Source organism: Citrobacter sp. Marseille-Q3906 (genome assembly GCF_916618775.1).
Taxonomy (GTDB): Bacteria; Pseudomonadota; Gammaproteobacteria; order Enterobacterales; family Enterobacteriaceae; genus Citrobacter; species Citrobacter murliniae.
This window is the reverse complement of record NZ_CAKAKA010000003.1, coordinates 346,030-807,402: the sequence shown is the minus strand read 5'-3', so window position 1 is coordinate 807,402 and position 461,373 is coordinate 346,030. Positions and strand designations below refer to the sequence as shown.

The following is a 461,373-nucleotide window of genomic DNA, read 5'->3' as shown; positions in this document are numbered from 1 at the left end:
ACCAGATCGCCGCAGTCCACTACGTTCAGGCGCTCACGCATATCGAAGTTCCACGGGAAGCGGTTATGTTCCCAGGCGAGGTTGGTGGAAACCTGACGGATCGCTGCCGGGCCATGGCGGCCACCCGCACGACCGGACGTTGCCATATCAAAAGGGACGCCGGTAATCACCCAATCGGCGTCGCTGTCGTATGGCATGAAATTCATTGGCAGACGCAAAAAACCAAAGGCGTTAGAAACCAGGGAGTTGTCGTATTGATGACCTAAGGTGCTCATGTACTGACCTCTTTTAAAATCGGTGAAAAAAAATCCCCTCCGCGTCGTTAAGCCCGACGAGGAAGGGATTGATTTACGTAGCTACTTATATGGGCGAATTATCGCCGTTAATTTGTCCCGGTTCAAGCGAACCGGGACAGCCTTACTCGTCTTCCAGGTATGTGTATCCGTAAAGACCTGCCTCGAACTCTTCGAGGAACTGCTGTTGCAGCGCATCATCCAGATCGGTCTGTTTGACCTGGTCACGGAAGTGCGTCAGCAAAGTATTTGGATCCAACTGCACGTACTGCAGCATGTCCGCCACGGTATCCCCTTCGTCAGACAGCTCAACTTCCACGCTGCCGTCCGGGAATACAAACACGTCAACCGCTTCGGTATCACCGAACAGGTTGTGCATGTTGCCGAGGATTTCCTGATACGCACCCACCATAAAGAAACCCAGCATCGGCGGGTTCTCTGGATCGTACTCCGGCATCGGCATGGTGGTGGCAATACCATCCCCATCGATGTAGTGGTCGATAGCACCGTCAGAGTCACAGGTGATATCCAGCAGTACCGCACGACGCTCAGGCACTTGATCCAGCCCTTCCAGCGGCAAAACCGGGAACAGTTGATCGATGCCCCACGCATCCGGCATTGACTGGAACAGTGAGAAGTTGACGTACACTTTGTCCGCCATACGCTCTTGCAGTTCATCAATGATTGGACGGTGCGCACGGTTTTGCGGATCTAACTGTTTTTGCACCTCGTGGCACATGCTTAAATACAGTTGCTCCGCCCAGGCGCGCTCCTGCAAGCTGAACGTACCGGATGAATAGCCAACATGAATGTCATGCAGATCCATCTGGCTGTCGTGCAACCATTCACGCAGCGAACGACGGGTACCTGGTTCGTGCATTTCCTGCCAGGTTTCCCACATACTCTGCAACGCACGTGGAGCATCTTCAACCGGTGCGGTCGGCTCGGTATATTCGTTACGCTCCACACCAATAATGTTAGACACCAGTACGGTATGATGCGCGGTTACCGCACGGCCAGACTCGGTGATCACCGTCGGGTGCGGCAATCCGTTTTCTTCACAGGCGTCGCCAATCGCCCAGATGATATTGTTGGCGTACTCGTTCAACCCATAGTTGACCGAGCAGTCAGACTGCGAGCGCGTACCTTCATAATCCACGCCCAGACCGCCGCCCACATCGAAGCACTGAATATCAACACCCAGTTTGTGCAGTTCAACGTAGAAACGTGCAGATTCACGTACGCCGGTCGCGATATCGCGAATGTTCGCCATCTGCGAACCGAGGTGGAAGTGCAGTAACTGCAGGCTATCCAGACGCCCTGCTTCACGCAGCGTTTCAACCAGTTGCAGAACCTGCGTTGCCGCCAGACCGAACTTGGATTTTTCGCCGCCGGAGGACTGCCATTTGCCAGAACCTTGTGATGCCAGACGCGCACGCACGCCCAGACGCGGGATCACATTCAGGCGCTCAGCTTCATCCAGCACGATAGCGATTTCAGACATCTTCTCGATGACCAGATAGACCTTGTGGCCCATCTTCTCGCCAATCAGTGCCAGACGGATGTATTCACGGTCTTTGTAGCCGTTACAGACGATAACGCTACGAGTCATACCCGCATGGGCCAGAACAGCCATCAGTTCGGCTTTCGAACCCGCTTCCAGCCCCAGTGGCTCACCGGAATGGATCAGCGATTCAATCACGCGGCGGTGTTGGTTGACCTTGATCGGGTAAACAAGGAAGTAGTCGCCTTTATAGCCGTAAGATTCCCGCGCGCGTTTAAACGCGGCGTTAATTGAACGCAGACGATGTTGCAGGATCTGCGGGAAGCAGAACAATGCAGGCAGGCGCTGGCCTTGCGCTTCACGGGCTTTCACCAGTTTAGCGAGATCGACGCGCGCTTCCGGTACGTCAGGGTCCGGGCACACGCTAATGTGTCCTAACTCATTGACGTCATAGTAGTTATTACCCCACCAGGCAATATTGTAAGTACGCAGCATCTTGCTGGCTTCCTGGGAACTCATTGCAACCTCCTGCATGGAGCGTAGTACACCCTGTCCGCCTGCTGACGAAGGCGAACCCATAGAAATGTCGTCAGACATAGCGAACCTCAGATTTTATTAACAAGTGTAAAACAGTTGACTACTATCGCAATCCGAAGACGCGATAACAACCCATAAACAGGCAGATTTTCCAGCAGATAGTGCTGACGCTCCGACTGTGCGACCGGTTTCTTTTTCATTTCATTGTAAACACGTAACCGAACTTAAAGATGACGGTTCGGCGAAACCACGAGAAAACTCTTGTTTTAACAAGAGCGCCCTTGTTCAGTCCTTAGTTGCCGTTACCGGCTCTGGAGTCCTGAGAAGCGCCGAGATGGGTATAACATCGGCAGGTATGCAAGATGCAGATTGCGGGGGACATATGTACACCAGAACGGTGTGACAGATTCAGCAGAATACAACGGTTCATTATCTCGTATCACCTCCATGGTCGCTCCATAAAGAACGAACCCACAAGCCAAAGCTAAAGTTTTAACCCGGCTGGAAGTGGCAACACGATGAAAACGTCGTGTGCTTTTTGTCTACCCTAAATAATTCGAGTTGCAGGAAGCCAATGCATATGCAACTTGAACTATGACGGATATTTGAGCCGCGCGCCGCGTTTTATACCGACAACAGTGCGAAAAAGCAAAAGATAAATGCACGCATTGCCAGCACCGTCAGGAAAAATTTCCAGTTACATTTTCAGTGCAATACGACTTTACTCAAAAAAAGCTGGAAATCGTGCGGAGAAGTAACCTAAAATAGACGTCCAGAAGTTAATCCATCTATACCGATTAACACTCAGACTGCCAGTGTCAGTAATATGCAGACTCATGGTAGAATCTTCTACACATGACTATTCCACGCAACAGTTTGAGCTAACCAAATTCTCCTTAGGTGAAATTAAATATGGCAAAACACCTTTTTACGTCCGAGTCCGTATCAGAAGGGCATCCTGACAAAATCGCTGACCAAATTTCTGATGCTGTTCTGGATGCAATCCTCGAACAGGATCCGAAAGCACGCGTTGCCTGCGAAACCTACGTCAAAACCGGCATGGTTTTAGTTGGCGGTGAGATCACTACCAGCGCATGGGTAGATATCGAAGAGATCACCCGTAACACCGTTCGCGAAATTGGCTACGTGCATTCCGACATGGGCTTTGATGCTAACTCTTGCGCTGTCCTGAGTGCTATCGGTAAACAGTCCCCGGATATCAATCAGGGTGTTGATCGTGCCGATCCGCTGGAGCAAGGCGCGGGTGACCAGGGTCTGATGTTTGGTTATGCAACCAATGAAACCGACGTGCTGATGCCAGCTCCCATCACCTATGCTCACCGTCTGGTTCAGCGTCAGGCTGAAGTACGTAAAAACGGCACGTTATCCTGGCTGCGCCCGGATGCAAAAAGCCAGGTCACTTTCCAGTATGACGATGGCAAAATTGTCGGTATTGATGCAGTAGTTCTGTCTACTCAGCACTCAGAAGACATCGATCAAAAATCACTGCAAGAAGCGGTGATGGAAGAGATCATCAAGCCAGTACTGCCGACCGAGTGGCTGACTGCTTCGACCAAATTCTTCATCAACCCAACCGGTCGTTTTGTTATCGGCGGCCCGATGGGCGACTGCGGTCTGACAGGTCGTAAAATCATCGTTGATACCTACGGCGGCATGGCTCGTCACGGCGGCGGTGCATTCTCTGGTAAAGATCCTTCTAAAGTTGACCGTTCCGCAGCCTACGCTGCCCGCTATGTAGCGAAAAACATCGTTGCCGCAGGTCTGGCTGACCGTTGTGAGATTCAGGTTTCCTACGCTATCGGCGTAGCTGAACCAACCTCTATCATGGTGGAAACTTTCGGTACTGAAAAAGTACCTTCTGAACAGTTGACCCTGCTGGTTCGTGAGTTCTTCGACCTGCGTCCGTACGGCCTGATTCAGATGCTGGATCTGCTGCACCCGATCTACAAAGAAACCGCCGCTTACGGTCACTTTGGTCGCGAACATTTCCCATGGGAAAAAACTGACAAAGCGCAACTGCTGCGTGATGCTGCCGGTCTGAAGTAATTCACCGCCAACAGACAGCAAATTAGGACCAGCCTGAAGGCTGGTCTTTTTTTTGCCTTCGCCTCGCCCACAACTCAGCCCACTGGCAATGCGTTTTACACGTGACTTTCACTACAAATGAAAGCGATTACATTCAGTTAATATCAACCCACACTGAATTCACATTGCCTTATTTCTATAGTTTCAATACTGTTACATATTTTTTCAGCATCGTCTTAATTCCAGGCAATCACTCACCAAACACCATTATTAAAAATCTTTATTTTCAATAGGATAATACATAATCAATATGAATGTTAGTGTAAGCGATTACACTAATGTGATGAAAATCGCATTTTTTCACTCCGTACTCACCTACCCTTAACATCAACAAAACTAGCTACCCAACCGGAGGGCATCATGCCTGACAATAAAAAACAGGGGCGTTCCAACAAAGCCATGACATTTTTTGTCTGCTTTCTTGCAGCCCTGGCAGGATTACTTTTTGGCCTGGATATCGGTGTTATTGCCGGTGCTTTACCTTTCATTACCGACGAGTTTCAAATTTCCGCACACACTCAGGAATGGGTGGTGAGTTCCATGATGTTTGGTGCAGCCGTAGGGGCTGTCGGCAGTGGCTGGCTCTCCTTCAAGCTGGGACGTAAAAAAAGCCTGATGATCGGCGCCATCCTGTTTGTCGCAGGGTCGCTGTTCTCCGCAGCCGCACCGAATGTTGAAGTGCTGCTCCTCTCCCGCGTACTGCTGGGCCTGGCGGTTGGCGTCGCGTCCTACACCGCACCGTTGTACCTGTCCGAAATTGCGCCGGAAAAGATCCGTGGCAGCATGATCTCCATGTATCAGTTGATGATCACCATCGGGATCCTCGGCGCCTATCTGTCCGATACCGCATTTAGCTATAGCGGTGCATGGCGCTGGATGCTGGGCGTAATTATCATCCCTGCTCTGCTGCTACTGGTTGGCGTGTTCTTCCTGCCGGACAGTCCACGCTGGTTCGCCGCCAAACGTCGCTTTGTTGATGCCGAACGGGTGCTGTTGCGCCTGCGAGATACCAGCGCAGAAGCCAAGCGCGAGCTGGATGAAATTCGTGAAAGCCTGCAGGTGAAACAGAGTGGCTGGGCTCTGTTTAAAGAGAACAGCAACTTCCGTCGCGCGGTATTCCTCGGCGTGCTGTTACAGGTGATGCAGCAATTCACCGGGATGAACGTCATCATGTACTACGCGCCAAAAATCTTTGAACTGGCGGGTTACACCAACACCACTGAGCAGATGTGGGGCACCGTTATCGTTGGCCTGACCAACGTACTGGCTACCTTTATTGCCATTGGCCTGGTTGATCGCTGGGGCCGTAAACCAACGTTGATCCTCGGCTTTATCGTCATGGCCGTTGGTATGGACGTGCTGGGTACCATGATGCATGTGGGTATTCATTCTGCTGCTGCCCAGTACTTCGCAGTGTTGATGTTGCTAATGTTTATCGTTGGCTTCGCAATGAGTGCCGGTCCGCTGATTTGGGTACTGTGTTCTGAAATTCAGCCGCTGAAAGGCCGCGATTTCGGGATTACCTGTTCTACTGCAACCAACTGGATTGCCAACATGATTGTCGGCGCAACCTTCCTGACGATGCTGAACTCGCTGGGAAGCGCCAATACCTTCTGGGTCTACGGTGGTCTGAACGTCCTGTTCATCTTCCTGACCTTGTGGCTGATTCCGGAAACCAAAAACGTTTCTCTGGAACACATTGAACGTAACCTGATGAAAGGCCGTAAACTGCGCGAAATCGGCGCACACGACTAATCATCTGAGGCTTCCTCCCCCACCGGGGGAAGCCTCCCTCTTGCAGTCCTTTTCCTGTCCCATTATCCTCTGGCGTTATGAAAACCTCCCGTCTACCCATCGCGATCCAGCAAGCCGTAATGCGCAGCCTGCGGGAAAAACTCGCCCAGGCAAACCAAAAGCTGGAACGTAATTACCCGGAACCAAAGCTGGTTTATCAACAACGTGGCACCGCAGCGGGTACGGCGTGGCTGCAAAACTATGAAATCCGCCTCAACCCGGTACTGTTGATGGAAAACGTCGAGGCGTTCGTTGAAGAGGTCGTTCCTCATGAACTGGCGCATTTGCTGGTCTGGAAATACTTTGGCCGCGTACCGCCACACGGTAAAGAGTGGAAATGGATGATGGAGAATGTGCTGGGCGTACCGGCCAGACGCACGCATCAGTTCGAACTTCAGTCAGTACGACGCAATACTTATACCTACCACTGTAAGTGCCAGGAGCACCAGCTCACTGTCCGTCGCCACAATCGCGTTGTTCGTGGTGAAGCGACTTATCGCTGCGTCCACTGCGGTGAACCGTTGGTTGCCGAATAATCCTGCGAATTATCAGGAACTTTTCTGATCCTGCTGATTGCATACAGGAACAACTTTCGCTACGTTGCGCGCTCGATTTGACACGGAGTTCGTGATGTACCGTAATCTCTCTTTTGCCGTGGCGTTGCTGGCCACAGCGCTATCTGGTCCGGTTTTAGCCGAAGGCATTAACAGTTTTTCACAAGCGAAAACGGCAGGAGTAAAAGTTAACGCCGATGCGCCTGGCGATTTCTACTGCGGATGTAAAATTAACTGGCAGGGAAAAAAAGGGGTCGTTGACCTGGCCTCCTGCGGCTATAAAGTGCGAAAAAATGAAAATCGTGCCAGCCGTATTGAATGGGAACATGTCGTGCCAGCCTGGCAATTTGGTCATCAACGCCAGTGCTGGCAAGACGGCGGACGTAAAAACTGTGCCAAAGATCCGGTCTATCGCAAAATGGAAAGCGATATGCATAACCTGCAACCGGCGGTGGGTGAAGTGAATGGCGATCGAGCTAACTTCATGTACAGCCAGTGGAACGGCGGTGAAGGTCAGTACGGACAGTGCGCCATGAAGGTCGACTTTAAAGAAAAAGTGGCCGAGCCGCCTGCACGCGCTCGTGGTGCCATTGCTCGTACCTATTTTTATATGCGCGACCAGTACAATCTGACGCTTTCCCGCCAGCAAACCCAGCTTTTTAATGCCTGGAATAAGCAATATCCGGTGACGGACTGGGAGTGTGAACGCGACGAACGCATCGCTAAGGTACAGGGTAACCATAACCCATACGTGCAACGCGCTTGCCAGGCGCAAAAGAGCTAACCTACACTAGCGTCAATATTTTTAACCCATGCCCTGACCTTTAAGTTGCTCAGGGCCATGACGCGGATGGTTAACTATGCGCATTCCTCGCATTTATCACCCTGAACCACTCTCTTCCGGCAGCCAAATTTCATTGTGTGAAGATGCCGCCAACCATATCGGCCGCGTGCTGCGTATGGGCGCAGGCCAGGCGCTACAACTGTTTGACGGTAGCAATCAAGTATTTGACGCCGAAATCACCCATGCCAGCAAGAAAAGTGTGGATGTGAAAGTACTTAGCGCTGAGCACGACGATCGTGAATCACCGCTGCATATCCATCTTGGACAAGTTATGTCTCGCGGCGAAAAGATGGAATTTACTATCCAGAAATCGATTGAACTGGGTGTAAGCCTCATTACGCCACTTTTTTCTGAGCGCTGCGGCGTTAAACTGGATAGTGAACGCCTGAACAAGAAGCTCCAGCAGTGGCAGAAAATAGCTATTGCTGCCTGTGAACAGTGCGGTCGTAACCGGGTACCTGAAATTCGCCCGGCGATGGATTTGGAAGCCTGGTGCGCCGAACAGGATGAGGGATTGAAGCTAAACCTTCATCCTCGCGCCAGCGCGAGCATCAACACTCTGCCGCTACCCGTAGAGCGCATCCGGTTGCTGATTGGCCCGGAAGGTGGGTTGTCGGCAGATGAAATTGCCATGACCGCACGTTATCAGTTTACTGATATCCTGTTAGGACCTCGCGTTCTGCGTACTGAGACAACTGCGCTCACCGCCATTACCGCGCTACAGGTGCGTTTTGGTGATCTGGGCTAAGACCGCCCTATTAGGCGTAATTGTCGCAGCTAGTTTGAACATGGACAGCGCACAGCGCACAGCGCACAGCAACCGGAGCGTACACGCAGTACGTGAGGATTGCGAGCACTGCCCAGGTTTAAACTGGCAAGAAAAATAGCCTAAGAGGTTGGGCTTTTAACGGAGAAGAACAATGATCAAGCTCGGCATCGTGATGGATCCCATCGCAAGCATCAACATCAAGAAAGATTCCAGCTTCGCTATGCTGCTGGAAGCACAACGCCGTGGTTACGAACTTCACTATATGGAGATGGCCGATCTTTATCTGATTAACGGTGAAGCCCGCGCCCGTACGCGTACCCTGAGCGTAGAGCAGAACTACGACAAATGGTATGAGTTCAACAGCGAGCAGGATCTGCCGCTGGCAGACCTGGACGTCATTCTGATGCGCAAGGATCCGCCGTTTGATACCGAGTTTATCTACGCGACCTATATTCTGGAACGCGCAGAAGAGAAAGGGACACTGATCGTTAACAAACCGCAGAGTCTGCGCGATTGTAATGAAAAGCTGTTCACCGCCTGGTTTGCCGACCTGACGCCGGAAACGTTGGTCACACGCAACAAAGCACAACTGAAAGCCTTCTGGCAGAAACACAGCGATATCATTCTTAAACCGCTGGACGGCATGGGCGGCGCGTCTATCTTCCGCGTGAAGGAAGGCGATCCGAACCTGGGCGTAATTGCTGAAACGCTGACCGAGCACGGCACCCGCTACTGTATGGCACAGAACTACCTGCCGGCGATTAAAGACGGTGACAAACGCGTGCTGGTGGTTGATGGCGAACCCGTTCCGTATTGCCTCGCACGTATTCCACAAGGTGGAGAAACCCGAGGCAATCTGGCCGCCGGTGGTCGTGGCGAACCTCGTCCGTTAACCGACAGCGACTGGGAAATTGCGCGTCGCATTGGTCCCACCCTGAAAGCCAAAGGCTTGATTTTTGTGGGTCTGGATATCATTGGCGATCGCCTGACGGAAATTAACGTCACCAGCCCGACCTGTATTCGTGAGATTGAAGCAGAATTCCCGGTATCCATTACCGGTATGTTGATGGATGCTATCGAGGCACGTCTGCAGAAATAAAGCGTTTAATGCCGGATGACGACGCTAAAGCGTCTTATCCGGCCTACGTTTTTCGCCTCCTACAAACCGGAAAAGCGCTACTTTCCGGCAAAAGACGCCTTACATGAGTGACAATTAAGGGCTTTCCCCACATACTGCACACTGTTGCTTTTTTGAACCAGGAAACAGAACCTCTGACAATGAATTTACAGCATCACTTTCTTATTGCCATGCCTGCTCTCCAGGATCCGATTTTCCGCCGTTCCGTGGTGTACATTTGTGAGCATAATGAAAACGGCGCGATGGGGATTATTATCAATAAACCCCTGGAAAATTTACAGATTGATGGGATACTGGAAAAACTGAAAATTACACCAGAGGCGCGTGACCCGGCTATTCGTCTGGATAAAGCCGTGATGCTTGGCGGCCCACTGGCAGAAGATCGTGGGTTTATTCTGCATACCCCGCCTTCGCGCTTCGCATCCAGTATTCTTATTTCAGATAACACCATCATCACGACTTCCCGCGATGTATTAGAAACCTTAGGTACACAGGAACAACCCTCCGAAGTACTGGTCGCGCTAGGTTATTCGTCCTGGGAAAAAGGTCAGCTGGAGCAAGAATTGCTGGATAACGCCTGGCTCACAGCCCCCGCCGATCTCAACATTTTATTTAAAACACCGATTGCTGATCGCTGGCGCGATGCAGCGAAACTTATCGGGATAGATATTCTGACCATGCCTGGCGTGGCAGGGCATGCATAATGAGCGAAACATTACTCTCCTTTGATTTTGGTACCAAAAGTATTGGCGTGGCTATTGGTCAGCGCATTACCGGTACAGCCAGACCGCTGCCCGCCATCAAAGCACAGGATGGCACGCCGGACTGGAGTTTGATTGAGCGCCTGCTTAAAGAGTGGCAGCCGGATGAGGTCATTGTCGGCCTGCCGCTGAATATGGATGGCACTGAGCAACCCCTTACCGCACGCGCACGCAAGTTCGCCAACCGAATTCACGGTCGTTTTGGCGTAACTGTGACACTTCACGATGAACGCCTCAGCACAGTGGAGGCGCGCTCCGGTCTGTTTGAGCAGGGTGGATACCGTGCGTTGAATAAAGGCAAAGTGGACTCCGCCTCTGCCGTCGTTATTCTCGAAAGTTATTTCGAGCAGGGTTACTAAAAGGTCATCGTTTCATTTTGCTCCAGCATAAACCCTCAGCCCATTACAGCCTGCCCTGCGCCTGACGCTGCTGCAGGCTCTGAGCGAAAGTCTGCATACCTGCCAGTTGCCCGGTTTGTATAACACCGGGGAGCTGGTGGTTTTTCCCCTCGCGGATCAGATTGCCGACAGCCGGAGTATTTACCAGCAACTCAAATAACGCCACTCGCCCTCCCTGCTTATCTTCTTCCAGCTTTTGCGAGAGCACCGCCCGTAAGCTACCCGCCAGTTGATTACGAACCGGATCTTTCTCCTGCGCGGGAAAAGTATCCACCAGCCGCTCCACCGCCTGCGCCGCACCACGCGTATGTAGCGTTGCCAGCACCAGATGCCCGGTTTCTGCGGCGGTTAACGCCAGACGGATGGTTTCGCTGTCGCGTAGTTCTCCCAATAAAATAACGTCGGGATCTTCACGCAACGCAGCTCTTAATCCTGCGGCAAAAGAGCTGCAATGCGCCCCCATCTCGCGCTGTTGGATCAAACAGCGCTTGCTGGTATAGCGATATTCAATAGGATCCTCCAGCGTCAGAATATGTCCTTCAACGTTCAGATTAAGGTACTCCACCATCGCCGCCAGTGTTGTAGACTTCCCGCTCCCCGTGGCTCCCGTCACCAAAATCAGCCCATTTTCACTATGTAGCAGTTCAGATATAAGGTCAGGTGTCTGCAATGCCTCCAGGTTCGGACGGGCGGCCGGCAGCACCCACAGAGCCAGCGAAGTCCTTTGTGGGGGGGAAAATGCCCGGGCGCGCAGACGACGAGGGCCCGCCAGCGAAATGGAAAAATCAATCTGCCCATTTCCCCGCCACTGTACCTGTTGTTGATCGCTGAGCCAGCCCATCAGCAGTTGTTCCACATCTGGCGCAGTAAACGGCGCAATTTCTATCCTCCCCCGTATGCGCCAGCGCGCAGGCCATGCATTGCACAGGTGTAGATCCGACACGTTATGCTTTACACTAAGGGCCACTATTTCTTCCATATTCATATGAACATCCTCGGAAAATGAACGATATCGCGCATAACCTGGCACATGTCCGGGACAAAATCTTAGCCGCCGCGACGCGTTGCGGGCGGTCTTCAGAAGAAGTTACGTTGCTTGCAGTAAGTAAAACCAAACCTGCGAGCGCCATCGAAGAAGCCATTGCCGCAGGGCAGCGTGCCTTTGGCGAAAACTATGTTCAGGAAGGTGTGGACAAGATCCGCTACTTCAAAGAAAGCGGCGTAGAGGGTCTGCAATGGCACTTTATCGGCCCGTTGCAGTCCAACAAAAGTCGTCTGGTGGCTGAGCATTTTGACTGGTGCCATACGATAGATCGTCTGCGTATCGCTACCCGTCTAAGTGAACAGCGCCCGACAGACTTACCACCGCTGAATGTTCTGATTCAGATTAATATCAGCGATGAGAACAGTAAGTCAGGCATTCAACTTGCTGAACTTGATACCCTGGCCGCTGAGATCGCCGCACTGCCACGCATTACCCTGCGTGGTCTGATGGCGATCCCGGCGCCAGAGTCAGATTATGTAAGGCAGTTTGAAGTTGCACAGCAAATGGCTGTAGCATTTGCCGGGCTGAAAACGCGCTACCCAAATATCGACACGCTCTCACTGGGAATGTCTGATGATATGGATGCTGCCATCGCGGCGGGTAGCACGATGGTACGCATTGGCACTGCTATTTTTGGTGCTCGTGATTACACAAAAAATTAAGGAAAACTAAGGAACACCATGAATACGTTGACCTTCCTGCTCTCAACGGTAATTGAGCTGTATACCATGGCGCTGCTATTGCGCGTATGGATGCAGTGGTCCCGCTGTGATTTTTACAACCCGTTCTCGCAGTTCATTGTGAAAATCACGCAGCCCATTATTGGGCCGTTACGCCGTATTATCCCTCCGATGGGACCAATCGACAGCGCCTCGTTAGTAATCGCGTTCATTCTCAGTTTTATCAAGGCAATAGTGCTATTCAAAGTGGTCACATTCCAGCCGATTATCTGGATCGCCGCCGTACTTATTGTTCTGAAAACCATTGGGCTGCTGATTTTCTGGGTGCTGTTGGTCATGGCCATCATGAGCTGGGTCAGCCAGGGTCGTAGCCCCGTGGAGTACGTGCTGATTCAACTGGCGGACCCACTGTTGCGTCCTATCCGTCGCATACTGCCAGGCATGGGCGGAATCGACTTTTCCCCGATGATCCTGGTACTGCTGCTCTATGTCATCAACATGGGAATTGCAGAGGTATTACAGGCGACAGGTAATATGCTGCTGCCGGGGCTGTGGATGGCGTTATGAGTGCCGTAACACCCTGCGATGACGGTCTGGTTTTACGGCTCTATATTCAGCCTAAAGCCAGCCGGGACAGTATTGTGGGTTTACATGGCGACGAAGTAAAAGTCGCCATTACCGCCCCGCCGGTCGATGGCCAGGCAAACAGTCATCTGGTTAAATTTCTCGGTAAACAATTCCGCGTGGCGAAAAGCCAGGTTGTTATTGAGAAGGGCGAGCTTGGCCGTCACAAACAGGTTAAAATCATTCATCCGCAACAAATCCCGCCAGAAATTGCGGCACTAACTGATTAGGTATCCCATGCAAAAAGTTGTCCTCGCAACCGGCAATGCCGGTAAAGTGCGTGAGCTCGCCTCTCTCCTGAGCGATTTCGGGCTTGATGTTGTCGCCCAAACAGATCTGGGCGTTGACTCCGCTGAAGAGACCGGCCTGACTTTTATTGAAAACGCCATTCTGAAGGCGCGTCATGCTGCGCAAATCACCGGACTGCCGGCAATTGCCGATGACTCGGGTCTGGCTGTCAACGCCCTGGGCGGCGCACCAGGCATCTATTCCGCTCGCTATTCAGGAGAAGATGCTACCGACCAACAGAATCTGGAAAAGCTGCTGCACACCCTGCGGGATATCCCTGAAGAGAAACGTCAGGCACAGTTCCATTGCGTGCTGGTGTATATGCGCCATGCGGACGATCCAACGCCAATTGTTTGTCACGGAACCTGGCCGGGCGTGATTACCCGCGAGCCTGTCGGAAACGGCGGTTTTGGCTACGACCCGATCTTCTTTGTACCGTCTGAAGGTAAAACCGCGGCAGAACTGACTCGTGAAGAGAAAAGCGCCATCTCCCACCGCGGACAAGCGCTGAAGCTGCTGCTGGATGCCCTGCGTAATGGTTAAGCTTCCACCACTGAGTCTTTATATTCACATCCCGTGGTGTGTGCAGAAATGCCCCTACTGCGATTTCAATTCGCATGCGCTGAAGGGTGAAGTTCCCCATGATGACTATGTTCAGCATCTGCTGAGCGATCTGGATGCCGACGTTGCGTACGCACAAGGTCGTGAAGTAAAGACGATTTTTATTGGTGGTGGCACGCCAAGCCTGCTCTCAGGGCCGGCAATGCAAACGCTGCTGGATGGTGTGCGCGCACGCCTGAATCTGGCGGCTGATGCAGAAATCACGATGGAGGCGAATCCCGGTACAGTAGAAGCCGATCGCTTTGTCGATTATCAACACGCTGGGGTGAACCGTATCTCCATAGGTGTGCAGAGTTTCAGCGCAACTAAACTTGAGCGCCTGGGACGTATACACGGGCCGGAAGAAGCCAAACGCGCCGCTAATCTGGCGAACGGTCTGGGGCTTCGCAGCTTTAATCTTGATCTGATGCACGGCTTGCCGGATCAGACCCTGGAAGAGGCCCTGGGCGATTTGCAGCAGGCGATCGCGCTCAACCCGCCTCATCTATCATGGTATCAGCTCACCATTGAACCCAATACTCTCTTTGGCTCACGCCCTCCGGTATTACCGGACGATGACGCGCTGTGGGATATTTTTGAGCAGGGCCATCGGTTGCTGACCGCCGCCGGGTATCAGCAGTATGAGACATCAGCCTATGCTAAGCCGGGTTATCAGTGTCAGCACAATCTGAACTACTGGCGTTTTGGCGACTATCTTGGTATTGGCTGCGGAGCTCACGGCAAAGTCACTTTTCCAGATGGACGCATCCTGCGCACCACCAAAACGCGACACCCGCGCGGATATATGCAGGGGCGCTACCAGGAAAGCCAGCGTGATGTGGCGCAGACCGACAAACCATTCGAGTTCTTTATGAACCGTTTTCGTTTACTTGAAGCCGCGCCGCGTGCTGAATTTACCCAATATACCGGGCTTACCGAAGACGTTATTCGTAAAGAGATTGATGAGGCTATCACGCAGGGGTATCTGACAGAGAACGAAGAGTTCTGGCAGATTACCCGACACGGTAAGCTGTTTTTAAACTCTCTGCTGGAATTGTTTTTAGCGGAATAACACTGAAAATAGCCAGGCCTGATGGCGCTGCGCTTATCAGGCCTGGGGGCTTAGAGACGATAAGCGCAGCTATCTTTATAGATTAATACTGATTAAACATCGTCTGGATCTGTTGCGGATCTTTGGTTTGCGTCAACGCCAGTTGCAACAGCACACGTGCTTTTTGCGGGTTCAGCGAACCTGAAGCGACAAATCCGTATTTCGCATCATCGATTTCAGCATCCTGCGTGGTGGCACCTGTTGGTACACGGGAAGAACGCACAACCACGGTACCTTTATGCGCGGCAGTCGCCAGGGTATCGAAAATCGTTTTATACAGGTTACCGTTACCTACACCCGCACTGACGATCCCTGCATAACCTGCGTCTACCAGCGCTTTTGCCGGCAGATCAGAAGCATTAGCGTAGTTGTAGATAATCCCCACTTTCGGCAGTTCTGTCAGCTTAGACACATCGAACGGCGTAGAAGTAGTGTGCTTACGGGCAGGCGTACGCTGGTAGTCAATTTTGCCGTTATGGATGTATCCCAGCGGGCCGTAGTTAACGGATTTGAAGGTAGCAACATCAGTGGTATTGGTTTTGGTCACATCACGACCATCCAGTACGGTGTCGTTCATCACCACCAGCACGCCACGGTTTGCAGAGGCTTTATCTGCCGCCGTTACCACCGCGTTATACAGGTTAAACGGACCATCGGCGCTCATTGAAGTAGATGGACGCATTGCACCTACCAGTACCACCGGTTTGTTGCATTTGACTGTCAGGTCGAGGAAATATGCGGTTTCTTCCATGGTGTCCGTACCATGCGTGACTACGAAACCGTCGGTTTTATCACATTCAGCATTGATCTTCTTCGCCAGCGTTAACCAGACTTCATCGTTCATATCCTGGGAGCCGATATTCACAACCTGCTCGCCTTTGACCACAGCGATATCTTTCAGTTGCGGCACCGCATCTACCAGATTTTCTACACCGACTTTGCCTGCCGTGTAGTTGGATTTTGTTGCGGAATCACCACCGCCAGCAATCGTTCCGCCAGTGGCTAAAATGGTGATGTTAGGTAATGCCAGCGCCGCGCCGCTGAATCCCATAACCAGTGCAGCAAGTGCCGTTTTCCTGAAAAACTCCATGTTATTTCTCCAGTTACTTGAATTTGCCGCATTATGTCTATCTCACAGATGAATAATGTGACATTGTCCAATTAACCAGATTTATATTTCCATGAAATTGTCGTTCTTAGAGGTGGATATCAAAATAACAGGAAAATACAAAATAAAACGGCACAGAATGTTTCTGTACCGTTAAAGAGAAGTGAATGTTATTTCAGACCGTTAACTAATGCCTTACGGTCATCTTCCAGCGTTACGACGCGCGCGCAAACATCTTTGCCAAACTGCTGGAAATCTTGTTCCTGATTCTTCCATTCGTTCTGGATTGACGTTTGCAAGCCGCCGAGGCTACCGAGCACGCCCTGCAACGGGTTACCGCCGCCTTTGAGCACGGCTTTCGCTCCCATTTCGTTAATGCTGTCTTGCAAAATGCCGCCCATCGCCTGGTTCACCAGCTGTTGCCCGTCAGCGCGGACCTGATCTATCGCCTTATAATGGAAGGTCAGACCATCGGAGCGATGCTCGATTATCCGGTTCATCTGATCTTTCAACTGAGCATCAAGCTTGGTTAAACGACCGCGCATATTACTGCTTTCGCCCACTTCTTTGGCGATGATTTTATCCAGTGCCACGCGACCTTTCTCAACGCGCGCTCTGGCACCTTCGTCAATCCACGGCAGACTGCTACGCAACGCCGCCTGATAATCTTTCGCCTGCTCACGCTGCGCAGCGCTCAGGGTGTATTGTTTACCGTTGAAGGTGACATTGCCGGTCGGCGTAATAACCAGATCGCCGTTTTCACCTTTCACCTGCACCGTTTGCGGACTTAAAATCACATCGTCTCGTGGAGTGACACTGCACTTGTAATCAGCATGTGCGGCCATCGCCGTGAACGTTAGGAGTGCCGCCAGCAGCGTTTTGCGCATCATATCTATCCCTCAATACAAATCGGGCCGGCATTTGCCGACCCTTTGCTACTTAGTCCCACCAAACATCGAAAAGTTCGCTGGTACGCACGTCTTCAAGTTTATGCTCTTCCAGCCACTTACGGACAATCGCCTGATGTTCTTCAGTACATTTGCCAATTTCCTGCAGGCAGATCAGACCTTCCCAGGCCAGATAGCCGCTGCCGTCAAAGGCCAGTTTGTTCGGCTCGATAACTTCATTGATAAGGTCATCAACGATTTTATCAACCTGCTCTTCAGATGTGCCTTCCGGGAAACGCCATGCAACCGAAAATCCTAATTCCTGGAATTCGTCGATATGCATTTTTTTACGCAGACGACGGCTACGGTTCTTTGCCATTATTTCACCCTCTCGAACATTAAGTCCCATACGCCATGGCCAAGACGATGACCACGTTGTTCAAATTTGGTTACCGGGCGCGATTCCGGGCGCGGTACATAATCGTTACTCTCTGACTGGTTTTTATATCCGTCAATGGAGGACATCACTTCAAGCATGTGTTCCGCATAGGCTTCCCAGTCGGTAGCCATGTGGAAAACGCCGCCCAGTTTCAGCTTGCTTTTAACAAGCTCAGCAAATGGTACCTGAACGATACGGCGTTTATTATGACGTGCTTTATGCCACGGGTCAGGGAAAAAGAGCTGAACCATTGATAAAGAATTGTCAGGAATCATTTTGTGCAGTACTTCAACGGCATCATGGCACATCACGCGCAGGTTCTCGACACCCTCTTCATGAGCTGAGGCCAGACACGCGCCGACGCCCGGAGAGTGCACTTCAATGCCGAGGAAATTCTGTTCCGGACGAGCTTTAGCCATGGCCACCAGCGAAGCGCCCATACCAAAACCAATCTCAAGTGTCACTGGCGCTTCACGGCCAAACAGCGCGGCAAAATCCACAGGCTCTTCGCTAAACTCAACGCCCATCACCGGCCAGTAGTTTTCCAGCGCGTGTTCCTGCCCTTTGGTCAGTCGCCCCTGGCGACGAACAAAACTACGAATCCGGCGCAGAGGGCGGCCGTTTTCATCAAATTCCGGTGAAATGACGTCGTTCTTCATAAAAGTTTAGTCTGCTGTGTTTGAGTTCTGAAAACGGGCATTATCCAAAGTTAGTTGCCGGATGCAAGTAAAGGAAGAAAGTGAGCAGCGGAAAGTTCCGGTTTACACCCCGTTGCCGCTGTGCTGCAATCTTGCCCCCAGTCATTATGAAACGGTAACCATGCAAGCGTCTCAATTTTCAGCTCAGGTATTGGGCTGGTACGACAAATACGGACGGAAAACGCTGCCCTGGCAAATTGACAAGACGCCTTACAAAGTATGGCTCTCTGAGGTCATGCTGCAACAAACGCAGGTTGCGACAGTTATTCCTTATTTTGATCGCTTTATGGCGCGCTTCCCGACGGTTACTGACTTAGCACAGGCACCGCTGGATGAGGTCCTTCATTTATGGACCGGTCTGGGTTATTACGCCCGTGCTCGTAATCTCCATAAAGCCGCTCAGCAGGTAGTGACGCTACACGGCGGAACGTTTCCGCAAACCTTTGATGAAGTTGCAGCCCTGCCAGGCGTCGGGCGTTCTACCGCTGGCGCGATCCTTTCGCTTTCTCTGGGTCAGCATTTTCCGATTCTCGACGGCAACGTTAAACGCGTGCTGGCTCGCTGTTATGCTGTCAGCGGTTGGCCAGGTAAAAAAGAGGTCGAGAAAAAGCTCTGGGATTTGAGCGAACAGGTTACGCCAGCTAAAGGCGTTGAGCGGTTTAATCAGGCAATGATGGATTTAGGGGCGATGGTCTGTACGCGTTCGAAGCCCAAATGTTCCCTGTGCCCGCTAGAAAATGGCTGTGTGGCTAGTGCCAACACAAGCTGGTCACTTTACCCCGGTAAAAAACCCAGACAGACATTACCAGAACGTACAGGCTATTTTTTACTGGTGCAGCATGATGATCAGGTATTGCTTGCGCAGCGCCCACCAAGCGGTTTATGGGGCGGATTGTACTGTTTTCCGCAGTTTGAAGATGAAGATGGGCTACGTCAGTGGCTGGCGCAACGGCACATTAACGCAGATAATCTGACCCAACTTAATGCGTTTCGCCACACCTTTAGCCATTTCCATTTAGATATTGTGCCTATGTGGCTTCCCGTGTCTTCATTCACCTCATGCATGGATGAAGGCAATGCGCTCTGGTATAACTTAGCGCAACCGCCGTCGGTAGGACTGGCGGCTCCCGTGGAGCGTTTGTTACAGCAATTACGTACCGGTACGCATGTTTAACGTGTCGGTTAATAGAGAGGATTTTTTATGAGCAGAACGATTTTTTGTACTTTCCTGCAACGCGATGCAGAAGGTCAGGATTTTCAGCTGTACCCAGGCGAACTGGGAAAACGCATTTACAACGAGATTTCGAAAGAAGCGTGGGCACAGTGGCAGCATAAGCAAACCATGCTGATTAACGAAAAGAAACTGAATATGATGAACGTCGAACACCGTAAGCTGCTGGAACAGGAAATGATTAACTTCCTGTTTGAAGGTAAGGACGTGCATATTGAAGGCTATACGCCGGAAGATAAAAAATAAGCATCTCTTGCTGACAATTTCGTAGGCCGGATAAGGTGCTCACACCACCCTCCGGCAAAACGATACAACAACAAACACAACACGCACTCCCGGAATGATGAAAAAATTTCTCGCGCTTGCCGTTATTGCGCCGTTGCTCATCTCCTGTTCCAGTTCGACCAAAAAAGGCGATACCTATAACGAAGCCTGGGTCAAGGATACCAACGGTTTTGATATTCTGATGGGGCAATTTGCTCATAACATTGAGAATTTGTGGGGATTCAAGGAAGTACTGATTGCGGGTCCGAAAGACTACGTAAAGTATACCGATCAGTATCAAACCCGCAGCCACATCAACTTTGATGACGGTACGATAACCGTTGAGACCATCGCCGGGACAGATCCCGCCGGACACCTGCGTCGGGCGATCATCAAGACATTGCTAATGGGCGATGATCCCGGATCTATCGATCTCTATTCCGATGTCGATGATATCAAGATTTCCAAAGAGCCGTTCCTGTATGGGCAGGTGGTTGATAATACCGGTCAGCCCATTCGCTGGGAGGGGCGTGCAACAAACTTCGCGAATTACCTGCTACAAACGCGACTTAAGAGCCGCAGCAACGGCCTGCGCATCATCTATAGCGTGACGATCAATCTGGTGCCAAACCACCTTGATAAGCGAGCACATAAATATATCGGCATGGTACGGCAGGCATCGCGGAAGTACGGTGTCGACGAATCGCTGATTCTGGCAATCATGCAGACCGAATCGTCCTTTAACCCGTATGCTGTCAGCCATGCCGATGCGTTGGGGTTAATGCAGGTGGTACAACACAGCGCCGGGAAAGATGTATTCCGCTCTCAGGGGCGTTCGGGTACGCCAAGCCGCAGCTTCCTGTTTGATCCGGCCAGTAACATTGACACGGGTACAGCCTATCTGGCGATGCTCAACAATGTCTATTTGGGCGGTATTGATAATCCGACCTCGCGCCGCTATGCGGTGATCACCGCCTATAACGGCGGGGCGGGTAGCGTGCTGCGCGTTTTCTCCAGCGATAAGATTCAGGCCGCAAATATTATCAACAGCATGTCCCCGGGGGATGTTTATCAAACCCTGACTACGCGACATCCATCCGCAGAATCACGTCGTTATCTTTACAAGGTTAATTCCGCACAGAAAACCTATCGTCGACGTTAACATCGTCCTCTCCTGACACCTCCGCTAACGGATGTCAGGAGAGCAAAAATGTTAACTCCGTCACTCTTTTACCTTGCAATTAGAAATTGTTTGCAAATATTTGTCACAGCTAACAAAAAAAGAGTGTCTCTCATTGATAGAATCACATCATATTGCAACGGCAAATGTGCCTTTTAAAACATTCATCCGCATTACGGTGTGAGGAAATTAACATGAATCTTAAGCTGCAGCTGAAAGTCCTCTCCTTTCTGCAGTTCTGCCTGTGGGGTAGTTGGCTCACGACCCTCGGCTCTTATATGTTTGTCACCCTTAAATTCGATGGTGCATCCATTGGCGCAGTGTATAGCTCCCTGGGGATTGCCGCCGTATTTATGCCAACGCTGTTAGGGATCGTGGCTGACAAATGGATCAGTGCAAAATGGGTTTATGCACTTTGCCACCTGGTCGGCGCAGGAACACTGTTCGCCGCCGCCGAGGTCACCACGCCAGGGGCCATGTTCTTTGTGATCTTGCTTAACTCACTGGCCTATATGCCAACGTTAGGGCTAATCAACACTATCTCTTACTATCGCCTGCAATCTGCCGGGATGGATATTGTCACCGACTTCCCGCCAATTCGTATCTGGGGCACCATCGGCTTTATTCTGGCCATGTGGGCGGTAAGCTTCTCTGGCTTTGAACTGAGTCATATGCAGCTTTACATCGGCGCGACATTATCCGTGGTACTGGTACTGTTTACTCTGACACTGCCGCATATTCCGGTTGCCAATCAGCAAAAAAACCAGAGCTGGACGTCAATGCTCGGCCTGGATGCATTCGCGCTGTTTAAAAACAAGCGTATGGCTATTTTCTTCATCTTCTCAATGATGCTGGGTGCAGAGCTGCAAATTACCAATATGTTCGGCAATACCTTCCTGCACAGCTTCGATAACAACCCACTGTTCTCCGGTAGCTTTATCGTTGAACACGCCTCGGTGATGATGTCGATTTCGCAGATTTCTGAAACCCTGTTTATCCTGACCATCCCGTTCTTCTTAAGCCGTTACGGTATCAAGAACGTCATGCTTATCAGTATCGTGGCGTGGATGCTGCGCTTCGGTCTGTTTGCTTACGGCGATCCGACTCCGTTCGGTACCGTGCTGCTGGTTCTGTCGATGATTGTTTACGGTTGTGCTTTCGACTTCTTCAACATCTCGGGTTCCGTATTTGTGGAAAAAGAAGTGCGACCTGAAATTCGCGCCAGCGCACAGGGTATGTTCCTGATGATGACCAACGGCTTCGGCTGTATTCTGGGCGGTCTGGTGAGCGGTAAAGTGGTTGAGTACTATACACTGAATGGTATTACTGACTGGCAGACCGTGTGGCTGATCTTCGCAGGTTATTCACTGGTTCTGGCGTTCGCTTTCGTGGCACTGTTTAAATACAAACACGTTCGCGTACCGGCTGGTTCTCAACCCGTCGCGCATTAATCTTCATTTATTGGAAAAGGTCACCTGTCGGTGACCTTTTTTTTGCCGGATGGCGCTTACTTCAAGACGTAGCCAAACAGACGCTTAATTCCGTCAGCATCGGTCTCACTGTAGACCCCTTGCAGCTCCGGCGAGAATCCTGGGAGCAGGTTAACGCCCTCTTCCAGCGCCAGAAAATAACGCTGAACCGCCCCACCCCATACTTCTCCCGGTACCACGCACAGCACACCAGGAGGATAAGGCAGCGCGCCTTCTGCCGCAATGCGACCCGCGGCATCACAAATACGCACCAGCTCAACGTCACCACGGATAAAGGCACTGTGGGCGTCCTGCGGATTCATCGCCACGACCGGCAAACTCTCCTGACGGAACATCGCCTTTTGTAGATCCTTCACATCAAAGCTGACGTACAGATCGTGCATCTCCTGGCACAGCTCACGCAGCGTGTAATCCCGATAGCGTACCGGGTATTTGTTGGTGATGGTAGGCAGCACATCAGCCAACGCCGTGTCGTCCTCAATATGCTGTTCAAACCGCGCCAGCATAGCTACCAGTTGCGCCATTTTCTCTGCGCTTTCTGCAGGCGTCAGCAGGAACAGAATTGAGTTGAGGTCGCATTTCTCCGGCACGATGCCATTTTCGCGCAGATAATGCGCCAGAATCGTTGCCGGGATGCCGAACTCGGTATATTGCCCGGTCTGCGCATCAATGCCAGGAGTGGTCAGCAACAGTTTGCAGGGATCGACAAAATACTGGTCGCACGCGTAACCGGAAAAACCATGCCATTTCGCGCCCGGTTCAAAGCTAAAGAAGCGACGCTCGCTGGCGATGGTTTTCGTCGGATAGGTTTCCCACGGTTTGCCATCGATCACGGGGGGAATAAAGGGCTGGAGCAGCTTACAGTGGGCAATGATAGCTTTACGTGCCTCAATCCCCATCTCCACGCATTCTGCCCACAAACGACGCCCGCTCTCTCCTTCATGGATTTTAGCGTTAACATCCAGCGCGGCAAATAACGGATAAAACGGGCTTGTAGAGGCATGCAGCATAAACGCGTTGTTCAGACGTTTGTGCGGGCAGAAACGCGCCTGACCACGAATATGGTTATCTTTTTTGTGGATCTGCGAGGTTTGCGAGAACCCGGCCTGCTGCTTATGCACCGACTGGGTAACAAAAATCCCCGGATCGTTAGCATTAAGCTCCAGCAACAACGGCGATCCATCGGCCATCATCGGAATAAACTGCTCGTATCCGACCCAGGCAGAATCAAACAGGATGTAATCACACAGACTGCCAATCTTGTCGATCACCTGCCGGGCGTTGTAGATCGTCCCGTCATACGTGCCAAGCTGAATAATTGCCAGACGGAACGGGCGCGGCTGTTCGGCCTTTTGCGGTGCAACCTCCCGGATCTGCTGGCGCAAATATTCCTCATTAAAACAGTGCTCATCAATGCCACCAATAAAGCCAAACGGATTGCGTGCCGCCTCCAGATAAACCGGCGTGGCTCCAGCCTGAATCAGAGCACCATGATGGTTCGACTTGTGGTTATTACGGTCAAATAGCACCAGATCGCCACGCGTCAGTAACGCATTAGTCACCACTTTATTTGCAGCCGATGTGCCATTCAGAACAAAGTAGGTTTTATCCGCATGGAAAACTTTAGCGGCAAATTTTTGCGCATGTTTGGCCGCCCCTTCATGGATGAGCAGATCGCCCAGTTTGACGTCAGCATTGCACATATCCGCACGAAACAGATTTTCGCCAAAAAACTCGTAGAAATGACGACCCGCTGGATGCTTCTTGAAAAACTCGCCATGCTGATGTCCCGGGCAAGCAAAGGTGCTGTTCCCCATTTCAACATACTGAGTCAACGTGTCATAAAACGGCGGCAACAGCTCTTCCTCATAACGACAGGCTGCGGACTCAAGCTCCAGCCAGTCCTGTGCATTACCGCGAATAATTGCCTCAACGCCTGCAGGTAAATCCACATCAGTCTCTGAAAAAATAAACACGGGCAAATGAAAACCTGTGCGTTTAAGCAACGAAAGGATCCCACTGCGGCTGTCCGCAACAGTAATGACGACTGCCGCAACATCAGTAAAATCGGTACTGTCCAGCGACACCACCTGACGATGGGTAGACAGGCGAGAGACCAGTTCACCACTGGCGGCAATATTCATTGATTTCATAAGCGCAAAAACCCGTTTCGGGAAAGTCAAAAGCCCCGGGCAAAGCTGCATTGCTCCGCCCTACGAAATGACAGGTCAAACTGGTAACCAGCCCCGACCGCCAGACATCAGTAAAAGCAGATAGCCTCTGATTTTACTGTTATCCTGCAGTGAGCGTGCGTTGCCGTCACCGCATAGTGGGAGAGTGAAAAAATATCGCAGGAAGGGGCAATCTTCGCGCATAAAGGCGATGTTGAAGGCGATGTAGGGGGAATATATTCATCCCAGGCAGCCCCGTCAGACAGGAGAAAATTCGCGCAATTTTGGCACCTTTAACTATCAGGCGCAAGACAAAATCCTATGCATATATCTTGCAGATAAACACCCATTTTTCCGATCGATAGCGTCATAATAATGCAATCTGAAAACATAAACACACCCGGGCCATTGCCTTTAGCATCAAGACGATAACGGGTAATCAGGAGCGAATGTGGTAATCGGACCTTTTATTAATGCCAGCGCCATTTTATGTGGCGGTGTTCTCGGCACACTACTCAGCCAGCATTTACCAGAACGTATTCGAGTCTCAATGACCTCTATTTTCGGGCTGGCCTCTCTGGGTATTGGGATTTTACCGGTAATTAAGTGCGCCAATCTGCCAGTCATGGTTCTGGCAACGCTGGTCGGCGCGTTAATCGGCGAGATTTGTTATCTGGAAAAAGGGATTAACGCTGCTGTAGCTAAAGCACAACAGGTTTTCACCAGATCAGATGTAAATGCAACGCATGAGTCTTTTATCCAAAGCTATGTAGCAATCATTGTGCTTTTTTGCGCCAGCGGTACCGGGATCTTTGGGGCGATGCATGAAGGGATGACTGGCGACCCTAATATTTTAATCGCTAAGTCTTTTCTCGATTTCTTCACCGCCGCCATCTTCGCCTGCTCGCTGGGTATTGCGGTATCAGCCATTTGCGTGCCGGTGCTGGCAATCCAGTTAACTCTGGTCACCTGTGCTGCGTTGATTTTGCCACTGACAACGCCTGCAATGATGGCCGATTTTAGCGCTGTAGGCGGATTATTGCTGCTGGCAACCGGCTTACGCATTTGTGGAATCAAAATGTTCGCGGTCGTTAATATGCTTCCCGCTCTGCTACTGGCAATGCCGCTTTCCGCTGCATGGACTGCATTTTTTGCCTGAGAATGCGTGCAATACCAGCAATCTGGTGATAGATTGTGCAGTCTGCATTGAATTGAAGAAATTTCGTTGACGAAACGAAGCGAATCGGTTTTAATGCGCCTCGTTGCCCGGATAGCTCAGTCGGTAGAGCAGGGGATTGAAAATCCCCGTGTCCTTGGTTCGATTCCGAGTCCGGGCACCAAAATTTAGAAAAACCAGCCTTAGGGCTGGTTTTTTGCTTTCTGAAGGATGCAGTAGATTTGTGGTCGTTCTGACTGCAAATGTCACCAACCTCTCGCTGAGCGGCGCTCGTTTTTTTGATACAAGGTGTGGCAACGTTTTGCTCAGCAGTAGGTGCTTCCGGACGAAATACCGGCTTGTGACTGAAGCCCCGGAACTATTAAAAAGTATGCATAATTAAAATGAGTATGCTCACATATCCACTGATATCTGCATATAAATAGTTCATAACGCGTGTTCAACGAACAAGCGTCTCACTATCATTCAAAACCTCAATTTTTTTTAGCATTTCCAGATACACTTTATGAACCCCTATTGCTTGCCCAATAGCGCATGGAGGAATAGCATTTTCTGATCTGGAAGAACTCTCCCGACGAGGAATACTATATGCATACCAACTGAAATAACCATTGACCTGGAGGTCATTGATAGCATCCAGCATATCCACGCTCATTGAGGAACCATAGCGATCTACCAGTCTATCAAGACGATTAATACCAGATGTTATATGAGTACGAAATATATCATTCCATGTGCCGCCATCAGGCACAGAGAAGAAAGTCTTTGGTCGCAATTCCAGGCATGTGTTCTGAGCCTTTTCCAGCATCGGCTTCTTAAGCATTAAATCAAAAGAGATGTTGTTATCACTGATGTATTTACCACCATTATTTTCAATGTAAAGACTTCGAAAAGGTGATGCTATAGAATTCAAACTTTTTGATATTTCTAAGTTTATAATTTTGCCAAGCTTTTGTTTTTCTAATTTAATATGTTGTTCATTTTCACGCTGTTGATACGTAGAAACAAATGAGTAAATGAGTGCAAAAACTACTAAAGCGAGTGTGAAGCGTCCTGGAATCGTAAGTTTTTTTAGGCCGGACTCATTCTTGTCCCATGTATTACCGATAATTGCTATCAGAGCAGAACCGAAAGCCAGAAAAATTGGAATGTATTCCATATATAACTCCTTAAAAACTGTTCTAAATAATATTAGAACACAAAAAAACCAAGTTCGCTATAAACCGCAGTAAATGCAACAAAACATAAATATAACGTATTAAATATTTACCTTAGGAAGCCATTAATATCGACACTCTCTAACATGCGATAGATTATTTATCTAAAACTTAGCATAAAATACTCTATCCAGACACGAGTATTTAAGTTCCCCGAATCCGATTCCAGACACCACTATTTAGAAAAACCAGCCTTAGGGCTGGTTTTTTGCTTTCTGGCACCAAAAAAGTAACTCGAACTCAGTCAATTGCCAGGACTGACTGAATTCGATCTAGTTAGTTTGAGTTACTTAAAGTTATATTTAATACCAATCATCGCTGAAGTATCGTTATAACCTTTATCTCCAATCTGCGCGCCAATATTACCCCAGATATTGAGCTGCGGATTAATTTGCCCCTCAACACCCGTTTTAATTTCACCCAGATCACGTGCGCCTTCTTGTCGGATACTGACCCCATCCATTGTTGTGCCAAAGTTACGGGTATTGTGGATCCAGTTCACTTCCACAAACGGCTGGAACTCTCGTGCGTTGCCATCATCAATTGCACTGTGGCCTTTCAGGAAAGTACGGACTCCCAGCCGAGTCTGGATATTGCCATCTCCTTTGCCGCTGACGTGAGAACCATTCGATTCACGATGATCGTCTGCTTCAACCCCCATCCAGATAGCTTGTCCCTGCGGCTGGATAAACCATTCGTTTTCAGAACCTTTACTTCCGGTGAATTCACCGAGCTTGTGCGTATAACCCAGCTCCAGCGATCCGGTAATCCCTTTCGATTTGTATGATTCACCCTGAATACCCTGGCCTTTGACACTATTATTAAACCAGTTGTACTGCGCCCATGTATCCAGATAAGCCCCCTGATGCGTTTCATCATTGGCATACCATGTTGCATAGACCCCAGCACTGTAACCATTCACGGAACCATCAGAACGATAACCTGTAGATGAGGAGCGCGTATTGCTGTTGTTATGTCCATACCCGGCCATCACGCCAAGATGCCAGCGATCCAGTCCATCGCCACTCCAGCGGGCAATATCGCTACCAATCTGCATTACATAGCGATTACTCTGGGTTTTCAGCTGGCCGCTACCGTCACGCCAGTTGTTATGTCCACCGACATGACGCATCCACATACTTGTCACTTTCTGCTCGCCTGTCAGCGCGTCGATGTACTGGGTTTCACCCAGACGATCGTGCAGACGGGTAACAAACATATTATTTGCTGCCGCCAGGTTTGCCGTGTAGCTCCCACCCTCCGGGCGCAGATCTTTATCAGTATCAGGATCTGGTTTCGGATCCGGGTCTGGATCTGTTTTACCACTGGTCAAATACCAGTTGCCACTGTTCTCATCCTGACCACGCCCAAGAGTATAATCATAAGCGCCCGCCACAATACGACCTGCTTGCGTAAATTCACCATCCGACTGCCCGTCTACGTGGATCACTTCAATACCGTCGATCGTGGCAGCCCCTTTCCCACCAGCATTAGTGACGCTAACTGAAGTTGTGCCGCTGGTATCACCCTTCACAACCAGCTTATCCGTTACGGAATCATCATTCCCCAAAGCAGTGTTTAATGAAAGATGGCCGTCATTACCCGCATAATTGCCATTAACTACCAGTTGGTTGCCCGCCAGTTGGCCATTCACGCCGGTCTTAATAGTACCGCTGTTAGTGAGATTGCCTCCCACCGTAAACAGAAGATTATCGCCAGTCCCGGTACCAACCTGCACTCTCCCTGCGTTATTCACATTGCCAGCAACACCACCGACACCAGAGAGCATGCCAGATGTCGCAACATTCACCTGTGAACTGGCAAGGATAACCGGCGACGTTGCGTTGCCCAGCACTAACCCGCCCTGCTCAATATCCGTTTGCCCGGTCCAGGCTGCGTTATCACCTACGGTAACGGAGCCTGCGCCCAGTTTGGTCACTCGACCACTACCATAGACATCATTATTGAGTTGCCAGTCAGTGTCGCTGTTCAGTACCAGAGAGCCCGTATTACTCACATCCGCACTGCCCAGGTTTTCTGCAATAGAAGCGGTGAGCTGGGAATCCGCATCGATAGAGAACTGACCGGTGAAAGCGCTGTTATTGCCTACCAGCACAACATCACTGCCGTTGAGTTCAACCAGCCCGGCATCACTGATATTATTGTATAGATTGCCTGCGGCCTTACCGATCGATAGCGTTCCTGCCGCTACAATATCACCCGAACCAAGACCCAGAGTCGTGTTCATTAACACGCGGGCACCTTCCGCGATGGTGGTTTTCGCCGTGAGCGTACTGTTTTCACCAGTAATGGTCAGCGTATCGGCATTCACGTTCAGCTCACCACTTCCCGTTAACACACCGTCTGCTGAGCCGCCGTGCTCAAGTGTCAGGCTACCACCGTTAATATTCAGCAAAGAGCCTGCTGCCGCAGCTAGCTTACCGATAGTCTGGCGATAACCATTCATATCAAACCCGGACTCTGTCGCCAGACGCAGTTCGCTGGTCTGCCCTAGAACATTATCATTTTGCATCAGAAGGTTGCCGCTGCGTACATCGGTAACGCCGGTATAATCGTTATCCTGATTGGACAGTGATACCGTCTGGCCTTTCTGGCTATCAAACGCCAAATCTCCGCTCCCGGTTACACGGGCGCTGAGATCCGCCGCATTGCCGGTCTTGCCATTTGCATCCAGTACCAGCGCATTATCTCCAGATGCCAGCAAATCTACCTGTGTCAGGCCATAGTTAATGTACAGGCCGTCATCACTCGCACCGCCGGTGAGACGATAGTCATAAGTCCCTTTCGCCACGACCTCGCCGTTTTGACTGATGTCGACTTCCACGCCATCACTAATGATATTGCCATTGCTATCAGTCAGCGTCAGGTTACCCGCACCGCCTGAAACCGGGGTATCTGAGGTAGCCAGTTGGATCAGTGACTGCGCATCGTCCTGTTCAAGCAGTGACTGCGTGGTATCAGCCAGCGGACGATCATTGCTGATCGTGCCAGTATCAACCTGCACGGTACCGCGCCCGGAAAGATCCATCTTCCCTGAATGAATAGTCCCTTCAGCGTTACTCTGCCCAGGGGTCACACCGTCAAAACTGACCGTACCGCCGTTAAAGGCAAGTCCTCCAATCTTCTGCTCGCCAGCGCCCACGTGCGTCACGCTCCCCGTACCCACACTTAATGTCGCCTGGCTCAGCGCCTGAGTATTCATCCCCGCCAGTTCAAAGGTGCTGTTGCTCAGCGCCAGCGTGCCATTGAATCCGTCTGCTGCATTGTTGCTGGTAAAATCGAACGCATTACCGCTGGCATCCACCTCTACCGTACCGGTACCCGCCAGATGACTGTTAAAGGCATACACACTATTGGATTTCAGCGACAGCGTACTGGTCTCGTCGATGCTATAACCAGTATCAGCAGCATCGTTTTGATTATCACCCAGCGCAAATGTGACATTATCAACGGTAAATACGGAGCCAGCAGTGAGATCAATATGCTCCATACCACTGATAGCATCAGTACGATTCAGGATGTATTGCGCGTTTTTCAGTTGAAGTGTATCTCCACCCGCACCACCATTAAGGCTGGTAAACAGCGATGTCTCCGTCTCTTTAATATCATTGAGCACATACAAATCGTTACCGCTTCCGGTCGTGACGTCCGTGGCCGTACTACCAGAATCCAGCGTAACCGTGTTATCACCGCTCATCAGATTAACCTGTCCGACAATGCTCGCGCCTGCGGCGTTTGTAAACACAACCCCGGTCCCCGTCAGCATTTCCACTGCTTTTTGCGAGGCATCCAGCGCTTTAATCACACCTTTATTAATGAAACTTTCCAGTGCACCATTATCAGCGTTGACCACCGCATGGCTTGTTGACTTCGAGGTTAGCTCACCAGATTGCTCAACATTTTTGGTTGTCCCCCCAATAATCAGCGCTTCACCGCCATCACTGTCGAGCACGTTAACGCTGACACCTGTTTTCAGATCGGTTGACGCATTGGTGACAATCCCTTTGCCTGCAGCCTGTTCGACGTTGATCATCAGGTTGCGTGAATCGGACATATCCAGCGTTTGATCGGTTTCGCTACCGTCAATATTTTCAAACAAAATCCCCGTGCCGCTACCCGTTACGGTAACAGTACCGGAGTTGGTTTGCGCCAGCGATGCGCCGGTATGAATACCAATACCGTTACCTACGCTTACAGTAGTATCTTTTAACTGGATGCCCGCAATTTTAGCGACGTTTTCAATAGCACTCCCTTTGCCAGCACTGTCCATCGTAATGGTAGCGCCATCAACAGTCAGGCCTTTCGCGCCGTTAGCCAGCAGGATGCCATGCGCGTCTCCTGCTGCTTTGGTTTCCCCCGAACCGGTCAAGCTCAGCGAGGCATCATTGCCAACAAGATAGGCTGCTGTGCCATCCGTCGCGGTTACCGTCGCATCGTTTTTAACAACCGAATCAGCACCTTCAATACTGACCGCGACACCATTAACGTTAATATCACCAGCGTTATTCAGCGTGCCGCCAGAAACCAGGACGCCGGTGCTGCCCGCCTGGGCGAAATCAATAGTACCCTGGTGGTTAAGCGTACCACCGTTGCGAGCGATGTAGCCGAAGGCACCATCCGCTGTGTTGCTGGTATTCAATGTGGCATAGCTGGTAAGTACCGAGTCGCCCTTCAGACTCGCATCAACATTCCCGGACAGATCGTAATAATTACCATCAACAATCCCGGCAGTGGTCCCTTTACCGGAGAGCTTAACAATCACCGCATCTTTAGTGATAACACCATCAGCACCGCCTTCCACACGCACGCCAGTGGCACCGTCGCCCGTGATGCTCAATGATTGCGAACCGGAATCAAAATGGCTTCCCGTCCCCGTCACTTGCAGAATAGTGGAGTCTTTGCCTGATGCCGTCATTGTCGTACCTGATGACCCACTACCATCAAAGGTTGCACCGCCTTCAATACGGTATAGCGTTGACCCTTCAGTCGATACGTCCTGCAGGGTCGAAGAGGATGCGTTGACTTTAGAACCGCTACCGTAAACAAAATAACCGATTTGGTTCTTACCACTGTCAAAAGACATTTTACCCGTATCGGTAATATCGATCGTACCGCCATCACGAACATGCAGACCAATCGCGTTATCTGCAGCAAGACTGACACTCCCGCTCATGGTCAGTCGTGAACCCGATCCTTCAACCCAGGCACCAATGTTTTTCTGCGTACTGTCGGTTGTACTGCCATTGGTGATGTTGATGCTGCCGGAGTGAATCGCCTCGCTCCCTCCCTGTAGCTCAATCCCGCTGGCACTGTACCCATTCAGATTGATCTTGCCGCTGTTTTCCAGACCTTTCGCGCCGTTAATACCCATCAGCCCGGTATTTTGCGCTGACCCGGTACCATTGATATCGATAACACCATTTTGCTTAACGCTGATGCCATCTGGCGACTCGCTACCATCCGCCTTGATAGCAACAGCATTTTCTACTTTTTCCCCGATAGTAATGTTGCCGGGGTTATTGATAGTCCCACCTTTCACATACATACCAATGGCGGGGAGCGTCACCACAACCTCACTGGTCGTTTCATCTTTTACCGCCTGGGCGGTACGTCCGATATAGAGAGTCCCGTTGTTTGTCGCAACGACATTATGCTGAGCAAATACACCGTAGGTGTATACACTATCGATGGATTGCACTGGTTCACCGCCAGTCGCAATATTCATTACGCCATTATTTATAAACGTTGCCGTGTCGTTCATCAGCAAAGCGTAAGCGTTATAAATATCCTGGTGAGAAGCGAGGTTGATAATGCCGTCATTCTGCACTTTCGTGGTACCTGTCGACAGAATCGCGGTATGCGCACCGACCCATGCGTTTTTCACATCAAGACTGGTACCCCCGTCAATAACACCGTTGTTATTCACGATGCTGTCCCGTGCCGAAATGACATAATCGCCCCCCGATGCACCAGCAGCGGTCCCTAACGTACCGTTGTTGTTCAGCGTGGCGCCTTTGGTCAATGTCACCACGGAGGTATCACTGAACACAGCCTGAATATTTGCATCAGCAGAAATATTAACGACAGAGTGCGCTCCGGTAGCTTTTATGAAACTATTCACATCCCGGTTTGCAAGCTGCAATACAGCATCGCCGGCCGGGATCTTGGTATCGAAGTGGATGCTTTTTTGTTCCGTGGAATAGGCTTTGTTTAACTCCGCCTGATAGTCTGCAGGTGAGAGTTGGCCCGCCTCAACAGCCTTCACCAGGGCATCATTATAGGTTTTTAAATCATCAATATTGTTAACGGTATACTGGCCTAACGCACTGGAGAAGGTGCCATTGTAAGTTGCGGTATTAAAGCTAAACGTTTTTCCAGAAGTATCCGCGACATTACCGATGCTACCGCTTTGCACGATAGTTTTAGAGTTGTAGTTCAGTACGGCATCTTTTGTGTCGCTGGCGCTGGTCTCAACGTTATAAATCCCGGAAACCTTAGTGACAGCATTAAACTTGTTCTCTGTGTGTTCTGCCCAATCGTTTCCCTTTGAACCGATATTGACATCAAGCTCACCACCCGACTTTACGGTTGCCAGCTTCATATTGACATACTGTCCGTTGCCAACTGCAACCCCCAGATATGTCGTCAGATCGCCGATATTATTAGTGGAGAAATTATTACTGTCGTAAACCTGTATTGTGCGTGAGGCTCCAGTGACAGGATCGACATATTGAATACTGTGCGTACGACCACCTAATGTCGTTTGTTTCAGGTTTATATTTTCACTACCAGATGAAATATACCCGCTATCCATTGCCTGCTGAATTGTCATCGTCTGGAAACCAGATGCCCCGGAAGCAATACTGCCATATCCTTTAGCGCCAGTGACGATATTCATCGTTTCACCATCGCCAACAACAAGCTGACCAACACCATTACTATTGGTATATGGTGTGTATTCTGGCAGCACATAATCAGCGGCCAGAGCATTTACCGACTGCGTCGCGAATACTGCACCAATTATACTTAACGCCAACGTTGATAAATTAAAGCGATAGTTATTAACTCGAATACCTACGTCGCTATTAGTTTCTACTGAAGCACCAGATCGATTAGCCAATTCAGAAACAACAACTGCACACGAGCGCGACACACTCCATACCACTTTATAAATCTTATTCATAATTACCTTTCCGAAAGACTCCACGATGCCTTTATTTACTGGCAAATTTTCGTGGTCACATAGCAGTAGATGAACTCATGAATATACAGCGGACGGACACGACTTCTTCGCTGGAAGTTTTCCGCTGAAACATTGAGCAACTTGTACTCGACGGATGGTATTACTCAAGCATAGCAATATCTATTTATATCGAAAGTGATACATTATATAGATAATATGACTATAAATTTAAGCAAGTAAAGATTTTTATGTTAACAAAGTACAAAAAACAACCAAATGATTGATAATCATATGTATAAATTTTGTAATTTACACAACACACTCACATCACAACAAATAAACAATTCCAGCTTATTAAAAGGCTGTAAAAATTCAAATGATAATAAGTCTCCATTCATTTAAAATGAGAATTTGAATATAGACAAAGATATCTATAAGACTAATCTCATACTATAATCTTTATAATAAAAAATTCAATCCACTTGATTTGCAAAAAAATTACATTCATGGACGATGACTACGACTGCAGTTGGAAAAACTTCACTTCACAATTCGCCAATTTTGCAGGTTCAAAGACTTTGCTTGTCGTATATAATAAGCGAAAAGCATCACACGCTACTGGCCAATGTTTTAAGTCTCTTGATGCTTTGCAATTTTTCTATTATTTTATTAGTGTGATTTTTTAGCCCTTTCATGAAGGGTGAAACACCATCTTCTAAAAACATCGGTCATTTACAAATCAATCAATGACCTAATGACTCTGGAGAACCTTAATCGTTATGAGATAAATATTACCTCACCACACGTTGATATTAACGCGCCTGATCCCTTATCAACTTGAGCAAATGAATAGCGATGCAGAAACACAAAACCTTGTCCGTATCAGCGCTTTTCAGTAACGTATCAATAGAATAATGAAGGTAAGAACCATGAGTAAGAACGAAGTAATTCCTGTTTAGCAGAACTGATAGCTACTGTTGTGCGCCTTAACATTCCGGATATCCAAGGGAATAACGACATATTGGAACTGTATGTTTCAGGGAGTTTTTATCAAAAAAAAATGAGTCTAGAATAAAACCCCTCAAAAAAACCAGGTATTTGTATCAAAAAAATACGCATCTATAGATATTTAAACTGATACTTTAAATTTTCATGTCAAAAGACAAAAATAAAACACTACATTTTAGGCAATCAGGCAGTTCATCATTCTGCAACAAGAAAGAAGAATTGTGATGGTTTATAATTAAGTGATACTCTGTTAATGAATAAAAAATGAAATATATTATTAACAATGAAGTTACATTCAGAAGTGATGACGGTGTTTTGACAAGCCTGAGTATACCTGACAATTCAGTAATGCTATCTATTACAGCAAACCGAATCCTGACTTATCTGCTGCAGCAGGAAGGGAAAGTCGTCGCCAGAGAAGAGATGTTCATCAATGTCTGGGACAAAAATGGTCTGCAGGCATCAAATAACTCACTGAGCCAGTATATTTCCCTGATTCGCAAAGGATTGCTGGAGCTTGGTTGTGAGCAAGAAATCATTCAGACTGTACCACGCGTAGGCTTTTTTATTGCTGAGGGTTTAATATCTGTGGCAGAAGAGCATCCTCGTGTCTCCTTCTCCCCCCCTCACATCGCTAAAATCATCCCTCCGATTTCGAAGCGAGTAAAAATAGCGCTGCTCACTACCATCTGCCTCTCGCTGTTTATGCTTTCTTACCCGGTAATGTCTTTATTTAGTGGCAAAGAAAACAGCATTCCTGTCCTGCCATTGCACAAACTCGGCAACATTGACCAATGTCCGGTTTATACCCTTTATAAAAGTTCGCAAGAAGTGGCTCCAGTCAAGCTTGAGCAGGCCAGAAAGATGGCTGATTTACACCTGAAATGTCAGCCCGGTGCATCATTTATTTTTCAGCCTGACGACCTGTATGTTTACGGCGAAAAGGGGCGTGTTTTTCTGTCCCGCTGTACTTTCAAAAATGCAGAAAAAACGAAATTTGCCGGATGCAAGGATGTATATATACATGAATATTAAAAATAAAATATTGCTTTCTTCCTCAGCCATGTTGCTGGTATGCAGCGCCCTGTTAAGTCTTAATGGTGTGACAGTCATTCCTGCTCATCACGGGATAAGTGTGCGCTGCATTTCCATACTTTCGCTTCCTGAACTACCTGGAGGCGGGAAATACAATGGCAGCCTGATGGTTCAACTCCAGAAAGATAACACTGGCATTTTGGATTTTGCTGGCGTCATATCAACGCAAGCAGAATCAGGCAACCGTCCCGAAAAACAACTCATCTTGCAACGTTCTGTCAGCTTCGATTATCGAATTGAAGAAAACGGTACTGTGTTTATGAACGAGATGAAAATGAACAAACATAATATCGATGACGTTCCTGATAAGTTGTTTACCCGTAATATATTTGACCTGTCTATGCCTGAAAAACGCGTACAGATTTATGAAATTAACAACGCTTATCTGTTAGGGAATACCTTTTCTCCGACAAACGTTTGTGTCAGCAAAGCAGAGTACCAAAGCTAACGGCTTATCCTGACCTGTCCCTTTTCAAGGTCACCTCAACCCGTTCCTGTTTACCAGTAAACATATCCGATAAGCACACCTTCCAGCCTGGGTGTGGAGTTTGCCTTGCATATAGTATCGAATCAAAACTACATTGACAGGCGATTCTGCCTGCGCATACAATCGAATGATACCGAGTCGATACTATTATCCCACAGGGAGAGTCGCCATTTTCTTTCACACGGGTTGGCCGGTATGACGGGCTAATGCATCCGTTCACGCGCTGCTGCTTTGCGTCGAGGATGTATTTAAAGTTACCTTCGTAAACCAATGCTGCCGGGTAAAGTAAACCAGTAACTGATACTAACCCGCAGATCCATGCGGATTCTGGAGAGAACATGAATAAGATTCGTCATCCGCGCGCACCAGCCCTGACTGTTGAACGCTGGTTTAATACACCACAGCCGATAACCCTGGAGTCACTGCGCGGCAAGGTCGTGGTGATGGAATCATTCCAGATGCTGTGTCCAGGCTGTGTATCTCACGGGTTACCGCAGGTTTCTCGCGTTTACGCCACTTTTCCGCAGGATAAGGTGGCAGTGATCGGGCTACACACTGTTTTCGAACATCATGATGTGATGACCGCACAAGCGCTGAAAACCTTTCTTTCAGAATACCGTATCCCCTTTCCCGTCGGAGTGGACATGCCGTCTGCGGAAAGCGACATTCCTCAAACCATGCAGGCCTACACTATGCGCGGTACACCGACACTGACGTTAATTGATCAGCAGGGATACTTACGCCAGCAATATTTTGGTCAGGTAGACGACCTGGCACTGGGGGCAGAAATCGGCGCGTTGTTGAGCGAATCTCTGTCTGTTTCCTCAGAAGAACCTGTAACATCAGGGTGCAGCGATGGCCAGTGTGCACTGTAAGTCCAGACCCAACACCACTATTCAAAAAAAACCGCCCTGATGGCGGTTTTTACTTTTTGGATTTTCAATTACGGCTCGCTCGTTAAAACCCCGCGATGGCAAATCAGCCAGCACGGGGATAGCAAGGCTACGCCTTCACCACAATCAACGGTTCGATATCGCTCTCTTTTTTAATCACCAGCGACTCATCACCGCGCAGGCAGGTGCCACCGTAGTTACCGCCTACGGTGAACGTACAGACCTGAATATATTTACCAGCAACCTTTGGCAGACACCAAAGCTGTTGGTAAATGTTCTTCTGCTCTGCGAACTTACCGCTGGTCTTATCCAGTAACTCTTCCTCATGACTCACCAGATCGATGTTGCTGCCACAACGTCCTGCAATAGGTTTCACCGCATAACCGGTTTGTGCCAGTTCGTCGTTGACAGTGAAATCCGTATCAAGCAGATAGCGATGATGTGGGAACAGTTGCCACAGGATCGGCAAAATCGCCTTATTACCGGGAATAACCGTCCACAGTGGCTCAAAGACCAGCACTTCCGGGCGCAGCAGCACGTCGATCAAGCGCACTTCCTGGTGGGTGTGTCCGGTACGAATCGGAACAGCGGCGTACTCGGTTTCGCTCACCTCGCGCACCTGCTCAATCGCGGTTTCCCATGCCCAGGTTTTCCAGACACAGTTCACCAGACGACCGTCGCCATCAATCAGTTGTCCCGCTTCATCCCAACGCAACTCGTCCAGACCACGCAGGATTTTGCTCTCGAAACCAGCCTGATGTAGCGCCTGCTGCATAAACTGCGCGTGGTAGTTCTCCTCAATGTCCTTATCCTGCATGATATGCACGAAAGGACGCGCACGACTGTGCTTCCAGGCGCCCGCCAGTTCGTTAATCAACCCTTCTGCAGGATTGTGCCCCTGCCCCGTGTAACCCCGTTCAGCCCATCTTTCAAGGATCAGGCCGGCTTCAGTATGGCACGATGCAGAATCGGCGTTGTATTCGTATACCTTCAGCCCACGCTCATCCATACAAAAATCCATACGACCGGTGATCATATGATGGCGACGACGCTGCCAGGAAAGGCGCAGTCGTGGCCAGAGGATTTTCGGGATATCAAACAGAGCCAGCAGATTATCGTCTTTCAGCACTTTATCAGTGGCGTGGAGATACATCAGATGCAGCTCGTTGGTCGCTTTTATCAGTTCCTGCTCTGCACTCTCGGTAATGGTGAAGTACTGGTGTGGGTCCTGATTAATCACGTGTCCGTTCGCCAGCACGTAGGCTTTTTGTAGCGGATCCCGCTCATCCAGCCATTTGCCATCAAATTGCCCTTTATCTTCCAGGCGTGCACCGTCAATTTTCAATGACTCGTTGGCGATTTCCGGCTGCGGCAGGCTGTATCGGGTGTCGTCAGTCTGGATCATCCAGCCAAGGATCGTGGTGTCATCAAAGGTATCACGCAGCGTGTAGCAGCCATTTTCGACCACCATCTCCAGTTCGCGAGTCCACTGCTGTCCAGGAGGCAGCGGCGTGTGGATCACATTCTGTTCAGCAATGCGGATTTTGTTTTCCAGTAGTTGAGTGATAATTGCCACATGGCCGGTATCTTTGAACTCGCCACCTTTTTGCCAAATAAGCAGCGCACCTGCTACCGGTGCCCGGGGTGAGCCGTTGGGGAATGCCTGAAGCGGCAGGATATTGTCATTCACTACTTCACGCAGAAAGCGCAAGGAGAAGATCTCCCACGCCATGCCCACATCCGTGAACACCACACCATAGTTGAGGAAAAGAAAGCGGCGCGCAAACTCAACGCACTGCCATTTGTGGCCCATATATTCATCGTCGATATAGCTGCGAAAGGCGGCATCATCGTCATAGTCCCGCGGGTCGAGGGAGCTGTAATCTGAAGAGTAGATTGCTACGCCGCCTGGGGCGTAGCCCAATAATGTCCCGAATGGGGCATCCTGACTGGTCGTTCCTTTGCTCATGCACCTTACCTCAAAACAATACAGCCTGAGCAGCCTGGCGTGAATTTTCGCTCTGATTGCCTGCTCTGCGACACTAACCGGACAGAGGTCGACCTATCATACACCTCAACGCAGCGACTGGCGCTCAGAGGAGAAAAATTCACATCAGGAACTACGCTTTCATCAGGATAACCGGTACGCTTTTATATGCCGGGGTCAAACTTTCCGTGTCGACCGCATCGAGTGACAGCAGCACGTTCGCTTCCGGCAAATACGCACCAATGGAACCCGCCGCCATGTCGTAAATCACCACCGTTAGCCCGTACATCATGCGTTCAACACAAGGCTGCCCGCTATCGTCCAGTGCCTGAACGTTCACAACATCACCTTGAATCAGACCACGAGCAGTCGCTTCATCTTCACTTAAAAAAACCACATCGCGCCGACCGGTAATGCCACGGTAACGGTCGTTCATCCCATAAATAGTGGTGTTGTACTGGTCGTGGCTACGCAACGTGGCCAGCACCAGCGCATCAGCAGGTTGGTTTTCACGTTCGATTGCGCGCTGACGGCTGACGACAAAATTGGCTTTACCATTCGCAGTTCGCCACTCGCGACGTGATGCTGGCGTATCCATGCGAAACCCACCCGGCTCAGCGATACGTGCATTGTAATCATGAAACTCCGGGATAACGGCTTCGATAGCCTCGCGGATCAGCGCGTAATTACCTGCTAAGTCTTCCCAGTTTACCGGCGAATGAAGAAGTGTGGCGCGTGCCATTCCAGCCACAATGGCGGGTTCGGATTTTAACCATCTGGAGGCAGGCTTCAGCCCACCGCAGGAGGCATGCACCATCGACATCGAATCCTCGACGGTTACAGACTGAACACCGGTAGCCTGTATATCGCGTTCCGTTCTGCCCAGCGCAGGCAACAGGTAATTGTGTTTTGCCAGCAGCAAATGCGATCGGTTCAGCTTGGTCGCGATATGGACCTGCATATCCAGTTTTTTTATCGCCGCGAAGGTACGTTGCGGTTCTGGCATCGCCACCGCCAGGTTGCCTCCCATGCAAATGAGGGCTTTCGCCTCGCCCCGTTCGATTGCCCGAATACTTTCCACGCTGGATCGACCATGTTTACGCGCAACGGTGATAGAAAAATGTGCTTCGAGCCGCTGCAGGAAATCTTCTGATGCCGCCTCATTGATCCCCACAGAACGGTCACCCTGTACATTCGAATGACCACGCAGAGGGCAAATCCCCGCCCCCGTCTTACCGATGTTGCCTTTAAGCAACAGCAGGTTCACCAGTTGCTGAACATTTTCCGTACCGTTTTTATGCTGGGTGATACCCAGTCCGTAACAAATGATGGTGGCGCGGGACTTATTGTAGTTGTGTGCCAGATCTTCCATCTGGCTACGCGTCAGACCGGAATCCAGTTCCAGTTCCGCCCAACTACGCTGGCGTAAATCCTCATACAGCGCAGAATATCCGGCGGTATGTTCATCAATAAACGCATGATCGAGCGTCGGCGGTTGATCGAGCAAGATCCGCGCCTCATCCATTTCGATCAACGCCTTCATAATACCCTTGAGCAATGAGGCATCGCCGCCCATTTTGACCTGGTAGTAGTCGCTGCTGAGTTCCGTCGCCTGGCCGGTGAACATCTCTTTCGGACTCTGCGGGAAGCTAAAGCGCTCAAGCCCTCTTTCGGTCAGCGGATTGATGGAGATAATTTTGGCCCCACGGTTGGCGACATCGCGTAACGTGGTGAGCATGCGCGGATGATTAGTACCAGGATTATGTCCAATGCAAATCACCAGATCACAATGGTTAAAATCGTCAAGTTCTACGGTTCCTTTCCCCAAACCGATTGCCCGCGTCAGCCCGGCACTGGTTGGGCCGTGGCACATGTTTGAACAATCGGGAAAGTTGCTGCTGCCGTATTCGCGGGCAAACAACTGGTAAAGGAACGCTGCCTCGTTTGAGGTTCTGCCGGATGTGTAAAATTCTACTTGCTGTGCTGAATTATAGCTGCGCAGGCGCTCGCCAATTTCCTGAAACGCAATGTCCCACTCGACAGCCTGCCAGGTGTCAGTTCCGGCATCGTATTTCATCGGATGCGTCAAACGGCCTGTATTTTCCAGTTTATAATCGCTGTATTGCCACAAGGTTGAAACCGGATGGCGGCTAAAAAACGCCGGTGACGCTTTCTTCGTGGTGGTTTCCCAGGAAACTGCCTTTACGCCGTTTTCGCAAAGCTCCATCGGCGCACGATGACCCGGATCTGGCCATGCGCAGCCCGGGCAGTCGAACCCCTTCACCTGGTTCATTTTAAACATCGCGATAATGTCGCGCACGACTGCCTTTTGCGAAAACACTGAAGCAGTGACGGCTTTTACCGCGCCCCACCCACCCGCCGGTCCCTGATAACCGCTTACTCCTGGAACACCCTTTTTCATTATTACTGCTTATTGACCGCCAATGATTGATGGTGAGTACGGTAGCAATTTCCGTCTTACATTGATTTCCTCTTGATGGAGTACGGTCTGAGTACAATGAACGGGTTATATTTATCTTCCCCTTTCAGCACAAAGCGACATAAAGTCCCAATCTGTTAAATTGAGTTCTACCTAACTGCTACACTGCTTCAACACAACCACTCAGAAGGCAGGTCAACATGTCAGACAATACTTATCAGCCCGCGAAAGTCTGGACGTGGGATAAATCAAACGGCGGCGCATTCGCCAATATCAACCGCCCTGTTTCCGGTGCCACACACGAGAAAACGCTGCCAGTCGGCAAGCATCCATTGCAGCTTTACTCGCTGGGTACGCCAAACGGTCAGAAAGTCACGATTATGCTGGAAGAACTGCTGGCGCAAGGGGTGAAGGGCGCGGAATACGATGCCTGGATTATCCGCATTGGCGATGGAGATCAGTTTTCCAGCGGCTTTGTGGAAGTGAATCCCAACTCCAAGATCCCGGCTTTGCGCGATCATTCGCAAAACCCGCCAGTTCGCGTGTTTGAGTCTGGCGCCATCCTGCTTTATCTGGCGGAAAAGTATGGTTATTTCCTGCCGCAGGATCTGGCGAAACGCACCGAAACGCTGAACTGGTTGTTCTGGCTACAAGGAGCGGCGCCCTTCCTCGGCGGTGGCTTCGGACACTTCTATAACTATGCACCGGTTAAAATTGAGTACGCGATCAATCGCTTTACGATGGAAGCCAAGCGTTTACTCGACGTGCTGGATAAGCAGCTGGCGCATCATCAGTTTGTGGCAGGGGATGAGTACACTATTGCCGATATGGCAGTATGGCCATGGTTTGGCAATGTCGTTTTGGGGAACGTCTATGACGCGGCAGAATTCCTTGATGCGGGAAGTTATAAAAATGTTCAGCGCTGGGCAAAAGAGATTGCAAAACGCCCGGCGGTTAAGCGTGGTCGCATTGTAAACCGCACTAACGGTCCGCTTAACGAGCAGTTGCATGAACGCCATGACGCCAGCGACTTCGACACGAATACCGAAGATAAACGTCAGGGTTAAAATAAGATGCCGGATTAGCCTGTTCGCTATCCGGCATTTTAAGAAGTGGTCACGCGCTGGTGACGTCATACTCCATACGGCGAAGTGCATCTAACGTGGCTTTAGCTTCATCTTCATCAATGATGCTCATGGCGAACCCTACGTGCACCAGCACCCATTGCCCAACCAGCTCGGCTGTATCACCTTCACAAATCAGGGCAATATTGACATCTCGTTTGATGCCGCACACTTCAACCTGCGCAAGCTGGTGAATATCCTCACCAACGGCCAGAACCTGACCCGGGACTCCAATACACATATCTGACTCCGCCCCATAGCAACCTATGGGCTATTCGACTTCTATACTTTTAACTTTCAGTGAATCGCCGGCATCAACCCGCAAACGATCGCCCTGACAGAGTGGACACTGCGCATCATGCTGGGTGATCTCCACGACCTGACTGCAATCCCAGCACCAGGCCTGGGCAGGTTTGTAATCAATGTGTAGTTCACATCCCTGCGCCAGCGTGCCCTGGCAGACGATGTCAAAACTGAAACGTACGGCGCTCTCTTCAACACACGAGAGCGCCCCAATTTCCAGCCAAACGCCGGTAACACGTTTTACATCGTGCTGCTCTGCCTGCTGTTGAATAATTTCAACCGCGCTCTGGCAAAGAGACAGCTCATGCATTTTCGCTACTCCGGCGGCCCAACAACAGTGCCCGACGTCCCATTTGCGGCGCATTCGGGTCGCTAACAGGTAACGATAACAACATTCGTGCACAATCGTCAGTCAGACGGACACCCTCTTGTGCCGACATGCTGTGCGAAAGCGGTGACATCAACGAACAGGAAAAGTACTGCGATACGCCATCAAGTTCGCCAACGGTAAATGTCATCTCGCCATACGGCAGACGCAGCCCGATTTTCTCACTGACCTTACGTACGGGCCAGACCTGGTCTGGCCCCGGGAAAATCAGTGCGCTGAGCATCCAGGGCGTGATAACACACCCCGTCCACTGCCCTTCAAACAGCGAAAAATCAGAAACATACACCGGCATATTCGGATGCAAGAAAGAAAGATCGTGCATCGAACGTCGGGCTACTTCTTCAAACGCAGCCTGAATCTGCTCCTTCGGGGCCGCCTGAAAGCCCAAAAACTCTTCAGACATGGGCCGTCTCCCGAGGGATCGCTTCCACACCCGATTCGCGCAGCGCAGCAAGAACCTGCTCAAGAGCAGGTTCAATCATGGCTTCAACCGTCGGGGTGAGACCGATATGCGGCTCCAGCGATTCCGGAATAACACCAACCAGAGTCAGTTTTTTCGGGAACTCGCCGGTAAAGCGCAGGGCCGACAAAACATCGGCCAGGCCAAGCTGGTGCGGTGAGATTTTGTTGGTAAACAGCGCCGGAATCTCTTCATCCCGCAGGACCATCATGGTTCCCGGCGTGTTTTTTCTCGACACAATGGCGTCAGCAATGATCAGATGATCTCTGTTCGCCATGTCGCCGAGAAGTTCCATCCCAGCCGTACCGCCATCCAGAACGTCAACATAGTCTGGCAGGATGTATCGTTGTTCTAATGCCTCAACGATACGTACCCCGATGGCTTCGTCGGTCAGCAAAATATTGCCGACCCCTAAGACTAATATCCGCATTACAGAACCTTAACTGAGACCACTTCGTTCCCGTCAACGTCCACCACATGCACCGCACATGACATACAAGGGTCGAAGGAGTGAATGGTACGAACCACTTCCAGCGGTTTGTTTGGATCAGCGATTGGCGTGCCTACCAGCGAACGCTCGTACGGCCCTACTTCGTCATTGAAGTTACGTGGGCCAGAGTTCCAGGTTGACGGAACAACCGCCTGGTAATTACTGATAATGCCGTCTTTAATCACCATCCAGTGAGAAAGCATACCGCGCGGCGCTTCAAGGAAACCGACACCTTTGAATTCGCCTGTTGCCGGAATATCCGGTTTCACGAAGGTTGTGTGGTCGCCTTTACCGATGTTCACGATCAGCGCATTGTACTGATCCTGCAGAACGTTCTGCAGTTCACAGCAGTGAACGGTACGGCCAATAATACGGCCCAGCGTGGAATGCAGTTGCGCTACTTCGATCGTTTTACCGGTCAGCTTCGTATAGATTGCAACGATTTCATTCAGCTTGGCATGGGTAGATTCGCGTTTCGCTGCCAGCTTACACAGCATGTTGGCCAGCGGACCCACTTCAACCGTTTTACCGTAGAAGGTCGGTGCTTTAACCCAGGAGTATTTGCCATCATCTGACCAGCCAGTGTAATCAGGAACCGTTGTGCCTTCCCACGGTGCCTGCGGCGCTTCGTCTTTGTACCACGCGTGTTTCGCACTCTCCTGGATCCCTTTAATCAGGTATTCATCAGAGTGAGAGGTGATCGGACGATAGGTCGACAGATCGGCATCGGTGATGTAACCGCCCGGGAACAGGAAGCTGCCGTTTTTACCGTCAGTCGGGAATTCCGGCGCGCTCAGATAGTTAACCGCACCCTGACCGCGTTCCAACCACTCCGGATAGAACGCCGCAATGACAGCGGTATCCACCTTGTAAACCTGCTCAACAAAGTCGCTCAGCTTATCGATGAAGGACTTGATGTACATCAGGCGTTCAAGGTTCAACACGCCGAGACCGTCGAGGTTAATTGGGTTCGCAACCCCGCCTACCGCCAGGTTCTGAATGTGCGGTGTCTTACCGCCCAGCAGCGCCACGACGCGGTTTGCATCACGCTGGCATTCCAGCGCCTGCAGGTAGTGTGCGACCGCAATCAGGTTCACTTCCGGCGGTAACTGCATCGCCGGGTGGCCCCAGCAACCATTAGCAAAAATACCTAACTGGCCGCTGGCAACAAGGTCTTTAATCTTGTTCTGAACCTTGGTGAACTCTTCCGCACTGTTCAGGTGCCAGGTCGACACACCGTTCAGCATCGCCGAGGCCTTCGCTGGATCGGCTTTCAGCGCAGAGGTGATGTCCACCCAGTCCAGCGCAGACAGCTGGTAGAAGTGCACGATATGGTCATGCGTGGTGTGCGCTGCCAGAATGATGTTACGGATGTACTGTGCATTCACGGGAACATCAATGTTCAGTGCGCTTTCTGCTGCACGCACAGAAGAGATAGCGTGAGTCGTGGTGCAAACACCACAAATACGCTGCACAATCATCCATGCATCGCGCGGATCGCGATTCTTCACGATCTCTTCCATGCCGCGCCACATGGTACCGGACGCCCATGCTTTAGATACCACGCCATTTTCGATTTCGCAGTCGATGCGTAAATGGCCTTCAATACGGGTTACCGGATCAATAGTAATTCTCTGGCTCATGCTTTGCTCGCCTCATGACGATTTTGATCGTTTTGTTTTAAAGGAGGAAGTATCGGCAGTAGACGAATGAGTACGATGTATGCACAAATCTCAATAGCCACAAAACCAATAGAAATCAACAGTTCTTCCCATGTCGGGAAGTAGTGGTAGCCACCACCAGGATTAAATGCCACCAGCGAATAGGACAAACGCCATGTCGCACAGCCCAGCAATGCACTCAACGCGGACAGATACAGCATACGCGAGTCATTACGCAGCTTAGCGATGCGCAGGACTACCAGCGGGAAGACCATCAGCACGACTTCAATCCAGAACATCACGGAGTAAAGATCGCCTGCAAACGCATACGACAATTTGTCGCGATAGATCAACTCGCCAAAGCGCAGGACGACGAATATCGCCAGCAGGACGCTAATCGTATTTGTCAGCTTGATGAACAAACTTTTCTCGTCCGGACCGTTACCTTTCAGGCCGGCTTGCACCAACGAGCCTTCAAAAATGACGATCGAGAAGCCCATAATGAAGGCGGTTAATACAGAGAAAAGCGGCAACATTTCATAAGCTTGCCATAGCGGATGGACCTTATAGCCTGCAGAAATCATCAATGAACCCATTGAAGACTGGTGCATAGTCGGCAGCAGCGCACCGAGGGCGATAATAAAGAACATCACTTTGTTCAAACGCTTGAGGGAGACTTTCCACCCCAGACGCTCAAACAAGGCCGGAGCAAATTCCAGCGCCATAATGCCGATATAGATGGTCATACAGACCGCCGTTTCGAACAGTACCGAGTTCACGTTAAAGTGGCCCGGAATGTAGAAATACGGCAGGTTCCAGTAGCGACCTACGTCAATGGTGATCGACAGGCCACCCAGCGAGTAACCAAACAGGCTCGCCAGTAGCGCCGGGCGAACCAGCGGATGATATTGCCCTCTGTTGAAAACATATACTGCCCACGCCAGCGCCCAACCGCCGCACGCGAAGCCAGTACCGATCAACAGGTCAAACGCGATCCACACACCCCATGGGAAACCGCCGTTCAGATCGGAGACAGACCCCAATCCGAAGACCAGACGTTTCACGATCAGGAGCATACACAGGACGATTAACGGCCCAAAAATAATGACCGGTTTGCTGACTATTTTTCCGCCCAGCGGTTTAGGATCATGACTCATGATCGTCTCCTCCATCGTGATGGTCGTTTTTCGTGTTACGACGAACCAGCACGGTTAAGCCCGCCAGCGCAGCCAAGGGTAAAATCATGCCCTTATACAGGGAATGTTGAACATGTTCGGAACGCGCACCGGTTGAAAGATCATCCAGTTTCGGCAGATCCAAATCTTCGTAAGGAACACCGGTCAGCACCATAACCTGCGTACCGCCGCCTTCCTTTTCACCGTACAGGTGCGGGTAGTACTTCGGTACCGTATGCAGATAGGTATCACCGGCTTTCACTGTCTGACGCGGATAGTGGTATTCGCTGCCAGGCTTCAGCGCGAGACGTTTTTTCGCCTCAGCCATCAGCTCTTCACGCGTACCAAAAATCACGGCACCAGCAGGACACACTTCAACACACCCCGGTAAACCACCTTTATCCAGCCGTTCAACACCTTTCTGGTTACAAAGCTCACACTTGTGCAGCGCACCAAACGGGTTGTTGTAGTCGTATTTAGGGACATTGTACGGGCAAGCAACCATGCAGTAGCGACACCCGGTACAAACATCTTTGTCATAGTGGACAATGCCGGTTTTCGGATCTTTTTTCAGCGCGGAGACCGGGCAAACAGAGACACAGTTAGGATCGACACAGTGCATACACTGTTTCTTAATGTATGCGTAACCGTTCTCTTCCTGATCTTTGTTAACGCCTGTTCCGCTACGCCACACCTGAATGATGTTGTTGGTATACGGTGACAATTTGTCGTTGTTCGACCAGGTTTGCTCGCCTTCCGGGTTACGCGCCGGGAAGTTGATATCCTGACACTTGGTGACACAGGCCTGGCAGCCTACGCACAGCGTCGAGTCATAGAGCATCCCAAGAGAACCCGGGATCGGCGGACGGTTTTCTGCAGCCGCATGGCTGACGGACGGCGCAGCGCCCAACAGCAACGCTCCGCTGGAGGCTGCTTTAATAAAGTTACGTCTGTTCACGGTTATTCTCCCCGTGAGTCAGCGTTATCTTTCTTTTGCTGACGCCCCAGTTCACGTACCGCCATCACGCTGACGCCGGCAACCAGTCCTACTACGCCACCAAGCAGCCCAACAGCCCCGGCTGAAATGTTGCCGCCTTCTTTTATGTTGACATCAGGCTTCTCAGAACGCGGAGTCTGGTTTTCCACATGGGCGAGCTGGTGAATGCCTTTATGGAAACCAATGCCCTCTTCGTTACAGCCGTAGCACGGGTGACCAATTGCCACCGGCCACACGCCACCAACATCACAGAACTGCAATGTTGAGCAGTTGCCATACGTTTCTGGTCCTTTACAGCCCAGATGGTAGAGGCACCAACCTTCACGGTGACCTTCATCACCAAACTCTTTGGCAAAGCGGCCAGCATCGAAGTGCGGACGACGTTCACAATGCTCGTGAATCAGACGACCGTAGGCAAATGTCGGACGGTTTTTCGCATCCAGCTTCGGTGGTTTGCCATAGGTGATGATATGCGCGACAGTCGCGAGGAAGTTATGCGGGTTCGGCGGACAGCCGGGGATATTGATGATGGTTTTGCCTGGCAGAACTTCTTGCAAACCGACGGCACCCGTTGGGTTAACGCCAGCGGCAGCAACACCACCCCATGCGGCACAAGAGCCGATAGCAATGATAGCTGCTGCACCTTCTGCCGCTCTACGGATGTGATCCACAATTGGCTCACCGGCAACCATGCAGTAAATACCATTATCTTTTAGTGGGATAGAACCATCTACCACCAAAACATATTGCCCTTTGTACTTCTCCAGAGCGTTATGTTTATTCTCTTCAACCTGATGGCCGAAGGCGGCGGAGAGCACCTCATGATATTCCAGAGAGATTGTCTCAAGGACGAGGTTTTCCACTGTAGGGTGTGTCGCACGAAGCAGAGATTCAGTACAACCCGTACATTCCTGAGCACCGATCCAGATAACTGGCGGGCGCTGAGGACGGGAAACTGATTCTGCCATTTCTGCGGCGGCTTTGCTACTGAGCCCCATGGTAGCGGCCAGTGCTGCACAAAGCTTCATGAAATCACGGCGATTGATGCCGTTCGAATTGATGAGAGAATTATCTCCAGTCATTTTATTGTTATTCCGTTGCGAAGACCTGGCTTTTTATTTTGCACCATTCGCATGTTGCATATTGCGATCGGCGCGCCATTTACCACACTTTTTATATGGTTATGTGCATTATAATACTTCGGCGGAGCAACAAAACGAAGGCGTAGGTCAATAGTGTAATTAATTAAAGCAAGATAATACCCCTTTTGGATCAAGCTTCGAGCCGATAGCCGGCCATGAAAAACCGAATTGTTGTACTCGACTGGTTCTCTTTAAAGAAATCCATCACCATCTCTTTATCCAGTCCATAACGACGCGTCAGGATCCCCGCCTCCCACGCGCTAAGCTGTCGATCACCCGTTTTTTCAAACATACGATGCGAAAAACCGAGCACAAATCCGCGCTTATAGTCAGCACAAAAACCAGCCACTTTACGTGCACTGTCCGCACTTGAGGCGTTTAACCCGGCCATCAGGCCCTTACCAAAATGGTTGTCCATGCATATTCTCCAATCGCTATATAACAAATTATATAGCGATTTTTTAAGCAAAGACCAGAGGTATCACGCACTTTTTTGTGCCAGATTAAAAGGCCACCCATTCGTCCGTTTTAGGTGTCGCAGGTGTTCTGCTTTCTTCTGAAGAGGAAGCGGTGTTAGTTGAAGCGTATTGCACATCATTTGCAGAAAGCCGGAACTGCTGTACAGAGCGCTGTAGATCTTCAGTCTGCCGCTCCAGTGCAACCGCCGCTGCAGAAACCTGTTCCACCAGCGCGGCGTTCTGTTGGGTAACGCTGTCCATTTGCGTAATCGCCACGCTGACCTGCGAAATACCTTTATTCTGTTCCTCAGAAGCAGAAGCGATTTGTTTCATAATGACGGTCACTTCGGTCGCACCGCGCAGAATTGCTTCCATCGTCGAGCCAGTCTCTTTAACCAGACGAGCCCCCTGATCGACACGGCGCGCCGATTCGCCAATTAATGTCTCTATCTCTTTCGCCGCCCCGGCACTACGACTGGCGAGATTGCGAACCTCACCGGCGACCACCGCAAAACCACGTCCCTGCTCGCCAGCTCTGGCAGCTTCGACTGCAGCATTGAGCGCCAGAATGTTCGTCTGGAAGGCGATACTATTAATAACTGAGGTAATTTCAGCGATCTGTTTCGAGCTGGCCGCAATACCATCCATTGTGTCGACCACTTGCGAAACTAACGTGCTACCTTTACCCGCCGTTTCTGTCGCAGTGTCGGCAAGCTGGCTGGCTTCGCGCGCGTTTTCAGCGTTCAGTTTTACCGTTGCGGTCAGCTGTTCCATGCTGGCTGCGGTCTCTTCCAGCGCAGCTGCCTGTTCTTCAGTACGTGAAGAGAGATCATTATTGCCGCTGGATATTTCTGTTGCCCCACGCCAGATGTTGTCGCTTCCCGAACGAATCGTGCTCACAGCTTCACGTAAGCTGTCCTGCATCGCGGACAGTAAAGGCACCAGTTGGCCCACGCAGTTACGCCCTAATTCTTCAATTGGATGACTGAGATCGCCCTGCGCAATCTGACGGAACTGTTGGCGAATACGCGCCAGCGGCTTCACCATCATTGAAACGAGGTAACGGTCGGTAAAGATAAGGATTGCAATCCCCAGGATGACGGCAGTGATAATTAACGTCCGGATGATAGACGTCTTGCTGTCAACCATAACACGTGTCGTATCCAGCCTCTCACCCGCAGTGGTATTAAAACGCTCGGCGCTGGCGCCAAATTCACGGCTCAGTGCTGGTGTGACGGTACTGGCATGTTCTGACCATGCCGTGAGGGTTCCCTGCTGCGCCAACTGCATTTGTGGGGTCACGCCTTTGTCCAGCAGTGCTTGCCACTTCGCCAGTACTGCGGCAGCAATTTCCGGATCCATCGGCCCTGGAGACAGTTTCTTCATCTCCTCAAGCTTTTTACTCATGTTATTCAGCGATTGTTGGGCAGGAGCAAAATCAGGTGTTCCCCCGCTAATTTTGACATCCATTGCCCGACTTAAACGCGTCACAAAACGGAAATACTGATCGTTTCCCTGGCTGAGAATCGTCATCTGCTGTACCAGATGGCGATCAATATCATTCCCTTCTGAGATTTTTGATAAAGAATGGAGACTGAATAAACCCACGCCCGACCAGAGCAGGCAAAAAAGTCCAAGTATTGCCAACATAACAATACGAATAGTGAAGTTTTTCAGCAAACGCATAATAATTTCCTTGCCGTTGATGAGGGGATTCGCCATCAGGCGAGACTTACCCTTGTTATCGGCAGAGAGCAGAGAAGATATAATGCGTTTGTTATTTTTTTACTTTTTTAAGTACATCTTGGTCTTTTCCGGCCATATCAATATGAATGCTAATGAAACCAGGTAGCATTCTTATTCAGATAACTAACCAGGTTAACTAAATAATGCCTTGTTTTTTATTGTAAATATTTTTTAAACCATGAGATAGTCCGCTCCCAGGCTAAATCGGCAGCGGCTTTATCATAACGCGGCGTTGAATCATTGTGAAAACCATGATTAACCCCAGGATAGATAAATGCTTCATAGACTTTCTTATTGGCCTTCAGCGCTCCTTCATAAGCTGGCCAGCCTTCATTAATACGCTCATCTAATGCTGCATAGTGTAATAACAAAGGTGCATTGATTTTAGGGACATCTGACGCAGGCACCTGCCGCCCATAAAAGGGAACGGCACAGGCCAGTTCAGGAAAGGTGACAGCCGCTGCATTTGATACGCCACCTCCGTAGCAAAATCCGGTTATGCCGACCTTCCCCGTCGCTGTCGGATAACGCTGCATAAATTCAACTGCGGCAAAAAAATCGTTCATCAACTTAACAGGATCAACCTGTTGCTGTAATTCCCGGCCTTTATCATCATTCCCCGGATAGCCCCCTACTGAACTTAATCCATCCGGTGCGAGTGCCATATAGCCAGCCTTAGCCACCCGCCGGGCGACATCCTCAATATACGGATTCAACCCACGATTCTCATGTACAACAATGACCGCAGGTATTTTCCCCGACACTTTCACAGGCTTAACCAGATAAGCCCGCACATCGCCGTGCCCTTCAGGTGACGGGTAGGTAATGTACTCTGCCAGAATATCGGGATCGGTAAATTCCACCTGCACCGCCTGGGCATAATTCGGTTTCAACAAATTAAATAATGCCAGCGCCGTCATGCCGCCAACTGCATATTTCGCCGCTATATTGAGGAACTCTCGTTTAGATATTTTACCGTGAGCATAATAGTCATAGTAATTGAGTAGCTCCTGTGGAAAGTCTTTGGCTGTCAAACGCGGCATAGTTCCACTCCTGCATGATGTTTTTTTAAGCAAAGCACAGCGGCCTGTTTTTGCCCAGTTTTTCATCCCAATGTGACTTGTGAACGGGATATTCATCGCTAACCCGCTAGAATAGAAACGTTGTTTCGAAATTCACCTGCACTAAGGAGATCTCATGGCCTGGTTTGCCAATACTGAACGTTATGAGCAGATGCTCTATCGCTACTGTGGCCGTAGCGGTTTGCGCTTACCCGCGTTGTCGCTGGGTTTATGGCATAGTTTTGGACACGTTCAAGCACTGGATTCACAGCGTGCCCTGCTGCGCAAAGCATTTGATCTGGGGATCACCCATTTTGATTTAGCCAATAACTACGGGCCGCCTCCGGGTAGCGCGGAAGAGAATTTTGGCCGATTACTGCGCGAAGATTTTGCTCAGTATCGTGATGAATTGATCATCTCCACCAAAGCAGGCTATGACATGTGGCCGGGACCATACGGTTCGGGCGGATCGCGCAAGTACCTGCTTGCCAGCCTTGACCAAAGCCTGAAACGGATGGGACTTGATTACGTTGATATATTCTATTCTCACCGCGTGGATGAAAACACGCCAATGGAAGAGACCGCTGCTGCGCTGGCCCATGCCGTGCAAAGTGGCAAAGCGCTGTATGTCGGTATTTCATCCTATTCGCCCGAACGAACACAAAAAATGGCAGAGCTGCTGCGGGAATGGAAAATTCCGCTGCTGATCCACCAACCCTCCTACAACCTGCTTAACCGCTGGGTAGACAGCAGTGGTTTGCTCGATACGCTGGAATCCAACGGCATGGGCTGCATAGCTTTTACGCCACTGGCCCAGGGATTACTGACGGGGAAATATCTCAACGGCATTCCGGAAGGTTCGCGCATGCAGCGTGAAGGGAAAAAGGTCCGTGGACTGACGGAAAATATGCTGTCGGAGGCGAATATTAATAGCCTGCGCTTGCTGAACGAAATGGCGCAACAACGCGGACAGTCAATGGCGCAGATGGCGTTGAGCTGGTTACTGAAAGATAACCGGGTGACGTCAGTCTTAATCGGTGCCAGCCGACCTGAACAACTGGAAGAAAACGTTCAGGCATTAAGCAATCTGACATTCAGTGCAGAAGAGCTGGCGCAGATTGATAAACACGTCGCCGATGGTCAGCTTAATCTGTGGCAGGCGTCATCAGACAAATAATCGTCTTTAATACTGTGCCGGGTGGCGGCGTTGCCGGCCCCGGCCAGAATGTTTCAGTACTTATGTCGTATCAGCTGGTCATCACAACTACCGAGAGCACAAAGTTCAGAGGCATGATGATGTAGTACAGTACTGAAATAACAGACGCCTCAAATCTCTTCCGCTTTGATCTGCGGACGCTGGTACTCCGGCCATACCAGCGCGACGAGTGTGGGGTAGGCTTCCAGACTGAACTCCCTGAAGCATTGTCGCAAATTGAGCACGTCCAGATCGGCATGTGGTACTTTCTCCCCACTCAGACAGCGTTTTTTGATGTTGTCGTAATATTTATACACCGCAGAGTTGAGATCGCTACAGCGTCGCTGTGAGTCAAATAGCCCAGGAGTTTCATTCAATTCCACCATTGTCATCCGTTTTATCGTCGAGTGAATAAAATCAATATATTCGTGGTTAACCCGCCAGTACCATACTGGGGTGATCGAATTCATCAGTACCGCAAAATGATCTTCACCCTCTTCTTTGCTTAGTATTTCTGGTTGGTTTGCTGATGTAAAATCCTCTGCATATCGGTTTTTATTTGTACTACGCATCAGAAAAAGTACACCGCAGGTAAGTAATAGCAGGGTAATAACAGAATAAAATATACTGTTCATATGCAGGCTCCGTTTTTTTTGATTTTAAATTTACCCCATGTTATTGTCAACGCGGCCTATCTTATTAAAAACATCCTATCATTGGCAGCAAAGGATATATCAACATGCTTCCCGAGCATCTTGTTCCCTCTCACTTTCATTTATCCACTTCCCCGAGCAATACCAGCACCACAGAAAATAGTGAAAATTTGACTCAGGGAAAGATTACGTTAAACGATTATGAAAAAGATATTTTGATCAGTTCCGCAGCGACCGGACAGTCACGAAATATGCTGTTTGAAGAGCGCGATCGTCATTTAAAAGAACGCCTTTTTCACGTAGCAAAAATTGAATCGTTCACGCGCTTGCTAAATGCCTTACAGGCAGAGGGTGACATTAACTCTCAAGAATTAAGTGAAATTCTGACCCAAAAAACGAACATGATAAATGAACATGGCAATAAAATTTGGCTTAATTTAATTACTCGTGAAACCGACGCCCCCATTTTTTATTCTCTGGTAGAAAAATAAGATGAAAGATGTTGAGGATAATAATGTTTATTTAGCTTTAGATAACCATAAAAGTGATGAGTTTGTCTTAAAGCAAAATCTGGCGGTGTTAATTGCCAATAAGAACGCGACACTGGAAAGCGTAGCTCAGGATATGGTCTCAATACCCGCAGCGCTGGTACGTATGAAATGGCAAAATCGCCGTGAAATCTATGCCCTGCAGGCTAAAGAAGAGATCTACGGGGCCGCTATTGAAGCCATCATTGCCCGGCAACCAGAGTTGCGCGACAAAATCATGGCACGCCTGGAAAGCACATATCAACATATACTCGCTCGCGAAACAGCCACATTACGCCTGACACGCAAGCTGTCAGAGGGGAACTACGAAGCGACCAGAATCACTACAGTTGCATTGGACGAAGACAGATAGTCTAAGGTGATAACGGGGGAAGAAAACGCGGAAGTGGAAGGCCGGGTAAGGCTAACAGCATCACCCGGCAACAAAGAGGTTATTTTGCTTTCACAACCTCTTCACCAACCAAACCAATCTTCAGGAACCCTGCCTGGTGCAGCGTATCCATTACTTTCATCATGGTTTCATAGTCGACGGTCTTATCAGCACGGAAGAAGATAGTGGTATCTTTCTTCCCTTCCGTCAGCGCGTTCAGCTCGCTAATCATGGTTTCATCCGTCACCTGCTCGTTACCGATGAACATGGTGTTATCGGCTTTCACTGACAGGTAAACCGGTTTCTCCGGACGCGGTTGCGGCGTACTGGTGGATGCAGGGAGATTCACCTTCACATCCACAGTTGCCAATGGCGCTGCCACCATAAAAATGATCAACAAAACCAACATCACGTCGATAAACGGCGTCACGTTTATTTCGTGCATTTCACCGTTATCGTCCAGGTTTTCATTAAAACTCATTGCCATGGAACATTATCCTACACGTAATTTCTGCGCAGCACGTACCGGATGAGCAGCAGCACTTGCGCTCAGGTCCAGATCGCGACTTTGCAGCAACAACACCTGTGCCGCGACATCACCCAGCATAGCTTTGTAGCTGCCTATCTGACGTGCGAAGATGTTGTAGATAACAACTGCAGGAATTGCCGCTACCAGACCAATTGCAGTCGCTAGCAGAGCTTCTGCAATACCCGGTGCAACAACGGCCAGGTTAGTCGTTTGAGTTTGAGCAATACCGATGAAGCTATTCATGATGCCCCATACCGTACCGAATAGCCCCACAAACGGAGAAATGGCCCCGATGGTCGCCAGGTATCCATTACCGCGGCCCATCTGACGGCCGACTGCGGCGACACGACGCTCAAGGCGGAATCCGGTACGCTCTTTGATCCCTTCGTTGTCATCACTGCCTTCTGACAGTTCCAGCTCGTTCTGTGCTTCGTTAATTAGCAGTGAGCCCAGGCTTTTGGTATCAAATCCAGCGGCAATCTCACTTGCCTGATCTAAAGAGCGGGCTTCAGCCAGCATTTGCTGTTCACGCTTAAGGCGGCGCTTCTGTGTAAAGAACTCAAGGCTCTTGCTAAAGAAGATAGCCCAGGTGACCACTGATGCCAAAATCAGCCCAATCATCACGCACTTAACCACGATATCGGCGTGCTGATACATACCCCAGACGGAAAGGTCCGTCTGCATCAAATTATTACCCACTCTGTATCTCCAGGACGCAAATCACAAAATCTGAGCGTAATCATATCAAAACGACGTCGAATTGATAGTCGTTCTCATTACTATTTACATAGTGCCGCACCTTTGGTTTCTTTTCCTTGCGCTTACGCAGTAAAAAAGTCACCAGAATCATTTTGAGATTATTTTCTACTTTATGACCGCCGAGCAGGGTGCATGATGCTGGATCCATGCTAGTTTAGACATCCAGACGTATAAAAACAGGTATTAAAACATGGCAGACAAGCATCTTGAGACCAAACTTGTTCAGGCAGGGCGCAGTAAAAAGTACACGCTGGGCTCAGTTAATAGCGTGATCCAGCGCGCTTCTTCGCTGGTGTTTGAGTCCGTTGAGGCAAAAAAACAGGCTACGCACAACCGTGCTAACGGCGCTCTTTTCTATGGTCGTCGCGGAACGCTGACACATTTTTCACTACAGGAAGCAATGTGTGAACTGGAAGGCGGTGCGGGATGTGCCCTTTTCCCATGCGGTGCAGCAGCCGTCGCCAACACAATTCTGGCCTTTGTTGAACAAGGCGACCATGTGCTGATGACGAACACGGCCTATGAACCAAGCCAGGATTTCTGCACCAAAATTCTCGGCAAGCTCGGCGTCACAACCGGCTGGTTCGATCCGCTGGTGGGCGCCGATATTGTGAAACACATCCGGCCGAACACCAAAGTCGTATTTCTGGAGTCACCCGGCTCAGTCACGATGGAGGTACATGATGTTCCGGCCATCGTTACCGCGGTCAGAAGCGCGGCACCTGACGCAATCATTATGATCGATAACACCTGGGCTGCCGGAGTACTGTTCAAAGCATTGGATTTTGGTATCGATATCTCGATTCAGGCTGGCACCAAATACCTGATTGGCCATTCCGATGCGATGGTCGGTACGGCGGTGGCAAATTCCCGTTGCTGGGATCAACTGCGCGAGAACGCTTATCTGATGGGACAAATGCTGGATGCAGATACCGCCTATATGACCAGCCGTGGATTACGTACCCTGGGCGTTCGCCTGCGCCAACATCATGAAAGCAGTTTAAAAGTTGCCGAGTGGCTGGCAAGCCATCCGCAGGTTGCCCGCGTAAATCACCCTGCGCTACCGGGCAGCAAAGGCCACGAATTCTGGAAACGTGATTTCACGGGCAGCAGTGGACTGTTCTCATTCGTGTTGAATAAAAAACTGAATAATGAAGAGCTGGCGGCATATCTTGACCACTTTAGCCTGTTCAGCATGGCTTACTCCTGGGGGGGGTTTGAATCACTGATTCTGGCGAATCAACCTGAACACATTGCGGCAATCCGTCCGGAAGGAGAAGTGGACTTCAGCGGGACACTCATTCGTTTACACATCGGTTTAGAGAATGTTGATGATCTGATTGTGGATTTAGCCGCAGGATTTGCCCGAATCGAGTAACATTGCCGCAGATGGACATATATGCAGACACTTCTGGTGGAAAAGTCTGCAATTGTTGCGTCCGGGATCAAGGCATCCCGGACAATTCAGGAGTACAATCCACTCATAAACGCTGTTCCACAGGAAAGTTCATGGTCGTCATTCAAGATATTATCTCCGCGCTCTGGCAACACGATTTTGCCGCGCTGGCAGATCCGCACGTTGTGAGCGTTGTGTACTTTGTAATGTTTGCCACACTGTTTTTAGAAAACGGCCTGCTGCCTGCCTCCTTTTTACCCGGAGACAGCCTGCTGTTGCTGGCAGGGGCACTGATTGCACAGGACGTGATGAGCTTTTTACCCACCATCGCTATTCTGACAGCTGCAGCCAGTCTGGGCTGCTGGTTGAGCTACATTCAGGGACGCTGGCTGGGCAACACGCGCACGGTAAAAGGCTGGCTGGCACAACTACCCGAAAAATATCACCAACGTGCCACCTGTATGTTTGACCAACATGGACTAATGGCGCTGCTCGCCGGGCGTTTCCTGGCGTTTGTTCGCACTTTGCTGCCTACGATGGCGGGAATTTCAGGCCTTCCTAACCGTCGATTCCAGTTTTTTAACTGGCTGAGCGGTCTGCTGTGGGTCAGCGTCGTCACCAGCTTTGGCTATGCGCTCAGCATGATCCCGTTCGTTAAACGCCATGAAGACCAGGTCATGACCTTTTTGATGATCCTGCCGATTGCACTGCTAACCGCAGGTCTGCTGGGAACCTTATTTGTGGTGATTAAAAAAAAATACTGTAGTGCCTGAGTAACAGCCATCGCCATCCGGTACACATTACCGGATGGCGCTTCTGCGACATCCTCAAAATCAACTCCCCTGCATCGTTCGAATTCTTGCCGCATCCTCACCCGGCGTCACACCAAAGTAGCGTTTGAACTCGCGGCTAAACTGCGATGCACTCTCATAGCCTACCCGCATCGCCGCCGCACTGGCTTTCATGCCGTCATGAATTATCATCATCCGCGCTTTATGCAGGCGATAACTCTTCAGATATTGCAGCGGGGAAGTGCTGGTTACCGATTTAAAATTATGATGAAACGCCGATACGCTCATATTGGCCTCTGCCGCCAGTTGCTCGACGTTGAGGTTCTCGGTGTATTTGTTCTCAATCCGCTTCAACACACGGCTTATCAAACTGAAATGCGTCTGGCGGCTGACCAGTGCGAGTAATGCGCCACCACGTGGCCCGGTCAGCACATGGTAAAGGATCTCGCGAATAATCTGTTTCCCCAGGATGCGCGCGTCCAGCGGTCGCTCCATTACATCCAGTAAACGCTCAGCTGCGCAGAGAATCTCGTCCGAAAGCGTGGCAGAGTTGATTCCGCTTGCCGCCATTGAGGGTTGAAACAACTCGTCCTCACCAATATCCATCAGCAACTCCTGCAATTGCAGAATATCAACATTCAGGCGGATACCGGCCAGCGGAACCTCCGGTGTCGCATAAGTTTCACATTCGAAGGGTAAAGGTACTGTCAGTAACAGGTATTCGTTGGCGTCATAACGAAATACACGTTCGTTTATGTAACCGATTTTATGCCCCGAGAAGAGAAATATGATGCCAGGCTGATACATCACTGGCGTACGCTGTCCCGGCTCAGTGCCATACAGTAAGCGCACATCAGGCAGTAGTTCGTTTAATCTATTTTCATTGTTTTTCAGTTTGTTAACTTTATCTGTCAACAGAAGACAGATCTCATCGCGGTTCATAGAGCACCATTTCATTATCGGTTTTCGACCTTGATATAGTGCGCATATTTATCCGTTTTCTCCAGCAGTCTGTAGAAATGGGCAAGACATTGGCAGAAATGAGCATTGAGAGGAGCGCTTCTGGCGACCACAATGTTCACCATCAGGCAGACACTCGCCTGCCCTCTTTTTTACCCACATAAGGGAACGAGCAATGAACAACTTTAATCTACATACCCCTACTCGCATTTTGTTCGGTAAAGGCGCTATCGCAGAGCTGCGCGATCAAATCCCTCAGGACGCTCGCGTGTTAATTACCTACGGCGGCGGCAGCGTTAAAAAAACCGGCGTTCTGGCGCAGGTACAAGATGCACTGAAAGGACTGGACGTACTTGAGTTTGGCGGAATTGAACCAAACCCGTCTTATGAAACCCTGATGAACGCAGTAAAAATTGTGCGTGATGAGAAAGTGACGTTCCTGTTGGCTGTAGGCGGCGGTTCTGTACTGGATGGCACAAAATTCATCGCAGCTGCAGCGCATTACGCTGATGGTATCGACCCATGGCGCATTCTGGAAACCCGCGGTAACGACGTGAAAAGCGCAGTACCAATGGGCTCTGTACTGACGCTACCAGCAACCGGTTCAGAGTCTAACTCCGGGGCCGTGATTTCCCGCAAAACCACCGGCGATAAACTGGCTTTTATGACCCCGTTTGTACAGCCTGTATTTGCCGTACTGGATCCGGTTTACACCTACACCCTGCCGCCGCGTCAGGTCGCTAACGGTGTGGTAGATGCATTTGTCCACACCGTGGAACAGTACGTGACGTACCCGGTAGACGGGAAAATTCAGGATCGCTTTGCCGAAGGTATTTTGCTTACGCTGGTAGAAGATGGTCCGAAAGCGTTGCAGGAACCAGAAAACTACAACGTACGTGCTAACGTCATGTGGGCGGCAACGCAGGCACTGAATGGTCTGATTGGCGCAGGTGTACCGCAGGACTGGGCAACCCATATGCTGGGTCACGAGTTGACTGCGATGCACGGTCTCGACCACGCTCAAACGCTGGCGATCGTCCTGCCTGCACTGTGGAATGAAAAACGCGATACCAAGCGAGCCAAATTACTGCAGTACGCAGAGCGCATCTGGAATATCACCGAAGGTTCCGATGACCAGCGTATTGATGCTGCCATCGCTGCCACCCGTCGTTTCTTCGAGCAAATGGGTGTACCAACGCGTCTGTCTGACTACGGTCTGGATGGTAGCTCCATCCCGGCGCTGCTGGAAAAACTGGAGGCACACGGTGGTACTAAACTGGGCGAACATCAGGACATTACACTTGACGTCAGTCGCCGGATTTACGAAGCAGCACGCTAAGCTTTTTTCACCTCTGACTTTCGTTTTTGGTCATTTAGTCCAGACTTAAGTCACACAAACCTCACCGGAGCCTGCTCCGGTGAACTCAATTTACACCTAATCATTCATGATGCATCGAGGCGGCAATTGAGAGAATCCCCAGGAGCGTACATAAGTACGTGACTGGGGTAAACGAAAGCAGCCAACAAAGAGGCAGCTTGAAGGATTAAGTGTATGGGGGGAATTATGACTAATCCAACTGTTATCAAGCTACAGGATGGTAACGTAATGCCACAGCTGGGCCTGGGCGTCTGGAAGGCAAGTAATGAGGAAGTAATCTCCGCTATTCATAAAGCGCTGGAAGTGGGTTATCGCTCTATCGATACTGCCGCCGCGTATAAAAATGAAGAAGGTGTTGGGAAAGCGTTACGTAATTCGGGCGTACCCCGGGAAGAGTTGTTCATCACCACCAAACTGTGGAATGACGATCAGAAACGTCCCCGTGAAGCTTTGCTCGAAAGTATGGAGAAACTCCAGCTTGATTACCTTGACCTTTACCTGATGCACTGGCCCGTCCCGGCTATCGACCATTACGTTGAAGCGTGGGAAAACATGATTGACCTGCAAAAACAGGGTCTGATTAAAAGCATCGGCGTGTGCAACTTTCAGATCAACCACCTCCAGCGTCTGATGGATGAAACGGGCGTTTCGCCGGTGATCAACCAGATCGAGCTTCATCCACTGCTGCAACAACGTCAGTTACATTCATGGAATGCGACGCATAAAATCCAGACCGAGTCCTGGAGTCCACTGGCACAAGGTGGGAAAGATGTGTTCGATCAAAAGATTATTCGCGACCTTGCTGAGAAATACGGCAAATCTCCGGCACAAATAGTTATCCGCTGGCATCTGGATAACGGTCTGGTGGTTATCCCGAAATCGGTAACCCCTTCCCGTATCGCAGAGAACTTTGATGTTTGGGACTTCCGCCTGGACAAAGATGAATTAGGTGAAATAGCTAAACTCGATCAGAGTAAACGCCTGGGTCCTGATCCAGACCAATTCGGCGGTTAATTCCCCTCTCCCGCCCGGCATTCTGCTGGGCCTTTTCATTTCATGAAATATCAGGAAACAATAAAACACCTGTTTATATGTGTATTTCCTGCGTTCACAAGCGCAGCATTACTACCAAATAACCACCTAATTATTAATGGTTATTATACTTAAAGAATACACATATCAATTTTTTATAGGTGTCAAACTGTGGCGGAAAACAAATCCCAGGGAGTTAAATGGCTCCCATTGATTCTTATAATATTAATCTCTTCTGGTCTCTGGCAACTCACCCCACCAACAGGGTTAAGTGCCCCAGCCTGGCATTCGGCGATTATATTTGTCGCCACTATCGCCTCTATCGTGGCAAAAGTTCTGCCGATTGGCGCTGTCGGCATTATTGGCATTACCGTTTTTGCACTCGCCTATGCCGCGGGGGATAAAACGGCCAGTGGTGCTATAACTACAGCACTAAGCGAGCTGAACAGTTCGCTTATCTGGCTTATCGTCGTCGCTTTTATGATTGCCCGTGGATTTATCAAAACCGGTCTGGGTCGGCGTATTGCGTTACAGATGATCCGACTGCTCGGTAAACGCACGCTGGGGCTCGCCTACGGTCTGGCTTTTGCCGATCTGATCCTCTCTCCCGCCATGCCAAGTAATACGGCGCGCTGCGGCGGCGTTATCTATCCGATTGCCGATTCTCTGGCACGCAGTTTTAACTCAAACCCGGAAGATGAATCTCGCAGCAAAATCGGTACCTTTCTCATCACTTGTATCGGCAATGTCAACGACGTCACCGCCGCGCTCTTTATGACTGGGTATACCGGTAACCTGCTGGCGGTGAAACTGGCGGCAAACGCAGGAATCACGTTGACATGGGGAAGCTGGTTTATGGCGGCGCTGCTGCCTTGCCTGGTGTCACTGCTGCTGGTTCCGCTGCTGGTGTACTGGCTGGTGCGCCCGGAAATTAAACATACGCCTGATGCCCCTAATCTGGCCCGTAAAGAGTTGGCAGAAATGGGCCACATGTCACGCGGCGAGTGGTTGATGCTGGCGACCGTCGGCGTTCTGCTGGTGTTGTGGATCTTCGGTGATACGTTAGGTGTCGATGCCACTACGGCCTCGTTTGTTGGCCTGTCGATTTTATTACTTAGCGGCGTTCTGAGCTGGGAAGATGTGAAAAGCGAAAAAGGCGCATGGGATACACTGATTTGGTTCGCCGCGTTGCTGATGATGGCAAACCAGTTGAAAAAACTCGGCTTTACCACCTGGTTTGGTAACCTGATTGGCGATAGCCTTAGCAGCACCATGCACGGTACCAGTTGGGTGATCGTTCTGCTGCTGCTTAACGCCGCCTACTTCTACACCCACTACTTTTTTGCCAGCGGAAACGCGCAGATTGCCGCACTGTATGCCGTATTCCTTGGCGTCGGCCTGCATCTGAATATTCCGGCTGCTCCTACAGCATTAATGTTGGCCTTCACCAGCAGCCTGTACTGTTCTCTCACTCAGTATACTCACGCCCGTGGTCCGATCCTGTTTGGCGCGGGATATGTACCAACGGGAGTCTGGTGGCGAACAGGATTTGTCATCAGCCTGTTTAACCAGGCGGTCTTCTTGACCGTGGGTTTGATGTGGTGGAAGGTGTTGGGTCTGTACTAAGCTGAAGTGAAACTGGCCCGGTAAGCGTTGCGCCACCGGGCTACACATTTAGCGCCCTGCCACTTTCCCGCGTTTTTTATTCGCCGCCGGTGTCTGGCGTTGATGTGCCACTGGCGTATGTTTGGTCAGCGCCGGACGTGTATGTCGGTTCTGGCGACGCGCTTCACGCATCTCTTCCAGCGTAGGAGACGGAACCAGACATTCGCGACGACCACCAATCAGATGCTTTTTACCCATATCTTCCAGCGCCTGACGAATTAGCGGCCAGTTGGCTGGATCGTGATAACGCAGCAACGCTTTATGCAGACGACGTTGTTTGTCGCCCTTCGGCACCACCACATCCTCACTCTTATAACCAATTTTACCCAGAGGATTTTTCCCGGTGTAATACATGGTTGTCGAGTTCGCCAGCGGCGATGGGTAGAAGTTCTGCACCTGATCCAGACGGAAACGACGCTGTTTCAGCCACAGCGCCAGATTTACCATATCCTCGTCACGCGTACCCGGGTGCGCAGAGATAAAGTATGGGATCAGGTACTGCTCTTTACCGGCCTGTTTAGAGTAGGTATCGAATAGTTCTTTAAAGCGATCGTAGCTGCCCATGCCCGGCTTCATCATCTTCGACAATGGGCCTTCTTCGGTGTGTTCCGGCGCAATCTTCAGATAGCCCCCCACGTGGTGGGTCGCCAGCTCTTTGATATAGCGGGGATCTTCAACCGCGATGTCATAACGCACACCAGAGGCGATAAGGATCTTTTTAATACCTTTTAAATCACGCGCACGACGATAGAGATTAATGGTCGGCTCGTGGTTGGTATCCATATGCGGGCAGATATCCGGGTAGACGCAAGACAAGCGACGACAGGTCTGTTCCGCGCGCGGCGACTTACAGCGCAGCATATACATGTTGGCCGTTGGGCCGCCAAGATCGGAAATCACACCGGTAAAGCCCGGAACGGTGTCACGAATCGCTTCGATCTCGTTGATGATCGAATCTTCCGAGCGGCTCTGGATGATGCGTCCTTCGTGCTCGGTGATCGAACAGAAAGAACATCCGCCAAAACACCCACGCATAATGTTGATCGAGAAACGGATCATTTCATAAGCCGGGATGCGGCTGTTACCGTACGCCGGATGAGGAACACGTTGATACGGCAGCGCGAAGACGCTATCCATCTCTTCAGTCGACAGCGGGATCGCTGGCGGGTTGATCCAGATGTAGCGATCGCCGTGTTTTTGCATCAGGGCGCGCGCGCAGCCAGGGTTTGTTTCGTGGTGCAGGATTCGTGATGCATGTGCATACAACACTTTATCGCCCTTTACCTTCTCAAAAGACGGCAGCAGCACGTAGGTTTTCTCCCACGGCTTTGGACGTGGCGGCTGAACGGTGACCGCTTTTGCTTCCTGCTTTTTAGGTGCAACAGGCTTGTTATCCGCGCAAGGCAGATCTTCACCATACGGATGTGGGATAGGATCAATTTTCCCCGGCGTATCCAGACGCGTGGAATCCACACCGCTCCAGCCTGGCAGCGCTTCTTTGACCATGATCGCGGTGTTACGCACGTCGCGGATCTGATCAATTGTCTCGCCCATCGCCAGACGGTGCGCCACTTCTACCAGCGGACGTTCGCCGTTGCCAAACATCAGCATATCCGCTTTGGAATCCACCAGCACAGAGCGACGCACGGTATCAGACCAGTAATCATAATGCGCAGTACGGCGCAGGCTGGCTTCAATACCACCGAGGATCACCGGAACATCTTTCCAGGCTTCTTTACAGCGCTGGGTATAAACCAGCGTAGCGCGGTCCGGGCGTTTGCCTGCAACGTTGTCCGGCGTATAGGCATCGTCATGGCGCAGTCGGCGATCGGCGGTATAACGGTTGATCATCGAGTCCATATTGCCGGCAGTCACGCCGAAGAACAGGTTCGGTTTACCCAGACGCATAAAATCGTCTTTGTTGTTCCACTCCGGCTGCGCGATAATCCCGACACGAAATCCCTGGGATTCCAGCATACGACCACAAATGGCCATACCAAAGCTTGGGTGATCGACGTAGGCATCACCGGTAACCAGAATAATGTCGCAGCTATCCCAGCCAAGTTGGTCCATCTCTTCTCGCGACATCGGCAGAAACGGCGCGGGACCAAAACAGGCGGCCCAGTACTGCGGCCAGGAGAAAAGGTCTCTGTCCGGTTGGATCAGGGATATTGCGCTCATAGTGCTTCCAAAAATGGTAAAAAAATAATCAAAGGCCGGGGATTATACGCTGTATGTCCGCAAGAAATGAAGTGGAGTCTGAGCCAGACGGGTAGAAAGCTTTATAAATTGTTAAATTTTACTACACCCATTTTTTTCAATCATAATTAACACCATGCCGACCTGTTGAGATATCTCTTTTTCGGCGGGGGATTTTTCATTGCAACTCAACGATTCACTGCATATTTCCCAGTTACGGGTTGTTGTTCATCTGTGCGGATTTTTGGTTCTTCTGTACAGCTTCTCTATGCTGCCACCGATGGCCATCGCTCTGTTGCATAAAGAGCGGAGCTTTTTCGCTTTTTTCAGTACATTTATGACTTTCTTTACCCTCGGCGGCGGTGCATGGCTGGTAACAAAACATGCCGGTATTCAGCTACGAACCCGGGATGGTTTCGTCATCATCGTTCTCTTCTGGCTGCTTTTTTCATTTATCAGCGCGATGCCGATGTGGATGGACGATGGCTTAAATCTCTCCTTTTCCGATGCTCTGTTTGAAGGGGTCTCCGGCATTACCACTACCGGAGCAACGGTGATTGGCGACGTCAGCTCCTTGCCAAAGTCCTATCTGTACTATCGGGCTCAGCTCAATTTTATTGGCGGCCTGGGGGTTATTGTCCTCGCCGTAGCGGTATTGCCGCTGCTGGGTATCGGGGGTATGAAACTCTATCAGTCTGAAATGCCCGGCCCCTTTAAAGAAGAACGCCTCACGCCAAGACTTGCTGACACTGCACGCACGCTGTGGCTAACCTATTTCATTCTGGGACTTATCTGCACTCTGGCTTACTGGATTGCCGGTATGTCGTTTTTCGACGCTGTATGCCACGGGCTTTCGACGGTCTCCCTTGGCGGATTTTCCACCCGCAGCGAGAGCATCGGCTTTTATAACAGCCATGCTATTGAGCTTGTCGCCGGGCTGTTTTCGCTGTTATCTGCATTTAACTTCACCCTCTGGTACGTCGCTATCGTAAAACGTACCTTCAAGCCATTTCGCCGTAATGCCGAACTGCAATTCTTCTTGATTATTGCGCTGGTTATCACCCTGGTCAGCACCTGGCAGGTCTGGCGAGCGGGCATGTACGGTATATCAGACAGTCTGGTGCACGCCTTTTTTCTGGCCAGCTCCATGTTGACAGATAATGGCCTGTCGACGGCGGATTACGCACAGTGGCCCTCACACACAATTTTCATGCTACTCAGCGCCAGTTTCTTTGGCGGTTGTGTGGGCTCGACCTGCGGAGGAATTAAGGTGCTGCGCTTTCTAATTATGTTCAAGCAGTGTCGTCAGGAGTTACACCAACTCGCGCACCCTCGCGCATTGCTGAATATCAAAGTTGGCAACAACGTGGTTACCGACCGTGTGGTTCGCTCGGTATGGAGCTTCTTTTTTCTTTATGTTTTGTTTACCAGCTTTTTCATCTGGGCACTCAATTTGATGGGCTACGATCTCTTCTCATCTTTCGCCACCGTCGCCGCCTGCATCAATAATATGGGACTGGGATTTGGCGTAACCGCTACAACGTTTGGCACTTTACACGACGAGGCAAAGCTTCTGATGTGCGCAGCTATGATCATGGGGCGTCTGGAGATTTACCCCATTTTGATCCTTTTCTCGCGCATGTTCTGGCGGGCCTAACAGGCCCACCTGCGCATTACGGTGCCGGATTCACCAGCATCTGTCCGATGGAGCCACGATCCGCCATTTCCAGCGTCTGGCTGTTGAAGTAGAACGGGAAATGGGCCCAGGAAGGCTGTCCGTAATAGACCAGCAACTCCACCTGACCATCCACCCAGACGGTATCTTTCCAGCCCCTGTCTTCCGGGAACGGCATTGCGCCATTCACATTACGGACCAGGAAAGAGACGCCTTCAATATGGAACGCCTGCGGCATATCCGCGCGTACTGTCCAGCGCTCCCAGGTTCCCTGCTGAGCGGTGATATCCATGCGGTTTACATCCCACAGTTGACCATTGATACCAGGGTCGTCATCGAGGCTGATATCGCGGCTACGAATCGGCGTTCCACTCAAAATTTCTGTTGGCAAAAGACGCATCGGCAGACTGTCAGTCACCAGCGGTAGCAGGCCTGTGGGTCGCAGCGTTAATACCAGTGTGGAGACCAGAATACTGGAAGGTTCAAAGAATCCCCGGATCCGGTCAACAATACTGGCTGCCTCACCACAGGTGATCGACACTTCGTCACCGTTAGTCATATCCACCAGAATCTCACGCCGCTCGCCAGGCGCCAGCGATAGCTGTTTCACCGACACCGGAGCCGGTAAAAAACCTTGATCGCCGGAAATAACATGCAGTGCGCGCCCGTCGCTCATTTGTAGTTGGTAACGACGAGAGTTAGACGCGTTCAGCAGACGCAAACGTACCCAGCCACGAGACACTTCCACATAAGGACTCTGCGCCCCGTTGACCAATAACGTATCACCGACAAAACCACCACTGCCCGGTTCGCTGTATTCCGGCGTACCAAAGTTATCCAGACGCTTATCCTGAATAATGATCGGAAAATCATCCACGCCATAATGGTTGGGAATAGGCAGTGATTTACTCACTTCATCTTCGACCAGCCACATCCCGGCAAGACCGTTATAGACCTGCTGTGCGGTACGGTTTGGCGTATTGGCGTGATACCACAACGTCGCGGCGCTCTGGCGAATCGGCAGGACCGGCGCCCAGTCCGCATTCGGCGACATCATTCGTGCCGGCCCCCCCATCAGTGGGCCAGGTACCTGCAATCCGGCGATGGTCATCGAGACATTTTCAGTCAGACGGTTGCTGTAGATAAGCTTAACGTCATCCCCTTTCCAGACGCGGATTGTCGGCCCCAGGTAGCGCCCGTTAATTCCCCAGACAGGCGCGCGCGTACCTTGTGTAAAGGACCAGTGAGCGCGTTGCAGGGTCATAAATAACGGCTGTCCCCGGCGGGACTCCAGCAGTGGCGGAACAGGTAGAGGTTGTTGCTGACCGGCAGCATTAGCCTTCAGCGGAACAGCACCTGCACACAGTGCGATTCCCGATGCCTGAATGAACTGACGCCGACTGAGTGACATATAAGCTCCATGTAAAACTGGCTATTAACACGCAGGAAATCACTTCCTGTAAAAAACTCGAATTGCGCGAATCAAACCTTACCGGCAGCTTCCCGCTCGGCAACTTCTTTGTCGAGTTCGGCGATTTTTTGTTCCATCAGCGTACGGCAATGCGCTGCCAGTTCACGAACCTGATCCTTACCAAAATGACTGATATCCACCGGCGGTAACATCTCAACGATCGCCAGACCATTATTCAGCCGGTTAAGTTTAATCTTATTCGAAGTCGTTGAAACACATACCGGGATAACAGGGACGCCAGCAGCAATTGCCGCATGAAACGCGCCAGTTTTAAATGGCAACAGGCCACGGCCACGGCTACGCGTTCCTTCCGGGAACATCCAGATGGAAATACGGCGTTTTTTGAAATGGTTCACCACCGCTGCAATCGTACTGTGCGCTTTCGCACGATTATTTCTGTCAATCAACAGATTACCGGTGAGCCAGTACAGCAGACCGAAGAAAGGGATCCACAGCAGGCTTTTTTTACCAACCGTTACTGTCGGTGGCTGAACAATATTCGCGGCAGTAACCATGTCGTAGTTATTCTGGTGGTTACAAATATAGATGGCATTACCATAGTCCTTCGCGTCCGCTGGCATACGGCACTCAACCTTCAGGCCGTAAAGAGGAGCCAGCCGACCAAACATATGGCCGAACGTCGCGACGTGTTTTGGATTTCGCGGGCTGAAAAGACAGTATATACAACCGAAAATACAGACCAGAATGCAGTAAATAACAGTAATGAATAAACGAAAAATATATAGCATAACAACCTCTAAGGCCTAAGAGCCTGGCATTTTACGTCACCTGATCCAGAACACAGTATCAGGTTAGGGCTTTGTTAAGAGCGGCTCTCTGGAAAAGCGTATTGTTAATCGCAACGCACGAATAAACAACGGTTTCACGGGAATTTTTAACGTTTGCTCTCCCTCCGTAAAAGAAGGGAGAGCCAAACGACAGCGTTATTCTTCGCTGTCGCCGTTGCTGGCACGTCGAGGCGAGTCAATCTCAATACGATCAATGCGCTGCAGACCGCGCATTAGCGTACCGCGACGACCACGCTCGCCGGTTACCTTCTGCAACTCTTCTGGACGCAGTTTAATTTTGCGTTTACCGACGTGAATTGTCAGCGTGCTTTGCGGCGGTAATACATAGAGCAATGCCAGACCATCTTCACCTTTTGCCGCTTCCGCAGAAGGAATGTTGATTATCTTATTCCCTTTGCCTTTCGACAATTGCGGCAGATCGCTCACCGGGAACATCAACATACGTCCGGCCTGGGTGATCGCCAGCAACATATCGGTTTCATCTTCGATCACTACCGGTGGCATGACATGCGCATTCTCCGGTAACGTAATCAACGCTTTACCCGCACGGTTACGCGCTACCAGGTCATTGAAAGTACAGACGAAGCCGTAGCCAGCATCTGACGCCATTAATAGTTTCTGGTCATCGCCTTCCATCAGCATGTGCTCAACCGTCGCACCTGGCGGCAGCGTGAGTTTACCGGTCAGCGGTTCACCCTGACCACGTGCTGACGGCAGAGTAATCGGATCGATAGCATAGCTTCGCCCGGTCGAGTCAACAAAGACCACCGGTTGGTTGCTCTTACCTTTCACCGCAGCTTTATAGCTGTCACCCGCTTTATAGCTTAATCCCGGCGCATCGATATCGTGCCCTTTCGCGCTACGTACCCAGCCACTCTGAGACAACACAATGGTGACCGGCTCAGACGGCAGCATGTCATGCTCGCTCATTGCTTTGGCTTCTTCGCGCTCCTTCAGAGGGGAACGGCGATCGTCACCATAAGCGTCTGAATCCGCCTGCAACTCTTTCTTCAGCAGGTTACTCATTTTGCGTTCGGAGGCCAGAATGCCCTGCAGCTGATCGCGCTCTTTAGCCAGTTCATCCTGCTCGCCACGGATTTTCATCTCTTCGAGTTTGGCAAGATGGCGCAATTTCAGCTCAAGGATGGCTTCAGCCTGCGTTTCGGAAATACCAAACCGCGACATCAGCTCGGGTTTGGGTTCATCTTCATGACGAATAATTTCAATCACTTCGTCAATGTTGAGGAACGCCACCAGCAAACCTTCGAGGATATGCAGGCGCTTGAGTACTTTTTCCAGACGATAGTTCAGACGACGACGCACCGTGTCGCGACGGAACGCCAGCCACTCGGTCAGGATCTCCAGCAGGTTTTTCACCGCCGGGCGACCGTCGAGACCTATCATGTTCAGGTTGATACGGTAGCTTTTTTCCAGATCGGTGGTAGCAAACAGGTGGTTCATCACCTGCTCCATGTCCACGCGGTTAGAGCGCGGCACAATCACCAGACGGGTCGGATTTTCGTGATCCGATTCATCGCGCAGATCGTCCACCATCGGTAGCTTTTTATTGCGCATCTGGGCAGCGATCTGTTCCAGCACTTTTGCCCCGGAAACCTGGTGCGGTAGCGCAGAGATCACCACCGCGCCGTCTTCTTTCGTCCATACTGCACGCATACGTACAGAGCCGCGCCCGTTTTCATAAATCTTACGAATTTCTGCGCGAGGAGTGATGATTTCCGCTTCGGTCGGATAATCCGGTCCCTGTACGATATCCAGCAGTTGATCCAGCGTTGTTTTCGGCTGCTCAATCAGCGTAATCGCCGCTTTCGCCACTTCGCGCAGGTTATGCGGAGGAATGTCCGTAGCCATCCCGACGGCAATCCCGGTGGTGCCGTTAAGCAGAATATTCGGCAAGCGCGCAGGCAGCATCTTCGGCTCCTGCATGGTGCCGTCAAAGTTAGGCACCCAGTCCGACGTCCCCTGACCAAGCTCACCCAGCAGGATTTCCGCGTATTTGGACAGTCGGGATTCGGTATAACGCATCGCCGCGAAGGATTTCGGATCGTCCGGCGCCCCCCAGTTCCCTTGCCCGTCAACCAGCGGATAACGGTAAGAAAACGGTTGTGCCATCAGTACCATGGCTTCATAGCAGGCACTGTCACCATGTGGATGGTATTTACCCAGCACATCACCGACGGTACGCGCGGATTTTTTAAATTTGGCGCTGGCATTCAGCCCCAGTTCGGACATCGCGTAAACGATGCGACGCTGAACGGGTTTCAAACCATCGCCAATAAACGGCAACGCCCTGTCCATGATGACGTACATGGAATAGTTCAGATAGGCGTTTTCCGTGAATTCATGCAGCGCAAGGCGCTCTGCCATATCGCTCATTAATCGTGGTTCCTCAACTGTAAGCCCGAGCAATACCCAGTATCTGTCAGGCAATATTGCCGCAGATACTACCCTATCTGGCGTGTTGAGTCACAAAGTTCAGTGGTTTTACCGCCGCAGATAGCGACGGCAATCGTCTCCTTAGTACTTCGCTCTTAATGCGCCCGGATATAGAGCTCTTTGCTATACACATAGTCTTGGGGATTATGCACAGGAAACCCTCCCACATAGGGTTTAAGTAATTTGATCAACGGCTGATAATAGATAGGGATGATGGGGGCTTGCTGGTTAATAATACCTTCCGCTTGCGCATACAGCTGGTTTCGCTGTGCAGCATCGGGCGTACGAGCCGCCTGCGCCAACAACGCGTCATAGCGCGCATCGCGCCACTGACCGACATTTTCTGCATTGCCTGACTGCAACGTATTCAGGAACGTTGACGCTTCATTATACGTCGCGTCCCACGACTGGCGAGACAACATGAAGTCCCCCTCGCGACGTGCATCCAGATATGTTTTCCACTCCATGGTGCGCAACTTAACATCAGCCCCGAGCCATTTTTTCCACTCTGAGGACAAGGCAATGGCCGTTTTCTCATGCAGGTCGTACTTATTGTAAAACAGCTCAAACGTTAACGGATGCTGCTCGTCAAATCCGGCTTGTTTCAATAACGCTTTCGCTTCGGCAACCCGCTCATTCCACGGTGCCTGAAGATCGGTCAGCACAGGCGGCGTGAAACCGGTAACCTGCGGCGGTGTTAGCGTCGTTGCAGGTGTACGCAATCCAAGGACTTTCTCAGCAATAAGCTGTCGATTGGCCGTTAAATACAGTGCCCGACGCACCCGGACATCGTTGAACGGCGCTTTGCGGATGTTGAAGTTGTAATACTCGCTGTTCAGGCGAGGGATCACCCGTAGCTCGCCCGGCAGATTCTTTTTTATCGCCGGAATTTGCTGAGTCGGAACCCAAGTGAGATCAACATCGCCGGCACGATAGCGATTGTACCCCGTCACGGCGTTATCTAACGACAGATAGTCGACCTGCTGTAAAACAGTATGTTGTGCATCACGGTAACGAGGATTTTTACGCACAACGATCTTCTCGTTCACCACCCATTTATCCAGCACAAATGCACCATTGGAAACCAGATGTTCAGGCTTACTCCACGCATCACCATATTGCACAATGGTGTGCTGCGGGACGGGAAATAACGTGGGCCACGCCAGCATGGTAGTGAACCACGGTACAGCCTGTTCGAGAGAGACTTCAAGGGTAACATCGTCCACAGCCTTCACCCCCAACGAACTAACGGGGGATTTACCGTCAACAATCGCCTGCGCATTTTTAATATGCGCCGCCGCCAGATATCCGGCAAACGGGCTGAGGGTATGCGGGTCAACCGCTCGCTGCCATCCCGCCACGAAATCCTGTGCAGTCAGCGCCACACCATCTGACCATTGCAGCCCTTTACGCAGGTGAAAAATATAGCGTTTACCGCCATCCAGAACGTCCCAGCGCTGAGCCTGAGCAGGCTGCACTTTCCCTTCACCATCCATCCAGACCAGCCCTTCAAAGAGATCGAGTACAATTTGCGCGGCGGTATTTTCTTCCACTTTTTGCGGATCCAGGGTGCCCGGATCGCTGTGGTTGTTGTAACGAAAAATTTGTTGTGGGGCGAGAGGTGTTCCGTCTGGGATCGTTGCGGCAAAAAGCGAGGGACTGCACATCAGGCTGACCAGCCATAATAATGGATGCGTTTTCATGATTTCTCTGTCGATAAAAATGATACCGCTACTTTACATGTTGTGGCCCTCTACAGGCTGATTTGTATCACATTTAGGACAAAGAAAAGGGCCGCGAATGCGGCCCTGATGCTGATTACTTGGCGACTTTAGTAATCTGTTTCACATCGATTTCGACGGAGTTCCAGTCTTTATCAACTTCCCCCTGGATTTCCACAACATCCTGCGGTGTTACGGTTACGCCATTCCAGCGTTTATGGTCAATATCTACATTCACCGTACCGGTGGCGTCTTTAAACAGGTACAAATCGTCGGAAATACGCTCGACGATATTACCGCGCAGGGTTACCCAGGTATCATCACGCAGGGATTTGGCACTTTCTACCGTCGTGCTGCTGCCGTTCGGACCAACGAACCCACCGCTTTGGCTTTGCGTCGCGGTCGGGCCAGAGAAGCCGCCCTGCTGCGCTGCCAAAACAGGTGCGGAACACAATGCCATCACGGCAACCATTGCAGCTAATTTTTTCATGTTCATGTCTCCCTTTCATGTTGTTTCACGACTATTTAATAAGTTAATCCTTAACAACTTCTTAAGCCAAAAAAAGATTCTTTTTTGCTGTACAGCATCCGCTGCCACAAGGTTTACTGACAGGCAACAGAGTTATCGCAGGGAAGAACATATGCGTATTTTACTGATAGAAGATGACACGTTGATTGGCGATGGTCTTAAGACAGGTCTGAGTAAAATGGGTTTCAGTATCGACTGGTTTACTGAAGGTCGTCAGGGTAAAGAAGCGCTCTACAGCGCCCCTTATGATGCTGTGATCCTCGATCTGACGCTGCCGGGTATAGACGGGCGCGATATCCTGCGTGAATGGCGCGCAAAAGGGAAACAGGAGCCGGTACTTATTTTGACGGCCCGCGATGCGCTGGCAGAACGCGTTGAAGGCTTACGCCTGGGCGCGGATGATTATCTGTGCAAACCCTTTGCGCTAATCGAAGTTGCTGCCCGTCTGGAAGCTCTGGTGCGTCGCGCCAGCGGCCAGGCCAGTAGCGAACTGAGTCACGGACAGGTAACGCTTAATCCCGGCGCACTGACCGTCACGCTGACGGGGGAGCCGTTGTCGCTCAAACCAAAAGAGTTCGCGTTGCTGGAACTGCTCATGCGCAACAAAGGTCGGGTACTGCCGCGCAAACTTATTGAAGAGAAACTGTACAACTGGGACGAAAACGTCTCCAGTAATGCGGTTGAAGTACACGTCCATCATTTACGCCGTAAACTCGGCAGCGATTTTATCCGAACGGTGCATGGCATTGGCTACACCCTGGGTGACGCATGAAACTCACACAACGTCTCAGTCTGCGCGTCAGGCTCACACTTATTTTCCTTATCCTGGCCTCGATAACCTGGGCAATCTCCAGCTTTGTCGCCTGGAAACAGACAACGGATAACGTAGACGAACTGTTTGATACACAGCTGATGCTGTTCGCCAAACGGCTAAGTACGCTGGATATCAGCGACGTCACCGCCTCGCGTGATATGGCCCGCACGCCGAAGAAGCTGAAGCACGGTCATATTGATGACGACGCGTTGGCGTTTGCTATCTACTCCACCGACGGAAAAATGGTGCTGCACGATGGCGACAATGGCCAGGATATTCCCTACAGCTACCGCCGGGAAGGGTTTAGTGATGGTCAGCTCAATGGGGACAACGACCGATGGCGCTTTCTGTGGCTGAACTCTGCGGATGGTAAATATCGCATCGTGGTCGGTCAGGAGTGGGAATACCGGGAGGATATGGCACTGGCGATTGTTACCGCACAATTAACCCCGTGGCTTATTGCGCTCCCGCTGATGTTGCTTATTCTGGTGGTCATGCTCAGCCGTGAACTCAGGCCGTTAAAAAAACTGGCGCAGGCCCTGCGCTGGCGTTCCCCTGAATCGCAAGAACCGCTCGATCCTAAAGGCGTGCCAAGCGAAGTGCGACCACTGGTCGAGTCCCTCAACCAGCTATTTACCCGCACACACTCTATGATGGTCCGCGAACGGCGCTTCACCTCCGACGCAGCCCATGAGCTACGCAGCCCATTAACCGCGTTGAAGGTGCAAACTGAAGTGGTGCAACTGTCAGATGATGACCCGCAAACGCGAGAAAAAGCGCTCCTGCAGCTTCACGCAGGCATTGAGCGCGCCACGCGTCTGGTTGATCAGCTGCTGACGCTTTCACGACTCGACTCCCTCAACAATCTGCAGGATGTAGCAGACATCCCACTGGAGGAGTTGTTGCAGTCCGCAGTTATGGACATTTACCACCCGGCTCAGCAGGCTCATATCGACGTGCGTTTGCAGATTAACGCACACAACGTTAAGCGTACCGGTCAGCCACTCTTACTCAGCCTGATGGTACGCAATCTGCTGGATAATGCGATTCGTTATAGTCCCCAGGGTAGCATTGTGGAAGTGACGCTCAATGCCCGATTTTTTAGCGTCAAAGATAACGGTCCAGGCGTGGCAGCGGAAGTCCTGACGCACATTGGTGAGCGTTTCTATCGCCCGCCAGGACAAAGCGTTACTGGTAGCGGTCTGGGTCTGTCGATCGTCCGTCGTATTGCGACTTTACACGGGATGTCAGCCTCGTTTGGCAACGCTCCGGAAGGCGGGTTTGAAGCAAAAATCAGCTGGTAGCAACAATATTATTGCTAATAATGCAAAAGACTTTGCACATTTTGCTAATTTCACCGCGCCACTGGTGGAGGTAAAATCGCCTTCAAACGTATATTCTTGAGGACGAAAAATGAGCAACATTCTGATTATCAACGGTGCGAAAAAATTCGGCCATTCCAATGGTCAACTGAATGACACCCTGACCGAGGTCGCGGACGGCATCCTGCGCGACCTCGGGCATGATGTTAAAGTTGTACGCGCTGACAGCGATTATGACGTACAAACAGAAGTGCAGAATTTCGTATGGGCAGATGCGGTTATCTGGCAAATGCCGGGCTGGTGGATGGGTGCTCCATGGACGGTGAAAAAATACATCGATGATGTTTTCACTGCAGGACACGGTACGCTGTATGCAAGCGATGGTCGCACACGTTCAGATGCTTCTAAAAAGTACGGTTCTGGTGGATTGATTCAGGGAAAAAAATACATGCTGTCCCTGACCTGGAACGCGCCAATGGAAGCTTTCACTGAAAAAGACCAGTTCTTCCATGGCGTTGGCGTTGATGGCGTGTATTTGCCGTTCCATAAAGCAAACCAGTTCCTGGGAATGGAATCGCTGCCGACGTTTATCACCAATGATGTGATTAAAATGCCGGATGTCCCGCGTTATATCGCAGAATATCGCAAGCATCTGACCGAGATTTTTGGTTAACTAGTTATTCAAAATTAGACCCAAATAATTCGAGTTGCAGCAAGGCGGTAAACGAGCGAGTCCCGATAAGCTTACTCAAGTATGTGATTTGGACGAGTAAACGCAGCTACAGCCTGAAGAATGCCGGTTATAGAAGGAGTTAACCATGCTTACAGTCATTGCAGAAATCCGCACACGTCCAGGTCAACATCACCGTCAGGCGGTACTGGACCAGTTTGCCAAAATCGTTCCGACCGTACTGAAGGAAGAGGGTTGCCACGGCTATGCACCGATGGTGGATCATGCCGCAGGTGTGAGTTTTCAGACTATGGCACCTGATTCCATCGTGATGATTGAACAGTGGGAAAGCATCGCGCATCTTGAAGCACATTTGCAAACCCCACATATGAAAGCCTACAGCGAAGCCGTAAAAGGCGATGTGTTGGACATGAATATTCGTATTCTGGAATCTGGTATTTAATTTTTCGTCATGGCCGCAAGGCCGGATGAGCACAGCGCCATCAGGCATTAGCATATTGCCGGATGGCGGCTTAAACCGCCTAATCCGGCCTACACAATGCCGCTCTACCCTTCGAGATCCGCCAGGTCGCCTTTTTCCTGCAACCAGTTGCGGCGGTCTTCAGAACGCTTCTTAGCCAGCAACATATCCATCATCGCGTTAGTACGCTGATCGTCTTCGTCATCAATGATAAGTTGCACCAGGCGACGGGTGTTCGGATCAAGCGTAGTTTCACGAAGCTGCATCGGGTTCATTTCACCCAGACCTTTAAAGCGCTGAACGTTCGGCTTGCCTTTCTTACGCTTCAACTGCTCCAGTACGCCTGCTTTCTCTTCTTCCGTCAGAGCGTAATAGACCTCTTTACCGAGATCGATACGGTATAACGGTGGCAACGCCACATAGACGTGTCCATGTTTGACCAGCGTGCGGAAATGCTTCACAAACAACGCGCAAAGCAGCGTCGCAATGTGCAGGCCATCGGAGTCCGCATCCGCCAGGATACAGATCTTGCCGTAGCGCAGCTGGCTCAGATCGTCGCTGTCCGGATCGATACCGATCGCCACCGAAATGTCATGTACTTCCTGGGATGCCAGCACTTCATCAGAAGAGACTTCCCAGGTGTTGAGGATCTTGCCTTTCAGCGGCATGATCGCCTGGTATTCACGATCGCGCGCCTGCTTGGCCGATCCGCCTGCCGAGTCCCCTTCCACCAGAAACAGCTCTGTACGATTAAGATCCTGCGCGGTGCAGTCCGCCAGCTTACCCGGCAACGCCGGACCACTGGTGAGCTTTTTACGCACCACTTTTTTCGCTGCGCGCAGGCGACGCTGGGCGCTGGAAATGGCCATTTCGGCCAGGAGTTCTGCTGACTGCACGTTCTGATTCAGCCACAGGCTGAAGGCATCTTTCACCACGCCAGAGACAAATGCCGCGCACTGACGCGAAGAAAGGCGTTCTTTAGTTTGGCCGGCGAACTGCGGGTCCTGCATTTTTACCGACAGCACGTAAGCACAACGGTCCCAGATATCTTCCGCCGACAGTTTCACGCCGCGCGGCAAAATATTGCGGTATTCACAGAATTCACGCATTGCATCCAGTAACCCCTGACGCAGGCCATTGACGTGCGTACCACCCTGCATGGTAGGGATCAGGTTGACGTAGCTTTCAGTCAGCAGCTCACCGCCTTCCGGTAGCCAGAGCAGCGCCCAGTCAACGGTCTCTGTTTCACCGCTAAAATTACCGATAAACGGTTTTTCTGGCAGCGTTGGTAAACCATTAACGGCTTCGCACAGGTAATCATTCAGACCGTCCTGGTAGCACCAGCGCTGCTCGCTGTTGTTGACCTCATCCTTAAACGTGATTTCAACGCCAGGGCACAGAACCGCTTTAGCTTTCAGCACATGCGTTAAGCGAGAAACAGAAAAACGAGGGCTGTCAAAGAAGCTTTCATCCGGCCAAAAGTGCACGCTGGTACCGGTATTGCGTTTACCGCAGGTACCGACCACCTGTAAATCCTGTACTTTGTCGCCGTTTTCAAACGCGATGTTGTAGACCTGCCCATCGCGGCGCACATTCACTTCCACACGCTTTGAAAGCGCGTTGACTACGGAAATACCGACCCCATGCAAACCGCCGGAAAACTGGTAGTTCTTATTGGAGAACTTACCGCCCGCATGCAGGCGGCACAGGATCAGTTCGACCGCCGGAACGCCTTCTTCAGGGTGAATATCCACCGGCATGCCGCGTCCGTCATCAATGACTTCCAGTGATTGATCGGCATGTAAAATCACGTCCACGCGTTTTGCGTGGCCCGCCAGTGCTTCATCCACACTGTTATCAATAACTTCCTGCCCAAGATGGTTAGGACGGGTCGTATCGGTGTACATCCCTGGGCGACGGCGTACCGGCTCAAGCCCAGTGAGTACCTCAATGGCATCAGCGTTATAAGTTTGCGTCATGGTTTAAATTAGCAATTCGAATTGATCGTCAGAAACTGTGCAGTCCAAGGAAATCGACAATCTGGTTGAAATAATCTTCGAAGCCCGTGAATGCGTGATTCCCGCCCTCAATAACTGTCTGACGGCAGGAGGCGTAATACGCCACCGCCTGGCGGTAGTCCAACACTTCATCGCCCGTTTGTTGTAGCAACCAGAGCAAATCCGGCGCTTCCAGCGGGTCAATCTGCATGACTTTAAGATCGTAAATATGGCGAGACTCTAGCACATATTGCTGCCCGGTGTAGGGGTTCTCGTTTTGGCCGAGGTAGTCAACCAGCAGTTCATAAGGCCGCACAGCGGGGTTCACCACCACTGCAGGCAGCATAAAACATTGCGACAGCCAGGTGGCGTAATAGCCCCCCAAAGAAGAACCGACAATCCCCAGCGACTCTCCGCCATGCTCAAGGATAATAGATTCCAGCATTTCTGCCGCCTGGGCAGGATACGGTGGCAGTTGCGGTACGATCATCTCAACGTGCGGATGATGCTCCGCCAGCCAGCTTTTCAGCAGGCATGCTTTCGCAGAGCGAGGCGAGCTATTAAATCCGTGTAGATAGAGGAGCGTAGACATCAATAACCTTCTGAAGCTGTATCAGGGTGGAACCGATTACCCTGCAGACGACAGACCTGGGTTTGCAGTGTACCGTCAGCAAAAAGTTCCAGCGTACGCCAGCCTGGGCTTATCGTATCTAACGTGAAATTGGAACAATGAGGCTTAAACTGCACGCAGGTCGACGGCGTAGCCAGCAGGCGGCGTCCGTTCCAGTCAAGGTCCAGTTCCTGATGAATATGCCCACAGAGCAGGTACTTTGCGCGCGGATAGTTCACCAGCACGTTGTCCAGTTCGGCAGCGTTACGCAGGCTGTGCTGATCGAGCCAACTGCATCCCGCAGGAAGTGGATGATGATGTAAAAGCAGCAAGGTATTACGCTCAGGCACATCAGCGAGTTTGCGCTCCAGCCATTCGAGCTGAAATTCGCTTAACTCACCATGTGGGACGCCGAAAACCTGGCTATCCAGCAACAAAATTTGCCACTGTTCGCCAATGAAGACGCGCTTGGCAGGGGAAATTCCTGCCTCCTGAAGGGCGCTGTACATTGCCGGCTGAAAATCATGATTGCCTGGCAACCAAACGCAGGGCGCACGAAAACTTGCGATGCCCTCAGCAAAGTGCTGATAAGCCGCAGCGGATTGATCCTGCGCCAAATCTCCAGTCGCCACGATCAGATCGTATTCAGGCGACTCAGCATGTATTGCATCCAGTACGGACTGATAGCTATCCCAGGTATTCACACCCAGCAGCGTTTCATGCTTTTCGGCAAACAGGTGAGTATCTGTAATTTGTAAGATCCTGACTCTGGCCTCACCAGCCAAAGGAAGGGTTAACAGGCTTTCCAAATGGTGTCCTTAGGTTTCACGACGCTAATAAACCGGAATCGCCATCGCTCCATGTGCTAAACAGTACCGTAACCAGTCGGCCAGAAACTGATTAATTTGATGCTTTTCGTCGCGTTGATGCAACTTTTTATTTGGATAATCATACCGCGCTTTGAAGCGAAAGATCTGCTGGCTTGAACACACTTCAGCCACCCTCGCATCATGATACAGGCGTACGGTCAGCGATGGCAGGCTCCAGTAAGTAACGGCTGGCGCCGTCTGTTCGATCGCAACAAGCGTAGTGTATCGGGTCGATTCAACAATCGTTAACCGATATTGTGCGTTTGCCACCTGATAGCTCACTGTTTCGCCGGCTGCGTCATTGCGCGGCAACAGGCGGCGCAATTGCGAAAAGTTGGTCTCGCACAGACGCATCATTTCAGGGAAGTCAGGTGTGTAACGCTTCATTTTTTCCACTCAGTTTTTAACTCTTGATAGTGCAGCTGTAACCATTGCAAAGCGATGACAGAGGCCGCGTTGTCGATTATCCCCTCTTCTACCCACTGGTAAGCCTGTTCCCGGCTAACCACATGAACACGAATATCTTCGTTTTCATCCGCCAGACCGTGGATCCCGCTTGCGGTCGTGGCGTCCACTTCACCTACCAAAATAGACAGGCGCTCACTGGTGCCACCAGGGCTTGCCAGATAGCTCAGAACGGGCTTCGTCCGCTTCACATCCAGTCCAGCTTCTTCCATTGCTTCACGGCGGGCAACATCCTCAACGGTCTCACCTTCTTCGATCATCCCGGCCACCATTTCCAGTAGCCACGGGCTTTCGCTGGTGTCATATGCCGCGATACGAATCTGCTCAACCAGTACAACTTCGTCCCGCTTAGGGTCAAAGGGTAGCAAGACTGCCGCATGTCCGCGCTCAAAAATTTCGCGCTTTACCTCTTCACTCATTCCGCCGTTAAACAGTCGATGGCGGAACCGATAAAGATCCAGTGAAAAAAAACCGCGGTATAGCGTTTCTCGTGCAATAATTTCTACATCATTTTTAGTGAAAGTCATTGGCAAGTTGTCTGGTTTACGCATCGTGCTGTCCTGATACCAATAGTGATTAAAATGTGAATTTCAAGGTCGTTTGACTGCTGTTTGAGCGCCCTTGTGTTAAATTGATGCAAATTAACGCCGTATGGCACGTAACGCCAACTTTTTGAAGTGGCGGATTCTGCTAGAATCAGCAATTATTTTTACAATTTGATCAGCGCTAAATACTGCTTCACAACAAGGAATGCAAATGAAGAAATTGCTCCCCATCCTTATCGGCCTGAGCCTGTCGGGGTTCAGTGCTTTGAGCCAGGCAGAAAACCTGATGCAGGTTTATCAGCAAGCACGCCTGAGCAACCCGGAATTACGTAAATCCGCCGCCGATCGCGATGCTGCATTCGAAAAAATTAACGAAGCGCGTAGTCCTTTACTGCCGCAACTGGGTTTAGGTGCCGATTACACCTACAGCAATGGCTACCGTGACGCAAACGGCGTTAACTCCAACGCCACCAGCGCGTCCTTGCAGTTGACTCAGTCTCTTTTCGATATGTCGAAATGGCGCGCCCTGACGCTGCAAGAAAAATCAGCAGGCATCCAGGACGTAACTTATCAGACCGATCAGCAAACGCTGATCCTGAACACTGCCACAGCCTATTTTAACGTATTGAACGCAATCGACGTGCTTTCTTACACCCAGGCACAGAAAGATGCCGTCTACCGTCAGTTAGATCAGACCACTCAGCGTTTTAATGTTGGTCTGGTCGCCATCACTGATGTGCAGAACGCCCGTTCACAATACGATACCGTACTGGCAAATGAAGTTACCGCACGTAACAATCTGGATAACGCGGTAGAACAACTGCGCCAGGTAACCGGTAACTACTATCCGGAACTGGCTTCGCTGAACGTTGATGGCTTTAAAACCAACAAACCGCAGGCGGTTAATGCCCTGCTGAAAGAAGCGGAAAACCGCAACCTGACCTTATTGCAGGCGCGTTTAAGCCAGGACCTGGCACGTGAACAAATTCGTCTTGCGCAGGACGGTCATTTACCGACCCTGGATTTAACCGCCTCTACCGGTGTTTCCGACACCTCTTACAGCGGTTCTAAAACCCGTGGTGCTACTGGTTCCCAGTACGACGATAGCAATATGGGCCAGAACAAAATCGGTCTGAGCTTCTCACTGCCGCTGTACCAGGGCGGGATGGTTAACTCTCAGGTGAAACAAGCGCAGTACAACTTTGTTGGCGCGAGTGAGCAGTTGGAGAGCGCACACCGTAGCGTGGTGCAGACCGTCCGTTCATCCTTCAACAACATCAATGCTTCTATCAGTAGCATTAATGCGTACAAACAAGCGGTTGTCTCTGCGCAAAGCTCTTTAGATGCGATGGAAGCAGGCTATTCCGTGGGTACACGTACTATCGTGGATGTGTTGGACGCAACCACCACGCTGTACAACGCTAAGCAACAGTTAGCTAATGCGCGTTATACCTATCTGATCAACCAGTTAAACATCAAGTCTGCGCTCGGTACGTTAAACGAGCAGGATCTGGTAGCGTTGAATAATACGTTGGGCAAACCGATTTCTACCGCGCCCGAAGCGGTTGCACCGGAAAACTCACAGCAAGACGCAGCTGCTGATGGCTATACCGCGAATAACGCGGCGCCAGCGGCCCAGCCGACTGCAGCACGTACAACCAGCAGCAGTAACGGCAACAACCCGTTCCGTAACTGATGCTGATGACGGGGCTTCGGCCCCGTCTGAACGTAAGGCAACGTAAAGATCCGCCCCTTCTTCCGCATTCTCGCCTCTTCCCGCTTCAATTTCGACCAGTCATCCACTATTCTGAGCAGTATTTACTACTGGGTCCTGGAAGACATAAATGAAACGGACAAAATCTATACATCACGCGTCATTCCGCAAAAGCTGGAGCGCACGCCATTTAACTCCTGTCGCTCTGGCAGTGACCGCTGTCTTTATGCTGGCGGGCTGTGAGAAGAGTGACGAAACAGTTTCGCTTTATCAAAACGCAGATGACTGCTCTGCAGCGAATCCGGGTAAAAGCGCCGAATGTACTACCGCATTCAACAACGCGCTGAAAGAAGCAGAACGTACCGCGCCTAAATACGCCACTCGCGAAGACTGTATCGCTGAATTTGGCGAAGGCCAGTGCCAGCAAGCACCTGCACAGGCAGGTATGGCACCGACCGGTGAAGGCCAGGCTCAGGCGCAGAACCAAAGCAGTGGCAGCTTCTGGATGCCGCTGATGGCGGGTTATATGATGGGTCGTATGATGGGCGGCGGAATGGGCGCTCAGCAGCCTCTCTTCAGCTCGAAAAACCCAGCCAGCCCGGCATACGGCAAATATACGGATGCAGGTGGTAAGAACTACGGCGCTGCACAGCCAGGCCGCACGATGACCGTACCGAAAACGGCAATGGCGCCAAAACCGGCAACCACATCAACCGTAACTCGCGGTGGTTTTGGTGAGTCTGTGGCAAAACAGAGCACCATGCAGCGTAGCGCAAGCGGTACCACCACACGTTCAATGGGTGGCTGATCTACATGGAAAGAATCAGTATTGTCGAGCGCCCGGACTGGCGCGATAAGGCCACCGAATACGGTTTCAACTTCCACACCATGTACGGCGAGCCATACTGGTGTGAAGACGCCTACTACAAGCTCACGCTTGCTCAGGTTGAAAAGCTGGAAGATGTCACTGCTGAGCTGCACCAAATGTGCCTCAAAGTGGTTGAAAGAGTCATCGCCAGTGATGAACTGATGACGAAGTTTCGCATTCCCAAGCATGTCTGGGGCTTTGTCCGCCAGTCCTGGCAGACCCAGCAACCATCGCTCTATTCGCGCCTTGATCTGGCGTGGGATGGCACTGGTGAACCCAAGCTGCTGGAAAACAACGCTGATACGCCAACGTCTCTGTACGAAGCCGCATTTTTCCAGTGGATCTGGCTGGAAGACCAGCTAAATGCAGGGAACCTGCCGGAAGGTAGCGATCAGTTCAACAGCCTGCAGGAAAAGCTGATTGAGCGCTTTACCGAGTTGCGCGAACAGTATGGTTTTCAGTTGCTGCACCTGACCTGCTGTCGCGATACCGTCGAAGATCGCGGGACTATTCAGTATCTGCAGGATTGCGCGGCCGAGGCGGAAATCGCGACCGAATTCCTCTATGTCGAAGATATTGGCCTTGGCGAAAAAGGTCAGTTCACAGACTTAGAGGATCAGGTTATTGCCAACCTGTTTAAGCTCTATCCGTGGGAGTTTATGCTGCGCGAGATGTTCTCCACCAAGCTGGAAGACGCCGGTGTCCGCTGGCTGGAACCGGCCTGGAAAAGCATTATCTCTAATAAAGCGCTATTGCCTCTGCTGTGGGAAATGTTCCCCAACCATCCGAACCTGCTGCCTGCGTATTTCGCCGAAGATGACTATCCGCAGATGGAAAAATTCGTCGTGAAGCCGATCTTCTCCCGTGAAGGCGCTAACGTGTCCATCATTGAGAACGGTAAAACGATCGAAGCGGTAGAAGGTCCGTACGGTGAAGAAGGAATGATCGTACAACAGTTCCATCAGCTACCGAAGTTTGGCGACAGCTACATGTTGATCGGCAGTTGGCTGATTAACGATCAACCTGCCGGGATCGGCATTCGCGAAGATCGGGCATTGATCACTCAGGATCTCTCTCGCTTCTATCCGCATATCTTTGTCGAGTAATGTGCGTGTGCCGGGTGGCGATTTCGCCTGACCCGGCCTTCACTCAATTACTGCGGGTAAAAATCAGCCTACCTGCACCGACAGCATACTCAGGCTACCCATCTCAATACCGTCCACCGGGATCGTGACAGGTTCTTTGCCATCCCATGCACCTAAAACGTACAGCAGCGGCAGATAGTGATCCGGCGTCGGGTTCGACAGCGAACCGCCTTCATGGTCGAGATAGTTGATCAGTGGATGCTGCTCAACAGGTCCCTGCCAGGTCAGGTTTGCCTTCACATAATCATTAAATGAGGTCGCCCATGGGTATGGCGTATTCTCGCCGTGCCAACGTGCTGTCCGCAGGTTATGCACCACGTTACCGCTGGCAATCAGCATGATGCCCTCATCACGCAGCGCCGCCAGTTTGCGTCCTGTTTCAAAATGCCAGGCAGCAGGCTTAGTGCTGTCGATGCTTAGCTGTACCATCGGAATATCTGCATTCGGGTACATCTTGATCAACACACCCCATGAGCCGTGGTCGAAACCCCAGGCTTCTTTGTCTAACGTAACCGGTACGGGTGAAAGCAAATCCACCAGATGTTGCGCCAGTTCGGGTGAACCGGGAGCCGGATAATGGGTGTCATACAATGCCTGTGGAAACCCACCAAAATCGTGAATCGTTTTTGGTGCTTCCATGGCGGTCACGCCAGTCCCACGAGTGAACCAGTGCGCCGATACCACAACGATGGCTTTTGGACGCAGCAACGTTTCCCCCAGTTGCTGCCAGGCACGGGTATAAACGTTATCTTCCAGAACATTCATCGGGCTGCCATGACCCAAAAACAATGCTGGCATACGAGTTGAAGACATGATGATATCCTTACTGAGGGAGTCATTTTGATATCACCACAATACGCTTTTTCGGTTGATGAAGAACTCAGATAACCATGATGAAGATCATCAGTTATTTTGACGATCTGGCCGGATAGCAGATTGATAAGGAGTTGGATTTGTCGATGTCAGTACCTTTACTTCTGACTTTGCTGGCGGGGGCTGCCACCTTTATTGGCGCGTTTCTTGGCGTTCTGGGACAAAAACCCTCTAATCGCGTCCTCGCCTTTTCTCTGGGTTTTGCCGCAGGTATTATGCTGCTTATCTCCCTGATGGAAATGCTGCCCGCCGCGCTGGCCGCTGAAGGGATGTCGCCAGTACTCGGCTACGGGATGTTTATTGTTGGTTTGCTGGGCTATTTTGGTCTGGATCGCCTTCTGCCACACGCACATCCTCAGGATTTGGTGCAAAAAACAAAACTGCCTTTACCCAGCTCCATAAAACGTACCGCAATTTTATTAACTCTTGGCATTAGTCTGCACAACTTCCCGGAAGGGATTGCTACTTTTGTTACCGCCAGCAGCAATCTCGAACTGGGTTTTGGCATCGCCCTGGCTGTTGCATTACATAATATTCCTGAAGGTCTAGCCGTTGCCGGACCAGTCTATGCCGCAACCGGCTCCAAACGCACAGCGATATTCTGGGCAGGGATCTCAGGTATGGCGGAAATACTGGGTGGGGTACTGGCGTGGTTAATTCTGGGTAGTCTGATTTCACCGGTTGTGATGGCAGCAATTATGGCCGCTGTAGCCGGTATTATGGTCGCGTTATCAGTAGATGAATTGATGCCGCTGGCTAAAGAAATCGACCCCAATAATAATCCGAGCTATGGCGTGCTCTGTGGAATGTCAGTAATGGGGCTGAGCCTGGTGATCCTGCAATCAATGGGCATCGGGTAATACAGATGGCGGATGTTACGCTGTAGTTCAGCCCATCCGCCTCAACTACAGCAGAAATTATTCCTGATCCCTGACCGTGCTGCCATCTTCGCCCGTGCGACGAAAGAGCTTGTTACGTGCCTCCAGTAATGCATCTCTGTCTTGTCGAAACGCTTTGCAATAACGCTTCATATGGCAATAATAACCAACAGCAACGAGTGCAATTAATACAATCCAATACCAGGCAATAAACATTCTTTTACCCTTAAAATTTAACATCATTAAACATTTAACGTTAAAATTTCACATAACCTTATTTTGACCTACCCCTATAGTGGCATAATGCAGAAACAAATATATGATTTCGATCATATAAACCAGTAGACAAGGTCAATCACAGAACATGTATTAAAAAGAAAACAATGTCGAAACGATCACACTCCATAATAATATTTATTGTTCTGAAAATATCACTCACTTACTATCAAAAGTATTAAAGACATCGAATATTGATAATTTATATATTTCAAAAAACAAATAAATTATAAAACTATGCTCTCCCCTATATTTTAATCAAGTCATACATCACTACAAACATAATATATTCATCGTCATTATATTTACAGGTAATATAAGGAGATATATCCATGTTTAAGCAATACCGTAAAAAACTACTGGTCGGTACTATTGCCCTGGCATGCGGATTAACCTCAGCAAATTCTTTTGCTGCAGGTTTTAAACCGGCACAACCAGCAGGAAATCTGGGCGCGGTAATTGTTGACCCTTATGGAAATGCACCGCTGACCGCATTGGTTGAATTAGACAGCCATGTCATTTCAGATGTCAAAGTAACCGTACACGGTAAAGGTGAAAAAGGAGTTCCCATTACCTATAACGTAGGCAAAGAATCGTTAATCACTTATGATGGCGTACCTATTTTTGGCCTTTATCAAAAGTTCGCCAATAATGTTACCGTTGAATATAAAGAAAATGGTAAACCGATGAAAGATGATTATGTAGTGCAAACTTCTGCCATCGTTAATCATTATATGGATAACCGTTCTATATCCGATCTGCAACAAACCAAGGTTATTAAAGTCGCGCCAGGTTTTGAAGATCGCCTTTATCTTGTAAATACCCACACCTTTACTTCCCAGGGATCAGATATTCACTGGCATGGCGAAAAAGATAAAAATGCCGGCATTCTTGATGCAGGACCTGCCGGAGGCGCACTTCCCTTCGACATCGCTCCGTTTACCTTCGTCGTTGACACAGAAGGTGAGTACCGCTGGTGGTTGGATCAAGAGACGTTCTATGACGGGCATGATGTTAATATCAATAAACGTGGTTACCTGATGGGGATTCGTGAAACGCCTCGCGGAACGTTCACAGCTGTACAGGGGCAACACTGGTACGAATTCGATATGATGGGGCAGATTCTGGAAGATCATAAACTGCCGCGCGGCTTCCTTGACGCTACGCATGAGTCTATCGAAACGGTTAAGGGTACGGTATTACTGCGCGTAGGAAAACGCAATTACCGTAAAGAAGATGGAGTACATGTACATACCATCCGTGACCAAATCCTCGAAGTCGACAGATCCGGCCGCGTTGTTGACGTATGGGACCTGACAAAAATTCTCGACCCGCTACGCGATGCGTTACTGGGGGCACTGGACGCAGGTGCGGTATGCGTGAATGTCGACCTCGCTCATGCCGGTCAACAAGCAAAACTGGAGCCAGATACCCCTTACGGCGATGCTCTGGGTGTGGGGGCTGGCCGTAACTGGGCGCACGTCAACTCTATCGCCTACGACGCCAAGGATGACTCGATTATTCTTTCCTCTCGCCACCAGGGCGTCGTCAAAATTGGTCGTGATAAGCAGGTTAAGTGGATCCTCGCACCATCTAAAGGCTGGAATACAAAGCTGGCGAGCAAGCTGTTAAAACCGGTAGATGCGAAAGGTAATGCACTGAAGTGTGACGAAAATGGCAAGTGCGAAAACACCGATTTCGATTTTACCTATACCCAACATACCGCCTGGCTATCCAGTAAAGGAACATTAACCATCTTTGATAATGGTGATGGCCGAGGGCTTGAGCAACCAGCATTACCAACCATGAAGTACTCCCGTTTCGTCGAATATAAAATTGACGAGAAAAAAGGAACCGTCCAACAAATCTGGGAATACGGTAAAGAGCGTGGTTATGATTTCTATAGTCCCATAACTTCCGTTATCGAATATCAAAAAGACCGTGACACAATGTTTGGATTCGGCGGTTCTATTAATTTATTTGATGTTGGCAAACCGACAATCGGCAAGATCAATGAAATTGACTACAAAACAAAAGAAGTCAAAGTTGAAATTGATGTCCTATCAGATAAACCCAACCAGACCCACTACCGGGCATTACCGATTCGTCCACAACACATATTTAAATAAAATCGTTGTATTAAGGATAAACTATGTCAGCTAAATGGATTACTTCATTATTTAAAAGCATGGTGTTAACTGCAGCGCTTGTCGCGCCTTTTACGGCATCCGCTTTTACCGAAGGTACCGATTATATGGTTCTGGAAAAACCTATTCCTAATGCCGATAAAACATTAATCAAAGTATTTAGTTACGCCTGTCCGTTCTGCTACAAATACGATAAAGCCGTCACCGGCCCTGTATCAGATAAGGTTGCAGATCTCGTCACCTTTACGCCGTTCCATCTGGAAACTAAAGGTGAATATGGCAAACAAGCCAGCGAAGTGTTTGCCGTGATGATATCCAAAGATAAAGCAGCAGGTATTTCATTATTTGATGCGAAGTCACAGTTCAAAAAAGCGAAATTTGCTTACTACGCAGCTTATCATGACAAGAAAGAACGCTGGTCAGATGGCAAAGATCCAGCATCATTCATCAAAACAGGTCTGGATGCTGCAGGTATGAGCCAGGCAGACTTTGAAAGCACCTTAAAAGAACCTGCCGTTCAGGAAACACTAGAGAAATGGAAAGCGGCCTATGATGTTGCCAAAATTCAGGGCGTTCCGGCTTACGTCGTCAATGGTAAATACCTGATCTACACCAAGAGCATCAAATCCATTGATTCTATGGCTGAACTTGTCAGGGAACTGGCAGCGAAATAAACAGGGATAAGGCTATGGCTTTCATAAAGGGATTGTGGCGGAATTTACGTACTACGCCGGTTGATACTCTGGTGAGATGGCAGGAACACCGCTTTCTGTGGTTGTTTATGGCACTCGCAATGGGTGGGTTAATTATACTGGCGCACTCTTTCTTCCAGATCTATCTCTACATGGCACCCTGCGAGCAGTGTGTTTACATTCGCTTTGCCATGTTCGTGATGGTTTTTGGTGGGTTGATTGCGGCAGTAAACCCGAGAAATATCATTCTGAAGCTCATTGGCTGTATCGCGGCGTTTTACGGCAGCATCATGGGTGTTAAGTTCTCGATCAAGCTTAATAGCATTCATCATGCAGTACATAACCCAGACCCGGATTCACTGTTTGGTGTGCAGGGATGTTCCACCGATCCGACATTCCCTTTCAATTTGCCACTGGCAAACTGGGCACCAGAATGGTTTAAACCCACTGGAGATTGCGGGTATGACGCGCCTGTCGTTCCTGATGGCGTAACGCTTAGTAGCACACAGCAATGGTTTATCGATCTCTACCAGCAATCCGAAGGCTGGTATTTGATCCCGCCATGGCAATTTATGAATATGGCGCAATCCTGTTTGCTGGCCTTTGGTTTATGTTTAGCGTTTTTACTGGTGATGAGTTGTGCGTGGATACTCAAGCTGATCAGCGCAAAATAGCCTGGCCGCAGTAACAAAAAACCGAAGTCAGAAAACTGACTTCGGTTTTTTTATGCATCGCCACGACAGGCATGGCCAAAAACTCAGCTGGCTTTACGCTCGTGCGCCTGACGGTAAGCCACTAAATCTTCGATAGTGACAACTGCCATATTGTGCTTGCCTGCAAATTCGATGCACTCTGGCGCACGCGCCATGGTGCCATCATCATTGGTCAATTCACACAACACACCAGCCGGTTTAAAACCTGCCAGCGTCATCAGATCAATGGTGGCTTCAGTATGACCACCACGCGTTAACACACCGCCTGCCTGAGCGCGCAGCGGGAAAACGTGTCCCGGACGGTTCAGATCAGAAGGTTTCGCACCATCCTTAATCGCAGCGCGAACCGTGGTGACACGGTCAGCAGCGGAAACACCGGTAGTTACGCCTTCTGCAGCTTCGATAGTCACAGTAAAACCAGTACCGTAAGCACTGGTGTTATTTTCCACCATCATAGGCAGATCGAGCTGTTTACGGCGGTCTTCAGTGATGCACAGGCAGACAATACCACTGCCGTGACGGATGGTCAGCGCCATCTGTTCAACGGTCATGGTTTCTGCCGGGAAAATCATATCGCCTTCGTTTTCACGGTCTTCATCGTCAAGCACCATTACACCGCGTCCTTCACGCAGCGCAGACAGCGCATGTTCAACACGTTCGAAAGGCGTACCAAAAGAGGAAAGTAGCGTCTGATTCATGGTAAAAAAACCTCACTAAAATTATGGTTACCAGAATCAGGGCAGTCTTAGGAGTACCGTTTAAGCGGCAAAAAAATAACGTGAGCGGGTCCATGCCCGGCTGGATCGTTACTCTCTCCCATCCGGACTCTAACCGTCGGCCCCGGAATTACACCGGATCTGCTGACCTTTGAGTTTGCACTCAAAGCGCTCGCGGGCTTTCAACATCAGTTGATTTACCGCCGGTGGGGAATTTCGCCCCGCCCTGAGAATAAGCGGGTTAACTATAACGCTATTGATTACTGTCATCAACGCCTTTACTCGACTTAGCTTCACACAATTCTGGTTTATGCCTGTGCCATATCGCACTACAATAGGCAGCAACACGTACCAGTTCAGGGAAACCACCATGATTGACCCGAAAAAAATTGAGCAGATTGCTCGTCAGGTTCACGAGTCGATGCCGAAAGGGATCCGCGAGTTTGGGGAAGACGTCGAGAAGAAAATCCGCCAAACACTGCAGTCACAGCTGACGCGTCTGGATCTGGTTAGCCGCGAAGAATTTGACGTACAAACCCAGGTTTTACTGCGCACCCGTGAAAAGCTGGCGCTGCTTGAGCAACGTCTTACTGAGCTGGAAGCACGTGAAAAACCGGCCGAAGTTAAGCCTGCTCCGGCGATCCCGCCAGTCGATCCACAAGAGTAAAAATGGCAACGGGCCGCAAGGCCCGTTGATCTGTTAGTGTTCCAGCTCTAATTTCTTCGCCTCTCTGGCCTGCTGGCAATAAAGTGCGTAGCGTTTGCAAAACCAGCTGCGATGTTCCTCATCCATGTTTCCAGTCACCGCCTGGATATCAACAGCGTGGCCCTCAGCCTGCATCCTGGCAAAACTCCGGGCCAGGAAATCAAAATTGTTCAGTGAATACATATTGCTGTTCATGAGCATACCCTCCAGTTATTGAATATCTGTTAAGGCTATATGCTTTTTCTGATCTCAGTATTTACCTATATGCGAAGCTGTTCTGTGCATTAAGTGCGCACATTAAAGGCCTTGCTTCACACTTTTCTACAAAATCTGTGAGGGGATAATCGTTGAGCCAATGAAGTCCAACGACGGTATTAAGATCACGAACAGTTCTCCAGGAAAATCTCTGTTTTGCGTAACCGATCCAGCAATAGAAAAGTGAGACGAGGAAGCCCTTGCGCCGCATAGACGCACACCAACAATCGCCTTGTCAGCAAGGGGCTTTAATAGGGAAAGGGTTATGATGAAGCGAGTCATCATACTGGTTGTGCTGTTACTGATAAGTTTCCAGGCTCATTAACAGTCAATCAGAGGGGGAAAAATCCCCTCTCACCCTTATTCCTGCACTCAGGTTGAAAAAACAGCAGCGTCAACAGGAGGAAGCGCACCGCAACGAAAAGTTCGGCGCATTTCCGGCATTCATCACTTATCGCTGTCTTTCTGGATCTTTTTGATAATATTTGTTGTTGAGCAACCGTCTTCGAAGTTCAGCACCAGAACTTCACCACCGTTAGCCCACACCTCTTCACTGCCCGCAATCTCGTCTGGCTTATAATCACCGCCTTTCACCAGCAGATCCGGCAGAATGCCAGCAATCAGGCGTTGCGGAGTATCTTCTTCAAAAGAGACCACCCAGTCGACGGATTCCAGCGCACCCAGCACGATCATTCGCTGTTCGAGCGGGTTGACCGGACGGGTTTCGCCTTTCAGACGTTTGGTGGAAGCATCGCTGTTCACCGCAACGATCAGACGATCGCCAAGCTTACGCGCATTCGCCAGATAAGAGACATGGCCTGCGTGCAGGATGTCAAACACACCGTTGGTCATCACCACTTTCTCACCACGCTTACGGGCGCTGGCTACGGCTTGTTTCAATTCTGTTTCACTCATCACGCCAAAACCGGTCTCCGCCCGACCACGCACGGCATTTTCCAGCTCAATCGGTGAAACGGTTGATGTCCCAAGCTTACCAACGACAACACCCGCTGCGGCATTAGCAAAATAGCATGCTTCCTCCAGCGTGTTACCTGCTGCAAGCGTTGCCGCCAGCACGCCGATAACCGTATCCCCCGCACCGGTAACGTCATACACTTCCTGTGCCTGGGTTGGCATATGCAGCGGTGCTTTACCCGGCTGCAACAAGGTCATGCCCTGCTCAGAGCGCGTTATCAGCAGTGCGGAAAGGTCGAAATCAGCAATCACCTTCATACCACGTTCAACGAGGTCGTCTTCGCTTTTGCACTTACCGGCAACAGCTTCAAACTCAGACAGGTTCGGCGTCAGCAGCGTCGCACCACGATAGCGCTCAAAATCAGTGCCTTTCGGATCAATAAGCACCGGAACGCCAGCATTACGCGCCAGTGCAATCATCTGCTGTACGCTGGCCAGAGCGCCTTTGGCGTAATCAGAAAGTACCAGAGCACCAATTGAACCCAGAGCCTGGTTAATACGTTCATGCAGCGGCTGCGGATCCACACCTTCAAAGCCTTCCTCAAAGTCCAGGCGAATCAGCTGTTGGTTGCGGGAAAGTACGCGTAGTTTAGTGATTGTCGGATGCGTCGGCACGGAAACAAAGTCACATTTCACGTTCACATCAGCCAGCGTTTTACTCAGCGCACGAGCCGCATCATCAATACCGGTCAGCCCAACCAGACGAGAATTCGCTCCCAGAGAGGCAATGTTCATCGCCACGTTTGCCGCACCGCCTGGACGTTCTTCAATGGTATCCACTTTGACCACCGGCACCGGCGCTTCTGGCGAAATACGGCTGGTAGGCCCGTACCAGTAGCGATCCAGCATCACATCACCGACAACCATGACTCCTGCACGTTCAAACTCTGGCAGCGTTACTTTCATTCCTGTCTCCTGAGAGATTCTCTGAGGGTCTTAAAATTTGCGCGCGATAATAGCACACTTCACTCAGCAACCAGCCACTTCTGCCAGCTACTCCGAACCAGTGAGCGCTCTGCACTAAAGCACTCCAGCGCGACATGTCCCGGAAGCTCCTGCAGAGCAAGGTGGTGAAGCTCATCACGCAACGTCGTGTAGGCGCGGGTAAGCGCCAGTGCTTCCTGCTCATCCATAATGTCGTTCTGCGCCAGTAATTCCAGAATGCGCACATTATCCGACCAGCGCGTCAACTTCGGTTTTTCATGGGCATAGCGCAACACCAGATATTGCGTAATAAACTCAATATCGGTGATCCCACCTTCATCGGCTTTGATATCAAAACGATCGCGATGTTTATTGCCCAAATGTGCACGCATTTTCTCACGCATTTCGCGCACGTCAGTCTGTAAAGTTTTCCCGTCGCGAGCGAGTGTCATGATATCGCGGCGCACCGCGTCAAACTGAGAGGTCAATTGCGGGTCGCCATAAACCACACGAGCGCGTACCAGTGCCTGATGCTCCCACGTCCAGGCTTCGTTGCGCTGATAATCGGCGAAGGCTTCGGTGGATGTTACCAGCATTCCTGCAGCACCGGATGGGCGCAGCCGAGCATCCACTTCATACAAAATGCCGGAAGAAGTACGGGTGCTAAAAAGATGCATAATGCGCTGCGACAAACGCAGATAAAACTGCCGACCGTCAATCTCACGTTCACCGTCAGTCATCACATCCATCGGGCAATCATGCAGGAAGATCAAATCCAGATCGGAGCTGTAACCCAGCTCCCAGCCACCCAGCTTGCCATAACCGACAACGGCAAAACCACGACCATCGCGATCGCCAAGATGGGTTGGTTGCCCATAACGGGCGACCATTTGCATCCAGGCCTGCTGCACCACGGCATCAATAATGGCTTCCGCCAGCCAGGTCAGATGGTCACTCACTTTCATCACCGGTAGCGTACCAGCGATATCAGCCGCTGCGATACGCAGCAGTTGCGTTTGCTTAAACTGACGCAGCGCTTCCAGTTGCTGTTCTTCATCATCTTCCGGCACACGCAGTAAATACTGGCGTAACTCGTCACGATAAGCGTCGGTTGCGGTTGGTTGGTACAAGGTATTAGGGTCAAGCAGCTCGTCAAGCAGCAACGGATACCGCGCCAGCTGGCTGGCCACCATCGGCGAGGCGGCACATAACGAAATCAAATGCTTCAGCGCGCCAGGGAATTCACTCAGCAGCTCCAGATAGGTGGTGCGAGTGACAATGCCCACCAGTAGCGGGGTAATACGCGACAACGGTACGGAAGCATCATCGCGGGAACAGACATCGCTCAGCAGGTGCGGCATCAAATGATCCAACACCTGTCGCCCCCGTGGGCCAATCGTACGTTTATCCAGCTCTTTGCGAAAATCCGCAATAAGAGCCAGCACGCGGCGACGATCGTCATCCGCCAGATGCGTCAGCACTGGTGTGGTGTCATCTTCCTGCAACGCGTCCTGCCAAAGTTCACGCCACTGTTCCGACAGCGACTCTTCCTGTGTATCAGTTTCATCATCGCCAATTAATTCGTTAAATACCCGACGCACGTTGCCCATATGTATTGCCAACGTATCGGTTAACTGCTGCCAGTCATCCGCCCCCATACCCCATGCCAGGCGGGCCCTATTTAGCTCATCACCCGGCAGCGTCTGGGTCTGTTCGTCATTGATGCTCTGCAGCAGATTTTCCAGACGACGTAAAAAGAGATAGGCGGTTCGCAGGTGTTCCGCATCATTATCAGACAGCAGATGCAGTGCATTGATCGCACTAAGCGTAGGGAGTAACGAGCGGGATTGCAGCGAGGGTTCGCGCCCGCCGCGAATGAGCTGGAATACCTGAACGATAAATTCGATTTCACGAATGCCGCCCGCCCCCAGCTTTATGTTGTCCTTCAGGCCGCGCCGGCGGACTTCACGGGCAATCATCCCTTTCATGTTACGCAGAGATTGAATCACGCTGAAATCGATGTAGCGACGGAAAACAAAAGGCCGCAGCATAGCGCGAAGCTCGCTGACGTAGGTGCCGTCAGCATCCCCCATAATACGCGCTTTAACCATCGCGTAACGTTCCCAGTCACGCCCCTGCTCCTGGTAGTAATCTTCCAACGCAGAGAAACTCAGTACCAGCGGACCACTGTCGCCAAACGGACGTAAACGCATGTCCACCCGATAGACAAAACCATCCATCGTTGGCTGATCCAACACTTTGATGAGGCGCTGTCCCATGCGGGTGAAAAACTGCGCGTTATCCAGTTCACGCCGCCCGCCCTGCGTAGATCCATGTTCCGGCCAGGCAAAAATCAGGTCGATATCAGAGGAAAAGTTCAGCTCGCCCCCGCCCAGTTTCCCCATGCCTAAAATCAGCAGCGGTTGCGCAACGCCGTCCGAATTACAGGGTGTTCCCCATTCTCGACAGCAGGCGTCATACAGCCAGTCACGCGCTGCGATAATCAACGTCTCCGCCAGATGACTTAACTGTTGCAAAATACTCTCTTCAGCCACCAGCGACAGCGTCTGTGCCCAGGCAATACGCACCATGATGCGACGACGGAACAGTCGAAGCTCGCGCATTAACGCCGTTTCATCGTGTACGTCTGACAGCGCGCGCTGTAACCAGGCGGCATAGTGCTGCCATTCATCAGCCTGGACTGGCGCGCTTTCCAGCTCCTTTAGCCACTCAGGATGAGCAATAATGCTATCGCGGACAAAATCGCTGAATGTAAGTACTGACTTCGCCTGAATACTCAGCGATGCCTCAGGAAGTGCTGTTGGCAGACGCTCAACAACGGTCGGCCAGTACTGCTGTAATGGTGAAGAGAGCTGCTTCATTTAAGGCTTATCCTTTCAATGATGCCGGATGGCTATGTTTCGCCTTATCCGGACTACATGATACATGCACCTATCGCGTAGGCCGAATAAGTAGAGCGCCACCAGGCATCCCTGCTTCGGCTCTGATTAGCGTTTTCCGCTATGCAGCCAGAACGGCTCCTGAGAGATCGCTTCATTGCGGAAGTGTTCAATTTCAATATGTTGACGGGTTTTGATGGCATGAAGTAAACCCTGCCAGTTGGCAATCCATTCCGACGCGACATGTTCGTCGTAGTATCCCGCCAGCATCAGAACGCTATCAATGTTGCGGCTCAGACGCGGGATCTGATCGGTATATTGATCGCCCAACGGCTGACCAAAAACAGTTTTCAACTCAGCCGCATGACGTGAAAGATGGGTATCGGAAAAACGCTTGAAGGAATCGGCAATTTTGCCCTGCGCCTTAGCATCCAGAAACGGTTGCCACGCTTTGGTCACTAACCATTCGGTAAGCGCCAGTTTTGCCATCGCCGTTTGCGTACTATACACCGCTGAAACAGCAGAAACTTCCGAGGCAATGGTCGCTTCCGACTGGGTCAGTAAATCACGTAAGTGAGCGCTCGCTTTACGCGGAACATTACCGCCAAACAGCATCAGGATGTGACGAACCAACCCCATAGCCGCCAGCACCTCGGCTTTCGCCCCTTTGACACCGCGAACCCACAACTCTTCATGGTACTGCCATTGTGACAGCGCCAGCTCCAGCGCAGCTTCCAACCCTTGTTCAATGCTCGCCTTCGCAGGCACTTTCAGAATGCTCGTGGGTTTGAGTTCGCGTGGCACATTTCCTTGAGCCAAATGATAACCGCGTGCCGCCTTACTCAGGCTGCCCTGGCGTAAACCCGTTTGCGAAACCAGTTGGTTCGCCAGCTTCAGCACTGCACGGGTATCGCCGCTTAAGAGCTCAAGTTCCAGCTCACAGATAGGCTCAGCGAACTCTCCCGCCTTCACGTCCCCAAGGTCAAGGGCGATTTCAATCTGGCTACCGTCAACATCAAGGCGCCATTTCTCACGGTAAAAATCGGTGCTAAACAGCGGTTGTACCTGGGAAGCGAGATCGGCTGGCAGCTCGCCATTGGGCCAGACTTCCACAGGAAACTGTGCGAGATCCAGCACTGGCTCACTCAGCGCAATGTTATATTCCGGTCGCTGATGCAGGCCGCCCGTCACTCTTCCGGCAATTTTCATGGTCATTTCATAACAACCATTCTCACCGCGAATACGCAGCCCCATATCGTGAGCACGCAGCCACGCATCCGGCGTTTCGTAATAAATATTCAGTAACTGGCTGGGCGCATGGTGCTCTCCCCCCAGCGTATTCAGATGTTCACGTAGCGCATCTACGGCATCACTATTGACGATAAACTTTAATTCGATTTCCTGGGCCATGATCTTGTACTTATGGGTTATGTCACAGTTGAGAAGACAGACTGCGAACTAAGTGCTTTCTTAATTGTCAGTAGATAGTATTTTGCGCCAAATTGCCATGCAACGGACAATTTGACGGGCGTAAAAGTTTCGAGTGGTGGCAAAAAGGACACAGATGATTCCGATTGATGTCTAATGCTTTGCGTAGAGACACTGTTGCCACTACTATCGTTCCACTTTCTATGACAACAACGACAGCCTGATGCCAAAATTACGCCTGATTGGATTAACTTTACTCGCACTTAGCGCCACTGCCGTCTCCCATGCCGAAGAAAAGCGCTATGTTTCTGACGAACTGAACACCTGGGTCCGCAGTGGTCCAGGAGATAACTATCGCCTCGTGGGTACGGTTAACGCCGGCGAGGAAGTTACGCTATTACAGACCGACGCCAGCACCAACTACGCGCAGGTCAAAGACAGTACCGGGCGTACCGCCTGGATCCCACTGAAAGAGCTGAACAGTACGCCAAGCCTGCGCACCCGCGTCCCGGACTTAGAAAATCAGGTTAAAGTTCTGACCGATAAGCTCACTAATATCGATACCACCTGGAATCAGCGCACCGCCGATATGCAGCAAAAAGTGGCGCAAAGCGACAGCGTGATCGATGGATTGAAAGCAGAAAACCAGAAGCTGAAGAACGAGCTTATTGTGGCACAAAAGAAAGTCAGCGCAGCCAACCTGCAGCTTGATGACAAGCAGCGTACCATCATCATGCAGTGGTTTATGTATGGCGGCGGCGTGCTAGGACTCGGTCTGCTGCTCGGTCTGGTGCTGCCACATATGATCCCAACACGTAAACGCAAAGATCGCTGGATGAACTGAATCGCCTTCTCTGCCACACTGACATATTATTAAGGGATTAACTTTTTCAAAAGGAAAGTGGCGTGAAGATTTATCTGGTCGGTGGTGCTGTTCGGGATGCGTTATTAGGGCTACCGATTAAAGATAAAGACTGGGTTGTTGTCGGTACCACGCCACAAGAGATGCTTGACGCGGGCTACCAGCAGGTAGGCCGCGATTTTCCTGTTTTTCTCCATCCGAAAACTCGTGAAGAGTATGCGCTGGCGCGTACCGAAAGAAAATCAGGCTCAGGCTATACCGGGTTTACCTGTTATGCCGCTTCAGACGTGACGCTGGAAGCTGATCTCCAACGACGAGACCTGACGATAAACGCCCTGGCTCGCGACGATGACGGGGAAATTATCGACCCGTATAACGGACGTAGCGATCTCGAAAACCGCCTGTTGCGCCATGTTTCTCCAGCCTTTAGCGAAGATCCGCTGCGTGTGCTGCGTGTGGCGCGCTTTGCTGCCCGCTATGCACATCTTAGTTTTCGTATCGCCGACGAAACGATGGCGCTGATGCGGGAGATGACCCACGCAGGGGAACTGGAGCACCTTACGCCAGAACGTGTGTGGAAAGAAACTGAGAGTGCCTTAACCACCCGCAATCCGCAGGTCTTTTTCCAGGTGCTTCGCGATTGCGGTGCCTTACGCGTACTGTTTCCTGAAATAGACGCTCTGTTTGGCGTACCGGCACCGGCAAAATGGCATCCAGAAATCGATACCGGAATACACACCCTAATGACACTGTCGATGGCCGCCATGCTGAGCCAGGAAGTTGACGTGCGTTTCGCCACGCTTTGTCATGATCTTGGTAAATCACTCACACCGCCCTCACTCTGGCCTCGCCATCACGGCCATGGCCCGGCAGGTGTTAAGCTGGTAGAGCAATTGTGCCAGCGTTTGCGCGTACCAAATGACATTCGTGATTTAGCCAAACTGGTGGCCGAGTTTCACGATCTCATTCATACCTTCCCGATACTGCAGCCGAAAACCATCGTTAAGCTATTCGATTCCATCGATGCCTGGCGTAAACCACATCGTGTGGAACAAATAGCTCTGACCAGTGAGGCCGATGTGCGTGGTCGAACCGGTTTCGAAGCGGTAGATTACCCGCAAGGCCGCTGGCTGCGCGAAGCCTGGCTGACAGCGCAGGCAGTTCCTACAAAAGATGTCGTCGAAGCAGGATTTAAAGGACCGGCAATTCGCGAAGAGTTGACCCGACGTCGCATTGCCGCAGTAGCGGCCTGGAAAGAGCAACGTTGCCCGAAAACGTAATAACTGACGCAGCGTTCAGCGCTTACCCAGCAGGCGTGGCCGGATAAGACGAGTAAGCGTCACCATCCGGCACCATGGCAAACTCAGAAGAACACAACGTAAACAGCGGCAGCCACAATAAAGCGGTAAATCGCAAACGGAATGAACGAAATACGTTTAATCAATTGCAGGAAGGTTTTGATCGCCACCAGCGCCACGACAAAAGCCGTCACGAAGCCCACAGCAAACATAGGAATATCAGCTGTCGTCAGGAACGACCAGCTTTTGTAGAGATCCAGCGCCGTTGCGCCCATCATCATCGGTACTGCCAGCAGGAACGAAAATTCAGATGCGGCATATCGACTCACCCCCATCAGCATCCCACCAGAGATAGTCGCACCAGAACGCGAAAAGCCCGGCCACAGAGCCAGACACTGGAAACAACCGATCATAAATGCCTGACGATAAGTCATATCATCCAACCCCGGTGCTCGCGGTTCCTTGGGTTTCAGGCATTCTGCAGCAATCAACAACAAACCGCCGACCACCAGTGCGTACATAACGTTAATTGGGTTAAACAGCGACTTAATCATGTCGTGGAACACTAATCCCAACACGACTGCCGGAATCATCCCCAGCAAAATATGTCCCAACGTCAGACGTCCTTTGCCAGTGCCTTCATGCGGGGGCTTGCCGAAATGGATGCCAATCAGGCCAAACAAACGCCGCCAGAACATCACCACAACTGCCAGAATAGATCCCAGTTGGATCACCACCTCAAATGTTTTTGCGGTATCACCTTCAAACCCCAGCAGATGGCCAACAATAATCATATGGCCTGTACTGGAGACAGGTAAAAACTCCGTCAGCCCCTCAACCACACCCAAAATGGCCGCCACCAGCAGCGAGTGCATATCGCTCATCAATAAACCCCTAAATAAAAAAAACGGACAATAAAAAAAGAGCCTGCTTTAAGACCCTTTTATACACGTTTGGTTTATATATTATTAAGTTAATTATTTTCTTTCAGAGTATTGCCACGCTCAATGATCCCCCCAACGTTTGCCGCGCGTGCCACCGCCCCAGGTTTACTGAGTTTGATACGCACCCATGGAGAATTAAAACGACTCAATAGCAACTCCGCCACTTCTTCTGCCACACGTTCGACCAGCGCAAATCGCCCGCCTTCCACGTGGCTGACAACGGTTTGAGCTATATCAGCATAGCTTAGACAATCAGCAACATCGTCGCTTTTGGCCGATTTGCGGTTATCCCACGCCATTTCGATATCGAACACCAGTTTTTGTTCGATGGTTTGTTCCCAGTCGTAAACACCGATAGTGGTGATTACCGAAAGTTGCTCTATAAATACAATATCCATCACGACCTGCCTGCTTTTTGGCTAACCCGGATACCACTTCCGGCGAAATATGCGTATTATCCACAGAAGTAGCGTTTTACACGACATTTTCAAAACGGAACAGCTTATGAGTGCAATCGCGCCTGGAATGATCATCTTCGCGTACCTCTGCGGCTCAATTTCCAGTGCCATTCTGGTCTGCCGCCTCGCGGGTTTACCCGACCCACGCGACAGCGGCTCCGGTAACCCCGGCGCAACAAACGTGTTGCGTATAGGTGGCAAGGGAGCAGCCGTAGCCGTGCTGATTTTCGACGTCCTGAAGGGTATGTTACCCGTGTGGGGCGCATATGCGCTAGGCGTCAGTCCCTTCTGGTTGGGATTGATCGCTATCGCCGCCTGTCTGGGCCACATTTGGCCGGTATTCTTTGGCTTTAAAGGCGGTAAAGGCGTAGCCACTGCGTTTGGTGCGATAGCGCCAATAGGCTGGGACCTTACTGGCGTAATGGCGGGAACGTGGCTGCTAACCGTATTATTGAGCGGCTATTCTTCGTTAGGGGCTATCGTCAGCGCCCTGATTGCCCCGTTTTATGTCTGGTGGTTCAAACCCCAGTTCACTTTCCCGGTCTCTATGTTGTCGTGCTTAATTCTGCTGCGCCATCATGACAATATCCAGCGTCTGTGGCGTCGTCAGGAACCGAAAATCTGGACCAAGTTGAAGAAAAAACGCGAAAAAGATCCCGAGTAATTGCTGCCGGATGGCGAGGCTAGCGCGTCTTATCCGGCCTAAGGAACCTGATATCCTTCACCAGGTTTACCCAATCGGTGCTGACACCATGTCGCCAGAAACTCCACACACACTCTTAGCTTGGTGCTACGGTATAACGGCTCCCGATATACCGCCCAAATATTGGCGCTTTGCGCATAATCCGGTAGCACACGTACCAGCTCGCCGCTTTTCAGGAATGGCAGAACATCCCACTCGGAGCGCAACATAATTCCCTTTCCTTGCAGCGCCCACTGCAACACAATCTCACCGCTGTTAGAAGACAGATGCCCTGCGACCTTAACCGATTTTTTCTCCTGCCCATTATTAAGTTCCCATATCCCATGCGTCATATCGCGTTCTTTCGTCACCAGGCAATCATGGTGGCTTAATTCCTGTAGCGTCATCGGCTGACCGTATTTATGTAAATACATCGGTGCTGCACACAATATTCTTTTATTTTTCGTTAACAAATGCGCAATATAATAGTCTGGGATTTCATCATTAATACGAATATCCAGATCGATATTATCCTGAGCTAAATCAATTTGCCGATCGTAAAGCTCAAAATGTACCTGTAATTCGGGATAACTGTGCATTAATTCGGTAATAGCCGGGGCGATATAACTACGCCCAAACCCAAAACTACAGCCGATACGGATCATCCCTTCCGGGCGTGTTTTGATTCGTGTGACGTCATCCACCAGGTGCTGATAACGGGCGAGGATCTCCAGCGCATGTTCATAACATCGCTGCCCACTTTCCGTTAGTGTCACACCCCGAGCAGAGCGGCTCAGCAGTGTAGTCCCCAACGTTTGCTCAAGGATCTGAATGCGTTTCGTCACAAACGCAGGTGTTTGCCCCAGCGTCGCGGCGGCAGCGCTAAAGCTTCCGGTATGAACAATGTCCACCAGTACCTGCAGGTCTTTGGCTAAGGGATAAGTGTTCAGCATGTTCTGAATATCCGTGGATAGTGTTAGTCGCAGTGTAATTCCCCGTAACAAATTAAACCCTGCCCTTGCGCAATTTTCAGCGCCTTATTTTGACATCATTCACGAACTGTTAATTAGATATTCACAGCAGCAAAAAATATAAAACCACATTTTTAGTGGTAGTTTGTGGCGGAGAATTTATTTCCAGATAAATAAAAGAACTGGAGTTGACATGATGAGCAATCAAAATAACCAAAATGCGATAAAGACGTTGACTAACATTGTCGCTGATTTTACCGCCATGATTTCTACCCGGATGCCCGATGACGTTGTGGATAAATTAAAACAGCTACGGGAAGGCGAAACCTCGCCCATGGGCAAAATTATCTATCACACCATGTTCGATAACATGCAAAAAGCTATCGACCTGAATCGCCCGGCGTGTCAGGACACCGGTGAGATCATGTTCTTTGTGAAGGTCGGTTCACGTTTTCCTCTCCTGGGTGAACTGCAAAGCATTCTTAAGCAGGCCGTTGAAGATGCCACGGTAAAAGCACCGCTGCGCCATAACGCAGTAGAGATTTTTGACGAAGTAAATACCGGGAAAAATACCGGTACCGGCGTGCCGTGGGTGACCTGGGACATCATCCCTGACGGTGATGATGCTGAAATCGAAGTCTATATGGCAGGTGGAGGCTGTACGTTACCAGGACGTTCCAAAGTGTTAATGCCCTCCGAAGGTTATGAAGGCGTGGTGAAATTTGTCTTCGAAAACATTTCAACACTGGCGGTAAACGCCTGCCCGCCAGTGCTGGTAGGCGTTGGTATCGCCACTTCCGTGGAAACCGCTGCCGTGCTCTCACGTAAGGCCGTTCTGCGTCCTATTGGAACACGCCACCCAAATCCAAAAGCCGCTGAGCTGGAACTGCGTCTGGAAGAGGGACTTAACCGTCTGGGGATTGGTCCACAGGGGCTAACCGGCAATAGTTCCGTCATGGGTGTACATATTGAATCCGCTGCACGTCATCCATCGACGATTGGTGTCGCCGTTTCTACCGGCTGCTGGGCGCATCGTCGCGGCACGCTGCTGGTTCATGCCGATCTCTCCTTCGAAAATCTGTCTCACACCCGGAGCGCGTTATGAAAAAGATCCTGACAACCCCGATCAAAGCCGAAGACCTGGAAGATATTCGCGTTGGCGATGTGATTTACCTTACCGGTACGCTGGTCACCTGCCGTGACGTATGTCATCGCCGCCTGATCGAGCTTAAACGTCCTATTCCTTTCGACCTCAACGGTAAAGCGATCTTCCACGCCGGGCCTATCGTGCGTAAGAACGGGGAAAAATGGGAGATGGTCTCCGTCGGTCCAACCACCAGCATGCGTATGGAGGCCTTTGAGAAAGAGTTCATTGAGCAAACTGGCGTGAAACTGGTCGTCGGTAAAGGTGGCATGGGGCCGTTGACTGAAGAAGGATGTAAGCAGTTTAAAGCGCTGCATGTGATCTTCCCCGCAGGGTGTGCGGTAGTTGCCGCAACGCAGGTTGAAGAGATCGAAGAAGTGCACTGGACGGAGCTTGGGATGCCGGAATCGCTATGGGTTTGTCGGGTAAAAGAGTTCGGTCCGCTGATTGTCTCCATCGATACCCACGGTAACAACCTGATCGCTGAAAACAAAAAGCTGTTCGCTGAACGTCGCGACCCTATCGTGGACGAGATCTGCGAGCACGTGCACTACATCAAATAACCCTCCCGGAGAGGCGTGATGCCTCTCCTCTTTTCGCAGGGATACAACAATGGCACCTTTAGCTGGTTGGTGGCGATACCTGGCTCCGCTGGTGGTCATCGCCATTATTGCTGTTCTGCCCGTTCCCACTGGTCTTGAGAGTCATACCTGGCTCTATTTTGCCGTCTTTACCGGTGTGATTGTGGGACTCATTCTGGAACCTGTACCAGGCGCTGTGGTGGCAATGATCGGGATCTCGATCATCGCTGTACTTTCGCCATGGCTGTTATTTAGCCCTGAACAACTTGCCCAGGACGGTTTTAAATTTACCGCCAAATCATTGTCGTGGGCAGTTTCTGGTTTTTCAAACTCGGTTATCTGGCTGATTTTCGCAGCATTTATGTTCGGTACCGGTTATGAGAAAACCGGTCTGGGTCGGCGTATTGCGCTATGGCTGGTGAAAAGGATGGGACATCGCACGCTGTTTCTCGGCTATGCGGTGATGTTTTCTGAGCTGATCCTCGCTCCCGTCACCCCTTCCAACTCTGCGCGTGGTGCAGGAATTATCTATCCGATTATTCGTAACCTGCCGCCGCTGTATAATTCACAGCCGAATGATTCCAGTTCTCGCTCTATTGGTTCCTATATTATGTGGATGGGAATCGTCGCTGACTGCGTCACCAGCGCCATTTTCTTAACGGCAATGGCGCCAAACCTGCTGCTGATTGGCCTGATGAAAGGCGCTTCTCATACCGCACTAAGCTGGGGCGACTGGTTCTTAGGTATGCTGCCGCTGAGCATTTTACTGGTGTTGTTAGTGCCATGGCTGGCGTATGTGCTGTACCCACCGGTGCTAAAATCAGGCAATCAGGTTCCTCTCTGGGCAGAGTCGGAACTTAACGCGATGGGCCCCCTCTGCTCGCGAGAAAAGAAAATGCTGGTACTGATGGTCGGGGCACTGGTGCTGTGGATCTTTGGCGGCGATTATATCGATGCCGCAATGGTCGGTTACAGCGTCGTCGCACTGATGCTGGTGCTACGTATCATATCCTGGGATGACATTGTCAGTAATAAAGCAGCATGGAACGTCTTTTTCTGGCTGGCCTCACTGATTACCCTGGCGACCGGGCTAAATAACACCGGCTTTATTACCTGGTTTGGTAAATTACTGGCGAACGGACTAAGCGGTTACTCGCCCATCATGGTAATGGTGGCACTGATCGTGGTGTTTTACCTGCTGCGCTACTTCTTTGCCAGTGCCACAGCTTATACCTCCGCACTGGCTCCAATGATGATTGCTGCCGCACTGGCAATGCCGGCAATCCCGCTGCCAGTATTCTGCCTGATGGTAGGGGCTGCAATTGGTCTGGGCAGTATTCTTACACCATACGCAACAGGTCCAAGCCCGATCTATTACGGCAGCGGCTATTTACCAACGGTTGATTACTGGCGGCTGGGCGCAATTTTCGGCCTGATCTTCCTGGTGCTGTTGGTGATAACCGGTCTGGTCTGGATGCCTCTCGTTTTGCTGTAAACCTCGTTGGGGCGACATGATGCCGCCCCTTTTTTCCATAAGCTTCTTGTATGACCGTTTACCTGTGCGCTGAGGCATACTTTTTGGTATGCACACATCCTCACGTTGATAAGGGAAACGCTCTGGACACCGCGGCGCACGAGACACTCACACGGGGCTGGCAGGCTGAACTGGACCTGCGGTTCACCCGTTCCGCGCACAAAACAGTGCTCGCTTCAGCTCGCCATGTTGGTCCACTAACGGTACAACGCCCGTTCTACCCGGAAGAAGACGTGTGCCACCTCTATTTACTTCATCCGCCCGGCGGGATTGTCGGAGGCGATGAGTTACATATCTCCGTCGCTCTGGATAACAAAAGCCACGCGTTAATCACCATGCCCGGTGCAGGGAAGTTTTATCGCAGTTCGGGTCCACTGGCTGTACTGCGCCAGGATTTTACACTCGCTCCGCAAAGCACGCTGGAATGGCTCCCGCAGGATACGATCCTCTTTCCCGGCGCACACGCGAACCTTCAGTCCGCGTTTCATCTTGCCAGTAACAGCCGTCTGCTGGCCTGGGATCTCTACTGTCTGGGGCGACCGGTGATGCAGGAAGCCTTCAACCACGGCTCGCTACACAGCCGTCTGGAGGTGTGGCGAGAGGGTTTGCCGTTGCTGATAGAACGGCTACATATTCAAAACGGTGAACTGAATGCCCTTGCCTGTCAGCCCTGGGTTGGCACGCTGCTGTGCTATCCGGCCACAGAAAACATGTTGGATGGCATTCGCGAACGGCTTGCGCCTCTCGGTGATTATACCGGGGCAACGGTGGTCGACTCATTGTTGACGGTACGCGTTCTCGCCAATGACAACCTGGTCGTTCAGCGCGTAATGCGCAACCTCTGGCAGTTTCTGCGCCCGCTGCTGACTCAAAAACCCCCTGTACTACCCCGAATCTGGCAAACATAAGAGAACCACTATGGAACTGACTCCCAGAGAAAAAGACAAGTTGTTGCTCTTTACTGCTGCGCTGGTGGCGGAGCGCCGCCTGGCCCGCGGACTGAAGCTCAATTACCCGGAATCGGTAGCGTTGATTAGCGCCTTCATCATGGAAGGTGCGCGTGACGGCAAAACCGTTGCATCACTGATGGAAGACGGTCGCCACGTTCTGACCCGCGATCAGGTGATGGAGGGGGTGCCGGAAATGATCCCGGACATTCAGGTTGAAGCCACCTTCCCGGACGGTTCGAAGCTGGTCACCGTTCACAACCCGATCATATAAGGAGCGGTCATGATCCCTGGTGAATATAAAATTCTGGCGGGAAATATCGTCATCAACGCAGGAAGAGAAACCCGCACGATCGTGGTGGAGAACCATGGCGATCGCCCCGTTCAGGTCGGATCGCATTATCACTTTTATGAGGTCAATCCGGCGCTGCGTTTTGATCGTCCAAAAGCATTAGGTTTTCGTCTGAATATTCCTGCAGGTACAGCAGTACGTTTCGAGCCTGGTCAAAAGCGGGAAGTCGAACTGGTTCGCGTGGCGGGTGCACAGCGGATCTTTGGTTTTCGCGGCGACGTGATGGGCGCGCTGGAGGCAGGCAATGAGTGATCTATCCCGGCAGGCCTACGCCGACATGTTTGGCCCCACCACTGGTGACAAAGTCCGTCTGGCAGATACCGAACTGTGGATCGAAGTAGAAAACGATCTCACCACTTACGGTGAGGAGGTCAAATTCGGCGGTGGAAAGGTGATCCGCGATGGTATGGGCCAGGGGCAAATGAACGCTCAGGCGTGCGTGGACCTGGTGATCACTAACGCGTTGATCATCGATCACTGGGGGATCGTCAAAGCAGATATCGGCATAAAAGAGGGCAGGATCGTCGCTATAGGCAAAGCGGGCAACCCGGATATACAGCCCGATGTCACGATCCCGATCGGTGTGGGGACGGAAGCGATAGCCGGTGAAGGAAAGATCGTCACCGCAGGCGGCGTGGATACCCATATTCACTGGATCTGCCCACAACAGGCAGAAGAGGCGCTGGTCTCCGGCGTGACAACAATGATCGGTGGCGGCACAGGTCCTGCTGCCGGGACCCATGCGACAACCTGCACGCCAGGTCCGTGGTATATCGCCCGGATGTTACAGGCGGCAGACACGCTACCGGTCAATATTGGTCTTCTGGGCAAAGGCAACGGCTCGAGTCCTGATGCTCTACGCGAACAGGTAATGGCAGGTGCGATCGGTCTGAAGATCCATGAGGACTGGGGTGCAACACCTGCAGCGATCGACTGTGCGTTAAGCGTGGCCGAAGAGATGGACATTCAGGTCGCGCTACACAGCGATACGTTGAATGAGTCCGGCTTCGTCGAAGATACACTGGCAGCGATCGGCGATCGCACTATTCATACCTTCCACACTGAAGGTGCTGGCGGCGGGCATGCACCGGATATCATCACTGCTTGCGCATATGCCAATATTTTACCCTCTTCCACCAACCCGACGCTGCCTTATACCGTCAATACGATCGATGAACATCTGGACATGTTGATGGTCTGCCATCACCTCGACCCGGATATTGCCGAAGACGTGGCGTTTGCCGAGTCACGCATTCGCCGGGAAACGATCGCTGCCGAAGACGTCCTGCATGACATTGGCGCGTTTTCTCTGACGTCATCAGATTCCCAGGCGATGGGACGTGTCGGGGAAGTGATCCTGCGAACCTGGCAGGTAGCCCACCGGATGAAGATCCAGCGCGGCGCGCTGGCGGAAGAGACCGGCGACAACGATAACCAGCGTGTTAAACGTTATATCGCCAAATACACCATCAACCCGGCGCTGACACACGGCATCGCCCATGAGGTTGGCTCGATAGAGGTCGGAAAACTGGCGGATCTGGTGCTCTGGTCACCCGCATTTTTTGGCGTGAAGCCCGCCACGATCATTAAGGGGGGCATGATTGCCTGCGCGCCGATGGGCGATATCAACGCCTCGATTCCCACTCCACAGCCGGTGCATTACCGCATGATGTTCGGGGCACTCGGCGCAGCACGCCATCACAGCCGCCTGACGTTTATTTCGCAAGCTGCTGCTACACATAACATCCCACAGCAGCTCAATTTGCAAAGCGCTATCGCGGTGGCAAAAGGCTGCCGGACGGTAAAAAAAGCCGACATGATCCACAACTGTCTGCAACCCAATATTACCGTCGATGCCCAGACCTATGAGGTACGCATCGACGGTGAATTAATTACCAGCGAACCGGCAGACGTGCTGCCGATGGCGCAACGTTACTTTTTATTTTAAGGAGTCGAGATGCTGTTTCTGACGCAACGTATTGAAACCTCTGCCGCTGTAACCGCCACGCTGACGCTGCCCATCGATGTTCGCGTCAAAAGCCGCGCGAAAGTGCGGCTGAACGACGGGCGTGAGGCGGGTTTACTGCTGCCACGTGGTCTGTTGTTACGCGGGGGTGATCGTCTGAGCACGGCAGAAGGTACAGAAGTGGTAGAAATTATCGCAGCAAACGAAGCAGTCTCCGTCGTGCACTGCGCCGATCCGTTTCTGCTCGCTAAAGCCTGTTATCACCTGGGAAACCGTCACGTACCGCTGCAAATTCTGCCCGATGAACTGCGCTATCACCACGATCATGTGCTGGATGACATGCTGCGCCAGTTCGATCTACAGGTCACGTTTGCCCACCTGCCCTTTGAGCCGGAAGCGGGCGCGTATGCCAGCGAGTCCCACGGGCACCATCACAGTCATGCACACTGATGCGTGAAACCCAACAGCTGCGCCTGATGCAGCTCGCCAGCAGTAGCTTACCGGTGGGATCGTTTACCTGGTCCCAGGGTCTGGAGTGGGCGGTGGAAATCGGCTGGGTAACAGATACCGAAACCTTCGCGCAGTGGCAAATCCAACAGATGGAACAGAACTTTTTTTCCGTCGATTTACCACTGCTGGCCCGCCTTTACCATGCCTGTGAGCTGGATGATATCAGTACCGCCCGCCGCTGGACGGCATATCTGCTGGCCTGTCGGGAAACCCGAGAACTGCGTGAGGAAGAACGCAGCAGAGGTGCAGCCTTCGCACGCCTGGTGGTCGACTGGGAACCGGATTGCGTCCAGGAATGGCGCGCGATCTTCGCCGACAGCCAGCTTTGCGGTTTGGCCTGGCTGGGCGTGCGCTGGAAAATCCCTCTGATTAGTCTCGCTCTGAGTTTCGGCTACAGCTGGATCGAGAGCGCCGTCATGGCCGGGGTCAAACTGGTTCCCTTTGGGCAACAGGCGGCGCAGCGATTGATTCTTTTGCTTTGCGATCGATATGCGCAGGGCCTGGATCAAGCACTGACATGTACTGATGACGGACTGGGATCCGCAACACCGCTGGCCGCTATCGCCTCTGCCCGACATGAAACCCAATATTGCCGATTATTCCGCTCCTGAGGAGAAAAAATGAGTGAATACAAACATCCCCTGCGCGTTGGCGTGGGTGGTCCGGTCGGTTCCGGTAAAACGGCGTTGCTGGAGGCATTATGCAAAGCCATGCGCAACACATACCAACTGGCTGTGGTGACCAACGATATTTACACCAAAGAAGATCAGCGCATTCTCACCGAAGCGGGGGCGCTGGAGCCGGAAAGAATCGTGGGAGTGGAAACCGGCGGCTGTCCACATACGGCGATCCGCGAAGATGCTTCGATGAATCTGGCTGCGGTGGAAGCGCTGAGCAAAAAGTTTGGCAATCTGGAGCTGATCTTTGTGGAAAGCGGCGGCGACAACCTGAGCGCAACCTTCAGCCCGGAATTAGCGGATCTGACGATCTACGTGATCGACGTCGCCGAAGGCGAAAAGATCCCACGTAAAGGCGGGCCAGGGATCACTAAATCTGATTTTCTGGTGATCAACAAAACCGATCTCGCCCCTTACGTCGGAGCCTCACTGGCAGTTATGGAGCGCGACACTATGCGCATGCGCGGCGAGCGTCCGTGGACGTTTACTAATTTAAAAACGGGCGCGGGTCTGGAAAAAATAATCACATTTCTGGAAGAAAAAGGGATGCTGCGGGAGTAGTTTTCTTGCCCGGTAACCTGTGCTTACCGGGCCTACGGAATCTGTAGGCCGGATACTGCTATCCGGCACTATATCAACTTATGCTGCCGGTAATTCCGCCAGCGGCCAGCGTGGGCGCACCGTTACGCCAAGGTCTGCCGTAGCACCGGCTTTAAAACGCACCATGCCGGCATAGGCGATCATCGCCCCGTTATCAGTACAAAATTCCGGGCGCGCATAGAACACTTCACCACGGCGTTTTTGCATCATCTCCGCCAGTTTCGCACGCAGAGTACGGTTCGCACTCACTCCACCCGCCATCACCAGACGTTTAAAACCGGTTTGATCCAACGCGCGTTTGCACTTGATCATCAGCGTATCGACTACTGCATCTTCAAAGGCACGAGCGATATCCGCGCGAGTCTGATCGTCATTTTCGTTATTACGGATGGTGTTCGCAGCAAAGGTCTTCAGACCGGAGAAGCTGAAATCCAGTCCCGGACGATCGGTCATCGGGCGCGGGAAGACAAAGCGCTTTTCCACGCCTTGCGATGCCAGCTTAGAGAGCATCGGGCCGCCAGGATAATCCAGCCCCAACAGCTTGGCCGTTTTATCGAACGCTTCGCCTGCGGCATCATCAATCGATTCGCCCAGCAGTTCATACTGGCCAATACCAGTAACGCTAATCAGTTGTGTGTGTCCACCGGAAACCAGCAGTGCTACAAAAGGGAATTCTGGCGGATTATCTTCCAGCATCGGTGCCAGCAGATGGCCTTCCATATGGTGAACAGGAATTGCAGGCACGTTCCATGCGAACGCCAGCGAGCGCCCAACCGTTGCCCCAACCAGCAGCGCGCCAACCAGACCTGGGCCTGCAGTATAGGCCACCGCATCAATATCTTTTGCCGTCAGGTTCGCTTCTTTTAACGCAGCCTGAATCAGCGGCACAGTTTTACGCACGTGATCGCGCGAGGCCAGTTCAGGCACAACACCACCGTAGTCAGCGTGCAATTTCACCTGACTATACAATTGGTTGGCTAAAAGACCTTTTTCATCGTCGTAAATGGCGATGCCGGTTTCATCACAGGATGTTTCAATTCCCAGTACACGCATGTCTTGTTTTACCTCGCTCTAATACCGCGCAGTGTAGGTCGAATGCGGGTTGATGTAAAACTTTGTTCGCCCCAGGAAGAAGCGTCGTGTATACTCCTCACCCTTATAAAAGTCCCTTTCAATATCGTGTCGGTGCTTTACAAAGCAGCAGCAATTGCAGTAAAATTCCGCACCATTTTGAAATAAGCTGGCGTTGATGCCAGCGGCAAACCGAATTTATTAAAGGTGAGAGTTACATGCCGGTAATTAAAGTACGTGAAAACGAGCCGTTCGACGTAGCACTGCGTCGCTTCAAGCGTTCCTGCGAGAAAGCAGGTGTTCTGGCGGAAGTTCGTCGTCGTGAGTTCTATGAAAAACCGACTACCGAACGTAAGCGCGCTAAAGCTTCTGCTGTGAAACGTCACGCGAAGAAACTGGCTCGCGAAAACGCACGCCGCACTCGTCTGTACTAAGTCTTCTGAGAGCTAAGTCTCTCAATTCAGACCGAGTTGTAGTTGTAAGGCCGTGCTTCCGAAAGGAATGCGCGGCTTATTTTCGTTTATAGTCATCAGAAATAACGGGGCTTATGGCTGGACGAATTCCACGTGTTTTTATTAATGATCTGCTAGCAAGAACCGACATTGTCGATCTGATCGATGCGCGGGTGAAGCTGAAAAAGCAGGGCAAAAATTATCATGCGTGCTGTCCGTTCCATAACGAAAAAACCCCCTCTTTCACCGTAAACGGTGAAAAACAGTTTTATCACTGCTTTGGATGTGGCGCGCATGGCAACGCCGTCGATTTTCTCATGAACTACGACAAGCTCGAGTTTGTGGAAACCGTCGAAGAACTTGCCGCAATGCACAACCTCGAAGTGCCTTATGAAGCAGGCAGTGGCCCCAGTCAGATAGAGCGCCATCAACGGCAAAGTCTTTATCAATTGATGGATGGCCTGAACACGTTTTATCAACAGTCTCTGATGCAACCCGCCGCTACACCTGCGCGCCAGTATCTGGAAAAGCGAGGACTCAGTAGCGACGTGATCACCCGTTTTGCTATTGGTTTTGCGCCCCCCGGCTGGGACAACGTCCTGAAACGGTTTGGCGGTAATCCTGAAAATCGCAAATCGCTGATCGACGCGGGTATGTTGGTCACCAACGATCAGGGACGCAGTTACGATCGTTTCCGTGAACGGGTTATGTTCCCCATCCGCGACAAACGTGGTCGGGTGATTGGTTTTGGTGGACGCGTGCTGGGCGATGCCCTGCCGAAGTACCTGAACTCCCCGGAAACCGATATTTTCCATAAAGGTCGTCAGTTGTATGGCCTTTATGAAGCCCAACAGGATAACGCCGATCCACAGCGCCTGTTAGTGGTTGAAGGCTATATGGATGTGGTCGCGCTGGCACAATTCGGCATTAACTACGCCGTGGCATCCCTTGGGACGTCAACCACCGCCGATCACATTCAACTGCTGTTCCGTGCGACGAACAACGTCATTTGCTGTTACGACGGAGACCGTGCCGGACGCGATGCTGCCTGGCGCGCGCTGGAAACCGCACTGCCTTACATGACAGACGGACGTCAGCTGCGCTTTATGTTTTTACCTGATGGCGAAGATCCCGATACGCTGGTGCGTAAAGAAGGGAAAGAGGCATTTGAAACCCGGATGGAGCAGGCCTTACCGCTCTCCGCGTTTTTATTTAACAGCCTGCTGCCCCAGGTGGATTTGAGTACTCCGGATGGACGTGCACAGCTAAGCACTTTAGCACTGCCGCTGATCACTCAGGTTCCAGGCGAAACGCTGCGTATTTATCTGCGGCAGGAGTTAGGGAACAAGCTCGGCATTCTGGATGACAGCCAGCTTGAACGTTTAATGCCAAAACTGGCAGAAAATGGGGCTTCCCGCCCTGTTCCACAGCTAAAACGCACTACCATGCGTATACTGATAGGGTTACTGGTGCAAAACCCGGACTTAGCACCGCTGGTTCCGCCGTTAGGCGCCCTGGACCAAAATAAGCTACCCGGACTTGGCTTATTTAGAGAACTGGTCAACACTTGTCTGTCTCAGCCAGGTCTGACCACCGGACAACTTTTAGAGCACTATCGCGGCACAAATGATGCTGCAACCCTTGAAAAACTGTCGATGTGGGACGATATAGCAGATAAAGATATCGCAGAAAAAACCTTCACCGACTCACTCAACCATATGTTTGATTCGATGCTTGAACTGCGCCAGGAAGAGTTGATAGCTCGTGAGCGCACACACGGTTTAAGCAGCGAAGAACGCCGGGAACTCTGGACACTGAACCAGGAGCTGGCTAAAAAATAAGCGAAAGACAAAATCATTCGCGTTGTATCAAGGCAGTAAGTGAACGAACTCCAGGGAGTGTACATCAGTACATGACCAGGATGAGTGAACGCAGCTAACGCAGAGACAACGTGAAGGATGAAGTATTTAACGGCTTAACTGCCGAATATCGTTCGGGAAGACCCCGACAGCCGCACGGAGAGGCAGCGGCAAATATAAGTATGCCCTCGTTTTGCCGTTGGCGGTTTTACCGCCCAACACCAATCAAACGAATTAAGTGTGGATACCGTCTTATGGAGCAAAACCCGCAGTCACAGCTGAAGCTTCTTGTCCAACGTGGTAAGGAGCAAGGCTATCTGACCTATGCCGAGGTCAATGACCATCTGCCGGAAGATATCGTCGATTCAGATCAAATCGAAGACATCATCCAAATGATCAATGACATGGGTATTCAGGTGATGGAAGAAGCACCGGATGCCGATGATCTGCTGCTTGCCGAAACCTCCAACAGCACCGATGAAGACGCGGAAGAAGCGGCTGCCCAGGTTCTGTCCAGCGTTGAGTCCGAAATCGGCCGTACAACTGACCCGGTACGCATGTATATGCGTGAAATGGGTACCGTTGAACTGTTAACCCGTGAAGGCGAAATCGACATCGCTAAACGTATTGAAGACGGGATTAACCAGGTTCAATGCTCCGTTGCCGAATACCCGGAAGCCATCACCTACCTGCTTGAACAATACGATCGCGTTGAAGCTGAAGAAGCGCGTCTTTCCGATCTGATCACCGGCTTTGTTGATCCGAACGCGGAAGAAGACCTGGCACCAACAGCGACGCACGTTGGCTCTGAACTCTCTCAGGAAGAGATGGATGACGACGAAGACGAAGATGAAGAAGAAGACGACGACAGCAGCGATGACGACAACAGCATCGATCCTGAATTAGCGCGTGAGAAATTCGGTGAGCTGCGTACTCAGTACGAAATCACCCGTGACACTATCAAAGCGAAAGGCCGCAGCCATGCAGCCGCGCAGGAAGAAATTCAGAAGCTGTCTGAAGTGTTCAAACAGTTCCGCCTGGTGCCGAAGCAGTTCGACTACCTGGTAAACAGCATGCGCGTCATGATGGACCGTGTGCGTACTCAGGAACGTCTGATCATGAAGCTCTGCGTTGAGCAGTGCAAAATGCCGAAGAAAAACTTCATTACTCTGTTCACCGGCAACGAAACCAGCGAAACCTGGTTCAACGCAGCAATCGCAATGAACAAGCCGTGGTCTGAAAAACTGCACGACGTTGCAGATGATGTTCACCGCGGCCTGCAAAAACTGCAGCAGATTGAAGAAGAAACCGGACTGACCATTGAGCAGGTCAAAGATATCAACCGTCGTATGTCAATCGGTGAAGCGAAAGCCCGCCGTGCGAAAAAAGAGATGGTTGAAGCAAACTTGCGTCTGGTTATCTCTATCGCCAAAAAATACACCAACCGTGGTCTGCAGTTCCTGGATCTGATTCAGGAAGGCAACATCGGTCTGATGAAAGCGGTAGATAAGTTTGAATACCGTCGTGGTTACAAGTTCTCCACCTATGCAACCTGGTGGATCCGTCAGGCGATCACCCGTTCGATCGCGGATCAGGCACGTACCATCCGTATCCCGGTACATATGATTGAGACTATCAACAAGCTCAACCGTATCTCCCGCCAGATGCTGCAAGAGATGGGTCGCGAGCCGACGCCGGAAGAACTGGCTGAACGCATGCTGATGCCGGAAGACAAAATCCGTAAAGTGCTGAAGATCGCCAAAGAGCCTATCTCCATGGAAACGCCAATCGGCGACGACGAAGATTCGCATCTGGGTGATTTCATCGAGGATACCACCCTCGAGCTGCCGCTGGACTCTGCCACTACTGAGAGCCTGCGTGCCGCTACGCACGACGTACTGGCTGGCCTGACCGCACGTGAAGCGAAAGTCCTGCGTATGCGCTTCGGTATTGATATGAACACCGACCACACGCTGGAAGAAGTGGGTAAACAGTTCGACGTTACCCGCGAACGTATCCGTCAGATCGAAGCGAAGGCGCTGCGTAAACTGCGCCACCCGAGCCGTTCTGAAGTGCTGCGTAGCTTCCTCGACGATTAATCTCGCCGTATAAGCACAAACGCCACCGCAAGGTGGCGTTTTTCTTTACAGCCCGCGAACAACCAGGGCATCATCTAATTCCCGATACGCTTGCACCAGCTTTTCCAGCGAAATCCGGCTCAACCCGCTGGGGTTTGGCAACACCCAGATCTGCGTACCACCAATCGTGAACGTCTGTTTTCCCCACTGCGCTCCACGCTGGCTGAAACCTTGTTCAAACGCCTGTTTACCCAGAATAGCTAACGCCGAAGGCTGATAGTCTTCAATTTTCTCAATGAGTTTACGGCCACCGCTACGCATTTCCTGTAGTTTCACTTCATTGGCCTGTACCGTCGGTCTGTCGACAAATTTGGTAACACCACAGCGGAAATCCAGCAAATGTTCCGCCTCTTCCGGCTTTAGCTGGCGATCGGTAAATCCCGCCTGATGGATGACTTTCCAGAAGCGGTTTGCAGGATGTGCAAATGGAAACCCTGTCCCCGCCGAAGATAGCCCCGGATTGATGCCGCAAAAAATCACTCGCAGCCCCGGCGCCAGTATGTCCTTAACCATAATCACTCCCAGCAATACATCAATGGACAAGTATAACGGACTGAAAATACATTGTTTATAAAAACAGCATCCGTACGCTTATGGCTGGATTGCAGCACAGAGTTACTTTATAATCCACCGCCACGGCCCCTTAGCTCAGTGGTTAGAGCAGGCGACTCATAATCGCTTGGTCGCTGGTTCAAGTCCAGCAGGGGCCACCAAATTTCAAGGACTTGCGAGCAATCGCAGGTCCTTTTTGTTTTGTGTGCTCTCTGAATATTTGGGCAAGTCCCCAGAGGAGGCGCTAATCAATAACGAAACTGAAATTTGTATACCTGAACAGGTAATGACGATCGGAAAAAACTGGGGGATGTCGATGGAGTCCTGAGCAGTACAGTGATAATCCGTACTCACCAGCATGTTGATAACGCTTTTGGACGCCACCACTCTGAAAGTGGAAACGTCCGGTTAGCGTCTAATTCAAACGATCAGCTCACACTAACGCCTGGAGCTGTTCCTGCATGTAGGCTGTAAAAAACTCAGGATTCTTGATGAGGATACGATTACCGGAGGCAATTTTTTCTGCCCATCCGGCCACTTTTTTCGTGAACTCTGGATTCCATCCCTCTTGTTCACCGCGAGCCATAATATCGGCTGCGCTAGCTGGCACACCTAACTCATTCAAATATTTTAAAATTCCCTTGGCCGTACTTTCATCCATTGAATGTGGTACTGACGCCGATGTGTTCATACCACCAATAAAATCCAATGCTTTCTCAATTGCTGTTGGCATGCTCTTATCCTTAAAATTAACCGCGTAATAAACACTTTTATAATATGAACCCAAGTCAGCCGGGATATCAAAGAGAACGTTACCTTTATTTGATTCATGCCTCAGCCAAACGCTTGCGGTGGCGATTTTCTGCACTATTGTTACGCTTCGTCGGCTAAAACCAGCCCGGTTGCCACCGCATTGCGCGGCCCTTCTGTGCCTCGAATATTGCCCTGACCGGCAACGACGCCGTAATGCGACAGCGCTTCGGTGATCATTTGTGGGATTTCAAAATCCAGCGATGAGCCCCCCACCAGCACCACAAAGGTAATATCGCGGATAGAGCCGCCGGGTGAGACCTGGCGCAACGCGCGCAGGCAATTAGTCACAAAGACCTTATCCTTTGCCTGACGACGCACCAGGCGGATTTTCTCCAGCGACGTCTGGTTATCAATAGGGATAAGTTCACCATCTTTCAGATATACCACTTTGGCGAAAACAGAGGGACTTAGCGGCTCGCGAAAAAACTCCACTGCACCATTCTCGTGACGAATACTGAACAGACTCTCCACTTTCGCCAGCGGGTATTTCTTAATCTCCTCAGCCAGAAAAGGATCGTTCAGCCCCAGCTCCGTTTTAATCAGTAAACTGACCATGTTTCCTGCTCCTGCCAGATGCACCGCCTTAACGACACCATCACCATTAATAATGGCGGCATCGGTAGATCCTGCGCCTAAATCAAGGATCGCCAGTGGTGCTGCACATCCGGGAGTGGTCAACGCCCCAGCTACTGCCATATTGGCCTCCACACCGCCAACTTCAACGGACGTACCCAGTCGCGTACTCAGTTCGCTGGCGATCGCCTGCATCTGTAACCGATCGGATTTCACCATCGCCGCAATGCCAACGGCATTCTCCATCGAATGTTCCCCGGCGATACCGCCCAGGACTTTACGGGGGATAAAGGTATCTGCCGCCAACAGATCCTGGATATGTACTGTGTTCATATCGTGGCCGCTCAACGAGGCCATCACCTTACGCACGCGCTCAAGCATACCGCCCGCGTGCGTACCAGCCTCACCACGAATATCGCGTACAGGAGCACATCCGTTCATCGCCTGCATAATCGCCTGTGCCCCTTGCGACACATCGGCTTCGCCACTGCGCTTTTCTCCGCTGATAAAGATCTTTCCTGCCGGGATCACTCGCGACTGAACATCCCCCTGCGGCGTTTTCAACACCACGGCGGAACGATTGCCAATCAGCGCCCTGGCGATCGGCACGATCGTCTGGGTCTCCTCAGGCGTCAGGCCAAAGAAGGTGGCGATACCGTAGGGATTCGACAGCACCCGAACAACCTGCCCTGCCGCAGCGACTTCCACCGCAGCCAGCACACCTTCCGGTACCTTTTCCAGCAGCGTCACTTCATCGACTACCGGCAATGTTCGGTGTAGGCGATTGTTAACCAGCACGCCATCATCCTTTTTTAGGATCGCCGCCACGACGTTAACACCACGATCCAGTGCCTCATTCAACAACCAGACCGCCTCGAGAAAATCTATCTTTTCACCAACCAACGGGATCCAGCCCTGCGCAAACTGATCTTTGTTTAACAAAGCCAACTTTTCCAGAGCGATAGTGGTACCCATCCCTACCCCAACGCCACCCGGAGTTTGTGGGTTATGGCCAATCATTGTCGATTCTGTAATGATGGTTTCAGTGATCGTTTCCATCGCGACATCGCCAATCACTGGTGCGGCCTCGTTGATGCAAACTTTCACCACATCGCTAAGTGACCATGGCGTTTTATCCAGCGCCTGCTGCAAAGAGGCTATCACCCCGGCGATGTTGTCCCGCGTGCCTTTCATACCCGTCGTGGCGACAATCCCGCTGGCGACAAACCTGCCACGCTGTGCCAGCGCCACTTCTGTCGTGGCGTTGCCGATATCAATCCCCGCAACTAACGACATACTGCCTCCGTTATTGGCTGCCTTTCCGCAGCTTGTTTCTCTGCTGATACACCTCTGCTGACTCACGGATAAAACCGGCATTCACCGTAGCGTGCCAGGTGTGTTCAAGCTCATCAGCAATAGCCAGTAATTCCGTCATTGAAGAGCGAAACGGGCGTAGCGCGTTGTAAATTTCCAGAATACGGGCATCCGGAATGGCAATCAGTTCCGCCGCACGACGGAAATTGCGCGCAACGGCGTGACGCTGCATTTGCTCAGCTATCTGTGCTTGATACTCCAGCGTTTGCTGAGAAATACGCACATCCTGCGATCCCACACGCCCCGCCAACACATTCTCAAGGGTGATGTCAGTTAACGGTTTACCGGTAGGCGTAAGGATTTTCTCCGGACAACGAGTCGCTAACGGATAATCCTGCGCGGTCATGATGTTTTCGCTCATGGTCATTCCCTTACTAATGCAACGTGCAGCGTGACAGGAGAGGCGTCCTGCACCACATGTTTGGTTTCTTTAATATGAAACAGCGCGGCTTTAGCCATAAATTTCGGCCTCACCATCTGATCATTCACCACCGGAACAGGCGAGGGTGACTCTTTACGCGCATAACGCGCAGCGTTCTTGCCGATCTGCCGGTAGGTTTCCAGCGTCAGTAGCGGTGCCTGAGAAAAAAGCTCAAGGTTGCTCAGCGGCAGTAAATCGCGCTGATGAATAACCGTTGTTCCTTTTGACTGGATACCAATACCAATGCCGGAACCGCTAAGGTTCGCCGCATCCCAGGCCATAAACGAAACATCCGAGGTACGCAGGATCCTGACCACCCGCGCATGCAGTCCCTCTTCTTCAATCCCGGCAACCAGCTCTTTCAGGATCGCCTTGTGCGGCATATCAATCAGGGTTTTATGCTGGTATTTATCAAAGGCCGGACCAACGCCAATCACCACCTCATCTGCGCGTTCGTCTGCCTTTGCCGCCTCTCCTTCACTGACCTGCAATGTGAAAACTGGCTTACGTTCAGTTGTGCATTCCACAGGAGTACCGCCTTATTCAATGGAGTTGGGCTGAACCACGCCCGCAATGTTTTTAATTTCCGCCCAGCGTTCAGCGGAAATGCGATAGCCGGTGCCAGGCCCCTGATAATCATTGATATCGTTGACGGCGCTAACCACATCGAACTGACGGTCAAGAATGGCAGATGTTTGCAGGTAATCGCCGGTGACACGCTGTCTCAACATATTGAGAATATTGCTGGCGATATCTTCAAAGCCACTGGCGCTTAATGCACCAACAATATCCAGCCCGGTAATATTGCGCTTCATCATCTCTTCCACCGCTGCCAGATCTTCCACGACATTGCGCGCAGGCATATCTTTGCTGCCGTGGGCATAGGTCGCGGCTTCAACTTCCTCATCACTAATCAGCGGCAGGCCCAGCTCGCGGAATACCGCCTGAATGGCGCGGGCGGCTTTATTACGGATAGCGATGGTTTCCTCTTCAGTGACCGGACGCAGACCACCGTCAACCATCAGATCGCGCTGCAGAATGTTGTAATCATCGAAGTCTTCGGCGTCAAAGTTCGAGCCGGCAAACATATTGTCGTAGTTCGGTACTGCGCTGTAGCCGGAGAAGATAAAGTCGGTGCCGGGTAACATCTGCATCAAGGTGCGCGCGGTGCGACGAATATCGGAGTGCGAGAAGGTCTGGTCATTCGCTGATGCCACTTCAAGGTCGAGCATCGAGGCAATCAGGTTTTCCGCCAGCACCGCGCGGATCCCCGACGGCACCGCGCCGGTCATCCCGATACAACTAACCGCACCGTTTTGCAGCCCCTGAACGCCCGCTCCCTTGGTGATAAAAATGCAGCGCGACTCGAGATAGAGCATTGATTTACTTTCTGAATAACCCATCAGCGCTTCAGATCCAGTACCGGAGGTATAGCGCATTTTCAGTCCGCGAGAAGCATAAGCCGAGGCGAGAAAGGCTTTTGACCATGGGGTATCATCGCCATCGGTAAACACCGACTCAGTCCCGTATACCGATACCGTTTCGGCGTAACTGGTGAATCCACGCATCCCCAGTTCCAGCTCCGTGGCTTCTTCAACAGAACATTGCGTAAGCACGCCAGGGCGACCACACTGTGAGCCAACCAGTAGCGCCAGTGCGTTAAACGGCGCATAGCGAGCGATACCCACTGTCGTTTCCTGTTCGGAAAAGCCACGGATCCCCGCCTCGGCAGCGTCGGCGGCAATCTGGACCGGATTATCTTTCAGGTTGGTGACGTGGCACTGGTTTGAGGGAGTCCGTCTGGCACGCATTTTTTGCAGCGCCATCATCATCTCCACCACGTTCATTTGCGCCATCACTTCCACCGCCTTCGCCGGGGTGATTGCGGTGGTAATCGCAATAATCTCTTCCCGACTGACGTGGATATCCACCAGCATTCTGGCTATGTCCAGCGCATCGAGCTGCATCGCTTGCTCTGTCCGGGAGACATTAATGGCATAGTCGGCAATAAAACGGTCAATCATGTCGAACTGTGCGCGGCTCTTGCCGTCCAGCTCAACAATACGACCATTTTCCACCTTCACCGACGACGCCGGATCGTAGGGGCTTTCCATGGCGATTAGCCCTTCTTCCGGCCATTCGCCAATAAGCCCATCCTGGTTTACAGGCCGCCGGGCAAGGGCTTCGAATCGTTTTGATCTTCTCATAATTTATAGACTCAAAAGATAAAGAATAGAGACGCTGGGCCAGATCGCCGGAGGATTAAATCCCCGGCAATCGCCTTTCATCAGCAATAGCCGAACTTTAAATGAGCAGACCAATAAAAAAATTAAATTAATTTCGTTCCAATTTGGTACGTAATTAAACTTCTCCGTTCCACATTGAAACGGCTATCTGAAATATTCACAGCGAATTGTGACAGGGTTAAATGATCATTATCAACAAATGCCAAAAGCAGTAAATAAACTTAATTTTTTAGAAAACCTCACCCTATTGACTTAATAACACGCAGCGCGAGAATAAAGAAAACCCACTAAAAAAAATAGCTGACGCACAATATTTTTCGCGACCTCAGCCCTACAATCTTGTCAGGAGATAATGTGAATAAGACCCAACCAATCGCCACCATCACACTGGCGGCAGCAAAGAAAATGGCAGCCACAGTCGAGGCGAAAGCGCATGAAATCAACGTTCCGGTGGTCTTTTCTGTTGTTGATCACGGCGGAAATGCGCTGCTGATGCAACGTATGGACGAGGCGTTTATCACCAGTTGTGACATTTCTCTCAATAAAGCGTATACCGCCTGCTGCCTGCGACAAGGTACTCACGAAATTACTGATGCGGTACAGCCTGGTGCTTCTCTATATGGTTTACAGCTAACCAACCAACAGCGAATAGTTATTTTTGGCGGCGGCTTGCCTGTCATATCAAACGGAAAAACAATCGGTGCTGTCGGCGTCAGTGGCGGCACTGTTGAACAGGATATGTTATTAGCCCAAAGCGCACTGAATTGCTTCTCTGAATTATAAATTAAACTTAAGAAGGTATATTATGAGCTATCGTATGTTTGATTACCTGGTGCCAAATGTGAACTTTTTTGGCCCTAATGCTATTTCCGTCGTCGGCGAACGCTGCAAACTACTGGGTGGGAAAAAAGCACTGCTGGTTACTGATAAAGGCCTGCGGGCAATTAAAGACGGTGCGGTAGATAAAACCCTCAGCCATCTGCGTGAAGCAGGTATTGAGGTAGTGGTTTTTGATGGCGTCGAGCCGAATCCTAAAGACACCAACGTACGTGATGGCCTGGCAGTTTTTCGTAAAGAGCAGTGCGATATTATCGTCACCGTCGGTGGCGGTAGCCCGCACGACTGCGGTAAAGGCATTGGCATCGCCGCCACTCATGAAGGCGATCTCTACAGCTATGCCGGAATTGAAACACTGACCAACCCGCTGCCTCCAATCGTTGCGGTCAATACCACCGCCGGTACCGCCAGCGAAGTGACCCGCCACTGCGTGCTGACTAACACCAAAACAAAAGTGAAATTCGTTATTGTCAGCTGGCGCAACCTGCCGTCTGTCTCTATTAATGATCCACTGCTGATGCTCGGAAAGCCTGCACCACTCACCGCCGCCACCGGGATGGATGCATTGACTCACGCCGTTGAGGCGTATATTTCAAAAGATGCCAACCCGGTCACCGATGCCGCTGCTATCCAGGCGATTCGCCTGATCGCCCGTAATTTACGTCAGGCCGTCGCGCTGGGCAGCAACCTGAAAGCCCGCGAAAATATGGCCTATGCCTCTCTGCTGGCGGGTATGGCCTTTAACAACGCCAACCTCGGCTACGTGCATGCCATGGCACACCAGCTAGGTGGCCTGTATGACATGCCGCACGGCGTGGCAAATGCTGTTCTGCTGCCACACGTGGCGCGTTATAACCTGATTGCCAACCCGGAAAAATTCGCTGATATCGCCGGTTTTATGGGCGAGAACACAGATGGCCTGTCCACCATGGACGCCGCTGAACTGGCGATTCATGCGATTGCCCGCCTCTCTGCCGATATCGGGATTCCGCAGAATCTGCGCGAGCTTGGCGTAAAAGAAGAAGATTTCCCGTATATGGCGGAAATGGCGCTGAAAGACGGCAACGCGTTCTCGAACCCGCGTAAAGGGAATGAGAAAGAGGTTGCCGAAATCTTCCGCCAGGCGTTCTGACTGAAAAAGGGGGGACGCAATGTCACTTTCATCTCCAGGTGTGCATCTTTTTTATCACTCGCGCTGGCAGGATACTCGCGTGCTTGATGAGCTGTGCTGGGGACTGGAAGAGCAAGGCGTCCCCTGCAAGGCCATCAGTTACGACGAGAATGAGAGCGCGTTGGCGCTCAGCAAACGGGCAGCAAAAAGCTCGGCGCTGCGCGTTGGTCTCGGCCTCAGCGTGACGGGGGATATTGCCTTAACCCATGCCCAGTTACCCGAGGGTCGGGCGCTGGTCTGTGGGCATATCGCTGCCGGAATCGAACAGGTTCGCACCCTTGGCGCCAACGCCGGTCAACTGGTCAAAGTTCTTCCCTTCAGTGAGATAACATAAATGTATCGCATCTATACCCGAACCGGCGATAAGGGCACTACCGCGTTGTTTGGCGGCAGTCGTATCGACAAAGATGATATCCGCGTTAATGCCTACGGCACCGTAGATGAGCTGATTTCCCAGCTTGGCGTCTGCTACGCTACGACCCGGCAAACAGAGCTACAGCAGGATCTACACGCCATCCAGAAAACACTGTTTGTGCTGGGCGCCGAGCTAGCCAGTGATGAAAAAGGTCTTTCCCGTTTAAAACAGACCATTGGCGAAGGGGATATTCAGACACTGGAGCAACTGATTGACCGCAATATGGCGCAAAGTGGCCCGCTTAAAGAGTTTGTGACTCCAGGGAGAAATCTGGCATCTGCGCAATTGCACGTTGCGCGAACGCTGACACGACGACTGGAGCGTATTCTCACAGCAATGGACAGAACAATTGCCGTACGCGGAGAGCTTAAGCGTTACATCAATCGCTTATCGGATGCACTCTTCTCAATGGCCAGAATTGAAGAAACTACTCCAGATGTTTGCGTTTAAACTGGCTGGCATCGATGTCGTACTGTTTCATCTTGCGCCACAGCGTGGTACGCCCAATGTTCAGCAGTTGCGACATCTCCTGCACACGCCCACTGGTAACACGAGCAGCGTGGATGATCGCCTCTTTTTCGATGGCGGTAAACGTCAGGCTGGCAGGAAGCAGCGACGATGCGGCCTCCAGACCTGGACGTTCGGCAAACAGATAATCAGGCAGATTGCTCAGGCGAATATGGCCGTTATCGCTGCTGATGGCGATATTCTCGATAATGCTGTTTAGCTCGAAGTCATTGCCCGGCCACGAATAAGCTACCAGTTGTGCCAGCGCGTCGTCGTCCAGTTTCAGACAGGATGAAAAGCGTTTCTTCAGGCTGTTAAGGCGCGTATGAATCAGTGCCGGAATACTGTTACGCCGCGCCCGCAGCGGTGGAATAACAATCTCAAAGGAGTGTAGTGCGTAATACAGCTGGCGGCTAAAGCGGTTTTGCTCCACCAGATTAGCAAGATCTACCGTGGTAGTGGCGATCACTTTCACATCAACCGGGATCAACCGACGGGCATCGAGGCGAGTCAACACCCCCTGCTTGATCACCTGTAACAGAGCAGATTGTAGCTCCGGCGCCAGATACTCAATTTTTTCCAGAAACAGCGTGCCACCGTTCGCCAGTTCGAGGCGACTCAGTCGACCATTTTCATCATCGGTTGGTGCACTGCCCGTAAAGTCCTGCCCCAGTACGCTGTTGGCATACAACTGGCAGTTCACGGCAATATAAGGGCCGCTGGCACGTTCGCTTTCATTGTGAATGGCCTGACTGAGAAGCTCTTTACCCACCCCCTCTTCACCGCACAACAGGATCGGGAAACTTCCCCTGGCCGCCTGGCGACCAAAATGAATCAAACGCCGGGTTTCCGGATCATCCGTCGACATCTGTTCAAAAGTATGGCTAACCTTGCCCAGTTGACTGGTCATCAATTGACGCATTTGCTCAACCGGATGCAATAGCAAAATAAAGCTGTTGCCCTGTTCTTCTACAATCGGCTTCAGAGTAATGACCGCATCAACAAACTGATGCTGACTCTCAAAGGTGACTTCGACGTGATTCAGGCCGCGGGCATGTTTAATCGCACGACGCAGCAGGGTGGGTAAATTGACCAGGTCATTAATGTTTTTCCCCTGGCTGGCTTGGGCATCCAGATGCAACAGCATGGCGGCGCGTGCATTGAGAAACTGCAGTACGCCCTGCTCGTTCCAGGCCATCACGCCATCATCCATACTCTCCAGCAATCCGTACATCTGATTGAGATGTCGGTTAGATTCGGCTAACAGGCTGTCGGTCAGCAAAGAATTACCGACTTCCCTGGCAATCGCCAGCGTCAGCGATAAATCAGAAATGGATTCATGCTCCACCAGGCAGCAAAGCGAAATCGAGCCAAACAGTCGCCCGTGGTTATCAAACACCGGCGTTGAGCAAAATGACCACGGATGTAGCGCCTGTTTAAAGTGCTGATCCCCGCTGGTTTTTGTCGGTTGTCCTGGCATTGTCGCCAGCGACAATGCACAGCTGCCAATGATGCTCTCAGCACAGTAGCTACCATCCAGAAACCCAAGTTCCGCCAGTTGTTCTACCGTCTGTGGATCGCCGCAACGGCTGAGAATACAGGCAGACTCATCCAGAATAAGCAGCGCGCAGGGACGTCCGTCCATAAACTCCCAGGCATCTTCCAGCGCAGCCTGGCCTATCGTCAGCAGCGCGGTCTTGCGTCGACAAATCGACTCAAAAGTCAGTCCCTGCGCCTGATGCGGCGCCTGCCACGTTTCCCGCTGCATAAACTTGCTGCAACGATGCCATGACTGGGCGATGACCGAAGAGACTTCCTTCCCGATGTCCTGAGTGTGCGCCGTCATATCCATTTCCGCTGTTTTACCATAGACAACCCCTCCGGCAGAGACTGTCAGAGGGGAGAAAAGATGCCGGAAAGAGGCTTACCGACGCCTGATTAACGTGCCAGCCACTGCTGCCCCAGCAGGTCCGCCGTCAGAATAGCGGCATGAACACTTTCTGGTGTCACCGGGAACGGCATATTGTGAATGGTTTCACCTTCCGCACAGGTCGCTTTGGCAACGGCATGAATCTTGTCGTCGATGCCTTCTTTTACGCCCATTTGCGCCAGCGTGATCGGCAGGCCAACTTTCTGGCAGAAATCCAGCACGGTTTCTATCTCTTCCATTGGGCTATTTTGCAGGACCAGTTGTGCCAGCGTACCAAACGCAACTTTTTCACCATGGTACAAATGGTGGCACTCTTCCAGAATCGTGAAGCCGTTATGGATCGCATGTGCGCCCGCGAGACCGCTGCTTTCAAAGCCGATGCCGCTGAGATAAGTATTCGCTTCCACGATACGCTCCAGTGCATCCGTCACCACGCCAGCCTGCGCTGCGCAGCGTGCCTTTTCGCCTTCTGCCAGCAACGTATCATAGCACAGGCGTGCCAGGCTCAGTGCCGCCGCCGTGGACTGCCCGCCCGCCATGCTGGTCGCTCTGGCATCGTAACAGGCTTTCGCTTCAAACCAGGTTGAAAGCGCATCGCCCATTCCGGCAACCAGCAGACGCACCGGCGCCCTGGCGATAATCGCCGTATCCATCACCACCATATCCGGGTTTTTCGGGTAGATCAGATACTCTTCAAACTCACCGGCTTCAGTATAGATAACGGACAGCGCACTGGTTGGTGCATCAGTAGAGGCAATAGTCGGAATCACCACCACCGGCAGCTTCTGGTAATAGCCAATCGCTTTGGCTGTATCCAGCGTTTTCCCGCCGCCAATCCCCACAACGCCACGGCAGCCATGTTGTTTCAAAATGGCAATCAGACGATTAATTTCCACATGGCTGCATTCACCATTAAAGCGTTCCGCATGACAGCTAATGTCGTGGCTGTGCAGGCCGTTGAGCACTTTCTCCCCCGCCAGCTTCATCACGAAGTCATCTGCAATCACGAAAAAGCTGTCCGCCAGATTTTTAGCGTATTGACCAAATAAGATAGAAGCGTCAGGACCCTGGAGATATTTGGCTGGAGATTGAATAACTTTTAGCATTCCTTTCATCCTCAAATAAGTACATGTTTTTACATGATGAGCCCTGGCGTTCACCTGTTTAGCCTGATGTAGATAGCAAAACGAAGGGGTACCGGAGCGATGCAATAACTGTATGGCGAGGCGTGAACAAAAAAATCTTTCGTCTTTTTGTTCTGATATGAAACAGATAAAAATGACTGACGTTCCATATTGGAACGATTAGCCCTGAAATTAATAAGGTTTGCGATCCCGATCCGCTCATTTAGCGCCGATGCCGCGCGGGTAACTAAAATCAGGTTTTGTGTTTCCTCCCCACCACCGTCGTAACCATCCGAAAATAGCATCCTGCAACGTATTACCCTCTCTAATACAAAGAGAAAAAAGTTGTTCGGGTTCGCATTGTGTAATTTTTTCGCACAATTACGTACCATTTCGGAACAAAAAAGAACATTCACGTTCCGTAATGAAACTCATTTTGCATGTGTTTTTTTCCGCACTGACTCAGCCAAAATCTCTCCATCGCCTCCGCACCATGTCAATGCATCCGGGGGTTTGTTTTACTCTTAATCTCCAGGAGCCGTTATGTCTCAATTCTTTTTTAATCAGCGCAACCATCTCGTAAACGACGTTATCGACGGTACGATCATCTCCAGCCCGTGGAACAACCTGGCACGTCTGGAGAGCGATCCAGCCATTCGTATCGTGGTACGTCGCGACCTCAATAAAAATAACGTGGCAGTGATCTCCGGCGGTGGCTCAGGGCACGAACCCGCTCATGTCGGGTTTATCGGCAAGGGCATGTTAACCGCAGCTGTCTGTGGCGACGTATTTGCTTCGCCAAGCGTGGATGCGGTACTGACAGCCATTCAGGCGGTAACCGGTGACGCAGGTTGCCTGTTGATCGTTAAGAATTACACTGGCGACCGTCTTAACTTTGGTCTTGCGGCAGAGAAAGCCCGTCGGCTTGGCTATAACGTCGAGATGCTGATCGTCGGTGATGACATTTCGCTGCCGGATAACAAACATCCTCGCGGTATCGCCGGGACTATTCTGGTACATAAAATTGCCGGCTATTTTGCCGAGCGCGGCTATAACCTCGCCACCGTCCTGCGTGAAGCGCAATATGCGGCAAACAACACCTTCAGCCTTGGTGTTGCGCTCTCCAGTTGTCATCTGCCGCAGGAAACCGAGACTGCACCACGTCATCATTCGGGGCATGCAGAACTGGGAATGGGTATTCACGGTGAGCCGGGCGCATCCGTGATCTCCACCCAAAACAGTGCGCAGATTGTCAATCTGATGGTAGATAAGCTGATTGCCGTGCTGCCTGAAACCGGTCGCCTGGCAGTGATGATTAATAACCTCGGCGGCGTGTCGATTGCGGAAATGGCTATTCTGACCCACGAACTGGCAACCAGCCCACTGCACTCGCGCATCGACTGGCTGATTGGCCCTGCCTCGCTGGTCACAGCTCTGGATATGAAAGGCTTTTCGCTGACGGCCATCGTGCTGGAAGAGAGCATCGAAAAAGCGCTGTTAACCGAGGTGGAAACCACCAGTTGGCCAACCCCCGTACCACCACGTGAAATCACTACCGTGCCATCATCTCAGCGCAGTGCACGCGTGGAATTCCAGCCTTCAGAGAACGCGCTGGTAGCCGGAATCATTGAACAGGTCACCGGGACGCTTTCCGGCCTGGAAGCACATCTCAACGCGCTGGATGCCAAAGTGGGTGATGGTGATACCGGTTCAACCTTTGCGGCAGGCGCACGTGAAATTGCCGACCAGCTACAGCGTAAGCAACTACCGCTTGCTGATCTGGCCACGCTGTTCGCGTTGATTGGGGAGCGTCTGACTGTGGTTATGGGAGGTTCCAGCGGCGTGCTGATGTCCATCTTCTTTACCGCAGCCGGGCAGAAACTGGAACAAGGTGCTGAGGTTGCCGAAGCGCTGAATACGGGTCTGGCTCAGATGAAGTTTTACGGTGGCGCGGATGAAGGCGATCGCACGATGATTGATGCGTTGCAGCCCGCACTAACCTCTCTGTTGGCACAACCGCAAAACCTGCAAGCTGCTTTTGAGGCTGCACAAGCTGGCGCAGAACGCACTTGTCTGTCGAGCAAAGCCAACGCGGGTCGCGCGTCTTACCTCAATAGCGAAAGCCTGCTCGGTAATATGGACCCCGGCGCACATGCTGTCGCGATGGTGTTTAAAGCGCTGGCAGAGAATGCTCTCAAATAGTCCTTCAAAAAACTCAGGTGGTGAGGTGTGGCGGGTCCGGCTGAAAATTGCCGACGCGTTTCCGTAAGGCCAGGAGAGCCAGCATGAATGCTGGCTCAGGGCGCGCTTTACGGTGAGCGGAACTCGATTCAGGAATCAAATGTTCTCGATAAATGCGACAGGCGTTGGCACGAGTTCGCATGAATCTCTCTACTAACCCTATTAGCGATAAACGCGAATACCGCCCTCGACGCCACGGCTAAACAGTACCTGCCAAAGCTCAATGTCTCGGGCGCGGAAAGCTCCGGCGCATGCGCATAAATAGTAATTGAACATTCTTCTAAAAGTGGCGGAGTAATGTGAAGACAACTCTGGCCATGCCTGATTAAAACGCTGGTGCCAGGCCATCAGCGTTTTATCATAATCACTACCGAAGTTATGCCAGTCCTCCATTACAAACCGCGACTCACTGGCCTCGGCAATATGCGATATCGCCGGTAAACATCCGTTCGGGAAAATATATTTATTGATCCACGGATCTACACTCATCCCTTTTTTATTGCTGCCAATGGTGTGAAGCAGAAAGAGGCCATCAGGTTTTAAACAGCGGTCAGCGATACTGAAATAGGTATCGTAGTTTTTCGGCCCCACATGTTCGAACATCCCCACGGAGACAATACGATCGTAGTGCTTATCAAGGTCACGATAGTCCTGAAGCAGAATGGTGACATCCAGCCCGTCACAGCGCTGCTGCGCCATTTTCTGTTGCTCTTTCGAGATGGTGACACCCTCTACCGCCACGCCATAATGGCGCGCTGCATATTCTGCCAGGCCACCCCATCCGCAACCGATATCCAGTAAACGCATCCCCGGCTTCAGTTGCAACTTCTCGCAGATCATTTTTAATTTGGCATTTTGCGCATCCTCTAATGAGGTCGCATCTTTCCAGTAGCCACAGGAATATTGCATGTACGGATCAAGCATCAGGGCGAAGAGATCATTACCAATATCATAATGCTCTTTGCCGACAATCCAGGCCCGGCTGCGCGACTGCAAATTAAAAAGGCGTGCACTGGCAATGCGTAAAATATCTTTCAGATTGCCCGGCATTTTTTGATCGAGTTTTGCTTTGAGGATCTTGCAGAACAGAATATCGAGCCGTTCGCAGTCCCACCAGCCTTCCATATAGCTTTCGCCAAGCCCTAAAGAACCTTGTTGCAGTACCCGTTTAAAGAAACCGGCATGATGAAGTTGAATATCCCAGGCACGCGAACCATTGATCTGGATATCAGCCTGCTGGAGCAGCTCTTTCCCCATCCGCGTCCAATTATCATTTGTTTCATTTACGATTACAGCATCTGAACAAAGCGTGTCCATGGTCTTTACCAAAAGTGGGCTAATAATTCTTAGGCAAGATTATTATGGAAAACAGAGTGTATGTATTATGATTTGCGGACAAGATCTATCGAGTAGAGGCCACATAACCGGGAGCATTACGTATTTCTTTATGGAAACCATCAAGCATAAACAGTGGAATTCCTTCCCGGATGACTCAATGGCAGAACTGCCGCAGGATGTTTACTTTCGCTCATATGTCCTTGAAGCGAATAACCATGTACCGCAGCACTCACACTCTTTTACCCAGTTTCATTTTGCCCGCAAGGGAAGCATGCGTATTGATGTCGCCGGCAAATGCTGGATAATCCCCGCGCATTATGGAATCTGGATCCCTCATAATATTGAACATGCGGTGTGGGCGCTGGATGATGTTCATTTAGAGAATCTGGATATTAAACCGGACTTTCTGGAGAAACGTATTGATGAGTGTAAAGTGGTCGCCATCAGTGATTTCGCCCGAGAGTTTATTCATTACGCGACCAACTTAATTTCGGGCCATTACGATCGTCAGTCAAAAGAAGGGAAGCTGGTCAGCGTATTGGTCGATATTATTTTGCAGTTACCGGAAGTTGCCTTTGTATTACCCTGGCCACAGGATCGCGAATTAACAAAAATCTGCCGGACAATACAGGAATCCCCCGCGCTGGAGCATTCGTTAGAGTACTGGGCGCAGCATCTCGGCATGTCGCCTCGCACATTTTCGCGCCATTTCAAAAAAGAAACGGGATTACCTTTCAGCGTCTGGAAGCAAAAAATGCGGATTCTGGAATCCGTATTAATGCTTAAAAAAAATAAAAGCGTGACCGCCGCCGCACTCGACGTGGGTTATTCGAGCACCGCGGCATTTAGCTACGCGTTTCGCCAGGCCTTTGGCGTTCCTCCGTCTAATTATTGATCAGCGGCTTTGCGTTGGTGCCAGTAAGCAGCTGCACGTACCAGTTGCTGATCGAACTCCTCGGTTTCAAAGCGGGCACTCAGGTTTTTCACCACTTTTCCTTCGCCTGTTATCCAGATGAAATAATCTTCTGCAGGTACATTTAGTTGCGCCAGCACGTCGTTCACCGCCTGCTCGTTGTGACCGACAAACCACTGGATAGCAAACCCGTCGAGGTGGGAAAGATAATCCTGGCAGGCTGCATCCTGCACGCTCACCAGTGCAGTCACCTCTGGACGCACCGCTAAACGACTCAGCGCTTCCAGGCGGCGGCGCAGAGCAGGCATTCCCGACTCATCACACACGTAAACCTGATACGCATAGTCTTCTGGTACCACCAGAGAACCGCGTGGTCCACCGATTGTCAGCTTGTCACCTTCACGAGCGTTCATCGCCCAGGTACTCGCCACGCCACCATCATGAATGAAGAAATCCAGCGCCAGCTCATGACGCGCTTCATCATACAGCGGCGTGTAATCCCGGGATGCAGGACGGACTCCCTCTGCCCAGACAATGCCCTCATCCGTCACCACTGGCGGCACAAAATGCGTACCCGGTTCAGGAAAAAAGACTTTGGAGTGATCATCAAAACCGCGTGAGCTAAAGCCATCCAGTGCGTCACCGCCAAGAACGATACGCTGAAAACCCGCGCTTATGCGTTCAACGCGCAGGACTGAGAGTTCGCGAAAGCGCAGTTCATTACGAACGCGCTGTGGGTAGCGTGGGGTATTTTTTGTCATTTTTCCGCCTTCGTGAAAATAATACGATATATCTAATTTAATTTTTAAATGATAATGATTGCTAGTTACAAATATTGCAAGCACTTTTTTTGATATAGTCTCGCTCTGCTTATCAGAACGACAACACCGAATTAAAAACTATAAAAATCAATATATTATGATAAATAAAAATAACACTCTTGCAAAGCATCAATTTTTAGATATAAATTAGATATATCTAAATAACATCAGGAGAAGATGATGCAAAACCAACATGAAGGTTGCTGCAAAAATGCAGAACACCAACACGAAGGATGCTGCAAAGGTGAAGGGCATCACCACGAAGGCCATGACACCGAGCATCACCATCAGGGTTGCTGCAAAAGTGAAGAACATCGCCACGAAGGTTGTAACAAAGAGCACCACCACGAGCACGGCTGCGGACATCGCCATGGCCGGGGCGGCGGCGGCCGTCGTCAGCGCTTTTTCGGCCACGGCGAATTGCGCCTGGTGATTCTGGATATTTTGACCCGCGATGCCAGCCACGGCTATGAACTGATCAAAGCCATCGAAACACTGACCCAGGGTAATTACACACCAAGCCCCGGCGTGATTTATCCGACGCTGGATTTTTTGCAGGACCAGGAACTGATTGTCATCAACGATGAAGAAAGCGGACGTAAACAGATAACGATCACCACGCAAGGTCAGCAGTGGCTTGATGAAAACCGTGAGCATTTGGAACATATCCACGAACGCATTAAAGCGCGTTGTGTGGGTTTTGAATTACGTAAAAACCCGCAAATGAAACGGGCGCTGGATAACTTCAAGGCCGTACTGGATCTGCGGGTTAATCATGGTGATACCAGCGATGCGCAGATCAAAAAAATCATCGGTATTATCGATCGTGCCTCACTGGACATCACCCAGTTAGATTAAAACAAACCGGTCAAAAGGCGGAACCCGTTGTTCCGCCTTCACACCTGAGGTTAATGCAGGACCGTTACGGCATCTTCCAGACGCCCGGCACGATGTTTCACCATCGCTGAAATGTGGGCACTCTCTTCGACAAGTTCTGCATTTTTCTGCGTAATGCTGCTCAATTCATTCACCGCGCGAGTCAGGCTGGAAAGCCCATCCGCCTGTTCCAGCGTGGAGTGGCTGATTTGGGCAATCAGTTGGGTAACGTTTTGTACCTGCGCCACAATGTCGTCCATTGTGCGCCCGGCAGCGTGAACCTGATCGGAACCGGACTGCACTTTGTCAGCGCTGGCATCGATCAATTTGCGGATGTCATTCGCCGCACTGGCGCTACGGCTGGCAAGATGGCGTACCTCTCCCGCCACCACGGCGAACCCTTTCCCCTGCTCACCCGCTCGCGCGGCTTCAACCGCTGCGTTCAACGCCAGAATGTTAGTCTGGAAGGCAATATCGTTAATCAGAGTAGTGATAGTGCCGATCCGCTGGGTGCTATTAGCAATATCGTCCATCGTTTTAATGACGGTGTCCATCGCCTCACCACCCTGCGTTGCCGCACTGCTGGCTGCAATGGAGAGCTTGTCGGCAGCGGATGCTGTCGCGGAGTTTTGCTTCACCGACGCCGCCATCTGGTTCATCGTCGTCACCGTTTCCTGCACATTTTCTACCGTCTGTTGCGTGTGCCGGTTCAAATCATCACTGCCTTTTGCCAGCGTTTCGCTGTCGTTACGCACACAGGAAACCTGGCTTGAAACATCATGGATAAGCCAGCGACACATTAATCCCAGTTGCCCCACTGACCGTAACATCAGCCCCAATTCATCGCTGCGGTTAAGGTGCGACACGCTATTGCGCTCTCCGGTCGCGACTTTCAGCGCCTGACGGGCAACATTCTCGATTGGGCGTACAATTTGCCATTCGAAGATCGTCGTTCCAGCCAGCATCACCAGCGCACTCATCAGCAGTAGCGGCCATTCAGCCCCCATCTGCTGCAACGCAACGGCCAGCACGGCAAACATCAATGCCATCACACTACGTACCCGCCAGCGCACCGGAAGCGACGGGAGTTTACCCAGCCAGCCTTTACGCACCACCAGCCCTTTATGAATACGCCTGTTACAACGCCCTTCATTCAGCGCCTTATATAAAGGCTCTACCGCCGCGATCTCTTCATCCGTCGCCCGGGTCCGGATGGACATATACCCGGTAACATGTCCATCCCGCACCATCGGCACCGCGTTGGCTCTCACCCAATAGTGATCGCCATTTTTACGCCGGTTTTTCACAATCCCACTCCACGGCTCGCCCTGCTGCAGCGTGTACCACATATCCGCAAACGCCGCTTTTGGCATATCCGGATGACGAACCAGGTTATGCGGCTTACCGAGCAATTCATTCAGCTGATAGCCGCTGACCTGAACAAAGGTATCGTTCGCATGGGTAATATAGCTTTGTAAATCGGTGGTCGACATGAGGGTGATATCATCATCCAGCGGTGTATTTTGCTGACTAACGTAGGGATGAGAAGACATGGTTGCGTCCTGTGCAGGTTATCTGGTTGTTAACTCTTTCGGCTTATGTTATTTCGGCGCTAATCTTTTTAACTTTAGTTGTTAAATTTGATTTAGATCGCAATTTGCGATTAAACCTCAAAATCTGTATGTTTTCTAATTCATTGATTTAAAATACTTTCGTAACGAAACTATTCAACAACACTTCACTCCACGCACTGCAATAGTGCAATTTTTGCCCACTTTTAGCGCAGTAGGCCACTTTTCCCGTCTGTTTTCTGGCTGTAAACCTGGGCAAAATACCAGCAAATGTTAATGTTTGAGATTAAATGTTGCACAAGCGAGTTATTTCCTGGCGTTTATCCCGATTTTCGTTAAGCGCGCCGGGATGGCGCAATCCCTGCAATACTTAATTCAGTATCATGTGATACGCGAGCTCCGGGAGCATATTTTGAACAGGTTACCTTCCAGCGCATCGGCTCTGGCCTGCAGCGCACACGCACTGAATCTCATTGAGAAGCGAACGCTTGATCATGAGGAGATGAAAGCACTTAACCGAGAGGTGATTGATTACTTCAAAGAGCATGTTAATCCAGGGTTTTTAGAGTATCGAAAATCTGTAACTGCCGGCGGGGATTACGGAGCCGTAGAGTGGCAAGCGGGAAGCCTGAATACGCTTGTCGACACCCAGGGACAGGAGTTTGTCGATTGCCTGGGGGGTTTTGGAATTTTCAACGTGGGGCACCGTAATCCAGTAGTGGTCTCCGCCGTACAGAATCAACTCGCGAAACAACCTCTGCACAGCCAGGAATTGCTTGATCCATTACGAGCCATGCTGGCAAAAACGCTTGCCGCGCTGGCACCCGGAAAGCTGAAATACAGTTTCTTCAGCAACAGTGGGACCGAGTCAGTCGAAGCGGCACTGAAGCTGGCGAAAGCGTACCAGTCACCGCGCGGCAAATTTACGTTTGTTGCCACCAGTGGCGCTTTCCACGGAAAATCGCTGGGCTCGCTGTCCGCCACGGCTAAATCCACCTTCCGTAAACCATTTATGCCGCTGCTGCCGGGCTTCCGTCATGTTCCTTTTGGCGATACTGACGCGATGCGCACCGTACTCAGCGAGTGTAAAAAAACAGGTGACGATGTGGCTGCCGTTATTCTGGAGCCGATTCAGGGTGAAGGCGGAGTGATCCTACCGCCGCAGGGGTATTTGACCGCCGTACGTAAACTCTGCGATGAGTTTGGCGCGCTGATGATCCTCGACGAAGTACAAACAGGCATGGGGCGTACCGGTAAGATGTTCGCCTGCGAACACGAAAACGTGCAGCCCGACATCATGTGTCTGGCAAAAGCGCTGGGCGGCGGTGTAATGCCCATTGGGGCGACAATCGCGACTGAAGAGGTGTTCTCCGTTTTGTTTGATAACCCCTTCCTGCACACCACCACCTTTGGCGGCAACCCGCTTTCCTGTGCAGCGGCGCTGGCAACTATCAATGTTCTGCTGGAGCAAAATTTACCAGCCCAGGCAGAACAGAAAGGCGATATGTTGCTGGATGGCTTCCGACAGCTGGCGCGGGAATACCCGGACCTTGTGCATGACGTACGTGGGAAAGGCATGCTAATGGCGATTGAATTTGTCGATAATGAGATAGGTTACAACTTTGCCAGTGAGATGTTCCGCCAGCGGGTACTGGTGGCCGGAACACTGAATAACGCAAAGACGATCCGTATCGAACCGCCGTTAACATTAACAATCGAGCAATGCGAACTGGTAATACGATCAACGCGCAAAGCCCTGGCTGCATTACGGGTGAGCGTGGAGCAAGTGTGACAGATGCCGGATGGCGGCTACGCCTTCTCCAGCCTACAGCAGCACCATACCGTAGGTCGGAGTAGATGCGTTAGTACTGCCATCCGGCAATTTCTTCGCAGGCATACGCATCTTTTTTGAATCCCATCACAATCACGCCATTCCCCTTTTCCCTTTTACGCAGCGCCAGCTAAATTAGTAACTCATCCGACCACATAACAATAATTTTACATACTGGACACCTTTATGAGCTATCCGTCGCTGTTCGCCCCGCTCGATCTGGGATTCACCACGCTTAAAAACCGTGTGCTGATGGGTTCGATGCATACCGGGCTGGAAGAGTATCCCGATGGTGCAGAACGGCTGGCCGCGTTCTACGCCGAACGCGCCCGCCACGGTGTAGCCCTGATTGTGACCGGGGGTATTGCTCCTGCATTATCTGGCGTCGGTATGGAGGGTGGCGCGACGCTGAACGATACCAGCCAGTTGCCGCACCATCGCATCATTACTGATGCCGTTCACGACGAAGGTGGCAAAATTGCGCTACAAATCCTGCATACCGGGCGCTACAGCTATCAGCCACATCTGGTCGCGCCTTCAGCCATTCAGGCCCCGATCAACCGCTTTACACCGCATGAACTGACCCATGATGAAGTTCTACAACTGATTGAGGATTTTGCTCACTGCGCACAACTGGCGCGGGAAGCAGGTTATGACGGCGTAGAAGTGATGGGTTCGGAAGGGTATCTAATCAACGAATTCCTGACATTGCGCACCAACCAGCGTAATGACGAGTGGGGAGGCGATTATACCAATCGCATGCGTTTTGCTGTGGAGGTTGTTCGGGCGGTACGCCAACGTGCCGGTAATGACTTTATTATTATCTTTCGGCTGTCGATGCTCGACCTGGTGGAAAATGGTGGAACCTTTGACGAAACGGTCCAGCTGGCGCAGGCAATAGAAGAGGTAGGTGCCACCATAATTAATACTGGTATTGGCTGGCATGAAGCACGTATACCTACCATCGCCACGCCGGTTCCACGCGGTGCTTTTAGCTGGGTGACACGTAAGCTGAAAGGCCATGTGACGATCCCATTGGTCACCACGAACCGTATCAACGATCCAACCGTGGCCGACGACATTCTGGCTCGCGGCGATGCCGATATGGTATCGATGGCGCGTCCGTTCCTTGCCGATGCCGAACTTCTTTCAAAAGCACAAACCGGACGAGCGGATGAGATCAATACCTGTATCGGCTGCAACCAGGCCTGCCTGGATCAGATCTTCGTTGGCAAAGTCACTTCCTGCCTGGTGAACCCACGCGCTTGCCATGAAACCAAAATGCCGATCCTTCCGGCCACTCAACTGAAAAACCTGGCGGTTGTCGGTGCTGGCCCTGCGGGGCTCGCCTTTGCCATTAACGCTGCTGCACGTGGGCATCACGTGACGCTGTTCGATGCGCATGGTGAGATCGGCGGACAGTTTAATATCGCCAAACAGATCCCCGGCAAAGAAGAGTTTTATGAAACGCTGCGCTACTACCGCCGAATGATCGACGTGACCGGCGTGACGCTGAAACTGAATCATTTTGTCACCGCACACGATCTGCACGCATTTGATGAAGTGATCCTCGCCAGTGGGATCGAGCCACGCATGCCGCCGATCGACGGTATTGATCACCCAAAAGTGTTGACCTATCTTGACGTCCTGCGCGATAAAGCGCCGGTGGGCAAACGCGTCGCGATTATTGGCTGCGGTGGGATCGGTTTTGATACCGCCATGTATCTGAGCCAACCGGGCTCCCCTACCAGTCAAAATATTGCTGAATTCTGTGTGGAATGGGGGATCGACACCAGTCTGCAACAGGCAGGCGGTTTACGCCTGGAAGGGCCGCATTTATCCCGCAGCCCACGTCAGATAGTCATGTTGCAACGCAAGGCCAGTAAACCAGGACAAGGCTTAGGTAAAACAACGGGCTGGATCCATCGCGCCACCCTGCTTTCACGCGGCGTAAAAATGATCCCATCAGTGAGCTATCAAAAGATCGACGATGACGGACTGCACGTACTGATCAACGGTGAACCGCTGATCTTCGACGTGGATCATGTGGTGATCTGCGCCGGTCAGGAACCCAAACGCGAACTGGTCGATCCGCTGAATGCGGCAGGTAAAACGGTGCATCTGATTGGCGGGTGCGATGTGGCGATGGAACTGGATGCCCGACGCGCTATTGCGCAAGGCACCAGGGTAGCGCTGGAGATTTAAGCTTTTGTCGGCCGGATACGGCATTTACGCCGCCATCCGGCACTCGAATTTAGCGGCGGCGGCCCGTTTTAACCGCTTTCAACACCACAAATTTGTTGTTAGTGGCGATGGTGACGCAGTTGCCAAAAATCTTCTTCAGCTTGTGGAAGTAATCCAGGTGGCGGTTGGCCACGATATACAGCTCACCGTTGATCTTCAGGCAGCGGCGGGCATGGTGAAACATCTCCCAGGCGATGTTATCAGTCAGCGCATGTTTCTGGTGGAACGGCGGGTTACACAGTACGGCGTTAAAACGGAAAGGTTCCACGCCAGAGAGCGCGTTGTTGATCATAAACTCACAGCGATCCAGCGCTTCAGGCATGTTGGTTTCAACGTTCAGACGGCTTGATGCCACTGCCATTGGCGATTCATCAACAAACACTACGCTCGCTTGCGGGTTTTTCTCCAGCAATGTCAGGCCAATCACGCCGTTACCACAGCCGAGATCGACAATTTCGCCTTCCAGATTTTCCGGCAGATGCTCAATAAAGAAACGCGCGCCAATATCCAGTCCGGTGCGTGAAAACACGTTAGCGTGGTTGTGGATAGTCCAGTCGGTGCCTTCCAGCTTCCAGCTTAACGTTTGTGAGGCTTCAGCCAGCTCAGGATTGCTAAAGGTACAGTTGATCAGACGGGCTTTTTTCCATGCCAGCGTCGTGGTGGTTGGGCCTAATACCTTTTCAAACAGCTCCAGCGTCGAGGTGTGGATATCACGCGCTTTCGCACCAGCGATGATCCGCGTTTGCGGCGTAACAACCTCACGCAGTGCACGCAGTTGCTGTTCCAGCAGAGCCATTGTTTTTGGCAGCTTAATCAGCACCACACCCGGTGCTTGCGGGTATTCAGCGGTACTATCAAGAAACTTGACGCTGGATTCCGCGATATCGTTGTGACGCAGGTTTTCACGCGTCGCCAGCTCGCTTAAATAGGAGTCGCCAATGCTGTAAGGTGTATGTTCCGCCAGCGCACAGCCCAGCGCGCCGAAAGTATCATTCAGGATAATCACCGGGCCGCTAATCTCGGTATCATCCAGCTGTTGCAGCAGATATTCATCTGCAGCTTCCCACGCCAGCAGCGGGTTAACGTCATCCGTTTCCGGGAAACGTTTAAGTGACAGCGAACGGAAACCGTTGTCTATGTGGCTCATCGGCCCTCCTGAATGGTAAAATTTCGGCGTATCCCTGAAAAGGGTGCGTGAGTATACACTTTTATGATTTGCGTGGACATGAATGAACCAACTAACTTATCTCCAGGGCTACCCGGAACACCTGCTGGCCCAGGTTCGCACGTTAATTAGCGAGCAGCGGCTGGGCGCAGTGCTGGAAAAACGCTATCCGGGCACACATGATTTCGCGACCGACAAAGCGCTCTGGCAATATACTCAGGATCTGAAAAGTCAGTTTCTGCGTAATGCCCCACCGCTCAATAAAGTGATGTATGACAGTAAGATCCACGTGCTAAAGAATGCGCTTGGGTTGCATACTGCAGTGTCGCGCGTACAGGGCGGCAAGCTAAAAGCCAAAGCAGAGATCCGCGTCGCAACCGTGTTTCGCACCGCCCCGGAGCCATTTCTGCGCATGATCGTCGTCCATGAACTGGCACACCTGAAAGAAAAAGAGCACGACAAAGCGTTTTACCAACTGTGCCGCCATATGGAACCTCAGTATCATCAACTGGAGTTCGATACCCGTTTGTGGTTAACGCAACAATCACTCAAGCAAACTGCGTAGTAGCGCACTGGCATTGACCGCAAGGCATGCTAAATTGGCGAAAGGATCCCTTTTCTCAGCCTGAAGGCCTTTATGATACGTTTCGCAGTGATTGGCACAAACTGGATCACCCGCCAGTTTGTGGATGCCGCCCATGAAACCGGCAAATATAAGTTAACCGCTGTTTATTCCCGTAGCCTTGAACAGGCACAAACCTTCGCCAACGATTATCTCGTCGAGCATCTGTTTACCTCACTGGAAGCAATGGCACAAAGCGACGCGATCGACGCTGTATATATTGCCAGCCCAAATTCTCTACACTTTCCGCAGACAGAGCTGTTTCTGACGCACAAAAAGCATGTGATTTGCGAAAAACCGCTGGCATCAAATCTGACTGAAGTCGATGCCGCAATCGCCTGCGCGCGCGAAAATCAGGTCGTGCTGTTTGAAGCGTTCAAGACCGCCAGCCTGCCCAATTTCCTGCAGTTGCAGCAATCCCTGCCAAAGGTGGGAAAAATCAGGAAGGCGTTTATCAATTACTGCCAGTACTCGTCGCGCTACCAGCGTTACCTGGACGGTGAAAATCCGAACACGTTTAATCCGGCGTTCTCTAATGGCTCGATTATGGATATCGGTTTTTACTGTCTGGCCTCAGCGATTGCGCTTTGGGGTGAGCCACAAAGTGTGCAGGCCAGCGCCAGTCTGCTGGATAGCGGCGTCGATGCCCACGGCGTTGTGGTACTGAACTACGGTGATTTTAGCGTCACCTTGCAGCATTCCAAAGTGAGCGACTCTGCGCTGGACAGTGAAATTCAGGGCGAATCGGGATCTCTGGTTATTGAGAAAATCTCTGAGTGCCAGAAGGTGTGCTTTGTTCCACGTGGCGGTAAAACGCAGGATCTTACTGTGCCTCAACACATCAATACTATGCTTTATGAGGCAGAGGTTTTTGCTCATCTGGTAGAAACTGGCGAAGTGGATCACCCGGCACTGGCCGTCAGCCGTATTACCGCTAAACTGCAAACGGAAATTCGTCGTCAGACTGGCGTCATCTTCCCTGCAGACCATGCGGGTACATCGCTGACTGCGTAAAATTATGTAAAACAGATGTTACAGGCCATTGACTGAATACGTGGCCTGTAATACTTTGTTACCCGCAAAGGGGAGTAACTTCGTTGTCGGTTGATCGTCATTACGATGTGTGAAAAACCACATCCGGTCACCGGGCGATAACAAAGGAATACGCTACCGTATTCCTTTGTTGTTGTAAGTGAGACCTTGCCGAATGGCAAGGTCTATGCATAAAAAGCAGCGGCTAACGTCATTCGGCGTTGGCCGTTTTTTTATGCATGGGGAAATATAATGAATACTGTCGGCACACCGTTGTTATGGGGTGGCTTCGCTGTTGTGGTGGTGATTATGCTGGCCATCGACCTGCTGCTGCAGGGCCGTCGTGGCGCGCATACGATGTCAATGAAGCAGGCGGCTGTCTGGTCAATCGTCTGGGTAACACTGTCGTTACTGTTTAACGCCGCATTCTGGTGGTATCTGGCTGAAACCCAGGGCCGTGCCGTCGCCGATCCACAGGCTCTGGCGTTCCTTACCGGCTATTTGATCGAGAAATCGCTGGCGGTTGATAACGTCTTTGTCTGGCTGATGCTGTTCAGTTACTTCTCCGTACCGCCGGCGCTACAACGTCGGGTACTGGTCTATGGTGTACTGGGCGCGATTGTCCTGCGTACGATTATGATCTTCGCCGGCAGCTGGCTTATCGCCCAATTCGAATGGCTACTGTATGTGTTCGGTGCGTTCCTGCTGTTTACCGGTGTGAAAATGGCGCTGGCAAAAGAGGATGCTTCCGGCATTGGCGACAGGCCGTTAGTTCGCTGGCTGCGCGGTCATTTACGCATGACCGATACCATCGAGAACGAGCATTTCTTCGTACGTAAAAACGGCCTGCTGTTCGTAACGCCGCTGATGCTGGTACTGATTCTGGTTGAGCTGAGCGATGTGATTTTTGCCGTCGACAGTATTCCAGCCATCTTTGCCGTCACCACGGACCCGTTCATCGTGCTGACCTCTAACCTGTTTGCGATCCTTGGTCTGCGCGCAATGTACTTCCTACTGGCTGGTGTGGCGGAGCGTTTCTCCATGCTGAAATACGGTCTGTCTGTCATTCTGGTATTTATCGGTATCAAGATGCTGATCGTTGATTTCTACCATATCCCTATCGCTATCTCGTTAGGCGTGGTGTTCGGTATTCTGTTTGTGACGCTGATTGTAAATGCGTGGGTCAACCACCAGCACGATAAAAAACAGCAAATGCAGTAACGTTCATCCAGCTATCTGACAAGGCCCGATGCGCACTGTACGCGTCGGGCTTTTTGTTTAACATGTCATCAAAATGTTAATTCAAAGTTATAAAATATGATCTCGCCGCGAAATCAAGGATAATTCTCTTCCGCAACCTCTTTCTTTCCTTATACTCAGCTATGCAAACATTTGCCTCATTCTGAAAGATGCGTCGACTGAACGCACAAAGACCGGGCAACAACACAATGAAAGGATTATGAAATGACTACGCAACGTTCATCGGGGCTGATCTCGCGTTTGGCGCAAGGGAGCCTGGTTAAACAAATTTTGGTGGGTTTAATACTGGGGATTTTGCTGGCGCTGATCTCAAAACCATCGGCAGAAGCCGCTGGCTTATTAGGAACTCTGTTCGTCGGCGCATTAAAAGCCGTCGCCCCAATCCTGGTTCTGATGCTGGTAATGGCCTCTATCGCTAACCACCAGCATGGACAAAAAACCAATATCCGTCCCATTCTGTTTCTCTACCTGCTCGGTACATTTTCTGCGGCATTAGCCGCCGTCGTGTTCAGCTTCGCTTTCCCGTCCACACTGCATCTTTCCAGTAGTGCGAACGATATTGTGCCGCCATCAGGTATTGTCGAAGTCATGCGTGGTCTGTTGATGAGCATGGTTTCTAACCCGATTGATGCTCTGCTCAACGCGAACTATATCGGTATTCTGGTATGGGCTGTCGGGCTGGGTTTTGCACTGCGCCACGGTAATGACACGACCAAAAATCTCGTCAACGATATGTCCAATGCCGTTACTTTTATGGTGAAACTGGTGATTCGTTTCGCGCCGATCGGGATTTTTGGTCTGGTTTCTTCCACTCTGGCAACCACCGGTTTTGCAACGCTTTGGGGCTACGCACAACTGCTGGCCGTGCTGGTCGGGTGTATGTTGTTGGTGGCGCTGGTAATTAACCCGCTGCTGGTGTTCTGGAAAATTCGCCGTAACCCATACCCGCTGGTACTGGCTTGTCTGCGTGAAAGCGGTGTTTATGCATTCTTCACCCGCAGTTCAGCCGCCAATATTCCGGTGAATATGGCGCTGTGCGAGAAGCTGAATCTGGACCGGGATACCTACTCTGTTTCTATCCCGCTCGGGGCAACCATCAATATGGCGGGGGCAGCAATTACCATCACCGTCCTGACGCTGGCGGCGGTCAATACGCTGGGGATCCCTGTTGATTTACCGACAGCATTGTTACTTAGCGTGGTGGCTTCACTCTGTGCCTGCGGCGCATCAGGCGTGGCGGGTGGTTCTCTGCTGCTGATCCCACTGGCGTGCAATATGTTTGGTATCCCGAATGATATCGCCATGCAGGTGGTTGCCGTCGGCTTTATCATCGGTGTATTACAGGACTCCTGTGAAACCGCACTGAACTCATCAACAGATGTATTGTTTACCGCCGCAGCTTGCCAGGCTGAAGACGAGCGTCTGGCAAACAACGCCCTGCGTGGCTAACCTCTCCTCCCCTCCGTCATCGTGCGGAGGGGTTTTCTTGCTGTACGCTTTTTTCAATTTTGAAGGGATCGATTCCGCGTTTTTGCATGCGTCTGAAACGAATAATGTTCAGGCCGTTCATCACCAGAAAACTTCCTTCAATCATCGTGCCGCCAATTGATCCCAGCCAGAAATTGTGAATAACCCAGCAGGCTGTTGCGCACCACATGACACAGCGGACGGTTAAACCTTTACAGCGAAACAGCGCCCAGGTGCTGGCCAGCGTACCGACAATAGGGAGAAGCTCCATTGCGTGCTGTAATTTCGCCAGCCCCAGAACCAGCGTAAGGATAATGAAAAGGGTCATCACCCACAGTTTACGGGTGCGCATCGAGACAAGCGTTCGAATGGTGTTAAGCTCTGCGCTCATCCCCGCCGGATACGCTCCCATCAGGAAGAAATGCACGCCGATAGTGGCACTATAGACAGCAAGCTGCAGCCTGAATCGGCGCTCATCGCGGTTGAAGAAAGTGGTAATGCCGATCAGAAAGGCGATGACACCTACGCCCTGGGCCAGCCAATACGCGGTCATGGAAGATCCTTGTCAGGAAACACAAAAACAAACGGCGCTCCATATTATGAAACGCCGTTTTTTTAATCCAGTCGAGATTAATTACCCAAAAGATTTCGTTCTACCTCAAGGTGGCAAGTTCAGGTATCCCCCGGAGCTTACTGAAGTAAGTGACCGGGGTGAGTGAACACAGCCAACACCATCGTGGTGCGAAAGATGAAGGATAATTACAGCGTTACGCCACTCTTAAAGATAGCCAGCTCACGGAAGTCATTACGCTCGTTACAGGTCTGTTTGCCGTTAGCAAACTCAACGATCGTGTCGACAAACTCGTTCAGCAACTGAGGCATGGCCTTACCGTGGATAAGTTGTCCGGCGTCAAAATCAATCCAGTGCTTTTTCTTCGCAGCCAGCTCACTGTTAGTGGCGATTTTTACCGTTGGAACAAAACCACCGTAAGGCGTACCGCGACCAGTGCTGAACAACACCATATGACAGCCTGCGCCCGCCAGTGCGCTGGTCGCAACGGCATCATTGCCCGGAGCACTTAACAGATTCAGGCCGTGTGTTTTAAGACGTTCGCCGTAACGCAGTACATCCACGACTTTACTGGAACCCGCTTTCTGGGTGCAGCCCAGCGATTTATCTTCCAGCGTGGTAATCCCACCCGCCTTGTTACCCGGCGATGGGTTCTCATAGATCGGCTGGTTGTGGGCAATGAAGTACTGTTTGAAGTCATTGACCATCATCACCAGCTTCTCGAAGGTCGCCTCGTCGCGGCAATGATCCATCAGCAGTTGCTCAGCACCGAACATTTCCGGCACTTCGGTCAGTACAGTCGTACCGCCGTTAGCAATGACGTAGTCGGAAAAACGCCCCAGCATCGGGTTAGCGGTAATGCCAGACAAGCCGTCCGACCCGCCGCACTCCAGACCAAACTTCAGCTCGCCCAGTTTACCCGGCTCGCGCTTATCATTACGCATCACGTTGTACAACTGACGAAGATGTTCGATCCCGGCTTCCACTTCATCTTCCTGATGTTGGCAGACCATGAAATGGACGCGCTCTGGATCGAACTCGCCCAGCGTTTCACGGAAGGCATCAACCTGGTTGTTTTCACAACCAAGGCCAACCACCAGCACCGCGCCCGCGTTCGGATGACGCACCATATTTTGCAGCATAGTTCGGGTGTTAATATGATCATCGCCCAGTTGCGAACAGCCGTAGGTATGACTAAAGAGATGAACCCCGTCAATGCCTTCAGCATCGTTAGTCTCTTTCAGGAAACGAGTTTGCATCTGACGCGCCATGGCGTTGACACAGCCAACAGTCGGCAGGATCCACAGTTCGTTACGCACCCCGACATCGCCATTGGCCCGGCGGTAGATCTGCACATCGCGATCCGCCGGTTGTGCTTCTGGCTCCTGAAAGTCGGGTTGATAGCTGTATTCATCCAGATCGCTCAGATTGGTACGCGTATTGTGAGCATGAATATGCTCACCCGCTGCGATATCCGCCAGAGCATGGCCGATCGGCAAGCCGTATTTAATGACGTTCTCACCCTGCGCAATATCGCTCAGTGCAAATTTATGTCCACGTACAACATCCTGTCGTAGCGTTACGGTATGGTTATCGACACTTACCTGCGTACCTTGCGCCAGGTCTGCCAGCGCGACCGCAACGTTATCCAACGTATGGATCTTGATGTATTGCATATCAACCCCGGACCTTAGTTCAGTTCAATGGCGAAGTAGTCGCGCGCATTGTTGAAGCAGATATTTCTGACCATTTCACCCAGCAACTGGATATCTGCCGGAGCTTCACCAGCGGCAACCCAACGACCAATCATCTGGCACAGGATGCGGCGGAAATACTCATGGCGTGTGTATGACAGGAAGCTACGGCTGTCAGTCAGCATGCCGACAAAGCGGCTCAGCAGGCCGAGCTGGGCCAGTTGCGTCATCTGACGCTCCATCCCGTCTTTCTGATCGTTAAACCACCATCCGGAACCGAACTGCATTTTGCCCGGCATACCTTCACCCTGGAAGTTACCAATCATAGTGCCGAGCACTTCGTTATCGCGCGGGTTCAGGCAGTACAGGATCGTTTTGGGCAGCAGGTTTTCTTCGTTCTGCTTGCTCAGCAGTTTGGAGAGTTCTTCTGCAACAGGACGATCATTGATGGAGTCAAAGCCTACATCCGGCCCCAGCAGTTTGAACTGACGCAAGTTGTTATTACGCAGCGCGCCAATGTGGTACTGCTGTACCCAACCGCGGCGTGCATACTCAGCGCCAAGGAACACCAGTACAGCCGTTTTAAACTGAGCCACTTCATGCTCGCTCAGGGTTTCACCCGCCAGGCGACGGGCCAGAATGCTATCCAGTTCGGATTCGTTAGATTCCGCAAACAGCACCACGTCGAGGGCGTGGTCAGACACTTTACAGCCGTGAGCAGCAAAGTGATCCAGACGTTTAGTCAACGCGGTCTGCAGATCGGTAAAGCGGCGAATGTCAGTGTCAGACACTTCACCCAGCTTCGCCATATAGTCGTTAAAGGTCGCCTGTTCAATATTGAAGGCTTTATCCGGACGCCAGCTCGGCAGCACTTTGATAGCAAAGGTGCTGTCTTTTGCGACTGAGGCGTGATGCTCCAGCGAGTCAATCGGATCGTCGGTGGTACCCACCATTTTCACGTTCATCTGCTGCATGATACCGCGCGCGGAAAATGTATCCTGCGCCAGCAATTCATTGCATTGATTCCAGATTTCATCCGCCGTAGCAGGTGAGAGCAGCTTACCTGTAATACCAAATGGACGGCGCAGTTCAAGATGCGTCCAGTGGTAGAGCGGGTTACCAATAGTGTGCGGCACAGTTGCTGCCCAGGCATCAAACTTTTCACGATCGGACGCATCGCCGGTACACAGGCGTTCAGCGACGCCGTTGGTACGCATAGCACGCCATTTATAGTGGTCGCCCTTCAGCCAGATGTCATACAGGTTGTTGAAACGGTAGTTTTCCGCGATTTGTTGCGGCGGCAAATGGCAGTGGTAATCGAAGATTGGCTGGTCTTTAGCGTAATCATGATAGAGACGGCGGGCAAATTCGGTATCCAGCAGAAAATCTTCAGTCATAAACGGGGTCATTATCGTCTTCCTCTCAGCGAGTGCGTCAGATTGCTTATGTTTTGATGTTGTCAAAGTTATCACACCAATTTCCATATACTGAAGATATTTTCGTGAGTTAGATCAACTAATGATGACAAAAAAATTACTCTCAAAGAGGTAAATCGTGCGCCAGACCGCTCCAGCACTGGCTTTGCTGAATCGAAATAATGACCACACGAAGATTCACACTTTTGTGATGGCACTCACCTTTTAAAGCTGTATGACAAGTTATCTTTTTGCCGTCGCAATACATAAGCCGACGGAATGCAAATTACCGATGGTCCACCATCGGATTGACCGGTACGGAAACCGAATTAGCAAGATTATTTACATGGCAAAGTTCGGGGAGTACCGGTTTTTATCGGTTACGCCCTTCGTAAAAGAACATCCTCCGCCCTACACAGGAAGATGACCGCGCTTCTTGCGGAAATAACAAAACGATGAGGTTTTACATGCGTAAAATTAAAGGGTTACGTTGGTACATGATAGCACTGGTGACGCTTGGCACCGTGCTGGGTTATCTGACGCGTAACACTGTGGCGGCAGCTGCGCCAACTCTGATGGAAGAGTTACACATCTCCACTCAACAGTACTCCTATATCATCGCAGCGTATTCTGCTGCTTACACCGTTATGCAACCCGTCGCTGGCTATGTTCTGGATGTACTCGGGACAAAAGTGGGCTACGCGATGTTCGCCGTTCTGTGGGCCGTCTTCTGTGGTGCAACTGCACTGGCCGGAAGCTGGGGTGGTCTGGCACTCGCGCGAGGCGCTGTCGGTGCCGCTGAAGCCGCGATGATCCCTGCGGGTCTGAAAGCCAGCTCTGAATGGTTCCCTGCAAAAGAGCGTTCTATTGCAGTTGGTTACTTTAACGTCGGATCTTCTATTGGTGCGATGATCGCTCCGCCGCTGGTAGTCTGGGCGATTGTCATGCACAGCTGGCAGATGGCGTTCATTATCTCTGGTGTTCTGAGCTTCATCTGGGCCATGTCCTGGCTTGTCTTCTATAAACATCCTCGCGATCAGAAAAAACTGTCTGATGAAGAGCGCGATTACATCCTCAACGGTCAGGAATCACAGCATAAAAACAGCACCGCGAAGAAAATGTCGCTCGGCCAGATCCTACGTAACCGTCAGTTCTGGGGTATTGCGCTGCCGCGTTTTCTGGCAGAACCAGCCTGGGGTACCTTTAACGCCTGGATCCCACTGTTCATGTTTAAAGTCTACGGCTTTAACCTGAAAGAGATTGCGATGTTCGCCTGGATGCCAATGCTGTTTGCCGATCTGGGTTGTATCGTCGGGGGATATTTGCCGCCGCTGTTCCAGCGCTGGTTCGGTGTGAACCTGATCGTTTCACGTAAAATGGTCGTCACCATGGGGGCATTCCTCATGATTGGCCCAGGGATGATTGGTCTGTTCACCAGCCCGTACGTTGCTATCGCCCTGCTGTGCGTCGGCGGTTTTGCTCACCAGGCACTGTCCGGTGCGCTGATTACCCTCTCTTCTGACGTGTTTGGCCGTAATGAAGTGGCAACCGCGAATGGTCTGACCGGTATGTCTGCCTGGCTTGCGAGTACCCTGTTTGCGCTGGTCGTTGGCGCCCTGGCTGACACCATTGGCTTTAGCCCACTGTTTGCCGTGCTGGCAGTATTTGACCTGCTCGGTGCGCTGGTTATCTGGACGGTGTTGCAAAACAAACCGGCCAGCGAGATAGACTCGGGGCCACAAACTAACAACCCCGCGACGCAAAGTTAACCTGACGCTTTTTAGCAAGGTTATAAATTGCAAAGCCGCCAGCTAACTGGCGGCTTTTTTATCGTCGCGAGTAGAGCCATAGTCGCAAAAGTGGTATAACAAATATAGTCTGCCGTATCATGCCTGGAGCGCATATGGAAATCACCGAACCACGACGTTTGTATCAACAACTTGCTGCTGATCTTAAAGAACGCATTGAGCAGGGCGTCTATCTGGTGGGCGATAAACTTCCCGCCGAACGCTTTATCGCCGATGAAAAAAATGTCAGCCGCACCGTGGTCCGTGAAGCCATCATCATGCTCGAGGTTGAAGGCTACGTTGAAGTGCGTAAAGGGTCGGGGATCCACGTCATCTCTAACCAGCCAAAACACTATGTCGCGCCGGATGAAAGCCTGGAGTTTGCCAGCTATGGTCCCTTTGAGCTTCTCCAGGCTCGCCAGCTCATTGAGAGCAACATTGCTGAGTTTGCCGCGACCCAGGTGACCAAGCAGGACATCATGAAACTGGTGGAAATCCAGGAGAAGTCGCGTAACGAGAAAAGCTTCCGTGACTCTGAGTGGGATCTCCAGTTCCATGTGCAGGTCGCGCTGGCAACGCAGAACACCGCTCTGGCCGCCATTGTTGAAAAGATGTGGACTCAGCGCGTACACAACCCCTACTGGAAGAAATTGCACGATCACATCGATCTCCGCACGGTAGATAACTGGTGTGATGACCATGACCAGATCCTGCGGGCATTAATCCGTAAAGATCCTCATGCGGCCAAACTGGCGATGTGGCAACACCTTGAGAACACGAAGCAGATGCTGTTCAACGAAACCAGCGATGATTTTGAATTCAACGCTGACCGTTATCTTTTCACGGAAAATCCGGTCGTTCATCTGGATACCGCCGCGAACGCAGCAAAATAAACGCTCTTATATTCACAGGCGCATCAGGGCGGTGCCTGTGAATAACGCTCGGTAAGCATTAGGTATAAAGTGTCAGCCTGTGTAAATCCTCTCGCCACCCTCCTTTGCGATAAGCAAAATCAGAGTTCAACGACCGTAATTTCTATAACGGACTACGTTGACCTTTGTTACAATTAAAAGCGTTTTGAATTTTTGTGTGTTAGTGCTTGCTTACTTCACAACTTAACAGGGAACAGTTCAGGCCGTGAATTTGTGTCAGACCGCGCCCCATGTAAAAACATTAATAAAATTGCGGCATTACAAACTCCAGACAACCGGCGTGACGACAACCGATTCTCCAGGAATACTGAATGGAACTACTGACTCAATTACTGAATGCCTTGTGGGCTCAGGATTTTGAAACTCTGGCCAATCCCTCTATGATTGGTATGCTGTATTTTGTCCTGTTTACAATTTTGTTTCTGGAAAACGGGCTGCTTCCTGCGGCCTTTTTACCTGGTGACAGTTTACTGGTACTGGTCGGCGTGCTTATTGCCAAAGGAGCAATGGGCTTTCCGCAAACTGTACTGTTACTTACTACCGCGGCCAGCCTCGGCTGTTGGGTTAGCTATATACAGGGACGGTGGTTGGGTAACACCCGTATCGTACAGAACTGGCTTTCTCATCTTCCCGCCCATTACCATCAACGTGCGCATCACCTTTTCCACAAACATGGCCTGTCTGCGCTGTTGGTGGGCCGCTTTATTGCCTTTGTCAGAACGTTACTGCCGACCATTGCAGGATTGTCGGGCCTGAATAATGCACGTTTTCAGTTCTTCAACTGGATGAGCGGGCTGTTGTGGGTGCTCATCCTGACATCGCTGGGTTATCTGCTGGGCAAAACACCGGTTTTCCTCAAGTACGAAGATCAGCTCATGTCATGCCTGATGCTGCTTCCGGTCGTTTTACTGGTGTTTGGTCTGGCAGGTTCACTGGTTGTGCTATGGAAGAAGAAATACGGGAACCGAGGGTAAATTATGCTGAAACCACGCATAACACTTCGACGGCTGGCCTGGACAACCACCTTTATCTTGTTTGTAGGTGGGCTGATCCTGACCTGGTCAGCCATTCGTCATCAGGAATCGACACTCGCCATTCGCGCCGTTAACCAGGGCGCCAGCATCCCTGACGGTTTCTCCATCTGGCATCATCTTGATGCTAACGGAATTCGTTTTAAAAGTATCACTCCACAGAAAGACGCGCTGCTGATCACCTTTGATTCCAGCGCGCAAAGTGCAGCAGCTAAGGTCGTGCTGGACAGAACATTACCGCATGGCTTCGTCATCGCTCAGCAGGATGATGGCAATCAGGCAGTGCAGTGGTTGTCGCGCTTACGTGATAATCCGCATCGTTTTGGTTAACTTCCAGGAATCTGAATTATATCACTCACTTTGGTGATTTCGCCGTTTAGTGCCTATGATTAATAAACTGGGTTTATGGCCCATGCTTTATTACCTGGAGCAACGACCCCAAAGTAACAGGGTCGAATCACAATGGAAGGTTCAAGAATGAAATACCGCATCGCTTTGGCTATTACCCTTTTCACACTCAGTGCCGGCAGCTACGCCAACACCCTTTGTCAGGAAAAAGAGCAAGATATTCAGCGGGAGATTAGCTATGCCGAAAAGCACAATAATCAGAACCGCATCAATGGCCTGAACAAGGCACTTAGCGAAGTCCGGGCAAACTGTACTGACAGTAAACTGCGCGCCGACCATCAGAAAAAAATCTCAGAACAGAAAGATGAGATAGCTGAGCGTCAGCGTGATTTAGCCGAGGCGAAGCAAAAAGGCGATGCGGATAAAATCGCAAAGCGCGAACATAAGCTAGCGGAAGCTCAGAAAGAGCTGAAAGAACTTGAATCTCGCGATTACTAAGTACGGTAACTACCCACTCACCTGGAGAGAACTATGTCAAAAGATAATGCTACGGAACACCTGCGCGCTGAGCTGAAATCCCTTGCGGATACGCTTGAAGAGGTACTGAGCTCCTCTGGCGATAAGTCGAAAGAAGAGTTGAGTAAAATTCGCAGCAAGGCTGAACGAGCACTGAAAGAGAGCCGTAATCGTCTGGGAGAAACCAGCGACGTGATTGCCAAGCAAACCCGTGAAGCCGCTGCCCGTGCCGATAACTATGTGCGCGAAAACCCATGGACAGGCGTCGGCATCGGCGCTGCGGTCGGTGTGGTACTTGGCGTACTGCTGTCGCGCCGTTAACAATGGCGGATTCTCATCACGCACAAGGTCCAGGCAAGAGCGTACTGGGTATCGGACAACGGATCATCACGATCCTCGTTGAAATAGTCGAAACCCGCCTGCGGCTGGCCGTCGTTGAACTGGAAGAGGAAAAAGCCAACCTCTTTCAGCTTCTGCTGATGCTGGGGCTGACCATGCTGTTCGCTGCTTTTGGTCTGATGAGCCTGATGGTACTTATCATCTGGGCCATTGACCCTCAGTACCGCCTCAACGCGATGATTGCCACCACCGTGGTGCTGTTGCTTTTGGCCCTCATTGGCGGCTTATGGACATTACGTAAGGCCCGCAAGTCAACACTGTTACGCCATACCCGCAATGAACTCGCTAACGACAGGCGGGCCCTGGAGGATGATGCATAATGAGCAGTAAAGTCGAGCGTCAAAAACGTAAGGCACTGCTGCTTAGTCAGATCCAGCAGCAACGGCTGGATCTGACAGCCACCCGACGCGACTGGCTCGAGGCAACTGGTGCGTACGATCGCGGCTGGAATACACTACTGAACCTGCGCTCCTGGGTGTTGGTCGGCAGCAGCATCATAGCGATTCGCACGATCCGTAATCCTAACCTGCTCGTACGCTGGGCCAAACGTGGTTTTAGCGTCTGGAGCGCATGGCGGCTGGTGAAGGCAACAATCAGACAGCAGCAGCTGCGCGGTTAATCTCCTCACTCCCATGCCTGATGGCGCATCGCTTTCAGGCTGCACATTTCTCGCCTCTCATCACTCAAATTTTTTGAAAATTACTGACAGTTTTCCTTGCTAACAATTGTCATTATCCACGTTTATTATTCTCTCCATCGACAGCAATGACGCGCTATACAGCGTTGATGCACAAAAAACAAAATATACCGCCTGAGTGGTTTCCTGGAGAGTACGATGAAAAAATTAGAAGATGTTGGTGTACTGGTAGCGCGCATTCTGATGCCAATCCTGTTTATTTCTGCAGGTTGGGGAAAAATCACCGGATATGCGGGTACCCAACAGTACATGGAAGCCATGGGCGTCCCTGGTTTTATGTTGCCACTGGTAATCCTGCTTGAGTTCGGCGGCGGTCTGGCCATTCTGTTTGGCTTCCTGACTCGTACTACCGCGCTGTTCACTGCAGGCTTCACATTGCTGACCGCGTTCATCTTCCATAGCAACTTTGCGGAAGGCATGAACTCGCTGATGTTCATGAAAAACCTGACCATTGCAGGCGGTTTCCTGCTGCTGGCTATCACCGGTCCGGGCGCATTCAGCATCGACCGCGTACTGAATAAAAAGTGGTAAGCAAGCTATAAATTGCCGGTGTGTTGGCTACACTCAGAAACCCCAGTCACATAGTTATTAATGTTCCTGGGGATTTCTTCCCTTGCCGCCTTCCTGCAACTCGAATTATTTAGGGTATATACTCAAAGAAAAAGACGAGGGGATTAGCTCCTCGTTTTGCTATCCGGGAGAGAGATAATGGGACAACTGATTGATGGCGTCTGGCATGACACCTGGTATGACACCAAATCTACCGGAGGAAAATTTCAACGTTCTGCATCGGCTTTCCGTAACTGGCTCACCGCTGATGGCTCGCCGGGTCCAACTGGCGAAGGTGGGTTTGCCGCCGAAAAAGACAGATATCACCTGTACGTTTCTCTTGCCTGCCCGTGGGCGCACCGCACGCTAATTCTGCGCAAGCTCAAAGGGCTGGAGCCGTTTATTTCCGTTTCTGTTGTAAATCCGCTGATGCTGGAAAACGGCTGGACGTTTGATGACGATTTCCCGGCAGCGACAGGCGATACGCTTTACCAGCACGAGTTTCTCTATCAGTTGTATTTACACGCCGATCCGCATTACAGCGGCAGGGTTACCGTTCCGGTACTGTGGGATAAAAAAAATCACACCATTGTCAGTAATGAATCGGCAGAAATTATCCGTATGTTTAACACCGCCTTTGATGCGCTGGGCGCAAAAGCCGGTGATTACTACCCACCAGCCCTGCAAAGTAAAATTGACGAGTTGAATAGCTGGATCTATGACAGCGTTAATAACGGTGTCTATAAAGCCGGTTTTGCCACCAGCCAGCAGGCGTATGACGACGCAGTGGAAAAAGTGTTTGAATCCCTGGCACGGCTGGAGCAAATTCTCGGTCAGCATCGCTACCTGATCGGTGACCAGTTAACAGAAGCTGATATTCGCCTGTGGACCACGCTGGTGCGCTTTGATCCGGTCTATGTCACCCACTTTAAGTGCGACAAACACCGTATTAGTGACTATCTGAATCTTTACGGTTTCCTGCGCGATATCTACCAGATGCCGGGCATTGCGGACACCGTTAACTTTGACCATATCCGTAATCACTATTTCCGTAGCCACAAAACCATCAACCCGACCGGTATTATTTCCATTGGGCCATGGCAGGACCTCAACGAGCCACACGGACGTGATAGCCGTTTCGCATAATTTACACAGGCACCCTTCAGGGTGCCTTATTAATTAACATCGTAAATATTTACCCACGAACCAATCACAGCTATTCTTATTTTGATTGCTTTAAAAACAAGTAATTGAATGCAGAACGAGGCAAAAATGGATTGGTATTTAAACGTATTAAAGAACTACTTTGGCTTTAGCGGCCGTGCACGCCGCAAAGAGTACTGGATGTTTGTTCTGGTCAACATCATCTTTACGTTCGTACTGGGCATTCTGGACAGAATGTTTGGTTGGCAACGCGCCGGGGGAGAAGGCATATTAACGACAATTTATGGGGTTCTGGTATTTATACCGTGGTGGGCAGTGCAGTTCCGCCGTCTGCATGATACCGATCGCTCAGCATGGTGGCTGTTAGTGCTGCTGATCCCTATCATTGGCTGGTTGATAATCGTCATTTTCAACTGTCAAAACGGTACGCCGGGTAGTAACCGCTTCGGGTCGGACCCAAAAAACCAGTCCTGACGCGGTATATGTGGATGCCTGATAGCGTAACGCTTATCAGGCCTACAAATGGCTATATTTGCAGGCCTGTAACGGTGCTTGCGCTACTTTCCGGCAAACAGCTTCGGAATTTCCCGTAAACACCAGGATTTCGCCTCACCCATACTGTCCCGTCGCCACGCCATGATGATATCAATTTCATTCGTGGATTCCGGGCTAACAACCCGCAGTCTGCCTGCCGCGATATCCTCTTCCACCAGCGGATACGGCATGGTCGCCACCCCCAGCCCGGCCAACAACGCCTGGCGCTTATCTTCTATCGAACTCACCGTCAGGCGGGGTTGTTTATCCAGAAGCTGAACGGTTAACACCGGGCGCTCTCGGGCGGTATCTGCGACCGCAATACCACGGTATTTCACACGAGTGACCTCTGACAACGGCTCTGGCTCCTGATGGATAGGATGATCCGGTGCAGCTACATAGACGTTCATCAGCGAGTACAGTTTGCGGGAATTAATTTCTGACGATGAGCGAAAATGCATATCCGGGGCAATCACAATATCTGCTCGCCCTTGTTCCAGACGCTCCCATGCCCCTGCCAATACTTCGGTAATAACGGAAAGCTGAGTATTCGCCTTCACAGCGAGCCGGTCGATGAGTGGGAAAAATGCGGCCGTTGGCACCAGCGCTTCGGTGACAATCGTCAGATGCGTTTCCCAGCCGCGAGCCAGCGCTTCAGCATCGGTGGTGAGCTTATCTGCCGCTTCCAGCAGCACGCGCCCACGCTCAAGCAACATCCGCCCCACATTGGTGAATTTTGTACGATGACCTGAACGGTCAAACAATACGACGTCCAGCTCTTCTTCCAGTTTTTGCATCGTGTAGCTGAGTGCGGAAGGTACACGCCCCAGTTCGTCTGCCGCAGCGGCAAAGCTGCCACGTCTGTCAATTGCATCCATAACGCGTAGCGCTTCAAGCGTTAAAGCCCTTTCTTTGGCCATTTCGTTCTCATTCAGGAAATTTGAACATACCGGGCAGAATATCTGGCTAACAATGCAGCGTCTAGCCATTTAACATAAAAGGAAGTAAAGAGAGGTCAAGAACTATGATTACTACCCGAACAGCCAAACAGTGCGGACAAGCAGACTACGGCTGGCTGCAGGCCCGTTATACCTTCTCCTTTGGACACTATTTTGATCCTAAACTGCTGGGTTATGCCTCACTGCGTGTTCTGAACCAGGAAGTTCTGGCACCGGGAGCCTCTTTCCAGCCACGTACCTATCCGAAGGTTGATATCGTAAACCTGATCCTCGAAGGGGAAGCTGAATATCGCGACAGCGAAGGCAACCATATTCAGGCTAAAGCCGGTGAAGTCTTACTGCTCGCCACGCAGCCAGGAATAAGCTACAGCGAGCACAATCTCAGCAAAGATAAGCCATTAACCAGAATGCAGCTGTGGCTGGATGCCTGCCCACAGCGGGAAAATGCTTGTGTACAGAAAACTACGCTGAGCGCAGGTAAACATCAGTTAATTGCATCCCCGGACGGTGAGCAAGGCAGCCTGCATCTTCGCCAGCAGGTATGGGTACACCATGTTGAACTGCAAAAAGGTGAATCGCTAAGTTTTCAGTTACATGGACCACGGGCCTATTTGCAGTCAATCCACGGTACTTTCCATGCGTTAACGTCTGGAGCGGAGAAAGAAGCACTGACCTGTGGCGATGGCGCATTTATTCGTGACGAAGCTAACATAACGTTGGTTGCCGATACGCCATTACGCGCTTTGCTGATAGATTTGCCCGTATAGTCAGGGAAAACAAGGGAGTGCGGCTATGAGCAAAAAATCGTCAAAAAAACGGCAAACGAAAGTAGAGCCCAAACCACAGGAAACGGTCACTTTCGGCTACGAAGAAATGCTGACTGAACTGGAAGCGATTGTTGCCGATGCCGAGATCCGGCTGGAAGAGGAAGATGCCGCCTGATAAGGCGGCATCTGATACAGGATCACCTTGCCGGATACCGACGCTAACGCACCTTATCCGGCCGGGTAGTTAATGCGCTTTACTGGCCATAATCTCTATGATCTGCTTGTCGGTTTCCTGCATCGAACGACATGCCAGCGCACACAGATTCGAAATAGATTGCTCCACGTTATGCGCCACAATCCCTTCGTTACCGGTCACGGCTGTATCATCCAGGGCCATGAGTACCGCCTTCCACGCCGCAGACGCACTGGTAGAGACCTTCATCGCGCAGCTGTTTGAAGCGCCATCGCAAATCATCCCGCTTACATCGCCAATCATGCTACTGATAGCCATCGCGATAGTGTTGTAACGACCGTCTACCAGCCATGCCATACCTGCCGCCGCGCCCATCGCCGCAGTGGTCGCCGCGCACAAAGCCGACAAGCGTGGAAGCTGATGATGAATGTAAATCGCGCTCAGGTGTGACAGCATCAACGCCCGCGCCAGTTTTTCATCATCGGCACCAAAGTGTTCAGCAACCACCATTACCGGTACCGTGGCGGTAATGCCCTGATTACCAGATCCTGAATTGCTCATCGCAGGCAGTGTCGCCCCCCCCATACGCGCATCCGATGCCGCACTGGTACGGATCAGAATGGCGGTTGAAAGGTCGTTTGCCAGCAAACCACGAGCACACTGCTTCTCAAGTGTGGCACCGATGTGCAATCCCCAGGTTCCGCGTAATCCTTCCTGGGACAGTGCACCGTTCAATTTTGCCGCATCCAGAATAAAGCGAATCGACTCAAACGGTACCGCATTCACAAACGCTAAAATCTCTTCCAGCGAAGTATGGGATAACACTGCCAGCGGTGATATCTGCTCGTCGTCCTGCGCCAACTCTTCTTTGGTAAACACCACGCCGTTGTTAGTCTCAATGTGCACAATGTTAGTGTGACCGCCTACAATGGTGACGCACGCCCACCCTTCACTGCTATAAACCTTAGCGCACGAAAAGAGAATATCCTCGCAAGGTTGCTGCAGCATCACCGCAACCTTCCCGGCCTCCAGCATGGCTTTTGCATCCGTAATGGCTTCAGCGGATGCATCTTTCAGCACTTCTAAACCTGCGCGAGCATTTCCCCCCAGCGCACCCAGTGCAGCCGCGACGGGCAGACCTACCATTCCGGTACCCGGCACGGTGACGCCCATACCGTTTTTCATCAGGTTCGGTGATACCCAGGCATCAATGCGTTCAACCGCGCCGCTCAGTTCAGAGGATGCCACCGCTGCGGCCAGAGCCAGAGAGATAGGTTCGGTGCAACCCAGTGCAGGTTTAACCTCTTCCTGCACCGCGCGGATAAAACTATCCCATATTGGATTCAATGTAGTCTCAAACATAACAACGACCTTTGCTCAGATAACTCAAGAAAATGCCAGGAACGGAGAAACGCACAACAGCAGACCTGTGATAATAATCAGATACAGAGATGCGCCTTTATATTTGTGTAGTGCAGGAACCTTGTAGACCAGCCAGGCCGGAATCAAACAACCCACCATGCCGAAGATTGGGCTACAAATAGAAGTGAAGCTCAGTACCGGCGCATTGAGCACAATCGCACTCCAGGCCAGTAAGATGGCGAATACCATGATGCCGCGCTGAACGAGTGTTTCATTGATCTTTTCGGCCGGCATTTTGCGGCGCAGTACGTTCATCACGATACCCTGGGTCGCTTCACGGAAGCCTAAGTAAACGCCAAAGAAAGCGGTCATAACGGCGAAGATATTCAGAATTACGCTGACGATTTTCACCCAACCAGCGCCATCCCCGCTGATAAACTGCGCGGCAATCGCCAGAGCGGAAATATTCTGCTCATACGCTTTAACTGCTTCGTCGTGACCCATTGCTAAAGTGAAAGAAACTGCGTAGAAAAAGACGGTGACAAACAAAATACCGAACGCGATATTCATAGCGCGAAGGGCTTTATGACGTGCGACCTCAATGGATTTTTCACGAGAACGGTACGAAATAACCATCGGGCTTAAGGTTTGAATAAACAGAATTGAGGTCAAGGTGAATGGCAGTGTGATAATCGCGTTTTTAATCAACAGCGCCATCGGCGGCAGCGCGCCAATGTTGTGAAGATGCCACATCCCGACCATCGAAACGCCCAACGCCGCCACCACCAGCAGTTTGGTTAACACCATACCGGTGGAGATTTTAAACAACATTTTTTCGCCGCGTGACGAGATGGCAACAAGAATGCAAATCAGCACCAGACCATAGAACGGGCTGTCAGACAGTAGACCTTCTGTAACGCCAAACGTGTGCAGATATGAGGCGCTATCGTTAGTAATGGCGGTGGAATAAACGAACATCCAGATAACCAGCATCACAAAATACAGAGCACCTAACAGGATGCCCCAGTTTTTGCCTAAATAGCCGCTAATGACGCTCGGGTAATCTTTACACTCAGGAGACTCAGCCAGCGTATTGATAAACAAACGCTGGAACAAATACATGGCGGGGTAGCCGATAACAGAGGATAACAGGAAAACCCATAACCCCATCAGGCCCACCTGAACGGGAAGAAAAACAATCCCCGCACCAATCGCCATTCCAATACTCATAATGACCCAGCCAGTATCCGTACTGTCGAACTTAATGGCTTCCCGCCATTCGCTTTCGGTCATGCCAGCCCGACGCGCCGGAGCGGATGCATCGAGTATTACGCTATTATTCGTTGCCGTTTCCATAATTTCTCGCTCAATGTGTAGGTAGAGGTTTTTTTATTTTTGTCGTACTGCCTCAAGGCGATACGCAGTACATGAGATGCAGGCGAGTTGTTTGAATGAAGAAATCATACGCGCAGGGTCAGAGAAAAACTTCACAAACAAGCCCCTGTAATTTCTAAAAGTTAAGAAATATTTTCTCTTTTATAGGAAAATTAAGAATTGAGTTTCTATTTTTGAAGCAGATCACAACAAAAAAGGTGCACCTAAGTGCACCTTTTTTATCATGCCATTTTGATTAATTCACCGTCGGATGGCGGCGCTTGCGCCTTATCTGATCGACAAAAGTCACAAGCGCGCGTAAACCGCAGGCCTGATGAGCGTAGCATCAGGCACAGCTATCACCTCAGGTACAAACCACTTTGATCGCCAGACCGCCACGAGAAGTTTCACGGTATTTATCGTTCATGTCTTTACCGGTTTCGTACATCGTCTCGATAACTTTATCGAGTGATACACGTGGCTCAGACGTGCGACGCAGCGCCATACGCGCGGCGTTTACGGCTTTTACAGCGTTGATCGCGTTACGTTCAATACATGGAATTTGTACCTGCCCCGCCACCGGATCACAGGTGAGCCCGAGGTTATGTTCCATCGCGATTTCAGCGGCAATACAGACCTGTGATGGGCTGCCGCCAAGCAATTCAGTCAGCCCGGCTGCTGCCATTGAACACGCCACACCAATCTCTCCCTGGCAGCCCACTTCAGCACCAGAAATAGACGCATTCATCTTATAAAGCGCACCTATCGCCCCTGCGGCCAGTAAATAACGAGCAATTGAATTCGCATTCACCGGGCGACGGAACTTGTCGTAATAGGCCAGCACCGCGGGGATAATCCCACATGCGCCGTTCGTCGGTGCGGTAACGACCCGACACCCGGCCGCATTTTCTTCGCTCACCGCCAGAGCGAACATGTTGATCCAGTCGATGACGTTCATCGGATCGCTGGACAGGTTATCGCTGGAAACCAGCAAACGGCGTAACGCCACAGCGCGACGTGGAACGTTAAGAGGACCAGGCAGGACGCCTTCAGTGTTCATGCCACGCTCTATACCGGCATGCATGACGTCCCAGATTTGAGCGAAGCCCGCATCAATCTCTTCTTTACTGCGCATCGCCAGTTCGTTTTGCATCATCAGGCCGGAAACAGAAAGCCCGTTTCTCTCGCACAGCTTCAGCAATTCGCTGGCGGAATGGAAGTTGTACGGCACATGCGCCTCGGTATCGTGCGCCAGGCCAAAATGTTCCTCTTCAACAATAAAACCACCGCCAACGGAGTAATAGGTTTTACTTAACAACTTCTCTTCGCCATTCCATGCAGTAATCCGCATTCCATTTTCATGACGTGGTAGCGTTTCTGTATGGAAAAGAATGTTGCTCTCTGGAGGGAAATCGACCACATGTGTACCCCCGGCAACCGGCAAACGTCCGGAGCGGGTCACTTCCTGAATAAAACCAGCAATTGCGTCAATATTCACGCTCTGCGGGCTGTTACCTGCCAGCCCCATCATGATGGCGACATCGGTCGCATGGCCTTTTCCGGTCAGGGAAAGCGAACCATAAAGATCGACGACAATGCGCGTGGTCTGAGGTAATTCTCCGGTACTGACCAGTTGGTCGATAAAACGTTTACCTGCATTCATTGGTCCCACGGTATGGGAGCTGGAAGGTCCAATGCCAATCTTAAAAATATCGAATGCGCTAATCATATCCACACCCTCGGATTGCCGTTCAGTGAAGACCAGGTTTCACACTCATTACAGGATTGGGGCGATCCTGACGATCGCCCCGCGGGGGGGATTACAACGTGTCGCCACGTACGGCGATGGCTTCAATCTCCAGCTTCACATCCTTCGGCAAGCGAGCAACCTGCACGCAACTGCGCGTTGGGTAGATTGCTTTATGCTCATCAAAGAACTGCTGATACACCTGGTTAATCGTGGCGAAGTCATTCAGATCAGCAACAAATACGGTGGTCTTCACGATATCGCCCACTTTCAAACCCGCAGACTCCACGATCGCTTTAACGTTTTCCAGGCTCTGACGCGCCTGATCGGCCACGTTTTCTGCCACTTCACCCGTTTGTGGACACACCGGGATCTGACCTGAGGTCAGCACCATGCTGCCCAGATCCACACCCTGCACGTAAGGCCCTATGGCCCCTGGCGCACATTCAGTTGCAATAATTTTTCTCATAGCCCCTCCGGCGTTAAAGCGCCTGGGTGAAAGTACGTGAAATAACATCCTGCTGCTGCTCACGGGTGAGCGCATTAAAGCGCACCGCATAGCCAGACACGCGGATCGTTAGGTTCGGATAGTTTTCCGGGTGCTCAATCGCATCCATCAGCATTTCGCGGTTCATGACGTTAACGTTCAGGTGCTGCCCGCCTTCGACATGCGCTTCATGATGGAAGTAACCGTCCAACAGACCGACCAGGTTGGTTTTACGTACGCTATCCTCTTTGCCCAGCGCCGCCGGCACAATGGAGAAGGTGTACGAGATACCATCTTTGGCATAGGTAAATGGCAGTTTGGCAACTGAGGTTAACGACGCAACGGCACCTTTGCGATCGCGACCGTGCATCGGGTTTGCCCCTGGTGCAAACGGAGTACCTGCGCGACGTCCGTCCGGCGTGTTGCCGGTTTTCTGTCCGTACACCACGTTGGAGGTGATGGTCAGAATAGACTGCGTCGGTACCGCGTTACGATAGGTCGGTAACACTTTAATTTTCTTCATAAAGCGTTCAACCAAATCGCAGGCAATACTGTCTACGCGCTCATCATTGTTACCGTACTGCGGATAGTCGCCTTCAATTTCGAAATCGACTGCCAGACCGCTCTCATCACGGATCGGTTTCACTCGCGCATATTTGATAGCCGACAGGGAGTCCGCCGCGACGGAAAGACCCGCCATGCCACATGCCATCGTGCGATAGACATCACGATCGTGCAGCGCCATCAGTGAGGCTTCGTAGCTGTACTTGTCGTGCATATAGTGAATGATGTTCAGCGCACTGATGTACTGCACTGCCAGCCAGTCCATAAAGTGGTCCAGGCTCTCCATCACCGTGTCGTAATCCAGCACATCATCCATCAGCGGAGCCGTTTTCGGACCCACCTGGATTTTCAGCTTCTCATCCACACCGCCGTTGATTGCGTACAGCAGCGTTTTGGCGAGGTTGGCACGTGCACCAAAGAACTGCATTTGCTTGCCGATAACCATCGGGCTGACACAGCAGGCGATGGCATAGTCATCGCTGTCAAAGTCAGCACGCATCAGATCGTCGTTTTCATACTGTAAAGATGAAGTGACGATAGAGACCTGTGCAGCATATTTTTTGAACGCAATCGGCAGAGCTTCAGACCACAGTACCGTCAGGTTCGGCTCAGGTGCTGGCCCCATAGTGTGCAGTGTATGCAGGTAGCGGAAGGAGTTTTTCGTGACCAGCGTACGACCATCCAGCCCCATACCACCAATGACTTCCGTTGCCCAGATAGGATCGCCCGAGAACAGGGTGTCGAATTCCGGTGTACGCAGGAAACGCACCATGCGGATCTTCATAATGAAGTGGTCGATCAGTTCCTGAGCCTGCTGCTCGGTTAAGATCCCGGCTTTGAAGTCGCGCTCAATATAAATATCGAGGAACGATGCGGTACGGCCCAAAGACATTGCGCCGCCGTTCTGAGATTTCACCGCTGCCAGATAAGCAAAGTAGACCCACTGCACAGCTTCCTGCGCATTACGCGCCGGACGGGAAATATCGCAACCGTATTTCGCCGCCATTTCCTGCATTTGCAGCAGTGCACGACGATGTTCAGACAGCTCTTCACGCAGGCGAATCGTAGCTTCCAGATTCTGCCCCCACTCCAGATTCGACTGGAGATCGGCAAATTGCAATTCACGTTCACGCACCAGATAGCGGATCCCGTACAGTGCGACGCGGCGATAGTCACCGATGATGCGGCCACGACCATAACCGTCCGGCAGACCGGTTAATACACCAGACTTACGGCAGCGCAGCATATCCGGGGAGTAAGCGTCGAATACACCCTGGTTATGGGTTTTTCGCAGCTCAGTAAACTGGTATTCAAAATCCGCGTCCATCTCACGACCATAGGCATCAAAAGAGCTTTTGATCATGTTAATGCCGCCAAACGGATGCAGGGCACGCTTGAGCGGCTTATCCGTTTGCAGACCAACGATCTTTTCCAGTTCTTGTTCGATATAACCCGCATCGTGTGCGGTAATCGTTGTTGCAATGTTGGTATCGAAATCAACCGGCGCATGCGTCGAGTTTTCAATACGGATGCCCGCCATCACTTTTTCCCACAATGCTGTGGTCGCTGGCGTCGCTTCGGCGAGGAAAGATTCATCCCCTTCATAAGGCGTATAGTTATGCTGAATAAAATCACGGACATTAATTTCTTCTTTCCAGTCCGTACCTTTAAAGCCAAGCCATGCTTCGGCATACAGCATATCGCTGGTATCGATATTTACCTTCATGAAAAATAATCTCTCTACTGAAAATTAATTATGCAAATTCCACTGGTGCGTTAACTTTGCCTAAATTAATGGCATCGAGTGCAATCATTTTCTCTTCATTCGTTGGAATAACAGCGCAAATAGCTCGGGCATCTTTACCTGAAATAATTCGCTCACCGTGGGAATTAGGCAGGCTATTCATATCGCTGTCGATATTCACTCCGAATACGGCCAGATGTTCAATTACCATACGGCGAATTAAGACCGAGTTTTCACCAATTCCACCGGTGAAAATAATCCCATCAAGACGATGAAGCGATGCGGCATGCCCGGCGATATGACGTGCAATACGATGTACAAACGTCTTAATTGCCAACTGCGCACGCTCGTGTCCTTCGTGCCAGGCTTTCTCCAGCGTACGTAAGTCAGAAGACAAACCGGAAATACCCAGTAAGCCAGACTCTTTATTGACCACGCGCTCAAGGTCGCTCAGTGTCTGGTTGGTTTCACTCGCAATCCATGCCATCGCACCAAAATCCACATCACCGCTGCGCGTCCCCATCATCAGACCTTCCAGCGGCGTCATACCCATTGAGGTATCAACGCTTTGCCCATTCCGGACCGCACATATGGAAGCGCCATTACCTAGGTGAGCGATCACTAAACCAGAATCATCATTCTGGAGGCCGAGAAGCTCATGTGCGCGCTGAGAAACATAGCGGTGCGAGGTGCCATGAAAACCATAACGACGAACCCCCAACTCCTCAAAGTATTTCCACGGTAAACCGTACAGATAGGCTTCAGGTGCCATCGTCTGGTGGAAGCTGGTATCAAATACAGCAACCTGCTGCACTCCCGGGAAAAGATGTTGCGCGGATTCAATCCCGCTCAGGTTCGCATAATTATGTAACGGTGCTAAAGGTGATACCTGGCGAATATTATCGATAACTTCATCAGTAATTATTGCTGACTGCGTAAAGATACTTCCGCCGTGGGCAATGCGGTGGCCAATTAAGGCCACGCTGTCCATTAAATTACGTTTCTCCAGTTCAACTGCAATTGCTTTTAATGCATCTTCGTAGCTGTGGTGAGCCAGCTTAGCTGGCTCTCCTCCATTAATTGCTATGAACGCATTTTCAGAATTAATACCGTCCGCAATTCCCGCCATTAAAACATCACAGTTAGCTGCATCCAGCACTGAGAATTTTATTGAAGATGAACCGCAGTTAATAACCAGTACTACCGGAAACTCATTCATTTCACTACTCCGCTCATCCTGAGCTTAAGGATTAAAACAGTTTGTAGACAATGTTCAGGATGGTCAGCAAACCAATCACGGTAACAAACACGTTATCCAGACGGCCACGGTATTTTGCCAGTGACGGCGCTTTACGGATGGCGTACATCGGCAGCAGGCAGAGCAGTGAGGCGATAATTGGCGCGCCCATCGCTTCAATCAGGTCCAGGATATTCGGGTTGGCATAAGCCACGACCCAGGTGGAACCCATGATGAAGATCATGCTGATGGTGTTGAGCTTGCCCATTGAAACTTTGGTTTTATCGCCTTTGTAACCAAACTTCAGTACCAGACCGTTCAGACCTTCCAGCGTGCCCAGATAGTGGCCGAAGAAAGATTTGAAGATGGCAACCAGTGCGATAATAGAAGCACCGTATTCCAGAATGGTTGCGAAAGTCGATTTCGTGCCGGACAGTGAAGCAAAGTGGTTCGCCAGGTAAGAAAGTACCGGAATGTTCTGCGCTTTCGCTTCAGCCATATTAGCCGGAGAGAGGGTAAACAGGCAGCTGAAGGCGAAGAACATCACCACCGCAACCATCAACATACTGGCGCGGGAGATGATTTTTGAACATTTCTGCTCGGTAAATTCACGACCAAAATCTTTCTCATACTCTTCACGTTTAGAAACTACGAAGGAAGAGACAATCGGCGAGAAGTTGAAGGAGAACACCATGATGGAAATACCCAGCCATACAGTGACCAGAATACCGTCATGCCCGGTCAGCGCTATATTACTGAGATCCACCTGATCGATAACCGCTGAGTTCCAGTAAGGGATCAGGGACAGAGAGATAAGCACCAGGCTGGCAATAAATGGCCATACCAGGAAGCTCATCACTTTAACCATCAAATCTTTACCAAAATAGATGACGAATGCCATCAACAGCAGCAGGAACAGTGCCACGAAGCCACGGTTAAGCGCTGGCATCTGCAACTGGTTTTCCCAGAAGGTCATAAAGGTGTTGGTAATGGTGACGCCATAAATCCACAACAGTGGGCAAATCGCAAAGAAGTAGAGGAACGTGATAACCACGCCACCTGTTTTACCAAAGTGCTCTTCAACCGTTTCTGTGATGTTACCGGAAGGATTAGAGCCGGAAAGACACAGGCGTGCCAGTGCACGGTGGCAATAGAACGCGATGGGGTACGCTAACACCAACATTAACAGAATGGGGATCAGCCCGCCAAAACCTGCGCGGATAGGGAAGAACAGCACCCCGGCGCCGATGGCTGTACCAAATAAACCCAGTGTCCAGGTGGTGTCCGATTTGCGCCAGGACGATTGTTTTGTCTGGCTGGATACAATGCTATCAGTAGTACTCATATCCTATCCTCAACGAAAATATTAAGCGTCAACTAAACCAGTAATTTGGGATACACGAGAAAGATCGATATTACCACCAGAAATAATGCTGACTGTTTTTCTATTCTGGATATAGCTATCTAATTTCCCGCTTAATAATGCTGCACATGCCAGAGCACCGGCACCTTCAGTCACAACTTTATTTCGCTGAATTAATGCCACCATACTGTTGCGAATTTCATCTTCGCTGACGAGGACAATGTCATCTACCAATTCACGAACGATTTCATAAGTCAAATTACCCGGGCGGGAAACGTCACAACCATCCGCCAGGGTGCCGGTCGTTCGATGCGTGGTTATTTCTCCAGCGTGGAAAGATGCCGCCATGCCGTGAACGTTTTCAGACTGTACGCCAATAATTTTAATTGTCGGGTTGATGGATTTAATTGCTACAGCAATACCAGCAATCAGACCACCGCCGCCAATTGGTACAATCACGTTATCGACATCGTACAGATCTTCCAGAATTTCCAGGCCAATGGTGCCCTGACCGGCAATCACTTTCGGATCATCATAAGGAGGAATAAAGATACGGCCTTCAGTCTCTACAATCTCGCTTACCTTCGCGATAGTGTCGTTGAAGTTGTCGCCGTGCAGCACAACTTCTGCTGAGTAATCGCAGGTTGCAGCCACTTTAGACTTCGGCGCACCTTTTGGCATCACTACTTTGCCATCGATACCGAGCATTGCGCAGGAGAGAGACACCCCTTGCGCATGGTTACCTGCGGAGCAAGCCACCACACCTTTCAGTCTTTCCGCCTCTGTTAATGAACTGAGCTTATTAAAAGCACCACGGATTTTAAATGAGCCAGTACGCTGCATATTTTCAAACTTGAGGAAAATTTCCCCTTTGCAACGTTCACTAAAATAGTTAGAGCGAGGCATTCCCGTTTTATAAATTTTCCCCGCCAGTCTTTTTTTCGCTTCGAGGATATCTTCAATTGCAACTGGGAGATCGTATGTAATGTGCATTAGAACCTCTTACCTGGGTATTAAAGTAAATAGATAGCCGTTACCAACGTCTGATATAGACAGATGGCGTTAATTCCGTATTAAACAAATTCAATCATTAATCAATTTCAATTAACTGCTTTCGTCTATGAGAATTGTAAGATGAATATTCTTTGGCTAATTCAACCAAAATTGATGCTGCTTTTTTTATTCGATAATTTTTAGACCAAACGGCGGCATAACGCGCAACCGGTAAGGATTCTTCTACCGGAATAGTAATAAACTGGTTTGAACCAAATGGAGTGGTCATATCGCAGGGAATTACTGTTAAGAAATCAGCATTGAGAACAAGATTATAAATCGTGACGACGGAGTCTGTTTTAACGATGTTTTCACTGCTGATGCCATTTTTTTGTAACGTGGTAAGAAGTTCGCTGTAGTACCCCATATTCGTTTGTGGCAACACCCACTGTTCGTTTTTCAACGCTTTCAGCGTGGTGATGCCGGTGCATGTTCGGGAGTTACTGGCTACCAGAACGAACTCTGACTCAAAGAGCGGCTCCACATGTAGATCGTGTAGTTTCATCTCATCACTCAGTGTACCAATAGCGAAATCCAGTCGCCCGTCACGAACCGCTGGTAAGAATGAGGATAGCTGAGCCTCATACATGGAAACCTGCGCTTTCGGGAACACCTCTTTAAACTTCTTAATCATGCCAGACATGATGGTAAAGGCAATCAGTGAAGGAAAGCCAAACGACACATCAACAACTGCATTGCCCGTCATGCTGTTCATCTCATCCACCATGTTTTTCATTTCACGGGTAATGGATTCAGACCACGAGAGCATCACCTGACCAGCCTGAGTCAACGTAACACCTGTATTTTTACGAACCACTAACTCAATACCAAAATAAGCCTCAACATCATTAATGATTTTACTGACAGCAGGTTGAGTTAATCCTAATTCTTTTGCAGCTGAGCCGATAGAACCACTTCTAATGACTTCCTGAAAGACCACTAAGTGCTGTGTTTTAGGGAGAGTAATAGTATTCATATCGACCTGCGTTAATTACTTTGTTGACGGCAGGGAGTGTACCAAATTAAGTGAACAAGGATATGTGCGACCACTCACAAATCCCCTTCACTTACATTTTGTAAGATTATTATAAATCTATTAATCACTTATTAATCAATGCAATACAAAAACGCGATCTCACTTTAACCTGATTTTAATCAAAAAAAGATGGGGGGATAACAAAAATTTATGGCAATAACACACCAGGTTTCTTAGATATTTCAAAAGATCGTGAAAGGCTATATTTCAAGCAATTACAGAGTATTTATCGGGCTGAATTACGCTTAAATTTAATGAGTAACTTATCAAATATAATTATATTTATATCATAATTGTGGTTAAATAATGTTATGGGTCACATTTTTTTGCCCCATATGTTTGTAAAGAAACATTGCATTTATTGATATTTAAACTTATTCATACAATCAATTATCATGCGCAACAATATATTAACACGGTTTTTGCGCAGTTTATCAGCAACTAATTTTGTGATAGCGATCGATTGCGTTCGTTTTCTCTATCAAAAATTACCAAAGGTAGCGTTTTGTGTTAGCCATCACAAAATCAGAAATCTCCCTCGATACATCTCTCTCTAATAGAGGAATCCCGATACGGAAATAAGCAGAAATAAAAAATAGATTCGCAAAGAATTAATGTAGTGCGTTTGCAACGCCTGCCCGTAAATCGACCTGCAGGATAATGGTGTAAACGGCTTGTCCATGCTGCAAAAGCAAAAACCCCGCCGAGGCGGGGTTTTCTTAAAAGTTGAAGCTGACCGATAAGCCGGGTTCTGTCGTGGACAGTCATTCATCTAGGCCAGCAATCGCTCACTGGCTCAAGCAGCCTACCCGGGTTCAGTACGGGCCGTACCTTATGAACCCCTATTTGGCCTTGCTCCGGGTGGAGTTTACCGTGCCACGGACTGTTACCAGCCGCGCGGTGCGCTCTTACCGCACCCTTTCACCCTTACCTGATCCCACTTGCGTGGGCCATCGGCGGTTTGCTCTCTGTTGCACTGGTCGTGGGTTTCCCCCCCAGGCGTTACCTGGCACCCTGCCCTATGGAGCCCGGACTTTCCTCCCCTCCGCCCGTCTCCCCCGAAGAGGACGACGACGAAGCGGCGACTGTCTGGTCAGCTTCGGCGCGCAGTATAGAGGGTTTGCGGGCCAATGTCACCCCGCACTACGCATTCCTATCGCCAGCGTAGCTGCGATGTTTCGTGACGCCCGATAAATATTGTCAAATGCTCCGCGAAATGCCTCTTCCAGCGTACCTATGCTGGTCAATACACTAAATACCGCATCGATACCATATTGATGTACGACGCCTACATCCCGCGTCAGGCTGCCCGCAATACCAATTACTGGTTTGTGGTACTTCTTCGCCACACTGGCCACACCAACCGGTACCTTTCCGTGAACACTCTGGCTGTCGATACGGCCTTCTCCTGTGACCACCAGAGTACAGTCGTGAATATGTTCTTCCAGATTGAGGGCCTGGGTAACAATCTCAATACCGCTGCGCAGCTCTGCACCTAAAAATGCCGTTAATGCCGCCCCCATCCCCCCCGCAGCCCCTGAACCAGGAACGTTCTTCACATCCACTCGCAGCGATTTTTTAATGATATCGGCATAGTGAGAAAGATTACGGTCCAGCTCAATAATACGTTCCTCGGTTGCCCCTTTTTGAGGGCCAAAAATACGGGAAGCACCCTTGTCACCGGTCAGAGGGTTAGTCACATCACAGGCAACACGGATAGAACAGTTTTTTAATCGCGGATCCAATCCTGTAATATCAATGCTGTTCAGGCTATTCAGGCAACCGCCGCCGTAGCCAATTTCAGTCCCATTGGCATCGCACAGTTTTGCCCCCAGAGCCTGCACCATGCCCGCTCCACCGTCATTGGTTGCACTGCCGCCAATGCCAATAATGATGCTTTTCGCGCCGCTTTCCAGTGCTTGCAGAATCAATTCTCCAGTGCCACGCGATGTAGTCACTAATGGATTGCGTTTTTCAGGAGGAACCAGAGCCAGCCCACTGGCTGCCGCCATTTCGATAAAAGCAGTTTTACCATCCCCGGACATGCCCCAGCAGGCATTCACTTTTTCGCCCAGCGGGCCAGTCACCAGGGCTGAATGTTTAGTCCCATGGGTGGCGGCAATCATGGCTTCAACCGTCCCTTCACCACCATCGGCAACGGGAACTGAAACATATTGCGCATCGGGAAAGATTTCCCGAAATCCTTTTTCTATCGCCTGAGCGACCTCAATGGCGGAGAGGCTTTCTTTATAAGAGTCTGGGGCAATTACGATTTTCATAGTTATGTAGCCTGACAGTGCCGCGCAAGGCAAGAATTACAGGGCGCGAGAAGGCGCCCTTCTTGTTAGCGAGTGACTTCCACTTTCGCCAGTTTTTCGTAATAGCATGCAAGAGCACTATGATCAGCAGTGCCCAGCCCATCTGCACGTAGCGCCTGCATCATCTCCATGACTGCAGCAGTTAGCGGCAGTTGGGCGCCCACACCATGGGAGGTGTCCAGTGCATTCGCCAGATCTTTTATATGCAGATCAATACGGAAGCCTGGTTTAAAGTTTCTGTCCATTACCATCGGTGCTTTAGCATCCAGCACGGTACTCCCGGCAAGACCGCCACGGATGGCCTGGTATACCAGATCCGGGTTAACGCCTGCTTTGGTCGCCAGCGTCAGTGCTTCAGACATAGCGGCGATGTTCAGCGCCACAATAACCTGGTTTGCCAGCTTGGTTACGTTACCCGCACCGATGTCACCGGTATGCACCACAGAACCCGCCATCGCTTTCAGCAGATCGTAATATTTATCGAAAATCGCTCTATCACCGCCGACCATCACTGACAGCGTGCCATCAATCGCTTTCGGTTCACCACCGCTGACCGGCGCATCCAGCATATCTACGCCTTTCGCTTTCAGCGCTTCGCTGATTTCACGACTTGCTAACGGTGCGATAGAGCTCATGTCGATCAGCACAGTCCCCGGCTTAGCACCTTCAATAATGCCGCCTTCACCCAACGCTACCTCTTTCACGTGCGGCGAGTTTGGCAGCATGGTGATGATCACATCGCACTGTTCAGCAATGGCTTTCGCCGTGGTAGCGGTTTCTGCGCCTGCGGCAATGACTTCCGCAATCGCTTCAGGGTTACGGTCAGCAACCACCAACGAGTAACCTGCCTTGAGGAGGTTTTTACTCATTGGTTTACCCATAATACCGAGGCCAATAAAACCAACTTTCATTGTCATATATTTATCTCTCTATACTGTCGATGGTGGTTATTTCTTAAAGGAATCAGCCAGTTTCTGCGTGGCAGAACGGAACACGCCGAGATCGCTGCCCACGGCAACAAACGTTGCGCCCCAGTCCAGATAACGACGGGCATCCGCTTCTACCGGTGCCAGAATACCGCTTGGCTTACCGTGCGCTTTAGCGCGGGAAAAAATGTGCTGGATAGCCTTCTGCACATCGGGGTGGGACGCATTGCCCAGATGCCCTAACGCAGCAGCCAGATCGCTTGGGCCAACAAAAATACCGTCAACACCTTCAGTTGCAGCGATAGCATCAACGTTATCAACACCCTGCTGACTTTCGATCTGTACGATAATGGTGATGTTCTTATTCGACTGCGCAAAGTAGTCCGGTACGGTGCCGAACATATTGGCACGGTGAGAAACGGATACACCGCGAATACCTTCTGGCGGATAGCGGGTAGACGCCACCGCGCTGACGGCTTCTTCTTCCGTCTCCACAAACGGGATCAGGAAGTTATAGAACCCGATATCCAGCAGACGCTTAATGATCACCGGCTCGTTGGTCGGTACGCGCACTACCGGCGCGCTGGAACTGCCTTTCAGCGCCATCAGTTGCGGAATAAACGTCGAAACATCGTTTGGCGCATGTTCACCGTCCAGTACCAGCCAGTCAAAACCAGCCAGACCTAATACTTCGGTGCTGATGGGACTAGCCAGCGCGGACCAGCAGCCAATCTGAATTTGTTGCGCCGCCAGGGCCGCTTTAAACTTGTTCGGGAAGATTGTGTTATTCATCGCCTATACCTTTGTTTATTTCTGCAATTCCATACGTTTAATGTCACCGACAATAAACAGGTAGCAAACCATCGCCATCAGCGCCGAACACCCTACAAACATCAGCGCAGCATTAAATGAGTGCAACTCGCTCACCAGATACCCAATTACCAGAGGGGTTACGATAGAAGCGACATTACCAAATACGTTAAAGACTCCACCGCACAGGCCAACAATCTCTTTTGGTGCAGTATCGGAAATCACCGGCCACCCCAGAGCGCCAAAGCCTTTACCAAAGAACGCCAGCGCCATCAATGCAACGACCAGGACGGTATTATCAGTGTAATTACACAGAATAATGGTCGAAGCCAGCAGCATTCCGAGCACAATCGGCAGCTTACGTGCCAGAGTGATACTGAAACCACGTTTAATCAGATAATCAGAGAACACTCCGCCCAGTACGCCGCCAGCAAACCCGCAAAGCGCCGGAATAGAGGCAACCAGACCGACTTTCAGAATCGACATGCCTTTTTCCTGCACCAGGTAAATCGGGAACCAGGTCAGGAAGAACCAGGTGATGGTGTTGATAAAGTACTGTCCGAAGAACACCCCCAGCATCATGCGATTGGTCAGCAGTTGCTTGATATAGTGCAATTTCGGGCCACTCGCAGCCGCAGTGCCAGGCTTCTTGTGGTCCATATCCACTACCGCGCCGTTATCAGAGATAAACTTCAGCTCTTCTTGCGACATACGCGGATGATCAGTTGGATTATGGATAAGCTTGACCCACAGCCCGGTCAGGACAAAACCAATCACACCCATCACGGTAAAAACATGTTCCCAGCCCCAGGCGAAGGTCAACCAACCTAACAATGGCGAGAATAGCGCCAGAGAGAAATACTGCGCCGAGTTAAAAATCGCCGATGCCGTGCCACGTTCTTTAGTCGGGAACCAGGCCGCAACAATACGGGCGTTAGCCGGGAAAGAAGGCGCTTCAGAAAAACCAAGCATGAAACGCATGATAAACATTGATATCCCTGCCCAGGCCAGTGGGAACATGTCCACAAAGCCCTGCAGGAAGGTAAACAACGACCAGAAGAACAGACTGTAGGTGTAGACTTTCTTCGAACCAAACTTATCAAGCAGCCAGCCGCCGGGGATTTGCATCAACAAATAGGCCCAGCCGAAGGCGGAGAAAATATAACCCATGGATATGGCGCTTAACTGCAACTCTTTTGCCACTTCGGTACCAGCAATAGATAGCGTCGCACGATCCGCATAGTTAACGGCTGTAACAATAAATATTATCAGCAATATTAAATATCTGGTATGCGTACCTTTCTTTTCCTCTACTACCGTATCCAACATCATTCTATTTACCTCGGGTACATAAAAACATTTTATTATTATTTGGTGGGTATTCGTGGTGATGAATTACCGATAAAAAGATATACGATAATTTATCAGACGCTATAAAACCGTGATTCAGTATAATCAGCTGCGCGTTGTTAATCATTGTGCAAAAGCTCATTTAAGACATACTGTTAAAAGATTATTTTGGTCATATGCACATAATCATGGGCGCTAATGCACACATTTACGTATTGCTATCCCCGATGGCAAGGCTTTCCTGATGTTAAGTGATCCTGGTCACATTCTTCAAATTAAACTCCTGACATTCTTATTTAACGACAAAGAGTCTTTATTACTTATAATTAGATTCAATATACATATTCGCACTATTATCACCACCTGGCTGGAGAATACTGGACAATGGCCGACATCGAAATTAGGCAAGAATCGCCTACGGCGTTTTATATTAAAGTACACGACACGGATAATGTGGCGATTATTGTCAATGACAATGGTCTGAAAGCCGGGACGCGTTTCCCGGACGGACTGACGCTGATTGAACATATTCCCCAGGGTCATAAAGTGGCGCTCACGGATATTGCTGTTCACGGTGAAATTGTGCGCTATGGCGAAGTGATCGGCTATGCCGTTCGCGACATCGCACGCGGTAGCTGGATTGATGAGTCGATGGTTGAGCTGCCCAAAGCCCCGCCACTGGAGACACTGCCGCTGGCAACCAAAGTACCAGAGCCACTTCCACCTCTTGAAGGTTACACCTTCGAAGGCTACCGCAATGCAGACGGTAGCGTCGGCACCAAGAACCTGCTCGGCATCTCCACCAGCGTGCACTGTGTGGCAGGCGTTGTGGATTATGTGGTGAAAATTATTGAGCGCGATCTGCTGCCAAAATACCCGAACGTAGACGGTGTTGTGGGTCTGAACCATTTATATGGTTGCGGTGTAGCGATCAACGCGCCAGCAGCCATTGTGCCCATTAGAACTATTCACAACATCGCCCTGAACCCGAACTTCGGCGGCGAAGTGATGGTTATCGGCCTGGGCTGCGAAAAGCTCCAGCCGGAGCGACTGCTGGAAGGTACTCATGATGTAAAAAGTATTCCGGTGGACAGCGCCAGTATCGTCAGCCTACAGGATGAAAAACACGTTGGCTTTAAATCCATGATTGATGACATTTTGCAGGTCGCCGAGCGTCATCTGGCGAAACTCAATCTGCGCCAGCGTGAAACCTGTCCAGCATCTGAACTGGTGGTTGGGATGCAATGCGGAGGCAGCGATGCGTTTTCCGGCGTAACGGCCAACCCGGCGGTAGGCTACGCCTCCGATCTGCTGGTACGCTGCGGCGCAACCGTCATGTTCTCAGAAGTGACCGAAGTGCGTGATGCGATCCACCTCCTGACCCCGCGCGCGATCAACGAAGAAGTGGGCAAACGTCTGCTGGAGGAGATGGCCTGGTACGATAACTATCTTGATATGGGCAAAACTGACCGCAGTGCTAACCCTTCTCCGGGCAATAAAAAAGGAGGTCTGGCGAACGTGGTCGAAAAAGCGCTGGGTTCCATTGCGAAATCAGGCAAAAGTGCGATTGTGGAAGTGTTGTCGCCAGGTCAGCGCCCCACCAAACGCGGCCTGATTTATGCCGCAACGCCTGCCAGCGATTTTGTCTGCGGTACGCAACAGGTGGCTTCCGGGATCACCGTGCAGGTGTTCACCACCGGTCGCGGCACGCCGTACGGCCTGATGGCAGTACCGGTAATTAAAATGGCGACCCGCACCGAACTGGCTAATCGTTGGTTTGACCTGATGGACATCAACGCCGGGACCATCGCCACCGGAGAAGAAACCATCGAAGAGGTGGGCCTGAAGCTGTTCGAATTTATTCTCGACGTCGCCAGCGGGCGTAAGAAAACCTTCTCGGATCAGTGGGGGCTGCATAACCAGCTGGCAGTGTTTAACCCCGCGCCGGTAACCTGATTTTCGAAGCGAAAGCCAAAAACGAAACGGGGATTTATCCCCGTTTCTCTTCTCTGTTCATGAAGAGATAAAGTGATAACCTTCGCATTTTCAACGGTTTTTTTTCTCCCCTCTTTTTTTCGATTCTATAGCAAAAAATTTTTCTAACTGCATGAAATAAAAGGAAATGTTATTAACGTCGATTGATATCGTACTTTCGTTTTGATAAAAGAGAAACCTACCGAAAGATGCTCCTGTTTTTATATGATAATCCCCTCTTTTTTGCCCCTTTGACTTTCCCACTGGTTATACAGATTATTCAATGGCTCCTGTAATTTACCTCCCAAGCATTCTGACCTGAATAAAGAGGGAAGTTATGTCTACCCTGAATAAAAATAACATCGTATTGGCGTGCCTTATTTCATGTGTAATGGCTACACCTGTCGTCGCGAGCGCTGAAGGCCAGGCTGACACTAAGCCTGTTAAATTACGCTACACGCTGTGGGACCGAAATCAGCTTCCCGGCGAACAACAACTGGTTAATGAGTTCGAAAAAAACAACCCCGATATTAAAGTTGAAATTGAGTTAACCCCTTACGATCAGTATTTTATAAAACTGAGCTCGGCGGTGGGTGGAAATGTGGCTCCAGATGTATTCTGGATGAATATGCCTAATTTCCAGCAATACGTTAAGAACGGTATGCTTGAGCCACTGAGCGGATATTTAAAAGATAAGTCATCACCCAATCTTGATGACTTTGTTAAAAGCTCGGTTGATGCCTATCAATACCAGTCTCAACAGTATGCCATTCCTCGTGATATTGACGCCATTGCCGTCTGGTACAACAAAAAACTTTTCGATCAAGCTGGCGTTACCTATCCAGATAAAAACTGGACATGGGACGATTTAAAACAAAAAACAGAGCAACTGCGTAAAGAGCTGGATAAGCAGTCTTATCCGCTAGCCATGGAATTCAGTAGTGGACAGGACAGCTACTTTAACCTGCTATTACAGGCCGGGGATAAGATAGTCCTGCCGGACGGCAAAACTGACGTTGCCAATGAAAAAGCAATTGCGATGTATCGCGATGTCCAAGGTATGCTGAATGCTGACCTGATCCAGCCTCCAGGTGAAATGGAAGCATCAGATGTCTTCCAGTCCAACCGAGTCGCCATGGTCTATGCAGGATCATGGTGGGCACTGCCATTCTCGCAAAACGAATTGATTAAAGATCATATTGGTGTAGTTCCAATGCCCAAAATGGCAGAACAGGCTGGCGTATCTCATAGTCTGGCCTTTGCCATGTCAGCCAAAAGCCAGCATAAGGATGCAGCCTGGAAATTCATTGAGTTTATGAGCTCTGAACATGCGCAAAAAACGCTGGCGACAGGGAAAATTGTTATTCCTGCTAACCAAAAAGTGGCTAAAGAGTGGGCTGAAGGCTTTAAAGGTCTTGACGTTTCCGCCTATATCGACTCACTGGCCTTTTCGCATAAATATCCAACAGCAGGCTCAAATACGGCTAAATGGAATAGCATCTTGAATGATGGGTTAAAAAAAGTCTGGACGGGTAATGACCCGGAGAAAGTCATGCCAAGTGTCGCAAAACGTGTTGAACGTGAAATGCAGAAGTAATCCTGAGGGAGCACTGCTCCCTCTCACCTTTAGCCATATTTTTTATTGTAAAGTGAGCATCCCGGAGTCTGTATGAGCTATTCAGATGAAGCTGCATCCCCGCAATTACCGGCCAGGGAAGTACGGAGAAAAAAACTTTCGAAGCTGGAGAAAGAGGAACGATTTTGGGGTTGGATAATGATTCTTCCCCTGCTGACGGGATTAATCATTTTCTACTTTACACCATTCTTTCAGAACGTTTTTTATAGTTTCACCGACCTTGGTGAATTTCAAATCTGGACGACGCTAAGCTTAGATAACTATATTAATTTATTCAGTGATGATGAGTTTCGTGCGGCAATATATAACACGCTGGCCTATGTCTTTATTTGCGTACCGATTATCACGGTACTGTCATTACTGCTCGCCATTGGCCTGAATCAGGCTATACGCGGTCAGTGGTTGTTTCGAACATTGCTGTTTCTGCCAGCTGTCACTATGCCTGCGGCTATAGCCATGGTCTGGCAATGGCTGATGAATCGTAACTTCGGTTTAATTAATCAGATTCTGGCCTTCTTCGATATTCCTGCCATTGGTTGGTTATCCGATCCGGAGGTCGTTCGTCTGAGCGCCTCGCTGGTCATTATCTGGTCGGCGATTGCGCTAAAGATGATCATTCTGCTCGCTGGGCTACAGGGGATCCCCAAACAGATTTATGAAGCAATGTCCCTGGACGGCATTAGTAAATTACGCGGATTCTGGTCTATCACCTTACCGTTGATGATCCCGACGCTGTTTTTCGTTCTGGTGATTTCGTTTATCGAAACGCTGCAAATTTTCGATGTCGTGTACCTGCTGTTTGGCAGCTCGTCCATGGTTGACGATCAGACGATGACTATCGCCTATCTCTTCTACAAATACGCCTTTATCTACCATGAGAAAGGGTATGCCTCAGCCATTGCCGTAGTGATATTTGTGATCACGATGGTACTGACCTTGCTGCAGGTATGGCTCGGCAAACGGCTTAAAGCACAGTAAGGCACCGCTATGTTTATGACAAAACGTGAAAAATGGCTTATTTACGGACTGATGACCCTGGCGACACTGGTCACGGTGGTTCCCTTTATCTGGATGATCGTCACCTCTTTTAAAACCCAGGCAGAAAGTATCGCCTTTCCTCCGGTCCTGCTGCCCGCCAGTCCTGGGTTTCAGGCTTACTACAAAATCTTAAATGAAATGCCCTTTGGCAGTTTTTACGTGAACTCGATCGTCTCCACGCTGGTGATCGTCGTTTTACAGACGCTGATTGCCGCCATGGCGGCGTATGGTTTCTCGCGCCTACGCTTTAAAGGCCGTGACGTCTTGTTCATGTTGTGCATTTCCATACTGATGGTGCCCGGGCAGATCTTTTTAATCCCGCAGTTTTTAACCATTGAGAAAATGGGTTTGCTGAACTCTATTCCAGGATTGGTGCTTCCTGGGTTATTCAGTATTTATAGTGCTTTTTTATTACGCCAGTTTTTTCTGTCCGTACCGAAAGAACTTGAAGAAGCTGCCATCATGGATGGCTATAACCATCTGACGATATTTTTCAAAATTATGCTGCCGTTAATAAAACCAGGACTGATTGCCTGCGTCATTATTAACGGATTATGGAGCTGGAATAATTTGATGTGGCCACTGATCGTCAATACCTCGATGGATAAAATGACGCTACCGGTAGGACTGGCCTCACTTTCCGGCCGCTCCGGCGTGGAATATCCAATGTTAATGGCGGGTGCGTTGTTAGCGATTATCCCTATGTTGTTACTTTATATTTTCTTCCAGCGCTATTTTATTCGCGGCATCGCAGGTGCCGGAATTAAAGGATAAGGGGCAGTGCTATGTCAGGCATTCAGTTACAGGCGGTAAGTAAAGTCTATCCCAATGGCTTTCAGGCGATTCACGGTGTTGACCTTGAAATTCACGATGGCGAATTTATGGTTTTTGTTGGGCCATCCGGTTGCGCAAAATCAACGCTGCTGCGCATGATCGCCGGCCTGGAAGAGATCACGCAGGGTCATATCGCCATCGGGAAACGCTGCGTGAACGATCTGCTGCCGAAAGAACGCGGTGTAGCAATGGTCTTCCAGAACTATGCCCTCTATCCCCATATGACGATTTATAAAAATATGGCGTTCAGTCTGCAGGGCAAAATGAATAAGCAGGAAATTGATGCGCGAGTACGTGAAGCGGCACACAAGCTGGAAATCGAAACGCTACTGGATAAAAAACCTGGGCAGCTTTCAGGTGGACAATGCCAGCGCGTTGCCGTTGGCAGAGCCATTGTGCGCAAGCCTGAGGTATTTTTATTTGATGAACCGCTGTCCAATCTTGATGCCAAACTACGCGTTTCCATGCGTGTGCGCCTCACGGAATTGCATCGTCAGTTACGTAATGAAGGCGTCAGTGCAACCATGGTGTATGTCACCCACGATCAAATTGAAGCAATGACTATGGGGGATCGAATTTGCGTACTCAACGGTGGCCGAATTATGCAGGTCGATACTCCCGGTAATATTTACCACCATCCTAAGAATAAATTCGTGGCCGGTTTTATTGGTAATCCCGCAATGAATATTTTGCTTCTCAATGTCGAATCCGGAGGTCGGGGACTCCACCTGGCTGAAAATCTGATCCTGCCATTGAATACGCGACTGTCTGGTCTGCTGGAGCAATATCCGCATACCAGCGTCTGGTTTGGCATCCGTCCGGAGGCTATTCAGTTAGCGCCACAGAATGATAATTCTGCATTCAACGCAAAAATTACCAACGTCGAAAGAATGGGTAATGAAGATCTCCTGCATTTTGATATTGGTGAGCAACATATGATTTTGCGAATGAATTCCTCACCGGACTGGAACCCTCTGCCAGGCGAATCTATCAACGTTAAATTTAATCTTGAAGCCGCCTTTTTATTTGATAAGCAACATGAAGAGAATTTAGCCTGACCGCATTGCGGACTGGGTACAAAATGAGAGGTTTATATGTGTGCGAATAAAGTGACCGTTTTAGTGGTAGGGGCTGGTGCACGCGGTGAAATATATTCACGCTATGCACTTGAGCATCCAGACAGAATGCAGGTAATCGGCGTTGCTGAGCCCAGAGAAGCTTATCGCCAACAATTTGTGGCGCAGCACAACATTGACCAAAATAACGTATTTTGCGACTGGCAAGAAGCCGCATCCCAGCCCAAAATGGCTGACGTAGTGCTTATTTGTACGCAAGACAATATGCACAAAGATCCCGCCGTGGCGTTTGCCAACCTTGGCTACCATATCTTGCTGGAAAAACCACTTGCCCCGACGCCTGAAGATTGTCGCATCATCATTGATGCCGTCAAACGCAATAACGTCCTGCTGGCCGTCGCCCATGTTCTGCGTTACACACGCTATACGCAAAAACTGAAATCCCTGCTCGATGACGGTGCGATTGGCGACATTGTCAGCATGCAACACCTCGAACCGGTTGGTTACTGGCATCAGGCCCACTCCTTCGTGCGCGGTAACTGGCGTAACGAGGCAGAATCCTCGTTTATGCTGCTGCAAAAATCCTGTCACGATATGGACTGGATCCGCTACATCATGAGCGACAACTGCCGGGATGTAGGTTCGTTTGGCAGCCTGAGCCATTTCGTGAAAGAAAACCAACCGGCAGGAGCGGCAGATCGCTGCCTCGATTGCCAGGTTGAGACAACGTGTCCCTGGTCCGCTTGCAAAATTTATCTGGGTGAAAATCACAAATGTACCCCACACTTCCGTCGCGTACTGACCGCCGATCCCAGCGAAGAGAATGTCCGTCAAGCATTGCGCGAAGGACCCTACGGTCGCTGTGTCTATCGCTGTGATAACGACGTCGTAGATCACCAGGTCGTTAATCTGCGTTTTGCACACCAGCAGACTGTGACATTTACCATGACCGCGTTTACCAAAATGGAAGACAGAAAAACGCGTCTGTTTGGTACGAGAGGCTATCTGGAAGGGGATGGCGAGCAGATTCGGGTGTTTGATTTCCTGACCGACAGAGAAACTGTCCATGAAATCGAGGAGATCGCCGAAGGGACGCAAACGCAGATGGGGGGCCATGGTGGCGGTGACTACTATCTGATGGATCGCTTTATCCACGCAGTGATGGCGGAAGATCAGAGCATGATCCTCTCCGGCCCGGATGAGTCACTGGAAAGCCACTTAATGGTCTTTGCCGCAGAGCGCGCACGCAAGGAAAACTGTCTGGTGAAGCTGTAAAGCCGGAGGAGATGAGGCATGTTTTACGGTGTTGATATTGGCGGAACAAAAACTGAAATTGTCGCCTTTGATAAGGAAATGCAGGTTTGCTGGCGCAAGCGCGTTGCCACGCCGGTTCAGGATTATGAACTCTTTCTTTCGACTTTTACCTCTCTTATTGATACCGCCGACTGGGCAACGGGCTCGCAGGGTAAAATTGGCATCGGCATGCCTGGATTGATGGACAGACATACCGGAAAACTGCTGTCATCTAACGTCCCCTGCCTGACAGGGCGTCAGGTGATGGATGACCTGGCCCACCGGCTCAACCGAACGGTTGAGCTGGACAATGACTGTTGCTGCTTCGCACTGTCGGAAGCCCATACCCAGCAGGCTCGTCAGTTCTCCAGAATTTTTGGAGCCATCATTGGTACCGGTATGGGAGGCGGGCTTGTCATCGACGGTCAGCTGTATCGGGGTCGTAATCGAATGGCCAGTGAGTTTGGTCATTTACCGCTGCCAGCAACGTTTATGCGTCGGTATCACCTACCTGAACTGAAGTGCGGCTGTGGCCTACAAGGGTGCCTGGAACGTTATCAATCCGGTCCTGGCCTACTCTGGTTGCACAAACACTTCAGCGGCAAGCAGCTCAAAATGGAGACCCTGCTGGAGCAGTATCGCGATGGCAACGCCAGTGCGGTAACAACCGTTGAGGCGTGGATAGATATGCTGGGCTGCACGCTGGCACAATTGCAGCTGATCCTGGATGTTGATGCTTTTGTTCTCGGCGGCGGCGTTTCCAATATTGAGGAAATCTATACGTTATTGCCAACCGCCATGTCGCGTTATCTTTTCCCAGGGTTAGAGCCTGCCCGCGTGTTCCCGGCCATCCATGGCGCATCGAGCGGCGTACGTGGCGCAGCATTGTTACTGGTGGAGCAAGTAACGCCAGTCCACTAAAACAGAGCTGGCGAGCACGTCTCGCCAGACTCTTATTCGTCGGCAATCACCACATCAATACCGAGTTGGGTCAAGGTCCGATGGTAATGCTCCGGAATACCACTGTCGGTAATGACCCGATCAATCCCACTGATTTCGCTAATCATGCAAAAACTTTTGCGCCCGAACTTGCTGGAATCTGCCACCACAGTAACTTCCTGTGCAACCTGACACATCACCTGATTGAGATGTGCTTCACCCGGATGTGGCGTGGTGATCCCCGCCTCCAGACAGAATCCATCCACACCTAAAAACAGTTTATCAAACCGATATTGTCTGAGCTGGTGCTCAGCCGAAGGCCCATACAGTGAATACACGCTTTGTCTGACATTTCCGCCCAGAATCATGACATCCACACGTTCAAAATTCGCGAGTTCCCAGGCTATGTTAAGCGCATTGGTCATCACCACCAGATCGCGGCGATTTTTGAGCAGCGGGGGAATCAGCGTGGTCGTCGAACCAGAATCAAGAATTAACGTATCGCCATCTTTCACAAAGCTGGCAGCCTTCTCCGCAATTCGTGATTTCACATCGCGATTGAGTCGATCTTTATCCTGCAATGGGCGATCAAGCGCAAAGTGCTGATTTAATACCGCACCGCCATAAGATCGCATGACGCACCCTTTCTGCTCCAGATAACGCAAGTCGTTGCGGATCGTGACAGATGACACACCAAAATGGACGCTGAGTGGCTCCACACGAACACTGCCCTGATCGCACAGTAGATCGATAATCTGTTCGCGACGTCTTAAGTTATCCAGCATTTTTATTGCTCCATCAAATATTCATGTTGTTATGTTTTAGCGCTTTAGCACTTTCGTTTTGTTTTGAATATATTACATCAGAAGCCATAAGGTGAATTTGTGAACACTATTCCAGCGTTGATTTTCGAAAAAAAACAGGATTTTTCTTTCATTGTAGACAAACCGAAAAGGCAAAAAGCGAAAGAATGAAAAGGAGTAGATTAAATGATGTGGTAGAAAGAGGCGGAAAAACGAAAGCGGACCCTCATAAAATGCCCGCTTATTTTTTATTTCTGTTTAATTGAAGGAAATCACATTTCTGAATTTTAACAGCAGGGCGTCATTCCTGAACAATGATCACTTCGACACCGCAACGGTGTAATTCTTGCAGACATTCCGCTGGAATACCTTCATCAACAATAATGGTATGAATACGTTGTGTATCAATGATCTTATGCAGACTGGATCGATTGAACTTACTGGAATCAGTCACCACGATAATCCGCTCAGCCACTTCACACATCCGACGGTTAAGCCTAGCCTCGTCTTCATTGTGCGTGCTGACGCCGCGTTCTAAATCAATAGCATCGACGCCGAGAAACAACATATCGAAGTGGTAATTCTGCAAAGACTGCTCGGCCTGATCGCCATAAAAAGACAGCGACTGGCGACGCAGATGCCCGCCGGTCATCAGCAATTCAACACCCTCTGCTTCCAGCAAGGCATTGGCGACGTTCATACCGTTGGTCATCGCAATCACATCAGTATGCTGTCGCATCAGACGGGCAATTTCATAGGTTGTGGTGCCAGAATCAAGAATTACACGATGCCCTGGCTTGATCAGTTCAGAAGCGGCTCTGGCAATGCTGCGTTTTACCGCGGTATTCAGTGAGCTTTTGTCTTCAACTGAAGGTTCAGCACCCGGCGTGTTGCTATCGCAGATCAAGGCACCACCATAAGCTCGAACGGCAATACCCTGCTTTTCCAGAAAAGCCAAATCGTTGCGGATCGTCACCGTAGAGACGCCGAACAAAACAGAAAGATCGTTCACCTGCACGCTTCCTTGCTGCCGCAACCGCTGGATGATCTGCTCACGCCGCTCGCTGGTACCTGTCACCCGCTTACTTGCAGAATCGGTATTGCTCATAAGAGATCCTTTAGTTAATTCTTTCGTTTCATTTCGTTTTACCTATTAACGCCTTTCTTTTACCGGAATGCAAGCGCCACAACCGGTTCAGTTATCGGTAGCATCACCGCTGAAACCTTTCATTATGTTTCTTTTGTGAAACAGATCGGAAAACAAGTATCTTTCGTTTTATTTTTATAGCGACATGAAGCAGTATCAAATGAAACAAAACGAAAGATTAATGTTGTTGCCATCTGACCTGGAGAGGAAAGTGAAACATCTAACTACAATGGTGGAGCTGCACAAACGGGGGAAGGCAAACGGGATTTACGCCGTTTGTTCCGCGCACCCACTGGTTCTGGAATCCGCAATACGTTATGCCCACGTAAACCAGACACCGCTGCTGATTGAAGCAACCTCCAATCAGGTTGACCAGTTTGGCGGTTATACGGGTATGACGCCAGCTGATTTTCGCAGTTTTGTCTACAGTCTGGCCGACTCGTTTAATTTTCCCCACGATCAATTGATTCTGGGCGGAGACCATCTTGGCCCTAATCGCTGGCAAAACCAGCCTGCAGAGCAGGCAATGGCCAATGCCGACGATCTCATCAAAAGCTACGTGGCGGCAGGATTTAAAAAAATCCACCTGGATTGCAGCATGTCCTGCAAGGGCGATCCTGTTCCATTAACGGATGCCATCGTCGCTGAGCGCGCTGCCCGTCTGGCAAGGGTCGCCGAAGAAACCTGTACGATACATTTTGGCGAGTCTGATCTGGTTTACGTGATTGGTACGGAGGTTCCGGTTCCTGGCGGTGCCCACGAAACGTTAACGGAGTTGGAGGTCACTACGCCTGACGCCGCACGCGCCACGCTGGAAGCTCACCATCATGCGTTCGAAAAACAGGGGCTGGACGCTATCTGGCCACGCATTATCGCGCTAGTGGTGCAGCCCGGCGTTGAGTTTGACCACACACATATCATTGATTATCAGCCACAAAAAGCTGTCGCCTTGAGCAAGATGGTAGAAGCCTACGACACATTAGTCTTTGAAGCGCATTCCACGGATTATCAAACACCACAGTCGCTGCGTCAGTTGGTCAAAGACCACTTTGCGATCCTGAAAGTTGGCCCAGCCCTGACCTTCGCCCTGCGTGAAGCGTTGTTCTCACTGGCCGCTATTGAAGAAGAATTACTGCCAGCGAAAGCCTGTTCAGGTCTGCGCCATGTTCTGGAAAGCGTGATGCTTGATCGCCCGGAATACTGGCAGAGCCATTACCACGGAGATGGCAACGCACGCCGTCTGGCGCGTGGTTATAGCTACTCCGATCGGGTTCGTTACTATTGGCCGGACAGCCAGATTGATGAGGCATTTGACCGACTGGTTCGCAACCTGGCGGACGATCCTATTCCACTGCCACTCATCAGCCAGTACTTACCTTTGCAGTACGTAAAAGTGCGCGAGGGAGATCTCAACGCCACACCACGAGAACTCATCATTAATCATATTCAGGACATACTGCAGCAATACCACTGTGCCGGCCTGGGCACATCATCCCATAACGCATAAAAAGAAAGAGAAAAACACTATGCCAAACATTGTATTAAGTCGCATTGACGAACGTTTGATTCACGGTCAGGTCGGTGTGCAATGGGTCGGATTTGCGGGGGCAAATCTGGTTCTGGTTGCCAATGATGAGGTCGCTGAAGATCAGGTTCAGCAAAACCTGATGGAAATGGTGCTCGCGGAAGGGATCGCCGTGCGTTTCTGGTCACTGCAAAAGGTGATCGACAATATTCATCGGGCCGCCGATCGACAGAAAATTCTCCTGGTCTGCAAATCGCCAGCGGATTTTTTCCGGCTGGTTGAAGGCGGCGTTCCTGTTGAGCGTATCAACGTTGGCAATATGCACTACGCCAACGGCAAGCAGCAAATCGCTAAAACCGTTTCTGTTGACGCTAACGATATTACGGCGTTTAACGGGCTGAAAGCCGCCGGTGTGGAATGCTTCGTTCAGGGCGTTCCAACCGAACCAGCCCAGGACCTCTTTAAACTTCTCTGAGGAATTCACAATGGAAATTAGTCTGTTGCAGGCTTTTGCGTTGGGTATTCTCGCCTTTATCGCAGGCCTGGATATGTTCAACGGGTTAACGCATATGCACCGCCCGGTGGTTCTTGGACCTCTGGTCGGGCTGATACTGGGCGATCTGCATACCGGCATTTTAACCGGTGGTACGCTGGAGCTGGTCTGGATGGGTCTGGCCCCGCTGGCAGGAGCTCAACCACCGAACGTCATCATCGGAACCATTGTCGGGACAACATTTGCCATTACCACTGGTGTAAAACCAGAGGTCGCCGTCGGCGTAGCGGTGCCGTTCGCCGTGGCGGTTCAGATGGGCATTACCTTCCTGTTCTCCGTGATGTCAGGGGTTATGGCTCGCTGCGATCGGATGGCGGCGAATGCCGATACAGCCGGAATTGAGCGAGTGAACTATCTGGCGTTACTGGCGTTGGGGACGTTCTACTTCTTATGCGCCTTCCTGCCGATTTACTTTGGTGCAGAACATGCCAAAACCGCCATTGACGTGCTGCCAACCCGCCTGATTGATGGCCTTGGCGTCGCCGGCGGCATTATGCCAGCAATCGGTTTTGCCGTACTGCTGAAAATCATGATGAAAAACGTCTACATCCCCTACTTCATCCTGGGTTTTGTTGCCGCAGCCTGGCTCAAGCTCCCTGTACTGGCTATCGCTGCTGCCGCATTGGCAATGGCACTGATCGATTTTCTGCGTAAATCACCTGAACCTACGGCCCCTGCAGAACAAAAAGAGGAATTCGAAGATGGAATCTAACCAAACGACTCTGCCGAACGTTTCCGACACTGAAGATACGCTGCTTACCGGCACCAATGAAAACATCTATGAAGACCAGAGCATCGGTGCCGAGCTGACGAAAAAAGACATTAACCGCGTAGCCTGGCGTTCCATGCTGTTACAGGCATCCTTTAACTATGAACGTATGCAGGCATCAGGATGGTTGTACGGCCTGTTGCCCGCACTGAAAAAAATTCACACCAATAAACGCGACCTCGCGCGTTCAATGAAAGGCCATATGGGTTTCTTCAATACCCATCCGTTTCTGGTGACATTTGTCATTGGCATCATCCTCGCGATGGAACGCTCCAAGCAGGACGTGAACAGTATTCAAAGTACCAAGATTGCCGTGGGCGCACCGCTCGGCGGCATTGGTGATGCGATGTTCTGGTTAACGCTGCTACCCATTTGTGGGGGGATCGGGGCCAGCCTCGCTTTGCAAGGTTCAATTCTTGGCGCCGTTGTGTTTATCGTATTTTTCAACGTGGTTCACCTGGGCCTGCGCTTTGGTCTGGCACACTACGCTTATCGGATGGGCGTCGCGGCCATCCCTCTAATTAAAGCCAATACCAAGAAAGTTGGGCACGCTGCCTCTATCGTTGGCATGACGGTGATTGGTGCGCTGGTTGCGACCTATGTTCGCCTGAGCACTACGCTGGAAATCACTGCTGGCGATGCGGTTGTGAAACTGCAAACAGACGTTATCGACAAGCTGATGCCGGCTTTTCTGCCGCTGGTCTACACATTAACCATGTTCTGGTTGGTCCGTCGTGGCTGGAGCCCTCTGCGCCTTATTGCCATTACCGTGGTACTCGGCGTGGTCGGTAAATTCTGTCATTTCCTGTAAATACAAGGGGCTGTAGATGTTAGGTATTATTTTGACGGGGCATGGCGGGTTTGCCAGCGGAATGGAAAAGGCGATGAAACAGATTCTGGGAGAGCAATCGCAGTTTATCGCCATCGACTTTCCAGAAACGTCAACGACCGCCTTGCTCACTTCACAACTCGAGCAGGCAGTGAGTCAACTGGATGCTCAGGAAGACATTGTGTTTCTGACTGACCTACTGGGCGGGACGCCATTTCGCGTCGCTTCTACGCTGGCCATGCAAAAGCAAGGAACTGAAGTGATCACCGGCACCAATCTGCAGCTGCTGCTGGAGATGGCGTTGGAGCGTGAAGGTTTGAGCAGTGAAGAATTTCGTTTGCAAGCTCTGGAGTGCGGGCATCGTGGCCTGACCAGCCTGGTCGATGAACTGGGACGTTGTCACGAAGAAAACCCCGTTGAGGAAGGGATATGACACAACTGCTGCGCGCCAGACGTCTACTGACTGAACAGGGCTGGCTGGACGATCATCAATTACGTATAGAAGAAGGCGTAATCGCGGCGATTGAGCCTATCCCCTCTGGCGTGATGGGTCGCGATGCCGAACTGCTGTGCCCTGCTTATATCGACACCCATGTCCACGGCGGTGGGGGTGTTGATGTCATGGATGAAGCAGAGGACACGCTCGACAAGCTGGCGATGCACAAAGCGCGTGAAGGGGTGGCCAGCTGGCTACCCACTACCGTCACCGCTCCATTACAGGAGATTCATGGAGCGCTGAAACGCATTGCCCACCGCTGTCATTCAGGTGGTCCCGGAGCGCAAGTACTGGGCAGCTATCTAGAGGGGCCGTATTTCACGCCACAGAACAAAGGCGCACATCCACCTGAGCTTTTCAGGGAACTGGAGCTCAGCGAGCTGGATGAACTGATCGCGATTTCCCAACAGACGTTGCGCGTGGTTGCGCTGGCACCAGAAAAACCCGGTGCACTGCAGGCTATTCAACACCTCAGGCAACAGAATGTCAGGGTGATGCTGGGCCATAGCGCAGCCTCCTGGGAACAAACACGCGCCGCCTTTGATGCAGGTGCAAGCGGGTTAGTACACTGCTACAACGGTATGACCGGCCTACATCACCGTGAACCCGGTATGGTTGGCACAGGGTTAACCGACCCTCGCGCCTGGCTGGAGCTTATCGCCGACGGACACCACGTTCACCCGGCAGCCATGACGCTATGCTGCAACTGTGCAAAAGATCGGGTGGTGCTGATTACCGACGCGATGCAGGCCGCCGGTATGCCCGATGGACGCTATACGCTCTGTGGCGAAAAGGTAGAAATGCGCGACGGTATCGTGCGAACCGCTTCTGGTGGTTTGGCAGGCAGCACGTTGTCCGTTGATACGGCCGTTCGCAATATGGTCGAATTAACCGGAAGCACGCCAGAAGATGCTATCCATATGGCTTCACTGCATCCTGCACGCTTGTTAGGTATTGATCACCAGTTAGGATCGTTAAAGACTGGCAAGCATGCCAGCATTATTGCTCTTAATGGCGGACTACATTTACAGCAAATCTGGATCCAGGGTCGCACATTCCCTCTCTAGACCTTTCATATTGCATGCTATTGGCCTTCGGTTAAACACCGCAAGGCCTTTCTTTTCCTTTCGATTAAGAAAATACTGAATCACACTACATCAAATATCTTATTTATATATCAACAAGATAGTTAGAACCTTCGTTCTCGCGATCACAAATTTCGTTTTATTTCATTTTACATCATTGAACTTTCGATTTCTTTCATATAGATTTTAATCAATCGATCATATGAACAAATGAAACGAAACGAAAGATAGCAACATTTTCACCAGCGTTTTATGTGGAATCTACGAGACTAAGGACTTAAGTTATGCCAGAAACCTACACCCCTGTTACTGCGGTAACGGGCACCTGGACAGAAGAAGAGATCCGTCAGCAGCCTACCAGTTGGATCCGCTCTCTCAGCAATATCGAAAAAATCAGATCCTCTATCGACAGCTTTCTCGCACCATTGTTGCGTAAAAGCGATCTGCGGATCGTTCTGACCGGGGCCGGAACCTCAGCATTCATTGGCGACATCATCGCCCCCTGGCTGGCAAGCCATACTGGCAAAAATATCAGCGCCGTGCCGACAACCGATCTGGTTACCAATCCGATGGATTATCTGAATCCTGCCCATCCGCTACTGCTGGTTTCTTTTGCCCGGTCTGGTAATAGCCCAGAGAGCGTTGCGGCAGTTGAGCTGGCGAATCAGTTTGTACCTGAGTGCTATCACCTCCCAATAACCTGTAATGAAGCTGGCAGCCTGTACCAAAACGCAGCCGATAGCGATAACGCGTTTGCCCTGTTAATGCCAGCAGAGACACACGATCGTGGTTTCGCGATGACCAGCAGCATTACCACCATGATGGCCAGCTGCCTCGCGGTCTTTGCACCACAGAAAATCAACAGCCAGACGTTCCGCGACGTGGCCGATCGTTGTCAGGCGATCCTGACATCACTGGGTGATTTCAGCCACGGCGTGTTTGGCAACGAACCGTGGAAACGGATCGTTTACCTCGGCAGCGGCGGGTTGCAGGGAGCAGCGCGTGAATCTGCACTGAAGGTTCTGGAGCTGACTGCAGGGAAACTGGCTGCGTTCTATGACTCTCCAACCGGTTTTCGCCATGGCCCTAAATCACTGGTCGATAACGAAACGTTAGTGGTGGTATTTGTCTCCAGCCATCCTTATACGCGTCAGTACGATCTCGATCTGCTGGCGGAGTTGCGCCGCGATCAACAGGCGCTACGCGTTGTCGCCATTGCCGAGAAAACCGATGTCATCATTGAAGCAGGTCCGCATATCCTGCTGCCACCTTCACGCACGTTCATCGATATGGAATTAGCGTTCTGCTTCCTGATGTATGCCCAGGTATTCGCTCTTACGCAATCCATCAATATCGGCAATACACCGGATACACCATCTGCCAGCGGTACGGTTAATCGCGTAGTGCAAGGCGTCGTTATTCACCCATGGCAGGCTTAAGAGGAAACGTATCATGAGCATTATTTCTACGAAATATCTCCTGCAGGATGCTCAGGCAAAGGGTTACGCCGTACCTGCTTTTAATATTCACAATGCCGAAACGATCCAGGCGATCCTCGAAGTGTGTAATGAAATGCGATCGCCAGTGATCCTCGCCGGAACGCCTGGCACCTTTAAGCACATTGCCCTGGAGGAGATCTACGCGCTGTGCAACGCCTACTCTACAACCTACGACATGCCCCTGGCGCTGCATCTCGATCACCATGAATCGCTGGATGATATCCGCCGTAAAGTCAATGCAGGGGTTCGTAGTGCAATGATCGACGGCAGCCACTTCCCGTTTGAGGAAAACGTGAAGCTGGTGAAGTCCGTCGTGGATTTTTGCCACGCCAAAGATTGCAGCGTTGAAGCAGAATTAGGTCGTCTGGGCGGCGTTGAGGATGACATGAGCGTTGATGCAGAGAGCGCTTTCCTGACAGACCCACAGGAAGCAAAACGTTTTGTCGAACGTACTGGCGTAGACAGCCTCGCCGTCGCTATCGGCACCGCGCACGGCCTCTACACCAAAACCCCTAAAATCGATTTCAAGCGTCTGGCAGAAATTCGTGAAGTGGTCGATATCCCACTGGTACTGCATGGCGCAAGTGACGTTCCTGACGAATACGTCCGCCGCACCATTGAACTGGGTGTGTGTAAAGTGAACGTCGCCACCGAACTGAAAATCGCGTTTGCCGATGCGGTTAAAGCGTGGTTTGCTGAAAATCCGCAGGGTAACGATCCGCGTTACTACATGCGAGTCGGTATGGATGCCATGAAAGAAGTGGTACGCAGTAAAATTAACGTTTGTGGTTCATACGAAAAATTGCTACCCGTATTGCACTGTTAACGTCCATTCTCGAATGAAATAAAATAATAAAATAATTACTACTTACCTCTCAATTTATAAAGGTCATGATGAGACATTCATGACCTTCAGATTATACTGAAAAAAATAATGGAGTACTCTACATGACACAGGAAAAGTCTTTTAAGTCACGAGTATGGGAGTTTTTTCAAAGTCTTGGCAAGACATTTATGTTTCCCGTATCGTTATTGGCTTTTATGGGACTGTTATTAGGCATAGGGAGTTCAATTACCAGCCCCTCCACGATTAAAAGTTTTCCCTTTCTTGGGGGAGAACTGACACAATTAACTTTTGGCTTTATTGCCATGGTCGGTGGGTTTGCCTTTACTTATTTACCCGTTATGTTTGCCATTGCTATTCCATTAGGCATGGCTAAAAGAAATAAAGCAGTAGGTGCTTATTCCGGTTTTATCGGCTATATGCTGATGAATATGAGCATTAACTACTATCTAACCGTGACCCACCAACTTGCTGATACTGCGACAATGAAACAGGTGGGGCAATCAGTTGTATTAGGTATACAGACATTAGAGATGGGTGTTTTGGGTGGTATCATTGCAGGTGTAATTACTTATTTTCTGCATGAACGCTTTCAGGATACGGTATTACATGATGCTTTTGCTTTCTTTAGCGGCATCCGCTTTGTACCCATCATCACCTCTCTGGCCCTGTCGATTGTTGGCCTTGCCATCCCCTTACTATGGACCTATGTTGCGATGGGGATAGCCGGTATCGGGCATATTATTCAGAGTACCAGCGTTTTTGGCCCCTTCCTTTATGGCGTAGGTGTTCTGCTGCTCAAACCTTTCGGCCTTCATCATATTTTGTTGGCAATGGTTCGTTTCACGCCCGCTGGCGGGACTGAAATAGTTAATGGTCATGAAATTGCAGGTGCACTTAATATATTCTATGCCGAACTCAAAGCGGGCCTTCCATTTAGTCCACATGTAACTGCATTCTTATCTCAAGGCTTTATGCCGACATTTATTTTTGGTTTGCCAGCTGTTGCCTTTGCTATTTACCGAACAGCAAAACCTGAAAACCGGCCAATTATTAAAGGGTTATTACTTTCTGGTGTATTAGTTTCTGTTATCACCGGCATCTCCGAACCCATTGAGTTCCTATTCCTTTTTATTGCACCAGCACTATATATATTCCATATTATTATGTCTGGTTTAGCATTAATGGTAATGGCTATTCTGGGCGTCACAATAGGTAATACAGACGGTGGCATTCTGGATTTACTTATATTTGGTGTAATGCAAGGTACTTCCACCAAATGGTATTTATTATTTCCTGTTGGTGTTGTTTGGTTTGCAGTCTATTTCTTTGTATTCCGCTGGTATATTATTAAACACGATATAAAAACGCCGGGACGCGAAGATTCATCTGATAGCACAGCGCAAGCTGTCGTAGCGAATACCAAAGCTAGAGGTAAATCAAAATATGATCATGGGGTTATTTTAAATGCCCTCGGCGGAAAGGAAAATATAGAATCATTAGATAACTGTATTACCCGTCTTCGCCTGGTCGTCAAAGATATGTCAAAACTCGATCAGCAGGCATTAAAGAGCGCGGGGGCACTTTCTGTCGTCGTGCTGGATCAACATAGTGTACAGGTCATCATCGGTCCGCAGGTACAAAGCGTAAAAACTGGCATTGAAGCCTTAATTTAACGGGAGTCAGACATGTTCGATTTCGATAAAATCATCGAGCGTAAAAGTGATAAGTGTCGCAAATGGGATCACCAGTTTGTCTGCTCACGCTTTGGGGCAGTCCCGCAGGATTTTATTCCTCTCTGGATTGCAGATATGGATTTTACTTCCCCCCCTGCGGTGATTGAGGGTTTCCAACGTATAGTTCAGCATGGAACCTTCGGATATACGTACTCTTTTGATGAATTTTACCATGCGGTAATCGGGTTCCAGCGCGATCGTCACCATGTCAATATTGAACGCGACTGGATCACCCTGACCTATGGTACCGTCTCCACGCTGCATTACATGGTGCAGGCATTTTGCCAGACCGGAGACTGCGTGATGATGAACACTCCCGTTTACGATCCTTTTGCAATGGCGACTCAGCGTCAAGGCGTACAGGTGCTGGCGAATCCGTTAACCGTTGAAAATAACCGCTACCAGCTGGATTTCGCGCTAGTAGAAGAACAACTGAAGAACCACAAACCTAAGCTCTGGTTCTTCTGTTCTCCACATAATCCATCTGGTCGCATCTGGACGCTGAATGAGATTCGGCAAGTATCAGACTTATGCAAGCGCTATGGCGTCATTTTGGTCGTAGATGAAGTCCATGCAGAACACCTGCTGGAAGGGGAATTTACCAGTTGCCTGGCTTCCAGAGGAGCAGCACAGGACAACCTTATTCTGCTAACGTCGCCAAATAAGGCTTTTAACCTCGGAGGGTTAAAAACATCTTACGCGATTATTCCGGACGATACTCTACGACATCGCTTTCGCCAACAACTGGAAAAAAACTCCATCACTTCCCCCAATATGTTTGGCGTGTGGGGGATTATTCTGGCCTACCAGCAAGGGTTGCCCTGGTTGGATGCACTCAACGTTTATTTACGCGGCAACGCTCATTATCTCGCCGATGCAATCCAGACTCATTACCCTGACTGGAAAATGATGACCCCAGAGTCATCCTACCTCGCATGGATCGATGTAAGTGGTAGTGGACATACTGCGACAGAGGTAGTGAACCATTTTGCCCACAACGCCGGAGTGATTATTGAAGATGGTAGCCATTATGTTCAGGATGGTGAACACTTTATCCGAATCAATTTTGGTACCCAACGGTATTGGCTGGAACAGGCATTAGAACGGATGCAAAAGTAATATTAATAATCCCTGGCAGATAATTAACGTTATCTGCCTTTTTATTAAAGATAATCCAATGGCAAATCCAAAATTAGCGTGGTTTGTGCTTCAGGAGGGTAGCGGCTCAGCGTTTCAATAGCCAAGCCAGTTCCGCCCGACACTCACCCTTACTCTCCTTGCTGTTCCAGCGCATACTTATACAATGCATTCTTTTTCACACCGTGGATTTCAGCAGCCAGCGCGGCGGCCTTTTTCAGCGGTAATTCAGCCTGTAACAGCGCCAGCGTACGCAATGCGTCGGCCGGAAGATCGTTTTCTTGGGCTTTATGGCCCTCGACAATCAGCACCATTTCGCCTTTACGGCGGTTTTCATCTTCTTTTACCCACGCCAGCAGTTCACCCACCGGCGCACCGTGAATGGTTTCCCATGTTTTGGTTAACTCGCGCGCCAGCACCACATAACGGGACTCTCCCCATACGGCGACCATATCTTCCAGGCTGTCGAGCAGACGATGCGTGGATTCATAAAAAATCAGCGTGCGTGGTTCCGCTTCAATGGCTTTCATCGCATCGCGTCGGCCCTTGGATTTGGCGGGCAAAAAACCTTCGTAGCAAAAACGGTCAGAGGGCAGCCCGGCGGCGCTCAATGCGGCAATTGCAGCGCAAGGGCCAGGCAGCGGCACAACGCGTATACCCGCTTCACGACAGGTCCGCACCAGGTGATAACCCGGATCGTTAATCAGCGGTGTTCCGGCATCGGAAACCAGCGCAATGTTTTGCCCTTCTTTGAGCTTCGCCACCAGCGTTTCAGCTTTTTGCTGTTCATTGTGGTCATGCAGTGCAAACAAACGCGCGCTGATCGCGAAGTGTTGTAACAATAATCCCGTATGACGGGTATCTTCTGCGGCAATTAAATCAACGGCTTGTAAAACTTCGAGCGCTCGTTGGGTAATATCAGCCAAATTTCCGATAGGAGTAGGTACAATAAAGAGTTGGCCTTGAGAATTATCCGCCGATTCGTGTTGTTTCATTGTGTCGTCCGTATTGCCGATTTAATATTGAGCATTGCGTAAAAAATATCACTGGATACAGTATGGTACCCTCAACATTTTCTCGTTTGAAAGCCGCGCGCGCTCTGCCAGTAATCCTGGCAGCATTGATCTTCGCCGGCTGTGGCACCCAGGCGCCAGACCAAAGTGCAGCCCACATGCAGGGCACCGCACAGGCTGATTCCGGCTTTTATCTGCAGCAAATGCAGCAAAGCTCAGATGATAGCAAGACCAACTGGCAATTACTCGCCATTCGTGCGCTGCTGAAAGAAGGCAAGACCCAGCAGGCTGTCGAATTGTTCAAGCAACTCCCACAGAGTCTGAACGATACACAACGTCGCGAACAGTCTTTATTGGCTGTTGAAATCAAGCTGGCACAAAAAGACATTGCTGGCGCGCAGGCGCTGCTGGATAAACTCACTCCGGCCGATTTCGATCACAACCAGCAGGCTCGCTACTGGCAAGCGCAGATCGATGCCAGCCAGGGGCGCCCATCGTTAACACTGCTGCGCGCTCTGATTGCTCAGGAACCGCTACTGTCAGCACAGGACAAGCAGAAAAACATCGACGCCACCTGGCAGGCTCTCTCGTCAATGACGAAAGAGCAGGCACAGACACTGGTCATCAATGCGGATGAAAACGTTCTGCAAGGCTGGCTGGATCTGCAACGCGTGTGGTTCGATAACCGTAGCGACCCGGATATGATGAAAGCGGGTATTGCCGACTGGCAAAAACGTTATCCGCAAAACCCTGGTGCGAAATTACTACCCACTCAGTTGATAAACGTCCAGAGCTTTAAGCCAGCATCCACCAGTAAAATTGCGCTGTTGCTGCCTCTGAATGGCCAGGCTGCTGTTTTTGGTCGTACTATTCAACAGGGCTTTGAAGCGGCTAAAAATATGGGCACGCAACCCGTAGCTACTCCTGTTGCAGCCCCCACCGCATTGGCTACGAGCAACACTGAAGCGAATACTCAACCGCAGACTGCCGACGGTGTTGCCAGCCCTTCTCAGGCCTCGGTGAGCGATCTGACACAGGATGCGCCAGCACAGCCAGAAGCTGCTGTCAGCACACCGCAAACTGCACCAGCCCCGGCGACGACGGCAAGCACGCCAGCGAATCCATCCGCTGAGCTGAAAATCTACGACACCTCATCACAACCGCTAAATCAAATCCTGGCCCAGGTTCAGCAGGATGGCGCCAGCATTGTTGTCGGCCCGCTGCTGAAAAACAATGTTGAAGAACTGATGAAAAGCAACACACCGCTGAATGTGCTGGCGCTTAACCAACCTGAGGCGGTGCAGAATCTGGCAAATATTTGCTATTTCGCTCTGTCACCAGAAGACGAAGCTCGCGATGCCGCACGCCATATTCACTCGCAGGGTAAGCAGGCCCCGCTGCTGCTTATCCCTCGTAGCGCGCTTGGCGATCGCGTGTCCAACGCCTTTGCTCAGGAGTGGCAGGCGCTTGGTGGCGGCGTGGTGTTACAGCAGAAATTCGGCTCCACCGCGGAACTGAAAATGGGCGTCAACGGCGGTTCAGGGATCTCCCTGACGGGTAGCCCTATTGTATCCTCTATACCTTCGCAGCCTGGCGTGACGATTGGTGGCCTGACAATTCCAGCTCCACCAAGCGATGCGCAAATCACCGGTGGCGGTGGTCGCGTTGATGCCGTGTATATTCTGGCAACGCCAGAAGAAATCGCGTTTATTAAACCGATGATTGCTATGCGTAACGGCAGCCAGAGCGGTGCAACCCTTTACGCCAGCTCTCGTAGCGCACAAGGCACAGCCGGCCCTGACTTCCGACTGGAAATGGAAGGCTTGCAGTACAGCGAAATCCCGATGTTGGCCGGCGGTAACGAGCCTCTCATGCAACAAGCGCTAAGCGCGGTGCATAACGACTACTCGCTTGCGCGCATGTACGCAATGGGTGTCGATGCCTGGTCGCTGGCTAACCACTTTTCGCAAATGCGTCAGGTGCAGGGCTTCGAAATTAATGGCAACACCGGTGCATTAACCGCGACTCAGGATTGCGTGATTAACAGGAAGTTATCATGGCTCAAATACCAGCAAGGGCAAGTCGTCCCCGCCAGTTAACGAGTAAAGAGACCGGTGACGCGTGGGAAGCTACCGCGCGTGACTGGCTGGAACGCAAAGGACTGCGTTTTATTGCCGCCAACGTACGTGAACGTGGCGGCGAAATTGACCTGATAATGCGTGAAGGCAAAACGACCGTCTTTGTTGAAGTCCGTTTCCGCCGTTCAGCCCTTTTTGGCGGCGCGGCAGCAAGTGTGACCCGTAGCAAACAACACAAATTATTACAGACCGCCCGTTTGTGGCTCGCCCGTCATAATGGGAGTTTTGATACTGTGGATTGCCGGTTCGATGTGTTAGCCTTCACCGGAAATGATGTTGAGTGGTTTAAGGATGCGTTTAATGACCACTCATAATTGAAGATACAGAGCCTGGTTCTTAAGGATTAGCGTGTTAGATAGAATTAAAGTCTGCTTTACAGAAAGCATTCAAACTCAGATTGCTGCGGCTGAAGCGCTTCCGGATGCGATTTCCCGTGCAGCCATGACGCTGGTTCAATCCCTGCTCAATGGCAACAAAATTCTCTGTTGTGGTAATGGGACGTCCGCTGCCAACGCACAGCATTTTGCTGCCAGCATGATCAACCGTTTTGAAACAGAACGCCCCAGTTTACCTGCTATTGCACTAAATACTGATAATGTGGTCTTAACTGCGATTGCCAACGATCGCCTGCACGACGAAGTTTATGCAAAACAAGTCCGTGCGCTGGGACATGCAGGTGATGTTCTGTTGGCTATCTCTACGCGTGGTAATAGCCGCGATATCGTTAAAGCCGTTGAAGCTGCCGTCACGCGTGACATGACGATCGTAGCGCTGACCGGTTATGACGGGGGTGAACTGGCCGGATTATTGGGGCCACAGGATGTCGAAATCCGCATTCCCTCACACCACAGCGCCCGCGTTCAGGAAATGCATATGCTGACGGTAAACTGCCTTTGCGATCTCATCGATAACACGCTTTTCCCTCACCAGGATGATTAAGGAGTACACATGAAGGCATTTTCGCCGCTCGCAGTCGTTATTTCTGCGTTGCTGTTGCAAGGCTGTGTAGCTGCCGCCGTTGTCGGAACTGCAGCTGTAGGGACTAAAGCCGCAACAGACCCTCGCAGTGTCGGCACCCAGGTAGATGATGGTACCCTGGAATTACGCGTCAATACGGCGTTGTCAAAAGATGCCCAAATTAAGAAAGAAGCGCGCATCAACGTCAGCGCCTATCAGGGTAAGGTGCTGCTGGTCGGTCAGTCTCCTAATAGCGAGCTTTCTGCACGAGCAAAACAAATTGCTATGGGCGTAGAAGGCACGACGGAAGTATTTAACGAGATCCGTCAGGGCCAGCCAATCGGTCTTGGCGAAGCATCCAACGATACCTGGATCACCACCAAAGTTCGTTCCCAGTTGCTGACCAGCGATCAGGTGAAATCCTCTAACGTTAAAGTGACAACCGAGAATGGAGAAGTATTCCTGTTGGGTCTGGTCACCGAGCGTGAAGCGAAGGCTGCAGCAGATATCGCCAGCCGGGTAAGTGGCGTGAAGCGCGTCACCACAGCCTTTACGTTCATCAAATAACGCGTAAATAGCCCGGTGAGGCCATACTCGCCGGGTTATTTCGCTCTTTCCCGAAGCTGGGATGAAGTAAGAACTGACACCCCTTCATGAGCAGGTGAGATAGCTTCCGCCAGCATTGCCCGCGCAACATCACGCGCCTCAATCGATTTCCAGTTTCCGGGCAGCAGCCGGAATAACGGTGCAAAGAACATTTCATTTGCCCGCTGCTTATCCCGTTCCCCCAACAACATTGAAGGCCGTGCAATCGTTAACCGTGGCCAGTTCTGAGCAATCAGCGCCTGTTCCATTTCACCTTTAACCCGGTTATAAAAAAATGGGGAGTTGGCATTGGCTCCCATAGCGCTGACTACCAGCATATGCTGGGCCCCCAGGCGAAGACCCGTCAGGGCGGTATCCACCACTAGGGTATAGTCTGCGTGAATAAATGCCTCTTTGCTGCCCGCTTCTCGTCGGGTGGTTCCCAGGCAGCAAAAAACGATATCTATCGGATCGTTCACCTGTGCCAGCGCATCTGTCAGTTGCGGATCGTGCGGGTTATAAACCCCAACCGTATCGGCCAGTGGGCGGCGTGTTGGAGCAGTAATGGCGTGGATCCGCGGTTCATTCAGCAGCATACGCAATAAATGCCCCCCCACCAACCCCGTTGCACCTGTAATTAACACCTGACTCATCGCTTCTCCTTCCTTTGCGCCCACTATCATTTATCTAACTATAGATCACGTAGCCAAAGCATTTTTTTACCAAAACCCAATGTGTTGTCAGTGAATTTGATTTCATCCAGCCGAATCTCCCAGACGGGCGCAGGCATCATTTTGGCGACAGGGAAGCGGCGATTATAAGCTTTACGCGCTAAGTCACTCTCTTCTCCCTCCAGACGCCTGATTTCCCCTTTAAACTGCACACCGCGGATCAGCGCCACCGTTTTGGGCTGGCCGTTTACCGTTCCAGCAACGGGTGCGCGCGGGCCGGACATCTGTGCATGGCGCGTCTTCTCTTCGGTGAGCAAATAGAACGCCATCTTTTGTGCATCAAACAGATAAAATGCATTGGCACACCACAATTCACCCTCATGGTGCACACACCAGGTCACGACGTGCTGTTTTGCCAGCCAACGAGTCACCGCAGTCAGTGTTTCCATTTCTGTTCTCTTTTATACTGTAAGTTTGAAAATTATCACGTCGATGGTGACAATGACACCCTGGTATCTGTACCTGATCCGTACCGCAGACAACGCCCTATACACCGGAATAACAACCGATGTGCAACGCCGCTATAAGCAGCATCAGAGTGGAAAAGGCGCAAAAGCACTGCGCGGGAAGGGGGAATTAACTCTGGCATTTGCGGCGCAAGTCGGCGACCGTTCGCTGGCCCTGCGCATAGAATATCGTATTAAACAGCTTACAAAGCGTCAGAAAGAACGCCTTGTAGAAGGCGAAGGGTTTGAGGCGCTACTGAGCAGCCTGCAAACCCCGGCGCTTAAAAACGATTGAAGTGATCGTGGTATTCCACCAAACCCGTCACACCATTCAGCGCATCTTCCGCCAGGCGATGCACCTGAAATGCGCTTTCGGTACCAGGCCAGCGGCAATGAAGATCGTGGTGAGCGGCCAGTTCAAAGCCTAAGCGACTGTACAATGCTGGATCGCCCAGTGTGACCACCGCGGCGTAACCAAACTCGTTCAGCGAATCCAGCCCTTCATAAACCAGTTGACGCGCCAGACCCTGTCCGCGGTAGTTTTCATCAACCGCCAGTGGAGCCATTCCGACCCATTGCAGGTCTTCACCCTGTACATCAACAGGACTGAACGCGACATAGCCCACAACCTGGCCTTCGTCATCGGTCGCAACCAGACCCAGCGTCAGAAAGCCATCTTCGCGCAGGTCATGTACTAACTTCGCTTCTGCATCGCTATCAAATGAGCGGCGCAGCAACGCATCAATACCAGGGGCATCAATGGGAATTTCAACTCGAATCAGCATGGTTCACCTACCGAGGTCTGTTTGGTTTCTGGCGAATGTTTCATACCCGCCTCAACAAAGTCCGCCAGTTGCAGCAGCATGACACGCAACGGTTTCGGCATCTGCTCCAGTTCAATGGCGTCCATCAGATTTTTCACATGTAGCCCTAATTCTGTATCGCCTTCAATCACCAGGCGACGCTGGAAGAAAAGCGTATCCGGGTCCTGCTTGCGCGCTGCAATCATCAATAAATCGCTGGCATCTGCGCTAAAACTCACATCAGCGTCTGCGTCCTGACTGACGATAAGTTTGTCGTTCTCAACAGAGGTATACCATCTGAGGCCAATATCGCGAACATTTATGCTCAACCAGCGACCGTCGAGAAACTCAAGTTCTCCATCGGCCAGCGCCTGGCGAAATTGCCAGCTCAAGACTTGTTCCAAGACCTGGCGCTTCAGCGTAAAGGGCGTCAGTTTAACCGGTACACTCATCAGAGAAGGACCAAAATGTACTAAGCGTGAACGCAGTTTTTCCAACACGAGCTTTACTCCCTGTTTCAATAGTCCTGCTATTTTGCCATATCAAATAAACGACATAGCGGCATAAATCAACAATTCGATGCGAAATTGTTACCTCTTTATTGGTGTCACCAATACGACTTTAACTGCCTCAAATCAAAAATTGTCTCAGCAAGGTTAACTAAAATCCCTCTTCGTTAACATTTTTGCGCCCTGGTGGCGCAACTTTCAGGATAAATTATGGAGCTGCTCTGCCCTGCCGGAAATCTCCCGGCGCTTAAGGCGGCCATCGAGAACGGCGCTGATGCTGTATACATCGGGCTGAAAGATGACACCAACGCCCGTCATTTCGCCGGCCTTAATTTTACCGAGAAAAAATTGCAGGAAGCGGTGAATTTTGTCCATCAACACCGCCGTAAGCTGCACATCGCAATTAACACCTTTGCGCACCCGGATGGTTACGCACGTTGGCAACGAGCCGTTGATATGGCGGCGCAACTGGGTGCTGATGCGCTGATCCTCGCCGATCTCGCTATGCTTGAGTATGCCGCAGAGCGCTACCCGCATATTGAGCGCCATGTCTCCGTTCAGGCATCCGCAACCAACGAGGAAGCGATTAATTTCTACCATCGCAACTTTGACGTCGCACGCGTTGTTCTACCACGTGTGCTATCAATCCATCAGGTAAAACAGCTCGCTCGCGTAACACCAGTTCCTTTAGAAGTGTTTGCCTTTGGCAGTCTGTGCATTATGGCGGAAGGTCGCTGCTATCTTTCGTCTTATCTGACGGGTGAATCCCCCAACACCGTTGGTGCGTGCTCCCCTGCCCGATTTGTTCGCTGGCAGCAAACCCCGGCAGGCCTTGAATCTCGCCTGAATGAAGTGCTGATTGACCGCTATCAGGACGGTGAAAACGCAGGTTATCCAACGCTTTGTAAGGGACGCTATCTTGTGGACGGTGAGCGTTATCATGCGCTGGAGGAGCCGACCAGCCTTAATACGTTAGAACTGCTACCCGATCTGATGGCAGCCAACATCGCCTCGGTGAAAATTGAGGGACGTCAGCGTAGCCCGGCTTACGTCAGCCAGGTAGCGAAAGTGTGGCGCCAGGCGATTGACCGTTGCAAAGCCGATCCGCAGAACTTTGTTCCGCAAAGCGCCTGGATGGAAACACTCGGTTCAATGTCCGAAGGCACGCAGACTACGCTTGGTGCGTATCACCGTAAATGGCAGTGAGAAAAGCAATGAAATATTCCTTAGGACCAGTGCTCTACTACTGGTCGAAAGAAACGCTGGAAGATTTTTATCAGCAGGCCGCTACCAGTAATGCCGACGTTATCTATCTTGGGGAAGCTGTGTGTAGCAAACGCCGCGCCACCAAAACGGGTGACTGGATTGATATGGCAAAATCACTCGCCAGTAGCGGGAAACAGGTGGTGCTGTCCACGCTGGCGCTGGTTCAGGCATCATCGGAGCTGGGTGAGCTGAAGCGCTATGTAGAAAATGGCGACTTCCTACTGGAAGCCAGCGATCTGGGCGTTGTGAACATGTGCGCCGAACGTAAACTGCCATTTGTCGCCGGGCATGCGCTCAACTGCTACAACGCCGTGACCCTTCGTCTGTTGCTTAAACAAGGCATGGTGCGCTGGTGTATGCCAGTAGAACTATCCCGCGACTGGCTGGTGAATCTGCTCAACCAGTGTGATGACTTGGGTATTCGCAACCAGTTTGAAGTCGAAGTTCTGAGCTACGGGCATCTACCTTTAGCGTACTCTGCCCGCTGCTTTACCGCACGCTCTGAGGACCGACCAAAAGACGAATGCGAAACCTGCTGCATCAAATATCCAAATGGCCGCGATGTCCTGTCGCAAGAGAACCAGCAGGTCTTTGTCCTGAATGGGATTCAGACCATGAGCGGTTATGTCTACAACCTCGGTAATGAACTGACGTCCATGCAGGGCCTGGTTGATATCGTCCGTCTGTCCCCATTAGGAACCGAGACATTCGCGATGCTTGATGCCTTCCGTGCCAATGAGAATGGCTGTGCCCCATTACCACTTACTGCCCACAGCGACTGTAACGGCTACTGGAAACGTCTGGCAGGTCTGGAGCTTCAGGCGTAAAAAAGCTCACTTTGTTAACAACGGTAATCAAATTTTAATGCAGTATTAAAAGATTAACCGGTAACAAAGTGAGCCGTTATGACTGACAAAATTATTCCGTTCTCGGTGCTGGATCTGGCACCGATCCCCGAAGGTTCCAGTGCAAAAGAGGCTTTTACGCACTCTCTGGATCTCGCTCAACTGGCTGAAAAGCGCGGCTACCATCGCTACTGGCTGGCTGAACATCACAATATGACCGGTATCGCCAGTGCAGCAACCTCTGTACTGATAGGTTATCTGGCAGCCAATACCACCACCCTGCGTCTGGGGTCCGGTGGGGTCATGCTACCTAACCATTCACCGTTGGTGATCGCTGAGCAGTTCGGGACGCTGAATACGCTGTATCCTGGCCGTATCGACCTGGGCCTTGGACGTGCGCCAGGCAGCGATCAACCCACCATGCGCGCACTGCGCCGTCATATGAGCGGTGATATCGATAACTTCCCGCGCGATGTGGCGGAACTGGTGGACTGGTTTGACGCATGCGATCCTAATCCACAAGTACGCCCGGTTCCCGGCTATGGTGAGCAAATTCCGGTCTGGTTACTGGGATCCAGCCTGTACAGCGCACAACTGGCAGCACAGCTTGGTTTGCCGTTTGCCTTCGCCTCACACTTCGCACCAGATATGCTGCACCAGGCATTGCATCTGTATCGCACTCAGTTCAAACCTTCAGCACGGCTGGCAACACCGTATGCCATGGTGTGCATCAATATCATTGCCGCTGACAGCAATCGTGATGCCGAATTTCTCTTTACCTCGATGCAGCAGGCATTCGTAAAATTGCGTCGGGGTGAAACCGGACAGTTACCACCTCCGGTAGAAAATATGCATCAGCTGTGGTCCGCTTCTGAGCAGTATGGCGTTCAGCAGGCACTGAGTATGTCGCTGGTGGGAGATAAAGTGAAAATACGTCATGGACTGGAGTCGATTCTGCGTGAAACACAAGCGGATGAAATTATGGTCAATGGGCAGATTTTCGACCACCAGGCACGTTTACATTCGTTTGATTTAGCGATGCAGGTGAAAGAAGAGTTGGTTGGGTAGGGCGTTGTCTTGCCCGGTGGCGCTTCGCTTACCGGACCTACGAGATCGTGTAGGCCGGATAAGCATAGCGCCATCCGGCACTAAAAGGCTACTGGTACACAGGCAATAGATTCACGCTCGACAGGATGTGGATAACCGCGTTGCCGACGCCGAAGACCAGGATCAGAGCAATCATCGGCTTGCCCCCCCATACACGGAATTTCGGGCTACCGAAGCGTTGACGGGATTTACGCGCCAGTAATGCCGGGACAATTGCCGCCCAAATCGTTGCTGCTAATCCTGCATAACCAATTGCATACAGGAAACCGTTCGGCCACAGCAGGCCACCCACAATCGGCGGAACAAAAGTCAGTAATGCCGTTTTAAAGCGGCCCATTGCAGAATCGTCAAAACCGAACAGATCCGCCAGATAGTCAAACAGCCCCAGCGTCACTCCAAGAAACGAACTCGCTACCGCAAAGTTAGAGAACACCACCAGCAGCAGATCCAGACTACGGCTGTTCAACACACCACTCAGCGCCTGCACCAGCACATCAATGTTACCGCCCTGCTGTGCAATACCAACAAATTCAGGACGCGGAATATTGCCCATCGTCCCCAGCAACCATACGGTGTACAGCACCAACGCCAGCAGCGTGCCGTAAACGAGGCATTTAACAATGGTGCGCGGGTCTTTGCCGTAGTACTTCATCAGACTCGGTACGTTGCCGTGGTAGCCAAATGAGGCGAGGCAAAACGGCAGCGTCATCAGCAAATACGGCGTATATGAAGCATTACTTTCCGCCACGTTAAACAGCGTAGTCGGTGTCACATGCCCTAACAAACTACCGAAGGTCAGGAAGAACGTTATTACCTTCGCACCCAGTACAATGGCGGTCATGCGACTGACCGCTTTAGTACTCAACCACACCACAAACGCTACCAGCAGAGCAAAACCAAATCCTGCCGCACGTGCCGGAACATTCAGCGACATCTCCGAGAAGGTGTGATGCAGGATCGAACCGCTCGCAGAAATGTATGCATAGGTCAGAATATAGAGTACAAAAGCAATCGAGATACCATTAACAACGTTCCAGCCCTTGCCCAACAGGTCTTTAGTAATGGTGTCAAAACTGGATCCAATACGATAATTCAGATTGGCCTCCAGGATCATCAGCCCGGAATGCAGCATACAAAACCAGGTAAAGATGAGCGCCGCCATAGACCAGAAGAACCACGCCCCGGACATGACCACTGGCAGAGAAAACATTCCTGCGCCAATAATGGTGCCGCCGATAATCACTACGCCGCCGAGCAGCGAAGGTGACGTTTGGGTGGTGGTTAGTGTTGCCATTCAGCCATCTCTCCAGTCAATTATATTGTGACTACATTTTAATGTGTCGCACTGTACCAGTACACGAGTACAAATGAAATAAAAAAAGCCCCGATTGTTTAGATCGGGGCTGTATATTTTACTTTACGCTTTTAAACCGTAAGGCTTATGCGTCACCACCGAAACGACGACGGCCAGCAGAGTCATCACGGCGCGGCGCAGAAGAATCATCGCGGCGCGGACCACGGTTACCTTCACGACGCTCACCGCTGAAACGACGACCATCGCCACGGCCGCCTTCACGACGCTCACCGCTGAAACTACGACCTTCACTACGACCTTCACCACGACCGCCTTCACGACGTTCGCCGCTGAAGCGACCACCGCCACGACGCTCACCACCGGTGTGCGGTACTGCATCGCCAACCAGTTGCATGTTCATCGGTTTGTTCAGGATACGGGTACGGGTAAAGTGCTGCAGCACGTCGCCCGGCATGCCTTTCGGCAGTTCGATGGTGGAGTGGGAAGCAAACAGCTTGATGTTACCAATGTAACGGCTGCTGATATCGCCTTCGTTAGCAATCGCGCCAACGATATGACGAACTTCAACACCGTCGTCACGGCCCACTTCAATGCGGTACAACTGCATATCACCAACGTCACGACGTTCACGACGTGGACGATCTTCACCACCACGTTCTGGACGGTCGCCACGCGGGCCACGATCGTTGCGGTCACGCGGGCCACGATCATCGCGGTCGCGGAATTCGCGTTTCGGACGCATCGGAGCATCTGGCGGCAGGATCAGCGGACGTTCGCCCTGAGCCATTTTCAGCAGTGCTGCGGCCAGAGTTTCGATATCCAGTTCTTCTTCCGGCTGCATTTTTGCCAGCAGAGCACGGTACTGATCCAGATCGCTGCTTTCCAGCTGTTGCTGTACTTTCGCGGCGAATTTTTCCAGACGACGTTTGCCCAGCAGGTCTGCGTTCGGCAGTTCTACTTCCGGAATGGTCAGCTTCATGGTGCGTTCGATGTTACGCAGCAGACGACGCTCGCGGTTCTCAACGAACAGCAGCGCACGACCCGCACGACCCGCACGACCAGTACGACCAATACGGTGAACGTAAGACTCAGAGTCCATCGGGATGTCGTAGTTAACAACCAGGCTGATACGCTCAACGTCCAGGCCACGAGCAGCAACGTCGGTCGCAATCAGAATATCCAGACGGCCATCTTTCAGACGCTCCAGAGTCTGCTCACGCAGAGACTGGTTCATGTCGCCGTTCAGTGCAGCGCTGCTATAGCCGCTACGCTCCAGTGCTTCAGCGACTTCCAGGGTCGCATTTTTGGTACGTACGAAGATAATCGCCGCATCAAAGTCTTCTGCTTCCAGGAAACGTACCAGAGCTTCATTTTTACGCATGCCCCACACAGTCCAGTAGCTCTGGCTGATGTCAGGACGCGTGGTTACGCTGGACTGAATACGAACTTCCTGCGGCTCTTTCATAAAGCGGCGGGTAATACGACGAATCGCTTCCGGCATAGTTGCAGAGAACAGAGCGGTCTGATGACCTTCCGGGATCTGCGCCATAATCGTTTCAACGTCTTCGATGAAGCCCATACGCAGCATTTCATCAGCTTCGTCCAGCACCAGACCGCTCAGTTTGGAGAGATCCAGAGTACCGCGCTTCAGGTGATCCAGCAGACGTCCCGGCGTACCGACAACGATCTGCGGGCCCTGACGCAGGGCACGTAATTGCACGTCATAACGCTGGCCGCCGTACAGGGCAACCACATTCACGCCGCGCATATGTTTAGAGAAATCCGTCATGGCTTCTGCAACCTGAACCGCCAGTTCGCGGGTCGGTGCCAGCACCAGAATCTGAGGTGCCTTCAGCTCAGGATCAAGATTGTTGAGCAGCGGTAAAGAGAACGCTGCAGTTTTGCCGCTACCGGTCTGGGCCATACCCAGAACATCGCGACCGCCCAGCAGATGCGGAATGCACTCTGCCTGGATTGGAGATGGTTTTTCGTAACCCAGATCGGTAAGGGCTTCAAGGATAGGAGCCTTCAGGCCCAGATCTGCAAAAGTGGTTTCGAATTCAGCCATGTAGTACGTGTGCCTCAAAATTAATGGCGGCCAGTCTACATAACTCATCATGAAATTGATCTGCAATTTTCATTGAAAAGTGTGAACCGGCTCAAAGTAGGTGTATTAACGAACAACAACGCCCTCACCCGCGAAGGTGATGGCAATCAAAAAGATTACGGGCTGATGTGTACGTCAGCTATTGCTGGTCCGATTCTGCCAGGTCATCTTGGTCCTGGCCCAGGAGCGATAATTCCAACAATGCGTATCGGTGCTCAACAAAGTTATGAACGTTGTTAGCCACCGCCAGTTTGAACAATGCCGTAGCGTTGTCCAAATCCCCCAGACTTAGGTAGTACTTACCTAAATAGAAGTTGGTTTCACTGAGATGCTCAGCGAGCGAGGTGTTATCCGTTGCGTCCGCCTTCAGGCGTTCCATCAGCGTTGCTTCGCTAATGTTGCCCAGGTAGAACTCGACAATGTTCCATCCCCATTGTTCTTTATCCGATTTCTCGAAGCGCTGCTTTAACGCTTCTTTAGCCTGCTTCTCATCGAGCTTCTGCTCAGCGAGATAAAGCCACAGACTGCGGAAAGGATCATTGGGATCGTCTTGATAAAACGCCAGCAGATCATCTTGCGCTAACTTATCACGACCGCCGTAATACAATGCGATACCGCGATTTAAGTGCGCGTAGTTGTAAGTTGGATCAAGCTCAAGTACAGAATCAAACGCTTCATAGGCAGCATCAAAATTGCCTGCCTGCGTTAAATATATACCTAAGTAATTGAATACTTCAGGCATATCTGGTCGGATTGCCAGCGCTTGTGAAAAATCATTTCGCGCCAGTGCCCTCAGACCGAGACTATCATACAACACTCCGCGCTCATATAAAAGCTGTGCGCGTTCGTCATCGGTTAAAGCCCGACTGGCAAGAATTTGTTCCATACGTGCCAGAATCACTTCCTGCTGTAAAGTCGGTTGCAGTGGTACTGCGAGGACTTCACTCTTACGCCAGGTGGAATTACTGCATCCAGCCAGCGTGAGTGCTGTCGCAACGAAACACCAGCGCAAAAAAGGCTTCATTTCCCACTCCCGAAGACAACGATTGAATGAACGTCCAGTTCCCCGGTTGCTAACAAGGCGTCCTGCCGGGTTAAAGGCCCTCCGCTCACACGGAGGGCAATGGCAACCTTACTCGCCCTGCTGGCTCACCGGTGCTTCCGGTGCAGCTGCGGGTTGAGATTGCTCAGTTGCTTCTTTAATGCTCAGACGTACGCGACCCTGCCGATCAACTTCCAGAACTTTAACCGGTACTTCCTGGCCCATCTGCAGGTAATCGGTCACTTTCTCTACGCGCTTGTCGGCGATCTGAGAGATGTGTACCAGACCTTCTTTACCGCCACCGATGGCAACGAATGCGCCAAAGTCAACGATACGGGTCACTTTACCGTTGTAGATACGGCCTACTTCGATTTCTGCGGTGATCTCTTCGATACGACGGATAGCATATTTTGCTTTTTCACCGTCGGTCGCCGCGATCTTCACAGTACCATCATCTTCAATTTCGATGGTGGTGCCGGTCTCTTCGGTCAGAGCACGGATAACAGAACCGCCTTTACCGATAACGTCTTTGATCTTGTCCGGGCTGATCTTGATAGTATGGATACGCGGAGCGAACTGAGAAATGTCGCCGCGCGGCGCGTTGATCGCCTGTTCCATCACTCCCAGGATGTGCAGACGCGCACCTTTAGCCTGGTTCAGAGCAACCTGCATGATCTCTTTGGTGATACCTTCAATTTTGATATCCATCTGCAGTGCAGAGATACCGTCGCGGGAACCCGCCACTTTGAAGTCCATATCGCCCAAATGGTCTTCGTCACCCAGGATGTCAGACAGAACAACAAAGTTGTCGCCTTCTTTCACCAGACCCATCGCGATACCCGCAACAGCGGCTTTGATTGGCACACCTGCATCCATCAGCGCCAGGGAAGCACCACACACGGAAGCCATGGAAGAAGAACCGTTAGATTCAGTGATTTCAGACACAACACGTACGGTGTACGGGAATTTGTCCAGGTCCGGCATTACTGCCAGCACGCCGCGTTTCGCCAGACGACCGTGACCAATTTCACGACGTTTCGGAGAACCGACCATGCCAGTTTCGCCTACGCAGTACGGAGGGAAGTTGTAATGGAACAGGAAGTTGTCAGTACGCTCGCCCATCAGTTCATCAAGGTTCTGCGCATCACGCGTGGTTCCGAGGGTCGCAGTAACCAACGCCTGAGTTTCACCACGGGTGAACAGTGCGGAACCGTGAGTACGCGGCAGAACGCCAGTACGCACGTCCAGACCACGGATCATATCTTTTTCACGACCGTCGATACGCGGCTCACCTGCCAGTACGCGGCTACGAACAACGTTTTTCTCGATAGCGTGCAGAATTTCACCCAGTTCGTTAGCGTCCAGGGTTTCGTCTTCTGCAACCAGCGTAGCGATGGTTTCAGATTTGATCACGTCAACCTGAGCATAACGCTCTTGTTTGTCGGTGATGCGGTAAGCATCGCTCAGACGAGATTCTGCCAGCGCTGCAACGCGCGCATTCAGCGCTTCGTTGACGGCTTCTGGCTGCCAGTCCCAACGCGGTTTGCCAGCTTCTTTTACCAGCTCATTGATCGCCTGAATAACAACCTGCTGCTGCTCGTGACCGAACACTACAGCGCCCAGCATCTGGTCTTCGCTCAGCAGTTCAGCTTCGGATTCAACCATCAGTACGGCAGCTTCAGTACCCGCTACAACCAGGTCCAGTTTACTTTCTTTCAGTTCGTCCTGGGTCGGGTTCAGTACGTACTGGTCATTGATGTAACCAACGCGTGCTGCGCCAATCGGGCCGTTGAACGGAATGCCGGACAGAGACAGCGCAGCGGATGCACCGATCATTGCCACGATATCCGGGTTAACCTGCGGGTTAACGGAAACAACAGTCGCGATAACCTGTACTTCGTTTACGAAGCCTTCCGGGAACAGCGGGCGAACCGGGCGGTCAATCAGACGCGCGATCAGGGTTTCACCTTCGCTCGGACGACCTTCACGACGGAAGAAGCTACCTGGGATACGACCAGCAGCGTAAGTACGCTCCTGATAGTTAACAGTCAGCGGGAAGAAATCCTGGCCTGGTTTCGCTTTTTTCTGACCAACAACGGTAACGAATACCGCAGTGTCATCCATGCTAACCATAACGGCGGCAGTCGCCTGACGCGCCATCATGCCGGTTTCCAGCGTTACGGTGTGTTGACCGTACTGGAATTTACGAACGATCGGATTAAGCAAAATAATATCCTTTCTCTATTTTTTTTGACGACACAAATGCGCCATCGTTAATACCCGATCTTCTGCGCATCCTCGCGACTAATGACAACCCTAACCCACGCTTATTGGGTAAAGCCTCTCATTAGCCGCGCGAACCTCTGCAACGGAAGATCATACTTAGCAACAATACATTAGTTTCCAGCGAATTGCTGCCATCTGCTGGAAAAAAGGGGCCATGAAGGCCCCCTCTTTCTGAAACTCGAAAGAATTAGCGACGCAGGCCCAGACGCTCGATCAGCGCGGTGTAGCGTGCAACATCTTTACGTTTCAGGTAGTCGAGCAGTTTACGACGCTGAGAAACCATGCGCAGCAGACCACGACGGCTGTGGTGATCTTTTTTGTGCTCTGCAAAGTGGCCCTGCAGGTGGTTAATCTGTGCAGTCAACAGAGCAACCTGAACATCGGTAGAACCGGTGTCGTTTGCATCACGACCAAACTCAGAAACGATTTTAGCTGTAGCTTCAGTACTTAGAGACATTTTAAAACTCCAAAGTGTTAAGAATGAAAGGACGCCGATCTCTAATTCAGCGATCCCAGTGTATACACTTCATCCTTCAAACTGACTCTGCGTTGGCTGCGTCCGCTCACCTCAGTCACTTACTTAAGTAAGCCCCTGAGGATTCTCAGACTTGCCGCCTTGATGCAGCTCGAATGATTTGTGTACACGCCGCGCAAACTGTTAAATAATTTGCGCGACGTTAAGCGGCAGTATTCTACTCGCAGCGCCCTTTTATCGCAAGACAGAGAGCGCTACGCAGGATACTCGACCACCAGTCGACGAGGGGCGACACGACCTTCATCGTCTATCTCCCCCATGCCGATAAATTTGCCTTCGTCACCTTCCGTCACGCGAACCAGTCCTTCCAGAGGCACGCCCGTCGTACGCACAGGATTACCATTTTTAAAGTAAACCGATGACGTTAAAGGAAGATTAACAACAGGATAGTCAGACGCCGGGCTGTCCATTGGCATCAGCAGCGGATCAAGCAACTGCGCAGGCGGAATGTTCTGCTGTTCGGCTTGTTCAACCAGACTGCGTAAATGCTCCAGCGTGACCATACGATCTACCGGATATTTGCTGACCGTCAGACGGCGCAGATACGTAACATGCGCGCCGCATCCCAGTTTTTCGCCCAGATCGTCAATAATAGTTCGAATGTAAGTTCCTTTGGAGCAATGCACTTCCAGCTCCAGATCGTTACCTTCATGACGAATAAATAGCAGCTCATAAACAGTAATCGGACGTGCTTCACGCGGTACTTCAATGCCTTGACGTGCATATTCGTACAGTTTTTTACCCTGATACTTCAGCGCCGAATACATCGAAGGTATTTGTTCGATATCGCCGCGAAAAGTGTCCAGCGCATTCGCAAGCTGTTCCGGGGTAAACGTCACCGGACGCTCCTGCACGATTTGCCCATCAGCATCGGAAGTGTCTGTGCGCTGTCCCAAACGGGCAACCACACGATAGCGTTTGTCAGAATCCAGCAGGTACTGCGAAAACTTTGTCGCTTCCCCGAGGCAGATAGGCAACATGCCTGTAGCCAGCGGATCCAGCGCACCAGTGTGACCGGCACGGTTGGCATTGTAGATGCGTTTTACTTTTTGCAGTACGTCATTGCTGGACATGCCCTGTGGCTTATCCAGCAATAGAACACCATGAATGTCGCGACCACGACGACGAGGACGACTCATCAGTCCTCCTTGCTGTCGTCCGCAGGATTCACACGACGTTCATCGTCATGTTTCACCACGCTGGTCACCAGGTTAGACATGCGCATCCCTTCGACCAGTGAGTTGTCGTAAAAGAAAGTCAGCTCAGGCACGATACGCAGGCGCATGGCTTTACCCAGCAGCGAGCGGATAAAACCGGAGGCTTCTTGCAACGCTTTGATTCCGGCTTTAACAGCCGCTTCATCTTTGTCGTTCAGGAAGGTGACAAATACTTTGGCATACGCCAGGTCACGGGACATTTCGACACCTGAAACAGTTGTCATCATACCCAGACGCGGATCTTTAATTTCGCGCTGCAGGATGATTGCGATCTCTTTTTGCATCTCCTGGGCCACGCGCTGCGGGCGACCAAATTCTTTCGCCATAATAAATTCTCCAGAATAAAGACAAAAAAGGGGCCATTAGCCCCTTTTTAAATTTCATTGCCGGGTGGCGCTTCGCTTACCCGGCCTACCGCAAATAAGCTTCTATGGATTGGGCTGTCACAACACATCAACAGCCCAAAAGACGACGAAGATTATGCGATGGTACGTTTGATTTCGATGATTTCGAATACTTCGATCATATCGCCGGTACGTACGTCGTTGTAGTTCTTAACGCCGATACCACATTCCATACCGTTACGGACTTCGTTGACATCATCTTTGAAGCGACGCAGGGATTCCAGCTCGCCTTCATAGATAACCACGTTGTCGCGCAGGACGCGGATTGGGTTGTGACGTTTAACCACACCTTCGGTAACCATACAGCCTGCGATAGCGCCGAATTTCGGTGATTTGAACACATCACGGACTTCAGCCAGACCGATGATCTGCTGCTTCAGTTCCGGAGACAGCATACCGCTCATCGCTGCTTTCACTTCGTCGATCAGGTGATAGATGACGGAGTAGTAACGCAGATCCAGACTTTCAGATTCAATCACTTTACGTGCAGAGGCATCAGCACGTACGTTGAAGCCAACCAGAATCGCGTTGGATGCAGCAGCCAGAGTTGCGTCGGTTTCGGTGATACCACCAACCCCAGAACCGATGATCTTCACTTTTACTTCGTCGGTAGACAGTTTCAGTAAAGAGTCGGAGATCGCTTCTACAGAACCCTGAACGTCTGCTTTCAGTACGATGTTCACTTCGTGAACTTCGCCTTCGGTCATGTTAGCGAACATGTTCTCGAGTTTAGATTTCTGCTGACGAGCCAGTTTAACTTCACGGAATTTGCCCTGACGATACAGTGCAACTTCACGCGCTTTCTTCTCGTCACGTACGACGGTAACTTCGTCACCGGCAGCCGGAACACCGGACAGACCCAGAATTTCCACCGGAATGGATGGACCTGCTTCCAGTACTTCCTGACCCAGTTCGTTACGCATTGCACGAACGCGGCCATACTCGAAACCACACAGAACGATATCGCCTTTGTTCAGCGTACCTTCACGAACCAGAACCGTTGCTACCGGACCACGACCTTTATCCAGGAAGGATTCGATAACCGCACCGCTCGCCATACCTTTACGAACAGCTTTCAGTTCCAGAACTTCGGCCTGCAGCAGGATTGCATCCAGCAGCTCGTCGATACCGGTACCCGCTTTCGCAGATACGTGTACGAACTGGCTTTCGCCGCCCCACTCTTCCGGCATGATACCGTACTGGGACAGTTCATTTTTAACGCGATCTGGATCCGCTTCTGGCTTATCGATTTTGTTGACCGCTACCACAACCGGCACCTGCGCCGCTTTCGCGTGCTGGATAGCTTCGATGGTCTGCGGCATCACGCCGTCGTCTGCAGCGACAACCAGTACAACGATATCCGTTGCCTGAGCACCACGAGCACGCATAGAAGTAAACGCGGCGTGACCCGGGGTATCCAGGAAGGTGATCATACCGTTGTCAGTTTCAACGTGGTACGCACCGATATGCTGAGTAATGCCGCCCGCTTCGCCTGAGGCCACTTTCGTTGAACGAATGTAGTCCAGCAGAGAGGTTTTACCGTGGTCAACGTGGCCCATGATAGTCACTACCGGTGCGCGAGCTTCAGCTGCAGCACCTGTATCACGGTCGCTCATTACCGCTTCTTCCAGCTCGTTTTCACGACGCAGGATAACTTTGTGGCCCATCTCTTCGGCAACCAGTTGCGCGGTTTCCTGGTCAATAACCTGGTTAATAGTGGCCATTGCGCCCAGCTTCATCATCGCTTTGATAACCTGAGAGCCTTTAACCGCCATCTTGTTCGCCAGATCGCCAACAGTGATGGTTTCGCCAATCACAACGTCACGGTTAACAGCCTGAGCCGGCTTCTGGAAGCCCTGCTGCAGAGAAGAACCTTTACGCTGTTTACCACCTTTACCGCCGCGAACTGCTGCACGAGCTTCTTCACGGTCAGCTTTAGATTCAGCGTGTTTGTTGCCTTTTTTCGCCGGACGCGCTGCTTTCGTGCTGCGAGTACGGCCACGGCCGCCTTCTACTTCACGATCGTTCTCGTCTTCTGCCTGGCGAGCATGCTGAGAAGTGGTGACGTGATAATCACTCTTATCTTCTTCCACTTTCTCTTGCTCTGCCCAAACACCGGCATTCTCTTCCGCCATACGACGGGCTTCTTCAGCCACACGACGCGCTTCTTCTTCAAGCTTACGGCGCGCTTCTTCTTCCGCTTTACGCTTCAGTTCAGCGGCTTCATTTTCACGGCGGGCTTTTTCGGCCTGGGCGGTTTTAGTCATATCGTCGGTCTGTTGATTGCTCACTTTGTCTTTTTCCGCAGCTTCACGTTTCGCTTTATCAGCGGCTTCACGTTTAGCTTGTTCTGCGGCCTCACGTTCGGCTTTTTGTTGCGCCTCGCGTTTGGCAGCTTCTTCTGCCTCACGACGGGCTTGCTCTTCCGCTTCACGCTGCGCCTGCTCTTCCGCGGCAAGGCGTTCAGCCTCTTGCGGATCGCGTTTCACAAAGGTGCGTGTCTTGCGGACTTCGATTTGTACCGATTTACTTTTTCCACCGGTACCAGGAATATTGAGAGTACTGCGCGTTTTACGCTGCAATGTTAACTTATCCGGCGCCGATCCATTTTCACGGTTCAGGTGCGCCAGTAAGGTTTGTTTCTCTTGTGCGGACACAGAATCATCAGCAGACTTCGGGATACCAGCATCAGCAAATTGCTGAACCAGGCGATCCACGGAGGTCTGAATCTCTGCAGCCAGCGTTTTTACGGTTACATCTGTCATACTGTTCCTTCCTGCTACAGTTTATTACGCTTCGTCGCCGAACCAGCAAATATTACGGGCAGCCATAATCAGCTCACCGGCTTTTTCGTCGGTCAACCCTTCGATATCAGCCAGATCATCAATGCCCTGTTCAGCGAGATCTTCCAGCGTACAAACACCACGGGCAGCCAGTTTGAATGCCATTTCGCGATCTAATCCTTCCAGATTCAGCAGATCGTCAGCCGGTTTGTTATCACCGAGGCTTTCTTCCTGGGCCAGTGCCAGAGTGGTCAGTGCGTTTTTAGCACGCTCGCGCAGCGCTTCAACGGTCTGCTCATCAAGGCCGTCAATTTCCAGCAGTTCTTTCATTGGCACATAGGCCAACTCTTCCAGCGTAGCAAAACCTTCTTCCACCAGAACCGTCGCGAAATCTTCATCGATATCGAGATACTTGGTGAAGGTATCAATGGCTGCATGCGCTTCAGCCTGATGCTTAGCCTGCAGGTCATCAACGGTCATGACGTTGAGTTCCCAACCGCTCAGTTGTGAAGCCAGGCGGACGTTCTGACCATTACGTCCAATCGCCTGAGCCAGGTTACCGGCTTCAACCGCGATATCCATGGTGTGTTTATCTTCATCCACCACGATAGAAGCGACGTCTGCTGGCGCCATTGCGTTGATCACGAACTGTGCCGGGTTATCATCCCACAGGACGATATCGATACGCTCGCCACCCAGTTCAGTAGAAACCGCCTGAACACGCGCACCGCGCATACCCACACAAGCACCAACCGGATCAATGCGCTTATCGTTGGTTTTCACCGCGATTTTCGCACGAGAACCCGGATCGCGAGCTGCCGCTTTAATTTCGATCACTTCTTCGCCAATTTCTGGCACTTCAATGCGGAACAGTTCAATCAGCATTTCCGGCTTGGAACGCGTAACAAACAGTTGCGCACCGCGCGCCTCCGGGCGAACAGAATACAGAACGCCACGAATACGGTCTCCCGGGCGGAAGTTTTCACGCGGCAGCATGTCTTCACGCAGGATCACAGCTTCAGCGTTACTGCCGAGGTCCAGAGAGATGTTGTCGCGGTTTACTTTCTTCACCACACCGGTGACGATTTCGCCTTCGTGTTCACGGAATTGATCAACAACCATCGCACGTTCAGCTTCACGTACTTTCTGCACGATAACCTGTTTCGCGGTCTGGGTAGTGATACGGTCAAAGGTTACAGATTCAATCTGATCTTCAACATATTCACCCACGTTCAGACTTTCGTCTTCGTAACGTGCAGCTTCCAGCGTAATTTCTTTGGTTGGCTGAGTGACTTCTTCCACAATTACCCAACGGCGGAAGGTATCGAAGTCACCGCTTTTACGATCGATCTCTACGCGAACGTCGATCTCTTGTTCATATTTTTTCTTTGTTGCTGTAGCCAGCGCACTTTCCAGCGCTTCAAAAATTTTCTCGCGTGGCAGCGCTTTTTCGTTGGATACGGCTTCAACAACAGCCAAAATTTCTTTGTTCATCGCGGGCTTTTCACCTCAATCCAGACTGTTAAAAGTGGGGAACCAGGTTCGCCTTCTGGATATTACTCAGCGCGAACACTTCATCTTTACCTTCGACTGTGACAGTGATCATTTCACCATCCACCGCTTTGATAACGCCCTGCCATTTACGACGGTTTTGCACCGCCATACGAAGAACCAGCGTGACTTCTTCACCCAGGAAACGCACGTAGTGTTCAGCCGTGAACATAGGACGGTCGAGACCCGGTGAGGAGACTTCCAGGTTATAAGCTACAGTGATCGGATCTTCGACATCCATCACAGCACTTACCTGGTGGCTCACATCAGCACAATCATCAACATTGATGCCATCTTCACTATCAATATAGATGCGCAGTGTGGATGTGCGACCGCGAATAAATTCGATGCCGACCAGCTCGTACCCCAAGGCTTCAACTGGCGCTTTAATCATCTCTGTTAATTTTTGCTCTAATGTGGACAAGCCCACCCCCAAGACATAAAAAAAGGGCCTAAAGCCCAGTTATTCTGTAGTCAGATAACAAAAAACCCCGATAAATCGGGGCTTTAGATAACTGAACCCTATAACCGCACCTGCGGTTCGGAGAACCTTCCGAAAGAATTTTTTTCAAATCCAGCTACGAAGGCTTAAGTCTTCACAGTATATTTGAAAAAGAACTCTAAGGGAAAGTGGTTGCGGGGGCCGGATTTGAACCGACGACCTTCGGGTTATGAGCCCGACGAGCTACCAGGCTGCTCCACCCCGCGCCTGAAACGTGGCAAATTTTACTCGTTTTGGGTAAAAAATGCAAATACTGCTGGGATTTGGTACCGAGGACGGGACGTAAAATCTGCGCACAGTATATTGATTCTTTATACGTTATGTCAACCTTGATACAACTATGCAAATGGATGAATGCTGACAGATGCATAATAAACAAAAAGCAGTAGCAATAAAATCGCCGTCTACGCCGTTATTTAACGAAATTATCACTAAACTCTTCCTGTCATCCTTAAAAGATGATTAAATGAAAACTCACTTATTTTGCATAAAAATGCAATAAACATAAAAAACCGACCTCTTCACCAGTCTATCAAGCAGGGTTTTATTTTATGACGACGATTCTCAAGCATCTCCCGGTAGGTCAACGTATTGGTATCGCTTTTTCTGGCGGCCTGGACACCAGTGCAGCACTGCTGTGGATGCGACAAAAAGGGGCTGTCCCATATGCATATACTGCGAATTTGGGCCAGCCGGATGAGGATGACTATGACGCCATTCCTCGCCGTGCAATGGAGTATGGTGCTGAGAATGCTCGCCTGGTAGATTGCCGTAAGCAGTTGGTTGCTGAGGGGATCGCCGCAATTCAGTGTGGTGCATTCCACAACACCACGGGTGGACTGACCTACTTCAACACCACTCCACTGGGTCGTGCCGTGACCGGTACTATGCTGGTAGCCGCCATGAAAGAAGATGGTGTGAATATCTGGGGCGACGGCAGCACCTATAAAGGAAACGACATTGAGCGTTTCTATCGTTACGGGTTGTTGACCAACGCGGAACTGCAGATCTACAAACCGTGGCTGGATACCGATTTCATCGACGAACTCGGCGGTCGCCATGAGATGTCCGAATTTATGATCGCCTGTGGTTTCGACTACAAAATGTCTGTCGAAAAAGCCTATTCCACTGACTCTAATATGCTCGGCGCGACCCACGAAGCGAAAGATCTGGAATTCCTGAACTCCAGCGTCAAAATCGTCAACCCAATTATGGGCGTCAAGTTCTGGGATGAAAGTGTGAAGATCCCGGCTGAAGAAGTGACTGTCCGTTTTGAGCAGGGGCATCCGGTTGCACTGAACGGCAAAACCTTCAGCGATGACGTAGAGATGATGCTGGAAGCCAACCGCATCGGTGGCCGTCACGGTTTGGGCATGAGCGATCAAATTGAAAACCGTATTATCGAGGCAAAAAGCCGTGGCATCTATGAAGCCCCGGGAATGGCGCTTCTGCATATCGCTTACGAGCGTCTGCTGACTGGTATTCATAACGAAGATACCATTGAACAATACCACGCTCACGGTCGCCAGCTTGGCCGTCTGCTGTATCAGGGCCGCTGGTTCGACTCTCAGGCGCTGATGCTTCGTGATGGTTTACAACGTTGGGTAGCAAGCCAGATCACCGGCGAAGTGACGCTGGAGCTGCGTCGCGGTAACGATTATTCGATTCTCAATACTGTATCCGACAATCTGACCTACAAACCAGAACGTCTGACCATGGAAAAAGGTGATTCAGTGTTCTCACCGGACGATCGTATTGGACAACTGACCATGCGTAACCTGGACATCACCGATACCCGCGAGAAACTGTTCGGCTACGCCCAGTCTGGTTTGCTGACTGCATCTTCCACAACTGGCCTGCCACAGGTAGAGAATCTGGAAAACAAAGCGAAGTAATCGCGTTACAAAAATGACAAAAGCCGCGCAAGCGGCTTTTTTATGCGCTGAATTTAAAGTGAGTATCATGCAGGCTGGATAAAGACTTCACCGCCCTTCTTTAGAGAGGAAACCTGTGTTTACACAAACTTCAAATGCAAAAATGGACGCTAATTAGCGTCCATTTTCTTTGGAATTTGGTACCGAGGACGGGACTTGAACCCGTAAGCCCTATTGGGCACTACCACCTCAAGGTAGCGTGTCTACCAATTCCACCACCTCGGCACTGAAATCTTAGCGTGGGATATCGCTGGTCGGCTGAGCCGGAGCAGCTGGCTGAGTTTGCTCGGTTTTCGCCGGTGCACTCAGATTTTCCCACTCACTTCCTTTATTGGTCTTATTGCTGTTCATGTTACCCAGCACCAGACTGATGATGAAGAACAAGGTTCCCAATACAGCTGTCATTCGGGTCATGAAGTTACCAGAACCACTTGAACCAAACAGTGTACCAGAAGCGCCTGCGCCAAAAGAGGCTCCCATATCAGCGCCTTTACCTTGCTGCAGCATGATCAAGCCAACCAGGCCAATTGCCACAATAAGGAAAACTACTAAAAGAGCTTCGTGCATAATCAACCTGTTCCTTGCGGAGTTGCCGCGTACCAATGCTTCGACCAATAAAGCGGGACCGTTATACTGTTTCCCACTGAAGCGGGTGTGAATACTAACCAAAGCGAATAACCTTCGCAAGGGCAATTTGTTTACATTGTATCAACTGCGGAAAAAATCGCCATATCAATCAAAAACGCAGCAACTTATCCCAGCATCTCTGCATAACTGACCGCTGATCCTCAAGATTAGCCCAGACAACAACCGGGATTTCACTTATCAGCTCTGAATTCTCTGGCCAACAGTGGATAATATCCTGATTCACCAACTCCTCAGCCACCATCGATTCCGGTAACCATGCCATCCCCATATGGCGCAGCACCATTTCTCGTATCGTTTCGCTTAAACCACTCTCAAACACCTTTTTCAACCGTGGTCGCACACACTGTTCTAACGGGTCAATAATACGCCTGACAAAGGTGTAGTCGCTGTAGCATAGCCAAGGGATCTGTACGCCTGGATCATCAAGACTGTCCGCCAGCTGTGCAGAAATTACCGGGATAAAACGCTCATACCGCCACAAGGCTCGTTTTAACCCTCCGGCAATCTCCAGCCCCGGCTGCGACGAGGGCAAATCATAGGTTACCAGTAGATCAATTTGGCGGTTTATCAAAGCATTAAAGTGGTTATCAATCCCCTGAATGCAGGCATTTACCGTAAAATTTAATTGTGGTTCGCTTTGTCGCAGATAGTTGATCATGTCAGGCAGGATATTCACCGACAACGTATGCAAACTGACCATTACCAGCGTGTTATCTGTTGCTGGCATCATTGCGGACAGCTCATGGCGCGCTTCCGTCAATGTACTCAGAACATGCCGGGCATAAGGTTCAAAACGCTCGCCATAGGAGGTCAACGTAACGGGAGTCGTGGTGCGATCGAACAGCGGGACACCCAGCACCTCCTCCAGCGCCTTAATACGCCGGCTTAGTGCTGGTTGAGTGATATGCCGCTGTGTAGCGGCCTGGGAGTAATTCCCATGCTGACTTAAAGCCAGAAAATCTTCTAACCACTTACAATCCACGTCAAACTCTCCGTCATGCCATAACAGTATCCACCGATAACAAATCGGAAATAGTCACAGTTATAGTAATGGCTTTAATGTGGACATCATAACAACAATATTCTGTTTCACCTGCCGAGTCTCCTTCCCCTTGACGTTTGACAGGACTGATATGTTTACTTTACTGACCAATGCCCGTGTATTTTCCCCTGAAGATTTAGGCCTCTGCTCCCTGCTCATACATGCCGATCGTATTGTGGCAGTAGAAAAAGATATTTCACTCTTTGATGGCGTCAAAGACGTCATCGATTGCCGGGGTAAGTGGGTTATCCCAGGTATTATCGATCAGCACGTCCATCTTACCGGCGGTGGTGGTGAAGCAGGGTTTGCCAGCCGAACACCTGCCGTCAAATTGCGCGATCTGATTCTGGCCGGTATTACAACGGTCGTCGGTGTGCTTGGCACCGATGCTATCTCTCGTTCCCCCAAAGATCTCTACGCAAAAATGCAGTCTCTTAACCTGGAGGGACTACGTGCGTTTATGCATACCGGAGCCTATGCGGTACCCAGCCCGACGATTACGCAATCCATTCGCGATGATATGGCATTTATCCCGGCAATTCTCGGTGTGAAAATCGCTCTTGCCGATCACCGTGGCTCATATCCCTCTTTCCAGGAGTTGTTGAGAATAGTCAGCGATATCCGGGTCGCCTCACTGCTGGCAGGTAAAAAAGGGTTACTGCATGTCCACCTCGGCAACCTGCCGGAAGGAATGTCGCAACTTGTGGAGCTTTGTGATGCAGGGATCCCGATCCACCATATTTCGCCAACCCATGTTGCAAGAACAGAGGCGTTGTTCGAACAGGCTACCAATTTCGCGCGTCGCGGTGGCCATATTGACGTGACGTCTGGCGGTAGTCGATTTATGCCTCAGGAAGAAGCTATTCTCCACGCACTGGAAGCTCAGGTTCCAGCCGATCGCATTACCATTAGCTCTGACGGCAACGGCAGTGTGCCACGCTTTAACGCTCAAGGAATTGTTGAAGGATTAAGTGCAGCCCCGGTAGCCGGTAACCTCAATTTGCTTCCTCGCCTGATCGATGTCGGTATTCCAGTATCTCAGGCGGTCGCGATGATGACGGCGAACGTCGCACGATCGTTGGGGATTTCCGGCGGCATGCTTTGCGCTGGAGAACGGGCCGATATTTGCGTACTCAATAACGATCTCTCACTGGCGCATCTGTTTGCCGCTGGCAAGCCGTTACTGCGTGATGGTGAATGCCTGGTTAACGGCAATTTTGAGTGAGGATGTGAAAATGTCATTATTGCTGGCGCTAGTCGCCATTATTTTTTCCGGACGCCTGATCCTGAAAAAGTATCACCCACAATCGGTGCTACTGTTGACCGGGATTGTGCTGCTGCTCATCGCACATTTTAGCGGGCTGACCACGCTCAGTAGTCTGGTGAAAAAAAGCACCGGGTTTGGCCCCTTTGATGCCTTTGAGTTTATACGCGATACCCTGAGCGTTCGCCTCGGCGGTCTCGGACTGCAAATTATGCTGATTGGCGGCTTTGCCACCTATATGTCGGCAATTGGTGCAAGCCAGGTACTGGTTCGTGTCACTTCCCGGCCTTTACAGCGTCTGAACTCCCCTTATCTGCTGCTTGGGCTTGCATTATTGCTGGGGCAATTCCTGTCGCTGTTTATCAGCAGCGCCACGGGCCTGGGATTACTACTGATGGCAACGCTTTACCCATTACTGACTCGTCTGGGTTGTAGCCGTGCCGCGGTAGCAGCCGTGATCGCCAGTACTTGCGCGGTTGAGTTTGGGCCCGGTTCAGGCAACTCTGTGCTGGCGGCTAAAACTGCGGGTATCGAGGTCGTGAACTATTTTGTCCAGGACCAGCTTCCCATCGTCGTACCCGTTATTCTCTTCATCGCCCTGCTCCATATCGTTGTTCAGCGTTTTTTCGATCGCCGGGAAAGTGGGGACCATGTGACTCAGCAGATGCAAACATTAACATCAACCGAAGAAACCAACGCACCGATAGCATGGTTGTTCCTGCCAATGCTACCGCTGGTATTGATGTTGTTATGTAGCGACCTGCTGTTCAGTTCACTAAAAATCACCCTGGATACAGCCGTACTGATAAGCCTGGCCATTACGTTGATTTGCGAGTATTGCCGCCACCGAAAAGCGCGTGATGTAATGGCAGGCGTGCAAAAAGTTTTCGACAGCATGGGCAGCGTTTTTGCCACCGTCGTCACGCTGATTATCGCTGGTGAAGTTTTTTCTGCCGGGCTGAAAGCAATTGGCGCAGTCGATGCGCTCCTGTCACTCTCCGGTGAATTTGGTCTCAGTGCCGCTTCGATTATCTTGCTGATGACACTGATCACCTTCGCAATTTCGGCACTAATGGGTTCCGGAAACGCGGCGTTTTTCTCTTTCGCACCGATGGTGCCTGATATCAGTCGCCATATTGGTAGCGACATTGCGGTGATGATGCTGCCTATTCAGATATCGGCGGGCATTGGTCGAACGTTATCGCCGATTGCCGGCGTTATCATTGCCATTGCGGGGATCGCTGGCGTATCACCGGTGGATATTGTTAAACGAACCGCAATTCCGATGCTGGGAGGATGGTTGTTAATGATTGTGCTGACATTTGCACGTTCAGGGCATTTGCTGGCGGTTCTGCCGTGGTTGGCTGCTCTTGTACTCATGATGGCCGGCGGCTATTTCTGGCAACATCGACGTAAGCAATCACTTTCAGCACAGTAAAAAAAAGCCGGAGTCCTGTCCTGGACTCCGGCGCTGATTCTTTACAAGCGTTAAACCGCTTTCACAGCATCCGCAATACGGTGAGCGAACTCTGTTACCTGCGCTTCATCTTCACCTTCCACCATCACTCGTATTAATGGCTCAGTGCCTGATTTACGCAGCAGCACACGCCCACGGCTGCCCAATGCTGCTTCAACATCTGCCATCACCGCTTTCACGTTTTCATTTTCCAGCGGATCGCCGCTGCCAGCAGTAAAGCGAACATTAACCAGCAACTGCGGGAACATTTTCATTCCACTGCACAGGTCGTGCAGACTCATATGGTTACGAACCATCGCTGCCAGCACCTGCAGACCCGCCACAATACCGTCACCAGTGGTAGTTTTATCCAGCAGGATCACGTGACCCGAGTTTTCAGCCCCGATGCGCCAGCCTTTTTCCTGCATTTTTTCCAGCACATAGCGGTCACCCACTTTTGCACGGGCAAACGGGATCCCCAGCTGTTTCAGTGCCAGTTCCAGCCCCATGTTACTCATCAGCGTACCGACAGCACCGCCACGCAATTGCCCCTGGCGCAAAGCCTCACGGGCAATGATATACATGATTTGATCGCCATCGACCTTGTTACCTTCATGGTCAACCATGATCACGCGATCACCATCACCGTCCAGCGCAATACCCAGATCGGCTTTTTCAGCTATCACGCGAGCCTGCAGCGCACGGACATCGGTAGCACCAACTTCTTCATTGATATTAACGCCATTCGGCTCACAGCCAATCGCAATCACGTTAGCACCGAGTTCACGCAGTACATTTGGGGCAATGTGATACGTTGCACCGTTAGCGCAATCCACCACGATTTTTAACTCATTCAGACTCAGTTCATTCGGGAATGTGCCTTTGCAGAACTCAATATAACGACCGGCAGCATCGACGATACGAGTCGCTTTACCCAGTTCAGCCGAGTCCACACAGGTAATCGCTTTTTCCATCTCGGCTTCAATTGCCTCTTCAACCGCATCTGGCAGTTTGGTCCCATCGGTGGAGAAGAATTTAATCCCGTTATCATAAAATGGGTTGTGCGAGGCAGAAATAACGATTCCGGCTTCAGCGCGGAAAGCGCGAGTCAGATAAGCGACGGCAGGCGTTGGCATGGGGCCGGTGAAAGAGGCAGACAGACCAGCAGCAGCCAGGCCCGCTTCCAGCGCAGACTCCAGCATATAGCCGGAAATACGCGTATCTTTACCGATAATGATTTTGCGAGAACCATGACGTGCCAGCACTTTTCCTGCCGCCCAACCCAGTTTGAGCACGAAGTCAGGGGTGATTGGAGCATCACCTACGCGGCCGCGGATCCCATCAGTGCCAAAATATTTACGATTACTCATAGCGTTTGTTTTCCTTTGCAGACAATGTGGCTTCCACCACACGCATCGCTTCTACGGTTTCTTTGACGTCATGGACACGAATAATCTGCGCCCCCTGCATTGCGGCAATCACCGCGCATGCGAGGCTACCACTCAGACGCTCAGATGGACCCACATTGAGCAACTGGCCAACCATTGATTTTCGTGACATTCCTACCAGCAGCGGCAGATTAAAATGATGAAACTCTGCCAGGCGTGCCAGTAATGTGTAGTTGTGAGCAAGATTTTTACCGAATCCGAATCCAGGGTCGAGCAGCAATTTATCTTTTGTGATTCCGGCCCTTTCACAACGCGCTATTTGCTCAATAAAGTAACGATTTACCTCAACAAAGACATCTTCATACTTTGGCGCTTCCTGCATAGTTTTCGGCTGTCCCTGCATATGCATCAGGCAAACCGGCAATCCGGTTTCCGCCGCCGCTTCCAGCGCCCCCGGTTCAGAAAGCGAGCGAATGTCATTAATGATATGTGCGCCAACTCTGGCACATTCGCGAATGACTTCCGGTTTTGAAGTATCTACTGAAATCCACACTTCAAAACGTTGAGCAATGGCCTCAACGACCGGGATCACACGCTCCAGCTCTTCTTCCACGCTCACGTCTGCGGCCCCTGGACGAGTGGACTCGCCCCCCACATCAATGATAGTCGCCCCTGCGTTAATCATCAGATTTGCGTGTTTCACTGCTTCAACCAGCGTATTGTGCGCCCCGCCATCGGAAAAGGAGTCTGGCGTAACGTTTAAAATTCCCATTACGTGGGGATGACTGAGATCCAGTGAAGAACCCTGAGCAAAGAGTTTCATAGTTTTATCCCTGGTAAAATCTTGAGTAAGCAGATAAGAAAAACCCCGGAGCAAGCCCCAGGGTTTTCAATTAAAACATGGTCATCAACAGCGATAACTTATTTGTCGCCTAACTGCTCTGACATGTTGCCCGCATTCGGCGTACGCGGCTCTTCAGTCGGACGCGGCGCACTCGGGGTGCCATTGTTGCCAGAGTTGTTAGAAGTACCAGACTCTTCCCAGCCAGCTGGCGGGCGCACATCACGACGAGCCATCAGGTCATCAATCTGTGGTGCATCGATAGTCTCATATTTCATGAGCGCATCTTTCATCGAGTGCAGAATATCCAGGTTATCGTTCAGAAGACGACGAGCGCGGTCATAGTTACGTTCAATCAGCAATTTAACTTCCTGATCGATGATGCGCGCAGTTTCATCGGACATATGTTTTGCTTTCGCAACAGAACGTCCCAGGAACACTTCGCCTTCTTCTTCCGCATACAGCAACGGACCCAGTTTTTCAGAGAAGCCCCACTGCGTCACCATGTTACGCGCCAGGTTAGTCGCGACTTTAATGTCGTTCGACGCACCGGTAGAAACATGTTCTGCACCGTAGATGATCTCTTCAGCCAGACGACCGCCGTACAGCGTAGAGATCTGGCTTTCCAGTTTCTGACGGCTGGCGCTGATTGCGTCGCCTTCAGGCAGGAAGAAGGTAACACCCAGCGCACGACCGCGCGGAATAATCGTCACTTTATGCACCGGATCGTGTTCCGGTACCAGGCGACCGATAATCGCGTGGCCCGCTTCGTGATACGCGGTGGATTCTTTCTGCGCTTCCGTCATCACCATGGAGCGACGTTCCGCACCCATCATGATTTTGTCTTTCGCTTTCTCGAATTCAACCATCGACACAACGCGCTTGTTGCCACGGGCAGCAAACAGTGCCGCTTCGTTCACCAGGTTCGCCAGGTCTGCACCGGAGAAGCCAGGAGTACCACGGGCAATGATTGCCGCATCGATGTCCGGAGACAGCGGTACGCGACGCATATGCACTTTCAGGATCTGTTCACGACCACGAACATCCGGCAGACCAACAACAACCTGACGGTCAAAACGGCCTGGACGCAACAGCGCAGGGTCAAGAACGTCCGGACGGTTAGTTGCCGCGATAACGATGATACCTTCGTTACCTTCGAAACCATCCATCTCAACCAGCATCTGGTTCAGCGTTTGCTCACGTTCATCATGACCACCACCCAGACCAGCGCCACGCTGGCGACCTACGGCGTCGATTTCATCGATGAAGATGATGCACGGTGCAGCTTTCTTGGCCTGTTCGAACATGTCACGCACACGAGATGCACCGACACCCACGAACATTTCCACGAAATCAGAACCGGAAATAGTGAAGAATGGAACCTTTGCTTCACCCGCGATAGCTTTCGCCAACAGGGTTTTACCCGTACCCGGAGGACCGACCATCAGGACGCCTTTCGGGATTTTACCGCCCAACTTCTGGAAACGGCTAGGTTCGCGCAGGTATTCAACCAGTTCAGCCACCTCTTCTTTCGCTTCGTCACAACCTGCAACGTCAGCAAAAGTGGTTTTGATCTGATCTTCCGTCAGCATGCGCGCTTTACTCTTACCGAACGACATGGCGCCTTTGCCACCACCGCCCTGCATCTGACGCATAAAGAAGATCCAGACACCAATCAGCAGCAGCATTGGGAACCAGGAAATGAAGATAGAAGCCAGCAGGCTCGGCTCTTCAGGCGGCTCGCCAACAACCTTGACGTTTTTGGTCAGCAGGTTATCAAGCAGCTTCGGATCGTTAACCGGGATGTAGGTCGTGTAACGGTTACTATCTTTCTTGGTAACGTTAATCTCACGTCCGTTGATACGCGCTTCACGAACCTGGTCCTGATTGACCTCTTGCAGGAAGGTAGAGTAATCAACCTTACGGCCATTAGACTCGCTGGGCCCAAAGCTCTGGAATACTGACATCAGCACAACGGCAATGACCAGCCAGAGTATTAGGTTTTTCGCCATGTCACTCAAGGGATTAACCTCATATTACAACTGTGTTAAAAACAGCGTCAGGATACTCTATATCCAGCGTCTTTCAAACTTCCGTTTGAAATCTACCGGTTATGGTTTACGCCCGGTCGCTACAATGTACACTTCACGCGAACGGGCGCGAGAAGAGTCCGGCTTACGAACTTTGACCTTCGTAAACAGGGAGCGAATCTCTCTTAGATACTCATCGAAACCTTCGCCCTGGAACACCTTCACTACAAAACTACCACCTGGCGCTAATACATCACGAGCCATTCCAAGCGCCAGCTCTACCAGATACATGGCCCGGGGAATATCCACCGCCGGTGTTCCACACATATTTGGCGCCATATCAGACATGACAACTTGTACTTTACTGTCACCTACGCGCTCAAGTAACGCTTTCAGGACTAATTCATCACGAAAGTCGCCCTGAAGGAAGTCCACACCAACGATTGGATCCATAGGTAAAAGATCACAAGCGATAATGCGGCCGCTGTTTCCGATCTGCGTAACCGCATATTGCGACCAGCCACCGGGTGCAGCGCCGAGGTCAACAATCGTCATCCCCGGCTTAAAAATCTTGTCACTCTGCTGTATTTCATCAAGTTTAAACCAGGCACGGGAACGTAACCCCTTTTTCTGTGCCTGTTGAACATATTTATCGCTAAAGTGTTCCTGAAGCCAGCGGCTTGAGCTGGCAGAACGCTTTTTACCTGTCATTTCACTTTCCCATCGGGCAGTTCATCGTAACCAATGGTGTAAATTTCTACACAGCTATTTGGCGATATAAGGGAGATGGCGGTAGAATGACCCGTTTTCAATCCCAACGTAAGCAAAAATATACGATGAATCTGAGTACTAAACAAAAACAGCACCTGAAAGGTCTGGCACATCCGCTCAAGCCTGTAGTTATGCTTGGCAATAATGGTTTGACCGAAGGGGTACTGGCCGAGATTGAACAAGCGTTAGAGCACCATGAACTTATCAAGGTGAAAATCGCCTCGGAAGATCGCGATACTAAAACCTTGATCGTGGAAGCTATCGTACGCGAAACCGGCGCCTGTAATGTACAGGTCATCGGCAAAACGCTGGTACTGTATCGCCCGACTAAAGAACGTAAAATCTCGCTGCCACGCTAAGAATATCCCAAAATTGAACACGAAGTTTGTGTAAAACGCGGGAGTTTCTGCTAGCAGGAGAGCAAAATGCCACGCTCTCTTCGTTGATAAAAGGCCGCTATGCGGCCTTTTTCCTTTCTTTACAATACATCAACATCTTGAGTATTGGGTAATTCTTACAGGTATTCTACCTTAATCACTTCATATTCCACTTCACCGCCCGGCGTTTTGATAACCACCACATCATCCTGCTCTTTACCGACCAGGCCACGCGCGATAGGGGAATTCACAGAAATCAGGTTCTGTTTAAAATCAGCTTCATCATCGCCCACGATGCGCCAGGTCTGCTCTTCGTCGTTATCGAGATTCAGCACTGTTACCGTTGCACCGAAAACGACACGGCCATTGTTTGGCATTTTAGTGACATCGATAACCTGCGCGTTGGACAGCTTAGCTTCGATATCTTTAATGCGCCCTTCGCAGAATCCCTGCTGTTCACGGGCCGCGTGATACTCCGCGTTCTCTTTAAGATCACCGTGCTCACGAGCATCGGCGATAGCGGCGATAATTTCAGGGCGGCGCACAGATTTCAGAAAATCCAGCTCTTCGCGCAGTTTTTCAGCACCACGTAAGGTCATCGGGATAGCTTGCATTTGTTATACCTCTTGAACATTCCTGTAGGGGGCGCTTGTCTTCACCCCGGCTGCTAAGCCCACCCTGGCATACGCCATGCCAGAGTCAGAAGCAAAAAAATACCGACCCGGGGCACAAAGCTCCAGGTCAGCTACGATTTTCTATTTGATGATCATTTTACCCTGGAGTTCCCTATGGGTCATCGTTTACTTTTTGGGGCGTTGCGCCGTAGTATGACGGCCTGTTTCCAGGTTGTTAGCGCGAGATTATGCGATTTTCCAGATTTACCATTGGATTGACTGCCACTATAGCGGCGTTCAGCGTTCAGGCTGCGAATGTTGACGAGTACATCAACCAGCTTCCTGCTGGGGCCAACCTCGCCCTTATGGTACAGAAGGTCGGGGCCCCTGCACCCGCAATTGATTACCATAGCCAGCAGATGGCGCTACCCGCCAGTACCCAAAAAGTTATCACCGCCCTCGCGGCATTGATTCAGCTTGGGCCTGACTTTCGTTTTACCACGACGCTTGAGACAAAAGGCAGTGTGGAAGGCGGGATATTGAAGGGTGACTTAGTAGCGCGATTTGGTGCCGATCCGACGCTAAAACGCCAGGATATTCGCAATATGGTGGCGACCCTGAAAAAAGCAGGCGTGACGCAAATTGACGGAAATGTCCTTATTGATACGTCCATTTTTGCCAGCCATGATAAAGCGCCAGGCTGGCCCTGGAACGACATGACGCAGTGTTTCAGCGCCCCGCCTGCAGCAGCAATTGTCGATCGTAACTGTTTCTCTGTTTCGCTTTACAGCGCACAAAAACCAAACGACCTCGCCTTTATTCGCGTAGCATCTTACTACCCGGTCACCATGTTCAGTCAGGTACGCACGCTGGCACGTGGTTCTGCGGAAGCCCAATATTGTGAACTGGATGTGGTTCCTGGCGATCTGAACCGCTTCACGCTGACTGGTTGTCTGCCTCAGCGCGCCGAACCTCTGCCTCTCGCGTTTGCCATTCAGGATGGTGCCAGCTATGCCGGAGCCATTATCAAAGATGAGCTGAAACAAGCAGGTATAACCTACAGCGGCACACTGCTGCGCCAGACGCTGGTCAACGAGCCTGGCACTGTTGTTGCCAGCAAACAGTCAGCACCTTTGCACGATCTGCTTAAGATTATGCTGAAAAAATCGGACAACATGATTGCCGACACCGTTTTTCGTATGATTGGCCACGCACGATTTAATGTGCCGGGAACCTGGCGTGCAGGCTCCGATGCCGTACGCCAGATCCTGCGCCAGCAAGCAGGTGTTGATATTGGCAACACCATCATTGCTGATGGTTCAGGACTGTCGCGTCATAACCTGATTGCGCCCGCCACCATGATGCAGGTGCTGCAATATATTGCGCAGCATGATAATGAGCTGAACTTTATCACGATGCTGCCGCTGGCAGGCCATGATGGCTCTCTGCAATACCGTGCTGGTCTGCATCAGGCAGGCGTCGATGGCAAAGTCTCTGCGAAGACAGGCTCTTTACAAGGGGTTTATAACCTCGCCGGGTTCATTACCACGGCAAGTGGGCAACGGATGGCGTTTGTGCAATACCTGTCTGGCTATGCGGTTGAGCCGGCTGACCAGCGCAACCGCCGTATTCCTTTGGTACGCTTCGAGAGTCGGCTGTATAAAGACATTTATCAGAACAACTAAGAACATTTCTTGCCGGATAGCGGCTCACGCCCTATCCAGCCTACGGAAAAAAAACGGGCCGCATAAGCGGCCCGTTAGCTATTCATCGGATGACAAAATTAACGCTTGTAGATGAACTCAACGCCCTCTTCGTCGTCTTCGTCCCAGTCGTCATCCCAGTCATCTTCCGCTTCGTCTTCGACTTCAGCGAGCTGCTGACGGTGATAATCGTCCCACATGAACTCCACTTTCTCCGGCTGTTTCGCTTCTTCAGCCTGAACAATCGGGTTCTCAATGATGAAGGTCATCACATCCCAGCAAAGATCTTTCACACCCAACTGACTGGCGGCAGAGATCAGATAATATTTACCTTCCCAGCCCAGCGCTTGCGCGATCGCTTTCGCTTTTTCTTCCGCTTCAGTCTTGTCCATCAAATCAATTTTGTTAAACACTAACCAACGCGGCTTAGAAGCCAGATCCTGACTGTATTTTTCCAGTTCACCGATAATGATACGGGCGTTTTCTACCGGATCTGAACCGTCAATTGGATCGATATCGATGAGGTGCAGCAGCACGCGACAACGTTCAAGATGTTTCAGGAAGCGGATCCCCAAACCTGCGCCTTCAGCAGCCCCTTCAATCAAACCCGGAATGTCGGCAACCACAAAGCTCTTTTCGTTGTCCATACGCACAACACCCAGGCTAGGAACCAGGGTGGTGAACGGATAATCCGCGACTTTCGGCTTCGCTGCAGATACCGCACGAATAAACGTCGATTTACCGGCGTTTGGCATGCCCAGCATACCCACATCCGCTAACAGCATCAGCTCCAGCATTAGATCGCGCTTATCTCCCGGTGTACCCATCGTTTTCTGACGTGGAGTACGGTTAACCGAGGATTTAAAACGGGTGTTACCCAGGCCGTGCCAGCCGCCTTTCGCGACCATCAGACGTTGCCCGTGTTTGGTCATGTCACCCATGGTTTCGCCCGTACCCTGATCGATAACGCGCGTACCTACAGGGACTTTGATGGTGACGTCTTTACCACGCTTACCGGTGCAATCACGGCTCGCGCCATTCTGACCACGTTCCGCACGGAACGATTTTTCAAAGCGATAATCGATCAGCGTGTTCAGGTTTTCGTCGGCTTCCAGCCATACGTCACCACCATCACCGCCATCGCCGCCATCCGGGCCGCCTTTCGGGATATACTTTTCGCGGCGGAAGCTGACGCAACCATTACCGCCATCACCTGCAACGACCAGGATCGATGCTTCATCAACAAACTTCATTTTACTCTCCGTAAATCATTCGCCTGAGCGGGGTTGCGAAACCACCGTTTCATGCTTACGTAAACCGCCCCAAATACGATGACCAATGGCGGAATACATCGCGCCCGCAACCACGATAAACGCACCGAGATAACCTAAAAGGTTTAGCATCGGTCTGGCGAAGAAATCGGGCCAGGCCAGTGATAATAAATCTGAAAATAACAGCGTAAACAGCGGCGTGAGCGTAATAATGGCGCTCACCTGCGCCGCCTGCCAGCGTGCCATAGCTTCCGCGAGGGCACCGTATCCTACCAGCGTATTCAGGCCGCAGAACACCAGACAGGCAAGCTGCCAGTCGCTAAGCTGCGCTATTACACCGGGTTTAGCCAAGGGCAATAGCGCTATCGTACATAAAGTGTACAGTAAAAACAGGATCTGCGGTGAAGCCAGGCGACGCAATAACACCTTTTGCGCAACCCCATAGCTCACCCAAACCATCGCCGCGCCGACACCAAAAATCACACCCCAGGTGTAATCGGTCAGCTTGGTGAAAATTTCGATCAGACTGGTATTAAAAAACAACACCAGCCCGCTCAGAAGCATAATGGCGCCAATAACCTGCGTACCACGCATCTTTTCTTTCAGAATAAAGACGCTGGCGATCATCATGCCAACCGGTGACAATTGACCGATAACCTGCGAAGCCGTTGGGCTCAAATATTGCAAAGAAGAACTAAACAGAATGAAGTTACCGAACAGTCCACCCGTGGCAATAGCCAGTAGTACCAGCCAACGCGCTTTACGAAAAATACGCAAAGGTGGGAGCTTTTTTTTAACCGCAAGAATAGCTCCAAGGCCAATGCTTGCCATTAAAAAACGGTAGAACACCACGGTAGGAGGCTCCATCACCTCCAGCACTTGCTTCATCGCTATTGGTAAAGCACCCCAACAGACTGCGGTCGTGAGTGCCAAAAGAATACCAATACCTGCCTGCTGCTTCATGCCGTATTCCCTGCAAGGGCTCGTTCCGGATTGCGACGGTACAACGAGCATATTTACCGGTCGTCGAATGTAAAAAGCCCCGCAACGTGTTGCGGGGCTTTTATCCGTTACCGGGACGCGAAAAACTTATTCAGCAACAATGCTGATGAATTTACGGTTTTTCGGGCCTTTCACTTCAAATTTCACTTTACCGTCTGCTTTAGCAAACAGAGTGTGGTCTTTGCCGCAACCAACGTTAGAGCCAGCGTGGAATTTAGTACCACGTTGACGAACGATGATGCTACCAGCCAAAACTGTTTCGCCGCCGAAGCGTTTTACGCCCAGACGTTTAGCTTCTGAATCGCGACCGTTACGAGTCGAGCCGCCAGCCTTTTTATGTGCCATTTAACCTGCTCCCCTTAACTTAAGCGCTGATGCCAGTGATTTTCACATCAGTGAACCACTGACGATGGCCCTGCTGCTTACGATAGTGTTTACGACGACGAAACTTAACAATCTTAACTTTCTCGCCACGACCGTGAGCAACAACTTCAGCTTTGATAACGCCGCCATCAACGAAAGGAACGCCGATTTTGACTTCTTCACCGTTTGCGATCATCAGAACTTCTGCGAATTCAACAGATTCGCCAGTTGCGATGTCCAGCTTTTCCAGGCGAACGGTCTGACCTTCGCTTACTCGGTGTTGTTTACCACCACTTTGGAAAACCGCGTACATAAAAAACTCCGCTTCCACGCACACCTTTTTGATGATTCAGAGTGCGCTATAAATATTCACAATAGGGCGCGAATATTACGCAAAACGCGAGCCTTTGACAAGTGCTACCGTCAATACATGAAGAAAAAAAACACAACACGTACGGCAACGTTTATCTGTGGCGTTTTTTCAGTACAATCAGCATATATTTCTAACCCTAAACCCGACGTTACCTTGTCATACTGTGAGGTAATCGGGGCGAGAAGCCCGGCTTTTGCGATGAATTTAGAAAAAATCAATGAGTTAACCGCGCAAGATATGGCGGGTGTCAATGCAACAATCCTTGAACAGCTCAATTCCGACGTTCAGTTGATCAATCAGTTGGGGTACTACATCGTTAGCGGTGGCGGAAAACGTATTCGCCCGATGATCGCCGTACTCGCTGCTCGCGCCGTTGGCTATCAGGATAATGCACACGTTACGATCGCGGCCCTAATCGAGTTTATCCACACCGCGACTCTGCTTCATGACGATGTTGTGGATGAATCCGATATGCGCCGAGGCAAAGCAACGGCGAATGCCGCATTTGGTAATGCGGCCAGCGTGCTGGTCGGCGATTTTATCTATACTCGCGCCTTTCAAATGATGACCAGCCTCGGTTCACTGAAGGTGTTGGAGGTTATGTCGAAAGCGGTAAACGTCATTGCCGAAGGTGAAGTTCTGCAGTTGATGAACGTAAACGACCCGGACATTACCGAAGAAAACTATATGCGCGTCATCTACAGCAAGACCGCGCGTCTGTTTGAAGCAGCGGCCCAATGTTCTGGCATTCTGGCTGGTTGTAGCGCTGAGCAGGAAAAAGGGTTGCAGGATTATGGCCGCTATCTCGGCACCGCTTTCCAGCTAATTGACGATTTACTGGATTACAGCGCAGATGGCGAACAGTTGGGTAAAAACGTCGGCGATGACCTCAATGAGGGTAAACCTACACTTCCGCTGCTACATGCCATGCGTCATGGTACTCCAGAACAGGCGCTGATGATTCGCCAGGCTATTGAGCAAGGGAATGGTCGTCACCTTCTGGAGCCCGTTCTTGAAGCTATGAATGCCTGCGGTTCACTGGAGTGGACTCGCCAGCGTGCAGAAGAAGAAGCCGATAAGGCCATTGCCGCACTTCAGGTTCTTCCTGATACGCCGTGGAGAGAAGCCCTGATCGGCCTGGCACATATCGCGGTTCAGCGCGACCGTTAATCCCCCCTGAATCATACATTATCCCGTGCCACGCACGGGATAATCCTATAAGTTCCAATAAACACCTTTTGCACTATCCCTCTGACAGAACCAACGCTAGTCCCTCCTGGCATATTCTGAATATTCTCAAACATTACACGAACATTTTAGAGCATTCATTCTCTGAGCGTATAGTGTTTAGACAGGATTATTGTGACAGCGTAAGTGGTTAACCAAAGGAGTGATGGATTTATGGAAAGCAAACTCATTGACTGGCATCCGGCAGACATCATCGCAGGGCTACGCAAAAAAGGAACATCAATGGCAGCAGAGTCGCGAAAAAACGGATTAAGCTCATCGACACTGGCGAATGCGTTAACACGACCATGGCCAAAAGGAGAAGTGATTATTGCGAACGCGCTAGGAACGGATCCCTGGGTTATTTGGCCATCGCGTTATCACGATGCAAAGACACATGAATTCATCGACAGAACGCGCATGATGAGAACCCGCAAAGAGAAAAAGAGTCTCGAGTGAGTCGGGCAGTCCCCTCCATATCAAAGATATGGGGGGACAAGAAGCGTTAACGATTACTCGCCTTTCACACGCTCAATGTTTGCGCCCAGCGCACGCAGTTTATCTTCGATGCGCTCATAGCCGCGATCGATGTGATAAATACGATCGACAACCGTCGTACCTTCTGCAATACATCCAGCCAGTACCAGACTTGCTGACGCACGTAAATCTGTTGCCATAACTTGCGCACCAGAGAGTGTTTCAACGCCGTGGCAAATAACGGTATTGCTTTCGATTTCCGCGTGAGCGCCCATACGGCTCAGCTCCGGCACGTGCATAAAGCGGTTTTCAAACACCGTTTCCGTGATGAAGCCAGTCCCTTCCGCAACCAGGTTCAACAGCGTGAACTGAGCCTGCATATCGGTAGGGAACGCCGGATGCGGCGCAGTACGCACGTTAACCGCTTTCGGACGCTTACCGTGCATGTCGAGACTAATCCAGTCTGCACCAACTTCAATATCGGCGCCCGCATCACGCAGCTTAGCCAGAACAGCATCTAGCGTGTCCGGCTGCGCGTTACGGCAGATAATTTTGCCACGAGAAATCGCCGCTGCAACCAGGAAGGTCCCGGTTTCAATACGGTCAGGTAGAACGCGATACACGCCGCCACCAAGGCGTTCAACACCCTCAATGGTAATACGATCGGTACCCTGACCACTTACCTTCGCGCCCAGTGCAATCAGGAAATTAGCGGTATCCACAATTTCCGGTTCGCGTGCGGCGTTTTCGATGATGGTGGTACCTTCTGCAAGCGTTGCCGCACACATGATGGTTACCGTCGCACCGACGCTAACTTTGTCCATCACGATGTGCGCGCCTTTCAGACGACCATCAACGGACGCTTTCACATAACCCTCTTCCAGCTTGATGGTTGCACCCAATTGCTCAAGGCCAGTAATGTGCAGATCAACCGGACGCGCACCAATAGTACAGCCACCCGGCAGTGAAACCTGGCCCTGACCAAAGCGGGCTACCAGCGGCCCCAACGCCCAGATGGACGCACGCATAGTTTTAACCAGGTCATATGGCGCGCAGAAGACGTTTACGTCACGAGCATCAATGTGCACGGAACCATTGCGTTCAACTTTCGCACCCAACTGGCTCAGCAACTTCATTGAGGTGTCAACGTCTTTCAGTTTTGGGACGTTTTGGATCTCTACAGGTTCTTCTGCCAGCAACGCCGCAAACAGGATCGGCAGTGCAGCGTTTTTAGCGCCTGAAATGGTGACTTCGCCCTGGAGCTTAGTTGGCCCCTGAACACGGAATTTATCCATTATTCTGTTCTCTGTTAAGAATTCATATTCGCTACCGGTGCAGCACCCGTAGCTCAAAAACCGTTAAGTTTGCGATCGCGCGCCCATTCCGCTGGGGTAAATGCTTTGATCGACACAGCATGAATGCGGTTATCCGCAATGTATTCCATCAACGGGCCATAGACTGATTGCTGCTTCTTGACCCGGCTCATGCCTTCAAACATCTCACCCACGGCAATAACCTGAAAGTGACTGCCATCGCCAGAAACGTGGACTTCCTGGAGGGAGAGTGCATTCATCAGCACGCTCTGAATTTCATTATTTTCCATGGGATCTTCATTCGTCAGATAGTGAAAACAGCCCAACATCTTAGAGCAAAGTTGCGCTGTCATAAATAAGCAAAAGGCCTGGCTGGTGGATCATGACCGCAAAATTACCGCATGGCGACGCTAACGGGTCTTATCAGGCCTACAGGATCAACGTGAATATGTAGGCCGGATAGGCGCTTACGCCACCATCCGGCATTGATTACAGGCGGGGAAGGACATCGTCGGGCAGATTGTAAAGCTGCGCCAGTGTGTAAACCTTTTCGTTAACACCGCTGAGCGAAACGCTATTTCCCTGCTGCTTGCCCTGGTCAATCAGGTGTAGCAATAATGCCAGTCCACCGGTATCAACTCGGGAAACCTGGCTCAGGTCAATGCAGGTTACCCCTTTCATCGCTTCAACACGCGCATCCCAGAGCGGATTTAGCACGTCCTGATCCAGTTCTCCCTTGAGTACCAGCTTGTCACCTTCACGCGCCCAGGTGAGTGACTGCGTCATTATTTTTTCTCTTCCAGAGTGATTTTCTGCTGAGAAATAGATTTCAGCTGCGCTGTCAGGCCATCGATACCTTTGGTACGCAACAGGTCACTCCACTCATTCTGTTTCGTGGTGATCATGCTGACGCCTTCGGCGATCATGTCATATGCCTGCCAGTTACCGGTCTGGGAATTTTTACGCCACTGGAAATCCAGGCGCACAGGAGGGCGGCCATTTGGATCGTTGATGGTCACGCGGATCGGCACGATGGTCGCATCGCCCAGTGGTTGTTCCGGGGCGATCTGATAGGTCTGGCCGTGATACATTGCCAGCGCCTGGCCATAGGCTTGCTTCAGGTACTCACGAAATGCAGTGAAATACGCGTCACGCTGCGCTGGCGTAGCATCTTTGTAATAACGGCCCAGTACCAGTGCTCCGGCATATTTTACCTGAACGTACGGCAGCAGTTCCTGATCGACGATAACGCGCAAGTATTCCGGATTAGAACGAATTTTTGGTTGCTCGTTTTTCAGACGGTCAAAAGTTTTCTGCGCCGCCTCATTCATCTGTTTGTAAGGATTAGTCTGATCCGCTGCATTTGCGGCGCTAAGTGGGGCAATAACCAGCATAGCCACCATCATCAATCGTTTAAACATACGTCGATTCTCCTGAGATTACTTCGTTGCGCCCGCAGGCGTAGTGGCTTCATTATTGCCTTCTGCCGCAGATGACGCATCGCCAGAATTCTTATTGTCATCACCTTTACTGTTGCTGTTGTAAAGGAACTGACCAATCATATCTTCCAGCACCATCGCGGATTTGGTGTCCTGAATCGTACCGCCATCTTTCAGGATAGACGTTCCCAGCTCAGGATCTTCAAAACCAACGTTCAGGGCCAGATACTGCTCACCTAACAGGCCGGAGGTACGGATACTCAGTGAACTGGTATCGGGAATATGGTTAAAGCGCTCTTCAATTTCCAGCGTTACACGTGGCAGGTACGTTTTCGGATCTAACGAAATGTCTGCAACGCGTCCAACCACTACCCCGCCAATCCGTACCGGAGAACGCTCTCTCAAGCCGCCGATATTATCAAAAGTCGCATAAATCGTGTAAGTCGGCTCGGTACGCATGGAGGTGACATTGGCTGCTTTCAGACAAACAAACAACGCCGCCAGCAGCGCAACCAGCAGGAATAACCCGACCCAAATCTCATTTTTTTTCGTTTGCATGAACTCAATTCCCAAACATCAATGCGGTCAGCACAAAATCCAGCCCCAAAACGGCAAGAGATGCGTGCACAACGGTGCGTGTCGTTGCCCGGCTAATGCCGGCAGAGGTCGGAATAGCATCATAACCATTGAACAATGCAATCCATGTGACCGTAATGGCGAACACCACGCTCTTAATCAAACAGTTGACCAGATCCAGACGCCAGTCGACGGCATTCTGCATCGCAGACCAGAAAAAGCCTGCGTCAATCCCCTTCCAGCTTACGCCAACCAGTGAGCCGCCCCAGATACCCACTGCGACAAAAATAATCGTCAGCAGCGGCAGCGAAATGACTCCGGCCCAAAAACGCGGAGAGATCACGCGGCGCAGTGGATCGACCGCCATCATTTCCATACTGGAAAGCTGCTCGGTCGCCCGCATCAGGCCGATTTCTGCGGTTAAGGCAGAGCCAGCTCGTCCGGCGAAAAGCAACGCCGCAACGACCGGCCCCAGCTCGCGCAGCAATGAAAGCGCCACGAGCATACCAAGGCTGGTTTCCGCGCTGTAAGTCGTCAGTACCAGATATCCCTGCAACCCCAGCACCATACCGATGAACACGCCAGAAACGATAATGATAAGCATCGATAAGACGCCGACATTATAGAGCTGACGGATCAGCAGCGGCGCATGTTTGCGAAACTCCGGCTTGCCGACTACCGCATTGAACAACATTAATCCGGCGCGCCCGAACGTCCGGAGGGTTTTTATCCCTCGATGCCCGAGTGATGCCAGCGCATTTAACAGCATGGGTGGCTTAACTCCCTGTTTTGAGTAAATCAGTGTGGTAATCGCCCGCCGGGTAGCGGAATGGAACCGGCCCATCGGCAATACCGTCAAGGAACTGGCGCACCCGCGGATCGGCATTTTCTTGTAGTGCCTGAGCACTACCGTAGGCCACTATTTTTTTGTCCGCCATAATATAGGCGTAATCCGCAATACTCAGTACCTCTGGCACATCATGAGACACCACTACACAGGTAACGCCCAGTACGCTGTTCAGCTCTGAAATCAGCTTCACCAACACGCCCATGGTAATGGGATCCTGACCGACAAACGGTTCATCAAACATGATGAGGTCTGGCTCCAGCGCGATAGCGCGTGCTAATGCCGCACGCCGCGCCATCCCACCAGATAATTCAGAAGGCATTAATTTTGCCGCACCGCGCAGGCCGACAGCCTCCAGTTTCATCATCACCGTGCTTCTCAGCAACGGCGCGGGTAACGTTGTATGCTCACGCAGGGGATAGGCGACGTTATCAAACACATTCATGTCGGTAAACAACGCACCTGACTGAAACAGCATGCTCATACGCTTACGCACGGTGTACAAACGCGAACGAGACATAGCAGGGACGTTCTCGCCATCAAAAAGTATCTCGCCGTTATCCGGGGGGATCTGTCCGCCAATCAAACGCAACAGCGTTGTTTTACCGATGCCTGATGGCCCCATGATCGCCGTTACCTTTCCGCGCGGCACCGTCAGGGAAATATTATCAAAAATGCAGCGATCGCCTCGGGAAAAGCTGACATCGCGCATATCGACTAGATTCGCCACAGACTGACCCATTGATTCATCCTTTACTATTGCCTCGTTGTTCGAAGAGTTTGGCGCTCAATTTAGCCCTGAACCCAACATATTTACAGATTATTACCCACCCTGGTTAGCGAAAGCTGGCATTTGTTTTACTTTTTAGCCGCATAAAGTCAAAATTAAGAATTCGTCACGGCTTCCAGAAGATCCTTCAGTGGACCGGCGAGTATACCTGAAGAAAGGACTTTAGATGCTTTTAGCGACGGCGCTGTTAATAATTGGTTTACTTCTGGTGGTCTACGGTGCCGACCGTATGGTGTTTGCCGCATCCATTTTATGCCGAACGTTTGGCATTCCCCCGATCATCATTGGGATGACAGTCGTCAGCATTGGTACATCATTACCTGAGATTATTGTCTCCGTTGCCGCATCGATGAATGGGCAGCTCGACTTAGCCGTCGGTACAGCTATCGGCTCCAACATCACCAACATTCTTCTCATTTTAGGCCTGTCAGCACTGATTCACCCTTTTACCGTGCATTCTGATGTTCTGCGTCGGGAATTACCGCTAATGTTGCTGGTGAGCATACTCGCTGCATCCGTACTGTATGACGGGCAACTAAGTCGCAGCGATGGTTTTTTTCTGCTGCTTCTTGCCGTGCTATGGCTGCTATTCATTGTTAAAATCGCGCGTCTGGCAGAGCGGCAAGGAAATGACAGCCTTACCCGGGAGCAAGTGGCGGAGCTGCCTCGCGAAGGCGGACTGCCCGTCGCATTTTTATGGTTGGGTATTGCGCTGATTATTATGCCGATGGCAACACGTATGGTGGTGGATAACGCCACTGTGCTGGCGAATTACTTTGCCATGAGCGAACTCACTATCGGTTTGACGGTGGTGGCCATTGGCACCAGCCTGCCTGAACTGGCAACGGCAATCGCAGGTCTGCGCAAGGGTGAAAACGATATCGCCGTCGGCAATATCATCGGCGCGAACATTTTTAATATTGTAATCGTCCTCGGACTGCCCGCACTGATCACACCGGGCGAGGTCAATCCGATGGCCTTCAGCCGTGATTATAGCGTCATGTTGCTGGTGAGCGTTATTTTTGCATTACTCTGCTGGCGACGTCCGCGCCAGATAAGTCGAGGCGCTGGTGCGCTATTGACTGGCGGTTTTATCATATGGCTGGCGATGCTGTATTGGTTATCGCCACTTCTCGTTGGATAACTGGAAACGCATTATGTCGCACTTAGAGTTGCAACCGGGTTTTGACTTTCAGCAAGCAGGTAAGGAAGTCCTGGCAATTGAACGTGAAGGCCTGGCGGAGCTTGATCAGTATATCAACCAGAATTTTACCCTCGCATGTGAAAAAATATTCAGTTGCCCGGGCAAAGTTGTGGTCATGGGGATGGGAAAATCCGGGCATATCGGGCGGAAAATGGCCGCCACTTTTGCCAGCACTGGCACCCCGTCATTTTTCGTACATCCTGGCGAAGCCGCGCATGGCGATCTGGGTATGGTATCGCCGCAAGACGTCGTGATCGCCATTTCTAACTCTGGCGAATCAAATGAGATTGCAGCGTTAATCCCGGTTCTAAAACGCCTTCACGTGCCGCTTATCTGCATGACCGGTCGTCCTGAAAGCAGCATGGCACGTGCAGCAGATGTGCATCTATGTGTTAAAGTGCCTAAGGAGGCCTGCCCGTTAGGTCTGGCACCGACCAGTAGTACAACCGCGACGCTGGTGATGGGTGATGCACTTGCTGTTGCATTATTAAAAGCTCGCGGCTTTACCGCAGAAGATTTTGCGTTATCTCACCCGGGTGGCGCATTGGGTCGTAAGCTTTTATTACGCGTTAACGATATTATGCATACGGGCGACGAGATCCCGCATGTGAACAAGCGCGCCAGCCTGCGTGATGCCCTACTTGAGATCACTCGTAAGAATCTCGGTATGACCGTCATCTGCGATGACAAAATGAAGATTGACGGCATCTTCACGGATGGCGACTTACGCCGTGTTTTTGATATGGGTGTCGATGTACGCCAGTTAGGCATTGCTGATGTCATGACACCTGGAGGCATTCGTGTGCGTCCAGGCATTCTTGCCGTTGATGCCCTGAACTTAATGCAGTCCCGCCATATCACTTCGGTAATGGTTGCTGATGGCGACCAGTTACTCGGTGTGTTACATATGCATGATCTGCTGCGTGCAGGCGTAGTGTAGAAATTCAAGGATAAAAGAAATGAGTAAAGCAGGTGCGTCGCTTGCGACCTGTTATGGACCCGTCAGCACTGAAGTCATCACCAGGGCAGAAAATATTCGTCTGCTCATCCTTGACGTGGATGGCGTTCTGTCTGACGGTCTGATTTATATGGGCAACAATGGCGAAGAGCTGAAAGCATTTAACGTTCGTGATGGCTACGGAATTCGTTGTGCGCTCACTTCAGGTATTGAGGTTGCCATTATTACCGGACGAAAGGCTAAACTTGTAGAAGATCGTTGTGCCACTCTGGGGATCGCTCATCTCTACCAGGGGCAATCTGACAAACTGGTCGCCTTTGACGACCTACTCAAGAAACTGGCGATTGCACCTGAAAATGTAGCGTACGTTGGCGACGATCTGATCGACTGGCCGGTGATGGAAAAAGTGGGATTAAGCGTAGCGGTAGCGGATGCACATCCTTTGCTGATCCCGCGTGCCGACTATGTCACCCACATCGACGGGGGGCGCGGCGCTGTACGTGAAGTCTGCGATTTATTACTCCTGGCGCAGGGCAAACTGGATGAGGCCAAAGGGCAATCGATATGAGCAAAACCAGACGTTGGGTTATCATTCTACTGTCGCTGGCTATCCTTGTGCTGATTGGTATTAACCTGGCAGACAAAGACGACACCACTGAAGTAGTGGTGAATAGCAATGAGCCAACCTATAAGAGCGAACATACCGATACCGTTGTATATAGCCCGGAAGGAGCACTAAGCTATCGCTTGATCGCTCAACACGTTGAATATTATTCAGATCAGGCTGTTTCGTGGTTTACTCAACCAGTATTAACCACATTTGATAAGGATAAAGTACCGACCTGGTCAATCAAGGCCGATAAAGCCAAATTAACCAATGATCGTATGCTCTATCTGTATGGCCACGTTGAAGTCAACGCGCTGGTTCCTGACTCTCAACTACGCAGAATTACTACCGATAACGCGCAGATTAACCTGGTGACGCAAGATGTTACTTCGGATGATCTGGTTACGTTGTACGGAACAACATTTAACTCCAGCGGACTGAAGATGCGCGGCAACTTACGCAGCAAGAACGCCGAGCTGATTGAAAAGGTTAGAACCTCATATGAAATTCAAAACAAACAAACTCAGCCTTAACCTTGTGCTTGCCAGCTCACTTCTGGCCGCCAGCATTCCGGCATTTGCCGTAACCGGCGATACCGAGCAACCGATCCACATTGAATCGGATCAACAGTCCCTGGATATGCAGGGCAACGTGGTGACGTTTACCGGTAATGTGGTCGTGACCCAAGGCACCATCAAAATTAATGCCGATAAAGTCGTCGTGACCCGTCCCGGCGGTGAAGACGGTAAAGAAGTGATCGATGGTTATGGTAACCCGGCAACGTTTTACCAGATGCAGGATAACGGTAAACCCGTTAACGGCCACGCGTCACAAATGCACTATGAACTGGCAAAAGATTTCGTCGTGCTGACTGGCAAAGCTTATCTGGAGCAGGTAGACAGCAATATCTCCGGCGACAAAATAACCTATCTGGTTAAAGAGCAGAAAATGCAGGCCTTCAGTGATAAAGGCAAACGCGTCACCACTGTACTGGTGCCGTCACAACTGCAGGATAAAGGCAAAACCAAGGCTCCGGCAGAGAAAAAAGGTAACTGATTCGTTATGGCAACATTAACTGCAAAGAATCTTGCAAAAGCCTACAAAGGCCGCCGCGTAGTGGAAGATGTCAGTTTGACCGTCAACTCCGGGGAGATCGTTGGTCTGCTCGGCCCTAACGGTGCGGGTAAAACAACGACCTTTTACATGGTTGTCGGCATTGTGCCGCGCGATGCTGGCAACATCATCATTGATGATGAAGACATCAGCCTGCTGCCGCTGCATGCGCGCGCACGTCGCGGCATCGGCTACTTACCGCAGGAAGCCTCTATTTTTCGTCGCCTGAGCGTATTTGATAACCTGATGGCAGTGCTGCAAATTCGTGACGATCTTTCCAGTGAACAACGTGAAGATCGCGCCAACGAACTGATGGAAGAATTCCATATCGAACATCTGCGCGACAGCCTGGGGCAATCGCTGTCCGGCGGTGAACGGCGCCGTGTGGAAATCGCCCGTGCGCTGGCTGCAAATCCGAAATTTATCCTGCTGGATGAACCCTTTGCCGGCGTTGACCCGATTTCCGTTATTGATATCAAACGCATCATTGAACACCTGCGAGATAGCGGACTGGGCGTGCTGATTACCGACCATAACGTTCGCGAAACGCTGGCGGTCTGTGAGCGAGCCTACATTGTGAGCCAGGGGCATCTGATCGCACACGGTACGCCTACCGAAATACTGCAAGACGAACACGTTAAGCGCGTATACCTTGGGGAAGACTTCAGACTCTGATAGGGTAGAAGACTTCACGTTACCGCGGGAGAAAACAACTCTGAACATGAAGCAAGGTTTGCAACTCAGGCTTAGCCAACAACTGGCGATGACGCCTCAGCTTCAACAGGCTATCCGTCTGTTGCAGCTGTCCACGCTGGAACTTCAGCAAGAACTTCAGCAAGCGCTGGAAAGTAACCCACTGCTCGAGCAAACCGATCTTCACGACGAAATTGATACCCAGGAAAAACAGGACAGCGAATCTCTCGATACTGCAGATGCACTCGAGCAAAAAGAAATGCCGGAAGAGCTACCGCTAGACACCAGTTGGGATGAAATTTACACCGCGGGTACGCCGTCTGGGGCCAGCGGGGATTACATTGACGACGAACTGCCGGTGTATCAGGGTGAAACCACGCAATCGCTACAAGATTATCTAATGTGGCAAGTGGAGCTGACTCCATTTTCGGATACCGATCGCGCCATTGCGACGTCAATTGTAGACGCGGTGGATGATACAGGGTATCTCACGGTTTCTCTGGACGAAATTCTCGAAAGCATGGGCGATGATGACATCGGTATGGATGAAATCGAGGCCGTGCTTAAACGCGTTCAACGTTTTGATCCTGTTGGTGTTGCGGCAAAAGATCTCCGTGACTGCTTACTGATCCAACTTTCGCAGTTTGACAAAGCCACACCATGGCTGGAAGAAACTCGCCTGATCATCAGCGATCATCTTGATCTGCTCGCCAATCACGACTTCCGCACGCTGATGCGCGTGACCCGACTGAAAGAAGATGTACTGAAAGAGGCTGTAAATCTTATCCAGTCGCTCGACCCAAGACCCGGACAGTCGATCCAGACGGGTGAACCGGAATACGTGATCCCGGATGTGCTGGTACGTAAGCATAACGATCGCTGGGTCGTCGAACTGAACAGCGACAGCATTCCGCGCTTACAAATCAACCAGCACTACGCCGCCATGTGCAACGGTGCGCGTAACGATGCAGACAGCCAGTTTATCCGTAGTAATCTGCAGGATGCGAAGTGGCTGATAAAAAGTCTGGAAAGCCGTAATGACACACTGTTGCGCGTCAGTCGCTGTATTGTTGAGCAACAGCAAGCCTTCTTTGAACAAGGCGAAGAGTTTATGAAACCGATGGTGCTGGCGGATATCGCCCAGGCCGTCGAGATGCACGAATCGACCATTTCCCGAGTGACCACGCAAAAATACCTGCACAGTCCGCGCGGCATTTTTGAATTGAAGTATTTCTTCTCCAGTCACGTAAATACTGAAGGTGGAGGCGAAGCCTCTTCTACAGCGATACGCGCGCTGGTGAAGAAATTAATTGCTGCGGAGAACCCTGCGAAACCGCTGAGTGACAGCAAGTTAACCTCTATGCTGTCAGAACAGGGTATCATGGTGGCGCGCCGCACCGTTGCGAAGTACCGAGAGTCTTTATCCATTCCGCCGTCTAACCAGCGCAAACAACTGGTCTGACCCAACCGATAAGGAAGACACTATGCAGCTCAACATCACTGGAAATAACGTCGAAATTACTGAAGCCCTGCGCGACTTTGTTACCACAAAGTTCGCCAAACTTGAGCAATATTTCGACAGGATTAATCAGGTTTATATTGTGTTGAAAGTGGAGAAGGTTACACACATCTCGGATGCAACACTGCATGTGAACGGTGGCGAAATTCATGCCAGCGCGGAAGGTCAGGATATGTACGCCGCCATTGACGGTTTAATTGATAAACTGGCTCGGCAGCTAACAAAACATAAAGATAAACTGAAACAGCACTAACTTGTCCGGGCAGTTAGCGGGTGCAGGACGGCCTGTTGTGAAGCACAACAGGCCATTTGTACAGTTAGCGCTTAGGTGAAATTATGACAAATAACGATACGACTCTACAACTGAGCAATGTTCTTAACCAGGAATGTACACGCGCGGCCGTTCACTGCCAAAGTAAGAAACGCGCACTGGAAATCATTAGCGAACTGGCGGCAAAGCAGCTCAGCTTGCCTCCTCAGGTGGTGTTTGAAGCCATTCTGACGCGTGAGAAAATGGGCAGTACCGGCATCGGCAATGGTATTGCAATTCCGCACGGTAAGCTGGAAGAAGATACGTTACGTGCGGTCGGCGTGTTTGTTCAACTCGAAACCCCCATCGCTTTCGACGCCATTGATAATCAGCCTGTTGATCTGCTTTTCGCTCTGCTGGTCCCTGCCGATCAAACCAAAACGCATTTGCATACGCTGTCACTGGTTGCAAAACGCCTGGCAGATAAAACCATCTGTCGTCGCCTGCGCGCCGCACAAAGCGACCAGGAGTTGTATCAAATCATCACGGACACCGAAGGTGAACAGGATGAGGCATAATAACCCAATGGCATCTTTTTCTGTCGTTGTGAGGAGAAACAGTACATGGTACTGATGATCGTCAGCGGTCGCTCAGGGTCGGGAAAATCTGTCGCCCTGCGAGCGCTGGAAGATATGGGTTTTTACTGCGTGGATAACCTCCCCGTCGTGTTGTTGCCCGATCTGGCTAGAACGCTTGCCGATCGCCAAATTTCTGCGGCTGTCAGCATTGATGTGCGTAACATGCCTGAGTCACCAGAGATTTTCGAACAGGCGATGAATAACCTGCCAGAGGGCTTCTCACCGCAGCTGTTGTTCCTTGATGCTGACCGTAACACGCTGATTCGCCGCTACAGCGATACGCGACGTCTGCACCCGCTCTCCAGCAAAAACTTATCTCTGGAAAGCGCGATTGATAAAGAAAGTGATTTACTGGAACCACTGCGTTCCCGCGCAGACTTGATCGTTGATACCTCGGAAATGTCCGTGCACGAACTGGCGGAAATGTTACGTACCCGACTGTTGGGTAAACGTGAACGTGAACTGACGATGGTATTCGAGTCCTTTGGTTTCAAACACGGTATCCCAATAGATGCGGATTACGTCTTTGACGTACGATTCCTGCCTAACCCACACTGGGATCCAAAACTACGTCCGATGACCGGTCTTGACAGGCCTGTCGCCGCCTTCCTCGATCGACACACAGAAGTACACAATTTTATCTACCAGACTCGCAGCTATCTTGAGCTATGGTTACCCATGCTGGAGACGAACAACCGCAGCTACCTCACCGTAGCCATCGGCTGTACCGGCGGGAAGCACCGTTCGGTGTATATTGCAGAGCAACTGGCAGACTACTTCCGCTCACGCGGTAAAAACGTACAGTCACGCCATCGTACGCTGGAAAAACGTAAATCATGACCGTGAAGCAAACTGTTGAAATCACGAATAAGCTGGGCATGCATGCCCGGCCCGCAATGAAACTGTTTGAATTAATGCAGGGTTTTGAAGCAGAAGTACTGCTACGTAATGATGAAGGAACGGAAGCCGAAGCAAACAGCGTTATCGCATTGCTAATGCTGGATTCCGCCAAAGGCCGTCAGATAGAGATTGAAGCCTCTGGCCCACAGGAAGTTGAAGCCCTTGCAGCGGTTATTGCGTTGTTTAATTCAGGGTTTGACGAAGAGTAGTCCGGAAGGTCGGATAAGGCGTTTACACCACCATCCGACACCACCGATTAATACAGCTTATTTTCCCGCATAAACGACTCACCGCCAAGCTGGCGCATTTGACGCATGATCCACGCCTGACGGCTACGAACATAGCCTGAAGGTGCATTCGCCTTAAAACGCAGAGGATTTGGCAATACCGCCGCCAGTAATGCCGCTTCTGACAGACTCAACCGGCTGGCGGGCTTATGGAAATACCGCTGCGCCGCCGCTTCCACGCCAAATACACCATCGCCAAACTCAGCAATATTCAGATAGACGGTCAGAATACGTTTCTTGCTCCAGACTGTTTCCATACCCAGCGTCAGACCAGCCTCCAGACCTTTACGCACCCAGCTACGCCCATCCCACAGAAAAAGATTTTTTGCCGTCTGCTGCGACAACGTCGACGCGCCGCGAATACGCTTTTCGTTACGTTCGTTGTGCTCCAGCGCTTTCTCTATGGCGGAGACATCAAATCCCCAGTGTTCGGGAAATTTTTGGTCCTCGGCTGCAATCACCGCCAGCCCCATCAGTGGCGATATCTCGTCCATGCTGACCCAGTCTGAATGCGCCACATAGCTGAAATGTCCCTGTAACCATGCTCCAAGCTGCCGCTCGACCATCACTGCCGAGAAAGGCACCGGCACCACGCTAAATAGCGCGATGCCGCCGCCCCAAAAAACGGCGAGGACAACAACCACCCGCAGAAAAATACGCCGCAAAAAGACGGCGACCCCTTTTCTCATTCAGCCAGTACCAGCACGCGCGCCACCAGCTTATCGATACCGCTTGCGGCCTGGGCTATATCCTGCGCCAGCATATAAGCCGGTGTAGTGACGATTTTGTTGTCTTCATCGACCACGATATCATCAACCGGACAAGGCACATGTTCGCCCCCCATATCTTCCAGCACTTCCGCGGTGTCAATATCGGTGCCAATTGTCAGACGCAGTGGGAAATCAAAGATTTTTGGCAGCATCGCCGGAGCAATACACATAAACCCCAGCGGTTTTCCTGACTGATGCATAGCGACCGCCAGCGCGGCCAAATCGCTATCAACCCGACATTCGCTGCCCTGGCTGGCAAAATTACTCAGATTCTTCGCCGCGCCAAACCCACCAGGAACAATCAGCGCATCAAGTTCAGCAGAAACAGCCTGGGCCAGAGGACGGATATCACCCCGCGCAATACGTGCTGCTTCAATCAGGACGTTGCGTGCTTCCTGCATCGGCTCACCCGTCAGATGATTAATGACATCCACCTGCTGTTTATCCGGTGCAAAACAGATAGCCTGAGCACCGCTGCGAGCAATCGCCAGAAGGGTTAGCACGGCTTCATGGATCTCTGAACCGTCATATACACCACATCCACTGAGCACAACGCCAACTTTTTTCATCGAGATACTCCTTTCGCAACTGACTGAAGCATATTAATAATTCTTATTAAAATGCTACGCTTCACACATTTAACTGATTCATGTAACAAATTATTTAAGATTTGCTATCTTAACTGCGTGCGGCCTGAAATTTAGGGCTGCGCCCTTGTAAACAATGATAATAATTTACGGCGCAGCCACGATTTCCCTGGTGTTGGCGCAGTATTCGCGCACCCCGGTTAAGCCGGGGTCATTTTTTTTCCACGCTCGCTACCCAGGCTCTTAATACCGCCACGTCGTGTTGCCACTCTTGCTTCATCTCTTCAATCCATTCAGCCACGTTATCTTCCCAGGCAGGAAGGTCTGGGGATTGAATTTGCTGTCCCAGTTGCTGCAGATGTCGCAGGCCAACCGATCCCGCAGCACCTTTAATTTTGTGGCCTTCTTCAACAACGCCTTTTTTATCACGCGCAGTCAGATTGGACTCCAGGACGCTCAAATATCCCGGCATCATCTTCTCAAACACCGCCAGCCCATCGGTAATCAACTTCGGTCCCACCAGCTCGAGGTATTGTTCCAACATGGGAATATCTAACAGCGCTTGCGATTTACTGCTTTCTTCAGATGTCACAGTGCTCTCCTCTTTGTTTCGGGTATCCCAGTATTTTTTGATCATGGCGGTTAACGCCGGAACCGATAATGGCTTACTCAGCACGTCATCCATTCCCGCATCAAGATATTCTTTCTTATCCTTCAGTACGTTGGCAGTAAGCGCCACCAGCGGCGGCAGGGCTTCACGCGCGTATTTTTGGGTAAGCTCTCTGGAGATATCCAGCCCCGTCATATCCGGCAACTGAATATCCAGCAGTACCAGGTCGTATTCCCCCGGCTTGAACATTTCCAGCGCAGCTTTCCCGGTCATCGCGACATCCACGCTGTTGCCTAGTTTTTCCAGCACTGAACGCGCAACAATCACATTCAGTTCAATATCCTCTACCAGCAACACATTCAGAGCTGGCAACGGCATATCATCCTCTTCAAAGGCGTCTTCAATCTCTTCCGCTACGGCAGGCGCATGAACGGTTAGCGTAAAGACTGAACCTTTTCCTGGCTGGCTGGAGACCGTGATATCCCCCCCCATATTCTTAGCCAGACGGCGGGATACCGCGAGACCAATCCCGGTACCTGTTGCCGGTTTACCACCGTTGCTGTCTTTCACCTGATAATACATGGCGAAGATCTTATCCTGCTCATCCTGCGGAATACCGATCCCGGAATCTTCAACTTCAAAATGCAGAATACTTCCTTCGTCATAACGCGCCCGAACGGTGACCTGTCCTTGCTGGGTGAATTTCACGGCATTACTGATCAGGTTCCACAGGATCTGGCGTAAACGCGTCCCGTCTGTGATGACCTTATGCGGCAGAGGCAACGTCGGTTCCAGGACAAAGCGTAGCCCTTTTTGTTGCGCCTGAAGGCCTGACAGGTTTTCCAGATCCGCCATAAAGCTGGTGAAATCAATCGGCTGGTTATCCAGTTGGACTTTACGCCGTTCCATCTTATCCATGTCGATAATATCGTTGAAAATATTACCCAACGTGACGGCGGAAACATGGATGGTTTTGAGGTATTTTTCCTGCTCGGCGGTCAGATCCGTATCCAGCAGGATCCGGCTTAAGCCGACAATGCCGTTCAGTGGTGTTCGCAGCTCGTGGCTGATAGTCGAAATGAAGGTGGTCTTATCGCGACTGGCACGCTCAAGTGCGTCCTGATAACGCTTACGCTCGGTAATATCGCGCCCAAAGCCCATCAGACCATGTCGCTTACCAACTCGGTCGTAATAAGGCACTTTACGAATTTCAAAGCAGGCTTTACGTCCGTCCGGATAATCCAGCCATTGTTCATAAGTGAGCGAAACATTATGGCGGAACACTTTCTCATCAGTTTCGATAACCTTCTCTGCCGCCTCAGGGGAATAAACGTCAGCCGGTTTTAAATTTACCAGTTGCTTTTCACTCTTGCCGGTCAGCAATTCCATCGCACGGTTACAGCCGGAAAATTCTTTATCCTCATTGCGATAAAAAACCAGATCCGGCGACGCATCGAGGAAAGAACGCAGAAAAGAGGACTGTTGTTCAAGCTGGATCTGCGCTTCTTCGCGCTCTTTAATTTCCACCTTAAGCTGCTCAAACGTTTCCTGGCGCTCCGCTTCTGCCTTTTCACGTTCTACGATCTGCTGATTGAGCTGAGCAATATTGTCCTTCAGTTGTACATTAAGCTTGAGATCGCGCTCACGCATCTCTTCCAGCTTCTGTACCAGTCGTGACAGGCGCTGTCGGGACTCCTCCAGTTGTTCCACTACCACTGACAGGAAATAGACGGCCCACGGGGTAATTAACAGACCAAAAAAGATTGAACGGATAACATCAATACTTTCTACCTGACCATGCAGCACCATGGTGACAGCCATCTGCACCACAATTGCCAACACGACCAAAGCCAGCGCCAATAGCAGCGAAAAGCGCACCAGACCTAACTTCATCATCAGGTCGACATAATATTGCGCCAGCATACGAATTTGCTTCATAGAGGGTTCCTTCACGACAACTTGGCACAATAATACTCAATTCTCAGCGCGACGTTTAAGATTGTGCCAAAAATGCGTAGTTTCCCTCATCGCGCTACACTGCCGGCGGGTTCCAGGGCCGTCCCAGAGCTGACCCCTGTACGCCATATTCGTTAAGGTACTTATCCAGTTCGACCATCCCGGTCCAGCGATTTTCACACCATAATGGGGCTAATAACGTCGGGCGACGGGCGCTGGCAGAAATTCGGTGATAGATAACCTCTGGCGGAGTGTGGCGAATCATCTCTCCCGCCGTCACTGTGTAATCACCCAGCTCAATACCGCTCAGGCGCCCGGCCTCCCAGGCTTTCGCCATAATGCTGCCCTTCACGATATGCAGGGGATGCAGCTTAATTCCATCGACTCCGGTATCCACCACGCGTTCCAGCGTTTGCAGACATTCCATTTGCCCTTCTCCCGGCAGACCGACAATAAGGTGCGAACACACTTTCAACCCACGTTCACGCGCTAACTGAGTGGTTCGCTGATAGCAGGAAAAATCATGTCCACGATTGATGCGGTGCAGGGTTTTATCATGCGCAGTTTGCAACCCCAGCTCCAGCCACACCTCATATCCCTGATCTTTATATTCGCAAAGCAGATCAAGCACCGCTTCCGGAACACAATCGGGGCGCGTCCCAACGCACAGACCAACAATATTGGCCTGACTGACCGCCTGCTGATACATAGAACGCAGCACCTGCACTTCCGCAAAGGTGCTGGTATAGGCCTGGAAATAGGCCAGATAGCGCTTAGCGCGATTCACCAGGTGCGCCTGATGTTCAAGCTGTTCGGCAATGGAATGATGCTGTTGGGCCTCATCGGCAAAAGAGGCCACATTACAGAAAGTACATCCACCGCGTCCGATGGTACCATCGCGATTTGGGCAGCTAAACCCACCGTGCAGCGTGAGTTTATGAACTTTTTGCCCATAACGACGAGAAAGATCCCCACCAAACATATTGACTAATTTCTGTAACTGCATAATCTGATAGACCGCGCCTTGAAAAGAGGCCAAAGCCTGCCATTTTTAGCCCCCGTTGGCGATGACCTGGATCAATCGCCCTGGCGTGCCTTTATTTATTGCATAACAAATCAAAATAACCGAAATTTCATTCAATCCAAATGTAATTATTTTTCCTTATATCCCGCTATTTTTTTTATGTTCTTTTAGCTCTTGTATAAAAACAGTATCTTTAAGACGCCAAAACTCTAAAATCCAGCATAAAATGCCAGTCATCACGATAAACAAAGGGAGGACGAGGGATAACAGGCCTTTCTGACAGTGAGACAGATCACACTTCACCATCCATTCCACACACGTTAAATCAATGTAAAAACGCCTTTAATTTCAATATATTCATAAAGTTAATCTTCCTATAGCACATTTTTGTATAAATAAGATTGCCATTTGACCTGTGTGTGGATTCCCGATAACTTGGAAATCCGCTGGAAGCTTTCTGGATGAGCAGTCTGCTCATCATATTTATGCAGTAATTGAGATTCCCTCTGAAGCAAGTCCTCAAACTTGTTTGACCTGTGCGAAAAGGATAAAGAGGGCGAATGCGAGGTAAGCGTATGACACGCAAACCCCGTCGCCATGCTCTTGGTGTGCCCGTGCGCAACGGTTCAGATGGGGATCTCGCAGAGCCTGGGGAGGTTCACTGATATGTTGTACGATAAATCCCTTGAGAAGGATAACTGTGGTTTCGGCCTGATCGCCCACATAGAAGGCGAACCTAGCCACAAGGTAGTGCGTACCGCCATACACGCGCTGGCCCGTATGCAGCACCGTGGCGCAATTCTTGCCGATGGTAAAACCGGCGATGGTTGCGGCCTGCTGTTACAAAAACCTGACCGCTTTTTTCGCATCGTTGCTCAGGAGCGCGGCTGGCGTTTAGCCAAAAACTACGCCGTCGGCATGATCTTTTTAAATAAAGACGCTGAACTGGCGGCTGCATCTCGTCGCATTGTTGAAGAAGAATTACAGCAGGAAACCTTGTCGATTGTTGGTTGGCGCGAAGTGCCCACCAACGAAGGTGTCCTCGGTGAAATCGCCCTCTCCTCCCTGCCTCGAATTGAGCAAATTTTTGTTAACGCCCCTGCGGGCTGGCGACCACGTGATATGGAACGCCGCCTGTTCATCGCGCGTCGCCGTATCGAAAAACGCCTCCAGGAAGATAAAGACTTCTACGTCTGCAGCTTGTCTAACCTGGTCAACATCTACAAAGGTCTGTGTATGCCGGCGGATCTGCCGCGCTTTTACCTGGACCTGGCGGACCTGCGTCTGGAATCAGCTATCTGTCTGTTCCATCAGCGCTTCTCCACCAACACCGTACCACGCTGGCCGCTGGCACAACCGTTCCGCTACCTGGCGCACAACGGTGAGATCAACACCATCACCGGTAACCGTCAGTGGGCCCGCGCACGTACCTATAAATTTCAGACGCCGCTGATCCCTGATCTCCATGATGCCGCTCCTTTCGTCAACGAAACCGGCTCCGACTCCAGCTCAATGGATAACATGCTGGAGCTGCTTCTGGCAGGCGGCATGGACATTATCCGGGCCATGCGCCTGCTGGTGCCACCAGCCTGGCAGAACAACCCTGACATGGACCCGGAACTGCGCGCATTCTTTGACTTTAACTCCATGCACATGGAGCCATGGGATGGTCCGGCAGGTATTGTTATGTCTGACGGCCGCTTTGCCGCATGTAACCTGGACCGTAACGGCCTGCGCCCGGCACGCTACGTGATCACCAAAGACAAGCTCATCACCTGCGCCTCTGAAGTGGGGATTTGGGACTATCAGCCGGATGAAGTTGTCGAGAAAGGCCGCGTCGGTCCGGGCGAACTAATGGTTATCGATACCCGCAGTGGGCGCATTCTGCACTCAGCCGAAACCGATGACGATCTGAAAAGCCGCCACCCGTACAAAGAGTGGATGGAGAAAAATGTCCGCCGTCTGGTACCGTTTGAAGATCTGGCTGACGATCAGGTCGGTAGCCGCGAACTGGACGATGACACCCTTGCCAGCTACCAGAAGCAGTTTAATTACAGCGCTGAAGAGCTGGATTCCGTCATCCGCGTGCTGGGTGAAAATGGTCAGGAAGCGGTTGGCTCAATGGGTGACGATACCCCGTTTGCTGTACTCTCCAGTCAGCCACGCATTATTTATGACTACTTCCGCCAGCAGTTTGCGCAGGTGACTAACCCGCCTATCGATCCGCTGCGTGAAGCGCATGTGATGTCACTGGCCACCAGCATCGGTCGTGAGATGAACGTCTTCTGCGAAGCGGAAGGCCAGGCACACCGTCTGAGTTTCAAATCGCCGATCCTGCTGTACTCCGATTTCAAACAGCTCACCACTATGAAAGAGGAACACTATCGCGCGGATACGCTGGACATAACCTTTGACGTGACCGAAACCACGCTTGAAGAGACCGTCAAAGCACTGTGCGACAAGGCCGAGCAGATGGTGCGTAACGGCACGGTGCTGCTGGTACTTTCCGACCGTAACATTGCCAAAAACCGCTTGCCAGTCCCGGCACCGATGGCGGTCGGCGCAGTGCAAACGCGTCTGGTAGAACAAAGCCTGCGCTGTGACGCCAACATCATCGTTGAAACTGCCAGCGTACGCGATCCGCACCACTTTGCAGTCCTGTTGGGCTTTGGCGCGACGGCGGTCTATCCATACCTCGCGTATGAGACGCTGGGGCGCCTGATCGATACACAGGCGATAGCCAAAGATTACCGGACCGTGATGCAGAACTACCGTAACGGCATCAACAAAGGCCTGTACAAAATCATGTCCAAAATGGGCATTTCGACGATCGCCTCTTACCGCTGCTCTAAGCTGTTTGAAGCCGTTGGTCTGCATGATGACGTCGTTGCGCTCTGCTTCCAGGGCGTAGTCAGTCGCATCAGCGGTGCTGGATTTGCCGATTTCCAGCAGGATCTGCTGAATCTCTCCAAGCATGCCTGGCTGGCACGTAAACCGATTAGTCAGGGCGGCCTGCTGAAGTACGTTCACGGCGGTGAATACCACGCTTACAACCCAGACGTGGTACGTACTCTGCAACAGGCGGTACAAAGCGGGGAATATAGCGACTATCAGGAATATGCAAAACTGGTAAATGAGCGCCCGGCGGCGACGCTGCGCGACCTGCTGGCAATCACGCCTGGTGATGAAGCCATAAGCATTAACGACGTAGAACCAGCAACAGAACTGTTTAAACGCTTTGATACCGCAGCGATGTCTATCGGCGCATTAAGTCCGGAAGCGCACGAAGCGTTGGCCGAAGCAATGAACAGCATCGGCGGCAACTCTAACTCCGGTGAAGGCGGTGAAGATCCGGCGCGTTACGGCACCAACAAGGTGTCACGCATTAAGCAGGTCGCTTCCGGCCGCTTCGGAGTTACCCCGGCGTATCTGGTTAACGCCGATGTGATTCAGATTAAAGTCGCACAGGGCGCGAAGCCGGGTGAAGGTGGTCAGTTGCCGGGTGATAAAGTGACTCCGTACATCGCCAAACTGCGTTATTCGGTACCGGGCGTGACGTTGATCTCCCCGCCGCCGCACCACGATATCTACTCAATCGAGGACTTAGCGCAGCTGATTTTCGACCTGAAACAGGTCAACCCGAAAGCGATGATCTCCGTCAAACTGGTTTCCGAACCTGGCGTCGGCACCATCGCTACCGGTGTGGCAAAAGCGTATGCGGATCTCATCACCATCGCAGGCTATGACGGCGGCACCGGAGCCAGCCCACTCTCGTCAGTAAAATATGCGGGTTGTCCGTGGGAACTGGGTCTGGTTGAAACCCAACAGGCACTGGTGGCTAACGGTCTGCGCCATAAGATTCGTTTGCAGGTTGATGGCGGACTGAAAACTGGCGTCGATATCATCAAAGCGGCAATTCTGGGAGCGGAAAGCTTCGGCTTCGGTACCGGTCCGATGGTGGCGCTGGGCTGTAAATATCTGCGTATTTGCCACCTGAACAACTGCGCAACTGGCGTGGCGACTCAGGACGAAAAACTGCGTAAGAATCACTATCATGGTCTGCCGTTCAAAGTCACCAACTACTTTGAATTTGTTGCCCGTGAAACCCGAGAGCTGATGGCGCAACTGGGCGTGAAACGCCTGGTAGACCTGATTGGCCGTACCGATCTGCTCACCGAGCTGGAAGGATACACCGCCAAACAGCAGAAACTGGAGCTGTCCCGGCTGCTGGAAACCGCCGAGCCGCATCCGGGTAAAGCGCTGTTCTGCACCGAGAACAACCCGCCGTTTGATAACGGCGTGCTGAACGCACAATTACTGCAGCAGGCGAAACCGTTTGTCGATGATCGCCAGAGTAAAACTTTCTGGTTCGATATCCGCAACACCGATCGTTCTGTCGGCGCATCATTGTCTGGCTATATCGCACAAACGCACGGCGATCAGGGGCTGGCCTCCGATCCTATCAAAGCGCATTTCAGCGGTACTGCAGGACAAAGCTTCGGTGTATGGAACGCAGGTGGCGTTGAGTTGTATCTGACCGGCGATGCCAATGACTATGTCGGTAAAGGTATGGCGGGTGGCTTGCTGGCTGTGCGCCCACCGGTGGGTTCTGCCTTCCGTAGCCATGAAGCAAGTATCATCGGCAACACCTGTCTGTACGGTGCTACCGGTGGTCGTTTATTCGCCGCGGGTCGAGCAGGTGAACGATTCGCCGTACGTAACTCAGGCGCGATTACCGTAGTAGAAGGCATTGGTGACAACGGTTGCGAATATATGACCGGCGGCATCGTCTGTATTCTTGGGAAAACAGGCGTCAACTTCGGTGCGGGTATGACGGGCGGGTTCGCCTACGTGCTGGACGAAGACGGCGAATTCCGCAAACGCGTAAACCCTGAACTGGTCGAAGTGTTGAGTGTGGACTCTCTGGCTATCCATGAAGAGCATCTGCGCGGGCTTATTACCGAACACGTACAGCATACCGGTTCTTCACACGGCGAAGAGATCCTGGCCAACTGGCCGGCATTCTCGGCGAAATTCGCGCTGGTTAAACCAAAATCCAGTGATGTGAAAGCACTGTTGGGTCACCGTAGTCGTAGCGCAGCTGAGCTGCGTGTGCAGGCGCAGTAAGGGGTAGCAGCAATGAGTCAGAACGTATACCAATTTATCGACCTGCAGCGCGTTGATCCGCCGAAGAAACCGCTGAAGATCCGCAAGATCGAGTTTATCGAAATTTACGAGCCATTTTCCGAAGGTCAGGCCAAGGCGCAGGCGGATCGCTGCCTGTCCTGCGGTAACCCATACTGCGAATGGAAATGCCCGGTACATAACTACATTCCGAACTGGCTGAAGCTCGCCAACGAGGGACGTATTTTTGAAGCCGCGGAGCTGTCTCACCAGACTAACACGCTGCCGGAAGTCTGCGGCCGTGTCTGCCCACAGGACCGTTTGTGTGAGGGTTCCTGTACGCTGAACGACGAGTTTGGCGCGGTAACTATCGGCAACATTGAACGTTATATCAACGATAAAGCGTTTGAGATGGGCTGGCGTCCGGATATGACTGGCGTTCGCCAGACCGACAAACGCGTGGCGATTATCGGCGCCGGTCCGGCTGGTCTGGCCTGTGCTGACGTGCTGACCCGTAACGGCGTGAAGGCCGTGGTGTTTGACCGCCATCCAGAGATCGGCGGCCTGCTAACCTTCGGTATTCCGGCCTTCAAGCTGGAGAAAGAGGTCATGACCCGCCGCCGTGAAATTTTCACCGGCATGGGCATAGAGTTCAAACTCAACGTTGAAGTCGGTCGCGACGTACAACTCGACGATTTGCTGAAGGATTACGACGCCGTGTTCCTTGGCGTAGGCACCTATCAGTCGATGCGCGGCGGACTGGAAAACGAAGACGCCGATGGCGTGTTTGACGCCCTGCCGTTCCTGATTGCCAATACCAAGCAACTGATGGGCTTTGGCGAAAGCAGCGACGAACCATACATCAGCATGGAAGGCAAACGCGTGGTTGTGCTGGGCGGTGGTGATACGGCGATGGACTGTGTGCGTACTTCTGTTCGTCAAAACGCGTCACACGTTGTCTGCGCCTATCGTCGCGACGAAGAAAACATGCCGGGTTCTAAACGCGAAGTGAAAAATGCGCGTGAAGAGGGCGTGGAATTCCAGTTCAACGTCCAGCCATTAGGTGTTGAAGTCAACGCCAACGGTAAAGTCTGCGGCGTAAAAATGGCGCGTACTGAGATGGGCGCACCGGATGCCAAAGGTCGCCGTCGCGCGGAGATCGTCGCGGGTTCCGAGCACGTTGTTCCTGCTGATGCGGTTGTTATGGCGTTTGGTTTCCGCCCGCACAGCATGGAGTGGCTGGCTAAACACAGCGTCGAACTCGATTCGCAGGGGCGTATTATTGCTCCGGAACGCAGTGACAACGCCTTCCAGACCAGCAACCCAAAAATCTTCGCCGGTGGTGACATCGTGCGCGGTTCGGATTTGGTGGTAACGGCGATAGCCGAAGGCCGTAAAGCTGCTGACGGGATTATGAATTACCTGGAAGTGTAATCCAGCTTCTTCTGGTATCTCATCTACATCCGTGGATGAGATACCAAATTCCTGCCGCAATACCATCAAGCACTGTCATGTAAGCCAGCATGACAACACGATTTTCAACGGGAAAAACTCTCCGAATCAATCCCCCAACACATCAATACCGCGAATGAAAACAAAGTAATAATTAGACGGAAACGTTTGCTTTACTCTGGAAACTGTATATTATGCGGCGGATTTTTTGGTCCAAATTCAAGGAGGCGTTGTGTCGCAAGATAACAATTATAGCCAGGGCCCCGTCCCTCTGGCGGCGCGAAAAGGCGTGGTTCCACTGACGTTTGTGATGTTGGGGTTAACGTTCTTTTCAGCAAGTATGTGGACCGGAGGCACACTCGGTACCGGTCTTTCCTATAATGATTTCTTCCTGGCAGTTCTCTTCGGTAATCTCCTCCTCGGTATTTACACTGCATTTCTCGGTTACATTGGCGCAAAAACAGGGTTATCCACCCACCTCCTCGCACGTTACTCATTTGGTATAAAAGGTTCCTGGCTTCCCTCGATGCTACTGGGCGGTACGCAGGTGGGCTGGTTTGGCGTTGGCGTGGCAATGTTCGCCATCCCGGTTGGCAAAGCGACGGGAATTGACGTCAATATCCTGATTGCCGTTTCCGGCCTGTTGATGACAATGACCATCTTTTTTGGCATCTCGGCATTGACGGTGTTATCTGTCATCGCCGTACCCGCTATCGTTATTCTTGGCAGCTACTCGGTCTGGCTGGCGGTGAGCGACGTAGGTGGTTTGGATCATTTAAAAACGATTGTGCCGCAAACGCCGCTGAATTTTTCAACCGCACTGGCGCTGGTGGTAGGCTCGTTTGTCAGCGCAGGTACACTGACCGCCGACTTCGTCCGCTTTGGTCGTAATGCCAAAGGCGCGGTGCTCATTGCCATGGTGGCATTCTTCCTTGGCAACTCATTAATGTTTATCTTCGGTGCAGCAGGCGCCGCCGCCGTAGGGCAGGCGGATATCTCTGACGTGATGATCGCCCAGGGGCTGCTGCTGCCAGCAATTGTGGTTCTCGGCCTGAATATCTGGACGACTAATGACAACGCGTTATACGCATCCGGTTTAGGTTTTGCCAATATTACCGGTCTTTCCAGCCGTACGCTTTCGGTAGTAAACGGCATTATTGGTACACTGTGCGCGCTGTGGCTTTACAATAACTTTGTCGGCTGGCTGACCTTTCTGTCGGCGGCGATCCCCCCTATTGGTGGGGTGATTATCGCCGATTATCTGTTGAACCATCGCCGGTATGCCGATTTCAACAACGCGCGGTTTATTCCCGTAAACTGGGTGGCTATTCTGTCCGTTGCACTGGGCATTGCCGCCGGACACTATATCCCCGGCGTTGTGCCGGTCAACGCCGTACTCGGCGGCGTATTCAGCTACATCCTGCTGAATCCACTTTTCAATCGCAGCCTTGCTAAATCCCCGGAGGTCAGCCATGCAGAATAATACCCTCACCATTCGTCAGGCGCGTTTACAAGGACGCGAAGGATTGTGGCAACTCACCATTGAAAACGGGCGTTTTAGCCGTATTGAACCTCAGGACGCTGCATCTTTACCGCAGAGTGAAGTTCTTGATGCTGAAGGCGGTTTGGCCATTCCGCCGTTCGTTGAGCCGCATATCCATCTGGACACCACGCAAACCGCAGGTGAACCAAACTGGAACCTGTCGGGTACGTTGTTTGAGGGTATTGAGCGCTGGGCTGAACGTAAGGCGATGCTCACTCACGAAGATGTGAAGACCCGCGCAATGCAGACCCTGAAGTGGCAGATGGCCAATGGCATCCAGTATGTTCGTACTCACGTTGATGTTTCAGACCCCACGCTCACGGCACTGAAAGCCATGCTGGAGGTGAAACAAGAGGTCGCGCCATGGGTGGAACTGCAAATCGTTGCGTTCCCGCAGGAAGGCATCCTTTCTTACCCCAACGGTGAAGCGCTGTTAGAAGAAGCCGTGCGTCTGGGGGCCGACGTCATTGGCGCGATCCCCCACTTTGAGTTTACGCGTGAATATGGCGTTGAGTCGTTGCATAAAATTTTCGCCCTGGCGCAAAAGTACGACCGACTCATCGATGTGCACTGTGACGAAATTGATGACGAGCAATCACGCTTTGTTGAAACCGTAGCGGCACTGGCACATCGCGACGGAATGGGAGAACGCGTGACCGCCAGCCATACCACGGCAATGCACTCCTATAACGGCGCGTATGCTTCTCGCCTTTTCCGCCTGCTGAAAATGTCGGGCATTAACTTCGTTGCTAATCCGCTGGTGAATATTCACCTGCAAGGGCGTTTTGATACTTATCCGAAGCGCCGTGGTGTAACGCGCGTTAAAGAGATGCTGGAGGCGGATATCAATGTCTGCTTTGGTCATGATGACGTCTTCGATCCGTGGTATCCGTTGGGAACCGCGAATATGCTGCAAGTGCTGCATATGGGATTACACGTGTGCCAGTTGATGGGATACGGACAAATTAATGATGGGCTGAACCTCGTCACTACCCATAGCGCGAAAACCCTGCATTTGCAGGACTACGGCCTGAGCGTGGGAAATTCCGCTAACCTGGTGATTTTACCTGCTGAAAACGGGTTTGATGCGGTTCGTCGCCAAACGCCGGCACGTTATTCAATTCGCCACGGGCGAGTCATTGCCGAGACGAAACCAAGCCAGACAACGTTACATCTGACACAGCCGGAAGCGGTAACGTTTAAACGGTAGGTTGTTGTTTCAAATATTGCCGCAGGCGCTCAGACTGCGGCCCCCCATATACAACTGTTTCCTGTCAAACATGTAATAAGCTGGCACGTACCTTAATCACGACCTTTTTGATTTCCGCAGGAGTCTCGACCGCGCAGCCCGGTTTATGAGGCTCGCCCGGCATAAAAATCGCAAACATCCCGGGTTTCAACGTGATCATTTGCTCATCGATAATCTGGCTGCAAAGTTGATAATCCTCTTCAACATGAATCGCCTCACACTGACGAGCAGAATCTGTCGTACCAAACAGAATGCGCTCTTTACCCTCCAGCAACACCTGGATATCAATGTATTGCTGATGCAGCTCCGCTTTCTTTTGTTCTGGATGCTGCGTGACGAACTGCATGACATTCATAAAAATATCATCACCCTGCAGCTCATAGCTTCCGGGCGCTTTTTCCTGCGGTATTGCCGCAACGGCCAGCATTAATGCCTCATGTAATACCGGGTGTAATCCGGCAGAAGGTAGCGTACGCAAATCACCTGACATCATAATCATTCTCCCTGGGCCAACAATGCAGCCCCCAGTAATCCAGCGTCATGGCGGTAATGTGCCGCCTGTAATTTCACGTGATAGGCCAGGGGAGCTTGTGCCAGATAAGACTCCACCAGCGCCAGATACCCTTCAGCCAGCCCGACACTGCCGCCAATGACCACGCACTGGCAGTCAGTTGTCGCTTTCACATCGGCTATCAATCGCGCGACAACCGCTGCAGAATGCGCAAACAACCGCATGGCCTGCTCATGCCTCTGGGCTGCACGCGCAAAAATAGTTTTCGCATCACATCCGGCGAGATCATCCCGAGCGGCGGCGGCAATCCCGCGACCTGAGGCAATAGCCTCCACGCAGCCCACGCGCCCACAACCGCAGAGCGGCCCGTGCGGATCGGCCAGCGTATGCCCCAGGTGCCCGGCCAGGCCACCGGACCCGGTAAGTAATTTACCGTTGCTGACTACACCGCCACCAACGCCAGTCGAAACGGTGATAAACGCCATATCACTTATTTCATCAGCAAGAGCGCGATATTCCGCCCACGCAGCTGCCTGTGCATCATTAACCGCCATCGTCGGCAAACCAGTCAGATCATTTAACGTCTGCACCAGTGGAAAGTGCACCAGCCCACCAAGATTTAACGGATTAATCGCCAGCAGTACCCCATCACGGATAATGCCAGTCGAGGCAATGGCTACGTGCGTTGCCTGCGTCTGCAGCGGCTCAACCAGCGCTTTTAGTGCGGCCCGCAGCGCATCCGGTGTTTTACTGGCTGGCGTAGGTAATTCACGGCGATCGCGGATTTGCAGGTCGCTATCCACCAGCGCGGCAGCCAGTTTAGTGCCGCCGATATCAATCGCCAGCGTAGTCATAACATCGCCTTCTTCATTGCTGTGATGTACCACTGGCAAATGTGTTCCAGTCGGGTAATGGCAGAGCCGACCGTGACGGCCCATGCACCATGTTGCACCGCTTCAGCAGCCTGTGCAGGAGAGTTGTAACGCCCTTCAGCAATCACCCGGCAACCAGAATCACTCAACGCTTTCACCAGTGCCAGGTCTGGTTCTTCCGGTGTTTCTGCCGTTGTATAACCAGAAAGCGTGGTACCGATAATTTCAGCCCCGAGTTTTTGGCATGCCAGACCATCTTCCAGCGAGGAGCAGTCTGTCATCGCCAGCCTTTGATGCTGATGGATGCGTGCCAGCAGCGTTGCAACAGGTACAGGCCGCACACGATCGGTACCATCAATGGCAATAATGTCCGCGCCAGCCAGCACCAGCGCATCAACATCCTCTAAAAAAGCGGTAATACGTACCGGGGAATCATCCAGATCGCGTTTAAGAATGCCAATAATCGGCAGCGAAACCACTGCGCGAGTAGCACGCAGGTTCTCCACACCTTCGATACGCAGTGCCACTGCGCCGGCCTGCTCTGCCGCCAGCGCCATGGCAGCAACGATCTCAGGTTTATCCAGCGGGCTGTCAGGAACAGGTTGGCAAGAAACAATCAGTCCGCCGTTAGCGGCAATTTTTTTATCCAGTTGTTCAAGTAACGACATACTTCTTCCCTTACGAAAATTGCCCGGATCAGGACCGGGCAAACGGATTAACCTTTTGATTTCACGAAAGCACTTTTATCACCGCCAAACGGCACAGCTCCACTGAACGGTTTACCATCAATGGCATCATGCGTGCGCAGCGCTTCCGGTCGCAGCCAGCGCTGCACGCGGGACGGCATATCGAGGCCTATCAGCAGGATCACCACAAAGGTCAGGCTAAACGAAAGCGATCCCAGCGCAGTCCCCAGATCCAGACGTTGTGCAATCAGCGCCCCGATGATCGGTGCCAGCGCTCCACCCAATGCACCGACGTTATAGGTAAAGCCCAAACCCGCCGCACGCTGATCGGTATCGAAATAACCGCCAATCAGTTTCGGTAAGATCCCGGAGATCCCTTGCCCAAGCATTTGCTGGAAAAACAGTAGCAACCCCAGTACCCAGACGTTTGTACCACCAATCGCAAACACCGGAATAATCAGCAATTGCGATGCCAACAGACTACAGACATAGGCTTTTCGGGTCCCCAGCCAGTCACCAAGAAAGCCGCCGACGCAACAGCCAACCGCCGCGCCAAAGCCGCTAAAGAACAGCACCCTGGCAACCGTTGAAGGGTCGTACATCAGTTCAGTTTTAAGATAGGTTGGCAACAGCGCCTGAATCGGCCACGAATAGAGGAAGGCAAACAGCACAACCACCATCAACATCACGCCCGTTGGCCAGCGCTTACCGCTGCTTTGCACCATAAAGCTAATGAAGATGACGGCGCATATCAGCCCGAGGATCGCCACGATTGCCGCGTTTTGCAGGTTACCCGCGAAGCAGAACCACAGCGCGGTCGCAGCAGCGAGGGTCATCAGTATATTGATAACCCGATGTTCACCCCGATAGAGAATGTCCACCATTGTGCGCACTGGCGCTTTGCCTTCGTGTTTTTCTTTCCAGTCTTCAGCTTCCGGAATATTTTTGCGCAACCAGAGGGCGAAGATAATCGGTACGATGCCAATGAAGAACAGCGCGCGCCATCCCCAGACCGGAACCACCAGGCTGTAAACCTGAGCGGCTATCACCGCCCCCACAGAAAAACCAGAAATCAGGAAACCGCTGGCTTTGTTGCGTAGGTGTTTAGGCCAGCTTTCAATAACATAGGTCGCGCTGGAGCCATATTCACCCGCCATCCCCATACCGATAACCAGACGAGCGATAAACATAGTGGTGTAACCCGGCGCAAAACCACAGGCCAGTGTTCCCACAGAGAAGAGAATAATACTGGTGACCATTGCCAGACGACGCCCGTAACGGTCGCCCATCGCCCCCAGCATCAGTCCACCAAACCAGCGAGAAATAAAGGCTGCTGAAATCAGGCTGGCGGCCTGCACCGTCGTCAGCCCGAATTCACCTTGTACTTCCGTCAGCACAAGGGCGATTAACACAAAATCAAAACCATCCAGCAAATATCCCAGCCATGCGGCTGAGAATGCCCGCCATTGCGCACGGTTGAGATGGCGATACCACGGGATGCTCTGGGTAGAAGTACTCATTTTACTCTCCCGACGATTTTTGTTGTTGTGCCGGATGACGGCGTTGCCTTATACAGCCTACGATCGACATATGTAGGCCGGGCAAACGAAGCGCCCCCGGCTATACGCTGTTACGCCTTTTCCGCCAGCAGTTGGTTAGCCAATGCTTTCAGTTCTGGCAGGTATTTTTCATCTACAGGAGCAAACGGTTTACGGCACAGCGGTACGGAGATCACGTCCATAAAGTGCAGGACCGTTTTCAGACCACGGAATACGCCGACTTTAATGAGCAGATCGATAACCTTATTGCACTCGGTTTGCAGCTTTTGTGCAGTCCGGACGTCGCCTTCTTTGAGCGCTTTCACAATTCCCTGGTAACGCCATCCCATGATGTTGTAGGTACTGCCAATTCCGCCATCAGCGCCAGCCAGCAGGCCAGAAGCGAAAATTTCGTCATAACCGTTGTAAAGCACCAGATCAGGATGCGCACGACGGATCTGCTCCATCTGATAGAGATCGCCAGAGGTTTGCTTCAGTGCGCCAACACCCGGCAGCGTCACCAGTGTGTTGATCTGATCCAGCGTCAGTTTGACGCCACTCAGTGCTGGAATGTTATACACCACCATTGGTAAGCCATCAGCGGAATCAATGATTGCGCGATAGTGATCGCAATGTTCTTCGAAGCTGAACGGATAGTAAAACGGAGTGACTGCGGAGACTGCATCAAAGCCGTAGCGATGCGCGGCGCTCGCCAGTTGTTGACTCTCTTCGGTACTGATTGTGCCAACGTGCGCGATTAAAGTGACTTTACCTTTCGCTTCTTCAGCAACAATTTCCAGCACCTGCTCTCTTTCAGCACGGCTCTGTACAAAGGCTTCACCGGTAGAACCACCGACATAAAGCCCATCAATACCCTGCTCAATGTTGAAGCGCACCAGACGACGCAAACTCTCAGTGTCCAGTCGCTGTTGGTTGTCGAACGGAGTCAACAACGCCGGCATTACGCCTTTTAAATCTCTTGCCATAACTACCTCTGTCGATGATTAGTGTTATCTGACTGCATACCTTTATACCTGTTATACCAGATCAAATAAGCAGCAATACAATACAGAACGCTTATAGTGCGATCTGCCTCACTAAACGATCGTCAGGATCGCGATCACTTTCGCAATTTTTTATTTTTACCGAAGGCGTGCCAGGTGGCGGATACGCTGTTGAGATGTTCTTGTAAGGCGCGGTCAGCTTCATCAGGATTGTGCTGGCGAATGGCCTCGACAATAGCAATATGCTGCTGATAACTCACGCTATTGTGTTCATGCAATTCCTGATCGGCAACGGTCGGACGAGCCGCAATCAGCCAGTCCAGCAGCGCGACATGGATCGCCATAAAGATAGGATTACCAGGGATCTCCGCCAGTACTCGGTGAAAATCAACGTCCGAACGAATGAACAACGTATTGTCATCCAGCGACTGGCTGTTGATCTCCAGCGCTTTCGCCAGCCGATCGATTTGCTCGTCAGTGGCATGTTCCGCAGCGTAACGCACCAGGCTGGATTCAAAGAACAACCGTAGCTGTTCAAAGTGAGCGATGCCTCCCGGATGCGAGAGGAAATCTTTCGCCATCCCGGACAGTTCACTGATGATAGTATCTGCAGAGGGGCGCGAAACGCGGGCACGTTCGCCATTGTTGATTTGCACCAGACCTTTACGCTTTAACGCAGCAAGCGCTTCCCGCACGGAAGGACGACCCACGTTGAAGAAAGCCATCAGCTCTCGTTCCGACGGCAACTGCTCACCTTCGCCAAATTCCCGACGACGAATCATCTGTTCCAGCTCTTCTTCAACCATTTCAGACAGTTTTTTACGCGCCAGTGGACGGTTACGTAAGCTACGGCCAATGGTCGATGGAGAGTCTTCAGCTTGCGAATCAAATGCGTTCATAGGGTCCATTCCGCTAAGTCGAGGTGACAAACAACAGCGAGTTCATCCTAACACAGGATCGAAAGCAGGGTGTAATGATGGTCGCCCGGCAAAGCTGGCACATTGTGAATATACAAAATAGAAATATTATTTATCATAAAAACATTCAGGTTAAATTTAATTACAGAACACTATATTTGATTTATGAAATTAGCGAACATGATCGTGAAAAATTATCATAACCATCTATTTTAAAACGAAAAATATTTTAAACTCTGAATAAAAAATAAGATATCCACTCCATAAAAAGGCGCAGAAAAAATATAACATCCGCATTTATAACAATGTAATTACCGGATTTATGTTCTTCTCTGCCATGGAGTGAAAAAATGTTCGGCATCATTATCTCTGTCATCGTTTTATTAACGATGGGTTATCTGATCCTCAAAAACTACAAACCACAAGTGGTACTGGCAGCTGCCGGGATCTTTCTAATGATCTGCGGGGTCTGGCTGGGCTACGGTGCGTTGGTCGCGCCTGATAAAAGCAGCGGCTATTTGCTGGTCGATATTTATAACGAAATTCTGCGTATGCTCTCAAGCCGGGCCGCAGGACTTGGACTGTCAATCATGGCGGTGGGCGGTTATGCCCGCTATATGGACAGGATGGGAGCCAGTAGAGCCATGGTTAGCCTGTTAAGTCGACCTCTTAAGGTTATCCGATCACCTTACATCGTTCTGGCCGCCACCTATGTGATCGGCCAGATCATGGCACAGTTCATAACCAGCGCCTCCGGGTTAGGCATGCTACTGATGGTCACGCTCTTCCCGACATTAGTCAGCCTTGGTGTGAGCCGTTTGTCTGCGGTGGCAGTTATTGCCACTTCAATGTCGATTGAATGGGGCATTCTGGAAACCAACTCAATTTTTGCCGCACAAGTGGCAGGAATGAAAATCGCCACCTACTTCTTCCATTACCAGTTACCAGTGGCTTCCTGCGTAATTATCGCCGTTGCCATTGCGCATTTTTTCGTGCAGCGCCAGTTTGATAGAAAAGCGTTACCGGATAGCGCAGGTTTCGCCGAACAAAAGAGGCTCGAAGATGTACCACCGCTCTATTATGCCATTTTACCAGTAATGCCGCTGATCCTGATGCTGGGTTCGCTGTTCCTTGCACATCAGGGATTGATGAAAGCAGAACTGAATCTGGTGGTGGTGATGCTGTTGAGCATGACAGTGACCATGTTTGTAGAGTTCCTTCGCAAACACAATCTGCGCGAAACAATGGACGATGTGCAGGCTTTTTTCGACGGCATGGGCACGCAGTTTGCGAATGTCGTTACGCTGGTGGTGGCAGGCGAGATCTTTGCTAAAGGGTTGACCACTATCGGCACCGTCGACGCGGTTATTAAAGGTGCGGAACAATCCGGGCTCGGCGGTATCGGGGTGATGATCATTATGGCTGTGGTTATTGCTGCCTGCGCAATCGTAATGGGGTCCGGCAACGCACCGTTTATGTCTTTTGCCAGCCTGATCCCGGATATCGCTGCCGGGCTGCATATTCCGGCTGTCGTAATGATTATGCCTATGCATTTCGCCACCACGCTGGCACGCGCAGTTTCACCGATCACCGCAGTCATTGTCGTGACATCAGGCATCGCTGGGGTATCGCCTTTTGAAGTGGTTAAACGTACGGCGATCCCAATGGCCGTAGGATTTGTGGTGAATATGATCGCCACAATCGCGCTGTTTTACTAACCCCGAACGCAGAAAACAAAACAGGCCCAAAGGGCCTGTTTTTTTATTTAACTACGCGTAGCGCTGGACGTCCACCACGAGGAGGCGGTGGAGTATCATCCGGGTCATTGTCGTCGCCGTTGTCAGGTTTATCACCATCAATGACGGACATGACCGTTTCGCTCTCAAAGCCAGGAGCTTCGTTGTCGTCATCGTTTAGGCTGGCGACATCTTCGTCATAGGCGGATTCTGGCTCAAACATCGTACCGGCACCGTTTTCACGAGCATAAATTGCCAGAACAGCAGCCAGCGGCACAGAAACCTGACGTGGTACTCCGCCGAAACGCGCGTTAAAGCGCACTTCATCGTTAGCCAGTTCCAGGTTCCCAACTGCACGCGGTGCAATATTCAGAACAATTTGCCCATCACGCGCATATTCCATAGGAACCTGCACGTCCGGGAGCGTCACATCCACCACCAGATGCGGCGTAAGCTGGTTGTCTAGCAACCACTCATAAAATGCACGCAGCAGATACGGACGGCGCGGTGATAGTTGTGGCAAATCCATACAGATTAACCCCGGCCCAGGCGCATTTCACGTTCAGGCTCAGTCAGAGAAGCCAGGAATGAGTCACGTTCGAAGACGCGAGTCATATATCCTTTCAGCTCTTTCGAACCTGCACCGCTGAATTCAATACCCAGCTGCGGTAAACGCCACAGCAGTGGTGCCAGATAGCAATCTACCAGGCTGAACTCATCGCTCAGGAAATACGGTTTCTGACCAAATACTGGCGCAATCGCCAGCAACTCTTCGCGCAGTCGCTTACGAGCGACATCAGCTTCAGAAGCAGAACCGTTCACGATGATGTTCATCAGCGTGTACCAGTCTTTTTCGATACGCTGCATGTACAGGCGGCTCTCACCACGCGCAACCGGGTAAACCGGCATCAGCGGCGGATGCGGGAAACGCTCATCCAGGTATTCCATAATGATGCGAGATTCCCACAGGGTCAGCTCACGATCCACCAGTGTCGGTACGCTCTGATTCGGGTTGAGGTCGATCAGATCCTGAGGTGGATTGTCCTTCTCCACATGCTCAATCTCGAAACTAACACCTTTCTCAGCCAGCACAATGCGGACCTGATGGCTATAGATGTCAGTAGGACCAGAAAACAGCGTCATTACCGAACGTTTGTTGGCAGCGACAGCCATGAAAACCTCCAGGTATATTCAGAATTTTACTGCTACCAGCCACTATATATGGCCAGTCAGAAGTGGTGTCACCCATATTCGGGAAAGCCATTATTGCTCAAAATACAAACAAAAAATGAACGATACCGGACATTTGGGCAGAAAATTGGATGATAGTTTACCAGATTTTGTGACCTTTGTGGTGAGTCGATTCTGGAAATGGGGAAAAAGAGGTGGCAATCAGCACATTACCGTGGATCTTCGCGGCGAGTATACATAAAAAAACCCGCCGAAGCGGGTTTTTTCGCAAATTGAGCTCTGCCGAAGCAGAAACCAATTAACGTTTGGAGAACTGAGGACGACGACGTGCTTTACGCAGACCGACTTTCTTACGTTCAACCTGACGAGCATCACGGGTAACGAAGCCAGCTTTACGCAGTTCGCCACGCAGGGACTCATCATACTCCATCAGAGCGCGGGTGATACCGTGACGGATCGCACCAGCCTGACCAGAGATACCACCACCTTTAACAGTGATGTACAGATCCAGTTTCTCAACCATGTCGACCAGTTCCAGCGGCTGACGAACTACCATGCGGGCAGTTTCACGACCGAAGTACTGTTCCAGAGAACGTTGGTTGATTACGATTTTACCACTGCCCGGTTTGATGAAAACGCGAGCTGCGGAACTTTTGCGGCGACCAGTGCCGTAGTATTGATTTTCAGCCATTGCCTATAATCCCGATTAGATGTCAAGAACTTGCGGTTGCTGTGCCGCGTGGTTGTGCTCGTTGCCAGCGTAAACTTTCAGTTTACGGAACATAGCACGACCCAGCGGGCCTTTTGGCAGCATGCCTTTAACCGCGATTTCAAGCACACGCTCAGGACGGCGAGCAATCATCTCTTCAAAGGTCGCTTGTTTGATACCACCGATGTGACCGGTGTGGTGATAGTACACTTTGTCAGTACGCTTGTTGCCGGTTACAGCAACTTTGTCAGCGTTCAGAACGATGATGTAATCACCGGTATCTACGTGCGGAGTGTATTCCGCTTTGTGCTTGCCGCGCAGGCGCAGAGCCAGTTCGGAAGCCAGACGGCCCAGAGTTTTACCGGTCGCGTCAACAACATACCAGTCGCGTTTTACGGTTTCTGGTTTAGCTGTAAAAGTTTTCATTAAAAGCTTACCCAAATAAATAAGTTACACGTTGGTGAACACCCAAACGTTTTGTCAGTTGAGGTTCACACGACATTGTCCAGCAAACCTACCCCTTCGAATAGCCTATGCCGGCACATAGAAAGTTTTGGGAAAAAAACTCTCTCGTAACGTGGGGTCGCAAGATTATAGAGAAGTCAGGGTCAAAGATCGACCCCTTTATGTGATTTGCGGCGGGTTTAACCCGCTAAATGTTCCCGTTTCAGATACTCTTCGCTTTGCATCTCTTGCAAACGCGACAAGCAGCGCTGGAATTCAAACTTCAGGCGTTCACCCTGGTAGATCTGATATAAGGGGGATGCCGCACTCACGACCAGTTTGACATGGCGCTCGTAGAACTCATCAACCAGCGCGATAAAACGCCGTGCTTCGCTCTCCATCAACGGTGTCATCACTGGTACATCAGATAACAGCACCGTATGGAACAGGCGCGACAACGCAATGTAATCGTGCTGACTACGCGCATCGACGCAGAGCGTGGTAAACGAAATCGCCAGCGTTTGGTTTTCTACGGCTAACGTCGGCATCGGGCGATGGTTTATCTCCAGCGTCGGAGCATGCTCACCTTTCGCGCCCGCTAACGCCAGCCACAGTTTATCCATCTGCTGCTGAGTTTCATCATTAAGTGGCGATAACCATAAATGCGCCTGCGTTAACGTACGCAGACGATAATCAACGCCAGCATCTACGTTCATGATGTCGCAATACTGTTTGATTGCCTCGATAGCGGGCAGAAAACGTGCGCGTTGCAAGCCATTACGGTACAGCTCATCAGGCGGAATATTAGAGGTCGCAACCAGCGTGATACCACGGGCAAACAGCGCTTTCATTAATCCACCGAGCAGCATCGCATCGGTAATATCTGAAACAAAAAACTCGTCAAAGCACAGCACATCCGTCTGGGCTTTAAAACGGTCGGCAATCACCTCCAGCGGGTCACTTTGACCTTGCAGAGCGGTAAGTTCTTCATGCACGCGCAGCATAAAGCGGTGAAAGTGCAGACGCTGTTTACGTTCACCCGGCAGGCTATGGTAGAACAGATCCATCAGCCAGGTTTTCCCACGCCCCACTCCCCCCCACATATACAGCCCGCGTACCGGCATATTTTCCGTCGGCTCACGTTTACCCAACAATTTACCAAAACGGGCCATCAGCCCACTCTCCTGCGGCACAGGACGTGTTCGGGTTGTGAGTTCCTGGAAAATAGTTTCCAGCCGATTCACAGCTTCTTGTTGTACGTTGTCAGGTTGATGGCTGCCGTCGTTGAGGGCCTGCAGGTAACGCGATGTCGGGGAAAGGCTTTGCATGATGTTATTGTTATTCCTTGAGAATCGATGTGCCGTCGCTCACGGTTGACGAAAAAAAGGCCGTTCTACACTACGCGATATAAAGACGGGATTCCACTTCTACGGGATTAGCGGTTATAGTGGCATAATCAGGCGCAGGCATGGAGCCTAAAGCCAACACCCTACGGAAACAAAAGACAACGGGAGATGTTCATGACCTGGGAATATGCGCTAATTGGGTTAGTCGTCGGTATCATTATTGGTGCTGTAGCCATGCGTTTTGGTAATCGTAAATTACGCCAACAGCAGGCATTGCAGTACGAACTTGAAAAAAACAAAGCTGAGCTGGAAGAGTACCGTGAGGAACTGGTGAGCCACTTTGCCCGCAGCGCTGAGCTGCTGGACAACATGGCGGACGACTATCGTCAGATCTATCAGCATATGGCGAAAAGCTCCAGCAACCTTCTTCCAGGTATGTCACCGGAATCCAACCCATTCCGTAATCGTCTGGCAGAGTCTGAAGCAGGCAACGATCAGGCTCCGGTTCAAATGCCGCGTGACTATTCCGAAGGGGCGTCCGGCCTGCTGCGTAGTGGCGCAAAGCGCGACTAACTGCACATCGTTAAGAAATTTATTGGGCGCAGCAATTGCGCCCTCCGCTTCTCTTCCCTTCCCAGCTATTATTTAGTCGTTAGCCGCATTGTGACCAAACCCAAAATTCAATAACATCAAACTGTTTTGAATCATCTTCCGTTTACTCAAGGTACGAGAGCAGGATCAATGAAAAAACAAACCCAGCTGTTGAGTGCATTAGCGTTAAGTGTCGGGTTAACTCTCTCGGCGCCGTTTCAGGCCATTGCGTCGATACCCGGCCAGGTTCCCGGTCAGGCAGCGCTCCCCAGCCTCGCCCCAATGCTGGAGAAAGTGTTACCTGCTGTCGTTAGCGTGAGGGTCGAGGGTACCGCCGTTCAGGGACAGGGACAGAAAGTCCCGGAAGAATTCAAAAAGTTTTTTGGCGATGAACTGCCAGACCAACCTTCGCAACCGTTCGAAGGTCTGGGGTCGGGGGTTATTATTGACGCCGCAAAAGGCTATGTTTTAACCAACAATCACGTCATTAATCAGGCACAAAAAATCAGTGTCCAGCTTAATGATGGCCGCGAGTTCGACGCCAAGCTTATCGGTAGCGACGAGCAGAGCGATATCGCGCTACTGCAAATTCAACACCCCAGCAATCTGACGCAAATTGCCATCGCCGACTCCGACAAACTGCGTGTAGGTGATTTCGCCGTAGCAGTCGGTAACCCGTTCGGACTGGGACAAACGGCAACTTCAGGTATCGTATCGGCGTTAGGCCGTAGCGGTCTGAACCTGGAGGGTCTGGAAAACTTTATTCAGACCGACGCATCTATTAACCGCGGTAACTCCGGCGGCGCATTGCTGAACCTGAATGGTGAGCTGATCGGTATTAATACCGCCATTCTGGCTCCGGGCGGCGGCAGTATCGGCATTGGCTTTGCTATCCCAAGCAACATGGCGCGCACGCTGGCTCAGCAGTTGATGCAGTTTGGTGAAATCAAACGCGGCCTGCTGGGTATTAAAGGCACGGAAATGACTGCCGATATTGCCAAAGCGTTCAAACTGGATGTGCAGCGCGGCGCGTTTGTCAGCGAAGTTCTGCCTGGCTCCGGCTCTGCGAAGGCTGGAGTGAAATCCGGTGATGTCATTACCAGTCTCAACGGCAAACCGCTCAACAGTTTCGCTGAACTGCGTTCGCGCATCGCGACAACCGAGCCGGGTACCAAAGTTAAACTGGGACTGCTACGTAACGGCAAACCACTGGAAGTTGAAGTCACCCTGGACACCAGCACATCGTCATCTGCCAGCGCAGAAATGATTGCACCTGCGCTACAGGGGGCAACGCTCAGCGATGGTCAGTTAAAAGACGGCACTAAAGGCATCAAAATTGATAACGTCGAAAAAAGCAGCCCTGCCGCGCAGGCCGGTCTGCACAAAGATGACGTTATCATCAGTGTTAACCGCGATCGCGTGAACTCGATTGCTGAAATGCGCAAAGTCCTGGAAGCGAAACCATCGATTATTGCTCTGCAGGTGGTACGCGGTAACGATAATATCTATCTGCTCCTGCGTTAACCTATGCGAACCGGACATCAGCCTGCCGTGTGATGTCCGGTAAACTCGTGATATGCTGCTGCCGTTCCCTTTTTTAATGACGCCGCCATCATGTTTGTGAAGCTTTTACGTTCGGTCGCGATTGGTTTAATCGTCGGCGCCATTCTGCTGGCCGCGATGCCCTCTCTGCGCAAAATTAATACGCTTTCCGCACCACAGTTCGACAGTGCAGATGAAACACCCGCCAGCTATAATCCGGCGGTTCGTCGCGCTGCGCCTGCCGTGGTTAACGTTTACAACCGCAGTATGAATAGCACGACGCATAACCAGCTCGAGATCCGTACACTCGGCTCGGGCGTTATCATGGATCAACGCGGCTATATCATTACCAACAAACACGTTATCAATGATGCCGACCAAATCATCGTCGCTTTACAAGATGGGCGTGTGTTTGAAGCCCTGCTTGTCGGCTCCGACACGCTGACCGACCTTGCGGTACTAAAGATCAACGCTTCTGGCGGACTGCCAACCATCCCAATCAATAACAAGCGCGTTCCGCATATTGGCGATGTCGTTCTCGCCATCGGGAACCCGTACAACCTTGGGCAAACAATCACCCAGGGGATCATCAGCGCCACCGGTCGTATTGGTTTGAACCCAACAGGGCGGCAAAATTTCCTGCAAACAGACGCCTCCATCAACCACGGTAACTCGGGCGGCGCGCTGGTCAACTCGTTGGGTGAGTTGATGGGTATTAACACGCTGTCATTTGATAAAAGTAATGATGGCGAGACACCTGAAGGGATTGGTTTTGCCATTCCGTTCCAGCTGGCAACCAAAATCATGGATAAGCTGATTCGTGACGGACGCGTTATTCGTGGGTACATCGGTATTAGTGGTCGTGAGATTGCTCCGCTGCATGCTCAGGGCAGTGGGATGGATCAAATTCAGGGGATAGTGGTTAACGAAGTCGCCCCGGATGGTCCGGCAGCGCAGGCAGGTATTCAGGTTAACGACCTGATTATCTCGGTCAACAATAAACCTGCGGTATCAGCCCTGGAGACCATGGATCAAGTGGCTGAAATTCGCCCCGGGTCGGTTATCTCAGTCATTGTGATGCGCGATGATAAACAGTTGACGCTCCAGGTGACGGTTCAGGAATACCCGGCAACAAACTAGTATAATTGGGATGTAAAAAAACCGGAGATTACTCCGGTTTTTTTATACGTCAAACCTGATGGCAACGCAGAAGCGTCTTATCTGGTCGACACGAAAGCATTACTTAACGAACTCTTCGCCCAAAGTAATATCTTTCTTCAGCGTGTCCAGCATACCTTCCAGCGCATTCTGTTCAAATGCACTCAGTTTACCGATGGACTTGCGCTCTTCCACACCATTTTTGCCCAGCAGCAGCGGCTGAGAGAAGAAGCGCGCATACTGGCCATCGCCTTCAACGTACGCACATTCCACTACGCCTTTTTCGCCATTCAGGGCGCGAACCAGTGACAGACCAAAACGTGCCGCAGCCTGACCCATAGACAGGGTTGCAGAACCGCCACCAGCTTTAGCTTCCACAACTTCGGTACCCGCGTTCTGGATACGTTTGGTCAGGTCAGCAACTTCCTGCTCGGTGAAGCTCACACCAGGAATTTGTGACAGCAGTGGCAGAATGGTCACGCCAGAGTGTCCACCAATTACCGGGACTTCAACATCGGCAGGCTGTTTGCCTTTCAGTTCCGCAACAAAAGTGTTGGAGCGGATGATGTCCAGCGTAGTTACGCCAAACAGTTTGTTCTTATCGTAGACGCCTGCTTTTTTCAGCACTTCTGCAGCGATAGCAACGGTCGTATTCACCGGGTTAGTGATGATACCAATACATGCTTTTGGACAGGTTTTAGCAACTTGCTGCACCAGGTTTTTCACGATGCCTGCGTTAACGTTAAACAGGTCGGAACGATCCATACCCGGCTTACGCGCGACACCCGCAGAGATCAGAACCACATCAGCACCTTCCAGTGCAGGGGTGGCATCTTCACCGCTGAAGCCTTTGATTTTCACAGCAGTAGGGATATGGCTCAAGTCAACGGCCACACCAGGAGTTACTGGAGCGATGTCGTACAGGGAGAGTTCTGAACCTGAAGGCAGTTGGGTTTTTAACAGTAATGCTAGCGCCTGACCGATACCACCAGCAGCGCCGAGGACTGCAACTTTCATCCTAAACTCCTTATTATATTGATAAGCAAAATGTCTATTGCTCCGCGGCGGCGACCTTAATTCACAAATCCAACGAATTCAATAACCACGCGTCAAGAATGCGTAGTCACGCAAATTTGGCTTTTATGCATTTAACTTACGTAAAATAAATCCTAAGTTACGTAATTCAAAACAACCGCCCAGTAGAGCAACTTTCCAACAGGTGTTGACAATATACCCTACCGCCCTCTCAAAACAACATCAATTTGATAACATTTAATTTACTTTTAATCTTATTTGCGAGCCGTGACACAGGCATGTTTCTTGATAACGAAATTTGATAAAATTCCGCTCTTTCATAACATTATTTCAGCCTTGAACGAGGCAGACCGTTTGCATAAAAATTCATCTGTATGCACAATAATGTTGTTTCTACCGCCATATTACGGGTGACTTATGCGAAGCTCGGCTAAACAAGAAGAATTAGTAAAGGCGTTTAAAGCGCTGCTCAAAGAAGAAAAATTCAGCTCTCAGGGCGAAATCGTCCTCGCGTTGCAGGATCAGGGCTTTGATAATATCAATCAGTCCAAGGTTTCACGCATGCTGACCAAGTTTGGCGCAGTGCGTACCCGCAATGCAAAAATGGAGATGGTGTACTGCCTCCCGGCAGAACTGGGGGTTCCAACAACCTCAAGCCCGCTGAAAAATCTGGTACTGGATATCGACTATAACGATGCTGTCGTGGTCATTCATACCAGCCCAGGCGCAGCACAATTAATTGCCCGCCTGCTGGACTCATTGGGTAAAGCGGAAGGTATCCTCGGGACGATTGCCGGAGACGATACCATCTTCACCACCCCGGCTATGGGCTTTACGGTAAAAGATCTGTACGAAGCTATTCTGGAGCTCTTCGAACAAGAGCTGTAACCCCTTCCCCGTCGCATCATGCGGCGGGGGAAAAACCTTCCTTTCATACCCACACCACTGTTTTTCACTACCAATCATTTAACAGATAGTGCGTTTAACCGCTATAAAGCATTCACATAGTGAATGATAATCATGAAAAACGCACAAATTGCAAAATCACATATCAATATGATTTTATTGAACTTATTTTAATTCCGGTGTCCTGAAGCGTATTTTTAATTCCGTTTGGTTATAAAAAATATATTTTTTAACCCATAATACCAGACGAAACAATTAGCGCGGTATTAATTTACTGAGTGATTAGTGTATACTTGATTCTGTGATGAGGGTCACGAAACGAAGACCCCAATAAAAGTATTCGACGAGGTAAATATCATGAAAATCAAAACTACTGTTGCAACCTTAAGCCTTCTGTCTGTTATCTCTTTCGGCGCAAGCGCTGCGGTAAATCAGGTGAACTCACAAGAAGCACAGAATCTGCAATCCATGGGTACTATCTCTGTGTCTCAGATTGGTAGCTCACCAATGGATATGCGTCAGGAAATTGTCGCCAAAGCAGAAAAAGCGGGCGCCAGCAGCTATCGCGTTACTGAACTCCGTGAAGGGGCTCACTGGCACGCAACTGCTGAACTGTACAAATAAACCCTCGTCGTCTAGTCCGACGACTTGCCCCCGCTGCCGGGGGCTTTTTTTATCTCTTAAGATGAGTGACGAACGTTAAAGCGCAATTGCCCTTCCAGCTCTTCTTCCGCTTCATCAAACAGCAAAATCAGCGCGCCATAGCGTCTGCGTTGCTTATCCGGCAAATGCACAAACTCAATCTCCAGCGGCAACGGCAATACTTCCCCGACAACCACTTCCCACAGAGAATCTAAGTCACTGACCTTTTCCCGGGCCAGGCCGAAGGTACGCGTAAACTCCCGGTAGAAATCACTTTGATCTTCAATCTCGTCAAAATCAAACGTATAGATATTCATCTATAGCCACCATCCCGCCGTCGGTTACTCTACAGACCACCAATATGCAAGGTCTTCACTTGCAGAAACTCTTCTAATCCAAGCACCGATCCTTCACGCCCTAACCCCGACTCTTTTACCCCACCAAATGGCCCCAGCTCGGTTGAAACGGCACATTCGTTGATACCAATCATGCCGCTTTCAATGGCCTGCGAAACGCGGAATACACGCTGCAGGTTTTGCGTATAGAAATAAGCAGCCAGCCCAAAAGGAGTATCGTTAGCGCGCTGAATAACTTCGTCTTCACGACTAAAGCGGAAACAGGCCGCGACGGGTCCGAAAGTTTCTTCACGGGCAAGTTTCATCTCTTCGTTGCAATTGCTCAGTACCGTTGGCTGCCAGAAGTTACCGCCCAACGAATGCGCTTTTCCTCCCGCCAAAATCGTCGCACCTTTTGCAATAGCATCTTCAACATGTTCCCGCACTTTATCTACTGCCGAAGGCTCGATCAGCGGGCCAACCACCACACCGTCATCCAGACCATTACCCACCTTCAGCGCCTGGACAGCATCCGCCAGTTTGCGGGTAAATTCGTCATAGATGGATTCCTGAATATAGAAGCGGTTAACACTAACGCACACCTGACCCGCATTACGGAATTTGTTAGCGATGGCCCCCTGCACCGCGGCATCAATATCGGCATCATCAAACACAATGTATGGGGCGTTGCCGCCCAACTCCATCGAGACTTTTTTCATCGTGTCGGCCGCGTTACGCACCAGCGTTTTTCCGACAGCGGTGGAGCCGGTAAAGGAAATTTTACGCACTTTATGGCTAGCCATAATTGCATCACTGATTTCCGGGGTATTGCCCGCGACAGCGTTAAGCACCCCATCAGGCACACCAGCCTTTTTCGCCAGCGTTAGCAGCGCAAACGCACTGAGCGGCGTATTGTTGGCCGGCTTAATCACCCCGGTACATCCCGCAGCCAGCGCGGGCCCAAGTTTGCGTGTCAGCATCGCCATCGGGAAGTTCCACGGAGTGATCGCAGCGACTACACCAACAGGTTCACGGGTAGCGAGAATTCGCGAGCCTGGTTTAATCGGAGGGATAATCTCACCATTAGCGCGTTTGGCCTGCTCCGCAAACCACTGAATAAAGCTGGCGGCGTACTCAACTTCACCTTCGGCTTCTTTCAGCGGCTTCCCTTGTTCAATGGTCATCAGACGCCCCAGCCAGCTTTTGTTTTCGAGGATCAGTTCATACCAGCGATAGAGGATTGTCGAACGCTCTTTCGCCGTTTTTTCGCGCCACGCCGGAAAAGCGTTTGCGGCAGCAGCAATCGCCTCTTCAGTCTGCTGCTTACCCGCCTTCGCCACCTTTGCAATGACCTCCCCCGTCGCCGGGTTTACCACATCAAAGGTGGTATCCAGGGTCTTCCACTGCCCATTAACCAGATATCCCGTCTGAAAAAGTTCACTCTCCTGCAGTCCAGGCATAGTTTTTTCCTCCTGATGTCATGGCTTACGCACATCGAATAAGTATAGCCATAAAAAAACCGACGCTTCTGGCGTCGGTTTTTAACTCTTAACTGCTGGTCAGGGCGTGCTGATATTTGTGCAGCATACCCGTAAGCCGTTTTACAGGCTCCGTCACCTGAGGCGGGGCTTCCCAGATGTTTAATTTTTCCTGATAGATATCAAGCTCCTCAAGCAGCTGACTAAAGTAGCGTCGGCGTTTGTCGTCATTTCCAGCTGAAATAACGTGATCGGCAGTACGACGGAGCTGACGATGAAACGCAGATAAATCCTCATTTACCGGTACAGGTGCATCACGCAGACGCTGGTGAGCGATGATCATCGTCAGCGCCAGACGAAACTTCGCCAGATCGCCGGGAAATTTATTCATCAGTAAAAACAGTTGCTGATAGAGCGCCGGAAGGTGATTCTCTTTTCGACGAACCACATTAGTGGTCATAGCGGAGACTGCGGCTGAAACAAACTGATTGAGCAGCACGCGACCTGTTCTGTCACGGGAGTTATCACGCACCAACAGAATCACAATAAACGCCAGCACACATCCCACAAGCTGCCCCAGCGCACTGTCGAGGAACTGGCTAAAATGGAACGTCATCGGGTTATCCAGCACGATAATGTTAATCGTGCTCGCCAGCGCCCCCATAGAGCCCAAACGCCGCTTCTGTACCTCGATACCGAGGAAAAATCCCAGCACAGCAAGGCTCAGGCACAGTAACAACATACTTTGCTGGGTATTGGGGATAATCACCAGAAAATAGAGCGCCCCCAAAGGTAATGCTGCCAGCGTGCCGTAGATAAAGTCTATCGCTACCATACGTGGATTGGGTAAACGCATTGCCAGTGAGGTAACGACCGCAATCATCACCATCGCGCCACTACCTGACGTCCAGCCGGTCCACAGCCAGAACAAGGTTCCCAGCACACAGGAAAGCGTGGTACGCCAGAAGTTGACCATCGCATGGTGGCGTTCGGCGGATTCCACTTTCACTACCGGCTCACCCTGCAGGATCTCTTCTTCAATCGCACTAATTTTGGTATTGCTGACAACACCGCGTTTGAGCAGCAGGTAGCGTGTCGCAGCACCTGCCCAGCTATATATCGTCACCGGCGTGTCACGCTCGCCGGTCCAGACAATCACGCGCCGCATCCGCTTGAGTTGCTTATGTACGTCCTGCACCGTTTGAACTGGCGTATCAAACAGCTCACGGAAGGTGTCCGTAATCAGGTCCGGTCGCGTGTTCTGGATAAGATAGGTTTCACAGGATTGAGTAATGAGCGTCAGCGACAACGTGTTCAATGCTTTAAGTCTGCGGTTGGCGCGTACCCAGCGTGAGGACTCCATGTTCAGGTTGCTGCGCATACCTTCCAGCGCCGCAGTACGACGGACTAAATCCCCCCAGGCTTTATCCACTTCTTCACTGTCGCCGTGCTTAATGCACAGTTGCATAAGTTGATACTGCGCCACCAGAAGGCTGTCCAGCTCGACATCGATCTCTTGCTTCACTGAACGGGGTGAAAAGAACAGATCGGCTACAATAGCGCAGACGATCCCCATCACGATCTCGCTGCAGCGTTCGAGCGCAAATTGCGGCGTCAGCAATGGTTCCGCCTGAATGGTAATGACGATTATCAGCGCCGTGTAGCCCGAAAGCCCCCAGGCATAGGAGTTCTCGATCTTCACCAGCGAGGAAAGCCAGGTACAAAAACCGGCCCAGATGCAGCACACCAGGATCATCAGCAGCGGCGCACGGATCATGCTGATAATAATGATCAGTGCGGCAATACAGCCAATAAATGTTCCGACAATACGAAGCATACCGCGATAACGGATAGCGCCAGAATAGGGTTCTCCACCCGCAGCAAAGGCCGGGCCAGCCGCCACAATTGCCGCAGTCAACACCGCCCAGCGCGGTGTCTCAAGTTGAAAGTGAAAGCCAACAAACAGCGCCAGCACAATGGCGCATGCCAGTTTTACCGCAAAGCGGATATGCTGATTGGCAATGGAGAAAATACCCATCACGATTAACCAAACTCGCGCAGGCGATGCGCTATTTTACGGAAAAATGATTCCTGGCTGGCATCGCGATCCTGCTTACCAGTAATGACGACGGTGGCCGTAGTACCGGCCGGCCACAGGGTGTCTTGCTGCTCATCCAGACGAATACGCACCGGCACACGCTGTGCCAGACGTACCCATTCAAGATTGGAATCAATGGTCGCCATACCTTTTGCATCCTGCGTACTGCTGGCATTCGTTACACCAGCCGCTACGCTATCAACGGTGCCTTTCAATACCTTATTACTGCCAAGTGGTGTTATTTCAGCACGATACCCCGGACGAACACCTTCCAGCTTGGTCTCTTCCATATAAGCCAGCACATAAAAAGAGTGCTGTTTTACCAACGCTACCGCCGTGGAGCCGCGGGTAATAAACTCGCCAGAATAGACGTTAAGGTTAGTCACCCAACCGTCGGCTGGGGCGCGAATGACCGTTCGTTCAAGATCCAATTTCGCCAGGTCGCGTGTCGCCTGCGCCTTTGCAAGCTGGTGCAATACGGTTTGCAATACGTTATTGGACTGGTCAATCTCTTCACGAGACATTGCCTGAACGCCAAGCCGGTTACGACGACCCGCTTCCTGGCGCTTTTCCTGTGCCAGTACCTGATAATAGGCGACATCCGCTTCAGCCTGTTCGAGGGCTTTCTTATAGCGCGGTTGGTCGATAGTGAACAGGACCTGATCCTTTTTCACCAGTTGGTTATCATGAACGTTAACATCAGTGATTAAGCCCGCGACATCCGGTGCAATTGCCACAACATCAGCACTGAAACGTGCATCACGCGTCCACGGCGATTCGGTGTAGTAGACCCATGCGCGGAAAATGGCGATAAAGGCCAGAATGACCAGTATGAGAGTCATGGCCGTGCGGGAGAGTTTTCTTGTTAGTGTTTTCACTTCAACCTCAAACGAACAGGCGCGTTATTAAATAGAAAAGACAGCAATACAGCGCGGTATTAAACAGAGCCGGATGCCAGACAAAATCATAGATGCCAGTCGGAACTAGCATCCGGCGCACCAGCCAGAAAATCGCCAGTGACAAAAGCAATTCGAAAAATATCGGTGGGAAGGAAAGACCAAACACCACGATAACGGGAAACAGACTCATGTTGACCTTGGTAGCTTAAGAGAGTGCAGATGATTGATTTTTTTTAGCGTATGTCACCGCAGAGAAGGGCAAGGATTAGCCAGGCGAGAGCGACACAGCAGTTATTTGAATAATAATATATTAACGTAACTGTTATGCTGTTATCTATATTATGTGATCTAAATCACTTTTAAGCCAGAGTGAACAATGGAACGATTAAAACGAATGTCGGTGTTTGCCAAAGTTGTCGAGTTAGGCTCCTTCACCGCCGCCGCGAGACAGCTTCAAATGAGTGTTTCATCGATAAGCCAGACGGTATCAAAACTGGAAGATGAGCTACAGGTTAAGCTGCTAAACCGCAGCACACGTAGCATTGGGCTTACCGAGGCGGGTAAGATTTATTATCAGGGCTGCCGCAGAATGCTGCACGAAGCGCAGGATGTTCACGAGCAGCTTTATGCCTTTAACAACACGCCAATTGGTACCCTGCGAATTGGCTGTTCTTCAACCATGGCACAAAATGTCCTTGCCGGACTGACGGCAAAAATGCTGAAAGAGTACCCTGGCCTGACGGTAAATCTGGTCACCGGCATCCCGGCACCAGACTTAATCGCCGATGGCCTGGACGTCGTTATCCGTGTGGGTGCGTTGCAGGACTCGAGTCTTTTTTCGCGTCGCCTGGGGACCATGCCGATGGTGGTCTGTGCCGCGAAAAATTACCTCGCCCAATTCGGTACCCCGGAAAAACCCGCCGACCTCAGTAATCATTCCTGGCTGGAATACAGCGTACGACCCGATAATGAATTTGAGCTTATTGCCCCGGAGGGGATTTCTACTCGCCTCATCCCACAGGGACGCTTCGTAACCAATGACCCTATGACGCTGGTGCGCTGGCTGGCCGCAGGCGCGGGAATTGCCTATGTCCCGCTGATGTGGGTGATCAATGAGATCAATCGTGGCGAAGTGGAGATCCTGTTGCCCCGTTATCAGTCAGACCCGCGTCCGGTTTACGCCCTGTATACCGAAAAAGACAAGCTACCACTCAAGGTGCAGGTGGTGATTAACTATCTCACGGATTATTTTGTCGATGTGGCACAGTTGTTTCAGAGGATGTATGGCAGGGGCAAAGAAAAATAGAGGACTGTCCAGCCGGAGCAGCATTTATGTCCCCCATCCAGCAAAATGCCCGATAGCACAATGCTTATCGGGCATACAGCAGGTATGAATCCGGAGATTTAAGCAGTGCCGCCCACGGTCAGGTTATCCACCTTCAGCGTCGGCTGACCAACGCCCACCGGCAGACTCTGCCCTTCTTTACCGCAAACACCAACGCCGTTATCCAGTTTCAGATCGTTACCCACCATGGAAATCTGCTGCATCGCTTCAATGCCAGAACCGATAAGCGTCGCGCCTTTCACCGGTTTGGTGACTTTACCGTTTTCAATCAGGTACGCTTCAGAGGTTGAGAAAACAAACTTCCCGGAAGTGATATCCACCTGACCGCCGCCGAAGTTAGGTGCATAAATCCCATATTCGACAGACTCGATAATTTCCTGCGGCGTGGATTTCCCTGGCAGCATATAGGTGTTGGTCATACGCGGCATTGGCAAGTGCGCATAAGATTCACGACGTCCGTTACCTGTCGGCGCCACACCCATCAGACGCGCATTCAGTTTGTCCTGCATGTAACCTTTCAGAATACCGTTTTCAATCAGTACGTTGTACTGGCCAGGAGTCCCTTCATCATCAATGGCTACCGAACCACGGCGATCCACCATCGTACCGTCATCAACGACTGTGCACAGTTCAGACGCGACCAGCTCCCCCATATGACCGCTGAATACCGAAGTACCTCGGCGGTTAAAGTCACCTTCCAGACCATGACCGACCGCTTCGTGCAGTAGCACACCAGGCCAACCTGCGCCCAGCACTACAGGCAGCGTTCCTGCCGGAGCGGCTACCGCAGAGAGATTCACCAGCGCCATGCGCACGGCCTCTTTCGCCCACGCATCGGCCCGGACTTCGCCATCAAGGGAGGCGAGGAAATAGTCATAACCAAAACGACCGCCGCCACCGCTGGCACCACGTTCACGTTTGCCGTCATCTTCTACCTGCACGCTGACAGACAAGCGCACCAGAGGACGAACATCCGCCGCCAGCGTTCCGTCTGTCGCAGCCACCAGGATCAACTCGTAGACGCCGGTCAGACTTGCAGTCACTTCCTGCACGCGCTTATCAGCCGCACGTGCAACACGATCGACACGCCTGAGAATGTCCAGCTTCTCTTCACGGCTCATGCTTTGTAACGGATCAACCGAGGTATAGAGAGCTTGATGTTCGACTGCGCCCAGCGTCTTTACTTTGCCATCGCCGCTGTCGCGCACAATCGTACGGGCAGCATGAGCGCTTTGCTCTAACGCCAACAGGCTTATCTGGTCTGCATAGGCAAACCCTGTTTTTTCGCCGCTGATGGCGCGCACACCAACGCCCTGGTCGATATTGTAAGAACCATCTTTAATGATGCGGTCTTCTAAAACCCAGGATTCGTGATAGCTCGACTGAAAATAGAGATCGCCGTAATCAAGACGGCGTTCGGCCAGTTGGCCCAGAATGGCAAACAGATCCTGATGTTTCAGGCCATTCGCCGCTAGCAATTGTTCACTTACCAGGTTCAGACTCATCGTTTTGCTACTCATTAGTTGCTGCGGTAGGGAGATCTATTTACTGAGATTGGGGCAATTACTCGCCCCCGTCAAATCATTGCTTTCTTTCTTTTCGCGGCTGGCGCAGGACTTCGTTAATCTGCGGCTTATCAACCGGACCGGTGATGCGATAGCGCAGAATCGAGACTTTGCTCCATAACGGTCCCAGTACTTTACTGGCAGCAAATACAGCGGCACCGACAATCGGGTTGACGGCAAACGCGGCGGCAACACCCACGGTGGCAGAAATTTCCGGTGCGACAACAGCTTCCATATCCAGCTCACGCCGCACAAGGTTAACTGAACCTTTCATCGCGATATCCGCTTCCAGTCCGTCCACCAACGTATCATCGGTATGCATTACGCCATCTTTAATCCATGCCGTGCTGCGAATGGAGTCAAAATAAAAGCCTTCACTGAAGGTATCGCTAAAATCAAAACGCAGTTTACGCAGCAACGCATCAAAGCTCAGCAGGCGCAGCAGTTGTCCCGCATGTCCGGTGCTTAACTCAGTAAGCTCGCCTTTACCCAAACGGGTACGCAAAATTCCATTAAGCGAGGCTTCATCAGGATCCCAGGGGGGATTGCGCCAGTGCAGATCGTACTCAACGTTGAATGAAGAGTTTCGTATCGGCGTTGATACGCCAAAGAAACCCGCGGCAGAGTCAATTTTATTACCGTTTAGTTTTCCCTTCAGCGACGTACGCTCTTTACCCGGCACGTTAACCCATTCACCGTCCAGAGTCAGTCTGGCAAAACCTGTATCTAACAAACCACTGCTCAACGTCAACGTATCGCCTTTAATCGCCACATCGGCGTCAATACGCCCGTATTTCTGCCCCCACATCCAACACTCTGCGCAGCGCAACTGAACATCCGGCCAGCCACGGAAGCTAACTCTGCCAATGTCAGAAAACGGCGAGGCGGATGCTGTTTTCTGTGACGACTTTGCAGTGCCTGGGTTGTAGTAAAGATACTTAATAAACGCCAGCCACGGCGCGTTATTGCGCATGGCCAACGTCGCGTTAATCTCACGTCCTTGCGCCTGTATGTTCGCCCCGTTAAGCGCAGGTTCAGACACAATGCTCAGATTGTTCCACTGCTGGCCTCCCAGTGATAAAGATGGCGTACGTACCGTGATGCGTTGGGGGAAGTTCGCGTTAGTACCGACGTTATCCGCCGCACCTTTCTGGAACAACGCCAGCCACTGCGCACCATCCATTGGCGGAAGGTTAAGTTCAACGCCCTGCTGGTCAGGCAGCGCAGGCACGGTACGGCTTTCAGAAGTCCAGATGGCACGGTCAAGCGTCAATTTCTGGTTCAGCAACCAGTGGCTGTTAAAGTGGTTTTTATTTCCGGCGTTGCCAGTCAGATCAAAACTGCGCAGATTGCCGTCCGCCTTAACGTTAACCGGCAGCGACTCACCGCGCGCTTTGTTCAGCGGTGCTGGTAAGTGACTGCTTACATTTTTCAGGTCACTCTTTAACTCAATGTTGTATGTTGCCCCGGCATGATACGGAAGTTCGATACCAACTTTACCATTCCACGCCATGCTGCCGCTTAAAGCATCGTTCACCTGCGTCGGCAAAATCCCCATCCGGGTTGGTTGCCAGTCCCCCTTCAGATTCACAGCGACCTGATAAGCTTTAGTGCCTTCAGTAGTGGAAAAATCGACATCCAGAGGCTGATTAAACCAGTTTGCCGTCATCGGCTCGCTTTTGAGATCCCCGTTTACAAAGCTGAATTTGCCGTTCAGGTTCTTCAGCGTACTGTCGAGTGGCTTAATAAACAGGCTGTTATTACGCAGCATGACATCACCTTTGGCGGTGACCAGCGAACCATCAAGTGGGATATCAAGATGTAAGCGAGCATTCACATCGCCGTCAATCTGGAGCTGTTCCAGTGTGGCACCGAGAGAGTCCTTCAACGGGGTATCATCAAAATACGGTCCGACCGCCTTTCCCGGCCCGTTGATATCCGCATCAATCAGCAGCTTTTCTTTCTCATAGTCGGGAATATTGGCGGTCAGGTTACTGGCTTTCACTCCGCCTAACTGGACGCCGTCGGTTTTCATCCACAGACCGTCGTTAAGGAAGTTCAGCTCAATATCAAGGTCTGTTAACGCAGGCCAGTCTGGCTGGAAGGCAAACGTTGCATTGCGCAGCGGCACCAGCACCTGAAACTGACCTTCGTTGTGTTTATACGGGAATAAGTGCGGATTACCGCCATAGACCAGCGTGGCGTTATCCGCCTCACCACCCTGAATTGCGCTGCTGAGGTAGTCAACCAGCTCCTTACCCATCAGGTTTTCCGGAAAATAACGCCAGGCCTGAGAGCCGTCGTTGGTACTGATACCCGCCAGAATGCCCAGCCATGGCTCATCACCTGTCGGTTGCAGATAGCGAAAACCACCGCGAGCATGTACTGCTGTCGCTTTAACATCAATATCACGCCCATCTAACTGAAAACCTTTGTCATTTTTCAGCCAGCTAAGCGTAGCTACACCCTCTTCAATTTCCAGCGGAGCGCGGAAGACCGTTTCATAGGGCATTTTTGCCTGTTTCATGGAGGCGGTGAGCAAACCATTTTCAACACTGCCCGCAAGCGTTCCGGAGAAATGTTCTGCACCCGGTAACAGCTTCCACTGTTTCCAGGCCAGATTGGTCCACGAGGACTGGAAGCGGGTTTTTTCTGTCGCCTGCAACGGAATATCGAGCGCCAGCACATCTATCTTGCCGCTCGGTTGCGTTGCCTGCCAGATATCACCCAGCGCCGGAGATAACTTTGCCGCCATCGAACGCAGCCCCTCTAATCCAGCTAACTCCAGATTACTGGCACGAATGCGCAGCTCATCACTGCGTTTGTTATTTTCACCGCCCACTTCCTGCTCAGGGATCCAGGCAAGGGTTAACGCTCCGCTCGGCCAGGGTTTATCGTCCAGAGTTATCCGTGTATCGGGAATAGAAAATTGCCAGCCTGGCTGTTCACGGCTAATGTGTGCGGTCAGATTATCAACAGCGAGCGTGTGTGTATGGTTATCGCCCTGCCAGCTTGCACCACCTTTCTTCAGCCAGATATCTCCACCGGAGATTTCCCCTTTGCTGAGCGTCATCCATCCTTCGAGGCTAAAACGCGCGGTTTGCAGCGCGACGTTATCCTGCATCCATTTCCCCAACCACGGCTTCACATCGATGTCATCAGCCTGTAGCCAGACGCGACCATTATTCAGCAGTCCGTCATCGTCACGCAGATCTATTCGCACCTGCATGACGCCGTGCTGTCCGGTGAGGCTGGAGAGACTGACCTGACCTTCGGCGCGGTGTCTGTTTTTACCGTTCAGCCAGGTAAGCTGTGGTATCGCCAGCTCTGCACGCTGGCCAGAGAGGGTTAAAAAGCTGATCTGACTATCGCGAAGATCGAAATGATCAAACTGACGAAGGAAAAGATCGCTAAGGTGACCGGCTTCAATGCCATCGTCGCTGTCGCTGCGCTGGATAGGAGTATTAGTGCGCAGTTGCAGTTGCCAGAAGGTAAGATCGCGAAACTGCCAGCGCATGTGCAGCAGACTTTGCCAGACATCCAGCGCCAGCGTGACTCGCTTAACTGAGAATTCTCCGCCATCGTTTAGCTGCGCATGGATATCGCGCGCCTCGAGCGTCGGGCCAAAGTTTTGCCAGTTGGCGGTGAACTGAGTGGCAGAAACGGGCATACCTGTTGCGGATTCAATCTTGCCAAGAATGGCGGGACGCCAGGTATCGAGATGAGGCAGAGCAAGGCGCAGCCCACTAACCAGCAGCGCTGCGATGACAACGAATGCGGCTCCAGTGAGCAGTAATATCCCCGGCAATCGCCTCACGCGCCTCTCCTTGTCTGCCAAAAAATGTGACTCACAAACCTGAAGTGAATCTTGCCGGATGGCAGCGCTTGCGCCAAATCCGGCCTACAAGCACTGACGCCGCAGGCCTGCTCACATCATTACCACGTCAAACTGCTCCTGGTTATAGAGCGGCTCGACTTGTACTTTGACCTGTTTGCCGACAAAGATTTCCACTTCCGCCAGCGCATGTGACTCTTCACCTTTCAGAGTCTCTGCCACTGCCGGAGAAGCATAGACCAGGAAACGATCGGAGTCGTAAGCATGATGCACGCGCACAATTTCACGCATGATTTCATAGCATACGGTTTCTACCGTTTTCACCGTGCCGCGCCCGTGGCAAGTTGGACACTCGTTACAAAGCACATGCTCCACGCTTTCGCGCGTACGCTTACGCGTCATCTCCACCAGCCCCAACTGTGAAAAACCGTTAATGCTGGTTTTTACGCGGTCCTTACTCAGGGCCTGCTCCAAAGAGTGCAGCACCCGACGACGGTGATCCTCATTATTCATGTCGATAAAATCGATAATGATAATGCCGCCCAGGTTGCGCAGACGCAGTTGACGCGCAATGGCCTGCGTCGCTTCAATGTTGGTATTAAAGATAGTGTCATCGAGATTACGATGTCCAACAAACGCGCCGGTGTTTATATCAACAGTGGTCATCGCTTCGGTCTGATCGATAATCAGATAACCACCGGATTTCAGCTCAACTTTACGTTCCAGCGCGCGTTGAATTTCATTTTCAACATCAAAGAGATCGAAAATAGGCTGCCGTCCACTGTAGTGTTCCAGCTTGCTGGTCATCTCCGGGATGTATTCCGCGGTAAACTCCAACAACGCTTCATAGGTCAAACGGGAGTCCACTCGGATTCGGTCAAGCTGAGCATCAGCAAAATCGCGCAGTACACGCTGCGCAAGCGCCAGTTCGCCGTACATCTGATAGCGCGTTTGCGGACGCTTTTTGCGCTCCATAACTTTGGTCCAGACGCGCTTCAGGTAAGCGGCATCGGAGGCCAGATCCTCTTCGCACACACCTTCTGCCGCCGTGCGAATAATAAATCCGCCCTGCTCATCGCAGTAATCCGCCACCACTTTTTTCAGACGTTCACGTTCGGTTTCACTTTCGATACGCTGGGAAACCCCAACGTGTGATGCACCAGGCATGAAAACAAGGTAACGGGAAGGAAGCGTGATATCCGTCGTCAGACGGGCGCCCTTAGTGCCAAGCGGATCTTTTACCACCTGCACCATCAGGTCTTGTCCCTGGCGCACCAGCTCGGAGATGTCGCGCACAGTGAACTGCTTTTGCTCTTCACCTGCCACACATTCTGTATGTGGCATGATGTCTGAAGCGTGAAGAAATGCGGCTTTATCCAGTCCAATATCTACAAAAGCCGCCTGCATACCCGGAAGTACACGACTTACACGACCTTTGTAGATATTGCCTACGATTCCGCGTCGCGCCTCACGTTCAATATGAATTTCCTGCAGAATTCCGCCATCAATGTACGCCACGCGCGTTTCCGATGGCGTTACGTTTACCAACAATTCAGCCGTCATGTTTATCCCTTTTCTCACGCAGTGCGTTAAAATTGCTCAGCAACTCATACGTTTCTACCAGCGGTAAGCCGACTACGGCGTGATAGCTGCCATTTATCTTCCTGACAAAACAGCCACCCAACCCTTGAATACCGTATGCACCTGCTTTATCCATAGGCTCACCGCTGGCAACATAGCCCGCAATGTCCTCATCAGTTAGTGCTCTGAATGTCACTTCCGTTACAACCAGGCAGTCCAGACTGTGCTGGCGATCGGCTAACGCCACTGCCGTCATGACCTGATGTGTTTTGCCTGACAGCTTGCGCAGCATCGCTGCAGCATGGGCGGCGTCATGCGGTTTTTCCAGCACTTCGCCATTCAGAATAACAATGGTATCTGCACCCAACACCGGCAGATCACGAAGAGCCAACGCAACGCCTGCCTGCGCCTTCTCCCGCGCCAGACGAACAACATACTGCTGTGCGCTTTCTTGCGAATGCCGCTGTTCCTCAATCCCGGGAACCAGCCGCTCAAATTTCACACCAAGCTGAGTCAACAATTCCTGCCGGCGTGGGGAACCTGAAGCCAGATACAGAGTATTCATATCAACCTTATTGCACCGCAAACTGCTGGCGGACTTTACGCATCAGTAAGAATAACCATGGCCAAAGCACACCGTTTACTACACTACTCCAGAACACTTCGGGTCTGAAAGAGACATTGATCACTAAAAACTCGGCCCAGAAAACAATAATATCCACGACCAGTGATAGCAACATGACCACCAGCGCCTGTTGCCAGAGCGCGAGGTTACGGAATAGTTGGAATTTCAGCGCGACCAGATAAGCAATGATACTCATCGACAAAGCCCGCACGCCAAGCGTGGAACCACTAATGAGATCCAGTATGGCACCCACCACAAATCCTGTGCCCACATTTACGCGATGCGGTAGTGCCAGGATCCAATACAGCAGGATGAGCAGCACCCAGTTTGGCCGGAAAACAAGAATGTCATCCGGCCAGGGCATGACTTGCAATAACAGTGCAATAAGGAACGAGAGCCAAATTACCCAACGTCCCTGGCTACGATAGCTTGCCACTTACTGCCCTCCCGGCTTACGCGGAGAAGGTACTGGCTGCGCTGTATTCGCAGGTGCAGGAGTAACACCTGTTGCCGGTGCTGGAACAGGGGCTGGTGGGCCCATCGTATCCGGCGACGGCAGCACCTGAGGCATCATTTGCATCAGACGTTCATTGGCTACGCGGTGCACTTCCTCCGGAGTCATCGGATTTGCACCATTACGGTCGGCTCCCCACAACAGCAACAGGTAGCGCAAACGCTGTAAACCAGCAGTCGGACGCGCCTGAATCACGGTGTAAGCACGTTGGGTGTCCAGCTTAACGGAAGAGACAACGGCGACCGGATACCCTTCAGGGAAACGTCCGCCCAGGCCCGATGTGACCAGCACATCGCCAACACGAATATCGGTATTGGCTGGCAGGTGTTCGAGCTGTAGATCGTCAGTGCAGCCGTTACCGGCAGCAATCACACGAATGTCGTTACGCAGAACCTGGATCGGCAACGCGTGGGTTGCATCGCAAATCAGCAGTACGCGACTGGTCAGTTTTGCCACGGCAACGACCTGACCCACGACACCTTTATCACTGATTACCGGCTGACCTTCGTAAACACCGTTTACGCTCCCTTTATCGATCACAACCTGATCGCTGTAAGGGTCATTAACCGTTGAGATGACCTGCGTCACCATCTTTTGTTCATCCTGACGCAGCGGCGATCCTAGCAGCTCGCGCAAACGCGCGTTCTCCTGTTTATATTGCCCCAGCATCAGCAACTCGCTGTTTTTCAGCAGCAGTTCCTGGCGCAGCGCCCGGTTTTCAAGTTCGAGTTGGTCACGCGAAGCCAGCGTTTGCGACACGCCGTCGAGTAATTCACGGGGACCATTAGAAATAAAGTAGAAAGGACTGACGGCGGTATCCATGTACGTTCGGATTTGGCTAAACGTACCCAGGCGGCTGTCGGCGATAATAACGCCGAGCGCCACCAGCACCGCCAGAATAAGGCGAATCTGTAGCGACGGGCCACGGCTAAAAATTGGCTTCATAGGCTATGCGTATTCTCGTGTCAGTGCGGAAGGGCAACCTGTTGGTCACCCTACCTGCATCCGACTACTCTTCGCTGAACAGGTCGCCGCCGTGCATATCAATCATTTCCAGCGCTTTGCCGCCGCCGCGCGCCACACAGGTCAGCGGATCTTCAGCAACAACAACTGGAATACCGGTTTCTTCCATTAACAGACGATCAAGGTTTCGCAGTAAAGCGCCACCGCCGGTAAGCACCATGCCGCGTTCGGAAATATCAGACGCCAGCTCTGGCGGGCACTGTTCCAGTGCAACCATCACCGCGCTCACGATACCGGTCAGCGGTTCCTGCAGCGCTTCCAGAATCTCGTTAGAGTTCAGGGTAAAGCCACGTGGAACACCTTCAGCCAGGTTACGACCGCGAACTTCGATTTCGCGTACTTCATCACCCGGATAAGCAGAACCGATTTCGTGCTTAATACGTTCTGCGGTAGCTTCACCGATCAGAGAACCGTAGTTACGACGCACATAATTAATAATGGCTTCGTCGAAACGGTCACCACCGATGCGTACGGAAGAAGAGTAAACCACGCCGTTCAGGGAGATAACTGCGACTTCAGTGGTACCACCACCGATGTCCACAACCATAGAACCGGTTGCTTCGGAAACAGGCAGACCCGCACCGATCGCTGCCGCCATCGGCTCTTCGATCAGGAACACTTCACGCGCACCTGCTCCCTGAGCGGATTCACGGATCGCACGACGTTCAACCTGAGTTGCTCCAACCGGTACACATACCAGTACGCGCGGGCTTGGGCGCATGAAGCTGTTGCTGTGCACTTGTTTGATAAAGTGCTGGAGCATTTTTTCAGTCACGAAGAAGTCAGCAATAACGCCATCTTTCATTGGGCGAATTGCAGCAATATTACCCGGTGTACGACCCAGCATCTGCTTCGCATCATGACCTACTGCGGCCACGCTTTTCGGCGAACCGGCACGATCCTGGCGAATGGCCACAACAGAAGGCTCATTCAATACGATGCCTTGTCCTTTTACATAAATAAGGGTATTCGCGGTACCCAGGTCAATGGACAGGTCATTGGAAAACATGCCACGAAATTTTTTCAACATACTAAGGGATAATCCTGAAAGCTGGGGCGGAAAACAAAATCCGCTTACTTTACCAACCACACGCAGCAGCGACAAGGCGGAAAAATCATCTGCTACGGTGAAAATTAGTGCAGTTCGTTTCCTTTGTTACAAAACCGGCCTGAGTCCATCAGGGCTGAATAAATCAGCAGCAATCCTCGCCTCATTTGCAACCTGTCAAAGGTCATTCACCTGCATGTTTGCTGTTACAGCCTGGCGGGCAGACAAGCACACCCCCAGAAGGCACAGCGCGCGTTATTCTACGTGAAAACAAATTAAACGGCAGGTTAAACCGAATATCTTTGCGAATATTTTTTCACGTTGGTGTCAAGTGGCTGTGATGCGGCAAAAAAATCACCTTGTCCACCCGAGACTCCACGTTCGGCCAACGTACGCCACTCGCTACGCGAACGAACACCGGTGGCATAAACCAGCGTGGGTGTTCCTGAACAGGCTTCCACCAGGCTCTGCACAAGAAGCTGATTTTCCGTTCGCTTATCAATATTTCTTACCAGGCTTGGATGAAGTTTCAATAATTCGACATTGAGTTCTTTTATCCAGCTGGTGCTAACCAGTGTTAAACCTGCCTGCGTAACGGCGATACGAACACCCAGCGCATCCATCAATCGAATCACAGGCTGTAACCGGCTGATATGTTGACAGACATCCGCCTCCGCAAGTTCAATAATTATGCGTTTACGCAGCGATTTTTCGCACTGCATCAGCGTATCACGCAACCAGCGCTGAAAACGCGGGCGAATAAGCGACTCTACTGTCGCCTGCATCGCCAAACTTTCCTGTGGCCAATAGCCCAATAACAAGATCAGACGGCTAATCTGCAAGCGGTCATATTCTTCCGCCAGGCCAAATTGCAGCACCATCGGCATATATTCTGCCGAGATGACCTCTTCGCTCCCATCAAAAATGCGGCACATTAATTCCCGATGGTGCACCCGCCCTTCACATGTCACAGCAGGTTTTTGGTAAATTCTCGGACCGCCCCGGCTGAGCATCTGTTCTATAAGCGTTCGCCAGCGTACATTACCCCGGCCTTTTTCGGGTAGAGAGTCGTCATAGACTGACCAACTGTTCCCACCTTGCAATACCGAATTACGGGTTGCCGCTTCGGCGTGATCCATAACCTGTTCAGTGGATTGACCGCTGCGGCAAACGCAAATGCCAATATGAATCATATCGGCACGATCGATCATTTTGTTAGTCGGAAGTGCGTCTACCGCTTTTAACAATTGCCCGGCGATACTTTCCGCTTCTTTTAACGTGCGGTGCGGCAGCAAGATGGCAAAATCACTACGGTGGTAGCGTGCCAGCAGCGCTCCCGGATAGCGCATAATAAAGGTCGACAACAAATTGATGAGCGCGGAGATTTGTTCTTCAGCAAGCTCAACTCCCCAACTATCACGCAACAGGGTAAAGTCCGGCAGACGAACCATCATCACAACCCCGTGCGATCCTACTTTCTCTTGATCTTCCAGCAGCGTCGCCAATTGGTTATCAAAGAACAGCCGGTTGCTAAGCCCGGTTTTTGTATCCTGCGCAACATAGGATCGGATCAGCGTATCCAACCTGCTTCGCTGCTCGCGGGCGTTCTGAATTTCGGTAAGCAGCATATCAAGCGCACTACTGGTACGCGCAGGCCATTCATAGACTGTACCCCGGACGTTCGGCCCTCGTTCACCGTTCAGGATCCGCGTTGAACGAATCTCCAGCAGCTCCTGTCCGGAAAGCTGACGCTGAAGCCAGCGTACCGACAAGAATAGCATCAGGATAATAAAACCAATCGATAGCGTGAGCGGCGCTGTCGTCATCAGCGAATGGAAATAATTGCCCATTGGATCCTGATAGACCAGACGCAGCGACATCCCAGGATGCTTGACCAAAGGAACCGTGATATCGCGATAGAGATTGTTCGTCCCTGCAGGGCGATAGCTACTGGTTCGGGAATGGCGATAAACAATATTCTCACCCTGAAGCAACTCAACGCGGACGATATCGACGGAGATCATTAACTCATCTATTTGCGGCGTTAAAGAAACAGCATCTTTGGAGACAAGATGGGTGTCAATCGCCGTCGCTACGGCCTGGACGCGGGCGGTGAACTTGTATTGAATCGCGTTGTAAAAACTCAGTGAGCAGCCAATCAAAGTCACGAAGATCGTTAACCCGGTAAGCAGCGTCACAAAAGCTGAGAATTTCGTCGTTAATCGCATCCTTGTGTTAACTCCGACAGTTATGAATCAAGCGTGAAAATGAAAAAGCGACACGAAAATGCGAAATTGAACGCGAAATCCGTCAATTTACACAAATAATGTGGGCATACTACCAAATCAGGTATTTCTGGCAATTTATTGCGCAGAATCGGCATCATGTTTTGTTTAGCGAGTATAGTCTTCATAAATAATTTTCCAATCCACTATATGAATTGAGGACAGGTTATGCAGGCTTTGATCTTAGAACAGCAGGACGGAAAAACCCTCGCATCCGTTCAACCCCTCGACGAAAACCAGCTACCGGAAGGCGATGTGACGGTGGATGTTCACTGGTCGAGCCTGAACTATAAAGACGCGCTGGCCATCACAGGCAAGGGTAAAATTATCCGTAATTTTCCGATGATTCCTGGTATCGATTTCGCTGGCACCGTTCGCAATAGCGAAGATCCCCGTTTTCATGCAGGCCAGGAAGTCTTGCTAACCGGCTGGGGCGTGGGGGAAAACCATTGGGGTGGACTGGCAGAACGTGCACGCGTGAAAGGTGACTGGTTGGTTGCTCTGCCAAAAGGACTGGATGGCCGTAAAGCCATGGTCATCGGCACCGCCGGTTTTACCGCCATGCTGTGCGTAATGGCGCTTGAAGACGCCGGTATTCGCCCGGAAGATGGCGAGATTGTTGTCACCGGCGCCAGCGGTGGTGTGGGCAGTACTGCCGTCGCGTTGCTGCATAAACTGGGTTATCAGGTTGCGGCGGTATCCGGTCGCGAAAGTACGCATGACTATCTGCGTAGCCTGGGCGCCAACCGAATCCTCGGTCGTGATGAGTTTGCTGAATCTCGCCCGCTGGAAAAACAGCTCTGGGCCGGTGCGATTGATACCGTTGGCGACAAAGTGCTGGCAAAAGTCCTCGCTCAGATGAACTACGGCGGCTGTGTCGCTGCCTGTGGTCTGGCCGGCGGTTTTGCACTCCCAACCACAGTGATGCCATTTATTCTGCGTAATGTGCGCTTACAGGGTGTTGATTCCGTGATGACGCCCCCGGCTCGTCGTGCGCAAGCCTGGCAACGTCTGGTCAATGACTTGCCAGAATCATTCTATGCGCAAGCTGCAACAGAAATCACTCTGGCTGATGCGCCAAAGTTTGCCGATGCCATCATCAATAACCAGGTGCAAGGCCGCACATTGGTAAAGGTACGTTAAGCTGTCGCAGATAAAAACTTACATTTAATTAACTATTTTTTTATACACATTGACGGACTCCCTGCCATAGTAACTACGCGCCAATATGAGTCATCGCGCGTATGCCGGGAGTCTATTATGAAGAAAATACGTCAATTTACCGAAGCCGATGTAACCGCAGAATCGGCTTTTTTTATGCAGCGCCGCCAGGTGCTGAAAGCACTGGGTATCAGTGCCGCCGCATTGTCTTTGCCTTTGTCTGCACAGGCTGACCTTCTCAGTTGGTTTAAAGGTAATGACCGTCCACCCGCACCTGCTGGTAAACCGCTTGATTTCAGTAAACCTGCGGCCTGGCAAAATACGCTTCCTTTAACACCAGAAGATAAAGTGTCTGGCTATAACAATTTTTATGAGTTTGGCCTGGACAAAGCAGACCCGGCAGCCAACGCTGGCAGTCTGAAGACCAATCCCTGGACGCTGAAAATCAGTGGCGAAGTGGCCAAGCCCTTAACACTCGATCACGATGCACTAACCACACGTTTCCCGTTGGAGGAACGTATTTATCGGATGCGCTGTGTAGAGGCCTGGTCAATGGTCGTGCCGTGGATTGGCTTTCCTTTACATAAGCTGTTGGCACTGGCCGAACCCACCAGCAATGCAAAATATGTCGCTTTCGAAACGCTCTATGCGCCGGATGATATGCCGGGACAGAAAGATCGCTTTATTGGCGGGGGGCTGAAATATCCCTACGTTGAGGGACTGCGCCTTGATGAAGCCATGCATCCGCTCACGCTACTCACCGTAGGTGTTTATGGTAAGGCACTTCCCCCGCAGAATGGCGCACCGATCCGCTTAATCGTGCCATGGAAATACGGTTTTAAAGGCATTAAGTCGATCGTCAGTATCAAACTCACACGTGAACGCCCACCGACGACCTGGAATATGGCCGCACCTGATGAATATGGTTTTTATGCCAATGTGAATCCACATGTCGATCATCCTCGCTGGTCGCAAGCGACTGAGCGTTTTATTGGTTCAGGCGGGATTCTGGACGTACAGCGACAACCTACGCTGCTATTTAACGGTTATGCCGATGAAGTCGCCTCGCTGTATCGCGGCCTCAATTTACGTGAGAACTTTTAAGTGCGCCTGACTGCAAAAAACATTACCTGGCTGAAAGTGTGCCTGCATCTTGCCGGTATTTTACCTTTTGTCTGGCTCTTTTGGGCGGTAAATAATGGGGGATTGAGCGCCGATCCCGTTAAAGACATTCAACACTTTACCGGTAGGACAGCTCTGAAATTTTTACTGGCGACCTTGCTGGTCGCGCCGCTGGCGCGCTACGCTAAACAGCCATTATTGATACGTACTCGTCGCCTGTTAGGGTTATGGTGTTTTGCCTGGGCTACGTTGCATTTAACCAGCTATGCCCTACTGGAACTGGGCATTAATAATCTTGCACTGTTAGGACGGGAATTAACAACGCGTCCTTATTTGATGTTGGGCATTATCAGTTGGGTCATATTATTTGCCCTCACATTAACGTCAACACAGGCAGCACAGCGAAAACTGGGAAAATATTGGCAGTTCTTACACAACTTCGTCTATCTGGTGGCGATCCTGGCGCCTATTCATTACCTGTGGTCGGTAAAGATTTTATCTCCACAACCGATCATTTATGCAGCGCTCGCTACCGTGCTTTTAGCCTGCCGTTATAAGAAGTTCCGCCAGTGGTGGCGGTAGTTTCACGATATGTGCAGTGCGTTGCAAAACACAGACGAACCCATGTTCTTTACATGCCAACGGTTGATTATCTTCCCTGATAAGACCAGTATTTAGCTGCCAATTGCTACGAAATGGTTATAATGTGCGGCCTTGCTTTCCCCGAGAGCGTTTTTACACCGCTGAAAGGGTGACAATCGCGCATTGAAGGTATATTTTGTTTTTTACCCGAAAATGGCAGAAGATAGCCACACAATGACTGACAAGTCATGAAATCTCATTTAATGGTTGCGGCACGCAGTGCAACGCCAGAGATGCGTGGCATCTTGTCACCAACAGTTATTCAAATGCTATACAGACGGCGATAAAACGCCTGTCACAATCTCACTAAACAAAGAGTACGGAACCCACTCATGGATATTCGTAAGATTAAAAAACTGATCGAGCTGGTTGAAGAATCAGGCATCTCCGAACTGGAAATTTCTGAAGGCGAAGAATCTGTACGCATCAGCCGTGCAGCGCCAAATGCAGGTTTTCCAATGATGCAACAGGCTTATGCTGCACCAATGATGCAACAACCTGCTCTGTCTAACGCTGTCGCTCAGACTGCAACTCCAAGCATGGAAGCCCCAGCCGCAGCGGAAATCAGTGGTCACATCGTACGTTCCCCGATGGTTGGTACTTTCTACCGCACCCCGGGTCCTGACGCCAAACCGTTTATCGAAGTGGGTCAGAAAGTGAATGCGGGCGATACCCTGTGCATCGTTGAAGCCATGAAAATGATGAACCAGATCGAAGCCGATAAATCCGGTGTGGTGAAAGCGATCCTGGTCGAAAGTGGTCAACCGGTAGAATTTGACGAGCCGCTGGTCGTCATCGAGTAACGAGGCGAACATGTTGGATAAAATTGTTATCGCCAACCGCGGCGAGATTGCCTTGCGTATTCTTCGTGCCTGTAAAGAACTGGGCATCAAGACCGTCGCTGTGCACTCAAGCGCGGATCGCGATTTAAAACACGTATTACTGGCAGATGAAACGGTCTGTATTGGCCCGGCTCCATCTGTAAAAAGTTACCTGAACATCCCGGCTATCATCAGCGCCGCTGAAATCACCGGCGCGGTGGCAATCCATCCGGGTTATGGCTTCCTCTCTGAGAACGCCAACTTTGCTGAACAGGTAGAACGCTCAGGCTTTATCTTCATTGGCCCAAAAGCCGATACCATCCGCTTGATGGGTGACAAAGTGTCCGCCATTACTGCGATGAAAAAAGCTGGCGTACCAACCGTTCCCGGCTCTGACGGCCCGCTGGGCGATGATATGGACGCTAACCGCGCTCATGCCAAACGCATCGGCTATCCGGTAATTATCAAAGCTTCCGGCGGCGGCGGCGGTCGCGGTATGCGCGTTGTACGCGGCGATGCTGAACTGGCCCAATCCATTTCCATGACGAAAGCTGAAGCGAAAGCCGCTTTCAACAACGACATGGTTTACATGGAAAAATACCTGGAAAACCCACGCCACATCGAAATTCAGGTGCTGGCAGACGGTCAGGGTAACGCGATTTATCTGGCAGAACGCGACTGCTCTATGCAGCGTCGTCACCAGAAAGTGGTCGAAGAGGCGCCAGCACCTGGCATTACTCCGGAACTGCGTCGCTATATCGGCGAGCGTTGCGCCAAAGCGTGTGTTGATATCGGCTACCGTGGAGCGGGTACTTTCGAATTCCTGTTTGAAAACGGTGAGTTCTACTTCATTGAAATGAACACCCGTATCCAGGTAGAACATCCGGTTACCGAAATGATCACCGGCGTTGACCTGATCAAAGAGCAGTTGCGTATTGCAGCAGGTCAGCCGCTGTCTATCAAGCAGGATGAAGTTATAGTTAAAGGCCATGCGGTAGAATGCCGTATCAACGCCGAAGACCCGAACACCTTCCTGCCAAGCCCGGGTAAAATTACGCGTTTCCACGCACCGGGTGGCTTTGGTGTGCGCTGGGAGTCACATATTTACGCAGGCTACACTGTCCCTCCGTACTATGACTCAATGATCGGTAAACTGATTTGCTATGGCGAAAACCGTGACGTGGCAATTGCCCGCATGAAAAACGCCTTGCAGGAACTGATCATCGACGGCATCAAAACTAACGTTGATCTGCAGATCCGCATCATGAATGACGAGCACTTCCAGCGTGGTGGTTCTAATATCCACTACCTGGAGAAAAAACTCGGACTTCAGGAAAAGTAAGCACGCGTTAACTGAAAAGGCCGGGAATTCCCGGCCTTTTGTTTTTCTCCCCTCCGGTACGTCCCATAATGTACAATCCCCGCTTTCTTTATCCACAAGGGACAAAAAATGGACGCTCGTTTTGTTCAGGCCCATAAAGAGGCGCGCTGGGCGCTGTGGCTGACCCTTTTCTATCTTGCCACATGGTTAGTGACCGCTTACTTACCAGATTCCACACTGGGCTTTACCGGCTTGCCACACTGGTTCGAGATGGCGTGTCTGCTGACACCATTGGTTTTCATTTTGCTGTGTTGGGCAATGGTGAAATTTATCTATCGCGATATTTCTCTGGAGGATGACGATGCAGCTTGAAGTCATTTTGCCGCTTGTCGCCTATCTTCTGGTGGTGTTTGGTCTTTCCGTTTACGCAATGAGAAAGAGAACGACTGGCACCTTCCTGAATGAGTATTTCCTCGGCAGTCGCTCCATGGGCGGTGTCGTGTTGGCCATGACGCTAACTGCAACCTACATTAGCGCAAGCTCGTTTATTGGCGGCCCCGGCGCGGCATATAAATACGGGTTGGGATGGGTATTGCTGGCAATGATCCAGTTGCCTGCCGTCTGGCTGTCGTTAGGTATTCTCGGTAAGAAATTCGCCATTCTGGCGCGCCGTTACAATGCCGTAACCCTCAATGATATGCTGTTTGCCCGCTATCAGAGCCGTTTACTGGTATGGCTGGCGAGCCTCAGCCTGCTGGTGGCTTTTGTCGGAGCGATGACCGTGCAATTCATCGGCGGCGCACGTTTGCTGGAGACTGCTGCGGGTATTCCTTACGAAACCGGCCTGCTGATCTTTGGTATCAGTATCGCGTTATATACGGCATTCGGCGGATTTCGCGCCAGCGTGCTGAATGACACCATGCAAGGCATGGTGATGCTGATTGGTACTATCGTCTTGCTGGTGGGCGTAGTCCACGCCGCAGGCGGCCTCAGTCAGGCAGTAGAAACCTTGCAAACCATCGATCCTAAGCTGGTGACACCGCAGGGTGCTGATGACATTCTGTCTCCAACCTTTATGACATCATTCTGGGTACTGGTGTGCTTTGGGGTGATTGGTCTGCCGCACACGGCGGTACGCTGCATTTCCTATAAAGACAGTAAAGCCGTACATCGCGGGATTATCATTGGCACCATTGTGGTGGCGATCCTGATGTTTGGGATGCATCTGGCAGGCGCACTGGGACGTGCGGTAATCCCTGATCTGACAGTTCCGGATTTGGTTATCCCTACCCTGATGGTAAAAGTTTTGCCACCTGTTGCTGCCGGTATCTTTCTCGCCGCACCGATGGCAGCGATTATGTCGACGATCAATGCTCAATTGCTGCAAAGTTCCGCCACGATCATTAAAGATCTTTACCTGAACCTTCGCCCGGAACAACTACAAAATGAAACTCGCCTGAAGCGAATGTCTGCGGTGATCACCCTGCTGTTGGGGGCGTTACTGTTGCTGGCTGCCTGGAAGCCGCCAGAGATGATTATCTGGCTTAACCTGCTGGCGTTCGGCGGCCTGGAAGCCGTTTTCCTGTGGCCTCTGGTACTTGGCCTGTATTGGGAACGAGCGAATGCGACAGGTGCATTGAGCGCCATGATTGTCGGTGGGGTACTCTATGCCGTACTCGCCACCTTTAACGTTCAGTATCTGGGCTTCCATCCGATTGTGCCTTCGTTACTGCTAAGTTTGCTGGCTTTCCTGGTCGGAAACCGTTTTGGTTCTACCGCCCCGCAAGCCGTCATATTGACTACTGATAAATAAAGAGTTTTGCCATGCCATGGATCCAACTGAAACTGAACACGAGCGGTGCAAACGCTGAAGAGTTAAGTGATGCACTGATGGAAGCGGGTGCCGTTTCTATCACCTTCCAGGATACACATGATACGCCGGTGTTTGAACCGCTGCCGGGCGAAACTCGCCTGTGGGGTGATACCGACGTTATCGGCCTGTTCGACGCAGAAACCGACATGAAAGAAGTTATTGCCCTTCTGGAACAGCACCCGCTGTTGGGCACTGGCTTCGTGCACAAAATCGAACAGCTTGAAGATAAAGACTGGGAGCGCGAATGGATGGATAACTTCCACCCAATGCGCTTTGGCGAACGTCTGTGGATTTGCCCTAGCTGGCGCGATGTGCCGGACGAAAACGCCGTCAACGTGATGCTGGATCCTGGCCTGGCGTTTGGCACGGGTACTCACCCAACGACCTCTCTGTGTCTGCAATGGCTCGACAGCCTCGATCTTAACGGTAAAACAGTTATCGACTTTGGCTGTGGCTCCGGCATCCTGGCGATTGCAGCGCTGAAACTGGGCGCGGCGAAAGCCATCGGTGTGGATATTGATCCTCAAGCCATCCAGGCGAGCCGCGATAACGCACAGCGTAACGGCGTTTCTGACCGCCTGGAGCTCTATCTGCCAAAAGACCAGCCAGAGGCCATGAAAGCCGATGTAGTGGTCGCAAACATCCTCGCCGGCCCATTGCGTGAATTGGCACCATTAATCAGCGTACTGCCCGTTGAGGGTGGCTTATTGGGCCTTTCCGGTATTCTTGCCAGCCAGGCGGAAAGCGTCTGTGAAGCCTATGCCGATCTCTTTACACTCGATCCGGTTGTCGAGAAAGAAGAGTGGTGTCGTATTACCGGTAAGAAGAAATAGTCCCCTTTCGTTACCGTTGGTAACGTTAAGATCGCTCTTTTTTTCGCAAAAGGATTTGCGGAAATGAGAGCGAGATCGCATTCGAAAGCCATTATTTGTTCATAAAGACAGCGTTTTATCCTGTTCAACTTACCCTGATAGTAATAAAAAAAGAGAAGTTTTCGGAATTTATAAATGGATGCCAAATTACCGATTTATTGTATCCACATGATTATTAAATACTTTATTTTGAAACTGTCCACTCAACCAGCAATTCATTGATCCACCTCAGGGGATTGGTCAAAGTTTGGCCTTTCATCTCGTGCAAAAAATGCGTAATATACGCCGCCTTGCAGTCACAGTATGGTCATTTCTTAACTCATGCGCATCGGACAATATCAGCTCAGAAATCGCCTGATCGCAGCACCTATGGCTGGCATCACTGACAGACCATTCAGGACGCTGTGTTATGAGATGGGAGCAGGATTGACGGTATCCGAGATGATGTCTTCTAACCCACAGGTTTGGGAAAGCGACAAGTCTCGTTTACGTATGGTGCACGTTGATGAGCCAGGAATTCGCACGGTGCAAATTGCCGGCAGCGATCCTGTTGAGATGGCCGATGCCGCACGTATTAACGTGGAAAGCGGCGCCCAAATTATTGATATCAATATGGGGTGTCCGGCTAAAAAAGTGAATCGTAAGCTCGCAGGTTCAGCCCTCTTGCAGTACCCGGATCTAGTGAAGTCGATACTAACCGAGGTCGTCAATGCAGTGGACGTTCCTGTCACACTCAAGATTCGCACCGGCTGGGCTCCGGAACACCGTAACTGCGTAGAGATTGCCCAACTGGCTGAAGACTGTGGCATTCAGGCTCTGACCATTCATGGACGCACCCGCGCCTGTTTGTTCAATGGAGATGCTGAGTACGACAGTATTCGGGCAGTTAAGCAGAAAGTTTCCATTCCGGTTATCGCGAATGGCGACATTACTGACCCGCATAAAGCCAGAGCTGTGCTCGACTATACGGGGGCGGATGCCCTGATGATAGGACGTGCAGCTCAGGGAAGACCCTGGATCTTTCGGGAAATCCAGCATTATCTGGACACTGGGGAGCTGCTGCCCCCGCTGCCTCTGGCAGAGGTGAAGCGCTTGCTTTGTGCGCACGTTCGGGAACTGCATGACTTTTATGGTCAGGCAAAAGGGTACCGAATTGCGCGTAAACACGTATCCTGGTATCTCCAGGAACACGCTCCAAATGACCAGTTTCGGCGCACATTCAACGCCATTGAAGATTCCAGCGAACAGCTGGCGGCGTTGGAGGCATACTTCGAAAATTTTGCGTAAACAGAAATAAAGAGCTGACAGAACTATGTTCGAACAACGCGTAAATTCTGACGTACTGACCGTTTCTACCGTTAACTCTCAGGATCAGGTAACTCAAAAACCCCTGCGTGACTCGGTTAAACAGGCACTGAAGAACTATTTTGCTCAACTGAATGGTCAGGATGTTAATGATCTCTATGAGCTGGTACTGGCTGAAGTAGAACAGCCCCTGTTGGACATGGTGATGCAATACACCCGCGGTAACCAGACCCGTGCTGCCCTGATGATGGGCATCAACCGTGGTACGCTGCGTAAAAAACTGAAAAAATACGGCATGAACTGATACTAATCAGCGATATGTTTGTTTTAAAAGGCGCTACTCGGCATGGGGAAGCGCCTTTTTTATTTGCATCACACGGAGGCTTTGGCGATGAAGGCGAGATGTGAACCTGTCTATTTTGGCGATGAATCGAAAAAGATAATCCAGGGTGATGCGCTAACTGAACTGCAAAAGCTCGCACCCGAAAGCGTCGATCTCATTTTTGCCGACCCACCTTATAACATCGGCAAAGACTTTGACGGAATGGTGGAATCCTGGGACGAAGAGACCTTCCTTGTCTGGTTGTTTGAGTGTATTGAAGAGTGCCATCGCATTCTTAAGCCACAAGGCACTATGTACATCATGAACAGCACAGAGAACATGCCGTATATCGACCTCAAATGCAGACAGCTTTTTACCATTAAAAGTCGCATTGTGTGGTCATATGATAGCTCTGCAGTCCAGGCCAAAAACTTCTTTGGTTCCATGTATGAACCGATCCTGATGATGGTAAAAGATCAGAAAAGCTATACGTTTAATCGTGATGATATTCTGGTTGAAGCCAAAACAGGAGCCAAACGCGCGCTTATCGATTACAGAAAGAACCCGCCCCAGCCGTACAATCAGAAAAAAGTACCTGGCAATGTTTGGGAGTTCCCGCGCGTTCGCTACCTGATGGATGAATACGAAAATCATCCAACCCAAAAACCTAAGGCCCTGTTAGAGCGTATCATTCTGGCATCCTCTAACTCAGATGACGTGGTGTTAGATCCGTTTGCAGGCAGTTTCACCACCGGGGCTACTGCAGTGGAACTGGGTCGCAAATTCGTTGGGATTGAGATCAATGATGAATACGTAAAAATGGGACTCAGGAGACTGGGTGTCAGCTCCCATTTTTCAGAGAATGAGCTTGCAAAGATAAAAAAGCGAAAGACCAATAATCGGTCTAAAAAGAGTCGATTAACTGAAAATAGCGGCAAGATCTCAACAAAGTAAAAGCATTGTAAGTCTGCTTTTCAGCTTTTGGATTTCGTGTATATTCCCAGCACACTTGGGCATGAATACACAGGATTTGGTAATGATTCGCAAGTATTGGTGGCTGGTTGTTTTTGCGGTCTTCGTTTTTCTTTTTGATGCGCTGCTCATACAGTGGATAGAGTTGATGACAACAGAGCACGATAAGTGCCGGAATATGAATTCAGTGAATCCCCTCAAGCTGGTCAACTGCGTCGACCTCGAATAGCACGCACGGTAACAGATGTTTTATAGCAGCCGTCAGGCCATGGCGGCTGAAACTACCCAACCTGATTTTCACTCTTGATCAACTGCATCACACAGCCATCAGGGCTTAGCATTTTTAATACGTTATCCACTAATACCGGCGCTTGCCCATACAGATCATAACTTGCTGGATTCATTAGCCAGTTTTTTATTATCCCACTGAAACTCCCATGGAGAATAATTATAATAACGTCTAAATCTAGACTGCTTGCGATAAGGTTTTCATCCATACATTCCTGTAAAGATTTACGGATACTCTGATGACTTAGTCCTATTTTATCGCGAATTTCCTGCTCTGATATCATATCGCTATTGAATTCACACTTATGATATAGAATCTGCATTAATGCCTGCTGACGAGGTATCTCAGCAATATACTGCAAACCAACGACCAGTTTTTCTCGCAATCGCTGTAACGGATTATTACCCCAGCGTCCAATGAGTCTGTCCTGAATAAGATCGCGCAAAGGGGGTTGCTGTAGCCATAACTCATTAAACAGTTGGATCTTATTTTCGAAATGCCAATAGATTGCGCCTCGCGTCACGTTGGCGGCATCCGCAATGTCGTTTAGCGTCGTATTGCCTACACCACGTAGAGCAAACTGTACAATCGCTGTTTCAATGAGATGCTGTCGTGTTTTGAGGGCATCAGCTTTCGTTTTTTTAGCCATGGTTTCAAATACCTGGGACAGAATAGGAATTGATAAACTTTCTTATCAAATATTTGCCATATGGAGCAAATGTATCACTTCGCATTTATTTAGACGAGATCTAAAATATTTCATTACGTGCAACATACATAAATAATCAAAACAAATAAAAATTAGTTAATATATTCATTAGGCAAATGTTTATTTCAACATGTGTTTACCTGCATCAGGTCATTGCATACTTCCTGCTAACGAAAAGGTAGCTGATTAATCTTTTTTTGTTTTTATGTGCCGTGCATCGTACAGCAAAATAAGTATTACTTACATCGCAAGCTAATAATTTGTAGGATAGCCAACTATTATTTTATTTGCGCGCGTTATCGCCTTGCCGTTATCCGGTAAATAACGAGCTTTCGGTTTTTAAGGAAAAGTAATGACGAAAAATGCCAGGCTCTCACTCCTGCCCTCATTCATTATCATCTCCACTGCATTACTCGCCGGTTGTAACGATCAGGGAGAAACACAAACTCATCCTGCCGAGCCACAGGTTACTGTCCATGTTGTGGAATCTGCCCCCTTAGCCGTTACGACTGAATTGCCGGGCCGTACAACAGCCTTCCGTATTGCAGAAGTTCGCCCTCAGGTCAGCGGGATTGTGCTGAAAAGGAATTTCACTGAAGGGAGTGATGTTGAAGCAGGCAAGTCGCTTTATCAGATTGATCCCGCAACTTATCAGGCCGACTATGATAGCGCCAAAGGTGAACTGGCAAAAAGCGAGGCCGCAGCGGCTATCGCCCATTTAACAGTAAAACGTTATGTCCCGTTGGTCGGAACAAAGTACATCAGCCAGCAAGAGTACGATCAAGCCATTGCTGATGCTCGTCAGGCCGACGCCTCCGTCATCGCCGCCAAAGCTGCGGTTGAAAGCGCTCGTATCAATCTCGCTTACACCAAAGTGACATCGCCCATTAGCGGACGTATCGGTAAATCTAACGTTACCGAAGGTGCGTTAGTTACCAATGGTCAGGCGACAGCGTTAGCCACCGTGCAACAGCTTGATCCCATTTACGTCGACGTGACGCAGTCCAGTAGCGATTTTATGCGGCTCAAACAGTCTGTTGCACAAGGTAGCCTACATAAAGACAACACCAGCAGTACCGTTGAACTGGTGATGGAGAATGGCCAGTCATACCCGCTGAAAGGTTCTTTGCAATTTTCTGACGTGACGGTTGACGAGAGTACCGGATCCATCACCCTGAGAGCCGTTTTCCCTAACCCACAGCACTCTCTACTGCCAGGCATGTTTGTACGCGCCCGCATCGATGAAGGTATCCAACCTAACGCCATTCTTGTTCCACAACAGGGTGTGACACGTACACCTCGCGGAGATGCAACCGTGATGGTCGTCAATGATAAGAACCAGGTCGAAGCTCATGCCGTTGTGGCCGTACAAGCCATTGGTGACAAATGGCTCATAAGCGAAGGCTTACAACCGGGCGACAAAGTTATCGTCAGCGGATTACAAAAAGCTCGTCCGGGAGTGCAGGTAAAAGCGACCGCCGATACCGAAACTCCAGCCGCGAAAGCCACACAATAAGGTAACCGGACATGGCAAACTTTTTTATTAGGCGACCTATCTTTGCCTGGGTACTGGCCATCATTCTGATGATGGCGGGCGCTCTGGCAATCATGCAACTGCCCGTGGCGCAGTACCCAACTATTGCCCCCCCTGCCGTAGCGATTTCTGCGACCTACCCAGGCGCGGATGCACAGACGGTGCAGGATACCGTAACGCAGGTTATCGAACAAAACATGAACGGTATCGATAACCTGATGTATATGTCCTCCACCAGCGATTCGGCCGGGAGCGTAACCATTACGTTAACGTTCCAGTCCGGCACCGATCCCGATATCGCACAGGTTCAGGTACAAAACAAACTGCAGCTCGCGACACCTTTACTGCCTCAAGAAGTTCAACAGCAGGGTATCGCCGTTGAGAAATCAAGTAGCAGCTTTTTGATGGTCGCGGGGTTTGTTTCTGACAACCCGCAGACAACTCAGGATGACATCTCTGACTATGTCGCTTCCAACATTAAAGACTCTATCAGCCGGCTGAACGGCGTAGGTGACGTGCAGCTGTTTGGCGCGCAGTACGCCATGCGTATCTGGCTGGATGCGAATTTATTGAACAAGTATCAACTCACGCCGGTTGATGTCATTAACCAGTTGAAAGTACAAAACGACCAGATCGCCGCAGGTCAGTTAGGGGGGACACCTGCCTTACCTAACCAACAGCTCAACGCCTCTATCATTGCGCAAACGCGACTGAAAGATCCTGAAGAGTTTGGCAAAGTGACCTTACGCGTGAACAGCGACGGTTCTGTTGTTCACCTCAAGGACGTTGCACGCATTGAGTTGGGGGGTGAAAACTACAACGTCGTTGCACGTATTAACGGTAAACCGGCATCCGGTCTGGGTATTAAGCTGGCAACCGGTGCAAACGCTCTGGATACCGCCAACGCAATCAAAGCAAAACTGACTGAATTACAGCCGTTCTTCCCTCAGGGAATGCAGGTAGTCTATCCGTACGACACCACACCGTTTGTTACCATCTCTATTCACGAGGTGGTAAAAACGCTGTTTGAAGCGATCGTACTGGTTTTCCTGGTGATGTACCTGTTTCTGCAAAACATTCGCGCAACGCTAATTCCGACTATCGCTGTGCCTGTGGTGCTGTTGGGGACATTCGCCGTACTTGCTGCATTTGGCTACTCGATAAACACCCTGACAATGTTCGGCATGGTACTCGCCATCGGCCTGCTGGTCGATGATGCGATAGTCGTAGTAGAAAACGTGGAGCGCGTGATGATGGAAGACAATCTGCCGCCCAGAGAAGCGACAGAAAAATCCATGTCACAAATACAGGGGGCGCTGGTTGGTATTGCCATGGTGCTATCTGCGGTGTTTATCCCAATGGCCTTCTTTGGAGGTTCAACCGGGGCAATTTACCGACAGTTCTCTATTACTATTGTTTCTGCAATGGCGCTTTCAGTACTGGTGGCGTTGATTCTGACTCCCGCCCTTTGTGCAACATTGCTCAAGCCGGTATCTGCAGAGCACCACGAGAAAAAAAGTGGTTTCTTTGGCTGGTTTAATACCAAATTCGATTACAGCGTCAACCACTACACCAATAGCGTCAGCGGTATAATTCGTAAAACGGGTCGCTATCTGGCGGTCTATCTGATCATTGTTATTGGCATGGCGGTGCTGTTTATACGCCTGCCTACCTCCTTCCTGCCAGAGGAAGATCAGGGTGTGTTCCTGACGATGATTCAGCTACCAGCCGGTGCAACACAAGAGCGTACTCAGAAAGTGCTGGATCAAGTTACCCACTACTATCTGAATAATGAGAAAGCCAACGTCAAAAGCGTCTTTACGGTTAACGGCTTTAGCTTCAGTGGACAGGGGCAAAACTCAGGGATGGCATTTGTCAGCCTCAAACCCTGGGAAGAGCGTAGCGGCGATGAGAATAACGTTGAATCTGTAATTGCCCGAGCAACTCGGGCATTTAGTCAGATTCGTGATGGCCTGGTATTCCCCTTCAACATGCCAGCCATTGTTGAATTGGGCACCGCAACCGGCTTCGATTTTGAGCTGATTGATCAGGGAGGGCTGGGACACTCAGCCTTAACGCAGGCACGTAATCAGCTGCTAGGCATGGTGGCACAACATCCTGATTTGCTGGTACGTGTACGCCCCAACGGCCTTGAGGATACTGCGCAGTTTAAGCTGGATGTTGATCAGGAAAAAGCGCAAGCGCTTGGTGTTTCCTTGTCAGATATTAACGAAACCATCTCCGCTGCGCTGGGCGGCTACTACGTCAATGATTTCATTGACCGCGGTCGCGTGAAAAAAGTGTATGTTCAGGCAGATGCAAAATTTCGTATGTTGCCGGAAGACATCAATAATCTGTATGTTCGCAGCGCCAATGGCGAAATGGTACCTTTCTCCACATTCAGTTCAGCGCACTGGATTTACGGCTCACCGAGACTGGAACGCTACAACGGTATGCCATCTATGGAGCTGTTAGGCGAAGCGGCACCAGGCAAAAGTACCGGTGAAGCAATGGCGCTGATGGAAAGCCTGGCGGAAAAACTGCCTAACGGTATTGGCCATGACTGGACGGGAATGTCCTATCAGGAACGACTGTCAGGTAACCAGGCACCAGCGTTGTATGCCATCTCGCTAATCGTTGTCTTCCTTTGCCTTGCAGCACTGTATGAGAGCTGGTCGATTCCATTCTCCGTCATGCTTGTCGTCCCGCTCGGTGTCGTTGGTGCGCTGCTGGCGGCATCGCTTCGCGGGATGAATAACGATGTGTACTTCCAGGTCGGCCTGTTAACAACTATCGGCCTCTCTGCCAAAAACGCCATCCTGATTGTCGAATTTGCTAAAGACCTGATGGATAAAGAGGGCAAAGGGTTGATTGAGGCGACTCTGGAGGCCTCCCGTATGCGTCTGCGTCCTATCCTGATGACATCTCTGGCCTTTATTCTGGGGGTTATGCCTCTGGTTATCAGTAATGGTGCAGGTAGCGGTGCGCAGAATGCCGTCGGCACAGGTGTTATGGGGGGCATGCTCACGGCTACATTGTTGGCGATCTTCTTCGTTCCCGTCTTTTTTGTTGTCGTTAAACGGCGTTTTAGCCAGCATCGCGATTAAATTGTAAAATAAAGGCGTCTCCGGGCGCCTTTTTTACCTGATAATGACCTCTTTATTTATTAATAAGATAGCCATTCTTTTTTTTTAGCACATGGTTCCAAAATTCCCCGTTCTATTCATTATGTTTACAATCCACATGAATTGAGATTATTCCTCATGTCAGTCTTTTTTTAAGAAGTGGTAAAATACCCCTCGATTTCGCAGATAGCTTAGCGCCTGTCTTTGCTTTTTTAGCGAAACGTTTATTTTAGAGGTAACACCATGAAAAGATTAATATCCGTTGCATTGCTTACAGCATTTCTGGCGGGCTGTGCACACGATTCTCCTTGCGTACCTGTATATGACGACCAGGGCCGTCTGGTTCATACCAATACCTGTATGAAAGGCACCACGCAGGATAACTGGGAAACAGCAGGTGCGATCGCCGGTGGTGCAGCCGCTGTTGCCGGTCTGACACTTGGGATAGTTGCCTTGACGAAATAAATCATGTTAAAAGCGCGGTAATAGCCGCGCTTTTAACAATAAAGAAGATATCTTTATATAAGACAAAATGATGGTTTAAAGCTTTGGCCCTGAAATAAAATCATTATAGATTCCCCTCACATATTCACGACTGAAAATTAGCATTTTTTCAGCTTTTCGTAACAACACGTCTTCTTATCATTATTCTCACGCGGTCAATATTCACGCCCGAAATTGTTATCAGGCATCCTGTTTAAATTTTTGCGCTGAAATGTGGCGTACGTTTCAATTTTGCACCACTTCAGGGCGCTGCATTTATTTTTTCCTGTCTACACTCTGCTTATTGCGCCGAATATTCGAGCGCAAAAACCTGGCACTACCTTTGCTTAAAAGAGTATGGCCAAAGCCACAGACAGGTAAAAGATGTTTCCATAACAATAATTCCTCCACACAGGATGCTCTATGAAAAAGATGATAATAGCCAGCCTGGCTGCGGCCGGCGTGCTGCTTGCGATTACAAATCAGGCACATGCCGGCGCAACGCTTGATGCCGTAAAGAAAAAAGGATTTGTGCAATGCGGAATCAGTGACGGCTTACCAGGCTTTTCCTATGCCGATGCAAGCGGTAAGTTTTCAGGTATTGATGTAGATGTATGTCGTGGTGTTGCCTCGGCCGTATTTGGTGATGACACGAAAGTAAAATACACCCCGCTCACCGCTAAAGAACGCTTCACCGCTTTACAGTCTGGTGAAGTCGATATGCTCTCCCGTAATACCACATGGACCTCCTCACGTGATGCAGGAATGGGAATGTCCTTTACTGGCGTGACTTATTACGATGGCATTGGCTTTCTTACCCACAACAAAGCGGGTCTGAAGAGCGCAAAAGAACTCGATGGTGCAACGGTTTGTATTCAGGCAGGCACGGATACTGAACTGAACGTGGCCGATTATTTTAAGGCCAACAATATGAAGTATACCCCCGTCACCTTCGATCGCTCCGATGAATCCGCTAAGGCTCTGGAATCAGGCCGCTGCGATACGCTTGCTTCGGACCAGTCTCAGTTGTATGCCCTGCGAATCAAATTGAGCAACCCTTCAGAATGGATTGTTCTGCCAGAAGTAATCTCTAAAGAACCACTGGGGCCTGTCGTACGCCGCGGCGATGATGAATGGTTCTCTATTGTTCGCTGGACGCTGTTTGCCATGTTGAATGCTGAAGAGATGGGTGTTAACTCGAAAAACGTTGATGAAAAAGCCGCTAATCCCGCAACACCGGATATGGCACACCTGTTAGGCAAAGAGGGAGACTATGGTAAAGATCTGAAGCTGGATAATAAATGGGCTTACAACATTATTAAGCAGGTAGGAAACTATTCGGAGATCTTTGAACGTAACGTGGGATCGGAAAGTCCACTGAAGATCAAACGTGGGCAAAACAACCTCTGGAATAACGGCGGCATTCAGTATGCGCCACCGGTGCGCTAATGCGAAGTGATGTAACGGGCGCCGCAACTGCGGCGCTCAACCCAGAGTCATTGTTACCGAGGTTTTCTTATGTACCATCGCCGCTCAACCGTAAAAGGATCACTCTCCTTTTCTAACCCTGCGGTCCGCGCCTGGTTATTTCAAATTCTTGCCATCATCGCGGTCGTTAGCATTGCGATCTATCTCATTCACAATACGATTAATAACCTAAGCAGTCGCGGTATCACCTCGGGGTTCTCTTTTCTCGATCGCAGTGCCGGATTTGGTATTGTTCAACATCTGATTGATTATGAGCAGGGCGATACTTATGGGCGTGTCTTTCTGGTCGGTCTGCTTAATACGCTGCTTGTCTCAGCACTATGTATTGTTTTTGCTTCATTTCTCGGCTTCTTTCTTGGACTGGCACGTTTGTCAGATAACTGGTTGCTGCGTAAGCTATCTACAATTTATATCGAAACGTTCCGCAATATTCCGCCGCTGCTGCAAATCTTCTTTTGGTATTTTGCCGTACTACGCAATTTGCCGGGTCCCCGTCAGGCCGTCAGTGCGCTGGATCTCGTTTTCCTGAGTAACCGGGGACTCTATATTCCGGCGCCGCAGATGGGAGAAGGTCTTTTTGCCTTTTGCGCTGCACTCATGATTGCTGCAGTCGTAACTATTGGGCTATTTCGTTTCAATAAAATGTACCAGACAAAAACAGGTCAATTACGCAGAACGTGGCCAACAGCACTGGCGCTGATCGTGTTTTTGCCGATGATTTCACAATGGATTTTTGGCGCAGCGCTCCACTGGGATATACCCGAACTGCGCGGTTTTAACTTCCGCGGCGGCATGGTACTTATCCCAGAACTGGCGGCGTTAACACTGGCGCTTTCAGTGTATACATCTGCATTTATTGCAGAAATTATTCGGGCCGGTATTCAGGCTGTTCCTTATGGTCAACATGAAGCAGCCCGTTCTTTGGGCCTTCCCAATCCGGTAACGCTCCGTCAGGTGATCATCCCGCAGGCGCTCCGCGTCATCATTCCACCACTGACCAGCCAGTATCTGAATATCGTAAAGAATTCATCCCTTGCTGCCGCCATTGGCTACCCGGATATGGTTTCACTGTTTGCCGGAACCGTACTGAATCAAACCGGGCAGGCTATTGAAACCATCGCCATCACTATGTCGGTTTACCTGATCATCAGTCTGAGCATTTCTCTGTTAATGAATATATACAACCGTCGTATCGCACTCATTGAGCGCTAAGGAGTCATGATGACAAAAGCACTACTGTCTCACCCCTCGCGCCAGAGCAGTAATCATGCTGGCCGCGTGATATTTTGGGTGCGTAAAAATCTATTTTCCAGTTGGTCAAACAGTTTGCTCACTCTGTTATGCATATGGCTCATGTGGATGTTCATTCCCCCATTGCTGAACTGGGCATTTCTGCAGGCCAACTGGATAGGTTCTACCCGGGCAGATTGTACAAAAGCGGGAGCGTGCTGGGTGTTTATCCATGAACGCTTCGGACAATTCATGTATGGGCTCTATCCACACGATCAGCGCTGGCGGGTTAATCTGGCTCTGATTATCGGCCTACTCTCTATCGCACCGATGTTCTGGAAAGCGATACCTCATCGTGGTCGCTATATCGCCTTCTGGGCGGTGGTTTATCCGGTTATCGTCTGGTGGCTGTTGTACGGTGGTTTTCTCGGTCTCGATCGCGTGGAAACACGCCAGTGGGGTGGACTGACACTCACCCTGATCATAGCCTCTGTTGGTATTGCAGGCGCGCTCCCATGGGGGATCTTACTGGCGTTGGGGCGCCGTTCCCATATGCCTGTCGTGCGGGTTTTATCCGTCATTTTCATTGAGTTCTGGCGTGGTGTGCCGCTGATCACTGTCCTGTTTATGTCGTCAGTCATGCTCCCGCTGTTTATGTCGGAAGGCACCAGCATCGACAAACTTATTCGGGCGCTGGTCGGTGTAATTCTTTTCCAGTCAGCTTATGTCGCAGAGGTGGTGCGTGGGGGATTGCAGGCCCTCCCGAAAGGCCAGTATGAAGCCGCCGAATCACTGGCGCTTGGCTACTGGAAAACCCAAGGGCTGGTCATACTTCCGCAAGCCCTCAAACTGGTTATCCCCGGCCTGGTTAACACGATCATCGCCCTCTTCAAGGATACCAGTCTGGTCATTATTATCGGTCTGTTTGACCTTTTCAGCAGCGTACAACAAGCCACCGTCGACCCTGCCTGGCTTGGTATGTCGACAGAAGGATATGTTTTTGCCGCGCTGATTTACTGGGTTTTCTGCTTCAGCATGTCACGTTATAGCCAGCATCTGGAAAAACGTTTTAGCACCGGGCGTACACCGCACTGAGGAAATTATGAGCCAATTATTAATACAGTCTAACGACGCGATGATTACGCTGGAAAACGTCAACAAATGGTATGGACAGTTTCACGTTCTGAAAAACATAAACCTGGAGGTAAAACAGGGAGAACGTATCGTATTATGCGGACCTTCTGGATCCGGTAAATCAACAACGATCCGTTGTATTAACCATCTGGAAGAGCATCAGCAAGGGCGTATTGTTGTAGATGGAATTGAGCTCAATGAGGACATCCGCAATATTGAACGCGTCAGACAAGAAGTTGGAATGGTCTTTCAACACTTTAATCTCTTTCCTCATTTAACCGTCCTGCAAAACTGCACACTGGCTCCTGTCTGGGTTCAGAAGATGCCAAAGAAAGAGGCTGAAGCTCTGGCAATGCACTACCTTGAACGAGTGCGTATTGCTGAACATGCGCATAAATACCCTGGACAAATTTCCGGTGGGCAGCAACAGCGCGTGGCCATTGCGCGTTCACTGTGCATGAAACCCAAAATCATGTTGTTCGATGAGCCCACATCAGCACTGGACCCTGAAATGGTAAAAGAAGTACTCGATACCATGATAGGCCTGGCGCAATCGGGAATGACAATGCTTTGTGTTACTCATGAAATGGGGTTTGCCCGAACAGTTGCAGACAGGGTGATCTTTATGGATCTTGGCGAGATTGTTGAACAGGCGCCACCAGACGAATTTTTTGCCCATCCGAAATCCGAGCGTACCCGAGCATTTTTATCACAGGTCATACATTAAAACCTGCAAGCCGGATAAGCTGTTTACGCCGCCATCCGGCATACTCCACAATTCGCAAATGCAAAAAGGCCCATCCTGACGGATGGGCCTTTTCACTTATTTGATGTCTGGCAGTTCCCTACTCTCGCATGGGGAGACCCCACACTACCATCGGCGCTACGGCGTTTCACTTCTGAGTTCGGCATGGGGTCAGGTGGGACCACCGCGCTACAGCCGCCAGACAAATTCTTTTCTAAGCGCCGAACTTTAACCTAAAAACTGGTGCTGATACCCAGAGTCGAACTGGGGACCTCACCCTTACCAAGGGTGCGCTCTACCAACTGAGCCATATCAGCACACTAAATTTGATGCCTGGCAGTTTATGAATCACTGCGTGATCCACCCTTCGGGCCGTTGCTTCGCAACGTTCAAAAGCTCTCGCTTTTGTCCTACTCTCTTATCGAGTAGTGAACTGCCTCAAAGGTCAATGCCATACTTCTTAATTTGATGCCTGGCAGTTCCCTACTCTCGCATGGGGAGACCCCACACTACCATCGGCGCTACGGCGTTTCACTTCTGAGTTCGGCATGGGGTCAGGTGGGACCACCGCGCTACAGCCGCCAGGCAAATTCTGTTTATCAACACGCTTTCGCATGTCAATTTAATCTGTTATCAAGCTGAAATTTCGTCTCTTCGCCAAAACAGCTTCGGCGTTGTAAGGTTAAGCCTCACGGTTCATTAGTATCGGTTAGCTCAATGTATCGCTACACTTACACACCCGACCTATCAACGTCGTCGTCTTCAACGTTCCTTCAGGACTCTTAAAGAGTCAGGGAGAACTCATCTCGGGGCAAGTTTCGTGCTTAGATGCTTTCAGCACTTATCTCTTCCGCATTTAGCTACCGGGCAATGCCATTGGCATGACAACCCGAACACCAGTGATGCGTCCACTCCGGTCCTCTCGTACTAGGAGCAGCCCCCCTCAATTCTCCAGCGCCCACGGCAGATAGGGACCGAACTGTCTCACGACGTTCTAAACCCAGCTCGCGTACCACTTTAAATGGCGAACAGCCATACCCTTGGGACCTACTTCAGCCCCAGGATGTGATGAGCCGACATCGAGGTGCCAAACACCGCCGTCGATATGAACTCTTGGGCGGTATCAGCCTGTTATCCCCGGAGTACCTTTTATCCGTTGAGCGATGGCCCTTCCATTCAGAACCACCGGATCACTAAGACCTGCTTTCGCACCTGCTCGAGCCGTCACTCTCGCAGTCAAGCTAGCTTATGCCTTTGCACTAACCTCCTGATGTCCGACCAGGATTAGCTAACCTTCGTGCTCCTCCGTTACTCTTTAGGAGGAGACCGCCCCAGTCAAACTACCCACCAGACACTGTCCGCAACCCGGATCACGGGTCTACGTTAGAACACCAGCCATTAAAGGGTGGTATTTCAAGGTTGGCTCCATGCAGACTGGCGTCCACACTTCAAAGCCTCCCACCTATCCTACACATCAAGGACCAGTGTTCAGTGTCAAGCTATAGTAAAGGTTCACGGGGTCTTTCCGTCTTGCCGCGGGTACACTGCATCTTCACAGCGAGTTCAATTTCACTGAGTCTCGGGTGGAGACAGCCTGGCCATCATTACGCCATTCGTGCAGGTCGGAACTTACCCGACAAGGAATTTCGCTACCTTAGGACCGTTATAGTTACGGCCGCCGTTTACCGGGGCTTCGATCAAGAGCTTCTCCTTACGGATAACCCCATCAATTAACCTTCCGGCACCGGGCAGGCGTCACACCGTATACGTCCACTTTCGTGTTTGCACAGTGCTGTGTTTTTAATAAACAGTTGCAGCCAGCTGGTATCTTCGACTGATTTCAGCTCCATGAGTAAATCACTTCACCTACATATCAGCGTGCCTTCTCCCGAAGTTACGGCACCATTTTGCCTAGTTCCTTCACCCGAGTTCTCTCAAGCGCCTTGGTATTCTCTACCTGACCACCTGTGTCGGTTTGGGGTACGATTTCGTGTTACCTGATGCTTAGAGGCTTTTCCTGGAAGCAGGGCATTTGTTACTTCAGCACCGTAGTGCCTCGTCATCACACCTCAGCGTTAATAAGGTACCGGATTTACCTGGAACCTCCGCCTACATGCTTAAACCGGGACAACCGTCGCCCGGCTAACATAGCCTTCTCCGTCCCCCCTTCGCAGTAACACCAAGTACAGGAATATTAACCTGTTTCCCATCGACTACGCCTTTCGGCCTCGCCTTAGGGGTCGACTCACCCTGCCCCGATTAACGTTGGACAGGAACCCTTGGTCTTCCGGCGTGCGGGTTTTTCACCCGCATTATCGTTACTTATGTCAGCATTCGCACTTCTGATACCTCCAGCATCCCTCACAGGACACCTTCAACGGCTTACAGAACGCTCCCCTACCCAACAACACATAGTGTCGCTGCCGCAGCTTCGGTGCATGGTTTAGCCCCGTTACATCTTCCGCGCAGGCCGACTCGACCAGTGAGCTATTACGCTTTCTTTAAATGATGGCTGCTTCTAAGCCAACATCCTGGCTGTCTGTGCCTTCCCACATCGTTTCCCACTTAACCATGACTTTGGGACCTTAGCTGGCGGTCTGGGTTGTTTCCCTCTTCACGACGGACGTTAGCACCCGCCGTGTGTCTCCCGTGATAACATTCTTCGGTATTCGCAGTTTGCATCGGGTTGGTAAGTCGGGATGACCCCCTAGCCGAAACAGTGCTCTACCCCCGAAGATGAATTCACGAGGCGCTACCTAAATAGCTTTCGGGGAGAACCAGCTATCTCCCGGTTTGATTGGCCTTTCACCCCCAGCCACAAGTCATCCGCTAATTTTTCAACATTAGTCGGTTCGGTCCTCCAGTTAGTGTTACCCAACCTTCAACCTGCCCATGGCTAGATCACCGGGTTTCGGGTCTATACCCTGCAACTTAACGCCCAGTTAAGACTCGGTTTCCCTTCGGCTCCCCTATTCGGTTAACCTTGCTACAGAATATAAGTCGCTGACCCATTATACAAAAGGTACGCAGTCACCCCATAAAGAGGCTCCCACTGCTTGTACGTACACGGTTTCAGGTTCTTTTTCACTCCCCTCGCCGGGGTTCTTTTCGCCTTTCCCTCACGGTACTGGTTCACTATCGGTCAGTCAGGAGTATTTAGCCTTGGAGGATGGTCCCCCCATATTCAGACAGGATACCACGTGTCCCGCCCTACTCTTCGAGTTCACAACATGTGTGATTTTGTGTACGGGACTATCACCCTGTACCGTCGGACTTTCCAGACCGTTCCACTACCACACATGCTGATTCAGACTCTGGGCTGCTCCCCGTTCGCTCGCCGCTACTGGGGGAATCTCGGTTGATTTCTTTTCCTCGGGGTACTTAGATGTTTCAGTTCCCCCGGTTCGCTTCATTACGCTATGTATTCACGTAATGATAGTGTGACGAATCACACTGGGTTTCCCCATTCGGAAATCGCCGGTTATAACGGTTCATATCACCTTACCGACGCTTATCGCAGATTAGCACGTCCTTCATCGCCTCTGACTGCCAGGGCATCCACCGTGTACGCTTAGTCGCTTAACCTCACAACCCGAAGATGTTTCGTAAAACATTTCGACTTGCGAAAATTTGAGAGACTCGAACACACCGCTTATCTGTTCTTATTACGGAGAACAGACACAGTGTGTCGTTTCAATTTTCAGCTTGATCCAGATTTTTAAAGAGCAAAACTTCGCAGTGAACCTTTTCAGGTACACTCTGAAGTTTTCTTGGTATTTTTGCAGTAAGTAATGGTGGAGCTATGCGGGATCGAACCGCAGACCTCCTGCGTGCAAAGCAGGCGCTCTCCCAGCTGAGCTATAGCCCCATCGAAGTCATCTCATGTACCGATAATTTTTCCTGAGACAAGGCGTGGAATAACGAAGCATACTTAAGTATGTGAGTTATTTCACAACGCAGTATTCAGGTAAAATTTGGTAGGCCTGAGTGGACTTGAACCACCGACCTCACCCTTATCAGGGGTGCGCTCTAACCACCTGAGCTACAAGCCTGCAGAGATTTCTTACTGCTAATTTTCATCAGACAATCTGTGTGGACACTACAAGGAACGGTTCTTTAAGGTAAGGAGGTGATCCAACCGCAGGTTCCCCTACGGTTACCTTGTTACGACTTCACCCCAGTCATGAATCACAAAGTGGTAAGCGCCCTCCCGAAGGTTAAGCTACCTACTTCTTTTGCAACCCACTCCCATGGTGTGACGGGCGGTGTGTACAAGGCCCGGGAACGTATTCACCGTGGCATTCTGATCCACGATTACTAGCGATTCCGACTTCATGGAGTCGAGTTGCAGACTCCAATCCGGACTACGACATACTTTATGAGGTCCGCTTGCTCTCGCGAGGTCGCTTCTCTTTGTATATGCCATTGTAGCACGTGTGTAGCCCTACTCGTAAGGGCCATGATGACTTGACGTCATCCCCACCTTCCTCCAGTTTATCACTGGCAGTCTCCTTTGAGTTCCCGGCCGGACCGCTGGCAACAAAGGATAAGGGTTGCGCTCGTTGCGGGACTTAACCCAACATTTCACAACACGAGCTGACGACAGCCATGCAGCACCTGTCTCAGAGTTCCCGAAGGCACCAAAGCATCTCTGCTAAGTTCTCTGGATGTCAAGAGTAGGTAAGGTTCTTCGCGTTGCATCGAATTAAACCACATGCTCCACCGCTTGTGCGGGCCCCCGTCAATTCATTTGAGTTTTAACCTTGCGGCCGTACTCCCCAGGCGGTCGACTTAACGCGTTAGCTCCGGAAGCCACGCCTCAAGGGCACAACCTCCAAGTCGACATCGTTTACGGCGTGGACTACCAGGGTATCTAATCCTGTTTGCTCCCCACGCTTTCGCACCTGAGCGTCAGTCTTTGTCCAGGGGGCCGCCTTCGCCACCGGTATTCCTCCAGATCTCTACGCATTTCACCGCTACACCTGGAATTCTACCCCCCTCTACAAGACTCTAGCCTGCCAGTTTCGGATGCAGTTCCCAGGTTGAGCCCGGGGATTTCACATCCGACTTGACAGACCGCCTGCGTGCGCTTTACGCCCAGTAATTCCGATTAACGCTTGCACCCTCCGTATTACCGCGGCTGCTGGCACGGAGTTAGCCGGTGCTTCTTCTGCGAGTAACGTCAATTGCTGAGGTTATTAACCTTAACGCCTTCCTCCTCGCTGAAAGTACTTTACAACCCGAAGGCCTTCTTCATACACGCGGCATGGCTGCATCAGGCTTGCGCCCATTGTGCAATATTCCCCACTGCTGCCTCCCGTAGGAGTCTGGACCGTGTCTCAGTTCCAGTGTGGCTGGTCATCCTCTCAGACCAGCTAGGGATCGTCGCCTAGGTGAGCCGTTACCCCACCTACTAGCTAATCCCATCTGGGCACATCCGATGGCAAGAGGCCCGAAGGTCCCCCTCTTTGGTCTTGCGACGTTATGCGGTATTAGCTACCGTTTCCAGTAGTTATCCCCCTCCATCGGGCAGTTTCCCAGACATTACTCACCCGTCCGCCACTCGTCACCCAAGGAGCAAGCTCCTCTGTGCTACCGTTCGACTTGCATGTGTTAGGCCTGCCGCCAGCGTTCAATCTGAGCCATGATCAAACTCTTCAATTTAAGTTTGATGCTCGTGAATTAAACTTCGTAATGAATTACGTGTTCACTCAGAGACTTGGTATTCATTTTTCGTCTTGCGACGTTAAGAATCCGTATCATTGAGTGCCCACACAGATTGTCTGATAAATTGTTAAAGAGCAGTTGCGACGCGCTTTAGCGCTCTGTCGCGAGGTGGCGTATATTACGCTTTCCTCTTTCAGAGTCAACCCTGAATATCAGGATTTTTCTCTTCAACCGGACCGGCTGTTTGCGTGAAGTGATTCACATCCGCCGTGTCGATGGAGGCGCATTATAGGGATCCCATTTTTTAGCACAAGTGTTTTTTAGATCTTTTTTACTGAATGACGTTTTTTTGCCCCTTTCGCTACATTCCTGCGCAATTTGGCTGATTTTTGATAACTAAATCACTTGCACAGTCTCAATAATCCAACCAAAGTCTTCATTACCGCTCTATTTTCGTTGAGGTAAACATGTCTGATGTAGTACGTCCTTATAAGGATCTTTTCCCACAGATCGGGAAACGCGTGATGATCGATACCAGCAGTGTCGTCATTGGTGATGTTCGCCTGGCTGATGATGTCGGGATCTGGCCACTGGTGGCTATCCGTGGTGATGTTAACTACGTGCAAATTGGCGCTTGTACGAACATTCAGGACGGTAGCGTGCTACATGTCACGCATAAATCCTCTTCTAACCCACAGGGTAACCCACTCATCATTGGTGAGGATGTCACCGTAGGTCATAAAGCGATGCTGCACGGCTGCGTCATTGGCAACCGTGTTTTGGTCGGTATGGGTTCGATTCTGCTGGACGGTGTGGTAGTAGAAGATGACGTTATGATTGGTGCAGGAAGCCTGGTTCCACAAAATAAACGCCTGGAAAGCGGGTATCTGTACCTGGGAAGTCCAGTAAAGCAGATCCGCCCACTGAGTGATGAAGAGAAAGCTGGTCTACAATACTCCGCTAACAACTATGTGAAGTGGAAAGACGAGTATTTAAGTCAGGGTAACCAGACCCAGCCGTGATCGTCTTCTTGCTGGGCTTGGATCAGTGTTTCTGCCTCTTCTTCCAGATCCCAGCGATGCATCCGAAAAATCTCCAGCCACTGTTCAGGCGTGTCGCCACCAAAGCGATGCGCCAACACTTCTCCCTTTATGGCACATATTAGCTGCATGCCATGAACCATAGCAGGAAAGACGACAGCATTGATATCTGCTTTCCACTCTTCTCTATCGGGGAACTGGATCGCCTGATTCATGCGGACAGTTCCTGTTGCAACTTTTTAATGATTGGTTCAATCTCCGGCAGTACGCCATGCCAGAGTAAAACAGCATGCGCCGCTTGCCCCACCAGCATTCCCAAGCCATCAGCATAACGTTTTGCTCCCTGAAGCACACACCAGGAAAGGAACGGTGTTGCGCCTTTCTGATAAAACATGTCGTAACAACAGACGGAAGCATGAATCAACGATGCAGGAATGGCTGGAACATCACCACTAATTCCACTGGACGTCGCATTAATAATCAGATCGAATTCGTAGTTCTCAAGTTCATCCATCCCTGCTGCCTGAACACTGCCGGTATGGGAGAAGATCTGAGCCAGTTCTTCAGCTCGAGATGCGGTACGGTTAACGATGGTAACCGCACAATCCATAGAAAGAAGAGGCAACAATACTCCACGGGATGCACCACCAGCGCCAATAAGCAGAATACGTGTCCCGGGGCGAATAAAAGATAAACGCTCAAGATCGCTTAACAAGCCAATGCCATCGGTGTTATCTCCCAGTAAACGCCCATCCTCCAGACGCTTAAGCGTATTGACCGCCCCGGCAAGTGACGCCCGTTCAGTCAATTCATCGGCTCGCGCAAATGCCTCTTCTTTAAAAGGAACGGTAATATTCGCTCCCTTCCCCCCTTCAGCAAAAAAGGTATTCAGCGTATTCACAAAGTTATTGATTGGCGCCAGTACACGCCCATAGGAATGATCAATCTTCAGCTGCTGAGCAAATTGCTGATGGATTAAAGGCGATTTACTGTGCGCTATCGGATTACCAAAAACAGCATAGGCTTCTTTCATATTACCCCTGTCGAAACTGTTCACCCGTCAAAGCATCACGGATTTCCGAAGGATTCAAACGCCCTCCGGTATCGCCTTCAACAACGGGAAAGTCTACACCGAACTGCGCTCGTACTTCCTCTACCGTTCTGCAAGGGGGTAAACCACTCAAATTAGCACTGGTAGAGACTAACGGTTTGCCATAAGCCTGGCACAATGCAACCACTAGCGGGTGATCCGTGACGCGAACGGCCAGAGAATCAAAACGCCCTGTCAACCAACGAGGGGTGGAAGAACGAGCAGGAAAAACAAAAGTGACCGGGCCTGGCCAGCGAGCAAAAACAGCTTTACGTTGTGTATCGGTAAGCATGCTGTCATCGATATACGGTTTGAGTTGCTCAAAACTAGCCGCAATCAGAATTAAGCCTTTTTCAATTGGCCGTTGTTTCAGCTCCAGTAAGCGGGTAACCGCCATTTCACTATCAGGATTACAGCCTACGCCGAAAACAGCTTCCGTTGGATAGGCGATGACATTTTCTTGTTTCAGAACTTCTATCGCCGCAGCGATGGTGTCTGTGGGCAGGTTATTATTCACTTTTTATTCCGCCGATATCGGCTTTCCACATTGTTTACTGGCACAGAAGTGTTTCACACCCTGCGCGGTTTTCTTTTCGATGAGGAGCGGATAGTGACACTCAGGACACTCTCCAGCTAAAGGTTTGAAGTTAATGACAAACTGGCACTCCGGATAGCGATCGCAGGAGTAAAACGTTTTGCCATAACGGGAGCGGCGCTGAACCAGATGGCCCGTCTGGCATTGAGGACAAACAATTGCCGTTTCATCAGGCTTGTCGATAAGTTCGGTATGTTCGCAGGCAGGATAATCACTGCAACCAATAAACATCCCGAATCGTCCTTGCCTCAGCACCAGCTCTGAACCACATACAGGACAAAACTTACCCTCCAGAACTTTGACTATATGTCCGTCCGCAGAAGATTTAAGCGGACGGACATAATCGCATTCTGGATAGTGTGAACAGCCGAGAAACGGACCGTGTTTCCCGGAGCGAATAACCAGTTCGGCCCCGCATTGTGGGCAGGGATCGTTTTTACGCACCGTAAACAGTGCTGATTTAGCCATAACAACTCATACTGAACGAAGATTGATTAATGCAGCATACCTTCATTCACTTCAAAGAGTAATTCTTCCATTTGTTGATATGCATTTTCACAACCTGGAATGTTGAATAAAACCATCAGGATCACCCACTTCAGGTCTTCCAGATCGAACTCTGCCGTATCCAGTGCGAGTACGCGTTCAATCACCATTTCTCGCGTTTCGAGGTTTAGCACCTGAATCTGTTCCAGGAATAACAAGAACCCCCGACAACTCGCATCCAGTCGATCGCACTCTTCTGCAGTATAAATACGCATAGAAAGAGGATCCGATGCAAGCTGCATAGGCTCAGCAAGGCCGTCCTGATAATCAGCAAGTTTTTCCAGCCACAGTAACGCGTTGTAGATGTCTTCACGATCAAAACCAGCGTCGGTAAGATCCCGTTCCAGTTTGTCCTGATCCACACGTAGCTCTGCTTCGTTATGGATATATGTCTCAAACAAATACATTAGTACGTCGAACATGGCTTGCCCTCCTCAATCGGACATAGCCGCCGGGTACAGCTGCGATCCATCCTGCTAACTCCAGTTCGAGTAGCTGAGCCACTACCTCTGGCACAGGTTGGCCGGCACGTTCAGCGACGACGTCAACAGGTGTTACCTCATCTCCTACGTTAGCCAGGAGCTCAGGAAATGGCAATGCCACCTCTTCGTGATCTGGCGAATAAATTGAATTTTCAGGCTCATCTGGCAACCAATGTAACCCGTATTGCAAATTTTCCAGAATATCCTCTGGCATCGTCACAAGTGTCGCCCCCTGCTTAATGAGCCAATGAGGACCTTCGCTACCCGGACTCCCGATTGGCCCGGGCAAGGCAAATACCTCTCGTCCTTGTTCCAGCGCACAACGTGCCGTAACCAGTGAGCCGCTACGCTGTGCAGCTTCAACGACCAGCACTCCTTTACTTAGACCACTGATAATACGATTTCGTTGGGGGAAATTACGCGGTAAAGGAAGCGTGTCCAGGGGGAATTCAGACACCAGCGCACCTCCAGCCTCAACCAGATGTTCAGCGAGACGAACATGCCGCCTTGGATGAATGGTTTCCAATCCATTCCCCAGCACTGCAATACTTGTCCCTTTCATATTCACCGCGGCCTTGTGTGCCACGCCATCAATACCTCGAGCGAGTCCACTGGTGATCGTCACCCCATACGCAGCGAGCTTTTCACAAAAAAAACGCCCCCAACGCTCGCCATACCAGGAGTGCTGCCGGTTACCTACGACTGCGACCTGAAATGAATGAAGGCATTCGGGATTTCCAACAACAAAGAGGACTCCTGGATAATCCTCAATAGCGCGAAGTTGCGAAGGATAATGCATGCTGTCGGCAACAATTAAATAGTGATGGGGCAGTTCCAGCCAGCGCAGCGTTTTATCCAGAGTAGACTCTGGAAAGGTTAAGAAACGCTCTGCCTGTCGCTCCGAGAATCCTGCATGTTGAAGTATCGCTTTGTTAATACAGGGCAGAGCAATAAGCAAGTGAGCGACGCGAACCATCTCATCACCATACAGCTCACTCACTCGTGTTAAACGTAACCAAATCTCGGTGTGGGTCATCCTTATTCCCCTGCCACAAGCAGCCTTAGCAATCTTTGCGATTGGTCACTGATGCTGTCAATCAGAGGGGGTTTTGTCTAGAATAGAGGTAATAATCTTTCCAACTCCTGAATACAACTCTGGATAACTATGTCAGTTTTGCAAGTGTTACATATTCCGGACGAGCGTCTTCGCAAAGTCGCAAAACCGGTTGAAGAAGTGAATGCAGAAATTCAGCGTATCGTCGATGATATGTTCGAAACGATGTACGCCGAAGAAGGTATCGGTCTGGCGGCAACGCAGGTCGATATTCATCAACGTATTATTGTTATTGATGTCTCTGAAAACCGCGACGAGCGTCTGGTGCTAATTAACCCGGAACTGCTGGAAAAAAACGGTGAGACTGGAATTGAAGAAGGTTGCCTGTCGATCCCGGAACAGCGAGCACTCGTACCACGCGCTGAGACCGTTAAAATTCGTGCGCTCGATCGCGATGGTAAACCTTTTGAACTCGAAGCCGATGGCTTGTTAGCCATCTGTATTCAACATGAAATGGATCACCTGGTCGGTAAACTGTTTATCGATTATCTGTCTCCGTTGAAGCAACAACGTATTCGTCAGAAAGTTGAAAAACTCGACCGTCTGAACGCACGAGCTTAAGGACAAGGATCAACGTGTCAGAATCACTACGTATAATTTTTGCGGGTACACCTGACTTTGCAGCGCGTCATCTCGACGCGTTGCTGTCTTCTGGACATAACGTCGTCGGCGTATTCACCCAACCGGACCGCCCTGCTGGACGCGGCAAAAAGCTGATGCCCAGTCCGGTAAAAGTACTGGCGGAAGAGAAAGGGTTACCTGTTTTTCAACCTGTTTCTCTTCGTCCCCAGGAAAACCAGCAGTTGGTTGCTGACTTACACGCAGACGTAATGGTAGTGGTGGCATATGGCCTGATCCTGCCGAAAGCCGTGCTGGATATGCCGCGTCTGGGGTGCATCAACGTTCACGGTTCTCTGCTTCCGCGCTGGAGAGGCGCTGCCCCTATCCAACGTTCGCTCTGGGCTGGCGATGCTGAAACAGGCGTTACCATTATGCAGATGGATGTTGGTCTTGATACGGGTGATATGTTGCATAAACTCTCCTGCCCAATCACCGCCGACGATACCAGTGCCAGCCTCTATGACAAGCTGGCTAAGCTCGGCCCTCAGGGTCTGCTGCATACGTTGCATCTGCTGGCAACTGGTACCGCAAAACCTGAGGTTCAGGACGAGTCGCTGGTTTGCTATGCTGAGAAGCTCAGTAAAGAAGAGGCACGCGTGGACTGGACGCTCAGCGCCGCACAACTGGAACGCTGCATCCGAGCCTTTAACCCATGGCCAATGAGCTACATCGTCATCGACGAGCAACCGGTCAAAATCTGGCAAGCTACGGTCATCGATAAACCTGCCGGTGCCGAACCAGGGACTATCCTGGAGGCAACCCGTCAGGGCATCCAGATAGCGACAGGCGATGGCATTCTGAATCTCATCTCTTTGCAGCCTGCCGGTAAAAAGGCCATGAGCGCGCAGGATTTGCTTAATTCGCGCCGGGAGTGGTTCGTGCCCGGAAATCGTCTGCTCTGACGGTTCATCTCTTTAAAGCCCGGACTCTCCGGGCATTTTTATTTTTGCGCTTATGAAAAAACATATTAATTTACGCAGTATGGCGGCCCAGGCCGTCGAACAGGTTGTTGAAAAAGGGCAGTCGTTGAGCAATGTGCTACCCGCCATGCAGCAGAAAGTATCCGATAAAGATAAAGCGCTGTTACAGGAGCTTTGCTTTGGCGTGTTACGTACGCTTTCCCAACTAGAGTGGATAATTAAACAGCTGATGGAACGCCCGATGACGGGCAAACAGCGCACAGTTCACTATCTGGTCATGGTTGGCCTCTACCAGTTGTTGTATACCCGTATTCCACCTCATGCGGCACTTGCCGAGACTGTAGAAGGCGCAGTTGTTATCAAGCGTCCGCAGTTGAAAGGACTAATTAACGGCGTCTTACGCCAGTTTCAACGCCGCCAGGAAGAACTACTCACTGAGTTTGCACACAGCGAGCTACGTTTCTTACATCCGTCCTGGTTAGTGAAGCGTATTAAAAGTGCCTATCCGCAGCAATGGGAAGCTATTCTTGAGGCAAATAACCAGCGTCCACCAATGTGGCTGCGCGTAAATCGCAACCACCACAACCGTGATGCCTGGCTGAGCCTGTTGAATGAAGCGGGCCTGACCGGTTTCCCACATCCGGAATACCCAGATGCCGTGCGGCTGGAAACTCCTGTATCGGTACTGGCTTTACCTGGTTTCGAACAGGGCTGGGTAACAGTCCAGGATGCCTCAGCTCAGGGCTGCATGAGCTATCTGCAACCGCAAAATGGTGAGCAGATCCTTGATTTATGCTGCGCCCCTGGTGGTAAGACAACACATATTCTGGAAGTAGCCCCCGAGGCTAACGTAACAGCAGTGGACGTTGATGAAAAACGTTTGTCACGTGTATACGACAACCTGAAACGCCTTGGCATGAAGGCGACCATTAAGCAGGGTGATGGACGCTACCCGCAACAATGGTGTGGTGAGCAGAAGTTCGATCGTATTTTGCTGGATGCACCTTGTTCAGCGACCGGAGTCATTCGTCGCCATCCCGATATCAAATGGCTGCGCCGTGACCGGGATATTGCCGAACTCGCACAGTTACAGGCTGAGATCCTTAATGCAACGTGGGCACATCTGAAGCCTGGCGGCACGCTGGTTTATGCGACCTGCTCTATTTTACCGGAAGAGAACCAGCAACAGATTGCAGGCTTCCTGGCCCGTACGCCAGATGCAGTATTAAGCGAAACGGGTACGTCAGAGCAGCCCGGACGTCAGAATTTACCGGCTGCGGAAGAAGGTGATGGCTTCTTTTACGCTAAGCTAATCAAAAAGTGATGAGATAATGGGTCGCGACTGATGAAAATTATCATTCTGGGCGCAGGGCAGGTTGGCGGTACGCTGGCTGAGAACCTGGTCGGAGAGAACAACGATATCACGGTAGTCGATACCAACGGTGAGCGTCTGCGCAGTCTGCAAGACAAGTTTGATCTCCGTGTAGTACAAGGGCATGGCTCGCATCCCAGAGTACTACGCGAAGCCGGTGCTGATGATGCCGATATGCTGGTTGCAGTGACCAGTTCCGATGAAACCAATATGGTTGCCTGTCAGGTAGCTTATTCACTCTTTAATACACCCAACCGCATCGCACGTATTCGCTCACCAGATTATGTCCGCGATGCGGACAAGCTATTCCATTCCGATGCAGTACCTATTGATCATCTGATTGCACCTGAGCAGTTGGTTATCGATAGCATTTATCGTCTGATTGAATATCCAGGTGCACTACAGGTTGTTAATTTCGCGGAAGGAAAAGTCAGCCTTGCAGTGGTTAAAGCCTACTATGGCGGCCCACTGATCGGGAATGCGTTGTCAACAATGCGCGAACATATGCCGCATATTGATACCCGAGTTGCGGCAATTTTCCGTCATGACCGCCCCATTCGTCCGCAAGGCTCTACTATTGTTGAAGCCGGTGATGAGGTGTTCTTTATTGCTGCCTCACAGCATATTCGTGCTGTAATGAGCGAATTACAGCGTCTGGAGAAACCCTACAAGCGCATTATGTTAGTAGGTGGCGGCAATATCGGTGCCGGTCTGGCGCGTCGACTGGAAAAAGATTACAGCGTCAAGTTGATCGAACGCGATCAACAACGTGCTTCTGAGCTTGCTGAAAAACTGCAGAATACGATCGTCTTTTTTGGTGATGCTTCTGATCAAGAGTTGCTGGCGGAAGAGCACATTGATCAAGTTGATCTATTTATCGCTGTAACCAACGATGATGAAGCGAACATCATGTCGGCAATGCTCGCCAAACGGATGGGAGCCAAAAAAGTAATGGTGCTGATCCAGCGTAAGGCATACGTCGATCTGGTACAGGGCAGCGTAATCGATATTGCAATTTCACCGCAACAGGCAACCATCTCAGCGCTACTGAGCCACGTGCGTAAAGCTGACATCGTCGGTGTTTCTTCGCTGCGTCGTGGTGTCGCAGAAGCCATTGAAGCCGTCGCGCACGGGGATGAAACAACATCCCGGGTGGTGGGTCGCTCAATAGACGAAATCAAACTTCCGCCAGGAACGATTATTGGTGCCGTTGTACGTGGTAATGATGTCATGATCGCTAATGATAACTTGCGTATTGAGCAGGGCGATCACGTTATTATGTTCCTGACAGATAAAAAGTTTATTACCGACGTCGAGCGATTATTCCAGCCAAGTCCTTTCTTTCTGTAATTATTCGGGCGCTAATACAGCGCCCTTTTTATTTCCCTTTATTTATCATGGATTAATAAATTTATCTTTCAGCAATACATAAATGGAAATTACCTAAACATTTGTTAAACTTATAAACGTCAGCTGCATAGGGAGAATAAAATGAGTATTATTAAAGAGTTTCGCGAATTTGCGATGCGCGGGAATGTTGTAGATTTGGCAGTGGGTGTCATTATTGGTGCGGCATTCGGTAAGATTGTTTCATCACTGGTTGCTGATATCATCATGCCGCCACTTGGGTTACTGATTGGTGGGATTGATTTTAAACAGTTTGCGTTAACACTACGCGATGCGCAGGGAGATATCCCGGCAGTTGTGATGCATTACGGTGTGTTTATACAGAATATCTTCGATTTCATCATTGTTGCGTTCGCCATCTTTATGGCCATCAAACTAATTAATAAACTAAACCGTAAAAAAGCTGAAGAGCCTGCTGCACCGCCAGCACCATCGAAAGAAGAAGTATTGCTAAGTGAAATTCGTGATCTGCTGAAAGAACAAAATAATCGTTCTTAAGCTATCACTGAAACAAGAAGGCCAGTGGTAAAAAAGTGATTCACTTCCTTGCCACTGGCCTCCCAGCTCCCCCGATTGCCATGTTTACCTTTACGCAGATAACTGCCTTTCCCTTTCTTATTTTTCTCAACACGCAGTCTGAATAGTGGGTCATGCAGTAATGCCTCAATGGCATTGTCCTTTATCTGCCCCTTCGTATGCTGATAACGACTCATAATTACTCCATATTGTTTGGTTTAACGGCGCGAGTGTATTCTCGTCGGTTCAATAAATCAACAGCCCGACTTTGTACCGCTGGCACCTTGCTCAAGCGCTTCGAGAATAGAGCAATACACACTACTGTGAGCCATACCGCAACATGCATCATTCAATCTCTGTAGTGACCTTTGCATAGTCTGAAGCTCCGCAATACGGGCTTCAACTTCCTTTAATCTTTCCTGAACGATCCCCTTTGATTCCTGGCAGGTATGATGTTCTGGATCTATGCGGATCGACAGAAGTTCACGGATCGACTCCAGAGTAAAACCGAGTTGACGTGCATAGCGGATAAATTTAAGACGTTGAAGATCGCTTTCTGTATAGAGCCGGAATCCACCTTCAGTGCGTACTTCATGCTCCATCATCTGCTGTTTTTCATAGTAGCGGATGGTATCGGGCGTAACTTCCGCCAGTTTTGCTAATTCACCAATACGGTACATGCTCCCTCCGCTAGTCATCATTAATTTTATGTTGAAGTTTATCTGCGTACTCGCCGCGTAAAAACTCGGTACTTAGACCAGCCTGTCGTAGTTTGAGTTCAAGCAGAGAAAGGCGTCGGCTCACTTCCTGATACCGAGGATCATCTTTGCGAATACCAGTGAGGATATCAAGCAGGTGTATCGCCTCTCTGCGTTGTTCAATCTCAGGGGGAAGACACCCGGAATTTTTTAATAACCGATATCCGGCTCGAAGTTCTGGCGGAACATGGGAATCATCATCAAGGGCAAGCGGCTCGCCTGTACCAGGCAAATTATCAAACTCACCTTTGGTCTGCGCATCAATAATATGACGCTCTGCCCACTGGTCGAGTAGCCACATACAACACTCCAAAAGATGAACAAAAAGAGTACAGATATTTTAGATAAGTGGGGATGCAACGGATATAAAAAAACCCGCCGGGGCGGGTTTTTTTACGTTACTACAGATTACTCTGCAGCAGCTTCTGCTTTCGACTCAGAGCGATCAACCAGCTCGATGTATGCCATCGGCGCGTTGTCGCCTGCACGGAAGCCACACTTCAGAATGCGAGTGTAACCACCGGCGCGGCTCGCGAAACGCGGGCCCAGCTCGTTAAACAGTTTTGCCACGATCTCGTTATCACGAGTACGGGCGAATGCCAGACGACGATTAGCTACGCTATCAGTCTTGGCAAGAGTAATCAGCGGCTCAACTACGCGACGCAGCTCTTTCGCTTTCGGCAGAGTCGTCTTGATGATTTCATGACGAACCAGTGAACCTGCCATATTGCGGAACATAGCCTGGCGATGGCTGCTGTTGCGGTTCAGTTGACGACCACTCTTACGATGGCGCATGACCTTATCCTTCTCAGTAAAACCTTAACCTGTGATCCGGTTACTCGTCAGCGATGCTTGCCGGTGGCCAGTTTTCCAGGCGCATGCCCAGAGACAGTCCACGGGAAGCCAGCACGTCTTTAATCTCAGTAAGAGATTTTTTACCAAGGTTAGGCGTCTTAAGAAGCTCAACCTCAGTACGCTGTACCAGATCACCGATATAGTGGATAGCTTCTGCTTTGAGGCAGTTAGCAGAGCGGACAGTCAATTCCAGATCGTCAACAGGGCGCAGCAGGATCGGATCGAATTCTGGTTTCTCTTCTTTAACTTCTGGCTGACGTACATCACGTAAGTCAACAAAAGCTTCCAGTTGTTCAGCCAGAATGGTTGCCGCACGACGAATCGCCTCTTCAGGATCGATTGTGCCGTTGGTTTCCATTTCGATGACCAGCTTGTCCAGGTCGGTACGCTGTTCTACACGCGCTGCTTCAACATTGTAGGCAATACGCTCTACAGGGCTGTAGCATGCGTCGACCAGCAGACGGCCGATTGGGCGCTCATCTTCTTCCGAATGAATTCGGGTAGAAGCCGGCACATAACCACGACCGCGCTGAACTTTGATACGCATACTAATAGATGCATTCTCATCGGTCAGGTGGCAGATCACGTGCTGTGGCTTGACGATTTCGACATCCCCATCATGGGTAATGTCGGCTGCAGTCACAGGGCCAATGCCAGATTTATTCAAGGTAAGAATAACATCATCTTTACCCTGAACTCTCACCGCCAGCCCTTTCAGGTTGAGCAGGATTTCCAGGATATCTTCCTGAACGCCTTCTTTGGTGCTGTACTCATGTAGTACACCATCAATCTCAACCTCGGTCACCGCACAACCCGGCATCGATGAGAGCAGAATACGGCGCAGTGCGTTACCCAAAGTATGGCCAAAGCCACGCTCTAAAGGCTCAAGGGTCACCTTGGCGTGCGTCGAACTCACTTGCTCGATATCTACCAGGCGCGGTTTTAGAAACTCTGTCACAGAACCCTGCATTGTGTCCTCTCTTTGGTACTAAGCTTTACTTGGAGTAAAGCTCGACGATCAGGTGTTCGTTAATGTCCGCAGACAGATCAGAACGCTCCGGCTTACGCTTGAACGTACCTTCCATCTTGCCAGCATCAACTTCCAGCCAGGTTGGCTTTTCACGCTGCTCAGCCAGCTCCAGAGCGGCTTTCACGCGAGACTGCTTCTTCGCTTTCTCACGAATGCTAACAACGTCATTCGGACTAACCTGATAAGAAGCGATGTTAACAACACGACCGTTTACCATAATTGCTTTATGGCTGACCAGCTGGCGTGCTTCTGCACGAGTGGCACCGAAGCCCATACGGTATACAACGTTGTCCAGACGACCTTCCAGCAGACCCAACAGGTTTTCACCGGTGTTGCCTTTCAGACGCGCTGCTTCTTTGTAGTAGTTACGGAACTGACGCTCCAGCACACCGTAGATACGGCGAACTTTTTGCTTTTCACGCAACTGCACACCATAGTCAGACAGACGCGGTTTACGCGCACCGTGCTGGCCAGGAGCTTGTTCAATTTTACACTTGGTATCGATCGCGCGAACGCCAGACTTAAGGAATAAGTCAGTGCCCTCACGACGGCTCAGCTTGAGCTTAGGACCCAAATATCTTGCCATTTTCTTTCTCCAACAATCCTAGAAACGACAGCGTTATACGCGACGTTTTTTCGGCGGACGACAACCGTTATGAGGGATCGGAGTCACATCAGTAATATTAGTGATGCGGAAACCAGCGGCGTTCAGAGCACGAACAGTAGATTCGCGACCTGGACCCGGTCCTTTGACCATAACTTCCAGATTCTTGATACCGTATTCTTTTACGGCTTCAGCGCAACGCTCTGCTGCAACCTGAGCTGCAAACGGAGTGGATTTGCGAGAACCACGGAAACCGGAACCACCGGCTGTTGCCCAACCCAGTGCGTTACCCTGACGATCAGTAATGGTAACGATGGTGTTGTTAAAAGAAGCATGGATATGAGCCACGCCGTCAGAGACTTGTTTTCTTACACGTTTACGTGCACGAATTGGTGCCTTTGCCATTATTCAATCACCCCGATTATTTCTTGATCGGTTTGCGCGGACCCTTACGGGTACGTGCGTTGGTCTTGGTACGCTGACCGCGAACCGGGAGACCACGACGATGACGCAAACCGCGATAGCAACCAAGGTCCATAAGGCGCTTGATGCTCATGCTAACTTCACGGCGCAGATCACCTTCAACGACAAATTTGGCAACTTCGTCACGCAGCGTGTCGATTTGTTCTTCAGACAGCTCACTGATCTTAACATCTTCAGCGATACCCGCTGCAGCCAGAATGGCCTTGGAACGGGTCTTGCCGACGCCGTAGATCGAAGTTAATGCGATCACAGCATGTTTCTGATCAGGAATGTTAATGCCTGCTATACGGGCCACTATGCACTCCTACTATTTAATATGTACGCACCATGCTGAAAAGCCCGTTTTCAGGATACTCAAATGGAAACGCACAGACATACAAAAGATTGGCTGGCTAATCTAGCCAGCTCAACCCAACTTTGCAAGAAAAATATGCGAATAAATCAGCCTTGGCGCTGTTTATGCTTCGGCTCGGCACTGCAAATCACACGGATGACACCATCACGCTTAACGATTTTGCAGTTACGGCATAATTTCTTGACGGAAGCACGAACTTTCATTTTTACTCTCCGTAACTTCTCGGGCGACCGTTAACGACCGTAGCCTTTCAGGTTCGCCTTCTTCAATGCAGACTCGTACTGACTTGACATCATCAGAGTTTGCACTTGAGCCATAAAGTCCATAATCACGACTACAACGATAAGCAGTGAGGTCCCACCGAAGTAGAACGGTACTTTCATTGCATCACGCATGAACTCCGGGATCAGGCAGATAAAGGTAATGTAAAGCGCACCAACCAAAGTCAGGCGGGTCATTACTTTATCGATATACTTCGCCGTTTGCTCTCCCGGACGAATTCCTGGTACAAATGCACCGGACTTCTTCAGGTTATCTGCTGTTTCACGCGGGTTGAAAACCAACGCCGTGTAGAAGAAACAGAAGAATATGATTGCAGACGCATAGAGTAACACATAAAGCGGTTGCCCAGGCTGCAAATACAGCGAAATTGTTGTCAGCCAGTTCCAACCAGTACCGCCCCCGAACCATGACGCGATGGTAGCCGGGAACAGAATAATACTGGAAGCGAAGATTGCCGGGATTACCCCCGCCATATTCACTTTCAGCGGTAAATGTGTGCTCTGTGCAGCATAGACACGACGACCTTGCTGACGTTTCGCGTAGTTTACCACAATGCGGCGTTGACCACGCTCAACAAATACAACAAAGAACGTCACTGCAAATACTAATACTGCAACCAACAGCAACACGAGGAAGTGCAGGTCGCCTTGACGCGCTTGCTCGATAGTATGGGCAATGGCTGGCGGGAGTCCCGCGACAATACCGGCGAAGATAATGATTGAGATACCGTTCCCGATACCACGTTCAGTAATCTGTTCGCCCAACCACATCAGGAACATTGTTCCTGTAACCAGACTTACAACAGCGGTGAAATAGAATGCAAAGCCTGGATTCATCACCAGGCCCTGCATACCAGGCATATTCGGTAGACCGGTAGCAATACCGATCGACTGGAATATAGCCAGCACCAGAGTACCGTAGCGGGTGTACTGGCTGATCTTACGACGACCAGACTCCCCTTCTTTCTTAATTTCCGCTAACGTTGGGTGAACCACCGTCAGCAACTGGATAATGATCGACGCCGAAATATACGGCATGATCCCCAGAGCAAAGATAGAAGCACGGCTGAGAGCACCACCAGAGAACATGTTAAACATTTCAATGATGGTGCCTCGCTGTTGCTCAAGCAGTTTGGCAAGTACAGCGGCATCAATACCAGGGATCGGAATGAAAGAGCCAATACGGAACACAATCAGCGCGCCGATTACAAACAGCAGTCTGCGTTTCAGCTCGCCTAAGCCACCTTTGGCACTTTGAAAATCTAATCCCGGTTGTTTAGCCATCTGCTACTTATTCCTCGATTTTACCGCCAGCAGCTTCGATAGCAGCACGAGCGCCTTTAGTAACACGCAGGCCACGAACAGTTACCGGAGTAGTTACTTCACCAGCCAGGATCACTTTCGCGAACTCGATCTGGATACCGATAATGTTAGCTGCTTTCAGCGTATTCAGGTCTACAACACCGCCTTCAACTTTAGCCAGGTCAGACAGACGAACTTCGGCTGTAATCGCTGATTTACGTGAAGTGAAGCCGAATTTCGGCAGACGACGGTACAGAGGCATCTGACCACCTTCGAAACCGCGACGTACGCCACCGCCAGAACGAGACTTCTGACCTTTGTGACCACGACCACCGGTTTTACCGAGGCCAGAACCGATACCACGACCCAGGCGTTTACCCGCCTTTTTGGAGCCTTCGGCCGGAGACAGAGTATTTAAACGCATCTCTTACTCCTCAACTTTAACCATGAAGGAAACCGCGTTGACCATACCACGAACAGCAGGAGTATCCTCGCGCTCTACGGTGTGACCAATACGACGCAGACCCAGGCCAAGCAGCGTTGCCTTATGTTTCGGCAGACGACCGATTGCACTGCGGGTTTGAGTAATTTTAATAGTCTTTGCCATGGTTTATTTCCCCAGAATTTCTTCAACGGATTTACCACGCTTGGCAGCGACCATTTCCGGAGATTTCATATTTTCCAGACCATCGATAGTTGCACGAACCACGTTAATCGGGTTGGTGGAACCATACGCTTTAGCCAGAACGTTACGAACTCCAGCGACTTCCAGAACGGCGCGCATTGCACCACCGGCGATGATACCGGTACCTTCGGAAGCCGGCTGCATGAATACACGAGAACCCGTGTGAGTACCCTTAACCGGGTGCTGCAGGGTGCCGTGGTTCAGCGCGACGTTAATCATATTGCGACGGGCTTTTTCCATCGCTTTCTGGATCGCTGCTGGAACTTCACGCGCTTTACCGTAACCAAAACCAACGCGACCGTTACCATCGCCAACTACAGTCAGAGCTGTGAAGGAGAAAATACGACCACCTTTAACGGTTTTAGATACGCGGTTTACCGCGATCAGCTTTTCCTGCAGTTCGCCAGCTTGTTTTTCGATGTGAGCCATCTTACACCTCTACCTTAGAACTGAAGGCCAGCTTCACGGGCAGCATCTGCCAGTGCCTGGACACGACCATGATATTGGAACCCGGAACGGTCAAAGGACACATCTTTGATGCCTTTTTCCAGAGCGCGTTCGGCGACAGCTTTACCCACAGCTGCTGCAGCGTCTTTGTTACCGGTGTACTTCAGTTGTTCAGCGATAGCTTTTTCTACAGTAGAAGCAGCTACCAGAACTTCAGAACCGTTCGGTGCAATTACCTGTGCGTAAATATGACGCGGGGTACGATGTACCACCAGGCGAGTTGCGCCCAGCTCTTTGAGCTTGCGGCGTGCGCGGGTCGCACGACGGATACGAGCAGATTTCTTATCCATAGTGTTACCTTACTTCTTCTTAGCCTCTTTGGTACGCACGACTTCGTCGGCGTAACGAACACCCTTGCCTTTGTAAGGCTCAGGACGACGGTAGGCGCGCAGATCTGCTGCAACCTGACCGATCAGCTGTTTATCAGCGCCTTTCAGCACGATTTCAGTCTGAGACGGACATTCTGCAGTAATCCCTGCCGGCAGCTCATGATCAACTGGATGAGAGAAACCTAATGCTAGGTTTACTACATTCCCTTTGACCGCTGCACGATAACCTACACCAACCAGCTGCAGCTTCTTAGTGAAGCCTTCGGTAACACCGACAACCATTGAGTTCAGCAGGGCACGCGCGGTACCAGCCTGAGCCCATCCATCTGCGTAACCATCACGCGGACCGAAGGTCAGTGCATTATCTGCATGATTAACTTCAACAGCATCGTTGAGAGTACGAGTCAGCTCGCCGTTTTTACCTTTGATCGTAATAACCTGACCGTTGATTTTTACATCAACGCCGGCAGGAATAACGACCGGTGCTTTAGCAACACGAGACATTTTTTCCTCCGATTAGGCTACGTAGCAGATAATTTCGCCACCAAGACCAGCCTGGCGCGCTGCACGATCAGTCATAACACCTTTAGAGGTAGAAACAACTGCGATACCCATGCCAGCCATAACTTTTGGCAGCTCGTCTTTACGCTTATAAATGCGCAGACCTGGGCGACTGACACGCTGAATGCTTTCTACAACAGCTTTACCCTGGAAATACTTAAGAGTAAGTTCCAGTTCCGGCTTGGTGTCGCCTTCAACTTTAAAATCTTCAATAAAACCTTCTTCCTTCAGCACGTTGGCAATTGCCACTTTCAGCTTGGAGGAAGGCATGGTGACCGCAGCTTTATTCGCGGCCTGACCGTTACGGATACGGGTCAGCATATCCGCGATCGGATCTTGCATGCTCATCTGTCTTTACTCCCGTGATTCAATTGGTGACAATTACCAGCTAGCCTTTTTCAGACCCGGAATTTCACCGCGCATAGCGGCTTCACGGACCTTAATACGGCTCAACCCGAACTTCCGCAGGAAAGCGTGCGGACGACCAGTTTGACGGCAGCGGTTACGCTGACGAGACGGGCTGGAATCACGCGGCAGAGACTGCAGCTTCAGAACTGCGTTCCAACGATCTTCGTCGGTCGCGTTCACATCAGAGATGATAGCTTTCAGTTCAGCGCGTTTTGCGAAGTACTTATCAGCTAAAGCTACGCGCTTTACTTCGCGTGCTTTCATTGATTGCTTAGCCATTCAGTAACCCTACCTTACTTGCGGAACGGGAAGTCAAAGGCAGCCAGCAGAGCACGGCCTTCTTCATCAGATTTCGCAGTAGTGGTAATGGTAATATCCAAACCACGCACGCGGTCGACTTTATCGTAGTCGATTTCTGGGAAGATGATCTGCTCACGGACACCCATGCTGTAGTTACCACGACCATCGAAAGACTTAGCGGACAAGCCACGGAAGTCACGGATACGTGGAACAGCAATAGTGATCAGGCGCTCAAAGAACTCCCACATGCGTTCGCCACGCAGAGTTACTTTACAGCCGATCGGATAGCCCTGACGGATTTTGAAGCCTGCAACAGATTTGCGTGCTTTGGTGATCAGCGGTTTTTGACCGGAGATTGCTGTCAGGTCAGCTGCTGCGTTATCCAGCAGTTTCTTGTCAGCGATCGCTTCACCAACACCCATGTTCAGGGTGATCTTCTCGACCCGAGGGACTTGCATGACAGAATTGTAGTTAAACTCAGTCATGAGTTTAGCGACTACTTCGTCTTTGTAGTAATCATGCAGTTTCGCCATCGTACTACTCCAAATTACTTGATAGTTTCGCTATTAGATTTAAAGAAACGGACTTTTTTGCCGTCTTCGAATCTAAAGCCTACACGGTCAGCCTTGCCGGTTGCCGCGTTGAAGATAGCAAGGTTAGAGATCTGAATAGCTGCTTCTTTCTCTACGATGCCGCCTGGTTGGTTCAGGGCCGGAACCGGCTTCTGATGTTTCTTAACCAGGTTGATACCTTCAACAATGACCTTGCCGGAAGACAGGACATTTTTCACTTTACCGCGTTTACCTTTATCTTTACCGGTTAACACGATAACTTCGTCATCACGACGGATCTTCGCTGCCATGATTCGCTCCTTAGAGTACTTCTGGTGCCAGAGAGATAATTTTCATGAACTTCTCGTTACGAAGTTCACGAGTTACCGGCCCAAAAATACGCGTACCGATAGGTTGCTCGCTGTTATTGTTTAAAATAACGCATGCATTACCATCGAAGCGAATGACAGAACCGTCCGGGCGACGAACACCCTTCTTGGTGCGCACCACTACCGCCTTCAGCACATCACCTTTTTTGACCTTACCACGCGGAATTGCTTCTTTGATGGTGATCTTGATGATGTCGCCTACGCCTGCGTAGCGACGGTGCGAGCCACCCAGAACCTTGATACACATTACGCGACGTGCACCGGAGTTGTCGGCGACGTTCAGCATAGTCTGTTCTTGGATCATTTTAGTGCTCCGCTAATGTCAACTACTACTGAGACCCGAAAATCAGGTCGTTAAAAAAGCCCCATATCGGGGGCGCGGCATTATAACACCGCTTAAACGATATGGGTAGAAAAAATAAACGGCTCATCGCTGAGCCGTTTATTCGTTGAGAATGCCTACTGTATTACAGAACAGCTTTCTCTACAACGCGAACCAGCGTCCAGGACTTAGTCTTGGACAGCGGACGGCATTCGCGGATTTCAACCACGTCACCAGTACCGCATTCGTTGTTCTCGTCATGTACGTGCAGTTTGGTCGTACGCTTAATGAATTTACCGTAGATCGGGTGTTTCACAAAACGTTCGATAGCAACAACAATGGATTTCTCCATTTTGTCGCTAACAACGCGACCTTGCAGAGTACGGATTTTATCGGTCATTACGCACCCGCCTTCTCAGTCAGTAAAGTCTTAACGCGTGCGACATCACGACGCACTTGCTTCAACAGGTGAGACTGTTGCAGCTGGCCACTTGCAGCCTGCATACGCAGGTTGAACTGCTCACGCAGCAGATTCAGCAGCTCGGTGTTCAGCTCTTCAACACTCTTCTCACGCAGCTCTTTTGCTTTCATTACATCACCGTCTTAGTTACAAAGGTGGTTTTAATCGGCAGTTTCGCTGCTGCCAGCTTGAATGCTTCACGGGCCAGCTCTTCCGGTACGCCGTCCATTTCATACAGGACTTTACCCGGCTGAATCAAGGCAACCCAATACTCCACGTTACCTTTACCTTTACCCATACGCACTGCCAGCGGCTTTTCAGTGATCGGTTTGTCCGGGAATACACGGATCCAGATCTTACCTTGACGCTTAACTGCACGGGTCATAGCACGACGTGCTGCTTCGATCTGACGGGCAGTCAGACGACCACGGCCAACAGCTTTCAGACCGAAGCTGCCGAAGCTAACATCCGTACCCTGCGCCAGACCGCGGTTACGGCCTTTGTGCATTTTACGGAATTTTGTACGCTTTGGTTGTAACATCAGCGACGCTCCTTATTTACGGCCTTTACGCTGCTGCTTTTTAGGTTGAGCAGCCGGTTTTTCCGGTTGTTCAACAGCAGCCATACCACCCAGGATCTCGCCTTTGAAGATCCACACTTTAACGCCGATTACACCGTAAGTGGTGTGCGCTTCAGAGGTGTTGTAGTCGATGTCAGCACGCAGAGTGTGCAGAGGTACGCGACCTTCGCGGTACCATTCGGTACGTGCGATTTCCGCGCCGCCCAGACGGCCGCTAACTTCAACTTTAATACCTTTAGCGCCCAGACGCATTGCGTTCTGTACAGCACGCTTCATAGCACGACGGAACATAACACGACGTTCCAGCTGAGAAGTGATGCTGTCAGCAACCAATTTTGCGTCCAGTTCAGGTTTACGCACTTCGGCGATATTGATCTGAGCAGGAACGCCAGCAATATCCGCTACGACTTTGCGCAGTTTTTCTACGTCTTCGCCTTTCTTACCGATAACGATACCCGGACGAGCGGTGTGAATGGTCACACGGATGCTCTTAGCCGGACGCTCGATCACGATACGAGATACAGACGCTTTCGCCAGTTCCTTAGTCAGGTACTGACGTACTTTAAAATCGCTGTCCAGGTTGTCAGCGAATTCTTTGGTGTTCGCAAACCAGGTTGAGTTCCATGGTTTTACAATACCCAGGCGAATACCATTAGGATGTACTTTCTGACCCATTGCTAGTCTCCAGAGTCTCAGCGATCGGACACAACCACAGTAATGTGGCTGGTGCGCTTCAGGATGCGATCTGCACGACCTTTTGCACGCGGCATAATGCGCTTCATGCTCGGGCCTTCGTCTACGAAAATTTTCGTAACTTTCAGATCGTCAATGTCAGCGCCATCGTTGTGTTCAGCGTTAGCAATGGCAGATTCCAGGACTTTCTTAACCAGTACAGCCGCTTTCTTATTGGTGTAGGTCAGAATATCCAGAGCCTGCGACACTTTCTTACCGCGAATCAGGTCTGCAACAAGGCGAACCTTCTGAGCAGAAGAACGAGCATGGCGATGTTGAGCTAAAGTTTCCATCTCTTCCTCCTACCTTATTTCTTCTTCGCTTTTTTATCAGCAGCGTGGCCGCGATAAGTACGAGTCGGTGCGAATTCACCCAGTTTGTGACCGACCATTTCGTCGGAAACAAATACCGGAACGTGCTGACGACCATTATGGACAGCGATGGTCAAACCGATCATGTTAGGAAAGATCGTTGAACGACGGGACCAAGTGCGCAGGGGCTTCTTGTCTCCGCTTTCCACCGCTTTCTCTACCTTCTTCAGCAAGTGCAGGTCAATAAAAGGACCTTTCTTGAGAGAACGTGGCATGGCTTATCCTCTAAAATTATTTGCTACGGCGACGTACGATGAATTTATCAGTACGCTTGTTGCTGCGGGTCTTCTTACCTTTGGTCTGAACGCCCCACGGAGTTACCGGGTGCTTACCAAAGTTACGACCTTCACCACCACCATGTGGGTGGTCGACTGGGTTCATCGCAGTACCGCGAACGGTAGGACGAACACCACGCCAGCGTGCAGCACCTGCTTTACCCAGAACGCGCAGCATATGCTCAGCATTGCCAACTTCGCCCAGAGTTGCACGGCAGTCTGCTTCGACTTTACGCATTTCACCAGAACGCAGACGCAGGGTGACATAAGCACCATCACGAGCAACGATCTGAACGTAAGTACCAGCGGAACGAGCCAGCTGACCGCCTTTACCTGGTTTCATTTCTACGTTATGAACGGTAGAACCAACCGGGATATTGCGCATCGGCAGGGTGTTACCTGCTTTGATTGCAGCATCAACGCCAGACTGAATCTGGTCGCCAGCTTTCAGGCCTTTAGGGGCCAGGATGTAACGGCGTTCACCGTCTTTGTACAGAACCAGCGCGATGTTCGCGGAACGGTTCGGATCGTACTCAAGACGTTCAACAACTGCCGGGATACCGTCTTTGTTGCGTTTGAAGTCAACGATACGATAAGCCTGCTTGTGACCACCACCGATGTGACGAGTGGTGATACGGCCATTGTTGTTACGACCACCGGATTTGCTGTTTTTTTCAACCAGCGGAGCAAAAGGTTTGCCCTTGTGCAGCTCTGGGTTGACCACTTTAACGACGTGGCGACGACCCGGAGATGTCGGTTTACATTTAACAACTGCCATTGTATTACTCCTCCGACTTACTCAGCGCCGCCGACGAAGTCCAGATTCTGGCCTTCCTTCAGGGTGACGTAAGCTTTTTTCCAGTCGCTACGACGACCGATACGCTGTCCGTGACGTTTAACTTTCCCTTTAACTACCAGGGTGTTAACGACTTCGACTTCGACTTCAAACAGTTTCTGCACAGCAGCTTTGATTTCTGCTTTGGTCGCGTCTTTAGCAACTTTGAGAACGATGGTATTAGTTTTTTCCATCGCAGTAGACGCTTTTTCAGAAACGTGCGGTGCGCGCAGCACCTTCAGCAGACGTTCTTCACGAATCATGCCAGCATCTCCTCAACTTGCTTAACAGCATCAGCAGTCATTACGACTTTGTCGAAGGCGATCAGGCTAACCGGGTCGATACCAGTTGCATCGCGTACGTCAACCTTGTGCAGGTTGCGCGCAGCCAGGAACAGGTTTTCGTCCAGCTCACCGGTGATGATCAGCACATCTTCCAGAGCCATGTCTTTCAGTTTCTGTGCCAGCAGCTTAGTTTTAGGCGCTTCTACAGAGAATGATTCGACAACGATCAGACGATCCTGACGTACCAGTTCGGACAGAATGCTTTTCAGCGCGCCGCGGTACATCTTTTTGTTAACTTTTTGACTGTGGTCCTGCGGACGAGCAGCGAAGGTCACGCCACCAGAACGCCAGATCGGGCTCTTGATAGAACCTGAACGCGCACGGCCGGTACCTTTCTGGCGCCACGGCTTTTTGCCTGAACCAGTTACTTCAGCACGAGTCTTCTGAGCACGAGTACCCTGACGAGCACCAGCTGCATAAGCAACAACAACCTGGTGAACCAGCGCTTCGTTGAAATCACGACCGAAGGTAGTTTCGGAAACAGTCAGCGCGCTCTGCGCGTCTTTCAATACTAATTCCATTGCTATCCCCTTACGCCTTCACAGCTGGTTTAACGATCAGGTCGCAACCGGTCGCACCCGGAACACCACCTTTAACCAGCAGCAGGTTGCGCTCAGCGTCAACACGTACTACGTCCAGGCTCTGAACGGTTACACGCTCGTTGCCCAGCTGACCTGCCATTTTCTTGCCTTTGAACACTTTGCCCGGAGTCTGGTTCTGACCGATAGAACCCGGAACGCGGTGAGACAAGGAGTTACCGTGAGTAGCGTCCTGGGTACGGAAGTTCCAGCGCTTAACGGTACCAGCGAAACCTTTACCTTTAGAAGTACCGGTTACGTCAACTTTTTTAACGTCAGCAAACAGTTCAACGCTAATGCTCTGACCTACGGTGAATTCTTCACCATCCGCCAGACGGAACTCCCACAGGCCGCGGCCAGCTTCAACGCCAGCTTTAGCAAAGTGACCAGCTTCCGGCTTGGTTACACGGTTAGCTTTTTTAGCACCAGTGGTAACCTGAATAGCGCGGTAGCCGTCGTTAGCCAGGTCTTTAACCTGAGTAACGCGGTTTGCTTCAACTTCGATTACGGTTACTGGGATAGATACGCCATCTTCAGTGAAGATGCGGGTCATTCCCACTTTTTTACCGACTAAACCAATCATTGTATCAACCTCTCAATCGCTCGATGACCTGATTAACCCAGGCTGATCTGCACGTCTACACCGGCAGCCAGATCCAGACGCATCAGAGCATCAACGGTTTTCTCAGTTGGCTCAACGATGTCAACCAGACGCTTGTGAGTGCGAATCTCGTACTGATCACGCGCGTCTTTGTTAACGTGCGGAGAGATCAGAACGGTAAAGCGCTCTTTGCGGGTCGGCAGCGGGATCGGACCACGGACTTGCGCACCAGTGCGCTTAGCAGTCTCGACGATTTCCGCGGTTGATTGATCGATCAGACGATGATCAAACGCTTTCAGGCGGATACGGATTCTTTGGTTCTGCATGAGACCAGAGCTCCAATTATTTTATAGACGAAATAGTTACTCCTCAAACCCATTACGATTGATGGGAGAGTGTAACCGTTCTTACAGAGTTCCCCAATCGGGAACATTGTCAGATAGTCAAATCGACTATCAGTGGTTCAGATTGAACCAGCCGTCAATTAAGACAAGCCCGCGCATTATACGTAAATCTCAGCCTTACGCAAGTGCCGTGTAGAAATTAATCACCCGACCTGTAATGCGAGCACCATTCCAGGCAGATTGTAGAAACTTGCGCATGCATATTTTTACTGGAAGCAGGCAACCGTTATAGCTATTCGGATCTTGTATGGACGCCACATTTACTGGAGGGTTATCTCTTTAGCGATGAGAATTCGAGCATGTGCATCAACCTCCTCTTCCTGTTTACCTACACGTCCTTATGCGGGCTTCTTTGGATACAGGATTTACGCACCGGTTTATTGCCAGACAAGTTTACCTGCCCTCTTCTATGGAGTGGTCTTATTTATCATCAATGCTGTAAACCGGCTGAATTATCTGATGCAGTTTGGGGGGCCGTGGTGGGATATAGCGTGTTTTCACTTCTCTATTGGAGCTACCGGCTGGTAAGACGACAGGAAGGACTAGGCTATGGTGATGTAAAATTTCTCGCAGCACTTGGTGCATGGCATCGTTGGGAATCATTACCGCTGTTGGTCTTCACTGCTGCCTGTCTGGCCTGTTGCATCATTGGGATTAGGAGCGTTACGGATGGAAGAAAGGTACTAAAAAACCCGCTGCCTTTTGGGCCATATCTGGCGGCGGCGGGTTTTATTATTGGCTGGGTAAATCTGATGTAGGGCGATTAGTCACTGACTTTAATCTGTGATTGCAGATAATTTTGCAAGCCAAGTTTTGAAATCAAATCCAGCTCCGTTTCGAGCCAGTCAATATGCCCTTCTTCTTCAGTAAGGATTTCTATCATCATATCCCGGCTGACGTAGTCATGAACGCTATCGGCATAGGCAATGGCTTCACGCAAATCTTTCGCGCCATCAAGTTCAAGTCGAAGATCTGACTGCAGCATCTCCTCAACATCTTCACCAATCCCTAACTTACCCAGATCCTGTAAGTTTGGCAGCCCTTCTAAGAATAAAATACGCTCGATATATTTATCGGCGTGTTTCATCTCATCAATAGATTCATGATACTCAACATCATTGAGGCGAGTCAGTCCCCAGTTTTTAAACATACGGGCATGGAGAAAATACTGGTTGATTGCGACAAGCTCATTTCCCAATAGTTTATTGAGATAATTTATGATTTTAACATCACCTTTCATTTTATAGTCCCTCCGCTTCCACTCTTAGAGCGTAGATGGGGCTACAGGGATGTCAAAAAAAAGAGTGTGACTTAGGCGATCTCTTTAAATTCTGGTATTTGAGTTAATTCATCCTGCATCACTTCACGCGCAGCCCGAATACACTTACCGCATTGATTTCCAACAGGAATAAATTTACGTAATTGCTGAAAGGACTGAGGATGAAACTGGCGAACAGCCTGACGAATTTTTTTATCACTTATCGCATTACACAAACAAACGTACATGATCGCTCCCGTTCAATTTCTGCGCAAAGTGTAAATGAGAATAGTTATGATTACAATAGCACAATTATGTTTGCACGCCGGTTGGGTTAGCGAAAAATGCGAATAAATATTACAGCGAATGAATTGCAGGCAGCAAAAAGGGCGCCGAAGCGCCCTTTTTAAGCTCAAAACTAATTAATCAATAATTAGCTCATTACTTTAGCAACAACGCCCGCACCTACAGTACGGCCGCCTTCACGGATTGCGAAACGCAGACCGTCGTCCATCGCGATCGGGTGGATCAGGGTAACAACCATTTTGATGTTGTCGCCCGGCATTACCATCTCTACGCCTTCTGGCAGTTCGATGGTACCAGTCACGTCAGTAGTACGGAAGTAGAACTGCGGACGGTAGCCTTTGAAGAACGGAGTATGACGGCCGCCTTCGTCTTTGGACAGAATGTACACTTCAGATTCGAACTTGGTGTGCGGCTTGATTGAACCCGGCTTAGCCAGTACCTGACCACGTTCGATTTCTTCACGTTTGATACCACGCAGCAGAACACCAACGTTCTCACCAGCACGGCCTTCGTCCAGCAGTTTGCGGAACATTTCAACGCCAGTACAGGTAGACTTAGCAGTCTCTTTGATACCAACGATTTCAACTTCTTCACCAACTTTGATGATACCGCGCTCTACACGACCGGTAACAACGGTACCACGACCGGAGATGGAGAATACGTCTTCGATAGGCAGCAGGAACGGCTTGTCAATCGCACGCTCTGGTTCCGGGATGTAAGAATCCAGGAAGCCAGCCAGTTCGATGATTTTCGCTTCCCACTCTGCTTCGCCTTCCAGCGCTTTCAGAGCAGAACCACGAACGATCGGAGTGTCGTCGCCCGGGAAATCGTACTGAGACAGAAGTTCACGAACTTCCATTTCTACCAGTTCCAGCAGCTCTTCGTCATCAACCATGTCGCATTTGTTCAGGAACACGATGATGTACGGAACGCCTACCTGACGACCCAGCAGGATGTGCTCACGAGTCTGCGGCATCGGGCCGTCAGTCGCAGCAACAACCAGGATCGCGCCGTCCATCTGCGCAGCACCGGTGATCATGTTTTTAACATAGTCGGCGTGGCCCGGGCAGTCTACGTGCGCGTAGTGGCGAGTCGGGGTGTCATATTCAACGTGAGAAGTGTTGATGGTGATACCACGAGCTTTTTCTTCCGGAGCGTTATCGATCTGGTCGAAAGCACGAGCAGCACCGCCGTAGGTTTTAGCCAGAACGGTGGTGATTGCAGCGGTCAGGGTAGTTTTACCGTGGTCAACGTGGCCGATGGTGCCGACGTTAACGTGCGGTTTTGTACGTTCAAATTTTTCTTTAGACACGGCTATATTCCTTACTATAGTGCTCTCCCCTTTGGAGAGAGCACGGGACTTAGGTTTTAATCCTGTGGCTTATTTACCACGGGCTTCAATAACGGCCTGAGCAACGTTGTTCGGCGCATCGTCGTACTTCAGGAACTCCATGGAGTAAGAAGCACGGCCTTTGGTCAGAGAACGCAGCTGGGTTGCATATCCGAACATTTCAGACAGCGGAACTTCAGCGTGGATCACAACGCCAGTGACGTTGGATTCCTGACCACGAAGCATACCACGACGGCGGCTCAAGTCACCGATAACGTCACCGGTGTTCTCTTCCGGAGTCTCTACTTCAACCTTCATGATAGGCTCAAGCAGAACTGGTTTCGCTTTCTTAAAGCCATCTTTAAAGGCGATAGAAGCGGCCAGTTTAAACGCCAGCTCAGAGGAGTCAACGTCATGGTAAGAACCGAAGTGCAGACGCACGCCCAGATCAACAACCGGGTAACCAGCCAGCGGGCCAGATTTCAGCTGTTCCTGGATGCCTTTATCAACGGCCGGGATGTATTCGCCAGGAATTACACCACCTTTGATGTCGTTGATGAATTCGTAGCCTTTCGGGTTTGAACCCGGCTCCAGCGGGTACATGTCGATAACAACATGACCATACTGACCGCGACCACCAGACTGCTTAGCGTGTTTACCTTCGATATCGGTAACTTTCGCGCGAATCGCTTCACGGTAAGCAACCTGAGGTTTACCGACGTTCGCTTCAACGTTGAATTCACGCTTCATGCGGTCAACGATGATGTCGAGGTGCAGCTCACCCATACCGGCGATAATAGTCTGGTTAGATTCTTCGTCAGTCCATACGCGGAATGACGGGTCTTCTTTAGCCAGACGGCCCAGAGCCAGACCCATTTTTTCCTGGTCAGCTTTGGTTTTCGGTTCTACCGCGATGGAAATTACCGGTTCCGGGAATTCCATACGCTCCAGAATGATCGGAGAATCTGGATCACACAGGGTATCACCAGTGGTCACGTCTTTCAGACCGATCGCAGCAGCGATGTCGCCCGCGCGAACTTCTTTGATCTCTTCACGTTTGTTGGCGTGCATCTGAACGATACGGCCAAAACGCTCACGTGCAGATTTCACGGAGTTCAGGATGGTATCACCGGAGTTAACCACACCAGAGTACACGCGGAAGAAGGTCAGGTTACCCACGAACGGGTCGGTAGCGATTTTGAATGCCAGAGCAGCAAACGGCTCTTCATCGCTAGCGTGACGCTCAGCCGGAGTATCTTTACCGTCGTCCAGAATACCGTTGATCGCAGGTACATCAGTCGGGGATGGCAGGTAATCAATTACCGCATCCAGCATCGCCTGAACACCTTTGTTCTTAAACGCAGAACCACAGGTTACCAGGATGATTTCGTTGTTCAGAACGCGCTGACGCAGAGCTTTCTTGATCTCTTCTTCAGTCAGTTCTTCACCACCCAGGTATTTCTCCATCAGCTCTTCTGAAGCTTCCGCGGCGGACTCGATCAGGTTCTGGTGCCATTCTTCAGCCAGTTCCTGCATGTCAGCCGGGATATCTTCATAAGTGAAGGTTACGCCTGCATCTTCTTCGTTCCAGTTGATGGCTTTCATTTTCACCAGGTCAACAACACCAGTGAAGTTTTCTTCAGCACCAATTGCCAGCTGCAGCGGAACAGGGTTCGCGCCCAGACGGGTTTTGATCTGACCAACAACTTTCAGGAAGTTCGCGCCCATACGGTCCATTTTGTTAACGAACGCAATGCGCGGAACTTTATATTTGTTAGCCTGACGCCATACGGTTTCAGACTGCGGCTGAACACCACCAACTGCGCAGTAAACCATTACTGCACCATCAAGCACACGCATGGAACGTTCTACTTCGATAGTGAAGTCAACGTGCCCCGGGGTGTCGATGATGTTTACGCGATGCGGTTCATACTGCTTAGCCATACCAGACCAGAATGCAGTAGTCGCTGCGGAGGTGATAGTAATACCACGCTCCTGCTCCTGTTCCATCCAGTCCATGGTGGCTGCGCCGTCATGAACTTCACCGATTTTATGGTTTACACCGGTGTAGAACAGAATACGTTCGGTAGTAGTGGTTTTACCGGCGTCGATGTGCGCACTGATACCGATGTTACGGTAGCGCGCGATGGGTGTTGTACGAGCCATTTGATTCCTCGTTTATCTTTTAGGCGTTCAATTTAAGTAGCCCAAAGCGGGCTGCTTACAAGAAGCGCCCGCCTGGTGACTAATACTCCGAAGGGATTACCAACGGTAGTGTGCGAACGCCTTGTTGGCTTCTGCCATACGGTGAACGTCTTCACGTTTCTTAACTGCAGTACCTTTGTTTTCTGCAGCATCAGAAAGTTCGTTCGCCAGGCGCAGAGCCATGGATTTATCACCGCGTTTACGAGCAGCTTCAACGATCCAACGCATTGCCAGGGCATTACGACGGACCGGACGGACTTCAACTGGTACCTGATAAGTAGAACCACCAACGCGGCGAGACTTAACTTCGACAGTCGGGCGCACGTTTTCGAGAGCTACTTCGAAAGCTTCCAGTTCATTTTTACCAGAACGCTGAGCCAGGGTCTCCAGCGCGCTGTATACGATTGTTTCGGCAGTAGATTTTTTACCATCTACCATCAGGATATTTACAAATTTAGCCAGCAGTTCTGATCCGAACTTCGGATCCGGCAGAATTTTACGCTGACCAATGACGCGACGACGTGGCATGGAAATACTCCGTTGTTAATTCAGGATTGTCCAAAACTCTAAGAGTTTAGTTTGACATTAATATAAAACGTTTGGCCTTACTTAACGGAGAACCATTAAGCCTTAGGACGTTTCACGCCATACTTGGAACGTGATTGCTTACGGTCTTTAACGCCGGAGCAGTCAAGCGCACCACGAACGGTGTGGTAACGAACACCCGGAAGGTCTTTTACACGACCGCCACGGATCAGGATCACGGAGTGCTCCTGCAGGTTGTGACCTTCACCACCGATGTAGGAAGTCACTTCAAAACCGTTAGTCAAACGAACACGGCAAACTTTACGCAGTGCGGAGTTCGGTTTTTTAGGAGTGGTAGTATATACACGAGTACATACGCCACGTTTCTGCGGGCATGCTTCCAGCGCAGGCACGTTGCTCTTTGCAACTTTGCGTGCGCGTGGTTTGCGTACCAGCTGGTTAACTGTTGCCATTAAATAGCTCCTGGTTTTAGCTTTTGCTTCGTAAACACGTAATAAAACGACCTCATACAATATGAGGACGCAGAATTTTAGGTCGGTGTCGAAAAGGTGTCAAGAAATATACAACGATCCCACAATTACCAGGCCATCTGGTTGGGATGCTTCACCGTAAGTCTGACGAAGTCAGTATAGCCAACCCTGACGACACTGTCTGAAATTTGACCATCTAACCCGCGAGCTTTAATGTCTTCTTCCAGTACATAGACCTTAATGGAGGCATTCTGCAGACTTTCAAGGAAGCGGGTACCATCTATTGCCGCCGTCACGCCATCCTGGAGCAATAAAAGCTCATCGTCTTCACCAACAAGACGAAGAAGAGAGGAGAAATCAGTAAGCCACGCGGAGCGATGTAAAGTATGCAGCATGAGAATGTCAAAACCTCAAAATAACATCATAGTTGCCAAGCTCACGGCGCAAATCATCGGGTTCAAGAACCGTCGCATCGACCACAAAACTGGCCCCCTGATCAAGCCCTCGCTCACGCAGGGAGGCGGCGCAAAGCCAGCATTGCTCTATATCGTACAGCCCCAGCAGTTTAAAAGTCGCGATATAATCACGGGCGAGGACAGCATCCGGTTTTTGTCCTTGCAGGATCTGGAAGACGCCATCACCAATAAAAAATACACCAAGGTCTTCCGTTAATGCTGAAGTCGCCAGTAATGCATCAAGACCTTCGCGGCCTGATGCACTGCCGTGCGGCACAGTGGAAAAAACAAAAGCAACACGTTTCATTAAAACTGTACCACGCGATCGCACGTCAGGGATGCCTCGGCCAGCGAGCCAAGCCCACTGAGGTTAAAACCTGATTGTAAGTTCGAACTTGTCAGCCCAAGCCTCTTCGCTTCGGTCTCATCAACAACGCCACGACGCAACGCCGCCGCCACACAAATATTAAGCTCTACACCAAATTGTTGATTGAGTTGCTGCCAGCCTCGCACCAAATCAAATTCATCACTGGCGGGTGATGTCAGAAGGTTAGCGTTATATACCCCCTCCTGATAGAAAAAGACACGGCTTAACTCATGCCCTTCCTCAAGCAACGCATGTGCAAATTGCAGCGCGCTGCTCGCCTGCTGTGTGCCATAGGCAGGTCCTGTCACCATGATGGCAAAACGCATTACTTGTCTTGCCCCTGGAAATCACCACTTTTGAACTGGCGAATATAGAGGTAAACAGTATGTTTGGAGATGTTCAGACGGTCAGCGACCTGATTAATAGCATCTTTGATATCGAAGATGCCTTTCTCATACAGATTCAGGACGATCTGACGATTCTTCGCATTGTTAGATACGTTACGATCGGCATTCACTTCTTCAATCGTGAATTCCAGCGTCTGTGTCACCAGATCTTCCACTGATGAAGCAAAGTTTACGGCTGAGCCCACTTCCGGGGTTTCCGGCGGAATAAAGGTATTCATTATTTGCGAGAAAGGTACATCAAGATTCATATTGATGCACAGCAGACCAATTACGCGATGCTCACGGTTGCGAATGGCAATCGTCACCGACTTCATCAAGACACCGCTTTTCGCACGTGTGAAATAACATTTCGACACGCTGCTATCCGCACCCGTCATATCATGCAGCATGCGCAACGCAAGATCGGTAATCGGTGAGCCGATTTTTCGGCCCGTGTGTTCACCGTTGGCGATGCGAATAGCCGAGCATTTCAAATCCTGCAAAGAGTGCAATACGATTTCACAATGGGAACCAATGAGCATCGCCAACCCGTCCACTACCGCTTCGTAGGATTTAAGGATATCGAAGTCGGTTTGATCGAAAGGACGTTGATCCAGCAAATCTAGCTCACTGGTTTCGTTGGTTAAAAGCGACCTGGACATGAAAAAAAGCACTCCTTTTCAGGAGCCTGTCGTTATGTTGTCAGGGCAGGCTCATCACTATTAGGGGCATCTAAAGTAATACAGCGCACAAGGCGCTTTCCAGTATTAATTATATCCTGTCGATAATAAAAAACCGCCGCCCTGTGGGCGGCGGTTTTTGGTACCTTATTTTTTGCTGGCATCTGCAGCTTTATCTGCCGGTGCAGCGTCTGCCTTCGCATCCGCTTTCGGCGCCGGTTTGATATCTAACAGCTCAACATCAAAGACCAGCGTAGAGTTTGCCGGAATACCCGGAACGCCGGTTTTGCCATAAGCCAGATCCGGTGGAATAACCAGCTGAATTTTACCGCCTTTCTTGATGTTTTTCAGGCCTTCTGTCCAGCCCGGGATAACACCGTCAAGACGGAAAGAGAGTGGCTCGCCACGGGTGTAAGAGTTATCAAACTCTTTACCATCAATCAGCGTACCTTTGTAGTTCACAACCACGGTATCGCTGTCTTTCGGTGCTTCACCTGTACCGGCTTTCTCTACTTTGTAGACCAGACCAGTAGAAGAGGTTTTAACACCTTTCTCTTTGGCAAACTTCTCACGGTACGCTTTACCCTTGGCTTCATTATCAGCCGCGTCTTTTTCCATTTTCGCCTGGGCGGAAGTCTTCACGCGCGCTTCAAACGCCTGCAGAGTTTGTTCGATTTCCTGGTCAGACAATTTGCTCTTGTCCGCAAACGCATCCTGAACGCCAGCGATCAGCTGATCTTTATCCAGTTTGATGCCCAGTTTCTCCTGCTCTTTCAGGGAGTTTTCCATGTAACGCCCCAGGGATGCGCCCAGCGCGTAGGCCGCTTTCTGGTCGTCATTCTTGAATGCTGCTTTGCTGTCAGCGGTAGCGGCTGGTTTCGCAGTATCAGCAGCGAAGGTGATCGGGGCATGCAGAGCAACGGCCATTGTGGTCGCCAGCAACGTTACTTTAAACAGTGATTTCATCCATCTCTCCAGGGCCGGGGCATCTCACCCCAGGGTTAGCTAACATAAAAACGTACTATAAAGCGTTGTAGAACAAATCAACATACGGACACGCCCTATTATCACCACATTTCAGACTCTTTTTGTTTAAATTAGTTTCGTCACACGGGAATGAGTGCTGTGCAAACAGGCAAAGTTGAGTAGAATTCGCCGCAGTCCGCGATCTGCCGGAAATAACAGAAGAGGTGAATCATGCAGGATACAACGATGGAAACTCGGCTGGCTGAACTGGAGAGTCGCCTGGCATTTCAGGAAATTACCATTGAAGAGCTTAATGTGACGGTAACTGCTCACGAACTGGAAATGGCCAAACTGCGCGATCATCTGCGTCTACTGACGGAGAAGCTCAAAGCAACTCAGCCGTCCCATATTGCGTCGCAGTCCGAAGAGACACCGCCGCCGCATTATTGAGTGACTAGTCCTGATATAGGTTGACAGTTTTTTGTCTGTAAAACGCCTGATGAACATCATCGGGCGTTTTGTATTTCAGGGCCAGATGTGGCCGTTCATGGTTATAAATTGCCACGGACTCTTTTACCATCATCCGGGCTTGTGCAAGATCCTCCGGGCGCGAGAGTAAAAACTCATTTTTCAGTATCCCGTTTATTCTCTCAGCCAGCGCATTCTGGTAGCAATCGTAACCATCGGTCATTGAACAGGTTATTCCGTTTCGCTCATGAACTGACTGATAAAGTACCGAACAGTATTGCAGTCCTCTGTCAGAGTGATGTACCAGCGGACCTGTCGTTTTTCTCCGCCTCAGAGCCTGTCTGAACGCCTTTACCACGTTTTCTGTCTGCAGGTTTTCCCCGACATGGTAACCCACGATTTTTCTGGAGCAGGCATCGGTGACCAGACTCAGATAAGCCGTGCCGCTGCGCAGCGGAAGGTAAGTTATATCAGCGACCCAGACCTGCTCTGGCTCAAGGGGGGTAACCTGCTCAGGGCCGGGTTTCAGCAGATTAGGATGCCGGTAAAAGCGATGATGGCTGTTAGTGGTTTTGTGATATGCCCGTTTCACTGGCACCAGGAGCCGGTATTCATCCAGCAGGTTAAACAGATGGTCTCGTCCGATATTCAGCATTTTATCGGACTGAGTGTTCAGCAGATAGTGCAGTTTACGCGTACCGATTCGCGGCTGACGACACCTGACTCGGGCAACAAACTCAATAACCTGAGCATGATGTTCCTGTCTTTTTATGCGTCTTGTGTTGTCCTGATACCACGCCTGTCTGCTGTGCCCCAGGAACTGGCATGCACGCGTAACAGTTATTTTTGTGGCCGGACTTTGCGCGAGGACTTGCCGGGCCGCTTTTTTACAACGCTCACCCCGTAATCATTTTTCAGGACGTTGATAACCGACTCAAAAAACTCAGCTTTCTGGTTCGCCAGCTCAAGCTGTTCTTCAAGTTCCCTGATTCTTTGCTCGGGTGTAAGCGGGATAATCGTCTGAGCCACAGGCAGTTTCCTCTTCACCAGGTCAGGAAGTCCGGGACTCCAGTCAAGTCGGCCATACTTACGCAACCAGACAAGAACGGTGGAGCGCCCCTGAATACCATACCGCTGCTGGGCCTGTTTATAGGTCATCTCGCCTTTTTCAACCTGCTCAACAACAGCTATTTTAAAGGATAGAGGGTAATCGCGTTGGGTGCGTTTGAACTCAGTCATCATCACGTTCTCCGTATTTAAGTCAGGAACGTGTCAACGCTATTCAGGATGGGTCAGTGTTATTAAAAAAACCGGGTAAACCCCGGTTTTTTTTCGTCTGTGTTTTTTGCAACCCACAAAAATTGTGAAGCGCTTCGCCGTTTGCACATTCCCCCATTGCGTTATACCTTCAATTTAATGAAGATATAAATATTCAATTTACTGAAAATATATGATGAGCCGGACATTTATCAAGAAAGAGGGGGTTGTGCAGACAACCCTGGCCCGTTACTTGCTCGGAGAGAAGTGCGGTAACCGTTTGAAAACGATTGATGAACTGGCAAATGAATGCCATTCATCGGTAGGGTTAACGCAGGCCGCGCTTAAAACGCTGGAATCCTCAGGGGCGATCCGTATTGAACGTCGCGGGCGCAACGGTAGCTATCTGGTGGAGATGGATAATCGGACGTTGTTGAAGCATGTCGATATCAATAACGTGGTCTGTGCAATGCCGCTGCCCTATACCCGTTTATATGAAGGACTGGCGAGTGGGTTGAAGGCACAGTTTGACGGCATTCCATTTTATTACGCGCATATGCGTGGGGCAGATATTCGTGTGGAATGCTTGCTAAATGGTGTCTACGACATGGCGGTTGTTTCCCGTCTGGCGGCGGAAAGCTACCTTGCGCAAAATGGGCTTTTCATCGCACTGGCGCTGGGGCCGCACACTTATGTAGGTGAACACCAGTTAATCTGTCGCAAGGGTGAGTCCGGGAGCGTGAAGCGTGTTGGGTTGGATAATCGTTCGGCGGATCAGAAGATCATGACCGAAGCCTGTTTTGGCGAGCGTGATGTTGAGCTAATTGATCTTCCTTATCACGAAAGCCTTCAGCGTATTGCGAAAGGGGATGTAGATGCGGTTATCTGGAATGTGGTTGCGGAGGCTGAACTGGCGGTGCTGGGATTAGAAGCTACACCGCTGACTAACGACCCGAGATTCCTTCAGGCCACGGAGGCTGTGGTGCTGACCCGGACAGATGATTATCCGATGCAGCAATTGCTACGTACCATCGTTAACAAAGAGGCGCTGCTTGCCCATCAGCAACGAGTGGCAAATGGCGAGCAGGAACCCAGTTATTAAGCGAAGGGCATGGGATGGAAAACAGACTGAACCTGCTGTGTGACGCAGGCGTTATCGACCAAGATATCTGCAGCGGCATGCTGCAGGTTGTGAAGCGACTGGATGAAGAGTGGCGTTTGCCGGTTTATTCCGAGCAAGGGACGATGGCGATGACCCATATGGCAAGTGCATTAATGCGCAGTCGTCGGGGAGAAGTGATTGAAGCGCTGGATGATGAACTGCTGACAGAACTGACGCAATCCAACCTCTGGCCAACTATTTTATTGGTACACCAGATTTTGCTGAAAGAGTTTGCGGTGACACTGCATCCGAATGAAGAGGGGTATCTGTTGGCAAATCTGTACGGTTTGTGGATGGCGGCGCACGAAGCCGTCTGAAGTAAAAAGAGTATCGGCGTATTGCACTTTAAATATTCAAAAAAATGAATATTTAACTGAGGGATTAGAAACGAGGCATACAGATGTTTATACATGCATTGAAACGCCAGAACCCTGCTCTTATTACTGCTGCGGTTAGCTTGTGGCAGAAGGGAAAGATCGCTCCGGACAGTTGGGTCATTGATGTTGACCAGGTGATGGAGAATGGCAAACGCCTGCTAGACGTAGCCAGACAGCACGGTATGTCACTCTATTTGATGACGAAGCAGATAGGTCGTAATCCCTGGCTGGCGGACAAGCTTTTACAGCTGGGATACGAAGGCATTGTGGTCGTTGATTACAAAGAAGGTCGGGTCATGCGACGTGCGGGGCTGCCGGTCGCACATCAGGGACACCTGGTGCAGATTCCTTCGCGACAGGTTAGTGAAGCGGTAGCTCAGGGGACCGACGTTATTACCCTGTTTTCGTTGGAGAAAGCGCGTGAGGTTTCTGCAGCAGCGCTAAAGACCGGTCGTGAACAGAGCGTAATGCTTAAAGTGTATGGCAAAGATGATTTTCTTTATCCGGGACAAGAAAGCGGTTTCCCAGTGACGTATCTGAATGAAGTGGTAAGTGAAATACGTCGTTTACCTGGCCTTCGCCTGAGCGGCTTAACGCATTTTCCTTGTCTGCTATGGGATGAGAAATCTGCCGAAACGATACCGACACCAAACCTGCACACTCTGGTGGAAGCCAGACGTCAGTTAGAGGCAGCGGGAATTGAGATTGAACAACTTAATGCCCCTTCTGCCAGCAGCTGCGCGTCGCTGCCGCTACTGGCGAAATATGGTGTAACTCATGCTGAACCAGGACATGCACTGACAGGGACTGTCCCTTCCAATCAAAAAGGTGATCAACCTGAACGTATTGCGATGCTCTGGCTGAGTGAAATTTCGCACAATTTTCGTGGAGATAGCTATTGCTATGGCGGTGGTTATTACCGTCGCGGTCATGCGCAAAATGCACTGGTTTTTACTCCTGACAGTAATACGCCCATTGACGCGAAGCTGAAACCTGTGGACGCCAGCAGTATCGATTATTACCTGCCTCTGGCTGGAGAGTTCCCGGTGAGCAGTGCGGTGGTGTTCTGCTTCCGTACCCAAATTTTTGTGACGCGCAGTGATGTGGTGTTGGTATCCGGGATTCAACGTGGTGCGGCAGAAATTGTCGCCCGTTATGACAGCCTTGGCAACGTTCTGGAGGACTGATGGCCCGATTCGTGGTGTTGGTGATCGATAGCTTTGGCGTTGGCGCAATGAAAGACGTGGCTCGGGTCAGGCCGCAGGATGCCGGGGCAAATACCTGCGGACATATTCTTGGCAAATTACCGCAGTTGCAGCTTCCCACGCTGGAAAAACTGGGGCTGATTAACGCGTTGGGCTATACGCCTAGTGTGATGAATCCTTCTGCGTCAGCGGTTTGGGGCGTTGCTGAATTGCAACATGAAGGTGGCGACACCTTTATGGGACATCAGGAAATTTTAGGAACCCAACCACAGTCTCCGTTACGTATGCCGTTTAGCGAAGTTATTGCCGACGTTGAACGGGCACTGATTGCCGAAGGCTGGCTGGTAGAGCGACGTGGTGGCGAGCTGACGTATCTGTGGGTCAACCAGGCGGTTGCAGTGGGTGACAACCTCGAAGCCGATTTAGGTCAGGTCTATAACCTTACCGCGAACCTTTCTGTTATCCCGTTTGATGAGGTGTTGAAGATAGGGCACGTGGTACGCGAACAAGTACAAGTAGGGCGGGTGATTGCCTTTGGTGGGCAGCTTAATGACAGCCAACGCATTCTGGATGCCGCTGAGATAAAAGAAGGCCGCTTTATCGGTATTAACGCTCCGCGTTCCGGTGCTTATGAATGTGGTTTCCAGGTCAGACATATGGGCTACGGCGTTGATGATCGGGTACAGGTACCACAAAAGCTGTATGAGGTGGGAGTGCCTACGGTTCTGGTTGGTAAAGTAGCGGATATCGTCAGCAATCCTCACGGCCGCAATTGGCAAAACCTGGTAGACAGTCAGCAGATTATGGATATCACGCTGAATGAATTTCAGGCCAAATCAACAGTGTTCATCTGCACCAACATCCAGGAAACCGACCTCGCCGGACACGCAGAGGATGTCGCACGCTATGCCGAACGTTTACAGCTTGTCGATCGTAATCTTACACGTCTTCTGGCGGCTATGGCTCGGGATGATTGTTTGGTCGTCATGGCCGATCACGGCAACGATCCGACCATCGGACATAGTCACCATACCCGCGAAGTCGTACCGATATTGGTTTATCAGCAGGGACTGGAACCCGCCCGGTTGGGCGTTCGTACCACGTTGTCGGATGTAGGGGCAACGGTTTGCGAGTTTTTTGGCGCGCAACCTCCACAAAACGGCACCTCTTTTCTTTCATCGTTGCGACTTACAGGAGACACCTTATGAAGATTGATACGACGGGCTATACCTACGTCCACGAGCATTTGCATATCGATCTCTCTGGTTTTAAGAACAACCTCGATTGTCGACTGGATCAGTACGATCTCATCTGTCAGGAGATGAAGGATCTGCGGGCGTTGGGCGTTCGCAACATTATTGAGATGACTAACCGATACATGGGGCGGGATCCACAATTTATGCTCGATATCATGCGTGATACGGGGATGAACGTGGTGGCCTGTACTGGCTATTACCAGGATGCGTTTTTCCCGGAGCATGTTGCGACCCGCAGCGTGGAGCAGCTTGCTCAGGAGATGATTGATGAGATCCTTATCGGTATCGATGGCAGCGAACTCAAAGCTGGGATTATTGCGGAAATTGGCTCCAGCGAAGGGGTGATTACGCCACTGGAAGAGAAGGTGTTCATTGCCGCCGCACGAGCGCATAACGAAACCGGGCGACCGGTTTCGACTCATACCTCTTTTAGCACCATGGGGCTGGAACAGCTGGCGCTACTGAAAGCGCAAGGCGTTTCGCTCTCTCGCGTGGTTGTAGGCCACTGCGATTTGAAAGATAACCTCGACAATATTCTGCACATGATCGATCTCGGCGCGTATGTGCAGTTCGACACCATCGGTAAAAACAGCTACTACCCGGACGAAAAGCGTATTGGGATGCTGCATGCGTTACGCGATCGTGGGTTGCTTAACCGCGTGATGCTCTAAATGGATATTCCCCGCCGCTCCCATCTGAAAGCCAATGGCGGTAATGGTTACAACTACCTGTTAACCAACTTTATTCCACAGCTGCGCCAGTCAGGATTCAGTCAGGCCGATGTGGATACGATGTTACGTGATAACCCCTCTCAATTTTTCCAATAAGGACAGAATAATGAAAAAGATTGGCGTTGCTGGCTTACAGCGTGAGCAGATTAAAAAAACTATCGAAACAGTGGCTCCTGGCTGCTTTGAAGTCTCTATTCATAACGATATGGAAGCGGCGATGAAGGTGAAATCCGGGCAACTGGATTACTACATTGGCGCTTGTAACACCGGTGCGGGCGCGGCGTTGTCGATTGCCATTGCGGTGATTGGTTACAACAAAAGCTGCACCATTGCCAAGCCGGGGATTAAGGCGAAAGACGACCATATTGCAAAAATGATTACGGAAGGAAAAGTCGCGTTTGGTCTCTCCGTTGAACACATTGAACACGCAATCCCAATGCTGATTAACCATCTGAAATAAAGGCACGAATATGGATCTGTATATTCAGATTATCGTGGTGGCCTGCCTGACAGGTATGACATCACTGCTGGCGCATCGGTCAGCTGCCGTATTCCATGACGGCATTCGCCCAATTCTGCCACAGCTTATCGAAGGTAACATGAACCGCCGCGAGGCGGGGAGTATTGCCTTTGGTCTGAGCATTGGTTTTGTGGCGTCAGTGGGGATTTCGTTCACCTTGAAAACCGGGTTGCTCAACGCCTGGTTGCTGTTCCTGCCGACGGACATCCTCGGTGTGCTGGCGGCCAACAGTCTGCTGGCGTTTGGTATGGGGGCTATCTGGGGCGTATTGATCCTCACCTGCCTGCTGCCGGTAAACCAGTTGCTGACAGCGTTGCCGGTCGATGTGCTGGGGAGTCTGGGTGAGCTGAGCTCTCCGGTTGTTTCTGCATTCGCACTTTTTCCGCTGGTGGCGATTTTCTACCAGTTCGGCTGGCAACGTAGCCTTATCGCTGCGGTCGTGGTGCTGATGACCCGCGTTATTGTCGTGCGCTACTTCCCGCATCTGAACCCCGAATCGATCGAGATTTTCGTGGGGATGATCATGCTGCTGGCGATCGCTATCACGCACGACCTGCGTCATCGGGGCGATGAAGGAATGGATACCAGCGGGCTATCGGTGTTTGAAGAGCGTACCTCGCGGATCATTAAAAACCTGCCGTATATCGCGATTGTCGGGGCATTGATTGCAGCGGTTGCCAGTATGAAGATTTTCGCGGGTAGTGAGGTGTCCATCTTTACGCTGGAAAAAGCCTATTCCGCAGGTATTACACCGGAGCAGTCGCAAACACTGGTTAATCAGGCGGCATTAGCTGAATTTATGCGCGGTTTAGGTTTTGTGCCGTTGATTGCCACTACGGCGCTGGCGACCGGGGTGTACGCAGTGGCGGGCTTTACCTTTGTCTATGCCGTGGGCTATTTAGCGCCGAATCCGTGGATTGCGGCACTTCTTGGCGCTCTGGTCATTTCCGCAGAAGTCCTGTTGCTGCGCTCTATCGGTAAATGGCTGGGACGTTATCCGTCCGTGCGTAACGCATCGGATAACATTCGTAACGCCATGAATATGTTGATGGAAATGGCGCTGCTGGTCGGCTCTATTTTTGCTGCGATTAAGATGGCGGGCTATACCGGTTTTTCTATCGCCGTCGCGATTTATTTCCTCAACGAATCGATTGGACGCCCGGTACAGAAAATGGCTGCACCCGTGGTGGCAGTGATGATAACCGGCATTGTGCTGAATATTCTTTACTGGTTGGGGCTGTTTGTCCCGGCATAAGGTGGCGTAAATGAAGACGTTTCCGTTGCAAAGTTTGACACTTGCTGAGGCGCAGCAAAAGCAGTTTGCACTTGTAGACTCCCTCTGCCGCCACTTTCCCGGTGCAGATTTTCTGTCGGGCGGCGACCTGGGGCTGAGTCCTGGGTTGAATCAGCCCCGGGTGACGCAGCGAGTGGAACACGTGTTGGCTGATGCCTTTCATGCGGAAGCGGCGGTGTTGGTTCAGGGCGCAGGAACCGGGGCGATTCGCGCGGGGTTGGCGTCGTTACTCAAACCAGGGCTGCGGCTACTGGTGCATGTTGCGCCGGTTTATCCCACCACGATGGTGCTCGTTGAGCAGATGGGAATTGAGCTGGTCAGGGCCGACTTCAATGACCTTGCGGCATTAAGACAGGTTATCGCTGAACATCGCCCCGATGCAGCGCTGGTACAGCATACCCGTCAGCAGCCGCAGGACAGCTATGTGCTGGCTGAAGTACTGGCGGAGATTGCCCTGTGTGGGCTGCCAACGTTAACCGATGACAACTATGCGGTGATGAAAGTTGACCGTATTGGCTGTGAATGTGGGGCGACGCTCTCTACCTTCTCCTGTTTTAAGCTCTTTGGGCCGGAAGGGGTGGGGGCGGTGGTTGGCAAGGCGGATATTATCGGCAGAATCCGTGCGACTCAGTATTCCGGCGGCTGCCAGATTCAGGGAGCGCAGGCGTTGGAGGTACTTCGGGGGCTGGTTTTCGCCCCAGTGATGCATGCGGTGCAGGCAGGCGTGTCTGAGCGATTGCTAACGTACCTGAATAGCGGGGGGCTTCCCGAGGTGAAACTGGCGGCGATCGCTAATGCGCAGTCGAAGGTTCTGATCGTCGAGTTTCATCAGCCGATAGCTAAAAGGGTATTGGAAGAGGCGCAAAAACGAGGGGCGCTGCCGTATCCGGTGGGTGCGGAGTCGAAATATGAGCTCCCTCCTCTGTTTTATCGCCTCTCCGGGACTTTTCGTGAAGCCAGTCCGGGGCTTGAGGAATATGCGATTCGCATTAATCCAAACCGTAGTGGAGAGCAAACGGTGCTACGTATTTTGCGGGAAAGCATTAAGCAAGTCATGACTGGCTGAAAATGGGTGACGACAGGCATAAAAAAACCGGGAAACTCCCGGTTTTTTTATTGGCTTCATACTGCAGTGTTAGCGTCGAATTAGTGATTCGAAAACCAGTTCAGCTTATCGCGCAATCCAACAACACGACCAACAATAATCAGGGCCGGACTTTCAACCTGCTGCGCCAGTTCACCGAGTTGCGTCAGCGCTCCGTTGACGACGCGTTGTTTAACGGAGGTTCCGTTTTCTACCAGCGCAACCGGCATATCAGCCTGCATACCAAACTCGATCAATTTTTCCTGGATAGTGGCAGCCTGGTTCAGTCCCATATAGAACACCAGTGTCTGCTTTTCTGCTGCCAGGTTTTCCCAGTCCAGCTCGCCGCCAGTTTTCAGGTGGCCGGTGACCAGACGTACGCTCTGGGCGTAATCTCGATGTGTCAGTGGAATACCCGAATATGCAGAGCAGCCAGAAGCTGCGGTAATGCCTGGAACCACAGAGAACGGAATGCCTGCGTGGCACAGCGTTTCCAGCTCTTCGCCACCGCGTCCAAAGATGAACGGATCGCCGCCTTTCAGGCGTACTACGCGTTTGCCCTGTTGCGCTTCGCGTAGGAGGATCTGGTTAATTTCTTCCTGCGGTACACAGTGATAGCCTGCGCGTTTACCGACAAATACACGATCTGCATCGCGGCGCACAAGGTTCATGATGTCATCAGAAACCAGGCGGTCATACACCACGACATCGGCCTGCTGGATCTGCTGTAGTCCTTTCAGCGTCAGCAGCCCAGCGTCACCAGGGCCGGCGCCAACCAGTACCACTTCACCTCGATGATCCAGCGGTTCGCTGAGCAACTGTTCGGTGGTTTCCTCAATCGCTTTCTGATCGTTATTTGCCAGCGATTGCGCCAGACGATCGTTAACGAACAACTTTTCCCAGAAACGGCGACGTTCGCCCATGCTGGCAAACTGTTTTTTCACCCGGGAACGTAGTTGCCCCGCATACTGCGCGACCTGTCCCAGATGCTGCGGTAACACGGATTCGAGCCGTTCACGCAGCAGGCGGGCAAGGACAGGTGAGGTGCCACCAGAGGAGACTGCCACCATTAACGGCGAGCGGTCGATAATGGAAGGCATGATGAAACTGGCGGCTTTTGGCGCATCGACCACGTTACAGAAAATTCGTCGTGATTCAGCGGCATTGCTGACGCGAAGGTTGACGGCATCGTCATCGGTTGCGGCGATCGCCAGCCAACAGGAGTCGAGCAGGGCTTCATCGAACGGCCCTTCAACCAGCGTCAGCATTCCTTCATTTGCCCATACGGTAAACTGAGGAATAAACGCAAGTGCATTAACCGTTAAACGGGCACCCGCTTCCAGCAGTAACCGCGCTTTGCGTTCTGCGACATCACCACCGCCGACGATCAAGCAGTCGCGGTCACGTAGTTGACAAAATATAGGCAAATGATCCACGACATTACCCCTTAATGATTTGGCTGTTATGCCAGATTCTCAGTTTGGTTGATTTTTGCCGGAACAGGGCGCTCCGATTTTGGCGTAGCATACCAATAACCCAATCCCATGAATACGACACCGGACAAAGTATTACCTAGTGTTACCCACAGCAGATTATGACCAATTCCAGCCAACGTATAAGCATCGCTGTGGTGACCGAACCATGAGAGGGCAAACAGCGTCATATTGGCAACAGAGTGCTCGTAGCCGGAAGCGATAAAAGCCAGCAGGCACCACCAGATAGCGAGGAATTTCGCCGCACCTTCAGTACGGATTGCCATCCAGATCGCCAGGCAAACCAGCCAGTTACACAGCGCACCTTTAAAGAACAGTACTGTTGCAGGTGCGGTGGTTTTTGCCAGTGCTACCGTATGTACGATGCTGGTATCGACCGGTAACAGGCTGCCGCCGCCCCAGCTGTACAGCAGGGCAACGAATACGGAACCGACCAGATTTCCCAGCCAGGTTTGCGGCAGAATTGCCCACATCTGGCTGTGGCTGATGGTGCCCGCTTTCACGCCAAGTGTCAGAAACATTGTGTGGCCGGTGAACAGTTCAGAACCGGCGATAATCACCAGCGTTAAGGCAATACCAAAGGTTGCACCCATTACCAGAGGACGTACGGATGGGTCGAGCAGATTACCGAGAGTAAAAATAAGGATGATGCCGAGGCCAACGTAGGCCCCTGCCATAGCTGAGCTGACCCAGAAGCCAAGTGGATTATTAGCCGACAGGCGTGCAATGCGCGCAGCGTTAGCCGCACACTTATTAATAGTGTCTGTGAACATATGTTGATTATCCTTGAAGTACAAAAATAAAAAGAAATCGTAACCGTAGGCCGGATAAGGCATTTATGCCGCCATCCGGCAATTGCAATTGCCGGATGGCGCTACGCTTATCAGGACTACCAATAAAAGAACTACAAATACGTCAAAAAAGGGGAGGCATTGCGCCTCCCTAAAAATTAATTAACCGCGCAGTTGCACCATGCCGTCTTTCACCCGAGCTTCGTAATGTTTCACAGAAAACTGTTCGTCTTCCATGCACAGACCGTCGCTTAAGCGAAAACGCTGTTTTTTCAGCGGGCTGGCAACCCACAATTCGCCCTGATGTTCAGCAATCAGCCCGCGAGAAAGCACGCTGGACTCAAAGAACGGGTCGATATTGCTGATCGCAAACACCTGATCGCTGTGATATGGGCGGAAAATAGCAACCTGCTCAGTACCTAACAGGGCGCAGACGCCTGTTGCAGGCAGAATGTCATCGATTTTGCAGATGTTTTTCCACTGGCTCATGCGTTTTCCTCCACCAGAGTGACCGGGATGCGCTCATATGGCGTGGCCGGACGATGTTGTTCACGTTCAGGCACAACCTGGACATTCGGATCGCGTTTATCGCTGTTGATAAAGTGTTTAAAACGAACCTGTGCAGATGGGGTGTTGACGGTTTCCGTCCACTCGCACACGACGGCTTCACGCAGACGCGCCATTTCTTCTTCCAGGTGTTCATTCAGACCCAGTTTGTCGTCAATAATGACGGACTTCAGATACTCAATGCCGCCTTCCAGGTTATCTAACCACGGTGCGGTACGGGTCAGTTTGTCTGCAGTACGAATGTAGAACATCATGAAACGATCAAGATATTTGAGCAGCGTTTCGCGATCGATATCCGCCGCCAGCAGATCAGCATGGCGTGGTTTCATCCCGCCGTTACCACAAACGTACAGGTTCCAGCCTTTTTCAGTGGCGATGATACCCACGTCTTTACCCTGGGCTTCAGCGCACTCACGGGTACAACCAGAGACACCAAATTTCATTTTGTGCGGCGTACGAATGCCCTTGTAGCGGTTTTCCAGCTCAACGCCGAAACCTACGCTGTCACCCACGCCATAGCGGCACCAGGTGCTGCCTACGCAGGTTTTCGCCATACGTAATGCTTTAGCGTACGCATGACCAGTTTCGAAGCCCGCTTCAATCAGCTGACGCCAGATTTCCGGCAGGTCATCTTTCTGCGCACCGAACAGGCCAATACGTTGAGAGCCGGTGATCTTGGTGTACAGGTTGAATTCGCGTGCGATACGACCAACGGCAACCAAACCTTCCGGAGTAATTTCACCACCTGCAGAACGCGGGATAACGGAGTAAGTACCGTCTTTCTGGATGTTCGCCAGGAAGTTGTCGTTAGTATCCTGCAGCGGCGTGTGCTGCGGTTTAAGAATGTATTCATTCCAGCAGGAGGCCAGCAGGGAGCCAACGGTCGGTTTACACACTTCACAGCCGTAACCTTTACCGTGTTTTGCCAGCAACTCTTCGAAGGTTTTAATACCTTCCACACGGATGAGATGGAACAGTTCCTGACGCGAATACGGGAAGTGTTCGCACAGGTTGTTGTTGACTTCAATCCCTTGTTTCGCCAGTTCAGCATTCAGTACTTGGGTAACCAGAGGAATACACCCGCCGCAACCGGTACCGGCTTTGGTTTCAGCTTTCAGCGCCGCAACGGTATGGCAGCCTTTGTTGATAGCGGCGACCAGCATGCCTTTGGTGACGTCAAAGCAGGAGCAAATTTGCGCGCTGTCCGGCAGCTTATCCACGCCTATTGAGGGTTTACCGCTACCTGCGTGCGCTGGCAGAATCAGTGAATCCGGATTTTCCGGCAGTTCGATAGCGTTCAGCACCAGCTGCAACAGGTTACCGTAATCGCTGGTGTCACCCACCAGGACCGCACCGAGTAGCGTTTTGTTATCTTCGCTGACAATCAGGCGTTTGTAGACTTCTTTGCTTTCGTCGAGATAGACGTAGCTGCGGGCACCCGGCGTGCGTGCATGTGCGTCGCCAATACCGCCAACATCGACACCCAGCAGCTTCAGTTTGGCACTCAGATCCGCGCCTTCGAAGGCATTTTCGCTACCGAGAATATGGTCAACAGCGACCTGCGCCATTTTGTAACCAGGGGCAACCAGGCCATAAACACGGTTGTTCCAACTGGCGCATTCGCCAATGGCGTAGATATCCGGGTCAGAGGTCTGGCAGGCATCGTTAATCACGATACCGCCGCGTGGTGCCACGTCCAGGCCGCACTGGGTTGCCAGTTTGTCGCGCGGGCGAATACCCGTGGAGAAAACGATAAAGTCAACTTCCAGTTCGCTCCCGTCGGCAAAACGCATGGTTTTACGTGCTTCAGTACCTTCCTGGACGATCTCTTTCGTGTTTTTGCTGGTGTGCACACGCACGCCCATGCTTTCAATTTTGCGACGTAACTGTTCGCCACCCATATGATCCAGCTGTTCAGCCATCAGCATCGGGGCGAATTCAATTACGTGGGTTTCAACGCCTAAGCTTTTCAGGGCGCCGGCGGCTTCCAGACCTAACAAGCCACCACCGACAACGGCACCGCGTTTGCTACGGCGAGCGCAGGATTCAATGGCATTGAGATCTTCGATGGTGCGGTAAACGAAACAGTCCTGAGTTTCTGAGCCTTTAATTGGCGGGATCCACGGGAAGGACCCGGTCGCCATGATCAGTTTATCGTAATAGACCGTACGGCCTGCGCTGGAGTGGATCACCTTCTCCTGACGGTTGATGGTAATCGCGCGTTCACCGACTAATACTTTAACGCCATGCTTCTCGTAGAATCCCTCGCGCACCAATGACAGTTCTTCAGCGGTGTGGTGAGAGAAGTAAGAAGACAGGTGTACACGGTCGTATGCTTTGCGGGGTTCTTCACAGAAGACGGTAATATCAAACTTGTCCGCATCAGATTTATCAAGAAGATCCTCAATAAAGCGATGGCCGACCATACCATTACCAATAATAGCGAGTCTGACTTTGCTCATTTTTGCCTCGATTTCTTTTCTATTACTGCCTACCTTAACGATTCAGCAACCCCGCTTATTGATACAAATCAAATTCGCCCTTATATACTCCTTAAGAGGTATATAACTGATTTGTCAGCATTTTTATAAGTCACGGAATTGACAGGCTTTTCATGTTTGTATGAAAAGCATACAAATCGAAGGGTTTTGGCGTGAGTTATCCTGCCTCTTAAGATTGCGAGGTCTACGCAGTCTGGAGAAGGGAAGGCGGATGATCAAAGGCCGGATGGTCATCCGGCCTGGGGAATGCTTTTATACGCCGGATAAGGTGCTTTAACATCATTATCCGGTATTCAGATTTAATGTGCGGCTGGTGTGCTGTGCTGACGATGGCGCGTAACGAATCCAAGGATAAAGCACATCACGAACACCACGGCATACAGTCCGTTAGCCGTCTGTAATGCAGCCAGAGGACCACTGTGGGCGACAATAGGGCCGGTGACCACGAAGGTCAGCATGGTACCAATAGTGCCGCAGGTCAGTACGAAATTAACCAGTTTTGGTGATGCGACTTTAGTCTGCTGAGAGCCGAGGGTGATAATAGTGGTATAGATCGCGCTGGAGAAGAAGCCCAGTGTCAGAATGAACCACGGCATATGCTCTGGCGTGCCAGTGATGAACAGATACATCAGCACAGTAGCCAGACCGGCCAGTACGGTCAGAATGCGCTGCAAATCAAAGAAACGAAGGATAAAGCTAAACGCCCACATGCCGACCATGTAAGACATCCAGAAGTCACTCACCAGTTTACCCGCATCGTTCAGGCTCATACCGAGGCTTTTGGCGTATTCCGGTACCCAGGAGATAAAACCAAGTTGACCAAGGATGTAGCACAATGCAGCAATAGCCAGGAACAGCACGCCTATGCCCCATTTCTCTTTCGCCACTGGCGTTTCCGGCTGCTGTGCATGTTTACCCAGCGCCGGGAATTCACAGCCGAAGGTCAGAATGAAAATCGCGACATAAACCAGGCCAATGCAAGCGTAAACCCAATACCATTCAATGCTGCGTGCCAGCAGGAATGCCGCGACCATTGGGAAAATCATCCCTGCCATGCTGAAGAATGAATCGGTAAACAACAGACGGGAACCGCGCTGGCGACCTTCATACATCTGGGTAACCAGGAATGTCCCAATTGACATGGTGATACCACTGACCAGGCCCAGTACAAACATCGCCGCTGAGAACAGCGCCAGACTATGGCTGAGCATCAGCCCGGCGACGGCCAGCACCATCAGGACGAAGCCAAAACGCAATTGCGTTTTCAGGGGCACAATTTCCATCAGCCAGGCATTGAGAAAAATAGAGATCAGGATCCCGGCATTCAGGAAGGTGAAAGTGTTACTCATACTGGAAACAGGCAAATGAAAATATTCTGCGATGTTTCCCATCACCATCCCGGTGACAATTACCAACGCACCTGTCAGGGCGTAAGAGAGAAAGCTAATCCATGTGAGCTTGATACGATTGCTGTTAGTCATGACTGGCCTGTATTGAAGTGTAAAGCGCGTTGACAGCGCTATGAGCGGGCAGATTTTAGGCGTTTTAGTGATGTATTTAAATGTTTATTGGTAAATTTGGTTGGCGTTACATTTTTTAATGTGATCAAGGTCACTTTATGAGGTTTGAGTGGCGGGATAATCCGCATCGTTACATTTGTTTCAGGTTCGTAAAATTAAGTAAAGGGATGGCCTTGTCCATGAAGGCTCTTTAGAATCAATTCACTTGCTCTATTTCTGCTCTTGTTAAGGAATTCTCATGCTCAAATCGACTCTGGCGGCTGTTGCAGCTGTTCTCGCCCTTTCTGCTCTCTCTCCCGCAGCACTGGCAGCGAAAGGTGACCCACATGTCCTGCTGACAACCTCTGCCGGTAACATTGAGCTGGAGCTGAATAGCCAGAAAGCCCCGGTATCAGTGCAAAATTTTGTCGATTATGTAAATAGCGGTTTCTATAACAACACCACGTTTCACCGTGTGATCCCTGGCTTTATGGTACAGGGTGGTGGTTTTAACGAGCAGATGCAGCAGAAGAAACCTAATCCGCCAATCAAGAATGAAGCCGATAATGGACTGCGTAATACCCGCGGTACCATTGCCATGGCACGTACTGCGGACAAAGACAGCGCGACCAGTCAGTTCTTTATCAACATTGCGGACAACGCCTTCCTTGATCATGGCCAGCGCGACTTTGGTTACGCTGTCTTCGGTAAAGTTGTGAAGGGTATGGATGTCGCGGATAAGATTTCTCAGGTTCCGACTCATGATGTCGGTCCATACCAGAACGTGCCATCAAAACCGATTGTTATCCTGTCAGCGAAAGTCCTGCCATAATCGAATTTTGCGCGGGCAGTTCCTGTCCGCGTTCTCTCCCTTCTCTGCGTAACCCGAAATTGCTGCTTATACTTGTGGCAAGTGTCGGCACATTCAGGGAGGTCACGTGAAAAAACTCACCGATAAACAAAAGTCCAGTCTCTGGGTACAACGGCGAAACGGCAATTTTCAGGCTAGCCGGCGGCTGGAAGGCGTGGATATTCCACGGGTTACTCTGAGCGCTGAAGACGCACTGGTGCGCCTTGAAGAATTGAGGAGGCACTATGAGCGATAAATTTGGTGATGGACGTGATCCCTATCTGTATCCAGGTCTGAACGTCATGCGTAATCGTCTGGGCGTTCATCAAACTCAGCGTCTTGAGCAGGCCGCCTGGGAGTTGACGGCGTTGCGTGCGGCGACGATTGAGCTGGGGCCGCTAAAACGGGGCCTGCCGCATCTGTGTGCTATCCATCGCCAGCTGTATCAGGATATTTTCGACTGGGCAGGTCATCTGCGTGAGGTCGACATTTATCAGGGGGATACCCGTTTCTGCCATTTTGCATATATCGAGAAAGAGGGTAATGCGCTGATGCAGGATCTTGAAGAAGAGTCCTGGCTGGCAGGATTACCGGAAGAAAAATTTGTCGACCGGCTCACGCATTATTATTGCGAAATTAATGTGTTGCATCCGTTTCGTATCGGCAGCGGTTTGGCGCAACGTATTTTCTTTGAGCAGTTAGCGATTCATGCCGGGTATGTGCTCAACTGGAATGGCATTCAGGTCGCGGAGTGGAACCTGGCAAATCAAAGTGGTGCAATGGGTGACCTGTCTGCGTTGCGAGCGATATTTCGTAAAGTGGTAAGTGTAGCCGAGGAAACTGAGTAGAATAGCGCGGTTCTTATGTACCGGAGCCGCCATGATCCTGCTTATCGATAACTACGATTCTTTTACCTGGAACCTGTATCAATACTTCTGTGAACTGGGCGCTGATGTTCTCGTCAGGCGTAACGACGAGTTGACGTTGCCGCAAATTGACACGCTTAATCCGCAAAAAATCGTTATTTCTCCCGGACCCTGCACCCCGGATGACGCCGGGATCTCGTTGGATGTGATTCGACATTTTGCGGGAAAAACGCCCATGTTGGGTGTTTGCCTGGGGCACCAGGCGATGGCACAGGCATTTGGCGCGACCGTGGTTCGGGCGGCGAAAGTGATGCACGGTAAAACATCACCGATTACGCATAACGGACAGGGGGTGTTTCAGGGACTCGTGAACCCGTTAACGGTCACGCGCTATCACTCGCTGGTTGTTGCCCCTGCGACACTCCCTGATTGTTTTGAGGTAACGGCCTGGAGCGACACCAGGGAGATCATGGGGATTCGCCATCGGGAGTGGGATCTTGAAGGGGTACAGTTTCACCCAGAGAGTATTCTCAGTGAACAGGGGCATCAGCTGCTGGCTAATTTCCTCAATCGTTGATTTGTGGTTGCTATTCAGTGATTTTTTATTCATATTTTGTGATTATAATTTCACTAACATTTCTGCTTAACTGGGTGGTAATGACATGGCAACTGAACAAACTGCAATTACGCGCGCGACATTCGATGAAGTGATTCTGCCGATTTATGCACCGGCGGAGTTTATTCCGGTAAAAGGGAAAGGGAGTCGAGTCTGGGATCAACAAGGGAAAGAATATGTTGATTTCGCGGGTGGAATTGCCGTTACCGCATTAGGGCATTGTCATCCGGCACTGGTCGAAGCGTTGAAAAGCCAGGGCGAAACGTTGTGGCATACCAGCAACGTTTTCACTAATGAGCCTGCTCTGCGCTTAGGCCGCAAAATCATCGACGCGACCTTTGCCGAACGTGTGCTGTTCATGAACTCTGGTACTGAAGCTAACGAAACCGCTTTTAAGCTGGCGCGTCACTATGCCTGTGTACGCCATAGCCCCTTTAAAACCAAAATTATCGCCTTCCATAATGCGTTTCATGGTCGCTCACTGTTTACCGTTTCCGTGGGCGGACAGCCAAAATATTCTGATGGCTTTGGTCCAAAACCGGCGGACATTATTCATGTGCCGTTTAACGATCTGCATGCAGTGAAAGCAGTGATGGACGACCACACCTGTGCGGTGGTGGTTGAGCCAATTCAGGGGGAAGGTGGCGTAACCGCAGCGACACCAGAATTTCTGCAAGGCCTGCGTGAATTGTGCGATCAGCACCAGGCACTGTTGGTATTTGATGAAGTGCAGTGCGGGATGGGGCGTACAGGTGACCTGTTTGCCTATATGCATTTCGGTGTGACGCCGGATATCCTGACCAGCGCCAAAGCCCTCGGCGGCGGATTCCCGGTGAGTGCTATGCTAACGACTCAGGAGATCGCCTCGGCGTTTCATGTGGGATCTCACGGTTCGACCTATGGCGGTAATCCTTTGGCCTGCGCGGTTGCAGGAGCGGCGTTCGATATTATCAATACCCCGGAAGTGCTGGAGGGTATTCAAGCCAAACGTCAGACGTTTGTTCAACATTTACAGAAGATTGATGCGCAGTATGACATTTTTAGCGACATTCGCGGCATGGGCTTGTTGATCGGTGCGGAACTGAAGCCACAGTTCAGAGGCCGGGCACGTGATTTCCTTTACGCTGCAGCGCACGAAGGGGTGATGGTGCTGAATGCTGGCCCGGACGTAATGCGTTTTGCGCCGTCGCTGGTGGTGGATAAAACGGACATTGATGAAGGCATGCAGCGCTTTGCGCAGGCGGTAGCGAAGGTCGTCGCCTGATTACCCGATAGTGCGCTGCTTTCAGGCCTACAGGAAAACAGCGTTAACCCTTCATGTCCCGCAACCGGCGGCTAAGCCAGATGCCATGATGCGGCCTTTGACGCCATGCTACCGACGAAATGGTGTGCATGGTGTTCAGGTGGCCAAGTATACGTTGCAGATGCTGTTCCAGGGTGCTTAACGGTCCTTGGGACAGCATTTCCGAAGACTCGAGAATATTCACATCGCCGGAACTTCCCGGCCCGTCATACTCCAACCGCTGCTGGCAACGCTGGATAGCAATTTCACAGGATTCCAGATACCTCTGTGCTAAATCCGGCGTCAGCATCGTATGTTCCCTTGCCAGAGTGGTCATCGCGTTAATGTGCTCGACAATAAACTGGCTGTGCGTAACCCACAGTTTCATATCTGCCAGATAGTGTGAGTTAAACCCTGGTTCCTGCATCGCCTGGTTCAGTGAGTTAAACAGAGTGTTATGCGCCTGATTAACCCGCATACGCTGATATGCCAGCGGTGTAGCCTGCGGGTCGTTGCTGAGAATCAGGCGAATGGCTTCCTGATCGGATTCTAGCGCATCGTGGGCGTTCTTACGCAGCAGGCCGCTCTGCCATTGCGGCCACAGCCAGAGTGTGCCGCCAAAGGCGATCAAACAGCCCATCACCGTATCGACAAAGCGCGGTACGATAAACTGCTCCCCATTCAGCGTCAGTAGTTGCAGGGTATACACTGCCGTGACAGTAAAACCTACTGTGGCCCAGCCGTAGTTTTTGCGGATAATCAGGTAGCTCACCAAAGTGATAAGCAACATAGCCGCCAGTGTGAAACCCTCGGGGATATGGAAGTGCAATGTGACGCCAGCGATAATAAGCCCAACGAGAGTACCTGCCGAGCGATGCAGAATACGCACCCGGGTTGCGCCGTAGCCATTTTGCGTGACGAACAATATCGTCATCAGGATCCAGTATGGTTTTGGCAAATGTAAGGCGCTACCCATCAGGCTGGCGATACTTAACATGACGCTGATACGCCCCGCATTACGCAGCGCAGGGGATTTAAACGACAAATAGCTTTTCAGAGCAGGGAGCAACGGCAATCGGCGCTGCTTATCAGCCATCAAATCCCGGGCATAAAGCGGGCGCTGGGTACGCAGCACGCGGGCAATGCGGCTAAAGTGCCAGTAGCAGAACTGTCCAACGGGATTATCCGGATGCTGCCTGGCAATTTTTTCCAGGGTGCCAATCTGCTTTTCCATTGAAAATCGCGTAGGCAAGCGGTGATACAAAATGTCATCTGCCAGCACTCGTAGTCGGGCGGCGACAGTTCGCGCATTCCAGCGAATTACCTGCTCTGCATGGCTGCGTTCGACCAGTTTCTGCACCTCTTCCGGTTGATGCAGGCTGACGGAAATATGCTCCTGTAAATCCAGAGCCTCCTGAAAGGCACGCAGCAGGCGTTTGTACTCATTGTTGTGATGTGCCGACAGCATGTGCATCTGCTGATAACACTGGGTAATGAGATCGACTGCTTTCTGCTGGCGTACCAGCAGCGGAGGCAGCGCTTTTTCAGGATCGATGTGCTGGGTCAGCAGACTGTATTTAGCCTCACAGTAATCGGCCAGTTCGCGGTATAGCAGGCTGAGTGATTCACGTAGCGGCTGCTCGCGCCACAGCCAAAACCAGAACCAGTTGAACAGACCGTACCACAATGTACCCAGCGCATAGATTAACAGTGGCTCCCAGACGGGCATGTTCCCGGCAAGGCTAAGCGTGAAAATTGCAGCAATGAGCGAGGCGGGCAACAATCGTGCATGCAGAGGACTTAACTCTGCAGTTACGCCGAGAATAAGCGTCAGGCCGGTGAGGATCAGCGGTAACGGTATGGTCTGCGCCAGCAGTAGTTGCATGATCAAACTGCATCCGGCAAACAGCGACGCACCAATAATTAAGCGTTTAAAAAAGCGTTTATGTGGGGTGTCAAGACCGGCAATGTTGCAGCAGGCTGGGACGAGGGAGAAAAGCAGCCCCAGATGTAGTTGACCGATGATAAGACCGACACCCACAGGTAAACACAGCACCAGCGTCTGTCGTAGTGCGTAGTTGATCTCGGGGTGATAAATCAGTCTTCGCCACATCAGTGTAAACAAAAATGGCGCATTACTGAGTAACGCGCCATTTTGGCGGAATTAACGTGTGCCGTAAACGACGATGGTTTTACCGTGCGCGGAGATCAGGTTTTGATCTTCCAGCATCTTCAGGATGCGACCAACGGTTTCACGGGAGCAACCCACGATCTGGCCAATTTCCTGACGGGTGATTTTGATCTGCATGCCGTCCGGGTGAGTCATCGCATCAGGTTGTTTCGCCAGGTTCAACAGCGTCTGGGCGATACGGCCTGTCACGTCGAGGAAGGCAAGGTTACCCACTTTCTCGGACGTAACTTGCAGACGACGAGCCATCTGGGAAGACAGACGCATCAGAATATCCGGGTTCACCTGGATTAACTGACGGAATTTTTTGTATGAAATTTCAGCGACTTCACATGCGGTTTTAGCTCGTACCCAGGCGCTACGTTCCTGGCCTTCTTCGAACAGGCCCAGTTCGCCAATAAAATCGCCCTGATTCAGATAAGAGAGGATCATTTCCTTCCCTTCTTCATCTTTGATCAGCACTGCCACTGAGCCTTTAACGATGTAATACAACGTTTCCGCTTTTTCACCCTGGTGAATCAGCGTGCTCTTCGATGGGTACTTATGAATATGGCAATGAGACAAGAACCATTCGAGAGTCGGGTCTGTTTGCGGTTTGCCAAGCACCATGCGCGGTTATCCTCTGTTATAAGCTGTCTCCAGAGCCAGAAAACGACGCTGCCTCTGGGGTTGCAAAAATGTGCTTCCCGCTACCTGGGAAGGGGGCTGCTAAAAAGTGCACTGCAGCCTGTAATGTGATGTCCTCTGCATACATGCAGTACGTCATTGTATTACTGTAGCATCCCGACTGTTTTAGCATAGCTTTCGCCGTGTGTCTCCTGGTGTCTCGCTTCAGCATGACGCAGGTCGCCTTCCGTTGCGAGAATTGTTATGTGCGCGTAATCTGTCAGGAAAATTGAAACATTGGAGTTACGAAATATGCAAGCGCGTGTAAAGTGGGTTGAGGGGTTAACCTTCCTTGGTGAGTCCGCCTCTGGCCACCAAATTCTGATGGACGGTAACTCCGGTGATAAAGCGCCGAGCCCGATGGAAATGGTGTTAATGGCTGCGGGTGGTTGCAGCGCAATTGATGTGGTGTCGATCCTGCAAAAGGGTCGCCAGGATGTGACCAACTGTGAAGTGAAACTCACCTCTGAACGTCGTGAAGAAGCACCGCGTCTTTTTACCCATATCAATCTGCATTTCATTGTCACCGGCCATGACCTGAAAGATGCCTCCGTGTCCCGCGCGGTAGATCTTTCGGCTGAGAAATATTGCTCCGTGGCGTTGATGCTGGAAAAAGCGGTGAATATCACCCATTCCTATGAAGTGATTGCTGCTTCGTAATGCACGCCTGATGGCGTCATACTTATCAGGCCTGCATGATGTAAACCCGTAGGCCGGATAAGGCATCAGCCGCCATCCGGCAACACTTCACTCGATCCTCTTTCCTTCCATCAGTCGTTGCACTAACGGCAGCATGATCAATTCCATTGCCAGCCCCATCTTGCCACCCGGTACGACTAACGTATTGATGTGGGAGATGAATGAACCCTGCAGCATCGCCAGCAACCAGGGATAATCGATCCCTTCCAGGTTGCGGAAATGAATCACCACAAAGCTCTCATCCAGTGACGGAATACTCTTGGCCGCAAAGGGATTGGAGGTGTCGACAGTTGGCACACGCTGGAAGTTAATATGCGTGCGGGAAAACTGTGGAGTGATGTAATTGATGTAGTCGTCCATTGAACGCACGACCGAGTCCATCACCGCTTCACGTGAGTGTCCGCGCTCGCTGGTATCACGGGTCAGTTTCTGAATCCATTCCAGGTTGACGATTGGCACAACGCCAACCAGCAGGTCGACATGTCGCGCCACATTTTGTTGCGGAGTGACGACACCGCCGTGCAGTCCTTCGTAGAACAGAACGTCAGTCGGCTCAGGTAGTGGTTGCCAGGGGGTAAACGTACCTGGAACCTGGTTCCACGGAACGGCTTCGTCGTAAGTGTGCAGATATTTACGCGACTGGCCTTTTCCTGCCTGACCATACTCAATGAAGGTTTGTTCTAACAGGCCGAAGTCATTGGCTTCGGGGCCGAAATAGCTGATATGCCGTCCGGCATCGCGCGCTTTGCGGATCGCCATGTCCATTTCCGGGCGGGTATAGCGATGAAAACTGTCACCTTCCACCTCGGCAGCACGCAGATTTAACTGCGCGAAAATTTTACGAAACGCGAGGCTGGTGGTGGTGGTCCCCGCGCCGCTGGATCCTGTTACCGCAATCACCGGATGTTTGGCAGACATAACAACTCCATAAATAGGTTGGTTTTTTTATTATAGTCAGCCGTCGGCAGCGGATTACTCGTGAAGCTGTTTCCTCGGCATAATGTTGACCGTTTCATGCAGTTCGGACCACACCAGCACGGCTTCACCAGATTGTAGTTGGCGTTTGACGTCGGCGACTTTTTGTTCGAGCGAGCGTTCATGTTCACCATAATCGGTGCCTTCACGCAAGACAAAGCTTTCAATCAGGTTGTCCAGTGCTTCCGGGGAGATATCCTGCCACGGGATCATCATGATGACGCCTCCAGGTATGTTGTCAGCCAGTCTGGGATACGGGACTCCAGCCACATCTCAGGATGGCGCAATGTGCCACCAATAAATCCGACGTGTCCGCCGTGTTCGGTTAACTGATATTCCACCTGCGATGGCAGGTTTTCCGGTTTGGGGATCACATGATGATCCATAAAAGGATCGTCTTTGGCATGAATAATCAGCGTCGGTTTGGCGATCTGATTCAATAACGGCATGGCACTACACTGACGATAATAGTCTATAGCATCGGCAAAACCGTGGATTTTGGCGGTGATGAGATCGTCAAAATCGCGAATGCGGCGCAGGGATTTCAGTTGCGCCAGACTGACCGGCAGTGAGCCTGGATAGGCTTCGAGTTTACGTGAGGCATTGGCTTTTAAAAGATTGAGCAGATAGCGCTGATAGACCCGGGAGAAACCTTTCTCCATATGGTAGCTACAGGCTTCGAGCACGAAAGGTGCGGATACGATAACCGCCGCATCTATCGGAATGTCTCGCCCTTCTTTTGCCAGCAGGCATGCCAGCATATTGCCGCCGAGCGAATAACCTACCGCCGCAGTTGGTACGCGGCCGTATTCACGTTCCAGCCAGTGTAAAAACCAGGTGCCGTCTTCGGTTTCGCCGGAGTGATAAATTCGGTTCAGGCGATTCGGTTCTCCGCTACAGCCGCGAAAGTGCATCACCACACCCAGCCAGCCGCGCTTTTGCGCTGCTTCAATCAGTCCATGAGCATATGGACTATTCAGGCTACCTTCCAGGCCGTGAAAAACCACCAGACGCGGTTTATGTTTTGCCTGCTGTGGATCTTCACTCCAGGCCAGATCGACAAAGTCGCCATCAGGTAACTCGAGCCGCTGCCAGTGGGCGTCGAACTTCACTTTACGGCGAATCAAACGCGGTAGCATCGTCTGTAGATGGCGATTACGGATCCCGCGCATCGGACGGAATTCTCGTGAATCGTCGGCGGATGGGGTCATTTCTGTAGGAGTGATTTCAACCATAACACCAGAGCAATCAATAAACGGAATGAGCAACTATACCGCGCAGAAGGCCTGCGGGTTAGTCAATATGTAAGTTTACGCTTAGTCAGTCAGTAGGTTACGCGAGAAAAGATGGATATCCACGCCGGGTTTACGCCGCCATAAACGGGCTTTTCGCGTGCCTGTCGCCATACTTTCACCGGTATCTTCAAACATGCCTGATGCTTCAAAGCGGCGGATCAGACTTTTACGCTGAATGGACTGGCCAAGGATTACCTCAGTGGCTTCCTGGAGCTGACCATGAGTAAAGGTATCCGGTAAACAGTAAACGGGCAGTAAAGAATACATCGTTTTTTGCCGTAGCCGATGCAGGGCCGCCTCAATGATTTTCTGGTGGTCAAATGCGAGTGGATAGTCGGCAAGTTTATCAACAGGAACCCAACGGGCATCACTGACGCTGGCAATGTGCGGCTCACAGTCTACCCAGGCGATCAAGGCGAACCAGGTGACGGTCAGGCTCCAGCCGCGCGGATCACGATCTGGTCCGGAAAACGTATCCAGTTGTTCCAACCAGGAAGGAGAAACACCTGTTTTTTCAGTGAGTTTACGCATTGCCGTGGCACGGGTGGAATCATCGTGGGCCATATCAATGAAGCCACCGGGTAATCCCCAGCACCCCTTTTGTGGCTGGTTTGCCCGTTCTACCAGCAACACACACAGCGCCTGTTGATGCAGGGTAAACAACACACTATCCACTGTCACCAAAGGGGAGGGAAAGCGGCGGGCATCATACTGATTCAGATAGTCAGCTTCGGTGGTCATAAGGTACTCACGATGATTTGCAACGCTCACAAGTGTACCAGCCCAACCATGGGGGGCAAGTTTCGTTTTTTCTTGTTACTTATCAGTTGATTATCACCATGGTGAAGATTAATGCATATTATGCTTGCTTTAAATATGTCTTAAGGACATTATTAATTGTGTCTAAAGGACACAATTAAGGAGAGAGCGATGAGCGTAAAATTGACATTAACCCTGGATGAGCAGGTGTACGCAATTGCCAGCGGTGTTTTTCCTGACGGGGCCGCTTGGTTGAAAGTAACCGATGCGTTGCCATCCTCTGCTCGTCTGATGCGCATTCGGGCGATGGCAATGCGTGATATGAACGACTTTATGCTGGTGGCGCAACTAGTGGAAGCGGTTCGCCACCAAACCGATGTACTGGTCAGTCACCTCGAACTCCCCTGGCTGCCATGGGCGCGCCAGGACCGACATATGGTCGCGGGTGACAGCTTTGCGCTGAAAGTCTTTGCCAGTCAGCTCAATACACTGAAGTTTGACAAGGTAAAAGTGCTCGACCCACACAGCGAAGCCGCGGCAGCGGCAATAGATAACTTTGTGGCTATTTCGCAGGAGACCTGTCTGCAACAAAGCGTGACCCTGCAGCGCCAGTTTCAACAAAAAGCGTTGATGCTGGTTGCACCAGATGCCGGATCGTTGAAGAGAATTGATGCTGTCGCCAGAGCGGTAGGTGTCTCTGAATATGCCATTCTGAGCAAAAAACGTGATGTGGCAACTGGCAATCTGACCGGGTTTGCACTGGTTGCGGGGAATGTTAAGGGCAGAGATCTGCTGATTGTTGACGACCTGTGTGATGCCGGTGGCACCTTTATTGGATCAGCTCAGGTTTTACGTGATGCCGGAGCCCGCAGCGTTAGCCTGTATGTCACCCACGGTATCTTTTCTAAGGGTGTTGAGCACTTGTTCGCCAACGGCATTGATGCCATCTACACCACAACCTCTTTAGCTGTATCTGCGCTGGCACATCCGCAGCTTGAACTTATCGATATTGACGCGATTTACCGCGCCTGAGGGAGATAATTATTATGAAAATGAACCCTATTCTGGCCATCGACGGCTACAAAGTTTCTCACCGCGTACAGTATCCGCAAGGAACCAGCCGGGTCTATTCCAACTTTACGCCACGTAGCGATCGCTTTTTTTCGTCACCACTGCTGGATGGCAAGTTGGTGTTCTTCGGTCTGCAGGGATTTCTGCAGTGGTTTCTGATCGACCTGTTTAACGAGGCGTTCTTTGCTCGAGCGCAGGAAGAGGTGGTAAAGGAATACAAGCAGGTAATGGACAGCTATCTTGGAAAAGATGCTGTAGCGGTTGACCACATTCGCGCGCTGCACCAGTTGGGTTATTTGCCACTGCATATCAAGGCGCTGGATGAAGGTAGCAAAGTTCCGATGGCGGTGCCGGTATTAACCATCATCAATACCAAACCTGAGTTTTTCTGGCTGGTGAATTACCTTGAGACTGTGTTGTCGGCGGAACTGTGGAAAGCGTCAACTAACGCTACTATTGCTCACCACTATCGCAAAATCTGCGAACGTTGGGCGGAGAAAACCTGTAGCGATCAGACACATCTCGATTTCCAGTGTCATGATTTTTCATTTCGAGGCATGTCTGGTTTGCAGGATACCATGCAGGCAGGAAGCGGGCATTTGCTGAGTTTTAAAGGTACTGACAGCATTCCATCGTTGCTCTATGCCCGCGATTATTACACTGACGGCGAAGGATATTTTATCGGCGCCAGTATTCCCGCAACTGAGCACAGCGTAATGTGTATGGGGGAGCGCGAGCATGAGATTGAAACTTTTCGTCGCCTGATTGCTGATCTCTACCCGCAGGGATTTGTGTCGATAGTCTCAGATACCTGGGACTACTGGCAGGTGTTGACGGAATATACCCTTGAACTAAAGCACATCATTTTGGCGCGTGAGGGCCGGGTAGTATTCCGCCCGGACAGCGGTAATCCGGTAGATATTCTGTGCGGCACCAGCGCGGATGAAGATTCTCGTGCCGATCGTACCCCGCAGGAGAAAGGCTCAGTGGAAGTGCTGTGGGAAATTTTTGGCGGCACGATTAACTCCAAAGGGTATAAGGTGCTCGACCCACATGTCGGGTTGATCTATGGCGATTCCATTACCCTTGAGCGGGCGAATGAAATCCTGCGTCGCCTGGAAGCAAAAGGATTTGCCAGTTCAAATGTGGTATTTGGGGTTGGTTCATTCACTTACCAGTACAGCACGCGTGATACATTTGGTTTTGCGATGAAAGCAACATGGGGGGAGGTTGACGGTAAAGGACGGACGATCTTTAAAGAGCCGAAAACCGACAATGGTCTGAAACGTTCAGCCCGGGGACTGCTGCGCGTCGCGCGTGATGATCAAGGTGAGCTATGCCTGCATGATGAACAAAACTGGGGGCAGGAGATGGAAGGAGAGTTGAAAACGCGCTTTCTTGACGGCAAGCTTTTCAATCGTGAACATTTCGAACAAATTCGCCAGCGTCTGGCGACGCAACGCTAGTTTACATCCTCCCATTAATCTGTCGCTAGGCCGGATAAGACGCTTTCGCACCTTTATCCGGCAATCAAGGCTACTCGGCAAGCATTTGCTCAAGCTGTTCCTGCGCGTCCAGCCAGGCCATTTCGCACTCTTCCAGCCCGGATTTTGCGCTCGCCTGTTGTTGCAGGCATGCCGTTAGTTCAGCTTTGCGACTTTGGTCGTACAGTTCGCTGTCGCCAAGCTTCTCTTCCGCCTGTGCCAGTTGTGCGTGTAGCTTTTCCATCTCTTTTTCCAGACGGGTTATCTCTTTACGCAGTGGTTGCGTCAGGGTTCGCAGCTCTGCTTCGCGGCGCTTCTGGTCTTTACGCGCCTGGGCGCTGTTGACACTCTCTTTCGCCGGTTCGTCGCTCTGGTTTTCCTGCTTTTGTACGTCGCTTAGCCACTGCTGATAATCTTCCAGATCGCCATCAAACGGCTCGACCTTCTTGTCGTGTACCAGATAGAGGTCGTCGGTAGTGGAGCGAATCAGGTGACGGTCGTGCGAAACCACAACCAGTGCGCCTTCGAAATCAATTAATGCTTCGGTCAGCGCCTGACGCATGTCGAGATCCAGGTGGTTAGTCGGCTCATCGAGCAGCAACAGGTTCGGGCGTTGCCAGACGATCAGCGCCAGCACCAGACGCGCTTTTTCACCGCCGGAGAAGCGCGCGGTCTGTTCGGTAACTTTATCTCCCTGGAAGCCGAATCCGCCGAGGTAATCGCGTAGTTTCTGTTCCAGCTCTTGCGGCGCCATGCGTGCCAGATGCTGAATAGGGGATTCATCAGCCCGCAGGAACTCCAATTGATGCTGAGCGAAATAGCCGAGCTTAATACCCTTCGCCAGACCGATTTCACCACTGATCGGCGCCAGTTCTCCCGCCAGCAGTTTAATCAGCGTTGATTTACCCGCACCGTTACGTCCTAACAGGCCGATACGTGACCCCGGAACCAGGTTCAGCTTGATGGAGTCGAGGATGACGCGATCGCCATAGCCTGCGCTGACTTTTTCCATTTTCAGCAATGGATTGGGCAGGCTTTCCGGCGCGCGGAAACTGAAATGGAACGGGTTATCGACATGAGCCGGAGCGATGAGCTCCATGCGTTCCAGCATTTTAATACGGCTCTGTGCCTGCTTTGCTTTAGTTGCTTTGGCGCGGAAGCGATCGATGTAGCTTTGCAGATGCGCCACGCGCTCCTGCTGGCTTTCGTACATCGCCTGCTGTTGTGCGAGACGCGTAGCGCGCTGAATTTCAAACGCGCTGTAGTTACCGGTGTACTCGAACATCGTCTGTTGTTCGATATGAATAATTTTATCTACCACCGGATCGAGGAAATCACGGTCATGAGAGATCAGGATCAGCGTGCCCTGATAGCTTTTCAGCCACCGTTCCAGCCAGATTACCGCGTCGAGATCGAGGTGGTTGGTCGGTTCATCAAGCAGCAGAAGATCTGAACGACAAATCAGTGCCTGAGCAAGGTTGAGGCGCATACGCCATCCGCCGGAGAAATCGCTGACCGGACGTTCAAGCTGCTCATTCGAAAAACCGAGGCCGTGTAACAGGCTGGCGGCACGCGAGCGAACCGTCCATGCATCAATAGCGTCCAGTTTGCCGTGTACGGTCGCAATGGCGTTTCCATCGTTACGTTCGTTGGCATCGTTCAACTGTGCTTCCAGCTGACGATATTCGCGGTCACCGTCAATCACGTACTCCAGCGCAGGCTGAGGAAGTGCTGGTGTTTCCTGGTTCACCCAAGCGAGCTGCCAGTTACCAGGGAACGTAAATCCCCCGGCGTCGGCGCTGATTTCATTTTTCAGCAATGCCAGCAGGGTAGATTTACCGCAGCCATTTTTACCGACCAGACCAACCTTCTGCCCTGGATTAATGGTGGCCGTGGCATTGTCCAGTAAGACGCGCACGCCGCGACGAATTTGTAACGAGGAGAAAACAATCATAAGGCGCCGTATGTTCAGACTATGTTAATTTATCATTATGATAATGTAATGTGCGGGCGCTTTGCCGCACCGAGGCGCAATGGTAGCCCAAAACGTCGAAAATAGACAAAAGACATAACCGGGAGGGGAATGATGTTCCAGCCAGCGAAAGTTTTGCTGCTGTATGCCCATCCGGAATCTCAGGACTCGGTCGCGAACCGGGTTCTGCTTAAACCGGCCATGCAGCTCAGTAATGTTACCGTGCACGATCTTTACGCACACTATCCCGATTTTTTTATCGATATTCCGCGCGAGCAGGAACTACTGCGTGAGCATGATGTGATTGTTTTCCAGCATCCGCTATACACCTATAGCTGTCCGGCCCTGTTAAAGGAATGGCTTGACCGTGTTCTCAGCCGTGGATTCGCCAGCGGTCCGGGTGGAAATCAACTGGCGGGAAAGTACTGGCGGAGTGTCATCACTACTGGTGAGCCGGAAAGTGCTTACCGTTATGATGCGCTGAACCGCTATCCGATGAGCGATGTGCTGCGCCCTTTTGAGTTGACGGCCGGAATGTGCCGGATGCACTGGATGAGCCCTATTATCGTTTACTGGGCCAGGCGGCAGACAAAGCAGGAGCTGGACAGTCATGCTAAAGCGTATGGCGACTGGCTGGCAAATCCGATTCCTTCGGGAGGCCGCTGATGGAAGGTTCTGATTTATTACTGGCGGGAGTGTTATTCCTCTTCGCGGCGGTAGCTGCGGTGCCGTTGGCATCGCGGCTGGGCATTGGCCCTGTTTTGGGGTATTTGCTGGCGGGGATCGCTATTGGTCCGTGGGGACTAGGGTTCATCAGCGATGTGGATGAAATCCTCCACTTCTCTGAATTGGGTGTGGTTTTTCTGATGTTTATCATTGGGCTGGAGCTTAACCCTTCCAAGCTATGGCAGTTGCGACGCTCAATATTTGGCGTCGGCGCAGCTCAAGTGATGCTCAGCGCAGTGGTTCTGGCTGGCCTGCTGATGCTCACGAATTTCTCCTGGCAGGCGGCAGTAGTGGGCGGAATCGGGTTGGCGATGTCCTCAACGGCGATGGCGCTGCAGCTGATGCGGGAAAAGGGGATGAACCGCAGCGAATCCGGGCAACTGGGTTTTTCGGTATTACTATTTCAGGATCTGGCGGTGATCCCCGCGCTGGCGTTGGTTCCGCTGTTAGCCGGTTCTGCTGACGAACATTTTGACTGGATCAAAGTAGGAATGAAGGTGCTGGCCTTTGCTGGCATGTTGATTGGTGGGCGTTATCTGCTCCGTCCCGTTTTTCGCTTTATCGCGGATTCCGGCGTACGGGAGGTATTTACCGCAGCCACTCTGCTCCTGGTACTGGGTTCTGCTTTATTCATGGATGCGTTGGGGTTGTCGATGGCCCTTGGAACTTTTATCGCGGGCGTGCTGCTGGCGGAAAGCGAATATCGACATGAGCTGGAAACGGCAATTGATCCTTTTAAAGGTCTGTTGCTTGGTTTGTTCTTCATATCTGTGGGGATGTCGCTAAATCTTGGCGTTCTGTATACCCACATTCTGTGGGTGGTCGCGAGCGTTATTGTGCTGGTAGTTGTTAAGACGCTGGTGCTGTATCTATTGGCGCGACTGAATGGGATGAGAAGCTCGGAGCGTATGCAGTTTGCCGGTGTGTTAAGCCAGGGGGGAGAATTTGCCTTCGTCCTTTTTTCAACGGCATCATCACAACGACTGTTTCAGGGCGATCAAATGGCGCTGCTGCTGGTGACCGTCACATTGTCGATGATGACGACACCGTTGTTGATGAAGCTGATTGATAAATGGCTCTCCCGCCAGATTAACGGCCCGGATGATGAAGATGAAAAACCTTGGGTGGAAGATGATAAACCGCAGGTGATTGTGGTGGGGTTTGGGCGCTTTGGGCAGGTAATAGGCCGTTTGCTGATGGCGAATAAAATGCGTATTACCGTGCTGGAACGCGATATCAGCGCGGTTAATCTGATGCGTAAATATGGCTATAAAGTTTATTACGGCGATGCGACACAAGTAGAACTTTTACGTTCCGCTGGTGCTGAAGCGGCGGAGTCGATAGTGATCACCTGTAACGAGCCTGAAGATACGATGAAGCTGGTGGAACTGTGTCAGCAGCATTTTCCGCATTTGCATATTCTTGCGCGAGCGCGCGGACGCGTGGAAGCACATGAGTTATTACAAGCTGGTGTAACGCAGTTTTCCCGCGAAACCTTTTCGAGTGCGCTGGAATTGGGACGTAAAACTCTGGTTTCATTGGGTATGCATCCGCATCAGGCCCAACGTGCTCAGCTGCATTTCCGGCGGCTGGACATGCGTATGCTACGGGAGTTGATCCCGATACATACCGATACGGTACAAATCTCTCGTGCCAGAGAAGCCCGGCGCGAACTGGAGGAAATTTTCCATCGAGAGATGCAGCAAGAGCGACGACAGCTGGATGGCTGGGATGAATTTGAGTAGGGGATAACCATGGCAATTCGTAAACGTTTTATTGCAGGTGCAAAATGTCCGTCCTGCCAGGCGCAGGACTCGCTGGCGATGTGGCGCGAAAATAATATCGATATTGTTGAGTGTGTTAAGTGTGGCCATCAGATGCGGGAAGCCGATAAAGAAGCACGCGAGCACGTTCGCAAAGAAGAACAAGTGATAGGGATTTTTCATCCGGACTAGCGATATGGCGCAGCTTTTTTTAAGCTAGAGGGTACACGGGTGCAGAATTCCGCTACAATCTGCGCCACTATTCTTTCCATGCTCAGGAGATATCATGAAAGTAGCAAAGGACCTGGTGGTCAGCCTGGCCTATCAGGTACGTACAGAAGACGGTGTGTTGGTTGATGAGTCTCCGGTGAGTGCACCGCTGGACTACCTGCATGGTCACGGTTCCCTGATCTCTGGTCTGGAAACAGCGCTGGACGGTCATGAAGTTGGCGATAAATTCGATGTTGCTGTAGGCGCAAACGACGCTTATGGTCAGTATGACGAAAACCTGGTGCAGCGCGTTCCTAAAGATGTATTTATGGGCGTTGATGAACTGCAGGTTGGCATGCGCTTCCTGGCTGAAACCGACCAGGGACCTGTACCGGTAGAAATTACCGAAGTGGAAGACGACCACGTAGTGGTTGACGGTAACCACATGCTGGCTGGCCAGAACCTGAAATTCAACGTTGAAGTTGTTGCGATCCGCGAAGCAACCGAAGAAGAACTGGCTCACGGTCACGTTCACGGTGCGCACGGTCATGACCACGATCACGACCACGACGGTTGCTGCGGCGGTCATGGCCACGACCATGGGCACGAGCACGGCGGCGAAGGTTGCTGCGGCGGTGGCGGTAAAGGTAATGGCGGCTGCGGTTGCCACTAATACCCTTCGTCTTTCAACCCACAGCGGTATTGGCTGTGATTTGAAATCCTTTGGGTATATATGAGTAGGCCGGATAAGATGTTTACGTCGCTATCCGGCACAAAAAAAGCGGGAATTCCCCGCTTTTTTTATGTCTCTGACCCATCCTGAATAGCGTTGACACGTTCCTGACTTAAATACGGAGAACGTGATGATGACTGAGTTCAAACGCACCCAACGCGATTACCCTCTATCCTTTAAAATAGCTGTTGTTGAGCAGGTTGAAAAAGGCGAGATGACCTATAAACAGGCCCAGCAGCGGTATGGTATTCAGGGGCGCTCCACCGTTCTTGTCTGGTTGCGTAAGTATGGCCGACTTGACTGGAGTCCCGGACTTCCTGACCTGGTGAAGAGGAAACTGCCTGTGGCTCAGACGATTATCCCGCTTACACCCGAGCAAAGAATCAGGGAACTTGAAGAACAGCTTGAGCTGGCGAACCAGAAAGCTGAGTTTTTTGAGTCGGTTATCAACGTCCTGAAAAATGATTACGGGGTGAGCGTTGTAAAAAAGCGGCCCGGCAAGTCCTCGCGCAAAGTCCGGCCACAAAAATAACTGTTACGCGTGCATGCCAGTTCCTGGGGCACAGCAGACAGGCGTGGTATCAGGACAACACAAGACGCATAAAAAGACAGGAACATCATGCTCAGGTTATTGAGTTTGTTGCCCGAGTCAGGTGTCGTCAGCCGCGAATCGGTACGCGTAAACTGCACTATCTGCTGAACACTCAGTCCGATAAAATGCTGAATATCGGACGAGACCATCTGTTTAACCTGCTGGATGAATACCGGCTCCTGGTGCCAGTGAAACGGGCATATCACAAAACCACTAACAGCCATCATCGCTTTTACCGGCATCCTAATCTGCTGAAACCCGGCCCTGAGCAGGTTACCCCCCTTGAGCCAGAGCAGGTCTGGGTCGCTGATATAACTTACCTTCCGCTGCGCAGCGGCACGGCTTATCTGAGTCTGGTCACCGATGCCTGCTCCAGAAAAATCGTGGGTTACCATGTCGGGGAAAACCTGCAGACAGAAAACGTGGTAAAGGCGTTCAGACAGGCTCTGAGGCGGAGAAAAACGACAGGTCCGCTGGTACATCACTCTGACAGAGGACTGCAATACTGTTCGGTACTTTATCAGTCAGTTCATGAGCGAAACGGAATAACCTGTTCAATGACCGATGGTTACGATTGCTACCAGAATGCGCTGGCTGAGAGAATAAACGGGATACTGAAAAATGAGTTTTTACTCTCGCGCCCGGAGGATCTTGCACAAGCCCGGATGATGGTAAAAGAGTCCGTGGCAATTTATAACCATGAACGGCCACATCTGGCCCTGAAATACAAAACGCCCGATGATGTTCATCAGGCGTTTTACAGACAAAAAACTGTCAACCTATATCAGGACTAGTCACACTGAATGAATCACGGCTTAGCGACAAAACCAATCGCTTCATAAACCGCTTTCAGCGTTTCAGATGCGCGAGCACTGGCTTTTTCTGCGCCGTCTTTCATTACTTTCTGCAGGAAAGCTTCATCATTACGATAACGGTGGTAGCGCTCCTGAAGCTCAGTCAGCATACCGGAAACAGCTTCCGCAACTTCGCCTTTCAGGTGACCATACATTTTGCCTTCAAAGTGCTGTTCCAGTTCTGGAATGCTCTGGCCGGTCACGGCAGAGAGAATATCCAGCAGGTTAGCAACACCCGCTTTATTCTGCAGATCGTAGCGCACAACAGGCGGCTCATCGGAATCCGTCATTGCACGTTTGATTTTTTTAACCACTGATTTCGGATCTTCCAGCAGGCCGATCACGTTGTTACGGTTGTCATCCGACTTAGACATTTTCTTCGTCGGCTCCAGCAGGGACATCACGCGCGCACCAGATTTAGGAATAAACGGCTCAGGCACTTTAAAGATATCGCCATACAGCGCATTAAAACGCTGGGCAACATCGCGGCTCAGTTCCAGGTGCTGCTTCTGATCCTCACCTACCGGTACCAGATTCGTCTGGTACAGCAGAATATCAGCGGCCATCAGTACCGGATAGTCAAACAGACCGGCGTTGATGTTCTCAGCGTAGCGCGCAGATTTGTCTTTGAACTGGGTCATACGGCTCAGTTCACCAAAATAGGTGTAGCAGTTCAGCGCCCAGCCTAACTGTGCATGCTCTGGTACGTGGGACTGAACAAAAATGGTGCTTTTCTCAGGATCGATACCACACGCCAGATAAAGCGCCAGCGTATCCAGTGTTGCTTTACGCAGCTTCTGAGCATCCTGACGGACGGTGATAGCATGCTGGTCCACAATACAGTAGATGCAATGGTAGTCATCCTGCATGTTTACCCATTGACGCAGCGCACCCATATAGTTGCCAATGGTCAATTCACCTGAGGGCTGTGCGCCACTAAAAACGATGGGCTTAGTCATTTTTCAATTCCTGATTTTCGCTATGCGGAAGCCCGAGTGCGGGCAGAAGGTCATTAATGCTGTCGTAAATTACATCTGGCTGGCTGAGATCTATCCCTTCACCGTAGTTATAACCATACGTTAGGCCAACTGAGGGACAACCAGCCGCTTTTGCGGCCTGAATATCATTGCGCGAATCGCCCACAAAGAGCAATTGCTCGGGGGGAATCCCCATCCTGTCAGCCACTAACAGTAGTGGATCGGGATGCGGTTTTTTGTTTTTCACGTCGTCACCACCGATGACCACGCTAAAATATTTGGCGATGTCCAATGCGTTGAGCAACGGCGCCACAAACGGCGTTGGTTTGTTGGTCACCAGGCCTAACGGCAGGCCTTGCGCATGCAACGCACCCAGCGTATCAGCAACATGAGGGAACAAGAAGGTTCCTTCTTCAGCGATATCACCGTAATAGCGGTCGAACAGCTTACGTAAAATACGCACCTGCTCTTCAGCAGGAATGTCGTCATCTACGGGCGGTTTACCCATCGTTTTACGCAGCGTGGCACGCTCCAGACGAGCCCAGGTGAGCGCACGCTCCATCAACACATCAGCGCCATTACCTATCCAGGTAATCACGCGTTCTTCACCCGCCGTCGGTAACTCCAGCGCGTACAGCGCCATATCCACCGCTGCGGCTAATCCTGGCGCACTGTCAACCAGCGTACCGTCGAGGTCGAATGCAACGCCACGAATGTCCTGAAATTTATGCATGACTTACCTTCGCCAATTCATTGCGCATTTCATCAATGACTTTTTTGTAGTCTGGTTGGTCGAAAATTGCAGAGCCTGCGACAAACATATCAGCACCCGCTGCCGCGATTTCGCCAATGTTGTTCACCTTGACGCCGCCATCGACTTCCAGGCGGATGTCATAGCCGGATTCATCAATACGGCGACGGACTTCACGTAATTTTTCCAGCGTTTGCGGAATGAAAGACTGCCCGCCAAACCCCGGATTTACGGACATCAGCAGGATCACATCCAGCTTATCCATTACGTAGTCCAGGTAGCTCAGCGGTGTCGCCGGGTTAAACACCAGACCCGCCTTGCAACCGTTCTCTTTGATGAGCTGTAAAGTGCGGTCGACATGCTCGGAGGCTTCAGGATGAAAAGTAATGATGCTGGCTCCTGCCGCAGCAAAGTCCGGGACAATACGATCAACCGGCTTCACCATCAGATGGACATCAATTGGGGCAGTGATCCCATATTTACGCAGCGACTTCAACACCATCGGCCCGATAGTCAGATTCGGTACATAGTGGTTGTCCATGACGTCGAAGTGCACGACATCGGCACCGGCAGCTAATGCTCTCGCGGTGTCCTCACCCAGGCGGGCAAAATCAGCCGACAGAATTGAGGGGGCAATCAAATACTGTTTCATCCGCTTCTCCTTGAGAATTATTTTTTCGCAGGCGTTACGACCCCTGGTTTGTACAGAGCCAGCAATTCGTTCACCTTTTTACGTGTGCCGCCGTTGCTGCTTATACTGCGCCGCACTTTGACCTGAAAATGTTTCGCCGCTTTGTACCACTCTCGGGTATCGGGCGTGTCATGGTTCGAAATTAACACCGGGATTCGCTTACTGACCAGCTTTTCTGCCATCTCAGCCAAACGGGCCTGCTCTTTTGGGCTGAAGCTGTTGGTATGATAAGCGGTGAAATTCGCCGTAGCAGACAATGGGGCATACGGCGGATCACAATAGACGACAGAGTTTACATCGGCACGATCCATGCACTCTTCATACGAAAGGCAATGGAATTCTGCATTCTGCGCTTTTTCTGCAAAATGATACAACTCTGCTTCCGGGAAATAGGGTTTTTTATAACGGCCAAATGGCACGTTAAATTCGCCACGGAGGTTATAACGACACAGGCCATTGTAGCCAAAACGGTTCAGATATAAGAACAGCACCGCACGTCGAAACGGATCCTGACAGGCATTAAATTCTTCCCGATACTGATAGTACACCTCAGCCTGATTAGTTTCAGGTACAAACAGCTCGCGTGAAGCCTGCACATACTCATCAGTACGCGCCTTCACGATGTTATAGAGACTGATGAGGTCGCTGTTGATATCGGCAAGAATATAACGAGAAAAGTCGGTGTTGAGGAACACCGACCCGGCACCCACGAAGGGTTCAACCAGACATTCACCTTGGGGCAAATGCCGCTTGATATCATCAAGCAGGGGGTATTTTCCCCCTGCCCACTTCAGAAAAGCGCGATTTTTTTTCATGCTGACTAACTAATTACACCTTCTCCGGCTGTGGAGAAAGCTCCGACAGCATCCTGCGCTTTAGTCTTTGTCCCGCAATTGGGCGAAACATCAAACAATTGCAGAACATAGCCTATCTTACTTCAAATCTGCCTGAACCTGATGCAGCGGTTTTGCCCACGGATTTTTCGCCTGAATATCGGCAGGCAACGTAGACACTGCACGTTTAGCGTCATCTTTAGACGCATACACGCCAGTCACCAGAACATACCACGGTTGACCGTTACGCGTCGTCTGATACACCACGTAGTTTTTCAGGTTCTCTTTCTTCGCCCAACCATTCAGGTTGTCGTAGTTAGAAGAACTGCTGAGCTGCAAAGTGTAATGACTGGACGGTGCGGATTTTAAAGCACCAACATTCCCTGCACTTTTCGCGCCGCCAGCAACAGGTGTTGTAGTCGTTGTCGCAGGTGCAGCAGTCTGGGCAGGCGTCGTACTTACGGTTGCTTTTGGCTCAGTTGTCGCTTTTGGTGTAGCTGTCACGGCTGGCGCTTTCGTCGTAGTGACTGGCGCTGTCGGTTCAGTGCGTTTCGCCTGAGCAACCGGTTTTGGCTCTGTCGGCGTCGCTTTCACTGTAGTTTGCGGCTTACTCTTCGGCTCAATAACAACCTGTTTGCGTTCTGCCGGACGCGTAGTTACGTGGCGTTCCGCAGGTTCTGTTGTAGCAGTCTGACGTGCCGTATTGCCATTGCGAATTGGTGCAACGGTAGCAGGTTCAGTGGGCAGCGTAGAATTCACTACCACATTATTAACTTGTTCCTGGCCTTGCGGCTGCGTCAGGGCATTGTTCAGATCGCCCTGCACTTCAACCCGCTGCTGACCTTCAGCGGCAGCAGGTGCCTGTCCTTGGGTCGGTGTAGAGGAAATCGGTGGCAGAGAAACATCCTGCTGCGTATTGCCAGCCGGCTGAGCCGTGCTCGCTTGATCCGTTGCGTTACTGCCAGAAAGATCGATGCTCTTCTCGCCAGACGCAGTCTGATCACTGGAAGAGGAGGATGAGGGGGCCTTCAGCGCTGAACCGATACCGATGATCAACAGCAATAGCACCAGGACACCTACGCCCATCATCATGTACTGACGAGAGGCAGGTTTACTGGCAGCTTGTTTACGCTTACGCGGACGACGTTCTACACGCTCTTCATCCACAGCTTCGTCATCAGATTCATAGTCTTCTTCAACTTCTTGCTCTTCATCACGCTCTTTACGCGCACGCGTTGGACGACGATCGTCGGCATCCAGATCAACATCATCAAAATTGATTTGCGGCTCATTATCACGTTCAGACGATTGACGAGAACGACCAGTACGACGATCGCTGGGATCGGGTTTCAGCTCGTCTTCTGGTTTGAATTCATCCATTTAACACCCCACTCAAAGGTTAATGCTTACGACTTTGCACATAACCTGAAGCTAAAAGACTTACGCTTTGCAACGCAAGCCGGACCTTTCTTGTTGTTACACCTGCTGGCAATCAGCAATAGCGTTAAGAACCACCTCATGCGACACTCCGCCGCGTACTTCACTCTTCCCTATGGCCAGCGGAAGCACTAAACGAATCTCTCCCGCCAACACTTTCTTATCACGCAGCATGTGCGGCAAATATGCCTGAGTAGACATCTCACGAGGTCCATTAACCGGTAAGCCTGCTCGCTTAAGCAGCGTAATGATGCGCTGCGTATCAGAGGAGGTAAACTGGCCCAGGCGCTCTGACGTACGAGCCGCCATCACCATACCTGCTGCAACAGCTTCACCATGCAACCAATTGCCATAACCCATTTCAGCTTCGATTGCGTGGCCAAACGTATGCCCCAGATTCAGTAAAGCACGTAAGCCCATTTCGCGCTCGTCTGCTGCGACAACTTCTGCTTTCAGCTCACAACAACGGCGGATACAGTACGCCATTGCCGGGCCATCCAGACGTAACAGCGCGTCCAGATTTTCTTCCAGCCAACTGAAAAATTCACCGTCAAGAATGATGCCGTACTTGATTACTTCCGCCAGTCCCGATGCCAGCTCTCGCGCAGGAAGCGTTTTCAGACAGTCGAGATCCACCACCACGGAGGCCGGTTGGTAAAACGCGCCAATCATATTTTTACCGAGGGGATGGTTTACGGCAGTTTTGCCGCCAACGGAGGAGTCAACCTGCGACAACAGCGTTGTCGGAACTTGAATAAAACGTACACCACGCTGATAGCTTGCCGCAGCAAAACCGGTAAGATCGCCAATCACGCCGCCACCGAGAGCAACCAGCGTGGTATCACGACCGTGCGGTTTTTGCAGTAACGCGGTGAAAACCGTGTCCAGAACCGTCAGGCTTTTATATTGCTCACCATCGGGAAGGATCACGCTATCAACGTTAACACCCGCCTGTTCAAGTACGCCGCGAATCTTATCGAGATAAAGGGGAGCCAGAGTTTCGTTGGTCACCAACATAACCTGATCGCCCGATTTCAGCGGTAAGAATGAAGCCGGTTCATTAAACAAACCAGCCGCGATGGTGATAGGGTAACTACGTTCCCCGAGAGTGACTGTAATCCTCTCCATGACGCGACATCCACCTTAGTTACTTGTACCCGCAGACGAGTGTATTAAGCCAGAATCAGTTGCTTTCCAACATATGAATAATCTGGTTTGCCACGACTTTTGCGCTCTGATCATCGGTGCGAATGGTCACGTCAGCAATCTCTTCATACAAAGGATTGCGTTCATCAGCCAACGCTTCCAGAACTTCACGAGGCGGCGATTCTACCTGCAGCAGCGGGCGTTTCTTGTCGCGTTGAGTTCGCGCAAGTTGTTTTTCAATTGTCGTTTCAAGATAGACCACGACGCCACGAGCGGAAAGACGGTTACGTGTTTCACGTGATTTAACAGAGCCACCGCCAGTTGCCAGCACAATACCCTGTTTTTCCGTCAACTCGTTGATGACTTTTTCTTCGCGATCACGGAAGCCGTCTTCACCTTCTACATCGAAGACCCAGCCCACATCAGCTCCGGTTCGTTTCTCAATCTCTTGATCAGAATCGTAAAATTCCATATTGAGTTGTTGAGCTAACTGGCGCCCAATAGTGCTTTTTCCGGCACCCATAGGCCCAACCAGAAAGATATTGCGTTTCTCTGCCATTTTTTCGGTACTACTAAGACTATTCGTTAATGGTAAACCCGCTTCGCAGACACACAGCGCAGCAGGACATGAACTGAAACCTCATAAGATATTGCGAGAGTCAGACTGAAAATTATCTCAATACTCAAGCGGGTTTGGCAACTGAATAAATCACCAATCCTTGCGCATTTCTGGTTGTGGTAGATAAGCTACCCCGTAAACATCAGGCTCAGCGACGTATCGCGTAGCCAAATGAGGCCAAATAAGCCAATGACACACCACCAGAAAGGCAAGGCATGTTCACTGCTCGCATAAGTAAAGAAAAGTACCGACGCTCAAATCGGTACTCCTTGTATGCTAAATACACCCGCACGTCAAATCCCTGAAACGTGTTCAGTGCAAAAACAACGGCTTTTCCTGCATAAGTTATTCTGTCGGGACCAGTCTTGGCGTGATAAACACGACTAACTCGCGTCGCTCATCTTCTTTGCCGTCATGACGAAAAAAATAACCCAGCCAGGGGATATCGCCTAACAGCGGGACGCTGTCCTCCGCAGATTTATTTTTACGCGAAAAAATCCCACCCAGCGCGATTGTTTCTCCACTTTTTACTTCTACCTGGGTTTCAATCTCTTGCTTATCAATAGCCAGCACTTCGCCATCCGCTTGTTGTAATACCTGACCGGGAACATTCTGGCTGATATGTAGTTTAAGTCTAATCCGCCCTTGCTGCAGCACTGTTGGCGTGACTTCCATTCCCAGCACAGCCTCCTTGAACTCAACGGAGGTCGCGCCACTTTCTCCGCTGGAAACCTGGTAAGGGATCTCACTCCCCTGCTTAATACTGGCAGGTTGCAAGTGAGATGTCAGTAACCGTGGGCTGGCAATAATATCGAGCTGCTGCTTTTGCTCGAGCGCAGAAAGCTCCAGCTCAAGTAAACGCCCATTAATACGCCCAATGTTAAACCCTACACGGGTGGTCGCAGCAGGTACGGAGAGATCGCTGACAAGCGTCGTGACATCACCCACCGTCGCCGATTGTTGTGCATCAGCCAGTGACCACTTAACTCCCAGCTCGCGCAGGCTTTTCTCATTAATCGTAACAATGTGTGCCGCCAGTTCAACCTGCTCAACGGGTAAATCCATTTGCGCCACCCACTTCTCCAGAGCGAGCAGCGCAACGTTGTTATCACGCAGTAATAACCGGTTGGTTCGTTTGTCGACCGTCATGCTGCCCTTTGCACTCAGCAGCTTCTCACCGGCTTTAGCCAGCTCTGTTGCATCAGCGTAGTGCAAAATTATGTTGCGATGTTCCAGCGGTAGACTCGCCTGAATCCGTACCTGCTCACTCTCCTGACGTGCCGCATTTTCATTCTGCCAGCGAACAGAATGCACATGCAGGATGTTTCCCTCCTGACGCAGTACCAGTCCGGCGCTTTTCACCACAGTCTGGAATGCCAACTTCCACGGTACATCAGCCAGGTGCAGTGACAGTACGCCACTGACATCGGGAGAAACCACCAGATTTTTGCCTTCCTGTTCAGCAAGCGCCTGCAGCACCTGAACAACTGGACCCTCATCCACCACCAGCGTCACGTTTTGCGTTTTCCCCGCCAGCAAGGTGGGAACTATTGTCATCAGAACTGCCGCTATCCATCGCTTCATTCACCTCTCCTTGTCGTTGCCATTGCCTCCGTGACGGCTCGCAATTTTTATCCGTGTCAATGGTCATGTTTTGCGCCGTAACCTGAGAGACCGTCCAGCCACTGTTCAAAACATCGTGCTGCTCTACACGCCGCCATTTATGCTTGCCATCCAGCACCAGGCCTATCGTTCGCTCTCCCTTGATCACGGCGCCTTGATAGCGCCACGTCGATAGTTCAGAAAGCTGACAGTGATCTTCTGGCGGCTGGAAGGGATTACGCATACCGGTCAATATCAGCAAGCTGGAACACACCAACAGCCATCGTTTACCCTTCATTCAGACGCTCCAGCTGTATCGTTAATAGCAGCTCAGCATCCTCCACGCTGAGAGAGAACCGATTGACATTCATTCCCTGCTCCGCCAAACGCACGAACATTGGCGGGATCGCATCCCAGGCTGACCTCAGCGCCAGCTCGCCCCCCTGCGCGGAGGGTTGCCAGTGAATCAAACGTGTAACAGGGGTCTGGAACGCTAAAGCAGAAAAAGGAATTATCTTCTCTTCAGTTGCCGAAAGCGTTGAGTCGACCGAAGCAGCCAACTGGTACAGGTTTCGCCACTGCAATTGAATTACCGCACGTTGCTGTGTTAACGCTGTTCGTTGTGCATTTCGCGCCTGCACCGCAGGGTAAAACAGGCATAACGCGACAATAATAACCAGCGTAAAACTCCAGCCAGCCCAACAGGCGGTGCGAAAACGCGGCGATTGTGTCAACCAGCCATCACAGAGGGCTATCATGCGTAGCGCTCCGTATCAGACGATAGTGGAAATGCCAACGGCCCTGTGCATCCTGCTGTGTTTCCCCTGGGCTACCTACCTGAAGAAAGGTCTGCTGATGCAATTGATTTTCCAGCACTTTTAATGCAGAAAAGTTCAGCGTACTGCCGGTAATTTCCAGCGTATCTTGCTGCCAGGTCATTTTCGTCAACCACGCATGCTCTGGTAACAGAGCCGCCAGCCCTTCCAGAATGGGCTGCCAACTTCGCGTCTGGTCACGCAGTCTTTCTCGTTGCTGAGCTTGTTGCCATTGTTGCTGACGTAGTTGCAAACGAGGCTTTAGCGCCGCCAGGGCATCAGCCCGCATTTTTTCGGCGGTTATCAGCACAGTATCAGCCCGGTTTTCTACACGGGTAACGGCGTAATAGCTCAACGCGCAGCCGACAATCAACAGCAGTGAACCGCTAAATAAAGCCCCCCAAAACCGCAGGCAGGCATTGCGTCGTGACTGACGCCAGGGCAAAAGATTGATTGTCGGTGTCATCACTCCATTTCCCCCATAGCAAGACCCAGCGCAATGGCAAAAACGTGGCTTTCTGGAGGAATGGGCGGCTGGCGGACAGACACGACGCTTAAGGGATCGAATCCTTTGGGCGCGCACAGAGCAATGTTTTCTGTTGCCAGAGATAATGTCGCAGCAAGATCGTCAAGAACGGTAATATCACCTGCCGATTTACGTCCCCAGGCATAACGGGTCGCCCATAGCCATTGCTCATCGTCACGCCAGGCCAGACACTGTTGATGCGGTGGCAAATAGGAAATAAAGCGTTGTAGTGCGCTGGCATCAGGCGTGATGGCAGCAACCTGTACTTTCAGCGTTTGCATCAGTGTCAGGAGTGCTGAAATTTCTTTGCTTTGCGCAGCTGTCACGTTAAATGCCGGGCTTAACGTATCTTCACTATAATCAAAATTCAGCGCATCCGGCTCCATATCCAGCTCACGTGCCATAGACCCCGACAACCATGCCGTTTGTTCTGGCTCACGTAAGGTCATTGCAGGGCGTGGAAATTTTTTTTGTAGTGTCCTGTTGGCGGGAAAGGACAGATAGATATGGTGTCGGCGGGGAAGCTCACGACTCCACGGCATTAACACTGCCGCAAGCTGTTCAGGCTCGCGAATGTGACCCTCAACGATAACCTGACGTGCCAATGGCATACGCCACCAGCGTGGTAGAAACCAACCAGAGCCGTCACGAGAGACGACAACAGCCAGCACTTCATGTTGCTGAATATGCAGACCAATTTTCCAGATACTGAAAGCCATTGCTGATGATCTCCTTATCACCCGTTGCTTTAACGGGTATATCAATGCGTCTGGCTTGCCTTTATACTACCGCGCGTTTGTTTATAAACTGCCCAAATGCCACTAAATGGGAAATCTCCAGTGAAGTTCGTAAAGTATTTATTAATCCTTGCAGTATGTTGCATCCTGCTGGGAGCAGGCTCGATTTATGGCCTCTATCGCTACATTGAGCCGCAATTACCTGACGTCGCGACGTTAAAAGATGTACGTTTGCAGATCCCGATGCAGGTTTACAGCGCTGACGGCGAGCTGATCGCGCAATATGGCGAGAAACGCCGAATCCCGGTAACGCTGGATCAAATGCCGCCGGAAATGGTCAAAGCTTTTATCGCGACAGAAGACAGCCGTTTTTATGAGCATCATGGTGTTGACCCGGTCGGGATCTTCCGTGCGGCAAGCGTAGCGCTGTTCTCCGGCCATGCGTCGCAGGGGGCAAGTACCATTACCCAACAGCTGGCGAGAAACTTCTTCCTTAGCCCGGAACGCACGCTGATGCGTAAGATCAAAGAGGTGTTCCTGGCGATCCGCATTGAGCAATTGCTGAGTAAAGACGAGATCCTCGAGCTTTATCTGAACAAGATTTATCTGGGGTATCGCGCGTATGGCGTGGGTGCCGCGGCACAGGTCTATTTCGGCAAGACGGTCGACCAGCTCAGCTTAAGCGAGATAGCCGTAATTGCCGGGCTGCCAAAAGCGCCGTCAACATTCAACCCGCTCTATTCAATGGACCGAGCTACCGCGAGACGTAACGTCGTGTTGTCACGTATGTTGAGCGAGAACTACATTACCGAGGCCCAGTACGATCAGGCGCGTAGCGAAGCCATTGACGCCAACTACCACGCTCCGGAAATAGCCTTCTCTGCACCCTATTTATCAGAGATGGTACGTCAGGAGATGTATAGCCGTTATGGCGAAAAAGCCTATGAAGACGGGTATCGCATCACCACCACCATCACACGCAAAGTACAGCAAGCAGCCCAGCAGGCAGTACGCAACAACGTAATGGATTACGACATGCGCCACGGCTACCGCGGCCCGTCGAATGTGTTGTGGAAAGTGGGTGAAAGCGCCTGGGATACCAAAAAAATCACCGATTCGCTGAAAGCTCTCCCAACCTACGGACCATTACTACCGGCAGCGATCACCAGCGCTAATCCGCAGGAAGCAACCGCTACACTGGCAGACGGCACGTCGGTTGCATTGCGCATGGAAGGCATGCGCTGGGCGCGTCCATACCGTTCAGATACACAACAAGGCCCGACACCGCGTAAAGTGACAGATGTCGTCCAGACAGGTCAGCAAATCTGGGTACGCCAGGTCGGCGATGCCTGGTGGTTGGCACAAGTACCGGACGTTAACTCCGCCCTGGTCTCTATCAACCCGCAAAACGGTGCGGTACTGGCGCTGGTGGGTGGTTTTGATTTCAATCAGAGCAAATTCAACCGTGCAACTCAGGCGTTGCGTCAGGTCGGTTCGAATATCAAACCATTCCTCTATACCGCCGCGATGGATAAAGGTCTGACGCTGGCAAGTATGCTGAATGACGTGCCGATTTCTCGCTGGGATGCGGGTGCCGGTTCTGACTGGCAGCCGAAAAACTCACCGCCGCAGTACGCCGGGCCTATCCGCTTACGTCAGGGACTCGGTCAGTCGAAGAACGTCGTGATGGTTCGCGCGATGCGAGCGATGGGCGTGGACTACGCGGCAGAATATCTGCAGCGTTTCGGCTTCCCGGCACAGAACATTGTCCACACCGAATCACTGGCTCTGGGTTCCGCATCATTCACCCCAATGCAGGTGGCACGCGGCTACGCGGTTATGGCCAACGGTGGTTTCCTGGTTGACCCATGGTTTATCAGCAAGATTGAAAGCGATCAGGGCGGGGTCATCTTCGAAGCGAAGCCGAAAATTGCCTGCCCGGAGTGTGATATTCCTGTCATTTATGGTGATACCCAGAAGTCTAACGTACTGGAAAACAGTAACGTTGAGGACGTCGCCATCTCGCAGGAACAGCAGAATTCCACCGTGCCGATGCCGAAGCTTGAGCAGGCTAATCAGGCGCTGGTCGCACAAAGCGGGACACAGGAATATGCTCCTCACGTGATCAACACACCGCTGGCTTTCCTGATTAAAAGCGCGCTGAACACCAATATCTTCGGCGAGCCGGGCTGGATGGGAACCGGTTGGCGTGCGGGTCGCGATTTACAACGTCGTGATATCGGCGGTAAAACCGGGACCACCAACAGCTCTAAAGATGCCTGGTTCTCCGGCTATGGGCCTGGGGTTGTAACCTCGGTATGGATCGGTTTTGACGATCATCGCCGCAATCTCGGACACTCCACCGCCTCTGGTGCAATCAAAGATCAAATCTCTGGCTATGAAGGTGGAGCAAAGAGCGCACAGCCGGCGTGGGATGCCTACATGAAGAGTGTGTTAGAAGGCGTTCCTGAGCAGCCGCTGACGCCACCGCCTGGCATCGTGACGGTCAATATTGATCGCAGTACTGGGCAACTGGCGAGCGGCGGAAACAGTCGCGAAGAGTATTTTATTGAGGGCACGCAGCCAACTCAGCAGGCTGTGCATGAAGTGGGGACAACCATTATCGATAATGGTGAGACACACGAGTTGTTCTAATCTTTTGCCGGATGGTGCGTTGCTCATCCGGCCTATGTACAGTGGCTAAATCGTAGGCCGGATAAGCGACAGCACCACCGGACATAAAAATCAAAGTCGTCCCTGTCCTTTCAGCCATTCGCGAACCAGAAACAGTGCGCTCACATTACGCGCTTCATGAAAATCAGGATCTTCTAACAGGTCCATCAAATGTGCCAGCGGCCAGCGCACTTGTGGTAACGGTTCTGGTTCATCGCCTTCCAGCGATTCAGGATAAAGATCCTCCGCCACCACGATGTTCATCTTGCTGGAGAAATAGGAGGGTGCCATGCTGAGTTTTTTCAAAAACGTCAGGTCCTTTGCCCCAAATCCCACTTCTTCTTTCAGCTCCCGATTCGCCGCGTCAAACACGCTTTCACCGGGATCGATTAATCCCTTAGAAAACCCAAGTTCGTAGGATTCTGTCCCCACCGCATATTCGCGGATGAGAATCAGGTGGTCGTCAACAATCGGCACAATCATTACCGCTTCGCGAGTGGACGGGCGCATACGTTCATACACGCGGCGTACGCCGTTGCTGAACTCAAGGTCCACGCTTTCGATTTTAAACAACCGGGATTGTGCGACGGTTTCCACTTTCAAAATCGTGGGTTTCTGTAATGATTTGCTCATCATGAGGATCTTTGCTGTGAAATCTGGGGTCATTGTGCGATAGACCGCACGGTTTCGGCAACGTGAATTGCCGTTTATTTACATTTATGTAACGTACTAAAAGTTAATTCTCATTTCAAATTAAAAGTCAATAGGTTGAAATAACTCCAGGAATTTGCTGATATTCCGTTTTTAGTGATTTTGCTATTATTCGCATTTACTGGGCTGTTCATAAAGATGCTCAAGTTCAACTCCACGCTTGCCGATAGCCAACCACAGAATCACGAATATTGTACAAGGTGCGACTGACTACACCTGACAGACTAAGTAAGATGGGGAAAGCATGAGCACCATTCTGATTTTTTTAGCTGCTTTGCTGGCCTGCTCGTTACTTGCAGGTTGGCTACTCAGATTAAAATCCAGGCGGCAAAAATTGCCCTGGAGCAACGTATTCTCAGACGCGACAAAGCGTAAACTGACACCCGAAGAGCGTGGTGCAGTCGAAAACTATCTTGAAAACCTCAGTCAAATTCAGCAAGTTCCTGGCCCAACAGGAGCCAGTACTGCGCCTGTATCGTTAACGTTGAATTCCCAAAGTAACAGCGTCATCGTTCTGACTCATTCGATTACGCGCTATGGCATCACCACCGACGATCCTAACAAATGGCGCTACTATCTGGACTCCGTTGAGGTACACCTGCCTCCATTCTGGGAACAGTACATCAATGACGAAAATAACGTTGAGCTGATCCACACCAATACGCTGCCTTTGGTTATCTCTTTAAACGGGCACACACTGCAAGAGTATATGCAGGAGGCGCGTGGCTACGCGTTGCAACACACCGCGTCTACGCAGGCATCCATTCGCGGCGAAGAGAGTGAGCAGATTGAACTGCTGAATATTCGCCAGGAAACACACGAAGAGTATGTACTTAGCCGCCCTGCGGGGCTGCGCGAAGCGTTACTGATTGTGGCTTCGTTCCTGCTGTTCTTTTTCTGTTTAATTATGCCGGATACTTTCGTGCCGTGGATGGTCGGCGGAGCCGTGCTGCTGCTGGCCGCTGGGCTGTGGGGATTGTTTGCCCCGCCGTCTAAAACCGCGCTGCGGGAAATACATTGTCTGCGTGGAACCCCGCGCCGGTGGGGACTATTTGGTGAAAACGACCAGGAGCAAATCAATAATATCTCGCTGGGAATTATCGATTTGATTTACCCGCCTCACTGGCAGCCATACATTGCGCAGGACCTCGGGCAGCAAACGGATATCGATATTTATCTGGATCGCCACGTTGTCCGCCAGGGCCGTTTTTTATCCCTGCACGACGAAGTAAAAAACTTTCCGCTACAGCATTGGTTACGCAGCGCCGTCATCGCTGGCGGCTCGTTGCTGGTACTGCTGATGCTGCTGTTTTGGATCCCGCTGGATATGCCGATAAAATTCACCCTTTCATGGATGAAAGGCGCACAAACTATCGAAGCCACCAGCGTTAAGCAGCTTGAAAACGCAGGCGTTCGTGTTGGTGACACACTGCATCTGAGCGGTACGGGAATGTGTAATATTCATACACCAGGGAGCTGGAGCGCGCTGCCCGCCACGCCTTTTACGCCTTTCGACTGCTCGCAAATTATCTGGAACGATGCCCGCGCGCTGCCGTTGCCAGAATCCGATCTGGTGAATAAAGCCATTGCGCTAACGCAGGCCGTCAACCGTCAGCTCCATCCAAAACCAGATGATGACTCCCGCGTCAGCGCATCGCTACGTTCAGCAATCCAAAAATCCGGTATGGTACTGCTGGATGATTTTGGTGAAATTGTCTTGAAAACTGCCGATCTGTGCGCCGCCGAGGATGAATGCGTGCGCCTGAAAAATGCGCTGGTTAATTTAGGCAACAGTAAAGACTGGACTGCGCTGGTTAAGCGGGCAAACGCTGGGAAGCTGGATGGCGTAAACGTTCTGCTGCGACCGGTTAGCGCAGAGTCGCTGGATAATCTGGTGAATACGTCTACATCACCGTTTATTTCACGAGAGACCGCACGGGCGGCTCAGGCGCTGAACAGCCCTGCCCCAGGGGGATTCCTGATTATTAGTGATGAAGGCAGCGATCTGATCGATCAAGCCTGGCCATCGACCTCTCTGTACGACTACCCGCCGCAAGAACAGTGGAGCGCCTTCCAGCGCCTGGCACAGATGCTAATGCAGACTCCCTTCCGCGCTGAAGGAATTGTCACCAATATCTCTACCGACGCCAACGGCACTCAGCACATTGGCCTGCATCGAATCCCGGATCGCGCGGGCTTATGGCGTTATCTTGGCACCACGCTGTTGATGTTTAGCATGCTGGGTTGCGCCATCTACAACGGCGTTCAGGCCTTCAGACGCTACCAGCGTCACCGCTCCCGCATCGCGGAAATTCAGGGATACTACGAAAGTTGCCTGAATCCAACGCTGATTGACGACCCGGAAAGCCTGATTCGATAACACGCCCGCGCGACAGGATATGCTACCCTGTCGCGCATCTAATTTTCCTCAGGATAATTCCCAGGTGCTGATTAAAGTCAGTCTCTGGGGTCAACAAACGCAGGGGCAGCTTGAATGATGAAGTGTATTGATATTGCCTGGCAGAATGTCGACACGGTCTTGCTGGACATGGACGGCACGCTGCTCGATCTGGCGTTCGATAACTATTTCTGGCAAAAACTGGTGCCGGAAACCTATGGCGCTCAGCAAGGCATTACCCCCCGGGAAGCTCAGGAATATATTCGCCAGCAGTATCATGCCGTACAGCATACGCTAAACTGGTACTGCCTGGATTACTGGAGCGAGTGCCTGGGTCTGGATATTTGCGCCATGACGACGGAACAGGGGCCGCGTGCGGTGCTGCGTGAAGATACGGTTCCGTTTCTTGATGCCTTAAAAGCGTCCGGTAAACGACGTATTTTGCTCACCAATGCACATCCGCATAACCTGGCGGTGAAGCTGGAGCATACCGGACTGGCCTCACACCTTGATTTATTACTTTCCACCCACACATTTGGTTATCCCAAAGAGGATCAGCGGTTATGGCACGCTGTGGCTGAAGAAACGGGAATAAGTGCCGAGAAGACGCTGTTTATTGACGACAGCGAACCCATTCTCGACGCCGCTGCTCAATTCGGCATTCGTTACTGCCTCGGCGTGACCAATCCCGACTCAGGTATTGCGGAAAAACAGTATGCACGCCATCCGTCACTGAATGACTACCGCCGACTGATCCCCTCACTGATGTGAAGGAGATGCCATGAAAGAGAAGCCCTTTGTTGAAGTCAGGCTGGATAAATGGCTGTGGGCAGCACGTTTTTATAAAACACGTGCGATAGCCCGTGAAATGGTTGAAGGCGGTAAGGTGCATTACAACGGGCAGCGCAGTAAGCCGAGTAAAATTGTCGAACTGAATGCCACCCTCACCCTGCGCCAGGGAAATGACGAGCGGACGGTCATTATCAAGGCCATTACCGAACAGCGTCGCCCGGCAACTGAAGCCGTTTCGCTGTATGAAGAAACCGCGGAGAGCGTTGTAAAACGCGAAAAAATGGCGCTGGCACGTAAGCTTAACGCCCTGACTATGCCGCACCCGGACAGACGGCCGGACAAAAAAGAGCGCCGCGACCTGTTACGATTTAAACACGGCGACAGTGAATGACTGTCACCTGCAAGAGAGATGATTATGCCGCAACATGACCAATTACATCGTTATCTGTTTGAAAACTTTGCCGTGCGCGGCGAGCTGGTAACCGTTTCGGAAACCCTGCAACAGATCCTCGAAAACCATACTTACCCGCAGCCGGTCAAAACCGTGCTGGCCGAGCTGCTGGTTGCTACCAGCCTGCTGACCGCTACACTGAAATTTGCCGGTGATATCACCGTGCAGTTGCAAGGCGATGGCCCGCTCAGCCTGGCGGTAATTAATGGCAACAACAATCAGCAAATGCGCGGAGTCGCTCGCATACAGGGCGATATCCCTGAAAATGCCGACCTGAAAACTCTGGTCGGCAACGGCTATCTGGTGATCACCATTACCCCGGAAGAAGGCGAGCGCTATCAGGGCGTGGTCGGTCTGGAAGGAGATACTCTGGCGGCCTGTCTGGAAGACTACTTCCTGCGTTCAGAACAGCTGCCAACGCGTCTCTTTATCCGTACTGGCGACGTCGATGGCAAACCAGCAGCTGGCGGTATGCTGCTGCAGGTGATGCCAGCACAAAATGCGCAGGCGGATGATTTTGATCACCTTGCTGCGCTGACAGAAACCATTAAAGCTGAAGAACTGCTAACGCTGCCTGCCAACGAAGTACTGTGGCGTTTGTACCACGAAGAAGAAGTGACGCTTTACGATCCGCAGGATGTTGAGTTCAAATGTACCTGTTCACGCGAACGTTGTGCTGGCGCACTGAAAACGCTGCCGGACGAAGAAGTGGACAGCATTCTGGCAGAAGAAGGTGAAATCGATATGCACTGCGATTACTGCGGTAGCCACTATCTGTTTAACGCTATGGATATTGCTGAGATCCGTAGTAACGCGTCCCCTGCTGACCCGCAGGTGCATTAAGTTCTTAGCCCGGCGGGCTGTTCATCCTGCCGGGCTAACGCTCGCTTACTCAGCGTAATAATTCATTTTTAGCCGTTCGCCATTAATGGTGATATCCCGCCAGACTCTGGGGGCTGAATCCAGTTTATGATTCACCAGCGCCTGCAGAAGTTGGTCCTTATTGAATCCCTCCGGTAACTGAGCAACGGCGACCAGATCCCATTGTTCCCCTTTCATACCAATGACCAGACTTTCTCCCTCAGCAAATGCATACAGCACCTGTTCAGGCTTGCCATCAGCGTTGAGATCCTGATCAACGAGCACACATGCGTCCTGTTCAAAACAGGAGCTAATACGGTAGCTCTGCCCTTTGACAAACACCCAGAACGCCTCGTCTGGCTTCTTGCTGCCCGGCGCGATCATCACCTTTGGAGCTAGCTGTGTCGCGGTCAGAGTCTTAATCGGATCGCGCTCTCCCTGTAGAAGTGAGTTTAAGTCACGCCTGCGCTTACTATCCTTGTTGAACGCCTCATCATTGCGTAATGCCTCCAACGCTGCCCGTCCCGGTTTTCCGCTACGATCCAGCATATACAGACTGACCTGATCCGGCGTATTTTTACCACTGTAGTAGCGTGCCATATGACTGTTGACGCTAATGCGCCATGCGTCGAGTACGGGCGACGTCAACAGAATCAACAGCCCCAGGGCCAGTAATGAAACACCAAGGATAACCTTTCCCTGAATTTCAAGTGGGTTACGGCCACGACATAATATGCTCGCCAGATAGCCAAGCGACCAGGTCAGCAGCACAACGACAACCAGCACACCATGCAAGCGCTCAGACGTCCAGCCATATTGGTGAATGCGCACCCATAGTGCCCAACCGGCAATCAGCATATAAATGGGGGCGACAACGAGTGAGGATTTGATCAGATAGCGTAACGCGCCAGGATAGGGTAACGCCTCTTTTTGCGGCTCGCGCACAATGGCCATCAACAGCAGGAGGATCAGCGTCAACGTGGACATCAAGCCAGCCGCCGACACCCGCTGTGAAATCGCCTCCAGCCCGGTGAAAGGCACGGTCAGCATAAACATCAGCGCTAACAGCGCAACCAGCGGTAAAAGACCCGTAGCGATAAATGTCAGTAACTTTTGAACGGCAGCCACCAAACGCGACTGCGTACGCGCCAGAACTACCGCCAGTGCGGTAATCAAGCTAAATGCCACATAACCGAACCAATCGGTCTCAAAGAAAAGCGTCTTAAAGAAGGTAATATCGACGAGCTTAAACATCTCACTCCACAGCAGGAGCACCAGCCAGAACAAGCCGTTAGTGACAAAGACAATCAGCAGCGTCAGCGTGTTAAGCCAAAAGCAGGTATAAAACTGAGAATAGCGAGACTGATCGGTACGCGCGTGGAGTTGGTATTGAATCCAGGGCAGTGCCAGCATTGCCATGAGAAGTAAGCGCCAGCCGTAAACGAAAAAAACGTCTTCCTGTCTCCACCGATTACTGCCCCCGACGTTCCATTTCAGCCAAACGCTCATCGCCAGCACAACAACGAAGATCAGTGCCATCCAGCACCACAGCGCACGCTGCCTGAAAGAAACAACAGTAAGCAGAAGTGCCGAAGTCAGCGCAACCGTTACGGGCATCCCATAGAACAGCCAGTCGCTGTTATGAGGTATGAGGTATGTCATCAGCAGATAACACAACACGCCTTGCAGCAGGCCGACTAACATCATGCCCCAACGAGTCGTAGGTGAAAGTTCAACACTATCCATATCGTTATCCTGACTGGAGAGAAAGGCTAATTATCGCATCATCTTCACAATTCGTTGCACCAACATGCCGCTTTCAGTCCACAACTGCGCGAAGTGAATCGATATTTCTCATGTTTTAGTTACGTTATTTTCTTACATGAATGCGATTACACTCACAACATTCCCGCCAAATACACTCTCCATTAACGTTTTAAGAACATTTTCCACAACAAAAAAGGGTTTCCTGCCATAATATCCGCCTCTTTGTGACAGGAGTCGCAGCGTATTCGGTCGCCCGTGATTTTGCCCGGATACGTAAATCTATGAGCCTTGTCGCGGTTAGCAACCCCTAAAAAACCTTACTATTCCAGGTAATACATATTGGCTAAGGAGCAGTGAAATGCGTGTGAACACCAGTTTAACCCCGCAAGATCTCAAGGCTTATGGTATCAATGACGTTCAGGATATCGTTTACAATCCAAGCTACGACCTGTTGTACCAGGAAGAACTTGATCCAAACCTGGAAGGTTACGAGCGTGGCGTATTAACTAACCTGGGCGCCGTTGCAGTTGATACCGGTATCTTTACCGGGCGTTCGCCGAAGGATAAGTACATTGTCCGCGACGACACCACGCGTGACACGCTGTGGTGGTCCGACAAAGGTAAAGGCAAGAACGACAACAAACCGCTCTCCCAGGAAACCTGGCAGCATCTGAAAGGGTTAGTCACCCAACAACTTTCTGGCAAGCGCCTGTTTATCGTTGATGCGTTCTGCGGTGCCAACGCAGATACCCGTCTTTCCGTGCGCTTCATTACCGAAGTCGCCTGGCAGGCGCATTTTGTCAAAAATATGTTCATCCGTCCGAGCGATGAGGAACTGGTTGATTTTAAACCTGATTTTATCGTAATGAACGGCGCAAAATGCACCAACCCACAATGGAAAGAGCAGGGTCTGAACTCTGAAAACTTCGTTGCATTCAACCTGACTGAACGCATTCAGTTGATCGGTGGCACCTGGTACGGCGGCGAGATGAAGAAAGGTATGTTCTCCGTCATGAACTACCTGCTGCCGCTGAAGGGTATTGCATCCATGCACTGCTCTGCGAACGTAGGCGAAAAAGGTGATGTGGCGGTCTTCTTTGGCCTCTCAGGTACCGGGAAAACCACCCTGTCCACCGACCCGAAACGCCGCCTGATTGGCGACGATGAGCACGGTTGGGATGACGATGGTGTATTTAACTTTGAAGGCGGCTGCTACGCGAAGACTATCAAGCTGTCTAAAGATGCCGAGCCGGAAATCTACAATGCAATCCGCCGTGATGCGCTGCTGGAAAACGTCACCGTTCGTGAAGACGGTTCTATCGATTTCGACGACGGTTCTAAAACCGAGAATACCCGTGTTTCCTACCCGATTTATCACATCGACAATATCGTTAAGCCGGTGTCAAAAGCGGGCCATGCCACCAAGGTAATCTTCCTGACCGCCGATGCGTTTGGTGTTCTGCCGCCAGTCTCTCGCCTGACAGCAGATCAAACTCAGTACCACTTCCTCTCAGGCTTTACCGCTAAACTGGCCGGTACCGAGCGTGGTGTGACTGAACCGACCCCAACCTTCTCTGCCTGCTTCGGTGCGGCATTCCTGTCACTGCACCCAACCCAGTATGCAGAAGTTCTGGTGAAACGTATGCAGGCCGCAGGCGCACAGGCTTATCTGGTGAATACCGGCTGGAACGGCACCGGCAAGCGTATCTCAATTAAAGATACTCGCGCCATTATCGACGCCATTCTGAACGGTTCGCTGGATGATGCAGAAACGTTCAGTCTGCCGATGTTTGACCTGGCGATCCCAACGGAACTGCCGGGCGTGGATACGCGTATTCTCGATCCGCGTAATACCTACGCATCACCAGAGCAATGGCAGGAAAAAGCCAATGCATTGGCGAAACTGTTTATCGAGAACTTTGAGAAGTACACCGATACACCAGCTGGTGCAGCATTGGTTAGCGCAGGTCCGAAACTGTAAATTGACGTGCCGGAAGGTGGGTATCCTTCCGGTCAACAGAAATGACCGAGACAAAAAGGGAGGCATCGCGCCTCCCTTTTTTATACGTCTTTAGTTGCACCCTGTACGCGGGTGAAAGGAACCGGAAGCCAGGCGCGAATCGACAATCCCCCGCGCTCACTGGTACCAATTTCCAGCATACCGTTATGGTTATCAATAATACGCTGTACGATAGCCAGACCCAGACCGGTACCACTGGTGCTACGCGCGCTGTCGCCGCGGACAAACGGCTGGAACAGATGTTTGCGTTGCTCCGGCTTGATACCCGGACCATCATCTTCCACCTGGAACCAGGCGCGATGTGGCTCCGTTCCGCTGCTGACCTTAATCCAGCCATTACCATAGCGGGCTGCGTTAACCACCATATTGGCGACCGCACGTTTAATCGACAGTGGATGCATCTTCACCTGAATAACGCCAGGCTGCAGTGCGGTGTCAATTTCACGCTCATAACCACTTTCCGCCGCAACCACTTCCCCCAGCACGGAGTTCAGATCCGCCATCTCCATTGGCATCTCCTGACCCGTCCGCAGGTAATCGATGAACTGCTCGATAATGGCGTTACACTCTTCAATATCCTTATTGATGGACTCCGCAAGATAACCATCTTCTTCGCCCATCATTTCCGTCGCCAGACGAATACGCGTCAGCGGCGTACGCAGATCGTGGCTGACTCCCGCCATCAGCAGGGTTCGGTCATCGGCGAGTTGCTTAACGCCCGCCGCCATATGGTTGAAAGCACGGGTAACAGAACGCACCTCTGAAGCGCCATACTCTCGCAGCGGCGGTGGGATAATACCTTTCCCCACCTGCAATGCCGCATGCTCAAGATCTACCAGCGGTCGGTTCTGGATACGAATAAACAGCCACGCCCCCCCGATAGCCAGCAGCATAATCGCCAACGTATAGCGGAACAGCGGTGAGAAATCGCCTTGATGGATTTCCGTCAGTGGTACGCGCACCCAGATATTAGGCGACAGCCAGGTTTTCAGCCAGACAACAGGCGAGCTTTTGTTGACCTCAACGCGAACTTCCGTCGGGCCACCGAGCTGTTGCGCCATCTGATGGCTTAAGAATTCATAGTGTTGCGCCCAACGCAGTCCAGCTTCTTCAGCGGCTTCGTTGGAATAGAGGGAAATTCCCAGCTCACGGTAAATTTCCCGGCGGAATGCGGGAGGCACAACCAGCTGTGTACCGTCCTCCAGTTGCAGTTTATCGGTCATCAGCATACGAACTTCGTAGGCCAGGACCTTATTAAACTGCTGGAGGCTCGGCAGGATCGCGAAGTTCAGCACCACCAGATAAGTCGTCACCAGGCTTGCAAAAAGCAAGGTGACGATGAGCAATAATGTGCGAGCAAACGAACTTCGTGGCGAGAAGCGCATTCGCCTCATGCTTTAGAACCGTCCGGGACAAAGACGTAGCCCAGACCCCATACGGTCTGAATGTAACGCGGATGTGCTGGATCCTCTTCCACCATGCGACGCAGACGAGAAATCTGCACGTCAATGGAACGTTCCATCGCGGAATACTCGCGACCACGGGCAAGATTCATCAGCTTATCGCGAGACAGCGGTTCACGCGGGTGACTGACCAGCGCTTTCAGCACCGCAAATTCACCGCTGGTCAGCGGCATAGGCTCATCTTCGCGGAACATTTCGCGAGTACCGAGGTTCAGTTTGAACTTACCGAAAGCAATTACCGCTTCTTCCTGAGAAGGCGCGCCCGGTAGCTCATTCGCCTGACGACGCAGCACAGCGCGAATACGCGCCAGCAGTTCACGCGGGTTAAACGGTTTAGGGATGTAGTCGTCAGCACCGATTTCCAGCCCGACGATACGGTCAACTTCTTCGCCCTTCGCCGTCACCATAATGATGGGCATCGGGTTACTCTGACTGCGCAGGCGGCGGCAAATTGACAGGCCATCTTCACCAGGAAGCATTAGATCCAGTACCATAAGGTGGAAGGATTCACGGGTTAGCAGACGATCCATCTGCTCAGCGTTTGCGACGCTTCGAACCTGGAAGCCCTGCTCAGTCAGATAACGCTCCAGCAGCGCACGCAGGCGCATGTCGTCATCGACCACCAGAATCTTATAGTTCTCTTGCATTGTTTTATACTCCCAAAGGTTCGCAACAATTGTAAGTGTGTATTCTTAAGAAAGCTTACGAGAGTAACCAGTGAATTCTGGTATGAATTCCAGGCTAAATTGTTACAAAGCATATTAAACAGCAGCTTAAGTATACAATGTTTCTCGCAATACATTATTTATTCTGTTGATATGCTCACGTAATACTAATTGTGCGCATCATCACAGAGTCGAAGGTAAAACAATAAGATGAAAACGCCCCTGATAACCCGTGAAGGGTATGAAAAACTCAAACAAGAGCTGAATTATCTCTGGCGTGAAGAGCGCCCGGAAGTCACCAAAAAAGTCACCTGGGCCGCAAGTCTGGGCGACCGCAGCGAAAATGCTGACTACCAGTATAATAAAAAGCGCCTGCGAGAGATCGACAGGCGTGTCCGTTATTTGACGAAGTGCATGGAGAATCTGAAAATAGTCGATTACTCCCCACAGCAGGAGGGCAAAGTATTCTTTGGCGCGTGGGTTGAGATTGAAAATGATGATGGCGATACCCGCAAATTCCGCATTGTCGGATACGATGAAATTTTTGGTCGTAAGGATTACATCTCTATCGACTCACCGATGGCGCGAGCACTGCTGAAAAAAGAGGTGGGCGATCTCGCGGTGGTGAACACACCTGCCGGGGAAGCCAGCTGGTACGTTAACGAGATTGAATACGTTAAATAAGCCTGGAACATTCCGAGAGAATCGGGTCTCGGCTGGCATTTTGGCGTGTCAGTCCGTATAACTATCCCCTGATTTTTGATCCTAAAGATGAAACTAAATCCATGATGAATGATTCGTTCTGCCGCATTATCGCGGGTGAAATTCAGGCTCGCGCCGAACAGGTAGAAGCTGCCGTTCGCCTGCTTGACGAAGGGAACACCGTGCCGTTTATCGCACGTTATCGTAAGGAAATCACCGGCGGTCTGGATGACACGCAGTTGCGTAACCTGGAAAGCCGTCTGGGTTATTTACGTGAACTGGAAGACCGCCGTCAGGCCATTCTCAAATCTATCAGCGAGCAAGGCAAACTGACCGACGACCTGGCGAAAGCGATCAACGGCACGTTAAGTAAGACCGAACTCGAAGACCTCTATCTGCCGTACAAACCAAAACGCCGCACCCGCGGACAAATCGCCATTGAAGCCGGCCTTGAGCCGTTGGCTGATCTGCTGTGGAACGAACCTTCCCACAATCCAGAAACCACAGCGGCACAATACATCAACGCCGACAACGGCGTAGCGGATACTAAAGCCGCACTCGACGGCGCACGTTACATCCTGATGGAACGTTTTGCTGAAGACGCTGCACTGCTGGCAAAAGTGCGTGATTACCTGTGGAAGAATGCGCATCTGGTTTCCACCGTAGTGAGCGGTAAAGAAGAGGAAGGCGCAAAATTCCGTGATTACTTCGATCACCATGAACCGATTTCCAGCGTCCCTTCTCACCGCGCACTGGCAATGTTCCGTGGCCGTAACGAAGGCGTGCTACAGCTTTCATTGAATGCCGATCCGCAATTCGATGAGCCGCCAAAAGAGAGTCACGGTGAGCAGATAATTCAGGATCACCTTGGCCTGCGACTGAACAACGCACCAGCAGACAGCTGGCGAAAAGGCGTCGTCAGTTGGACATGGCGCATCAAAGTGCTGATGCATCTTGAGACTGAACTTATGGGGACCGTGCGCGAGCGTGCGGAAGATGAGGCGATTAACGTCTTTGCCCGAAACCTGCACGATCTGTTGATGGCTGCTCCGGCAGGCCTGCGCGCTACGATGGGTCTCGATCCCGGCCTGCGCACCGGCGTTAAGGTTGCGGTCGTCGACGGCACCGGCAAACTGGTTGCTACCGACACCATTTATCCACATACCGGTCAGGCAGCCAAAGCCGCCGTTGCCGTTGCTGCGCTGTGTGAAAAATACAACGTTGAACTGGTAGCGATTGGTAACGGCACCGCGTCCCGCGAAACCGAACGCTTCTTCCTGGATGTGCAAAAACAGTTCCCGAAAGTCACCGCGCAAAAAGTGATCGTCAGCGAAGCCGGGGCATCGGTCTACTCCGCTTCCGAACTGGCCGCACAGGAGTTTCCTGATCTCGACGTCTCACTGCGCGGTGCGGTCTCTATCGCCCGTCGTCTGCAGGATCCACTGGCTGAATTGGTGAAAATTGATCCGAAATCGATCGGTGTCGGTCAGTATCAACACGACGTTAGCCAGACACAGCTTGCCCGTAAGCTGGATGCGGTGGTGGAAGACTGCGTAAACGCCGTCGGCGTAGACCTGAACACCGCCTCCGTCCCGCTGTTAACGCGTGTCGCGGGCCTGACCCGGATGATGGCGCAAAATATTGTTGCCTGGCGTGATGAGAACGGTCAGTTCCAGAATCGTCAGCAGCTACTAAAAGTCAGCCGACTGGGGCCAAAAGCGTTTGAACAGTGTGCGGGCTTTCTGCGCATCAACCACGGCGATAACCCGCTGGATGCCTCGACCGTGCACCCGGAAGCCTATCCGATCGTAGAACGTATTCTGGCTGCGACCGAGCAGTCACTGCGTGACCTGATGGGCAACAGCAATGAACTGCGTAACCTGAAGGCATCTGACTTTACCGACGAACGTTTCGGGGTGCCGACCGTCACCGACATCATCAAAGAGCTGGAAAAACCGGGCCGAGATCCGCGTCCGGAGTTCAAAACCGCACAGTTTGCTGATGGCGTGGAAACCATGAATGACCTGCTGCCAGGAATGATTCTGGAAGGCGCAGTCACCAACGTCACTAACTTCGGTGCATTTGTTGATATTGGCGTTCACCAGGACGGTCTGGTACATATCTCCTCTCTGTCGAATAAGTTCGTCGAAGATCCACACACCGTGGTGAAAGCGGGAGACATTGTGAAGGTGAAAGTGCTGGAAGTGGATCTACCACGCAAGCGTATCGCCCTGACCATGCGTCTGGACGAACAGCCAGGTGAAACCAACGCCCGTCGCGGCGGCGGTAGCAATGATCGCGCTCAGGGCAATCGCCCGGCAGCGGCAGCTAAAGCGGCAAAACCGCGCGGGCGTGATACACAGCCTGCCGGCAACAGCGCCATGATGGATGCACTGGCGGCGGCGATGGGTAAGAAACGCTGACAGAATGCCGGGGGGCACTTGTGCTCCCCCGGCTATATCACTTCGATTAACAATTAAATAATACAAATTGAAGCGGTTATTTAATTAGCCAAGGACTAACCGCACAATTAATTTTCACATCGTTAACAGATGAAACCTTAATTAAACATTAAAAAATCAATAATTGCCGAATTAAATTAACGGTCTCAAACCAGATTAAATGTTGAGGCATATCAAAATTGACTCAAATTATTATCCAATTCTACATTCCGTCACACTTATTCTATTGATGATAAAAACCATTCTCATTATCATTGCATTGTTGATTATTTACTCTTTCCTCCGTTAGCTAATCATCTGGTCTCATGCCGCCCTGCAGCCCCATGAGGTAATCATCCAGTTAGCGAGATATAAGTAGGTCCCTATGCAATTCACTCCAGACACTGCGTGGAAAATTACCGGTTTTTCTCGTGAAATCAGTCCGGCGTACCGTCAGAAGTTATTGTCACTCGGCATGCTACCAGGCTCATCATTCAACGTGGTACGTGTCGCACCTTTGGGTGATCCTATCCACATTGAAACTCGCCGCGTAAGTCTGGTATTGCGTAAAAAAGATCTGGCGTTATTAGAAGTGGAAGCGGTTTCCTGTTAATACAGTGAGTCAATAAAAATGAAAAAACTAACCATTGGTTTAATTGGTAATCCTAATTCCGGCAAGACAACTTTATTCAATCAGCTCACCGGCGCGCGTCAGCGTGTAGGCAACTGGGCTGGAGTCACCGTTGAGCGTAAAGAAGGTCATTTTGCGACGACGGACCATCAGGTCACGCTGGTGGACTTACCAGGTACGTATTCACTGACAACGATCTCATCCCAGACCTCCCTCGATGAGCAAATTGCCTGTCACTATATTTTAAGCGGCGACGCCGACTTGCTTATCAACGTCGTCGATGCCTCAAACCTTGAGCGCAACCTCTACCTGACGCTGCAACTGCTTGAACTGGGTATCCCCTGTATCGTCGCGCTTAACATGCTGGACATTGCTGAGAAGCAGCAAATCCGTATTGATATCGATGCGCTTTCCGCCCGTCTTGGCTGCCCAGTGGTTCCACTGGTTTCTACGCGTGGACGTGGGATTGAAGCGCTGAAGCTGGCGATCGATCGCTATAAAGAGAACGACGCCGTCGAGTTGGTCCATTATGCTCAGCCACTGCTACGTGAAGCAGATTCTCTGGCTGACGCAATGACCGAAGAGATGCCGCTACAACAACGTCGCTGGCTTGGCCTGCAAATGCTGGAAGGCGATATCTACAGCCGCGCCTACGCGGGCGATGCTGCGCAAAATCTGGATGGTGCAATTGCCCGTCTGAGTGAAACTATGGACGATCCCGCGCTGCACATTGCCGATGCGCGATACCAGTGCATTGCCGCGATCTGCGATACCGTCAGCAACACGCTGACCGCCGAGCCAAGCCGCTTCACCACCGCTGTCGATAAAATCGTCCTCAACCGCTTCCTCGGTCTGCCAATATTCCTGTTCGTGATGTACCTGATGTTCCTGCTCGCCATTAACATCGGTGGCGCGCTGCAGCCGTTATTTGACGTCGGTTCAGTGGCACTCTTTATCCATGGTATTCAATGGATTGGTTACACGCTGCACTTCCCGGACTGGCTGACCATCTTCCTGGCGCAGGGTCTTGGCGGCGGGATTAACACCGTTCTGCCACTGGTCCCTCAAATCGGTATGATGTACCTGTTCCTCTCCTTCCTCGAAGACTCCGGCTACATGGCGCGAGCCGCGTTTGTAATGGACCGTCTGATGCAGGCGCTGGGGCTACCGGGTAAATCGTTTGTCCCGCTGATTGTTGGTTTCGGCTGTAACGTACCGTCGGTGATGGGCGCACGTACACTGGATGCGCCGCGTGAACGTCTGATGACCATCATGATGGCACCGTTTATGTCCTGCGGAGCACGTCTGGCGATTTTCGCTGTGTTTGCAGCGGCATTCTTTGGTCAGAACGGTGCGCTGGCGGTCTTCTCGCTATATGTGTTAGGTATCGTCATGGCAGTGCTGACTGGCCTGATGCTCAAGCACACCATCATGCGTGGCGAAGCAACGCCGTTCGTGATGGAACTGCCGGTTTATCACGTCCCGCATATTAAAAGCCTGATCATCCAGACCTGGCAGCGCCTGAAAGGCTTCGTCCTCCGTGCCGGTAAAGTCATTATCATTGTCAGTATTTTCCTTAGCGCGTTTAACAGTTTCTCCCTGAGCGGGAAAATCGTCGATAACATCAACGACTCAGCCCTTGCTTCCGTCAGCCGCGTTATTACCCCGGTCTTTAAACCGATTGGCGTACACGAAGATAACTGGCAGGCCACCGTGGGTCTGTTCACCGGTGCGATGGCCAAAGAAGTGGTTGTCGGTACACTGAATACGCTCTATACCGCTGAAAATATTCAGGAAGAAGAGTTCAACCCGGCAGATTTCCACCTCGGTGATGAGTTAGTCGGCGCACTGGATGAAACCTGGCAAAGCCTGAAAGATACCTTCAGCCTGAGCGTCCTGGCTAACCCTATCGAAGCCAGTAAAGGTGACGGTGAGATGGCAACTGGCGCCATGGGCGTGATGGGCGAAAAATTTGGCAGCGCCGCAGCCGCTTACAGCTACCTGATTTTCGTACTGCTGTATGTTCCGTGCATTTCAGTTATGGGGGCTATCGCGCGTGAATCCAGCCGTGGCTGGATGGGCTTCTCCGTTCTGTGGGGCCTGAATATCGCCTACTCACTGTCGACGCTGTTCTATCAGGCAGTCAGCTACAGTCAGCACCCGACCTATAGTCTGGTCTGCATTTTAGCCGTCATCCTGTTTAACATCGTATTGCTGGGTCTGCTACGCCGCGCCCGTAGCCGTGTGGATATTGCGCTGCTGGCAACCAACAAAACGGTAAGCTCGTGCTGTGCCAGCACGACTGGCGATTGCCACTGAGGTTGTGGATCATGGCATCGCTTATACAGGTTCGTGATTTACTGGCTCTGCGGGGACGTATGGAGGCTAAGCAAATTAGCCACACGCTGCATACCCCGCAGCCAATGATTGACGCCATGCTGAATCAGTTAGAGAAAATGGGCAAAGCGAAGCGAATTCAGGAAGATGCCGAGGGGTGTCTTTCCGGAAGCTGCAAAAGCTGCCCGGAAGGCAAAGCCTGCCTGCGCGAATGGTGGGCTTTGCGTTAAACGTAATGCTATTTGCCGGATGACGCTACGTTTGTCCGGCCTACAAACGGCACCTAATATCCATGCCGTCCGAGATTTTGCGAAACGAATTCCATAAGAGTGTCACTCTTTCAGCAAAACAGATTTATCCTCCAACCCTCTGCACATCGTTAACATTACGGGGATGCTTCCCTTTTCTACGGCAAGTAGAGTCTCATCATCTTGTTCTTCAGGTGACGGACCGCCATGAATACTGACGCTACAGCTACGCCGCATGACGCAATTTTCAAGACTTTTATGGGCCATCCAGCTACCGCTCGCGACTTTCTTCAACTTCATCTTCCAGACTCTTTACGTATTCTTTGTGACCTAAAGACACTGAAACTGGAACCGGGCAGTTTTATTGAGGACGATTTGCGTGCGCACTATTGCGATGTGTTGTGGTCACTAAAAACTCGTGAAGGCGATGGCTACATCTACACGGTTATTGAACATCAGAGCGCCGCGGATGCACATATGGCGTTTCGTCTTATGCGTTATGCTATTGCAGTCATGCAGCGACATCTGGATGCGGGCCACAAAAAGCTGCCACTGGTGATCCCCATGCTTTTTTATCACGGCACCGTCAGCCCATATCCCTACTCCTTGTGCTGGCTGGATAAATTTGACGATCCGGAGACAGCCAGACAACTTTATGCGAACACTTTTCCATTAATAGATATCACGGTAATGGCTGATGACGAGATCATGCAGCATCGCCGTATAGCACTACTGGAGCTGATTCAAAAACATATCCGGAAACGAGATTTGATGGGATTAGTGGAAAAACTGGTCGTCCTGCTTGTTAAAGGAAACGCTAATGACAACCAGTTGAAAGCCCTGTTTAATTACATGATTCAGGCTGGCGACACAGCGCATTTCAAAGAATTTATGGACGAAGTAACCGGACGCCTACCTCAACACAAGGAGAGACTGATGACTATCGCAGAGAGATTACGCCAGGAAGGGCATATGAATGGGTTACAGGAAGGGTTACAGGAGGGCTTACAACAAGGTAAACGAGACGAAGCACGACGCATTGCTGCCACCATGTTAGCCGACGGTATCGACAGACTGACCATTCTCAGAATCACTGGCCTTTCTGCTGAGGAGTTGATGGCAAAAAGGCATTAATGTCGGCCCGGTAAGCATCGCGTCACCGGGCAAGTCAAAGGCGCTATAACCGCTGTTTCAACGCCATCAGCTCGGCACAGAACTCACCAGGATGCGAGATAAACGGCGCATGTGCCGCTTTGGCAAACACCAGAGATTCGCTCTCCGGCCACAGTGCATCCAGCATCGGTACAACTTTGCGCGGTACCAGCCCATCAAGATATCCGTACAACCGCAGGAACGGCATGCGCAATGCGCAGAGAGATTCACGCAGATCAACCGTTTTCAGGATCTCCAGCCCACCATTCAGTACCGCCACTTCCGGCATCGGTAATGCCAGCACCGTTTTCTTCAAAGTTCGCGCGTCCTGACGTGCGGTTTCCGTTCCCATCGTTTGTAGCGCCAGAAAACGCTCTACCGTACGCTGGAAGTCTTCGCTAAGCTGTTGCTGGAATCCCGCCAGCACGTCCGGCTTAATACCCGGCCACTCATCACGAGCGCTAAAACATGGCGAAGAAGCCACAGTAACCAGCGCCTGAATACGAGCAGGATGGGTCAACGCTACCTGACTTGCTACCAGCCCGCCCAGGCTCCAGCCCAGCCAGATGGCTTTCTCTGGTGCCTGTTGTAAAACACGTTCCGCCATCTCCTCCAGTGGCATCGCGCCGAAACCCTGACTACGGCCAAATCCCGGTAAGTCGACAAGATGTAGCGTGAAATGCGAACTCAGTTCCTCACTTATGCAATGCCATACTTCCGCATTCAATCCCCATCCGTGCAGCAGCACAAGATGGCAATTTCCCGAACCTCGGGTCTGCCACCAGATGTCATTCATCAGTTACTGTTCTCTTTTTTGGAGCCTAGCCCTGTAGGCATACATTGTTAAGGATAAACCTATGCTAACAGTACCGGGATTGTGCTGGCTATGCCGAATGCCACTGACGCTGGGACATTGGGGAATTTGTTCCGTTTGTACACGGGCGACACGCCGTCATATCAATTTGTGCCCCCAGTGCGGGATGCCAGCCGCCCACACCGCCATTCCCTGCGGCCGGTGTCTGCAAAAACCGCCGCCGTGGCAGCGGTTGGTTACGGTCAATGACTATGTTCCACCGCTGAGTAACCTTATCCACCAACTGAAATTTTCGCGCCGTAGCGAGATTGCCACTGCACTTTCACGCCTGCTGCTACTGGACGTGTTGCAGGCTCGCCGTACCAGCGGGCTTCCTCTGCCGGACAGGATCGTCAGCGTCCCACTCTGGCAACGCCGACACTGGCGAAGAGGGTTTAACCAGAGCGATTTATTGTGCCGTCCTTTGGCGCACTGGCTGGGTTGTGACTGGGACAGTCAGGCAATAACACGGGTTCGGGCGACCGCCACGCAGCATCATCTCAGCGCCCGATTACGCAAACGCAACCTGAAAAATGCTTTTCGCCTTGAATTGCCGGTACAGGGACTCCATATGGTTGTTGTGGATGATGTCGTCACTACCGGAAGTACCGTCGCGGAAATCGCGCAACTGCTTTTGCGCAACGGCGCGGCGACTGTCCAGGTATGGTGCCTGTGTCGAACCTTGTAGAGCCTCGATGATGGGCGTATTATAACCAAGTAAAATAGTCAACTATTAGGCCATTACTATGATCCATATTTCCGATGCTGCACAAGCGCACTTTGCCAAACTGCTGGCAAATCAGGAAGAAGGGACACAAATCCGCGTATTTGTGATTAATCCCGGCACGCCTAACGCTGAATGCGGCGTTTCTTATTGTCCACCGGACGCCGTGGAAGCAACCGACACCGCCATCAAATTTTCCCTGCTGACCGCATATGTTGATGAACTGAGTGCACCCTATCTGGAAGATGCTGAAATCGATTTCGTTACCGATCAGTTAGGCTCCCAGCTGACCCTGAAAGCGCCTAATGCGAAAATGCGTAAAGTATCCGATGATGCGCCGCTGATGGAACGCGTTGAATACATGCTGCAGTCGCAGATCAACCCGCAACTGGCTGGCCACGGTGGACGCGTCACTCTGATGGAGATCACCGATGAAGGCTACGCTATTCTGCAGTTTGGTGGCGGCTGTAACGGCTGTTCAATGGTAGATGTCACGCTGAAAGAAGGCATCGAGAAACAGCTGCTGGGGGAATTCCCTGAACTGAAAGGCGTTCGCGATTTGACCGAACACCAGCGCGGCGAGCACTCTTACTACTAAGTCCCCATCTGTATTCGCCCGGTGACGCGCAGCGATCCGGGCCTACGTTCTTCTGCTACCATCTTGCAATTACCCCACCATAATTTGACCTGCCTCTCATAATTTAAATTTTGCTGTCCCAGGTGATTTTCAACCACCATATGTTACCCGTATCATTCTTATGGGCACCTAACTACTCCATAATAGCCAGCTGAACTGATTAGTTTTGAAGGCAATCAGCATTGGTGCTGTAAATACTCTGTTCCCGGTCGGGACAATCAGAATTTGTCATCTAAACACTGACGTTACCCATAACAAAGTAAAGGCCAGGTAAATCATGCCATTAGTCATCGTTGCTATCGGTGTAATCTTGTTACTCCTCCTGATGATCCGTTTCAAAATGAACGGTTTCATCGCTCTCGTCCTGGTGGCGCTTGCTGTCGGATTGATGCAAGGGATGCCACTGGATAAAGTCATCGGTTCTATTAAAGCCGGCGTCGGCGGAACCCTTGGCAGCCTTGCCCTGATTATGGGTTTTGGCGCCATGCTGGGTAAAATGCTGGCAGACTGCGGTGGTGCGCAACGTATTGCGACCACACTGATTGCTAAATTCGGTAAAAAGCACATTCAGTGGGCGGTAGTATTAACCGGCTTCACCGTGGGCTTTGCACTGTTCTACGAAGTTGGCTTCGTACTGATGCTGCCGCTGGTATTCACCATTGCCGCCGCCGCGAATATCCCGCTGCTGTACGTTGGTGTTCCGATGGCCGCTGCGCTGTCTGTAACCCACGGTTTCTTACCACCGCACCCGGGCCCGACCGCTATTGCGACCATTTTCCACGCAGATATGGGCAAAACGCTGCTGTTTGGTACGATTCTGGCTATCCCGACCGTTATTCTCGCCGGTCCGGTTTATGCACGTTTCCTGAAAGGTATTGATAAGCCGATCCCGGAAGGTCTGTACAGCGCCAAAACCTTCACTGAAGAAGAGATGCCTGGCTTTGGCGTCAGCGTTTGGACCTCTCTTGTTCCGGTGGTATTGATGGCGATGCGTGCTATCGCAGAGATGATCCTGCCGAAAGGACATGCCTTCCTGCCAGTTGCGGAATTCCTCGGCGACCCGGTCATGGCTACGCTTATTGCGGTGTTGATTGCGATGTTCACATTTGGTCTGAACCGTGGACGTTCGATGGATCAGATTAACGACACGCTGGTTTCCTCAATCAAAATCATCGCCATGATGCTGCTGATTATCGGTGGTGGCGGTGCCTTCAAACAGGTTCTGGTTGATAGCGGCGTCGACAAATACATCGCCTCGATGATGCATGAAACCAACGTATCTCCGCTGCTGATGGCATGGTCCATTGCCGCCGTACTGCGTATCGCGCTGGGTTCTGCCACCGTTGCGGCAATCACCGCAGGTGGGATTGTGGCACCGCTGATTGCGACCACCGGCGTTAGCCCAGAACTGATGGTTATCGCGGTAGGTTCGGGTTCCGTGATTTTCTCCCACGTGAACGATCCGGGCTTCTGGCTGTTCAAGGAATACTTCAACCTGACCATCGGCGAAACGATCAAGTCATGGTCAATGCTGGAAACCATTATTTCGGTATGCGGCCTGGTAGGGTGCCTGCTGTTAAATATGGCAATCTGATGTAAAAAAGCCGGGTTCGCTAATGCTTACCCGGCCAACATAAATATAAAGAACCCGCCATCTGGCGGGTTCTTTTTTACCTCTTCCTGGCGGCTGCTTTTCGCCGTTTATCTAAATCCTTAATCAGCTTGTTCACCTCATCATCAGCAAACATCTTCTCAAGCGTAGTGGAGAGCTTACGTCGCCAGTTTTTATACTGATAGCTGGTCCCAGGGATGTTGACCGGCTCAGCCATATCAAGCCAGTCTTCTGGCTGCAGCCCCAGCAGGGCGCTGTTACTGTCGGCAATGTAGCGTTGCATCCCACGATTGAGGATCGGCGTCATCGACATCAGCGACGCCTTGTGCCCGGCTCGTTTCGGCAGACAGCCATATTTATGCAGCGCATCCAGCAGGCCCTGCTTCGCCAGCTCCCTGTCCTGATACAAGCCGCGCAGTACGACCTCATCCGGGTACAGCCCCAGCGTTTTACCCAGCGTCAAATCACCGCTGTCCCAATAACCTTTAAGCGTTGGAAGGTCATGCGTCGCCGCGACTGCCATTGATTGTTCCGGGTACGCTTGCGGCGCACGGAAATTCTTCTCATGGTCATTCTCAAAATAGAGCACTTTGTATGAATACACGCCGCTGTCGCGCAGCTTGCTGACAATTTCAACCGGGACAGTACCCAGGTCTTCGCCAATCACCATGCAGTGATGACGTTTACTTTCCAGCGCCAGAATAGAGAGCAGGTCGTCTACCGGATAATGCACATACGCACCGTGATCTGCTGTCTCACCGTAAGGGATCCACCACAAGCGCAGCATCGACATGACATGATCAATGCGCAGCGCACCACAGTTCTGCATATTGGCGCGCAGCAGTTCAATAAATGGCTCGTAAGCGCGCGCCGTGATGATGTGCGGATCCATCGGCGGCAGCCCCCAGTTTTGGCCGAGCGGGCCGAGGATATCCGGCGGTGCGCCAACGGAAGCTTTCAGGCAATACAGCTCACGGTCACACCAGGTTTCCGCTCCGCCTTCTGCGACGCCGACCGCCAGGTCGCGGTACAGACCGATTGGCATATCAAAGCCCTGGCTGGTTTCCCAGCAGGCGGCAAACTGGGTATATGCCAGCCACTGTAACCAGAGGTAGAAATCCACTTCATCACGATACTCTTCGCAGAACTGCTTCACCTGCGGTGAGTCCACCGACTGGAACCCCTCCGGCCATACTGGCCAACCCCAGCGCAATTCATCTTCTTTCACCTGATGCGCATGCAGCGCGTCAAACGCCGCCTGCCAGTACAGGCTATCGCCCTCCTGAGTCACAAAACGACGGAATGCCGCCATCTGTTCATCATCACGGGCAGAGAAACCTTTCCACGCCATGCGCAGCGCCGTCATCTTCAACGCGGTCACGGTGGAGTAATCAACCCACTCAGCATCCCGCGCACGTTGCAGAATTTGCTGAGTAGATGGCATCTGCCACCAGTCCTGCGCCTCTTTACTCAGACGGAAATCGTCTACCGCATTCACATCAATATAAATAACGTTCAGCCAGCGGCGTGAAGACGGGCTGTACGGGCTGGCACTCTCCGGATTTGCCGGATACAGCGCATGAATCGGGTTCAGACCGATAAACGCCCCGCCACGTTTTGCTACGTCTGCCAGCATGGCGCGGAGATCACCAAAGTCGCCAATCCCCCAGTTGTTCTCTGAACGCAGAGTGTAAAGTTGCACGCATGCGCCCCACAGCTTTTTCCCGGCCAGCAAAGCCGGCGGCTCATAGCAGCGTTTAGGGGCGACGATAATACGACAATGGGTACGCAATTCTCCCTGTGTCAGGGTGAGCGCGTGATACCCCTCCGGCAACTTCGCCGGAAGGTGAAAAGATTTACCGCCGAAGACATGACCTTTGTGCTGCACGCCATCTTCGGTGGTGAGCAGCCAGCTAAACTCACCGTTACCCTCCACCGCCAGCGGCATTTTTTTCCCCACTGTGTAAACCATGACGTTTGGCACCGGTGTTACCGCCACTTTCGTGGCGGAGGTAGTGCGATGCATGGCATCAAGCAAACGCCGCTTGGTTTCGGCGCCAATAGACTGCGGTTTACCGTGGGCATTGATGTAATTGGGGCTGATCCCCGCCGCCAGTGCGGCATTATCCAGACGTTTGCTTTCCATCGCGATTCCTTAGCGTTTCGCCTGCCAGATACGAGCCTGATAATCGCGGATGGAGCGATCCGAACTGAACATACCGCAGCGAGCAGTATTCAGAATGGCAGCCCGGGTCCAGGCATCCTGGTCACGGTACAATACGTCGACCTGCTTCTGCGCCTCAACGTAAGCTGTGAAATCTGCCATTACCAGATACGGATCGCCGCCCTGCTTACCGATACTGTGCAGCATCTGGTCGAAGGCATGCTTATCGCCATCGCTGTATTTGCCGCTTTCCAGCTCTTTGAGTACCGCATCCAACACTTTGTCTTTCTTGCGCCATTTCACCGGATCATAGCCTTTCGCTTTAAGCCGCTGAACCTCTTCCACAGTGTGACCAAAGATAAAGATGTTCTCGTCTCCCACTTTCTCTGCGATTTCGACGTTCGCACCGTCCAGCGTACCGACCGTTAACGCCCCGTTCAGCGCCAGTTTCATGTTACCGGTACCGGAAGCCTCTTTCCCAGCAGTCGAGATCTGCTCTGAGATATCCGCCGCCGGAATCAACATTTCCGCCGCCGAGACACAATAATCAGGCAGGAACACAACTTTCAGCTTGTCACCGACTTTCGGGTCGTTATTGATGGTTTCTGCCACCTTGTTAATGGCGAAGATAATATTTTTTGCCAGGTAGTAACCTGGTGCCGCTTTCGCGCCAAACAGGAATACGCGCGGTACGCGATCCGCCTGTGGGTTTTCACGGATTTCTTTGTACAACGCCAGAATATGCAGCAGGTTCAGGTGCTGACGTTTGTACTCATGCAGGCGTTTGATCTGAATATCAAATATCGCGTTGGTTGTAATCTCAATACCGGTACGCGCTTTGATAAACTTCACCAGCCGCTCTTTGTTCGCCAGCTTGATATCGCGATACTGCTGACGGAACGTCGCATCGTCAGCGTATTTTTCCAGATTGATCAACTGATCGAGATCGTTCGCCCACTCTTTCTTCAGCGATTTATCCAGTAAGGCAGCAAGCGCCGGGTTGCACTGTTTGATCCAGCGACGCGGCGTAATCCCGTTGGTGACGTTATGGAATTTATTCGGCCACAGCTGGTGGTATTCCGGGAACAGGTCTTTCACGACCAGGGAGGAGTGCAGCGCTGCCACACCATTGACCGCAAAGCCGCTGACCACGCACATGTTCGCCATGCGCACCTGTTTATTGTGAACTACCGCCAGCTTCGCCCAGACGGCGGCATCGCCCGGCCAGGTTTTATCGACCAGCTTCTTAAATCTGTCGTTTATCTCTTTGATAATCTGCATATGACGCGGCAGCAGTGCTTTCACCAGCTTCTCATCCCAGCACTCCAGCGCCTCCGGCATCAACGTGTGGTTGGTGTAGGCAAAGGTCTTACTGGTAATCGCCCATGCGTCGTCCCAGCTCATCTGGTGCTCATCAATCAGCACGCGCAGCAGTTCTGGAATGGCGATGGTCGGGTGGGTATCGTTCAGTTGAATGACTTCATAATCAGCCAGTTCATGCAATTTACGTCCCGCCAGATGATGACGGCGCAGAATATCAGCAACGGAGCAGGCACACTGGAAATATTGCTGCATCAGGCGCAGTTTTTTACCTGCCGTATGGTTGTCGTTCGGGTACAGCACTTTAGTCAGTTTTTCGGCGTCAATACCCTGCTGCTCTGCGCGCAGGAAATCGCCGTCGTTAAATTTAGTCAGGTTAAACGGATGTGCATGGCTGGCCTGCCACAGACGTAGCGGTTGCGCCACGCCGTTACGGTAGCCCAGTACCGGCAGATCCCAGGCCTGTCCGGTGATGGTAAACCCAGGCTCCCAGAGCCCCTCTTTGCTAACTTTACCGCCAATACCGACCTGTACATCCAGCGCCTCATTATGGCGGAACCACGGATAGCTTGCGCGATGCCAGTCATCCGGGGCTTCCATCTGCTGACCGTCGGCAAAAGATTGACGGAACAGACCGTACTGGTAGTTCAGGCCATAGCCCGTAGCGGACTGGCCAACTGTCGCCATCGAATCGAGGAAACATGCCGCCAGACGCCCCAGGCCGCCGTTACCCAACGCCGGATCGATTTCTTCTTCCAGCAGGTCGGTCAGATTGATGTCATGCGCTTTCAGCTCATCGCTCACGCCCTGATACCAGCCCAGGTTAAGCAAGTTATTGCCCGTCAGACGACCAATCAAAAACTCCATTGATATGTAGTTAACATGACGCTGATTTTTTGCCGGTTTCGCCGCAGGTTGGGCGCTGAGCAACTCAGCTAAAGCTCCGCTCACCGCCTGCCACCACTGGCGTGACGTCATTTCTGAAGCCGACAATAAACCGAAGCGCTGCCACTGACGCGTCAGTGCAGCCTGAAAGTGATCTTTGTTGAAGGTAGGCTGTGACATAGAGATTCCAGATCCTTAGGTAATAAACAACGTTATCGCTAGTTTGCCAGGCTCGTTGTTGACCTTCCTCATCCTGGCGAGGATTAGGCAGGGAGGAGGAGTGGGGATGAGCATAAAAATGTGATCGCGGCCACTTAAAGGGGATGTGATGGCTCGTACAGATACAGAATACCCGTACATCATCCCCGAAATGCACCACACATTTCGCATTAGCCTGTTGGGCCAGGCTCTTAACCAGACAATACCAAACAGGGAGATGATGTTGAGAAAAAATATGTAAACAGAGAAATAATTTCCAGTCTGAAATACATATAATAATTAAGATATTTCACGCGAAAGTTATATGCCGATCGCAAAATTTGCCGATTTCATTAAACACCCCGGTAGGCGCACGCATAGTAAGATATTTTTCAATACGGTAAAAATAACGTTGGATCCAGTCGCCACGCCTGTTGCGGCTCTTTGAGATAATTATTGCAATAGATGTATAAAATTGTGACATAGTGCAAAATCAGACACACAAAAAGTCCACTTAGCTTGCATAAAATGACTTTCTGGCCGACCTTATAACCATTAATTACGAAGCGCAAAAAAAATCATTTTTCCCCATTTTCACACAGTGAAGTGACTAACTTATGTTGATTCCGTCTAAATTAAGTCGTCCGGTTCGACTCGACCATACGGTGGTTCGTGAGCGCCTGCTGGCTAAACTTTCCGGCGCGAACAATTTCAGGCTCGCTCTGATAACAAGTCCTGCTGGCTACGGAAAAACGACGCTTATTTCGCAGTGGGCTGCGGGGAAAAATGAATTAGGCTGGTACTCTCTTGATGAAGGTGATAATCAGCAGGAGCGATTTGCCAGCTATTTGATTGCCGCTATCCAGCAGGCAACTGGTGGGCACTGTACGACCAGCGAAACGATGGTGCAAAAACGCCAGTACGCCAGCCTGACTTCTCTCTTTGCTCAGCTATTTATTGAGCTGGCAGAGTGGCATCGTCCGCTTTATCTGGTCGTAGATGATTATCATCTGATCTCTAATCCGGCTATCCACGAAGCGATGCGCTTTTTCCTGCGCCACCAGCCTGAGAATCTCACGCTGGTCGTACTGTCACGTAACTTACCGCAACTGGGTATCGCTAACCTGCGTGTGCGCGATCAACTGCTGGAGATAGGCAGCCAACAATTAGCCTTTAACCATCAGGAAGCCAAACAATTCTTTGACCGTCGTCTTTCATCCCCCATTGAGGCGGCGGAAAGCAGCCGCATGTGTGATGACGTCGCTGGCTGGGCAACCGCGTTACAACTGATCGCCCTTTCCGCTCGCCAGAATAACAATTCTGCGCACCAATCAGCGCGCCGTCTGGCGGGTATCAACGCCAGTCATTTGTCCGACTATCTGGTCGATGAAGTTCTGGATAGCGTTGATCAGGGTACTCGTCACTTCCTGCTGAAAAGCGCCATCCTGCGTTCAATGAACGACACGTTGATTACCCGGGTAACCGGTGAAGAAAACGGCCAAATGCGGCTGGAAGAAATTGAGCGTCAGGGTTTATTCCTGCAACGGATGGATGACGTTGGCGAATGGTTTAGCTATCACCCTCTGTTTGGCAACTTTTTACGCCAGCGCTGCCAGTGGGAACTGGCGACCGAGCTTCCCGAAATACACCGTGCCGCCGCAGAAAGCTGGATGGCACAAGGTTTCCCCAGCGAAGCGATTCATCATGCACTGGCCGCGGGCGATGCCCATATGCTGCGCGATATCCTGCTCAATCATGCATGGGGGCTGTTTAACCACAGCGAGCTGGCGTTACTGGAAGAGTCACTGAAAGCTCTACCGTGGGAAAGTCTGCTGGAAAACCCACGTCTGGTGCTGTTGCAGGCCTGGCTGATGCAGAGTCAGCATCGCTACAGTGAGGTTAACACCCTGCTGGCGCGTGCCGAGCAGGAAATGAAAGGCGATATGGAAACAACCCTGCATGCGGAATTTAATGCTCTGCGTGCACAGGTGGCGATTAACGACGGTAACCCTGACGAAGCAGAACGTCTGGCAAAACTGGCGCTGGATGAATTACCTATCGCCTGGTTCTATAGCCGCATTGTCGCCATGTCGGTACACGGTGAAGTCCTGCACTGCAAAGGCGATCTCACTCGTTCGTTGTCGTTGATGCAACAAACAGAGCAAATGGCACGTCATCATGACGTCTGGCATTACGCGCTCTGGAGCCTGATCCAGCAAAGTGAAATTTTATTCGCTCAGGGCTTTTTGCAGGCCGCCTGGGAGACTCAGGAAAAAGCGTTCCAGTTGATTAAAGAGCAGCATCTGGAGCAACTGCCGATGCACGAGTTTCTGGTTCGTATCCGGGCACAGTTACTATGGGCCTGGGCACGTCTGGATGAATCCGAAGCCTCTGCCCGCAGCGGTATTGAACTCCTTTCCACTTTTCAACCCCAGCAGCAGCTTCAATGCCTGGCTCTGCTGGTTCAGTGCTCACTGGCGCGGGGTGACCTGGACAACGCCCGCAGTCTGCTTAATCGCCTGGAAAACCTGCTGGGTAACGGACGTTATCACAGCGACTGGATTTCCAATGCCGATAAGGTCCGGGTAATTTACTGGCAAATGACCGGGGACAAAAACTCGGCTGCCAACTGGCTGCGCCACACGCCAAAACCGGAATTCGCCAACAACCATTTCCTGCAAAGTCAGTGGCGTAACATCGCCCGTGCGCAGATCCTGTTGGGTGAATTCGAGCCGGCAGAGATTGTGCTGGAAGAATTAAACGAAAATGCACGCAACCTGCGCCTGATGAGCGATCTGAACCGCAACCTGCTGCTGCTCAATCAGCTTTACTGGCAGGCAGGACGCAAAAATGACGCCCAACGCGTATTGCTTGATGCGCTGCAACTGGCTAACCGTACCGGGTTTATCAGCCACTTTGTCATCGAAGGTGAGGCCATGGCGCAGCAGTTGCGCCAGTTGATTCAGCTCAATACGCTGCCGGAACTCGATCAGCATCGTGCCCAGCGTATTTTGCGTGAGATTAACCAACACCATCGCCACAAATTCGCCCACTTTGATGAAGGATTCGTTGAACGTCTGCTGACTCACCCGGAAGTGCCGGAACTGATCCGTACCAGCCCACTGACCCAGCGTGAGTGGCAGGTTTTAGGCCTGATTTATTCCGGTTATAGCAACGAACAAATCGCCGGAGAACTGGCGGTAGCGGCGACAACCATCAAAACGCATATTCGCAACTTGTACCAAAAACTTGGCGTGGCACACCGCCAGGATGCGGTGCAGCATGCGCAGAAACTGCTGAAGATGATGGGGTACGGCGTTTAATTTTGCCCGGTGGCATTGAAGCTTACCGGGCCTACAGATGGCCTAGCACAGCTCTAGCTGAATGTGATTATCAGCAATCACCTGCATCACGCCCGCTGGCGGCAAGATATCGGTATAGACGGCATCCACCATGCTGATACTCCCCATATTCACCATCGCGTTACGTCCAAACTTCGAGTGATCCACCACCAACATCACATGACGTGAATTTTCAATAATGGCACGTTTGGTGCGAACTTCGTGATAATCAAACTCCAGCAATGAACCATCGCTGTCGATGCCGCTAATACCCAAAATACCGAAGTCCAGACGGAACTGTGAAATAAAGTCGAGGGTCGCTTCACCCATAATGCCGCCATCACGGCTGCGCAGTTCGCCACCGGCCAGAATGATACGGAAATCCTCTTTCGCCATCAGCGTGTTTGCCACATTGAGGTTGTTGGTCACAATGCGTAAGTTGCTGTGATTCAGCAATGCGTGAGCCACCGCTTCCGGAGTGGTACCGATGTCTATAAACAGCGTGGAGCCGTTAGGGATCTGCGTGGCAACTTTACGAGCAATACGCTCTTTTTCCGCCGTCTGCGTCGCCTTACGGTCATGCCACGGGGTATTCACTGAGCTGGATGGTAATGCCGCGCCACCGTGGTGGCGCAAAATCATATTCTGATCGGCCAGATCGTTAAGATCCCGGCGAATCGTTTGTGGGCTGACGGAGAAATGCTCCACCAGTTCCTCGGTGCTGACGTATCCCTGTTTTTTTACCAGTTCAATGATCGCGTCATGTCGTTGTGTTTGTTTCATTATAAGTCCCTGGAATTAACAAAGATCTTGTGCCGGATGGCGGCTGCGGCCTTATCCGGCCTGCAATTCGCATTACCATCCCGCTCAATCTCATTCACGTTCGTTTTCGTACATGAATAGTATCTGCAAATGCCATTGCCAGACCGACGGCCAGCCCGGCAATATGTGCTCCGTTCGCCATAGACATGCCGAACAGATCAAACCAGCCGGCAACAATCCAGATCAAGGCAAAGATAATCAAACCGCGTTGCAGGAAAATACCGCTTTGCGGATCGCGCTCGCCGCGCAACCACACGTACCCCATCAACGCATAAACCACGCCAGACAATCCACCAAACCACGGGCCACTAAATTTTTGTTGAACATAGCCGCTCAGCAGCGCGCTGATAACGGTAATGACAATGAGTTTGCCGCTGCCCAGACGTTTTTCTACCGCCCCGCCGAGATACCACCACCACAGCAGGTTAAAAAGAATGTGCATCAGCGAAAAGTGCATAAAAGCGTGGGTGAAATAACGCCAGAACTCAAACTTCAGCGTCGGGTCAAACGGCCACGCCATCCATAGCATGACCGTCTGGTCGCCCACGACGTTCATCGCGATATACACCAACACGCACGCCGCCATCACAGCCCAGGTCACCGGACCAGCCCGTTCGCGCAGCGTGGCAAGAAACGGAAAACGTTGATAGCGCAGCCCACTGTCTGTCTGGCCAGACTGCCAGCTGGCAGCCAAATAACGCGGGTCCCCTGGATTTTCCTGAAAACGCGCCAGTTCAGCCCGCACGCGCTCAGCCTGGGACTCATCCGCCAGCCAGACATCGGTTTGCTGATGTTGTTGAATTGTCAGAATAACGCCCTGTGTCGCCATATAATCAACAAATGCCTGCGCCACGCGGGGGTTAGCAAAAGAGGTAATCATCAACATTGTTGCTGTCGCTTATTCCACACAAAAGGGGACAGTATATATACCCTGCTCATTTCAGGCTGCATCTTTGTTAGCTTACGAACCAAAAGCCACTTCTGCAGGAAAATGTCGATGCCACGCATCAAAGCCGCCGTCAACGCTGTATACCGCGTCATATCCCTGTTGAAGCAGATATTGCGCCGCGCCCTTACTGCTGTTGCCGTGGTAACACATCACCATCACTGCGGTATCGAAATCATGGTCGCGCATAAATGAACCCAGCGTATCGTTAGTCAAATGAAACGCTTGTGGCGCATGACCCATTGCATAACTTTGTGGATCGCGGATATCCACCAGCACCGCCATTCCATGCAGCAACTTTTGATGGGCTTCTTCGACATTAATACATTCAAACTGATCCATGGTGTTCTCTTTTTCTTTCTCTGCAGGTGTTCAATATTACCGTCCAGTGTACGTTGCCTGCACAGGTAAACGCCATAATGTTATATGTATCACTGTAAATTGTTTATCCGATGTTACCAATGGCGCTATTCTTTGCTATTATGCTCGATAACGAACATTAATGAGCTATAACGAAAGTGCGAGAGGCCAGCATGGAAACCAAAGATCTGATTGTGATAGGTGGAGGCATCAACGGTGCCGGTATCGCGGCAGATGCCGCTGGACGCGGTTTATCCGTGCTGATGCTGGAAGCGCAGGATTTAGCCTGTGCGACCTCTTCCGCCAGCTCTAAACTCATCCACGGTGGCCTGCGCTACCTGGAACACTATGAATTTCGTCTGGTCAGTGAAGCGCTGGCTGAACGTGAAGTGCTGTTGAAAATGGCACCGCATATTGCTTTCCCGATGCGTTTTCGTCTGCCCCATCGCCCACACCTGCGCCCGGCATGGATGATTCGCATTGGTCTGTTTATGTACGATCACTTGGGCAAACGCACCAGTTTACCAGGTTCAACTGGTTTGCGTTTTGGCGCAGACTCGGTGATGAAGCCTGAGATCGTGCGCGGTTTCGAATATTCTGACTGCTGGGTAGACGATGCGCGTCTGGTTCTGGCAAACGCCCAAATGGTGGTACGTAAAGGTGGCGAAGTCTTGACCCGCACTCGCGCCACTTCCGCTCGTCGCGAAAACGGTCTGTGGATTGTCGAAGCAGAAGATATCGATACCGGTAAAAAACACACCTGGCAGGCTCGCGGCCTGGTAAACGCCACTGGCCCGTGGGTAAAAGAGTTCTTCGATGACGGAATGCACCTGCCATCACCGTATGGTATTCGCCTGATTAAAGGCAGCCACATCGTGGTACCACGCGTGCATACCCAGAAGCAGGCTTATATCCTGCAAAACGAAGATAAGCGTATTGTTTTCGTTATCCCCTGGATGGATGAATTCTCAATTATCGGTACCACTGACGTTGAGTATCAGGGCGACCCGAAAGCGGTGAAGATTGATGAAAGCGAAATCAATTACCTGCTGAAGGTCTACAACGCACACTTTAAGAAACAACTGGGCCGTGATGATATCGTCTGGACCTATTCTGGCGTCCGCCCGCTGTGCGATGACGAGTCCGATTCACCGCAGGCTATCACCCGTGATTACACGCTGGATATCCACGATGAAAACGGCAAAGCGCCGCTGCTTTCCGTCTTTGGCGGCAAACTGACGACCTACCGTAAGCTGGCAGAACACGCGATGGAAAAACTGTCGTCTTACTATCAGGGCATTGGCCCGGCATGGACCAAAGAGTGCATCCTGCCCGGCGGTGATATTGGCGGCGATCGTGAAGACTACGCGGCAAAACTGCGCCGCCGCTATCCGTTCCTGACCGAGTCTCTGGCACGCCACTACTCGCGCACCTACGGTAGCAACACGGAATGGATCCTCGGTGACGCGACCTCGGTTGCTGAGCTGGGCGAAGACTTCGGCCATGAATTCTACGAAGCAGAGCTGAAGTATCTGGTCGATCACGAATGGGTGCGTCGCGCAGACGATGCCCTGTGGCGTCGTACGAAAGAAGGTATGTGGCTGAATGCCGAACAGCAGTCGCGCATGACCCAGTGGCTGGTGGAATATGTGGAAAAACACCAGTTGTCGCTAGCGTCTTAAGACACACGCTATAAAACTGTAGGCCCGGTAAGCGTCAGAGCCACCGGGCCTTTTGCCGGATGGCGGCTAACGCCTTATCCGGCCTACAGGTCATCCTATCCCTTGTTACAACCGCACCGAATCAATATGCCAGATGTTTTCGGCATACTCTTTGATCGTCCTGTCTGATGAGAAGTACCCCATATTGGCGATATTGATCATCGACTTCGTGGTCCACTCTTCCGGACGGCGATACAGTTCGTCTACCTTATCCTGGCAATCGACATAGCTGCGATAATCCGCCAGCACCTGGTAGTGGTCACCAAAGTTGATTAACGAGTCCACCAGATCGCGATAGCGTCCCGGCTCCTCAGGGCTGAATACGCCGCTGCCGATTTGCGTCAGCACCTGATGCAATTCTTCATCTTTCTCGTAATATTCACGCGGTTTGTAGCCTTTACTGCGTAATGCTTCGACTTCTTCCGCTGTATTACCGAAGATAAAGATATTTTCCGCACCCACATGCTCCAGCATCTCGACGTTTGCTCCGTCCAGCGTGCCAATAGTCAGCGCTCCGTTCAGAGCAAACTTCATATTGCTGGTACCGGAAGCTTCCGTCCCTGCCAGAGAAATCTGTTCAGACAGGTCGGCTGCAGGGATGATCACCTGCGCCAGGCTGACACTGTAATTGGGAATAAACACCACCTTCAGCTTGTCGCCAATCTGCGGATCGTTATTGATCACTTTAGCGACATCGTTGATAAGATGAATAATGTGCTTCGCCATGTAATAGGCCGAAGCAGCCTTACCGGCGAAGATATTGACGCGTGGTACCCACTCGGCTTCAGGATCGTCCTTAATGCGGTTGTAGCGGGTGATCACATGCAGCACATTCATCAACTGCCGTTTGTACTCATGAATACGTTTGATCTGCACGTCAAACAGCGATTTCGGGTTCACTACCACGTTAAGCTGTTGGGCAATGAGCGCAGCCAGACGCTTTTTATTCTCCAGCTTTGCCTGGCGCACTGCGTGATTCACCAGCGGATAATCACAGTGCTGCTCAAGCTCGCTGAGCTGGCTGAGATCGGTACGCCAGGTGCGGCCAATATTCTCATCCAGCACATCGGAGAGCGGCGGGTTCGCCAGCGCCAGCCAGCGACGAGGAGTCACACCGTTGGTCACATTACAGAAGCGCGTCGGGAAAATCTTCGCAAAATCCGCAAACAACGACTGCACCATCAGGTTGGAGTGCAGCTCAGAAACGCCGTTCACTTTATGGCTCACCACTACCGCCAGCCATGCCATACGCACACGACGACCGTTGGATTCATCAATGATCGATGTCCGCCCCAACAGGCCGGTATCATTCGGATACTGCTCCTGTAACGTTTTCAGGAAGTAATCGTTAATCTCAAAGATGATTTGCAGATGGCGCGGCAAAATTTTACCCAGCATATCGACCGGCCAGGTTTCCAGCGCTTCACTCATTAACGTGTGGTTGGTGTAAGAGAAGACCTGACAGCACACTTCAAACGCGTCATCCCAGCTAAATTTGTGCTCATCAATAAGCAGGCGCATCAGCTCCGGAATAGACAGCACCGGATGGGTATCGTTGAGGTGAATGGCGATTTTATCCGCCAGATTGTCGTAGGTTTTGTGCAACTGATAATGACGACTCAGGATGTCCTGCACCGTGGAGGAGACCAGAAAGTACTCCTGACGCAAACGCAGCTCGCGCCCTGAATAGGTGGAGTCATCCGGATATAGCACACGAGATACGTTCTCGGAGTGGTTTTTATCTTCCACCGCCGCGAAGTAATCCCCCTGGTTAAATTTACCAAGGTTGATTTCGCTACTGGCCTGGGCGTTCCACAGGCGCAGCGTGTTGGTGGCGTCGGTATCGTAGCCCGGGATAATCTGGTCGTAAGCCACCGCGAGGATCTCTTCAGTTTCAATCCAGCGCGTTTTCTTGCCTTCCTGCTGAATACGACCGCCAAAACGTACTTTGTAGCGGGTATTGTGGCGTTTAAACTCCCACGGGTTACCATATTCCAGCCAGTAGTCCGGGGATTCTTTCTGTCGGCCATCAACAATGTTCTGTTTGAACATGCCGTAGTCATAACGAATACCGTAACCACGTCCCGGCAGGCCCAGCGTCGCCAGAGAATCCAGGAAACAGGCTGCCAGACGCCCGAGACCACCGTTTCCGAGGCCGGGGTCATTTTCTTCGTCGATCAGATCTTCGAGATCTAACCCCATACCTTCCAGTGCATTTTTTACATCGTCGTAGATTCCCAACGATAACAGTGCATTAGAAAGTGTGCGGCCAATCAGAAACTCCATTGACAGATAATAGACCTGGCGAGTTTCCTGAGACAATTGCGCACGGTTAGAACGCAGCCAGCGCTCCACGAGACGATCCCGCACCGCGAATAATGTGGCGTTCAGCCACTCATGTTTATTGGCAATGACCGGATCTTTACCAATAGTGAACATCAGCTTATAGGCAATAGAATGCTTAAGTGCCTCTACGCTGAGTGTGGGCGATGCATAAGTAAATGGAGCATTCATATAGGTGATTCCTGGATATCTATTTCAAGCGATAGTAAAGCTCACGGTAAGACTTCGCCGCGACTTGCCAGCTAAAATCCATGGTCATGGCCTGACGTTGTACAAACCGCCAAAGCGAAGGCCGGGACCACAATACGAAAGCACGCCGAATCGCCCGCAACAGCGACCAGGCATTACTATCTTCAAATACAAACCCACTGGCGATACCGTCCGCCAGGTTTTCCAGCGAACTATCAGACACCGTATCAGCCAGCCCACCGGTGCGCCGCACCAGCGGCAGCGTGCCGTACTTCAGTCCATACAATTGCGTTAAGCCACATGGCTCAAAGCGGCTGGGAACCAGAATGACATCGGCCCCACCCATGATGCGATGAGAGAAGGCCTCGTGATAACCAATCTGCACCCCCACCTGCCCTGGATGCTCTGCTGCAGCGGCCAGGAACCCCTCCTGCAACACCGGATCGCCCGCGCCGAGTAACGCCAGCTGTCCACCCTGCTCTAACAAACCCGGCAGCGCTTCCAGCACCAGGTCCAAACCTTTCTGGCTGGTCAGGCGACTTACCACTGCAAAGAGCGGCACTTTATCGTTAACCTTAAGCCCCATTGCAATCTGCAACTGACGCTTGTTCTCTGCTTTATCCTCCAACGTATCGCGGGTATAGCGCGATGCCAGCAGCAAGTCCGTTTCCGGACTCCAGATGTTTTCATCGACACCGTTCAGTACGCCGGAAAGACGCCCCTCGCGATGGCGCTGCTGCAACAAACCTTCCATCCCGTAGGCAAACTGCGGCTCAGTGATTTCCCGCGCATAGGTCGGGCTGACCGCCGTAATGTGGTCGGCGTAGTACAAACCGGCCTTCAGGAAGGAAATCTGCCCATTGAACTCCAGACCATGCACATTAAAGAACGACCATGGCAATTGGATGTCATCCATATGCTTTGCATAAAACATGCCTTGATACGCCAGATTGTGCACAGTGAACACAGACTTCGCCGGATGGCCGCGCGCCGCCAGATACGCCGGGGCCAACCCGGCATGCCAGTCGTGCGCGTGCACCACATCCGGGCGCCAGAATGGATCAAGACCACAGGCCATTTCACATCCGACCCAGCCGAGCAGTGCAAAGCGCAGGACGTTATCGGTATAAGCAAACAGATTTGTGTCGTGATACGGGCTGCCGGGGCGGTCATAGAGATGCGGCGCATCAATCAGGTAAATGCCGACACCGTTGTAATGTCCGAACAGCAAGGTGATTCTGCCAGCAAAGGTATCCCGACGCGTTACAACCTGCGCATCAGGGATACCGCGGCGAATATCGGGAAACGCCGGGAGCAGCACGCGGGCATCCACTCCGTCCGCAATTTGCGCAGCGGGCAATGCCCCAATCACATCCGCCAGTCCCCCGGTTTTTAACAGGGGAAACATCTCTGAACATACGTGTAAAACCTGCATTATCGCTCCTGTTTGATCTGCAGTTTGCGTAGCATTTCACGCGTGACCAGCACAATGCCTTCCTCTGAACGGTAGAAGCGACGTGCATCTTCTTCCGCATTTTCACCAATGACCATACCTTCAGGGATAACGCAGGCGCGGTCGATGATACAGCGACGTAACCGGCACGAACGCCCTACCCACACTTCAGGTAACAACACTGCCGAATCAATGTTACAGAATGAATTCACCCGCACCCGCGGGAACAGCACGGACTGCACCACCACCGAACCGGAAATAATACACCCACCGGAAACCAGCGAGTTCAGCGTCATTCCGTGGCTACCGGAACGGTCCTGCACGAACTTCGCTGGTGGCAGTGATTCCATATGTGTACGAATCGGCCAGTCCTGGTCATACATGTCCAGTTCAGGCGTTACCGAAGCCAGATCGAGGTTCGCCTTCCAGTAGGCCTCCAATGTTCCAACATCACGCCAGTACGGCTCGGATTCCGGGTCGGACTGTACGCAGGACAACGGGAAAGGATGTGCAAACGCCATACCCGCTTCGGTGATTTTCGGGATGATATCTTTGCCGAAGTCATGGCTTGAGTTTTCGTCCAGGTCATCTTCCGCCAAAAGTTCATAGAGATAATCGGCGTCAAATACGTAGATCCCCATACTGGCGAGGGATTTTGTTGGATCATTTGGCATGGCTGGCGGATTTGCCGGTTTTTCAACGAATTCGATAATTTTGTCGTTTTCGTCCACATCCATTACGCCAAATGCGCTGGCCTCTTCAATCGGTACCGGCATACAGGCTACGGTGCAGCGAGCGCCCTTCTCAACGTGGTCGATCAGCATGCGCGAGTAGTCCTGTTTGTAAATATGATCCCCCGCGAGTATCACCACATACTCCGCTTTATAGCGTCGAATGATGTCCAGGTTCTGCGTTACCGCATCTGCCGTTCCGCGATACCAGTTTTCCCCCTGCATTCTTTGCTGAGCAGGAAGCAGGTCGACAAACTCGTTCATCTCTTCGCTGAAGAACGACCAACCGCGCTGGATATGTTGTACCAGCGTGTGCGACTGGTACTGCGTGATCACGCCAATACGGCGGATCCCGGAGTTAAGACAGTTGGATAAAGCAAAATCGATAATGCGGAACTTACCGCCAAAGTGTACGGCTGGCTTGGCGCGTTTGTTGGTTAAATCTTTCAGGCGTGTCCCGCGGCCACCGGCCAGGATTAGGGCAACAGATTTCAATGGCAGCTGGCGCGCCAACATTACACGATCGTTCTTATCTAAACTCACCATGACTAACTCCTTTTTTATCTTCTCTGGAACACACACAGTCCGTGCGCAGGTCCCTGCCAGACAGCCGTAAGCACCGGATTATCCTCTCCGGCAAATGGGGGGATGGCGTGCCATTCCCCTTCAGGTAAAACGATATCTGTCACCTCAAGCGAAGCGTTTATCGCAATCAAAAAACGCTCTGAAAGCAGGATTTGCATCTGCTTCAGGCCGTTTTGCCACTCATCCGCACTTAAGGGTTGTGCATACTTGTTCAGCCAACGGACATTGCCATCACCCTCTTCCCACCAGCGATCGTTTGTTAACGCGGGGATCTGCCGGCGAAGATGAATCAAGGCGGCGGTAAATGCGGTAAGCCCACTGTTTGCCTGCTGCCAGTCCAGCCAGGTTAAAGCGTTATCCTGGCAGTAAGCGTTATTGTTGCCGTGCTGGCTATGACCATGCTCATCGCCCGCCAACAACATCGGCGTCCCCTGAGAGAGCAACAGCGTCGTTAACAGGGCATGAATGCTGTCGCGCCGCCTTTCAATCAGGTCCAGCGTGCCGCCTAACCCTTCTTTACCATGATTATCACTGTAGTTATTGCTAGTGCCGTCCCGATTTTCCTCACCGTTCGCTTCATTGTGCTTATTTGTGAAGCACACACAGTCGCGCAGCGTAAAACCGTCATGCGCAGTAACCAGATTAACCGTGGCGCTGGGTTTACGACCATTGCGTTTAAACACATCGCTGGATGCTGCAAAACGTCCAGCAAACTCCCCCAGCGACAGATTACGCTGTAGCCAGAAGCGTCGGATTGCGTCGCGGAAATGGTCATTCCATTCGACAAACGGTGGTGGGAAATTACCCACCTGATAACCGCCTTCACCAATATCCCACGGCTCTGCAATCAGCTTAACGCGTGAGAGCAACGGACAGTTTTGGATGGCGGTAAACAGCGGTGCATCCTGACGAAACGCAGGCGTGCGCCCCATAACGGAAGCTAAATCGAAACGAAAACCATCCACGTGGCAGGTTTCAACCCAATAACGCAGGCATTCACACGCATACTCCACCACACCGGGATGGCTCAGATTGATGGTGTTCCCACAGCCGGTCCAGTTGTAGTAATCACCATCTTCCCTAATCCAATAATAGCTACGGTTATCAATTCCGCGCAGCGAGAAGAGCGGCCCCTCAAGATCCAACTCGGCGCTGTGGTTTAAAACGATATCGAGAATGACCTCAATACCCGCTTTGTGCAGCGCTTTCACCGCGTCACGAAACTCATCAAGAGCGCTCTCTGGCGAGCAGGCATAAGCCGGATGCAGCGCAAACATCGCCAACGGGTTGTAACCCCAGTAGTTAGATAATCCCAGCCGTTGAAGACGGGGTTCGCTGGCGAAATGCGCCACTGGCAGCAGCTCCAGCGCGGTAATGCCAAGGTGCCTGAAATAGTCAATCATCACCGGATGACCGAGCGCTTTGTACGTGCCGCGAATATCCTCCGGGATATCGGGGTGCAGATACGTCAGTCCTTTGACGTGTGCTTCGTAAATGACGGTGTTGCCCCACGGTGTACGCGGCGGGGCATCATCCTCCCAGTCATATCGGTCTGATACCACCACGCACTTGAGCGCAATCTCCGCATTGTCACGATGATCCGGCTCATCCACCCCACCGTTTAGCAGCGGGTTATCTTTTAACTCGCCTTCCACGCGGCGTGCACAGGGGTCAATCAGCAGTTTCGCCGGGTTAAAACGATGACCTTGCCCAGGTTGCCACGGCCCATGTACACGATAACCATAACGCAAACCCGGTCTGGCACCGGCCAGATAACCGTGCCAGACATCACCGCTACGTCCAGGCAGGTCATAGCGGTGCTCGCAGCCTTGCTCATCGAAGACGCATAGCTCAACGCGCTCAGCGTGGGCCGAGAAGAGTGTAAAATTGACGCCATGACCGTCATACATGGCACCGTGGGGGGTGGCGTTACCGATTGCCAGATGTGTCATCACCCCTCCCGAACCAGCCAAATCGTGGCCAGCGGAGGCAAGGTGAGACTCAACGAGTGCTGACGACCATGGCTGGCGATTTCATCGCTGTGTACCACGCCGCCATTACCGGTATTGCTGCCGTGGTAATGCATCGAGTCAGTATTAAGGATCTCACGCCATTTACCCGGTTGATTGATGCCAAAGCGATAGCCGTAACGTGGCACTGGCGTAAAGTTGCTGGCGACAATAATTTCGTTGCCAGCTTTGTCACGACGGACAAAAATCAGCACCGAACGCTCGTTGTCGTCCACCACCAGCCATTCGAACCCATACCCGTCAAAGTCGAGCTCATGCAACGCCTTGTGGTGACGGTAGGTGTGGTTCAAATCACGTACTAGGCGTTGTACGCCGTGATGCCAGTTATCGCCCCCTTCCAGCAAATGCCAGTCGAGGCTGGCATCGTGGTTCCATTCTCGTCCCTGGGCAAATTCGTTACCCATAAACAGCAGTTTCTTGCCGGGGAAGGCCCACATCCAGCCATAGTAGGCACGTAGATTGGCAAACTTCTGCCACGCGTCGCCTGGCATGCGATCAAGGATCGATTTCTTACCGTGCACCACTTCATCGTGGGACAACGGCAGAACAAAGTTTTCGGTATAGTTGTAGAGCATGCCGAAAGTCAGCTTATCGTGATGATGCTGACGATAAATCGGATCCAGCTTCATGTAGTCCAGCGTGTCATGCATCCAGCCCAGGTTCCACTTGTACCAGAAACCTAAGCCGCCCATATCCTGCGGTCTCGATACTCCGGCAAAGTCGGTGGATTCCTCCGCCATGCTCACAGCACCAGGTACCTGTTCACCAAGAATACGGTTGGTATTACGCAAAAACTCAATGGCTTCGAGGTTTTCGCGCCCGCCGAATTCGTTAGGAACCCATTCCCCTTCCTTACGACTGTAATCGCGATAGATCATCGACGCCACGGCATCGACCCGCAGCGCGTCAATGCCAAATCGTTCAATCCAGTACAGGGCGTTGCCCACCAGATAGTTGCTGACTTCACGGCGACCGTAGTTGTATATCAGCGTGTTCCAGTCCTGGTGATACCCTTCGCGCGGATCGCTGTGTTCATACAAATTGGTGCCATCAAACTCTGCCAGCCCAAAATCGTCCGACGGAAAATGGCCCGGCACCCAGTCAAGGATGACATTCAGCCCGGCCTGATGCGCGGCATTCACAAAATAGCGGAAGTCATCGCGCGTGCCGAAACGACGGGTAGGTGCGTACATGCCAGTCGGCTGGTAACCCCAGCTACCATCGAACGGATGTTCGTTAATTGGTAGCAACTCAAGGTGGGTAAACCCCATCCACTTCACGTAGGGGATTAGCTGATCCGCAAGTTCGCGGTAGCTCAACCAAAAATTGTTGTCCGTATGGCGACGCCATGAGCCCAGATGGACTTCATAGATAGAGATCGGAGCATCAAACTGGTTAGCTTTTTTACGCTCCTCAGTTTGCACGACTTTTTCCGGCAAACCACAGATCAGCGATGCTGTTTCAGGACGCATTTGCGCTTCAAAAGCGTAAGGATCAGCTTTGATGCGTAGCTTGCCGTTAGCATCGATCATCTCGTACTTATATAGCTGACCATGCTGTGCACCGGGGATAAACAGCTCCCAGATGCCGCTCTCTTTACGCAGACGCATCGGGTGTCGGCGTCCATCCCAGTAATTGAACTGCCCGACTACCGAGACACGTTGTGCATTCGGCGCCCAGACGGAGAAACGAGTACCTGTTACGCCGTCCATGGTATCCGCATGTGCGCCCAGCGTTTCGTAGGGGCGCAGATGCGTCCCTTCAGACAGCAGCCAGGCATCCATATCTTGTATTAGTGGGCCAAAACGGTAAGGGTCATCAATCAGATTCTGCTGTCCATGCCAGACAACAGCCAGTTGATAGCGAAAGAAATTTTTACGTCGGGGAAGTACAGCACAGAAAAAACCGCGAGAGTCGAGACAGTCCAGTTTGCCGACTTTGCGTCCGGTTTTAGGTTCGATCACCCACACTTCGGTGGCGTCAGGCAATAGGGCACGGACTTCAAGTCCCGCTTCAGTTTGGTGCATACCGAGTACGGAAAAAGGATCCGCAAAATGGCCTGCAATTAGCGCATTAATCACGTCTCTATCAACACGAACGGACATGGTTGTCATCCTGTTTTATGTGTCACCCCTTCCAACTGATTTTCGACATCAGGTAGTGACATTTTTTTGACCTGAACGGCGCAGCACAATTGTGCATCCTCTCTGCGTCGTCCCACCTTCAGGCAACAACTTAATACCTCCGGTACTAAGCCACCCTTAAAGAATAGCCAATGCTTTATCTTACTCCCGGTAAAAAATGAAACATCTGCGCTTACTCCTGTATTACGCAAAAAAAAGGGCGACTCAGCACCCATTGTTTACACATGATTATCATCTGCCTGATGACGAACTCGTCTAACCTGGCCTACTGACTCACGTCATGTGCAGGCCAGATAAATAGAGTGCCGTCAGGCAGTCATCATTACGCCAGTTGACGCAGCATCCGGCGCAGTGGCTCAGCAGCACCCCAGAGCAGTTGGTCGCCAACGGTAAAGGCTGACAGGAACTCCGGTCCCATATTCAGCTTACGCAGACGGCCTACTGGCGTGGAAAGCGTACCGGTTACGGCCGCAGGGGTTAACTCACGCATAGTGATATCCCGATCGTTAGGCACCACTTTCGCCCATGGATTGTGAGCTGCCAGCAGTTCTTCCACGGTCGGAATTGACACATCTTTTTTCAGTTTAATGGTGAACGCCTGGCTGTGGCAGCGCAGTGCGCCTACGCGCACGCAAAGACCATCCACCGGGATCACGGAAGACGTGTTGAGAATTTTGTTGGTTTCTGCCTGCCCTTTCCACTCTTCGCGGCTCTGACCGTTATCGAGCTGTTTGTCGATCCACGGAATCAGGCTCCCGGCCAGCGGTACACCAAAGTTATCAACCGGCAGGTCACCGCTGCGGGACAGGGTTGTCACTTTACGTTCGATATCGAGAATAGCAGAAGAAGGGGTCGCCAGTTCATCGGCCACATGGCTATACAGATGGCCCATCTGGGAGAGGAGTTCACGCATATGACGTGCACCGCCGCCGGAAGCCGCCTGGTAGGTTGCTACGGATACCCAGTCCACCAGATCGTTGGCAAACAGGCCGCCGAGTGACATCAGCATCAGACTAACGGTGCAGTTACCGCCGACAAAGGTCTTAACGCCTTTGTTCAGACCGTCGGTAATCACATCCTGGTTAACCGGATCGAGGATAATGATGGCATCGTCTTTCATACGCAGCGAAGATGCCGCATCAATCCAGTACCCTTGCCAACCGCTTTCACGAAGCTTTGGATAGATTTCGTTGGTATAATCGCCGCCCTGACAGGTCACAATGATGTCGAGCGCCTTCAGCGCTTCCAGATCAAATGCATCCTGAAGCATGCCAGTGGAGGTCGTACCAAACGTCGGTGCCGCCTGTCCGAGCTGGGAAGTAGAAAAGAAAACAGGGCGAATGGCGTCGAAGTCACGTTCTTCTACCATGCGTTGCATGAGTACAGAGCCGACCATACCGCGCCAGCCGATAAAACCAACATTTTTCATAGCGTTTTTTCCTGCAGAGATGTGTGCTGTGTATGCTAACCAGTATCCTACTGGCCTATCCTTCACCATACAAAAAGCAGCCAAAGTCGCAAGTGAAATTAATCAATGATAGCGAAGCCATCAGTAATGCGACTTATCCCGCTGCGCAAGCAAGCAGAAAGTCCGCTGTAATTATCAGGGAATTTGACTTATGAATGAAATCATTTCTGCGGCAGTTTTATTGATCCTGATTATGGACCCGCTCGGAAATCTGCCCATTTTCATGTCCGTATTGAAACATACCGAACCTAAACGTCGTCGCGCGATTATGGTTCGCGAGCTGTTTATTGCGCTGTTGGTGATGCTGATATTCCTGTTCGCGGGCGAGAAAATTCTGGCATTTCTTAACCTGCGAGCGGAAACCGTCTCCATCTCCGGGGGCATCATTTTGTTCCTGATTGCCATCAAGATGATTTTCCCCAGCGCAACCGGCAATAGCACCGGACTTCCGGCGGGTGAAGAGCCCTTTATCGTGCCGTTGGCCATTCCACTGGTTGCAGGACCGACTATCCTGGCATCGTTGATGCTGTTATCGCATCAATACCCGAATCAGATGGGACATCTGGTGATTGCACTGCTGATCGCCTGGGGCGGTACATTTGTGATCTTGCTCCAGTCATCGCTGTTTTTGCGTCTGCTGGGCGAGAAAGGTGTTAATGCGCTGGAACGCCTGATGGGGCTGATTCTGGTGATGATGGCGACC

General features: G+C 51.1%; 439 protein-coding genes, 7 tRNA genes, 4 rRNA genes, 1 other RNA gene, 2 pseudogenes and 1 riboswitch (2 of these 454 cut by a window edge). Of the genes and pseudogenes, 208 read left to right on the top strand and 245 right to left on the bottom strand.

What is annotated here, in order from left to right; translation table 11 throughout:
- From speB to LG384_RS23320, 4 genes are all read right to left on the bottom strand, one after another.
- Positions 1-275: the 5' portion of an agmatinase gene (gene speB / locus LG384_RS21245; protein WP_003027056.1), read on the bottom strand. 646 nt of this gene lie to the left of the window's left edge; the window shows 275 of its 921 coding nt (coding positions 1-275); the start codon lies at positions 273-275; the stop codon falls past the left edge of the window.
- A 142-nt stretch (positions 276-417) separates the two neighbouring features.
- Entirely contained in the window at positions 418-2,394 is a 1,977-nt protein-coding gene (gene speA, locus LG384_RS21240; RefSeq protein WP_071829027.1) for a biosynthetic arginine decarboxylase, read from the bottom strand.
- A gap of 8 nt (positions 2,395-2,402) precedes the next feature.
- Positions 2,403-2,534, bottom strand: a complete 132-nt coding sequence (gene yqgB / locus LG384_RS21235) for an acid stress response protein YqgB (protein WP_071829029.1) — start codon at positions 2,532-2,534, stop codon at positions 2,403-2,405.
- A gap of 92 nt (positions 2,535-2,626) precedes the next feature.
- Entirely contained in the window at positions 2,627-2,764 is a 138-nt protein-coding gene (locus tag LG384_RS23320; protein ID WP_269429419.1) for a hypothetical protein, read from the bottom strand.
- 482 nt (positions 2,765-3,246) lie between these two features.
- Between LG384_RS23320 and metK the strand changes: the two genes are divergently transcribed.
- The 8 genes from metK to ruvX all read left to right on the top strand — a co-directional run bounded on the left by metK (position 3,247) and on the right by ruvX (position 10,659).
- Entirely contained in the window at positions 3,247-4,401 is a 1,155-nt protein-coding gene (gene metK, locus LG384_RS21225) for a methionine adenosyltransferase (protein ID WP_020996311.1), read from the top strand.
- Between the two features lie 399 nt (positions 4,402-4,800).
- Positions 4,801-6,195: a galactose/proton symporter gene (gene galP / locus LG384_RS21220; protein WP_225761467.1), complete on the top strand. Its 1,395-nt coding sequence runs from the start codon at positions 4,801-4,803 to the stop codon at positions 6,193-6,195.
- Positions 6,196-6,272: 77 nt separating this feature from the next.
- Positions 6,273-6,770 (top strand): SprT family zinc-dependent metalloprotease, encoded by a 498-nt coding sequence (locus tag LG384_RS21215; protein WP_045447367.1) that lies wholly within the window; start codon positions 6,273-6,275, stop codon positions 6,768-6,770.
- Between the two features lie 94 nt (positions 6,771-6,864).
- Positions 6,865-7,572 carry a deoxyribonuclease I gene (endA, locus tag LG384_RS21210; RefSeq protein ID WP_225761466.1) on the top strand — a complete coding sequence of 236 codons (708 nt, stop codon included), beginning with the start codon at positions 6,865-6,867 and terminating at the stop codon, positions 7,570-7,572.
- Positions 7,573-7,648: 76 nt separating this feature from the next.
- On the top strand, positions 7,649-8,380 hold the full coding sequence (gene rsmE, locus LG384_RS21205; RefSeq protein WP_045447373.1) for a 16S rRNA (uracil(1498)-N(3))-methyltransferase: 732 nt from the start codon (positions 7,649-7,651) through the stop codon (positions 8,378-8,380).
- Positions 8,381-8,552: 172 nt separating this feature from the next.
- Positions 8,553-9,500, top strand: a complete 948-nt coding sequence (gene gshB, locus LG384_RS21200; protein ID WP_045447375.1) for a glutathione synthase — start codon at positions 8,553-8,555, stop codon at positions 9,498-9,500.
- A gap of 179 nt (positions 9,501-9,679) precedes the next feature.
- Positions 9,680-10,243: a YqgE/AlgH family protein gene (locus tag LG384_RS21195; protein WP_225761465.1), complete on the top strand. Its 564-nt coding sequence runs from the start codon at positions 9,680-9,682 to the stop codon at positions 10,241-10,243.
- Positions 10,243-10,659 (top strand): Holliday junction resolvase RuvX, encoded by a 417-nt coding sequence (gene ruvX, locus LG384_RS21190; protein WP_045447381.1) that lies wholly within the window; start codon positions 10,243-10,245, stop codon positions 10,657-10,659. Before LG384_RS21195 ends, ruvX begins: the two co-directional genes overlap by 1 nt.
- A 43-nt stretch (positions 10,660-10,702) precedes the next feature.
- Here ruvX and LG384_RS21185 read toward each other — a convergent pair whose 3' ends face one another.
- Complete coding sequence (locus tag LG384_RS21185; protein ID WP_225761464.1) at positions 10,703-11,683, bottom strand: type IV pilus twitching motility protein PilT; 981 nt, start codon at positions 11,681-11,683, stop codon at positions 10,703-10,705.
- 17 nt (positions 11,684-11,700) lie between these two features.
- Between LG384_RS21185 and LG384_RS21180 the strand changes: the two genes are divergently transcribed.
- Genes LG384_RS21180 through hemW form a run of 5 tightly spaced genes read left to right on the top strand, consistent with a single transcriptional unit; the run spans position 11,701 to position 15,007 of the window.
- Positions 11,701-12,405 carry a YggS family pyridoxal phosphate-dependent enzyme gene (locus LG384_RS21180; RefSeq protein ID WP_045447388.1) on the top strand — a complete coding sequence of 235 codons (705 nt, stop codon included), beginning with the start codon at positions 11,701-11,703 and terminating at the stop codon, positions 12,403-12,405.
- Positions 12,406-12,423: 18 nt separating this feature from the next.
- Positions 12,424-12,990 (top strand): YggT family protein, encoded by a 567-nt coding sequence (locus LG384_RS21175; RefSeq protein WP_225761463.1) that lies wholly within the window; start codon positions 12,424-12,426, stop codon positions 12,988-12,990.
- Positions 12,987-13,277 carry a DUF167 family protein YggU gene (yggU, locus tag LG384_RS21170; RefSeq protein WP_003027101.1) on the top strand — a complete coding sequence of 97 codons (291 nt, stop codon included), beginning with the start codon at positions 12,987-12,989 and terminating at the stop codon, positions 13,275-13,277. Before LG384_RS21175 ends, yggU begins: the two co-directional genes overlap by 4 nt.
- Positions 13,278-13,284: 7 nt before the next feature.
- Positions 13,285-13,878 carry an XTP/dITP diphosphatase gene (locus LG384_RS21165; RefSeq protein WP_045447394.1) on the top strand — a complete coding sequence of 198 codons (594 nt, stop codon included), beginning with the start codon at positions 13,285-13,287 and terminating at the stop codon, positions 13,876-13,878.
- On the top strand, positions 13,871-15,007 hold the full coding sequence (gene hemW / locus LG384_RS21160; protein ID WP_045447397.1) for a radical SAM family heme chaperone HemW: 1,137 nt from the start codon (positions 13,871-13,873) through the stop codon (positions 15,005-15,007). Before LG384_RS21165 ends, hemW begins: the two co-directional genes overlap by 8 nt.
- Before the next feature lie 82 nt (positions 15,008-15,089).
- Here the strand turns inward: hemW and ansB are convergent, their stop codons facing one another.
- From ansB to trmB, 4 genes are all read right to left on the bottom strand, one after another.
- Positions 15,090-16,136, bottom strand: a complete 1,047-nt coding sequence (gene ansB / locus LG384_RS21155; RefSeq protein ID WP_045447400.1) for an L-asparaginase 2 — start codon at positions 16,134-16,136, stop codon at positions 15,090-15,092.
- Between the two features lie 188 nt (positions 16,137-16,324).
- Positions 16,325-17,044, bottom strand: a complete 720-nt coding sequence (locus tag LG384_RS21150; protein WP_225761462.1) for a DUF2884 domain-containing protein — start codon at positions 17,042-17,044, stop codon at positions 16,325-16,327.
- 49 nt (positions 17,045-17,093) lie between these two features.
- Complete coding sequence (locus tag LG384_RS21145; protein ID WP_045447406.1) at positions 17,094-17,420, bottom strand: YggL family protein; 327 nt, start codon at positions 17,418-17,420, stop codon at positions 17,094-17,096.
- Complete coding sequence (gene trmB / locus LG384_RS21140; RefSeq protein ID WP_045447409.1) at positions 17,420-18,139, bottom strand: tRNA (guanosine(46)-N7)-methyltransferase TrmB; 720 nt, start codon at positions 18,137-18,139, stop codon at positions 17,420-17,422. The genes LG384_RS21145 and trmB overlap by 1 nt, the downstream gene beginning before the upstream one ends.
- Before the next feature lie 160 nt (positions 18,140-18,299).
- Between trmB and mutY the strand changes: the two genes are divergently transcribed.
- The 4 genes from mutY to LG384_RS21120 all read left to right on the top strand — a co-directional run bounded on the left by mutY (position 18,300) and on the right by LG384_RS21120 (position 22,304).
- On the top strand, positions 18,300-19,352 hold the full coding sequence (mutY, locus tag LG384_RS21135) for an A/G-specific adenine glycosylase (protein ID WP_225761461.1): 1,053 nt from the start codon (positions 18,300-18,302) through the stop codon (positions 19,350-19,352).
- Positions 19,353-19,379: 27 nt separating this feature from the next.
- Entirely contained in the window at positions 19,380-19,655 is a 276-nt protein-coding gene (locus tag LG384_RS21130; protein ID WP_045447415.1) for an oxidative damage protection protein, read from the top strand.
- Positions 19,656-19,749: 94 nt separating this feature from the next.
- The gene (mltC, locus tag LG384_RS21125) at positions 19,750-20,835 is read left to right on the top strand and encodes a membrane-bound lytic murein transglycosylase MltC (protein WP_136345243.1); all 1,086 of its coding nucleotides are present in this window, start codon (positions 19,750-19,752) and stop codon (positions 20,833-20,835) included.
- Positions 20,836-21,047: 212 nt separating this feature from the next.
- Positions 21,048-22,304, top strand: coding sequence for a nucleoside permease (locus LG384_RS21120; RefSeq protein ID WP_045447421.1), 1,257 nt, complete (start codon positions 21,048-21,050; stop codon positions 22,302-22,304).
- Between the two features lie 56 nt (positions 22,305-22,360).
- On the opposite strand, the gene LG384_RS21115 is transcribed toward LG384_RS21120, so the two are convergent.
- Positions 22,361-24,496, bottom strand: a complete 2,136-nt coding sequence (locus tag LG384_RS21115; RefSeq protein ID WP_225761460.1) for an ornithine decarboxylase — start codon at positions 24,494-24,496, stop codon at positions 22,361-22,363.
- Between the two features lie 469 nt (positions 24,497-24,965).
- Between LG384_RS21115 and LG384_RS21110 the strand changes: the two genes are divergently transcribed.
- Positions 24,966-25,673 (top strand): DUF554 domain-containing protein, encoded by a 708-nt coding sequence (locus LG384_RS21110; RefSeq protein WP_225761459.1) that lies wholly within the window; start codon positions 24,966-24,968, stop codon positions 25,671-25,673.
- 105 nt (positions 25,674-25,778) lie between these two features.
- Positions 25,779-25,854: transfer RNA gene (locus LG384_RS21105), tRNA-Phe, on the top strand.
- 276 nt (positions 25,855-26,130) lie between these two features.
- Here LG384_RS21105 and LG384_RS21100 read toward each other — a convergent pair.
- Both LG384_RS21100 and LG384_RS21095 read right to left on the bottom strand, forming a co-directional pair.
- A complete protein-coding gene (locus LG384_RS21100) occupies positions 26,131-26,850 on the bottom strand; it encodes a hypothetical protein (RefSeq protein WP_200009983.1) in 720 nt (239 codons plus the stop codon).
- 344 nt (positions 26,851-27,194) lie between these two features.
- On the bottom strand, positions 27,195-34,112 hold the full coding sequence (locus LG384_RS21095; protein WP_225761458.1) for an autotransporter outer membrane beta-barrel domain-containing protein: 6,918 nt from the start codon (positions 34,110-34,112) through the stop codon (positions 27,195-27,197).
- A gap of 1,272 nt (positions 34,113-35,384) precedes the next feature.
- On the opposite strand from LG384_RS21095, the gene LG384_RS21090 reads away from it, so the two are divergent.
- From LG384_RS21090 to LG384_RS21080, 3 genes are all read left to right on the top strand, one after another.
- On the top strand, positions 35,385-36,155 hold the full coding sequence (locus LG384_RS21090) for a winged helix-turn-helix domain-containing protein (protein ID WP_200009985.1): 771 nt from the start codon (positions 35,385-35,387) through the stop codon (positions 36,153-36,155).
- Positions 36,145-36,663 carry a hypothetical protein gene (locus LG384_RS21085; protein WP_048220566.1) on the top strand — a complete coding sequence of 173 codons (519 nt, stop codon included), beginning with the start codon at positions 36,145-36,147 and terminating at the stop codon, positions 36,661-36,663. Before LG384_RS21090 ends, LG384_RS21085 begins: the two co-directional genes overlap by 11 nt.
- A gap of 377 nt (positions 36,664-37,040) precedes the next feature.
- A complete protein-coding gene (locus LG384_RS21080) occupies positions 37,041-37,577 on the top strand; it encodes a redoxin domain-containing protein (RefSeq protein WP_045447490.1) in 537 nt (178 codons plus the stop codon).
- Between the two features lie 127 nt (positions 37,578-37,704).
- On the opposite strand, the gene gss is transcribed toward LG384_RS21080, so the two are convergent.
- Complete coding sequence (gene gss / locus LG384_RS21075) at positions 37,705-39,564, bottom strand: bifunctional glutathionylspermidine amidase/synthase (protein WP_045447493.1); 1,860 nt, start codon at positions 39,562-39,564, stop codon at positions 37,705-37,707.
- A 151-nt stretch (positions 39,565-39,715) separates the two neighbouring features.
- Complete coding sequence (locus LG384_RS21070) at positions 39,716-42,004, bottom strand: FdhF/YdeP family oxidoreductase (RefSeq protein WP_225761457.1); 2,289 nt, start codon at positions 42,002-42,004, stop codon at positions 39,716-39,718.
- A 218-nt stretch (positions 42,005-42,222) separates the two neighbouring features.
- On the opposite strand from LG384_RS21070, the gene yghU reads away from it, so the two are divergent.
- The gene (gene yghU / locus LG384_RS21065; protein WP_045447499.1) at positions 42,223-43,089 is read left to right on the top strand and encodes a glutathione-dependent disulfide-bond oxidoreductase; all 867 of its coding nucleotides are present in this window, start codon (positions 42,223-42,225) and stop codon (positions 43,087-43,089) included.
- Between the two features lie 49 nt (positions 43,090-43,138).
- Here the strand turns inward: yghU and hybG are convergent, their stop codons facing one another.
- From hybG to yghX, 11 genes are all read right to left on the bottom strand, one after another.
- Positions 43,139-43,387 (bottom strand): hydrogenase maturation factor HybG, encoded by a 249-nt coding sequence (gene hybG, locus LG384_RS21060; protein WP_003024459.1) that lies wholly within the window; start codon positions 43,385-43,387, stop codon positions 43,139-43,141.
- Positions 43,388-43,417: 30 nt separating this feature from the next.
- Positions 43,418-43,759 carry a hydrogenase maturation nickel metallochaperone HypA gene (gene hypA, locus LG384_RS21055; RefSeq protein ID WP_045447504.1) on the bottom strand — a complete coding sequence of 114 codons (342 nt, stop codon included), beginning with the start codon at positions 43,757-43,759 and terminating at the stop codon, positions 43,418-43,420.
- Positions 43,752-44,240 (bottom strand): hydrogenase-2 assembly chaperone, encoded by a 489-nt coding sequence (hybE, locus tag LG384_RS21050; RefSeq protein ID WP_225761456.1) that lies wholly within the window; start codon positions 44,238-44,240, stop codon positions 43,752-43,754. The genes hypA and hybE overlap by 8 nt, the downstream gene beginning before the upstream one ends.
- Positions 44,233-44,727 (bottom strand): HyaD/HybD family hydrogenase maturation endopeptidase, encoded by a 495-nt coding sequence (locus LG384_RS21045; RefSeq protein WP_225761455.1) that lies wholly within the window; start codon positions 44,725-44,727, stop codon positions 44,233-44,235. Before LG384_RS21045 ends, hybE begins: the two co-directional genes overlap by 8 nt.
- The gene (gene hybC / locus LG384_RS21040) at positions 44,727-46,430 is read right to left on the bottom strand and encodes a hydrogenase 2 large subunit (protein ID WP_045447513.1); all 1,704 of its coding nucleotides are present in this window, start codon (positions 46,428-46,430) and stop codon (positions 44,727-44,729) included. The genes LG384_RS21045 and hybC overlap by 1 nt, the downstream gene beginning before the upstream one ends.
- Positions 46,427-47,605 (bottom strand): Ni/Fe-hydrogenase cytochrome b subunit, encoded by a 1,179-nt coding sequence (gene hybB / locus LG384_RS21035; protein WP_045447516.1) that lies wholly within the window; start codon positions 47,603-47,605, stop codon positions 46,427-46,429. The genes hybC and hybB overlap by 4 nt, the downstream gene beginning before the upstream one ends.
- The gene (gene hybA, locus LG384_RS21030) at positions 47,595-48,581 is read right to left on the bottom strand and encodes a hydrogenase 2 operon protein HybA (RefSeq protein ID WP_045447519.1); all 987 of its coding nucleotides are present in this window, start codon (positions 48,579-48,581) and stop codon (positions 47,595-47,597) included. The genes hybB and hybA overlap by 11 nt, the downstream gene beginning before the upstream one ends.
- Before the next feature lie 2 nt (positions 48,582-48,583).
- Complete coding sequence (hybO, locus tag LG384_RS21025; protein ID WP_045447522.1) at positions 48,584-49,702, bottom strand: hydrogenase 2 small subunit; 1,119 nt, start codon at positions 49,700-49,702, stop codon at positions 48,584-48,586.
- A gap of 190 nt (positions 49,703-49,892) precedes the next feature.
- Positions 49,893-50,180 (bottom strand): DUF2623 family protein, encoded by a 288-nt coding sequence (locus LG384_RS21020; protein ID WP_045447525.1) that lies wholly within the window; start codon positions 50,178-50,180, stop codon positions 49,893-49,895.
- Between the two features lie 85 nt (positions 50,181-50,265).
- Positions 50,266-51,906: a methyl-accepting chemotaxis protein gene (locus tag LG384_RS21015; RefSeq protein WP_225761454.1), complete on the bottom strand. Its 1,641-nt coding sequence runs from the start codon at positions 51,904-51,906 to the stop codon at positions 50,266-50,268.
- Between the two features lie 215 nt (positions 51,907-52,121).
- Entirely contained in the window at positions 52,122-53,009 is an 888-nt protein-coding gene (gene yghX / locus LG384_RS21010) for a YghX family hydrolase (RefSeq protein ID WP_225761605.1), read from the bottom strand.
- Between the two features lie 154 nt (positions 53,010-53,163).
- Here yghX and LG384_RS21005 point away from each other — a divergent pair, with 154 nt between their 5' ends.
- On the top strand, positions 53,164-54,204 hold the full coding sequence (locus tag LG384_RS21005) for an aldo/keto reductase (protein ID WP_045447533.1): 1,041 nt from the start codon (positions 53,164-53,166) through the stop codon (positions 54,202-54,204).
- 149 nt (positions 54,205-54,353) lie between these two features.
- Here LG384_RS21005 and LG384_RS21000 read toward each other — a convergent pair whose 3' ends face one another.
- On the bottom strand, positions 54,354-54,857 hold the full coding sequence (locus LG384_RS21000) for an ESA_00282 family adhesion-associated protein (protein WP_048220549.1): 504 nt from the start codon (positions 54,855-54,857) through the stop codon (positions 54,354-54,356).
- A gap of 104 nt (positions 54,858-54,961) precedes the next feature.
- Between LG384_RS21000 and LG384_RS20995 the strand changes: the two genes are divergently transcribed.
- The gene (locus LG384_RS20995; RefSeq protein ID WP_048220548.1) at positions 54,962-55,366 is read left to right on the top strand and encodes a hypothetical protein; all 405 of its coding nucleotides are present in this window, start codon (positions 54,962-54,964) and stop codon (positions 55,364-55,366) included.
- A gap of 1 nt (position 55,367) precedes the next feature.
- Positions 55,368-55,775, top strand: coding sequence for a hypothetical protein (locus LG384_RS20990; protein ID WP_045447542.1), 408 nt, complete (start codon positions 55,368-55,370; stop codon positions 55,773-55,775).
- A 79-nt stretch (positions 55,776-55,854) separates the two neighbouring features.
- Here the strand turns inward: LG384_RS20990 and exbD are convergent, their stop codons facing one another.
- Together exbD and exbB are read right to left on the bottom strand one after the other, a co-directional pair.
- On the bottom strand, positions 55,855-56,280 hold the full coding sequence (gene exbD / locus LG384_RS20985; protein ID WP_045447545.1) for a TonB system transport protein ExbD: 426 nt from the start codon (positions 56,278-56,280) through the stop codon (positions 55,855-55,857).
- 6 nt (positions 56,281-56,286) lie between these two features.
- Complete coding sequence (gene exbB / locus LG384_RS20980) at positions 56,287-57,021, bottom strand: tol-pal system-associated acyl-CoA thioesterase (protein WP_045447548.1); 735 nt, start codon at positions 57,019-57,021, stop codon at positions 56,287-56,289.
- Between the two features lie 250 nt (positions 57,022-57,271).
- Between exbB and metC the strand changes: the two genes are divergently transcribed.
- Complete coding sequence (metC, locus tag LG384_RS20975) at positions 57,272-58,459, top strand: cystathionine beta-lyase (protein ID WP_045447550.1); 1,188 nt, start codon at positions 57,272-57,274, stop codon at positions 58,457-58,459.
- Positions 58,460-58,590: 131 nt separating this feature from the next.
- A complete protein-coding gene (gene yghB / locus LG384_RS20970; protein WP_045447552.1) occupies positions 58,591-59,250 on the top strand; it encodes a DedA family general envelope maintenance protein YghB in 660 nt (219 codons plus the stop codon).
- Positions 59,251-59,310: 60 nt separating this feature from the next.
- Here the strand turns inward: yghB and LG384_RS20965 are convergent, their stop codons facing one another.
- Entirely contained in the window at positions 59,311-60,210 is a 900-nt protein-coding gene (locus LG384_RS20965; protein ID WP_045447565.1) for an AraC family transcriptional regulator, read from the bottom strand.
- Positions 60,211-60,403: 193 nt separating this feature from the next.
- Between LG384_RS20965 and yqhD the strand changes: the two genes are divergently transcribed.
- The 3 genes from yqhD to LG384_RS20950 all read left to right on the top strand — a co-directional run bounded on the left by yqhD (position 60,404) and on the right by LG384_RS20950 (position 64,264).
- On the top strand, positions 60,404-61,567 hold the full coding sequence (gene yqhD / locus LG384_RS20960) for an alcohol dehydrogenase (RefSeq protein WP_045447568.1): 1,164 nt from the start codon (positions 60,404-60,406) through the stop codon (positions 61,565-61,567).
- Positions 61,568-61,792: 225 nt separating this feature from the next.
- The gene (dkgA, locus tag LG384_RS20955) at positions 61,793-62,620 is read left to right on the top strand and encodes a 2,5-didehydrogluconate reductase DkgA (RefSeq protein WP_045449780.1); all 828 of its coding nucleotides are present in this window, start codon (positions 61,793-61,795) and stop codon (positions 62,618-62,620) included.
- A 189-nt stretch (positions 62,621-62,809) separates the two neighbouring features.
- The gene (locus tag LG384_RS20950; protein ID WP_045447571.1) at positions 62,810-64,264 is read left to right on the top strand and encodes a DASS family sodium-coupled anion symporter; all 1,455 of its coding nucleotides are present in this window, start codon (positions 62,810-62,812) and stop codon (positions 64,262-64,264) included.
- A 48-nt stretch (positions 64,265-64,312) separates the two neighbouring features.
- Here the strand turns inward: LG384_RS20950 and LG384_RS20945 are convergent, their stop codons facing one another.
- The gene (locus LG384_RS20945; RefSeq protein ID WP_045447574.1) at positions 64,313-66,484 is read right to left on the bottom strand and encodes a YgiQ family radical SAM protein; all 2,172 of its coding nucleotides are present in this window, start codon (positions 66,482-66,484) and stop codon (positions 64,313-64,315) included.
- A gap of 199 nt (positions 66,485-66,683) precedes the next feature.
- On the opposite strand from LG384_RS20945, the gene LG384_RS20940 reads away from it, so the two are divergent.
- Positions 66,684-68,159, top strand: a complete 1,476-nt coding sequence (locus tag LG384_RS20940; RefSeq protein WP_304522406.1) for a TrkH family potassium uptake protein — start codon at positions 66,684-66,686, stop codon at positions 68,157-68,159.
- A gap of 16 nt (positions 68,160-68,175) precedes the next feature.
- On the opposite strand, the gene ftsP is transcribed toward LG384_RS20940, so the two are convergent.
- The 5 genes from ftsP to LG384_RS20915 form a co-directional block, all read right to left on the bottom strand.
- Positions 68,176-69,588, bottom strand: coding sequence for a cell division protein FtsP (gene ftsP / locus LG384_RS20935; protein WP_045447580.1), 1,413 nt, complete (start codon positions 69,586-69,588; stop codon positions 68,176-68,178).
- 71 nt (positions 69,589-69,659) lie between these two features.
- Entirely contained in the window at positions 69,660-70,397 is a 738-nt protein-coding gene (plsC, locus tag LG384_RS20930; RefSeq protein ID WP_045447583.1) for a 1-acylglycerol-3-phosphate O-acyltransferase, read from the bottom strand.
- 195 nt (positions 70,398-70,592) lie between these two features.
- Positions 70,593-72,851 carry a DNA topoisomerase IV subunit A gene (parC, locus tag LG384_RS20925; protein WP_048220542.1) on the bottom strand — a complete coding sequence of 753 codons (2,259 nt, stop codon included), beginning with the start codon at positions 72,849-72,851 and terminating at the stop codon, positions 70,593-70,595.
- Between the two features lie 155 nt (positions 72,852-73,006).
- Positions 73,007-74,614, bottom strand: coding sequence for an ABC transporter substrate-binding protein (locus LG384_RS20920; protein ID WP_225761453.1), 1,608 nt, complete (start codon positions 74,612-74,614; stop codon positions 73,007-73,009).
- Between the two features lie 115 nt (positions 74,615-74,729).
- Positions 74,730-75,122: a YgiW/YdeI family stress tolerance OB fold protein gene (locus tag LG384_RS20915; RefSeq protein WP_045447592.1), complete on the bottom strand. Its 393-nt coding sequence runs from the start codon at positions 75,120-75,122 to the stop codon at positions 74,730-74,732.
- Positions 75,123-75,273: 151 nt separating this feature from the next.
- Between LG384_RS20915 and qseB the strand changes: the two genes are divergently transcribed.
- The 4 genes from qseB to LG384_RS20895 all read left to right on the top strand — a co-directional run bounded on the left by qseB (position 75,274) and on the right by LG384_RS20895 (position 78,430).
- The gene (qseB, locus tag LG384_RS20910; RefSeq protein WP_045447595.1) at positions 75,274-75,933 is read left to right on the top strand and encodes a quorum sensing response regulator transcription factor QseB; all 660 of its coding nucleotides are present in this window, start codon (positions 75,274-75,276) and stop codon (positions 75,931-75,933) included.
- Complete coding sequence (gene qseC, locus LG384_RS20905) at positions 75,930-77,279, top strand: quorum sensing histidine kinase QseC (RefSeq protein WP_225761452.1); 1,350 nt, start codon at positions 75,930-75,932, stop codon at positions 77,277-77,279. Before qseB ends, qseC begins: the two co-directional genes overlap by 4 nt.
- A 109-nt stretch (positions 77,280-77,388) precedes the next feature.
- Complete coding sequence (locus LG384_RS20900; protein WP_045447601.1) at positions 77,389-77,970, top strand: NAD(P)H-dependent oxidoreductase; 582 nt, start codon at positions 77,389-77,391, stop codon at positions 77,968-77,970.
- A gap of 145 nt (positions 77,971-78,115) precedes the next feature.
- A complete protein-coding gene (locus tag LG384_RS20895; protein WP_048220539.1) occupies positions 78,116-78,430 on the top strand; it encodes a putative quinol monooxygenase in 315 nt (104 codons plus the stop codon).
- A gap of 104 nt (positions 78,431-78,534) precedes the next feature.
- On the opposite strand, the gene parE is transcribed toward LG384_RS20895, so the two are convergent.
- The 5 genes from parE to nudF are packed head-to-tail and all read right to left on the bottom strand — an operon-like array spanning position 78,535 to position 82,940.
- Positions 78,535-80,427 carry a DNA topoisomerase IV subunit B gene (gene parE, locus LG384_RS20890; protein WP_045447608.1) on the bottom strand — a complete coding sequence of 631 codons (1,893 nt, stop codon included), beginning with the start codon at positions 80,425-80,427 and terminating at the stop codon, positions 78,535-78,537.
- Positions 80,428-80,455: 28 nt separating this feature from the next.
- Positions 80,456-81,037 (bottom strand): esterase YqiA, encoded by a 582-nt coding sequence (yqiA, locus tag LG384_RS20885; RefSeq protein WP_045447611.1) that lies wholly within the window; start codon positions 81,035-81,037, stop codon positions 80,456-80,458.
- Entirely contained in the window at positions 81,037-81,864 is an 828-nt protein-coding gene (gene cpdA / locus LG384_RS20880) for a 3',5'-cyclic-AMP phosphodiesterase (protein ID WP_045447614.1), read from the bottom strand. Before cpdA ends, yqiA begins: the two co-directional genes overlap by 1 nt.
- Positions 81,865-81,888: 24 nt before the next feature.
- Positions 81,889-82,311: a DUF1249 family protein gene (locus tag LG384_RS20875; RefSeq protein WP_005123087.1), complete on the bottom strand. Its 423-nt coding sequence runs from the start codon at positions 82,309-82,311 to the stop codon at positions 81,889-81,891.
- Complete coding sequence (nudF, locus tag LG384_RS20870) at positions 82,308-82,940, bottom strand: ADP-ribose diphosphatase (protein ID WP_045447621.1); 633 nt, start codon at positions 82,938-82,940, stop codon at positions 82,308-82,310. Before nudF ends, LG384_RS20875 begins: the two co-directional genes overlap by 4 nt.
- 205 nt (positions 82,941-83,145) lie before the next feature.
- Between nudF and tolC the strand changes: the two genes are divergently transcribed.
- The 3 genes from tolC to LG384_RS20855 all read left to right on the top strand — a co-directional run bounded on the left by tolC (position 83,146) and on the right by LG384_RS20855 (position 86,622).
- Positions 83,146-84,630: an outer membrane channel protein TolC gene (gene tolC, locus LG384_RS20865; RefSeq protein WP_045447624.1), complete on the top strand. Its 1,485-nt coding sequence runs from the start codon at positions 83,146-83,148 to the stop codon at positions 84,628-84,630.
- Positions 84,631-84,778: 148 nt separating this feature from the next.
- Positions 84,779-85,456, top strand: coding sequence for a DUF1190 family protein (locus tag LG384_RS20860; protein WP_045447627.1), 678 nt, complete (start codon positions 84,779-84,781; stop codon positions 85,454-85,456).
- 5 nt (positions 85,457-85,461) lie between these two features.
- Positions 85,462-86,622 carry a glutathionylspermidine synthase family protein gene (locus LG384_RS20855; protein WP_200010008.1) on the top strand — a complete coding sequence of 387 codons (1,161 nt, stop codon included), beginning with the start codon at positions 85,462-85,464 and terminating at the stop codon, positions 86,620-86,622.
- A 63-nt stretch (positions 86,623-86,685) separates the two neighbouring features.
- Here LG384_RS20855 and ygiD read toward each other — a convergent pair whose 3' ends face one another.
- Positions 86,686-87,474, bottom strand: a complete 789-nt coding sequence (gene ygiD / locus LG384_RS20850) for a 4,5-DOPA dioxygenase extradiol (RefSeq protein WP_225761451.1) — start codon at positions 87,472-87,474, stop codon at positions 86,686-86,688.
- Between the two features lie 146 nt (positions 87,475-87,620).
- Here ygiD and zupT point away from each other — a divergent pair, with 146 nt between their 5' ends.
- Entirely contained in the window at positions 87,621-88,394 is a 774-nt protein-coding gene (gene zupT, locus LG384_RS20845) for a zinc transporter ZupT (protein ID WP_045447636.1), read from the top strand.
- Between the two features lie 57 nt (positions 88,395-88,451).
- On the opposite strand, the gene LG384_RS20840 is transcribed toward zupT, so the two are convergent.
- The gene (locus tag LG384_RS20840; RefSeq protein ID WP_071829036.1) at positions 88,452-88,628 is read right to left on the bottom strand and encodes a hypothetical protein; all 177 of its coding nucleotides are present in this window, start codon (positions 88,626-88,628) and stop codon (positions 88,452-88,454) included.
- A gap of 392 nt (positions 88,629-89,020) precedes the next feature.
- Between LG384_RS20840 and LG384_RS20835 the strand changes: the two genes are divergently transcribed.
- Genes LG384_RS20835 through dsbI form a run of 3 tightly spaced genes read left to right on the top strand, consistent with a single transcriptional unit; the run spans position 89,021 to position 92,201 of the window.
- Positions 89,021-90,817: an aryl-sulfate sulfotransferase gene (locus tag LG384_RS20835; RefSeq protein ID WP_048220536.1), complete on the top strand. Its 1,797-nt coding sequence runs from the start codon at positions 89,021-89,023 to the stop codon at positions 90,815-90,817.
- Between the two features lie 23 nt (positions 90,818-90,840).
- Positions 90,841-91,509: a thiol:disulfide interchange protein DsbA/DsbL gene (locus LG384_RS20830; protein ID WP_200010011.1), complete on the top strand. Its 669-nt coding sequence runs from the start codon at positions 90,841-90,843 to the stop codon at positions 91,507-91,509.
- A 14-nt stretch (positions 91,510-91,523) separates the two neighbouring features.
- Positions 91,524-92,201 carry a protein-disulfide oxidoreductase DsbI gene (gene dsbI / locus LG384_RS20825; protein ID WP_200010012.1) on the top strand — a complete coding sequence of 226 codons (678 nt, stop codon included), beginning with the start codon at positions 91,524-91,526 and terminating at the stop codon, positions 92,199-92,201.
- 83 nt (positions 92,202-92,284) lie between these two features.
- On the opposite strand, the gene ribB is transcribed toward dsbI, so the two are convergent.
- A complete protein-coding gene (ribB, locus tag LG384_RS20820) occupies positions 92,285-92,938 on the bottom strand; it encodes a 3,4-dihydroxy-2-butanone-4-phosphate synthase (RefSeq protein WP_003828424.1) in 654 nt (217 codons plus the stop codon).
- A gap of 106 nt (positions 92,939-93,044) precedes the next feature.
- Positions 93,045-93,194: riboswitch (FMN riboswitch) on the bottom strand.
- A 132-nt stretch (positions 93,195-93,326) separates the two neighbouring features.
- On the opposite strand from ribB, the gene ubiK reads away from it, so the two are divergent.
- Positions 93,327-93,623, top strand: coding sequence for a ubiquinone biosynthesis accessory factor UbiK (ubiK, locus tag LG384_RS20815; protein WP_045447655.1), 297 nt, complete (start codon positions 93,327-93,329; stop codon positions 93,621-93,623).
- A gap of 33 nt (positions 93,624-93,656) precedes the next feature.
- Here the strand turns inward: ubiK and glgS are convergent, their stop codons facing one another.
- The gene (gene glgS, locus LG384_RS20810) at positions 93,657-93,863 is read right to left on the bottom strand and encodes a cell surface composition regulator GlgS (RefSeq protein ID WP_136345237.1); all 207 of its coding nucleotides are present in this window, start codon (positions 93,861-93,863) and stop codon (positions 93,657-93,659) included.
- A 319-nt stretch (positions 93,864-94,182) separates the two neighbouring features.
- Between glgS and LG384_RS23410 the strand changes: the two genes are divergently transcribed.
- Positions 94,183-94,242, top strand: coding sequence for a type I toxin-antitoxin system Ibs family toxin (locus LG384_RS23410; RefSeq protein WP_225761603.1), 60 nt, complete (start codon positions 94,183-94,185; stop codon positions 94,240-94,242).
- 122 nt (positions 94,243-94,364) lie between these two features.
- Here LG384_RS23410 and hldE read toward each other — a convergent pair whose 3' ends face one another.
- The 3 genes from hldE to LG384_RS20790 all read right to left on the bottom strand — a co-directional run bounded on the left by hldE (position 94,365) and on the right by LG384_RS20790 (position 100,126).
- The gene (gene hldE / locus LG384_RS20800; protein ID WP_045447661.1) at positions 94,365-95,798 is read right to left on the bottom strand and encodes a bifunctional D-glycero-beta-D-manno-heptose-7-phosphate kinase/D-glycero-beta-D-manno-heptose 1-phosphate adenylyltransferase HldE; all 1,434 of its coding nucleotides are present in this window, start codon (positions 95,796-95,798) and stop codon (positions 94,365-94,367) included.
- 59 nt (positions 95,799-95,857) lie between these two features.
- Entirely contained in the window at positions 95,858-98,698 is a 2,841-nt protein-coding gene (glnE, locus tag LG384_RS20795) for a bifunctional [glutamate--ammonia ligase]-adenylyl-L-tyrosine phosphorylase/[glutamate--ammonia-ligase] adenylyltransferase (RefSeq protein WP_225761450.1), read from the bottom strand.
- Positions 98,699-98,824: 126 nt separating this feature from the next.
- Positions 98,825-100,126 (bottom strand): inorganic triphosphatase, encoded by a 1,302-nt coding sequence (locus LG384_RS20790; protein ID WP_225761449.1) that lies wholly within the window; start codon positions 100,124-100,126, stop codon positions 98,825-98,827.
- A gap of 241 nt (positions 100,127-100,367) precedes the next feature.
- Between LG384_RS20790 and LG384_RS20785 the strand changes: the two genes are divergently transcribed.
- Complete coding sequence (locus LG384_RS20785) at positions 100,368-100,988, top strand: TIGR04211 family SH3 domain-containing protein (RefSeq protein ID WP_045447669.1); 621 nt, start codon at positions 100,368-100,370, stop codon at positions 100,986-100,988.
- Between the two features lie 62 nt (positions 100,989-101,050).
- Positions 101,051-102,286 (top strand): multifunctional CCA addition/repair protein, encoded by a 1,236-nt coding sequence (locus LG384_RS20780; RefSeq protein ID WP_045447671.1) that lies wholly within the window; start codon positions 101,051-101,053, stop codon positions 102,284-102,286.
- Between the two features lie 83 nt (positions 102,287-102,369).
- Here the strand turns inward: LG384_RS20780 and bacA are convergent, their stop codons facing one another.
- The gene (gene bacA / locus LG384_RS20775; protein ID WP_225761448.1) at positions 102,370-103,188 is read right to left on the bottom strand and encodes an undecaprenyl-diphosphate phosphatase; all 819 of its coding nucleotides are present in this window, start codon (positions 103,186-103,188) and stop codon (positions 102,370-102,372) included.
- A gap of 89 nt (positions 103,189-103,277) precedes the next feature.
- On the bottom strand, positions 103,278-103,646 hold the full coding sequence (gene folB, locus LG384_RS20770) for a bifunctional dihydroneopterin aldolase/7,8-dihydroneopterin epimerase (protein WP_225761447.1): 369 nt from the start codon (positions 103,644-103,646) through the stop codon (positions 103,278-103,280).
- A 106-nt stretch (positions 103,647-103,752) separates the two neighbouring features.
- Here folB and plsY point away from each other — a divergent pair, with 106 nt between their 5' ends.
- Entirely contained in the window at positions 103,753-104,370 is a 618-nt protein-coding gene (gene plsY, locus LG384_RS20765; RefSeq protein ID WP_045449781.1) for a glycerol-3-phosphate 1-O-acyltransferase PlsY, read from the top strand.
- A gap of 38 nt (positions 104,371-104,408) precedes the next feature.
- On the opposite strand, the gene LG384_RS20760 is transcribed toward plsY, so the two are convergent.
- Positions 104,409-105,341 (bottom strand): LysR family transcriptional regulator, encoded by a 933-nt coding sequence (locus tag LG384_RS20760; protein WP_200010017.1) that lies wholly within the window; start codon positions 105,339-105,341, stop codon positions 104,409-104,411.
- Positions 105,342-105,552: 211 nt separating this feature from the next.
- Between LG384_RS20760 and ttdA the strand changes: the two genes are divergently transcribed.
- From ttdA to ureG, 10 genes are read left to right on the top strand one after another with little or no spacing between them, the layout of a single operon-like run.
- The gene (gene ttdA / locus LG384_RS20755) at positions 105,553-106,464 is read left to right on the top strand and encodes a L(+)-tartrate dehydratase subunit alpha (protein WP_370637214.1); all 912 of its coding nucleotides are present in this window, start codon (positions 105,553-105,555) and stop codon (positions 106,462-106,464) included.
- A complete protein-coding gene (ttdB, locus tag LG384_RS20750) occupies positions 106,461-107,066 on the top strand; it encodes a L(+)-tartrate dehydratase subunit beta (protein ID WP_045447683.1) in 606 nt (201 codons plus the stop codon). The genes ttdA and ttdB overlap by 4 nt, the downstream gene beginning before the upstream one ends.
- A gap of 49 nt (positions 107,067-107,115) precedes the next feature.
- On the top strand, positions 107,116-108,579 hold the full coding sequence (locus LG384_RS20745; RefSeq protein WP_045447686.1) for an anion permease: 1,464 nt from the start codon (positions 107,116-107,118) through the stop codon (positions 108,577-108,579).
- Between the two features lie 50 nt (positions 108,580-108,629).
- Positions 108,630-109,526 (top strand): urease accessory protein UreD, encoded by an 897-nt coding sequence (locus tag LG384_RS20740; protein ID WP_197086119.1) that lies wholly within the window; start codon positions 108,630-108,632, stop codon positions 109,524-109,526.
- A 10-nt stretch (positions 109,527-109,536) separates the two neighbouring features.
- Complete coding sequence (locus LG384_RS20735) at positions 109,537-109,839, top strand: urease subunit gamma (protein ID WP_045447688.1); 303 nt, start codon at positions 109,537-109,539, stop codon at positions 109,837-109,839.
- 9 nt (positions 109,840-109,848) lie between these two features.
- Positions 109,849-110,169, top strand: a complete 321-nt coding sequence (locus tag LG384_RS20730) for an urease subunit beta (RefSeq protein ID WP_045447692.1) — start codon at positions 109,849-109,851, stop codon at positions 110,167-110,169.
- Complete coding sequence (gene ureC, locus LG384_RS20725; RefSeq protein WP_048220527.1) at positions 110,162-111,865, top strand: urease subunit alpha; 1,704 nt, start codon at positions 110,162-110,164, stop codon at positions 111,863-111,865. The genes LG384_RS20730 and ureC overlap by 8 nt, the downstream gene beginning before the upstream one ends.
- A gap of 9 nt (positions 111,866-111,874) precedes the next feature.
- Positions 111,875-112,333, top strand: a complete 459-nt coding sequence (ureE, locus tag LG384_RS20720; protein ID WP_225761446.1) for an urease accessory protein UreE — start codon at positions 111,875-111,877, stop codon at positions 112,331-112,333.
- The gene (locus tag LG384_RS20715) at positions 112,333-113,004 is read left to right on the top strand and encodes an urease accessory protein UreF (protein WP_225761445.1); all 672 of its coding nucleotides are present in this window, start codon (positions 112,333-112,335) and stop codon (positions 113,002-113,004) included. The genes ureE and LG384_RS20715 overlap by 1 nt, the downstream gene beginning before the upstream one ends.
- A gap of 9 nt (positions 113,005-113,013) precedes the next feature.
- Positions 113,014-113,631 (top strand): urease accessory protein UreG, encoded by a 618-nt coding sequence (ureG, locus tag LG384_RS20710; RefSeq protein ID WP_045447714.1) that lies wholly within the window; start codon positions 113,014-113,016, stop codon positions 113,629-113,631.
- Between the two features lie 78 nt (positions 113,632-113,709).
- Here ureG and tsaD read toward each other — a convergent pair whose 3' ends face one another.
- Positions 113,710-114,723 (bottom strand): tRNA (adenosine(37)-N6)-threonylcarbamoyltransferase complex transferase subunit TsaD, encoded by a 1,014-nt coding sequence (gene tsaD / locus LG384_RS20705; protein WP_045447717.1) that lies wholly within the window; start codon positions 114,721-114,723, stop codon positions 113,710-113,712.
- 236 nt (positions 114,724-114,959) lie between these two features.
- Here tsaD and rpsU point away from each other — a divergent pair, with 236 nt between their 5' ends.
- The 3 genes from rpsU to rpoD all read left to right on the top strand — a co-directional run bounded on the left by rpsU (position 114,960) and on the right by rpoD (position 119,151).
- Positions 114,960-115,175 carry a 30S ribosomal protein S21 gene (gene rpsU / locus LG384_RS20700; RefSeq protein ID WP_001144069.1) on the top strand — a complete coding sequence of 72 codons (216 nt, stop codon included), beginning with the start codon at positions 114,960-114,962 and terminating at the stop codon, positions 115,173-115,175.
- A 113-nt stretch (positions 115,176-115,288) separates the two neighbouring features.
- Positions 115,289-117,034 carry a DNA primase gene (gene dnaG, locus LG384_RS20695; protein WP_045447725.1) on the top strand — a complete coding sequence of 582 codons (1,746 nt, stop codon included), beginning with the start codon at positions 115,289-115,291 and terminating at the stop codon, positions 117,032-117,034.
- Between the two features lie 272 nt (positions 117,035-117,306).
- The gene (gene rpoD, locus LG384_RS20690; protein ID WP_045447727.1) at positions 117,307-119,151 is read left to right on the top strand and encodes an RNA polymerase sigma factor RpoD; all 1,845 of its coding nucleotides are present in this window, start codon (positions 117,307-117,309) and stop codon (positions 119,149-119,151) included.
- Positions 119,152-119,196: 45 nt separating this feature from the next.
- Here the strand turns inward: rpoD and mug are convergent, their stop codons facing one another.
- Complete coding sequence (mug, locus tag LG384_RS20685; RefSeq protein ID WP_045447729.1) at positions 119,197-119,703, bottom strand: G/U mismatch-specific DNA glycosylase; 507 nt, start codon at positions 119,701-119,703, stop codon at positions 119,197-119,199.
- Between the two features lie 124 nt (positions 119,704-119,827).
- Here mug and LG384_RS20680 point away from each other — a divergent pair.
- Positions 119,828-119,903, top strand: a tRNA-Ile gene (locus LG384_RS20680).
- 272 nt (positions 119,904-120,175) lie between these two features.
- Here the strand turns inward: LG384_RS20680 and LG384_RS20675 are convergent.
- The 5 genes from LG384_RS20675 to LG384_RS20655 form a co-directional block, all read right to left on the bottom strand.
- Positions 120,176-120,475, bottom strand: a complete 300-nt coding sequence (locus LG384_RS20675; protein WP_045449790.1) for a DUF1889 family protein — start codon at positions 120,473-120,475, stop codon at positions 120,176-120,178.
- 140 nt (positions 120,476-120,615) lie between these two features.
- A complete protein-coding gene (locus LG384_RS20670; RefSeq protein ID WP_225761444.1) occupies positions 120,616-122,424 on the bottom strand; it encodes a diol dehydratase reactivase subunit alpha in 1,809 nt (602 codons plus the stop codon).
- Positions 122,425-122,434: 10 nt separating this feature from the next.
- Entirely contained in the window at positions 122,435-122,863 is a 429-nt protein-coding gene (locus LG384_RS20665; RefSeq protein ID WP_045447790.1) for a glycerol dehydratase small subunit DhaB3, read from the bottom strand.
- A 2-nt stretch (positions 122,864-122,865) separates the two neighbouring features.
- Entirely contained in the window at positions 122,866-123,450 is a 585-nt protein-coding gene (locus tag LG384_RS20660; RefSeq protein WP_048220523.1) for a propanediol/glycerol family dehydratase medium subunit, read from the bottom strand.
- 12 nt (positions 123,451-123,462) lie between these two features.
- Positions 123,463-125,130 carry a propanediol/glycerol family dehydratase large subunit gene (locus tag LG384_RS20655; RefSeq protein WP_045447796.1) on the bottom strand — a complete coding sequence of 556 codons (1,668 nt, stop codon included), beginning with the start codon at positions 125,128-125,130 and terminating at the stop codon, positions 123,463-123,465.
- 393 nt (positions 125,131-125,523) lie between these two features.
- On the opposite strand from LG384_RS20655, the gene LG384_RS20650 reads away from it, so the two are divergent.
- Genes LG384_RS20650 through LG384_RS20635 form a run of 4 tightly spaced genes read left to right on the top strand, consistent with a single transcriptional unit; the run spans position 125,524 to position 128,042 of the window.
- Positions 125,524-125,952: a heme-binding protein gene (locus LG384_RS20650; RefSeq protein WP_225761443.1), complete on the top strand. Its 429-nt coding sequence runs from the start codon at positions 125,524-125,526 to the stop codon at positions 125,950-125,952.
- A gap of 22 nt (positions 125,953-125,974) precedes the next feature.
- Positions 125,975-127,138 (top strand): 1,3-propanediol dehydrogenase, encoded by a 1,164-nt coding sequence (gene dhaT, locus LG384_RS20645; RefSeq protein ID WP_225761442.1) that lies wholly within the window; start codon positions 125,975-125,977, stop codon positions 127,136-127,138.
- A 19-nt stretch (positions 127,139-127,157) separates the two neighbouring features.
- Positions 127,158-127,511, top strand: a complete 354-nt coding sequence (locus tag LG384_RS20640; RefSeq protein WP_225761441.1) for a glycerol dehydratase reactivase beta/small subunit family protein — start codon at positions 127,158-127,160, stop codon at positions 127,509-127,511.
- Positions 127,512-128,042, top strand: coding sequence for a cob(I)yrinic acid a,c-diamide adenosyltransferase (locus LG384_RS20635; RefSeq protein ID WP_225761440.1), 531 nt, complete (start codon positions 127,512-127,514; stop codon positions 128,040-128,042). It abuts the gene before it with no gap.
- On the opposite strand, the gene dhaR is transcribed toward LG384_RS20635, so the two are convergent.
- Both dhaR and LG384_RS20625 read right to left on the bottom strand, forming a co-directional pair.
- The gene (gene dhaR, locus LG384_RS20630; RefSeq protein ID WP_225761439.1) at positions 128,020-129,945 is read right to left on the bottom strand and encodes a dihydroxyacetone kinase operon transcriptional regulator DhaR; all 1,926 of its coding nucleotides are present in this window, start codon (positions 129,943-129,945) and stop codon (positions 128,020-128,022) included. The two genes, LG384_RS20635 and dhaR, sit on opposite strands and share 23 nt — an antisense overlap.
- Before the next feature lie 92 nt (positions 129,946-130,037).
- On the bottom strand, positions 130,038-131,135 hold the full coding sequence (locus tag LG384_RS20625) for a glycerol dehydrogenase (protein WP_225761438.1): 1,098 nt from the start codon (positions 131,133-131,135) through the stop codon (positions 130,038-130,040).
- Between the two features lie 561 nt (positions 131,136-131,696).
- On the opposite strand from LG384_RS20625, the gene LG384_RS20620 reads away from it, so the two are divergent.
- Positions 131,697-133,355, top strand: a complete 1,659-nt coding sequence (locus tag LG384_RS20620) for a glycerone kinase (RefSeq protein WP_045447818.1) — start codon at positions 131,697-131,699, stop codon at positions 133,353-133,355.
- A gap of 201 nt (positions 133,356-133,556) precedes the next feature.
- Here the strand turns inward: LG384_RS20620 and cfa are convergent, their stop codons facing one another.
- A complete protein-coding gene (gene cfa / locus LG384_RS20615) occupies positions 133,557-134,711 on the bottom strand; it encodes a cyclopropane fatty acyl phospholipid synthase (protein ID WP_045447821.1) in 1,155 nt (384 codons plus the stop codon).
- 67 nt (positions 134,712-134,778) lie between these two features.
- Here cfa and LG384_RS20610 point away from each other — a divergent pair, with 67 nt between their 5' ends.
- Entirely contained in the window at positions 134,779-135,627 is an 849-nt protein-coding gene (locus LG384_RS20610; RefSeq protein ID WP_370637236.1) for a helix-turn-helix domain-containing protein, read from the top strand.
- Here the strand turns inward: LG384_RS20610 and LG384_RS20605 are convergent.
- Positions 135,621-136,406 carry a siderophore-interacting protein gene (locus LG384_RS20605; RefSeq protein WP_225761436.1) on the bottom strand — a complete coding sequence of 262 codons (786 nt, stop codon included), beginning with the start codon at positions 136,404-136,406 and terminating at the stop codon, positions 135,621-135,623. The genes LG384_RS20610 and LG384_RS20605 overlap by 7 nt on opposite strands.
- 237 nt (positions 136,407-136,643) lie before the next feature.
- Here LG384_RS20605 and LG384_RS20600 point away from each other — a divergent pair, with 237 nt between their 5' ends.
- The gene (locus LG384_RS20600; protein WP_167493935.1) at positions 136,644-137,324 is read left to right on the top strand and encodes a PadR family transcriptional regulator; all 681 of its coding nucleotides are present in this window, start codon (positions 136,644-136,646) and stop codon (positions 137,322-137,324) included.
- A gap of 50 nt (positions 137,325-137,374) precedes the next feature.
- Here LG384_RS20600 and LG384_RS20595 read toward each other — a convergent pair whose 3' ends face one another.
- Complete coding sequence (locus tag LG384_RS20595; protein WP_225761435.1) at positions 137,375-138,895, bottom strand: PAS domain-containing methyl-accepting chemotaxis protein; 1,521 nt, start codon at positions 138,893-138,895, stop codon at positions 137,375-137,377.
- Between the two features lie 430 nt (positions 138,896-139,325).
- Between LG384_RS20595 and ygjG the strand changes: the two genes are divergently transcribed.
- Together ygjG and LG384_RS20585 are read left to right on the top strand one after the other, a co-directional pair.
- The gene (gene ygjG / locus LG384_RS20590) at positions 139,326-140,705 is read left to right on the top strand and encodes a putrescine aminotransferase (RefSeq protein ID WP_167493934.1); all 1,380 of its coding nucleotides are present in this window, start codon (positions 139,326-139,328) and stop codon (positions 140,703-140,705) included.
- Positions 140,706-140,930: 225 nt separating this feature from the next.
- On the top strand, positions 140,931-142,949 hold the full coding sequence (locus LG384_RS20585; RefSeq protein WP_225761434.1) for an FAD-dependent oxidoreductase: 2,019 nt from the start codon (positions 140,931-140,933) through the stop codon (positions 142,947-142,949).
- A gap of 49 nt (positions 142,950-142,998) precedes the next feature.
- On the opposite strand, the gene rlmG is transcribed toward LG384_RS20585, so the two are convergent.
- Positions 142,999-144,135, bottom strand: coding sequence for a 23S rRNA (guanine(1835)-N(2))-methyltransferase RlmG (rlmG, locus tag LG384_RS20580; RefSeq protein WP_045447841.1), 1,137 nt, complete (start codon positions 144,133-144,135; stop codon positions 142,999-143,001).
- Positions 144,136-144,217: 82 nt separating this feature from the next.
- Here rlmG and LG384_RS20575 point away from each other — a divergent pair, with 82 nt between their 5' ends.
- The 4 genes from LG384_RS20575 to sstT all read left to right on the top strand — a co-directional run bounded on the left by LG384_RS20575 (position 144,218) and on the right by sstT (position 148,516).
- Positions 144,218-144,718 (top strand): M48 family metallopeptidase, encoded by a 501-nt coding sequence (locus LG384_RS20575; RefSeq protein ID WP_225761433.1) that lies wholly within the window; start codon positions 144,218-144,220, stop codon positions 144,716-144,718.
- Between the two features lie 72 nt (positions 144,719-144,790).
- Positions 144,791-145,789: a Gfo/Idh/MocA family protein gene (locus LG384_RS20570; protein ID WP_225761432.1), complete on the top strand. Its 999-nt coding sequence runs from the start codon at positions 144,791-144,793 to the stop codon at positions 145,787-145,789.
- A gap of 270 nt (positions 145,790-146,059) precedes the next feature.
- Positions 146,060-147,028 carry a TerC family protein gene (locus tag LG384_RS20565; RefSeq protein WP_045447852.1) on the top strand — a complete coding sequence of 323 codons (969 nt, stop codon included), beginning with the start codon at positions 146,060-146,062 and terminating at the stop codon, positions 147,026-147,028.
- Between the two features lie 243 nt (positions 147,029-147,271).
- Positions 147,272-148,516, top strand: coding sequence for a serine/threonine transporter SstT (gene sstT, locus LG384_RS20560; protein ID WP_200010041.1), 1,245 nt, complete (start codon positions 147,272-147,274; stop codon positions 148,514-148,516).
- A 16-nt stretch (positions 148,517-148,532) separates the two neighbouring features.
- Here the strand turns inward: sstT and LG384_RS20555 are convergent, their stop codons facing one another.
- The 3 genes from LG384_RS20555 to uxaC all read right to left on the bottom strand — a co-directional run bounded on the left by LG384_RS20555 (position 148,533) and on the right by uxaC (position 152,208).
- Positions 148,533-149,087: a YgjV family protein gene (locus LG384_RS20555; protein WP_048220511.1), complete on the bottom strand. Its 555-nt coding sequence runs from the start codon at positions 149,085-149,087 to the stop codon at positions 148,533-148,535.
- Positions 149,088-149,293: 206 nt separating this feature from the next.
- Positions 149,294-150,781, bottom strand: a complete 1,488-nt coding sequence (locus LG384_RS20550; RefSeq protein WP_048220510.1) for a UxaA family hydrolase — start codon at positions 150,779-150,781, stop codon at positions 149,294-149,296.
- Positions 150,782-150,795: 14 nt separating this feature from the next.
- The gene (gene uxaC, locus LG384_RS20545; RefSeq protein WP_225761431.1) at positions 150,796-152,208 is read right to left on the bottom strand and encodes a glucuronate isomerase; all 1,413 of its coding nucleotides are present in this window, start codon (positions 152,206-152,208) and stop codon (positions 150,796-150,798) included.
- Between the two features lie 473 nt (positions 152,209-152,681).
- Here uxaC and LG384_RS20540 point away from each other — a divergent pair, with 473 nt between their 5' ends.
- The 11 genes from LG384_RS20540 (at position 152,682) to LG384_RS20490 (ending at position 160,111) form a co-directional block, all read left to right on the top strand.
- Positions 152,682-153,983 (top strand): MFS transporter, encoded by a 1,302-nt coding sequence (locus tag LG384_RS20540; RefSeq protein ID WP_045449797.1) that lies wholly within the window; start codon positions 152,682-152,684, stop codon positions 153,981-153,983.
- 134 nt (positions 153,984-154,117) lie between these two features.
- Complete coding sequence (gene exuR / locus LG384_RS20535) at positions 154,118-154,894, top strand: transcriptional regulator ExuR (RefSeq protein ID WP_045447868.1); 777 nt, start codon at positions 154,118-154,120, stop codon at positions 154,892-154,894.
- 350 nt (positions 154,895-155,244) lie between these two features.
- The gene (yqjA, locus tag LG384_RS20530) at positions 155,245-155,907 is read left to right on the top strand and encodes a DedA family general envelope maintenance protein YqjA (protein WP_045447871.1); all 663 of its coding nucleotides are present in this window, start codon (positions 155,245-155,247) and stop codon (positions 155,905-155,907) included.
- A gap of 3 nt (positions 155,908-155,910) precedes the next feature.
- Entirely contained in the window at positions 155,911-156,294 is a 384-nt protein-coding gene (gene mzrA / locus LG384_RS20525) for an EnvZ/OmpR regulon moderator MzrA (RefSeq protein ID WP_045447874.1), read from the top strand.
- A 147-nt stretch (positions 156,295-156,441) separates the two neighbouring features.
- Positions 156,442-156,810, top strand: a complete 369-nt coding sequence (locus LG384_RS20520) for a DUF1090 domain-containing protein (protein WP_045447878.1) — start codon at positions 156,442-156,444, stop codon at positions 156,808-156,810.
- Positions 156,811-156,843: 33 nt separating this feature from the next.
- Positions 156,844-157,149 carry a YqjD family protein gene (locus LG384_RS20515; protein WP_045447881.1) on the top strand — a complete coding sequence of 102 codons (306 nt, stop codon included), beginning with the start codon at positions 156,844-156,846 and terminating at the stop codon, positions 157,147-157,149.
- 2 nt (positions 157,150-157,151) lie between these two features.
- Entirely contained in the window at positions 157,152-157,547 is a 396-nt protein-coding gene (locus tag LG384_RS20510; RefSeq protein ID WP_045447884.1) for a phage holin family protein, read from the top strand.
- Entirely contained in the window at positions 157,547-157,846 is a 300-nt protein-coding gene (locus LG384_RS20505) for a YqjK-like family protein (RefSeq protein ID WP_225761430.1), read from the top strand. Before LG384_RS20510 ends, LG384_RS20505 begins: the two co-directional genes overlap by 1 nt.
- Positions 157,847-158,062: 216 nt before the next feature.
- On the top strand, positions 158,063-158,455 hold the full coding sequence (locus tag LG384_RS20500; RefSeq protein ID WP_048220506.1) for a DoxX family protein: 393 nt from the start codon (positions 158,063-158,065) through the stop codon (positions 158,453-158,455).
- Positions 158,456-158,632: 177 nt separating this feature from the next.
- On the top strand, positions 158,633-159,619 hold the full coding sequence (yqjG, locus tag LG384_RS20495; RefSeq protein ID WP_045447893.1) for a glutathionyl-hydroquinone reductase YqjG: 987 nt from the start codon (positions 158,633-158,635) through the stop codon (positions 159,617-159,619).
- 126 nt (positions 159,620-159,745) lie between these two features.
- The gene (locus LG384_RS20490; RefSeq protein ID WP_045449799.1) at positions 159,746-160,111 is read left to right on the top strand and encodes a DUF805 domain-containing protein; all 366 of its coding nucleotides are present in this window, start codon (positions 159,746-159,748) and stop codon (positions 160,109-160,111) included.
- An 83-nt stretch (positions 160,112-160,194) separates the two neighbouring features.
- On the opposite strand, the gene yhaJ is transcribed toward LG384_RS20490, so the two are convergent.
- Positions 160,195-161,091 (bottom strand): DNA-binding transcriptional regulator YhaJ, encoded by an 897-nt coding sequence (gene yhaJ, locus LG384_RS20485; RefSeq protein ID WP_045447896.1) that lies wholly within the window; start codon positions 161,089-161,091, stop codon positions 160,195-160,197.
- A 104-nt stretch (positions 161,092-161,195) separates the two neighbouring features.
- On the opposite strand from yhaJ, the gene LG384_RS20480 reads away from it, so the two are divergent.
- Entirely contained in the window at positions 161,196-161,897 is a 702-nt protein-coding gene (locus LG384_RS20480; protein WP_045447899.1) for a pirin family protein, read from the top strand.
- Positions 161,898-161,922: 25 nt separating this feature from the next.
- Complete coding sequence (locus LG384_RS20475) at positions 161,923-162,072, top strand: hypothetical protein (RefSeq protein ID WP_136345234.1); 150 nt, start codon at positions 161,923-161,925, stop codon at positions 162,070-162,072.
- A gap of 69 nt (positions 162,073-162,141) precedes the next feature.
- On the opposite strand, the gene LG384_RS20470 is transcribed toward LG384_RS20475, so the two are convergent.
- The 14 genes from LG384_RS20470 to garP all read right to left on the bottom strand — a co-directional run bounded on the left by LG384_RS20470 (position 162,142) and on the right by garP (position 179,443).
- Positions 162,142-163,452, bottom strand: coding sequence for a serine dehydratase subunit alpha family protein (locus tag LG384_RS20470; protein WP_225761429.1), 1,311 nt, complete (start codon positions 163,450-163,452; stop codon positions 162,142-162,144).
- A gap of 24 nt (positions 163,453-163,476) precedes the next feature.
- Positions 163,477-164,808 carry an amino acid permease gene (locus LG384_RS20465; protein WP_048220504.1) on the bottom strand — a complete coding sequence of 444 codons (1,332 nt, stop codon included), beginning with the start codon at positions 164,806-164,808 and terminating at the stop codon, positions 163,477-163,479.
- A gap of 382 nt (positions 164,809-165,190) precedes the next feature.
- On the bottom strand, positions 165,191-166,555 hold the full coding sequence (gene tdcG, locus LG384_RS20460) for an L-serine ammonia-lyase (protein WP_048220503.1): 1,365 nt from the start codon (positions 166,553-166,555) through the stop codon (positions 165,191-165,193).
- Positions 166,556-166,646: 91 nt separating this feature from the next.
- Positions 166,647-167,042, bottom strand: a complete 396-nt coding sequence (locus LG384_RS20455) for an enamine/imine deaminase (protein WP_045447911.1) — start codon at positions 167,040-167,042, stop codon at positions 166,647-166,649.
- Between the two features lie 13 nt (positions 167,043-167,055).
- Entirely contained in the window at positions 167,056-169,350 is a 2,295-nt protein-coding gene (pflB, locus tag LG384_RS20450; RefSeq protein ID WP_045447914.1) for a formate C-acetyltransferase, read from the bottom strand.
- 28 nt (positions 169,351-169,378) lie between these two features.
- Entirely contained in the window at positions 169,379-170,587 is a 1,209-nt protein-coding gene (tdcD, locus tag LG384_RS20445) for a propionate kinase (RefSeq protein ID WP_045447917.1), read from the bottom strand.
- A 31-nt stretch (positions 170,588-170,618) separates the two neighbouring features.
- On the bottom strand, positions 170,619-171,950 hold the full coding sequence (gene tdcC / locus LG384_RS20440) for a threonine/serine transporter TdcC (protein WP_045447919.1): 1,332 nt from the start codon (positions 171,948-171,950) through the stop codon (positions 170,619-170,621).
- Between the two features lie 21 nt (positions 171,951-171,971).
- The gene (tdcB, locus tag LG384_RS20435; RefSeq protein ID WP_045447921.1) at positions 171,972-172,961 is read right to left on the bottom strand and encodes a bifunctional threonine ammonia-lyase/L-serine ammonia-lyase TdcB; all 990 of its coding nucleotides are present in this window, start codon (positions 172,959-172,961) and stop codon (positions 171,972-171,974) included.
- A gap of 97 nt (positions 172,962-173,058) precedes the next feature.
- Positions 173,059-173,997, bottom strand: coding sequence for a transcriptional regulator TdcA (gene tdcA / locus LG384_RS20430; protein ID WP_045447923.1), 939 nt, complete (start codon positions 173,995-173,997; stop codon positions 173,059-173,061).
- 784 nt (positions 173,998-174,781) lie between these two features.
- Positions 174,782-175,158: RNase P RNA component class A (gene rnpB / locus LG384_RS20425), an RNA gene on the bottom strand.
- 32 nt (positions 175,159-175,190) lie between these two features.
- Positions 175,191-176,336, bottom strand: coding sequence for a glycerate 2-kinase (garK, locus tag LG384_RS20420; RefSeq protein ID WP_225761428.1), 1,146 nt, complete (start codon positions 176,334-176,336; stop codon positions 175,191-175,193).
- Positions 176,337-176,401: 65 nt separating this feature from the next.
- Entirely contained in the window at positions 176,402-177,292 is an 891-nt protein-coding gene (garR, locus tag LG384_RS20415) for a 2-hydroxy-3-oxopropionate reductase (RefSeq protein ID WP_225761427.1), read from the bottom strand.
- Between the two features lie 30 nt (positions 177,293-177,322).
- Complete coding sequence (garL, locus tag LG384_RS20410; protein WP_048220501.1) at positions 177,323-178,093, bottom strand: 2-dehydro-3-deoxyglucarate aldolase; 771 nt, start codon at positions 178,091-178,093, stop codon at positions 177,323-177,325.
- A 15-nt stretch (positions 178,094-178,108) separates the two neighbouring features.
- A complete protein-coding gene (garP, locus tag LG384_RS20405) occupies positions 178,109-179,443 on the bottom strand; it encodes a galactarate/glucarate/glycerate transporter GarP (RefSeq protein WP_045447935.1) in 1,335 nt (444 codons plus the stop codon).
- Positions 179,444-179,845: 402 nt separating this feature from the next.
- On the opposite strand from garP, the gene garD reads away from it, so the two are divergent.
- The 7 genes from garD (at position 179,846) to LG384_RS20370 (ending at position 188,233) form a co-directional block, all read left to right on the top strand.
- A complete protein-coding gene (garD, locus tag LG384_RS20400) occupies positions 179,846-181,417 on the top strand; it encodes a galactarate dehydratase (protein WP_045447938.1) in 1,572 nt (523 codons plus the stop codon).
- A gap of 355 nt (positions 181,418-181,772) precedes the next feature.
- Positions 181,773-183,032: a sugar ABC transporter substrate-binding protein gene (locus LG384_RS20395; protein WP_225761426.1), complete on the top strand. Its 1,260-nt coding sequence runs from the start codon at positions 181,773-181,775 to the stop codon at positions 183,030-183,032.
- Between the two features lie 72 nt (positions 183,033-183,104).
- Entirely contained in the window at positions 183,105-184,049 is a 945-nt protein-coding gene (locus LG384_RS20390; RefSeq protein WP_225761425.1) for a carbohydrate ABC transporter permease, read from the top strand.
- Positions 184,050-184,058: 9 nt separating this feature from the next.
- Entirely contained in the window at positions 184,059-184,883 is an 825-nt protein-coding gene (locus LG384_RS20385) for a carbohydrate ABC transporter permease (protein ID WP_225761424.1), read from the top strand.
- A gap of 11 nt (positions 184,884-184,894) precedes the next feature.
- Positions 184,895-186,001, top strand: coding sequence for an ABC transporter ATP-binding protein (locus tag LG384_RS20380; RefSeq protein ID WP_225761423.1), 1,107 nt, complete (start codon positions 184,895-184,897; stop codon positions 185,999-186,001).
- A 36-nt stretch (positions 186,002-186,037) separates the two neighbouring features.
- Complete coding sequence (locus LG384_RS20375; RefSeq protein ID WP_135324211.1) at positions 186,038-187,294, top strand: Gfo/Idh/MocA family protein; 1,257 nt, start codon at positions 186,038-186,040, stop codon at positions 187,292-187,294.
- Between the two features lie 18 nt (positions 187,295-187,312).
- Positions 187,313-188,233: an ROK family protein gene (locus LG384_RS20370; protein WP_135324210.1), complete on the top strand. Its 921-nt coding sequence runs from the start codon at positions 187,313-187,315 to the stop codon at positions 188,231-188,233.
- Positions 188,234-188,265: 32 nt separating this feature from the next.
- Here the strand turns inward: LG384_RS20370 and agaR are convergent, their stop codons facing one another.
- Both agaR and LG384_RS20360 read right to left on the bottom strand, forming a co-directional pair.
- Positions 188,266-189,036, bottom strand: coding sequence for a transcriptional repressor AgaR (agaR, locus tag LG384_RS20365; protein ID WP_135324209.1), 771 nt, complete (start codon positions 189,034-189,036; stop codon positions 188,266-188,268).
- A 319-nt stretch (positions 189,037-189,355) separates the two neighbouring features.
- Positions 189,356-190,162, bottom strand: coding sequence for a DeoR family transcriptional regulator (locus tag LG384_RS20360; protein WP_225761422.1), 807 nt, complete (start codon positions 190,160-190,162; stop codon positions 189,356-189,358).
- Between the two features lie 220 nt (positions 190,163-190,382).
- Between LG384_RS20360 and kbaZ the strand changes: the two genes are divergently transcribed.
- From kbaZ to LG384_RS20310, 10 genes are all read left to right on the top strand, one after another.
- The gene (gene kbaZ, locus LG384_RS20355; protein ID WP_225761602.1) at positions 190,383-191,708 is read left to right on the top strand and encodes a tagatose-bisphosphate aldolase subunit KbaZ; all 1,326 of its coding nucleotides are present in this window, start codon (positions 190,383-190,385) and stop codon (positions 191,706-191,708) included.
- A 19-nt stretch (positions 191,709-191,727) separates the two neighbouring features.
- Positions 191,728-192,201 carry a PTS N-acetylgalactosamine transporter subunit IIB gene (gene agaV / locus LG384_RS20350; protein WP_135324207.1) on the top strand — a complete coding sequence of 158 codons (474 nt, stop codon included), beginning with the start codon at positions 191,728-191,730 and terminating at the stop codon, positions 192,199-192,201.
- 10 nt (positions 192,202-192,211) lie between these two features.
- Positions 192,212-192,991 (top strand): PTS N-acetylgalactosamine transporter subunit IIC, encoded by a 780-nt coding sequence (agaW, locus tag LG384_RS20345; RefSeq protein WP_135324206.1) that lies wholly within the window; start codon positions 192,212-192,214, stop codon positions 192,989-192,991.
- Positions 192,981-193,859 carry a PTS N-acetylgalactosamine transporter subunit IID gene (gene agaE / locus LG384_RS20340; protein WP_135324205.1) on the top strand — a complete coding sequence of 293 codons (879 nt, stop codon included), beginning with the start codon at positions 192,981-192,983 and terminating at the stop codon, positions 193,857-193,859. Before agaW ends, agaE begins: the two co-directional genes overlap by 11 nt.
- A gap of 16 nt (positions 193,860-193,875) precedes the next feature.
- The gene (gene agaF / locus LG384_RS20335) at positions 193,876-194,310 is read left to right on the top strand and encodes a PTS galactosamine/N-acetylgalactosamine transporter subunit IIA (RefSeq protein WP_135324204.1); all 435 of its coding nucleotides are present in this window, start codon (positions 193,876-193,878) and stop codon (positions 194,308-194,310) included.
- Positions 194,307-195,440 carry an N-acetylglucosamine-6-phosphate deacetylase gene (gene nagA / locus LG384_RS20330; RefSeq protein ID WP_225761421.1) on the top strand — a complete coding sequence of 378 codons (1,134 nt, stop codon included), beginning with the start codon at positions 194,307-194,309 and terminating at the stop codon, positions 195,438-195,440. The genes agaF and nagA overlap by 4 nt, the downstream gene beginning before the upstream one ends.
- 302 nt (positions 195,441-195,742) lie before the next feature.
- Positions 195,743-196,897, top strand: coding sequence for an AgaS family sugar isomerase (locus tag LG384_RS20325; RefSeq protein ID WP_135324202.1), 1,155 nt, complete (start codon positions 195,743-195,745; stop codon positions 196,895-196,897).
- 13 nt (positions 196,898-196,910) lie between these two features.
- Positions 196,911-197,783, top strand: a complete 873-nt coding sequence (gene kbaY / locus LG384_RS20320) for a tagatose-bisphosphate aldolase subunit KbaY (RefSeq protein ID WP_225761420.1) — start codon at positions 196,911-196,913, stop codon at positions 197,781-197,783.
- A 122-nt stretch (positions 197,784-197,905) separates the two neighbouring features.
- Positions 197,906-199,477, top strand: coding sequence for a maltose/glucose-specific PTS transporter subunit IIBC (gene malX / locus LG384_RS20315; protein WP_225761419.1), 1,572 nt, complete (start codon positions 197,906-197,908; stop codon positions 199,475-199,477).
- Positions 199,478-199,489: 12 nt separating this feature from the next.
- Positions 199,490-200,656 carry a MalY/PatB family protein gene (locus tag LG384_RS20310; RefSeq protein WP_225761418.1) on the top strand — a complete coding sequence of 389 codons (1,167 nt, stop codon included), beginning with the start codon at positions 199,490-199,492 and terminating at the stop codon, positions 200,654-200,656.
- Between the two features lie 149 nt (positions 200,657-200,805).
- On the opposite strand, the gene rsmI is transcribed toward LG384_RS20310, so the two are convergent.
- Positions 200,806-201,669: a 16S rRNA (cytidine(1402)-2'-O)-methyltransferase gene (gene rsmI, locus LG384_RS20305; protein ID WP_135324196.1), complete on the bottom strand. Its 864-nt coding sequence runs from the start codon at positions 201,667-201,669 to the stop codon at positions 200,806-200,808.
- Between the two features lie 62 nt (positions 201,670-201,731).
- On the opposite strand from rsmI, the gene LG384_RS20300 reads away from it, so the two are divergent.
- The 4 genes from LG384_RS20300 to dolP are packed head-to-tail and all read left to right on the top strand — an operon-like array spanning position 201,732 to position 205,349.
- Positions 201,732-203,786, top strand: coding sequence for a penicillin-binding protein activator (locus LG384_RS20300; RefSeq protein ID WP_200010069.1), 2,055 nt, complete (start codon positions 201,732-201,734; stop codon positions 203,784-203,786).
- Positions 203,744-204,139 (top strand): YraN family protein, encoded by a 396-nt coding sequence (locus tag LG384_RS20295; protein ID WP_045447978.1) that lies wholly within the window; start codon positions 203,744-203,746, stop codon positions 204,137-204,139. Before LG384_RS20300 ends, LG384_RS20295 begins: the two co-directional genes overlap by 43 nt.
- Before the next feature lie 34 nt (positions 204,140-204,173).
- The gene (diaA, locus tag LG384_RS20290; RefSeq protein WP_003024948.1) at positions 204,174-204,764 is read left to right on the top strand and encodes a DnaA initiator-associating protein DiaA; all 591 of its coding nucleotides are present in this window, start codon (positions 204,174-204,176) and stop codon (positions 204,762-204,764) included.
- A 9-nt stretch (positions 204,765-204,773) separates the two neighbouring features.
- Positions 204,774-205,349: a division/outer membrane stress-associated lipid-binding lipoprotein gene (dolP, locus tag LG384_RS20285; protein WP_045447981.1), complete on the top strand. Its 576-nt coding sequence runs from the start codon at positions 204,774-204,776 to the stop codon at positions 205,347-205,349.
- 35 nt (positions 205,350-205,384) lie between these two features.
- Here dolP and LG384_RS20280 read toward each other — a convergent pair whose 3' ends face one another.
- Both LG384_RS20280 and LG384_RS20275 read right to left on the bottom strand, forming a co-directional pair.
- Complete coding sequence (locus tag LG384_RS20280) at positions 205,385-206,020, bottom strand: NAD(P)H-binding protein (protein WP_045447984.1); 636 nt, start codon at positions 206,018-206,020, stop codon at positions 205,385-205,387.
- Positions 206,021-206,058: 38 nt separating this feature from the next.
- On the bottom strand, positions 206,059-206,487 hold the full coding sequence (locus LG384_RS20275; RefSeq protein ID WP_200010071.1) for a YhbP family protein: 429 nt from the start codon (positions 206,485-206,487) through the stop codon (positions 206,059-206,061).
- Between the two features lie 52 nt (positions 206,488-206,539).
- On the opposite strand from LG384_RS20275, the gene LG384_RS20270 reads away from it, so the two are divergent.
- Positions 206,540-206,839, top strand: coding sequence for a GIY-YIG nuclease family protein (locus LG384_RS20270; RefSeq protein ID WP_045447990.1), 300 nt, complete (start codon positions 206,540-206,542; stop codon positions 206,837-206,839).
- Here LG384_RS20270 and LG384_RS20265 read toward each other — a convergent pair.
- Together LG384_RS20265 and LG384_RS20260 are read right to left on the bottom strand one after the other, a co-directional pair.
- The gene (locus tag LG384_RS20265; RefSeq protein WP_045447993.1) at positions 206,826-207,329 is read right to left on the bottom strand and encodes a GNAT family N-acetyltransferase; all 504 of its coding nucleotides are present in this window, start codon (positions 207,327-207,329) and stop codon (positions 206,826-206,828) included. The two genes, LG384_RS20270 and LG384_RS20265, sit on opposite strands and share 14 nt — an antisense overlap.
- Positions 207,323-207,847: an SCP2 domain-containing protein gene (locus LG384_RS20260; RefSeq protein ID WP_200010072.1), complete on the bottom strand. Its 525-nt coding sequence runs from the start codon at positions 207,845-207,847 to the stop codon at positions 207,323-207,325. The genes LG384_RS20265 and LG384_RS20260 overlap by 7 nt, the downstream gene beginning before the upstream one ends.
- A gap of 219 nt (positions 207,848-208,066) precedes the next feature.
- On the opposite strand from LG384_RS20260, the gene LG384_RS20255 reads away from it, so the two are divergent.
- The 3 genes from LG384_RS20255 (at position 208,067) to LG384_RS20245 (ending at position 211,035) form a co-directional block, all read left to right on the top strand.
- Positions 208,067-209,062: a peptidase U32 family protein gene (locus LG384_RS20255; protein ID WP_045447998.1), complete on the top strand. Its 996-nt coding sequence runs from the start codon at positions 208,067-208,069 to the stop codon at positions 209,060-209,062.
- Positions 209,063-209,070: 8 nt separating this feature from the next.
- Positions 209,071-209,949 carry a U32 family peptidase gene (locus LG384_RS20250; RefSeq protein WP_045448000.1) on the top strand — a complete coding sequence of 293 codons (879 nt, stop codon included), beginning with the start codon at positions 209,071-209,073 and terminating at the stop codon, positions 209,947-209,949.
- Between the two features lie 78 nt (positions 209,950-210,027).
- A complete protein-coding gene (locus tag LG384_RS20245; RefSeq protein WP_045448002.1) occupies positions 210,028-211,035 on the top strand; it encodes an LLM class flavin-dependent oxidoreductase in 1,008 nt (335 codons plus the stop codon).
- An 88-nt stretch (positions 211,036-211,123) separates the two neighbouring features.
- On the opposite strand, the gene mtr is transcribed toward LG384_RS20245, so the two are convergent.
- The 12 genes from mtr to LG384_RS20185 all read right to left on the bottom strand — a co-directional run bounded on the left by mtr (position 211,124) and on the right by LG384_RS20185 (position 225,022).
- Positions 211,124-212,368 carry a tryptophan permease gene (gene mtr, locus LG384_RS20240; RefSeq protein WP_045448005.1) on the bottom strand — a complete coding sequence of 415 codons (1,245 nt, stop codon included), beginning with the start codon at positions 212,366-212,368 and terminating at the stop codon, positions 211,124-211,126.
- Positions 212,369-212,513: 145 nt separating this feature from the next.
- Entirely contained in the window at positions 212,514-214,457 is a 1,944-nt protein-coding gene (locus tag LG384_RS20235) for a DEAD/DEAH family ATP-dependent RNA helicase (protein ID WP_225761417.1), read from the bottom strand.
- Positions 214,450-214,530, bottom strand: a complete 81-nt coding sequence (gene yrbN, locus LG384_RS20230; RefSeq protein WP_010723222.1) for a protein YrbN — start codon at positions 214,528-214,530, stop codon at positions 214,450-214,452. The genes LG384_RS20235 and yrbN overlap by 8 nt, the downstream gene beginning before the upstream one ends.
- A 105-nt stretch (positions 214,531-214,635) precedes the next feature.
- Entirely contained in the window at positions 214,636-215,520 is an 885-nt protein-coding gene (gene nlpI, locus LG384_RS20225; protein ID WP_040234121.1) for a lipoprotein NlpI, read from the bottom strand.
- 108 nt (positions 215,521-215,628) lie between these two features.
- Positions 215,629-217,764, bottom strand: a complete 2,136-nt coding sequence (pnp, locus tag LG384_RS20220; RefSeq protein ID WP_045448013.1) for a polyribonucleotide nucleotidyltransferase — start codon at positions 217,762-217,764, stop codon at positions 215,629-215,631.
- A 247-nt stretch (positions 217,765-218,011) separates the two neighbouring features.
- Positions 218,012-218,281 (bottom strand): 30S ribosomal protein S15, encoded by a 270-nt coding sequence (rpsO, locus tag LG384_RS20215; protein WP_000059465.1) that lies wholly within the window; start codon positions 218,279-218,281, stop codon positions 218,012-218,014.
- A gap of 272 nt (positions 218,282-218,553) precedes the next feature.
- Positions 218,554-219,498 (bottom strand): tRNA pseudouridine(55) synthase TruB, encoded by a 945-nt coding sequence (gene truB / locus LG384_RS20210; protein WP_045448017.1) that lies wholly within the window; start codon positions 219,496-219,498, stop codon positions 218,554-218,556.
- Entirely contained in the window at positions 219,498-219,902 is a 405-nt protein-coding gene (rbfA, locus tag LG384_RS20205) for a 30S ribosome-binding factor RbfA (protein ID WP_013364561.1), read from the bottom strand. The genes truB and rbfA overlap by 1 nt, the downstream gene beginning before the upstream one ends.
- A 152-nt stretch (positions 219,903-220,054) precedes the next feature.
- On the bottom strand, positions 220,055-222,745 hold the full coding sequence (gene infB, locus LG384_RS20200; protein ID WP_045448023.1) for a translation initiation factor IF-2: 2,691 nt from the start codon (positions 222,743-222,745) through the stop codon (positions 220,055-220,057).
- A 24-nt stretch (positions 222,746-222,769) separates the two neighbouring features.
- Positions 222,770-224,257 (bottom strand): transcription termination factor NusA, encoded by a 1,488-nt coding sequence (nusA, locus tag LG384_RS20195; protein WP_045448026.1) that lies wholly within the window; start codon positions 224,255-224,257, stop codon positions 222,770-222,772.
- 28 nt (positions 224,258-224,285) lie between these two features.
- Positions 224,286-224,738 (bottom strand): ribosome maturation factor RimP, encoded by a 453-nt coding sequence (rimP, locus tag LG384_RS20190; RefSeq protein ID WP_045449801.1) that lies wholly within the window; start codon positions 224,736-224,738, stop codon positions 224,286-224,288.
- Positions 224,739-224,945: 207 nt separating this feature from the next.
- Positions 224,946-225,022, bottom strand: a tRNA-Met gene (locus LG384_RS20185).
- A gap of 345 nt (positions 225,023-225,367) precedes the next feature.
- Here LG384_RS20185 and argG point away from each other — a divergent pair.
- On the top strand, positions 225,368-226,711 hold the full coding sequence (argG, locus tag LG384_RS20180) for an argininosuccinate synthase (protein ID WP_003024998.1): 1,344 nt from the start codon (positions 225,368-225,370) through the stop codon (positions 226,709-226,711).
- A gap of 177 nt (positions 226,712-226,888) precedes the next feature.
- Here the strand turns inward: argG and LG384_RS20175 are convergent.
- From LG384_RS20175 to LG384_RS20165, 3 genes are all read right to left on the bottom strand, one after another.
- A tRNA-Leu gene (locus LG384_RS20175) sits at positions 226,889-226,975 on the bottom strand.
- Between the two features lie 9 nt (positions 226,976-226,984).
- A complete protein-coding gene (gene secG, locus LG384_RS20170; protein ID WP_003025000.1) occupies positions 226,985-227,317 on the bottom strand; it encodes a preprotein translocase subunit SecG in 333 nt (110 codons plus the stop codon).
- A 169-nt stretch (positions 227,318-227,486) separates the two neighbouring features.
- Positions 227,487-228,380, bottom strand: coding sequence for a LysR family transcriptional regulator (locus tag LG384_RS20165; RefSeq protein WP_045448029.1), 894 nt, complete (start codon positions 228,378-228,380; stop codon positions 227,487-227,489).
- A gap of 151 nt (positions 228,381-228,531) precedes the next feature.
- Between LG384_RS20165 and iadA the strand changes: the two genes are divergently transcribed.
- Together iadA and dcuC (LG384_RS20155) are read left to right on the top strand one after the other, a co-directional pair.
- Entirely contained in the window at positions 228,532-229,665 is a 1,134-nt protein-coding gene (gene iadA / locus LG384_RS20160) for a beta-aspartyl-peptidase (protein WP_048220489.1), read from the top strand.
- 10 nt (positions 229,666-229,675) lie between these two features.
- Complete coding sequence (gene dcuC / locus LG384_RS20155; RefSeq protein WP_225761416.1) at positions 229,676-231,142, top strand: C4-dicarboxylate transporter DcuC; 1,467 nt, start codon at positions 229,676-229,678, stop codon at positions 231,140-231,142.
- Positions 231,143-231,192: 50 nt separating this feature from the next.
- Here the strand turns inward: dcuC (LG384_RS20155) and glmM are convergent, their stop codons facing one another.
- The 4 genes from glmM to rlmE all read right to left on the bottom strand — a co-directional run bounded on the left by glmM (position 231,193) and on the right by rlmE (position 236,130).
- The gene (gene glmM / locus LG384_RS20150) at positions 231,193-232,530 is read right to left on the bottom strand and encodes a phosphoglucosamine mutase (protein WP_048220486.1); all 1,338 of its coding nucleotides are present in this window, start codon (positions 232,528-232,530) and stop codon (positions 231,193-231,195) included.
- Positions 232,523-233,371: a dihydropteroate synthase gene (gene folP, locus LG384_RS20145; RefSeq protein ID WP_045448041.1), complete on the bottom strand. Its 849-nt coding sequence runs from the start codon at positions 233,369-233,371 to the stop codon at positions 232,523-232,525. Before folP ends, glmM begins: the two co-directional genes overlap by 8 nt.
- Positions 233,372-233,469: 98 nt before the next feature.
- The gene (gene ftsH, locus LG384_RS20140; protein WP_045448044.1) at positions 233,470-235,401 is read right to left on the bottom strand and encodes an ATP-dependent zinc metalloprotease FtsH; all 1,932 of its coding nucleotides are present in this window, start codon (positions 235,399-235,401) and stop codon (positions 233,470-233,472) included.
- A 99-nt stretch (positions 235,402-235,500) separates the two neighbouring features.
- Positions 235,501-236,130 (bottom strand): 23S rRNA (uridine(2552)-2'-O)-methyltransferase RlmE, encoded by a 630-nt coding sequence (gene rlmE / locus LG384_RS20135; RefSeq protein ID WP_004106110.1) that lies wholly within the window; start codon positions 236,128-236,130, stop codon positions 235,501-235,503.
- Positions 236,131-236,255: 125 nt separating this feature from the next.
- Here rlmE and yhbY point away from each other — a divergent pair, with 125 nt between their 5' ends.
- Complete coding sequence (gene yhbY, locus LG384_RS20130; protein ID WP_003025016.1) at positions 236,256-236,549, top strand: ribosome assembly RNA-binding protein YhbY; 294 nt, start codon at positions 236,256-236,258, stop codon at positions 236,547-236,549.
- Positions 236,550-236,704: 155 nt separating this feature from the next.
- Here the strand turns inward: yhbY and greA are convergent, their stop codons facing one another.
- Positions 236,705-237,181, bottom strand: coding sequence for a transcription elongation factor GreA (gene greA / locus LG384_RS20125; RefSeq protein WP_045448047.1), 477 nt, complete (start codon positions 237,179-237,181; stop codon positions 236,705-236,707).
- 248 nt (positions 237,182-237,429) lie between these two features.
- On the opposite strand from greA, the gene dacB reads away from it, so the two are divergent.
- Positions 237,430-238,866: a serine-type D-Ala-D-Ala carboxypeptidase gene (gene dacB / locus LG384_RS20120; protein ID WP_225761415.1), complete on the top strand. Its 1,437-nt coding sequence runs from the start codon at positions 237,430-237,432 to the stop codon at positions 238,864-238,866.
- 98 nt (positions 238,867-238,964) lie between these two features.
- Here dacB and cgtA read toward each other — a convergent pair whose 3' ends face one another.
- The 4 genes from cgtA to rplU all read right to left on the bottom strand — a co-directional run bounded on the left by cgtA (position 238,965) and on the right by rplU (position 241,833).
- Entirely contained in the window at positions 238,965-240,137 is a 1,173-nt protein-coding gene (gene cgtA, locus LG384_RS20115) for an Obg family GTPase CgtA (RefSeq protein ID WP_045448051.1), read from the bottom strand.
- A 15-nt stretch (positions 240,138-240,152) separates the two neighbouring features.
- Positions 240,153-241,118, bottom strand: coding sequence for a DMT family transporter (locus LG384_RS20110; protein WP_045448053.1), 966 nt, complete (start codon positions 241,116-241,118; stop codon positions 240,153-240,155).
- 126 nt (positions 241,119-241,244) lie between these two features.
- Positions 241,245-241,502: a 50S ribosomal protein L27 gene (gene rpmA, locus LG384_RS20105; protein ID WP_003025030.1), complete on the bottom strand. Its 258-nt coding sequence runs from the start codon at positions 241,500-241,502 to the stop codon at positions 241,245-241,247.
- 19 nt (positions 241,503-241,521) lie between these two features.
- Positions 241,522-241,833, bottom strand: coding sequence for a 50S ribosomal protein L21 (gene rplU / locus LG384_RS20100; protein ID WP_003025032.1), 312 nt, complete (start codon positions 241,831-241,833; stop codon positions 241,522-241,524).
- Positions 241,834-242,091: 258 nt separating this feature from the next.
- Here rplU and ispB point away from each other — a divergent pair, with 258 nt between their 5' ends.
- Positions 242,092-243,063 carry an octaprenyl diphosphate synthase gene (gene ispB / locus LG384_RS20095; RefSeq protein ID WP_045448055.1) on the top strand — a complete coding sequence of 324 codons (972 nt, stop codon included), beginning with the start codon at positions 242,092-242,094 and terminating at the stop codon, positions 243,061-243,063.
- A gap of 231 nt (positions 243,064-243,294) precedes the next feature.
- On the top strand, positions 243,295-243,579 hold the full coding sequence (sfsB, locus tag LG384_RS20090; RefSeq protein WP_045448058.1) for a DNA-binding transcriptional regulator SfsB: 285 nt from the start codon (positions 243,295-243,297) through the stop codon (positions 243,577-243,579).
- 53 nt (positions 243,580-243,632) lie between these two features.
- Here the strand turns inward: sfsB and murA are convergent, their stop codons facing one another.
- The 7 genes from murA to mlaF form a co-directional block, all read right to left on the bottom strand.
- Positions 243,633-244,892 (bottom strand): UDP-N-acetylglucosamine 1-carboxyvinyltransferase, encoded by a 1,260-nt coding sequence (murA, locus tag LG384_RS20085; RefSeq protein ID WP_045448061.1) that lies wholly within the window; start codon positions 244,890-244,892, stop codon positions 243,633-243,635.
- Positions 244,893-244,945: 53 nt separating this feature from the next.
- On the bottom strand, positions 244,946-245,200 hold the full coding sequence (ibaG, locus tag LG384_RS20080; RefSeq protein WP_003025040.1) for a BolA family iron metabolism protein IbaG: 255 nt from the start codon (positions 245,198-245,200) through the stop codon (positions 244,946-244,948).
- 199 nt (positions 245,201-245,399) lie between these two features.
- Complete coding sequence (gene mlaB / locus LG384_RS20075) at positions 245,400-245,696, bottom strand: lipid asymmetry maintenance protein MlaB (protein WP_048220482.1); 297 nt, start codon at positions 245,694-245,696, stop codon at positions 245,400-245,402.
- Positions 245,696-246,331, bottom strand: coding sequence for a phospholipid-binding protein MlaC (mlaC, locus tag LG384_RS20070; protein WP_045448067.1), 636 nt, complete (start codon positions 246,329-246,331; stop codon positions 245,696-245,698). Before mlaC ends, mlaB begins: the two co-directional genes overlap by 1 nt.
- Positions 246,332-246,349: 18 nt before the next feature.
- Complete coding sequence (gene mlaD, locus LG384_RS20065) at positions 246,350-246,907, bottom strand: outer membrane lipid asymmetry maintenance protein MlaD (protein WP_045449803.1); 558 nt, start codon at positions 246,905-246,907, stop codon at positions 246,350-246,352.
- A 4-nt stretch (positions 246,908-246,911) separates the two neighbouring features.
- Positions 246,912-247,694, bottom strand: coding sequence for a lipid asymmetry maintenance ABC transporter permease subunit MlaE (gene mlaE, locus LG384_RS20060; RefSeq protein WP_045448070.1), 783 nt, complete (start codon positions 247,692-247,694; stop codon positions 246,912-246,914).
- A 7-nt stretch (positions 247,695-247,701) separates the two neighbouring features.
- Positions 247,702-248,514, bottom strand: a complete 813-nt coding sequence (gene mlaF / locus LG384_RS20055) for a phospholipid ABC transporter ATP-binding protein MlaF (RefSeq protein WP_045448073.1) — start codon at positions 248,512-248,514, stop codon at positions 247,702-247,704.
- 214 nt (positions 248,515-248,728) lie between these two features.
- Between mlaF and LG384_RS20050 the strand changes: the two genes are divergently transcribed.
- From LG384_RS20050 to npr, 11 genes are all read left to right on the top strand, one after another.
- On the top strand, positions 248,729-249,706 hold the full coding sequence (locus LG384_RS20050; RefSeq protein ID WP_045448076.1) for a calcium/sodium antiporter: 978 nt from the start codon (positions 248,729-248,731) through the stop codon (positions 249,704-249,706).
- 13 nt (positions 249,707-249,719) lie between these two features.
- Entirely contained in the window at positions 249,720-250,706 is a 987-nt protein-coding gene (gene kdsD, locus LG384_RS20045; protein WP_045448079.1) for an arabinose-5-phosphate isomerase KdsD, read from the top strand.
- Positions 250,707-250,725: 19 nt separating this feature from the next.
- Positions 250,726-251,292: a 3-deoxy-manno-octulosonate-8-phosphatase KdsC gene (kdsC, locus tag LG384_RS20040; RefSeq protein WP_045448081.1), complete on the top strand. Its 567-nt coding sequence runs from the start codon at positions 250,726-250,728 to the stop codon at positions 251,290-251,292.
- On the top strand, positions 251,289-251,864 hold the full coding sequence (gene lptC, locus LG384_RS20035) for an LPS export ABC transporter periplasmic protein LptC (protein ID WP_045448083.1): 576 nt from the start codon (positions 251,289-251,291) through the stop codon (positions 251,862-251,864). Before kdsC ends, lptC begins: the two co-directional genes overlap by 4 nt.
- Positions 251,833-252,387, top strand: a complete 555-nt coding sequence (gene lptA / locus LG384_RS20030) for a lipopolysaccharide ABC transporter substrate-binding protein LptA (RefSeq protein ID WP_045448086.1) — start codon at positions 251,833-251,835, stop codon at positions 252,385-252,387. Before lptC ends, lptA begins: the two co-directional genes overlap by 32 nt.
- A gap of 6 nt (positions 252,388-252,393) precedes the next feature.
- Positions 252,394-253,119 (top strand): LPS export ABC transporter ATP-binding protein, encoded by a 726-nt coding sequence (gene lptB / locus LG384_RS20025; protein ID WP_040234138.1) that lies wholly within the window; start codon positions 252,394-252,396, stop codon positions 253,117-253,119.
- Positions 253,120-253,165: 46 nt separating this feature from the next.
- The gene (gene rpoN / locus LG384_RS20020) at positions 253,166-254,599 is read left to right on the top strand and encodes an RNA polymerase factor sigma-54 (protein WP_045448089.1); all 1,434 of its coding nucleotides are present in this window, start codon (positions 253,166-253,168) and stop codon (positions 254,597-254,599) included.
- Between the two features lie 22 nt (positions 254,600-254,621).
- Complete coding sequence (gene hpf, locus LG384_RS20015) at positions 254,622-254,909, top strand: ribosome hibernation promoting factor (RefSeq protein WP_005121327.1); 288 nt, start codon at positions 254,622-254,624, stop codon at positions 254,907-254,909.
- A gap of 83 nt (positions 254,910-254,992) precedes the next feature.
- Positions 254,993-255,484, top strand: coding sequence for a PTS IIA-like nitrogen regulatory protein PtsN (gene ptsN / locus LG384_RS20010; protein WP_045448092.1), 492 nt, complete (start codon positions 254,993-254,995; stop codon positions 255,482-255,484).
- 45 nt (positions 255,485-255,529) lie between these two features.
- Positions 255,530-256,384: an RNase adapter RapZ gene (gene rapZ / locus LG384_RS20005; protein ID WP_003025085.1), complete on the top strand. Its 855-nt coding sequence runs from the start codon at positions 255,530-255,532 to the stop codon at positions 256,382-256,384.
- Positions 256,381-256,653: a PTS phosphocarrier protein NPr gene (gene npr, locus LG384_RS20000; protein ID WP_045448095.1), complete on the top strand. Its 273-nt coding sequence runs from the start codon at positions 256,381-256,383 to the stop codon at positions 256,651-256,653. Before rapZ ends, npr begins: the two co-directional genes overlap by 4 nt.
- A 47-nt stretch (positions 256,654-256,700) precedes the next feature.
- On the opposite strand, the gene mtgA is transcribed toward npr, so the two are convergent.
- From mtgA to LG384_RS19980, 4 genes are all read right to left on the bottom strand, one after another.
- Positions 256,701-257,420 carry a monofunctional biosynthetic peptidoglycan transglycosylase gene (mtgA, locus tag LG384_RS19995; RefSeq protein ID WP_200010084.1) on the bottom strand — a complete coding sequence of 240 codons (720 nt, stop codon included), beginning with the start codon at positions 257,418-257,420 and terminating at the stop codon, positions 256,701-256,703.
- Positions 257,417-258,070, bottom strand: a complete 654-nt coding sequence (gene elbB / locus LG384_RS19990; protein ID WP_045448101.1) for an isoprenoid biosynthesis glyoxalase ElbB — start codon at positions 258,068-258,070, stop codon at positions 257,417-257,419. Before elbB ends, mtgA begins: the two co-directional genes overlap by 4 nt.
- A 229-nt stretch (positions 258,071-258,299) precedes the next feature.
- The gene (gene arcB, locus LG384_RS19985; RefSeq protein ID WP_225761414.1) at positions 258,300-260,636 is read right to left on the bottom strand and encodes an aerobic respiration two-component sensor histidine kinase ArcB; all 2,337 of its coding nucleotides are present in this window, start codon (positions 260,634-260,636) and stop codon (positions 258,300-258,302) included.
- Between the two features lie 94 nt (positions 260,637-260,730).
- A complete protein-coding gene (locus LG384_RS19980) occupies positions 260,731-261,660 on the bottom strand; it encodes a TIGR01212 family radical SAM protein (RefSeq protein WP_225761413.1) in 930 nt (309 codons plus the stop codon).
- A gap of 684 nt (positions 261,661-262,344) precedes the next feature.
- Here LG384_RS19980 and gltB point away from each other — a divergent pair.
- From gltB to LG384_RS19960, 4 genes are all read left to right on the top strand, one after another.
- Positions 262,345-266,805 carry a glutamate synthase large subunit gene (gene gltB / locus LG384_RS19975; protein ID WP_144243087.1) on the top strand — a complete coding sequence of 1,487 codons (4,461 nt, stop codon included), beginning with the start codon at positions 262,345-262,347 and terminating at the stop codon, positions 266,803-266,805.
- 12 nt (positions 266,806-266,817) lie between these two features.
- Positions 266,818-268,236, top strand: a complete 1,419-nt coding sequence (gltD, locus tag LG384_RS19970) for a glutamate synthase subunit GltD (protein ID WP_048220478.1) — start codon at positions 266,818-266,820, stop codon at positions 268,234-268,236.
- A gap of 250 nt (positions 268,237-268,486) precedes the next feature.
- Entirely contained in the window at positions 268,487-269,737 is a 1,251-nt protein-coding gene (gene codB, locus LG384_RS19965) for a cytosine permease (protein ID WP_045448109.1), read from the top strand.
- Entirely contained in the window at positions 269,727-271,007 is a 1,281-nt protein-coding gene (locus tag LG384_RS19960) for a cytosine deaminase (protein ID WP_045448111.1), read from the top strand. The genes codB and LG384_RS19960 overlap by 11 nt, the downstream gene beginning before the upstream one ends.
- A gap of 64 nt (positions 271,008-271,071) precedes the next feature.
- Here LG384_RS19960 and nanQ read toward each other — a convergent pair whose 3' ends face one another.
- The 6 genes from nanQ to nanR all read right to left on the bottom strand — a co-directional run bounded on the left by nanQ (position 271,072) and on the right by nanR (position 276,565).
- Complete coding sequence (nanQ, locus tag LG384_RS19955; RefSeq protein ID WP_200041787.1) at positions 271,072-271,539, bottom strand: N-acetylneuraminate anomerase; 468 nt, start codon at positions 271,537-271,539, stop codon at positions 271,072-271,074.
- 2 nt (positions 271,540-271,541) lie between these two features.
- Complete coding sequence (locus LG384_RS19950; RefSeq protein ID WP_225761601.1) at positions 271,542-272,411, bottom strand: N-acetylmannosamine kinase; 870 nt, start codon at positions 272,409-272,411, stop codon at positions 271,542-271,544.
- Complete coding sequence (locus tag LG384_RS19945) at positions 272,408-273,097, bottom strand: N-acetylmannosamine-6-phosphate 2-epimerase (protein ID WP_225761412.1); 690 nt, start codon at positions 273,095-273,097, stop codon at positions 272,408-272,410. Before LG384_RS19945 ends, LG384_RS19950 begins: the two co-directional genes overlap by 4 nt.
- Before the next feature lie 47 nt (positions 273,098-273,144).
- Entirely contained in the window at positions 273,145-274,635 is a 1,491-nt protein-coding gene (gene nanT / locus LG384_RS19940) for a sialic acid transporter NanT (protein WP_045448119.1), read from the bottom strand.
- 110 nt (positions 274,636-274,745) lie between these two features.
- On the bottom strand, positions 274,746-275,639 hold the full coding sequence (gene nanA, locus LG384_RS19935) for an N-acetylneuraminate lyase (protein ID WP_225761411.1): 894 nt from the start codon (positions 275,637-275,639) through the stop codon (positions 274,746-274,748).
- Positions 275,640-275,773: 134 nt separating this feature from the next.
- The gene (gene nanR / locus LG384_RS19930; protein ID WP_045448125.1) at positions 275,774-276,565 is read right to left on the bottom strand and encodes a transcriptional regulator NanR; all 792 of its coding nucleotides are present in this window, start codon (positions 276,563-276,565) and stop codon (positions 275,774-275,776) included.
- A 359-nt stretch (positions 276,566-276,924) separates the two neighbouring features.
- Between nanR and dcuC (LG384_RS19925) the strand changes: the two genes are divergently transcribed.
- Positions 276,925-278,292 (top strand): anaerobic C4-dicarboxylate transporter DcuC, encoded by a 1,368-nt coding sequence (dcuC, locus tag LG384_RS19925; RefSeq protein ID WP_225761410.1) that lies wholly within the window; start codon positions 276,925-276,927, stop codon positions 278,290-278,292.
- A gap of 43 nt (positions 278,293-278,335) precedes the next feature.
- Here the strand turns inward: dcuC (LG384_RS19925) and sspB are convergent, their stop codons facing one another.
- The 5 genes from sspB to zapE form a co-directional block, all read right to left on the bottom strand.
- Positions 278,336-278,839, bottom strand: coding sequence for a ClpXP protease specificity-enhancing factor (gene sspB / locus LG384_RS19920; protein WP_048220472.1), 504 nt, complete (start codon positions 278,837-278,839; stop codon positions 278,336-278,338).
- A gap of 5 nt (positions 278,840-278,844) precedes the next feature.
- On the bottom strand, positions 278,845-279,483 hold the full coding sequence (gene sspA, locus LG384_RS19915; RefSeq protein ID WP_045448133.1) for a stringent starvation protein SspA: 639 nt from the start codon (positions 279,481-279,483) through the stop codon (positions 278,845-278,847).
- A 316-nt stretch (positions 279,484-279,799) separates the two neighbouring features.
- The gene (gene rpsI / locus LG384_RS19910; protein WP_003025138.1) at positions 279,800-280,192 is read right to left on the bottom strand and encodes a 30S ribosomal protein S9; all 393 of its coding nucleotides are present in this window, start codon (positions 280,190-280,192) and stop codon (positions 279,800-279,802) included.
- Positions 280,193-280,207: 15 nt separating this feature from the next.
- Positions 280,208-280,636, bottom strand: coding sequence for a 50S ribosomal protein L13 (gene rplM / locus LG384_RS19905; RefSeq protein WP_003025141.1), 429 nt, complete (start codon positions 280,634-280,636; stop codon positions 280,208-280,210).
- Positions 280,637-280,854: 218 nt separating this feature from the next.
- Positions 280,855-281,982, bottom strand: coding sequence for a cell division protein ZapE (zapE, locus tag LG384_RS19900; RefSeq protein ID WP_045448136.1), 1,128 nt, complete (start codon positions 281,980-281,982; stop codon positions 280,855-280,857).
- A gap of 192 nt (positions 281,983-282,174) precedes the next feature.
- Here zapE and zapG point away from each other — a divergent pair, with 192 nt between their 5' ends.
- The 3 genes from zapG to degS all read left to right on the top strand — a co-directional run bounded on the left by zapG (position 282,175) and on the right by degS (position 285,273).
- Complete coding sequence (zapG, locus tag LG384_RS19895) at positions 282,175-282,573, top strand: Z-ring associated protein ZapG (RefSeq protein WP_045448139.1); 399 nt, start codon at positions 282,175-282,177, stop codon at positions 282,571-282,573.
- Between the two features lie 168 nt (positions 282,574-282,741).
- Positions 282,742-284,115 (top strand): serine endoprotease DegQ, encoded by a 1,374-nt coding sequence (degQ, locus tag LG384_RS19890; protein WP_048220471.1) that lies wholly within the window; start codon positions 282,742-282,744, stop codon positions 284,113-284,115.
- Between the two features lie 90 nt (positions 284,116-284,205).
- Positions 284,206-285,273, top strand: a complete 1,068-nt coding sequence (gene degS / locus LG384_RS19885; protein WP_045448145.1) for an outer membrane-stress sensor serine endopeptidase DegS — start codon at positions 284,206-284,208, stop codon at positions 285,271-285,273.
- A gap of 99 nt (positions 285,274-285,372) precedes the next feature.
- On the opposite strand, the gene mdh is transcribed toward degS, so the two are convergent.
- Positions 285,373-286,308, bottom strand: coding sequence for a malate dehydrogenase (mdh, locus tag LG384_RS19880; RefSeq protein ID WP_048220470.1), 936 nt, complete (start codon positions 286,306-286,308; stop codon positions 285,373-285,375).
- A 435-nt stretch (positions 286,309-286,743) separates the two neighbouring features.
- Here mdh and argR point away from each other — a divergent pair, with 435 nt between their 5' ends.
- Positions 286,744-287,214, top strand: a complete 471-nt coding sequence (gene argR, locus LG384_RS19875) for a transcriptional regulator ArgR (RefSeq protein WP_045448150.1) — start codon at positions 286,744-286,746, stop codon at positions 287,212-287,214.
- Positions 287,215-287,589: 375 nt separating this feature from the next.
- Positions 287,590-287,856, top strand: a complete 267-nt coding sequence (gene yhcN, locus LG384_RS19870) for a peroxide/acid stress response protein YhcN (RefSeq protein WP_045448153.1) — start codon at positions 287,590-287,592, stop codon at positions 287,854-287,856.
- A 56-nt stretch (positions 287,857-287,912) separates the two neighbouring features.
- Here the strand turns inward: yhcN and LG384_RS19865 are convergent, their stop codons facing one another.
- The 5 genes from LG384_RS19865 to aaeX form a co-directional block, all read right to left on the bottom strand.
- The gene (locus LG384_RS19865) at positions 287,913-288,191 is read right to left on the bottom strand and encodes a hypothetical protein (RefSeq protein ID WP_045448157.1); all 279 of its coding nucleotides are present in this window, start codon (positions 288,189-288,191) and stop codon (positions 287,913-287,915) included.
- A 29-nt stretch (positions 288,192-288,220) separates the two neighbouring features.
- Positions 288,221-289,669: an NAD-dependent succinate-semialdehyde dehydrogenase gene (locus LG384_RS19860; RefSeq protein ID WP_200041782.1), complete on the bottom strand. Its 1,449-nt coding sequence runs from the start codon at positions 289,667-289,669 to the stop codon at positions 288,221-288,223.
- Positions 289,670-289,757: 88 nt separating this feature from the next.
- Positions 289,758-291,725: a p-hydroxybenzoic acid efflux pump subunit AaeB gene (aaeB, locus tag LG384_RS19855; RefSeq protein ID WP_225761409.1), complete on the bottom strand. Its 1,968-nt coding sequence runs from the start codon at positions 291,723-291,725 to the stop codon at positions 289,758-289,760.
- A gap of 5 nt (positions 291,726-291,730) precedes the next feature.
- Positions 291,731-292,663 (bottom strand): p-hydroxybenzoic acid efflux pump subunit AaeA, encoded by a 933-nt coding sequence (gene aaeA, locus LG384_RS19850; RefSeq protein WP_225761408.1) that lies wholly within the window; start codon positions 292,661-292,663, stop codon positions 291,731-291,733.
- Between the two features lie 7 nt (positions 292,664-292,670).
- On the bottom strand, positions 292,671-292,874 hold the full coding sequence (aaeX, locus tag LG384_RS19845; protein ID WP_003828816.1) for a p-hydroxybenzoic acid efflux pump operon protein AaeX: 204 nt from the start codon (positions 292,872-292,874) through the stop codon (positions 292,671-292,673).
- 186 nt (positions 292,875-293,060) lie between these two features.
- Here aaeX and aaeR point away from each other — a divergent pair, with 186 nt between their 5' ends.
- Positions 293,061-293,990: an HTH-type transcriptional activator AaeR gene (gene aaeR / locus LG384_RS19840; RefSeq protein ID WP_045448175.1), complete on the top strand. Its 930-nt coding sequence runs from the start codon at positions 293,061-293,063 to the stop codon at positions 293,988-293,990.
- A 98-nt stretch (positions 293,991-294,088) separates the two neighbouring features.
- Here the strand turns inward: aaeR and tldD are convergent, their stop codons facing one another.
- From tldD to csrD, 8 genes are all read right to left on the bottom strand, one after another.
- A complete protein-coding gene (gene tldD, locus LG384_RS19835) occupies positions 294,089-295,534 on the bottom strand; it encodes a metalloprotease TldD (RefSeq protein ID WP_048222523.1) in 1,446 nt (481 codons plus the stop codon).
- A gap of 76 nt (positions 295,535-295,610) precedes the next feature.
- Entirely contained in the window at positions 295,611-299,411 is a 3,801-nt protein-coding gene (gene yhdP / locus LG384_RS19830) for an AsmA2 domain-containing protein YhdP (protein WP_225761407.1), read from the bottom strand.
- Positions 299,412-299,522: 111 nt separating this feature from the next.
- Positions 299,523-300,992, bottom strand: a complete 1,470-nt coding sequence (gene rng / locus LG384_RS19825; protein ID WP_003828822.1) for a ribonuclease G — start codon at positions 300,990-300,992, stop codon at positions 299,523-299,525.
- Positions 300,982-301,575, bottom strand: coding sequence for a nucleoside triphosphate pyrophosphatase (locus LG384_RS19820; RefSeq protein ID WP_045448181.1), 594 nt, complete (start codon positions 301,573-301,575; stop codon positions 300,982-300,984). Before LG384_RS19820 ends, rng begins: the two co-directional genes overlap by 11 nt.
- 7 nt (positions 301,576-301,582) lie before the next feature.
- On the bottom strand, positions 301,583-302,071 hold the full coding sequence (mreD, locus tag LG384_RS19815) for a rod shape-determining protein MreD (protein WP_003025196.1): 489 nt from the start codon (positions 302,069-302,071) through the stop codon (positions 301,583-301,585).
- The gene (mreC, locus tag LG384_RS19810) at positions 302,072-303,094 is read right to left on the bottom strand and encodes a rod shape-determining protein MreC (RefSeq protein ID WP_045448184.1); all 1,023 of its coding nucleotides are present in this window, start codon (positions 303,092-303,094) and stop codon (positions 302,072-302,074) included. It lies immediately after the preceding gene.
- Between the two features lie 64 nt (positions 303,095-303,158).
- On the bottom strand, positions 303,159-304,202 hold the full coding sequence (gene mreB, locus LG384_RS19805; protein WP_000913396.1) for a rod shape-determining protein MreB: 1,044 nt from the start codon (positions 304,200-304,202) through the stop codon (positions 303,159-303,161).
- A gap of 305 nt (positions 304,203-304,507) precedes the next feature.
- Positions 304,508-306,448, bottom strand: a complete 1,941-nt coding sequence (csrD, locus tag LG384_RS19800) for an RNase E specificity factor CsrD (protein ID WP_225761406.1) — start codon at positions 306,446-306,448, stop codon at positions 304,508-304,510.
- 225 nt (positions 306,449-306,673) lie between these two features.
- On the opposite strand from csrD, the gene LG384_RS19795 reads away from it, so the two are divergent.
- The 12 genes from LG384_RS19795 (at position 306,674) to LG384_RS19740 (ending at position 317,145) form a co-directional block, all read left to right on the top strand.
- Positions 306,674-307,648: an MDR family oxidoreductase gene (locus LG384_RS19795; RefSeq protein ID WP_045448204.1), complete on the top strand. Its 975-nt coding sequence runs from the start codon at positions 306,674-306,676 to the stop codon at positions 307,646-307,648.
- 117 nt (positions 307,649-307,765) lie between these two features.
- Complete coding sequence (gene msrP, locus LG384_RS19790; protein WP_045448206.1) at positions 307,766-308,770, top strand: protein-methionine-sulfoxide reductase catalytic subunit MsrP; 1,005 nt, start codon at positions 307,766-307,768, stop codon at positions 308,768-308,770.
- A complete protein-coding gene (msrQ, locus tag LG384_RS19785; protein WP_200010099.1) occupies positions 308,771-309,370 on the top strand; it encodes a protein-methionine-sulfoxide reductase heme-binding subunit MsrQ in 600 nt (199 codons plus the stop codon).
- A 392-nt stretch (positions 309,371-309,762) separates the two neighbouring features.
- The gene (gene accB, locus LG384_RS19780; RefSeq protein WP_045448210.1) at positions 309,763-310,233 is read left to right on the top strand and encodes an acetyl-CoA carboxylase biotin carboxyl carrier protein; all 471 of its coding nucleotides are present in this window, start codon (positions 309,763-309,765) and stop codon (positions 310,231-310,233) included.
- A gap of 10 nt (positions 310,234-310,243) precedes the next feature.
- Positions 310,244-311,593: an acetyl-CoA carboxylase biotin carboxylase subunit gene (gene accC, locus LG384_RS19775; RefSeq protein WP_045448212.1), complete on the top strand. Its 1,350-nt coding sequence runs from the start codon at positions 310,244-310,246 to the stop codon at positions 311,591-311,593.
- A gap of 108 nt (positions 311,594-311,701) precedes the next feature.
- Positions 311,702-311,944 carry a YhdT family protein gene (locus tag LG384_RS19770; RefSeq protein WP_048220464.1) on the top strand — a complete coding sequence of 81 codons (243 nt, stop codon included), beginning with the start codon at positions 311,702-311,704 and terminating at the stop codon, positions 311,942-311,944.
- Positions 311,934-313,385 carry a sodium/pantothenate symporter gene (panF, locus tag LG384_RS19765; protein ID WP_045448216.1) on the top strand — a complete coding sequence of 484 codons (1,452 nt, stop codon included), beginning with the start codon at positions 311,934-311,936 and terminating at the stop codon, positions 313,383-313,385. The genes LG384_RS19770 and panF overlap by 11 nt, the downstream gene beginning before the upstream one ends.
- Positions 313,386-313,396: 11 nt before the next feature.
- Positions 313,397-314,278, top strand: a complete 882-nt coding sequence (prmA, locus tag LG384_RS19760) for a 50S ribosomal protein L11 methyltransferase (protein WP_048220462.1) — start codon at positions 313,397-313,399, stop codon at positions 314,276-314,278.
- Positions 314,279-314,638: 360 nt separating this feature from the next.
- The gene (dusB, locus tag LG384_RS19755) at positions 314,639-315,604 is read left to right on the top strand and encodes a tRNA dihydrouridine synthase DusB (RefSeq protein ID WP_045448220.1); all 966 of its coding nucleotides are present in this window, start codon (positions 314,639-314,641) and stop codon (positions 315,602-315,604) included.
- Between the two features lie 25 nt (positions 315,605-315,629).
- Complete coding sequence (fis, locus tag LG384_RS19750) at positions 315,630-315,926, top strand: DNA-binding transcriptional regulator Fis (protein ID WP_000462905.1); 297 nt, start codon at positions 315,630-315,632, stop codon at positions 315,924-315,926.
- An 87-nt stretch (positions 315,927-316,013) separates the two neighbouring features.
- Positions 316,014-316,898 (top strand): adenine-specific DNA-methyltransferase, encoded by an 885-nt coding sequence (yhdJ, locus tag LG384_RS19745; RefSeq protein ID WP_200010118.1) that lies wholly within the window; start codon positions 316,014-316,016, stop codon positions 316,896-316,898.
- 82 nt (positions 316,899-316,980) lie between these two features.
- Positions 316,981-317,145 (top strand): DUF2556 family protein, encoded by a 165-nt coding sequence (locus tag LG384_RS19740; RefSeq protein WP_003025279.1) that lies wholly within the window; start codon positions 316,981-316,983, stop codon positions 317,143-317,145.
- A 52-nt stretch (positions 317,146-317,197) separates the two neighbouring features.
- On the opposite strand, the gene envR is transcribed toward LG384_RS19740, so the two are convergent.
- Positions 317,198-317,854, bottom strand: a complete 657-nt coding sequence (gene envR / locus LG384_RS19735; RefSeq protein WP_045448222.1) for an acrEF/envCD operon transcriptional regulator — start codon at positions 317,852-317,854, stop codon at positions 317,198-317,200.
- A 412-nt stretch (positions 317,855-318,266) separates the two neighbouring features.
- On the opposite strand from envR, the gene LG384_RS19730 reads away from it, so the two are divergent.
- The 7 genes from LG384_RS19730 to LG384_RS19700 all read left to right on the top strand — a co-directional run bounded on the left by LG384_RS19730 (position 318,267) and on the right by LG384_RS19700 (position 327,635).
- On the top strand, positions 318,267-319,430 hold the full coding sequence (locus LG384_RS19730) for an efflux RND transporter periplasmic adaptor subunit (protein ID WP_048220461.1): 1,164 nt from the start codon (positions 318,267-318,269) through the stop codon (positions 319,428-319,430).
- Positions 319,431-319,441: 11 nt separating this feature from the next.
- The gene (locus tag LG384_RS19725; protein ID WP_045448225.1) at positions 319,442-322,555 is read left to right on the top strand and encodes an efflux RND transporter permease subunit; all 3,114 of its coding nucleotides are present in this window, start codon (positions 319,442-319,444) and stop codon (positions 322,553-322,555) included.
- 261 nt (positions 322,556-322,816) lie between these two features.
- Positions 322,817-323,038, top strand: a complete 222-nt coding sequence (locus tag LG384_RS19720; protein ID WP_003025292.1) for a lipoprotein — start codon at positions 322,817-322,819, stop codon at positions 323,036-323,038.
- 441 nt (positions 323,039-323,479) lie between these two features.
- Positions 323,480-324,505, top strand: a complete 1,026-nt coding sequence (locus LG384_RS19715) for an amino acid ABC transporter substrate-binding protein (RefSeq protein WP_045448227.1) — start codon at positions 323,480-323,482, stop codon at positions 324,503-324,505.
- 69 nt (positions 324,506-324,574) lie between these two features.
- Positions 324,575-325,756, top strand: a complete 1,182-nt coding sequence (locus LG384_RS19710) for an amino acid ABC transporter permease (RefSeq protein WP_045448229.1) — start codon at positions 324,575-324,577, stop codon at positions 325,754-325,756.
- 9 nt (positions 325,757-325,765) lie between these two features.
- Positions 325,766-326,869 (top strand): amino acid ABC transporter permease, encoded by a 1,104-nt coding sequence (locus tag LG384_RS19705; protein WP_225761405.1) that lies wholly within the window; start codon positions 325,766-325,768, stop codon positions 326,867-326,869.
- 7 nt (positions 326,870-326,876) lie between these two features.
- Positions 326,877-327,635: an amino acid ABC transporter ATP-binding protein gene (locus LG384_RS19700; protein WP_045448233.1), complete on the top strand. Its 759-nt coding sequence runs from the start codon at positions 326,877-326,879 to the stop codon at positions 327,633-327,635.
- Positions 327,636-327,740: 105 nt separating this feature from the next.
- Here LG384_RS19700 and rrf (LG384_RS19695) read toward each other — a convergent pair.
- The 7 genes from rrf (LG384_RS19695) to LG384_RS19665 all read right to left on the bottom strand — a co-directional run bounded on the left by rrf (LG384_RS19695) (position 327,741) and on the right by LG384_RS19665 (position 333,317).
- A 5S ribosomal RNA gene (gene rrf / locus LG384_RS19695) occupies positions 327,741-327,856 on the bottom strand.
- A 38-nt stretch (positions 327,857-327,894) separates the two neighbouring features.
- Positions 327,895-327,970: transfer RNA gene (locus LG384_RS19690), tRNA-Thr, on the bottom strand.
- 153 nt (positions 327,971-328,123) lie between these two features.
- Positions 328,124-328,239 (bottom strand): 5S ribosomal RNA (gene rrf / locus LG384_RS19685).
- A 92-nt stretch (positions 328,240-328,331) separates the two neighbouring features.
- Positions 328,332-331,238 (bottom strand): 23S ribosomal RNA (locus LG384_RS19680).
- Between the two features lie 207 nt (positions 331,239-331,445).
- Positions 331,446-331,521 (bottom strand) — tRNA-Ala (locus tag LG384_RS19675).
- A gap of 107 nt (positions 331,522-331,628) precedes the next feature.
- A tRNA-Ile gene (locus LG384_RS19670) sits at positions 331,629-331,705 on the bottom strand.
- Between the two features lie 70 nt (positions 331,706-331,775).
- Positions 331,776-333,317, bottom strand: a 16S ribosomal RNA gene (locus LG384_RS19665).
- The 16S, 23S and 5S rRNA genes sit together here with 3 tRNA genes alongside, the layout of an rRNA operon.
- Before the next feature lie 470 nt (positions 333,318-333,787).
- On the opposite strand from LG384_RS19665, the gene LG384_RS19660 reads away from it, so the two are divergent.
- A complete protein-coding gene (locus LG384_RS19660) occupies positions 333,788-334,342 on the top strand; it encodes a gamma carbonic anhydrase family protein (protein WP_225761404.1) in 555 nt (184 codons plus the stop codon).
- Here LG384_RS19660 and LG384_RS19655 read toward each other — a convergent pair.
- The 6 genes from LG384_RS19655 to dprA are packed head-to-tail and all read right to left on the bottom strand — an operon-like array spanning position 334,318 to position 338,109.
- Positions 334,318-334,575, bottom strand: a complete 258-nt coding sequence (locus tag LG384_RS19655; RefSeq protein ID WP_045448237.1) for a DUF1488 domain-containing protein — start codon at positions 334,573-334,575, stop codon at positions 334,318-334,320. The two genes, LG384_RS19660 and LG384_RS19655, sit on opposite strands and share 25 nt — an antisense overlap.
- A complete protein-coding gene (aroE, locus tag LG384_RS19650; RefSeq protein WP_045448240.1) occupies positions 334,572-335,393 on the bottom strand; it encodes a shikimate dehydrogenase in 822 nt (273 codons plus the stop codon). Before aroE ends, LG384_RS19655 begins: the two co-directional genes overlap by 4 nt.
- Position 335,394: 1 nt before the next feature.
- On the bottom strand, positions 335,395-335,967 hold the full coding sequence (tsaC, locus tag LG384_RS19645; protein ID WP_045448243.1) for an L-threonylcarbamoyladenylate synthase type 1 TsaC: 573 nt from the start codon (positions 335,965-335,967) through the stop codon (positions 335,395-335,397).
- Between the two features lie 3 nt (positions 335,968-335,970).
- Positions 335,971-336,513 (bottom strand): type I DNA topoisomerase, encoded by a 543-nt coding sequence (locus LG384_RS19640; protein WP_045448246.1) that lies wholly within the window; start codon positions 336,511-336,513, stop codon positions 335,971-335,973.
- A gap of 26 nt (positions 336,514-336,539) precedes the next feature.
- Entirely contained in the window at positions 336,540-337,013 is a 474-nt protein-coding gene (gene smg, locus LG384_RS19635) for a DUF494 family protein Smg (RefSeq protein ID WP_045448249.1), read from the bottom strand.
- A complete protein-coding gene (dprA, locus tag LG384_RS19630; RefSeq protein ID WP_225761403.1) occupies positions 336,985-338,109 on the bottom strand; it encodes a DNA-protecting protein DprA in 1,125 nt (374 codons plus the stop codon). Before dprA ends, smg begins: the two co-directional genes overlap by 29 nt.
- A gap of 129 nt (positions 338,110-338,238) precedes the next feature.
- Between dprA and def the strand changes: the two genes are divergently transcribed.
- The 5 genes from def (at position 338,239) to mscL (ending at position 343,005) form a co-directional block, all read left to right on the top strand.
- The gene (gene def, locus LG384_RS19625; protein WP_048222827.1) at positions 338,239-338,748 is read left to right on the top strand and encodes a peptide deformylase; all 510 of its coding nucleotides are present in this window, start codon (positions 338,239-338,241) and stop codon (positions 338,746-338,748) included.
- Between the two features lie 14 nt (positions 338,749-338,762).
- Positions 338,763-339,710, top strand: a complete 948-nt coding sequence (gene fmt, locus LG384_RS19620; RefSeq protein ID WP_045448258.1) for a methionyl-tRNA formyltransferase — start codon at positions 338,763-338,765, stop codon at positions 339,708-339,710.
- Positions 339,711-339,762: 52 nt separating this feature from the next.
- Positions 339,763-341,052 (top strand): 16S rRNA (cytosine(967)-C(5))-methyltransferase RsmB, encoded by a 1,290-nt coding sequence (gene rsmB, locus LG384_RS19615; RefSeq protein ID WP_200013331.1) that lies wholly within the window; start codon positions 339,763-339,765, stop codon positions 341,050-341,052.
- A gap of 21 nt (positions 341,053-341,073) precedes the next feature.
- Positions 341,074-342,450 carry a Trk system potassium transporter TrkA gene (trkA, locus tag LG384_RS19610; RefSeq protein WP_045448264.1) on the top strand — a complete coding sequence of 459 codons (1,377 nt, stop codon included), beginning with the start codon at positions 341,074-341,076 and terminating at the stop codon, positions 342,448-342,450.
- A 141-nt stretch (positions 342,451-342,591) separates the two neighbouring features.
- On the top strand, positions 342,592-343,005 hold the full coding sequence (gene mscL / locus LG384_RS19605) for a large-conductance mechanosensitive channel protein MscL (protein ID WP_045448267.1): 414 nt from the start codon (positions 342,592-342,594) through the stop codon (positions 343,003-343,005).
- Here mscL and LG384_RS19600 read toward each other — a convergent pair.
- The 31 genes from LG384_RS19600 to rpsJ form a co-directional block, all read right to left on the bottom strand.
- A complete protein-coding gene (locus LG384_RS19600) occupies positions 343,002-343,220 on the bottom strand; it encodes an alternative ribosome-rescue factor A (protein WP_200013330.1) in 219 nt (72 codons plus the stop codon). The two genes, mscL and LG384_RS19600, sit on opposite strands and share 4 nt — an antisense overlap.
- A 57-nt stretch (positions 343,221-343,277) precedes the next feature.
- A complete protein-coding gene (gene zntR, locus LG384_RS19595; RefSeq protein WP_045448272.1) occupies positions 343,278-343,703 on the bottom strand; it encodes a Zn(2+)-responsive transcriptional regulator in 426 nt (141 codons plus the stop codon).
- A gap of 10 nt (positions 343,704-343,713) precedes the next feature.
- Entirely contained in the window at positions 343,714-344,082 is a 369-nt protein-coding gene (locus LG384_RS19590; RefSeq protein WP_045448275.1) for a DUF1992 domain-containing protein, read from the bottom strand.
- Positions 344,083-344,189: 107 nt separating this feature from the next.
- Positions 344,190-344,576 carry a 50S ribosomal protein L17 gene (gene rplQ, locus LG384_RS19585; RefSeq protein WP_001216372.1) on the bottom strand — a complete coding sequence of 129 codons (387 nt, stop codon included), beginning with the start codon at positions 344,574-344,576 and terminating at the stop codon, positions 344,190-344,192.
- A gap of 40 nt (positions 344,577-344,616) precedes the next feature.
- The gene (gene rpoA, locus LG384_RS19580) at positions 344,617-345,606 is read right to left on the bottom strand and encodes a DNA-directed RNA polymerase subunit alpha (RefSeq protein WP_003031139.1); all 990 of its coding nucleotides are present in this window, start codon (positions 345,604-345,606) and stop codon (positions 344,617-344,619) included.
- 25 nt (positions 345,607-345,631) lie between these two features.
- On the bottom strand, positions 345,632-346,252 hold the full coding sequence (rpsD, locus tag LG384_RS19575) for a 30S ribosomal protein S4 (RefSeq protein ID WP_003031138.1): 621 nt from the start codon (positions 346,250-346,252) through the stop codon (positions 345,632-345,634).
- A gap of 33 nt (positions 346,253-346,285) precedes the next feature.
- Positions 346,286-346,675 (bottom strand): 30S ribosomal protein S11, encoded by a 390-nt coding sequence (rpsK, locus tag LG384_RS19570; protein WP_003031137.1) that lies wholly within the window; start codon positions 346,673-346,675, stop codon positions 346,286-346,288.
- Between the two features lie 16 nt (positions 346,676-346,691).
- Positions 346,692-347,048: a 30S ribosomal protein S13 gene (gene rpsM / locus LG384_RS19565; protein WP_003031135.1), complete on the bottom strand. Its 357-nt coding sequence runs from the start codon at positions 347,046-347,048 to the stop codon at positions 346,692-346,694.
- 146 nt (positions 347,049-347,194) lie between these two features.
- Entirely contained in the window at positions 347,195-347,311 is a 117-nt protein-coding gene (gene rpmJ, locus LG384_RS19560) for a 50S ribosomal protein L36 (RefSeq protein ID WP_000868187.1), read from the bottom strand.
- A 30-nt stretch (positions 347,312-347,341) separates the two neighbouring features.
- Positions 347,342-348,673, bottom strand: coding sequence for a preprotein translocase subunit SecY (secY, locus tag LG384_RS19555; RefSeq protein ID WP_001118864.1), 1,332 nt, complete (start codon positions 348,671-348,673; stop codon positions 347,342-347,344).
- 7 nt (positions 348,674-348,680) lie between these two features.
- On the bottom strand, positions 348,681-349,115 hold the full coding sequence (rplO, locus tag LG384_RS19550; protein ID WP_045448284.1) for a 50S ribosomal protein L15: 435 nt from the start codon (positions 349,113-349,115) through the stop codon (positions 348,681-348,683).
- Positions 349,116-349,118: 3 nt separating this feature from the next.
- Positions 349,119-349,298 carry a 50S ribosomal protein L30 gene (gene rpmD / locus LG384_RS19545; RefSeq protein ID WP_001140434.1) on the bottom strand — a complete coding sequence of 60 codons (180 nt, stop codon included), beginning with the start codon at positions 349,296-349,298 and terminating at the stop codon, positions 349,119-349,121.
- Positions 349,299-349,301: 3 nt separating this feature from the next.
- Positions 349,302-349,805, bottom strand: a complete 504-nt coding sequence (gene rpsE / locus LG384_RS19540) for a 30S ribosomal protein S5 (protein ID WP_003031131.1) — start codon at positions 349,803-349,805, stop codon at positions 349,302-349,304.
- Between the two features lie 14 nt (positions 349,806-349,819).
- Positions 349,820-350,173: a 50S ribosomal protein L18 gene (gene rplR, locus LG384_RS19535; RefSeq protein WP_000358956.1), complete on the bottom strand. Its 354-nt coding sequence runs from the start codon at positions 350,171-350,173 to the stop codon at positions 349,820-349,822.
- 9 nt (positions 350,174-350,182) lie between these two features.
- Positions 350,183-350,716 carry a 50S ribosomal protein L6 gene (gene rplF, locus LG384_RS19530; protein ID WP_045448292.1) on the bottom strand — a complete coding sequence of 178 codons (534 nt, stop codon included), beginning with the start codon at positions 350,714-350,716 and terminating at the stop codon, positions 350,183-350,185.
- A gap of 12 nt (positions 350,717-350,728) precedes the next feature.
- A complete protein-coding gene (gene rpsH / locus LG384_RS19525; RefSeq protein ID WP_003031127.1) occupies positions 350,729-351,121 on the bottom strand; it encodes a 30S ribosomal protein S8 in 393 nt (130 codons plus the stop codon).
- Positions 351,122-351,154: 33 nt separating this feature from the next.
- Entirely contained in the window at positions 351,155-351,460 is a 306-nt protein-coding gene (gene rpsN / locus LG384_RS19520; protein WP_045448294.1) for a 30S ribosomal protein S14, read from the bottom strand.
- A gap of 14 nt (positions 351,461-351,474) precedes the next feature.
- Positions 351,475-352,014, bottom strand: coding sequence for a 50S ribosomal protein L5 (gene rplE, locus LG384_RS19515; RefSeq protein WP_003031123.1), 540 nt, complete (start codon positions 352,012-352,014; stop codon positions 351,475-351,477).
- A gap of 14 nt (positions 352,015-352,028) precedes the next feature.
- Entirely contained in the window at positions 352,029-352,343 is a 315-nt protein-coding gene (rplX, locus tag LG384_RS19510) for a 50S ribosomal protein L24 (RefSeq protein ID WP_003031122.1), read from the bottom strand.
- A 10-nt stretch (positions 352,344-352,353) separates the two neighbouring features.
- Positions 352,354-352,725 (bottom strand): 50S ribosomal protein L14, encoded by a 372-nt coding sequence (gene rplN / locus LG384_RS19505; RefSeq protein WP_000613954.1) that lies wholly within the window; start codon positions 352,723-352,725, stop codon positions 352,354-352,356.
- Between the two features lie 163 nt (positions 352,726-352,888).
- Positions 352,889-353,143, bottom strand: a complete 255-nt coding sequence (rpsQ, locus tag LG384_RS19500; protein WP_003031120.1) for a 30S ribosomal protein S17 — start codon at positions 353,141-353,143, stop codon at positions 352,889-352,891.
- Positions 353,143-353,334, bottom strand: coding sequence for a 50S ribosomal protein L29 (rpmC, locus tag LG384_RS19495; protein WP_000644742.1), 192 nt, complete (start codon positions 353,332-353,334; stop codon positions 353,143-353,145). Before rpmC ends, rpsQ begins: the two co-directional genes overlap by 1 nt.
- Positions 353,334-353,744: a 50S ribosomal protein L16 gene (rplP, locus tag LG384_RS19490; protein ID WP_000941212.1), complete on the bottom strand. Its 411-nt coding sequence runs from the start codon at positions 353,742-353,744 to the stop codon at positions 353,334-353,336. The genes rpmC and rplP overlap by 1 nt, the downstream gene beginning before the upstream one ends.
- Before the next feature lie 12 nt (positions 353,745-353,756).
- Positions 353,757-354,458, bottom strand: coding sequence for a 30S ribosomal protein S3 (gene rpsC / locus LG384_RS19485; protein ID WP_000529945.1), 702 nt, complete (start codon positions 354,456-354,458; stop codon positions 353,757-353,759).
- A gap of 17 nt (positions 354,459-354,475) precedes the next feature.
- On the bottom strand, positions 354,476-354,808 hold the full coding sequence (rplV, locus tag LG384_RS19480) for a 50S ribosomal protein L22 (protein WP_000448832.1): 333 nt from the start codon (positions 354,806-354,808) through the stop codon (positions 354,476-354,478).
- A 14-nt stretch (positions 354,809-354,822) separates the two neighbouring features.
- Positions 354,823-355,101: a 30S ribosomal protein S19 gene (gene rpsS, locus LG384_RS19475; RefSeq protein WP_001138115.1), complete on the bottom strand. Its 279-nt coding sequence runs from the start codon at positions 355,099-355,101 to the stop codon at positions 354,823-354,825.
- A gap of 16 nt (positions 355,102-355,117) precedes the next feature.
- A complete protein-coding gene (gene rplB / locus LG384_RS19470) occupies positions 355,118-355,939 on the bottom strand; it encodes a 50S ribosomal protein L2 (RefSeq protein WP_000301869.1) in 822 nt (273 codons plus the stop codon).
- 17 nt (positions 355,940-355,956) lie between these two features.
- Positions 355,957-356,259: a 50S ribosomal protein L23 gene (gene rplW / locus LG384_RS19465; RefSeq protein ID WP_000617546.1), complete on the bottom strand. Its 303-nt coding sequence runs from the start codon at positions 356,257-356,259 to the stop codon at positions 355,957-355,959.
- The gene (gene rplD, locus LG384_RS19460) at positions 356,256-356,861 is read right to left on the bottom strand and encodes a 50S ribosomal protein L4 (protein WP_003031119.1); all 606 of its coding nucleotides are present in this window, start codon (positions 356,859-356,861) and stop codon (positions 356,256-356,258) included. Before rplD ends, rplW begins: the two co-directional genes overlap by 4 nt.
- A 10-nt stretch (positions 356,862-356,871) precedes the next feature.
- Positions 356,872-357,501, bottom strand: coding sequence for a 50S ribosomal protein L3 (rplC, locus tag LG384_RS19455; RefSeq protein WP_045448329.1), 630 nt, complete (start codon positions 357,499-357,501; stop codon positions 356,872-356,874).
- Between the two features lie 32 nt (positions 357,502-357,533).
- A complete protein-coding gene (gene rpsJ, locus LG384_RS19450) occupies positions 357,534-357,845 on the bottom strand; it encodes a 30S ribosomal protein S10 (RefSeq protein ID WP_001181005.1) in 312 nt (103 codons plus the stop codon).
- Between the two features lie 377 nt (positions 357,846-358,222).
- Between rpsJ and LG384_RS19445 the strand changes: the two genes are divergently transcribed.
- Entirely contained in the window at positions 358,223-358,681 is a 459-nt protein-coding gene (locus tag LG384_RS19445) for an A24 family peptidase (RefSeq protein WP_225761402.1), read from the top strand.
- Positions 358,682-358,686: 5 nt separating this feature from the next.
- Here LG384_RS19445 and bfr read toward each other — a convergent pair whose 3' ends face one another.
- The 11 genes from bfr to fkpA all read right to left on the bottom strand — a co-directional run bounded on the left by bfr (position 358,687) and on the right by fkpA (position 366,892).
- Complete coding sequence (gene bfr, locus LG384_RS19440) at positions 358,687-359,163, bottom strand: bacterioferritin (RefSeq protein WP_045448334.1); 477 nt, start codon at positions 359,161-359,163, stop codon at positions 358,687-358,689.
- Between the two features lie 71 nt (positions 359,164-359,234).
- Entirely contained in the window at positions 359,235-359,429 is a 195-nt protein-coding gene (bfd, locus tag LG384_RS19435) for a bacterioferritin-associated ferredoxin (RefSeq protein ID WP_071829044.1), read from the bottom strand.
- Positions 359,430-359,614: 185 nt separating this feature from the next.
- Positions 359,615-360,799: an elongation factor Tu gene (tuf, locus tag LG384_RS19430; protein ID WP_003031109.1), complete on the bottom strand. Its 1,185-nt coding sequence runs from the start codon at positions 360,797-360,799 to the stop codon at positions 359,615-359,617.
- A 69-nt stretch (positions 360,800-360,868) separates the two neighbouring features.
- Complete coding sequence (fusA, locus tag LG384_RS19425; RefSeq protein ID WP_045448338.1) at positions 360,869-362,983, bottom strand: elongation factor G; 2,115 nt, start codon at positions 362,981-362,983, stop codon at positions 360,869-360,871.
- A 96-nt stretch (positions 362,984-363,079) separates the two neighbouring features.
- A complete protein-coding gene (gene rpsG, locus LG384_RS19420; protein WP_003023657.1) occupies positions 363,080-363,550 on the bottom strand; it encodes a 30S ribosomal protein S7 in 471 nt (156 codons plus the stop codon).
- Between the two features lie 95 nt (positions 363,551-363,645).
- The gene (gene rpsL / locus LG384_RS19415; protein ID WP_003023654.1) at positions 363,646-364,020 is read right to left on the bottom strand and encodes a 30S ribosomal protein S12; all 375 of its coding nucleotides are present in this window, start codon (positions 364,018-364,020) and stop codon (positions 363,646-363,648) included.
- 125 nt (positions 364,021-364,145) lie between these two features.
- Complete coding sequence (tusB, locus tag LG384_RS19410; RefSeq protein ID WP_045448350.1) at positions 364,146-364,433, bottom strand: sulfurtransferase complex subunit TusB; 288 nt, start codon at positions 364,431-364,433, stop codon at positions 364,146-364,148.
- Positions 364,434-364,440: 7 nt separating this feature from the next.
- Positions 364,441-364,800, bottom strand: coding sequence for a sulfurtransferase complex subunit TusC (tusC, locus tag LG384_RS19405; RefSeq protein ID WP_200042273.1), 360 nt, complete (start codon positions 364,798-364,800; stop codon positions 364,441-364,443).
- Entirely contained in the window at positions 364,800-365,186 is a 387-nt protein-coding gene (gene tusD / locus LG384_RS19400) for a sulfurtransferase complex subunit TusD (RefSeq protein WP_200013188.1), read from the bottom strand. Before tusD ends, tusC begins: the two co-directional genes overlap by 1 nt.
- On the bottom strand, positions 365,186-365,908 hold the full coding sequence (locus tag LG384_RS19395; RefSeq protein ID WP_003023643.1) for a transcriptional regulator: 723 nt from the start codon (positions 365,906-365,908) through the stop codon (positions 365,186-365,188). Before LG384_RS19395 ends, tusD begins: the two co-directional genes overlap by 1 nt.
- A 165-nt stretch (positions 365,909-366,073) precedes the next feature.
- Entirely contained in the window at positions 366,074-366,892 is an 819-nt protein-coding gene (fkpA, locus tag LG384_RS19390) for an FKBP-type peptidyl-prolyl cis-trans isomerase (protein ID WP_045448355.1), read from the bottom strand.
- A gap of 231 nt (positions 366,893-367,123) precedes the next feature.
- On the opposite strand from fkpA, the gene LG384_RS19385 reads away from it, so the two are divergent.
- Complete coding sequence (locus tag LG384_RS19385) at positions 367,124-367,342, top strand: protein SlyX (protein ID WP_003023639.1); 219 nt, start codon at positions 367,124-367,126, stop codon at positions 367,340-367,342.
- 4 nt (positions 367,343-367,346) lie between these two features.
- Here LG384_RS19385 and LG384_RS19380 read toward each other — a convergent pair.
- Positions 367,347-368,602 (bottom strand): IS3 family transposase gene (locus LG384_RS19380; protein ID WP_225761398.1). Its coding sequence is split into 2 segments (ribosomal slippage): positions 367,347-368,251 and positions 368,251-368,602, totalling 1,257 coding nucleotides; the frame shifts between segments, so codons are not numbered across the junction.
- 211 nt (positions 368,603-368,813) lie between these two features.
- Here LG384_RS19380 and yhfZ point away from each other — a divergent pair.
- From yhfZ to LG384_RS19340, 8 genes and pseudogenes are all read left to right on the top strand, one after another.
- The gene (yhfZ, locus tag LG384_RS19375) at positions 368,814-369,719 is read left to right on the top strand and encodes a GntR family transcriptional regulator YhfZ (protein WP_045448408.1); all 906 of its coding nucleotides are present in this window, start codon (positions 368,814-368,816) and stop codon (positions 369,717-369,719) included.
- Between the two features lie 14 nt (positions 369,720-369,733).
- A complete protein-coding gene (locus tag LG384_RS19370) occupies positions 369,734-370,096 on the top strand; it encodes a hypothetical protein (RefSeq protein ID WP_048222874.1) in 363 nt (120 codons plus the stop codon).
- A gap of 83 nt (positions 370,097-370,179) precedes the next feature.
- Positions 370,180-371,343, top strand: a complete 1,164-nt coding sequence (locus LG384_RS19365) for a YhfX family PLP-dependent enzyme (RefSeq protein ID WP_048222871.1) — start codon at positions 370,180-370,182, stop codon at positions 371,341-371,343.
- On the top strand, positions 371,343-372,569 hold the full coding sequence (locus tag LG384_RS19360; RefSeq protein ID WP_225761401.1) for a phosphopentomutase: 1,227 nt from the start codon (positions 371,343-371,345) through the stop codon (positions 372,567-372,569). The genes LG384_RS19365 and LG384_RS19360 overlap by 1 nt, the downstream gene beginning before the upstream one ends.
- Positions 372,566-373,444: pseudogene (locus tag LG384_RS19355) on the top strand (phosphotriesterase-related protein). The gene LG384_RS19360 and the pseudogene LG384_RS19355 overlap by 4 nt, the downstream one beginning before the upstream one ends.
- Positions 373,445-373,454: 10 nt before the next feature.
- Complete coding sequence (locus LG384_RS19350; RefSeq protein ID WP_045448399.1) at positions 373,455-373,808, top strand: DUF2620 domain-containing protein; 354 nt, start codon at positions 373,455-373,457, stop codon at positions 373,806-373,808.
- 10 nt (positions 373,809-373,818) lie between these two features.
- Positions 373,819-375,123, top strand: coding sequence for a YhfT family protein (locus LG384_RS19345; RefSeq protein WP_045448397.1), 1,305 nt, complete (start codon positions 373,819-373,821; stop codon positions 375,121-375,123).
- A 10-nt stretch (positions 375,124-375,133) separates the two neighbouring features.
- Positions 375,134-376,228: a hypothetical protein gene (locus LG384_RS19340; protein WP_045448395.1), complete on the top strand. Its 1,095-nt coding sequence runs from the start codon at positions 375,134-375,136 to the stop codon at positions 376,226-376,228.
- Positions 376,229-376,308: 80 nt separating this feature from the next.
- On the opposite strand, the gene cysG is transcribed toward LG384_RS19340, so the two are convergent.
- The 5 genes from cysG to tsgA all read right to left on the bottom strand — a co-directional run bounded on the left by cysG (position 376,309) and on the right by tsgA (position 383,079).
- Positions 376,309-377,682 (bottom strand): siroheme synthase CysG, encoded by a 1,374-nt coding sequence (cysG, locus tag LG384_RS19335; RefSeq protein ID WP_045448393.1) that lies wholly within the window; start codon positions 377,680-377,682, stop codon positions 376,309-376,311.
- Between the two features lie 26 nt (positions 377,683-377,708).
- Positions 377,709-378,512, bottom strand: a complete 804-nt coding sequence (nirC, locus tag LG384_RS19330) for a nitrite transporter NirC (protein WP_045449812.1) — start codon at positions 378,510-378,512, stop codon at positions 377,709-377,711.
- Between the two features lie 180 nt (positions 378,513-378,692).
- Complete coding sequence (nirD, locus tag LG384_RS19325; RefSeq protein WP_045448391.1) at positions 378,693-379,019, bottom strand: nitrite reductase small subunit NirD; 327 nt, start codon at positions 379,017-379,019, stop codon at positions 378,693-378,695.
- On the bottom strand, positions 379,016-381,559 hold the full coding sequence (nirB, locus tag LG384_RS19320; RefSeq protein ID WP_045448389.1) for an NADPH-nitrite reductase large subunit: 2,544 nt from the start codon (positions 381,557-381,559) through the stop codon (positions 379,016-379,018). Before nirB ends, nirD begins: the two co-directional genes overlap by 4 nt.
- 338 nt (positions 381,560-381,897) lie before the next feature.
- Positions 381,898-383,079 (bottom strand): MFS transporter TsgA, encoded by a 1,182-nt coding sequence (tsgA, locus tag LG384_RS19315; RefSeq protein WP_045448387.1) that lies wholly within the window; start codon positions 383,077-383,079, stop codon positions 381,898-381,900.
- 277 nt (positions 383,080-383,356) lie between these two features.
- Between tsgA and ppiA the strand changes: the two genes are divergently transcribed.
- From ppiA to LG384_RS19290, 5 genes are all read left to right on the top strand, one after another.
- Positions 383,357-383,929: a peptidylprolyl isomerase A gene (gene ppiA, locus LG384_RS19310; RefSeq protein ID WP_048222857.1), complete on the top strand. Its 573-nt coding sequence runs from the start codon at positions 383,357-383,359 to the stop codon at positions 383,927-383,929.
- Positions 383,930-384,035: 106 nt separating this feature from the next.
- Positions 384,036-384,203 carry a YhfG family protein gene (locus LG384_RS19305; protein ID WP_200013183.1) on the top strand — a complete coding sequence of 56 codons (168 nt, stop codon included), beginning with the start codon at positions 384,036-384,038 and terminating at the stop codon, positions 384,201-384,203.
- Positions 384,193-384,795 (top strand): putative adenosine monophosphate-protein transferase Fic, encoded by a 603-nt coding sequence (locus LG384_RS19300; protein WP_045448383.1) that lies wholly within the window; start codon positions 384,193-384,195, stop codon positions 384,793-384,795. The genes LG384_RS19305 and LG384_RS19300 overlap by 11 nt, the downstream gene beginning before the upstream one ends.
- A gap of 31 nt (positions 384,796-384,826) precedes the next feature.
- Positions 384,827-385,390, top strand: a complete 564-nt coding sequence (pabA, locus tag LG384_RS19295; protein WP_045448381.1) for an aminodeoxychorismate synthase component 2 — start codon at positions 384,827-384,829, stop codon at positions 385,388-385,390.
- A gap of 85 nt (positions 385,391-385,475) precedes the next feature.
- Positions 385,476-386,693, top strand: coding sequence for an aspartate aminotransferase family protein (locus tag LG384_RS19290; RefSeq protein WP_045448379.1), 1,218 nt, complete (start codon positions 385,476-385,478; stop codon positions 386,691-386,693).
- Between the two features lie 43 nt (positions 386,694-386,736).
- Here the strand turns inward: LG384_RS19290 and LG384_RS19285 are convergent, their stop codons facing one another.
- Entirely contained in the window at positions 386,737-388,824 is a 2,088-nt protein-coding gene (locus LG384_RS19285) for a YccS/YhfK family putative transporter (protein WP_048222853.1), read from the bottom strand.
- 51 nt (positions 388,825-388,875) lie between these two features.
- A complete protein-coding gene (gene crp / locus LG384_RS19280) occupies positions 388,876-389,508 on the bottom strand; it encodes a cAMP-activated global transcriptional regulator CRP (protein WP_000242758.1) in 633 nt (210 codons plus the stop codon).
- Positions 389,509-389,817: 309 nt separating this feature from the next.
- Between crp and LG384_RS19275 the strand changes: the two genes are divergently transcribed.
- Entirely contained in the window at positions 389,818-390,225 is a 408-nt protein-coding gene (locus tag LG384_RS19275; protein ID WP_045448374.1) for an OsmC family protein, read from the top strand.
- Positions 390,226-390,312: 87 nt separating this feature from the next.
- Here LG384_RS19275 and LG384_RS19270 read toward each other — a convergent pair whose 3' ends face one another.
- The 4 genes and pseudogenes from LG384_RS19270 to LG384_RS19255 form a co-directional block, all read right to left on the bottom strand.
- Entirely contained in the window at positions 390,313-391,182 is an 870-nt protein-coding gene (locus tag LG384_RS19270; RefSeq protein ID WP_045448372.1) for a phosphoribulokinase, read from the bottom strand.
- 54 nt (positions 391,183-391,236) lie between these two features.
- Complete coding sequence (locus tag LG384_RS19265; RefSeq protein WP_045448370.1) at positions 391,237-391,455, bottom strand: YheU family protein; 219 nt, start codon at positions 391,453-391,455, stop codon at positions 391,237-391,239.
- Positions 391,452-392,520: pseudogene (locus tag LG384_RS19260) on the bottom strand (hydrolase). Before LG384_RS19260 ends, LG384_RS19265 begins: the two are co-directional and overlap by 4 nt.
- A 35-nt stretch (positions 392,521-392,555) precedes the next feature.
- Positions 392,556-393,275: an NUDIX domain-containing protein gene (locus LG384_RS19255; protein WP_045449811.1), complete on the bottom strand. Its 720-nt coding sequence runs from the start codon at positions 393,273-393,275 to the stop codon at positions 392,556-392,558.
- 189 nt (positions 393,276-393,464) lie between these two features.
- Between LG384_RS19255 and prs the strand changes: the two genes are divergently transcribed.
- Positions 393,465-394,325, top strand: coding sequence for a ribose-phosphate diphosphokinase (prs, locus tag LG384_RS19250; protein WP_225761400.1), 861 nt, complete (start codon positions 393,465-393,467; stop codon positions 394,323-394,325).
- 14 nt (positions 394,326-394,339) lie between these two features.
- Positions 394,340-395,830 carry a nicotinate phosphoribosyltransferase gene (locus LG384_RS19245; RefSeq protein ID WP_225761399.1) on the top strand — a complete coding sequence of 497 codons (1,491 nt, stop codon included), beginning with the start codon at positions 394,340-394,342 and terminating at the stop codon, positions 395,828-395,830.
- A 70-nt stretch (positions 395,831-395,900) separates the two neighbouring features.
- Here the strand turns inward: LG384_RS19245 and LG384_RS19240 are convergent, their stop codons facing one another.
- Positions 395,901-397,802: an ABC transporter ATP-binding protein gene (locus LG384_RS19240; protein ID WP_045448362.1), complete on the bottom strand. Its 1,902-nt coding sequence runs from the start codon at positions 397,800-397,802 to the stop codon at positions 395,901-395,903.
- A gap of 132 nt (positions 397,803-397,934) precedes the next feature.
- Here LG384_RS19240 and kefG point away from each other — a divergent pair, with 132 nt between their 5' ends.
- The 5 genes from kefG to LG384_RS19215 all read left to right on the top strand — a co-directional run bounded on the left by kefG (position 397,935) and on the right by LG384_RS19215 (position 402,638).
- On the top strand, positions 397,935-398,486 hold the full coding sequence (gene kefG / locus LG384_RS19235; protein ID WP_225761600.1) for a glutathione-regulated potassium-efflux system ancillary protein KefG: 552 nt from the start codon (positions 397,935-397,937) through the stop codon (positions 398,484-398,486).
- Positions 398,486-400,291: a glutathione-regulated potassium-efflux system protein KefB gene (gene kefB, locus LG384_RS19230; protein WP_045448360.1), complete on the top strand. Its 1,806-nt coding sequence runs from the start codon at positions 398,486-398,488 to the stop codon at positions 400,289-400,291. Before kefG ends, kefB begins: the two co-directional genes overlap by 1 nt.
- A 9-nt stretch (positions 400,292-400,300) precedes the next feature.
- On the top strand, positions 400,301-400,501 hold the full coding sequence (locus LG384_RS19225) for a YheV family putative zinc ribbon protein (protein ID WP_005121675.1): 201 nt from the start codon (positions 400,301-400,303) through the stop codon (positions 400,499-400,501).
- 94 nt (positions 400,502-400,595) lie between these two features.
- On the top strand, positions 400,596-401,192 hold the full coding sequence (slyD, locus tag LG384_RS19220) for a peptidylprolyl isomerase (RefSeq protein ID WP_045448357.1): 597 nt from the start codon (positions 400,596-400,598) through the stop codon (positions 401,190-401,192).
- Between the two features lie 190 nt (positions 401,193-401,382).
- Positions 401,383-402,638 (top strand): IS3 family transposase gene (locus tag LG384_RS19215; protein WP_225761398.1). Its coding sequence is split into 2 segments (ribosomal slippage): positions 401,383-401,734 and positions 401,734-402,638, totalling 1,257 coding nucleotides; the frame shifts between segments, so codons are not numbered across the junction.
- A gap of 14 nt (positions 402,639-402,652) precedes the next feature.
- Here the strand turns inward: LG384_RS19215 and trpS are convergent.
- From trpS to LG384_RS19155, 12 genes are all read right to left on the bottom strand, one after another.
- Positions 402,653-403,657: a tryptophan--tRNA ligase gene (gene trpS / locus LG384_RS19210; RefSeq protein WP_045448410.1), complete on the bottom strand. Its 1,005-nt coding sequence runs from the start codon at positions 403,655-403,657 to the stop codon at positions 402,653-402,655.
- Positions 403,650-404,408 carry a phosphoglycolate phosphatase gene (gene gph, locus LG384_RS19205; RefSeq protein ID WP_225761397.1) on the bottom strand — a complete coding sequence of 253 codons (759 nt, stop codon included), beginning with the start codon at positions 404,406-404,408 and terminating at the stop codon, positions 403,650-403,652. The genes trpS and gph overlap by 8 nt, the downstream gene beginning before the upstream one ends.
- The gene (rpe, locus tag LG384_RS19200) at positions 404,401-405,078 is read right to left on the bottom strand and encodes a ribulose-phosphate 3-epimerase (protein ID WP_045448414.1); all 678 of its coding nucleotides are present in this window, start codon (positions 405,076-405,078) and stop codon (positions 404,401-404,403) included. Before rpe ends, gph begins: the two co-directional genes overlap by 8 nt.
- 17 nt (positions 405,079-405,095) lie before the next feature.
- On the bottom strand, positions 405,096-405,932 hold the full coding sequence (dam, locus tag LG384_RS19195) for an adenine-specific DNA-methyltransferase (protein WP_045448416.1): 837 nt from the start codon (positions 405,930-405,932) through the stop codon (positions 405,096-405,098).
- A gap of 117 nt (positions 405,933-406,049) precedes the next feature.
- A complete protein-coding gene (damX, locus tag LG384_RS19190; RefSeq protein WP_225761396.1) occupies positions 406,050-407,330 on the bottom strand; it encodes a cell division protein DamX in 1,281 nt (426 codons plus the stop codon).
- Positions 407,331-407,426: 96 nt separating this feature from the next.
- The gene (gene aroB / locus LG384_RS19185) at positions 407,427-408,515 is read right to left on the bottom strand and encodes a 3-dehydroquinate synthase (protein WP_048222884.1); all 1,089 of its coding nucleotides are present in this window, start codon (positions 408,513-408,515) and stop codon (positions 407,427-407,429) included.
- 55 nt (positions 408,516-408,570) lie between these two features.
- Positions 408,571-409,092: a shikimate kinase AroK gene (aroK, locus tag LG384_RS19180; RefSeq protein WP_003023552.1), complete on the bottom strand. Its 522-nt coding sequence runs from the start codon at positions 409,090-409,092 to the stop codon at positions 408,571-408,573.
- A gap of 405 nt (positions 409,093-409,497) precedes the next feature.
- Complete coding sequence (gene hofQ, locus LG384_RS19175; RefSeq protein WP_225761395.1) at positions 409,498-410,736, bottom strand: DNA uptake porin HofQ; 1,239 nt, start codon at positions 410,734-410,736, stop codon at positions 409,498-409,500.
- Positions 410,648-411,052 (bottom strand): HofP DNA utilization family protein, encoded by a 405-nt coding sequence (locus tag LG384_RS19170; RefSeq protein ID WP_045448425.1) that lies wholly within the window; start codon positions 411,050-411,052, stop codon positions 410,648-410,650. Before LG384_RS19170 ends, hofQ begins: the two co-directional genes overlap by 89 nt.
- Positions 411,042-411,512 (bottom strand): hypothetical protein, encoded by a 471-nt coding sequence (locus tag LG384_RS19165; protein ID WP_225761394.1) that lies wholly within the window; start codon positions 411,510-411,512, stop codon positions 411,042-411,044. The genes LG384_RS19170 and LG384_RS19165 overlap by 11 nt, the downstream gene beginning before the upstream one ends.
- A complete protein-coding gene (locus LG384_RS19160; protein ID WP_225761393.1) occupies positions 411,496-412,035 on the bottom strand; it encodes a PilN domain-containing protein in 540 nt (179 codons plus the stop codon). The genes LG384_RS19165 and LG384_RS19160 overlap by 17 nt, the downstream gene beginning before the upstream one ends.
- The gene (locus tag LG384_RS19155) at positions 412,035-412,814 is read right to left on the bottom strand and encodes a DNA utilization protein HofM (RefSeq protein WP_225761392.1); all 780 of its coding nucleotides are present in this window, start codon (positions 412,812-412,814) and stop codon (positions 412,035-412,037) included. Before LG384_RS19155 ends, LG384_RS19160 begins: the two co-directional genes overlap by 1 nt.
- 120 nt (positions 412,815-412,934) lie before the next feature.
- Between LG384_RS19155 and mrcA the strand changes: the two genes are divergently transcribed.
- The gene (gene mrcA / locus LG384_RS19150; protein ID WP_045448432.1) at positions 412,935-415,487 is read left to right on the top strand and encodes a peptidoglycan glycosyltransferase/peptidoglycan DD-transpeptidase MrcA; all 2,553 of its coding nucleotides are present in this window, start codon (positions 412,935-412,937) and stop codon (positions 415,485-415,487) included.
- A 90-nt stretch (positions 415,488-415,577) separates the two neighbouring features.
- Here mrcA and nudE read toward each other — a convergent pair whose 3' ends face one another.
- Complete coding sequence (gene nudE, locus LG384_RS19145; RefSeq protein WP_045449813.1) at positions 415,578-416,138, bottom strand: ADP compounds hydrolase NudE; 561 nt, start codon at positions 416,136-416,138, stop codon at positions 415,578-415,580.
- Between the two features lie 322 nt (positions 416,139-416,460).
- On the opposite strand from nudE, the gene igaA reads away from it, so the two are divergent.
- From igaA to hslO, 4 genes are all read left to right on the top strand, one after another.
- Entirely contained in the window at positions 416,461-418,596 is a 2,136-nt protein-coding gene (gene igaA, locus LG384_RS19140; RefSeq protein WP_225761391.1) for an intracellular growth attenuator protein IgaA, read from the top strand.
- A gap of 117 nt (positions 418,597-418,713) precedes the next feature.
- Entirely contained in the window at positions 418,714-419,385 is a 672-nt protein-coding gene (gene yrfG / locus LG384_RS19135) for a GMP/IMP nucleotidase (protein WP_045449815.1), read from the top strand.
- Positions 419,386-419,395: 10 nt separating this feature from the next.
- Complete coding sequence (gene hslR / locus LG384_RS19130) at positions 419,396-419,797, top strand: ribosome-associated heat shock protein Hsp15 (RefSeq protein WP_225761390.1); 402 nt, start codon at positions 419,396-419,398, stop codon at positions 419,795-419,797.
- Positions 419,798-419,821: 24 nt separating this feature from the next.
- Positions 419,822-420,700 carry an Hsp33 family molecular chaperone HslO gene (hslO, locus tag LG384_RS19125; RefSeq protein ID WP_045449817.1) on the top strand — a complete coding sequence of 293 codons (879 nt, stop codon included), beginning with the start codon at positions 419,822-419,824 and terminating at the stop codon, positions 420,698-420,700.
- 45 nt (positions 420,701-420,745) lie between these two features.
- Here hslO and LG384_RS19120 read toward each other — a convergent pair whose 3' ends face one another.
- Positions 420,746-422,464 carry a DUF4153 domain-containing protein gene (locus LG384_RS19120; RefSeq protein ID WP_225761389.1) on the bottom strand — a complete coding sequence of 573 codons (1,719 nt, stop codon included), beginning with the start codon at positions 422,462-422,464 and terminating at the stop codon, positions 420,746-420,748.
- A 379-nt stretch (positions 422,465-422,843) separates the two neighbouring features.
- Between LG384_RS19120 and pckA the strand changes: the two genes are divergently transcribed.
- Positions 422,844-424,466: a phosphoenolpyruvate carboxykinase (ATP) gene (pckA, locus tag LG384_RS19115; RefSeq protein WP_045448440.1), complete on the top strand. Its 1,623-nt coding sequence runs from the start codon at positions 422,844-422,846 to the stop codon at positions 424,464-424,466.
- 80 nt (positions 424,467-424,546) lie between these two features.
- Here pckA and envZ read toward each other — a convergent pair whose 3' ends face one another.
- Together envZ and ompR are read right to left on the bottom strand one after the other, a co-directional pair.
- A complete protein-coding gene (gene envZ, locus LG384_RS19110) occupies positions 424,547-425,899 on the bottom strand; it encodes a two-component system sensor histidine kinase EnvZ (RefSeq protein WP_045448442.1) in 1,353 nt (450 codons plus the stop codon).
- Complete coding sequence (gene ompR, locus LG384_RS19105) at positions 425,896-426,615, bottom strand: two-component system response regulator OmpR (protein ID WP_001157751.1); 720 nt, start codon at positions 426,613-426,615, stop codon at positions 425,896-425,898. The genes envZ and ompR overlap by 4 nt, the downstream gene beginning before the upstream one ends.
- 228 nt (positions 426,616-426,843) lie before the next feature.
- Here ompR and greB point away from each other — a divergent pair, with 228 nt between their 5' ends.
- The 6 genes from greB (at position 426,844) to LG384_RS19075 (ending at position 434,126) form a co-directional block, all read left to right on the top strand.
- Positions 426,844-427,317, top strand: coding sequence for a transcription elongation factor GreB (greB, locus tag LG384_RS19100; protein ID WP_045448445.1), 474 nt, complete (start codon positions 426,844-426,846; stop codon positions 427,315-427,317).
- A 101-nt stretch (positions 427,318-427,418) separates the two neighbouring features.
- Positions 427,419-429,758 (top strand): Tex family protein, encoded by a 2,340-nt coding sequence (locus LG384_RS19095; RefSeq protein ID WP_225761388.1) that lies wholly within the window; start codon positions 427,419-427,421, stop codon positions 429,756-429,758.
- A 403-nt stretch (positions 429,759-430,161) separates the two neighbouring features.
- Entirely contained in the window at positions 430,162-430,389 is a 228-nt protein-coding gene (gene feoA / locus LG384_RS19090; protein WP_045448450.1) for a ferrous iron transporter A, read from the top strand.
- Positions 430,390-430,407: 18 nt separating this feature from the next.
- Positions 430,408-432,726 carry a Fe(2+) transporter permease subunit FeoB gene (feoB, locus tag LG384_RS19085; RefSeq protein ID WP_045448452.1) on the top strand — a complete coding sequence of 773 codons (2,319 nt, stop codon included), beginning with the start codon at positions 430,408-430,410 and terminating at the stop codon, positions 432,724-432,726.
- An 11-nt stretch (positions 432,727-432,737) separates the two neighbouring features.
- On the top strand, positions 432,738-432,974 hold the full coding sequence (gene feoC, locus LG384_RS19080) for a [Fe-S]-dependent transcriptional repressor FeoC (protein ID WP_045448454.1): 237 nt from the start codon (positions 432,738-432,740) through the stop codon (positions 432,972-432,974).
- A gap of 225 nt (positions 432,975-433,199) precedes the next feature.
- Entirely contained in the window at positions 433,200-434,126 is a 927-nt protein-coding gene (locus LG384_RS19075) for an Rpn family recombination-promoting nuclease/putative transposase (RefSeq protein ID WP_225761387.1), read from the top strand.
- 43 nt (positions 434,127-434,169) lie between these two features.
- Here the strand turns inward: LG384_RS19075 and bioH are convergent, their stop codons facing one another.
- Complete coding sequence (gene bioH, locus LG384_RS19070; RefSeq protein ID WP_225761386.1) at positions 434,170-434,940, bottom strand: pimeloyl-ACP methyl ester esterase BioH; 771 nt, start codon at positions 434,938-434,940, stop codon at positions 434,170-434,172.
- Between the two features lie 61 nt (positions 434,941-435,001).
- Between bioH and gntX the strand changes: the two genes are divergently transcribed.
- The 3 genes from gntX to gntT all read left to right on the top strand — a co-directional run bounded on the left by gntX (position 435,002) and on the right by gntT (position 437,952).
- Positions 435,002-435,685, top strand: coding sequence for a DNA utilization protein GntX (gene gntX / locus LG384_RS19065; protein WP_200013166.1), 684 nt, complete (start codon positions 435,002-435,004; stop codon positions 435,683-435,685).
- 58 nt (positions 435,686-435,743) lie between these two features.
- The gene (gene nfuA, locus LG384_RS19060; protein WP_045448462.1) at positions 435,744-436,319 is read left to right on the top strand and encodes a Fe-S biogenesis protein NfuA; all 576 of its coding nucleotides are present in this window, start codon (positions 435,744-435,746) and stop codon (positions 436,317-436,319) included.
- 316 nt (positions 436,320-436,635) lie between these two features.
- Positions 436,636-437,952, top strand: a complete 1,317-nt coding sequence (gene gntT, locus LG384_RS19055; protein WP_045448464.1) for a gluconate transporter — start codon at positions 436,636-436,638, stop codon at positions 437,950-437,952.
- Between the two features lie 76 nt (positions 437,953-438,028).
- Here gntT and malQ read toward each other — a convergent pair whose 3' ends face one another.
- Positions 438,029-440,116 carry a 4-alpha-glucanotransferase gene (gene malQ / locus LG384_RS19050; protein ID WP_045448466.1) on the bottom strand — a complete coding sequence of 696 codons (2,088 nt, stop codon included), beginning with the start codon at positions 440,114-440,116 and terminating at the stop codon, positions 438,029-438,031.
- Between the two features lie 9 nt (positions 440,117-440,125).
- Complete coding sequence (malP, locus tag LG384_RS19045) at positions 440,126-442,519, bottom strand: maltodextrin phosphorylase (protein WP_200013165.1); 2,394 nt, start codon at positions 442,517-442,519, stop codon at positions 440,126-440,128.
- Positions 442,520-443,154: 635 nt separating this feature from the next.
- Between malP and malT the strand changes: the two genes are divergently transcribed.
- A complete protein-coding gene (gene malT, locus LG384_RS19040) occupies positions 443,155-445,860 on the top strand; it encodes an HTH-type transcriptional regulator MalT (RefSeq protein WP_045448470.1) in 2,706 nt (901 codons plus the stop codon).
- Positions 445,861-445,902: 42 nt separating this feature from the next.
- Here the strand turns inward: malT and LG384_RS19035 are convergent, their stop codons facing one another.
- From LG384_RS19035 to glpE, 3 genes are all read right to left on the bottom strand, one after another.
- Entirely contained in the window at positions 445,903-446,661 is a 759-nt protein-coding gene (locus tag LG384_RS19035) for a DeoR/GlpR family transcriptional regulator (protein WP_045448472.1), read from the bottom strand.
- Between the two features lie 94 nt (positions 446,662-446,755).
- Positions 446,756-447,586, bottom strand: coding sequence for a rhomboid family intramembrane serine protease GlpG (gene glpG, locus LG384_RS19030; RefSeq protein WP_225761385.1), 831 nt, complete (start codon positions 447,584-447,586; stop codon positions 446,756-446,758).
- 75 nt (positions 447,587-447,661) lie between these two features.
- Positions 447,662-447,988, bottom strand: a complete 327-nt coding sequence (glpE, locus tag LG384_RS19025; protein ID WP_045448476.1) for a thiosulfate sulfurtransferase GlpE — start codon at positions 447,986-447,988, stop codon at positions 447,662-447,664.
- A 191-nt stretch (positions 447,989-448,179) separates the two neighbouring features.
- Here glpE and glpD point away from each other — a divergent pair, with 191 nt between their 5' ends.
- Positions 448,180-449,688, top strand: a complete 1,509-nt coding sequence (glpD, locus tag LG384_RS19020; RefSeq protein ID WP_045448478.1) for a glycerol-3-phosphate dehydrogenase — start codon at positions 448,180-448,182, stop codon at positions 449,686-449,688.
- A 105-nt stretch (positions 449,689-449,793) separates the two neighbouring features.
- Here the strand turns inward: glpD and glgP are convergent, their stop codons facing one another.
- The 6 genes from glgP to asd all read right to left on the bottom strand — a co-directional run bounded on the left by glgP (position 449,794) and on the right by asd (position 460,631).
- Positions 449,794-452,241, bottom strand: coding sequence for a glycogen phosphorylase (glgP, locus tag LG384_RS19015; RefSeq protein WP_045448480.1), 2,448 nt, complete (start codon positions 452,239-452,241; stop codon positions 449,794-449,796).
- A gap of 19 nt (positions 452,242-452,260) precedes the next feature.
- Complete coding sequence (glgA, locus tag LG384_RS19010; RefSeq protein WP_045448482.1) at positions 452,261-453,694, bottom strand: glycogen synthase GlgA; 1,434 nt, start codon at positions 453,692-453,694, stop codon at positions 452,261-452,263.
- Complete coding sequence (gene glgC / locus LG384_RS19005; protein WP_045448484.1) at positions 453,694-454,989, bottom strand: glucose-1-phosphate adenylyltransferase; 1,296 nt, start codon at positions 454,987-454,989, stop codon at positions 453,694-453,696. Before glgC ends, glgA begins: the two co-directional genes overlap by 1 nt.
- Before the next feature lie 14 nt (positions 454,990-455,003).
- Positions 455,004-456,980 carry a glycogen debranching protein GlgX gene (gene glgX / locus LG384_RS19000; RefSeq protein WP_225761384.1) on the bottom strand — a complete coding sequence of 659 codons (1,977 nt, stop codon included), beginning with the start codon at positions 456,978-456,980 and terminating at the stop codon, positions 455,004-455,006.
- Complete coding sequence (gene glgB, locus LG384_RS18995) at positions 456,980-459,163, bottom strand: 1,4-alpha-glucan branching enzyme (protein ID WP_048222925.1); 2,184 nt, start codon at positions 459,161-459,163, stop codon at positions 456,980-456,982. Before glgB ends, glgX begins: the two co-directional genes overlap by 1 nt.
- Before the next feature lie 361 nt (positions 459,164-459,524).
- Complete coding sequence (asd, locus tag LG384_RS18990; RefSeq protein WP_045448491.1) at positions 459,525-460,631, bottom strand: aspartate-semialdehyde dehydrogenase; 1,107 nt, start codon at positions 460,629-460,631, stop codon at positions 459,525-459,527.
- 190 nt (positions 460,632-460,821) lie between these two features.
- On the opposite strand from asd, the gene yhgN reads away from it, so the two are divergent.
- Positions 460,822-461,373, top strand: the 5' portion of a protein-coding gene (gene yhgN / locus LG384_RS18985) for an NAAT family transporter YhgN (protein ID WP_045448493.1). 42 nt of this gene lie beyond the right edge of the window; only the first 552 of its 594 coding nucleotides appear in the window; it begins with the start codon at positions 460,822-460,824; its stop codon lies off the right edge, out of view.

What these genes read in the sequence shown, in the direction of transcription:
- speA (WP_071829027.1), bottom strand. Translation starts at nt 2,394, where the DNA reads ATGTCTGACGACATTTCTATGGGTTCGCCTTCGTCAGCAGGCGGACAG.
- yqgB (WP_071829029.1), bottom strand. Translation starts at nt 2,534, where the DNA reads ATGAAAAAGAAACCGGTCGCACAGTCGGAGCGTCAGCACTATCTGCTG.
- LG384_RS23320 (WP_269429419.1), bottom strand. Translation starts at nt 2,764, where the DNA reads ATGAACCGTTGTATTCTGCTGAATCTGTCACACCGTTCTGGTGTACAT.
- metK (WP_020996311.1), top strand. Translation starts at nt 3,247, where the DNA reads ATGGCAAAACACCTTTTTACGTCCGAGTCCGTATCAGAAGGGCATCCT.
- galP (WP_225761467.1), top strand. Translation starts at nt 4,801, where the DNA reads ATGCCTGACAATAAAAAACAGGGGCGTTCCAACAAAGCCATGACATTT.
- LG384_RS21215 (WP_045447367.1), top strand. Translation starts at nt 6,273, where the DNA reads ATGAAAACCTCCCGTCTACCCATCGCGATCCAGCAAGCCGTAATGCGC.
- endA (WP_225761466.1), top strand. Translation starts at nt 6,865, where the DNA reads ATGTACCGTAATCTCTCTTTTGCCGTGGCGTTGCTGGCCACAGCGCTA.
- rsmE (WP_045447373.1), top strand. Translation starts at nt 7,649, where the DNA reads ATGCGCATTCCTCGCATTTATCACCCTGAACCACTCTCTTCCGGCAGC.
- gshB (WP_045447375.1), top strand. Translation starts at nt 8,553, where the DNA reads ATGATCAAGCTCGGCATCGTGATGGATCCCATCGCAAGCATCAACATC.
- LG384_RS21195 (WP_225761465.1), top strand. Translation starts at nt 9,680, where the DNA reads ATGAATTTACAGCATCACTTTCTTATTGCCATGCCTGCTCTCCAGGAT.
- ruvX (WP_045447381.1), top strand. Translation starts at nt 10,243, where the DNA reads ATGAGCGAAACATTACTCTCCTTTGATTTTGGTACCAAAAGTATTGGC.
- LG384_RS21185 (WP_225761464.1), bottom strand. Translation starts at nt 11,683, where the DNA reads ATGAATATGGAAGAAATAGTGGCCCTTAGTGTAAAGCATAACGTGTCG.
- LG384_RS21180 (WP_045447388.1), top strand. Translation starts at nt 11,701, where the DNA reads ATGAACGATATCGCGCATAACCTGGCACATGTCCGGGACAAAATCTTA.
- LG384_RS21175 (WP_225761463.1), top strand. Translation starts at nt 12,424, where the DNA reads ATGAATACGTTGACCTTCCTGCTCTCAACGGTAATTGAGCTGTATACC.
- yggU (WP_003027101.1), top strand. Translation starts at nt 12,987, where the DNA reads ATGAGTGCCGTAACACCCTGCGATGACGGTCTGGTTTTACGGCTCTAT.
- LG384_RS21165 (WP_045447394.1), top strand. Translation starts at nt 13,285, where the DNA reads ATGCAAAAAGTTGTCCTCGCAACCGGCAATGCCGGTAAAGTGCGTGAG.
- hemW (WP_045447397.1), top strand. Translation starts at nt 13,871, where the DNA reads ATGGTTAAGCTTCCACCACTGAGTCTTTATATTCACATCCCGTGGTGT.
- ansB (WP_045447400.1), bottom strand. Translation starts at nt 16,136, where the DNA reads ATGGAGTTTTTCAGGAAAACGGCACTTGCTGCACTGGTTATGGGATTC.
- LG384_RS21150 (WP_225761462.1), bottom strand. Translation starts at nt 17,044, where the DNA reads ATGATGCGCAAAACGCTGCTGGCGGCACTCCTAACGTTCACGGCGATG.
- LG384_RS21145 (WP_045447406.1), bottom strand. Translation starts at nt 17,420, where the DNA reads ATGGCAAAGAACCGTAGCCGTCGTCTGCGTAAAAAAATGCATATCGAC.
- trmB (WP_045447409.1), bottom strand. Translation starts at nt 18,139, where the DNA reads ATGAAGAACGACGTCATTTCACCGGAATTTGATGAAAACGGCCGCCCT.
- mutY (WP_225761461.1), top strand. Translation starts at nt 18,300, where the DNA reads ATGCAAGCGTCTCAATTTTCAGCTCAGGTATTGGGCTGGTACGACAAA.
- LG384_RS21130 (WP_045447415.1), top strand. Translation starts at nt 19,380, where the DNA reads ATGAGCAGAACGATTTTTTGTACTTTCCTGCAACGCGATGCAGAAGGT.
- mltC (WP_136345243.1), top strand. Translation starts at nt 19,750, where the DNA reads ATGATGAAAAAATTTCTCGCGCTTGCCGTTATTGCGCCGTTGCTCATC.
- LG384_RS21120 (WP_045447421.1), top strand. Translation starts at nt 21,048, where the DNA reads ATGAATCTTAAGCTGCAGCTGAAAGTCCTCTCCTTTCTGCAGTTCTGC.
- LG384_RS21115 (WP_225761460.1), bottom strand. Translation starts at nt 24,496, where the DNA reads ATGAAATCAATGAATATTGCCGCCAGTGGTGAACTGGTCTCTCGCCTG.
- LG384_RS21100 (WP_200009983.1), bottom strand. Translation starts at nt 26,850, where the DNA reads ATGGAATACATTCCAATTTTTCTGGCTTTCGGTTCTGCTCTGATAGCA.
- LG384_RS21095 (WP_225761458.1), bottom strand. Translation starts at nt 34,112, where the DNA reads ATGAATAAGATTTATAAAGTGGTATGGAGTGTGTCGCGCTCGTGTGCA.
- LG384_RS21090 (WP_200009985.1), top strand. Translation starts at nt 35,385, where the DNA reads ATGAAATATATTATTAACAATGAAGTTACATTCAGAAGTGATGACGGT.
- LG384_RS21085 (WP_048220566.1), top strand. Translation starts at nt 36,145, where the DNA reads ATGAATATTAAAAATAAAATATTGCTTTCTTCCTCAGCCATGTTGCTG.
- LG384_RS21080 (WP_045447490.1), top strand. Translation starts at nt 37,041, where the DNA reads ATGAATAAGATTCGTCATCCGCGCGCACCAGCCCTGACTGTTGAACGC.
- gss (WP_045447493.1), bottom strand. Translation starts at nt 39,564, where the DNA reads ATGAGCAAAGGAACGACCAGTCAGGATGCCCCATTCGGGACATTATTG.
- LG384_RS21070 (WP_225761457.1), bottom strand. Translation starts at nt 42,004, where the DNA reads ATGAAAAAGGGTGTTCCAGGAGTAAGCGGTTATCAGGGACCGGCGGGT.
- yghU (WP_045447499.1), top strand. Translation starts at nt 42,223, where the DNA reads ATGTCAGACAATACTTATCAGCCCGCGAAAGTCTGGACGTGGGATAAA.
- hybG (WP_003024459.1), bottom strand. Translation starts at nt 43,387, where the DNA reads ATGTGTATTGGAGTCCCGGGTCAGGTTCTGGCCGTTGGTGAGGATATT.
- hypA (WP_045447504.1), bottom strand. Translation starts at nt 43,759, where the DNA reads ATGCATGAGCTGTCTCTTTGCCAGAGCGCGGTTGAAATTATTCAACAG.
- hybE (WP_225761456.1), bottom strand. Translation starts at nt 44,240, where the DNA reads ATGTCTGAAGAGTTTTTGGGCTTTCAGGCGGCCCCGAAGGAGCAGATT.
- LG384_RS21045 (WP_225761455.1), bottom strand. Translation starts at nt 44,727, where the DNA reads ATGCGGATATTAGTCTTAGGGGTCGGCAATATTTTGCTGACCGACGAA.
- hybC (WP_045447513.1), bottom strand. Translation starts at nt 46,430, where the DNA reads ATGAGCCAGAGAATTACTATTGATCCGGTAACCCGTATTGAAGGCCAT.
- hybB (WP_045447516.1), bottom strand. Translation starts at nt 47,605, where the DNA reads ATGAGTCATGATCCTAAACCGCTGGGCGGAAAAATAGTCAGCAAACCG.
- hybO (WP_045447522.1), bottom strand. Translation starts at nt 49,702, where the DNA reads ATGACTGGAGATAATTCTCTCATCAATTCGAACGGCATCAATCGCCGT.
- LG384_RS21020 (WP_045447525.1), bottom strand. Translation starts at nt 50,180, where the DNA reads ATGGACAACCATTTTGGTAAGGGCCTGATGGCCGGGTTAAACGCCTCA.
- LG384_RS21015 (WP_225761454.1), bottom strand. Translation starts at nt 51,906, where the DNA reads ATGCGTTTGCTGAAAAACTTCACTATTCGTATTGTTATGTTGGCAATA.
- yghX (WP_225761605.1), bottom strand. Translation starts at nt 53,009, where the DNA reads ATGCCGCGTTTGACAGCCAAAGACTTTCCACAGGAGCTACTCAATTAC.
- LG384_RS21005 (WP_045447533.1), top strand. Translation starts at nt 53,164, where the DNA reads ATGGCCTGGTTTGCCAATACTGAACGTTATGAGCAGATGCTCTATCGC.
- LG384_RS21000 (WP_048220549.1), bottom strand. Translation starts at nt 54,857, where the DNA reads ATGAACAGTATATTTTATTCTGTTATTACCCTGCTATTACTTACCTGC.
- LG384_RS20995 (WP_048220548.1), top strand. Translation starts at nt 54,962, where the DNA reads ATGCTTCCCGAGCATCTTGTTCCCTCTCACTTTCATTTATCCACTTCC.
- LG384_RS20990 (WP_045447542.1), top strand. Translation starts at nt 55,368, where the DNA reads ATGAAAGATGTTGAGGATAATAATGTTTATTTAGCTTTAGATAACCAT.
- exbD (WP_045447545.1), bottom strand. Translation starts at nt 56,280, where the DNA reads ATGGCAATGAGTTTTAATGAAAACCTGGACGATAACGGTGAAATGCAC.
- metC (WP_045447550.1), top strand. Translation starts at nt 57,272, where the DNA reads ATGGCAGACAAGCATCTTGAGACCAAACTTGTTCAGGCAGGGCGCAGT.
- yghB (WP_045447552.1), top strand. Translation starts at nt 58,591, where the DNA reads ATGGTCGTCATTCAAGATATTATCTCCGCGCTCTGGCAACACGATTTT.
- LG384_RS20965 (WP_045447565.1), bottom strand. Translation starts at nt 60,210, where the DNA reads ATGAACCGCGATGAGATCTGTCTTCTGTTGACAGATAAAGTTAACAAA.
- yqhD (WP_045447568.1), top strand. Translation starts at nt 60,404, where the DNA reads ATGAACAACTTTAATCTACATACCCCTACTCGCATTTTGTTCGGTAAA.
- dkgA (WP_045449780.1), top strand. Translation starts at nt 61,793, where the DNA reads ATGACTAATCCAACTGTTATCAAGCTACAGGATGGTAACGTAATGCCA.
- LG384_RS20945 (WP_045447574.1), bottom strand. Translation starts at nt 66,484, where the DNA reads ATGAGCGCAATATCCCTGATCCAACCGGACAGAGACCTTTTCTCCTGG.
- ftsP (WP_045447580.1), bottom strand. Translation starts at nt 69,588, where the DNA reads ATGTCACTCAGTCGGCGTCAGTTCATTCAGGCATCGGGAATCGCACTG.
- plsC (WP_045447583.1), bottom strand. Translation starts at nt 70,397, where the DNA reads ATGCTATATATTTTTCGTTTATTCATTACTGTTATTTACTGCATTCTG.
- parC (WP_048220542.1), bottom strand. Translation starts at nt 72,851, where the DNA reads ATGAGCGATATGGCAGAGCGCCTTGCGCTGCATGAATTCACGGAAAAC.
- LG384_RS20920 (WP_225761453.1), bottom strand. Translation starts at nt 74,614, where the DNA reads ATGAAAACGCATCCATTATTATGGCTGGTCAGCCTGATGTGCAGTCCC.
- LG384_RS20915 (WP_045447592.1), bottom strand. Translation starts at nt 75,122, where the DNA reads ATGAAAAAATTAGCTGCAATGGTTGCCGTGATGGCATTGTGTTCCGCA.
- qseB (WP_045447595.1), top strand. Translation starts at nt 75,274, where the DNA reads ATGCGTATTTTACTGATAGAAGATGACACGTTGATTGGCGATGGTCTT.
- qseC (WP_225761452.1), top strand. Translation starts at nt 75,930, where the DNA reads ATGAAACTCACACAACGTCTCAGTCTGCGCGTCAGGCTCACACTTATT.
- LG384_RS20900 (WP_045447601.1), top strand. Translation starts at nt 77,389, where the DNA reads ATGAGCAACATTCTGATTATCAACGGTGCGAAAAAATTCGGCCATTCC.
- LG384_RS20895 (WP_048220539.1), top strand. Translation starts at nt 78,116, where the DNA reads ATGCTTACAGTCATTGCAGAAATCCGCACACGTCCAGGTCAACATCAC.
- parE (WP_045447608.1), bottom strand. Translation starts at nt 80,427, where the DNA reads ATGACGCAAACTTATAACGCTGATGCCATTGAGGTACTCACTGGGCTT.
- yqiA (WP_045447611.1), bottom strand. Translation starts at nt 81,037, where the DNA reads ATGTCTACGCTCCTCTATCTACACGGATTTAATAGCTCGCCTCGCTCT.
- LG384_RS20875 (WP_005123087.1), bottom strand. Translation starts at nt 82,311, where the DNA reads ATGAAGCGTTACACACCTGACTTCCCTGAAATGATGCGTCTGTGCGAG.
- nudF (WP_045447621.1), bottom strand. Translation starts at nt 82,940, where the DNA reads ATGCGTAAACCAGACAACTTGCCAATGACTTTCACTAAAAATGATGTA.
- tolC (WP_045447624.1), top strand. Translation starts at nt 83,146, where the DNA reads ATGAAGAAATTGCTCCCCATCCTTATCGGCCTGAGCCTGTCGGGGTTC.
- LG384_RS20860 (WP_045447627.1), top strand. Translation starts at nt 84,779, where the DNA reads ATGAAACGGACAAAATCTATACATCACGCGTCATTCCGCAAAAGCTGG.
- LG384_RS20855 (WP_200010008.1), top strand. Translation starts at nt 85,462, where the DNA reads ATGGAAAGAATCAGTATTGTCGAGCGCCCGGACTGGCGCGATAAGGCC.
- ygiD (WP_225761451.1), bottom strand. Translation starts at nt 87,474, where the DNA reads ATGTCTTCAACTCGTATGCCAGCATTGTTTTTGGGTCATGGCAGCCCG.
- zupT (WP_045447636.1), top strand. Translation starts at nt 87,621, where the DNA reads ATGTCAGTACCTTTACTTCTGACTTTGCTGGCGGGGGCTGCCACCTTT.
- LG384_RS20840 (WP_071829036.1), bottom strand. Translation starts at nt 88,628, where the DNA reads ATGTTTATTGCCTGGTATTGGATTGTATTAATTGCACTCGTTGCTGTT.
- LG384_RS20835 (WP_048220536.1), top strand. Translation starts at nt 89,021, where the DNA reads ATGTTTAAGCAATACCGTAAAAAACTACTGGTCGGTACTATTGCCCTG.
- LG384_RS20830 (WP_200010011.1), top strand. Translation starts at nt 90,841, where the DNA reads ATGTCAGCTAAATGGATTACTTCATTATTTAAAAGCATGGTGTTAACT.
- dsbI (WP_200010012.1), top strand. Translation starts at nt 91,524, where the DNA reads ATGGCTTTCATAAAGGGATTGTGGCGGAATTTACGTACTACGCCGGTT.
- ribB (WP_003828424.1), bottom strand. Translation starts at nt 92,938, where the DNA reads ATGAATCAGACGCTACTTTCCTCTTTTGGTACGCCTTTCGAACGTGTT.
- ubiK (WP_045447655.1), top strand. Translation starts at nt 93,327, where the DNA reads ATGATTGACCCGAAAAAAATTGAGCAGATTGCTCGTCAGGTTCACGAG.
- glgS (WP_136345237.1), bottom strand. Translation starts at nt 93,863, where the DNA reads ATGCTCATGAACAGCAATATGTATTCACTGAACAATTTTGATTTCCTG.
- hldE (WP_045447661.1), bottom strand. Translation starts at nt 95,798, where the DNA reads ATGAAAGTAACGCTGCCAGAGTTTGAACGTGCAGGAGTCATGGTTGTC.
- glnE (WP_225761450.1), bottom strand. Translation starts at nt 98,698, where the DNA reads ATGAAGCAGCTCTCTTCACCATTACAGCAGTACTGGCCGACCGTTGTT.
- LG384_RS20790 (WP_225761449.1), bottom strand. Translation starts at nt 100,126, where the DNA reads ATGGCCCAGGAAATCGAATTAAAGTTTATCGTCAATAGTGATGCCGTA.
- LG384_RS20785 (WP_045447669.1), top strand. Translation starts at nt 100,368, where the DNA reads ATGCCAAAATTACGCCTGATTGGATTAACTTTACTCGCACTTAGCGCC.
- bacA (WP_225761448.1), bottom strand. Translation starts at nt 103,188, where the DNA reads ATGAGCGATATGCACTCGCTGCTGGTGGCGGCCATTTTGGGTGTGGTT.
- folB (WP_225761447.1), bottom strand. Translation starts at nt 103,646, where the DNA reads ATGGATATTGTATTTATAGAGCAACTTTCGGTAATCACCACTATCGGT.
- plsY (WP_045449781.1), top strand. Translation starts at nt 103,753, where the DNA reads ATGAGTGCAATCGCGCCTGGAATGATCATCTTCGCGTACCTCTGCGGC.
- LG384_RS20760 (WP_200010017.1), bottom strand. Translation starts at nt 105,341, where the DNA reads ATGCTGAACACTTATCCCTTAGCCAAAGACCTGCAGGTACTGGTGGAC.
- ttdA (WP_370637214.1), top strand. Translation starts at nt 105,553, where the DNA reads ATGATGAGCAATCAAAATAACCAAAATGCGATAAAGACGTTGACTAAC.
- ttdB (WP_045447683.1), top strand. Translation starts at nt 106,461, where the DNA reads ATGAAAAAGATCCTGACAACCCCGATCAAAGCCGAAGACCTGGAAGAT.
- LG384_RS20745 (WP_045447686.1), top strand. Translation starts at nt 107,116, where the DNA reads ATGGCACCTTTAGCTGGTTGGTGGCGATACCTGGCTCCGCTGGTGGTC.
- LG384_RS20740 (WP_197086119.1), top strand. Translation starts at nt 108,630, where the DNA reads ATGACCGTTTACCTGTGCGCTGAGGCATACTTTTTGGTATGCACACAT.
- LG384_RS20735 (WP_045447688.1), top strand. Translation starts at nt 109,537, where the DNA reads ATGGAACTGACTCCCAGAGAAAAAGACAAGTTGTTGCTCTTTACTGCT.
- LG384_RS20730 (WP_045447692.1), top strand. Translation starts at nt 109,849, where the DNA reads ATGATCCCTGGTGAATATAAAATTCTGGCGGGAAATATCGTCATCAAC.
- ureC (WP_048220527.1), top strand. Translation starts at nt 110,162, where the DNA reads ATGAGTGATCTATCCCGGCAGGCCTACGCCGACATGTTTGGCCCCACC.
- ureE (WP_225761446.1), top strand. Translation starts at nt 111,875, where the DNA reads ATGCTGTTTCTGACGCAACGTATTGAAACCTCTGCCGCTGTAACCGCC.
- LG384_RS20715 (WP_225761445.1), top strand. Translation starts at nt 112,333, where the DNA reads ATGCGTGAAACCCAACAGCTGCGCCTGATGCAGCTCGCCAGCAGTAGC.
- ureG (WP_045447714.1), top strand. Translation starts at nt 113,014, where the DNA reads ATGAGTGAATACAAACATCCCCTGCGCGTTGGCGTGGGTGGTCCGGTC.
- tsaD (WP_045447717.1), bottom strand. Translation starts at nt 114,723, where the DNA reads ATGCGTGTACTGGGAATTGAAACATCCTGTGATGAAACCGGCATCGCC.
- rpsU (WP_001144069.1), top strand. Translation starts at nt 114,960, where the DNA reads ATGCCGGTAATTAAAGTACGTGAAAACGAGCCGTTCGACGTAGCACTG.
- dnaG (WP_045447725.1), top strand. Translation starts at nt 115,289, where the DNA reads ATGGCTGGACGAATTCCACGTGTTTTTATTAATGATCTGCTAGCAAGA.
- rpoD (WP_045447727.1), top strand. Translation starts at nt 117,307, where the DNA reads ATGGAGCAAAACCCGCAGTCACAGCTGAAGCTTCTTGTCCAACGTGGT.
- mug (WP_045447729.1), bottom strand. Translation starts at nt 119,703, where the DNA reads ATGGTTAAGGACATACTGGCGCCGGGGCTGCGAGTGATTTTTTGCGGC.
- LG384_RS20675 (WP_045449790.1), bottom strand. Translation starts at nt 120,475, where the DNA reads ATGCCAACAGCAATTGAGAAAGCATTGGATTTTATTGGTGGTATGAAC.
- LG384_RS20670 (WP_225761444.1), bottom strand. Translation starts at nt 122,424, where the DNA reads ATGTCGTTAGTTGCGGGGATTGATATCGGCAACGCCACGACAGAAGTG.
- LG384_RS20665 (WP_045447790.1), bottom strand. Translation starts at nt 122,863, where the DNA reads ATGAGCGAAAACATCATGACCGCGCAGGATTATCCGTTAGCGACTCGT.
- LG384_RS20655 (WP_045447796.1), bottom strand. Translation starts at nt 125,130, where the DNA reads ATGAGAAGATCAAAACGATTCGAAGCCCTTGCCCGGCGGCCTGTAAAC.
- dhaT (WP_225761442.1), top strand. Translation starts at nt 125,975, where the DNA reads ATGAGCTATCGTATGTTTGATTACCTGGTGCCAAATGTGAACTTTTTT.
- LG384_RS20640 (WP_225761441.1), top strand. Translation starts at nt 127,158, where the DNA reads ATGTCACTTTCATCTCCAGGTGTGCATCTTTTTTATCACTCGCGCTGG.
- LG384_RS20635 (WP_225761440.1), top strand. Translation starts at nt 127,512, where the DNA reads ATGTATCGCATCTATACCCGAACCGGCGATAAGGGCACTACCGCGTTG.
- dhaR (WP_225761439.1), bottom strand. Translation starts at nt 129,945, where the DNA reads ATGACGGCGCACACTCAGGACATCGGGAAGGAAGTCTCTTCGGTCATC.
- LG384_RS20625 (WP_225761438.1), bottom strand. Translation starts at nt 131,135, where the DNA reads ATGCTAAAAGTTATTCAATCTCCAGCCAAATATCTCCAGGGTCCTGAC.
- LG384_RS20620 (WP_045447818.1), top strand. Translation starts at nt 131,697, where the DNA reads ATGTCTCAATTCTTTTTTAATCAGCGCAACCATCTCGTAAACGACGTT.
- cfa (WP_045447821.1), bottom strand. Translation starts at nt 134,711, where the DNA reads ATGGACACGCTTTGTTCAGATGCTGTAATCGTAAATGAAACAAATGAT.
- LG384_RS20610 (WP_370637236.1), top strand. Translation starts at nt 134,779, where the DNA reads ATGATTTGCGGACAAGATCTATCGAGTAGAGGCCACATAACCGGGAGC.
- LG384_RS20605 (WP_225761436.1), bottom strand. Translation starts at nt 136,406, where the DNA reads ATGACAAAAAATACCCCACGCTACCCACAGCGCGTTCGTAATGAACTG.
- LG384_RS20600 (WP_167493935.1), top strand. Translation starts at nt 136,644, where the DNA reads ATGATGCAAAACCAACATGAAGGTTGCTGCAAAAATGCAGAACACCAA.
- LG384_RS20595 (WP_225761435.1), bottom strand. Translation starts at nt 138,895, where the DNA reads ATGTCTTCTCATCCCTACGTTAGTCAGCAAAATACACCGCTGGATGAT.
- LG384_RS20585 (WP_225761434.1), top strand. Translation starts at nt 140,931, where the DNA reads ATGAGCTATCCGTCGCTGTTCGCCCCGCTCGATCTGGGATTCACCACG.
- rlmG (WP_045447841.1), bottom strand. Translation starts at nt 144,135, where the DNA reads ATGAGCCACATAGACAACGGTTTCCGTTCGCTGTCACTTAAACGTTTC.
- LG384_RS20575 (WP_225761433.1), top strand. Translation starts at nt 144,218, where the DNA reads ATGAACCAACTAACTTATCTCCAGGGCTACCCGGAACACCTGCTGGCC.
- LG384_RS20570 (WP_225761432.1), top strand. Translation starts at nt 144,791, where the DNA reads ATGATACGTTTCGCAGTGATTGGCACAAACTGGATCACCCGCCAGTTT.
- LG384_RS20565 (WP_045447852.1), top strand. Translation starts at nt 146,060, where the DNA reads ATGAATACTGTCGGCACACCGTTGTTATGGGGTGGCTTCGCTGTTGTG.
- sstT (WP_200010041.1), top strand. Translation starts at nt 147,272, where the DNA reads ATGACTACGCAACGTTCATCGGGGCTGATCTCGCGTTTGGCGCAAGGG.
- LG384_RS20555 (WP_048220511.1), bottom strand. Translation starts at nt 149,087, where the DNA reads ATGACCGCGTATTGGCTGGCCCAGGGCGTAGGTGTCATCGCCTTTCTG.
- LG384_RS20550 (WP_048220510.1), bottom strand. Translation starts at nt 150,781, where the DNA reads ATGCAATACATCAAGATCCATACGTTGGATAACGTTGCGGTCGCGCTG.
- uxaC (WP_225761431.1), bottom strand. Translation starts at nt 152,208, where the DNA reads ATGACCCCGTTTATGACTGAAGATTTTCTGCTGGATACCGAATTTGCC.
- LG384_RS20540 (WP_045449797.1), top strand. Translation starts at nt 152,682, where the DNA reads ATGCGTAAAATTAAAGGGTTACGTTGGTACATGATAGCACTGGTGACG.
- exuR (WP_045447868.1), top strand. Translation starts at nt 154,118, where the DNA reads ATGGAAATCACCGAACCACGACGTTTGTATCAACAACTTGCTGCTGAT.
- yqjA (WP_045447871.1), top strand. Translation starts at nt 155,245, where the DNA reads ATGGAACTACTGACTCAATTACTGAATGCCTTGTGGGCTCAGGATTTT.
- mzrA (WP_045447874.1), top strand. Translation starts at nt 155,911, where the DNA reads ATGCTGAAACCACGCATAACACTTCGACGGCTGGCCTGGACAACCACC.
- LG384_RS20520 (WP_045447878.1), top strand. Translation starts at nt 156,442, where the DNA reads ATGAAATACCGCATCGCTTTGGCTATTACCCTTTTCACACTCAGTGCC.
- LG384_RS20515 (WP_045447881.1), top strand. Translation starts at nt 156,844, where the DNA reads ATGTCAAAAGATAATGCTACGGAACACCTGCGCGCTGAGCTGAAATCC.
- LG384_RS20510 (WP_045447884.1), top strand. Translation starts at nt 157,152, where the DNA reads ATGGCGGATTCTCATCACGCACAAGGTCCAGGCAAGAGCGTACTGGGT.
- LG384_RS20505 (WP_225761430.1), top strand. Translation starts at nt 157,547, where the DNA reads ATGAGCAGTAAAGTCGAGCGTCAAAAACGTAAGGCACTGCTGCTTAGT.
- LG384_RS20500 (WP_048220506.1), top strand. Translation starts at nt 158,063, where the DNA reads ATGAAAAAATTAGAAGATGTTGGTGTACTGGTAGCGCGCATTCTGATG.
- yqjG (WP_045447893.1), top strand. Translation starts at nt 158,633, where the DNA reads ATGGGACAACTGATTGATGGCGTCTGGCATGACACCTGGTATGACACC.
- LG384_RS20490 (WP_045449799.1), top strand. Translation starts at nt 159,746, where the DNA reads ATGGATTGGTATTTAAACGTATTAAAGAACTACTTTGGCTTTAGCGGC.
- yhaJ (WP_045447896.1), bottom strand. Translation starts at nt 161,091, where the DNA reads ATGGCCAAAGAAAGGGCTTTAACGCTTGAAGCGCTACGCGTTATGGAT.
- LG384_RS20480 (WP_045447899.1), top strand. Translation starts at nt 161,196, where the DNA reads ATGATTACTACCCGAACAGCCAAACAGTGCGGACAAGCAGACTACGGC.
- LG384_RS20475 (WP_136345234.1), top strand. Translation starts at nt 161,923, where the DNA reads ATGAGCAAAAAATCGTCAAAAAAACGGCAAACGAAAGTAGAGCCCAAA.
- LG384_RS20470 (WP_225761429.1), bottom strand. Translation starts at nt 163,452, where the DNA reads ATGTTTGAGACTACATTGAATCCAATATGGGATAGTTTTATCCGCGCG.
- LG384_RS20465 (WP_048220504.1), bottom strand. Translation starts at nt 164,808, where the DNA reads ATGGAAACGGCAACGAATAATAGCGTAATACTCGATGCATCCGCTCCG.
- tdcG (WP_048220503.1), bottom strand. Translation starts at nt 166,555, where the DNA reads ATGATTAGCGCATTCGATATTTTTAAGATTGGCATTGGACCTTCCAGC.
- LG384_RS20455 (WP_045447911.1), bottom strand. Translation starts at nt 167,042, where the DNA reads ATGAGAAAAATTATTGCAACTGAATGTGCGCCAGGGGCCATAGGGCCT.
- pflB (WP_045447914.1), bottom strand. Translation starts at nt 169,350, where the DNA reads ATGAAGGTAAATATCGATACCAGCGATATGCTGTATGCCGAAGCATGG.
- tdcD (WP_045447917.1), bottom strand. Translation starts at nt 170,587, where the DNA reads ATGAATGAGTTTCCGGTAGTACTGGTTATTAACTGCGGTTCATCTTCA.
- tdcC (WP_045447919.1), bottom strand. Translation starts at nt 171,950, where the DNA reads ATGAGTACTACTGATAGCATTGTATCCAGCCAGACAAAACAATCGTCC.
- tdcB (WP_045447921.1), bottom strand. Translation starts at nt 172,961, where the DNA reads ATGCACATTACATACGATCTCCCAGTTGCAATTGAAGATATCCTCGAA.
- tdcA (WP_045447923.1), bottom strand. Translation starts at nt 173,997, where the DNA reads ATGAATACTATTACTCTCCCTAAAACACAGCACTTAGTGGTCTTTCAG.
- garK (WP_225761428.1), bottom strand. Translation starts at nt 176,336, where the DNA reads ATGAAAATCGTAATTGCCCCAGACTCTTATAAAGAAAGCCTCTCCGCC.
- garR (WP_225761427.1), bottom strand. Translation starts at nt 177,292, where the DNA reads ATGACAATGAAAGTTGGTTTTATTGGCCTCGGTATTATGGGTAAACCA.
- garL (WP_048220501.1), bottom strand. Translation starts at nt 178,093, where the DNA reads ATGAATAACACAATCTTCCCGAACAAGTTTAAAGCGGCCCTGGCGGCG.
- garP (WP_045447935.1), bottom strand. Translation starts at nt 179,443, where the DNA reads ATGATGTTGGATACGGTAGTAGAGGAAAAGAAAGGTACGCATACCAGA.
- garD (WP_045447938.1), top strand. Translation starts at nt 179,846, where the DNA reads ATGGCCGACATCGAAATTAGGCAAGAATCGCCTACGGCGTTTTATATT.
- LG384_RS20395 (WP_225761426.1), top strand. Translation starts at nt 181,773, where the DNA reads ATGTCTACCCTGAATAAAAATAACATCGTATTGGCGTGCCTTATTTCA.
- LG384_RS20390 (WP_225761425.1), top strand. Translation starts at nt 183,105, where the DNA reads ATGAGCTATTCAGATGAAGCTGCATCCCCGCAATTACCGGCCAGGGAA.
- LG384_RS20385 (WP_225761424.1), top strand. Translation starts at nt 184,059, where the DNA reads ATGTTTATGACAAAACGTGAAAAATGGCTTATTTACGGACTGATGACC.
- LG384_RS20380 (WP_225761423.1), top strand. Translation starts at nt 184,895, where the DNA reads ATGTCAGGCATTCAGTTACAGGCGGTAAGTAAAGTCTATCCCAATGGC.
- LG384_RS20375 (WP_135324211.1), top strand. Translation starts at nt 186,038, where the DNA reads ATGTGTGCGAATAAAGTGACCGTTTTAGTGGTAGGGGCTGGTGCACGC.
- LG384_RS20370 (WP_135324210.1), top strand. Translation starts at nt 187,313, where the DNA reads ATGTTTTACGGTGTTGATATTGGCGGAACAAAAACTGAAATTGTCGCC.
- agaR (WP_135324209.1), bottom strand. Translation starts at nt 189,036, where the DNA reads ATGCTGGATAACTTAAGACGTCGCGAACAGATTATCGATCTACTGTGC.
- LG384_RS20360 (WP_225761422.1), bottom strand. Translation starts at nt 190,162, where the DNA reads ATGAGCAATACCGATTCTGCAAGTAAGCGGGTGACAGGTACCAGCGAG.
- kbaZ (WP_225761602.1), top strand. Translation starts at nt 190,383, where the DNA reads ATGTTGTTGCCATCTGACCTGGAGAGGAAAGTGAAACATCTAACTACA.
- agaV (WP_135324207.1), top strand. Translation starts at nt 191,728, where the DNA reads ATGCCAAACATTGTATTAAGTCGCATTGACGAACGTTTGATTCACGGT.
- agaW (WP_135324206.1), top strand. Translation starts at nt 192,212, where the DNA reads ATGGAAATTAGTCTGTTGCAGGCTTTTGCGTTGGGTATTCTCGCCTTT.
- agaE (WP_135324205.1), top strand. Translation starts at nt 192,981, where the DNA reads ATGGAATCTAACCAAACGACTCTGCCGAACGTTTCCGACACTGAAGAT.
- agaF (WP_135324204.1), top strand. Translation starts at nt 193,876, where the DNA reads ATGTTAGGTATTATTTTGACGGGGCATGGCGGGTTTGCCAGCGGAATG.
- nagA (WP_225761421.1), top strand. Translation starts at nt 194,307, where the DNA reads ATGACACAACTGCTGCGCGCCAGACGTCTACTGACTGAACAGGGCTGG.
- LG384_RS20325 (WP_135324202.1), top strand. Translation starts at nt 195,743, where the DNA reads ATGCCAGAAACCTACACCCCTGTTACTGCGGTAACGGGCACCTGGACA.
- kbaY (WP_225761420.1), top strand. Translation starts at nt 196,911, where the DNA reads ATGAGCATTATTTCTACGAAATATCTCCTGCAGGATGCTCAGGCAAAG.
- malX (WP_225761419.1), top strand. Translation starts at nt 197,906, where the DNA reads ATGACACAGGAAAAGTCTTTTAAGTCACGAGTATGGGAGTTTTTTCAA.
- LG384_RS20310 (WP_225761418.1), top strand. Translation starts at nt 199,490, where the DNA reads ATGTTCGATTTCGATAAAATCATCGAGCGTAAAAGTGATAAGTGTCGC.
- rsmI (WP_135324196.1), bottom strand. Translation starts at nt 201,669, where the DNA reads ATGAAACAACACGAATCGGCGGATAATTCTCAAGGCCAACTCTTTATT.
- LG384_RS20300 (WP_200010069.1), top strand. Translation starts at nt 201,732, where the DNA reads ATGGTACCCTCAACATTTTCTCGTTTGAAAGCCGCGCGCGCTCTGCCA.
- LG384_RS20295 (WP_045447978.1), top strand. Translation starts at nt 203,744, where the DNA reads ATGGCTCAAATACCAGCAAGGGCAAGTCGTCCCCGCCAGTTAACGAGT.
- dolP (WP_045447981.1), top strand. Translation starts at nt 204,774, where the DNA reads ATGAAGGCATTTTCGCCGCTCGCAGTCGTTATTTCTGCGTTGCTGTTG.
- LG384_RS20280 (WP_045447984.1), bottom strand. Translation starts at nt 206,020, where the DNA reads ATGAGTCAGGTGTTAATTACAGGTGCAACGGGGTTGGTGGGGGGGCAT.
- LG384_RS20275 (WP_200010071.1), bottom strand. Translation starts at nt 206,487, where the DNA reads ATGGAAACACTGACTGCGGTGACTCGTTGGCTGGCAAAACAGCACGTC.
- LG384_RS20270 (WP_045447990.1), top strand. Translation starts at nt 206,540, where the DNA reads ATGACACCCTGGTATCTGTACCTGATCCGTACCGCAGACAACGCCCTA.
- LG384_RS20265 (WP_045447993.1), bottom strand. Translation starts at nt 207,329, where the DNA reads ATGCTGATTCGAGTTGAAATTCCCATTGATGCCCCTGGTATTGATGCG.
- LG384_RS20255 (WP_045447998.1), top strand. Translation starts at nt 208,067, where the DNA reads ATGGAGCTGCTCTGCCCTGCCGGAAATCTCCCGGCGCTTAAGGCGGCC.
- LG384_RS20250 (WP_045448000.1), top strand. Translation starts at nt 209,071, where the DNA reads ATGAAATATTCCTTAGGACCAGTGCTCTACTACTGGTCGAAAGAAACG.
- LG384_RS20245 (WP_045448002.1), top strand. Translation starts at nt 210,028, where the DNA reads ATGACTGACAAAATTATTCCGTTCTCGGTGCTGGATCTGGCACCGATC.
- mtr (WP_045448005.1), bottom strand. Translation starts at nt 212,368, where the DNA reads ATGGCAACACTAACCACCACCCAAACGTCACCTTCGCTGCTCGGCGGC.
- LG384_RS20235 (WP_225761417.1), bottom strand. Translation starts at nt 214,457, where the DNA reads ATGGCTGAATTCGAAACCACTTTTGCAGATCTGGGCCTGAAGGCTCCT.
- yrbN (WP_010723222.1), bottom strand. Translation starts at nt 214,530, where the DNA reads ATGAAAATTGCAGATCAATTTCATGATGAGTTATGTAGACTGGCCGCC.
- nlpI (WP_040234121.1), bottom strand. Translation starts at nt 215,520, where the DNA reads ATGAAGCCTTTTTTGCGCTGGTGTTTCGTTGCGACAGCACTCACGCTG.
- rpsO (WP_000059465.1), bottom strand. Translation starts at nt 218,281, where the DNA reads ATGTCTCTAAGTACTGAAGCTACAGCTAAAATCGTTTCTGAGTTTGGT.
- truB (WP_045448017.1), bottom strand. Translation starts at nt 219,498, where the DNA reads ATGAGTCGTCCTCGTCGTCGTGGTCGCGACATTCATGGTGTTCTATTG.
- rbfA (WP_013364561.1), bottom strand. Translation starts at nt 219,902, where the DNA reads ATGGCGAAAGAATTTGGTCGCCCGCAGCGCGTGGCCCAGGAGATGCAA.
- infB (WP_045448023.1), bottom strand. Translation starts at nt 222,745, where the DNA reads ATGACAGATGTAACCGTAAAAACGCTGGCTGCAGAGATTCAGACCTCC.
- nusA (WP_045448026.1), bottom strand. Translation starts at nt 224,257, where the DNA reads ATGAACAAAGAAATTTTGGCTGTTGTTGAAGCCGTATCCAACGAAAAA.
- argG (WP_003024998.1), top strand. Translation starts at nt 225,368, where the DNA reads ATGACGACGATTCTCAAGCATCTCCCGGTAGGTCAACGTATTGGTATC.
- secG (WP_003025000.1), bottom strand. Translation starts at nt 227,317, where the DNA reads ATGCACGAAGCTCTTTTAGTAGTTTTCCTTATTGTGGCAATTGGCCTG.
- iadA (WP_048220489.1), top strand. Translation starts at nt 228,532, where the DNA reads ATGTTTACTTTACTGACCAATGCCCGTGTATTTTCCCCTGAAGATTTA.
- dcuC (WP_225761416.1), top strand. Translation starts at nt 229,676, where the DNA reads ATGTCATTATTGCTGGCGCTAGTCGCCATTATTTTTTCCGGACGCCTG.
- glmM (WP_048220486.1), bottom strand. Translation starts at nt 232,530, where the DNA reads ATGAGTAATCGTAAATATTTTGGCACTGATGGGATCCGCGGCCGCGTA.
- folP (WP_045448041.1), bottom strand. Translation starts at nt 233,371, where the DNA reads ATGAAACTCTTTGCTCAGGGTTCTTCACTGGATCTCAGTCATCCCCAC.
- ftsH (WP_045448044.1), bottom strand. Translation starts at nt 235,401, where the DNA reads ATGGCGAAAAACCTAATACTCTGGCTGGTCATTGCCGTTGTGCTGATG.
- rlmE (WP_004106110.1), bottom strand. Translation starts at nt 236,130, where the DNA reads ATGACAGGTAAAAAGCGTTCTGCCAGCTCAAGCCGCTGGCTTCAGGAA.
- yhbY (WP_003025016.1), top strand. Translation starts at nt 236,256, where the DNA reads ATGAATCTGAGTACTAAACAAAAACAGCACCTGAAAGGTCTGGCACAT.
- greA (WP_045448047.1), bottom strand. Translation starts at nt 237,181, where the DNA reads ATGCAAGCTATCCCGATGACCTTACGTGGTGCTGAAAAACTGCGCGAA.
- dacB (WP_225761415.1), top strand. Translation starts at nt 237,430, where the DNA reads ATGCGATTTTCCAGATTTACCATTGGATTGACTGCCACTATAGCGGCG.
- cgtA (WP_045448051.1), bottom strand. Translation starts at nt 240,137, where the DNA reads ATGAAGTTTGTTGATGAAGCATCGATCCTGGTCGTTGCAGGTGATGGC.
- LG384_RS20110 (WP_045448053.1), bottom strand. Translation starts at nt 241,118, where the DNA reads ATGAAGCAGCAGGCAGGTATTGGTATTCTTTTGGCACTCACGACCGCA.
- rpmA (WP_003025030.1), bottom strand. Translation starts at nt 241,502, where the DNA reads ATGGCACATAAAAAGGCTGGCGGCTCGACTCGTAACGGTCGCGATTCA.
- rplU (WP_003025032.1), bottom strand. Translation starts at nt 241,833, where the DNA reads ATGTACGCGGTTTTCCAAAGTGGTGGTAAACAACACCGAGTAAGCGAA.
- ispB (WP_045448055.1), top strand. Translation starts at nt 242,092, where the DNA reads ATGAATTTAGAAAAAATCAATGAGTTAACCGCGCAAGATATGGCGGGT.
- sfsB (WP_045448058.1), top strand. Translation starts at nt 243,295, where the DNA reads ATGGAAAGCAAACTCATTGACTGGCATCCGGCAGACATCATCGCAGGG.
- murA (WP_045448061.1), bottom strand. Translation starts at nt 244,892, where the DNA reads ATGGATAAATTCCGTGTTCAGGGGCCAACTAAGCTCCAGGGCGAAGTC.
- ibaG (WP_003025040.1), bottom strand. Translation starts at nt 245,200, where the DNA reads ATGGAAAATAATGAAATTCAGAGCGTGCTGATGAATGCACTCTCCCTC.
- mlaB (WP_048220482.1), bottom strand. Translation starts at nt 245,696, where the DNA reads ATGACGCAGTCACTCACCTGGGCGCGTGAAGGTGACAAGCTGGTACTC.
- mlaC (WP_045448067.1), bottom strand. Translation starts at nt 246,331, where the DNA reads ATGTTTAAACGATTGATGATGGTGGCTATGCTGGTTATTGCCCCACTT.
- mlaD (WP_045449803.1), bottom strand. Translation starts at nt 246,907, where the DNA reads ATGCAAACGAAAAAAAATGAGATTTGGGTCGGGTTATTCCTGCTGGTT.
- mlaE (WP_045448070.1), bottom strand. Translation starts at nt 247,694, where the DNA reads ATGCTGTTAAATGCGCTGGCATCACTCGGGCATCGAGGGATAAAAACC.
- mlaF (WP_045448073.1), bottom strand. Translation starts at nt 248,514, where the DNA reads ATGGGTCAGTCTGTGGCGAATCTAGTCGATATGCGCGATGTCAGCTTT.
- LG384_RS20050 (WP_045448076.1), top strand. Translation starts at nt 248,729, where the DNA reads ATGCTTTTAGCGACGGCGCTGTTAATAATTGGTTTACTTCTGGTGGTC.
- kdsD (WP_045448079.1), top strand. Translation starts at nt 249,720, where the DNA reads ATGTCGCACTTAGAGTTGCAACCGGGTTTTGACTTTCAGCAAGCAGGT.
- kdsC (WP_045448081.1), top strand. Translation starts at nt 250,726, where the DNA reads ATGAGTAAAGCAGGTGCGTCGCTTGCGACCTGTTATGGACCCGTCAGC.
- lptC (WP_045448083.1), top strand. Translation starts at nt 251,289, where the DNA reads ATGAGCAAAACCAGACGTTGGGTTATCATTCTACTGTCGCTGGCTATC.
- lptA (WP_045448086.1), top strand. Translation starts at nt 251,833, where the DNA reads ATGAAATTCAAAACAAACAAACTCAGCCTTAACCTTGTGCTTGCCAGC.
- lptB (WP_040234138.1), top strand. Translation starts at nt 252,394, where the DNA reads ATGGCAACATTAACTGCAAAGAATCTTGCAAAAGCCTACAAAGGCCGC.
- rpoN (WP_045448089.1), top strand. Translation starts at nt 253,166, where the DNA reads ATGAAGCAAGGTTTGCAACTCAGGCTTAGCCAACAACTGGCGATGACG.
- hpf (WP_005121327.1), top strand. Translation starts at nt 254,622, where the DNA reads ATGCAGCTCAACATCACTGGAAATAACGTCGAAATTACTGAAGCCCTG.
- ptsN (WP_045448092.1), top strand. Translation starts at nt 254,993, where the DNA reads ATGACAAATAACGATACGACTCTACAACTGAGCAATGTTCTTAACCAG.
- rapZ (WP_003025085.1), top strand. Translation starts at nt 255,530, where the DNA reads ATGGTACTGATGATCGTCAGCGGTCGCTCAGGGTCGGGAAAATCTGTC.
- npr (WP_045448095.1), top strand. Translation starts at nt 256,381, where the DNA reads ATGACCGTGAAGCAAACTGTTGAAATCACGAATAAGCTGGGCATGCAT.
- mtgA (WP_200010084.1), bottom strand. Translation starts at nt 257,420, where the DNA reads ATGAGAAAAGGGGTCGCCGTCTTTTTGCGGCGTATTTTTCTGCGGGTG.
- elbB (WP_045448101.1), bottom strand. Translation starts at nt 258,070, where the DNA reads ATGAAAAAAGTTGGCGTTGTGCTCAGTGGATGTGGTGTATATGACGGT.
- arcB (WP_225761414.1), bottom strand. Translation starts at nt 260,636, where the DNA reads ATGAAGCAAATTCGTATGCTGGCGCAATATTATGTCGACCTGATGATG.
- LG384_RS19980 (WP_225761413.1), bottom strand. Translation starts at nt 261,660, where the DNA reads ATGCAGTTACAGAAATTAGTCAATATGTTTGGTGGGGATCTTTCTCGT.
- gltB (WP_144243087.1), top strand. Translation starts at nt 262,345, where the DNA reads ATGTTGTACGATAAATCCCTTGAGAAGGATAACTGTGGTTTCGGCCTG.
- gltD (WP_048220478.1), top strand. Translation starts at nt 266,818, where the DNA reads ATGAGTCAGAACGTATACCAATTTATCGACCTGCAGCGCGTTGATCCG.
- LG384_RS19960 (WP_045448111.1), top strand. Translation starts at nt 269,727, where the DNA reads ATGCAGAATAATACCCTCACCATTCGTCAGGCGCGTTTACAAGGACGC.
- nanQ (WP_200041787.1), bottom strand. Translation starts at nt 271,539, where the DNA reads ATGATGTCAGGTGATTTGCGTACGCTACCTTCTGCCGGATTACACCCG.
- LG384_RS19950 (WP_225761601.1), bottom strand. Translation starts at nt 272,411, where the DNA reads ATGACTACGCTGGCGATTGATATCGGCGGCACTAAACTGGCTGCCGCG.
- LG384_RS19945 (WP_225761412.1), bottom strand. Translation starts at nt 273,097, where the DNA reads ATGTCGTTACTTGAACAACTGGATAAAAAAATTGCCGCTAACGGCGGA.
- nanT (WP_045448119.1), bottom strand. Translation starts at nt 274,635, where the DNA reads ATGAGTACTTCTACCCAGAGCATCCCGTGGTATCGCCATCTCAACCGT.
- nanA (WP_225761411.1), bottom strand. Translation starts at nt 275,639, where the DNA reads ATGGCAAGAGATTTAAAAGGCGTAATGCCGGCGTTGTTGACTCCGTTC.
- nanR (WP_045448125.1), bottom strand. Translation starts at nt 276,565, where the DNA reads ATGGACCCTATGAACGCATTTGATTCGCAAGCTGAAGACTCTCCATCG.
- dcuC (WP_225761410.1), top strand. Translation starts at nt 276,925, where the DNA reads ATGTTCGGCATCATTATCTCTGTCATCGTTTTATTAACGATGGGTTAT.
- sspB (WP_048220472.1), bottom strand. Translation starts at nt 278,839, where the DNA reads ATGGATTTGCCACAACTATCACCGCGCCGTCCGTATCTGCTGCGTGCA.
- sspA (WP_045448133.1), bottom strand. Translation starts at nt 279,483, where the DNA reads ATGGCTGTCGCTGCCAACAAACGTTCGGTAATGACGCTGTTTTCTGGT.
- rpsI (WP_003025138.1), bottom strand. Translation starts at nt 280,192, where the DNA reads ATGGCTGAAAATCAATACTACGGCACTGGTCGCCGCAAAAGTTCCGCA.
- rplM (WP_003025141.1), bottom strand. Translation starts at nt 280,636, where the DNA reads ATGAAAACTTTTACAGCTAAACCAGAAACCGTAAAACGCGACTGGTAT.
- zapE (WP_045448136.1), bottom strand. Translation starts at nt 281,982, where the DNA reads ATGCAAAGCCTTTCCCCGACATCGCGTTACCTGCAGGCCCTCAACGAC.
- zapG (WP_045448139.1), top strand. Translation starts at nt 282,175, where the DNA reads ATGACCTGGGAATATGCGCTAATTGGGTTAGTCGTCGGTATCATTATT.
- degQ (WP_048220471.1), top strand. Translation starts at nt 282,742, where the DNA reads ATGAAAAAACAAACCCAGCTGTTGAGTGCATTAGCGTTAAGTGTCGGG.
- degS (WP_045448145.1), top strand. Translation starts at nt 284,206, where the DNA reads ATGTTTGTGAAGCTTTTACGTTCGGTCGCGATTGGTTTAATCGTCGGC.
- mdh (WP_048220470.1), bottom strand. Translation starts at nt 286,308, where the DNA reads ATGAAAGTTGCAGTCCTCGGCGCTGCTGGTGGTATCGGTCAGGCGCTA.
- argR (WP_045448150.1), top strand. Translation starts at nt 286,744, where the DNA reads ATGCGAAGCTCGGCTAAACAAGAAGAATTAGTAAAGGCGTTTAAAGCG.
- yhcN (WP_045448153.1), top strand. Translation starts at nt 287,590, where the DNA reads ATGAAAATCAAAACTACTGTTGCAACCTTAAGCCTTCTGTCTGTTATC.
- LG384_RS19865 (WP_045448157.1), bottom strand. Translation starts at nt 288,191, where the DNA reads ATGAATATCTATACGTTTGATTTTGACGAGATTGAAGATCAAAGTGAT.
- LG384_RS19860 (WP_200041782.1), bottom strand. Translation starts at nt 289,669, where the DNA reads ATGCCTGGACTGCAGGAGAGTGAACTTTTTCAGACGGGATATCTGGTT.
- aaeB (WP_225761409.1), bottom strand. Translation starts at nt 291,725, where the DNA reads ATGGGTATTTTCTCCATTGCCAATCAGCATATCCGCTTTGCGGTAAAA.
- aaeX (WP_003828816.1), bottom strand. Translation starts at nt 292,874, where the DNA reads ATGAGTCTGTTTCCCGTTATCGTGGTGTTTGGTCTTTCCTTCCCACCG.
- aaeR (WP_045448175.1), top strand. Translation starts at nt 293,061, where the DNA reads ATGGAACGATTAAAACGAATGTCGGTGTTTGCCAAAGTTGTCGAGTTA.
- tldD (WP_048222523.1), bottom strand. Translation starts at nt 295,534, where the DNA reads ATGAGTCTGAACCTGGTAAGTGAACAATTGCTAGCGGCGAATGGCCTG.
- rng (WP_003828822.1), bottom strand. Translation starts at nt 300,992, where the DNA reads ATGACGGCTGAATTGTTGGTAAACGTAACGCCATCGGAAACGCGCGTG.
- LG384_RS19820 (WP_045448181.1), bottom strand. Translation starts at nt 301,575, where the DNA reads ATGAATACTCTGTATCTGGCTTCAGGTTCCCCACGCCGGCAGGAATTG.
- mreC (WP_045448184.1), bottom strand. Translation starts at nt 303,094, where the DNA reads ATGAAGCCAATTTTTAGCCGTGGCCCGTCGCTACAGATTCGCCTTATT.
- mreB (WP_000913396.1), bottom strand. Translation starts at nt 304,202, where the DNA reads ATGTTGAAAAAATTTCGTGGCATGTTTTCCAATGACCTGTCCATTGAC.
- csrD (WP_225761406.1), bottom strand. Translation starts at nt 306,448, where the DNA reads ATGCGATTAACGACGAAATTCTCAGCTTTTGTGACGCTGCTTACCGGG.
- LG384_RS19795 (WP_045448204.1), top strand. Translation starts at nt 306,674, where the DNA reads ATGCAGGCTTTGATCTTAGAACAGCAGGACGGAAAAACCCTCGCATCC.
- msrP (WP_045448206.1), top strand. Translation starts at nt 307,766, where the DNA reads ATGAAGAAAATACGTCAATTTACCGAAGCCGATGTAACCGCAGAATCG.
- accB (WP_045448210.1), top strand. Translation starts at nt 309,763, where the DNA reads ATGGATATTCGTAAGATTAAAAAACTGATCGAGCTGGTTGAAGAATCA.
- accC (WP_045448212.1), top strand. Translation starts at nt 310,244, where the DNA reads ATGTTGGATAAAATTGTTATCGCCAACCGCGGCGAGATTGCCTTGCGT.
- LG384_RS19770 (WP_048220464.1), top strand. Translation starts at nt 311,702, where the DNA reads ATGGACGCTCGTTTTGTTCAGGCCCATAAAGAGGCGCGCTGGGCGCTG.
- panF (WP_045448216.1), top strand. Translation starts at nt 311,934, where the DNA reads ATGCAGCTTGAAGTCATTTTGCCGCTTGTCGCCTATCTTCTGGTGGTG.
- prmA (WP_048220462.1), top strand. Translation starts at nt 313,397, where the DNA reads ATGCCATGGATCCAACTGAAACTGAACACGAGCGGTGCAAACGCTGAA.
- dusB (WP_045448220.1), top strand. Translation starts at nt 314,639, where the DNA reads ATGCGCATCGGACAATATCAGCTCAGAAATCGCCTGATCGCAGCACCT.
- fis (WP_000462905.1), top strand. Translation starts at nt 315,630, where the DNA reads ATGTTCGAACAACGCGTAAATTCTGACGTACTGACCGTTTCTACCGTT.
- yhdJ (WP_200010118.1), top strand. Translation starts at nt 316,014, where the DNA reads ATGAAGGCGAGATGTGAACCTGTCTATTTTGGCGATGAATCGAAAAAG.
- LG384_RS19740 (WP_003025279.1), top strand. Translation starts at nt 316,981, where the DNA reads ATGATTCGCAAGTATTGGTGGCTGGTTGTTTTTGCGGTCTTCGTTTTT.
- envR (WP_045448222.1), bottom strand. Translation starts at nt 317,854, where the DNA reads ATGGCTAAAAAAACGAAAGCTGATGCCCTCAAAACACGACAGCATCTC.
- LG384_RS19730 (WP_048220461.1), top strand. Translation starts at nt 318,267, where the DNA reads ATGACGAAAAATGCCAGGCTCTCACTCCTGCCCTCATTCATTATCATC.
- LG384_RS19725 (WP_045448225.1), top strand. Translation starts at nt 319,442, where the DNA reads ATGGCAAACTTTTTTATTAGGCGACCTATCTTTGCCTGGGTACTGGCC.
- LG384_RS19720 (WP_003025292.1), top strand. Translation starts at nt 322,817, where the DNA reads ATGAAAAGATTAATATCCGTTGCATTGCTTACAGCATTTCTGGCGGGC.
- LG384_RS19715 (WP_045448227.1), top strand. Translation starts at nt 323,480, where the DNA reads ATGAAAAAGATGATAATAGCCAGCCTGGCTGCGGCCGGCGTGCTGCTT.
- LG384_RS19710 (WP_045448229.1), top strand. Translation starts at nt 324,575, where the DNA reads ATGTACCATCGCCGCTCAACCGTAAAAGGATCACTCTCCTTTTCTAAC.
- LG384_RS19705 (WP_225761405.1), top strand. Translation starts at nt 325,766, where the DNA reads ATGACAAAAGCACTACTGTCTCACCCCTCGCGCCAGAGCAGTAATCAT.
- LG384_RS19700 (WP_045448233.1), top strand. Translation starts at nt 326,877, where the DNA reads ATGAGCCAATTATTAATACAGTCTAACGACGCGATGATTACGCTGGAA.
- LG384_RS19660 (WP_225761404.1), top strand. Translation starts at nt 333,788, where the DNA reads ATGTCTGATGTAGTACGTCCTTATAAGGATCTTTTCCCACAGATCGGG.
- LG384_RS19655 (WP_045448237.1), bottom strand. Translation starts at nt 334,575, where the DNA reads ATGAATCAGGCGATCCAGTTCCCCGATAGAGAAGAGTGGAAAGCAGAT.
- aroE (WP_045448240.1), bottom strand. Translation starts at nt 335,393, where the DNA reads ATGAAAGAAGCCTATGCTGTTTTTGGTAATCCGATAGCGCACAGTAAA.
- LG384_RS19640 (WP_045448246.1), bottom strand. Translation starts at nt 336,513, where the DNA reads ATGGCTAAATCAGCACTGTTTACGGTGCGTAAAAACGATCCCTGCCCA.
- smg (WP_045448249.1), bottom strand. Translation starts at nt 337,013, where the DNA reads ATGTTCGACGTACTAATGTATTTGTTTGAGACATATATCCATAACGAA.
- dprA (WP_225761403.1), bottom strand. Translation starts at nt 338,109, where the DNA reads ATGACCCACACCGAGATTTGGTTACGTTTAACACGAGTGAGTGAGCTG.
- def (WP_048222827.1), top strand. Translation starts at nt 338,239, where the DNA reads ATGTCAGTTTTGCAAGTGTTACATATTCCGGACGAGCGTCTTCGCAAA.
- rsmB (WP_200013331.1), top strand. Translation starts at nt 339,763, where the DNA reads ATGAAAAAACATATTAATTTACGCAGTATGGCGGCCCAGGCCGTCGAA.
- trkA (WP_045448264.1), top strand. Translation starts at nt 341,074, where the DNA reads ATGAAAATTATCATTCTGGGCGCAGGGCAGGTTGGCGGTACGCTGGCT.
- mscL (WP_045448267.1), top strand. Translation starts at nt 342,592, where the DNA reads ATGAGTATTATTAAAGAGTTTCGCGAATTTGCGATGCGCGGGAATGTT.
- LG384_RS19600 (WP_200013330.1), bottom strand. Translation starts at nt 343,220, where the DNA reads ATGAGTCGTTATCAGCATACGAAGGGGCAGATAAAGGACAATGCCATT.
- zntR (WP_045448272.1), bottom strand. Translation starts at nt 343,703, where the DNA reads ATGTACCGTATTGGTGAATTAGCAAAACTGGCGGAAGTTACGCCCGAT.
- LG384_RS19590 (WP_045448275.1), bottom strand. Translation starts at nt 344,082, where the DNA reads ATGTGGCTACTCGACCAGTGGGCAGAGCGTCATATTATTGATGCGCAG.
- rplQ (WP_001216372.1), bottom strand. Translation starts at nt 344,576, where the DNA reads ATGCGCCATCGTAAGAGTGGTCGTCAACTGAACCGCAACAGCAGCCAT.
- rpoA (WP_003031139.1), bottom strand. Translation starts at nt 345,606, where the DNA reads ATGCAGGGTTCTGTGACAGAGTTTCTAAAACCGCGCCTGGTAGATATC.
- rpsD (WP_003031138.1), bottom strand. Translation starts at nt 346,252, where the DNA reads ATGGCAAGATATTTGGGTCCTAAGCTCAAGCTGAGCCGTCGTGAGGGC.
- rpsK (WP_003031137.1), bottom strand. Translation starts at nt 346,675, where the DNA reads ATGGCAAAGGCACCAATTCGTGCACGTAAACGTGTAAGAAAACAAGTC.
- rpmJ (WP_000868187.1), bottom strand. Translation starts at nt 347,311, where the DNA reads ATGAAAGTTCGTGCTTCCGTCAAGAAATTATGCCGTAACTGCAAAATC.
- secY (WP_001118864.1), bottom strand. Translation starts at nt 348,673, where the DNA reads ATGGCTAAACAACCGGGATTAGATTTTCAAAGTGCCAAAGGTGGCTTA.
- rplO (WP_045448284.1), bottom strand. Translation starts at nt 349,115, where the DNA reads ATGCGTTTAAATACTCTGTCTCCGGCCGAAGGCTCCAAAAAGGCGGGT.
- rpmD (WP_001140434.1), bottom strand. Translation starts at nt 349,298, where the DNA reads ATGGCAAAGACTATTAAAATTACTCAAACCCGCAGTGCAATCGGTCGT.
- rpsE (WP_003031131.1), bottom strand. Translation starts at nt 349,805, where the DNA reads ATGGCTCACATCGAAAAACAAGCTGGCGAACTGCAGGAAAAGCTGATC.
- rplR (WP_000358956.1), bottom strand. Translation starts at nt 350,173, where the DNA reads ATGGATAAGAAATCTGCTCGTATCCGTCGTGCGACCCGCGCACGCCGC.
- rplF (WP_045448292.1), bottom strand. Translation starts at nt 350,716, where the DNA reads ATGTCTCGTGTTGCTAAAGCACCGGTCGTTATTCCTGCCGGCGTTGAT.
- rpsH (WP_003031127.1), bottom strand. Translation starts at nt 351,121, where the DNA reads ATGAGCATGCAAGATCCGATCGCGGATATGCTGACCCGTATCCGTAAC.
- rpsN (WP_045448294.1), bottom strand. Translation starts at nt 351,460, where the DNA reads ATGGCTAAGCAATCAATGAAAGCACGCGAAGTAAAGCGCGTAGCTTTA.
- rplE (WP_003031123.1), bottom strand. Translation starts at nt 352,014, where the DNA reads ATGGCGAAACTGCATGATTACTACAAAGACGAAGTAGTCGCTAAACTC.
- rplX (WP_003031122.1), bottom strand. Translation starts at nt 352,343, where the DNA reads ATGGCAGCGAAGATCCGTCGTGATGACGAAGTTATCGTGTTAACCGGT.
- rplN (WP_000613954.1), bottom strand. Translation starts at nt 352,725, where the DNA reads ATGATCCAAGAACAGACTATGCTGAACGTCGCCGACAACTCCGGTGCA.
- rpsQ (WP_003031120.1), bottom strand. Translation starts at nt 353,143, where the DNA reads ATGACCGATAAAATCCGTACTCTGCAAGGTCGCGTTGTTAGCGACAAA.
- rpmC (WP_000644742.1), bottom strand. Translation starts at nt 353,334, where the DNA reads ATGAAAGCAAAAGAGCTGCGTGAGAAGAGTGTTGAAGAGCTGAACACC.
- rplP (WP_000941212.1), bottom strand. Translation starts at nt 353,744, where the DNA reads ATGTTACAACCAAAGCGTACAAAATTCCGTAAAATGCACAAAGGCCGT.
- rpsC (WP_000529945.1), bottom strand. Translation starts at nt 354,458, where the DNA reads ATGGGTCAGAAAGTACATCCTAATGGTATTCGCCTGGGTATTGTAAAA.
- rplV (WP_000448832.1), bottom strand. Translation starts at nt 354,808, where the DNA reads ATGGAAACTTTAGCTCAACATCGCCATGCTCGTTCTTCTGCTCAGAAG.
- rpsS (WP_001138115.1), bottom strand. Translation starts at nt 355,101, where the DNA reads ATGCCACGTTCTCTCAAGAAAGGTCCTTTTATTGACCTGCACTTGCTG.
- rplB (WP_000301869.1), bottom strand. Translation starts at nt 355,939, where the DNA reads ATGGCAGTTGTTAAATGTAAACCGACATCTCCGGGTCGTCGCCACGTC.
- rplW (WP_000617546.1), bottom strand. Translation starts at nt 356,259, where the DNA reads ATGATTCGTGAAGAACGTCTGCTGAAGGTGCTGCGCGCACCGCACGTT.
- rplD (WP_003031119.1), bottom strand. Translation starts at nt 356,861, where the DNA reads ATGGAATTAGTATTGAAAGACGCGCAGAGCGCGCTGACTGTTTCCGAA.
- rplC (WP_045448329.1), bottom strand. Translation starts at nt 357,501, where the DNA reads ATGATTGGTTTAGTCGGTAAAAAAGTGGGAATGACCCGCATCTTCACT.
- rpsJ (WP_001181005.1), bottom strand. Translation starts at nt 357,845, where the DNA reads ATGCAGAACCAAAGAATCCGTATCCGCCTGAAAGCGTTTGATCATCGT.
- LG384_RS19445 (WP_225761402.1), top strand. Translation starts at nt 358,223, where the DNA reads ATGTGCATCAACCTCCTCTTCCTGTTTACCTACACGTCCTTATGCGGG.
- bfr (WP_045448334.1), bottom strand. Translation starts at nt 359,163, where the DNA reads ATGAAAGGTGATGTTAAAATCATAAATTATCTCAATAAACTATTGGGA.
- bfd (WP_071829044.1), bottom strand. Translation starts at nt 359,429, where the DNA reads ATGTACGTTTGTTTGTGTAATGCGATAAGTGATAAAAAAATTCGTCAG.
- fusA (WP_045448338.1), bottom strand. Translation starts at nt 362,983, where the DNA reads ATGGCTCGTACAACACCCATCGCGCGCTACCGTAACATCGGTATCAGT.
- rpsG (WP_003023657.1), bottom strand. Translation starts at nt 363,550, where the DNA reads ATGCCACGTCGTCGCGTCATTGGTCAGCGTAAAATTCTGCCGGATCCG.
- rpsL (WP_003023654.1), bottom strand. Translation starts at nt 364,020, where the DNA reads ATGGCAACAGTTAACCAGCTGGTACGCAAACCACGCGCACGCAAAGTT.
- tusB (WP_045448350.1), bottom strand. Translation starts at nt 364,433, where the DNA reads ATGCTGCATACTTTACATCGCTCCGCGTGGCTTACTGATTTCTCCTCT.
- tusC (WP_200042273.1), bottom strand. Translation starts at nt 364,800, where the DNA reads ATGAAACGTGTTGCTTTTGTTTTTTCCACTGTGCCGCACGGCAGTGCA.
- tusD (WP_200013188.1), bottom strand. Translation starts at nt 365,186, where the DNA reads ATGCGTTTTGCCATCATGGTGACAGGACCTGCCTATGGCACACAGCAG.
- LG384_RS19395 (WP_003023643.1), bottom strand. Translation starts at nt 365,908, where the DNA reads ATGTCCAGGTCGCTTTTAACCAACGAAACCAGTGAGCTAGATTTGCTG.
- fkpA (WP_045448355.1), bottom strand. Translation starts at nt 366,892, where the DNA reads ATGAAATCACTGTTTAAAGTAACGTTGCTGGCGACCACAATGGCCGTT.
- LG384_RS19385 (WP_003023639.1), top strand. Translation starts at nt 367,124, where the DNA reads ATGCAGGATACAACGATGGAAACTCGGCTGGCTGAACTGGAGAGTCGC.
- yhfZ (WP_045448408.1), top strand. Translation starts at nt 368,814, where the DNA reads ATGAGCCGGACATTTATCAAGAAAGAGGGGGTTGTGCAGACAACCCTG.
- LG384_RS19370 (WP_048222874.1), top strand. Translation starts at nt 369,734, where the DNA reads ATGGAAAACAGACTGAACCTGCTGTGTGACGCAGGCGTTATCGACCAA.
- LG384_RS19365 (WP_048222871.1), top strand. Translation starts at nt 370,180, where the DNA reads ATGTTTATACATGCATTGAAACGCCAGAACCCTGCTCTTATTACTGCT.
- LG384_RS19360 (WP_225761401.1), top strand. Translation starts at nt 371,343, where the DNA reads ATGGCCCGATTCGTGGTGTTGGTGATCGATAGCTTTGGCGTTGGCGCA.
- LG384_RS19350 (WP_045448399.1), top strand. Translation starts at nt 373,455, where the DNA reads ATGAAAAAGATTGGCGTTGCTGGCTTACAGCGTGAGCAGATTAAAAAA.
- LG384_RS19345 (WP_045448397.1), top strand. Translation starts at nt 373,819, where the DNA reads ATGGATCTGTATATTCAGATTATCGTGGTGGCCTGCCTGACAGGTATG.
- LG384_RS19340 (WP_045448395.1), top strand. Translation starts at nt 375,134, where the DNA reads ATGAAGACGTTTCCGTTGCAAAGTTTGACACTTGCTGAGGCGCAGCAA.
- nirC (WP_045449812.1), bottom strand. Translation starts at nt 378,512, where the DNA reads ATGTTCACAGACACTATTAATAAGTGTGCGGCTAACGCTGCGCGCATT.
- nirD (WP_045448391.1), bottom strand. Translation starts at nt 379,019, where the DNA reads ATGAGCCAGTGGAAAAACATCTGCAAAATCGATGACATTCTGCCTGCA.
- nirB (WP_045448389.1), bottom strand. Translation starts at nt 381,559, where the DNA reads ATGAGCAAAGTCAGACTCGCTATTATTGGTAATGGTATGGTCGGCCAT.
- tsgA (WP_045448387.1), bottom strand. Translation starts at nt 383,079, where the DNA reads ATGACTAACAGCAATCGTATCAAGCTCACATGGATTAGCTTTCTCTCT.
- ppiA (WP_048222857.1), top strand. Translation starts at nt 383,357, where the DNA reads ATGCTCAAATCGACTCTGGCGGCTGTTGCAGCTGTTCTCGCCCTTTCT.
- LG384_RS19300 (WP_045448383.1), top strand. Translation starts at nt 384,193, where the DNA reads ATGAGCGATAAATTTGGTGATGGACGTGATCCCTATCTGTATCCAGGT.
- pabA (WP_045448381.1), top strand. Translation starts at nt 384,827, where the DNA reads ATGATCCTGCTTATCGATAACTACGATTCTTTTACCTGGAACCTGTAT.
- LG384_RS19290 (WP_045448379.1), top strand. Translation starts at nt 385,476, where the DNA reads ATGGCAACTGAACAAACTGCAATTACGCGCGCGACATTCGATGAAGTG.
- LG384_RS19285 (WP_048222853.1), bottom strand. Translation starts at nt 388,824, where the DNA reads ATGTGGCGAAGACTGATTTATCACCCCGAGATCAACTACGCACTACGA.
- crp (WP_000242758.1), bottom strand. Translation starts at nt 389,508, where the DNA reads ATGGTGCTTGGCAAACCGCAAACAGACCCGACTCTCGAATGGTTCTTG.
- LG384_RS19275 (WP_045448374.1), top strand. Translation starts at nt 389,818, where the DNA reads ATGCAAGCGCGTGTAAAGTGGGTTGAGGGGTTAACCTTCCTTGGTGAG.
- LG384_RS19270 (WP_045448372.1), bottom strand. Translation starts at nt 391,182, where the DNA reads ATGTCTGCCAAACATCCGGTGATTGCGGTAACAGGATCCAGCGGCGCG.
- LG384_RS19265 (WP_045448370.1), bottom strand. Translation starts at nt 391,455, where the DNA reads ATGATGATCCCGTGGCAGGATATCTCCCCGGAAGCACTGGACAACCTG.
- LG384_RS19255 (WP_045449811.1), bottom strand. Translation starts at nt 393,275, where the DNA reads ATGACCACCGAAGCTGACTATCTGAATCAGTATGATGCCCGCCGCTTT.
- prs (WP_225761400.1), top strand. Translation starts at nt 393,465, where the DNA reads ATGAGCGTAAAATTGACATTAACCCTGGATGAGCAGGTGTACGCAATT.
- LG384_RS19245 (WP_225761399.1), top strand. Translation starts at nt 394,340, where the DNA reads ATGAAAATGAACCCTATTCTGGCCATCGACGGCTACAAAGTTTCTCAC.
- LG384_RS19240 (WP_045448362.1), bottom strand. Translation starts at nt 397,802, where the DNA reads ATGATTGTTTTCTCCTCGTTACAAATTCGTCGCGGCGTGCGCGTCTTA.
- kefG (WP_225761600.1), top strand. Translation starts at nt 397,935, where the DNA reads ATGTTCCAGCCAGCGAAAGTTTTGCTGCTGTATGCCCATCCGGAATCT.
- kefB (WP_045448360.1), top strand. Translation starts at nt 398,486, where the DNA reads ATGGAAGGTTCTGATTTATTACTGGCGGGAGTGTTATTCCTCTTCGCG.
- LG384_RS19225 (WP_005121675.1), top strand. Translation starts at nt 400,301, where the DNA reads ATGGCAATTCGTAAACGTTTTATTGCAGGTGCAAAATGTCCGTCCTGC.
- slyD (WP_045448357.1), top strand. Translation starts at nt 400,596, where the DNA reads ATGAAAGTAGCAAAGGACCTGGTGGTCAGCCTGGCCTATCAGGTACGT.
- trpS (WP_045448410.1), bottom strand. Translation starts at nt 403,657, where the DNA reads ATGACTAAGCCCATCGTTTTTAGTGGCGCACAGCCCTCAGGTGAATTG.
- gph (WP_225761397.1), bottom strand. Translation starts at nt 404,408, where the DNA reads ATGCATAAATTTCAGGACATTCGTGGCGTTGCATTCGACCTCGACGGT.
- rpe (WP_045448414.1), bottom strand. Translation starts at nt 405,078, where the DNA reads ATGAAACAGTATTTGATTGCCCCCTCAATTCTGTCGGCTGATTTTGCC.
- dam (WP_045448416.1), bottom strand. Translation starts at nt 405,932, where the DNA reads ATGAAAAAAAATCGCGCTTTTCTGAAGTGGGCAGGGGGAAAATACCCC.
- damX (WP_225761396.1), bottom strand. Translation starts at nt 407,330, where the DNA reads ATGGATGAATTCAAACCAGAAGACGAGCTGAAACCCGATCCCAGCGAT.
- aroB (WP_048222884.1), bottom strand. Translation starts at nt 408,515, where the DNA reads ATGGAGAGGATTACAGTCACTCTCGGGGAACGTAGTTACCCTATCACC.
- aroK (WP_003023552.1), bottom strand. Translation starts at nt 409,092, where the DNA reads ATGGCAGAGAAACGCAATATCTTTCTGGTTGGGCCTATGGGTGCCGGA.
- hofQ (WP_225761395.1), bottom strand. Translation starts at nt 410,736, where the DNA reads ATGAAGCGATGGATAGCGGCAGTTCTGATGACAATAGTTCCCACCTTG.
- LG384_RS19170 (WP_045448425.1), bottom strand. Translation starts at nt 411,052, where the DNA reads ATGAAGGGTAAACGATGGCTGTTGGTGTGTTCCAGCTTGCTGATATTG.
- LG384_RS19165 (WP_225761394.1), bottom strand. Translation starts at nt 411,512, where the DNA reads ATGATAGCCCTCTGTGATGGCTGGTTGACACAATCGCCGCGTTTTCGC.
- LG384_RS19160 (WP_225761393.1), bottom strand. Translation starts at nt 412,035, where the DNA reads ATGACACCGACAATCAATCTTTTGCCCTGGCGTCAGTCACGACGCAAT.
- LG384_RS19155 (WP_225761392.1), bottom strand. Translation starts at nt 412,814, where the DNA reads ATGGCTTTCAGTATCTGGAAAATTGGTCTGCATATTCAGCAACATGAA.
- nudE (WP_045449813.1), bottom strand. Translation starts at nt 416,138, where the DNA reads ATGAGCAAATCATTACAGAAACCCACGATTTTGAAAGTGGAAACCGTC.
- igaA (WP_225761391.1), top strand. Translation starts at nt 416,461, where the DNA reads ATGAGCACCATTCTGATTTTTTTAGCTGCTTTGCTGGCCTGCTCGTTA.
- yrfG (WP_045449815.1), top strand. Translation starts at nt 418,714, where the DNA reads ATGAAGTGTATTGATATTGCCTGGCAGAATGTCGACACGGTCTTGCTG.
- hslR (WP_225761390.1), top strand. Translation starts at nt 419,396, where the DNA reads ATGAAAGAGAAGCCCTTTGTTGAAGTCAGGCTGGATAAATGGCTGTGG.
- hslO (WP_045449817.1), top strand. Translation starts at nt 419,822, where the DNA reads ATGCCGCAACATGACCAATTACATCGTTATCTGTTTGAAAACTTTGCC.
- LG384_RS19120 (WP_225761389.1), bottom strand. Translation starts at nt 422,464, where the DNA reads ATGGATAGTGTTGAACTTTCACCTACGACTCGTTGGGGCATGATGTTA.
- pckA (WP_045448440.1), top strand. Translation starts at nt 422,844, where the DNA reads ATGCGTGTGAACACCAGTTTAACCCCGCAAGATCTCAAGGCTTATGGT.
- envZ (WP_045448442.1), bottom strand. Translation starts at nt 425,899, where the DNA reads ATGAGGCGAATGCGCTTCTCGCCACGAAGTTCGTTTGCTCGCACATTA.
- ompR (WP_001157751.1), bottom strand. Translation starts at nt 426,615, where the DNA reads ATGCAAGAGAACTATAAGATTCTGGTGGTCGATGACGACATGCGCCTG.
- greB (WP_045448445.1), top strand. Translation starts at nt 426,844, where the DNA reads ATGAAAACGCCCCTGATAACCCGTGAAGGGTATGAAAAACTCAAACAA.
- LG384_RS19095 (WP_225761388.1), top strand. Translation starts at nt 427,419, where the DNA reads ATGATGAATGATTCGTTCTGCCGCATTATCGCGGGTGAAATTCAGGCT.
- feoA (WP_045448450.1), top strand. Translation starts at nt 430,162, where the DNA reads ATGCAATTCACTCCAGACACTGCGTGGAAAATTACCGGTTTTTCTCGT.
- feoB (WP_045448452.1), top strand. Translation starts at nt 430,408, where the DNA reads ATGAAAAAACTAACCATTGGTTTAATTGGTAATCCTAATTCCGGCAAG.
- feoC (WP_045448454.1), top strand. Translation starts at nt 432,738, where the DNA reads ATGGCATCGCTTATACAGGTTCGTGATTTACTGGCTCTGCGGGGACGT.
- LG384_RS19075 (WP_225761387.1), top strand. Translation starts at nt 433,200, where the DNA reads ATGAATACTGACGCTACAGCTACGCCGCATGACGCAATTTTCAAGACT.
- bioH (WP_225761386.1), bottom strand. Translation starts at nt 434,940, where the DNA reads ATGAATGACATCTGGTGGCAGACCCGAGGTTCGGGAAATTGCCATCTT.
- gntX (WP_200013166.1), top strand. Translation starts at nt 435,002, where the DNA reads ATGCTAACAGTACCGGGATTGTGCTGGCTATGCCGAATGCCACTGACG.
- nfuA (WP_045448462.1), top strand. Translation starts at nt 435,744, where the DNA reads ATGATCCATATTTCCGATGCTGCACAAGCGCACTTTGCCAAACTGCTG.
- gntT (WP_045448464.1), top strand. Translation starts at nt 436,636, where the DNA reads ATGCCATTAGTCATCGTTGCTATCGGTGTAATCTTGTTACTCCTCCTG.
- malQ (WP_045448466.1), bottom strand. Translation starts at nt 440,116, where the DNA reads ATGGAAAGCAAACGTCTGGATAATGCCGCACTGGCGGCGGGGATCAGC.
- malP (WP_200013165.1), bottom strand. Translation starts at nt 442,519, where the DNA reads ATGTCACAGCCTACCTTCAACAAAGATCACTTTCAGGCTGCACTGACG.
- malT (WP_045448470.1), top strand. Translation starts at nt 443,155, where the DNA reads ATGTTGATTCCGTCTAAATTAAGTCGTCCGGTTCGACTCGACCATACG.
- LG384_RS19035 (WP_045448472.1), bottom strand. Translation starts at nt 446,661, where the DNA reads ATGAAACAAACACAACGACATGACGCGATCATTGAACTGGTAAAAAAA.
- glpG (WP_225761385.1), bottom strand. Translation starts at nt 447,586, where the DNA reads ATGTTGATGATTACCTCTTTTGCTAACCCCCGCGTGGCGCAGGCATTT.
- glpE (WP_045448476.1), bottom strand. Translation starts at nt 447,988, where the DNA reads ATGGATCAGTTTGAATGTATTAATGTCGAAGAAGCCCATCAAAAGTTG.
- glpD (WP_045448478.1), top strand. Translation starts at nt 448,180, where the DNA reads ATGGAAACCAAAGATCTGATTGTGATAGGTGGAGGCATCAACGGTGCC.
- glgP (WP_045448480.1), bottom strand. Translation starts at nt 452,241, where the DNA reads ATGAATGCTCCATTTACTTATGCATCGCCCACACTCAGCGTAGAGGCA.
- glgA (WP_045448482.1), bottom strand. Translation starts at nt 453,694, where the DNA reads ATGCAGGTTTTACACGTATGTTCAGAGATGTTTCCCCTGTTAAAAACC.
- glgC (WP_045448484.1), bottom strand. Translation starts at nt 454,989, where the DNA reads ATGGTGAGTTTAGATAAGAACGATCGTGTAATGTTGGCGCGCCAGCTG.
- glgX (WP_225761384.1), bottom strand. Translation starts at nt 456,980, where the DNA reads ATGACACATCTGGCAATCGGTAACGCCACCCCCCACGGTGCCATGTAT.
- glgB (WP_048222925.1), bottom strand. Translation starts at nt 459,163, where the DNA reads ATGTCCGTTCGTGTTGATAGAGACGTGATTAATGCGCTAATTGCAGGC.
- asd (WP_045448491.1), bottom strand. Translation starts at nt 460,631, where the DNA reads ATGAAAAATGTTGGTTTTATCGGCTGGCGCGGTATGGTCGGCTCTGTA.